The organism is Pseudomonas sp. TH37 (assembly GCF_016650735.1).
GTDB lineage: Bacteria > Pseudomonadota > Gammaproteobacteria > Pseudomonadales > Pseudomonadaceae > Aquipseudomonas > Aquipseudomonas farris.
The window spans coordinates 55087-465089 of sequence record NZ_JAEKFD010000005.1; the positions used below are offsets into that span (position 1 = coordinate 55087).

Genomic DNA, 410003 nt, shown 5'->3' on the forward strand with positions numbered 1-410003 from the left:
CCGCCAGGATCTGTCTGAAAACAGGTCGCGCGAGGCGACCCAATTTGTCCAGGAGTAAAGCATGCGTAATCTGATCATCAGCGCCGCACTCGTCGCTGCCAGCCTGTTCGGCATGACCGCCCAAGCCGCCGAAAAACCTGAAGCGCCCTTTGTCGAGCTGAGCAATCCGGTCCCGGTGGCCGTGCCTGGCAAGATCGAAGTCGTGGAGCTGTTCTGGTACGGTTGCCCGCATTGCTATGCCTTCGAACCCGTCATTAACCCATGGGTTGAAAAACTGCCTTCCGACGTGAACTTCGTGCGCATTCCGGCCATGTTTGGCGGCCCTTGGGACGCACACGGCCAAATGTTCCTGACCCTCGAAGCCATGGGCGTCGAAAGCAAGGTTCACGCCGCAGTTTTCGAAGCGATTCAGAAAGAACACAAGAAACTGACCGACAAAGAAGACATGGCGGACTTCCTGGCGACCCAAGGTGTAGACAAGGACAAGTTCCTGGCCACCTTCGACTCCTTCGCCATCAAGGGCCAGATCAACAAAGCCAAAGAACTTGCAAAGAAATATGAAATCTCCGGCGTGCCTACCATGATCGTCAACGGCAAGTATCGCTTTGACATCGGCTCTGCCGGCGGTGCCGAACAAGCGCTGAAACTGGCCGACCAACTGGTAGCCAAAGAGCGAGCGGCAACCAAGGCCGTCGCCAACTAAGCGCGGCGCCTGCCATGCGCCGCTGGGGAACTGAACGCATCGTTGGCCTGCATGATCCGCGGGTCAACGAGCATCACCTGGAATCGACGGGGTTGCCCGTGGACAGCCGTCTGCGTTTGCTCAGTTTCAATATCCAGGTCGGTATCAGTACCGAGCGCTATCGGCACTATCTGACCCGCGGCTGGCAGCATCTGTTGCCACACACCGGGCGTGCCGACAATCTGCAAAAAATCGGTAATCTGCTGGGCGACTTCGATCTGGTCGCCTTGCAGGAAGCCGATGGCGGCAGCCTGCGATCAGGCTACGTCAATCAGGTCGAACACCTGGCGCAGCTCGGCGCCTTCCCCTACTGGTATCAACAACTCAATCGCAACCTCGGTCATCTCGGCCAGCACAGCAATGGCGTGCTCAGCCGCCTGCGCCCATGGGCGATTGAAGATCATCCGCTGCCGGGACCCAAGGGTCGCGGGGCCATTCTGGTGCGCTTCGGCGAAGGTCCAGAGGCGCTCGTGGTGGTGATGATGCACCTGGCACTGGGCGCTCGCGCCCGCAGCCTGCAACTGGCTTACATCCGCGAGTTGATCGGCGGTTATAAACACCAGGTGCTGATGGGCGACATGAACACCCATGCCAGTGACTTGCTGCAAAACTCCCCGTTGCGTGATTTGGGCCTGCTCGCGCCGCAACTGGAAGCGACCTTCCCCAGCTGGCGCCCACAGCGTTGCCTGGACCATATTCTGCTCAGCCCTACCCTGACCCTTGAAAAAGTCGAAGTGCTGGCACAACCCATTTCCGATCACCTGCCGGTCGCGGTAGAGATTCGTCTGCCGGGTTCGCTCACGGCCGATGCATTGCCCGCGTTGAGTCCTGCCTGAATGAGCGACGAAGCACAGCGCTGGAAAGAGAAATACCTCAAAAGCATCGAACAACAAGAAAAACTGGAACGTCGATGGGACGCCCGGCTCGACTTGCTGCGTCGAGGGCTGGTGCGCAGCACCCTGGCCGCAGAAGGTACCGATCGCGCCGTTGACCAATGCATGAAGGAAATGCGCGAAGTCGTACGCACCGATGACATGGACGCCGGCCTGGCTGCCTTGCTGCCGCGCCTGGAAAAAGCCGTGCTCGACTCCGAGCAACGTCGGGAAACCCGGGTCGATCAAGTCAGTGCCGCCCTGACGTCGCTGGTCTCTCAGCTGCAAGCATTGCCGCTGCCCCGGGAAGTGAGTCGACCGCTGAAAAAATTCGCCAAACAGCTGGACGGACGCGTAAGTCAGGCTCGCGAAATCCCGTTGCTGCTCAGCGAGCTGAGCGGCTTGCAGGGCAAAGCCTTGAACCTGCTGGAGAACCCTGCCGAACCTGATCGTCCGGGTTTCCTGCAGCGGTTGTTCGGTAGGGAAACAGAAGAGACCGCGCCACAGCTCGCCGCCGCCGAATCGCAAATGCCAGCCCCGCAACCTGTCGAACCGGTTGCAGCACTGCCGGCCGAGCCCCTACAAGCAATAGCCAATCTCACGCCAGCCGTCGATAAGCCGCAAGTGGTGTTGCCAACCGTAGAAGCCGCCCTGCCCGCCGCTGCGCCCCCCGAGCCAGCGCAAATTCAGACGCCAACATCAATGGCACCTGCGGCTGAAGTCGTGGCGTTTGCCCCGCCCGTCCTTGAGCCAGAAGCTACGAGCAGCCAAGTCCCGGAGTTACAAACCCAAGCTAATATCGAGCAGCCACAAGAACCTGTTCCAACGATCACCCTACCGGCTACTCAGGCTTTGTCGGCAATCAATCCCGATGAACTGACTCCGATGGCGATCGATCCAGAGCAGTCCGAGCACGATATTCTGTATGCCCTGCCGGATTCGCCGGAGCCGTCCTACAGCTCTGTCGCCAAGCACATCGAAGACACCCTGCTAGGCCTTCTCGATGACCTGGCGTTGCCCGAGCGCCATCGTCCGCAAGCCGAGGCGATGCGCGATCGTCTTCAACATGGCTTGAACTGGTACGAATTGCTACCGATCCTCGATGACCTGGCTACGTTAATGCTGGCGATCACCGACAGCGGCCAGCACGAATTCGAAGCGTATTTGCAGCAACTCAACGAACGCCTCGAGTCATTTCAAAGCAACCTGCAAGCCGCGAGCGACGGCCACGCCGACAACCGCTCGGCCGCGCGGGAGATGGACACGCAGATTCGCGAGCAAGTCGACGGCTTGCAAAGCAGCATGCAGGAAGCGGCGGATCTTGATGATCTCAAGCATGTGCTGGAAAACCATCTCGAAGGCCTGCTCGGCACCATGGACCAACACCAGAAGCAGCGTGACGAGCGTGAACAGGAAGTAGCAGCCCGCCTGCAAAGCCTGGCCGAAAGGGTTGCCCACATGGAGCAGGAAGCCCTGGGCTACCGCGAGCATCTCGAAGAGCAGCGCCAAAAAGCGTTGATCGATCCATTGACCAGCCTGCCGAATCGAGCAGCCTGGAGCGAACGCCTGGAGCATGAAATCGGCCAATGGCAGCAACATGGCAATACCCTGTTGCTGGCAATGCTCGACCTCGACCATTTCAAACGCATCAATGACAACTATGGCCATCTGGCGGGCGACAAGGTGCTGAAAATCATCGCCAGTGTGCTACGCAAGCGTCTGCGCGGGACTGATTTCATTGCCCGATTTGGCGGTGAGGAGTTTGTGCTGTTGATGCCTGCCACGGTGCCGGCGGTGGGCGCGAAACTGCTGGAAACCTTGCGCGCATCGATCGAAGCCTGCCCGTTCCACTTCAAGGGCGAGCGAGTCACCATCACCATTTCCATGGGACTGACCGCCTTCAGATCGGGCGAACATAGTGATCTGGTGCTTAAAAGAGCCGATCAGGCGCTATATCGGGCGAAAAATAATGGCCGGAATCGAATAGAACTGGGTTGATAGCTAATTGTTCCATTTTGTTTAAAACAGCATTTTTTGCCATCTGCGCGCAAGGCAATACCGTTACACTGTTGCATTATTTTCTTGCGTGTACTGCCTCCCGCCATGAAATGTCTTGTTCTTATTGCGTCGCTGCTTCTATTAGCCGGTTGTGCCAGCGGCCCCCGAATTGATACCAGCCACCCTTCAGCCAATCACGACAGTCGTATCCAGTTCGTGGTGATGCATTACACCTCGGCATCCCTGGAGACCTCGTTGCAATTGCTGACCCACGGCGAGGTCAGCAGCCACTACCTGATTAGCGACGACAAGCGCGCCACTATTTATAAGCTAATGGATGAAAATTTCCGGGCCTGGCACGCTGGCGAAAGCGAATGGCAAGGCCGGACCTGGCTGAACTCCAGCTCCATTGGTATCGAGATCGTTAATCAGGGCTTTGAGGACACCCCGAACGGGCGTCTTTGGTATCCCTACAGCGAAGCCCAGATTCAGTCGATGATCTTCCTGCTCAAGGACATCAGTAAGCGCCAAGGGATCAGCCCCCGCCATATCATTGGTCATAGCGACATCGCACCGATGCGTAAACTCGACCCCGGCCCGCTGTTTCCCTGGAAGCGTCTGGCTGCCGAAGGCCTGGGGATCTGGCCGAACGAGCAGGCTGTGGCGCGGCAACAAGCGCAGTTCGCCGTGCAACTGCCCAGCATCAGTTGGTTTCAGGGACAGCTTGCCCGCTTGGGCTATGCCACGCCGCAAACCGGCGAACTGGATGTAGATACACGTAATGTGCTGGCGGCCTTTCAGCTGCATTTTCGCCCTTCCCGTTTCGACGGTACGCCGGATGCGCAAACCGCGGCGATTCTTCAGGTGCTGAACCAGACAAAATAATGACGCCCGCCCGACGGTCAGCGCTTTTTCCAAATCAGCAGCTATAACTCATTGGTAATTCTTCGGATATTCCATGATGCCTGCTGCTCGGGAGAGACTGCATAGCTGGTTCTATCGCCCTTGGTTTTTGGCGATGCTGGCTACTGCCTTGAGCGCAACGCTTCTGACGGTCGGCAGTTTGTTCGTGGCGATGAATCAAGTCGAGCACAACGAAAGCCAGGAAATGAACGCCCAGGGAGAACGCTTTCTGGTCCGCCTGGAGCAGCTGTTCGGGCAGTTGCGCGAAAGCCTCGATGACCTGGAAGCCCAACCGCTTCGAGGTTGCGATGACGAAATGATCGCGACCCTGCAGCAGGTCAGCTTCAACTACCGCTTCGTTTATGAAGCCGCTTATATGGACACTTCGCGAACCTGCTCCAACCGCCCCCGCCAGGAAGGGGTATCGTTGATCCGACCGCCGGACATCAAGGGCCCCACCTACAGCTATTGGCTGAACACCACCACCGAACCCGATGAGAACCGCGCTGCACTGATGCTTGGGCGTGGCAATTTCCGGGTGGCGACGTCGCGCGGGCATTTGACCGACATGGTCGATCTGTCTCCAGGGAGCAGCCTGTTGGTGGTGCTCGACCACGGCACCCGGGCGATTCCGGTACTCGGTGTCGCGCAGGCCTGGCCCCCCGCGGAACCCTGGCCCCCGAAAAGCCCCGATGCGCTGCAAGTCACCCATACCCGCCTGATTTACCGAATGCCCACTAACACCCCCGAATACCAACTGGTACTGATCACCCCACGCACAGGAATGCATGTACCGGCGGTATGGTGGTGGCTACTGCCGGCGAGCCTGGCGCTGAGTGCCTGTGTCGGTATTCTGGTGTTTTTGCTGGTACGCCAGCGTCAGTCGCTGGATGCCGAACTGCAAGGCGCCATGCGGCGAGGCGAGCTTCAGGTGTTGTATCAACCGATCTTCGACCTCGACAGCCGCAACTGCGTCGGTGCCGAAGCCTTGCTGCGCTGGCGAAGACCGGACGGCACGCTGACCAGTCCCGACCTGTTCATTCCGATGGCGGAAAATACCGGCCAGATCCGCCAGATGACCGACTTCGTATTGCAGCGCCTGCTGGAACAGCTCGGGCAACTGTTGCGGTCCAATCCGCAGCTGTACATCTCGGTCAACCTGGCGGCCTGCGATGTCATGGTGCCGCGTATCGGTCAGGTGATGGCGCGTCTGCTGAGTGTGCACCGGGTGGCGGCCAGGCAGATTGCCTTTGAGGTGACCGAGCGCGGATTGGTCGATGTGGTGGTGGCCCGAGAAAACCTGCAAGCCCTGCGGGATGTCGGGCATCAGGTGCTGATCGACGACTTTGGCACCGGCTATTGCAGCCTCGCCTACCTGCAAACCTTACCGGTGGACTGTCTGAAAATCGACAAGGCGTTTATCGACGCGCTGGGCCATGACGCCGCCAGCAGCGGCGTGGCACCGCACATCATTCGCATGGCTCAGGCCCTGCAACTCAAGGTGATTGCAGAAGGCATCGAACATGAAGCCCAAGCGGTGTTTCTGAGCAGCGAAGGGGTGAAGTTCGGCCAGGGTTGGTTGTTCGCCCACGCACTGAGCGCCGTGCAGTTCATCGAACTGATTACCCGTGGTCGCCGACTGAGCACGCGACGTCTGGATGACGAAGCCTGAGATGGCTACGGTTTATATCGCCAGTGCCATGTAGAACTGCGTGCCCTGCCCCGGCCGCGAGTAGACACCCATCCGCCCGCCGTGCAGTTGCACGATTTCCTTGCACAGCGCCAGACCAAGCCCGGCACCGCCCTTTTTGCGGCCGACCTGAACAAAGGGCTCGAAGATCCGTCCCTGCTGGCCGTAGGCAATGCCCTCGCCGTTGTCCTCGACACTGATAATCATCCGCTCTCCATGGCGCCGGGCCTGCAAACGGATCAGTCCATCGTGGGAGGTATGGCGCAAGGCGTTGTCGATCAGGTTGTCGAGCACCCGCTCCAGTTGCGCCTGATCAGCTTGCAGCCGCGGTAATGGTCCCTGCACTTCCACCAGCAGCTCAATGCCCTTCTCCTGCGCCGAGACGGCAAAACGTGTCTGGGCCTGATCCAGCAAGTCCTCAATAGAGCACGGTGCCAGCGTGAGTTTTTGCAGGCCGTTTTGATAGCGAGAGAAATTCAGCAGGTCGTTGATCAACTGCATCAGGCGCTGCATTTCTTCGTTGACGGTGTCCAGCAGGTCGGCTTCGCGGGAGTCTGCGGCAAAATGCGTCCGCTCACGGAACAGGCCGAATGCCATGTGCATCCCGGTAACCGGTGTGCGCAACTCATGGGAGGCGCGCAAGACGAACTCGCTGCGTACCCGTTCGAAGGCACGCTGTTCGGTGACGTCATGCAACACCATCACGGCGCCGAGAATATGACCCTGGGTATGGCTGACCGGCGTCAGGCTATACGTCAGCAATCGCGACTCGCCATCGACCTCGATACTCAGGTCTTCCGGCGCTCGTTCCAGAGTGCCGCCGCGCAACACCAGTTGCAGTTGTTCATCCAGTTCGGGACGCTCAAGCGCCGTGCCCAGCCCTTGACCGAGACGATCGGTGTCCCAGCCTAATTGGCGCTGAGCCACCGGGTTGAGGTGCTCGAGATGACCTTGACGATCGATAATCAGCAAACCGTCGTCGATGCTGTCGAGCACCGCTTGCAAACGTTGCTGGCCGGCGAGCAGCTCGTCGATATTGGTAGCCTGGTGCTCACGCAAGGCCTCGGCCATGATTCCGAAACGCCGGCTCAACTGGTTCATTTCCACCGCGGAAGAAATCGGCAGGGTCACTTCGAAATTGCCCTGACCGATATTGTCAGCTGCCTGCACCAGAGCCTCGATCGGAGCCCCGAACCGCCGGGCGATCGCATGGGCGGTAATGAACCCGATGAACAACACCGCCACCCCGACCAACCCAAGCAGGCCGGCAATCAACAGTGCCCGCTCCCGGGACTCGCGCTCGATCTCAGTGATGTTATCCAGTGCGCGCTTCTGTTCAGAGATCAAACCGTTACGCAACGCGTTGAATTTTTCCGTGAGGTCCCCGTCATCATTGACTACCTGTACCGGAGCGCGGGAAAGATCAAAGGCCTGCAGTAAGCTCTGATAATCAGCCTTGGCCTTTCTGAAACCATACTGGGCACCCTCGCTGGACGGTTCGCGAGCAATGCCTTCGTCAAGCAATTCAAGAGAGTGCTGCCTGGAGGCCTCGAACGCCGCAGGATCAGGGTTCTCGCCAAGCACGATGACCAGTTGATCACCCAGGCTTTGACGCAGCTTCAATCCCAGATCCAGCCTGACGAAGTTGTCACGGATCAGGGCTTCCTGAGTCCCTGCCATCTGCATCACGCTGACCAGCCCGAGCAAGAGCCCAAGCAGCGCCACCGTAATCAGCGCGGAAATGCTCAGAAACAGCCGGGTGCGCAACGTCATCGCCAGTTTCATCGATTACGACTCACAGGTTGTACTGCTTTCGTTTGCGGTACAGGGTCGAGGCATCGATACCCAGGGTCTTGGCCGCCTGGTCCAGCGTGTCGGCCGTGGCGAGGACCGCGCCAATGTGAGCTTTCTCCAACTCATCCAGGCTCAACGCAGCACCAATGCGCGGCGTGTGGTTGGCCGGGGCCTCGGCCATGCCCAAGTGGCTGAGCTCTACCCGCTCCTGCGGGCAAATAATGCTCGCGCGCTCCACCACGTTGCGCAGCTCGCGAATGTTGCCCGGCCAGCGGTAGCTGAGCAGCGCTTCGCGGGCCTCGTCGCTGAAGCATCGGGCCGGACGCGAGTACTCCTTGACGAAACGCGCCAGGAAACGGTCAGCCAGATTCAGAATGTCTTCCCTGCGCTCGCGAAGCGGCGGCAGGTGCAAGGTGATGACGTTCAGGCGATAGAGCAAGTCTTCACGAAAACGACCGTCGCGAACCATGTCTTCCAGGTTGAGGTTAGTCGCTGCGAGGATTCGCACGTCGGCGCGACGGGTCACCGGGTCGCCCACGCGTTCGTATTCCTTGTCCTGAATGAAACGCAGCAATTTTGGCTGCAAGGTCAGGGGGAAATCGCCGATCTCGTCGAGAAACAACGTCCCGCCATCGGCCTGATTGACACGACCCAAGGTACTTTCACTGGCACCGGTAAATGCGCCCCGGCTGTGGCCGAAAAGTTCGCTGTCCATTAACTCTGCAGTCAGGGACGGGCAGTTGATGGTGACGCAGGATTTCTTCTGGCGTTTGCTCCAGCCGTGAATCGCCCGGGACAGTTCACCTTTACCGGTGCCGGACTCGCCGAGAATCAGGATGTTGGCGTCAGTACTGGCAACCTGGCGTGCGGTTTCGAGCACCACTTTCATGGCCGGACTGTGGGAATCCAGGCCTTCCTTGGGTTTGCGCACTTCACCTTCGAGGGCTTCCAGGCGCGCCGAGAGTTGTCGTACTTCCAGCTGTTTGGCCGTGGCCAGACGCAACTGGTCGGGGCTGCAAGGTTTGACCAGATAGTCGGCGGCACCGGCCTGAATCGCATCCACGGCAGTGTCCACCGCCGAGTGAGCAGTCACGATCACCACCCGCATCCACGGCGCCTGGATGCGCATTTGGGCCAGCACATCGAGCCCATTGTCTTCACCCAGGCGCAAATCGAGGAAACACAGATCGAAAACCTGGCGCTGCAATAAGGCTTCGGCCTGAGCAGCGCTGGTCGCGGTGGCCACGCTGTAGCCTTCATCTTCGAGGCAATAGCGAAAGGTTCGGAGGATGGCGGATTCATCATCCACCAGCAGAATGCGGCCTTGATGCTCAGTGGCTGATTCCATGTTCCTGCGCTCCTTTAATTGTTGATTTTGGTTAGGCCCAGAAAAATCGGGCAAGTTGCATGATTGATTGTGGCCGATTTCAGCCAAATCAGCGGAGCTATCTACTTATCAACAAGATAACCAACTGATTTATTTGATTCTTTATTAATGAACCGTTCTTCGGCGATGGCCTGCGTCCCTTTCTGACATCTGCGCCCTTCTCTCAATTCCAAAAATATTGAAAGTATTCGCGAGTCCATCGTGCATTACGCACGACCTCAGAAGGGCCATCGTGCAGGATGCGTCCATAAGGATTTGGACCAACCATTTAACTAATTGATTTATAACGAATTAGTACCAAAAAAAAGGTGGCATGCAGGCTGCAAGAGTCTGGGTGACAAGGGCATTTAATGAACCAGCGCCCGCCAAAGATCACTACCCCAGCGTGGGAGGAACTTCAGGATGAATCGCCAAGGTGCCGCCCAATTGCGTATCTCGCCATTGCTCGTCCAGCAAGGCTTGTTTGTCCTGCTGGCGCTATTGATCACCTTGATTGGCGGCCAACAGTACTTGCGTTGGGAACAGAGCCAGCAGCCAGAGACGCCGCACCTGTCGATTCCACACACTCCTCAAACCCACTTCAGCGCCGTCAGCAGCAGCCTGGCTGACAGCGACTCGATGCGAATGATGGACGTCGACCAGGCCCAGCCTGTGGATGAGACGCCTCAGGAACGTTGGGTGTTTTAGGTAAACGAACTTGGCGCGCTCGACGCGCCGGGAAAAGCACCAAAAGCAACACCTTTAAACAGAACGCGTAAGGAGAATCACCATGTTGAGTTGGGCAATCACATTCTTGATCATTGCCATCATCGCTGCAGTACTGGGCTTCGGTGGTATCGCGGGCACCGCCACGGGTATCGCCAAGATTCTCTTTGTCGTATTCCTGGTGATGTTCATTGCTTCCTTCTTCTTTGGCCGCCGCGGTCGAGGCTGACCATGAGCATTTCGTTAAAGACAGTGGCCGCCGCCCTGCTTCTGGGCGGCAGTGCCATGGCAATGGCGGCCAATGATGGCCAGATGCGGGTCAATGAATTGCTCACTGCAGACCCGCAGTACCGTGAAACCTGGCAAGGCGTTGTGAAGAAAGAAGAACGCCTGCCGGAATGGGTGATGAACCTGTCCGGCGATGCCGAGCAAATGAATGCTGTTGAAGAGGATGGCGACGAGTATCTGGTCGGGCCGCTCTGCGAAACCCGGCAGACGTGTCTGAACAACCGCTTGATCGTGGCATTCAGCTTCGACAAGAAGGATGCCTACGCCATGCTCGTCGAAGTGCCAGCAGGCCTGCCGGCCGACAAGTCGCCCACACGACATGCCGACTACCGCTTCCTGGGAAAACCGGACGAAGGCATGCAGAAGTTGTTGATGGAGCAACTGAAGAAAGATCCGAACTGGTACTGAGTTTCGAAACACGAAAGAGGCCCCAGCGCTTCTTTCCACTGCGCTACCCGAGGACGGTAGACGCATGATCAAGGGGTCGGGACGTTCTGACTGTTTCAGGGTCGGAGTGACCTACGGGTACAGGGAGTACCTGCGCAAGGGCCGGGTCAGGTAAAGCTGCGACGCAAGTTCGCCGGGGCCCTGAGCGACTCGACGGACTTGCGGAGGGCTTCAACGTGCAAAACGTTGATCTAGAGCACTCAGCTCATCTGTTCTTGCTGCATATTCCCCGCAAAACCGTTTCGCGGTGTTTCTTCGTGACCGTATATCGAGAAAGCTCCGACTTTCTCGAGACGATAATTCACAGCCAAACGTAGGCCTTTTCCTAAATTTCCGCCTATTTAAAAAACATCGACCTGCGCTGAAATGGCCGGCTCACGGCACTTATGCCCGCCTGAATGTCGTATTCAAACCGGGTGGGACGCGGGTTTCAGTTAGAAAATCTCATGCCGATTCGGCATAGGGTAGGCGTTTACGGCATTAGACGGCGCTTCCCGGCATCGGAATAGTTGCGCCTTTTTCACTGCCTGAGAGCTGTAAATGCTCGCTCGCGGGGACCTTATACGGGGGCCGATGCAAGACTTGTTCGCCATTGAGCGTTTCAGTTCATGCATCAGCCTGAGTCAAACGCAAGTAAGGGTAAAGATATGAAGAAGGCAAAGCTTAGCCTCGCCTGGCAGATCCTCATCGGTCTGGTTCTGGGGATAGCAATTGGTGCACTGCTCAACCATTTCAGTGCCGAAAAGGCCTGGTGGATCAGCAACGTCCTGCAACCGGCAGGCGATATCTTTATCCGTCTGATCAAGATGATCGTGATCCCGATCGTGATTTCCTCGCTAGTTGTCGGCATTGCTGGCGTGGGCGACGCGAAGAAACTCGGTCGCATCGGTCTGAAGACCATCATTTACTTCGAAATCGTCACCACCATCGCCATTCTGGTCGGTCTGGTGTTGGCCAACGTGGTCCATCCGGGCACCGGCATCGACATGAGCACCCTGGGTACGGTGGATATTTCCAAGTACCAGGCCACTGCCGCCGAGGTTCAGCATGAACATGCGTTCATCCAGACCATCCTCAACCTGATCCCGTCGAACATCTTCGCGGCCATGGCCCGCGGCGAAATGCTGCCGATCATCTTCTTCTCCGTGTTGTTCGGTCTCGGTCTGTCGAGCCTGCAATCGGACCTGCGCGAGCCGCTGGTGAAGATGTTCCAGGGCGTATCGGAAAGCATGTTCAAGGTCACCCACATGATCATGAACTACGCCCCGATCGGCGTGTTCGCATTGATCGCCGTGACCGTGGCCAACTTCGGCTTCGCCTCTCTGCTGCCGCTGGCTAAACTGGTCGTTCTGGTTTACTTCGCCATCGCCTTCTTCGCCTTCGTGGTGCTGGGCCTGATCGCTCGCCTGTTCGGCTTCTCGGTGATCAAGCTGATGCGCATCTTCAAGGATGAGCTGGTCCTGGCCTACTCCACCGCCAGTTCCGAAACCGTGTTGCCACGCGTGATCGAGAAGATGGAAGCCTACGGCGCGCCGAAAGCCATTTGCAGCTTCGTGGTACCGACCGGCTACTCGTTCAACCTCGACGGTTCGACCCTGTACCAGAGCATCGCGGCAATCTTCATTGCCCAGCTCTACGGCATCGACCTGTCGATCAGCCAACAGTTGCTGCTGGTACTGACGCTGATGGTCACCTCCAAAGGCATCGCCGGCGTACCGGGCGTGTCCTTCGTGGTGCTGCTGGCCACTTTGGGCAGCGTTGGTATTCCGCTGGAAGGCCTGGCGTTCATCGCCGGTGTCGACCGCATCATGGACATGGCCCGTACCGCGCTGAACGTGATCGGCAACGCCTTGGCCGTGCTGGTCATCGCACGTTGGGAAGGTATGTACGACGACGCCAAGGGCGAGCGCTACTGGAACTCCCTGCCGCACTGGCGCAGCAAGGAAAAATTGCCGGTTGGCGAAATTTCCAGCAACTGACGCAAAAACCCACATTGGTCTTTTGCTAGCAGTACTAAACAAACCCCGGAGAAATCCGGGGTTTGTCGTTTCTGACTACCCCGCTATCATTCGCCGCATCTTCCGGGGGATTTGACTGATGCTTAATGGGCTGTGGCTTGGCTTCTTCATCGTGGCGGCCGTATCGGCGCTGGCGCAGTGGCTGATCGGCGGTAACGCCGGGATCTTTGCGGCGATGGTGGAGAGCATTTTCGCCATGGCCAAATTGTCGGTCGAGGTCATGGTCCTGCTGTTCGGCACCCTCACCCTCTGGCTGGGTTTTCTGCGGATCGCCGAAAAGGCCGGGATCGTCGAATGGCTGGCCAAGGCGCTGGGCCCGCTATTCCTGCGCCTGATGCCGGAAGTGCCACCCGGGCATCCGGCCATCGGTCTGATCACACTCAACTTCGCCGCCAATGGCCTGGGCCTGGACAACGCCGCCACGCCGATCGGCCTCAAAGCCATGAAGGCGCTGCAAGAGATCAACCCCAGCGACACCATCGCCAGCAACGCGCAGATCCTCTTCCTGGTGCTCAACGCCTCGTCCCTGACCCTGCTGCCAGTGACGATCTTCATGTACCGCGCCCAGCAAGGCGCGCCCGATCCGACCCTGGTGTTCCTGCCGATTCTGCTCGCGACCAGTTGTTCGACCCTGGTCGGTCTGTTGTCGGTTGCGTTCATGCAGCGTCTGCGCCTGTGGGACCCGGTGGTGCTCGCTTACCTCATACCCGGTGCCTTGGCCCTCGGCGCCTTCATGGCGCTGCTGGCGACGCTCTCGGCGACCGCTCTGGCGAGCCTGTCATCGATCCTCGGCAACCTGACGCTGTTCGGGTTGATCATGCTGTTTCTGGTGATCGGCGCATTACGCAAAGTGAAGGTCTACGAGGCGTTCATCGAAGGCGCCAAAGAAGGCTTCGAGGTGGCCAAGAACCTGCTGCCGTATCTGGTGGCGATGCTGTGTGCCGTGGGCGTGCTGCGAGCATCCGGGGCGCTGGATTTCGGTCTGGACGGGATTCGTCATCTGGTGGAGTGGGCCGGTTGGGACACGCGCTTCGTCGATGCGCTGCCGACGGCCATGGTCAAACCCTTCTCCGGCAGCGCCGCACGGGCAATGCTGATCGAAACCATGAAGACCTCCGGAGTCGACAGCTTCCCGGCACTGGTGGCGGCGACGGTCCAGGGCAGTACCGAAACGACCTTCTATGTGTTGGCGGTGTACTTCGGCGCGGTGGGCATTCAGCGTGCGCGGCATGCGGTGGGGTGTGCGTTGCTGGCAGAGTTGGCGGGGGTGCTTGGTGCAATCGGGGTTTGCTACTGGTTCTTCGGCTGACCGAAAAACCTGTGGGAGCGGGCTTGCCCGCTCCCACAGGGGTTCAGCGGTGGCTTCAAGGCCTCAGCGGCGGCGCAACTTTCTGACCTTGCTCCACCGTCCAGGCCACCACCTGTGCCGTCAATTGGTCGCTGGCCTGGCCAAAACCGGTCACCACCGCCGGCACCTTCACATCGCTCAACGGCTGACGCACTTCAAAGCGCCGGCTGGCGAGGATTCGCTGGTCATACCCACGCACCAACAACGCATCCAGGCGCACGACCACGCTCGCCGCCGTGCCTTGGTATTCGGTCTGGAACGCTTGCAGGTTGCCGCCCAGTTCCAGGTCTGCCTGGAAATTACTGTCATCGGTGCTGAGCAACGGCACCCGACCGTCACGCTGGAAACCATCGAGCAGACGATTGCGCAACAGCACCGGTGCCGGATCGCTCCAGCGTGAAGCCTTGTAGCTGCTGATCAGATCACCCTGAGGGATTACGGCGATTTTCGGGTTGTTCAAGGCTTCGCTGGTTTGAGGCTTGGCCAGTCGTAACGACCATCGCTGTGGTGTGGCGCGTTGGGCCGACGCGTCGCTCTGTGCCGACGGCAGTCGATAGACATCGGACGGCTCAGTCTTGGGGAAAATCGAACAGGAAGCGACCAACGCAAAACCGGCGAGGAGGGCGAGATGAGCCAGCTTCATGGCGTGAACTCCTTGTTTTTATCATTGCCTAGCAGATAACCGCTGGGGTTGGCCTCAAGTCGCTGGGAAATGGTTCGCAGCGAACTCAAGGTATCGCGCAGCTCACGCACCGCCGGTGCCAGGCCATTGAGGCCCTGCATACCGTTGTTAAGGGAGTCCTGATTGGCGGAGAGCAACGTGTTGATGGTCGCGCTGCTTTGTTCCAGGGACTTCATCGCTTGCTCGGCACTGCCGAACATCTGCTTGCCCTGATCGTTGAGCAAGCCGTTGGCGTTGCGCATCAACGCGGTGGTCTGTTCCAGGGTGGCGCTGGCCTGCTTGCCAACCGAAGCCAGTTGCTGCATCGCCTGACGAATATCGCCGCGCTGATCGGCGATGGTGCCGGTAGTTTGCTCCAGGTGCTCAAGGGTGTTGCTGATACGCGTGACGTTCTCCGAGGAGAACAACTGGTTGGCGTTGTGCATCAACACGTTCACGCCCGCCATCAGATCGTTGCTGTCGTTCAGCAGCCGGGCGATGGGCGAGGGCGATGCAATGATTGTCGGCAAATCACCGTCCTTGCCCTTGAGGGTCGGACTTTGTGGCGTGCCACCGCTGAGCTGGATGATCGAAGTTCCGGTGATCCCGGTCAGCGCCAGCTTGGCCTGAGTGTCTTCCTTAATCGGAGTGTCTCCGCCCAGGCGAATCCGCGCCAACACCCGGCGCGGATCATTCGGGTCCAGGCGCAGCATCACCACGTCGCCGACCTTGATCCCGCTGTACTGCACGGCGCTGCCCTTGGACAGGCCACTGACCGCCTCGTTGAAGACGATTTCGTAATCCTTGAATTCGGTATCGACGCTGGACTTGGCCAGCCACAAACCGAAGAGCAGGGCGCCTGCCACCACTATGACGGTGAACAGGCCGATCAATACGTGATGGGCTCGGGTTTCCATGTCAGACCTCGTTGAGCTGGTTAGCGGCTGTCAGGGCCGCGCGGCCGCGAGGGCCATGGAAGTATTCGTGAATCCACGCATCATCGGTTTCCGACACCTTGTCGATGGCGTCCGCTACCAGCACTTTCTTCTGCGCCAGCACCGCCACCCGGTCGGTGATGGTGTAGAGCGTGTCGAGATCGTGGGTCACCAGAAACACACTCAAGCCCAAAGCATCGCGCAGGGTCAGGATCAGCTGATCGAAACCCGCGGCGCCAATCGGGTCTAGACCGGCGGTGGGTTCGTCGAGAAACAGGATGTCCGGGTCCAGGGCCAAGGCACGGGCCAGGGCCGCGCGCTTGATCATGCCGCCGGACAGCGAAGCAGGGTATTTGTCCGCCGCCGACAACGGCAGCCCGGCCAACGCCAGTTTCACTGCCGCCAGGTGCTCGGCGTCGGCACGGCTCAGGCCGGCGTGTTCAATCAAGGGCAGGGCGACGTTCTCGGTCACGGTGAGCGAAGAGAACAAGGCACCTTTCTGGAACAACACACCGAACCGCCGTTCGACCAGCGAGCGCTCGTGTTCCGACAGGCTCGGCAAGTTCTTGCCGAAGACCTTCACCAGCCCTTCGCTGGGCTGACGCAGGCCGACAATGCTGCGCAGCAGCACCGATTTGCCGCTGCCGGAACCGCCGACCACCGCCAGAATCTCGCCCTTGTACAAGTCCAGGTCGAGGTTCTCGTGCACACTCTGCCGGCCGAAGCGATTGCACAGCCCACGGACTTCAATCACCGCCTCTGAAGGCGCTCTGGGTAAACGACTCACCAGTCCATCTCCATGAAAAACAACGCAGCCACGGCGTCGAGCACGATCACCACGAAAATCGACTGCACCACACTGGACGTGGTGTGCGCGCCAACGGACTCGGCGCTGCCGCTGACCTTGAAGCCCTCGAGGCAGCCGATGGCGGCAATCAGAAACGCAAAAATCGGCGCTTTGACGATCCCCACCAGAAAGTGCTGAACGCCGATGTCCGATTGCAGCAGTGACAGGAACATCGCCGGCGAGATATCCAGCGACAGCGCGCAGACCACGCCACCGCCGACAATCCCTGACACCATCGCCAGAAAGGTCAACATCGGCAGCGCCACCAGCAACGCCAGGACACGGGGTACTACCAGCAACTCCATCGGGTCGAGGCCGAGGGTGCGGATCGCGTCAATTTCTTCATTGGCCTTCATCGAACCGATCTGCGCGGTGAACGCACTGGCGGTGCGGCCCGCCATCAGGATCGCCGTGAGCAACACGCCGAACTCCCGCAGAAAAGAGAACGCCACCAGGTCCACGGTGAAAATACTCGCGCCAAAACTCGCCAGCACCGTCGCCCCGAGAAACGCCACCACAGCGCCCACCAAAAACGTCAGCAGGGCGACGATGGGGGCGGCATCGAGGCCGGTCTGCTCGATGTGAGCGACCATCGGCGTGAGGCGCCAGCGCTTGGGCCGAAACAACCCGCGAGCAATGGTTTCCAGGATCAGGCCGACGAAACCCAACAGTTGCAACGTGTCCCGCCAGACCGCATCGACCGCGCGGCCGATGCGGGTCAGCAGTTGAATGCCGACGCTGATTTCCGGTTCTTTGATCGGCACGCAGAAATCGGTCAGCGAGCAGTACACCGTCTGCAACAAGGCGCGATCCGCGGAAGAAAGGGTGCAATCGGGGTGTTCGGCAGATTTGCCCAGACGCTCGGCCCCCAGCAACTCCACCAGCAATGACGCACCCGCCGTATCGAGCGCGCCAAGGCCATTGAGATCGATGTGGGTGTTGTTGTCGTATTGGCCACGGAGCTTTTCGCTCAGGCGGCTGAGATCGGCGTAATGGGCGAGCGTCCAGTCACCTGTGACCCGCAACAGGGCAGGGCTGTGCGAGGTGTCCAGTCGGGCACTGCCGGGCATTGTGCTGCTAGTCATAAGCTCCGTGCTTGTTCGGCTATTACGCAGATCTGACTAATAGCACGAACCGCGTTACTTTTCTTTGATGGGTGTGCTGTCCAGGACCTTGAAGCGCAGCACGCCAATCAACTGACCGTCCTCAGTCAGCACCCGGACCTGCCATTTGCCTGCGGGGTTGCCGGGGAAGTTCTGCTTGTGGGTCCAGGCGCGGTAGCCTTCCTTGCGCCCCCCGTTGATGTCCAGCGGGATACGGTCGACTTCTTTACCGTTGAACATCCAGACGTGATAAATCCGCTCGGCCAGACCCCGCGGGGCATTGATCGCGGTGTACGCGTACAGCCCACCGCCGCGAATCTGCTCGGCGCTGACTTCTTCCAGGCTCTTGCCGGGGGTTCGGTCCTGCATTTGGGTGCTGATCGCCACTTCGGTCATCCACAGGGTCGCCGGCGGCACCCAGGAGCGCAGCACCCAGCCGGCGGCGCCGATGCCGACGGTGATGCTGAGGATCGCCAACGCATTGCGCACGGTGCGAATCGGGAAGATCGAGGCCAGGCTCGGGAACGACAGCAACATGGCAATGCCCAGCGCCAGCTTGAAGCTCTGGGCGGTGGTCAGGTGCAGGATGACGGGCAGGGCGGTCAGCAGGGCCGCGAACAGGGTCAGGGTGTGCAGCGCCAGGAACGCCCAGCGGCGCGGTGCCAGCCATTTGTAGTAGAGCGGGTCGATGATCGAAATCAGCGCCGCCATGCTCAGTAATCCAGTGAAGAACAACTGGCCGCTGTTCCAGGTAGTGGTGATTAAAAAGAACGGCAGGACGAAGAACAGGCTTTCCTGATGGATCATCTGCGTCGCATAACGCAGCAGTGGCTGGGGTATTTCGCGCTTGAAGACCCTGGCGAACAGCTTGGTGAGGCTGTTTTCCAGCATCAGCCAGACCCAGCTGACCAGCATGATGGTGGTGATCCACGTCGCCAGACCCTGTTGGCGATCCACCAGCATGAAGCTGCCGACCCCTGAAATGAAACCGCCAAGCGCAATGACCCCGGGATAGCGCTTCATCAATTCGAGGATGCGCTGTACGTACAGGGTCAGATTCGGCATTCGGCGATTCACAATAGTCGTGGGAAAAATCCTCGACAGGGTACCGCCCGAGGGGCCCTTGTGGCGAGGGGGCTTGCCCCCGTTCGGCTGCGCAGCAGTCGCAAAAATTGGTGGATGCGATGTGCCGGATATACCGGGGGTACTGTCTTTCAGGGCCGCTTCGCAGCCCAACGGGGGCAAGCCCCCTCGCCACACAAAAAACCTATTGCCACAGGGAAATCATTGCTTTCTGCGGTGAACGCGCCAACCCAATATTCCAAGCACCATCAGTCCAAATCCCCCGACAATCGCCCACATCACCTGGTCATAACTCATCAGCGGTTTCTCGATCCGCAGATACCCCGGCTGCAGCAGCAACTCACGCATCGCCTTGTTCGCCTCGGCCAGTGTCACGTCTTGCAGTGCCTTGGCCGGGTTGACGAAATGGCCGTCCTCGTAGTCGCCGAGGGCGCTCCAGTAATAGTCCGCCAAGGCGCTATTGCCTTGCACGGCCCAAGCCTGGCGAGCGATGGCGGCTTGCTTGAGACGGGCGAAGGTGGCGGCGTCGAGGCCGTTCTTGAGCAGATCGGCTTTAAGCTCATCCAGCACCTGTTCCGCTGCCAGCACATCGTCGCGATCAAGGTCGGCGTTCAGGCTCATGAAGCCCACCCCGCCAAATACCTCGCGCTCGGCCGAGGGCCCGTAAGACAACCCATGGGCCAGGCGCAATTGGCGATAGAGCGCCCAGTCCAGATAGTCCTTGAGCAGGTCGAAGGTTTCGTCATGCTGGTCTTCCAGCACCGGTTCCGGCACCAGCCAATGCAATTTGGCACCGCCGCCGACGAAACCGTTACTCAAATTGCGCTCGTGGGCCGCGCTGGCCTGAATGTCTGGCAGCGGCAGGTGAGCGCTAGGCTCAACCGGTTTGAGTGCGCCATAGGCCCGTTCCAGATAGGCCGGCAGCAGACGGTCGAGGTCGCCAACCACGATCAGTGTCATGTTGTTGGGCGCGTACCAGTCCTTGCGCACCTTCTCCAATTGCTCGCGGGTCAGGTGATCGACTTGCGCGCGCTCGGGGCATTTGAGGCCCAGCTCCACCGCCAACTGATTACTCGCGGTGTGCCCCAGATCCTGCCGATCCAGCCAGCGTTGCAGGTGCGAGTAATGACCACCGTCTTCGCGCTCGACCACTTGCTTGGCGACGTTGATCGCATTGTCGTCGATACGGGTCTGGGTCAGCAGCGCCAATAACAGGTCGAGAACCTTGCGCTGGTTTTTCGCCGGGGCTTCGATGACGAAGGTCGTGTCGGCATTGCTGGTGTAGGCATTCCACTCACCGCCCAGGGCCTGCATGCGCTCTTCCAGACCGCCTTCGCCGGTGGCGTCGATGCCGCTGAACAGCAAGTGCTCGAGCAAATGCGGCAGCTCTTTGTCGGCACAGCTGAAATCATCCAGGCCTACGCCAACCACCAAGCGGATCGCCACATGCCCGCGCTCGGTGCCCGGTTTGAGGACCAATTGCAGGCCGTTGCGCAGGGTGTAGCCCTCGACCTGAAAGCGATCCAGGGCAAATGAAGGCAGTGAGCCGAGCAACAGACAAGCGAACAGCAGACAACGCATAACGAGTTTCCGTACGACCAGCGTAAGTTCAACAGACTTCAGGCAACTGTGGACGTTCAGGGTGAATGAGTGATGTCAGTCAAATCGTCGACCGCCAGAGCGCCGGTATCCGAAGTGCCCAATACCGCATAGGCGCTGCTGCAGAACAGCGAATTCAAGCGTCTCATGTCGGCAATCAGTTCCAGATGCAGCGAACTGGTCTCGATACTTTGTACGATCTTACGGTTTAAACGGCTGACATGAGCGTGGGCCAGGCGGCGTTCCTGTGCGCGAAAGCGACGTTTCTCACGCAGTAACTGGCGGGCACTTTCCGGGTCGGCACTGAGAAACACTGACAACCCCAGACGCAGGTTGGCAATCAGCTGGCTGTGCAGCCCCGCCAACTCCTCCAGACCGACCTCGGAAAAAGACCGGCGTTGCGAGGTTTTCTGCTGCTGAACCTTGCGCAGCATGCGTTCGATCAGGTCGCTGGAGAGTTTCAGGTTGATCGCCAGCTCAATGGTTTCCGCCCAGCGCCGGCTGTCCTGCTCGCTGAGGTCTTCGCGGGGCATTTGCGCCAGATAGAGTTTGATGGCGCTGTAGAGCGCTTCGACATCATCGGTCAGGCGACGCATTTCCTGGGTGACGGCGGTCTGTTTGCCGCGCAGCACGTCGAGCATGGCTTCGAGCATGCTGTCGACCAGATCGCCGATGCGCAGGGTTTCCCGGGCAGCGTTGGCCAGCGCCAGACTCGGGGTGACCAAGGCGGTCGGGTCAAGATGCCGCGGTTTGGCCGTGCCATTGATGTCCGGCCGCTCTGGCAGCAACCATGCACAGAGCTTGGCCATCGGCCCGACGCTGGGCAACAGGATCAGGCAACGCACGGTGTTGTAGAGCAGGTGGAAGCCGATGACCATTTCCTGAGGGCTGAAGTCGAGGCTGTCGATCCAGTGCACCAACGGGTCGAGCACCGGAATGATCAGCAGCAGGCCGATCAGTTTGTACAACAGGCTACCGAGCGCCACCTGACGGCCGGCCGCGTTCTGCATGCTGGTGCTGAGGAAGGCGAGAATGCCGCTGCCGATGTTGGCGCCGATCACCAAGCCGATGGCCACTGGCAGGCTGATCACGCTGGCACCGGCAAGGGTCGCGGTCAGCAGGACGGCAGCCAGGCTGGAGTAGGAAACCATCGCGAACAGCGCGCCGACCAAGGCATCGAGCAAGATATCGCCGGTCAGGGAGGCGAAGATGACCTTCACCCCTTGCGCCTGAGTGATCGGCGCGGCGGCCTCGACGATCAGTTGCAGCGCAAGAATGATCAGCCCCAGACCGATGCTGACCCGGCCCATCTGTCCTACTCGGGTCTGCTTGCGTGACAGGAAGAAAATCACCCCGAGGAAAATCAGCAGCGGCGACAGCCACGACAGGTCGAGGGTCAGTACCCGCGCCATCAGCGCGGTACCGACATCGGCGCCGAGCATGGTCGCCAGGGCCGGCGTCAGCGCCATCAGGCCCTGACCGACAAACGAGGTCACGAGCATGGCGGTGGCATTGCTGCTCTGAACCATGGCGGTCACCATGATCCCGGCGACAAACGCCAGCCAGCGCCTGGACATGTTATGGGCGATCACGTGGCGCAAGTTGGAGCCATAAACCCGCAGGATGCCGGTGCGGACGATGTGCGTGCCCCAGATCAACAGGGCCACGGCCGATAACAAATTGAGCAGGGTGAGCATGCAGGCCCCCTGTGGTGGTAGCGCCCCAGTGGGGCAAGTCAACGGTGCCGCGCGTTTTTCTACGTTCTGTACATAAGCTGTAGTTGGCTAACGGTCTGGACGCCAGCATCGCATAGCTAAAGAGGCGATTGAAACAAAACTGTCATGAAAACAGTTTGCTGCAGAGATGACAAAGGGGCCCGAAGGACGCTGCCGCTCAACTGAAAAGATGCATGAACATAACCCCTGTGGCGAGGGAGCTTGCTCCCGCTGGGCTGCGCAGCAGCCCCGAAATCGGGGGATCTCAAATCGCTGAATAGATCTGCGCGCGCAGGCCGTTTCCCAGTCGCTGAAAAAACAGGGGTAATCACGCAGCCACAAATGCCTGTTCGTTAGGCAGAAAAAATGTGAGAGCGGGCCTGCTCGCGATCGGGGCCTGTCGATCAACATCAATGTTGAATGTGATGGTCTCATCGCGGGCAAGCCCGCTCCCACAGGTTTCGCGCGGGCCTTCGCACAACCATTCGTCGCTACTGTCAGATCTGTCAGTAGAACGTTCCTCGCACTTCTCGTTTGATACCTCCTGCGCTCTACCCCCTCTGGTCTTCAGTTCAGGAGCTTGCATATGGACATGGAACATTTTCCCTCCCAAGGAGAGCCGGTCAAACCTCTGCGGCTCGCCCCGCCGTATTTGCCCAGTGGGACAACTCCCGAGGGCTACGATGGCGGCATCGGCGTGGCAGCCTCCGAGGGTGGAGTGCGATTTGTTATCAACCCATGGGCAACCATGGACGAGGACGATGAAGTTGGCGTGTATTGGGGCAATGACATCGCTCCCATCTGGTTCAAAACCATAGAGGCCGATGAGAAAAACAAGCCTGTGCACGGCACCATTGGTGCCGGCTATATCGTGCGGGGCGATCTGTTTCCCCTGTTCTACCGCGTCAAGCGAGTGAACCAGGGACCGGAAGACTCGACGCCACGGCTGAAGCTTCTGGTTAAACTCGACCGCCCCGGCGGCTTTGACGACGACTACGGCGAGGCCGGCCACTCTCATCTGCGCTATTCGATCCCGCAAGCCATTATCGACAATGGTGTCGGCCCGATCGAAGCCGAGGCAGGGGTGCCGATCACTATCCTGCCGTACCCCTTCATGCGGGTGAATGACCGCATTCATTGCACTTGGGGCTTCGTAAGCGTTGTCGTCCATGTCACCAGCGATCACGTTGATGATCCGGCCAACAATCCGCTGATCGTGCTGATCGACAAGGCAACCATTGAGCGGGTTGGCGACGGCGATAAAATCGGGGTGTCGTTCCAAGCCATTGACGAGGTCAATAACTACCCTGACCCACGTTCTCCCTGGTCGACCATTACCAACCTGTTCGTGGATCTGAAACAGAACCGCGCCCCTGCACCCATCGTGATCGAGGCCGACCCCGTCACCAATATCATCGATCTGGATAAACTGGGCGAAAACGATGTCACGATTCTGGTCAACACCGCAGAGTTCAAGGTCGATGACATCATTCGGATGACCTGGATTGGCACTCCGGCCACAGGTTCGCAGGTAATCCATGGCCCCATCGACCTGCCGGTAACCCGCGTCGGCATTCCCGTCACATTCAGCGTGCCCAATGCCAAGGTCAAAGCCATCGCCAAGGGACGGGCGACGGTGGCTTATGTGCTGAAAAGCGAGGGCGTCGCAGATCGCCCGTCAAAAAATGCCAGCGTCAGTGTCGAGGGTGACATCAGCCGCCTGCAAGCCCCCAGCGTGTTACAGGCAGTCGGCGGGCAACTACCGGCAGACTCGGCGCTGGCCACGGTGTCGGTGCCGTACTACGAAGGTCGCCATTCAGGTGACTTGATCACCATTCACTGGCAAGGCACCCGCCCCGGCGCGACCTATTATCCAATCCGGGTCATTGTCAGCAACGAGCCCGAATATGAGCCTATCGAACGTAGTGTACCGTCCAGCGAAATCGCTCCGCTGGACGGCAGTTCCGTGAAAGTCTATTACACCGTGGCCAATGACGACGTGAAGCTCAGCAGCATGCGCGACTCATTGCAGTTGATCCTCACCGTTGGTGTAGCTCAGCCAGAACTGATTGAGCCTGATGTACTCCAGGCCGACAACAACGTCCTGCCCCCGGAAAACGCTCCCGCTGGAGCCGATGTCATCGCGCCGTTCACCGGTACAGTGGCTGGCGATACCGTCGGCCTGCACTGGGTCGGCTCGATCAGTGGGCCGCACCCGCTGTATGAAATTCCGTTGAGCTCGCATACCGCAGGGCAGCCAGTACCGTTTCTGGTGCAACCGATGTACATCACGGCCAATCGCAATGGCAAGGTGGATGTCAGTTATTACGTCAAGCGTGCGGGACAGCCATTGCGCAACTCAAGGGTGCGAACCTTGAGCATCGGCGTCACGCAACCGAAATGGGCAGCGCCCGAGGTACTGGAAGCGCCCGAAGGGCGACTCGACCCCAATACTCACCAGAGCGGTTTCACCGTGCGGGTCGATACCACAGCGTTGAACGAAGGCGATGGTATTGACCTGATCGTCGAAGGCAGGCCCGGCGAAGGCTCGATTCGCCCGGAACGGCGTTACGTCACGTCGCAGCCGTATATCGACTTCCCGATTCCGGCACCGATCACAGGAGCCAACCTGGGGCGGACGGTAAACATTTATTTTGACGTGGTGCGATCCACGGGGCCGCTGCCGTCGGAGAACCTGTCATTGCTGGTCGGCGCATTGTTACAGCAGAACATGCCAATGCCTCTGGTGGAAGGTTTCGATAGCGAGTTCATGAACCCTGGTGGTATCCAGGACTCCACCCAGGTGTTGTGCACCCAATGGCCGTTCCAGTTGTATGGCGCTCCGGTGTGGCTGAGTTATACCGAAACCCGCAGCGATGGCACTTCACGCAGCCGTGATCAATTGATGGGAGAGCCGAACAACCGGCTCGACGGACTGGCCCACACCGCGGCGGTGCAATGGTTGCGCGAGTGCAACGAAGGTTCAACGGTTAGCGTGATATTGAAGGTGGGACTGTTTCAGGGAGCGGCGCTGGCGGATGCGGTGGCGTGTCCGGTGCGGATTTACACAGTACGTACCGGGTTTGATGATTTGACGACGTTTACGGGGGGCGAATGGAATGGGTGGCGCTCAGCCTACCCCGACTTCCCAGCGAAAATATCTGAAGGTGGAGGCGAGTATTTTGTAGAGGGAGGAATGAAGATGCTCGTTATAAACAAACAATTCAGCAACCTCGCGGTTGGTGCACAATACGAACTAAGTTTTAATTATTATATAACGAACAGAGGCGGAGCTATTATTGCCAGAACCGGCCTTCCAGATATCAACACGTACTTCGAACAAGTTAACACATGGGGCTATTACAAACTTGTTTATCCAAACAACTCTACATCCCCAAACATTTTAATCCGCATTTCAGCACCCGCCGCTAAGATGGATAACATTCGCCTGAGACAAATATCCTGATCAACCCTTGGCTTTATTCGTGGAGCGAAGCAATTCGGGGCGAACCTGCTCGCGATGCCCCCGTACACATTGATGTTTAATAACACTTTCCGCAGCTATGACAAAGGGGCCCGAAGGCCCCTTTATCATTTACGCAGTGTTAAAATTACTGCCCCGGAACATCCTTGCGCAGTTTCACCGGATCTTGCTGCTTCTTCTTTTTCATCATTGCGGTACGCAACTTGATGTTGATCGCTTCCACCGCCAACGAGAACGCCATCGCGAAGTAGACGTAGCCTTTTGGCAAGTGCACGTCGAGCGATTCGGCAATCAGCACGGTACCCACCAGCAACAGGAACGACAGCGCCAGCATCTTCAGCGACGGGTGCTTGTCGATGAACTCGCTGATGGTGCCAGAAGCCCACATCATCACTAGCACTGCAACGACAATCGCCGCGACCATGACCGGTACGTGGGACACCATGCCAACGGCAGTGATGACCGAGTCCAGCGAGAACACGATGTCGATGATCGCGATCTGGATGATGGTGTACAGGAAATTGCCGCCCTTGCCCGAAGGCTCGTCGCCGCCTTCATCTTGACCTTCCAGCGCGTGGTACATCTCTTGCGAGCTTTTCCACAGCAGGAACAAACCACCGAAGAACAGGATCAGGTCACGCCCGGAAATACCCTGGCCGAACACTTCGAACAGGTCGGCGGTGAGGCGCATGACCCAGGTGATCGACAGCAGCAACAGGATCCGCGTGATCATGGCCAGCGCCAGGCCGAAAATCCGGGTGCGCGCCTGCATGTGCTTGGGCATGCGGCTGACCAGGATCGAGATCATGATGATGTTGTCGATGCCCAGGACGATCTCCAGGGCAGTCAGGGTGAAGAAGGCAACCCAGATTTCAGGGTTGGTCAGCCATTCCATGTGTATTCCTTTGAGGATGTGTTAAACCACGAAGGGCCCGGGCTTCATTACAGCAAGCCTGGACCCGTCATGGTGAGTCTTGAGCTTATAGAGTGCTGAACAGCGGAAAAATCCCCATCAGCAATGCAGCGACCAGTATGCACAGGCAAACCAGCACTGCCCACTTCAAGGTGAACCGCTGATGGTCACCGAACTCGATACCGGCCAGGGCCACCAACAGATAGGTCGATGGTACCAGCGGGCTCAGCAAGTGGACGGGCTGACCGACGATCGAGGCACGTGCCATTTCCACCGCGGTTATACCGTAATGACTGGCGGCTTCGGCAAGTACCGGTAACACGCCGTAATAAAAAGCATCGTTCGACATGAAGAACGTGAACGGCATGCTCACCAGCGCGGTGATCACGGCCAGGTACGGGCCGAGGAAATCGGGGATGACCGCCAGCAGGCTTTTCGACATGGCATCGACCATACCGGTGCCCGACAGGATACCGGTGAAGATACCTGCGGCAAAGATCAACCCGACCACCGCCAGCACGCTACCGGCGTGGGCCGCGACGCGATCCTTCTGCTGTTGCAGGCATGGGTAGTTGACGATCATCGCGATACTGAACGCCACCATGAACAGCACCGGCAGCGGCAACAGGCCGGCGATCAGCGTACCCATGAGCGTCAAAGTCAGCGCGCCGTTGAACCAGATCAGCTTTGGACGACGGGCATCCGGGAACTGCGAAACGCTGATTTCGCTGTGATCGACTTCATCACCGACCAGGTGCAGTTCACCCAGACGCGCACGCTCGCGTTTACCGTAGAAGTAGGCAATCGCCAGAATCGCCACCACGCCGGCCAGCATCGCCGGAATCATTGGCACAAAGATGTCGGACGGGTCGACATGCAGCGCACTGGCCGCACGAGCCGTCGGGCCACCCCAAGGGGTCATGTTCATCACGCCACCGGCGAGGATGATCAGACCGGCCATGATCCGCGGGCTCATGCCGATGCGGCTGTAGAGCGGCAGCATGGCGGCCACGCAGATCATATAAGTGGTCGCGCCGTCACCATCAAGGGAAACGACGAGCGCCAGTACGGCGGTTCCGACCGAAACTTTCAACGGGTCGCCCTTGACCAGTTTGAGGATCTTGCGCACGGCCGGGTCGAACAGGCCGGAGTCGATCATCAGGGCGAAGTAGAGAATGGCGAACATCAGCATCACGCCGGTCGGCGCGAGTTTAGTGATGCCTTCGAGCATCATCGGACCGATCTTCGGCGAGAAGCCGCCGAACAGGGCAAAGATGATCGGGATGATGATCAGAGCGATCAGCGCGGACAGGCGCTTGGTCATGATCAGGAACATGAACGTGATGACCATGGCGAAGCCAAGGAAAGTCAGCATAGGAGTACTCCAGGCGTAGCGCGGCTAGGGAATGGCGAACCGGAGGGGGTCAGCGCAGAACGGGAAGCACGAGACGTACGGGCGGAGTGACAGCGAAGAGGCGGGTAGTAGCGGACATCAGAATCACCATTGTTGTTGTTTAATGGACCGGGCGGGCGATAAAACACTCGCATTGGCCAACCGGTCTGTTGCCGGCAGTGTGGGCGATCCTAATCGGGGAAGCTTTCAGCCAGCTTTCGCGAGTGAAAGCATTGACCGAATGTACAACCGGTCGTCGGCCCGGTTGACAGTCCGTAAACACGGGGTCAGGAGCAAAAGACATGGGCGAACTTCACACCGGCGGCTGCCACTGCGGACAAATGCGCTATCAATTCAGCGGGCCATTGCACGACATCGCTCACTGCCATTGCTCGATTTGCCGACGGGTCAGCGGTGGAATCGTGACCACCTGGATCACCGTGCCGGCCTCAGCATTTAAATGGATGGCGGCTACGCCATCCCGGTACGAGTCTTCGTCTACTTGCGTGCGATATTTCTGCCCAAACTGTGGGGCGCAACTGGCGCTGGTGACGAAGTTCAGCCCCGAGAGCATCGACGTGACCATCGCCACCCTCGACCATCCCGAGCAGGCGCCGGCCGAGCGGCATATCTGGACCGACAGTCGTTTGCCGTGGCTGCATCTCGACGAGCACTTGCCCGGCGAGGCCCAAGAACAACTCTGATCAGAAAACAGACAGGTTCAACGGCCGGATCGCGCCCATCCAGATCGCGTGCTCGGTGTGGTCGAGCAGATCGTCGCCTGTGTCCGGGTGCAGGAATATCACTAATCCCTTACGGTTGAGCGCCAGCCACGGCAACACCGCGCCGAGGTGTTGCGGCTCGAAAGCCAACTGGCAGCTCCAGTCCGGGTGCGGGCCAACCGGGCGTTCGTGCATGCGCCCCATCTTCAGTGGAAACAATTGCGCTGCCTGCTCACACAAAGCCCGTGCCTGTGGCAGGGTGCTGGGATCGAAATAGACGTGGGCGTGGTAACCCTTGATCGTTTGCATCTGACTCCCTCTGAAACCTTGTCGAACCCTCGCCGCTTCCCGCAGGTCACACACCATATACGCTGAATAGTAGGGAGCACGGCCATGAAAAATGCCGAAACCCCGGTGGTGAAGGTAGTGCTTTATGGTGCCATGAGTAGCCTGGGCAGTGCGCTGATGGCTGAAATGCTGCGGCGCCAGCATGAAGTGATCGCGATTCTCGATGACCTGAACGCGCTCGCGCCGCGCCCGGGTTTACGCACCAAGGCCGGTGACCTGTTCGATGCCAAGCGGGTCAAGCAGAGCGTGGCCGGCTGTTCGGCGGTGATCTGCCTGCTCGATGCACCAGGGTTGCCGATGAACAGTGAACACATCGAAAAATCCATCGTGCCCGGCCCGGTGGAGGAGGTGCTAGCGGTGGATGCACTGATTGACGGCATGCAGGCCGCAGGCATTTCCCGGCTGTTTGTGGTGGGCGATTTCGAGGTGCTGGACGACCCGGAAATAGAAGACCCGTTACAACGCCACGCCGCCGAAGAAATCCGCGAAGCTCTGCAAAGCAGCTCGTTGCACTGGACCTTGGTGAATGCACCACGCCGCGTGCCCGGGCTGACCATCGAGCATTTCAGTCACATCAGCAGTAGCCTGGAACCAGGCCTGGCCGCAGCGCTGGAACGGCTGAACAGGGTAGCCGTAGGGATTGCCGATGAGCTGCACCTGAACCTGCATGTTGGTGAGCATGTGAGTTTTGTTGGGACTTCGGAATCATAAAAGATCGCAGCCTTCGGCAGCGCCCACAGGCGCGTAGGAGCTGCCGAAGGCTGCGATCTTTTCGCTTTACACCGCAATCGAAGGCAAAGGAAGGCCATTGAGCGATTGCGCACTGCTGGCCTGTTCCGCCATCAACCAATCCACAAACAGCTGAATCAACGCCCCGCGCCGTTTGCGCTGGGGCAGAACCACGTAATAGCCCAGCCGGGAAATCACCGTGTCGGCAATCGGGCGACACAACAGACCTTGCGCCAACAAGTTATCCACAAGGTGCCGCCATCCGATCGCGACGCCTTGGCCACCAATCGCCGCCTGAATCAGCAAGGTGTAATTGTCGAAGCGCAGTTGCCCCGGCGCTGGGGCCGAGGTGATTCCCAACTCGCGAAACACGCCGCTCCAGTCGAACCAGTTGCTGCTGTTTTCGCCTCGCAGGTGCAGCAGCGGAAACTCCAGCAATGCCTGAGCCGGCAAGGGCAGGGGACGGTCCTTCAATAGCAGCGGGCTGCATACCGGAAACACCTCTTCGCTGAACAGCCAGTGGCTCTCGCCCTGCTTGAACCGGCCATCGCCGAACAGCACCGCCACATCGATATCGGTGCGCAACATGTTGTGGCTGCGTTCGCTGGTGACAAGGCTGACGTCCACTTGAGGGTTGGCGGTATGGAAGCGGTGCAGACGCGGCATCAGCCAGTACGCAGCGAAGGCGAAGTCGGTGGCCACCTGCAACACTTCGTGCTGTTGTTGTGCGCTGATTGCGCTCAATCCTGCATCGATATTCTGCAAACCGAGCTGAACTTGCTCGAACAGAATAGTCCCGGCCTCAGTCAGCTCGATACCGCGATAAATACGATCGAACAACCGGGTAGCGAGCTGTTCTTCCAATCGTTTGATCTGCTGGCTGATGGCCGGTTGCGTGGTGCCGAGCTCCACCGCAGCGGCGGTGAAACTGCGTTGCCGGGCCGCGGCTTCAAAGGCACGCAGCAGGTCCAGGGACAAATCACCGAGGGCGTCATACATAAGCTCTGCTTATCCTAGTCATTGCCTGGCATGGGCTTTACCACAAAGATTATGGACTCCATGCTCGATCACAGCACTCTCGCATAAATATCCACTATGGAATGCCGCGATCACATGAAGCGCAAAAATATTCTTTTCATCATGGCCGATCAAATGGCCGCGCCAATGTTGCCGTTCTACGGCCCTTCGCCTATCAAACTGCCGAACCTCAGCCGCCTCGCCGCCGAAGGCGTGGTGTTCGACGCCGCTTATTGCAATAGCCCCCTTTGCGCGCCGTCGCGTTTCACCCTGGTTAGCGGTCAGTTGCCGAGCAAGATCGGCGCCTACGACAACGCGGCCGATTTCCCCGCCGACGTTCCAACCTATGCCCATTACCTGCGTCGCCTCGGCTACCGCACCGCGCTGTCGGGCAAGATGCACTTCTGCGGCCCGGACCAGTTGCACGGCTATGAAGAACGCCTGACCAGCGACATTTATCCGGCCGATTACGGTTGGTCGGTGAACTGGGATGAGCCGGACGTACGCCCAACCTGGTACCACAACATGTCGTCGGTGCTGCAAGCCGGGCCGTGTGTACGAACCAATCAGCTGGATTTCGACGAGGAGGTGGTGTTCAAGGCTCAGCAATATTTGTTCGACCACATCCGCGAGGATGGCGATCAGCCGTTCTGCCTGACCGTGTCGATGACTCACCCACACGATCCGTACACGATTCCCAAAGCTTTCTGGGATATGTACGACGATGCCGACATCCCTTTGCCCGAAACGCCGGCACAGGATCAACTTGATCCTCATTCCCAGCGTTTACTTAAGGTCTATGACCTTTGGGACAAGCCGCTGCCTGTGGATAAGATTCGCGACGCGCGCCGTGCATATTTCGGTGCGTGCAGCTATATCGACAGCAACGTCGGCAAACTTCTGCAAACACTCGAGGAAACAGGGCTGATCGATGACACCATCATCGTATTCTCCGGTGACCACGGCGACATGCTCGGCGAGCGCGGCCTCTGGTACAAAATGCACTGGTACGAAATGGCTGCCCGGGTACCGCTGCTGATCAGTGCACCAGGGCAATTCGGGGCTGGGCGAGTCAGCGCGGCGGTGTCCACTGCCGACCTGCTACCGACCTTTGTCGAACTGGCCGGTGGCTCGCTGGAACCGGGTCTGCCGCTGGATGGCCGCTCGCTGGTTTCGCATCTGCAAGGGCAGGGCGGTCACGATGAAGTTTTCGGTGAGTACATGGCTGAAGGCACCATCAGCCCGCTGATGATGATTCGCCGTGGCGCCTACAAATTCATCTACAGCGACGACGACCCTTGCCTACTCTTCGATGTACATAACGATCCGAAGGAACAGGAAGAACTCAGCCAATCGCCGCAACATTGGCAGCTTTTCGAGGATTTTCTCGCCGAAGCGCGGGCCAAATGGAATATCCCGGCGATCCACCAACAGGTGCTTGCCAGTCAGCGACGCCGGCGTTTCGTCGCCGGCGCCCTGACCATCGGCAAACTGAAGAGCTGGGATCACCAGCCTCTGGTGGACGCCAGTCAGCAGTACATGCGCAACCACATCGACCTCGACGATCTGGAGCGTAAAGCACGTTATCCACAACCCTGCCAAAACCAATAATGTTAAGGGGAAGTCCATGCAAAGGTTATCCACAGTACTGACGGTCGGGCTTCTGGCTCTGGGCAGTGCCTCGGCCTATGCCGAGCAAAGCTGCGAGACGGTGAAAATGGCCGATCCTGGCTGGAGCGACATTGCTGCAACCAACGCCATCACCGGGTTTCTGCTGGACGGCATGGGCTACAAGGCCAAGGTCGACACGCTGGCAGTACCGATCACCTTTGGCGGTCTGAAGGATGGCCAGGTGGACGTATTCCTCGGTAACTGGATGCCGGCGCAGCAAGGCTTCTACGACAAGTTCGTGGCTAATGGCGACGTTACTCAACTGGCGAAGAACCTCGACGGCACCGAGTTCACACTGGCGGTCCCGGATTACGTTTGGGACGCGGGTGTGCATAACTTTAATGACCTGAACAAGTACGCCGAACTACACCCAAAAGAAGTCGACAAGAAGATCTATGGCATCGGCTCCGGCGCCCCGGCGAACATTTCGCTGCAAGAGATCATCAAGAAGAACGACTTCGACATGGGTCAGTGGAAGCTGGTCGAATCCAGTGAGCAGGCGATGCTGGCCGAAGTGTCTCGCGCCGTGAAGAAACAGAAATTCGTGACCTTCCTCGGCTGGACGCCCCACCCGATGAACGTGCAGCTGAAAATGCATTACCTGAAAGGCGGCGAGAAGTACTTCGGCGACACCGGCAGCGTTTATACACTGACCCGCAAAGGTTATGCACAGGCCTGCCCGAACGTCGGCAAGCTGCTCACCAACCTGAGTTTTACCCAGGAAATGGAGAACAGCATCATGGCCGAGGTGGTAAACAAGAAGGTCAGTAATGCCGAGGCGGCCAAGGCGTGGATCAAGGCCAACCCGGCGGTGCTGGATAAGTGGCTGGACGGTGTGAAGACCGTGGACGGGAAGGATGCGTTGCCGGCCGTGAAAGCCAAGTTGTAACGGTTCTCTGTGGCGAGGGAGCTTGCTCCCGCTGGAGTGCGTAGCGCTCCCATTTCGGCAACTGCAGTTTATCAGTCTCACCGAGTTGTCCGGACTTGCGACTGCTGCGCAGCCGAGCGGGAGCAAGCTCCCTCGCCACAATGATCGTTTTACCCTGCTACCCTTGCGCAAAATCCCACCCGAGAGAACCCATGGCCTTCCCCAGCCGCCATTCACTCTTTCCCTTCCTGACCTGGTTGCCCCGGCAAACCCGTGCCAGCGTCGGTCGTGACCTGATCGTCGGCCTGAGCGGTGCGATTCTCGCGTTGCCACAATCCATTGCCTACGCCCTGATCGCCGGTCTCCCACCGGAATACGGGTTGTACGCCGCCATCATCCCGGTACTGATCGCCTGCCTCTGGGGTTCATCGTGGCATTTGATCTGCGGTCCCACGGCGGCCATTTCCATCGTCCTGTACGCCAGCGTCAGTCCTCTGGCCGTCCCCGCATCGCAGGACTACGTCACATTGATCCTGCTTCTGACACTCCTTGCGGGCATTTTCCAGTGGCTGCTGGGTTTGCTGCGTTTCGGCGCCCTGGTGAATTTCGTCTCTCACTCGGTGGTGCTGGGCTTCACCCTTGGCGCAGCGGTGGTAATTGCAATTGGGCAACTGCCGAACTTGCTGGGGCTGGATGTGCCCAACCAGGCCACGGCGCTGAACAGCCTGGTGCTGCTGTTCAGTCATCTCAGTGAGGTGGACAAACCCTCGCTGGTACTGGGCCTGGCCACGGTGGTGATAGGCATCGTGCTGAAACTGCTGGTGCCGCGCTGGCCGACGCTGTTGATCGCTCTGGCCTTGAGCGGGTTGCTGGTATGGCTGTGGCCAGCGATGTTCGGTCATGTGCAGTTGGTCAGCGCCTTTGTCGGGCGACTGCCACCCTTCAGCCCGTTGCCGCTGGATCTGGACCTGGTGTTGCGCCTGCTGCCTAGCGCGGTGGCGGTCGGCATGCTCGGGCTGGTGACGAGCCTGTCGATTGCCCGCTCCTTGTCGGCGCGCTCGCAGCAGTTGCTCGACGCCAATCAAGAAGTCCGCGCCCAGGGTTTCTCGAACATAGTCGGTGCGTTTTTTTCCGGGTCGCTGTCAGCCGGTTCCTTCACCCGCTCGGCCCTGAGCTATGACGCCGGTGCCTGCTCACCGTTGGCGGGCGTTTTTTCAGCAGTATGGGTGGCGTTGTTCGCTATCTTCGGTGCGGTATTGATCGCCCACATTCCGATCCCGGCCATGGCCGGCAGTATTTTGTTGATCGCCTGGGGATTGGTCGACCATCGCGGCATTCGCGCCTTGTTGCGGGTCAGCCGTGCCGAGTTTCTGGTCATGGCGCTGACCTGTGTCGCGACGCTGTTGCTGGAGTTGCAAACGGCGATCTACGCCGGCGTGCTGGCCTCGCTGTTCTTCTACCTCAAACGCACCTCGCAACCACGGGTTCAGCATTGGCGTGAGGGCGACGAAGACATTCTGCGAGTCGGCGGTTCAATCTTTTTCGGCGCCAGCCATTACCTGCAAGTGCGCCTGCAACGGATGCACGGCGCGCGGGTAGTGATCGAGGCGCAGCAGATCAACTTCATCGACTATTCGGGCGTGGAAATGCTGCACCAGGAAGCGCGACGACTGCTGCGCCAGGATCGCAGCCTGACCCTGCGGCGGGCACGGCCACAGGTGGTGGAGGAATTGAGAAAGCTCGAAGGTGCGGAGAAATGCCCGATTCGCTTCGAAGATTGAAACACCGCCCCCTGTAGGAGCGAGGCTTGCCCGCGAAGAACGATGATGCGGTATGTCTGAATCATCGCGGCGCTCCCTTCGCGGGCAAGCCTCGCTCCTACAGGGGTTTACGCTGCGAGCTGGCGTCGGAGTTCGGCCAGCACCGGCGCCGTATCCGGGCGCACGCCGCGCCACAGATAGAAAGCTTCCGCCGCTTGCTCAGCCAACATTCCCAAGCCATCCATCGCCACTGCCGCGCCGTGCTCGCTGGCCCAGCGGCAGAACGAGGTCGGCTCCTTGCCGTACATCATGTCGTAGCAAACCGTCTTGCCCGGCTCGATCAAACTGCTGGCAATCGGCGGTACATCGCCTGACAGACTGGCGGACGTAGCGTTGATGATCAGGTCCACCGGTTCCAGCAACCAATCGAAACCACTGGCCGACACCGGCCCCAGATCCGCGAATAATTCCGCCAGCAATTCGGCTTTTTCTACCGTACGGTTGGCGATGATCACCGACGCCGGTTGCTCCGCCAGCAATGGCTCCAGCGCCCCGCGCACCGCACCGCCGGCCCCGAGCAGCAGGATGCGTTTGCCCGCAAGGCTGAATCCGGCGTTGACCGTCAGGTCCCGCACCAGCCCGGCGCCATCGGTGTTGTCACCCAGCAGACTGCCATCGGCCAGTTTGCTCAGGGTATTTACTGCGCCGGCCCGCTGCGCCCGCTTGGTCAAACTGTTCGCCAAACGATAAGCGTCTTCCTTGAACGGCACCGTCACATTCGCCCCGCGCCCTTCGCGGAAAAATGCCTGGGCACAGCCGGAAAAATCATCGAGGGGCGCCAGCAAAGTGCTGTAGTCCAGTTTTTGCCCTGTCTGCTCTGCGAACAGACGGTGGATCAGCGGCGACTTGCTGTGGCCAATCGGGTTACCGAATACGACGTAACGATCCATCAGAATTCCTCGTTCAGGCCTTGGCCAACCAATCGCGGTCTTGCAGGAAGTACTCGGTCAGGCGCGCTTCTTCACTGCCCGGCTCGGCCTTCCAGTCGTAGGCCCAGCGCACTTGCGGTGGCAGCGACATCAGGATCGACTCGGTACGCCCGCCCGATTGCAGGCCGAACAGCGTGCCGCGGTCATAGACCAGGTTGAACTCGACGTAACGACCACGGCGAAACTCCTGGAATTCACGCTGTTTGGCCGTGAACGCATCATTCTTGCGGCGCTGCACGATTGGCAGGTAAGCGTCGATAAACGCATCGCCGATGGCGCGCATGAAGGCGAAGCTGGTATCGAAGTCCCACTCATTCAAGTCATCGAAAAACAGGCCGCCAATGCCACGCGGCTCGTGGCGATGCTTGATGTGGAAGTAACTGTCGCACCAGGCCTTGTAGCGCGGGTAGACGTCCGGGCCGAACGGCGCGCAGGCCTGTTCGGCAACGCGGTGCCAGTGCACGCAGTCTTCTTCATTACCGTAATAAGGGGTCAGGTCGAAGCCGCCACCGAACCACCAGACCGGCTCTTCACCTTCTTTTTCAGCGATGAAAAAGCGCACGTTAGCGTGGGACGTCGGTACATGGGGGTTGTGCGGGTGAATCACCAAAGACACGCCCAAGGCTTCGAAACCTCGGCCGGCCAGTTCTGGCCGATGAGCGCTGGCGGAGGGTGGGAGTCCGCTGCCAAAGACGTGGGAAAAGTTAACGCCGCCCTTTTCGATGACCGCGCCGTTTTCAATCACCCGGGTGCGACCACCACCGCCGGCAGGCCGGGTCCAGGCGTCTTCGACGAAGCGCGCGCCGCCGTCTTCAGCTTCCAGGGCAGCGCAAATGCGGTCTTGCAGGTCGAGCAGGTAGGCTTTTACGGCCTCGGTGCGGGTAGTCATGGCATCACCTTGAATCGGGCAAAGCTACGCGGCGCTCATACAGGCCGGCGGCAAATTGCTGCGTAGGATAACACTGCACCTTGTGCCGTCGCAGTTGACGAAGGTCAAGCTTTAAGAGTCCGATAGGGCGCTTGGCGCTACAACTCTAGAAGCTAATACTTAAGGAAAGTGCAGATGGCAAAGCGTATCCAGTTCCGCGCCCATGGCGGCCCCGAAGTACTCGAGCATGTCGATTACCAGCCCGCCGAACCCGGCCGGCTGCAGGTGCGCGTGACCAACAAGGCCATCGGCCTGAACTTCATTGACACCTATTACCGCGGCGGCCTCTATGCGCCACCCGCCTTGCCGTCGGGCCTGGGGGCTGAAGGCGCGGGTGTGGTCGAAGCAGTCGGCAGCGAAGTCACCCGCTTCAAGATCGGCGATCGCGTGGCGTACGGCAGCGGCCCATTGGGCGCTTATAGCGACGTTCATGTATTGCCGGAAGCTAATCTGGTGCATCTGCCGGACGCCATCAGCTTCGAACAGGCCGCCGGCGTGATGCTCAAAGGCCTGACCGTGCAGTACTTGCTGCGTCAGACGTATGAACTCAAGGGTGGCGAAACCATTCTGTTCCACGCAGCAGCCGGAGGGGTCGGTTCCCTGGCCTGCCAATGGGCCAAGGCCTTGGACGTGAAGCTGATTGGCACGGTTAGCTCACCAGAGAAAGCCGCACTGGCGAAAGCCAATGGTGCCTGGGCGACCATCGATTACAGCCATGAAAACGTCGCGCAACGCGTGCTGGAACTGACTGACGGTAAAAAAGTGCCGGTGGTGTACGACGGTGTCGGCAAAGATACCTGGCTGACGTCGCTCGACAGCGTCGCGCCTCGGGGGCTGGTGGTGAGTTTCGGTAATGCTTCAGGCGCTGTAGATGGAGTGAACCTGGGGATTCTCGCGGGGAAGGGTTCGCTGTACGTGACCCGGCCGACCCTGGCGACCTACGCCAACAACGCTGAAAACCTGCAAAACATGGCCGATGAGCTGTTCGAGATGATCATCAGCGGCAAGTTGAAGGTGGACATCAGTCAGCGGTATCCATTGGCTGAAGCGGCGAAAGCACAGACCGAATTGTCGGCGCGGCGCACAACGGGCTCGACTGTTTTGTTGCCTTGACACCAGACTGTGGCGAGGGGGCTTGCCCCCGTTGGACTGCGCAGCAGTCCCCAACCTGAAGATGCGGTCTGTCAGTTAGAACGCATCGCTCATTGGCGGGCGCTTCGCACCCGAACGGGGGCAAGCCCCCTCGCCACATTAATCCGGGCGCACAACGTGGCCGGTGGCCAGATCGCGAATCACGCTCGGATTCTTCCGCCCACCCAGATTGCCACCCAGCACCCAATCAACCTGCCCGCGGAAATACTGCTCCACGCGAAGCCGCGTCCGCGCCGCCGGCCGCCCCTGAGGGTTGGCCGAGGTTGAAACCAACGGCCCGACCAACGCACACAAATCCCGCACCAGTGGGTGATCGCTAACCCGCAACGCCACCGTTTCATGCACACCGGTAATCCACTGGGGCAACATATTTTGATGCGGCACCAGCCAGGTGTTGGGGCCCGGCCAGGTGCTGGCCATGCGGTCCATCCACAGTTCAGGGAAGTCTTCGAAGAGGAAGTCAAACTGGCGAATATTGTCGGCCACCAGAATCAGGCCTTTATCCACAGACCGTCCCTTGATCAGCAACAGACGATCCACCGCCTCTTCGTCCCACGGGTCGCAACCCAAGCCCCAGACAGCTTCGGTTGGATAGGCAATGACCGCCCCAGCGCGAATTTCTCGTGCGGCTTGTTGCACACGCCAACTGTTGACCATGTAAGACTCTCCGGAATAAGGCTCTGCGCAGTTTACCGATCTTCCCTGTAAAACCTAGCGTCCCCGCGCAAGCCAGCGGCCGCTTTCACAGACCGCACGGCCGTCCATTTCCAGCTCCGTCAGCGCTGCCAATACTTTCGACAGCGCCCAGCCGCTGGTGATCGCCAGGGCTTCGCTGGTATGGGGCGCCGCGTGGAGCAATATGAGCAGCGGATGAGTCTCTGTCCTCTGCGGCGTTTCTGTGGATAACGGCAGCCGTTGCCAGCCGCGCAAGGCTTCGAGGATGTGCTCGATGGTTTCCACCAGCACCGCACCGTCGCGGATCAGCTGATGGCAACCCTTTGCACCAGGGTGATGGATCGACCCTGGAATCGCATACACCTCACGCCCCTGTTCCGCCGCCAGCCTCGCGGTGATCAACGAACCACTGGCAACACTCGCCTCGACCACGAGCACGCCGAGGGACAAACCGCTGATGATTCGATTGCGCCGGGGGAAATTGCTGTGGGAAGGGCCGGCGTCCAGCGGGAACTCCGAAAGTACCGCGCTTCCCGAAGCGATCATGGCGTCCGCCAGCCTTCGATTGCGCTGTGGATAAAAATTTTCCAGCCCCGTGCCAAGTACGCCGACCGTTTGCCCGCCAACGTCCAGAGCCGCCTGATGCGCGGCGGCATCAATGCCCAGGGCCAGACCGCTGGTGATGACAAAACCGGCGCCGGCCAGACTGCGGGAAAACGCGGTGGCAGTGTCCATTCCCGGTCGCGAAGCACGACGGCTGCCGACCATCGCCAGCTGTGGTTTTTCCAGAATTCCCGGATCGCCCGCGACGAATAACAGCGGCGGCGCATCACTGATTTGCGCCAGCAATGCGGGGTAGTCCGGTTGGTCCCACATCAGTAAATGCTGGCCCGGGCGCTCTAACCAGGCCAATGCGTGACTGGCGCCGTCACGAATTTCACTGGAGCGCCGACCCTCCGCACAAGCGAGTGGCAGGCCCAACGCACGCCAGGCGTTGGCCGGTGCGCTGATGGCTTTGGAGGCAGAGCCGAAGGCCTCAAGCAATTTCTTGAAACGTGCAGGGCCGAGTTCCGGCAAACGGTGCAGGCGTAAACGGGCTTCCAGTTCCGCAGGGGAAACGGACGTACAGGCAGACAGCGACATGGATCATCCTTGATCGTTATAGAGTCCCATCGAATCGGGAATAAGCTGTGGATAACTCTGTTGGTAACTTGTGAGCAGGCTTAAGGATTTCGCACCTTGTCCATCACCGCCAAAGAGCGCGATGCGTTAAGGACAAGCCCGTAGCTGAGCTTGTCGTAAGTGCGGAAGACCATCAGCAAACCGGCCCGCTCGTCGGGAATTTTCAATGGCTGGCCGGTGATTCGGTCACGCACGGTTTCACCGGTTTTCATCACCGCCAGCACATTGCCTTCGGCCAGGCCATCGCGCTGCCCCTTGTTCAACGTGACGACATCCAGCGCGCCGATCTGGGTGACCCCACGCGGGACATCGATAATCAAGCCGTCGATTTCGGCAGTTGGCGCACTGGGCATGAAGGTCGAATTGATCGAGCGCTCTTCACCGCCGAACAGCCGGTCGCCGAGTCGTACTTCCTGAGTGGTGCGTTGCAGGGCCAGGGTGGCGACGTCGCCTTCAGTGGCAATGATCTCGCCGCCACCGATGTCGTCGGCGTTGATCCCCAGAAACTCCTTGCTCTGCGGATCGGTGTAGACCTTGCCCTGACGGAAGATGCCGTACACCGGTTGTGTCGGGTCGAAATGGCCACGCGCGAATATTCGATCACCGGTGCCGCTGAGCACCCGTTCGGCATCGCCGGCGACGATGTAGGGCGCCTTGTCGAAATCCTCTGCCTTGTCGACGATGCGATTGCTCAGCAGAAAGCTGTTGATCGATTTCAGCGGAATGCTCGGAATGGCATCGGCCACCGGCGAGCTGCGGATTCGTGGCGAAAGCTTGATAGTGCCCCGGGAAGCGCCCCGATTGAGGGTCAGGCGTGGCTGACCGTTGACGTAAACCAGCGACAGCGTATCGCCCGGATAGATGAGATTGGGGTTTTCGATTTGTGGATTGGCCTGCCAAAGCTGCGGCCATTCCCACGGTTCACGCAGGTATTTGGCGGAAATGTCCCAGAGTGTGTCCCCTGCCACCACGGTGTATTGCTGTGGAAAACCTTCCCTGAGTTGCACTTGCCCATGCGCAAAACCGGCCGAGGCCAGAAGGAGCAAGGCGAGTAGTGATTTCCTCATGCGGTGAATCCCTTTATTATGTACGTTCGCGTGAAACGCCAGAGCCCTCGTGGCTCGCTTCCTGCTCATTATTGAAAAGCCGGAAGCTACGTTCACAACGGTAGCCTGCATCCTCGGACTCGCCAGGCCATCGACCCGACTTTACCTCACACGTGCAGCAATTGAGCTTATGGCCATTTTAGACATCCTCGAATTCCCCGACTCGCGCCTGCGTACTATCGCCAAACCAGTGGCTGTAGTGGACGACGAAGTGCGTCAGTTGGTCGATGACATGTTTGAAACAATGTATGAAGCGCCAGGCATCGGCCTCGCCGCGACCCAGGTCAACGTGCATAAACGTATCGTCGTGATGGACCTCTCCGAAGACCGCAGCGAACCGCGGGTGTTCATCAACCCCGAGTTCGAAGTCCTGACCGACGAGGTGGACCAGTACCAGGAAGGCTGCCTCTCGGTGCCGGGTTTCTACGAAAACGTCGACCGCCCGCAAAAGGTCAAGATCAAGGCCCTGAACCGCGACGGCCAACCGTACGAACTGATTGCCGAAGGCCTGCTCGCGGTATGCATCCAGCATGAATGCGACCACCTCAACGGCAAATTGTTCGTTGATTACCTGTCTACGCTCAAACGCGACCGGATCAAGAAGAAACTGGAAAAGCTCCATCGCCAGAACGCTTGATGCCCTTCTTTCAAAGGCTTGCTGCGGCAAGCCTTTTTCTTTTCAAGACGCTTTGTAATTGAGAGCTTTCATGACTGAGCCACTGCGCATTGTCTTTGCCGGTACCCCGGAATTCGCCGCCGAACACCTCAAGGCCCTGCTCGACAGTCCTTACGAGATCGTTGCGGTCTACACCCAACCGGACCGTCCGGCGGGCCGTGGGCAGAAGCTGATGCCGAGCCCGGTCAAGCAGTTGGCGTTGGAAAACAACATCCAGGTGTTGCAACCGCCGACCCTGCGCAACGAAGACGCTCAGGCTGAACTCGCCGCACTGAAACCGGATTTGCTGGTGGTGGTCGCTTACGGGCTGATCCTGCCGCAAGTGGTGCTGGATATTCCGCGTCTGGGCTGCATCAACAGCCACGCTTCCTTGCTGCCACGCTGGCGCGGTGCAGCACCGATCCAGCGCGCCGTTGAGGCGGGCGACAGCGAAAGTGGCGTGACCGTGATGCGCATGGAACTGGGCCTCGACACCGGGCCGATGCTGCTCAAGGTCACCACGCCGATCAGCGAAGAAGACACCGGCGGAAGCCTCCATGATCGCCTCGCAGAGATGGGCCCACCGGCCGTGGTTCAGGCGATTGCCGGCCTGGCCGCAGGCACTCTGGAAGGCGAAGTGCAGGACGACAGCCTCGCCACCTACGCACACAAATTGAACAAAGACGAAGCGCGCATCGACTGGAGCCGCCCGGCAATTGAGCTGGAGCGCCTGGTTCGCGCCTTCAACCCATGGCCGATCACCCACAGCACGCTGAACGGTGAAGCGCTGAAAGTGCTGGCTGCGAGCCTGGCCCAAGGGCAGGGCGCGCCGGGTGAAATCCTCAGTGCCAGCAAGGACGGCTTGGTCGTCGCCTGCGGTGAACAGGCGCTGTGCCTGACCCGTCTGCAATTGCCCGGCGGCAAGGCGCTGAACTTCAGCGACTTGTTCAACAGCCGTCGTGAGAAATTCGCCGTCGGCACCGTTCTCGGTCAAGCGGCGGACGCTCAATGAATCCACGTCTGGCTGCCGCCAAGGCACTTGCTGCTGTTCTTAACGGAAAAGCCTCACTCAACAGTTCTCTGCCGACGCAAATGGACAAGGTCGAAGACCGTGATCGCGGCTTCACCCAGGACCTGGCGTTCGGCACGGCTCGCTGGCAGCCACGTTTGTCGGCGTTGGCGGCCAAGTTGCTGCAAAAGCCGTTCAAAGCAGCCGATGCCGATGTCGAGGCGCTGTTGTTGGTCGGCCTCTACCAACTGCTCTACACCCGGGTTCCGGCCCACGCGGCCATCGGCGAAACCGTCGGTTGCGCCGACAAACTGAAAAAGCCGTGGGCCAAAGCCCTGCTCAATGCCGTGCTGCGCCGCGCCCAACGTGAAAGCGAAGCGCTGCTGGCCGAGCTGGAGCACGACCCGGTGGTGCGCACCGCTCACCCGCGCTGGCTGCAAAAATCCCTCAAAGCCTTCTGGCCTGAGCAGTGGGAAGCCATTTGCGCAGCGAACAACGCTCACCCGCCGATGATTTTGCGGGTCAACCGTCGCCATCACACCCGCGATGCTTATCTCGGGTTGCTGAGTGACGCCGGCATCGCGGCCACGCCGTGTGTTTACAGTCAGGACGGCATCATCCTCGACGCGGCGGCCGATGTGCGCAGCCTCCCGGGTTTCGCCGAAGGCTGGATCAGCGTGCAGGACGAAGCCGCGCAACTGGCCGCTGATCTGCTGGACCTCGCGCCAGGCCAACGGGTGCTGGACGCCTGCTGCGCACCGGGCGGCAAAACCTGCCACATCCTTGAGGCCGAGCCCAAACTGGCCGGCGTGGTGGCTGTGGATCTGGAAGCCAAACGTCTGGTGCGAGTACGGGAAAACCTTGCACGCCTGGGCCTGAGCGCCGAACTGATCGCCGCCGACGGCCGCGACACCGCGACCTGGTGGGACGGCAAACCGTTCCAGCGCATTTTGCTGGACGCGCCGTGCTCGGCCACCGGCGTGATTCGTCGTCACCCGGACATCAAACTGACCCGCCAACCCGATGACATCGCCGCGCTGGCGGTGCTTCAGGGCGAGCTGCTCGACGCCATGTGGATAACGCTGGAGGTGGGCGGCATTCTGCTTTACGCCACCTGCTCCACGCTGCCGACCGAAAACACCGAAGTCATCGAAGCGTTCCTCGCTCGCACGCCGGGTGCCCGTGAACTGGACCTCGCCACAGCGGCCGGCATCAAGCAGCCCCATGGCCGCCAATTGCTGGCCCAGGAAGGTGGCCATGACGGGTTCTACTACGCCAAGCTGATCAAGATTGCCGCCGCGCGCGGTTAACCGGTTTTAAAGGAGTGACTGGATGAAAATCATCATCCTCGGCGCAGGGCAGGTCGGCGGTTCGCTGGCAGAACACCTGGCCAGCGAAGCCAACGACATCACCGTGGTCGACACCGATGGCGAACGCCTGCGCGACCTCGGCGATCGGCTGGACATCCGCACCGTACAGGGTCGCGGTTCGCTGCCAACGGTACTGCGTCAGGCCGGTGCCGACGACGCCGACATGTTGGTTGCAGTGACCAACAGTGACGAAACCAACATGGTGGCCTGTCAGGTCGCTCACACCTTGTTCCACACGCCAACCAAGATCGCCCGGGTCCGCGAAGCCGCGTACCTGACCCGCGCCGAACTGTTCGATAACGAAGCGATTCCGGTCGACGTGCTGATCAGTCCGGAGCAAGTCGTTACCAACTACATCAAGCGCCTGATCCAGCATCCGGGTGCGTTGCAGGTAATCGACTTCGCCGAAGGCAAAGCACAGCTGGTGGCTGTGAAAGCCTATTACGGCGGTCCGCTGGTGGGTCAGCAACTGCGGCAGCTGCGCGAACACATGCCGAACGTCGAAACCCGCGTTGCGGCGATTTTCCGTCGTGACCGGCCGATCCTGCCCCAGGGCGATACCGTGATCGAGGCCGACGACGAAGTGTTTTTCATCGCCGCCAAAGCGAATATTCGCGCGGTGATGAGTGAAATGCGCCGCCTCGACGAGAGCTACAAACGCATCGTCATCGCTGGCGGAGGGCAGATTGGTGAGCGTTTGGCCGAGGCCATCGAAAGCCGCTATCAGGTGAAGATCATCGAGATGAACCCGGCCCGCTGCCGCCATCTCTCGGACACCCTCGACAGCACCGTGGTGTTGCAGGGCAGTGCCTCCGACCGCGACTTGCTGATGGAAGAGAACATCGCCGACGCCGACATCTTCCTGGCGCTGACCAACGACGACGAAGCCAACATCATGTCGTCGCTGCTCGCCAAGCGTCTGGGCGCGAAGAAGGTGATGACGATCATCAACAACCCGGCCTACGTCGACCTGATCCAGGGCGGCGACATCGACATCGCCATCAGCCCGCAATTGGCGACCATCGGCACCTTGCTGGCCCACGTGCGACGCGGTGATATCGTCAGCGTGCACTCATTGCGTCGAGGTGCGGCGGAAGCCATCGAGGCCATCGCCCACGGTGATGCGAAGTCGAGCAAGGTGATCGGCAAGGCCATCGAAAACATCGGCCTGCCGCCGGGGACTACCATCGGCGCGATCATCCGCGATGAAGAAGTGATCATCGCCCACGACAACACAGTGATCGAAGCCGGCGACCATGTGATTCTGTTCCTTGTGGATAAAAAGCACATTCGGGATGTGGAAAAGCTGTTCCATGTGGGGTTGAGCTTCTTCTGATCCGGCATTTGCAGTGGCTGGACGGGCCTCTTCGCGGGCAAGCCCGCTCCCACAGTGTTTTGCAGTGAACACATATCTTGTGTACGACCGAGATTCCTGTGGGAGCGGGCTTGCCCGCGAAAGCAATCTCAAGAACAAACAGGCATCCCTGAAGAACCTCAATAAGGAATCCACCATGATCGAATCCCTGGAAAAAATGCTCGCCAAGGGTGTGGATAACTCGCTGCTGCGCTTCGGCCTGGGCAAGGGTTATCTGGATCTTGGTGAAAACGCCAAAGCCGCAGAGCATTTCCAGCGCTGCGTCGAGTTCGATCCGAAGTATTCGGCGGCCTGGAAGCTATTGGGCAAGGCCCATCTGGCGCTGGCGGATTACGCGGCGGCGCGTCAGGCCTGGGAACAGGGCCTGGAAGCCGCCCGCAACCATGGCGACAAGCAGGCCGAGAAGGAGATGACGGTGTTTCTGAAAAAGCTTGAGCGTCAGGCGCACTGATCAAGATCAAAAGATCGCAGGCTCCTACAAGGTAACCGCCAAGCCTTTGTAGGAGCTGGCGAAGCCAGCGATCTTTTGATTTTACCGGGGGTTATCCACAGCAGCATCAGTACCAGCGTTCTTCGCCCGGCGGACGCTTCTTGAAGCGCTTCATGCTCCACATGTACTGGCTCGGATAAGCCCGAACATAGCGCTCGACCACCTGGCTCATCGCCGCGCAGGAGGTTTCGGTATCGGTGCTGTACATGGCCTCTGGCGCTGCTTCGAGGATCACTTTGTAACCTGAACCGTCCGGCAACCGCAGGGCATGCAGGAACACACCGACCGCTTTGCCGCCGGCCAGCATGTTCGGGACGAATTTACTGGTCAGGGCTTGAGTGGCAAAGAACGGCACGAAGATCCCGGCGGATTCGGCCGGTTCCGGGTCTGCCGGAATACCCACTGCACCACCTTTGCGCACTTCCTTGATCACGCTGAGGATGCCTTCCTTGGTGGAAGCGGCCACCCGGTTACCCAATTGCACCCGCTGCTTGCGCAGCAAGTCATCCACCGCCTTGAGCTTGGGTGGACGGTAGAAAATGATCGGTTTGCACTGGTTGCAATAGAAGTGGTTCAACACTTCCCAGTTGCCCAAGTGGCTGGTGATGCCGACCACGCCTTTGCCGGAGGCGAGGGCGTCCTTGAGCACGTCGAGACCTTCGACTTCACGCACCAGATCAATGGAACGCTGAGCCGGCCAGATCCACGCGCAAGCGCTCTCGGTCAGGGACTTGCCAATGTCTTTCAGACTCTGGCCCACCAGACGCTCGCGTTCGGCCGGGTCCATCTGCGGAAAGCACTTGGCGAGGTTGATCCGTACCACGTCGCGGGAACGGTTGGGGGTTTTCCACATGATCCAGCCAATCGCCGAACCCACCGCCTGCACTGCCCGCCAAGGAAGCAGGGCAAACAGACGCAGAGCGCCTACCAGCAAGGCGCCTTTCAACTTATCCACAGGTCACTCCTGATCTTGTGCTGTGCGCGAGGCGGCTATTCTAACCGCCGTTCGCCAAGGTGGCGTAGCGATCGCAATCCCGAGTGTGGTCCATGACCATGCCCGAAGCCTGCATCAACGCGTAACAAATGGTCGGGCCGACGAACGTGAATCCGGCTTTTTTCAGGCCTTTGCTCATCTCGACGGCGACCGGTGTCACGGCCGGTACTTCACTGCGATCCTTGAAATGATTGATCACAGGCGTTCCGCCGACGTACGACCAGAGAAACGCCACCGGGTCCTCCAGCGCCAGCCAGGCTTGGGCATTGCGCCGGGCCGCATTGAGTTTGAGGCGATTGCGGATGATCCCCGGATCGAGCATCAATTCATCGATTTCCGCATCGCTCATCTGTGCCACGCGCTGTACATCGAAGCCAAACAGCACCTCGCGATAACGCTCTCGTTTGCGCAACACGGTGATCCAGGAAAGCCCTGCCTGGAACCCTTCGAGCAAAAGCAACTCGAACAAACCCTGCGCATCGCGTAGCGGCGTGCCCCACTCCTGATCGTGATAAGCCATGTACAGCGGATCTTCGGTACACCAAAAGCAGCGTGGCATAAGGCTCCAGGGGGCGTGCGCAGGACCGAATCGGGTATACTCCCGCTCTTTAAATCGCAGCCCAAGAAACAGGTGAATTTCGTGAGCCAGCCTACGCCAGCCGTGCGTACCTTCCAAGACTTGATCCTCGCCCTCCAGCAATACTGGGCCGAGCAAGGTTGTGTGGTACTTCAGCCCTACGATATGGAAGTAGGCGCCGGCACTTTCCACACTGCCACGTTCCTGCGCGCCATTGGCCCGGAAACCTGGAACGCCGCTTATGTGCAGCCCAGTCGTCGCCCGACTGACGGCCGCTACGGCGAAAACCCGAACCGTCTGCAGCACTACTACCAGTTCCAGGTAGTCCTGAAGCCGAACCCGGACAACTTCCAGGAACTGTACCTGGGCTCCCTCAAGCACGTGGGCCTCGACCCGCTGGTGCACGACATCCGTTTCGTCGAAGACAACTGGGAGTCGCCAACGCTGGGCGCCTGGGGTCTGGGCTGGGAAGTCTGGCTCAACGGCATGGAAGTGACGCAGTTCACTTACTTCCAGCAAGCGGGCGGCATCGAATGCTACCCGGTGACCGGCGAGATCACTTACGGTCTGGAGCGTCTGGCCATGTACCTGCAAGGCGTGGACTCGGTCTACGACCTGGTCTGGGCTGACGGTCCGTTCGGCAAAGTGACCTACGGCGACGTGTTCCACCAGAACGAAGTGGAGCAGTCGACCTACAACTTCGAACACGCCAACGTCGAGAAGCTGTTCGAGTTGTTCGACTTCTATGAAAGCGAAGCCAAGCGCCTGATCGAACTCGATCAGCCATTGCCGTTGCCGAGCTACGAAATGGTGTTGAAGGCGTCCCACACCTTCAACCTGCTGGATGCGCGCCGGGCGATCTCGGTGACCGCGCGTCAGCAATACATTCTGCGTGTACGCACCCTGGCGCGTTCCGTTGCGCAAGCCTATCTGCTGGCTCGCGCCAAGCTGGGCTTCCCGATGGCGACCCCGGACCTGCGTGATGAAGTACTGGCCAAGCTGGAGGCTGCACAATGAGTGCTCAAGATTTTCTGGTTGAATTGGGCACCGAAGAACTGCCACCCAAAGCCCTGAACACCCTGGCCGATGCGTTTCTGGCCGGTATCGACAAAGGCCTGCAAGCTGCCGGCCTGAACTACGAAACCAAAACCGTCTACGCTGCGCCACGTCGTCTGGCCGTGCTGATCACCGCGCTGGCGACCCAGCAGCCGGATCGCAGCATCAACCTCGACGGCCCGCCGCGTCAGGCCGCGTTCGATGCCGAAGGCAACCCGACTCAAGCAGCCCTGGGCTTCGCCAAGAAGTGCGGCGTCGACCTGAGCGAAATCGATCAGAGCGGTCCGAAACTGCGCTACAGCCAAAGCATCGCCGGCAAGCCGACCGCGAGCCTGATGCCGACTATCGTCGAAGATTCCCTGAACGACCTGCCTATTCCCAAGCGCATGCGCTGGGGTGCTCGCAAGGAAGAATTCGTTCGCCCGACTCAATGGTTGGTGATGCTGCTCGGTGACCACGTCATCGACTGCACCATCCTCGCGCAAAAGTCCGGCCGCGATTCCCGTGGTCATCGTTTCCACCATCCTGAAAGCGTGCGCATCACCTCGCCGGCCAACTACCTGAGCGATCTGCGTGCTGCCTATGTGCTGGCCGATGCCAACGAGCGTCGCGAGCTGATCAGCAAGCGCACCGAAGAACTGGCGACGCTGCAGGAAGGGACGGCCATCGTGCCGCCGAGCCTGCTCGATGAGGTGACCGCGCTGGTTGAATGGCCGGTGCCGCTGGTGTGCTCGTTCGAAGAACGCTTCCTCGACGTGCCGCAAGAAGCGCTGATCACCACCATGCAGGACAACCAGAAGTATTTCTGCCTGCTGGATGCCGACGGCAAGTTGCTGCCTCGTTTCATTACCGTGGCCAACATCGAAAGCAAGGATCCGCAGCAGATCATCGCCGGTAACGAGAAAGTGGTTCGCCCACGCCTGACCGACGCCGAGTTCTTCTTCAAGCAAGACAAGAAGCAAAAACTCGAAGACTTCAATCTGCGTCTGCAGAACGTGGTGTTCCAGGAAAAACTCGGCAGCGTCTACGACAAGGCCGAACGCGTTTCCAAACTTGCTGCGTTCATCGCTCAACGCATTGGCGGTAACGCCGCATGGGCTTCCCGTGCCGGCCTGCTGTCCAAGTGCGACCTGGCGACCGAAATGGTCGGCGAGTTCCCGGAGATGCAAGGTGTCGCCGGTTACTACTACGCCCTCAACGACGGCGAGCCGGAAGAAGTCGCACTGGCGCTGAACGAGCAGTACATGCCGCGCGGTGCCGGCGCTGAACTGCCGACCACGCTGACCGGTGCGGCTGTGGCCATCGCCGACAAGCTCGACACACTGGTGGGTATTTTCGGTATCGGCATGCTGCCAACCGGGAGCAAAGACCCGTATGCCCTGCGCCGTGCTGCGCTGGGTGTATTGCGCATCCTGATCGACAAGAAGCTCGACCTCGACCTGAACGACGCCGTGGCGTTTGCCGTGAATGCGTTCGGTACCAAGGTCAAGGCTGCCGGCCTGAATGACTCGGTGCTGGAATTCATCTTCGATCGTCTGCGTGCCCGTTATGAAGACGAAGGCGTTGATGTCGGGACTTACCTGTCGGTTCGTGCCCTGAAGCCGGGTTCGGCGCTGGACTTCGATCAGCGTGTACAAGCCGTAGAAGCGTTCCGCAAATTGCCGGAAGCTGCTGCTCTGGCCGCCGTGAACAAGCGTGTTTCGAACTTGCTGAGCAAGGTCGAAGGCTCTGTTCCTTCGGTCGTTGAAGCCAAGTACTTCGACAACGCCAACGAGTTCTCCCTGTATTCGGCGATCCAGCAGGCTGACCAGGCTGTTCAGCCAATGGCCGCTGCTCGTCAGTACAGCGAATCGTTGGCGCGTCTGGCCGCCTTGCGCGAGCCGGTGGATGCGTTCTTCGAAGCGGTGATGGTCAATGCCGAAGATGCCAAGGTGCGAGCCAACCGCTACGCACTGCTGGCGCGTCTGCGTGGTTTGTTCCTCGGCGTCGCCGACATTTCGCTGCTGGGCTAAGGGGTTTGCTGTTGAAACTGCTGATTCTCGATCGGGACGGAGTGATCAATTACGACTCCGATGCGTACATCAAGTCGGTGGAGGAGTGGATTCCGCTCCCCGGTTCGATCGAAGCGATCGCGCAGTTGAGCAAGGCCGGCTGGACGGTGGCGGTCGCTACCAACCAGTCGGGCATCGCTCGCGGTTATTACGACATCGCCACCCTGGATGCCATGCACGCTCGCTTGCGCGAGCTGGTGACGGAACAGGGCGGCGAAGTCGGGCTGATCGTCTATTGCCCGCATGGGCCAGACGATGGCTGCGATTGCCGCAAGCCAAGACCCGGGATGTTGAAAACCATCGCCGCGCATTACAACGTTTCGCTGACGAATCTATGGTTCGTCGGCGATACTCTCGGTGACCTGGAAGCCGCCAGAGCCGTCGACTCTCAGCCAGTTTTGGTAAAGACCGGGAAAGGCGAAAAGACGCAGGGCTTGACCCTACCGGCGGGCACCTTGATTTTTGACGATCTGGCGGCGATTGCCGCGGAACTTATCCACAACTAAGGCTCTTCTGACATCCTGGCCAAGGACTGATCGGGAGTGCGCTTGAATAGGCGGGCAATGCCCGCAACGGTAAATGTCGCCATGTCGATACTGCAGGCCATCAGAACTTTTCTCTTTTACCTGCTGCTGGGCACCAGCTCTTTGCTCTGGTGCACCCTGAGCTTTTTTATCGCGCCGTTTCTGCCATTCAAGGCGCGCTATCGCTTTATCAACGTGTACTGGTGCCGCTGCGCTTTATGGCTGAGCAAAGTCTTTCTGGGTATCCGTTACGAAGTGAAAGGTGCCGAGAACGTTCCTGACCAGCCCTGCGTGATTCAGTCGAACCACCAGAGCACTTGGGAGACATTCTTTCTCTCGGCCTACTTCGAGCCGCTGAGCCAGGTGCTCAAGCGCGAACTGCTCTACGTTCCGTTCTTCGGCTGGGCCATGGCGATGCTGCGGCCGATCGCCATCGACCGTGGCAACCCGAAAGCTGCGCTCAAGCATGTGGCGAAGAAGGGCGATGAACTGCTCAAGGACAATGTCTGGGTCCTGATCTTCCCTGAAGGGACTCGCGTTCCTTACGGCACCATCGGCAAGTTCTCCCGCGGTGGCACCGCGTTGGCCGTCAATGCGTCATTACCGGTACTGCCGATTGCGCACAATGCCGGCAAGTTCTGGCCAAAAACCGGTTGGGCAAAGAAGCAGGGTGTGATCAGCGTCATCATTGGCGCGCCGATGTACGCCGAGGGTAGTGGGCCGCGAGCCATTGCCGATCTGAATGATCGGGTTCAGGCCTGGAACGAACAGATGCAGCGCGAGATGGGTTCGCTGCCAGCAACCCCGGCGGCACCCAACGCTACTGATCAAGTGACTGTCTGAGATTCTGTGGATAACCTGTGTACCGTTTTGTTGAAAAGCGTCGTTTTTAGTTTTTAAACCTATGATTTACATACATATTTCTTAAGCAAATAAAACGTCGAAAAAGGTGCATAAGTTTATTTCGGACTAAAAAAAACCGGCTGATATAGCCGGTTTTTTTATGCCCGTCGAAAGCGTCTGGCTCACTCACTCAATAGCGGTAACTGGACACTGAACGTCGTGCCTTGCCCCACCACGCTATGACAGGAAATCCTCCCGCCATGACGATCCACCACCGCCTTGACCATGGACAAACCCAGCCCCAGGCCATCGCTGCCGTGAGCCGAGGTAAAACGCCGATACTGACTGAACAACTCGGGAAGTTCATCGACAGCAATTCCTCGGCCTTGATCGGCGATTTCGCACAGCAGCCAGCCCTCGGCACAACTCACTCGCACTGAGATCCGCGACCCCGCCGGACTGTACTTGATGGCGTTTTCCAGCAGGTTGAACAGTGCCCGTGTCAGTAGCGATTGATCGGCCAGGACCAACACTTCAGCGTCTTCGTCGAGGTCATGCAGCAACTGAATGTTCTTCAGATGAGCGATGCTCGAGGCCTGGTCGAAGGTATCGAGTAACAACATCGCGAACATACTCGGCTGAAACTGATAGGCCTCGGACTCGGCTTTTGCCAACTGCACAAAAGCCTCGGTCAGTTTCAGCGCCTTGCGCACTTGTAACTCGATCTGGCTGAACACTTGAGTGTCGCCGGACACCTGATGCCGCTGAACGTCGAGCAAGGCCAGAATCGCAGAGTGGGGAGCTCTGAGGTCATGAGACAAAAAGCGCAGCAACACGGCTCGCTGTTCTTCGGCGTCCCGCTCGACGCTCAAGTCGGTGAGGCTCAGTAGCCAGCCAATCACGGAGTCGCCCTCGGCTGGTAACAGCGGTGCCAGGTCCAGACGCAGGCTGCGTGCCTGGGTGTCACGAAACTCCAGCGGCTCCAGAGTCGACAACGCAGATGGCATTCCATTGGACGGCACCGGGTAACCCAGATCGTTCAGTTGCTCGAGCATGTCCTCGCCCACCAGGCCACGACAAAACACCTCTCGAGCCTTGCGGTTGGCCAGTAGAATGCGCCCTTGCGGATCGCTGATCAGCGTCGCCACCGGCAGGTATTCAAGCCCATCGGCAATGAAACGTCGGGTGTCGCGGGTCCGGCTCATGGCCTGCTCCAGCGCGACGATTTGCCCTTGCAGCACATCACCGGCCGGGGCTTGGGTACGACGACGTTCGGGAAAAACTTTTGGCTCGCTGTCCAGGCGCGCCAGTTCCCAGCCGAAATAGGCGAGCACCGCGTTCAGCCTTCGCCAATTCCAGATCAGGTAGCCCAGCAACATACCCAGCAGGCTCGCGGCCGGTGACCACCACCAGCCAAGCCGCATCAGTACACCCGAACCCAGTAGAGCGGCCGTCATTGCGCCCAGAGTCAGCCATAGGGCGCGACGCGGACGTACCAACAGCAGGCCCAGCAACTCACCGACAATCATCACCGATAACAATGCCGCCAAGCGCTGATCGAGAACCACGATGTTGCGCTGTTGCAGCAGCCCGTTGAGGATATTCGCCTGGATCTCGATGCCCGGTGTGGTGCCGATGCTGGCCGATTGCGGTGTCACGTAGCGGTCGCCCAGGCCAGGAGCGGTCGAGCCGATCAGGATCAAGCGATCGCGCAGCAACTCGGGCGGGACTTCGCCGCGCAATACGCTGACGTAGGGCACAGTGGGAAAGCCCGCGTCGGAATGGATGAAAGGAATCCGTATTTCGTGGGCTCGCTGCCAACCTTGCGCCGATGGCAGGGCCGGGGTACCTGGCATCGATGCATTTCCCTTGTCGGCAAGGGTTTCTTCGTACAGCAGCCAAGCCAGTTGCGGGCGTGTTTTTTGCGACGGTCCTTCGCTTAAATACACGCTGCGCACGATCCCATCAGCGTCCGCTTCGGCATTGATGTGCCCGACGCCTTTGGCACAATGGTTCAGCGGATCCACCGGTTCAATTTCCCCCAAGGGCTGCCCATAACGCGCGACGCCTTCGCGCAGCAGCGGCACGAAAACATTCCCGGCTCGACAGGCCGCCTGGGCCAAAAGCTGATCGTTCTCGTGTTGGCTATCGGGCTCGCTGAAGATAACGTCGAACAGAACGCCTTTAACCTTCGCGGCGCTGAGCCGATCAAGCAGTTGCGCGTGCATGGCCCGCGACCACGGCCATTGGCCAAGCTGCTGCAAGCTGTAGTCATCGATCGTGACGATGAGTATTCGCGGGTCCACTGGCAGAGGGCTCAGCCGGCGCAGGTTGTCATACAGCAGATTGCTCAGGGCCAGACCCTGAGTCATGGACAGCATCGCAGTCAGCGGCAACAGGATCAGACAGACCCACAGCCACTCGCGGACCATCCGCTGAATCAACCGCTGAGCCTGGGTCGGCTCGCGTTCATCCTTCCTTGGCCGTCTCTTCATCGGTCGTCGGCCAGGGCGCTATTGGACACGGGTAGTCCTGGGGTAATAGAGAATGTCATACACCCCGGTCTCTCCCTCTAACCCCTGAGCATCATAGGCCGACAGGCGAACATGGTAGAAAAACGCTTTCAGCCCGCTGAATTTGACCTCTGGCGTGCTGGAAAACTGCTCTTGCTTGATGTCCAGAAAGGCTGCGTCGGTGGCCACTTGCGCCCGATAACGCGTGGCCCCTTCGATGGGTTTCATGATCAATTGCCAGACAGGCACATTACCCGTCTGACCGGCTTGCCCCAACAAACGTGGGGCAGGTAACAAGTCGATTGGCGTCAACGTGCCTTGTTTCTGAATACGCAAACCTTGGCGGGCCATAACCTGGACCTCGTCAGCTTCAGAGCTCTGAGTCCGTTTGGCAGCCGAGCGGGCAGGGCGGGTGCCCGACGTTTGCTCGTCACGATCGACCGCCACTTGCCCGTTCAACACTTCCAGCAGCGCCTCGCCACCGTCATCGTTGCGCACCCGAAAGTGCGTGCCCCGTACGCCCAGTACACCGACCGGCGTGACGATCTGAAAGCGATCATGGTCGCTGGCACGTTTGATCACATACGACTCAACCTGCCCCTGCTCAAGAATGACCTGAGGGATCGAATGTTCTTCATTGAGGTGCAGGGTGATATGGGAACTGGAGGGCAACACCACCCGCGAGCCATCACCCAGGGACAGGCTGACAAACGCCGAGGGCGAGGTTTTGACGCCTTCCTTTTCGTCGATCGACATGCCTTCCTGCAATGGCGTCTGCTTGCCTTTGGCGTCCAGCTTCCAGGCTTCGCCGGTCAGATGCTCGACAGTCGCCGGCAGCGGTTGACCACGGCATTGTTGGTTTTCATCGATATACGGCAGACGTTTTGCCGAGGCGCCAGCTGCTAATGCACTTTGGGTGAGCAATCCCATCAGGCCGGCAACCAGTAAAAAACAGACACCCGAACGGCGTGGAAGCAATAAGGTCATGGGGTTCATGGACTGCTTTTTATGCTCTTGTAGAAATCATGCCGGGAAATGCACGCGCTTGACGCACGATACCTGACCGGACGCTCTGGCAGATAGCCATAGGAGCAAAGGATATTGAGAAGACACATCCCTGTGTCAAAACCGAGCAGGCACTCCATGTGTTTTCCCCTGAACTGCAGACTGTCGAAAACCGGCAATCGACAGTCCTGCCAGGTTGGCGTTGACGCTCCCTGCGTCGGAGCACATCCCAATGCCCCTGTGCCGCTCAGCGACAACGAATTTACCGGCATAAGTGACCTTGCGAGCCGATTCTCAATATTTGTTCAGAATTGGTCGAAGACTAAAACATGCCATCGGCGAAGTGCCATCAGCGTAGCGATACTTGGGAACATCGCAGCAATTCGCCACAATTGTTCAGATTCAATCAATCAGCCTAAACTTCCGCAGGAATTTTCACTTTGCACTTACGAGATGAAGGAAACACTCGGCATGCGTGTCGCAATACTGGATGACGAACCCGCCGAACTCCGCCGGGTGGAACAGACACTGCGACAGATCCCCGTCACGGGAGAGCAGGCGTGGACGCTGCATTGCTTCGAGCGGGGAGAGGACTTACTAAGGCAACTCCGGCGGGAGACCTTCGATCTGCTGATACTCGATTGGCAGCTGCCCGATATCAGCGGCATGGCGTTGTTGCGCTGGACCCGTGAACACATGGACGTGCCACCAGCCGCCATCATGCTCACCAGTCGCGATACCGAAAGCGATATCGTCCAGGCATTGAACGCCGGGGCCGACGATTACGTGAGCAAACCGTTTCGTCCCAACGAGCTGATGGCTCGGGTCAGCGCGGTGCTTCGTCGGCATGGGCTGCAACGCGCGGCAACCACCGAAATACTGACCTTCAATGACCTCGAATTCGACGACGCCGAACTCACCGTCACCCGCGCCTCAACCCCCATCAGCCTGACCGAACGGGAATACCGTCTCGCCCGTTGCCTGTTCGCCAATCTGGGCCGACCTTTGTCCCGTGAATACTTGTATGAGCGCTTTTGGACCCATGAAGAAGTAGTCTCCTCCCGCCCGCTGGACACTCATATTTATCGCCTGCGCAACAAGCTGGGCCTGACGGCCGATCGCGGTTGGCAACTGCTGACGATTTACGGGTATGGGTATCGGCTTGAGAGCGTGGCCACTGCTAGCGAATGACGACGTTTCGACGATCAATAAAAAAGGCCAACGCTGAGCGTTGGCCTTTTTCGTTTAGCGGTCCTGCCGGATGATTCGGCAGCCCTGCAAACGCTGGCGAAAATGCATAGTTCTGGCACGACCGGTTCAGTCAGGGCGGAAGGCGGCTTTGGGGGCTGCATTGATTGTGCCGGGGGACTTACGATAGAGGCCGACCGCCAATCCCATAATGATGATCGCAATTGAGATCAAGTCCGGTGTCGAGATGTGTTCGCCGATAATCAGCATCGAACTGCCGATGCCGAATACCGGAATCAGCAACGACAGCGGTGCCACTGTTGATACGGGATAAAGCTTTAACAGCGAATTCCATCCCCAATAGGCAAAGTGTGTGGCCAGGTAAACCTGGAAAACAATCGACAGTACAGCCGTCAAGTCGAGACTGCTTTGCAGGTTCTCAAAGGGCGCGGCGCCCCGCATGAGCCAAGCGATGAAGAAGAGCGGGATGGGTGGAAACAGACTGGCCCAGACCATGAATGAAAAGATCTCTTTGACACCGGATTTCTTGATAATCACGTTGCCTACGCTCCAAGCGACTGCACTCAACACTATCAGCAGTACCCCAAGTATTGCGTGCTCTCCTTGCTGGGTAGAAATGATGCCCGCCAACCCGACCAATGCCAGCAGCGCCCCGATAAGCTGAGCCCCACGTAGATTCTCTTTAAACAATAACGCCCCCCAACCCATGGTGAAGAACACGCTGAGCTGGATGATCAGCGAAGCAATACCGGGGCTGACACCGACCTGAATGCCATAGTTGATCACGCCCCACATACCCAATCCGAAAATGAAGCCGTAGGCGACAACATAGCTGAACTTGATGGCGGGGCGCTTTATGAAGAACACCAAGGGTATGGCGGCGAGTGCAAAGCGTATTCCGGTTAACACAAAGGGATCAATCGAGCGTAAACCCAGCTTGGTGATTGGAAAGTTCACTCCCCACACTAAGGTGACGAGTATCGCCAGAACCAAATGTTTTTTCTGCATATCCCTAGCCTCACATTAAGCGGCACACCGCGTAGGCGGTGTGCTGCATTCCAATCAGTTCAATGCGAACCGTTTCTGCATCAGGTTTTTTTGGAGATGCGATTCTATGGTCCAAAATTTTGGCCTGCTTGCTATAGCAGGTCTATTTTTGTCAAGATCGGGCCATGTCGATCAATCAAACACTGGATCCCTACGAGCATGGAAGCCCCGATGCGGTGGTGAGCCTGAGCAAGTATTCTTCGGGTACTGTTTTTGCGCGGCACACGCACAGTCGTGGTCAGTTTGCATACGCCTCGATGGGCGCGGTGAAGATGTTCACCGATCTGGGGAATTGGGTTGTCCCGCCTCAAAGAGCGCTTTGGGTTCCCGCGTGCGTGTCGCATGAAATGCATATGCGCGGCGACGTGACCATGATCAACACTTACCTCGATGAGGCTGCCTCCATCCGCGCCGGTTTGCCGGAGCATTGCCAGGTCTACAATGTTTCGCCGCTGCTCAGGCACCTGTTGGAAGCGGCGTTGGCCATTGATCCGGAGCAACCGCCCAATATCCGAAGCCAATCCGTGCAGACGCTACTGGTGGATGAAATCGGCGCCATGTCGGAGCTTCCACTGAGCGCACCTTTGCCTTCAGAGCCTCGACTGGCCCATTCGTGCCATCGATTCCTTGATGCACCCACGCAGAATATTTCCATCAGTGAAATGGCTAGTTGGTCGAGCATGAGCCGGCGAACGTTCACGCGAAGTTTTCGGGAAGCGACTGGCATGAGTTTTGTGTTCTGGCGGCAACAAGTCTGTTTGCTAGAAGCAACATCCAGACTGAGCAATGGTTCATCTATCACCGAAGTGGCGATTGATCTGGGTTACAGCAGCCCAAGCGCATTTACCGCGGTATTTCGGCGTAACCTGGGAGATTCACCGGGGCGTTATCTGGCCAAGTCCAAAGGTGCATCGGTATTCTGAGCGATTGATCGAGAAGGGAAAATAATCGACCTCTTGGCACGTCGATGTACCTTCTCAACGGAGTGAGAGTTACCAATCTGCGAACCCAGCAGAAGATAAAGACATCATTTATGTCCCTGGCACTGCCGCGACACACGCAATAAAAAAGGCCAACGCTAAGCGTTGGCCTTTTTCGTTCTAGCGATCCTGCCGGATCAGAAGTCCAGGTTGGAAACCGCCAAGGCGTTGCTTTCGATGAAGTCACGGCGAGGTTCGACCGCATCACCCATCAGGGTGTTGAAGATCTGGTCTGCGCCAATGGCGTCTTCGATGGTCACTTTGAGCATCCGGCGCTGGCTTGGGTCCATGGTGGTTTCCCACAGCTGATCCGGGTTCATTTCGCCCAGACCTTTGTATCGCTGGATGGTGTGACGCTTGGTGCTTTCAGCCATCAGCCATTCAAGTGCTTCCTTGAATTCGGTGACCGGCTTCTTGCGCTCGCCGCGCTGGATGTACGCGCCCTCGTCCAGCAAGGTGCTCAATTGAGCGCCCAACGACACAACAGTCTTGTAATCGTTACTGCCGAAGAAATCGCGGTTGAAGGTGATGTAGTTCGACAGGCCGTGGGAGATCAGCTCGACCTCTGGCAGCCAGACGTTACGTTCACGGTCTTCACGCAGGCTGGCTTTGTAAACCAGGCCGGATTTCTCGACGGTGCGCAGGCGAACTTCGAACTGAGCCATCCAGTCCTGCATCGCTGCGTGATCCGACAGTTGCTCCATGCTCACCGCTGGCAGGTAGATGAAGTGCTCGGTCAGCTCCTGTGGGTACAGGCGCGACAGGCGCTTGAGGGTCTTCATCACCAGACGGAAATCATTCACCAGACGCTCGAGGGCTTCGCCGGAGATACCCGGGGCTTCCTCGTTCAGGTGCAGGCTCGCATCTTCCAGGGCCGACTGCGTCATGTACTCTTCCATGGCGTCGTCGTCTTTGATGTATTGCTCTTGCTTGCCTTTCTTGACCTTGTACAGCGGCGGCTGAGCGATGTAGATGTAACCGCGCTCAATCAACTCCGGCAACTGACGGAAGAAGAAGGTCAGCAACAGGGTACGGATGTGCGAACCGTCGACGTCAGCATCGGTCATGATGATGATGTTGTGATAACGCAGCTTGTCGATGTTGTACTCGTCGCGGCCAATGCCGCAGCCCAGCGCGGTGATCAAGGTGCCCACTTCTTGCGAAGAGATCATCTTGTCGAAGCGTGCCTTCTCGACGTTCAGGATCTTGCCCTTGAGCGGCAGGATGGCCTGGGTGCGACGGTTGCGTCCCTGCTTGGCGGAGCCGCCAGCAGAGTCACCTTCCACGAGGTACAGTTCGGAGAGGGCAGGGTCTTTTTCCTGGCAGTCAGCCAGTTTGCCCGGCAGGCCGGCGATGTCCAGCGCGCCTTTACGGCGGGTCATCTCACGAGCCTTACGTGCCGCTTCACGCGCACGCGCCGCGTCGATCATCTTGCCGACGACCAGTTTGGCTTCGTTCGGGTTCTCTAGCAGGAAGTCAGAGAAGTACTTGCCCATTTCCTGTTCAACCGCGGTCTTCACTTCGGAAGACACCAGCTTGTCTTTGGTCTGGGAGCTGAACTTCGGATCCGGCACCTTCACCGAAATAATTGCTGTCAGGCCTTCGCGGGCATCGTCACCGGTGGTGGCAACTTTGTGCTTCTTCGCCAGACCTTCAGCTTCGATGTAGGTGTTCAGGTTACGCGTCAATGCGGAACGGAAACCCACCAGGTGAGTACCGCCATCGCGCTGAGGAATGTTGTTGGTGAAGCACAACAGGTTCTCGTTGAAGCTGTCGTTCCACTGCAGCGCGATTTCGACGCCAATGCCGTCTTCACGCTGGATGTTGAAGTGGAACACCTGGTTGACCGGAGTCTTGTTGGTGTTCAGGTATTCAACGAACGCACGTAGACCACCTTCGTACTTGAACAGCTCTTCCTTGCCGCTGCGCTCGTCCTTGAGGACGATGCCGACACCGGAGTTGAGGAAGGACAGTTCGCGAATCCGCTTGGCCAGGATGTCCCAGCTGAAGTGGATGTTCTTGAAGGTTTCAGCAGATGGCTTGAAATGAATCTGTGTGCCAGTGGTTTCGCTCTCGCCAACGATCTTCATCGGCTCTTGCGGAACACCGTGGACGTAAGTTTGTTCCCAGATCTTGCCGCTGCGGCGAACGGTCAGGACCAGTTCCTTGGACAGTGCGTTCACAACCGAAACGCCTACACCGTGCAGACCGCCGGATACTTTGTAGGAGTTGTCGTCGAACTTACCGCCGGCGTGCAGCACGGTCATGATGACCTCGGCCGCCGAGACGCCTTCTTCTTTGTGCACGTCTACCGGGATGCCACGACCGTTGTCGCGAACGGTGATGGATTCGTCTGGGTGGATGATAATGCTGATGTCGTCGCAATGGCCGGCCAAAGCTTCGTCGATCGAGTTATCGACCACCTCGAACACCATGTGGTGCAGACCACTGCCATCGTCAGTGTCACCAATGTACATACCGGGACGTTTGCGTACGGCATCCAGGCCTTTCAGCACTTTAATGCTCGTTGAGTCGTACGTATTTTCTTCGCTCAATGCCTTCACTCCCGATGGTCGTGGGTCTGGGTGATACGGCCCTGTTCCACGTGGAACAGAGCGACTGGCGTTTCCGTCTGCCAGCCTTCCCTCAATAATTCGTGATCTACACAGGTGATAAAGACCTGGCAGCGTAAGTCTTCCAGCAAGCGGCAAAGCGCGCGACGGTGGTGCTCGTCCAGTTCGGACGGCAGGTCATCCACCAGATAAATACACTGGCCGCGACGCGCTTGGCTAACCAAGTGCCCTTGGGCGATCCGCAATGCACAGACCACCAACTTCTGCTGGCCACGAGACAAGATGTCCGCGGCATTGTGTGCGCCCAATCTAAGACGCAAATCAGCGCGTTGTGGTCCGGCTTGGGTATGACCCATTTGCTGATCCCGCTGAAGGGACCCGGCGAGCACTGCACTCAACTCACGGTCTTTGTCCCAACCTCGGTAATAGCTGAGCGTTAAGCCCTCAAGCTCAACCAGTTCGCTCAAGGTCTGTTCAAAGACTGGTTTCAAGGCTTTGATGTAAGCGCGGCGGTATTCATCTATTTCAGCGCTGGCCTGGCACAGTTCCCTGTCCCAAACCGCTTGCGAAACGGCGTCAAGTGTACCATGTCGCAGCCAAGAGTTTCTCTGGCGCAAGGCCTTCTGCAAGCGCTGCCACGTGGACATGAATCGGGGTTCCACGTGGAACACACCCCAGTCGAGAAACTGCCGGCGAATCTTCGGCGCACCTTCCAGCAGGCGGAAGCTATCCGGGTTGATCAACTGCAACGGCAGGATCTCTGCAAGCTGCGCAGCACTTCGGGCGTTCTGCCCGTCAATGCGGATCTGGAACTCACCTTGGCGGTCGCGAGATATCCCCAGCGCGCTGTGTCCACCCTCGGCCAATTCGACCTGGCCAAACACCGTACATGCCAATTGCTCGTATTGAATGACGGGTAACAGACGGCTGCTACGAAACGAACGGGCAAGCCCCAGCAGATGAATGGCTTCCAGAACACTGGTTTTGCCGCTGCCGTTGGCGCCGTAAAGAATGTTTATTCGGGGGGAGGGGGAGAAGGTCACCGGGTGCAGATTGCGCACCGCGGTGACCGAGACGCGACTTAAGGACATCTAGGTTCTGCTGAACATGATTACAGACGCATCGGCATGACAACGTAGGCCGAGTCGTCGTTGTCGGACTCTTGCACCAGCGCACTGCTGTTGGAGTCGGACAGGATCAAGCGAACCTGCTCGGTGGTCATCACGCCCAGTACGTCGAGCAGATAGCTCACGTTGAAGCCGATTTCCAGAGAGCCGCCGTTGTACTCAACGCCCACTTCTTCTTCCGCTTCTTCCTGCTCCGGGTTGTTCGCCTGAATCTTCAGCTGACCATTGGCCAGTTGCAGACGGATGCCACGGTATTTCTCGTTGGACAGAATCGCGGTACGGCTGAACGCTTCACGCAACGCCTGGCGATCGCCGAGTACCAGCTTGTCGCCGCCTTTAGGCAGAACACGCTCGTAGTCAGGGAATTTACCGTCGACCAGTTTCGAGGTGAAAGTGAACTCGCCGGTGGTGGCACGAATGTGGTGCTGGCCCAGCACGATGCTGACGTTGCCGTCCGGTTCGGTCAGCAGACGCGCCAGTTCCAGAATACCTTTGCGCGGCACGATCACCTGATGACGATCCGGCTGACCGATATCGGCCTGCATCGAACACATGGCCAGACGGTGACCGTCAGTTGCCACGGCGCGGATGATCCCGGCCGAGACTTCCAGCAGCATGCCGTTGAGGTAGTAACGTACGTCCTGCTGCGCCATGGCGAAGCTGGTGCGTTCAATCAGACGACGCAGTTTGCTTTGCTCAAGGCTGCAGGTCAGCGAGCCTGGGCCTTCTTCCACCGTCGGGAAGTCATTGGCTGGCAGGGTCGACAGGGTGAAGCGGCTACGGCCGGCCTTCACCACGAGCTTCTGCTCATCGACCTTGATGTCGATCAGCGCATCGTTCGGCAAGCTCTTGCAGATGTCCATCAGCTTGCGCGCAGGCACAGTGATGGAACCCGGGTCCGCAGGCTCTTCGAGTTGCACACGACCGACCAGCTCGACTTCCAGGTCGGTACCGGTCAGCGACAATTGCTGGCCTTCGACAACCAGCAGCACGTTGGAGAGCACCGGCAAGGTCTGTCGGCGCTCGACGACGCCTGCGACCAGTTGCAGGGGTTTCAACAGGGCTTCGCGTTGAATGGTGAAATGCATGGTCTAGTCCCTTGCCTTAATAAGCTGCGCTGGTGTTCATCAAGTAGTCAGTGTACGCAGCAGGTTCTTATAGTCCTCGCGGATGTCCGCGTCGGATTCCTTAAGCTCGTTGATCTTGCGGCAGGCGTGCAAAACAGTCGTGTGGTCGCGGCCGCCAAACACATCGCCAATTTCCGGCAGGCTGTGGTTGGTCAGTTCCTTGGACAACGCCATGGCGACCTGACGCGGACGTGCTACCGAGCGTGAACGACGCTTGGACAGCAAGTCGGAGATCTTGATCTTGTAATACTCGGCGACGGTGCGCTGAATGTTATCCACAGACACCAGTTTGTCTTGCAGCGCCAACAAGTCTTTCAGGGATTCGCGAATCAGCTCGATGGTGATATCGCGGCCCATGAAGTGCGAGTGGGCGATCACGCGTTTGAGCGCGCCTTCCAGCTCACGGACGTTGGAGCGAATACGCTGGGCAATGAAGAACGCTGCGTCGTGTGGCAGATCGACTTTGGCCTGGTCGGCCTTTTTCATCAGGATCGCCACGCGGGTTTCCAGCTCCGGCGGCTCGACGGCAACCGTCAGGCCCCAGCCGAAACGTGACTTCAGGCGTTCTTCAAGGCCTTCGATTTCTTTCGGATAGCGGTCACTGGTAAGAATGACCTGCTGGCCACCTTCAAGCAGGGCGTTGAAGGTGTGGAAAAACTCTTCCTGAGAGCGTTCCTTGCGAGCGAAGAACTGAATGTCATCGATCAGCAACGCATCCACCGAGCGGTAGAAACGCTTGAACTCGTTGATCGCATTCAGCTGCAAGGCCTTGACCATGTCCGCAACGAAACGCTCGGAATGCAGGTACACAACCTTGGCATTCGGATTCTTCTTTAATAGGTGGTTACCCACAGCGTGCATCAAGTGGGTTTTACCCAAGCCGACACCGCCATAAAGGAAGAGCGGGTTGTAGCCGTGCTTGGGGTTGTCCGCCACCTGCCAGGCCGCAGCCCGGGCCAGTTGGTTGGACTTGCCTTCGACGAAGTTCTCGAAGGTAAAGGTGCGGTTCAGGTAGCTGGTGTGCTTGAGCGCGCCTTCGACCTGCACCGTGCGCTGTTCGGCGCGAACCGGAGCCTGTTGCGAACTGGCGCCGGCCATTGGATCGAAGCTGTCGCGGGACGGCTCTTCACTGACCTCCGCTACTTTTTGGGTCGCACGCTTGGTCGAGGCAGCTACCGGGGCAGGCGCCGAAGCGCTGACAGGCGCTTGAGCGGCCTGAGCCTGGGACGCCGCAGCGGCCAACGGCGCATTGGGTGCCGCACGCGGTGCCGAACTGCGTTTGCTGCCTATTAATAAGGAAAGCGCCGGCGCCAGGCCATTGCCATGCTCATCCAGCAGTTCAAGGACGCGGCCCAGGTACTTTTCGTTGACCCAGTCGAGAACAAAACGATTCGGCGCGTAGACACGCAGCTCGTCGCCTTCGGCTTCGACCTGTAGTGGACGGATCCAAGTGTTGAATTGTTGGGCAGGCAGCTCATCGCGCAAAAGCTCTACGCACTGCTGCCAAAGTTCCACTGACACGGATATCCCCTAAGTTGAAAGCCGGTGAGGCAAAAACAAGCGGTCATTGTAGCGACCAGACGTCCACTTATCCACATGCAGGTTGCGCACAGGGCATGATTTATCAATGCGTTAACCCTTGAAAAGAAGACCAACGGTATGTGCATAAGCTCTGTGGATAACCGCCCATGAGGGCACTGGACAAGTGGGGGCGAAACTCGGTGGATAACCTTCCTGTGGATAACTAGCCTTTCCACACACAGCTTATCCGACAGCGCAGCACAGGCTGACCACCGTTTTCCACCGTAGTTGTCATTCTCTGTACATCACGGTTTAGAAGGGCTTAAGGTAGTTATCCACAGATGAACGTGGCCCTAGCTTTTATAAGCTTTACAGAAAAGCTTTAAATAATTCCCTTCTTTATTTCTATATCTAGTGAACGACCTTCGGCGAGCAAATCGTCTGGAGATCTATTTATAAGGAAACGCTGGTTGGAAATTGACCTAGAGGCTTGCTTTCTCTAGAATCCCCGGTCTCTTAAAACGGGGGCCATTCCGGCCCGTTGTGGACGAACCAGGTAACACGACAATGAAACGTACTTTCCAACCAAGCACTATCAAACGCGCTCGTACCCACGGTTTCCGTGCTCGCATGGCTACCAAAAACGGTCGTGCCGTCCTGTCGCGTCGTCGCGCCAAAGGTCGTGCGCGTCTGGCAGTTTGATAATCCGGCACTGGAGGTGAGTCAGGACTTCAGTCGGGAAAAGCGTCTGCTTACTCCCCGGCATTTCAAGGCAGTCTTTGACTCCCCTACCGGCAAGGTTCCGGGGAAAAATCTCCTGCTCCTTGCGCGCAACAACGACCTTGATCACCCCCGTCTCGGGCTGGTTATCGGGAAAAAGAGCGTAAAGCTCTCCGTCGAGCGCAATCGCCTCAAACGTCTGATGCGCGAATCGTTTCGTCTGAACCAGGATTTACTGGTCGGTTGGGACATTGTTATCGTCGCGCGCAAAGGTTTGGGTGACGTAGAAAGCCCCGAATTGATTCAGCATTTCGACAAACTCTGGAAACGTCTGGCACGCAGCAAGCCGGTACCAGCAGTCAAAACCGAAACTGTAGGGGTAGACAGTCCCGATGCGTAAACTGGCACTCGTTCCGATCCAGTTTTATCGCTATGCCATCAGTCCCCTGATGGCCAGTCACTGTCGTTTCTACCCCAGTTGTTCCTGCTACGCGTATGAAGCCATAGAAAATCATGGCCTTCTGCGCGGTGGCTGGCTGACCTTTCGTCGTTTAGGTCGCTGTCATCCGTGGAATCCCGGTGGTTATGACCCGGTTCCATCTATCCCTACCTCCCGTTCTTCTTCGATGGCCGAGTAATCATGGATATCAAACGCACGATCCTGATCGTCGCCCTGGCAATCGTGTCCTACGTTATGGTCCTTAAATGGAACCAGGACTATGGCCAGGCTGCCCTGCCGACTCAGAATGTTGCTTCCAGTACTACCGCACCGGGCCTACCGGATACGGCGACTGGCAATAATGCTTCTGTCAGTGACGACATTCCACGCGCCGCAAGCGATACCAGTGCAACTGCACCTGCTGAAACACCAGTAGCTGCAAGCAAAGACCTCATCCAGATCAAAACGGATGTGCTCAACCTGGCAATCGATCCACAAGGTGGCGATGTTGCCCAGTTGACGTTGCCGCTGTATCCACGTCGCCAGGATCATCCGGAAATTCCATTCCAGCTGTTTGATAACGGCAACGAGCGGACTTATCTGGCTCAGAGTGGCCTGATCGGCACCAACGGTCCGGACGCAAGTCCTGCCGGTCGTCCGGTTTACTCCTCCGAGAAGAAGATTTATCAACTGGCTGACGGTCAAGACCAATTGGTCGCGGACCTGAAGTTCAGCAAGGACGGCGTCAACTACATCAAGCGGTTCACACTGAAACGTGGCCTGTATGACGTAACCGTTTCCTACCTGATCGACAACCAGAGCGCTCAGCCCTGGTCCGGTGCAATGTTCGCGCAACTGAAGCGTGACGCCAGCTCCGATCCTTCTTCCAGCACCGCCACCGGCACCGCGACTTACCTGGGCGCCGCCCTGTGGACAAGTAACGAGCCGTACAAGAAAGTGTCGATGAGCGACATGGACAAGGCTCAGCTGAAAGAAACCGTCACCGGTGGTTGGGTTGCCTGGTTGCAACACTACTTCGTGACTGCGTGGATTCCGGTCAAGGGCGAAAACAACACCGTCCAGACACGTAAAGACAGCAAAGGCAACTACATCATCGGCTACACCGCCCCGGCAATGACTGTTGCGCCAGGTGCGAAAGCTGAAACCAGCGCCGTTCTGTACGCAGGCCCGAAAAGCCAGGCTGTGCTGAAAGAGTTGTCCCCAGGTCTGGAATTGACCGTCGACTACGGCATTCTGTGGTTCATTGCCCAGCCAATCTTCTGGTTGCTGCAACATATCCACGCACTGGTCGGTAACTGGGGCTGGTCGATCATCTTCCTGACCATGCTGATCAAGGGGATTTTCTTCCCGCTGTCGGCTGCCAGCTACAAATCCATGGCGCGCATGCGTGCAGTGGCACCAAAACTGGCCGCGCTGAAAGAGCAACATGGCGACGACCGGCAGAAAATGTCGCAATCCATGATGGAGCTGTACAAGAAAGAGAAGATCAATCCGCTGGGTGGCTGCTTGCCAATCCTGGTGCAGATGCCGGTTTTCCTCTCGCTGTACTGGGTTCTGCTGGAAAGCGTGGAAATGCGCCAAGCGCCATTCATGCTGTGGATTACTGACCTGTCGATCAAGGATCCGTTCTTCATTCTGCCGATCATCATGGGCGCAACCATGTTCATCCAGCAGCAGTTGAACCCTACACCTCCGGATCCGATGCAGGCGAAGGTCATGAAAATGATGCCAATCATCTTCACCTTCTTCTTCCTGTGGTTCCCGGCAGGTCTGGTGCTGTACTGGGTTGTGAACAACGTGCTGTCCATCGCACAACAGTGGTACATCACGCGTAAGATCGAAGCGGCTACCAAAAAAGCCGAGGCGTAACTTACTCTGTGGATAACCACTCAAAACGCCCCCTAGTGGGGCGTTTTGCTATCTGTCACTTTTGTCTGGATACCGGTTTATGAGCGTTCCTCGTGAAACCATCGCTGCCGTCGCCACCGCTCAAGGTCGCGGTGGAGTGGGCATCGTCCGTATTTCCGGGCCGCTGGCGAGTCTGGCGGCCAAAGCCATCAGCGGTCGCGAACTGAAACCGCGGTTTGCCCATTACGGCCCGTTCCTCAGTGCAAACGAAGAGGTGCTGGACGAAGGCATCGCGCTATATTTCCCGGGACCGAACTCGTTCACCGGCGAAGATGTGCTCGAGCTGCAGGGCCACGGCGGGCCGATCGTTCTGGATATGCTGCTCAAGCGTTGCCTGGAACTGGGCTGTCGTCTGGCCCGGCCGGGTGAATTCAGCGAGCGTGCCTTCCTCAACGACAAGCTCGATCTGGCTCAGGCCGAAGCCATTGCCGACTTGATCGAGGCAAGTTCTGCACAGGCGGCACGAAATGCCCTGCGATCGTTGCAGGGGGCGTTTTCCCAGCGTGTGCATAACCTCACCGAGCAATTGATAGGCCTGCGCATTTACGTCGAAGCCGCCATCGACTTCCCCGAAGAAGAAATCGACTTCCTCGCCGATGGCCATGTCCTGAGCATGCTCGACAAAGTGCGTGACGAATTATCCACAGTGCTGCGTGAAGCCGGGCAAGGAGCCTTGCTGCGTGACGGCATGACCGTGGTGATCGCCGGTCGGCCGAATGCCGGCAAGTCCAGCCTTCTGAATGCCTTGGCCGGACGTGAAGCTGCGATCGTGACCGAGATTGCCGGCACTACCCGAGACATTCTTCGCGAACATATCCACATCGATGGCATGCCGTTGCACGTGGTCGACACTGCAGGCCTGCGAGATACCGATGATCAGGTGGAGAAAATTGGCGTCGAACGGGCATTGAAAGCCATTGGCGAGGCAGATCGGGTATTGCTGGTAGTTGATGCCACAGCTCCCGAGGCCCTTGATCCATTTGCCTTGTGGCCTGAATTCCTCGAAACCCGTCCGGATCCGGCAAAAGTTACGCTGATTCGTAACAAGGCTGACCTGACGGGCGAAGCGATTGCCCTGGAAGTCAGCAACGATGGCCACGTTACTATCAGCCTCAGCGCAAGGTCTGCCGGGGAAGGCCTGGAATTGCTGCGTGAGCACCTCAAGGCCTGCATGGGTTACGAGCAGACCTCCGAAAGCAGCTTCAGTGCTCGCAGGCGTCACCTGGAGGCACTGCGTCATGCGAGTGCATCCCTAGAGCATGGCCGTGCGCAGCTGACGTTAGCGGGTGCTGGTGAACTGCTGGCCGAAGATTTGCGGCAGGCGCAGCAGTCTTTGGGCGAAATCACCGGCGCATTCAGCTCCGATGATCTGCTGGGAAGGATCTTTTCTAGCTTCTGCATCGGTAAATAGTCCCTTCTGCAATTCACAGACAGGCCATTCAGGCCTGTCTGTTCTCTCCTTTTCTGAATTTTTTCCCCAGTGCCGAGCAGATTCTTCGCTTGAGCGGATTTCCCTTGCCCGGGATTTGCTCATTCGGGGGCTTTTCTGTGGATTAAGCCCTGTGAATAAGTGCCGCTAAGGGCAGTTGATAACAAGGCCTCAAAACTGAAGATAACCACCTCTGTGGATAACAACCCCTTTCATCCACAGGCTTAAACCGGTTATCCAAGGGCCTCCTTGGCACATGACCACAGGGTTTTTAATCTCTGTACATGTTGAAAATAAAGGGCTGTATCAATCTATCCACAGAAAGGTGGCTCAATAGAAATAAACATAAAAACAAAGATTTAATAAATTTCTCTCTTTTTAATTTCTATAACCTCGACTTCTCCACAGCTGGTTAAATTTTGTGCAAAGGGTTCTTTAGGAAGGGCGAAGTCCCTATACTTGCCGACCAGGTCCAAAAACCTGAGCTCAAACTATTTCCGGATTACCTGACTGAAGCAGGCACGAGGTGCGTGGTGGATTTCCCTTCCCGTTTTGAAGTGATCGTCATCGGCGGCGGTCATGCCGGTACCGAGGCAGCACTGGCGTCAGCACGTATGGGGGCAAAAACCCTATTGCTGACGCATAACGTGGAAACCCTCGGTGCCATGAGTTGCAACCCGGCCATTGGCGGGATCGGCAAAAGCCATTTGGTTAAAGAAATCGATGCCCTGGGCGGCGCGATGGCCATGGCTACCGATAAAGGCGGTATTCAGTTTCGCGTATTGAACAGCCGCAAAGGCCCAGCCGTGCGTGCAACCCGCGCTCAGGCAGATCGGGTTCTGTACAAGGCCGCTGTCCGCGAAGCTTTGGAAAACCAGCCGAACCTGTGGATATTTCAACAGGCTGCTGACGACCTGATCGTCGAGCAGGAACAAGTGCGCGGTGTTGTCACCCAAATGGGCCTGCGTTTCTTCGCAGATTCCGTGGTGTTGACCACTGGCACCTTCCTCGGTGGACTTATCCACATCGGCATGCAGAATTATTCCGGCGGTCGCGCCGGTGATCCGCCGTCGATTGCGCTAGCTCATCGTCTGCGTGAACTGCCATTGCGTGTCGGTCGCCTGAAAACCGGTACACCGCCGCGTATCGACGGTCGCACTGTGGATTTCTCGGTGATGACCGAGCAGGCAGGGGATACGCCGATTCCGGTGATGTCGTTCATGGGCTCCAAAGAGCAGCATCCGAAACAGGTCAGCTGCTGGATTACCCACACCAACGCCCGTACCCACGAAATCATTGCTTCGAACCTTGATCGTTCGCCGATGTATTCCGGTGTGATCGAAGGTATCGGCCCACGTTATTGCCCATCGATCGAAGACAAGATCCACCGCTTTGCCGACAAGGAAAGCCACCAGGTCTTCATCGAGCCGGAAGGTCTGACCACTCACGAGCTGTACCCGAACGGGATATCCACTTCCCTGCCGTTCGACGTGCAACTGCAGATCGTGCAATCGATCCGCGGCATGGAAAACGCGCACATTGTTCGCCCTGGCTACGCCATCGAGTACGACTACTTCGACCCGCGTGACCTGAAATACAGCCTGGAAACCAAAGTGATCGGTGGTTTGTTCTTCGCCGGGCAAATCAACGGCACCACCGGTTACGAAGAAGCCGGCGCCCAAGGTTTGCTGGCCGGAGCCAACGCCGCACTGCGTGCTCAGGGCAAAGATGCCTGGTGCCCGCGTCGCGACGAGGCGTACATCGGCGTTTTGGTCGACGACCTGATTACCCTGGGTACCCAGGAACCGTATCGGATGTTCACGTCCCGCGCCGAATACCGTTTGATCCTGCGCGAAGACAACGCCGACCTGCGCTTGACCGAAAAAGGTCGCGAACTGGGTCTGGTGGATGACGTGCGTTGGGCGGCGTTCTGCAAGAAACGCGAAAGTATCGATCTGGAAGAGCAACGCCTGAAAAGTACCTGGGTTCGCCCGGGCACCGAGCAGGGCGATGCGATTTCCGAGAAATTCGGTACGCCACTGACCCACGAATACAATTTGCTTAACCTGCTGAGCCGTCCAGAAATCGACTACGCTGGTCTGATCGCTGTGACCGGTGCGGGCGCAGAAGATCCACAGGTCGCCGAACAGGTCGAAATCAAGACCAAATACGCTGGTTACATCGATCGTCAACAGGATGAAATCGCGCGTCTGCGGGCCAGCGAAGACACCAAACTGCCTGTGGATATCGATTACACGAACATCTCCGGTCTCTCGAAAGAGATCCAGAGCAAGCTCGGCGCGACCCGTCCAGAGACCTTGGGCCAGGCGTCGCGTATTCCGGGCGTGACCCCGGCAGCGATTTCGCTGTTGATGATTCATTTGAAAAAACGCGGCGCGGGCCGTCAGTTGGAGCAAAGCGCTTGAGTTCGTTGGTCACCTCGCAACACGCCGAAGAGTTATCCACAGGTGCTCGCCAGCTCGGTGTCAACCTGACGGAAGCCCAGCATGCACAGCTGCTGGGTTATCTGGCCCTGTTGATAAAATGGAACAAGGCCTACAACCTCACAGCAGTGCGCGATCCGGACGAAATGGTTTCACGGCATTTGCTCGATAGCCTGAGCGTCATGTCCTTCATCGAAAACGGCCGTTGGCTGGATGTGGGCAGTGGCGGCGGCATGCCAGGGATTCCCTTGGCGATCCTGTTTCCCGAGTCGCAAGTGACCTGCCTGGACAGCAACGGCAAGAAAACCCGCTTCCTGACCCAGGTCAAACTCGAACTCAAACTGGATAACCTGCAAGTTATCCACAGTCGCGTCGAAGCCTTCCAGCCTGAACGGCCATTCAACGGGATCATTTCCCGCGCGTTCAGCAGCATGGAGAACTTCAGCAACTGGACTCGCCATTTGGGCGACGCCGAAACACGTTGGCTGGCAATGAAGGGCGTTCATCCCGCCGATGAGCTGGTAGCATTGCCCGCAGACTTCCACCTCGATAGCGAACACGCCCTGGCCGTACCCGGTTGCCAAGGCCAACGCCATCTGCTGATACTGCGCCGCACGGCATGATTGGGAACACAAGCAAGAATGGCTAAGGTATTCGCGATAGCGAACCAAAAGGGTGGTGTGGGCAAGACCACCACCTGCATCAACCTCGCAGCTTCCCTGGTCGCTACCAAGCGTCGGGTGCTGTTGATCGATCTCGATCCACAGGGCAACGCCACCATGGGTAGCGGTGTGGATAAACATGGCCTGGAAAACTCGGTCTACGACCTGCTGATCGGTGAATGCGATCTGGCCCAGGCCATGCACTATTCCGAGCACGGCGGTTATCAATTGCTGCCGGCCAACCGCGACCTGACCGCGGCCGAAGTCGTTCTGCTGGAAATGCAGATGAAGGAAAGTCGTCTGCGCAGTGCGTTGGCGCCGATCCGTGAAAACTACGATTACATTTTGATCGACTGCCCGCCGTCGCTGTCGATGTTGACGCTCAACGCGCTGGTTGCCGCCGACGGGGTGATTATCCCCATGCAGTGCGAGTACTTCGCGCTCGAAGGGCTGAGCGACCTTGTGGATAACATCAAGCGCATCGCTGAATTGCTGAACCCGAACCTGAAAGTCGAAGGCCTGTTGCGGACCATGTACGACCCGCGCCTGAGCCTGATGAACGACGTATCGGCGCAGCTCAAGGAACACTTCGGCGATCAGCTCTACGACACTGTGATTCCACGCAACATCCGCCTGGCCGAAGCGCCAAGCTATGGCATGCCGGCGCTGGCGTACGACAAATCATCGCGGGGCGCGATTGCCTATCTGGCATTGGCTGGCGAGATGGTTCGCCGTCAGCGCAAAAACTCACGCACCGCCGCTGCTCAGGCAACTTAAGGAATCCCCATGGCCGTCAAGAAACGAGGTCTCGGACGTGGACTGGATGCACTGCTGAGTGGTCCGACTGTCAGCTCGCTGGAAGAGCAAGCGGTACAAGCCGATCAGCGTGAGCTGCAGCACCTGCCCCTGGACCTGATCCAGCGTGGCAAGTACCAGCCGCGTCGGGACATGGATCCTCAAGCGCTGGAGGAGCTGGCGCAGTCGATCAAGGCCCAGGGCGTGATGCAGCCGATCGTGGTTCGCCCGATCGGCAGCGGGCGCTTCGAAATCATCGCCGGCGAACGCCGCTGGCGCGCCAGCCAGCAGGCTGGCCAGGAAACCATCCCGGCGATGGTTCGCGATGTGCCGGATGAAACCGCCATCGCCATGGCGCTGATCGAGAACATCCAGCGCGAAGACCTCAATCCGATCGAAGAAGCAGTGGCCTTGCAGCGTTTGCAGCAGGAATTCCAGCTGACTCAGCAACAAGTGGCCGAGGCTGTGGGTAAGTCCCGCGTCACCGTCGCCAACCTGTTGCGTCTGATTGCGCTGCCGGAAGTCATCAAAACCATGCTGTCTCACGGCGACCTGGAAATGGGTCATGCCCGCGCCTTGCTCGGATTGCCGGAAAATCAACAAGTTGAAGGGGCGCGACACGTTGTCGCACGGGGGCTGACTGTGCGCCAGACTGAAGCACTGGTTCGCCAGTGGTTGAGTGGCAAACCGGAGCCTGTGGAACCTGCAAAACCGGACCCGGATATCGCCCGACTCGAGCAGCGTCTGGCCGAGCGCCTAGGCTCTGCGGTGCAGATCCGCCACGGAAAGAAGGGTAAGGGGCAGCTAGTGATCGGCTACAACTCTCTTGATGAGCTTCAAGGTGTGCTTGCACACATCCGCTGAAACAATTCCTCATGTAGCGTGAAGTCGGAAATCACTACCTGACAGTTGAATAGGGGCAGAACCGCCCCTATACTCTGCGCGCATTTTGTCGGCACAAATTATGCCAAGTTATTGAATTCTGGCAGCCGACCATTGGGGAGCAAAAGAGATGGAAAACCGCACGCCAGACCGCTTGCCGTTCCATCGCCTGGCAGTTTTTCCGGTGTTAATGGCTCAATTTGTCGTTTTGCTGATTGCCGCTTTGGCGCTCTGGCAATGGCATGGAGTCGTTGCCGGGTACTCAGGACTCTGCGGAGGCCTGATAGCCTTGCTTCCCAATATTTATTTCGCTCACAGGGCATTTCGGTTTTCCGGCGCCCGAGCAGCTCAAGCCATCGTCCGGTCTTTTTATGCCGGCGAGGCGGGCAAACTGATTTTGACGGCAGTGCTGTTTGCATTGACGTTTGCAGGTGTGAAGCCATTGGCGCCGTTAGCAGTATTCGGCGTCTTCGTGCTGACCCAACTGGTTAGCTGGTTCGCTCCCCTGCTAATGAGAACAAGACTTTCGAGACCTTAGGGCGTTTGAGGCAACCATGGCAGAGACAACCGCTTCGGGCTATATCCAGCACCACTTGCAGAACCTGACCTTCGGTCAGCACCCAACTGGCGGGTGGGGTTTTGCCCACACCGCAGCAGAAGCCAAAGAAATGGGCTTCTGGGCTTTCCACGTCGATACTCTCGGCTGGTCGGTCGCGTTGGGTCTGATCTTCGTTCTTCTTTTCCGCATGGCGGCAAAGAAGGCGACTTCCGGTCAGCCTGGTGCTTTGCAGAACTTCGTTGAAGTATTGGTCGAATTCGTCGATGGCAGCGTGAAAGACAGCTTCCATGGCCGTAGCCCGGTGATTGCACCGCTGGCGCTGACCATCTTCGTCTGGGTCTTCCTGATGAACGCCGTCGACCTGATTCCGGTTGACTGGATTCCTCAAGTGGCCATGTTGATCTCCGGCGACGCGCACATCCCGTTCCGCGCCGTATCGACTACTGACCCGAACGCTACCCTGGGCATGGCCCTGTCGGTATTCGCGTTGATCATTTTCTACAGCATCAAGGTCAAGGGTATCGGCGGTTTCATCGGCGAACTGACCCTGCACCCGTTCGGCAGCAAGAACATCTTCGTTCAAGCCCTGCTGATTCCGGTGAACTTCCTGCTTGAGTTCGTGACCCTGATTGCCAAGCCGATCTCGTTGGCACTGCGTCTGTTCGGCAACATGTATGCCGGCGAACTGGTCTTCATTCTGATTGCTGTGATGTTCGGCAGCGGTCTGCTCTGGCTTAGCGGCCTGGGCGTAGTTCTGCAGTGGGCGTGGGCTGTGTTCCACATCCTGATCATCACCCTGCAGGCGTTTATCTTCATGATGCTGACCATCGTTTACCTGTCGATGGCGCACGAAGAGAACCATTAAGACCAGTCTCGACTAGTCTGATGTCCCACCCGGTAACACGGGTGGGTGCCCGAACAGGGCTATGAAACGATTTGTTTTACCGCTTTAAAATCTAAAAAACCTAAACCATACGACGTAAAAGTCGGGAGGAAAGATGGAAACTGTAGTTGGTCTAACCGCTATCGCTGTTGCACTGTTGATCGGCCTGGGCGCACTGGGTACCGCAATTGGTTTCGGCCTGTTGGGCGGCAAGTTCCTGGAAGGCGCCGCGCGTCAACCAGAAATGGTTCCAATGCTGCAAGTTAAAATGTTCATCGTTGCCGGTCTGCTCGACGCCGTAACCATGATCGGTGTTGGTATCGCTCTGTTCTTCACCTTCGCGAACCCATTCGTTGGTCAACTCGCTGGCTAATCACTCGAATCGTCGAGTGATTAGTGTGTTGTGCAACGAACGAGCGAGGTGTTGGCGTGAACATTAATGCAACCCTGATTGGCCAGTCCGTTGCGTTCTTAATTTTTGTACTTTTTTGCATGAAGTTCGTATGGCCTCCGGTCATCGCGGCTTTGCACGAACGTCAGAAGAAGATCGCGGATGGACTGGACGCTGCCGCCCGAGCAGCTCGCGACCTGGAGTTGGCCCAAGATAAAGCGGGTCAACAACTGCGCGAAGCGAAAGCTCAGGCAGCCGAAATCATTGAGCAAGCCAAGAAACGCGGTAACCAGATCGTTGAAGAGGCTGTTGAAAAAGCCCGTATCGACGCTGACCGTGTGAAGGTTCAGGCTCAGGCCGAGATCGAGCAGGAACTGAACAGTGTCAAAGACGCGCTGCGTGCCCAATTGGGTGCACTGGCTGTCGGCGGCGCCGAGAAGATCCTGGGTGCCACAATCGATCAAAACGCGCACGCGGAGCTGGTAAACAAACTGGCTGCTGAAATTTAAGCGAGGGCGATCATGGCAGAATTGACCACGTTGGCCCGACCTTACGCTAAGGCAGCCTTCGAGCACGCCCAGGCCCACCAGCAACTGGCCTCTTGGTCAGCCATGCTCGGCCTGGCTGCAGCAGTGTCGCAAGACGACACCATGCAGCGCGTGCTCAAGGCCCCGCGACTGACGAGCGCAAACAAGGCCGCCACGTTTATTGACGTGTGCGGCGACAAGTTTGATGCCAAGGCACAGAACTTCATTAACGTCGTTGCCGAAAACGACCGTCTCCCGCTTTTGCCGGAGATATCCGCTCTGTTCGACCTGTACAAGGCTGAACAAGAGAAGTCGGTAGACGTTGAAGTGACCAGTGCTTTTGCATTGAACCAAGAACAGCAAGACAAACTCGCCAAGGTTCTCAGTGCACGACTCAACCGGGAAGTGCGCCTGCAAGTCGAGGAAGACAAATCCCTGATTGGGGGCATTGTCATCCGCGCCGGCGACCTGGTTATCGATGGCTCGGTTCGCGGCAAACTCGCGAACCTTGCCGAAGCATTGAAATCTTGAGTTTGAAGGGGCAGCAGAGCAATGCAGCAACTCAATCCTTCCGAAATAAGTGAAATTATCAAGGGCCGCATCGACAAGCTCGATGTGACCTCCCAAGCCCGTAACGAAGGCACTGTCGTCAGCGTATCTGACGGTATCGTGCGGATTCACGGTCTGGCCGACGTTATGTACGGCGAGATGATCGAGTTTCCGGGCGGCGTCTTCGGTATGGCTCTCAACCTCGAGCAAGACTCTGTAGGTGCCGTTGTATTGGGCTCCTACCAGTCTCTGGCTGAAGGCATGAGCGCCAAGTGCACCGGCCGCATCCTCGAAGTTCCGGTTGGTAAGGAACTGCTGGGTCGCGTAGTCGACGCACTGGGTAACCCAGTTGACGGCAAAGGTCCGCTGAACAACACCGAGACCGATGCGGTCGAGAAAGTTGCTCCAGGCGTGATCTGGCGTAAGTCGGTAGACCAGCCTGTACAGACTGGCTACAAGGCTGTCGATGCCATGATCCCTGTCGGCCGTGGCCAGCGTGAGCTGATCATCGGTGACCGTCAGATCGGTAAAACCGCTCTGGCGATCGACGCGATCATCAACCAGAAAGACAGCGGCATTTTCTGCGTCTACGTAGCAATCGGTCAGAAGCAATCGACCATCGCCAACGTTGTTCGCAAGCTGGAAGAAAACGGCGCACTGGCTAACACCATCGTCGTGGCGGCGAGCGCTTCGGAATCTGCAGCACTGCAGTTCCTGGCTCCGTACTCCGGTTGCACCATGGGTGAATTCTTCCGCGACCGCGGTGAAGACGCGCTGATCGTTTATGACGATCTGTCCAAGCAAGCAGTGGCTTACCGCCAGATTTCCCTGCTGCTGCGCCGTCCACCAGGCCGTGAAGCTTACCCAGGCGACGTGTTCTATCTCCACTCCCGTCTGCTGGAGCGCGCATCCCGCGTTTCGGAAGAATACGTAGAGAAGTTCACCAACGGCGCAGTGACCGGCAAAACCGGTTCCCTGACCGCACTGCCGATCATCGAAACCCAGGCTGGCGACGTTTCCGCGTTCGTTCCGACCAACGTGATTTCCATCACCGACGGTCAGATCTTCCTGGAATCGGCCATGTTCAACTCCGGGATCCGTCCTGCTGTGAACGCCGGTGTTTCGGTATCCCGTGTGGGTGGTGCCGCTCAGACCAAGATCATCAAGAAGCTCTCCGGTGGTATCCGTACCGCTCTGGCTCAGTACCGTGAACTGGCGGCATTCGCCCAGTTCGCTTCTGACCTGGACGAAGCGACCCGTAAGCAACTTGAGCATGGTCAGCGCGTTACCGAGCTGATGAAGCAGAAGCAATACGCACCAATGTCGATCGCTGACATGGCGCTGTCGCTGTATGCCGCTGAGCGTGGGTTCCTGACTGACGTCGAAATCGCCAAGATCGGCAGCTTTGAACAAGCGCTGATTGCTTTCTTCAACCGCGATCACGCCGAATTGATGGCGAAGATCAACGTGAAGGGTGACTTCAATGACGAAATCGACGCTGGCATGAAAGCCGGTATCGAGAAGTTCAAGGCCACCCAAACCTGGTAAGCCGCAGCGGGAGCCGCAAGGCTCCCGCTTGCTAACCTGATAGGTGTTACATGGCAGGCGCAAAAGAGATTCGCAGTAAGATTGCGAGCATCAAAAGCACGCAAAAGATTACCAGCGCCATGGAAAAAGTGGCGGTCAGCAAAATGCGCAAGGCACAAATGCGCATGGCTGCTAGCCGTCCTTACGCGGAGCGCATCCGCCAGGTTATTGGCCATCTGGCCAACGCCAACCCGGAATATCGCCACCCATTCATGATCGACCGTGAAGTAAAGCGCGTCGGTTACGTTGTGGTGAGCAGTGACCGTGGTCTGTGTGGTGGCTTGAACACCAACCTGTTCAAGGCCCTGGTCAAGGACATGGCGGTAAACCGCGAAAACGGCGTCGAGATTGATCTGTGTGTAGTTGGTAGCAAGGGTGCGGCTTTCTTCCGCAACTTCGGCGGTAACGTCGTTGCAGCTATCAGCCACCTGGGTGAAGAGCCGTCGATCAATGATCTGATCGGCAGCGTCAAGGTGATGCTGGATGCCTACCTGGACGGCCGTATTGACCGCCTGTCCGTGGTGTCCAACAAGTTCATCAACACCATGACGCAATCGCCTACCGTGGAGCAGTTGATTCCACTGGTGGCAACCCCGGATCAAGAACTCAAGCACCACTGGGATTATCTGTACGAACCGGACGCCAAAGAGCTGCTTGACGGCTTGATGGTCCGTTACGTGGAGTCGCAGGTCTACCAGGCGGTGGTCGAGAACAACGCGGCTGAACAAGCTGCGCGGATGATCGCGATGAAGAACGCTACCGACAACGCCGGTGATTTGATCAGCGATTTACAGCTGGTCTACAACAAGGCGCGTCAGGCTGCGATCACCCAAGAGATCTCGGAAATCGTCGGCGGCGCTGCCGCGGTTTAACGGTTCAAATATTCAGAGGATCCAGCTATGAGTAGCGGACGTATCGTTCAAATCATCGGCGCCGTTATCGACGTGGAATTTCCACGCGACAGCGTACCGAGCATCTACAACGCGCTGAAAGTAGTGAGCGCGGCCGAAACCACCCTGGAAGTTCAGCAGCAGCTGGGCGACGGTGTGGTTCGTACCATTGCGATGGGTTCCACCGAGGGCTTGAAGCGCGGTCTGGAAGTCAATGACTCTGGCGCAGCCATCTCCGTACCAGTCGGTAAAGCGACCCTGGGCCGGATCATGGACGTTCTGGGTAACCCGATCGACGAAGCTGGCCCGATCGACACCGAAGAGCGCTGGGGCATTCACCGTCCTGCGCCAACCTTCGCTGAACAAGCGGGCGGCAACGACCTGCTGGAAACCGGTATCAAGGTTATCGACCTGGTTTGCCCGTTCGCCAAGGGTGGTAAAGTCGGTCTGTTCGGTGGTGCCGGTGTAGGCAAAACCGTAAACATGATGGAACTGATCCGTAACATCGCCATCGAGCACAGCGGTTATTCCGTGTTCGCCGGTGTGGGTGAGCGTACTCGTGAGGGTAACGACTTCTACCACGAGATGAAGGATTCCAACGTTCTGGACAAAGTGGCACTGGTTTACGGTCAGATGAACGAGCCGCCGGGTAACCGTCTGCGCGTAGCACTGACCGGCCTGACCATGGCCGAGAAGTTCCGTGACGAAGGTAACGACGTTCTGCTGTTCGTCGACAACATCTATCGTTACACCCTGGCCGGTACTGAAGTATCCGCACTGCTGGGCCGTATGCCTTCTGCAGTAGGTTACCAGCCGACCCTGGCCGAAGAGATGGGTACTCTGCAAGAGCGTATCACTTCGACCAAAAACGGTTCGATCACCTCGATCCAGGCGGTATACGTACCGGCGGATGACTTGACTGACCCGTCGCCAGCGACCACCTTCGCCCACTTGGACGCTACCGTCGTTCTGTCCCGTGACATCGCTTCCCTGGGTATCTACCCAGCGGTCGATCCACTCGACTCGACTTCGCGCCAGCTGGACCCGAACGTAATCGGCCAGGACCACTACGACACCGCTCGCGGCGTACAGTATGTTCTGCAGCGTTACAAAGAACTGAAGGACATCATTGCGATCCTGGGTATGGACGAGCTGTCGGAAGCCGACAAGCAGTTGGTAAACCGTGCTCGTAAGATCCAGCGTTTCTTGTCGCAGCCGTTCTTCGTGGCTGAAGTCTTCACCGGTGCTTCGGGTAAATACGTTTCCCTGAAAGACACCATTGCTGGCTTCAAAGGCATCCTCAACGGTGACTACGACCACCTGCCAGAACAAGCGTTCTACATGGTCGGCGGCATCGAAGAAGCGATCGAGAAAGCCAAGAAACTGTAATCCCGGCGCCCGGCAACGGGCGCTAATTTAGGTTGAGGCAATCAGATGGCTATGACAGTCCATTGCGATATCGTCAGCGCGGAAGGGGAAATCTTTTCCGGCCTGGTCGAGATGGTGGTTGCGCACGGTGCACTGGGTGATCTTGGTATCGCCTTGGGTCACGCGCCGCTGATCACTAATCTCAAGCCGGGTCCTATCCGCTTGATCAAGCAGGGCGGGGAAGAGGAGGTGTATTACATCTCCGGCGGTTTCCTCGAGGTTCAGCCGAACATGGTCAAGGTTCTTGCCGACACCGTGCAACGTGCTGCCGACCTGGACGAAGCCTCCGCTCAGGAAGCCGTTAAGGCTGCCGAGAAGGCCTTGCATGAGCGAGGCGCGGAATTCGATTACGGTTCTGCTGCCGCACGTCTGGCCGAGGCTGCAGCTCAGCTGCGCACCGTCCAGCAGATCCGCAAGAAGTTCGGCCATTAATTCGGCCGTCGACTTATTGTGTGATTGATTAAAAAGGGTAGCCTCGGCTACCCTTTTTTCTTTTCCGACTTTCATCACCCGGTCGCAGCCGCTGACCTCCCAGGATTAGTAGCCTGTCATGTCTCTTGAAATCGTTATCCTCGCTGCCGGCCAAGGCACGCGCATGCGTTCGGCTTTGCCGAAAGTTCTGCACCCGGTTGCCGGTAATTCAATGCTTGGCCATGTTATCCACACGGCGCGGCAACTTGATCCGCAACGTATCCATGTGGTGATCGGCCATGGTGCCGAAGCGGTGCGTGAGCGTCTGGCGGCCGATGACCTGAATTTCGTCCTGCAGGATCAACAGCTGGGTACCGGACATGCGGTGGCCCAGGCTGTGCCGTTCATCAAGTCCGACACCGTGCTGATTCTGTACGGCGACGTACCGTTGATCGAAGTCGAAACCCTGCAACGCTTGCTCAAGCTGGCTGCACCGCAGCAACTGGGCCTGTTGACCGTTGAGCTGGATGACCCGACGGGTTACGGCCGTATCGTCCGCGATGCCGCCGGCAAAGTTACCGCCATCGTCGAGCATAAAGACACCAACGACGTCGAGCGTGCGATCACTGAGGGCAATACCGGCATTCTGGCGCTACCTTTCGAACGTCTGGGCGATTGGGTGAGTCGTCTCTCCAATAACAATTCCCAAGGCGAGTACTACCTGACCGACGTGATCGCCATGGCGGTCAGTGATGGTCTGGTGGTGGCTACCGAACACCCCCATGACACCATGGAAGTGCAGGGCGCCAACGATCGCAAGCAACTGGCTGAGCTTGAGCGTCACTATCAGCTGCGCGCTGCTCGTCGTTTGATGGCTCAGGGCGTGACCCTGCGCGACCCGGCACGTTTCGATGTGCGTGGTGAGGTCACCATCGGCCGCGATGTGCTGATCGACATCAACGTGATCCTCGAAGGCAAAGTGGTCATCGAGGACGATGTAGTGATCGGCCCGAACTGCGTGATCAAAGACAGCACCCTGCGCAAAGGCGTAGTGATCAAGGCCAACAGCCATATCGAAGGCGCGATACTCGGTGAAGGCAGCGATGCCGGCCCGTTTGCTCGTTTGCGTCCCGGCACGGTGCTGGAAGCTCGCGCGCATGTGGGTAACTTCGTAGAACTGAAGAACGCGCATATGGGCGAGGGCGCCAAGGCCGGTCATTTGACGTATTTGGGCGACGCCGAGATCGGTGCGCGTACCAACATCGGCGCAGGCACCATCACCTGTAACTACGATGGCGCGAACAAGTGGAAAACCGTGTTGGGCGAAGATGTATTCATCGGCTCCAACAACTCGTTGGTGGCGCCTGTGGATATCTCAGCGGGTGCGACGACGGCGGCCGGTTCGACCATTACCCAGAATGTGGATAAGGCTCAGCTGGCCGTGGGTCGGGCTCGGCAGAAGAACATCGATGGCTGGAAACGGCCGGAGAAGATCAAGAAGAGCTGAGTTATCCACAGCAAGATCAAAAGATCGCAGCCTTCGGCAGCTCCTACAGGGAATTCGTGTTCATCCTGTAGGAGCTGCCAAAGGCTGCGATCTTTTTTATGGGTTATCCACACATCTTTTTTCTAACGCTGACTTGACGAAGTTTCGCTAATAGGTTTTGATTGCTTACGTTATATTTCGAATCGAAACTTACCAAGCCATGTCGAAGCGCAACACGCCCCAACGCCGCCACAACATCCTCGCCTTGCTCAATGAGCAGGGGGAAGTCAGTGTGGATGAGCTGGCCAAGCGCTTCGAAACCTCGGAAGTTACGATTCGAAAGGACTTGGCGGCGCTTGAAAGCAACGGTTTGTTGCTGCGTCGTTATGGCGGGGCGGTCACGATGCCTCAGGAGCTGGTCGCCGACCTCGGCCAACCGGTTTCCAAATACAAGCAGGCCATTGCCCGCGCCGCCGTCACGCGAATCCGCGAGCATGCGCGAATCATCATCGACAGCGGCAGTACCACCGCCGCGATGATCCCGGAACTCGGTCAGCAACCGGGTCTGGTGGTGATGACTAACTCCCTGTATGTCGCCAACGCTTTGAGCGAACTCGAGCACGAGCCGGTGCTGCTGATGACCGGGGGGACCTGGGATCCGCATTCTGAGTCCTTCCAGGGTCAGGTGGCCGAGCAAGTACTACGCTCATATGACTTTGATCAGCTATTTATCGGTGCCGATGGCATTGATCTGGTACGCGGGACCACCACCTTCAATGAATTGCTGGGCTTGAGCCGTGTCATGGCCGAGGTTGCCCGCGAAGTGATTGTGATGGTCGAAGCCGATAAGATCGGTCGCAAAATTCCCAATCTGGAACTGCCATGGAGCAGCGTCCATACCCTCATCACCGATGATCGCCTGCCACTGGAGGCACGCGATCAGATTCAGGCCCGCGGCATTAATTTGATTTGCGCCGCCGTCAGTCAGGAGAGCTAGCATGTGTGGAATTGTCGGTGCAGTCGCAGAACGTAACATTACTGCCATCTTGCTCGAAGGCCTCAAACGTCTGGAATACCGTGGCTATGACAGCGCCGGTGTGGCGGTGTACACCAACGATGAAAAACTCTTGCGCACGCGTCGTCCGGGCAAGGTCAGCGAACTGGAACAGGCGCTGATCGAAGAGCCTCTGGTCGGCCGTCTGGGCATTGCCCATACCCGCTGGGCGACCCACGGCGCGCCTTGCGAACGCAATGCTCACCCGCATTTTTCGGGCGATCTGGCGGTGGTGCACAACGGCATCATCGAGAACCATGAAGCCCTGCGCGAGCAACTCAAGGCTCTGGGTCACGTGTTCACGTCGGACACTGACACTGAAGTCATCGCGCATTTGCTGAACGAAAAACTCAATGATCAGCCCGACCTGGCTGCGGCCCTGAAAGCGACCGTCAAAGAACTGCACGGTGCTTATGGCTTGGCGGTGATCAGTGCCCGGCAACCGGATCGCCTGGTGGCGGCCCGCAGTGGCAGCCCACTGGTGATCGGTTTGGGCCTGGGTGAAAACTTCCTGGCCTCCGATCAATTGGCACTGCGCCAGGTCACTGACCGCTTCATGTACCTGGAAGAAGGCGATATCGCCGAAATTCGCCGCGACAGCGTGCAGATCTGGGACATCAACGGCGCACTCGTCGAGCGTGAAAGCGTTCAGTACCGTGACGGGGCCGAAGCGGCTGACAAGGGCGAATTCCGCCATTACATGCTCAAGGAAATTCACGAGCAACCGGCCGTGGTGCAGCGCACCCTTGAAGGTCGCCTGAGTCAGAACCAGGTGCTGGTCGAGGCGTTCGGTCCCCAAGCTGCCGAGCTGTTCGCCAAGGTGCGCAATGTACAGATCGTCGCCTGCGGCACCAGCTATCACGCCGGCATGGTTGCCCGTTACTGGCTCGAAGAACTGGCTGGCATCCCGTGTCAGGTCGAAGTCGCCAGTGAATTCCGTTATCGCAAGGTAGTGGTGCAGCCGGACACCCTGTTCGTGAGCATCTCCCAGTCAGGTGAAACCGCCGACACTTTGGCCGCGCTGCGCAATGCCAAGGAGCTGGGATTCCTCGCCAGCCTGGCAATCTGCAACGTCGGCATCAGCTCTCTGGTGCGTGAATCGGACCTGACGCTGCTGACCCAGGCCGGTCGCGAAATCGGCGTAGCCTCGACCAAAGCCTTCACCACTCAACTGGTTGGCCTGCTGTTGCTGACTCTGTCTCTGGGTCAGGTTCGCGGTACGTTGGCTGAAGGTGTCGAAGCCACACTGGTTGAAGAACTGCGTCGCCTGCCGACCCGTTTGGGCGAAGCCCTGGCCATGGACAGCACCGTGGAGAAAATCGCCGAGCTGTTCGCCGAGAAGAACCACACGCTGTTCCTCGGTCGCGGCGCGCAATTCCCGGTGGCGATGGAAGGGGCCCTCAAGCTCAAGGAAATCTCTTACATCCACGCGGAAGCCTACCCGGCGGGCGAACTGAAACATGGCCCGTTGGCGCTTGTGGATAACGACATGCCGGTGGTCACCGTGGCGCCGAACAACGAGTTGCTGGAGAAGCTGAAGTCCAACCTCCAGGAAGTCCGCGCCCGTGGCGGTGAACTGATCGTCTTCGCCGACGAGCAGGCCGGCATGACCAATGGCGAAGGCACTCATGTCGTCCAGATGCCGCACATCCACGACATCCTGTCGCCGATTCTCTACACCATTCCGCTGCAGCTGCTCTCGTACTACGTTGCCGTGTTGAAAGGCACTGACGTTGACCAGCCGCGTAACTTGGCGAAGTCGGTGACTGTGGAATAAGTTATCCACAAGCAATGAAATGAAAAGACCGCAGCTTTGGCTGCGGTCTTTTTTTTTGAAAAAGGCCAGCTATTTCAAGTCCACCAATACCGCACAAGATGAAAGAAGATCGGTGCCGCAAAACACACTGAATCCAGTCGATCCAGCATCCCGCCGTGGCCTTCGATCATGTGCCCCCAATCCTTCACGCCGCGATCACGCTTGATTGCCGACATCACGATGCCGCCGGCAAACCCCAGCAGGTTGATCAGCAGCGCAATCAGGAACGACTGCCACGGGCTGAACGGTGTGGTCCACCACAAGGCTGCACCAATCAGCGAGGACAGCAAAACGCCGCCGACAAAACCTTCAACGGTTTTCGACGGTGACAGACTGGGCGCGATTTTGTGTTTGCCGAACAACTTGCCGCATACGTACTGCAGCACGTCCGACAGCTGCACCACGATCACCAGATACGCGATCAGCAGCAGGTTGCGGCCTTCATAACCGACGATGTCCAGGGTCAGCAGGGCGGGCACGAACGACACGCAGAACACCGCGATCATCAAGCCCCATTGCACTTTCGACGCCCGCTCGAGGAAGTGCGTGCTGTCGCCGCCGAGAGACGCAAGGATCGGCAGCAGCAAAAACACGTACACCGGAATAAAGATCGAGAACAGTCCGTACCAATCGGAATAGATCAGCAGATATTGCAGCGGCAATGCCAGGTAAAACGCTGCCACCAGCGCCGGGTAGTCGCTGCGTCGGGTGGGCATGAGGGTGAGGAATTCGCGTAGCGCATAGAACGATACCGCGTAAAACAACAGAATCACCGCGCCGGTGCCTAGCCAAAAGGCGACGCCGATCACCACCACCATCACCCACCAGGCATTGATGCGGGCGTTGAGGTTTTCGATGACTGCATTGGGCGTGCCCCGGGTGCGCAGTTTGAGGATCAGGCCAATCAGTGAGGCCAGCACCAGGATCATGCCGATCCCGCCGAACAGCATCAGGGTTTGTCTATCCATGTCAGGAATGCTCCGGGGCGAGGGCCAGCAGTGCGTCGCGGCTGCGTGAAAGGAACTGCTCTTTGCTCTCGTCTTCAGTCAGTTGCAGGGGCGCGCCGAAACTGGTGGTACACAGCAGCGGCAGTGGCAGCACTCGGCCCTTGGGCATGACCCGGTTGAGGTTGGCGATCCACACCGGAATCACCTGGGCCTGTGGGTAACTTTTTGCCAAGTGGTACAGGCCGCTTTTGAACGGCAGCAGACCCTCTTCCAGATTGCGCGTGCCTTCGGGAAAGATGATTAACGAATCACCCTTCTGGAGGGCGTCGAGCATGGGCTGCAACGGGTTATCCACAGGGTCCTTGCGCTCGCGGTCGATCAGCACGCCGTTGAACACCCGGCTGATGATGTAACGGCGTAAGGCGCTCTTGTTCCAGTAGTCGCTGCCGGCCACCGGTCGCGTAAGTTTGCGCAGGGTGGAAGGGAGCGAGGTCCAGAGCAGCACGAAGTCGCCGTGGCTGCTGTGATTGGCAAAATAGATGCGCTGCACGGGTTCCGGCGCGCAACCCATCCACAGGCTGCGGGCGCCAGTAACGGTTCGGGCCATGGAGGTGATGAGGGTGGCGACCACAGGTTCGAACATTAACGATTTCCTTATCCAGCGAAGGGCAGCCAAGGGCTGGCCAGAATGACAGCCAATGGTGGCAGCACTTGGGCGACCAGCAGGACAGCCTGTTTGCGCAGCAGTTTAAGCCCCCCGCGCTGACGTTCGGCCCAAGGCCGGCCGGCACGGTTGGCCGGTTGCAGGCCGAGGTTTTGCAGGGCTTGATCGAGGGCTTGAGTGCGGTCTGACAAAGCGTCAGCGTCGCGGGCCATCAGGGTAAACAGGTCAGCGTCGAAGGCCACCCGCAGCGCCCAGTATTTTTGCCATAGCCCGAGGATGATCAGCCAAGCGCTGAGGATCAAGAACGGCGCAGTCGGGGTGATCAGCAGCAGTTGCAGCAGGCCGAACAACACACCCAGCAAGGTCAACCCTGTGGATAACTGATCGAGGGTGCGGCCCCGGCGCAGCAGGCTGGCGACCACGTGCAGTTCCATATCAACCGGCATAGGCGCTCTCCAGGGCTTGACGATGGGGCGGATGCAGCACCACTTGCGGGCGCGCGGCCTGGATCATCGCCACGGCGGCATCGACGGTGGCCGCTCGACCGCTGTGCAGCAACCAGGCCGCGATAGCGGTGGCGCTGCGTGAATAGCCCAAAGCGCAGCAGACCAGCAATGGGCCTTGCTGGCGCAGATGTTCAATGGCCTGGGCGGCGGCGAGGCATTGCTCAGCGCTGGGCGTGGTCAGGTCGAGTATCGGAACGTTTTGATAGGCGCGGCCTCTCGGGTTGAGCGGCAGCTCAGCGCATAGATCAACCACCGCTTTGAACGGCGCCAACTGCTCAGCGTCGGGAAGCCTGCCGAGCCAAACGTTATCCACAACCTCATTGGGCTGCGGATGCTTGCGGGTCCAAAGCCGTGAGTTGATCCACGCCGCTGCCACGTAAGGTGCAAATAACCAACGGGCGGCCGGGCTAAGGCGGCCGTCGGCACGTTTCTGAAAACCGGCGGCGTCCAGCAGCGTGTAGTTGAGCGCCACCAACAGCAACGCCACGGCGGGCCAGATCAGCCACAGCCATCCGCCGCCCAGGCCAAAGGCTGGAATGGCGAATATCGCCGCACCGATGCCATAACGCAGGGCCAGGCGCCAGCGTTTCGGATCCTTGGCCAACCGCAGGCTACTCAAGGGGCTGGGCCGATCCAGCGGCCACAACCACACGCACAGCCAGCCGGCGAGGGCGCCTGTGGGTAAGTCGATAAAGTGATGTTGATAAGTGGTCAGCACCGAAATCCCGATCAATGCGAACCAGCCGTGCACCAGCCAGCGCCACAGGCCTTGCGTGTGCCGTTGGTACATCACCCACAAAATCACCAGCAGGGCGATGTGCAGCGACGGTGCCTGATTGAACGGCTTGTCGAACCCGGCCAGCACCGCGAACAGCCAGCCGAACACTCCCTCCAGTTCAGGCCGTTCGAAGGTGAAGCGCAGCGGCCATAACAGGAAACAACTGACTGAGATCATTTGAGCACTCAGCAGGCGCAAGGCGTGGCGCTTGAGTTCATGGCGACTGTCGGGCAGCAGCAGCGAAAAACCGTACAGCAGATCAATCGTCCAGTAGGGGACGATGGTCCAGGCCCAGAAGGGCATGGCGGTTTCCCAATCGAAAACGAAGGTGTCGACATCGCTGCGCTGGGCCGTGACCCACGTGGCAAAGCCATAGCTGGCGAAAAACAGCGGCGCCAGCACCAGCAACCAGAGCACGGCGGGTTTCAGCAAACCCGGCTCTCTCGGGGCAGCCACCATCATTGCACCCGTTGCGCGAGGGACACGGTGAAGATCCCCCATTCATCCACTCGCTGGGTGATTTTACGAAAACCCGCTGCTTCCACCAGTTGATCCATTTCCGCCTGGCTGCGCCGACGCATCACCCAAGCCTGGCCTTGACGGTGACTGGTGAGCGCGCGGGCGATCAGTTCCAGCTGCGGGTGCCAGGGCTGACCGGTGTAGACCAGATAGCCACCGGGCTCCACGGCCTCGGCCAGGCCCGCCAGAGAGCCGCCGACCAGTGCATTGTCGGCAAACAGTTCATACAAACCGGACACCACCGCCAGTGTCGGCTTTGGGTCCAGTGCCGCCAGGTCGGCGCGGTCGAACGCGTCGCCTTTCACGAACTGCGCGATGTCTCCAAGGCCTTTATCGCGAATCAGCGCACCACCGTCACGTACATTGATGTCGCTGTAATCGCGCAACAGTATCGATTCCGGTAGCGGGCTGACGCCTTGCAAGGCTTCGAGAATATAGCGGCCGTGACCGGCGGCGATGTCGACGATGCGCACCGGTCGGCCTTCTTCGCGCAGCTTGGCCATGGTCAGGCGCAGCAACTCTTCGACATTGAGTTTGCGCTGGCGAATGCCGCGCCAGCCGATGGAATTCAGGTAGTTCTGATCAATCATCCGCCCGAGCCCGCCCTTGCCGGTGGGCTGGTTGCGGTACACGTAGTCCAGGGTGCTGCCGGAGTCGAAACCGGTGTCGAAGCCCAGCTTCACCCCGTCAGACAGCCGGCTGCCCAAGCGCATGCTGGCGCGGGTCATGCGCCAGTACAGGTCGCGCAACGAGTTGTGCGGCAGCGGGGCGGCGAGGGATTCGGATTCAGCGCAGGTCAGGCCGATCTTGTCGGCATCGAGCAACGAGGCCCGGTCCAGCGGGTATTCAAAGTTTTGCAGGATAAAGCGTTTGGCGCTGGCTACGGCCATGGCGCGATCACGTTCCCCAAGCGTGTCGTGGAAGAAGCCCGGGAGGATGTGTTTTTCCTTTTTCAGGCTGCCCAGGCGTTCGAAAAACTGTTCCTGGGGTTTGCGGTGGACCACAAAATCCGAGCCGGAAATCAGCAGCTGGGTCGGCACTTGAATCGCCTGCGCATCGGCCACCACACGGTCGGCGGCTTCATACAAGCCGAGCAGCACATTCACCGAAATCGCCTTGGTGATCAGCGGATCGCTGTCGTAGGAGGCGACGCGTTCCGGGTCGTGGCTGAGGAACTTGGCCTTGACGTAGCTGTTGACGAAAAAGTTGCCACGAAACTTGCGCATCAGCGCCAGGCCCGGACGGGCGAAAGGTACGTAGAGCTTGACCTTGAATGCGGGCGACGCGAGCACCAGCGAGCGGATGCGCGGTGCATAGTCGTGGACCCAGCTCGAGGCAATCACCGCGCCGACGCTCTGGGCGATCACGGCCATGTTCTCTTCGTCGATCTGGTGAGTCGCGTTCAGGTGATCGCAAAACGTCTGCACGTCACGCACGCTGGTGGCGAAACTCGGGCTGTCACCGCGAGCGCCCGGCGACTGACCATGGCCGCGCGCGTCCCAGGCAAAGAAGTCGAACGCTGGCAGGTCCAGTTCATCCACCAGGTGGGCGATGCGCCCCGAGTGTTCATGGCCGCGATGAAACAGCAGCACAGCCTTGCGCGGTTCACCCGGATTACCCGCCGTGGCCGGCCAATGACGGTAGAACAGTTCAACGCCGTCGTGGGTAGTGAAGGTCTGATTCTGAGTTTCACGCATTGCACTTTCCTTATGCTTGGGGAGCCTTACGCTGAGGCCTTATGCCGAGGGGGCGTTTTCCTGCACTTCTTTCAGGCCCAGACGGACCCGGTTGACCAAGGTGTAAGCCAGCAGGACGGCGACCACCGCAAACACAACGTTAATCCACAACGCGCTGATCCAGCCGATGGCAATGCCGGTGGCCAAGACGCCCAGTACAAACGCGCGATCGCTCTTGCCCATCGGGCCGTCATAACGCCGCGATGCGCCGACCATCGGCCCGAGGACGCCACTGTACTCGCTGAACAATGCCAGCAGCGTGACCAACAGCACAATCAACACACTCACGTCGGGAATCAGGGCAAAAGGCAGGATCAGCGCGCTGTCGGCAACGATATCGCACAGTTCATTAAGGTAGGCGCCGAGGCGCGACTGCTGGCCGAATTCCCGGGCCAGCATGCCATCGATAGCGTTCAGCGCCATCCGCAGGATCATCCACACGGGAATCAGCAGAAATACCCACAGGTGATTGGCGAAACAGGCAATCCCGACGCCCGTCACGACCGAAATGACGCCGGCCAGCACGGTGATTTGATTGGCGGTGGTGCCGTTATCGAACAGTCGCTGAACCAGCGGTCGCAACAGATTCTGGAAGGCGGGTTTAAGTTGGTAGATGGAGGGCATCTGGATACGGTCTCAGCAATTGAAAGCGTGAACGTTCAGGGTTATACGTCACAATAATCAGAATGCCAGTAAAACTGCACGGCTCATCCTCTTCCAGCGATATCCAGGTCCAATCGGGAACTGTCGGCCTCGCGTTTTTCAGTGCTCAGGAGTTAATCCATGGACCGCTTCCAGGAAATGCAGGTCTTCGCCACCGTCGCCCAGGAGCAAGGCTTCTCGGCGGCGGCGCGGCGTTTGGGGATGTCGGCAGCCAGTGTCACTCGGGCAGTGGCGGCGCTTGAGAGGCGCATTGGCACGCTGTTGCTGACACGTACCACCCGCAGCGTGCATTTGAGCGAGGCGGGTCAGCGCTATCTGGAGGACTGTCGGAGAATTCTCACCGAGGTGCAGGAAGCCGAGGATTCAGCAGCCGGGAGCCACGCCCAACCCCGTGGGCAACTGACGATCACGGCGCCGGTATTGTTCGGTGATTTGTTCGTTACGCCGGTCATGGTCGGATACTTGACTCAATTCCCTGAAGTCAGCATCAACGCTCTACTGGTCGATCGGGTGGTGAGCATGGTCGAGGAGGGTATCGATGTGGCTGTGCGCATCGGTGAGTTGCCGGACAGCAATCAGCATGCAATTCGTGTGGGCGAAGTGCGGCGGGTGATCTGCGCTTCCCCTGGATTCCTGACCGACCATGGTCGGCCTCGCCATCCTGCAGATTTGAGCGCAGCCCCGATCATCGCTACCTCGTCTATCGGTCAGCACAGAAGCTGGCCGTTCCTTGACGGGGGAGAGCCGATCAGCGTTCGTCCGGAACCGCGTCTGGTGGTCACCGCCAATCAGGCGGCTATTACTGCTGCCGCCATGGGACTGGGACTGACCCGAGTGCTGTCGTATCAAGTGGCGAGCAAGGTCGCCGCCGGTGAGCTGGAAATCGTTCTGGCTGACTTCGAACTGCCGCCATTGCCCATTCATGTGGTCTACCAGGGTGGGCGCAAGGCCCCGGTGCGGGTCCGTAGTTTTGTGGACTTCGCGGTGAAGGTACTGCGCGAACACCCAGCCCTGCACGACTGAGGGTTATTGCACTGGGTGAAATAATGGATTGCGTTTGCTGGTTATTCTGTTGTTTTGGTTGCGGATGGAAGATAGCCCCCTATCGGCGCTGATCTTTCCTGAACGGCGCCACCACCCAGCGGAGTCGACCATGCAAGCCATCAAACTCTACAATTTCCCACGTTCTGGCCATGCTCACCGTGTGGAGCTGATGCTGTCGCTGCTGCAACTGCCGACCGAGCTGATCTTCGTCGATCTGGCCAAGGGCGCGCACAAACAAGCGGATTTTCTGGCGCTCAACCCGTTCGGTCAGGTTCCGGTGATTGATGATCAAGGCGTGGTGCTGGCCGACTCCAACGCGATCCTGGTCTACCTTGCGTTGAAATACGGCAACGGCCACTGGCTGCCAACCGATCCGGTCGGGGCAGCCAAGGTTCAGCGCTGGTTGTCGGTCGCCGCCGGGCCGATTGCCTTTGGCCCTGGCAGGGCAAGGCTGATCACTGTGTTTGGTGCGCCTTACAACGCGCAAGAGGTGATCGCTTATTCCCACACCTGTCTCAAAGTGATTGATCAGGAATTGGGCGCAACGCCCTATCTGGTCGGTAGCAAGCCGACCATCGCCGACATCGCCGCGTACAGCTACATCGCCCATGCACCCGAAGGCAATGTGTCGCTGGATGACTACGCCAACATCCGTGCCTGGCTGGCGCGGATTGAAGCCTTGCCAGGATTTGTCGGCATGCCGCGCACCGTCGCCGGTTTGCAAAAAACTGCCTGATGCTCACGGCCCGATTCAGTCGGGCCGTTCTTATTGCGCGAGGAGCGCAGGGGAGAAGCCGATATGGAACGTTCACCTTGGCACGCAGGCGAGAAACAGTTGCAGGCTCACGTGGGTGTCGTCGAACGAATGGACGTATTAGGTCGTAGGGTGATTCGCAGCGAGATGCCGGATCAGCACCGCGCGTTCTATCAGCAACTGCCGTTCATGCTGTACGGCGCGGTGGATGCTGACGGCAACCCTTGGGCCAGCATCCTTGAAGGAGCGCCGGGCTTTGCCCATTCTCCAGAGCCCACGCTGTTGCAGTTCGGCAGCCTGCCTGGCAGCGACGACCCTGCGCAATTGCAAGAGGGAGCGGCGATCGGTCTGCTCGGTATCGAACTGCACACCCGACGTCGCAACCGCCTCAATGGTCGAGTCGGCGCTGTAACGGCGAGCGGCTTCGAGGTGAAGGTAGAGCAGTCTTTCGGCAATTGCCCGCAGTACATTCAATTGCGCGAGTTTCGCTCAGTGCCATTGGCGGATCCGGCGACCCGTATCGCGCAGCATCTCCACGGGCTGGATGACGCGGCCAAAGCCATGATCACCGGCGCCGATACCTTCTTTGTCGCCAGTTATGTGAATGTCGATGGCCAGCGCTCGGTGGACGTTTCTCACCGGGGTGGCCAGGCCGGTTTCGTCCAGGTAGAAGGCAATCGCCTGACCATCCCGGACTTCGCCGGCAACTTGTTCTTCAATACCCTGGGCAACCTGCTGATCAATCCTCGAGCCGGTTTGCTGTTCATCGATTTCGATTCGGGCGACCTGCTGCACCTCAGCGGTCGCACCCAAGTCATCCTCGAAGGCCCGCAGGTCGAAGCCTTTCAAGGGGCCGAGCGGCTGTGGACATTCGAGGTGGAGCGCGTGGTGCGACGGCCCGCAGCACTGGCCTTGCGCTGGCGCTTTGACGGCGTGTCACCCACCAGTTTGCTGACCGGCACCTGGGCGCAGGCGAACGCACGCCTGCAAGCCCAGGCCCTGGGGGATCGCTGGCGGCCGCTGCGCGTGACGCGCATCGAACAGGAAAGCCACAACATCCGTTCGATTTATCTGGAGCCTGCCGATGGCGCCGGGTTGCCGGTGTTTCAGGCCGGGCAACATTTACCCTTGCGGTTCAATATTGGCGGCGAAGTACATATCCGGACTTACAGCCTGTCGAGTGCACCGTCCGACGATTTTTTCCGCATTAGCGTTAAGCGTGACGGGTTGGTGTCATCGCATCTGCATGAACTGATCCGCGTGGGAGATCTGCTGGAAGCCCGTGCGCCTCAGGGACATTTCACCGTGGCACCCAATGAGCGTCGGTCGCTGGTGCTATTGGCCGCCGGCGTTGGCATCACGCCGCTGCTGTCGATGGTGCGTGAGGTTGTTTATCAAGGCCTACGCACGCGGCGCATCCGTCCTACGTGGTTCTTTCAGAGCTCGCGGACTTTGGCGGATCAGCCGTTTCGTCCTGAGCTGGATCGCTTGCTCGACGGCCTCGGTGACGTGGTGCGCGTGCTGCGTTTGCTCAGCCAGCCGGAACCCGACGCCCGCGAGGGTGAAGATTACGACCTGACGGGTCGCATAGACGCCGATTTGCTCAAGACGATTCTCGAGGTGGAAGACTACGACCAAGTGGATTTTGTCCTGTGTGGCCCGGGAAGTTTTACCCAGGGGCTGTACGACAGTCTGCGGGATCTGGACATCCGCGACTCAAGGATTCATGCCGAAACCTTTGGGCCGTCGACGCTGCGTCGCAAGCCTGATCCGGACGCCGTAGTCAACGAGCAACCACCGGCCGCCACCGTTTCGGTGCCAGTCGTGTTCCAGCGCTCGGCCAAAGAAGCACGTTGGCAGCCGGACGGCGGCAGTTTGCTGGAGCTGGCGGAGAGTCGCGGCCTGCGCCCGGAATTCAGTTGCCGCGGCGGTTCGTGCGGGACCTGCAAGACCCGCCTGATCAGCGGAGAGGTGAATTATCCACAGCCCCCTGCGGAGGTTCCCGGCGCTGGAGAGGTGCTGATTTGTTGTGCGGTGCCGGCGCAGGGTTCAGGGCCTTTGGTGCTCGACCTTTAGAAAAAGATCGCAGCCTTCGGCAGCTCCTACAGGGTGTAAACAAATCCTGCGTAGGAGCTGCCGAAGGCTGCGATCTTTTGATCTTCAGGCAGTCCTACAGCCGATGATTTTGGGGGGATGTTTCCGACAAGTTTTGACGGTTGTCGGTCGGAAATGGGGTGGATAGGCTTTGGGGGGGCGCTGGCAATTCAGCGATCGGGTCTGGAAAACCCGAAGTATAGGATCAAAGCAGATGACATAATGCGGCGCTTTTTCAGCTCTGCAGTTATGGCGGCTGTGCGTGGGAGACCTTCGGGTCTGCCGGGGTTGATCCTTTACCGGTTTTTCCAGTCCGCGTACAGCTGCCACCCCTTTCGTCTGGAAAACGAAAAATGGCAGCTCCATCTCTTTAAGGATCTTTGCCATGTTTAAGCCGACACCAAATCCGCCCGAAGCGGACAGCACTTCCCCCTACGAATCCCTCGATTCAAAAAAACTCCACGAAGCCGCTAACCGCGCGCTCGATCACTACCTCAACCCCTCCGCCCTAAAATCACCCGTGGCCCGCAAGCCGAGCACGATGTATATGGTTGCGCCGGATATCAAAGACGAAGACCTGTTGGCCCACACCTGTGAATCGTTGGCCCAGGCCAGTGTGATGGCGAGTGATTTTGCGGGGTATCTGGAAGGGCCGCACCGGCACACCGCGATGGCGATTCAACAGATCGTCATGCTGGCTGAACTGGCGGTGAACCGGATGCTGGATAACGTTGCCATACCAAAACCTGCGCCACACAGCTAATCCCCTGTAGGAGCGAACTGTGGCGAGGGATTTCTCTTCCAGTAGTTCTTGGTACCGAAAATTCAGGTGATGATTGCCCGCAAGCCAATGGCTGAGTAGGGTAACGAGCAGAGCGACAAAGGGCCTTGAGAGGCCCTTTTTGTATTTCAGGGATAAGGTTTTTCATGGTTTTTTTCACACGCTTGATCGTTTTGCTGGCAGCGGTGTTGCTCAACGGTTGCGAGCGACCGGACGCGCCACCGCTCGATCAGCAACTCTATGTCTGGCAACGGCAATGGACGCCCGCCCATGAGGCCGCGTTGCGCGACAGCCACGCCGATTTCTCGACCTTGCGCGTACTGGCCTTGCAGGCGTTTCCGCAGGCTGGCTGGAGCCGGGCGCGGATTGATCCGGTGCTGCTCAAGCGTGATGGCCGGCCGCTGATTGCAGTGATTCGTCTGGATGGCCAGCTCAAGAGGCTGGATCAGGACGAGGTCACGGCGCACATCCAGCAGGTGCTCAGCGATTGGCAAGGACAGGGGCTGATCCTCTCCGGCGTGGAAATCGACCACGATGCGGGTAACGCACGGCTACCGGCCTACCGCGAATTCCTCACGCATTTGCGCGCTGTTCTGCCGGCCTCCTTGCCACTGAGCATCACCGCGTTGCCGGCCTGGCTCGACAGCCCCGAATTGCCGGCGCTGCTGGCGGCGGTCGACAGCAGCGTATTGCAGGTGCATGCGGTGAGCGATCCACGGCGTGGGCTGTTCGACCCGGATCAGGCACGGCAGTGGGCCAAGGCCTGGAGCCGTATCACCTCGAAACCGTTTTATTTGGCGCTGCCGGCTTATGGCGTGGCGTTGTTGTCGGGGACCGGTGGCGCGCCGGTGGTGGAAAGCGAAGTGTCTATCGACCGGGGAGGCGATCGACGGGAGTTACTGGCGGATCCGCTGCAACTGAGCAAACTCGGCGCCGAGTTACGCGCCGATCCACCGGCTCATCTGGCCGGGCTGATCTGGTTTCGCCTGCCGCTGGCCAATGATCGCAGGGCCTGGAGCCTGACGACGCTAATCGCTGTGGCGCGTGGCGATATGCTCGACAGCCGCGTGGGGCTGAAGCTCTCGGCGCAGGACGGCCTCTATGACATCAGCGTCAGCAACCAAGGCAACCTCGACAGCGCCTGGCCCGAACGCCTGACATTGGCGGTGCAGGGCTGCGATGGTGCCGATGCATTGGCTGGTTATGCATTGCAACAACGCCCGGATCTGCTTACCTTCACCCGCCTGCGCGAGGGTCGAATCCCCGCCGGCGGGCAGCGCGCCATCGGTTGGGCACGCTGCGCAAATATTGATCAAGGAGGTTCGAATGTTCACCCGTAACTGGCCCCGCCATATGCTTTGCCTGAGCCTCAGCCTGCCGTTGGGTTCGGCGCTGGCCTGCGGGCCGGACTTCCCCATGCGGCTGCTGGACAACCGTGGCCAGTCGCTGGCGGAGCTGCCGGAAGGCAACTTCAATGTCGAGATCAACCGTCTCGGGCATGCCATCGCGGGACTGAAAAATGTCACCGCAGCCACCAACATTCCGGGGGACGGTTACGGCGATGCGCCTGATTACGCGGGTCAGCGGAACACCGCCGAACAGGCCGGTCTGACGCCTGAGCAGCAAGCGCTGGTGCAACAGCTGCGCAGCCTGACCGATGCCCGTCAGGTTGAAGAGCAAGGCGCGAGCCTGCCGACCGAGCACATGTTCTATCTGGCGGGCGCTGTGGCGTTCAACGCCGGTGACCATGGTTTGGCCACCGAATACTTCCAGAAGGTGCTGGCGCTGCCGGCGGATCAACGTGCGTTGCGCAGTACTTGGGCGGCTTACTCGTTGGGGCGGGCACTGTTTGCCATGAGTTCAGAGGCGGGCGCGGGGCCCGACCTGTTGGCTCAGTCTCGAAAGGCCTTCGAGCAGACTCGTCAATTGAGCATCGGCGGCTTCAGCGACCCGCTGGAACTGGGTGTTGCTAGCCTCGGCGAAGAAGCGCGAGTGGCCCGCACCGCTGGCGACTGGGATAGCGCTATCGAACTCTACGCCACGCAAAACCTCCACGGTTCGGCGGTGGGCTACAGCTCGTTGAAGTTGTTGATGGCTGATCTGATGGCAATGCCCGACGATCAACTGGCCGTGTTGCTCAAGGGCAAAGCGGTGCAGCAACTGGTGACGGCGTCGTTGATCAGTCGATTGGGCTGGTCATTCGGTGATCAACCGCCGAACGAACAGAAACTGATCAAACTGCTGCAAAACAGCACCCGCGGCAGCCTGGATAACGCGGATCGCCTGGCGGCGATGAATTATCAACAGGGCGATTACGCCGGTGCCAAAGCCTTCCTCGAACAGGCTGGTGACGGCGGTCTCGCTTGGTGGCTGCGGGCGAAACTCGCGTTGCGTGATGGCGACAAAAGCGCTGCCGCCGCGGCGTATGCCAAGGCAGCCCAGGCCTTCCCGCAGAACGAGTCCTGGGGCGAACGACGGACCCCGGACTGGGATCACGAAACGGTGCAGCCCAAGTGCCGGGTCGACGGCGAAAGCGCGATCCTGGCCCTGCAACGCGGCGATTATCTGCAAGCCTTTGATCAGCTCTATCGCAGCCAGAACATTTACTGGTACGACGCGGCCACCGTTGCCGAGCGGGTGCTGACCCTCGATGAACTCAAGCAGTACGTCGACACTCAGGTGCCCGCACCGCCGCCGCTCAGCCAGCAGGATCGCGACAATTATGTGCCGTTGTCGGTGGCTGCGAACCTGCGCAATCTGCTCGGGCGGCGCTTGCTGCGTGAAGAACGTTACGACGAAGCACCGGCTTACTTCGACAACGTCGATCTGCAAAACAAGGCTAAGGCGTATGGGCAGTTGCGTCAGGAGGCAGACGCTGCCTGGTGGCCGACCAAACGTGCCGCGGCGTTGTTCAACGCCGCTTCGACGGCACGCCAATGGGGAATGGAGCTTCTCGGCTACGAAATGGCGCCCGATTACGCCACGTTCGGCGGTAATTACAGCCTTGAGAGCCGTGAGCTAAAGGTCGGCCCGTTAGTGGCTGAAGATGAAGTCTTGCGTCAGCAAGCCAGCGCCGCTCAACCCGATGAGCGCTATCACTATCGTTATGTCGCAACGGCTTTGGCCAGTCGTGCTGCCGATAATCTGCCCCATACCAGCCAGGCTTTTGCGGCGGTGTTGTGTGCAGCGGCGGGGTGGAACACCAGCCTTGAAGAAGAAAGTGCCTTCTATCAACGGTATGTGAAAGAAGGCCCGTACGTGGATTGGGCGGAGAACTTCGGTCACCAATGCCCTTATCCCGACTTTGAAAACGCCAGCAAACGTTATGTCACCCAGGCCACCGATGCTACGCGTTCGATGCTGCGGCCCTACAAGAAACCGGTGCAGGTAGGCGCTATTGTGGCGATCACGGCGGCGGCTTTGCTGTTGATCAGTCGCCGCCGTCGAAGAGCGCGATAACCTTCAAGCCTCAAGCCTGCTGCACAAAGGTCAGCCGCACCGCGAAGCCAATCAGCAGGCTGCCGAACAACCACTGCTGCACCCGCTGGGCCGATGGACTGCGTTGCAGCCAGCGGCCCAGTGCTGCGCCGACCAGCGCGTAGGCGCTGTCGAACAACAACCCGACACCGACCAGCATCACGCCCAGCGTTGCAAATTGCGTGAGCACTGGCCCGGCGTGCGGCTCAATGAACTGGGGCAACAGCACCGAGCAGAACAGCAGCGCCTTGGGGTTGAGCAGGTTAGTCAGCAAACCGCGCTGGATCGCCTCGCGCCAATGCGGTTTTTCGGTGGTTGCGTCTGTCCCGTTCAAGCTCGGCAGCATCGTGGTGCGCAGGCACTGAATGCCGATCCACAGCAGGTACGCAGCCCCGATCAGGCGCACCACGTCGAAGGTCCAGGGCGCCGTCTTGAACAGCGCCGCCAAACCCAACGCCGCCAAGGCCACATGACAACCACGCGCGATGCCCAACCCCAACGCCGTGGCCAGCGCCGCGCCTTTGCCCTGACGCGCGCCGGTCTGCAACAGCAGAATCATGTCCGGGCCGGGCAACAGGTACACCACCGCCAGAGCCATGAAAAACAGCCAGAGTCCTGCCATGTTGCACCCCATTCGTTGTCGATTTGGTGGGATCAGTCTATGGCTGAAGAGCAGGGCAGGTGGTTGCGTAGTCAGCTTCTAAAGCTTCCATATTTGGCATAACCTGCCATTTTGTGACGATCGAACCATCGGGATCTGCCAAACCATGAAACTGGACGCTTACGACCGCAAGATTCTCGCGGCGCTGCAACGGGACGGTCGCCTGAGCAACGTGCAATTGGCTGACGAAATCGGATTGTCCGCCTCACCCTGTTTGCGTCGGGTACGGATGCTGGAAGAAGCGGGAGTGATTCGCGGCTATCAGGCCAATCTGGATCGAGATGAAGTGGGCCTTGGACTGACAGTGTTTGTCGGGGTCAAAGTCGAACGACACAACGATGAACAGGCCGAAGCCTTTCGCCTGGCCGTGACGGCATTGCCTGAGGTGATTTCGGCGTTCCTGGTGTCAGGGGAATCAGATTTTCTGCTGCAAGTGGTGGTGCCGGATTTGCGCGCCTATGACCGTTTTCTCACCGGGCGACTGCTGAAATTGCCGGGTGTGAGCGACATCCGCAGCAACTTTGCGATTCACACGGTGAAGACGCCGGGGGCATTGCCGTTGGAGCATTTGCCCATCTGAAAAGTGAAAGATCGCAGCCTGCGTAGGAGCTGCCGCAGGCTGCGATCTTTTGATCTTTCTACATCTGCGTCGCCATCCCCTCCACATCCATTGCCGCCTGGCGCAAGGCTTCGGAGCGGGTCGGGTGTGGATGACAGGTCAGGGCGATGTCTTCGGCCGAGGCGCTGAACTCCATGGCGACGCAATATTCGCCAATCATTTCACTGACGCTCGGGCCCACAAGGTGCACGCCGAGGATTTCGTCGGTGCGCTCATCGGCCAGTACTTTGGCGAAGCCTTCGGTTTCGTGATTGATCTTCGCCCGGCTGTTGGCGGTGAAGGGAAATTTGCCGACCTTATAGGCGCGACCTTCGGCCTTCAGCTGTTCTTCGGTCTTGCCGACGCTGGCCAGCTCCGGTTTGGTGTAGATCACGCTGGGGATCAGGTCGTAATTGACCTCGCCGGCCTTGCCGACGATTTGCTCGATGCAGGCCATGGCTTCGTCTTCGGCCTTGTGGGCGAGCATGGGCCCCGACGTCACATCACCGATAACCCAGACGCCAGCGGCCTCGGTGCGGTGGCCCTTATTGGCGAGCATGCCGCGTTTGTCCGGGGCGAGACCGACGTTTTCCAGCCCCAGGCCTTGGGTATAAGGGCGTCGACCAATGGCCACCAACACGTAATCGGCTTCAAGTAACTCGGCGGTGCCACCCGCGGCCGGTTCGACGCTGAGCTGTACACCGCTCGCCGACGTCGTGGCGCTGGTGACTTTCGAACTCAACTTGAAGCTGATGCCTTGCTTGCTCAATGAGCGCTGAAGGGTCTTGCCCGCTTCGCCATCTACACCGGGGCAGATACGGTCGAGAAATTCGACCACCGTCACCTGAGCACCCAGGCGCCGCCATACTGAGCCCAGCTCCAGGCCGATCACCCCGGCACCGATCACCACCAGGTGCTTCGGTACTTCGTTCAGCGACAGGGCGCCTGTGGAGTCGAGGATGCGTTTGTTATCGATGTCCACGCCGGGCAGGGGAGTGGGTTCGGAACCGGTGGCGATAACGATGTCCTTGGCGCTCAGCTCGGTCTTGACGCCCTGGCTGTCGGTCACCGTGACTTTGCCCGGCCCGTCGATGTGGCCCCAGCCCTTGATCCAGTCGACTTTGTTTTTGCGAAACAGAAACTCGATGCCTTTGGTCAGCCCGGTAACGCTTTCATCCTTCTGTTTCATCATTTGAGCAAGGTTGAGGACGGGTTTGACCTCAATCCCCAGGTTGGCGAATTCCGCCCCCATGGCCGCGTCGTAGAGTTCGGAGGCATGCAGCAGGGCTTTGGACGGCATGCAGCCGACATTCAGGCAGGTCCCGCCCAAGGTGGCGCGGCCTTCCACGCATGCCGCTTTCAGGCCCAGCTGGCCGGCGCGGATCGCTGCGTTATAACCGCCGGGGCCTGCGCCCAGAATCACGACGTCATAGGTGCTCATAGTGGTACTCCTGGTGAAAGGGGGCAGGATCGATAAAAGTAGCCTTGGATAAAAATTACGAACGTAATATGTGCGTTTCGAGCCATTTCGGTCAAGGCTTCAGCTTGGCGACAGGTTCAGCGCTTTTAGATAGAGCGATTTACGACGAATATTTCACCACTTTCGTTATATCGTAACGAATTGTGATGTGAGCGATGGCTGGGGTGGTATGCAAGTCGATCTCGATGGCGATGGAGCACAGATAGCAGGGCTGCCGCGCTTTCAGCAGGCGGTCATTCAAGGACGGCGATTGCGGCAATTCGCGATCGGTTTGGGTGCCTTGGCTGGCGCAGGGTTGGTGTTGGCGTTTTTTGTCGGTCTGTTTGCGCCGCAATCGCTTTGGCCGGCGTTGCTGGTCAATCAGAGCGCTGGTTTGCTGGTGCTGGTCGCTGGCCTGCAATCGGCATGGTGGATGACGCAATGGCGCGCAAGAGCGATGAATCCGGCTGTGTTAGTGCCGGTGGTTGTCGCTGAGGAAGTCGTTGCCGGTGAAGGCTGGTACGAGCGGTTGCTGGATCGGATCAGTCAGCGTTGGTTGCGCTTGCTGGGGCAGATCGGTGCACCGACGCTTTGGCTTGGCGGCTGGGCGTTGTTGACGTTGTACAGCGTCGGGCAAGTCTGGAATCCGACCTTGCCGCCCGCTGCGCTGGGGTTGTCGGCCAGTGTCGGCGCCGCGCTGTCGTTGCTGCTGGCTTTCGGTTTGCTGGTGCTGGAACGGCAACTGGCGCAGGAAAACGTCGCCCAGTGGCCCGAAGCAGGGCCGTTGGCGCAGTTGACGCGGGTCGCGATTATTTGCCTGGTGCTCAGCGCCCTGTGTTTGTTGTTCGGCAGCGAATCATCGGTCTGGCCGGTGCGTCTGGCGGTGCTGATCGGCTTGCTGCCGGGGCTGGTCGCCATCGAGTTGCTGCTGCGTGCCGTGTTGTCGCTGTTCAGTCCCCGTCGTGAACAACTTGAACCGGCCTTGCTGGCGCGAAGCTTCGTCGCCGACATGCTGCGCTGGCCGCCGCAGCCTTTGCTCGCATTGCAGCACGAACTGCACAACCGCTTCGGTATCGACCTGCGACAAATCTGGGCCTTCACCTACATGCGCCGGGCGTTTTTGCCGGTGCTGGCGGTGGTGGCTATCGTCGGTTGGTCGCTCACCGGCATTCACGAAATTGCGCTGCAAGGGCGCGGTATCTATGAGCGTTTCGGCAAACCGGTGGAAGTTTTCGGTCCTGGTTTGCACGCCGGTTTGCCGTGGCCGCTGGGCCGCGTGCTGAGCGTCGAAAACGGTGTGGTCCACGAGTTGGCCACCAGCGTGGGCGAAACGTCGGCACCGGTCGAGGCCGAACCAGCCGAAGGCCCGGCACCAGCGATTGCCAATCGCTTGTGGGACGCCAGCCACGTGAACGACAAATCCCAAGTCATCGCCAGCAGCCGCGCCGACAAGCAAAGCTTCCAGATCGTCAACATGGACGTGCGCTTCGTCTATCGCATCGGCCTGAGCGATCAGGCGGCGCTGGCAGCAACGTACAACAGCGCCGATGTGCCAACGCTAATCCGCAGCACCGCCAGCCGGATTCTGGTTCACGATTTCGCTTCGAGAACCCTGGATGGTTTGCTCGGCGAGGATAGGGTAGGGCTCGCTGAAGAGATCGGTCGCGCCGTGCAGGCTGACCTGCAAAAACTCGACAGCGGCGTGGAAATTCTCGCCACGGTGGTCGAAGCCATCCACCCGCCAGCGGGGGCGGCCAACGCTTATCACGGCGTGCAAGCGGCGCAGATTGGTGCTCAGGCATTGATTTCCCGTGAGCGCGGTGCAGCGGCGGAGGCGACCAACCAGGCGCAGTTGCAGGCCAGTATCGCTCGCGATCAAGCCACGGCCAGTGCGCATGAAATCAACTCCAGCGCTCAGGCCGCCGACCTGAAATTTGCCGCCGAGCGAAAGGCTTTTTCCAGCGCCGGCCAGGCCTTTGTGCTGGAGCAATACCTCAGTCAACTGACCCAAGGTTTGGCCAACGCCAAGCTGCTGGTTCTCGATCATCGTCTGGGCGGCAGCAGCAATGCGCCGACCATCGACCTACGTACATTCACGCTGCCGGCTGACCCTGCGCCGCCGCGTAATTCCGCTCAGCCAGGAGCCATCCATTGAGCCAGCCGACGCCTACACACAATCGCGATCACGATGACCACGCCGGCCACGATCACGGCCATGGCGGGCATCACCACGGCCATCACCATCATCACCACGGTGAACCTCACGAAGCTGGCCCTTTTCCGTGGCGGCGAATGGGTTGGGCGGCGTTGCTGGTGGCGTTTGCCATTGCAGCGGCGAGCCTGGTGCAAGTGCGTTCGGGAGAGGCCACGGTCATCACTCGCTTCGGTAATCCATCGCGGGTATTGCTGGAACCGGGTCTTGGCTGGCGCTGGCCGGCACCGTTCGAGGCGGCGATCCCGGTGGATCTGCGGCTGCGTACCACCTCCAGTGGTTTGCAGGATGTGGGCACACGCGATGGCCTGCGCATCATCGTGCAAGCCTACGTGGCCTGGCAGGTGCAGGGTGATCCGGACAACGTGCAACGCTTTATGCGCGCCGTACAGAACCAGCCGGATGAAGCCGCGCGGCAGATTCGCACTTTTGTCGGCTCGGCGCTGGAAACCACCGCCAGCAGTTTCGATCTGGCCAACCTGGTGAACACCGATGCCAACCAAGTACGCATCGCCGATTTTGAAGCGCAGCTGCGTCAGCAGATCGATCAACAGTTGCTCACCACTTATGGCGTGCGAGTGCTGCAAGTCGGCATCGAGCGTTTAACCCTGCCGTCGGTGACGCTCACCGCGACTGTCGATCGTATGCGCGCCGAGCGTGAAACCATCGCCACTGAACGCACGGCCATCGGCAAGCGCGAAGCTGCGCAAATTCGCTCTGCGGCCGAGCGTGATGCGCGAATCGTGCAAGCCGATGCGACAGTGAAAGCTGCGGACATCGAAGCCCAATCCCGCGTCGAAGCCGCGCAGATTTACGGCCGTGCCTACGCCGGTTCGCCGCAGCTCTACAACTTGCTGCGCTCTCTCGACACCTTGGGCACCATCGTCACGCCGGGCACCAAACTGATTTTGCGCACTGATGCTGCACCGTTCCGGGTGTTGGTTGATGGCCCGCCGACGCTCGATAACAAGTCCGGGTCGCAGCCATGAGTTTAGTTCCACGTGGAACAAATGAGTTGAGCAGCCCCTGGATTCAGGCCGGGCGCTTGGCTTTTTTGGCGCTGTACGCCGTGACTGTACTGGCTGCTTTGGCGTGGGCATTCTCAAATGTGCGGCAGATCGACCCGCAAAATCGTGCCGTGGTGCTGCACTTCGGCGCGCTGGATCGCATTCAAAATGCCGGTTTATTGTTGGCATGGCCGCGTCCGTTCGAGCAGGTAATCTTGTTGCCTGCGGCTGATCGGGTGATCGAGCGTCGGGTGGAAAATCTGCTGCGCACCGATGCTGCATTGCAGGCGGATCGAGTCGCGAGTTTCGCCACGCCCATCAGCGATGCGCTCGCCGGCTCTGGTTATTTATTGACCGGTGATGCGGGCGTCGTGCAACTGGATGTGCGGGTGTTCTACAAAGTCACCGAGCCCTATGCCTTCGTCCTTCAGGGTGAGCATGTGCTGCCGGCTCTGGATCGGCTGGCGACGCGCAGTGCTGTGGCGCTCACCGCCGCACGAGATCTGGACACCATTCTGGTGGCTCGACCGGAACTGATCGGTGCCGACAGCCAGGCCGCTGAGCGCCGCGAACGTCTACGCGGCGATCTGGTGCGGGGCATCAATCAGCGCTTGGCCGAACTGACGGCGACCGGGCAGGGGGTGGGCATTGAAGTGGCGCGGGTCGATGTGCAATCGAGTCTTCCCGGCCCGGCGGTGAACGCGTTCAATGCAGTATTAACCGCCAGCCAGCAGGCTGACAAAGCCGTGGCCAACGCGCGCACTGAAGCCGAGAAGCTGACTCAGTCTGCCAACGAACAAGCCGACCGCACGCTGCAAGTGGCTCACGCCCAAGCCAGCGAACGCCTGGCCAAAGCCTCTGCCGACACCGCCACGGTGCTGAGTTTGGCCAAGGCGCAACAGCAGGGCACTGACCCGCAAATGCTGCTGCGTATTTACCGTGAACGGATGCCGAAGATTCTCGGGCAGGCCGGCTCGGTGACCACGGTTGATCCGAAAGACGATTCCCGCCTGATCATTCAGGGAGCTGCGCAATGACTGCCCAAACCGCCGCCGCGCCGAGCATGTTGTCCTCGGCTGAACAACGTAGCGCCGCGCGCCAGTTGACCCTGGCCATGCTTGCGCTTGGGCTGCTTGCGCTGGGCCTGATCTGGCGCTGGTTGTCGCCGGAGCAGACCGGTGTCAGCCAATTGCTGCTGGGTTTCGCTTCCTTGCTGGTGGCCGTGCCGGTCATGCGCTCGGCGTGGTACAGCTTGCGTTATCCGAGCTTGCACGGGATCACCGATCAACTGATCGCCCTGGCCATGCTCGGCGCCTGGGCCACAGGCGATCTGCTCACGGCGGCGTTGCTGCCGATCATCATGATCTTCGGTCACGTGCTGGAAGAGCGCAGCGTAATCGGTTCCCAGGAAGCGATTCATGCCCTCGGCAAACTGACTCGCAGCCATGCGCGCAAGATTCAGGCTGACGGGTCCGTCGTTGAAGTCGACAACGGAACACTCAAGGCCGGTGACCTCGTGGAGGTGCGGGCCGGCGATCGAGTGCCGGCGGATGGCCGGGTGCTGTCCGGTCAGGCAAGCCTCGACACCGCTTCGATCACTGGAGAGTCGGTGCCAATAGAAGCCGGTGTGGGCATGCCGGTGTTCGGCGGGGCGATCAATCTTGATGGTCTGCTGCGCATTGAAGTGACCCGCACCGGTCACGAATCGACCTTGGGTAAAGTCATCGCGCTGATGCAAAGCGCCGAACGTTCCAAGCCGCCGATCACCCGTTTGCTCGAACGCTACGCCGGCAGCTACATGGTGCTGGTGTTGCTGCTGGCCGCCGTGACCTGGTTTGTCACCAACGATGCGCAAGCGATGCTCGCAGTGTTGGTAGCGGCTTGCCCTTGCGCGCTGGTGTTGTCGGCTCCGGCCACGGCGATTGCCGGGGTGGCAGTCGCGGCCCGGCACGGGATTCTGATTCGCAGTTCAGCATTCCTCGAAGAGTTGGCTGACCTGACGTCATTGGTGGTCGACAAGACCGGAACCCTGACCTTTGGCACCTTGCGCCTGCAATCCATCGACAGTCCGCTGGAGGATCGCAGTCACGTACTGAAGCTCGCCGCCAGCCTCGGTTCCGCCAGCAGCCACCCGGTCAGCCGCGCCTTGGCAGGGTTGGTCACTCAGGAACACTTTCTGTTGCTCTCCGACATTCACGAGCGTCAGGGGCTGGGTGTAGTGGCGATGACCGAGCAAGGCGAGGCGGCCCTCGGTCGTCCGGAGCTGTTCGCACAATTGGGCATCGCCACATCAGCTGTGCCCGAACACGACGGCCCTATCGCCGGGCTGGCACTCAACGGTGAATTTCTCGCCTGGCTGTTGCTCGCTGACAGCGTCAAACCCGAGGCGCGGTTTGCCCTGAGTGAGTTGCGTGAATTGGGTTTGGGTCGTCAGCTGTTGCTCACCGGGGATCGGCAAAGCGTTGCGCATACGCTGGCCCGGGATGTGGGCATTAGCGATGTCGAAGCCCAGGCCTTGCCCGAGGACAAACTCAATCGTGTGCTGAAAGAAATCGGCAGCGGGTTCCGGCCGATGGTGGTGGGAGACGGCATCAACGATTCCCTGGCGCTCAAGGCCGGTGTGGTCGGCGTGGCCATGGGCGCAGGCGGTGCGGACATCGCGCTGGCCTCGGCCGATATCGTACTGATTGGTAGCGACCTGCGCCGGCTCGGAACCTGCGTACGCTTGAGTCGCCAATGCCGCCAGACCTTGCAGGTCAACGTGATCATCGGTTTGGGCTGGACCTTGGCCATCGTCGCGTTTGCTGCATTCGGCTGGCTTGGGGCGGCAGGGGCGATGATTGCCGCGCTGTTGCACAATTTGAGCACGTTATTGGTGCTCGGTAATGCCGGGCGTTTGCTACGCTTTCAGGAACCCCTACTCAAGCTTAAGGATGAGGTGTGAGCGTCTACAACTTTTCAGAACTGTGTGCCGGGTTTGTAGTCATCTAGGGTAAGGCGGTCATTTTCAACGATCGCCCGTTGGATGGTTTCAGTGTTGCAGGCAACACCGGGAATAGAAAAAGGCTATTAATTCGATAGCCTGCTATTTTTCAAGGATGGTCTACCCTCAGATTTGACGTCTGAAACAAGGGGGACTTTTCATGCTCGCGCAACTTCCACCGGCCTTACAGAATCTGCAATTACCGCTTCGCTTGCGACTCTGGGACGGCCATGAGTTCAATCTGGGGCCGACGCCCAGCGTCACCATTGTGGTCAAGGATCCCCACATGGTTAGCCAGTTCACCCATCCTAGCCTCGACGCGTTGGGGGCGGCGTTCGTCGAAGGCAAGCTGGAACTGGAAGGCTCCATCAGCGACGTGATTCGTGTCTGCGATGAATGGAGTCAGGCGCTGATCAACGAAGACGAAGACGCGCAACCGGTGCGCACGGTTCATGACAAAGAAACCGATGCCAAAGCCATCTCCTACCACTACGACCTCTCCAACGCGTTTTACCAACTGTGGCTCGACAGCGACATGGCGTATTCCTGCGCCTATTTCGAGACCGGCAGCGAAACCCTTGAGCAAGCTCAACAAGCCAAGTTTCGCCACCTGTGCCGCAAACTGCGGTTGCAGCCAGGCGAGTATCTGCTGGATGTCGGTTGCGGCTGGGGCGGGTTGGCGCGGTATGCGGCTCGTGAGTTCGGCGCGAAGGTGTTCGGGATCACGCTCAGTAAGGAGCAATTGGAACTGGCTCGCGAACGGGTGAAAGCCGAAGGTCTGGAGGATCAGATCGAACTGCAACTGCTCGACTACCGCGATTTGCCTCAGGACGGACGCTTCGACAAGGTGGTCAGCGTCGGCATGTTCGAACACGTTGGCCATGCGAATCTTGCCGAGTACTGCAAAACCTTGTTCGGCGCGGTGAAAGAGGGTGGCCTGGTGATGAACCACGGGATCACCGCCAAACACATCGACGGTCGTCCGGTCGGGCGTGGTGCGGGTGAGTTCATCGAGAAGTACGTGTTCCCCAACGGCGAACTGCCGCATCTGTCGATGATATCGGCTGTGATCAGCGACGCGGGGCTGGAGATCGTCGATGTCGAGAGTCTGCGCCTGCATTACGCGCGGACCCTGGACCACTGGAGCGAACGCCTGGAAGACAATCTGGAAGCCGCCGGCAAACTGGTGCCAGAACAGGCTTTACGAATCTGGCGGTTGTACCTGGCAGGGTGCGCCTATGCCTTCGCCAGAGGCTGGATCAACCTGCATCAAATCCTCGCGGTGAAAGCCCATCCCGATGGCAGCCATGAACTGCCATGGACCCGCGATGATATTTACAACCCTTAAAGAATCGGTGAAATAAGCCGGGCGACCCGCATGCCGATCTGTTGCAGGCGGTGGGTCTCCCGGCCTTCTTCTTTGGCGATCTCGTGAGCTTGGGCGAAGTCATCGTTGAGCATCTGTTCCACTTCGGCAGCAAACGCACTGTCGACCGTCAGCAACATCACTTCGAAATTCAGCCGGAACGAACGGTTGTCCATATTGGCGCTGCCAATGGCGCTGATTTCGCTGTCGATCAACACCACTTTCTGATGCATGAACCCCGGCTGGTAACGGAACACACGCACGCCAGCACGTACCGCTTCGAAGGCGTAAAGGCTGGAAGCGGCGTAGACGATCCGGTGATCCGGCCGCGACGGCAACAAAATCCGTACATCCACACCGCGCAACACGGCCAGTCGCAACGCGGCGAATACCGCTTCGTCGGGGATAAAGTATGGGCTGGTGATCCACACCCGTTCCGTCGCCGCATGGATGGCTTCGACGAAGAATAGCGAGCAGGTTTCGTAGGAATCCGCCGGGCCGCTTGCCAGCAATTGGCAGAGCACGCCGTCGTCCGGATAAACCTCCGGCAGGATCAGCGGCGGAAGCGAACGGGCCGCCCAGAACCAGTCTTCGGCGAAGGACTCCTGCATGGAGGCCACCACTGGCCCGCGCACTTGCACATGGGTGTCACGCCATGGCGCCAGGGGCGGTTTCTCGCCCATGTATTCGTCGCCGACGTTGAGCCCGCCGACAAAACCGACAATCCCGTCGACCACTACGATCTTGCGATGGTTGCGGAAATTGACCTGAAAGCGGTTGAGCCAGCCGCTGCGGGTGGCGAAGACTTTGACCTCGATACCGGCATCGCGCAACGGTTGCACATAACCATGGGGCAGGGAGTGGCTGCCGATACGGTCGTAGAGCAGGTAAATCGCCACGCCCTCTGCAGCTTTCTTGGTCAGCAAGGTGTGCAGGCGTTGGCCGAGGCGGTCATCGTGAATGATGAAGAACTGGATCAACACCGCTTGCCGGGCGTTGCTGATGGCGTCGAAAATCGCATCGAAGGTGGCTTGGCCATCGATCAATAGGTGTACTTCGTTATTCGCCAGACACGGCATGCGTCCCAGTTTCGGCATGGCCCTCAAGGACGCGTAGGCGCTGGAGGCACGAGCAGCCAGTGCCTCTTCTACCCAGGGGCGCCAGTTCAACTCGGAGATTGCCTTGCGCATTTCTTCGTTGGCTTGCCGCCGGGCCTTGATGTAGCCATCGAAGGTGCTGCGGCCGAAGACCAGATAAGGGATAAGCGTGAGGTAGGGAATGAACAGCAGTGACAGAGCCCAGGCGATCGAGCCTTGAGCGGTCCGAACGGTCAATACGGCATGGATGGCGGCAATCGCGCCCAGCGCGTGCAGCAGAGCGATCAGATAACCGAAAACATGCGGTCCAAAATAATCCATGGGGCAGCCTTGCTCCTGAAGATTCAATGCTTAACAGACCATGTTCCGGGCAGAATGTCGCTATTTAATTGGCCCATGAACCGAAGCCCGTGGCTGACGTCTAACGGCCACTAATGATCAGGAGTTACTCGATGAACGTTCGTCTGCTGGGTTTGGCCATTGCGTTTGGTTTGGCACTTCCTGTGGCTGCTCAGGCGCAGATGTTGCAACCGGGTTTGTGGGAAATGACTTCAAGCAACATGAAGGTCGATGACCAGAACCTGCCCGATCTTCAACTGATTCTCGGCCAGATACAGAGTCAGATGACCCCTGAACAGCGCGCGCAGCTGGAGAAGCAGGGCATCACCATGGGCGGCAAAGGGATTCGGGCGTGCCTGACGCCTGAGCAGGTGAAGACCGACAACATTCCACTGACGGACCCACAATCGGGCTGCAAGCAGGAAATCACCGAGCGTACCGGCAACCAATGGAAATTCCGTTTCAGCTGTCCGAAAGCGCAAGGTGCTGGTGTCGCCACATTCCTCAGCGATCGTGAGTTCACCACCAAGGTCAACGGTACTTTCAACGCCACCGGCATTCAGCAGAAGGGTAGCCTCGATACTCGCGCGGTGTGGTTGGGCCAGGATTGCGGCACAGTGAAGCCAAGAGCCTAAAAGCATCGCGGGCAAGCCCGCTCCCACAAAGTCATACGCGATCCCTGTGGGAGCGGGCTTGCCCGCGATGACGTCCGTTTAGTCACCTTGAATCTTGGGCGGATTCAACAATTCACACACCGCCTCAATCCCTTTCTCCCCGAAGTTCTCTCCACTGCTGCTGCGCATACTGACAAACCCGCCTTCCTTTTCCTTCTCTCCCACCACCAACAGATACGGCACTTTCTGGCTGTGCTGGCGAATCTTGTGGCTGATTTTCTCGTTACGCAGATCCGAGTTGGCCCGCAGTTCACGGCGGCGCAGGGCCTGGGTCACCGAGTGCGCATAAGCGGTCTGACGTTCATCGATGTTCACGACCATCACCTGCGGCGGCGCTCGCCAGGTGTCCAGCTCCTGTTGGCTGGACCAGCACGTGCCGTAGATCCGTTGCTGCGACGTGCCGCTGATATGGTCCAGAGTGAATGCTTGCAATACCTTGGTGGTGGGAACATGCGGGCCTTCAGCGAAACTTTCAAACCCCCCCAAGCGATACAGCGTTAACCGTTCGGCTGGCGTCGCCCGGGGAGCGGTTTCCCGTCGGATCGAATGATTGGTCGCCGCCAGTGCATGCATGCGCGCTTCGATAACTGGCAGCTCGGCCAGAGTTAAAGAGCGCTGGAAAGCAAACTCATAAAAGAAACCATCACCCAGCGACGATCCGGCTCGCAACTGCGCATTCGGATGGAGCTGTTTGACGGCCATGGCCAGCATCAGCGCGCAGGAACGGCGAAGGATCTCCAGGCCATCGGGTTCCTGGGGCGTGACGATACTGACCCGGGCATCGCCCTCGATCAGGAACCCACAGTCCACCAACACGCCATCGACCCGCCCGGCCACTGCCGCGTTAGCCAACCCGAGACTGATGCTTGCAGCAACTTCATACACAGACAGCGGCTGATCGTACTCACGCAATGAACCATCGGGCAGAGTGATATGGATCATGATCGATGTTCTCGAATGTTTTCGACAACGTGCGCTAGCGCATAAACCGTAGGGGTAAACCCTGGCAGGTGTCATTAAGACGTTCGTCGTGCCAGGCAATTTGCCCCGACACGACCGTAGTGCTGACGCTGTGGCGAAAGCGATGGTGGGTGAAGGGCGTCCAGCCGCATTGAGAGAGGATCGGTTGCCGGGAAACGGCAAGGCCGTCGGGCTCGTGTTTGATCAACACCAGGTCGGCCCAGTAGCCTTCGCGCAGGTAGCCGCGATCGGGGATGGCAAACAGATCGGCGACCCGGTGACTGGTCTTGGCCACGAGGGTGGTGATCGGCAATATCTCATCGGACACCAGTTCCAGCAACGCGGGCAGGGCGTGTTGCACCAACGGCAAACCGGACGGCGCCTGGCTGTAGGGCCGCTGTTTTTCGGCCCAGGTATGAGGCGCGTGATCACTGCCGATCACATCCAGTCGATTGCTCAACAATGCTTTGCGCAAGGCATCGCGGTCGGTCTGAGTCTTGATCGCCGGGTTGCACTTGATCAGGTTGCCAAGGCTCGGGTAGTCGCGATCATCGAACAGCAAGTGATGCAGACAGACTTCGGCGGTGATGCGTTTCTGTGCCAGCGGCTGGTCTTCGAACAGCGCCAGTTCGCGGGCCGTGCTCAAGTGTAAAACGTGAAGTCGGGTGCCGTGTTGCCTGGCCAGATCAACGGCCATTGAGGAGGAGCGAAAGCACGCTTCGGCGTTGCGGATCAGCGGGTGAGCGGCGGGCGGAAGGTGCTCGCCGAACAGCTCTCGCAGATTCGCGGCATTGGCTTCGATGCTGGGCGTGTGTTCGCAGTGAGCCAACAGAATGGTCGGCACCTCGGCGAAGAGCCGCTCGAGAATCCGTGGATCGTCCACCAGCATATTGCCGGTGGAGGCGCCCATGAACACTTTGACCCCGGCCACCTCGCAAGGATTGAGCGCGGCAACCGTGTCGAGATTGTCGTTGCTCACGCCGAAATGAAAACCGTAATTGGCCACTGAACTCGTCGCCGCTCGACGCTTCTTGTTGGCCAGCGCGGCGAGGGTCAAAGTGGCCGGTGAAGTGTTGGGCATGTCCATAAAGCTGGTGATGCCGCCAGCCACTGCCGCTCTGGATTCGGTATGGAAGCTGCCCTTGTCTGGAGCTCCAGGATCGCGGAAATGCACCTGGTCATCGATCATGCCCGGCAGCAGCCATTGGCCATCGGCGTCGATTTCCACGGTGGCCGTTTCACCTTCAATGCTGCTGGCGATCTTGACGATGCGACCGTGGCTTACCAGCAAATCACCGTCGAACTCACGACCTTCATTGACCAGTCGGGCATTGCGAATCAGCACGCTGCTCATGGTCAGAACTCGTTTTGCAGGGCTTTGTAGCCCCGCACCAGATCGACATTGGTGCGCGCCACGTCCTCGGAAAACTCCGAGGCGCTGACGCTCACCGGTGGGAACTGCGACAGGTCAGTGTTGGGGCCGATGCGCGTGGTGGAGGGCACGTAGAAGTCTTCTGGCAAGTCACGACCGTCGACCACCGAGTTGTGCCGCACCACGCAACCGTCGCCCACCGCGCAGTTGAACAGCACGCTGTTGAACCCGATGAACACGCGGTCACCAACGGTGCAGGGGCCATGCACGATGGAGCGGTGAGCAATGGAGCTGAACTCGCCGATGGTCACCGCTGCACCGGACTTGGAGTGAATCACCACGCCGTCCTGAATGTTCGAGTTGGCGCCGATGGTGATTGGCTCCATCTCTCCTGAATCATCCACTTCATCGGCGCGAATCACCGCGTACGGACCGACGAACACGTTCTCGCCGATCACCACTTTGCCGCAGATGATGGCGGTTTTATCCACGTACGCGGACTCCGCAATCAACGGCAGATCACCGGAAGGATTCTTGCGGATCATGGCTTGCTCAACGCCTCATACAAGGTGTTGAGGTTGTATTCGAACAGTCCGGCGAACGTGCTGGCCGGGCCGGTCGCCGCGAGGGCATCGGAGTACAGCGTGCCGCCGATATGCGCGCCGCTTTCATCGGCGATTTGCTTGAGCAGGCGTGCGTCCTTGATGTTTTCCATGAACACCGCTTTGACCTTGGCCTGACGGATCTGCGTGATCAGCGCAGCGACTTCGGCAGCCGATGGTTCACGTTCGGTGGACAGACCTTGTGGCGCCATGAAGTCGATGCCGTAAGCCTGACCGAGATAGCCGAAGGCGTCATGGGAGGTCACGATTTTGCGATTACCCGGCGGCAGCGAACCGAGCTTGGCTTTGGCCTCGGCGAGCAACGCGTAGATCTTTTTCAGGTAGGCCTGGCTGTTGTGTTCGTAGTCGGCTTTGTTCGCAGGGTCGGCGGCGATCAGCGCTTTGGTGATGTTGCTGATGTACAACTCGGTGTTCGCCAGGTTGTGCCAGGCGTGTGGGTCGGGAATGGTTTCGCCGTCTTCATCCAGCGAGCGTGGAATGACACCGTGGCTGGCACTGATGACCGCAGCTTTGGTCTCGGTGCTGGTCACCAGACGGTCCAGCCATGGCTCGAAACCTAGCCCGTTCTTGATGATCAGTCTGGCCTTGAGCAATGCCTTGGCATCGTCCGGAGTCGGCTCGTAGGTATGGGCATCGGCGTCCGGCCCGACCATGTTGGTGATCTGGATATGGTCGCCGCCGACCTGTTGAGTCATGTCGGCGAGGATGCTGAAGCTGGTGACTACCTGGAGTTTTTCCGCGGCAGACAGCGACATCGACAGCATCAAACTGAACAGCACGAGTAAAGCGCGCATCGGGTAACACCTCATTGGGATGTGAGCAAAGGTGGGCGGCGCAGCAAACCGTGCACCGGACCGAACACCACGGACAGCAGATACAAAGCGCCAGCCACCAGCACGATCGCCGGGCCGCTGGGCAGCGAGTAGTAAAACGACAGCAACAATCCGAGCCAGACCGAGAGGCAGCCGAGCAGTGCGGCGATGACCATCAGTACCGGCAAGCGACGACTCCAGAAGCGAGAAGCGGCGGCTGGCAACATCATCAAACCGACCACCATCAGGGCGCCGATGGCCTGGAAACCGATCACCAGGTTCAGCACCACCAGGGTCAGAAATACTCCGTGAGCAAGTGGCCCGAGGCGGCTGACGGTTTGCAGAAAGAGTGGGTCGAGGGTGTCCAGCAACAGGGGTTTGTAGATGAGGGCCATGGCGATCAGGCTGAAGCCTGAGACCCAAATCATGCCGGTCAAAGTCGGTCCGTCGACCGCGAGCGCCGAGCCAAACAACAGGTGCAACAGGTCCAGCCGCTTGCCGGCGATACCGAGGATCAGCACGCCGCTGGCCAGCGATATCGGATAGATCGCGGCCAGGCTCGCGTCTTCCCGCAGGCCAGTGCGGCGAGTGATCCACGCGGCCAGTCCGGCCATGCTCAGACCAGCGCCGAGGCCACCGATGGTCAACGCGGGTAGACTCAACCCGGCGAACCAGAAGCCCAATGCGGCGCCCGGCAAGATGCCGTGAGCCACCGCGTCGCCGATCAGGCTCATGCGCCGCAGGATCAGAAACACCCCAAGCGGAGCGGTGCTGCACGCCAGAACGAGCCCCCCAAGCAACGCCCTGCGCATGAATACGAATTCGTGGAACGGTTGCCAAAGCTGAGCGGCGGCGATCATCAAGCCACCTGCGTCTGGGGTTGTTGGCGAATCAGATCTGTACTGGGGCCGAGGACGCAGCCGCTGCTTTTGATCAATAGGGCTTGTGGGATGTGTTGGCGCACAGCGGCCAGGTCATGACACACCACGACCAGGGTTCGACCTTCGGCATGCCACGCGTGGATGTGTTTCCAGAGCAGCGCCTGGCCGAGTTCGTCGAGCGCGGCGTGGGGTTCGTCGAGCAACAACAAGGGGGCTTCGGCGAGACTCAACCGGGCGAGCAGGGCGCGCTGCAATTCGCCCCCGGAGAGGGCCATCAATGTGCGATGTTCCAGGCCGGTCAGGCACCAGTCTTCCAGCGCAGACTTGAGTCGCTGGCTGCGAATTTCCGGAGTTTGCTTGCTGCCCCAGAAACCTGCGGCCACCAACTCTTGCAGGCTGATGGGGAATTGCCGGTCCAGGTGTTGTTGCTGAGGCAGGAACGAAAGGCCGCCTTTACTTGGAGCATCAATGATGACTTTTCCGGTCAGTGGCTTTTGCAGACCGGCGATGACTTTTAGCAGGCTGCTTTTACCCGAACCGTTGGCACCGATGACGGCGGTCAGACTTCCTTTGGGTAATTGGAAATCCACTGACGGAGTGAGCGGTTGACCGGGAGCGCCCCAGCGCAAGGCTTGGCATTGGATCATGCGGCCTCCCAATTCCAGCGACTTTCGGCGACAGCGTCGTGAGCGTGAAGACTTTCGGCGTGAACGACTCGCACATGAAAGGCGTAGATCCCCGGGGAGCGTTTCAGGGCCAGATTCAAGCGTCGGGCGGCGTCTTCGCAGAACATCAGGTTCTGGCCGTTGGCGAGAGCGAAGGCTTGTTCGTCGGCGCGTTTCACTGCGGTTTGCACTGCGGTGCCGAGGGCTGCTTCCGCATCGTTGATCGCGGCGATCAGCGGCAGGTCATCCAGGTAGTCGTCCAGACGCAGCTGCAATTGCGCATTGCTGCGTTGGCTATGCGGCGTGGCGACGATACCTTTCGTGGAACCGAGCCAAGCCAGAACGTCGGAGTGTTGCAATGATCGATTGGCGAAGTCATCAACGAATTGCTGCTGAATCAGCTGCCGCGAAAGTGCCGCTGAGCACGGGCAGGTTGAGGAATAAGGAACGTCGATTTTTAGTTCCACGTGGAACATCGCGTTTTTCAAACTGGCTTCGATGCTCACCGGATAGGTTTTCCAACCGGCTAGCGGACTGATGAGCGCGGGTCTTTTGAGCAATAGTTCGGTGTGAATTTTTAGGTAAGCGTTGTGGGAAAGTCCTTCATGGGTTTCGAGAAAATTCTGCAAGACTCGCCGCAACAACGCGGGCGAAAGGTTTTCCTGCTCAAGCTTTTCCAGCGCCAGATACAGCCGCGACATATGGATGCCGCGCGCCTCTCCATCGTCGAGGCTAACGCCAGCGTCGGCCTTTGCGCTCAGTCGCTGGCCATCGAATAAAACAGGAAGAGCAATGCCGCACATGCCCACCCAATCGAGTGGCAGGGCTTGGCGTGAGGCCTGCGCGGCGATATCCGGCAGAGTCAGCGCATTCATGAGCAGGTCCATCGTGGGAGTTGATTTGGCATGTTATATTATAACAATCAAATCGACGATGCCTTTTTCGTGAGCGAGCTTTCACCATGCACAGACGTCACTTGCTCAACCTGATTCTGGCCAGCGCGGCCTTCGCATTTCCCTTTGGTGCTTCGGCCACGCAAATTCGCAATGCACGACTGTGGCGTTCTGACGACAAGCTACGACTGGTGTTCGATCTGAGCGGGCCGGTGCAATACAAGACGTTTTCCCTGAGCGCTCCGGAGCGGCTGATCATCGATCTGAGTGGCGCCAATCTCAGTGGCGACTTCAGTCAGTTGGCACTCAGCAACACGGTGATTCGCGCAATCCGCTCCGGACATTTCGGTCAGGGCGATACGCGGATCGTCCTCGACCTCAGCGGCCCGGTGCAGCTCAACAGTTTCCAGCTGCCGCCCCAGGACGGGCAGGGGCACCGATTGGTACTCGATCTGAAGACCGCTGCGCCGCTACAGATCGCGGCGGTGCCGTCGGAAAAACCTGAACCCGTCACCGACAAGGCTCACCCCAAGCGCGACATCATCGTGGTGGTCGACCCTGGTCACGGCGGCAAAGATCCGGGCGCGGTCGGTGCCAAAGGTGAGCGGGAAAAAGACGTGGTGCTGTCGATCGCCCAGCTGCTGGCCAAACGGCTGAAACGTGAGAAGGGCTTCGAAGTGAAACTGGTGCGCAATGACGACTTCTTCGTCCCGCTGCGCAAGCGCGTGGAGATTGCCCGCAAACACAATGCCGACATGTTCATCTCGGTCCATGCGGACGCGGCGCCGCGTCTCACCGCTTCAGGTGCGTCGGTGTACTGTTTGTCCGAAGGTGGCGCGACTTCGGCCACCGCGCGCTTCATGGCACAACGGGAGAATGGTGCAGACCTGTTGGGCGCCACCAGCCTGCTCAATCTCAAGGACAAGGACCCGATGCTCGCCGGGGTGATTCTCGACATGTCGATGAACGCCACCATCGCCGCCAGTTTGCAGTTGGGCAGTACGGTGCTTGGCAGCCTGGCAGGCATTACTACGCTGCATCAGAAGCGCGTGGAGCAAGCAGGATTCGCCGTGTTGAAGTCGCCGGATGTGCCGTCGATTCTGGTGGAAACCGGCTTCATCTCGAACGCCCGCGACAGTCAACGACTGGTGACTGCCCGCCATCAGCAAGCGGTGGCGGATGGTTTGTTCGAAGGGTTGCAGCGCTATTTTCAGAAGAACCCACCGATGAACAGCTACATCGCCTGGCAACAGGAACAGAAAAATGCACAGGCCTAGCAGCCGATCATCCGGCTGCACGTGAACTTGCCGCTGCTGCCGCCGGAGCTGGAAAACCGATTGATGGTTGTCCAGCCAACCCGGCGGTTGTAGCCGACCCAGGCTTCGCCATCGGACGCGATGCCAGTGAAGAACGTCAATTGCCCGTAGCGGTTATTGGTTTGCGCCCATTGGCGTTTGCCGGCCACTTCGAAGCCGCGCAGATAGATCGTGCTACCGACGGTGTTAACGCTGTAGGCATTGCCGTCGGCATCTACGCAGGCCAGCAGATTGGCGCTACGGGTGCAGTTAGCCAGGCTCGAGACTTGTCCCCAGGCATCGACCGCGATCAGCAACGAAAGGCTCAATAGCGAGAATTTCAGGGCGTTTCCCATGGCATTTCTCAAGGGGGCGGACGGGCTCAAGCATCGTGCCCTTTGTCGCAGCGAGCAAGAGGGGAGTGGCTTATTTGTATTGTTATACTATAACATAAAAATACACCCGCTCTGATGATCCACCGCCATGACTGAACAAGAACTCCTCGCTCAACCCGCCGCCGATTACATGAACGACGCCCAGCAAGGCTTCTTTCGCGAGCTATTGCTGGCACAGCGCAGCGAGCTGCAGGAGCGCATTGCCGGCGAGTTCGACGCGTTACGCGAGCAGGAACCCCACAGCGATCCCGCCGATATCGGCAGCGCCGAAGAACAGCGCCAGTGGCAACTGCGCCTGCTGGAGCGGGAAAAGAAGCTCCTGGACAAGATCGACGAAGCCCTCGAACACTTGGCTCGCGGCGAATACGGCTGGTGTCGCGAAACCGGTGAGCCGATCGGCCTCAAACGCCTGCTGCTGCGGCCCACCGCCACTCTGTGTATTGAAGCCAAAGAACGTGAAGAGCTGCGCGAACGCCATCAACGGGCGATTTGACCGGCCACATCCTGATGAGGAATACCTGATGCCCAATCGTCTCCCCGTGACCGTCCTGTCGGGCTTTCTCGGCGCCGGAAAAAGTACACTTCTTAATTACGTACTACGTAATCGCGAAAATTTGCGGGTCGCAGTGATCGTCAATGACATGAGTGAGATCAATATCGATGGCAGTGAAGTTCAGCGCGATGTCAGCCTGAACCGTGCCGAAGAAAAACTCGTGGAAATGAGTAACGGCTGCATTTGCTGCACCTTGCGCGAAGACTTGCTCGAAGAAGTCAGCAAACTCGCCAAGGACGGTCGTTTCGATTACCTGTTGATCGAGTCCACGGGCATTTCCGAGCCTCTGCCCGTGGCAGAAACCTTCACGTTTCGCGATGAAGAAGGGCAGAGCCTGGCGGACATCGCGCGGCTCGATACCATGGTCACCGTGGTCGACGGCATGAACTTCCTGCTCGACTATCAGGCCGCCGAAAGCCTCGCTTCCCGTGGCGAAACCCTGGGAGAGGAGGACGAACGCTCGATCACCGACCTGTTGATCGAGCAGATCGAATTCGCCGACGTGATTCTGATCAGCAAAATCGATTTGATCAGCAGTAGCGAGCGCCAGGAGTTGATCGCGATCCTCGAACGGCTAAATTCCCAGGCGGAAATCATTCCGATGGTCATGGGCGAAGTGCCGCTCAAGAAAATCCTCAACACTGGTCGCTTCGACTTCGAAAAGGCTGCTCAGGCGCCGGGATGGTTGCAGGAATTGCGCGGTGAACACGTGCCGGAAACCGAGGAATACGGTATCGCCTCCACGGCATATCGGGCGCGGCGACCGTTTCATCCACAGCGCTTCTTCAGTTTCATCGACCGTCCGTGGGTGAACGGCAAATTGCTGCGTTCCAAAGGCTTTTTCTGGCTGGCCAGCAAACACAGGGATGCCGGCAGCTGGTCCCAGGCCGGCGGCTTGATGCGTCACGGTTTTGCCGGACGCTGGTGGCGTTTCGTGCCGAAAAACCAGTGGCCGCAAGATGAAGAATGCACTGCCGGGATCATGGAAAACTGGACGGCCGCCACCGGTGATTGCCGTCAGGAGCTGGTGTTTATCGGCCAGAACGTCGATTTCGCGCAACTCACCGTCGAACTCGATAACTGCCTGCTGACGGATGCTGAGATGGCCTTGGGTGTCGAGGGCTGGCAGTTACTGCCCGATCCGTTTGGTCCTTGGCACGAAGAGGCGGCTGCTTGATGTTGGCGCCCAGTCTGAAGCTGCGACCGGTCATTCGCCAGGTTCAAGGTGATACGCCAAAAGCGCTGACGGGAATTCTGGACGACGGCGTGAACCTGGCACTCTGGCAGCGCCAACTCCCAGCGCACATTGCCGATTTCGGTCGTTTGTTGTTGTCCCTGAACGAGCCGCTGGCCGAGTCAATATCCCTGGAAATGCCCGGCGATGACGCCGAACCCAATCTCCACGGTTTAGCCTCAGGCTTCAGCGACCTTGAAGGCTACGAAGGCTTTATCGCCGATGTTTCCTGGCTGGTCAGCGCTTTCGCCTGCCTGTTGGGCGCCCAGCGTATCGGCCTGCGTCTGCGGGTTCTGGACAAAGCCATGTGCCCGCGTTTCCACGTCGATCATGTGCCGGTGCGGTTGATCACCACCTACGCAGGTATTGGCAGCCAATGGCTGAAAGAAGGGGCGATGGATCGCCGGCAATTAGGCAAACCTGAGGCGGAACCGCAGGACGGTTCGCTGATTCAACAAATCACCAGCGGCGAAGTGGCGTTGCTTAAAGGGGAGAAGTGGCACGGCAACGAAGGCTTCGGTTTGATCCACCGCTCGCCGCAGCCGGCGCCGGGCGAGCGTCGTTTGATTCTGACCCTCGACTGGCTGAGTTAGCGGTTCAAGGCTTGAGCCAGGTTCCCTGGCTCTGGGCTTCGCAAAACGGCTTCAAATACGCCGCATCGGTGGCCACGCCGTAATAGTGAATATCCTGCCGGTAAGGCATATTGGCGACTTGAGCGTTGCTGCACACTCCGAACGCGCCGGTGGGGCATTGGTCGACGTACTGCACCTCGACTTTCTGCCCGGGCAAATTCGGCTGGCAGAAACCATCGGCGAACAGTTTTTCCGGGATGCTGCGGTTTTGCTGGCAAACCTTTACGTCGAGCCGCTCAGCCGTGCTGTGCACCACGCAGGCCTGAGCCAGCGCTTCGCCCGATGTGAGCGCCAGAAGCAACGACCATCCCATCAACCGCATTCTTTACCTCCTCAGAAAACCTCGACCATGTTGCAGAACATTCCCACCCACGTCATTGCCGGCCCACTAGGTGCCGGCAAGACCAGCCTGATCAAGCACCTGCTGGCGCAACGGCCCGAGGGTGAGCGCTGGGCAGTGTTGATCAACGAGTTCGGCCAGATCGGTCTGGATGCCGCGCTGTTGACCCAGGATGCCGATGGTATCGCACTGGGGGAAGTGGCCGGGGGCTGTTTGTGTTGCGTCAATGGTGCACCGTTTCAGATCGGCCTCGGGCGGTTGCTGCGCAAGGCACGACCGGATCGACTGTTCATCGAACCCTCCGGGCTGGGACATCCAGCGCAGTTGCTCAGGCAATTGAGTGAGGCGCCGTGGCAAGGCGTCCTGGCCGTACAGCCGTGCGTGCTGGTGTTGGATGCCCAGGCGCTTGCGACTGGAAAACCGCTGCCTGCTGCGCAACAGCAAGCGCTGGACAGTGCCGGATTGCTGTTGCTGAACAAGGCAGAAGGCCTCGACGACAGTGATCGCCAGCGAATCGCCGCACAGTTGCCGATGCGTCCTTTGTACTGGACGCAGCAAGCCGTCTTGCCGTTGAGCGAGTTACCGGGGCTCGGGGCTCAGGCTGTCGGGGGTGTGGATAACTTTGTCGTGCCCAAGGGATTGGCGCAGATGCCAGCCATCTGGACTGACCCCACGCTGCCGATTTGCTTGAGTCAGGTGCAGGAGGGTGGCTGGAGCGTTGGATGGCGGTGGCATCCGAGTCAGATATTCGATGCCGTATTGATCGGGAAATGGCTTGAGCGCCTTGAATGGCGGCGGGCGAAGCTGGTTATCCACAGCGCCGAGGGGTGGGTGTCGGCGAATGCGCTGGATAACTCGGAGTTGGATTGGCGACCCAGTGAATGGTCTCGGGATTCGCGTATCGAGCTGATTTTTAGCGAGCAGCAGAGTGTCGTAGAGCTGCAGAAAGGATTGATGGAGTGCCGTACTCAGGCGAATTAGCGAGTTTTGTGCAGTTTTTGAATGCCTCATCGCGGGCAAGCCCGCTCCCACAAGGTTCACACTGTACCTGTGGGAGCGGGCTTGCCCGCGATTGGTTTTAACAGACTGACACCCGACTCACGGGCGCCATTTGGTGTGTTCTTGCCGCCACTGACTCAGTTCAATCACCTCAGCTCTGGGCTTCGTGATGTCGACCACCGGCGGTGTGTCGTCGAACGGCATCGGGTAGGGCGCGAGCTCGATCTGTGCGCTATGGGCGCCGAACTGGGTGATGGTGCCGGTGTGGCGGGTTTCGCCGGTCACGGTGAATTCGAAGTTATACACACGGGCCAGGCGCCGACGGCCGTTGGCGTCTTTAATGAAAGCGATCTTCTTCAAGGCTACGTTGCCGTCCAGCAGCTCGATCCGCAGCTTGGCGCAATGCTGCATGACCCGCTCCAGCGCACGTTCGCGCAAGCCGTGGTTGTGCCACAACCACGCGCCACCGGTGGCGAGCAGCATCAGCACGAAGATATTTCCGAGGGTCAGCATCAACAGGGTGCTCCAACAAGATAGTGCCAGCTTAACTGCGTCGCCGGTCTGTCGTACAGGCTGCGTTTAGTCGCATACTGCGCGGCTCGAATTTCAATCGTTTGACGGAAAACTCACCGCGTGAAACGTACGCCCCATGTGCTCGCCATCCAGTCCCACGTGGTGTTCGGCCACGCAGGCAACAGCGCCGCGGTTTTCCCGATGCAGCGGATCGGGGTGAACGTCTGGCCGCTCAATACCGTGCAGTTCTCCAACCACACGCAATATGGCCAGTGGGCCGGAGAAGTGCTGGCCCCGCATCAGATTCCGGAATTGGTGGAAGGCATCGCGGCGATCGGTGAGCTGGGCAATTGCGATGCTGTGTTGTCCGGCTACCTCGGCAGCGCGGCCCAGGGACGGGCGGTTCTCGCGGGCGTGGAACGAATCAAATCGATCAATCCCAAAGCGCTATACCTCTGCGACCCGGTGATGGGCCATCCGGAGAAGGGCTGCACCGTTCCAGCCGAGGTCAGCGATTTTCTGTTGGAAGAGGCGGCTGCGGTGGCCGACTTCATGTGCCCGAATCAGTTGGAGCTGAACAGCTTCTCGGGGCGCAAGGCGCAGTCTTTGTTCGATTGCCTGGCCATGGCGCGTGCGCTGCTGGCGCGCGGTCCGAAGGCGGTGCTGGTCAAGCATCTGGACTATCCCGGCAAACTGGCGGATGGCTTCGAGATGTTGCTGGTGACCGCCGAAGGCAGCTGGCACCTGCGTCGGCCGCTGCTGGCGTTTCCGCGTCAGCCGGTCGGCGTTGGTGACCTGACTGCCGGGCTGTTCCTGACGCGCGTGCTGCTGGGTGACAATCTGGTGAGCGCCTTCGAATTCACCGCGGCGGCGGTGCATGAAGTGCTGCTGGAAACCCAGGCCTGCGCCAGCTATGAGCTGGAACTGGTGCGGGCGCAGGATCGGATTGCCCATCCGCGGGTGCGGTTTGAGGCGACAGCGATCAGCCTGTAATCGGGTGGTTGTCCCAATCGCGAGCCTGCTCGCGATAGCGATCTGAAGAGCGCTGGATAACTGTCTGCTCAGGCGTCGCCCTTGATGTCCTGATAACGTTTTTCCAGTTCCTGACGAATCTGCCGACGCTGCTGGGCCTGCATGTACCGACGCTTGTCTTCACTGTTCTGCGGTTGCAGCGGCGGGACTGCGGCCGGTTTGCGCTGGTCATCCACCGCGACCATGGTGAAGAAGCAGCTGTTGGTGTGGCGCACCGAGCGCTCGCGGATGTTCTCGGTCACGACCTTGATGCCCACCTCCATCGAGGTGTTACCGGTGTAGTTGACCGAGGCCAGAAAAGTCACCAGTTCACCGACGTGAATCGGCTCGCGGAAGATCACCTGATCCACCGACAGGGTCACCACATAGCGGCCGGCATAGCGGCTGGCGCAGGCGTAGGCCACTTCATCGAGGTATTTGAGCAGGGTGCCGCCGTGGACATTGCCAGAGAAATTGGCCATGTCGGGGGTCATCAATACCGTCATCGACAGCTGGGCGTTTCCGGGTTCCATAACGTACTCACGGGTTCAAGGCAGGATTCGGGGTTACACCTCTGCGGGTGCTTGGTTTTTCAAACCAACAGTTATCGGGACGCCGGGCGGGGGGCCGCCGTCACGCCCGAATCTATCTGTTTCCATATATTGCACCGTCTTCCCGTCGGAAGTCGCGATGTTACCCTTCAAAAGCCCACCCCAAGGAGCCACACGCCATGCATGCCATCAGCTTCATTCAGGATCTGGCAGTGATCATGTTGATCGCGGGTGTGGTGACCGTGCTCTTTCATCGTTTCAAACAGCCGGTGGTACTTGGCTACATCGTCGCCGGCTTCATTATCGGCCCGCACACGCCGCCGTTCAGCCTGATCCACGACGAAGCAACCATCAAGACCCTCGCCGAACTCGGGGTGATTTTCCTGATGTTCTGCCTGGGCCTGGAGTTCAGCCTGCGCAAGCTGTTCAAGGTTGGCGCCACAGCGTTCATCGCCGCGTTCCTGGAAATCGTCCTGATGATCTGGATCGGCTATGAAATCGGCCGCTGGTTCGACTGGAATACCATGGACTCGCTGTTCCTTGGCGCGATCCTGGCGATTTCCTCGACCACCATCATCGTCAAGGCGCTCAATGATCTGAAGATGAAGAACGAGCGTTTTGCCCAGCTGATCTTCGGCGTGTTGATCGTCGAAGACATCCTCGGTATCGGCATCATCGCGTTGCTGTCGAGCATCGCGGTCAGCGGCACCGTCAGTTCCGGCGAAGTGTTTTCCACGGTCGGCAAGCTTTCACTGTTCATGATTGTCGCACTGGTTATAGGCATTCTGCTGGTGCCCCGACTGCTGGCCTATGTGGCCAAATTTGAAAGCAACGAGATGCTGCTCATCACTGTACTGGGCCTGTGTTTTGGTTTCTGCCTGCTGGTGGTCAAGCTTGAATACAGCATGGTCCTCGGCGCGTTCCTGATCGGCGCGATCATGGCTGAATCGCGGCAACTGCTGAAGATCGAGCAGTTGATCGAGCCGGTTCGCGACCTGTTCAGTGCGATTTTCTTCGTCGCCATCGGCCTGATGCTCGACCCGATGATCCTGCTGCAATACGCCTGGCCGATCGCGGTGATCACCGTGGCTGTGGTGCTGGGAAAGATGTTGTCCTGCGGCCTCGGTGCCTTTATCGCCGGCAATGACGGACGCACCTCACTGCGCGTGGGGATGGGGCTTTCACAGATTGGCGAATTCTCTTTCATCATCGCGGCGTTGGGCATGACGCTGCAGGTCACCAGCAACTTTCTCTACCCGGTGGCGGTGGCCGTCTCGGTGATCACCACGCTGTTGACGCCGTATCTGATTCGCGCGGCTGATCCGCTGTCGATCAAGCTTGCTGCGGTGATGCCGCAACGTCTGAGCCGTGTGCTGGGGATGTATGGCGAATGGCTGCGCAGCATTCAGCCTCAGGGTGAGGGCGCACTGTTGGCGTCGATGATTCGGCGGATTCTGTTGCAGGTTGGGGTCAATCTGGCGTTGGTGATTGCGATCTTTCTCTCGGGCGCGTTCTTCGCCGAGCGCATGTCCGTTTACCTACAGGACTGGATCAGCGATCCGAGCTGGCAGAAAGCGTTGATCTGGGGTGGGGCGTTGCTGTTGTCACTGCCATTCCTGATCGCCGCTTATCGCAAGCTCAAGGCGCTGTCGATGTTGCTGGCAGAGATGGGTGTGAAGCCGGAAATGGCCGGCCGCCACACACAGCGAGTGCGTCGGGTGATCGCCGAAGTGATCCCGATACTCTCGCTGTTAGTGATCTTCCTGCTGCTGGCAGTCTTGTCGGCCAGTATTCTGCCGACCAACAAGTTGCTGGTGCTGATCGTCATAGTCGCGGCCGCGGTGGCGGCGCTGCTTTGGCGCTGGTTCATTCGCGTGCATACGCGGATGCAGGTGGCCTTGCTGGAAACGCTGGACAATCACAAGGACTCCTCAAGCCACTGAGACCTCTGTAGCAGCTGCCGAAGGCTGCGTTCGACTGCGCAGCAGCCGCAAGTCAGGCAATGAGGAGTTTCAGGGTTACCGAGTCGCAGGGTCTACGACTGCTTCGCAGCCGAACGCAGGCTGCGCCAGCTGCTACAGGCTACAAGTCGAGCTCAATCAGCTTTCCAGCCAGACGTCTCGCGCCCAGTGCCAGACCGATTCCCAGGTTTCTTCGGCAATAAGCTCTTCTTCGGCCAGCCACAGCACCACGGTGCCGTCTTCTTCGACCAGGTAGTAATTGTCACCGTCCTGGCAGATCGGAATCATGCTGCGATCAACGCCAGCGTCCCAGGCGTTGGCGGCAACGTCTGGCAGGTAGGTGTGGGACTGCGGATCGGTGACGGTCACCGGCTCCAGGCTGCCGTAAACCACGTCGCTGACGGTCAGCAAAAATTCTCTGAAGACGAACGGGATGTCGATGAACAGTTGCTCTTCGATTTCCACAATCTGATCTTCGTCAGGCAATTCCAAGGGGACCGGTACCGGTTCGTTGGCTTCACGCAGTTGTTCGATGATTTCTTCCACGTCCGGGATCCTCTTGCTTGATGGCGCGGTTTAGTTGGGGCGGTTTATACAGTAGCTCGCTATAGATGCAACCGCGAAATAGAAAACCCCGGCCGAGGCCGGGGTTTTATTACAACAGGTGAAACGCGGGAAGTGATCAGCCGTTCTGGCGGATACCGGCCACCAGCCAAGGCTGGTTTTCGCCCTGTGGACGTTCCATGTTCCAGCTTTCGCTGAACACTTCGCCCTGGTCGAAACGCGAGGACTTCGACACGCCGCTGAAGGTCAGGGTGGCGATGGTCTTGTCCGCACGGTCATCAACGCCGTCCAGTTGTACCTGGAGGTTATCGATGTAGGTCGACTGGAAGCCGTCGCCCAGGTCAGCACGTTCGCGCTTGAGGAACTCCAGCAGTTGCGGAGTCACGAACTCGGCGATCTTGTCCATTTCGTTGGCGTCCCAATGTTGCTGCAGGGACTGGAAGTGGTTGCGGGCCGCTTCAATGAAGTTGTGTTCATTGAACCAGGCTGGCGCGTTGATCACCGGACGAGCGGCAGCAGGTGCAGCCGAACCGCCGAAGATCGAACCCATGGCTGTTGGTTTCTGTTCGAACACTTCACGCTGCATCGGCGCGCCGGCTGGAGCCATGTGCTCCTGCTGCTTGCGACGACGAGCGGCGATGAAACGGAAGACCAGGAAGGCGATGACCGCCATGATCAGGATGTCGAAGATCTGCATGCCCTGGAAGCCGTCGCCCATGAACATGGAGGCCAGCAGGCCACCGGCAGCGATACCGGCCAGAGGGCCGAGCCAGCGCGAAGCACCGCTGGCCTTGGTAGCGGCGCCAGCAGCACCGGCCGCGCCCGCAGTGGCAGCAGCGCCGCCTGCAGCAGAAGAAGGAGCCATTTGGCTGGTCTGGTGAGTCGGCGCAGCGCCGGAGCTCTTGCCGCCACCAAAGCGCTTGGCGGCATTGGCGTCGAGGCTCATCGTCAGGCCAATGCACAACGCCATGGCGATGCTAAGAAAACGTTTCATAAAGGGAATTCCCATTTGTGGAAGGCACGCGCGCCATGTTGCACAGCTGAAGTGTTACTGGCTAGCGGCAGAGTGTTTCGGGCTTTTGCCTGACAGGTTGTGTTCAGCTTCAGTCAGCGCAATAAGGCCTGTTAACTTTGGTCTGTAGGACGAGTGTATGAGTTCTGTAGGAAAAGCGACCAGCGCCACTACGCGATCAAACTGTGGGAGCGAGCCTGCTCGCGATAGTCGCACCGCGGAACAACAGAAACACCGCGTCATCGTTCATCGCGAGCAGGCTCGCTCCCACAGAAATGCGCCCTGACGGTCGCCTTTAAACGGCTTCCAGCTTGGCGTAACCCAGCATCAACCACTTGCTGCCCTCGCTGAAGTTCACCTGTACCCGCGCCTGAGCGCCGGCACCTTCGAAATTCAGGATCACACCATCGCCGAACACCGAATGCCGCACAGTCTGGCCGAGGCTGAACCCGGTGTCCGGGATCTCGCTGCCGCCGAACAGGCTGCTGGAGCTCTGCTGCTGGCCACCGCCGAACGGACGGCTGACGCTGTTGGACAGCCGCACTTCCTGGATCAGGCCTTTCGGCACTTCACGTACGAAACGCGACACCTTGTTGTAGGTCTCGCTACCGTACAGGCGTCGGGTTTCAGCATAAGTCAGCACCAGATTCTGCATCGCCCGGGTGATACCGACGTAGGCCAGGCGGCGTTCCTCTTCAAGACGGCCGGGTTCTTCCAGGCTCATCTTGTGCGGAAACAGGCCTTCTTCCATGCCCACCAGGAACACGTAAGGGAATTCCAGGCCCTTGGCGCTGTGCAGGGTCATCAACTGAATGCTGTCTTCGTGTTCGTCGGCCTGGGTATCTCCGGCCTCCAGCGAGGCGTGACCGAGGAACGCCGCCAATGGCGACTGCTCTTCATCCTCTTCCGGGTTTTCGAAGTTACGCGCGGCGCTGACCAGTTCCTCAAGGTTTTCTACCCGGGCCTGGCCTTTCTCGCCTTTTTCCGCCTGGTGGTAGGCAATCAGCCCCGACTGCTCAATGACTGTCTGAGTCATTAGATGCAACGGCATTTCCAGGCATTTGGCGGCGAGGTTCTCGATCAGCTCCATAAATGCCCCAAGAGCACCGGCAGCGCGACCGGTCAGGCCTTTGTTGGCCACCAGCTGCCGCATGGCTTCCCACATTGACACATGGCTGTGGCGTGCATGATCGCGGATGGCTTCGACGGTTTTTTCGCCAATGCCACGGGCCGGAACGTTGATCACCCGCTCCAGGGCCGCATCGTTGCCACGACCTTCCAGCAAACGCAGGTACGCCATGGCGTTCTTGATTTCTGCCCGCTCGAAGAAGCGCTGACCGCCATAAATGCGGTACGGAATGCGTTCGCGCAGCAAGGCTTCTTCCAAAACGCGCGATTGGGCGTTGGAGCGGTACAAAATCGCGATATCGCTACGAGCCAAGCCGGTTTTCAGCGCACTTTCAATGGTTTCAACCACGTAGCGTGCTTCGTCGTGCTCGTTGAAGGCGGCGTACAGATTGATTGCTTCGCCTTCGCCGCCATCGGTCCACAACTCTTTGCCCATGCGCCCGGTGTTGTTGGCGATCAGGGCGTTGGCGGCCTTGAGGATCCCGGCTGTGGAGCGGTAGTTTTGCTCCAGACGAATGATCTGGGCATCCGGGAAGTCGTCGGAATACTGATAAATGTTCTCGATTTTCGCGCCACGCCAGCCATAGATCGACTGATCGTCGTCGCCGACCACCATCAGGCTGTCGCCACCCTTGGCCAGCAGGCGCAACCAGGCGTACTGCACGGCGTTGGTGTCCTGGAACTCGTCCACCAGAATGTGCCGGAAGCGCTTCTGATAATGGGCGAGCAGTCCCGGGTTATCGCGCCACAGATCAAGGGCGCGCAGCAGCAGTTCAGAGAAGTCGATGACGCCGGCGCGCAGGCAAGCAGCCTCATAGGCTTCATAAATGCTGCGCATGGTCGCCAGGAACAGATCGCCGCTGGCTTGAATATGTTGCGGACGCAGACCTTCGTCTTTCTGCCCGTTGATGAACCACTGGGCCTGTCGGACCGGCCAGCGTTGCTCGTCCAGGCCCAGCTCGCGGATCACCCGCTTGACCAACCGTTGCTGGTCGTCACTGTCGAGAATCTGGAAGGTCTGGCTCAGGCCGGCTTCCTGCCAGTGCGCCCGCAGCAAGCGGTGCGCCAGGCCGTGGAAGGTGCCGACCCACATGCCGGCCGGGTTGATACCCATCAGCTGCTCGATGCGATGACGCATCTCGGCAGCGGCCTTGTTGGTGAAGGTCACCGACAGAATGGAGTGGGGCGAGGCGTTTTCGACCTGGATCAACCAGGCGATACGGTGCACCAGCACTCGGGTTTTACCGGAGCCAGCACCGGCCAGGACCAACTGACGACCCACGGAGGCAGCTACGGCCTGACGTTGGGCATCGTTGAGGGAGTTCAGCAGAAGGGAGAGATCATCGCGCATCGGGGCATTCTAGGGTGCGCCGTCACACCGGGCAAACCGAGCTTTGCATTAGCCGATGAAAGAAGCACCGATGACGACCGGTCGGTCACCGGCTGCAAGCATTGGCGGAGCTCGTCTGGCGGCTTTTTTGCCGAGGTGGGCGGCTCAAACTTTCGTCTATTTTATGACCTTGGGCTGTTTGGTCCGGGCATTTGCTTGTGTATGCTCCGTGCACAATTCGGGCTCGCATGCTCACTATAAGAACAAGAACATTGCCTATGACCCTCAGCTCCGACCTGTCGGGCCCCTCTGTGGAGCCCCGGGTTATCCGCAAGCAGTACGCCATGGAAATGGCGGTCGAACGCACGCGCCTGCTGTACCAAGGCTCGCTGTTGCCTACGCTGTTCATGCTGATCAACGGTCTGGTGTGCGCCGGCTTGCTCTGGAGCCCACAGCGTTACTTCGTGGTCAGCGTCTGGTTGATCTGGTTATTGTCGCTGGTGGCGTTGCGGGTGATTCAGGTCGCAGCCTTCGATTCGGCGATTCCCAACCGTCAGGCTCATCCGGTCTGGCGTCGCATGTTCATGCTTGGTTCTGCCATGACTGGCCTGACCCTGGCCGGTGCTGGCATCGCGTTAGTGCCCGCTGACAATTTCATGCAGCAAGCCTGGGTGTTCGGCCTGATCGGCGCCGCGGCCCTCTCGGCCAGCGTCGCTTATGCCGTCAGCCTGCCGGCTTTTCTGTCCTTTACCTTGCCCTGTCTATTGCCGGCCATCGGCTATCTGTTCTGGGGCGGCGATGAGCAAGAACAGGGCTGGGGCTGGTTTGGCCTGATTTTGCTGGGTTCGTTGAGCGTGGTCGCCTGGCAGGTCAATCGGCTGATTAACCAAGGGCTGCTGCGACGCTTTCAAAATCAGGCCCTGATCGAGCATTTGCAGCAGGCGCAAAGTCGCAGCGATCAGCTCAACCACGAACTGGCCAAGGAAATCGACCAGCGTCGCCGCGCCGAAGACGAATTACGTGAAACTCAGGTCGACCTCGAAAATCGGGTTGCCCAACGCAGTCTGGAGCTGGACGCCGCCAACCAGGCCTTGAGCAAGAGCGAAGCGCGGCTGGCGCTGGCGTTGAAGGCGAGCGAACTCGGGCTGTGGGACTGGAACCTGCAGACAGACGAAGTCCATCACACCCAACTCCAGGAGCTGTTTGGCCTGGAGCCGGAATTCGTGACAGCCATGCTCCGCCACCTCAAGCCCAGGCTGCACCCCGACGACTTGCCATCGCTGAAGCGGGCGCTGGTCGAGCATTTGAAGGGTCGCAGCGAGGATTATCAGATCGAGTATCGGGTACGGCATGGCGATGGCCATTGGGTCTGGATCGAGGACCGTGGTCGAGCGGTGGAGCGCGCCGAGAACGGCCGGGTGATCCGCATGGTCGGTACCCGCCGCGATATCAGCGCCAGCAAGGGCCTGGAAGAACAGCGCCAACTGGCGGCGACAGTGTTCGAGGCGGCCAGCGAAGGCATTGTGATTTTCGACCCGAATTACGCGCTGATTGCCGTCAATCAGGCCTTCAGCCGAGTGACCGGCTACGACATCGACGACATGCTCGGGCGCAACGTGGTCGATTTGCCCTGCAGCCGCGATGCCCGCCGGCATTACACCGCGATTCATCAGGCGCTGGAACAGCACGGTAGTTGGCAAGGTGAGTTGGTCGAAACGCGCAAGAATGGCGAGTTGTATCCGCAATGGCTGCAATTGAATGCCGTGCGCGATGCGCGGGGAAATGTGAGTCATATTGTCGGCTTCTTCGCCGATCTATCCGCTCGACGTGAATCCGAAGAGCGCATGCGCTACCTCACCCATTACGACGAACTCACAGGATTGGCCAACCGTTCGTTGTTCCGCGAACGGCTGCGCGAGGCTCATCAGCGGGTGCGTCAGGGCGGTCGGCGCAGCCTGGCGTTGCTGCACATCAATCTGGACCGTTTCAAGCTGCTCAACGATAGCCTCGGCCACGAAATCGCCGATGAACTGTTGCAGAAAATGTCCCGCCGCCTGGTCAATGCGCTGCCGGAAGCGGACACCATTGCCCGGTTGTCCGGCGATGAATTTGCGGTGCTGTTCGATGCCTATGGCAACCTGTCGAGCCTGGCGCGCGTAGCGACCCGATTGTCGGCCAAGCTGCGTTTGCCAGTCACCGTCGAGGGGCATGAATTGGTGGTGAGCGCGTCCATGGGCATCAGCCTGTTGCCGGACACCGCGCGGGAGATTTCCGCGCTGGTCAGCCAGTCGAACATGGCCATGCAGCATGCCAAACACTTGGGCGGCAACAACTTCCAGTTCTATACAGACAGCCTGCAAGCCAGCACGCTCGAGCGTTTGCAGCTCGAGAACCAGTTGCGCAAAGCCATCGAAGAAAAGCAGCTGAAAGTGTTTTATCAACCGAAACTCTGCCTCGCCACCGGCCGGCTGAATGCCGCCGAGGCGTTGGTACGCTGGAATCACCCGACCCTGGGCCAGGTACCGCCGGGGGATTTCATCGGTCTGGCCGAGGAAACCGGGCTGATCGGCGCTATCGGCGAGTTCGTTTTGCGCCAGGCCTGTTGGCAAGCTTGTGAATGGCAGCGTCAGGGACTGGAGCCGATTCGGGTGTCGGTCAACCTGTCGGTGCATCAACTGCGTCAGGGAAAACTGGTCAGCCTGGTGCGCCAGGTGCTGGAGGAAACCGGTCTGGCGCCGCATTACCTGGAACTGGAACTCACCGAAAGCCAGTTGCTGGACAGCGTCGAGCACATCATTGCGACCTTCCAGCAGTTGCGCGACCTTGGGGTGAAACTGGCAATCGACGATTTTGGCACTGGCTATTCGTCTCTCAGCTATCTCAAGCGCATCCCCGTGGACTACGTGAAAATCGATCAGGCATTTATCCGCGGTCTGGGGGAGAGCAGCGAGGATGCGGCGATCACCCGGGCGATCATCGCCATGGCCCATGGTCTGTCGCTGAAAGTGGTGGCTGAAGGCGTCGAGCGACCGGAGCAGCTGGAGTTTCTGAAGACCGAGCGCTGCGATGAAGTGCAGGGCTATTGGGTCAGCCGTCCTGTTGAAGCCGCCGACCTGGCCGAGCTTTTACGTCGCGACGCCAACCCTTTGTAGCTGCAGGCTTCGCCAGCTGCTACAACGACCGAGAGGGCTACATGGAGTGCATGTCGCATGAAATGGGGACATTGAGTTACGCATTGAGCAGGCAAAAAGCCGATTCATGTAGTATAACTACAAGCGTGCTACATCCCCGGCGCCTGCCAATAACAAAGAGTCCACCCCTTTGAATCTGCTGCAACACATCGCCCAGTCACGCCACCTGTTACGCAAGTCGGAGCTCAAGGTCGCCGACCACGTGCTGCTTGACCCTGCGGCGGTGATGCACAGTTCCATGGCCGACCTGGCCCACAGCGTGGGCATCAGCGAGCCGACCATCGTGCGGTTTTGCCGCGCCATCGGTTGCTCCGGGTTTCAGGATTTGAAGTTGAAACTGGCGCAGAGCCTGGCGGCCGGCGCGAGTTTCGGGCAGTTCGCGATCCATGAAGATGATTCGGTCGCCGACTACAGCCTGAAGATCTTCGACACCACCCTGCACACCCTGATGGAGGTTCGCGAGAAACTCGATCCGGTGGAGTTGCAGAGGGCGGTGTCGCTGATGTCTCAGGCCCAGCGTGTCGAGTTCTATGGATTCGGTGCTTCGGGCGCAGTGGCGGCGGATGCCCAGCACAAGTTCTTCCGTTTGCTGCTGACTGCAGCGGCGTATTCCGACCCGCACATGCAGGCGATGTCGGCGGTCACCCTGAAGCCGAGCGACGTGGCGATCTGCATTTCCCAGTCGGGGCGTTCCAAGGACCTGTTGATCACGGCCAACCTTGTGCGCGAAAGCGGCGCTTCGTTGATCACTTTGTGCCCGAGCCAGACACCGTTGGCTGAGCTGTCGACCGTCAACCTGGCGATCGACGTGCATGAAGACACCGAAATCTACACGCCGCTGACGTCGCGCATTGCGCACCTGGTGGTGATCGATGTGCTGGCGATGGGCGTGGCCATGGCCCGCGGTCCGAGCCTGGTCAATCACCTGAAAAGCGTCAAGCGCAGCCTTCGCAGCTTGCGGCTGTCGCCCAAGTCAGTAAAAGCGCTGGACGATTGAGCCCGATCTGACATTGCCGGAAGGTCGTTCCGACCTTTTCGCGGGCAAGCCCGCTCCCACAAGGATCGGCTGTGTTGCATAGAATGAGTGAACACCATCGATCCCTGTGGGAGCGGGCTTGCCCGCGAAGGCGTCCTCAAAAACACCCCTGTCATCTGCCAATGTTCACACGTCTGTAACCCTCCCGCCGCCAAACCGTCATCCCTCGCACCTATCTTGTAACTCCCGTACTCGCCTTGGGAGACTCGAAATGGCTCAGCCCTACGAAGAACGCAACAGCGCCGTCAAAACCCGTCGTCAGCAAGAAGATCAGCGCCGCATGGAATTTCGCCGCGCCATCGAAGACCGCTGCGAACGCCGTCAGCTACTGGCCGAAATTGGCGATTTTCCTGAAGACCTCGAACTCAACTATTGGCAGGCAGCACCGGTAGCTTCCCGTCGAAACGCTCAACCAACGCGCTGATCTGCGCCCGTTCGCTGCGGATAAACGCAAGGAATGCGTGGGCCACCGGCGATAGCCGTTTGGCCTTGGCCTGCACCAGGCACCAGCTACGGAACAGCGGCAGCTCTTCGACCGGCAGCTCAATCAGGGCGCCGGTCGCCAACTCAAGGTTCAGGGCGTGGCGCGTCAACAGCGCCAGGCCCAGACCCGCCAATACGCATTCACGCTGAGCTTCGGCCGAGGCGACCTCCTGGGTCTGGGTGAAGTGCACGCGTTTCTCTTTGAAATACTCGTCGCACGCCAATCGTGTACCGGAACCGGGTTCGCGCAACAGCAGCGTGTAGGGTTCCAGATCCTGCAAGCGCAACGGTCCCATATGGCACAGCGGATGATCCGGCGGTGCTACAGCGACAATCGGATTGTTGAGGAACGGCAGGAATTCCAGCCCCATGTCTTGTGGGACCATCGACATGATCACCAAGTCATCACGGTTATCCGACAGGCGCCGGATGACCTGGCCACGGTTGACCACGGTCAAGTGCAGGTTCACTTCGGGATGCTGGCGTTTGAAGGCGGCAAACAGGTGCGGCACGAAATACTTGGCGCTGGATTCCACCGCCAGCTTCAGCTGACCCTGCAATGAGCCTTGCATGTCCGACAGCTGCATATCGAGGTTTTCCAGGCGCCCGAAAATGTCCCGACTGGCGCGCTGCAGTGCTTCGGCCGCCTCGGTCATGTAGAGTTTTTTGCCGACGTAATCGAATAAAGGTTGGCCGATCAGCTCTTCGAGTTGACGAATCTGTAGGCTCACGGCAGGTTGTGTGAGAGACATTTCGTCGGCAGCGCGGCTGTAGGACCTTAAGTCGCACACCTCATTGAAGATCTGCAATTGACGCAATGTCATACGCATCAATGACTTACGCATTTTCTAGAGATCCTGAGCGGAGGCTGATGCCTCAACTATAAGTCTTTGCTTATGTGTAACCCAATTATTATTCATTTTTGTTAATCCCTTGCGAAGGCTAGTGTGGAGCTGCGACTGAATTGAAACATTTGGTCACGCGTCGACCTGGTTTGACAGGTCGTGAGTACCACCGGCTCAAGGGAACCTCCAAGTGATAAAAAAGATCCTGATCGCCAACCGTGGTGAGATTGCCGTACGAATCGTGCGTGCCTGCGCCGAAATGGGCATTCGCTCGGTCGCGATCTATTCCGACGCCGACCGCCATGCCTTGCATGTGAAGCGTGCGGACGAGGCCCACAGCATCGGTGCTGAACCACTGGCCGGCTATCTGAACCCGCGCAAGCTGGTGAACCTGGCGGTGGAAACCGGTTGCGATGCGTTGCACCCCGGTTACGGCTTCCTTTCGGAAAATGCCGAGCTGGCGGACATCTGCGCCGAACGCGGTATCAAATTCATTGGTCCATCGGCTGAAGTGATTCGCCGCATGGGCGACAAGACCGAAGCTCGCCGCAGCATGATCAAGGCTGGCGTACCGGTCACCCCGGGCACCGAAGGCAACGTGTCGGGCATCGAAGAAGCCCTGACCGAAGGTGACCGCATCGGTTACCCGGTGATGCTCAAGGCCACATCCGGCGGTGGCGGTCGCGGCATTCGTCGCTGCAACAGTCGCGAAGAACTCGAACAAGCCTTTCCACGGGTCATTTCCGAAGCCACCAAGGCTTTCGGTTCGGCAGAAGTGTTCCTGGAAAAATGCATCGTCAATCCGAAACACATCGAAGCGCAGATTCTCGGCGACAGCTTTGGCAACGTGGTGCACCTGTTCGAGCGTGATTGCTCGATCCAGCGTCGCAACCAGAAGCTGATCGAGATCGCTCCGAGCCCGCAACTGACCCCGGAACAGCGCGCCTACATCGGCGACCTGTCGGTGCGCGCGGCCAAGGCTGTGGGTTACGAGAACGCCGGCACCGTGGAGTTCCTGCTCGCCGAGGGCGAGGTGTACTTCATGGAGATGAACACCCGGGTGCAGGTGGAACACACCATCACAGAAGAAATCACCGGCATCGACATTGTTCGCGAGCAGATTCGCATCGCGTCCGGCCTGCCGCTTTCGGTGAAACAGGAAGACATCCAGCACCGCGGTTTCGCGCTGCAGTTCCGGATCAACGCCGAAGACCCGAAAAACAACTTCCTGCCGAGCTTCGGCAAGATCACCCGTTACTACGCGCCCGGCGGTCCTGGCGTGCGCACCGACACAGCGATCTATACCGGCTACACCATTCCGCCGTTCTACGACTCGATGTGCCTGAAACTGGTGGTCTGGGCGCTGACCTGGGAAGAAGCGATGGACCGTGGCTTGCGTGCCCTTGACGACATGCGTCTGCAAGGGGTCAAGACCACTGCCGCGTACTACCAGGAAATCCTGCGTAACCCGGAATTCCGTAGCGGCCAGTTCAACACAAGCTTCGTTGAAAGCCACCCTGAACTGACCAACTACTCGATCAAGCGCAAACCCGAAGAGCTGGCCCTGGCCATCGCCGCCGCCATCGCCGCCCACGCAGGCCTGTGAGGAATATTCCAATGTCCAAGACCCCTGATTCTAAAAAGATACACGTTACCGACACAATCCTGCGCGACGCCCACCAATCGCTGCTCGCCACCCGCATGCGCACCGAAGACATGCTGCCTATCTGCGACAAGCTCGACAAAGTCGGCTACTGGTCGCTGGAATGCTGGGGCGGCGCGACCTTCGACGCCTGCGTACGCTTCCTGAAAGAAGACCCGTGGGAGCGTCTGCGCCAACTGCGCGCGGCCTTGCCTAACACGCGTCTGCAAATGCTCCTGCGTGGCCAGAACCTGCTGGGCTACCGCCACTACAGCGACGACGTGGTCAAAGCCTTCGTTGCCAAGGCTGCGGTCAACGGCATCGACGTGTTCCGCATTTTCGACGCGATGAACGACGTGCGTAACCTGCGAGTTGCCATCGAAGCGGTGAAGGCTGCCGGCAAACACGCTCAGGGCACCATCGCCTACACCACTAGCCCAGTGCACACCATTGACGCGTTCGTGGCGCAAGCCAGGCAAATGGAAGCCATGGGATGTGATTCCGTGGCGATCAAAGACATGGCCGGCCTGTTGACCCCGTACGCCACTGGCGAACTGGTCAAGGCATTGAAATCCGAGCAATCGCTGCCTGTGTTCATTCACTCGCACGACACCGCTGGCATGGCCACGATGTGCCAACTCAAGGCCATCGAAAACGGCGCCGATCACATTGACACCGCGATCTCCAGCTTCGCTTCCGGTACCAGCCATCCAGGCACCGAATCGATGGTCGCTGCTCTTAAAGGCAGCGAGTACGACACCGGCCTGAACCTGGAACTGCTGCAGGAAATCGGCTTGTACTTCTACGCCGTGCGCAAGAAGTACCACCAGTTCGAAAGCGAGTTCACCGCCGTCGATACCCGTGTTCAAGTCAACCAGGTACCGGGCGGGATGATTTCCAACCTGGCTAACCAGTTGAAAGAGCAGGGCGCGCTGAACCGCATGAGCGAAGTGCTGGCGGAGATCCCGCGCGTTCGTGAAGACCTCGGCTTCCCGCCGCTGGTGACCCCGACCTCGCAGATCGTTGGCACCCAGGCGTTCTTCAACGTGCTGGCCGGCGAGCGCTACAAGACCATCACCAACGAAGTGAAGCTCTACCTGCAAGGCGGCTACGGCAAAGCGCCGGGCACCGTGAACGAAAAACTGCGTCGTCAGGCGATCGGCAGCGAAGAAGTGATCGACGTCCGTCCAGCTGACCTGCTCAAGCCGGAAATGACCAAGCTGCGTGCCGAAATCGGCGCCGTGGCCAAGTCTGAAGAAGACGTGCTGACCTACGCCATGTTCCCGGACATCGGCCGCAAGTTCCTCGAAGAACGCGCAGCCGGCACCCTCACACCAGAGGTGCTGTTGCCAATTCCGGAAGCGGGCGGCGTGGCGTCGGCCGGCGGCGAAGGCGTGCCGACCGAGTTCGTCATCGACGTTCACGGCGAAACCTACCGCGTCGACATCACCGGTGTCGGCGTCAAGTCGGAAGGCAAGCGCCACTTCTATCTGTCCATCGACGGCATGCCGGAAGAAGTGGTGTTCGAACCACTCAACGAATTCGTCAGCGGCGGTAGCAGCAAGCGCAAGCAAGCCACTGCACCGGGCCACGTCAGCACCACCATGCCAGGCAACATCGTCGATGTGCTGGTCAAGGAAGGCGACACCGTGAAAGCCGGCCAAGCCGTGCTGATCACCGAAGCGATGAAGATGGAAACCGAAGTCCAATCGGCCATCGCCGGCAAAGTCACCGCCATCCACGTGGCCAAGGGCGACCGGGTGAACCCGGGCGAGATTCTGATCGAGATCGAAGGCTGAGTTAACAGCCTCGATATACCGTTTTAAACCTCGGGGGGGCATGTGCTCCCCTTTTTTTTCGCCCGGAGTTTGGGCCTTCCCAATTCCGGTAAGTTAAAAGAGAACCTGTGGGAGCGAGGCTTGCCCGCGAAGAACGATGACGCGTAATACCTGAAAAACCGCGGTGCATTCTTCGCGGGCAAGCCACGCTCCCACAAGGAACTGTGCTGAATCAGTGAGGACGAGGCGATTTCGTCAGAGCGCCATCCGCCACTGCCCCATTACGCCATGATTGCGACTGTCAGTGCCGATCTCTCCAGTGATGCCTACACCCAGCGTGTGGTTGGCCGAGAGTCCCAGGTCGAGCCCGGCATCAAGCGACAGGCTGTCGCGATCAAACGCTGCCCCGGCGATGTCGAAACGTTTCCCGCCCTTGACCAGCTGTTGGCGCGTTTCGCTGTCGAGCTCGCCATAGATGTGTTTCCAGCCGGCGCTGAATCGCGGTGTCAGGTGCATGCCGTTGTCCAGTGTGTTCAGCTTCGCCGCGCGCAGGCCGAAGGTGCTGCTTAAGTTGTCCTGGGTTTGCCCATAGACTTTCAGCGCTGCATCCCCTCCTTTTTCGGTGTGGTTTTCACGCTGGTAGCGTTGATAACCGACACTGGCGAATGGCTCTATGGTCACATTGTTGCGGCCCAGGTTGAAGCCCGCTTCGGCGAAGGCTTGTTGGGTGTTGGCGTCATAACTGCCTTTGAGACGGTCGCTGAATCCGTTGAACGCGACCCGACGTTTGCTGCTGCCTTCATGGTTGTCGAAGGTCGCACCGAGACGCAGCGTCAACGGGCCGTCCTGGCGCACCGCATAAGCACCCAGGTGCCAACTGTCGAGATCGCCATCGAATTGCCGGGCATCGAGTTTCGTCTGTGATTTTCCGCCCATCACCCCGACATGCCATTGCTGATCGAGCCGCCAGTCGGCGCCCAGAACCAGGCCTTGGGTGGAATGCTTCAGCGTGTTGTCGAAGTCGTTCTCGACTTTGCCGCCATGGCCCAATGCCTGAAGCCAGACGCGGCTGCTATTTTCACTACCAGTGGCAACGCGTGGAGCTTTGTTGGAGAAAGCGCCCGTGCCGTTATCCAGCTGGCGCATAGCGGAGAGCATGCTGGCGCTGACGGGGCTGACACTGCTTAAAGTGGCCTTTGCGAGGTTGGCGTTGCTACTTGCGGTCAATTGTTCAATAGCAACGGAGGCAGTGGTCTTGTTGCTGGCCAGCAGCGCGTTGATGGCAGCGTTGGCGGTCATGGTCTTGGAGGTGTCCACACTGCGGGCCAGGGCCTGCCCGCTGGCAGAGGTGGCAAACTTCTCGAGCGGCACGTCATTGCGCGTATAGGTCAGGGTCACTTGAGTGTCACTGTAGGAAACTTTCGGTGTCATGAACGCCAGATTGTTGCTGACTCGTCCGAACTCACCTTCAATCTTGCCGGCATTCAGCACGGTGTGGACGGTGCTTTGGGCGTAGTTACCGGGCAGACCAATAACATTCAAACCTGCGTTACCCAGTGTGGCCGTACCCTCAACCGAAAGCGCTGAGGCGCCTTCGGTGGCCGACACGATGTAGTCGATAGCCGCGCCTTCGGATAACTCCAGGTCACCCCTGACGGTGGGGGCACTATCTTTTCTGACAAGCAGCCTGCCGTCCACGTACAGATTTTCAACGTCGCCCTTACCGGCAAAGAGTGCACCTTGGTCGACATAGGCATCACCCTTTATCGAGCCGTTGTTCAACAGAGTGGCTCGGGCCTTGACCTCGGCAGTGCCGTTGAAATCATGGCTTAGCGTCCAGACGCCGCGGGCTACGCGTACACCTTCAAAGTTACTTGTTTCACCAATCTCACCGCCTTCGGTGGCGTTCAGCAGCAAGCCGTTTTTCCCTGCACCCCCGTCTATACGGCCGTCCCATCGGATGCCGTCGTTGATCACGAGCAGGTCGTCGGCCTCTCCCAGCTGCAACGAGACGCCGTTAATGTTTTCGAAGGGCTTTGAAGGGATTGTGTGCTGAGTGGTGTAGGCATTCTGGAAGTCGTCGAAAGGGTTCCTTTCGGCTGTTACGACTGCTTCTTCTGTCGCGGAGGGTTCGGGGAGCGCGAGGGCTTCATAGAAGTCATCGTCGAACTCGATTGCAGCACTGACAGGTTTTGGCGCGGCCGACAGAGTTGTCTGATCTTCGCTCGGTGGGGCCGCTGGCCGGGCTGTAAGCTCAAGCGGACCGATGGGTTCGATGTCTTCAAACCGATTTGCGGTGGGGGCGACAGGTTTGGTGATTTTTTTTCGGGTTTTGGTGGGTTTCGCATTGGAGTCGGCCTGAGTTGTCAATTGCTCGGCCAGGGACGTTTCTGCACAACCGATTGCAATCGCAATGGCGAGAACAAGGTGTTGAGGTTTGTATTTGTATTGAACGGGCATCGAGTACAGCCTCTCTTGAATAGAGGCCAAACTCTAAGAGGGAGGCTATAGGTGCCGATGTCAGCTGCTTCCGACGGGCTTGCGGGGAGTGTCAGATGGTTGTGTAGAAAATGGCCAGCCGCTTGAAACCGGCTGATTTTATCTGTTCGCGCTGATGCTTTTTCTTACATCGAATCAAGATACGGGGGCTATCGCATTGACGAAAACGTATCTGCTGCACATTAAAGATCAAAAGATCGCAGCCTTCGGCAGCTCCTACTTCGGGTCGACGTACACCCGGTAGGAGCTGCCGAAGGCTGCGATCTTTTGGCTTTTAACCTAGCTACGGCTCAAATACGCCTTCCCGTAATGCCGCTCCATCCGCGCCTGAATCAGCTCCAATCCAATCGACATCAACCAATAAATAATCGCCGCCGTCGTGAGCATCTCGATATAGCGATAGCTCGAGCGCCCATACGATTGCGCCAGGAACATCACTTCCCAAACCCCCATCACCGAAATCAGTGATGAGTCCTTGAGCATGGAGATGAACTGGTTGGTGGTGGGCGGGATGATGGTGCGCATGGCCTGGGGCAGGGTGACGCGCCAGAAGATCACGGTTTCGCGCATGCCCAGGGCCAATGATGCTTCGCGTTGGCCATGGGGGACGCCGAGGATGCCGGCGCGGAAGATTTCGCTCAGGTAGGCGCCGTAGTTCAGCGACAGGGCGATGATGCCGGCGGCAATGGCGCCGGGCACAATGCCGAGTTGTGGCAGGCCGAGGTAGATCAGCAGGATCTGAATCAGCAGCGGTGTGCCGCGAAAGAACGAGGCATAGAAGCTCGCGATACCGAACGCCACCGCACTTTTCGACAGTCGAGCCAAAGCCGTGATGAAGCCCAGCAGCGATGACGTCACGATTGAGCACAGGCACAAGAACAACGTCAGCGCTGCGCCTTGCAGAAAGCCGTTGGGCGCCAGGTGCAGGCCGATCAGGTTCGGCAGTTTGTCGAGGATGATCGAGAACTTCAGGTCGAAGCTCAGGAAGAAACTCGCGAACAAGCCGAACATCGCCGCCCAGGTCAGATACAGCCGAGTACGGAAGCCGAAGACCCGTTGCAGTAATGACTCAGCCACTGGTTGCGGCGGCTGAGGTGGTTTGGGGAAAGAAGTCATTTGCTGATGTCGGCGCCGATCCATTTTTGCGACAGCTTGCTCAAGGTGCCGTCCTGTTTCAGCTGGGCAAACACATCACGTACTTTGGCGTCCCACTGGGCGTCGCCTTTTTCGATGGCCACCGAGTTCGGCTCCGAGTACAGCGGCTCACCGGCGAGCTTGAAGCGCTTGTCTTCGTTCAGGCGTGGTTGCGCGGTCACCAGGTTGGTGAGAATCGCATCCAGACGTACGCCAGCGCCCAGGCCCAAATCCTGGAACGCGACGTTGTCGGTGTCATACGGGGCGATCTGCACATTCTCGAACGGGTACTGCAATTGGGTGTCTTCGGCGCCTTCGATCACCAGGTTTTTGTTCAGGTAGCTTTCATAGCTCGAGGCGCTGGTGAGGCCGACTTTTTTACCGCTCAGGTCCTTGGCGCTGTGAATGCTGTCGTTCGTGGCGTTGACCACGATCACGGCAGGGGAGGCGTAGTACTCGACCGGGAAGTCGAAGACTTCGGCGCGGGCCTTGCTCGGGGTCATGGAGCAGATGCAGATGTCATAACGCCCGCTCCAGCGACCGGCGGCGATCACATCCCAGGACGGCGTTTCGAGGCGCAGCTTGACGCCCAGTTTGTCCGCCACGGCCTTGGCCACGTCGACGTCGAAACCATCGAGCTGATTTTGATCGTTGAGGAACGAGAAGGGTGGATAGCTTTCCATCAACACACCCACCAGTTCTTTCTTTTGCTCGATGCGATCCAGAGTGGCGCCCGCAAAGGCTTGGGTAGAGGTAGCCAAAATCGTCAGGCCCAGGGCCAGCAGTGGTTGAAATTTCACAGTTGATCCCTGAAAAAAAGAGGTTGTTATTAACCGGGTGGTGCGTATTAAATAGTTATAAGAAGGACTCTGATAGTGAGTTATTTTCATAAGCTTATGAGTGAAAAGAATATGGGCGCAGGCAGCACGGTAATTCTGGATGGCGGCATGGGTCGTGAGCTGCAACGCCGAGGGGCGCCGTTCAGGCAGCCTGAATGGTCCGCGCTAGCTTTAAGCGAAGCGCCGCAAGCTGTGGAGGCCGTGCACGCGGCTTATATCGAAAGCGGTGCCAACGTGATCACTAGCAACAGTTATGCGGTGGTGCCGTTCCATATTGGCGAAGAGCGTTTTGCCGCTGAGGGTCAGGCGCTCGCGGCATTGGCTGGTGAGCTGGCCCGTCGTGCAGTCGATGCGGCGGGCAAACCGGTGCGCGTGGCCGGTTCATTGCCGCCGTTGTTCGGCTCCTATCGCCCGGACCTGTTTGATGCCGCGCGGGTAACTGAGCTGCTGACGCCTCTGGTCAATGGCCTGGCGCCTCATGTCGACCTGTGGCTGGCCGAAACCCAGAGCTCGATTATCGAGGCCCGGGCGATCCATGCCGGACTGCCGAAGGACGGCAAGCCGTTCTGGCTGTCGTTTACCTTGAAGGATGAAGACACTGACGAAGTGCCGCGTCTGCGTTCCGGTGAGCCCGTGGCTGAGGCTGCCGCGGTGGCGGCTGAGTTGGGCGTCGAAACTTTGCTGTTCAACTGCAGCCAGCCAGAAGTGATCGGCGCTGCGATTGATGCGACGCGGGAAACCTTCGAACGCTTGGGGGTGAAGATTCACATCGGCGCGTACGCCAATGCCTTCCCGCCGCAGCCGAAAGAGGCCACGGCCAATGACGGTCTGGACCCGTTGCGCGACGATCTCGACCCACCGGGTTATCTGCAATGGGCGGCCGATTGGCAGAAGCGTGGGGCCAGCCATTTGGGCGGTTGCTGCGGGATCGGGCCGGAGCATATTGCGGTGTTGGCCCAGAAGTTAGCGTGATGCCATTCGCGAGCAGGCTCGCTCCCACACTAGATCTTCAGTGAACACGTATATTGTGTTCGACAACGATCCAATGTGGGAGCGAGCCTGCTCGCGATAGCGTCCGTCCGGGCGCCGAAGATTACTGGCGGCACTCAACCAGAGTTTTCACCTGCCCCGATTCCGTCTGGTTCTCATCGGACAGCCACCGCTCGAACCCCGCGCCAATCGCTGGCCATTCCGAATCCAGAATCGAATACCACGCCGTGTCACGGTTCTGACCCTTGACCACCATGTGCTGACGGAACACCCCTTCAAAACTGAACCCCAACCGCTCTGCCGCATATTTGGAGCGGGCATTGCCGTTGTTGCATTTCCATTCCAGACGCCGATAACCCAAGGCAAAGGATTCCCTGGCCAGCAGGTAAACCGCTTCGGTGCTCTTTGGCGAACGCTGCATCGGTGCGCCGAAGGTCACATGGCCGATCTCGATGCGGCCCTGGGAAGGGACTATCGACATCAGGCTGAGGATACCCTGCACGTCGCCGCTGGCGCGGTCGATCACCGTGAAGAAATACGGGTCGCTGTTGGCCGCATGGTTGTTCAGCCAATCGTTGAAAGCGCTGCGCTCCGGGAATGGACCATAGGGCAAATAGTCCCAGAGTTTCGGATCCGAGCCCGGGCCTTCGAGGGCTTTCCACAAGCCGTCGGCGTGACGCGCCGGGTCAAGTTTTTCCAGGCGGATGAAACGCCCTTCGATCAGTTGAACCGAGGGTGGCGGAACACCTTTCCAGTCCGCGAGTGAAGTCGACATGCTGCTCTCCTTGAACCTTATAGGGCGTGGCGAAACTGGATGAAACCGGGACGCTCGGCGATGCGCTCATATAGCTGGATCGCGGTGGCGTTGGTTTCGTGGGTCAGCCAATGAACCTTGCAGCAGCCATCGGCCTTGGCCGTGGTGTAGACGAATTCGATCAGTTGCCGACCGACACCGGTGCCGCGTGTTTCTGGTGTCACCAGCAAGTCTTGCAGGTAGCAGGAGTTTTCGATGCTCCAGTTCGAGCGGTGGTAGATGAAATGCACCATGCCCACCGCTTTGCCATCGGCCCAGGCCAGCGCCGCATGGGTCGGTTCGCTCGGATCGAGCAGGCGCTGCCAGGTGCTCTGGGTGACTGCGTCGGGCAATTCGGTGTTGTAGAAGCGCAAGTAGGCTTGCCACAACGGCAGCCAGGCAGCGTGATCGTCGGTGGTGACCTGGCGGATGTCGATCTGACTCATGTTGGTTCCTTAACGCATCAAGTGGGCGAGGGCCTGGTCGTGCGCATCAGGGCTGGCGGCCAGCCCCTCGCGCACACCGGCGATGTCTGCAGCATTGCGGTTCTGGCTGAGCTTGCGCTTGCCCTCCAGACGCTGGATCGGCAAGGCAAAGCCGACGATGGCCTTGAGCATGCCATCAATGTAGTCGGTGGGGGCGTCGGCGACTTTCCAAGGATTGGTGCGACCGGCTTCATGACGATCAGTCAGAGCGCTGACCAGATTGCGCAGGCGATCGGCGTCGGCGAACACTTCGGCCATGCCATAGGCGTGTACGGCGACGTAGTTCCAGGTTGGCACGACTTTGCCGTGCTCGGCTTTGCTCGGGTAAAACCCCGGGCTGACGTAAGCATCGGCACCGGCAAAAATCACCAGCGCCTCGGCGCCGTTCTGCAATTCCCGCCATTGTGGATTGGCCCGGGCGAAGTGCCCGTAGAGGGTGCCATTCGGGCCATGGTCGACATTCAGCAGCAGCGGCAGATGACTGGCTTGCAGGCCCTGCTCACCGTGGGTGACCAAAACAGCAAGGCGAGTGCCGAGTATCTGCTGATGCAGTTCATTCAAATCATCGATGGCGAAATTGCTGGGCGTGTACATGGAAAATTTCCTTGGCGAATGCCTGCATCCTAGGCAGGCTATTGGTCTGTTGTAAGAGCCATTAATGACCAATTTCATAGGTCCATTACTATGTCGAATCCGCCGCTTCCCTCGTCGTTCAATCCCGCAGGTATCGAACTCGACCGCCGTCAGGGCCTGAGTCGTCAGCTTTATCAGGCGCTGCGGGTGCGAGTGCTCGACGGACGACTGGCCAGCGGCACACGACTGCCAGCCAGTCGAGATTTGGCGGCGGCGTTATCGATTTCCCGTAACAGCGTGGTCCGTGCCTACGATCAGCTTTACGCTGAGGGCTTCATCGAGGGGCGTGTTGGCGACGGGACTTATGTCGCGCAATTGCCTCAAGCCGCGGTGTCGGTGAAAAAATTATCCACAAAAGTATCCACAGGGTTTTCAACAGGGTTACCCACAGCCTTATCCACAAATTGGCTGGATTTACCTGTGGTTTCATCCAGTAAAGTTATCCACAGCGGTGCTCTGGACCGGGTTGAAAAGAACCATTTGACCTTGCCTCCCAGTGGTCCACCTCGGGCATTTCGTGTCGGCGTTCCAGCCTTCGATCTATTTCCTTTCGAGGTCTGGGCCAAGCTGAACGCGGCTTTCTGGCGTAAGCCGGATTTAGAGAAACTGTGTTACGGCGACCCAGCGGGTGATGCACGATTGCGAGGGCTGATTGCTGCGTATTTGCGCAGTTCTAGGGGCATGCAGTGCTCGGCTGAGCAAATAGTGATCACCAGTGGCGCGCAACAGGGGATTAGCCTTTGTGCACAGTTGCTGGTGGAGCCTGGCGACGGGGTGGGCATTGAAAATCCGGGGTATCAAGCGGCGGGTCATGCGTTCGCTGTAGCCGGCGCGCGATTGCACGGGATAGCGGTGGACAGTGAGGGCATTGATTGCACCGAATTGGCGGGGCTCAGCGATTGTCGATTGGCTTACGTCACGCCGTCGCATCAGTACCCGACCGGGGTGGTCATGAGTCTGGCGCGACGTCTTGAATTGTTGGCCTGGGCCGAACGCACCCAAGGCTGGATCGTCGAGGATGACTACGATGGCGAATACCGTTACAGCGGCGCGCCGCTGGCGCCGTTGGCTGCACTGGATCGGCAGGGGCGAGTGCTGTATGTCGGAACCTTCGGCAAGGTCGCATTCCCGGCATTAAGACTGGGTTACCTGGTGTTGCCGCCCGGATTGGTTGAGGCGTTCTCCCAGCGTCGTGCGGTGGACATGCGGCACTCGGAGGTCAGCACTCAAGCGGTAATGGCTGAGTTCATGGCGGCCGGGCATTTCCAGCGACACATCCGGCGTATGCGCCGTGCTGCGTTGAGTCGGCGTAACGTCTTGCTCAATGGCTGGCCTGTGGATATCCCGGGCGTCGGTAAGCTGCCCAGTGTGGCGGCCGGTTTGCACCTGACGGTACGTGTCGACAGCGTGGCTCGTGAGCGCGAATTGATCGAACAAGCCACCAGCGTCGGGGTGGAGGTCAATGGTTTGAGCAGTTATTGGCTGCCAGACACGACGCTCCCCGAGGACCAGCGCGCGGGGCTGGTCCTGGGGTTCGCTGCAGTGCCGGAGACGGCTATCGAATCGGCACTGGCGAGGCTCAAAGAGATCTGGAGCCCGGTGTGAGCCGCGCCACCCGGATCAGGTGCCGGACTTGATCTTGGTCCAGGCGCGGGTCCGTGCCCGTTCGGCATCGCGAGGCAATGGTTGCAGGGTGTAGAGGCTGCTCATTGCCGCTTCTGTCGGGTACAGGTTCGGGTTGTTGCGAATCGCCGGGTCGACCATTTCCGTGGCGTCCTTGTTCGGGTTCGGGTAGCCGACGAAATCGCTGACCGGTGCGATGACCTGGGGTTGCAGTAAGTAGTTGATGAAGGTGTAGGCGTCTTCCGGGTTTTTCGCGCCTTTGGGGATCGCCAGCATGTCGAACCAGATCGGCGCGCCTTCTTTGGGCAGGCGCATGTCGACGATCACGCCATTCTTGGCTTCCTTGGCACGGTTGGCGGCCTGGGAGAAGCTGCCGGAGTAACCGACCGCTACGCAGATGTCACCGTTGGCAATGTCGGCCATGTACTTGGACGAATGGAAATAGGTGATGTACGGACGAATCTTCATCAGCAGCGCTTCAGCCTTGGCGTAGTCCGCCGGCTTCTTGCTGTTGGGGTCCAGGCCCAGGTGTTGCAGGGCCAGCGGCAGGATCTCTGACGGCGAGTCGAGCAGGGCTACGCCGCACTGCTTGAGCTTGCTGATGTTCTCTTCCTTGAAGATCAGGTCCCAGCTGTCCACCGGTGCGTTGTCGCCTAACGCTGCTTTGACCTTGTCCGGGTTGAAACCGATCAGAATGGTCCCGTACATGTACGGCACGGCGAATTTGTTACCCGGGTCGTTGGCTTCGATCAACTTCATCAGCTTCGGATCGAGGTGGTTCCAGTTCGGCAGTTTGCTGCGGTCCAGCGGCTGGAACACCCCGGCTTCGATCTGCTTGGCGAGGAACACGTTGGACGGCACCACCACGTCGTAGCCAGAGTTGCCGGTCAGCAACTTGGCCTCCAGCGCTTCGTTGGTGTCGAAGATGTCGTAGACCAGTTTGGTCTGGGTGTTCTGCGCCTTGAAATCTTCCAGCGCCTTGGGGGTGATGTAGTCGAACCAGTTGTACACCCGCAATGTGCGTTCTTCAGCGTGCACCGCACCACTGAGCAACGTGGCGCATAGCACTGTGGGCAAGAGCGTTGGCGCGATAAAGCGCTTGAGTCGATTCATTGTTCTAATTCCTCATTGGGCGCTTTCGAAACCTTCGAGAACGTTCACGGCATTGATGCCGATTTCTTCCACCGCGTAACCGCCTTCCATCACGAACAGTGTCGGCTTGCCGAGGCCCGCGATGCGCGCGCCCATCGCCAGGTAATCCGGGCTGTCGAGTTTGAATTGGGAGATCGGGTCGTCCTTGAACGTATCGACACCCAAGGACACGACGATGATGTCGGCACCGTACTTTTCGATCTCTTTGCAGGCCTGCTCCAGCGCCGCGCTCCAACGGTCCCAGCCTGAACCGGCGGGCAAAGGGTAGTTGAAGTTGAAGCCTTCGCCCGGGCCTTCACCGTGTTCGTCTTCGTAGCCGAGGAAAAACGGAAACTCGGCTTCCGGATGGCCATGGATCGAGGTGAACAGCACGTCGCTACGCTCGTAGAAAATCGATTGGGTGCCGTTGCCGTGGTGGTAATCGACGTCGAGGATCGCGACCTTTTTGTGGCCTTGATCGAGGAATGCCTGAGCGGCGATGGCCGCGTTGTTGAGGTAGCAATAACCGCCCATCAAATCGCTGGCGGCATGGTGCCCCGGTGGACGACACAAGGCGAAAGCACTGCGAGCCCCGCGCTGGATCACCGCTTGGGCCGTGAGGGCAACTTGCGCCGCGCTATACGCCGCTTGCCAGGTGCCGGCGGTAATCGGGGCGCCGCCGTCGAAACTGTAATAGCCGAGCTGGCCGTGCAGGCTGGTGGGCATGATCCGACGCAAGGTGCGGGCCGGCCAGGTGTAGGGCAGCAAGTCGCCGTCGGTATTGAATTCGGTCCAGCGCGCCCAGGCCCCTTTGAAGAAGTCGAGGTAATCGCGGCTGTGGATGCGCTCGATCGGTCCGAGACCGAAATCCAGCGGCGCCTCGACCGGGCCCAGGCGGCGGTACTGCACGCGTGCCAGCACATGGTCGGCCCGCGAGGGCATCTCGAAACAGGGCATCAATTGCCCGTCCATCAATTCACAACGGCCGTGGTGCAGGTGGTGATCGTCCGAGTAGATCGTCAGCATTCTTGTTCTCCGCAGGCTGATTCGGTTGAACACAGTCTTGCGGCGGGCGGCGTTTGGGAGAACGGCAGGAAAGGCCAAAAGGGGATCAATATGGCCAAAAGATTTGACCGAAATTCGCCCCTTAATGGCACGTCGGCGCTTCAACATTGGCTTGGAATGCCAAACCTGTGGGAGCGGGCTTGCCCGCGAAAGCGGTGGTCCAATCAATGGAGATGCGTCGAATGTACTGACCTCTTCGCGGGCAAGCCCGCTCCCACAGGGGTTATCGGTGCGGCCGGAACTGACTCGGCGCCACACCACTCCAGCGCACAAACGCATGGCGGAAGCTCGCGGTCTCGCTGAACCCCAATGCCTCGGCAATCCGATAGATCGGCAGTTGATCTTCGCAGAGCATTCGCTTGGCCTGCTCAAAGCGCAATTCATCGAGCAGTTCCTGATAGCTGCAGCCCAGGTCCTTCAGATGTCGCCGCAGGGTGCGCGCCGAGCAGTTCAGCTGTTCGGCCAGCCCATCCAGGCCCGGCGCCGCGCTCAGTTGCGCCGCGAGTAGTTGGCGGATACGCCCGAGCCAGGCCTGACGCCCGGTGAACTCGGTGTTTTGCTTGCGACAACGCTCGGCCATGGCCTGGTGCGTGATGGCGTCGGCCAGAGGCAGGGGTTGTTCAAGCCAGCGTTTGTCGAAAGCAAAGGCATTGGACGCAGCATCGAACTGCAAGGGGCAGTCGAAACGCTCGGCGTAGCGCGCCTGATAGTCCGGCGCCGGGTGTTCGAAGCGGGCGCCGAGTAGAGGCAGAGGATGGCCGAGTAGGTCTTCACAGGTGACTTTCATCGAGACCAGGCAAAACTCGACATTGAACGGCGCCAGCGCCGGATTTTCCCGATAGTCGCCGGCGGTGAGCCAGATGCGCTCGCCATCTTCCTCCAGGCTCAACTCGAACAGCGTTCCCAATAGCGCCGGATAGTGCAGCGCCAACCGCAACGCGTCACCTAAAGTGGCGCTGGTGAGTAAGGCATACCCAAGCATGCCGTAGGACGAAACGTGCATCCGCCGGCCCAACTCCAGGCCGATATCGCGGCGTAACGCGACGGCGTTGGCGCAAACCAACATCTCTTGGTTGGTGGTGAGGCGCGTGTCCGCCCGGCTCAGATCCGCCGCGCTGATGCCGCTGCCGGCCAATAACGCCTCGCTGGACAGGCCTTCAGCCTTGAAGGTATTGAGCACGAGGGAGACGGCGTTGAGGGTGGTGAGATGGGAGTGGAGCATGGGTGGTTCCAGCCGTTAAGTAGCTGGAGGTGAGCAAGTTATATGCCCAACGACGATCCTGTGGGAGCGGGCTTGCCCGCGAAGAGGCCAGTGCATTCGATGCATCTCCATTGACTGGACCACCGCTTTCGCGGGCAAGCCCGCTCCCACAGGGTTTTTTGTCGGATCAGATAAGTTCGCCGCACAGGTCGAGTTCAACCAGCCGCCGAACTTCAGCAGTCTCGAGCCCTGCGCCCAGCAACCCCTGCAATTTGCCGAATGCCGCCTCGCGAGTCATGCCGCCACCGGACAACACACCGGCGTCACGCAAGCGGCTGCCCGCCTCATACACGTCGAGCTGCACACCACCTTCATGACATTGCGTCACCGCGACCACCACCACACCTTTGTTCCGCGCCCGTTCCAGGCTGGCGAGAAACTCGGGGTTGTCGCTTGGCCCGGTACCGCTGCCATAACATTCCAGCACCAGACCCTGAATACCGCTGTTGAGCAGGCCATCCAGTTGATCGGCACCGATGCCTGGGAACAGCGGCAACACCGCGACCTTCGCCAGCTGTTTAGGCTGGTTGTAGTTCAGCTGCGCCGGCACGGAAGTCGCCTTCACGCCGCCGCCCTGACGCTCCAGCCGCTTGAATGGATGACGACCGAAACTGCGAACCTTCGCGCAACGGGTCGGGTCGAGCAGTTCGCCGTGGAAGTACAGATGAACGCCCGGTGCGAGGCCCTGGCCAAGAGCAACCAACGCACCGCTGAGGTTTTCCCAGGCATCGCTGTCGGTCACGCCGGCCGGCAGCATGGAGCCGGTGAACACCACGCGGGCATGCAGGCCGAGCAACTGAAAGCTCATGGCTGCGGCGCTGTAGGCCAGGGTGTCGGTGCCATGCAGGATCAACACGCTGTCGCAGCCCTGGACATCAACGGCGTCGACCACTGCTTCACGCAATTGCTGCCAGTAGGCGGGCGTCATGTTGGCGCTGTCGATCAGCGGCGACATCTCGCGAAAGCGCCACTGCGGCACTACCAGCTCAGGCTGGCTGTGCAGATATCCGCGCATCCGCGCTTCGAAACCGGACGCCGGGGCCAAGCCGTGGGCACTGGCTTGCATGCCGATGGTGCCGCCGGTGTAGAGCACCATGACGTGCTGGGCAGCAGGAAAAGTCGAGGAATTCATGGAGGTTCTCCGAAAACGATGTGGGAGCGAGCCTGCTCGCGATGGCAGCGATGTGGTCTCAAGCTCGAACCAAAACGGCAGCATCAAAAAAGCTGCCACAACATGCGACCGAGCATGACGCCGGTCGCAAGCTGTGTCACGCCGGGCGCAGGGGATGCGCCCGGTTTTTTACCGATCAGCGTTGCGCTGCGGTAACGCCTTGCGGCTCGGCGTCTGCCTGTGGAGTGGCAGCTGCCGGATTGGCTGGCCAGGCTTTCAGGTCCAGGTCCAGATCCGGGAACTTGCTCGAATCGAACACCGGGGTCTTGATGCCGGCAGCGCGCTGGTCATCGTAGTCACGCAGGATGCGCATGCCGACCTTGAACAGCAGGAACAGCGCGATCAGGTTCACGAATGCCAGCATGGTCATGGTGATGTCGGCGAAGGCGAACACAGTGCCGAGGTTTTCGATGGCACCCCAGAAAATCAACACCAGTACCAGCGCGCGATAGCCGATCAGCACCTTGCGGTTTTCGCCGATCATGAAGCGCAGGTTGTTCTCGCCCAGGTAATAGTTGTAGAGGATCGAGGTGAACACGAACAATGACAGGGCCACGGAGATGAATACCCGGCCCCAGTCACCGACCACGGCAGCCAGGGAGTTCTGGGTCAGGGCAATGCCGTCACCTTCAAAGCCCGGGGTGTAGAAGCCCGACAGCAGGATCAGCAATGCGGTGCAGGTGCAGATCACGAAGGTGTCGAGGAACACGCTGAACGCCTGAACCACGCCTTGCGAGACCGGGTGCTCGACCGAGGCCACGGCGGCCACGTTCGGCGCACTACCCAGGCCTGCTTCGTTGGCGAACACGCCGCGCTTCACGCCCATGACGATGGCGCTGCCGATCAGGCCGCCGAACGCCTGGTCCAGACCGAAGGCGCTTTTGACGATGGTCATCAACATGCCTGGAACGTGGTCGAACTGCAGCACGATCACGTAGAGGGTCACGCCGATGTAGGCCAGGGTTTTGACCGGTACCAGCAGGTCAGCGACCTTGGCGATTCGCTTGATCCCGCCGATGAACACCAGACCCAGTAACACCGCCAGGGCCAGCCCGGTGTAAGTGGTGTCGAAGCCGAACGCGTTGTTCAGCGAGTGGGTCACGGCATGGGCTTGCAGGCCGTTGAAGGCGAAGCCGAAGGTGATCAGCAGCAGGAACGCCATGATCATGCCCAGCCAGCGCTTCTGCAGGCCGTGTTGAATGTAGAAGGACGGGCCGCCACGGAACTGGCCTTCGGAGTCGCAGCGCTTGTAGAGCTGGCCGAGGGAGCATTCGAAGAAGCTGCTGGACATGCCGACCAACGCGGTCACCCACATCCAGAACACCGCCCCGGGGCCACCAAGGGTCACGGCGATGCCGACACCAGCGATGTTGCCCGCACCGACGCGGCCGGCGAGGCTGAGCATCAGGGCCTGGAAGGAACTGAGCTGGCCAGCGCTGCTTTTGAGGCTGTCACGGAACACCGCGAACATGTGAAAGAAATGGCGGAACTGAACGAAACGCGAGCGGATCGTGAAGTAGCTACCGAGCCCGACAATGAGCACGATCAGTACTTTCCCTGAGAGGAAGTCGTTGATGACTTCGAGCATGGATTATTCCTCGCTATTTTTTGTGTGTGCAGATACTGGATGGACCGACACATCGCGTTACACCGGCTTGCGCGTGGCACAACAAGTGGATCGAGGTTCGTTCCGGTTCCATATCGCGGGTTTTATTAGTTCGGGTTTCGCATGGGTTTGGGTCTCGTTAACGACGACCGCTCACGCGAAGAGGGCCGGCACTATACATAAGGAGAGTGCCGTCCGTCTGCACGATTGTGGTGCAAGCGACGAAACGAGGTAGCTGCAAGATCAAAAAATCGCAGCCTTCGAAAGCTTCTACGGGTACGTCAAACCCTGTAGGAGCTGCCGAAGGCTGCGATCTTGGCGGCACTTAAAACATTCAACATGTTCGGAAAATCCGCAAAAGAGTTAAAAAAAAGGGCTTGAGGGAACAAATCCCCAAGCCCTCAAAAGGTGAGAGGTGTCTAGTCCCTCGACCTGGTGAGCGTGCTCTTCAAAAGAGCCTGCGTTCGGTTAAGCCTTCAAAGGCACCAGACGCGGAGCAATCATGTTTTCCGGGCGCAGGATGTCGGCGAGCATTTCTTCGTCGAGCAAGCCTTCTTCGCGCACCAGTTCCAGCACGCCGCGGCCGCTTTCAAGCGCGATACGGGCAATGCGGGTGGCGTTTTCGTAGCCGATGTACGGGTTCAGCGCGGTAACCAGGCCGATCGAGTGTTCGACCAGTTCACGGCAGCGCTCTTCGTTGGCGGTGATGCCGACGATGCAGTGCTCGCGCAGCATGTCCATGGCGCGTTGCAGCAGGCGGATCGAGTCGAAGATCTTGAACGCAATCAGCGGCTCCATCACGTTCAGTTGCAGCTGGCCGCCTTCGGCAGCGATGGTCAAGGCCAGGTCGTTGCCGATGATCTGGAACGCAACCTGGTTCACGGCTTCCGGGATTACCGGGTTGACCTTGCCTGGCATGATCGAGCTGCCTGGCTGACGCGCTGGCAGGTTGATTTCGTTGATGCCGGTGCGTGGGCCGCTGGACAGCAGGCGCAGGTCGTTGCAGATCTTCGACAGCTTGACCGCGGTGCGCTTGAGCATGCCGGAGAACAGCACGAAGGCGCCCATGTCGGAAGTGGCTTCGATCAGGTCGGCGGCTGGAACCAGCGGTTGACCGCTGATCAGAGCCAGGCGCTGAACGGCCAGGGCCTGGTAACGCGGGTCGGCGTTGATGCCGGTACCGATCGCGGTGCCGCCCAGGTTCACTTCGGTCAGCAGCTCAGGTGCCAAGGTCTTCAGACGCGCCAAGTCTTCGCTCAGGGTGGTGGCGAAGGCGCGGAATTCCTGGCCCAGGGTCATCGGCACGGCGTCTTGCAGCTGGGTACGACCCATCTTTAGAACGTGGCTGAATTCTTCACCTTTGGCAGCGAACGACTGGATCAGGCTGTCGAGGCTGGCCAGCAGCGCGTCGTGACCCAGCAGCAGACCCAGACGGATCGCGGTCGGGTAGGCGTCGTTGGTCGACTGCGCCATGTTCACGTCGTTGTTCGGGTGCAGGTACTGGTATTCGCCCTTGCTGTGGCCCATGGCCTCCAGCGCGATGTTGGCGATGACTTCGTTTGCATTCATGTTGGTCGAAGTCCCAGCGCCGCCTTGAATCATGTCCACCACGAATTCTTCGTGGAAATCGCCGCGGATCAATCGGGCACAGGCTTCGCTGATGGCAGCGTGCTTGGCTTCGCTCAGGTGACCCAACTCGCGGTTGGCGTCAGCGGCGGCCTGTTTGACCATTGCCAGGCCGACAACCAGCTTCGGGTAATGCGAAATCGGAACGCCGGAGAGACGGAAGTTGTTCACCGCTCGCAGGGTCTGGATGCCGTAATACGCTTGAGCAGGTACTTCGAGTACGCCAAGCAGGTCTTTTTCTGTGCGGAAAGATGCAGCGGAGGACATGATAGAAATCATCTCGATAGGGACCCGGTCTGTGCCGGAACACCGCAAATGCTAGGCTTGTGAATAATTTTGGGCCAATGCTGTTAAACACTAGCCTATGCACATTCGGCATAATGCCCATGTGACGCCGCGCGTGCGGCGAGCGTGTGACCTAAATTGGTGCGTGTCCGGGAGGGGCGTGATGAATCTGGAAAGCAAATGGCTCGAGGACTTTAGTGCTCTGGCCGCCACCCGCAGCTTCTCCCAGGCGGCTGAACGACGCTTCGTGACCCAGCCTGCATTCAGTCGGCGGATCCGCAGCCTCGAAGCCGCGCTGGGGCTGACTCTGGTCAATCGCTCCCGCACGCCGGTTGAGCTGACGGCGGCGGGACAGCTTTTTCTAGTCACCGCGCGAACCGTGGTTGAACAGCTGGGTGAAGTGCTGCGTCACCTTCATCACTTGGAGGGCGGGCAGGGCGAGGTGATGCAGGTTGCCGCCGCTCACTCCCTGGCGCTGGGTTTCTTCCCGCGCTGGATCGCGCAGTTGCGCAACGAAGGGCTGAACATCGCCACGCGACTGGTGGCGACCAACGTTGGTGATGCCGTGCATGCATTGCGCGAAGGCGGCTGCGATCTGATGCTGGCGTTTTACGACCCGGATGCGGCCATGCAAATGGACCCGGAGATTTTCCCGTCGCTGCACCTGGGGGACACCGAAATGCTCCCGGTCTGCGCCGCCGATGCCGATGGCAAACCGTTGTTCGACCTGGAAGGCGAGGCCAGCGTGCCGCTATTGGCCTACAGCGCCGGTGCGTTTCTTGGACGTTCGGTGAACATGCTGTTGCGCCAGCGGGCGCTGCGATTCACCACTATTTACGAAACCGCCATGGCCGACAGCCTGAAAAGCATGGCGCTGGAAGGCCTTGGCATCGCCTGGGTACCGCAACTGAGCGTGCGCGCCGAACTGGCTCGCGGCGAGTTGGTGGTCTGCGGCGGCCCGCAATGGCATGTGCCACTGGAGATCCGTCTGTACCGCTGCGCATTGGTGCGCAAGGCGAACGTGCGGTTGTTGTGGCGCAAGCTTGAAGGCGGTGCGGCCCAAACCACCCCCGTTTCTTGAAGACAACGAAGAACCCTGTGGGAGCGGGCTTGCCCGCGATTGCGGCGTGTCAGGCAACATCATTGTTTGCTATGCCGGCCTCATCGCAGGCAAGCCAGCTCCCACAGGGATTTGTGGTGGATTTGATTGACCTTGAGGTCAATAAAACCGGCACTTTGCGCCGTATGACAGATGGTCGCATCGGGGGCTGTTTATCTGCTTCATTGAGGTATACTGCGCGGCCTTCGGCCGGTTCGTCCGGCCATTTTTCGTACAATCAAGCCACGCATTCTGCGTGGCTTGTTGTTTTTTGACGCGCCTGCGGGCGCCCAGAGAGAAGAGGCACGACGATGAGCGCACTGGTTGGCGTGATCATGGGCTCCAAGTCCGATTGGTCCACCCTTAGCCACACCGCCGATATGCTGGAAAAGCTCGGCATCCCTTACGAGGTGAAAGTGGTCTCTGCCCACCGCACCCCGGACCTGCTGTTCCAGTACGCCGAAGAGGCTGAGGCCCGTGGCATCGAGGTGATCATCGCCGGTGCCGGTGGCGCGGCCCACTTGCCAGGCATGTGTGCGGCCAAGACCCACCTGCCGGTGCTGGGCGTGCCGGTACAGTCGTCGATGCTCTCGGGTGTCGATTCGCTGCTGTCTATCGTGCAAATGCCGGCAGGCATTCCGGTTGCCACCCTGGCCATCGGCAAGGCCGGCGCAATCAACGCAGCGCTGCTCTCGGCGAGCATCCTGGGCGCCAAGCATCCGCAATTTCATACCGTGTTGAAGAAATTCCGCGCTGAGCAGACAGACAGCGTCCTGGACAATCCAGACCCACGCATCGCCTGAGGTTGTTGACGATGAAAATCGGTGTAATCGGTGGCGGCCAGTTGGGTCGCATGTTGGCGCTGGCGGGCACTCCGCTGGGCATGAACTTCGCTTTCCTCGACCCGGCGCCGGATGCTTGTGCAGCCGCGTTGGGCGAACATCTGCGGGCCGATTACGGCGATCAGGATCACCTGCGTCAGTTGGCCGATGAAGTCGATCTGGTGACCTTCGAGTTCGAAAGCGTCCCGGCCGAAACTGTGGCATTCCTGTCGCAATTCGTCCCGGTGTACCCGAGCGCCGAAGCGCTGCGCATCGCTCGCGATCGCTGGTTCGAAAAGAGCATGTTCAAGGACCTGGGGATTCCAACTCCCGCGTTCGCCGACATCCAGTCGCAAGCCGATCTGGATGCCGCCGTGGCTTCCATCGGTCTGCCGGCCGTGCTGAAAACCCGCACCCTGGGTTACGACGGCAAGGGCCAGAAAGTCCTGCGCAAGCTTGAAGATGTGGCTGGCACTTTCGCCGAGCTGGGCAGCGTTGCCTGCCTGCTGGAAGGCTTCGTGCCGTTCACTGGCGAAGTCTCGCTGATTGCCGTGCGTGCTCGCGATGGCGAAACCAAGTTCTATCCGCTGGTTCACAACACCCACGACAGCGGCATTCTCAAGCTGTCCGTGGCCAGTACCGACCACCCGCTGCAAGCATTGGCTGAAGACTACTCCAGCCGGGTGCTCAAGCAGCTGGAGTACGTCGGCGTTATGGCGTTCGAGTTCTTTGAAGTCGACGGCGGCCTCAAGGCCAACGAAATCGCCCCGCGCGTGCACAACTCCGGGCACTGGACCACTGAAGGCGCCGAGTGCAGCCAGTTCGAAAACCACCTGCGGGCCGTCGCCGGTCTGCCGCTGGGCTCGACGGCCAAGGTCGGCGAGAGCGCGATGCTCAACTTCATCGGTGTCGTGCCGCCAGTAGAAAAAGTGATCGCGATCGACGACTGCCATCTGCATCACTACGGCAAGGCTTTCAAGGTCGGCCGCAAGGTCGGTCACGCCAATCTGCGCTGTGCAGACCGTGAGACGTTGGCTGCGCAGATCCTCAAGGTCGAAGCGCTCATCGCCGAATAGTTTCATGTGGCAGCGGCGGAACCTTCAGGGGCCGCCGTTCTCTGATGGCAGGATGCCAAAGTCTGTCTAGGCTTCGGCTAGGTGTCCTGTCTCACCAAATCATTCAGAGGGAAATGTCATGGGAATTATCGGAACCATCTTTATCGGCTTGATCGTCGGCCTGCTGGCTCGGTTCTTGAAACCGGGCGATGACAGCATGGGCTGGATCATGACCATCCTGCTCGGTATCGGCGGTTCGCTGGCGGCCACTTACGGCGGCCAGGCCCTGGGCATTTACCGCGCTGGCGAAGGCGCAGGTTTCATCGGTGCGCTGGTGGGCGCGGTGGTATTGCTGGTGATCTACGGCCTGATCAAAAAAAGGACCTGATTGAAGTGACAAAGCCCTCTCTGCGCCATCGTCGGAGAGGGCTAGAATGCTTGGCGTTGCCATCGTCACATTGTCCTATCCTTTGCCGAGCACTTTCATGCGCCGTCTTCTGCTGACTCTTCTCTTCCTGGGCAGTGGTTTGGCCCATGCCGGCGAACTGCCGGAAACCGACTGGCTCGAACTGATGCCCAAGTCGGACCAGAAAGCCCTCGAGGCCATGCCCGAAATCGACCACAACTCCCCCGAAGCCAACGGCACCTTTACCCAAAAGGGTGGCATGAAGCAGAGCAAGGGCTTGCCGGCGGTGATGTACTCGACCAAAACCGTGCCGTCGATGAACGACAAACACATCCGCATTGGCGGTTATCCGGTACCGCTGGAATCCGACGCCAAGGGTCACAGCACGCTGTTCTTCCTTGTGCCGTATCCCGGCGCTTGCATCCACGTGCCGCCACCGCCACCTAACCAGTTGGTGCTGGTGCGTTATCCAAAAGGCTTGAAGCTGAATGACATCTACACGCCGCTGTGGGTGACCGGCACGCTGAAGATCGAGAAGGTCAACAACGACCTGGCGGATGCGGCGTATGCGCTGGATGCCGCGCAGGTGCGGGTGGTCAAAGAGTCGGATTTGTAGCGCGCCAGTCAGGTCGGCACTAACCAACTGTGGGAGCGAGCCTGCTCGCGATGGCGGTTTAACAGTCAACATTGATGTTGGATGTTATGGCCTCATCGCGAGCAGGCTCGCTCCTACATTGGTTTACGGTGTTGCTATAAAGGCTTGCTACCGATGCTCACGCCCAGGGTGTGGCTCACTCCTGGTGCCAGCGTCACCACATCACCCATCACATTCGCCGTTTCAATGCATAGCATGCGCTGCCAGCCATCGTCGGCCATGTCGCTGAACGCTGCGGCGCGGTCGATCCAGGGGTTCCAGATCACCGCAGAGCGCGAACCGCTGCTGGTCAGTTCGATGCGTCGTTCCCAGTGCGGGTCAACGATGCTCAGCTTCGGTGGGGTATTGAGATAGATGCGGTCGGTCTCGCCGGTAAAACGCAGATCACCGGTCTGGGTGACGGTTTTCCAGTCGTCCAGCGTTTCGATATAGCTCAAGCCATCCAGCCCTTCAACGTGCACGTTGCGCACATCGCTGACCGCGAAATAGCTGTGCAATGCCTGGCTGATCGTGACGGGTTCGGCGCCCTTGTTTTCGCTCGTCAGGCTGATATGCAACTGCTCATCCAGACGAATGCTCAGTTTCAAGTCCACCTGATGCGGCCATCCCGGCAGACCGCCTTCGGGGTAGGGCAGGACGAATTCCACTTTCAGGCTTTCGCCCTCGGTTTCGATGCCGCCCAGTTCCCAGTCCATCGCCCGCACCAGACCATGAGCGGTCGACGGTTCCTGGCTGACGCGCATGGCCTGGACGCTCTGCGGGTTGCGCGACAGGTTGCCGAACCATGGCCAGCACACCGGCACGCCGGCGCGGATACTCTTGCCAGTCTTGAACACCGCCTCGTCGTTGAGCCAGATCAGCGGCGGTTCGCCAGCCAATTGATAACTGAGGATGTGCGCGCCTTGCTGGGCCACCAGCAATTCGGCCTGACCGTGGCGGATGCGCCAGCAGTTCAGTTCATCCAGTTTCACGGCTTCAACGTTGGGCGTGCTCATGGGGCAACTCTCGATCAGGAACAGGACTGCAATGGACCGCAAAACGGTCGCCGGGTTTAACGCCCACTTTTTTTACGGGCTCCGGTTTAACGAGCTCTAGGCGGAACCGAGCGAGTGCGGCCGCTGCCGTCGATGGCGACAAACACGAAGACTGCTTCGGTCACTTTACGCCATTCGCTGGACAGTGGATCGTCGCTCCAGACTTCGACCATCATCTGAATCGAGCTGCGGCCGATTTCCAGGGCCTGGGTATAGAAGGAGAGCTGAGCACCCACCGCTACCGGCACCAGGAACGCCATGCGATCGATCGCTACGGTGGCCACGCGACCACCGGCGACCTTGCTGGCCATTGCGGTGCCAGCCAAATCCATCTGCGCCACCAGCCAGCCGCCGAAAATATCGCCAAAGCCATTGGTTTCGCGCGGAAGCGCGGTGATTTGCAGGGCCAGGTCGCCTTGCGGGATTGGATCTTCTTGTTCGAGCTCTATCATGCCGGGGGTGCCTCTGACCCGTGACTCTTCATGTATGTAGCGGGTGAATAGCCGTCTTACGGCTCCGCGCGCAAAGTGCCTGCGCTCGGTCATGCTGCGTTAAAAACAGGCTCGGACGCTCATTTACAGCAGCAAACTCCGCGTCCTCGCCTGTTTTTGCCTTGCCTGACCTTCGCTCGGCGACTTTGCGCACTGGAGCCTTGGAAAAACGATTCAGCCCCGAACATACTACGTTCGTCACGTTTTTCGTAAGGCGCCTAAAGGGAAACTCTGCGAAATCGGCTGACGGATGCCAACGACGGTTTCGCACAGCAACCCCTTACAAGCCGTTGCAATGTTACGAGTATATCGATCGGTAGACTCCGAGACGACCGTCCGGTTCTCATTTTGACCGTCAAATACGCGCCTCTATGTGCTTTTTTGAACAATTTGCTATCGTGCCGAACCTGCCCAAGCCTCAGCCAGCGTTGTCGAGGTTGCAGATCCGACTATAAGAGAAGCCCTTGCCATGACCACAGCGCCCTCGAGCATCGCGCAGCCCAACCAATCCGCACGTCCGCTGACCCGCAACGACTATAAGACGTTATCGCTGTCTGCCCTGGGCGGCGCGCTGGAGTTTTACGACTTCATCATCTTTGTGTTCTTTGCCACGGTGGTCGGCAAGCTGTTCTTTCCTGCCGACATGCCCGAGTGGCTGCGCCTGATGCAGACTTTCGGCATCTTCGCCGCTGGCTACCTGGCGCGGCCGCTGGGTGGCATCGTCATGGCGCACTTCGGTGATCTGCTGGGGCGCAAGAAGATGTTCACCTTGAGCATTTTCATGATGGCAGTGCCGACCCTGATCATGGGCTTGCTGCCGACTTATGCGCAGATTGGTATGTGGGCGCCGATCCTGTTGCTGCTGATGCGGGTGATCCAGGGCGCGGCGATTGGCGGTGAAGTGCCGGGGGCTTGGGTATTCGTTTCCGAACACGTGCCACAGCGGCACATCGGTTATGCCTGCGGCACGCTGACCTGCGGTCTGACCGCCGGTATTCTTTTGGGCTCATTGGTCGCCACCGCGATCAACAGCATTTACACACCGGTTGAAGTTTCGGATTACGCCTGGCGGATCCCGTTCCTGCTGGGCGGTGTGTTTGGCCTGTTCTCGGTCTACCTGCGCCGTTGGCTCCACGAAACTCCGGTGTTCGCCGAGCTTCAATTGCGCAAGGCCCTGGCCGAGGAAGTGCCGCTGCGCGCCGTGTTGCGCGACCATCGCGGTGCGATCCTGATTTCCATGCTGCTGACCTGGCTGCTGTCCGCCGGCATCATCGTGATCATCCTCATGACGCCGACCGTGCTGCAGACCGTTTACCACTTCTCGCCGACTACCGCGTTGCAGGCCAACAGCCTGGCCATCGTGTTCCTGAGCCTGGGCTGTGTAGCCTCCGGTACTCTGGCTGACCGCTTCGGCGCTGGCCGGGTGTTCGTGTTCGGTAGCGCCGCGCTGCTGATCAGTTCGTGGACGTTCTATCACAGCCTGTTCAACCATCCCGACTGGCTGTTCCCGATGTATGCCCTGACCGGTCTGCTGGTCGGGACCATCGGTGCGGTGCCGTATGTGATGGTCAAAGCCTTCCCGGCGGTGGTGCGGTTCAGCGGGTTGTCGTTTTCCTACAACCTGGCTTACGCGATTTTCGGTGGCCTGACGCCGATGGTGGTGACGTTGCTGCTGAAGGAAAGCCCGATGGGGCCTGCCTATTATGTGGCGATCATTTGCGGCGTTGGGATTTTGGTAGGGGCGTATCTCTGGAAGAAAGGGCGCTAACCTTGTAACCGATCGTTCCCACGCTCTGCGTGGGAATGCCGCCATGGACGCTCTGCGTCCGCTTTTGAATGGGACGCAGAGCGTCCCGAGATGCATTCCCACGAAGAGCGTGGGAACGATCTATCGCTAGATGCTGGCCTTTCATCCAATTGTCATATTTCAGCCATAGAGTGTTCACACGGCCTGCTGATACTTGGCCCCGACTTAACACACCTATCTGCTAGGAGTAAGGCATGAAACTGAAGCGTTTGATGGCGGCAATGACTTTTGTCGCTGCTGGCGTTGCGACTGCCAACGCGGTTGCCGCTGTTGACCCTGCTATCCCGAGCTACACCAAGACCACTGGTGTGTCGGGCAACCTGTCCAGCGTCGGCTCCGATACCCTGGCTAACCTCATGACCCTGTGGGCTGAGAACTACAAAAAAGAATACCCGAACGTAAACATCCAGATTCAGGCTGCCGGTTCTTCTACCGCGCCACCTGCGCTGACTGAAGGCACCGCTAACCTGGGCCCGATGAGCCGTAAGATGAAGGACAACGAACTGCAAGCCTTCGAAACCAAGTATGGCTACAAGCCAACCGCTATCCCGGTTGCTGTGGATGCCTTGGCGGTGTTCGTACACAAAGACAACCCGATCAAGCACCTGACCATGGAACAGGTCGACGCGATCTTCTCTTCGACGCGCCTGTGTGGCGGTAAAACCGACGTGAAAACCTGGGGTGACCTGGGCGTGACCGGCGACCTGGCCAATAAGCCGGTTCAGCTGTTCGGTCGTAACTCGGTATCCGGCACTTACGGCTACTTCAAAGAAGAAGCCCTGTGCAAAGGCGACTACAAACCTAACGTCAACGAACAACCAGGCTCGGCTTCGGTCGTACAGTCGATCAGCTCCTCGCTGAATGGCGTCGGTTACTCGGGCATCGGCTACAAGACCGCCAGCGTGAAAACCGTGGCCCTGGCCAAGAAAGGCAGCACTGACTTCATCGAAGACACCGAAGAAAACACCCTGAACGGCAAGTATCCGCTGTCGCGTTTCCTCTACGTTTACGTCAACAAGGCCCCGAACAAGCCTCTGGCCCCGCTGGAAGCCGAGTTCGTGAAACTGATTCTGTCCAAACAGGGTCAGGAAGTGGTTGTGAAAGACGGCTACATCCCGCTGCCAGCCAAGGTTGCTGCAAAAGCACTGGCTGACCTGGGTCTGCAGGAAGGCGGTAACGTCGCAAAAAAGTAAAACCCTAGGTCCGGGCTAAACCCGGACCTGTGTAGGAGCTGTCGAGTGAAACGAGGCTGCGATCTTTTGATCTGGCTTTCCAACTGCAAGATCAAAAGATCGCAGCCTCGGTTCCCTCGACAGCTCCTACACCCCCCCAATTTTTACTCCGCTGCCGGATTCTCCCGACGGCGGATTTGTTGCGTCACTGCATTGTCATCTTTCTGTCATACAGGATCGCTAGGGTGTGCGCATGAATGATCTGGCCAACTCCACCATGACTACAAATCCCCCCAAGCGAATTGACTTCAATACGCCTGAGCTGCAACGCAAGCGCCGTATTCGTGCGCTGAAAGATCGCCTGACCCGCTGGTACGTCCTCGTGGGCGGCCTCGCCGTTCTTGGCGCGATCACCCTGATCTTTTTCTTCCTCGGTTATGTCGTCGCGCCGCTGTTCCAGGGTGCGGACCTGACCGCCAAAGACGCCATCACGCCCGCCTGGATGCAAGACGCCGGCAAGCCGCTGATGATTTCCCTCGAAGAGCAGAACCAGGTCGCCATGCGGGTTTCCGACAAGGGCCAGGCATTGTTCTTTGATATCGACACTGGCGCCGAACTGCGCCGCGTCGACCTGCCGATTCCGGCTGGCACCAGCGTAACCTCCATCGGTGAAGATCAACCTGGCCAGCCATTGGTGGCGGTGGGTTTGTCCAACGGTCAGGCGCTGGTGTTCCGTCACACGTATAAAGTCAGCTACCCGGATGGCAAGAAAACCATCTCGCCGGCCATTGAATACCCGTACGGCGAAACGCCAATCGTGCTGAACGAGGCGGGCGGTGCTCTGGAGCACGTCAGCCTCAACGCTGCCGATTCGACCCTGCTGCTGGCTGGCTCCACGGCCGCGCAGCTGCATGTACTGTCGCTGACCAGCGAAGAAAACATGATGACCGGCGAAGTCACCAACGAGCAGAAGCGCGTTGAGCTGCCGCAAATGACCGAGCCGGTGAAGAACATCTTCATCGACCCGCGTCAGCAGTGGTTGTACGTGGTCAATGGTCGCGCTCAGGCCGACGTTTTCAGTCTGCGCGACAAGAGCCTCAACGGGCGCTACAAATTGCTTGAAGACGGCAATTCCGAAGTCACTGCTATTACACAATTGTTGGGCGGTATCTCGCTGATCGTTGGTGACTCCAAGGGCGGTCTCGCCCAATGGTTCATGGCTCGCGATCCAGATGGCGAGCAGCGTCTGAAGCAGATTCGTACCTTCCAGATGGGCACTACGCCGATCGTTGAAATCACCGCCGAAGAGCGTCGCAAAGGCTTCGTTGCCCTCGACGCGTCTGGCAAACTCGGCGTGTTCCACAGCACCGCTCACCGCACTTTACTGGTGGATCAGGTGGTCGACGGCCAAGGCCTTTTCGGCATGTCGCCACGGGCCAACCGCGTGATCGTGGAGCAGGGCGGCAAGCTGCAACCGTTGCTGCTCGACAACCCACACCCGGAAGTCTCGTGGAGCGCGTTGTGGAGCAAGGTCTGGTACGAGAACTACGACGAGCCTAAATACGTCTGGCAATCGACCGCCGCCAACACCGACTTCGAACCCAAGCTGAGCCTCTCGCCGCTGACCTTCGGTACCCTGAAAGCTGCGTTCTACGCGATGCTGCTGGCCGCGCCACTGGCCGTGGCCGCTGCGATCTACACCGCGTACTTCATGGCTCCGGGCATGCGTCGCAAGGTCAAGCCGGTGATCGAGCTGATGGAAGCGATGCCGACGGTGATCCTCGGCTTCTTCGCCGGCCTGTTCCTGGCGCCGTATGTGGAAGGTCATTTGCCGGGGATTTTCAGTCTGCTGCTGTTGATGCCAATTGGCATCCTGGTCGCCGGTTTCACCTTCAGTCGCCTGCCTGAATCCATCCGCCTGAAAGTGCCGGACGGCTGGGAAAGCGCGATCCTGATTCCGGTAATTCTGTTTGTGGGCTGGTTGTCGCTGTACATGAGCCCGTACATGGAAACCTGGTTCTTCGGCGGCGACATGCGCATGTGGATCTCCCACGACCTGGGGATTACCTACGACCAGCGCAACGCTCTGGTAGTCGGTCTGGCCATGGGCTTCGCGGTCATTCCGAACATCTACTCCATCGCCGAAGACGCCGTGTTCAGCGTGCCTCGCGGCCTGACCCTGGGCTCCCTGGCCCTCGGTGCCACGCCGTGGCAGACCATGACCCGCGTGGTGATCCTCACCGCCAGCCCGGGCATTTTCTCCGCGCTGATGATCGGCATGGGTCGTGCGGTCGGTGAAACCATGATCGTGCTGATGGCCACCGGTAACACCCCGGTCATGGAAATGAACCTGTTCGAAGGCCTGCGCACCCTGGCGGCCAACGTCGCGGTGGAAATGCCTGAGTCGGAAGTCGGCGGCAGCCACTACCGCGTGCTGTTCCTCTCGGCGCTGGTGCTGCTGTTGTTCACCTTCGTCATGAACACCCTCGCGGAACTGATTCGTCAGCGTCTGCGCAAGAAATACTCGTCGCTTTAAGAAAGGTAGAAGTCTGTGAAACAGAACTCCCTGAATGGATGGTTCAAGAGCGGCGCCCCCGGCGTCTGGATCAGCGGTGGCGCGGTGTCCATTGCGGTCATCATGACCATTGGCCTGCTGGCGGTGATTGCCGTGCGCGGTCTGGGTCACTTCTGGCCGGCGGACCTGATCCACGCCAGTTACGACGTGCCAGGCCAAGCCAATCACCTCGTCATCGGCGAAGTGGTGCAGAAGGAAGAAGTGCCACGCGAGCGCCTGAAAAGCGCTGGCCTGCCGGTGCCCGATCAGGGCCCGGAGTTCATGACTCGCGAGCTGATCAAGGTCGGCAACCGTGATCTGAACGGCACTGACTTCACCTGGATTGTCGGCGAGTGGCTGACCAACCAGAAGACTCCACCCGAGCTGATGGCTATCGAGCGTCGCGAGTGGGGCAACTTCTACGGCTACCTGGTCAACGTTAAGCAGGACGGCAAAGTCATTGCTGAAGGCGAGGCCGCATGGCCTGAGTTGCAGACGCGCGTGGATCGCGTCAACCAGCTCGCCGCACAGCTCAAGACCTTGGAAAAGGTCGACATCGGCGCAATCAACGCCGGTCTCGAACGTGTGCGTCTGCACGGTCGCAAACTGGAACTGGCCGGCCGTCTCGACGCTGCCGCCCAAGCGGACCTCGAGTCCGAGCGCGCCGAGCTGAATGCGCGTTATCAGGAAATCGAAGCGCGCCTGAATGATCTGCATGCTCAATTCAACCGCGACAGCCTGACCGCTCGCGACGCAAACGGTAAAGAAGTCGAAATCGGCATTGGTAAAGTGGTTCACGCCTACCAGCCGAACGCCATGGGCACCTTCACCAAGATCGGCTTCTACTTCAGCAAGGTCTGGGAATTCCTCAGTGATGACCCGCGTGAAGCCAACACCGAAGGCGGGATTTTCCCGGCGATTTTCGGCACCGTGATGATGACATTGATCATGGCGATGATCGTGACGCCATTCGGCGTGCTGGCGGCGGTTTACCTGCGTGAATATGCACGGCAAGGGCCAATGACCCGGCTGATCCGCATCGCGGTGAACAACCTGGCGGGTGTTCCAGCCATCGTTTACGGCGTGTTCGGTCTGGGCTTCTTCGTCTACGTGCTCGGCGGTTCGGTCGACCGGTTGTTCTTCCCTGAAGCACTGCCGGCGCCGACCTTCGGTACGCCGGGCCTGCTCTGGGCCTCGCTGACCCTGGCGCTGCTGGCGGTGCCGGTGGTGATCGTGGCCACCGAAGAAGGCCTGGCGCGGATTCCTCGTACCGTTCGCGAAGGCTCGTTGGCTCTTGGCGCGACCAAGGCCGAGACTTTGTGGAAGATCGTGCTGCCGATGGCCAGCCCGGCGATGATGACCGGCATGATCCTCGCCGTGGCCCGTGCCGCCGGTGAAGTGGCGCCGCTGATGCTGGTGGGTGTGGTGAAACTGGCGCCGTCGCTGCCGCTGGATGGCAACTACCCGTACTTGCACCTGGACCAGAAGATCATGCACTTGGGCTTCCACATTTATGACGTCGGCTTCCAGAGCCCGAACGTCGAAGCCGCGCGGCCGCTGGTGTATGCCACTGCATTGCTGCTGGTGCTGGTGATTGCCACGCTCAACTTGTCGGCCGTTTATATCCGTAACCATCTGCGCGAAAAATACAAAGCGCTGGATAGCTAAGTTAATGGGTCGCCGCTGTCCCTTGTGGGAGCTGGCTTGCCTGCGATGCGAACGACGCGGTGTATCAGAGGCACCGCAGTGATGCCTTCGCAGGCAAGCCAGCTCCCACAGGGACCGGCGTCAGACAGAGATTTTGAGTAAGCCGCTGGCCCGAACACCAAGCCAGCGGTTCAACGAACCGAATTTGTTAGCACAGGGGAGCCTCCCATGCAGCACGAAGCACACACTCACGGCATCAACATGTCGGCCCTGGGCCGCGACAAACAGAGCCTGAGCCTCGAGCAGGAAACCGTGGCCATCGAAGTACCGGGCCTGAGCCTGTTCTACGGCGAGAAACAAGCGCTGTTCGACGTCAGCATGAACATCCCGAAACAGCGCGTGACCGCCTTCATCGGCCCGTCCGGCTGCGGCAAGTCCACGCTGCTGCGCACCTTCAACCGCATGAACGACCTGGTGGACGGCTGCCGCGTCGAAGGCGCGATCAACCTCTACGGTAACAACATCTACCGCAAGGGCGAGGACGTGGCCGAGCTGCGTCGCCGGGTCGGCATGGTGTTCCAGAAGCCCAACCCGTTCCCGAAAACCATCTACGAAAACGTGGTTTACGGTCTGCGCATCCAGGGTATCAACAAGAAACGCATCCTCGACGAAGCCGTCGAGTGGGCGTTGAAAGGCGCGGCGCTGTGGGATGAGGTCAAAGACCGTCTGCACGAGTCGGCACTCGGCCTGTCCGGTGGTCAGCAGCAACGTCTGGTGATTGCCCGCACCATCGCCGTGGAACCAGAAGTGCTGCTGCTCGACGAACCGTGCTCGGCACTCGACCCGATCTCCACGCTGAAAGTCGAAGAGCTGATCTACGAACTGAAATCGAAGTTCACCATTGTTATCGTGACCCACAACATGCAACAGGCCGCGCGGGTTTCCGACTACACGGCGTTCATGTACATGGGCAAACTGGTGGAATTCGGCGACACCGATACCCTGTTCACCAATCCGGCGAAGAAGCAGACCGAAGACTACATTACCGGTCGTTACGGCTAGGAAGCTGTTGTTGCTCACTGAACTGACGCTGCGGTCCACCGCACCTTACCGGACGCTCCAAGGACGCCAACATGATTAGTAAAGAAGGCCTTACCCATCACATCTCCGCGCAGTTCAACGCTGAGCTCGAGGAAGTGCGCAGCCACCTCCTGGCCATGGGCGGGCTGGTGGAAAAGCAGGTCAACGACGCGGTGACCGCGCTGATCGAGGCCGACTCTGGCCTGGCCCAGCAAGTGCGCGAGATCGACGACCAGATCAACCAGATGGAACGCAACATCGACGAAGAATGCCTGCGCATTCTGGCTCGTCGTCAGCCGGCGGCGTCGGACTTGCGTTTGATCATCAGCATCTCCAAGTCGGTGATCGACCTGGAGCGCATCGGCGACGAAGCTACCAAGATCGCCCGTCGTGCCATTCAGTTGTGCGAAGAAGGCGAAGCGCCGCGCGGTTACGTCGAGGTTCGCCACATCGGCGACCAGGTGCGCAACATGGTTCGCGATGCCTTGGATGCGTTTGCCCGCTTCGACGCCGACCTGGCATTGTCGGTGGCGCAATACGACAAGATCATCGACCGCGAATACAAGACCGCACTGCGTGAACTCGCCACCTACATGATGGAAGACCCGCGCTCTATCTCGCGGGTCTTGAGCATTATCTGGGTGCTGCGTTCCCTGGAGCGGATCGGCGACCACGCGCGCAATATCTCGGAACTGGTGATTTACCTGGTGCGCGGCACCGACGTACGTCACCTGGGCCTCAAGCGCATGAAGGAAGAAGTTGAAGGCACAAGTGCCGAAACCGCTAATGTTCCGGGCAAAGCTGACGATAAGTAAGACTGCCCCTAGGAAAGCGCCCGGCCCTTTGGCCGGGCGTTTTTGTTTGCGTGGCTTTCGAATTGAAGAATTGAAAAGCAGCACCCGCGAACGAAAAGTCCCGGCGTGACTGAAGAGTTTTGGCAAAGTGCCATCAGCCAGCGTTATGCTTGCCGGGATTTTTAAAGGGGTGTTGGATGAGCAAGATTAGTGTGTTGGTCGTGGACGATGCGGCGTTCATTCGTGACCTGGTAAAGAAGTGCCTGCGCAACTACTTCCCGGGAATCCGGACCGAAGATGCAGTCAACGGTAAAAAGGCCCAGGCCATGCTGGCCAAAGAAGCGTTCGACCTGGTTCTGTGCGACTGGGAAATGCCGGAAATGTCCGGTCTTGAGCTGCTGACCTGGTGCCGCGAGCAGGACAACCTCAAAACCATGCCGTTCGTGATGGTCACCAGCCGTGGCGACAAAGAGAACGTCGTCCAGGCGATTCAGGCCGGGGTTTCCGGCTACGTCAGCAAACCGTTCACCAACGAACAGCTGCTGACCAAGGTCAAACAGGCGCTGAACAAGGTCGGCAAACTCGACACCTTGATGAACGGTGCTCCGACCAAAATGAACTCGGCGTTCGGCAACGACTCCCTTAGCGCGCTCACTGGCGGCAAGGCAGCCGTGGTCGCGCCATCGGCGGCACCGGTCAACCCATTCGCCAGACCTGCCGCTGCCGCACCAGCCCCGGCAGCCGCACCGTCTCGCGGCCTGCTTAACAGCCCGCCGGTCAAGGCACCTGCTGCCTCCGCCGCATCGGCTGGCGGCCGTGGCCAAGGCCAACTGCGCCTGCCGAGCGGCACCCAGCAATGCGTGATCAAAGCCTTGAGCATCAAGGAAGCGCTGCTGGTGGTGAAACGCACCGACACCCTGCCGCAAGTCCTCGACAGCGCCGTACTCGACCTGGAGCAGGGCGACAATGCCGAAATCGCCCGTCTCAACGGCTATCTGCATGCCATCGTCGCCCACGAGCCGAAACCTGACAGCGAATGGCTGCAACTGACCTTCCGCTTTGTCGACCAGGATGCACAGAAGCTCGACTACATCTCCCGTCTGATCGCCCGTGGCACCGCGCAGAAGCATTTCGTACCGGGTGCGTAACATGTACCGCTGATCGTTCCCACGCTCTGCGTGGGAATGCCTCCCCGGACGCTCCGCGTCCGCTTCGGATGGGACGCAGAGCGTCCTTTGCTGCATTCCCACGCAGAGCGTGGGAACGATCATTTGAAACATCTGCCGACAACGCTGGTCCATTTCAGCTGCTAGGCTCCTTTCCAGGCCTTACTCGACAGAATCTTGCCCATGCTCGCGCGCCTGCTGTTTTTCTGTGGTCTGTTCATGGCCTCCACCTCGGTTGTGGCCATGACGATCTACAGGTCCACCAATGCCAGTGGCGTGGTCTCTTACAGCGACCGCCCCACCAAAGGCGCGAAGGTGTTCGTTTTTCGGGACCGGATGGTCGAGCGCCTTGAGCGGCAGGTGTACCTCGATATCAAGAAGCAGAGGGGCATGGACAGTGTGTTTGTGCGCAACGATCTGTATGCGCCGGTCGAGATCGAGCTGAGTTTTGCCGGGTTGAATAACGTCAGCGGCGCGCCGAGCCGACCGATTCGTCGTGTTCTACCGGCGCGCAGTAACATTCGTCTGGCGCTGCTCAAGGCGACGAAGGCCGGAAGGCCGCTGACGTATACCCCGAGGTTCGAATATTCCCTGGGCGACCCTGCAGGGTCCGCCATGACCTATCGATATCCGTTGCCCTGGCGTGGTGGGCCGTTTCGGCTGAGTCAGGGCGCCAATGGCCAATATAGCCATTACGGGCCGAAGAACCGTTATGCGATGGACATTGCCATGCCCGAAGGCACGCCGATCATCGCGGCGCGCGGCGGGATGGTGGTGAAAACCGAAAATGGCCAGACTGGGCGCGGCAATGATCCGTCGGGCAACTTCGTGCGGGTGTTGCACGATGACGGGACCATGGGCGTGTACCTGCACCTCAAGAAAGGCTCGGTCAGCGTACGGGAAGGTCAGCGAGTGGTGGTGGGCAGTGCGCTGGCGCTGTCGGGCAACACCGGCAATAGCAGCGGCCCGCACCTGCACTTCGTGGTGCAGCGCAATACCGGGTTGGGGCTGGTGTCGATTCCGTACCAGTTCAATCAACCGGTAGGCGCGTTGCCCAATTTTGCGTTGGGCAAGCAGTGAGAGGTTGCCTGACCCAACGCCATCGCGGGCGAGCCCGCTCCCACAGGTCCTGGGCAAATCCTTGTGGGAGCGGGCTTGCCCGCGAAGGGATCGACGCGGATCTGGATCAGGGCATTAATCCAGCATCAACACCTTGGCCAAAACAATCTTCGGCCCTTTCATCTTCTTGATGATGATGCGCAAGCCTTCGACTTCCAGCACTTCTTCCTCTTCCGGCACCCGTTTCAGGGTTTCGTAGACCAGCCCGGCGAGGGTTTCGGCTTCGATGTGGTCCAGATCGATGCCCAGCAGGCGTTCAACCTTGAACAGCGGCGTATCGCCCCGCACCAGCAGTTTGCCCGGCTGATACGCGAGGATTCCGCGTTCGGCCTTGCGGTGTTCGTCCTGAATGTCGCCTACCAGCACTTCCAGCACGTCTTCCATGGTCAGGTAGCCGATGATGTTGCCGTCGGCTTCCTCGACCACAGCGAAATGCGAGCCGCCCTTGCGGAACTGTTCCAGCAGCTGCGACAGCGGCATGTGACGAGACACGCGCTCCAGCGGGCGGGTCAGTTCGGCGAGGTTGAACGACTCGGGAATGTGATCCAGGGCCGCCAGTTCCAGCAGCAAATCCTTGATGTGCAGCAGGCCGACGAACTCCTGGCGCTCACTGTCATACACCGGGTAGCGGCTGAACTTGTGGCGACGGAACATCGCCAGGATTTCCTTGAGTGGCGCGTTGAACTCCAGCGTCACCAGGTCTTCCCGGGAGTTGGCCCAGTCGACCACTTCCAGCTCGCCCATTTCCACCGCCGAGGCCAAAACGCGCATGCCTTGGTCGCTCGGGTCCTGGCCACGGCTGGAGTGCAGGATCAGTTTCAGTTCTTCGCGGCTGTAATGGTGCTCGTGATGCGGGCCGGGTTCACCTTGGCCGGCGATCCGCAGGATCGTGTTGGCACTGGCGTTGAGCAGGTAAATGGCCGGGTACATGGCCCAGTAGAACAGGTACAGCGGCACGGCTGTCCAGAGCGACAGCAGCTCGGGTTTGCGGATGGCCCAGGATTTGGGGGCCAGTTCGCCGACCACGATGTGCAGGTACGAAATGATGAAGAACGCGGTGAAGAACGATACGCCCTTGACCACTTCGGCGGACTCTACGCCTACAGCGCTCAGCACCGGTTCGAGGAGGTGAGCGAACGCCGGTTCACCGACCCAGCCAAGGCCCAGGGAGGCGAGGGTGATACCCAGCTGACAGGCAGAGAGGTACGCGTCGAGCTGACTGTGAACGGTGCGCAGAATGTGTCCGCGCCAGCCGTTTTTATCAGCGATGGCCTCGACCCGGGTCGAGCGCAATTTGACCATGGCAAATTCCGCCGCAACGAAAAAGCCGTTGAGCAAAACCAGGATCAGAGCAAAAAGAATCATGCCGAAATCGGCGAAGAGTGTCGCGAGGGTCAAGCCAGGGGATGGGTCCATGATGGAGTTTTGCGGGTTCCGTGTATTCGAAAGGAAAGAAAAAAGTGCGCCTGAAGGGCAGGCACAAGTCAGCCAATGTAGCGGCTGACTGAGTGATTGCCTAGTGGCGAGTGCTGGCCGGTATCAGTCGGTAGTGCTGATGACCTGAGATTTAGTCACCTGCGCCGGGGCGAAATGGCAGGTAAACGTGCTGCCGTGGCCCGGCACACTGCTGATTTCCATGCGCGCCCGGTGGCGCAGCAACACATGTTTGACGATGGCCAGCCCCAGCCCGGTGCCGCCGGTGTTGGAGTTGCGGCTGGAGTCGACGCGGTAGAAGCGTTCAGTCAGGCGCGGCAAGTGTTTGCTGTCGATGCCAATCCCCGAATCCTGCACGCTCAGGTGTGCGCCTTGATCATCACCCCACCAGCGAATGCGGATATTGCCCTCGGCCGGGGTGTACTTCACTGCGTTGAACACCAGGTTGGAGAACGCGCTACGCAATTCGGCTTCGCTGCCCTTGAGCAGAATCGTCGGGTCGGCTTCCAGCGTGATCTTCTGGTTACGCTGAGCGGACAGTTGCTGTGCGTCACTCTTGATCGATTGCAACAAGCCGTCGATGGCCACTGGCTGGTTGTCCGAGGGGTAGTCGGTGGCTTCAAGCTTGGCCAGCAACAGCAAGTCGTTAAGCAAGGTCTGCATGCGCCCGCCTTGCTGCTGCATTTGCTGCAGGGCACGGGTCCAGCGCGGGTTCACTTCCTCGACGTTGTCGAGCAGGGTCTCCAGGTAGCCGCAGATCACCGTCAGCGGCGTGCGCAGCTCGTGGGACACGTTGGCGATGAAGTCTTTGCGCATCTGTTCCAGCTGATGGATACGCGTCACGTCGCGCACCAGCATCAAGTGTTCGTTGTTGCCGTAGCGGGTGATGTACAACTGAATACGCAGGCGATCATTGATCGGCGAAGGAATTTCCAACGGCTCGGCGTAGCTGTCCTGCTCGAAGTATTCCTTGAAGCGCGGATGGCGCACCAGGTTGGTCACTGGCTGGCCACTGTCCTGAGGGGTCTTGAGACCGAGCAGGGTTTCGGCGGCGCGGTTCCACCATTCCAGGTTGCCGTCGCTGTCGAGCATGATCACCGCATCTTTCAGCGCAGCGGTGGATTCCTGAACCCGGTCGATCACCGCTTGCAGGCGCCCGCGCACCCGTTGGTCGCGGCGTTGCAGGTGGTAGATGCTGTCGAACACTTCACCCCACAGGCCGTAGCCGTCGGGAGGTGCTTCATCGGGTTGGTGCTGGCGCAGCCATTCATGCAAGCGCAGCAACTGCTTGAGGGTCCACGCCAGGTAAAGGCCCAGGCCCACGGCGAGGCTCCAGCCGTAGTAGCCGGAAATCAGGCCGATCACCAGGCAGGCGGTGACCAGCAACAGCATGTGGCGAATCAGGGTGCCATGCCAGTTTTGGTTCACGGAAAATATGCGTCCTTGTCAGCGAGTTTTCAGGCCTTGGTGGAAAACCGGTAACCAGTGCCGCGCACGGTTTGTACCAGATTTTCGTAGGCGTCGCCGAGGGCTTTGCGCAGGCGACGGATGTGCACATCGACCGTGCGCTCTTCGACATAGACATTGCCGCCCCAGACCTGATCCAGCAACTGGCCGCGGGTGTAGGCACGTTCCTGGTGGGTCATGAAAAATTGCAGCAAACGGTATTCGGTCGGGCCCATCTCGGCAGGCTTGCCGTCGATGGTCACGCGGTGGCTGATCGGGTCCAGCAGCAGACCGCCAACTTCGATCGGCGATTCGCCATCGGTCGGGCCGGCGCGGCGCAGCACGGCTTTCAGGCGCGCCACCAGCTCTCGTGGGGAAAATGGTTTGGTGATGTAGTCGTCAGCGCCGACTTCCAGGCCCTGGATCTTGTTGTCCTCTTCGCCCTTGGCCGTGAGCATGATGATCGGGATATCCCCGGTCAGCTCATCGCGCTTGAGACGCCGGGCCAGCTCGATGCCGGAGGTGCCGGGCAGCATCCAGTCGAGGAGGATCAGGTCCGGTTTACGGTCGACGATAATGGCATGGGCCTGCTGCGAGTTCTCCGCCTCCAGGCAGTCATAGCCGGCCATTTCCAACGCAACGGCGATCATTTCGCGAATGGGCGCTTCGTCGTCGACGATCAGAATGCTCCTGCCAACCATGCGTTAATCCTCTTGTCATTTAACTGTCTTGCGCCGCATTAGATAACGGAATTATTGCAGTCGTGTGACAGTATTTTAGCCGTCCTGCGATTGTCGTGATCCTGAACTAAGCTCTAAGTCCGAATCCTGACAACCACAAAAGGAAGGTTTCCATGACATCGCACACTTTTTCCTTCAAAACCCTGATGCTGACCACTGCCTTGATTTTTCCGACGATGGCTTTCGCCGCCGAACCGGCGATGATGAAAGGCGACATGATGGTCGACCACAAGGGTATGACCGTTTACACGTTCGACAAGGACACCGGCGGCAAGTCGATGTGTAACGATGATTGTGCCAAGAACTGGCCACCGATGATGGCCCCGGCAGGCGCCAAGGCCGAAGGCAAATTTACGCCAATCAAACGGGATGACGGCACGATGCAATGGGCTTATGACGGTAAGCCGCTATATACGTTTATGAAGGACGAAAAACCTGGAGAAATGAAGGGTGACGGCATGAAAGATGTCTGGCACGTCATCACCAACTCCGGACCTAAGAAGTAAGCGAGTTCAGGAACCACAGCCTCGTTCCCTTAGGAGCGAGGCTTGCCCGCGAAGGCGTCAGTCGCTTCAGCGCTGCGCGTAATCCAGCACAATCCCGACAAAAATCGCCAACCCCGCCCAATGGTTATGCAAAAACGCCTGGAAGCAGCGCATCCGGTCCTTGCTGCGGGTGTACCAGAACTCCCACGCAAAACAACCCGCCGCCGCCAGTAGCCCGAGGTGGAACCAGCCGCCAAGCTGGAATTTCGAACCCGCCAGCAGCAGGCACCCCAATGCCAATCCTTGCAGGGTCAGAATGATCACCCTGTCCGCGTCGCCAAACAGAATCGCTGTGGATTTCACCCCGATCTTCAGGTCATCGTCGCGATCGGTCATGGCGTAATAGGTGTCGTAGCCCACGGTCCACAACAGGTTGGCGATCCACAACAACCAGGCCGCCGCCGGCAGTTCACCGGTTTCGGCGGTGAACGCCATCGGCATGCCCCAGGAGAACGCCGCGCCCAGCACCACTTGCGGGTAATAGGTGTAACGCTTCATGAATGGATAGGTGAATGCCAGGGCCAGGCCGCCCAGCGACAGCCACACAGTCGTCGCGTTAGTACACAGCACCAGCAGGAAACTCACGCCCATCAGCACCGCGAAGAACACCAAGGCTTCTTTCGAGCTGATCTTGCCGCTCACCAGTGGCCGCTGTTCGGTGCGTTTCACGTGGCCATCGACCTTACGGTCCGCCCAGTCGTTGATCACGCAACCGCCGGCACGGGTCAGTACCACGCCGAGCACGAAAATCACGATATTGGCCAATGAAGGCGAACCTTCACCGGCAATCCAGAGTGCCCACAATGTTGGCCATAGCAGCAAATAAATGCCGATCGGCTTGTCCATCCGGGTCAGCTGAATAAAATCCCAGGCCCGAGGATTCAAGCGGTTCAGGGACTTGAGCAGGCTCTGGTACATCAGCAATTCTCCGGATGGGCGCGGGTGGCGTTCCACAAGGTCGGCAGGAAGATCTCGGCCACCAGCACGCTCAAGGCGCCGCGGTCGAAACGCGAGCGCCGGCCCCACAGTTCAGGCGTCTGAGCCTCCATCGGCAACCATGCTTGAGGATAGTGACAAACCTCAATGGCCCGGCGCTGGAATGCCTGATCACAAAACAGCAATTCGCCCAGAGAGCGGCTGCCCAATTCATCCATATGCAATCCGTCGCCCTGCAACGCACTACGCGCCGCCACGCTGCGCGCAAAAACCCAAGCTTCACCATGGCCGCGCAGATACACCTCGCGCACCCAGCCTTCACTGCCTTCAGCCAGCTCCAACGCAGCACATTCGTCGGCGCGCAGCGATTGCCAGCCTTCGAACAGCGGGGTGACGCTGAAGCCATCATTCGACAGGCGGATCAAGCGCCGGGTCAGCGACCCTTCATCGAACAGCCAATCGAGCGTAGACGTGGCGGGGAGGGGCGTCAGTTGGCTTCGAGAGAGCCAAATCGGTGTCGCGGAGGGGGATTTTGAGTGCGGCACAGTGAGTCATTATTGGCAGCAAATGAGGCGGCGAGCTTACCATGTCAGGCACCAATTTTGATTGACCGGCCTGCCGTTACGCCGAACAGGCTTGCATCTGCCGGGTCCGATCAGTACAAAACGCCCTGAGCCGGACGGCAACGCTTCACCGATCGACCGTTCGCGCCGGCAAAAGCCTGAATCCTGAGGAAATACCTGAATGAAAAAGTGGCAATGTGTGGTCTGCGGCCTGATTTATAACGAGGCCGAGGGCTGGCCGGACGACGGCATTGCGGCGGGCACGCTGTGGCAGGACGTGCCGGAAGACTGGCTGTGCCCGGACTGCGGCGTGGGCAAGATGGATTTCGAAATGATCGAAATCAACTAAGAATCCAAGGAGTAAGGGAATGAACGCACCTGTCGTGATCGTCGGCACTGGGCTGGCTGGCTACAATCTGGCCCGGGAGTTTCGCAAACTCGATGGCGAAACCCCGCTGCTGCTGATTACTGCAGATGACGGACGCTCCTACTCCAAGCCGATGCTCTCCACCGGCTTCGGCAAGAATAAAGACGCCGACGGCCTGAGCATGGCCGAACCGGGCGCCATGGCCGAGCAATTGAAAGCCGAAGTGCGCACCCACACGCGCATCAGCGGTATCGATCCGGGCCATAAACGCCTGTGGATCGGCGAAGAAGCGGTGATCTACCGCGACCTGATCCTGGCGTGGGGCGCGGAAACCGTGCGGGTGACGATCGAAGGCGACGCGGCGGATGCCGTTTTCCCGATCAATGATCTTGAAGACTACACACGCTTTCGCGCGGCTGCGGCCGGCAAGCGTCGAGTATTGCTGCTGGGCGCCGGTTTGATCGGCTGCGAATTCGCCAACGATCTCATCCTCGGTGGTTACGAGGTGCAACTGGTTGCACCGTGCGAACAGGTCATGCCGACCTTGCTGCACCCAGCGGCGGCCGCTGCGGTCCAGGCCGGCCTGGAAAGCCTGGGCGCGCGCTTCCACCTCGGGCCGGTGCTCAATCGCCTGCAACGAGTGGCTGATGGCCTGGAAGCGCATCTGTCCGATGGCCAGGTCATCCCGTGCGATGTGGTGGTGTCGGCCATCGGTCTGCGTCCGCGCATCGACCTGGCGGCCGCTGCCGGGCTGCAGGTCAACCGTGGCGTGGTGGTCGACCGTCAGCTGAAAACCTCTCACGCCAACATCTATGCCTTGGGCGACTGCGCCGAGGTCGATGGGCTGAATCTGTTGTACGTCATGCCCCTCATGAGCTGTGCGAGAGCGCTGGCCCAAACCCTCGCCAGCAACCCTACAGCAGTGAGTTATGGCCCGATGCCAATCACCGTGAAAACCCCGGTCTGCCCATTGGTGGTTTCGCCGCCACCACGGGGCACGGAGGGCGTCTGGACGGTCGAAGGGCAGGGCGCGGACATCAAGGTGTTGTGCCGCGACAGCGCCGGCAAATTGCTGGGCTATGCCCTGACAGGCGCGGCGGTGATGGAAAAACTCGCTCTGAACAAAGAGCTTCCGGCCTTGCTGGCGTAAATAGCGGTCGTTCTGTCGGAATCACCCCGCTTTTGCTCCCACAAAGGTCGCGGGGAGACTGGCGCCGCTCTAAAGCGCGTGCCATTCTCACTCCCGTCTGCCGCAGAGTAGAGCACCTGCGGCGCCTTAGGCGCTGTTCCAACGAGAACAGCACGGACATAACAACAAAAAACCGTCAAAGGGGCTTCACTAATGCGTAAACCAGAACTCGCCGCTGCAATCGCGGAAAAAGCAGACCTCACCAAAGAGCAGGCCAATCGCGTTCTCAACGCCGTTCTCGAAGAAATCACCGGCGCTCTGCACCGCAAAGACAGCGTCACGCTGGTGGGCTTCGGGACCTTCCTGCAACGCCATCGCGGGGCACGTACGGGCAAAAACCCGCAGACCGGTGAGCCAGTCAAAATCAAGGCCAGCAACACTGTTGCGTTCAAGCCGGGCAAATCGTTGAAGGACAGCGTTAATCCGTAACACGCACCGACTTCCCGCATAGCGGGTTAGCGGGATAAAAAATGGGCACGCCAACGAGGTTGGGTGCCCATTTTTTCTGTCTGGCGGATCAGCCGACTCGGCTTTGTTTCCTGGCGAGAATCGCTGCTATTTCCGGCTCATTCAGGTGATCCAGCGCTCGCTCCACCAACAAATGCACCCCGTCGGCCATGCGGCTGAGCGCCAAGACTATGGAGCGGCGTGAACCGTCCACATCGTCGGCGAGGTCGGCGGCGATGGCGCTGATGGACAAGAGGTCTTCCGAGGCGTTGGCGAGGAGGGCTTCAGTGTTGATGCCCGGGCAGACGCTGAAGAGTTGGCCGTTGCGTTTCGATGGTTTTGGTTCGGCTGGCGGGAAGTGATGGTCGAGGGCGCGCTCGGCGGCGTCGTTGGGTTTTTTTGAATCAGGGCTTTCGTATGGGGAGACCGAATCGGTGTCCGGTGGGTTAGTTGTGACCTTGAACATGATCTTCAATTCCTTGAGTGATGCTGACACCACTTCGCCGACTAAACGAAGGGGTGGCAGCTGTACGCAGGTTAGTCGGACCGGGGAATTGAAGAAGCCGGCGCACCCAAAGGTGCCCTACGCACAGCTACCATCAAAAGCAGGTAGGAAATACCTGTCTGACGGACGCTTGTACAACTTCAATTACCAGCGGGCGACTAAACCCGACCACTGACGATCAGTGACACGAATGAAGTTACCGACCGGCCCCAAAGCGCACAAGCCGGCGGATTCTGGCGTAGCCGTAGGCAACGACGCAAGATGTTGTAGCTTTCACGACGTTACCTACAAGGCTTTTAAACAGCGGCGTTGACCCATTCACTCCTCGTCCAAATCTTCCTCACCGATCAACCCTTGAACAAACCGGAGGAAATTCGAGCAGACCAGTTTTTCGGATTGAGCCTGATTCTCTTCAGGGCTTAGGTCGCTATCAAAGCTATCAGTCGTAAAATAACTAACGGCCTCCGTATCAAGATTCAAGCAAAAGAAGTTGCCACCCCAGTCGTTCGCGAAAGGCAGGAGGTGTGCAGGAAGTACCTGTTTTTTTAGCATCAACTGGTAGGTGGACAGCAGTGTGGAGTCGTCACCGGTAATCGGCTTGAACGCAACCACTTCCAGTGGCTCGTCAAAATCTTCGCTGACCCAATAGGTCCGCTCCGGTACGCCGCCGTTGTACTTGAGGTAATGGTTTCTAAAGGGCGTCGGTAGCTTCTTACCAATGACGGATTCCAGATGATCCAGATCCGCTGGCGTGATGGCCGCTTCGTCATTTGAGAATGTGTTTTCAAGCATTTCTACTGTGGTATCCCTGGATCCGGAGCGGGAATGACCACACTCGCCCAACTGGCTGTACGTTTGCGTTGTATCAGAGCACGCAATGCTTCTGCGTCAGGTTCGCCTTTTTTCGTGAATTTGACAGGTGCCAAAACATAGAGCATCACCTTTTCATCGTCGGGGATCGTCTCTTTTTCAGTTTTCGTATCCCAGGCTTTATCCACGGCCACGAAAGCATCCACTTCGTCTGGCCAGGCCAGGTTGGCATACATGGCATCGGAACGACGAATCAAGAAGCCTTCCGACAAGGGGCCATCATCGAACGTGTGGCGAGCGAGCAGAGACAGCAACTCAACCGGAAAAACCCAAGGACTGTGGGGGGTAAAACCTTGCTGCGTAAGAGGCCAGTCGCCAGGCAAGCATACGAATAATTCGGTATGAGGACTTTTGGCAAAAAGTCCAATGGTGAAGAGTAACTTGAACTTGTTTTTGCCATCAATACAGCTGATACGCAGCTCCAGACCCTCTTCATTAGTGAAGGGGCTCAGTTGTGCGGGTAAAACCCAGCCAGCGGTGTTGTGCACGAAAGTGACTATAGAACCACCAAATTCCTCGGGCCGGCTTTCAACAATGTCCATGATACTGACCGCCCCCGATTTTCTTAAGGTGGACGCAATCTCTGTAAATCCCCAGGTATTGGCGATGTCCAATGGTGCGGTATTCAGCCTGGTGTGCAGTCGATTGATGTTGGCATGGTGTTCTATAAGAAGATTAACGACGTCCTGATGCCCAAAGGTAATCGCGTCAATCAGGGGGGTGGTTATGCTGTTAGGCCACCCATCCACCAAAGCACCGGCCTCAAGAAACCATTGGCATGTTTGTAGATGTCCATTGCCAGCGGCTGCGGCAAGTGGCGTGCTATTGCCGGAACTGACGGCAGGCTGGTCCAGCGCAATACCTAAAGACACCAATAAGCGGCAAATTTCGGTTTGACCCTGTTCGGCAGCCATGTGCAGCAGGGTCTCATGCCCATCAAGGCCATACATGGGCAGGTGCAATAGAACGGAATTTTTCTCTAGGTGCTTTTTTAGTGAGGCTGCATTACCCGACGCGATGTCTGCGTGAATGGCTAATAAAGTCTTGATGTTCTTTTCATAAGTTTCTTCTGGGTTGTTCATTTAAAAAATACCTTTTGACATTTGAGCACCCATATTTTTCAATGCGTTTTGGACACTGGCCAGCCCGCCGACGTCCGCTTTCTGTAGTATTTCATAGACTTTTTTGGCGCTGGCTATCGAGTGATTCCCTCCACCATTTTGGGCCCAGGTGAAGTTGCGCGGGTCGTTGTTTAGACCAATTTTGTGTTTGGCCAGAATTTTTTGCGAGTCGGTAATGTACTTTTGATTTTGAGCTTTCCAGCTTTTTGGAGCTTTTTCGCGGACGATATGATGGTAATGCGGCTTTACCATACCCTTAGGTGCAGGCCCCATCGCTCTCTTCTGTGAGGCGCTGAGTCGACAAACTTCCCACCCCCACGGATCCACCCACCCAATCGGATTCGGTGCGTATTGATAGAGGTTGAATCCACCCGCCAACCCAATCGGATCCGGCGTCGTAAACCGCCCCACATCCGGATCATAAAACCTGAACGTATTGAAATGCAGCCCCGTTTCCCGATCCAGGTACTGCCCCTGAAACCGCAGGTTCTGCTCTTCGATGTAATACGGCTCGCGCACCTCTTCTAACGTGTTGCCCCACACCCGATAACTCGCCTGCCAGACGTTGTGGCCGTCCGCCTCGGTGAGCTGTTTCGGCAGGCCGTTCAGGTCGTTGTGGTAATAACGGATTTTTTGCAGCGGGCCGGTGCCGTCGACACGGGCCAGCGGTTCGTAACCTTCGTCTTCGTAGAGGTAGAGGCTGGTCTGTTGATGGCGATGCTCCTGCAACAGACGCAGGCCGTCCCAGGTGAAGCATCGTTTCCGTGAATGTTGGGCTGGGTGGAGCCGCCATCTTGGATGGTAATAAATAACCCTAGAGTACGGCCGCCTCTCGAATGCTCTGAGTCTTCAAGTGTGGGTAAATACTTGCTCGTCAAGAGTTTGATCTCGTCAATCATTCCTCAGGATAAATTTTCAGTTTGCTATTGTCCGTAAGTACTTCAAAAATGGTTAGGGAATCACCTGCGTGATTGATCTCATAAAATCTTTCCGTGAAGGTGCTTCGCCATATTTTTTCAGTAATCGAAGTGATTTTATCGGCGTTATATTTATAAAGGGTTTCGAAGTATTCTCCCGTGTTGTTCAAACAGTAATGCCCTGTAGCTTTGTCATTCAGAAACGTAATAAGGGAAACCGAGTCAAGGTTGGCCTCTAGGTTGCCGTTTAGCTCACTGCCGAATGTAAGCTCAAGGATTTGATCGGCCTCATGCAAAAAAAATCTTCTATAAACAATCCATTGCTTTTTAATTGTTACGTATTTCGCAAATTTCAACTCACCTATTATGTTGTTATCTTTATTTAAGAAGTAACATTGCCTGTTTTTGTCTGGCTCGGAATTTTTTTTTAGAAAGCGTCCAGGCTTACATCCCTGGAGCTCCGACATATAGGGGGCCGGCGAATAGGAAGGCATGATCCCCATGCCCCAGATTGTCGTTTTGTAGTTTTTCTCCATAGACGATATAAGCTCTGAGTATTTATCCTTATATTCGTTGAGTCGTGCGCATAAAAAGTCCTTCATGGGGGAATCTCCTACTTTGCTAATGGAAAAACCTTTCCACCGTTGAGCTCCAAGTTGAGTTTATTTAAACCCGACTCGAATCCAGATTTTGTGTTCGCCCCTTTCAGGGTTTCCCATACGTGTTGTTTATACGCATTGCCATGTACGCCTTCCCCGGCATGAGCGGTTGCTGTTGTATTTGGTAAGCGGGACTGTGGGTTTACAGGTAGCCATATACCATTTTCTTTCTGATTTATGTCAATACCAAGTCTGTCCATACGTCTTCTCAACCAGCGCATACGCACATCCTTCGAATTAGACATTACTATATGGTGGGCTCGATAGTTTGAGTTTGGCGCTTTACCCAAACGGCTTCCAAGAACTTTAGCATCGCTCGAGCAACTCAGGCCCAGAGCGTCTATCCAAGTGAATGGGTTAGGTGAGTACTGATAAAGATTGAGTCCCCCCGCCAACCCAATCGGATCCGGCGTCGTAAACCGCCCCACATCCGGATCATAAAACCTGAACGTATTGAAATGCAGCCCCGTCTCCCGGTCCAGGTACTGCCCCTGAAACCTCAGGTTCTGCTCTTCAATGTAATACGGCTGGCGCACCTCTTCTAACGTGTTGCCCCACACCCGATAAGTCGCCTGCCAGACGTTATGGCCGTCCGTCTCGGTGAGCTGTTCCGGCAGACCGTTCAGGTCGTTGTGGTAGTAGCGGATTTTTTGCAGCGGGCCGGTGCCGTCGACACGGGCCAGCGGTTCGTAACCTTCGTCTTCGTAGAGGTAAAGGCTGGTCTGCTGATGACGATGCTCCTGCAACAGGCGCAGGCCGTCCCAGGTGAAGCGGGTTTCGCCGAGTGGGTAGCCGTTGGTGTCGTGCTCGGTTTTTTCGATGCGCCGACCCAGTGGGTCGTAGGTCATCCTGAGCACGCTGCCGTTTTCATTGCGCACTTCAATCAATCGGCTTTCGGCGTCGTAACCGAAGCGCTGCAGGCCCCGTTTAGCGCTGCGTTTTTCGATCATCCGGCCAAACGCGTCGTAGCGGTAACGCTTGTCCTGATAGGTCAGCAGTTTGTTGTGCACCACCAGTCCGGCGCCGGGTTGCGGGCCGTCCAGCAGGTTGGCGGCGTCGTCGTAGGCGAAGGTTTCGCGCTGGCCGTGCAGGCTGTCCTGGCTGGCGATGATGCGGCCGGTGGCGTCGTAGTGCAGCAGTTGGCGATGTTGCGCGGCGGGTTGTTGGTCGAGTTTGCCGATCAGGTTGTCGGCGGGGTCGTACTCGAAATGTTTCTGCACGGCGGCCGGCATCAGCGATGGCTGGCTGGTGTGTCGGCGTTGGCGTGAGCGCAAGCGCCCGCTGCGGTCGTATTCGCTGCGGGTGCTGATCTGGCCTTGGGTGCGCAGCACTTCGCGGTGCAGGCGATCGCGTTCGAAGTCGCTGATGACCTGGCCGTCGAGGTTGATCTGATGCAGGTGGCCGCTGCCGTAGTACAGACGATTGATCCAGCGGCCGTCGGGCAGTTGGGTCTGGATCAGGTTGCCGAGTTCGTCGTAGTGATAGTGCAGGCTGCCGGTCGTGCTTTGTTCTTCGAGCAATTGACCGAGGGCATCGTAGGCGAAGCTCAGGGTTTGTGCGTTGCCGTGAAGGTCGGTGAAGGTGACGGCAGTGAGCTGGTCCAATGGGTCGTAGGTGTAGTCGGTGTGGCCATCGTCGGTGAGTTTGGCGATCAGCCGGCCGACAGCGTCGCGTTTCAGTCGATGAACGATGGGGGCCAGGGGCGTCTCGGGGACGATGGCCAAGCCGTTGCCGTAAGGCGCCGGCACAGCCGTTATCGTCGCGACGTTATCCAGCAGGTCATAGGTGTAGCGCTTGGCGCTGCCATCCAGATCCTGTTGTTCGGTCAGCCGATCCGCGGCGTCCCAGGCAAACCGATAACTTTCGCCATTTTCGTTAGTCAGCGCTTGCAGCCGCCCGTAGCTGTCATACCCGAACTGCACCTGCCGGCCATGGGCGTCGGTGCGCTGGCGTACCTGGCCGCGACGGTTGTGTTGATAGAGCGTGGTGTGCCCGGCCGGGTCGGTATAACCGGTCAACTGGCCGCTGACGTCGCGCTGATACTGCTCGGTGCGCCCGTCCGGCAATTGGCTGCTGAGCAAGCGCCCTTGGGCGTCATAGCTGAATTGGGTGCGTTCGCCGAGGGCATCGGTGATGGTTTGCAGATAGCCCCGGTTGTCGTAGCTGAACCGCGTCGGATAACCCGAGCAATCGATGTGTTCGACCAGTTGGCCGAACGGGTTCCAGCGCAGCTTTTTGCTTTTGCCGGTGGCGTCGATGATCTCGACGACTTGGCCGTGGGTGTCGTAGCGGTATCGCGTGATGTGGCCCAGCGGATCGGTCTCGGCGATGCAATTGCCGCGCTGATCGTAGCGATACTGCCAGCTGTTGCCGGCGGCGTCGGTGTCCACCAGTGGCAAGGCCCAGAGCTCCAGCCACAAGGTCGAATCGCTGCGACCCAGCGGGTCGGTTTCGCCGATCAGGTTGCCGGCGTCGTCGTAGCTGTATGCGTAGCGCCCGCCCTGCGGGTCGGTGGCGCTGAGCAATTGGCGTTCGTCGTTCCACTCGAACTGCCAGGTCTGGCCGAGGTTGTCGGTGTACTCGGTGATCTGGTGCTGGGTGTTCCACCGCCGTGTACTGACGCGCTGCAAGCCATCGGTGATGCGCGTGACACCTGTGCCGAGGTCATAGTCGAACTGGTAAGCGTCGCCCTCGTCGGTCCAGTGCCGGACCACGCGCCATTCCTTTTCCTCGATGCAAGCCCACTGATAAAAACAGCGAAGGCCTGTAGGCAACTGATGCTCAGTCATCCGCCGCTCACTGTCGTAAACGAAACGGCGCTGTACCTGACCTGCTGTATCGCGCACTTCTGTCAGGTTGCCTGACTGATCGTAGCCATAACTCACCAACACTTCGCGGTGTTGGTCCGGGTAGACCCGTTCTACCTGACTGACCCGGGTCTGAAGGTAGATCAATTCCACCTGCACCAAGTCAAAGGTGTCGCGCAGTTTTACAAGGCGTCCGGCGGCGTCATAGTCGAGGTGAACCCGGTTGTCATTACGATCACCCAGCTGGCTAAGGCGCAGCAGCGATGAACTTCCAGGTGTTGTATCGAACAGTCGATACAGTCCGCTGTCGCTTTCTATCAACAACTGCCCATTAACATGGCGTCGAACACTCAGCCCTTCACCCGCGCTGAACACCGCGCCGCCCAGGGGGATTGAACCCATGTCGATGCGCCGGCCCTGTTCATCGGTGTAGACCAGCGTTTCACCGCCCTCGGGGTGAGGCAGGATTTCAACCCGCACCTCGTAGGACACACTCCAACCCGCCCCGAACAACCCATCGCGACGATCGTCGCGGCTGTTGTAGAAGCGCTGCCAATCCATCGGCAAGATGCCAGGCAACACGAAATCCAGCTCTTCATCGCCCCCCAGCACCTTGGCTCCGGTGGCGGCATGCACCGGGTTCGACGAGCCCATGGCGGCGTTGGCCATCGCGCCCATCGCGCTGCTGACGGCCATCGACGTCGCGCCGCCGATCAGCATGCACGGCAATTTGCTGAAGAACTTCCCCTTGCCGCCCTTGAGCATCAGCAGCGCGGTGACCGCCAGCCCCACGCCCGGAGTTTTGCCACTGCGGATCTCACGTACCACCACCGAACCGCCGCCAATGGTCACGTTGGAGGAAATCAGCCCGGACGATACGACCTTGGCATCGCAGGTGCTGCGGTCGCCGCTGCGCACGGCGGGCTGGCCGTTGATGGTGACCTTGTCCGAGCCCTCGGCCATGAACTGCGGCGGCATCGGCGGATGCTTCATGCAGACGAGCAGGTCCAGCGGCTTGGGTACGGCGCCGGGCGCCGGGGTGGCGACGGTGGGGCGCCACATCTGGGAGAAGAAGCTCTCGGCCATGTCGAGGTAACTGGCTTCTGCTTCGGGCTCGGGTATTTCCAGCTCGGTACCGGCCGGCGCGACATGGGACGGAATCGCCCCGGCGGCCCGAGCGGCGGGAATGTTGTTGGTGAGGGTGTTGGTGGAGCCGGTGAGAATGTTGGCCTGCACCGTGGGCGGGAACAGCGAATTGCTGAAACTCTCGCACAGGTTACTCAAGCCTTTGTCGGCCCCGGTCTTGCTCATGGCAAGGCCGACGATCGTTCCCACCACCAAGCCGAGCACGAAGCAACCGAGGCCGCCGGTGACGACCGTGATGCCCGTGGCCGCGACCACTGCGGCCGTCGCCACTGCGGTGATCGCAATGTTCGCCGCCACCTCCAGCACGCCGCCAAGAATGTCGGCCATCATCGAGGTGTGGTTGAGTGCATCGCCCAGCCGGGCGGCCCAGAGCGCGTCAGACATGCAGGGTGCTCATCAGGCCGGAACGTCGAACAACAGCGAACTCTTGATGGTTGCCCAATGCGCGGCTTCGGCATCGCCGAGTTTTTCGGCCTTCACGTAGCTCAGGGCGAGCATTTTGCGAGTGCCGGGCAACACCAGTGCCAACTGGTATTGGAAGACTTTGTCGTTGCCCTTGTTGAACTGGCTGCGCAACTCGATGCCTTCGACTTCCTGGCTGGCGCCCAGACGCACGGCGACGCCCGGTTGAAAACGCAAGTCTTGCACTTGTTTTTCCAGACGCTTGAGCTGGTCGTCGAAGTTGCTTTGCAGGGTTTCGCCCTCGGCCAGCAAGCTGCGGCTGACAATCAGCGAAGTGCCCAGTTCAGGGAACTTGAGGATGTTGATCGACGCGTCTTGCAGTTCGCCTGCCGGCAGTTGGAACTGGAATTCATTGATTCGGTAAGTCATGGAACACAGATCTCGTGATTAGCCCTTGGGCTTGGGAAACGCGGCATTGATGTTGGCGTCGATGCTGGCCTTGACGCCCTGGCCATCAGGCGTGGCGCCAGCGCCGCCGCCGTTGTTCAGGTGCAGCACGCCGCCGGTGTTGATCTCGGCATCACCGCTGGCATAGAAGCTGATTTGCACGCCGGTCAGGTTGATCTGGCCGCTGGCATTGAGCTCCAGGATGCTTTCACCACAGACCAGCCGCAGGTTCTCGCCCACTTCAATGACATAGCTCTGGCTGATGCTGTCGGTCTTGCGTTGACCCACCGAAAGAATGTCTTCCTGTTTGACGATACGCAGACGGTTGTTGCCGATGGTCACCGTCTCGTTATGCCCGATGCTCTTGTTGCGGTCGTGGCCCACCGAGTGGCTTTCATCCACCTCGACCACGATGTCCTGATTGCGCTCGGCATGGATGTACAGCTGCTCGGCGCCCTTCTTGTCTTCCATGCGGATTTCGTTGAAGTTCGCCGGTGTGCCGCCCTTGCTCGAACGGCTTTTCATGCCGCTTTGGGTGGCGTTTTCCGGCAAGTCGTAGGGCACGGTTTGTTCGGCGTTGTAGACGCGGCCGGTGATGATCGGCCGGTCCGGGTCGCCTTCGAGGAAGCTGACGATCACTTCCTGGCCGATCCGTGGGATCTGCATCGAGCCCCAGTTTTTACCGGCCCAGGATTGCGACACGCGAATCCAGCACGAACTGTTTTCGTTGGACTGGTCGTGGCGGTCCCAATAGAAATGCACCTTCACTCGGCCGAACTGGTCGGTCCAGATTTCCTCGCCCTTGGGGCCAACCACCATTGCGGTCTGCGGACCTTTGACGATGGGGCGGTTGGTGTTGGGCAGGGGGCGGTAGCTTTGTTGCGCGTCGATGCAGGTCAGGCTGCTTTCGAACTGCGCCGAAGCAGCAGCGCCGCCGGTTTCCCCGCTTTCCTGGGCGACGTAGTAACGGGCGCCGACGATCAGGTATTCGCGGTTCTGGTCCTGGCGGCTGAAGCCCGTGAGGCTGAACAAATGACCCGACCCCAGGCCCCGGGCGTTGCCGGCGAACTCGACCTGTTCGTGCAGGGTCTGCAAGGCTTCGATGCGGGTGCGGGCGTAATGTTCGCCGTCTGCGCTTTGCACATAGGTGCCGGGATAGTCGTACAGCGGATAGTCGCCGGCGGTGTGCGGACGAGGCATGGCCGAGCGCACGTCAATTCGCGCGCTGGGGCGCTGAAAGTCATAGTCGTTGAGTTCCAGCGAACCCGGCTGGACTTCCTGGGCCAGGTGCCAATCATGGATGTGATCGCGTTCGCGCTGCTGTTCATTCTTGGGGTAGTAGGGCACCGAAGCGTAGCCGGGCACGCTGGTGTGGGCGCCGTAGGCATCGGCCAACACCAGCACGTGACGACCCTGTTCATGGCGGAAGAAGTAGTAGATCCCTTCCTGCTCCATCAGGCGGCTGACGAAATCGAAACTGGTTTCGCGATACTGCACGCAGTATTCCCACTCGCGATAGGGCCGGCTCAGGGCATCTTCGAAGTCGGAAAAACCCAGGTCGCGAAACACCTGCTTGATGATCTGCGGGATGGTCAGGTTCTGGAAAATCCGGCAATCGGAGGTGCGGGTCAGCAGCCATAGCCAGGGCCGCAGCGTGGCCTGGTAGCTGGCGAACTGGCCCTGGTCGACGTTCTGGCTGCAACGGGCAACGATGCCATGGAAATAGCGCTCGCCACCGCCGTCCAGTTGCAGGCTCAGGCACATGGGTTTGCCCAGCAACTGGTTGAGGTCGATGGCGTTGTCCAGCGAGTGCAATTGCAGCTCATAGTTGAACAGCCGCCCCAGCTCTTCGCCGCCGCCCATGTCCTTGAGCAACAGCACCTCCGGCCCCAGGGGGCTGGTGATTTTTGCCAGGCGTGAGAGTTGCTTGAATAGCATCAGTTAATCCGTAAGTGTTGTAGTCGCCGCGCCGCTTTTCCCAGCAGAAACCGGATCAAATGTGGGAGCTGGCTTGCCTGCGATAGCGGTGTGACATTCAGCATTGATGCCGATTGATACACCGCTATCGCAGGCAAGCCAGCTCCCACACTGACCGCATTCCTCCAGGGGCTACGCGGCGTCGCTGAAGTCGTAGTGCAATTCGTTATCCCGGGCGCTGATCCGCACGCCTGCCAGCGCTTTGCCTTCGAGCATGCGGGTGAGGAACTCGCGGCTCATGTCCGGCAGCAGGCTGTTGGTCAGGATGGTGTCGATCATTCGCCCACCGCTTTCGGTTTCGGTGCAGCGGGAGACGATCAGGTCGATCACCGCGTCGTCGTAATCGAAGGCCACTTTATGGGTGTTCTCCACGCGCTTTTTGATGCGGTTGAGTTGCAGGCGGGTAATGGCCTTAAGCATCTCGTCGCTGAGCGGGTAGTACGGAATGGTCACCAAGCGGCCCAGCAATGCCGGCGGGAAAATCTCCAGCAGCGGCTGGCGCAAGGCCTTGGCGATCTCTTCGGGCTCGGGCACGTTTTGCGGGTCTTTGCAGACTTTGGCAATCAACTCGGTGCCAGCGTTGGTGGTCAGCAGGATCAAGGTGTTCTTGAAGTCGATCACCCGTCCTTCGCCGTCCTCCATCACGCCTTTGTCGAAGACCTGGAAGAAGATCTCGTGCACGTCCGGGTGGGCTTTTTCCACCTCGTCCAGCAGCACCACGCTGTAGGGTTTGCGCCGCACGGCTTCGGTCAGCACGCCGCCTTCGCCATAGCCGATATAGCCCGGTGGCGCACCCTTGAGAGTGGACACCGTGTGAGCTTCCTGGAATTCGCTCATGTTGATGGTGATGACGTTCTGCTCACCGCCATACATGGCTTCGGCCAGGGCCAAGGCCGTTTCGGTCTTGCCCACGCCGGAGGTGCCCGCGAGCATGAACACGCCAATCGGCTTGCTCGGGTTGTCGAGGCCGGCGCGGGAGGTCTGGATGCGCTTGGCGATCATCTGCAAGGCATGGTCCTGGCCGATGATACGTTTCTTCAAGTGCTGGTCGAGGTTGAGCACGGTTTCCAGTTCGTTACGGGCCATGCGGCCCACCGGAATACCCGTCCAGTCGGCGACCACCGAGGCCACGGCCTGGTAATCGACCGTCGGCAGAATCAGCGGGGTTTCGCCTTGCAGGGCGCTGAGACGCTGTTGCAGGTCCACCAGTTTCTCGCGCAGGGCGTGGCTGTCGTCACTGCCAACGTCGCTGTCTACCACGCCGACGCTTTCGCGCAGGGTGGCGCGGGTGGCGAGCAGTTCGTCCACCAGGGTTTTCTCTTCGGTCCAGCGACTTTCGAGCTCGGCCAGGCGTTCGCGCTCGGCGGCCAGCAGGTTTTCGCTGTTGCTCTGGCGGGCGCCGATGACGATGCCGATGGCGTGCTCGCGGGCGATGATTTGCAGTTCGGTTTCCAGCGCCTCGATGCGGCGACGGCTGTCGTCCACTTCGGCTGGTACGGCGTGCAGGCTGATGGCGACCCGGGCGCAAGCGGTGTCCAGCAGGCTCACGGATTTGTCCGGCAATTGGCGCGCCGGGATGTAGCGATGGGAGAGCTTGACCGAGGCTTCCAGGGCTTCGTCAAGGATTTGCACCTTATGGTGTTTCTCCATGGTCGAGGCCACGCCGCGCATCATCAACAGCGCTTTGTCTTCGGACGGCTCGGCGACTTGCACCACCTGGAAGCGGCGGGTCAGGGCAGGGTCTTTCTCGATATGCTTTTTGTACTCGGCCCAGGTCGTGGCGGCCACGGTGCGCAGGGTTCCCCGGGCCAGGGCCGGTTTGAGCAGGTTGGCCGCGTCCCCGGTGCCGGCGGCACCACCGGCACCTACCAGCGTGTGGGCTTCGTCGATAAACAGGATGATCGGTTTTGGCGAGGCCTGGACGTCTTCGATGACCTGGCGCAGGCGCTGTTCGAATTCACCTTTCATGCTCGCGCCGGCCTGCAACAGGCCGACGTCGAGGCTGCGCAGTTCCACGTCCTTGAGCGCTGGCGGCACGTCACCGGCGACGATGCGCAGGGCAAAGCCTTCGACCACGGCGGTTTTACCGACGCCGGCTTCACCGGTCAGAATCGGATTGTTCTGCCGGCGGCGCATGAGGATGTCCACCAGTTGGCGGATTTCCTCGTCACGCCCGACAATCGGATCAAGCTTGCCGCTGCGGGCCTGCTCGGTGAGGTCGACGGTAAAACGCTTGAGCGCTTCCTGCTTGCCCATGGCACTTGGGGCCATGGCGCCACTGGCTTCACCGGGCACGCTGCCTGCGTTGAAACCGTCGCTGGCGCTGAGCGCATTTTCCGGCGAGTCACCGACGTATTCGTCAAAACGCTCGCTCAGGGCCTCGACCTTGATCTTGTCGAACTCTGCCGACAGCCCCAGTAGTCCATGGCGCAGGCTCGGCGTCTTGAGGATGCCCAGCACCAGGTAACCGGTACGCACCTGGCTTTCGCCGAACATCAGGCTGCCGTAGACCCAGCCACGTTCCACGGCTTCTTCCACATGGGAAGACAAGTCAGTGATTGAAGTCGAGCCGCGTGGCAAACGGTCCAGGGCTTCGGTCAGGTCACGAGCCAGGCGTGCTGGCTCGATATTGAACTGACGGATGATGCGGTGCAGGTCTGAGTCCTGCAGTTGCAGCAACTGATGAAACCAGTGGGCCAGCTCCACATAAGGGTTACCGCGCAACTTGCAGAACACGGTGGCGGCTTCGATGGCTTTGTAGGCCACGCTGTTGAGTTTGCCGAATAACGCGGCGCGACTGATTTCACCCATGCTCATGGCTCCTTGAGATCTGTGAGGTGTTGGCCTGCTCGGCGTAGTGCCGGGCCAGTATTAAATCCTTGGCATCTTTTTCGGGCTGGCCCAGCCAGGTATTGAAACCCAGGCGGAACTGGCGATTGAGTTGCAGCGCTGGTACTTCGGGCTGTTTCAGAATCAGGTTCAGATCCCAGTCCAGTTCATGGCCCAGGTATTCGGCCACCCAGGCCACCAGCTCATTGAAGGGTTGGCTACCGGGCAGCATGCCCATGTAGTCATCCAGCTTGAGTGGCCCCAGGCGAATGCGGAATTTGTGCTGGCGATCCCAGACGTAACGGCCCAGGCAAAAATCCACGCCCAATTGATGGGCGCTGGCGCCCACGCGGCTGCGTTCCGGCAGCTCCAGCCATTGGCCGACGTACTCTTCGATCTCCACCGGCAGGCCGAAGTACTCACTGAGAATGGCCTTCAAACCGTCCGGGTAGCGGGTTTGTGCCGACAGATGACCGCTGTAATGCAACTTCGCCGTATCGGGAATCAGCCCTTGTTTGAGCAGGCTCGGCATACCCCGACCGCTCAGTGCCGCCAGGCGTGCCGACCAGTAGTCATCGTCCGGGCGGTCATGGCTGACCGTCGGCCGCGCTTCGGCCCAGGCCCGGTAAAACAGGCTCAGCAGGCGGTGATGGAACACATCCAGGAAGCGTTTACTGGTGCTGTCGGCGTTGTTGCGCTGGCGTTCGCGCACATATTCGGTGATGTGCAGCGGCAATGGGCCGTTAGGGCCGCCGAGGCCGAAAAAGAACTGCTCCAGGCGCGCCGGAGAACCGTCGACGCCCGGCTGTACCGACGCCAGGGTCGCCGGGGCGAAGGTGCAATCGGCCTGTTGCCCAAGGCGCAGCGGATCATCGGCCAGGCGCAACGAATGGCCTAGCCGTGGCAGTTCAGGCGATTCGCACTCGATGCGCCGCAACGCCTGGAAGAAGTCGTATTCCCAGGGCTCCTGGTGCATCGCGTCCAGGGTACTCACAGGGTCGGACGGCGTCCGGGCTTGGCTTTCCATCGCATGATCTCGCCGCGTTCGGTGGTACGGATCACCGTCTCGGTAAAACTGTTGATCGACACGTAGCGTGCCAGGAAGCGCTCGAACACCGCACCGAGCAAGAAGACTCCAGTGCCGCGAAACGCGTTTTCATCGAATTCCAGGGTGATCTCCAGGCCACGACCAAACACGATCGGGCCCGGCATTGGCAAGCGTCGGGTGCAGGCCTTGCTGCTGACGTCGCGCAGGCCTTCGATCTGCAATTGCAACGCCGCGTCGTTGCTGTCGCCGTACAGGCGCAGCAGTTCGCGCAGGGCGGCTGCGCCCTGGCCTTGCTCGCTGAGGGACAAGTAATTCAGCGAAAGCTGGCTGATCAACCGCCACGCCTTGGCGTCATGGGCATGGCTGGCGCGTGGGCGACTCGGTCCTGCCACGCAGCGCACCGCCGCTACCGGTGCGCTGTCGGCCAGGGTGAAATCAGTCTTGCTGTTGCCCACGCTCATGAACAGCGGCAGGTCGCGGTTGGTGCATAACGCCGTTACGCCCAGTTGGCGCAGGTCGTGGCGATAAGGCGCCTGCTGGCTGTCCACCAGGCTGACGAAGGTTTCGCTGCCGATGTAAGTCGAGCGCGGGCCGTTGCGCCGCTGGCCGCTGGACAGCACGCGGGGTTCGCGCCGCACCGTGTACCAGGCCTGATCACGGCCGTAGCGAGACGGATCACGTACCGCATAGAACGGCAAAAAAGGCTGCTCCGACCCGGTGCCGTGGCCGGTGAGGGTGGTCAGGGAATGAATCTCGAAATCCATCGGCCGGGTGCGGTCGGCGATCACATGGTGTTCATTGACCCGTTCCGACAAGTGGATGCGATCCAGGCGCTTGGGGAACAAGTTGATTGCCGGGGTGCAGAACGGCAGGAACTGCGCGGCTCCGACGCTGCCTTCCAGGCTCGGATCGTGACGGTCGAACAGCACGATCAATTCCAGTTCCTGGCCGTCGCAGCGTTTGACCGCCCGACTCAATTGGGTGAAGTCGACAAACAGAAAACGGTGGGGCAGGGCGAAATATTCCTGCAACAGGCGATAGCCCTGGAAGGCCCGCGAGACCACTGGCAGCGCGGCGTCGCTATCGTCGAATCCCTGGGAGCGCAGTGCGTCCTGCGGCAGGCGTTCCACCCAATCACCGCCGGGCTGACGGGCGAACACGGCGCAGACGTTGCCCAGTAGTTGTTCGTAGAGGCGGAAGGGCTGCTCGTCTGCGCCATTGAGGTACAGCGGCAGGTTGTCCAGGGCCAGACTGTTGAACGGTAGTTCGGCGCCGGTGCGCAGGGTCAGGCGCAGACCGGCCTTGGCCTTGGGTTCGCTGGCGGCCAGGCGTCCGAGCATGGCGGACGGGTTGCCGAAGTACTCGGCCTGGCTGACCTGCAACGGCCACAACGTCACCGCGTGGGCGGTGCGGTACTCGCAGCAGGTTTGGGTTTCGCGGCCCAGGGCGGCGCGCAGGACCGTGTCCCGGGGCAGCGGGAAGCCGCTACTCAGCGAGCCTTCATCGGGGTCGGCCTGCAATTGCACCACGGTCATCGACGGTGTCGGCGCCAGGTAATGGGGGTACGCGATTTCCAGCAGGTTATGAGTGAAGGTCGGGTATTCGGCATCGAGCTTGAGCTGTACCCGCGCCGTCAGGTAGGCGAACCCTTCCAGCAAGCGCTCGACGTACGGGTCGGCGCAGTCCATGCCGGACAACGTCAGCCGACTGGCGATTTTCGGGTATTCCTGAGCGAACTCCGCCGCGCTTTCGCGCACGTGGTGCAATTCCTGGTTGTACAGTTCCAGCAGGCGCGGGTTCATGAGCGTCTCCGCTGTTCGGCGTTGATCACTCGCACATGGCCGGATTCCAGGTCCAGGTCGGTTTGCAGCATCAGGCGCAGCGGCACTGGCTGGGCCCAGAGATCGCCTTCGATCTCGAAACTCAGGGCGTTGTGGTTCATCTCGGCGGATGCCCGGGCCCGCACGCGCAAAGTGTTACGCAGAATCCGCGGTTCGAACGTGGCGATAGCCTGGTGGATCAGCGCTTCAAGCGCCGCGATATCGACGTTCGACGCACTGTTGCCGGCCAGGGCTGGCAGCCCGAAGTTGACCACTGAAGTGCCGGCCGGGGTGTGCAACGTCGCATCGGCGCTGAGCAACGACGTGGTGTTGAGCAGCCACGCCAAGTCACGCAGCACCGAGGCTTTCAGTTGGGTCAGGGAGAGCACGCGCTTGTCGGCGCTTTCCTTGAGGTTGCTCGGATCGTCGTCGGTCAACCGGTCCAGCAGGGACGGTTGCAGGCGATCGCGGGTGGCGATTTCGGTTACCACGAAAACAGGGCCACAAAATTTTTCTGGTCAACAGCGCCGGCCAAGCAACGACCGCCATCACCCACAATTGACGCCTCCAGACGGCCTTCGATTTGTCTAATGGCTTGGTATTGGGAGCGACACTCAGTGCTTGGCGCAGGTTCTGGTTCGAAGTGCTGCACAATAATGATCAATGCGTTGTTGAAGCTTTCAACGCGGGGTAAGCCTTTGCGGTCGACACTTAACTGACAGGGCCATGGCATGTTCAGCGTGAGTAAAGTCTGGTCCGGTTTACGCAGGGCGCAGCGTTGGTCGTGGTTTTCCAAGGTCAGGATTTGACCGGCAAGACTGACCCGGTTGTTTGGCGTGGCAGGTGCGTCGGTCTGTTCGGCGCAGGCGTTCAGACTTAAGAAAAGACAGCCCGACAGCGCCGATAACACAATTCGTTTGATCATTTCAGTTCCCAGAACCAGACCTGTTTTGAACGATGCGCCTGGTCGGCGAAGTCGCCTGTGACCCTGCCACGATTCCATAGGTCGATATGGTCGCCGCTACGCGCTTCCTGGGATTGGCCCAGTCGTGCAAAGCAGTCCTTGAAAAAGATGATCCCAGTCTTTTGGTAAAGCGTGCGTCGGTCCTCGGCGCTTCCCGTGAGAATGATCGGACGGCCTAGATGATGACGCCAAAGCCAGTTGGCCAGCGACTCGGCGCCCCGAGCATGTTCGTGCGCACACTTGGGTTCGCTGTAAGTGGACTTGTTGACCTTGATTGTCTGTTCCGCATTGAGCGTGACGCTCATACGGATGGCGCACTGATTATCCCAAGGCCCATCACAGGGCGTTGACGTAGTGGGATAGCTGTTCCACAAATTAATAAACGAAGGCTTGGCCATGACTCAGACACCGGAGGGAAAAGGATTGGATTCGAGCAAGCACCAAAACACCCCCGGCGTATAACGCCGGGGGCACCTTCGATTACACCTTGACGTTCTGGCGGATGTTCCAGCCGAACTTGACCGGCCCGCCTTCCTTGGTGCCATCGGCTTTTTGCGGCTGATAGTCCACCAGCACCTTGGCGAAGTTCAGGGTGAGGTTTTCGGTCAGGCGATCATCGCTACCCGAGCCGCCGGTGCTCAGGGAAGTGACCAGCACTTCTTCCAGGTTGATGATCATGTACTCGACCTGGCTTTCGCCGCCGGCCTTGCGCACGGTCAGCTTGACCTTGTCGATGTGCTTGCCGCTGGCGCAGTGCATCATCAGGTTCGGTGAGGCTTTGTCGACGTACTTGGTCAGCGACAGGTCCTGGATGTTCACCTTGCCTGCACCACCACCGCTGCCCACGTGCATATTGCCGGACTGAGACATGCCCCAGCTCCAGTTCAAGACGTCGATTTCGTCCTTGTGGGCCTTGTCCATGGACTCGCCCTTGATGTCGCCGATCTTGATGAAAATATCAACAGCCATGTTTTCTCCCTGTGTGGTCTCTACCACATTGTTTGGTTAACGCCGACCTTGCGAAATCTGTTCTGCTGAACGGGTTCAAGGTGATCTCCAACCTGATGAAGACCCCTGTGGGAGCGAGCCTACCGTTCAGCAGGTTTTTACGCGCCTTTGGCCGAAGGCAGCTTGGATACCAGGCGCAGCGACACGGTCAGACCTTCGAGCTGATAGTGCGGGCGCAGGTAGAACCTGGAGTTGTAGTACCCCGGGTTGCCTTCCACGTCCTCGACAATCACTTCGGCCGCAGCCAATGGGTGCTGGGCCTTGGTGGTTTCGGTGGAGTGCGCCGGGTCACCATCGACGTAGTTGAGGATCCAGTCCTGCAACCAACGCTGCATTTCGTCCTTCTCTTTGAAGGAGCCGATCTTGTCGCGCACGATGCACTTCAAGTAATGGGCGAAACGGCAGGTGGCGAACAGGTACGGCAGGCGCGCGGCGAGGTTGGCGTTGGCGGTGGCGTCCGGGTCGTCGTACTCGGCCGGTTTCTGCAACGACTGGGCGCCGATGAACGCGGCGAAGTCAGTGTTTTTCTTGTGCAGCAGCGGCATGAAACCGTTCTTCGCCAGTTCCGCTTCGCGGCGGTCCGAAATGGCGATTTCGGTCGGACATTTCATGTCCACGCCACCATCGTCAGTCGGGAAGGTGTGCGCCGGCAGGTTTTCCACTTCACCGCCAGACTCCACGCCACGAATGCGCGAGCACCAGCCGAAGTGTTTGAACGAACGGTTGATGTTCACCGCCATGGCGTAAGCGGCGTTGGCCCACGTGTACTTGGAGCTGTCGGCACCGTCGGTGCTTTCTTCGAAGGCGAAGGCCTCCACCGGATCGGTCTTGGCGCCATACGGCAGACGCGCGAGGAAGCGCGGCATGGTCAGGCCGATGTAGCGCGAGTCTTCCGATTCGCGCAGCGAGCGCCAGCCAGCGTATTCCGGGGTGGTGAAGATTTTGGTCAGGTCGCGCGGGTTCGACAGTTCCTGCCACGAGCCCATGCCCATCACGGTCGGCGATGCGGCTGCAATGAACGGCGAGTGCATGGCGGCGCAGACTTTCGACAACTCGCCCAGCAACTCGACATCCGGCGGCGACTGGTCGAAGTAGTAATCGCCCACGAGGCAACCGTAAGGTTCGCCGCCGAACTGGCCGTATTCTTCTTCGTACATCTTCTTGAAGATCGGGCTCTGGTCCCACGCGGTGCCCTTGAATTTCTTCAGGGTCTTGTGCAGGTCGGTCTTGGAGATATTGAGCACGCGAATCTTCAGTTGCTCATCGCTCTCGGTGTTGTTGACCAGGTAGTGCAGGCCACGCCAGGCGCTTTCCAGTTGCTGGAAATCGGGGTGGTGGATGACCTGGTTGACCTGGGCGGTGAGCTTGGCGTCGATGGCGGCGATGATTGATTCGATCGACTTGATGGCGTCGTTGGACACCAGGTCGGTCTGCGCCAGGGCCTGTTCGGCCAAGGTGCGCACGGCGGTCTCGACGGCTTCGCGAGCGCGTTCGGTCTTGGGTTTGAATTCTTGCAGCAGCAGGGAGGCGAACTCGCTGGCTTCTTCGGTGGTGCCCAGTGTCTGAGCGTCTGCACGTACTGAATCGGTCATGATCATTCGTCCTGATTAAGCCTGAGGCTCGGCTGGCTTCGGCGCACTGGCAAGCGCCTGGAGCAGCGCCGGATCCTTGATGGCCTTCATGATGATTTCTTCGGCCCCGGTCTTGCCGTCCATGTAGGTCAGCAGGTTGGCCAGTTGGGTGCGCGCTTCGAGCAACTTGTTCAGCGAGTCGACCTTGCGCGCCACGGCGGCCGGGCTGAAGTCGTCCATGCTTTCAAAGGTGATGTCCAGGCTCAGGTTGCCTTCGCCGGTCAGCTCGTTGGGCACGTGGAACGCGACGCGTGGCTGCATGGCCTTGAGGCGCGAGTCGAAGTTGTCGACATCCACCTCGAGGAACTTGCGATCGGCCACAGGTGCCAGAGGCTCGGCGGGCTTGCCGGCGAGGTCCGCCATGACGCCCATGACGAAGGGCAACTGGACCTTTTTCTCGGCGCCGTAGAGCTCGACGTCGTACTCGATCTGCACTCGAGGCGCACGGTTGCGCGCGATGAATTTCTGAGAACTTTGCTTCGCCACGTTGCTGCTCCTGGTCGCTCAAGCGACGGTGTTGGCGTCATCGGTGGTACCGGTGACGTGACTGCGTGATCCGTTCGCTTTTATTCGCTGTCTGGTCCGCGCAGGTTTTCAAATTGGCTCATGCCGTCGGGAATCAGGTTGCGCACGATGGCCGCAAAGTCGGCATGCACCAGATTCTTCGCCCGGTTCAACAGCACCGGCAGCGGGCTGGAGGGCTCATGACGGGTGTAGTACGCAAGAATCCGGTCCAGGCTGCGCAGCACGTCGTCGCGGTTGTTGATTTCGCCAGTGCTGCGCGGTGTGCTCGGCGCGGTGGAGTGTTCAACCGGCGCGGCACTGTCGTCGCTGATGGCATCGGGCAGGGGGGTGTCGCCGCTCTGCGGGGCGAACTGGCCGAGAATCTGCAGGGCCATTTTTAGCGGTTGCTTCAACGGGCCAAGGTCAACGCCCTGGGCGGAACCGATTTGTTCGCTGATCTGTTGCTCGATGGCCTCGGCGACGCTGCGGGCCTCGTGCAAAGCCGCGCGGGTGATTTCCAACTGTTCGGGATCGCTGTCGAGGAACGCCCCGGCGAGCTGTTCGGCGCCGAGGTTTTCGTCAGGGAAGCTTTGCAGGCCGCTGGCATTGGCGGCGGCGCGCAGGCTGACAGCACCAAAGGTTCGCGAACGGGCCAGGATGCTTTCGCGCAGCAGACGAATGGTTGCATCGGACGTCAGGCCGGCGAGGGCATTGATGCGCACAGTGGGGTCGTTGTTGTCTTCGGCATCCAGGCGCGGATGCAGGTCGGCCCAGTACTGCTTGAGCAACTCGCTGATCAGCGTCAGAACGCGGGCCAGGCCGGCGACGCCTTCGAGGGCAAGGGAACTTTGCAAAAGGAAGTGGGTGATACGCAGGTCTTTGCTGCGTTGCAACAAATCCAGACTTTGCTGCTGGATGCTGCGCCATTCAGGGGGCGCGGCAGGCAATATCGAATCGCCCATGCTGCGCTCGGGCTGGCCCAGGGAATCGCGTTCCAGGCGCAAAAAATCCGCGTCATATTCCAAATCTTCACCACAAGGCGAAGTCGCAGAAACGGCGGCGAGCAACAAAGGCACTTCCACTGAATTTGATCTCCCTATCGCCCGACTGACAGTCGGGCTGTTCACACGTTAGTTCCAGGTGGAACTTCACATGTTTCCTTGAGTGTAATGGCCCTTTGGATACGCAGTGATCTTAAAGTGCCATCATTGATATTCAAGAAGTTGTGCATTTTTGGTGTAGTACTTATGGCTTGTCAAGGTAAGCTATTTCCTCTGTGTGACAGATGTGAGGTGCTTAACAACCCGCGCGACCGATTGGTCGAAGCAGGCGCTGATGCAGGTTTTTTGTCACGCAAGCCGGTTAAGATCAGCAATCATGCTGTCAAAAAGCGGTTTTCGAGGTTGTTTGCAAGGTTGTCGGACCGAGTTTGGCGGGAGTGAATCCCGATTCGTCCGCGCGCAAAGTGTTCAGCAAGGAGGCAAGATGTCGCTGTGTTTGACTATTACTAGTTATCACAAAATTACCCCTGGCCAGTGCCCTGAGAAATCCATGAATCAGGGTGTGATGGCGATAGGTCGAAACTCTGATAATGACTGGGTATTGCCCGACCCTGAGCGCTTGGTTTCCGGCAAACATTGCGTTATTCAATATAAAGATGGCCGGTATTATTTAACCGATAACAGCACTAACGGTGTGGAGTTGGTCAAGGCCGGTATTCGTCTGCGCAAGGGAAACAGCGAGCCGTTGCAAGATGGCGAAGTTATCCGCATCGGTGATTATGAAATCCAGGCGCGTATCGATTTCAGTCTGCCGGTGACCGACGGCAATCCTTTCGCTGATTCGTCCAGCAGCTTTGAGGCCCTGATGGGGCGTCAGGGCGCCGTCGTGAATACGCCGACGTCGTTGCCCGTGACGCCACCTGCACATTTTCAGGGCGTATCGGCCATGGACACGATGCCGGACCTGTTCGACTTTCTGACACCGACCAGCGTCCCGCCGGCCACCCAGCCTGACCATGTCCCGGCCGAGCAGCACGACTTCCGCCCGCCGACCCCGATCCCCGACCCAACGCCCGTGGCCGGGCCTGCACCGCTGGCGTCGGCCCCGGTGATTCCGGAAGATTGGGACCTGCTCAGCGACAAGCCTGCGCCGGTGGCTGTCGCCCCCCTGCCTGTTGCAGAGGTTGCGCCGCCACCCGTACCTCACATCAGCGTACCGATCGAACCGGCACCCCTTTGCGAACCACCCGTGGCCGTCGTCGAGCGCCTGGTCGATCCGGTCAGCCCGGCCGACAATTCTCAACCCGACCTGTTGCAAGCCTTTCTGCGCGGTGCCGGGCTGGATCAAGTGCGCCTGGACAAGGCCCAGGCCGAAGCGCAAATGGAAAGCATCGGGCGCAGTTATCGGCTGATGGTCGAAGGCCTGATCGATGTCTTGCGCGCCCGTAGCAGCCTCAAGGGCGAGTTCCGCATTCAGCAGACGATGATTCAACCGGTGGAAAACAACCCGCTGAAATTCGCTCCCAACGTCGATGAAGCATTGCTGTTGCTGTTGCGCCACAGCAATCAGGCGTTCATGGCGCCGGACCTGGCTGTGCGCGACAGCTTCGATGACTTGCGTGCCCACCAATTGGCGGTGATGGCCGGCGTGGAAGCTGCGATCAAGCACCTGCTGGCGCGCTTCGAGCCGGCGCAACTTGAGGAGCGCATGGGCAAGCCCGGTGGCCTGTCGAGCATTTTCAGTGGCTCGCGACAGGCCCAGTACTGGCAGCAGTTCACCGAGCTCTACAGCAATATTTCCCGCGAGGCCCAAGAGGATTTCCAGGACCTGTTCGGTCGGGAGTTCAGTCGCGCCTACGAAGAACACAGTACAAGGCAGCGCCGCGGCTGAGCATCGCCATCGCATAGCGCCATTGATAGCAAAGAACGGAACAACGGATAGCTGAAACGTCATTGAGGACGCAGGATGATTCCCAGGTTTTTACTCGCAGTTGCCACCGCGCTGCTGCTGACCGCATGTGCCAAGGATGCGGCCAAACCCCAGCCCGAAGAGGCTGAGGCCGAGGCCGACACGGCCGCCGTCGAGTTGCACTTTCACGCCATTGCCGGGCTCAACCCCGGCGCCACTGGCCAGCCAGCCCCGGTCCGGGTGCGTATTTTCGAACTGAAAAATGCCGCCACCTTCGGCCGTTCCGATTATTTCGCACTGGCCGAACGGGCCCAGGCGACGCTCGGCGCCGATCTGATCGATCAGGATGAAGTGCTGATCCAGCCCGGCCAGCAGTTGAGCCTGCAGCGCGACCTCGACCCGGCCACCCGCCATATCGGCGTACTGGTGGGGTATCGCGAGCTGGATCAGTCGTTGTGGCGCGCAGTGATGAATGTCCCGCCGCGCCAATACACCGAATACCAGATCAGCCTCGACGTGCGAGCCGTGCGCAGCGCCGTCGTGGTTTCCCCATCCAGCCCTGCCCAATAAGCAATCGGAGCCCCCCATGTCCTGGAACAATCGTGTGGTCTGGTCGGAAGGCATGTTCATTGGAACGCAGCACTTCCAGCAACATGACCGTTACCTGGAGAACCTCATCGACGCCCGGAGCCGCCCGTTGTCGGCCGGCGCCTGGGGTTTCTCCGAATTGCTGATCGACCAGGGCCTGCTGGCCCAGGGCAAACTGGCGATTATCTCGGCGCGGGGCCTGTTGCCGGACGGCACGCCATTCAACATTCCCCAGGATGACCTGGCACCGAGCCCGCTGAATGTCGATGACAACCTGCGCGATGGTTTGGTGTACCTGGCCTTGCCGCTCAAGCGCGCCGGTGCACGTGATACGGTTGACGAAGGCGAAGCCCTGGGCGCTGCGCGCTACGTGAGCCAGGTGCGCGAAGTACGGGACGACAACGCGCCGTTCGAAAATCAGGCCCCGGTAGCCGTGGGGTCGAGGGCGCTGCGGTTATTGGTTGCCCAGGATGGCATCAGCGACTACGCCGCCATCGGTCTGGTGCGAATCAAGGAGAAACGCGCCGACCGAGCCCTGGTGCTCGACGACACCTACATCCCGCCGCTGCTGGATGTGGTCGCCTCCAACCCCTTGGCCGCGTTTCGCAACGAACTGCTGGGCCTGCTGCATCAGCGCGGCGAAGCCCTCGCCGGGCGGGTGGTGGCATCCGGTGCCGGCGGTGCCTCGGAGATTGCCGATTTCATGCTGCTGCAGCTGGTCAACCGCGCCCAGCCGCTGATCCAGCACTTGAGCCAGTTGAGTCCGTTGCACCCCGAGCGGTTCTACAGCGAGCTGGTGAGTCTGGCCGGCGAGTTCTCGACCTTTACCGCTTCCGGGCGGCGACCCCAGGAATACCCGCAATACCAGCACGATGACTTGGCGCTGAGTTTTGCGCCGGTGATGCAAGCCCTGCGTGAGGCGCTGTCGATGCTGATCGACAGCAAGGCCACGCCGATTCCGATTGTCGAAAAAGCCTACGGCGTCCATGTGGCGATGCTGGCCGACAAGTCCCTGCTCGACAGCGCCAGCTTCATCCTGGTGGTGCGCGCCGACGTGCCCGCCGAAACCCTGCGCAGCCACTTCGGCCAACAGAGCAAGGTCGGCTCGGTGGAGCACATCCGCAACCTGGTCAACCTGCAATTACCGGGCATTGGCTTGCTGCCGCTGCCGGTGGCGCCACGGCAAATCCCGTATCACGCCGGCTCCACTTACTACGAACTGGACCGGGGCAGCGAGCATTGGCAGCAACTGGCCAACTCCGGCGGTTTTGCGTTCTACATCGCGGGGCAATTCCCGGGGCTGAACCTGGCTTTCTGGGCGATCCGAGGATAAACCGCAATGAGCAACGATGATCGTACCCAATTCATGCCGACACCCGGTGGCCGTGGCGCCGACCCGGTCCGCCCGGAGGCTGGTCGCGCCCAGGCCGCGCCACTTTCGATGCCGGCCGCGCCGCTTTTGATCGGCACGGCCGAAGGTCTCAACCCCCTGGAAAGCGCCGCTGGCCCGTTGCTGGCTTTGCTGACCCGCTTGCGCAACACCATTGCCCACCCGGCGCCGGCGAGCCTGCGGGCGCAATTGCTGGCCTACCTGCGCCAGTTCGAGGAACGCGCCGAGGCTGCCGGCGTGGTGCGCAACGATGTGTTGCTGGCCCGTTACGCCTTGTGCACCGCCCTGGATGAAGCGGTGTTGAGTACGCCGTGGGGTGGTGCCAGCGACTGGGGCAAACAGAGCCTGCTGATCACTGTGCACAACGAAGCCTGGGGCGGCGAGAAGGTGTTCCAGCTGTTGGAACATTGCCTGCAAAGCCCCCGCGAACGTTTGTATCTGCTGGAACTGTTGTACCTGTGCATGTGCCTGGGTTTCGAAGGGCGTTATCGGGTCGTGAACGACGGTCGCAGCCAACTGGAAGCCTTGCGAGAACGCACCAGTGCGGTCATCCGTAGCGCCCGTGGCGATTATGAGCGTGAACTGTCGCCCCATTGGCGCGGCGTCACCGTGGCCCGCGACCGGCTGGCGCAATTCATGCCGCCTTGGATCGCCGTGGCCATCGGCGTGGCGTTGCTGCTGGCACTGCTGTTCGGCCTGCGATTGAAACTGGCCGCCGATGCCGAGCCGGTGTTTAAAAATATCCATGCGCTGGGCGAGATCCCGGTGCAGGCCATCGACCGTCCGGTGGTGCAACCGAAACTGATCGAGCGTCCCCGCCTGGCGGGCTTCCTCGCCGATGAAATCAAAGCCGGTCGGGTGGCCGTGGAAGATGCCGTTGACCGTTCAGTGGTGACCATCCGTGGCGATGAGCTGTTCGCCTCGGGCAGCGCCAGTATCGTCGACAATTTCCAGCCGCTGATGCTGCGCATCGCCGATGCCATTCGCAAGGTAAAGGGCCAGGTCCGGGTGACCGGCCACAGTGACAATCGCCCGATTGCCACCTTGCGGTTTCCATCGAATTGGGCCTTGTCCGAGGCGCGTGCCAATTCGGTGCTGCAAATCCTTTCGGCCAAAACCGGCCAGCCCGAACGCTTCAGCGCCGAAGGCCGCAGCGACACCGAACCGTTGGCCTCGAACGCAACAACAGAGGGCCGCGCACGCAATCGTCGGGTCGAAATCACAGTGTTGGCGGAGGGGGTCGAGTGAAGGCGTTTTTCAGTTTTATCATCCGCTGGATCATCCCGGTGCTGGGCCTGATCGCCCTGAGCCTGATCATCTGGTTCGTTGGGCCGCTGTGGGAATTTCTGGTGCCCGAAGGCCGGCGCTGGGCGCTGATCATTCTGGTGTTCGCGGTGTGGACCGCCTACCGGGCGTTCCTCATCATCCAGGCCCGCCGCAAGGCCGCCGAAGTGATGCGCAGCCTGGCGGCGCAAACCCCGCCGGACCCCACCAGTATCGCCACCGCCGAGGAACTCGAAACCCTGCGCCAGCGCATGGACGAAGCCTTGGCGCTGCTCAAGAAAGCCAAGCTGGGTGGCGACGAGCGACGCAACCTCTACGAACTGCCGTGGTACGTGATCATCGGCCCGCCGGGTTCGGGCAAGACCACCGCGCTGGTCAATTCTGGGCTGCACTTTCCCCTGGCCGCGCAGCTCGGCGCCGGGGCCGTGCGCGGGGTTGGCGGTACGCGCAATTGCGATTGGTGGTTTACCGACCAGGCGGTGCTGCTTGACACCGCCGGACGCTACACCACCCAGGACAGCGACGCGACCGTTGATAAAGCCGCGTGGCTGGGCTTTCTTGGCCTGCTGAAAAAGCAACGGGCCCGTCGCCCGATTGACGGTGCGTTCATCGCCATCAGCCTGTCCGACCTGCTGCTGGGCAGCGACGCCGAGCGCGCTGCCCATGCCGCCGCGATCCGCCTGCGGATCCAGGAGCTGTACACGCAACTCGGGGTGCGCTTTCCGATCTACCTGATGCTGACCAAGCTCGATCTGGTGCCAGGGTTCATGGAGTATTTCGATACCCTGAGCAAGGAAGAACGGGCCCAGGTCTGGGGTATGACCTTTGCCCTGGACGACGGCAAAAACAATGACAGCCCACTGGCCCATCTGCAAAGCGAATTCACCGGCCTGGAACAGCGCCTCAACGATCGTTTGGTGGAGCGTTTGCAACAGGAACGCGACCCGGCGCGGCGCGATCTGATCTACGGCTTCCCGCAACAGTTCGGCGCGTTGAAGGATTGCCTGCAAAGCTTCCTTGAGGGCGTATTCAAACCCAACGCCTTTGAAGAGCGGGTGCTGTTGCGCGGGGTGTATTTCACCAGCGGCACCCAGGAAGGCAGCCCGATTGACCGGCTGATCGGTTCCATGGCCCAGAGCATGAACCTGGACCGCCAGCACCTGGCGCGCCAGAACGGCACCGGGCGCAGTTACTTCATCGAAAAACTCTTCAGCGCCGTGGCCTTTGCCGAGCGTGGGCTGGTGGGGGTCAACCCGAAAGTCGAACGTCGGCGCAAGTGGATCGCCCGGGGCGTACTGGCCTCGACCGTGGCCCTGGTGCTGGTGGTCGGGACCTTGTGGTGGGTCAGTTACCGCGCCAACCAGGCGTATATCGCGCAAGTCGATCAGAAAGTCGCGCCCCTGGGCCAGGCCGTGCAGAACCTCAGCCCGGCACAACGGGACGTGCTCGCGGTGATGCCCTTGCTCAACGCGGTAAAGCACTTGGCCGACGACGCGCCGAGCTGGGCCGAAGGCCTGGGCCTGTATCAGGGCAACATGCTTGAAGCCGAGTCTGGCAGCGTCTATCGCAAGCTGTTGATCGCAGTCTTCGCGCCACGCTTGCTCACGCGCATCGAAGAGCAACTGCACGGCGGCGGCAATTCGGACTTCCTTTACGAAGGCTTGAAGGCCTACCTGATGCTCGCCGACAGCGAGCATTACGATGCCGACTTCATCAAGGCGTGGATCGCCCTGGACTGGGATCGCAGCCTGCCGCGCGACTTGCCGGCCGAGCAGCGCCTGGCCCTGGAGGAGCACTTGCAGGCACTGTTCGAGCGCCATCCGCCCACCGCACGTCTGGACCCGCGGCTGATCGACGACCTGCGTCGGCAGTTACAGCAGTTGCCAGTGGCCCAGCGCGTCTATGACCGGGTCAAGCGGCAGAAACTGCCGGACGGCATCCCGGACTTTCGTATCAACGAAGCGGCCGGGCGTGATGCCGCGCTGGTGTTCAGCCGCAAGAGCGGTAAGCCGCTGGGCGAACCCTTGAGCGGCTTCTTCACGGCCAAGGGTTACCGCCAAGGGTTTTTGCTGACCAGCCTGAACCAGACCGGTACCTTGGCCGAGGAGCAGTGGGTACTCGGTCGCGACCAGGCAGAACAACAGAACGTCGTCAGCCTGGCCGCCGACGTGCGCCGCCTGTATTTCCAGGATTACCAGCGCCAGTGGGACGCCTTGCTGGCTGATATCGACTTCGTGCCGATCACCAGCGTGGCCCAGGCCGCCGATGTGTTGCGGGTGATTTCCGGCCCGACCTCGCCGTTGAAAAAACTGCTGGTAGCAGTGGCGAAGGAAACCGACCTGCAGCAGGAAGAACGCCTGCTGGCCGCCAAGGGCGCGCCGGTGGAGGGTGGGGTCGACAAGCTTAAGGAGCGCTTGGGCAGCTTGCTCGGCCAGGAGCAGGCGACGCAAAACACACCAGATGCCAGTGAAGATCCAATCACCGCGCATTTTGCCGAACTCAACAGCATCGTCAGCAAAAACGAAGGCGAGCCGGCGGCCATCGACGGCCTGCTGGCCGACATGAACGCCCTGTATGTGCAGGTCAGCGCCATGGTCGGCGCCAGCGGCGACGCCTTGCTCGGCGAAGCCAAGAACCAGGCCGCAGCGGCCGCGACACGGGTCAGCCTCAACGCCGAACGTCAGCCGCCGCTGGTGCAGGGCCTGGTCAAGTCGGTGGTCAACTCCACCACCAACAGCATGATGGGCGGGGTGCGCAATCAACTGAACGCGGCCTGGACCAGCGAAGTGGTGAACATCTATCGCCAGTCCCTGGCCGGGCGTTACCCGATGTCGCCGGGCAGTGCGCGAGACGCGACCCTGGACGACTTCGGCCAGTTCTTCGGCGTGGGCGGGGTGATGGACAACTACTTCCGCAAATACCTGCAGCCGTACGTGGATACCTCGACCCAGGCCTGGCGCTGGCAACCGGGCGCCGCACAGAAGCTCGGCATCGCCCCGGGAGTGCTGCAAACCTTCCAGCGGGCAGCGACCATCCGGGATGCGTTTTTCCGTTCGGGCGGCACCCAGCCGATGGTGCGTTTTGAGCTCAAGCCAGTGGCGATGGACGCCACCATCACCCAGTTTTTGCTCGACCTCGATGGCCAGCAATTGAGCTATGACCACGGTCCGAGCCGTCCCACCTCCATGCAATGGCCCAACCCCGGCAGCATCGGTGTGGTGCGGATCTCGATCATGCCGCCTTCAGCCAGCGGTCGTTCAGGCATCACTTTGGACGGGCCTTGGGCCTGGTTCCGTCTGCTGGAGCAGTCGGACCTGACTGCTGGCAACTCGCCGGATCGTTTCAACCTGCGGCTGCGGGTCGATGGTGCCAGCGTCTCTTATGAGCTGCGGGCCAACAGCGCCTTCAACCCGTTCAAGAGCCGTGTGCTCAGTGGTTTCAGCCTGCCGGAGCGTTTATGAGCACGCCGGGCTTCTATGGAAAGCTGGCCAGTCGCGGGGACTTTGTCAGTCGTGGCTTGCCGCAGAGTTTTATCGGCCCCTGGGATTCGTGGCTGGCGGCGGGCCTGCTCGCCAGCCAGAGCCTGGGGGACCGTTGGCTGGATGCCTATCTGGTCAGTCCGCTGTGGCGTTTTATGCTCGGGCCCGGTGTATGTGGGCCACAGGCCGCCGTTGGGGTGGTGATGCCGAGCATCGATCGGGTTGGCCGGTATTTTCCGCTGACCGTCGCGGTGCTGCTGGATCACGACGCTGATCCGGCGTCGGTGGTGGGCGGCGCGGATGTCTGGTTTGAGCAAGTTGAGCAATTGCTGTTGAGCACGTTGAGTGTGGAGGCGAGCTTCGAAGCCTTCGGTGCAGGGCTGGAAACGCTGGGCGGCCCGGCGTACCTGCCACGCGCTCCAAGCAGCCGTTTTGCCGGCCTGCATCGCTTTGATGCCACCGACCCGAAGGCGCGAATGACCGTGCTTGCCGAACTGGCCTGCGAAGGCGCAAGCCTGTGGTGGGGCCAGGGTTCGGAGCGTATCGCTCCTGCTTTATTGCGGTGCCAGGGCTTGCCGGCGGCCGCTGATTTTGCGCAATTTTTGCTCGGCCAAGAAGGTGTTGTGTAGATGTGTCCAAGCGTTGGAAAGACGTTCAAGTCTGCAAGCAAGAGCCATGTCGGTATGGTCCGCCAGGTTAACGAAGATGCTTGCCTGGATCAGCCGGAAAACGGCCTGTGGGTGGTCGCCGATGGCATGGGCGGGCATGCGGCGGGCGACTACGTCAGCAGTCTGATCGTCGACAGTCTGCGTAGCATTGCCGTGGGCCGCTCGCTGGATGAATACGTCGCGGCGCTGAAAACCGACCTGCTGCGGGTCAACGCCGCCGTGCGTGAAGAAACCGCCAACCGCGGCGTGACCATGATGGGCAGCACTGTGGTGGTGCTGGCGGCGCGCGGCTTGCGCGGGGTGTGCCTGTGGGCGGGTGACAGCCGCTTGTATCGCCTGCGTGACGGTCTGCTCGAAAGCATCTCGCGGGACCACAGTTACGTTCAGGATCTGCAGGACAGCGGCCTGCTCAGCGAAGCTGAAGCCCGGGTGCATCCACGGTCCAATATTGTCACCCGAGCCATCGGGGTCGAGGCGCAACTGAAACTGGCGATAGTCGAGCTGCTGTTGATGCCCGGCGACAGTTACCTGTTGTGCAGCGACGGGCTGACCAAAACGGTTGAAGATCATGAGATCCGCGAGGTGCTGAGTCACGACGAGCCTGGGGAGATCGCCAGCAGCCTGGTGTCCCTGGGCCTGATGCGCGGCGCTCCGGACAACATCACCGTGATTGTCGTGAAGGTGCCGTCATGAATTCCGCCCTGCACATTCTGATCCCCGGCTATGACATAGACGGCGAGATCGGCGAAGGCGCCATGGCCAACGTTTACCTGGCGACCCAGCGCTCGCTGGAGCGCAAGGTAGCACTGAAGATCATGGCTGCGGCACTGGCGGCGGACCCGAGTTTCTGCGAGCGTTTCCTGCGCGAAGGTAAAACCCTGGCGCGCCTGTCTCACCCGCATACGGTCACCATCCATGACATCGGCCATGTCGGTGAGCTGTATTACATGGCCATGGAATTCCTGCCCAACGGCACACTCAAGGAGCGCATCGCCGCCGGCCTGACGCCGGAGCAGGGCCTGATTTATATCCGTCAGATCGCCTCGGCCCTGGGCTATGCCCATGGGCTGGGGCTGGTTCATCGCGACGTCAAACCGGCGAACATTCTGTTCCGCGCCGATGGCACTGCGGTGCTCTCAGACTTCGGCATCGCCAAGTCCATGGATGACCGCACCCAGTTCACCCAGGCCGGTTTCGCGGTCGGTACTCCCAGCTACATGAGCCCGGAACAGGCGCGCGGCCAGGATATTGATGGCCGGGCCGATCTTTATGCCCTGGGCGTGGTGCTCTACGAAATCCTCGTCGGCAAACTACCGTATACAGGCAACGACGCACTCTCCACGGCCCTGGCGCATTTGACAGAACCGTTGCCAGAGCTGCCAGTGCACCACGGTCGCTATCAAGAAGTGCTGCGCAAGCTGTTGGCCAAGGATCCGGCCGACCGTTTCCCGGATGCAGCGGCGCTGTTGCAGGCGCTGGATAATCTGCCTCGGGAATCGGTTGAAGCGACCACCATCCGGCCATTGCCAATTGCGGTATCGCCGATTGCGGTGAGCAATGACCTGGCGGGACTGACGCCGGTGTCCATCGATATACCGACCGGCCCCGCTCAGCCACAACCTCGGCCCAATCCTGTTCCGCCGACTGTGAAGCCGACACCGTCATCCACGGTCTCGGAACAGCGAAAGGGGCCGGTGTTTGCACTCGCCGTCGTCGCGGTAGCCGTGGCGCTGGCCTTGGGCGGCGCGGGTTATTGGTGGCTGTCCGGTGACGTCGAAGCCGAGGCCAAGGTGCCGGTGGTTTCAGCACCGCCGGCCAGTGCGCCGCCGACCGTGGCGCCACCCGTAAAACCCCCCGTGGCAACGGAGGTCGATGGCGGTCAGCGGCCGCTGCTGATGGCCGGCAAAAAAACCTTGTTCCAGCGAGTACTCAGCAAGCCGGGGGCGAAACTCGCCAGCGACCCTGGGGCCACACCCGACAAGGCCTTGCCGGCGTTCTCGGTGCTTTACGTCTATCAGCGCAAAGAGGTTGATGGCAGCCCGTGGCTGCGTGTCGGCGCCGCCACCGACGGGCGCAGTGACGGCTGGTTGCCGGCCCCGCAAGTCAGCGACTGGAAGCAAAGCCTGGTACTTAAGTTCACCGAACGCTCCGGCCGTGCGCCGGTGATGTTCCTGCGTCAGCCCGGTGACGTGGAGAAGCTGCTGGCAGATCCGTCGACGGCAAAAAACCTCCTGCTCAAGGCCCAGCAGAATCGCGAAGACAACCAGCAGGTCCTGGCCCTGGAACCGGCCGCCAGTGCGGTGCCGCAGAATCAGTTTTACCTGTTGCCGATTTTCGATTCGCGCGAGAGCTTCGATGAGAACGGCCAGTCGGTGCAGTTGCTGAACGTGGCGTCCATCGACCCCGGTGATGCGCCGAAGGCCGCTGCCAACAACACGCCAATCACTACCGCTAATGCCGACGCGTTCCGCACCGCCGTGGTGTTGGTCGTTGACACCACCGTGTCCATGCAGCCCTACATCGATCAGGTCCGCGACGTAGTACATCAACTGCAAACCCGCATCGCCGAGCGGGGCGAGCAGGACAGTGTCAGCTTCGGCCTGGTGGGGTTTCGAAGCAGCACCCAGAAAACCCCGGGTCTGGAATACGTCGCCAAAACCTTGATCACCCTGGAACAGGGCCGCGACCCGCAGCGCTTCATGGACCTGGCGCGTCAGGTCAAGGCGTCCAAGGTCTCCAGCCATTCGTTCAACGAAGATGCGTTTGCCGGTGTGATGGAAGCGGTCGAGGGCATGGACTGGTCCGGCTATGGCGGGCGCTTGATCCTGTTGGTCACCGATGCCGGTGCCTTGCGCAAGAACGACCCGTATGCCGCCACGCAAATGAACGAAGCCGAAGTGCGCCAAGCCGCGCTGGGCAAGCAGATTAAGATCTACGCCTTGCACTTGCTCAGCGATGCCGGCAAGAAAACCCATGGTGGTGCGCAAAGCCAATATCGCACCCTGACCGCCGACGCCAACCCGCAGATCGGCGATCTGTACATTCCGGTGCCGGGCGCCGATGTGCGCAAGTTCGGTGAGCGGGTGGACGAGATCGGTTCGGTGTTTGCCGACCTGGTGCATCAGGTGCGTGGCAACAAGCCGCAAACGGTGCCGCTGCTGAGCGCCGCGCCGAGCTTGACCGACAAATCGGCGGCCGTCGGCTACGCGATGCACATGGACTTCCTGGGGCGGAAAGCCGCCAGCCAGGCGCCGCAACTGGTCAGCGCCTGGACCGCCGACCGCGACCTGACCAACCCGGCACTGCCGGCGTTCCAGGTGTGCGTGATGCTGACCAAGTTGCAGCTCAACGACTTGCAGCAATCGCTGAAACTGATCGTCGATGCCGCCCGCAAGACCCAGACCTCGCCGAAGAATTTCTTCCAGGAAATCGCCAGCGCCAGTGCCTACATGAGCCGCGATCCCTCGGCTTTGCGCAAGGGTGGCAACCTGGCCGATGGCGGGATTCTGGGTGAGTACCTGGAAGGGCTGCCATACCGCAGCAAGTCGTTGAACATGACCCAGGATTTGTGGCTTTCGCTGAGCGTGGCCGAGCAGGAGGACTTTATCGACGAGCTGGATTCGAAGATCCGCCTCTACGAAACCTTCCACAACGACTTGGCTAACTGGGTGCGTTTCGGCGATGCCGAACCGGGTGATGCCTTGTACCGCGTTCCGTTGTCGACGCTGCCGTGATGCTGAACATGAGCGCAGTGCACAAACACCGGGGCGTTGGCAGCCAGCGTTACAGCCTGCTGATTCCACGGCTGCAACTGCATGCCGGTGAACAATTGGCAGTGGTCGGTCCCAGTGGTTGTGGCAAAAGCACGCTGCTCGATTTGCTGGCGCTGGTGCTGGCTCCGGATCAGGCCGGGCAGTTTGATTTTGCACCCGGCCAAACCAGGACGGACATTACCGGGCTGTGGCGCGCAGATGCGCAAAGTGCCTTGGCGGACCTGCGCCGCCGGCACTTGGGCTACGTGCTGCAAACCGGTGGCCTGCTGGATTTTCTGGACGTGCGCGGCAACATCGACCTGTCGCGCAAACTGCTCGGCTTGAAAGACGACGGCAGCGTGGATCGACTGGCCGGGGCGTTGGATATCGCCGATCAACTGGGCAAAAAACCGGGTGATTTGTCCGTCGGCCAACGGCAGCGGGTGAGTTGCGCTCGCGCTCTGGCCCATGGGCCGCATCTGCTGCTGGCCGATGAACCGACCGCCGCCCTCGATCCGCTGAACGCGGAACGAGTGATGCAGTTGCTGGTGACCCAGGCCCGCGAACATGGTGTGTGCTGCGTCGTCGCCACCCACGATGAATCACTGGCCCGCGCCAGTGGTTTGCAGGTGCGGCGCATCAGTTGTCATCGCGACGTCGATGGCGGTGTCACCGCCATCCTCGGGGAGGCCTGCTGATGCGCAGCGCGCTGGTGGCTTCCCTGGCTTGGCAGGATTACCGCAACGACGCGTGGCTGTCGGCTTGTTCGGTACTGGCGCTGGTGGCGGTGGTCGCACCGCTGCTGGTGCTGTTCGGCTTGAAATTCGGCCTGGTCAGCAGTTTGACCGAGCGCTTGGAAAACGATCCGGCCACCCGGGAAATCATTCCCTTGGGTGGCGGTCGGTTCAGTGCCGCGTTTATCGAACAATTGAGCCGGCGCAGCGACGTGGCTTTCGCCTTGCCGCGCACCCGGCAGATTGCTGCGACGGCGGATCTGATCGCTGGTGCTTCGACGGTGACCGTCGAAATGATCCCCACCGCCGCCAACGACCCCTTGCTCGGCAGTCTACCGGTGCCCCAAGGGCTGGATCAGGTGCTGCTCAGCCAGACCGTCGCCGAAAAACTCGGGGCCAAGGCCGGTGATTGGCTGGAGGCCAGTTTCGGTCGACAGGTGGCTGGTCGTGGCGAGGCGCAGCGCACTCGCGTCCAGGTGCTGCACGTTCTGCCGCTGGAAGCCTTCGCCCGGGACGGATTGTTCGCGTCATTGACGTTACTTGAAGCGGCTGAAGATTACCGGGACGGCCGCGCCGTGCCAGCGTTCGGTTGGCCAGGTGATGCGGTGGGCGTGACGGAGCAACGGGTGTATCCGGCGTTTCGCCTGTATGCCCGCAGCCTCAAGGATGTCGAGCCGCTGCGTCAGTACTTCGCTGCACAGAATCTGCTGGTCTCGACCCAGGCCCAGACCATCACCCAGGTGCAATCGCTGAGCCGCAACCTGTCGATCGTGTTCTGGATCATCGCCGGATTGGCCTTGGCGGGAGCGTTCGCGGCGATTTTTTCTGGCGCGTTGGCGGCGGTCGAGCGCAAGCGCCGAGAGTTGTCGGTGTTGCGCCTGCTGGGGTTTTCCACGGCGGCGTTGCTGTTGTTTGTGGTGGTGCAGGCGCTGTACAGCGCCGGCCTTGCCGCCCTGTTGAGTGCCGGGCTGTATGGCTTGGCGCAATCGGGTTTAAACCATTTATTTGCGCAGATGCCGGGTGAGTACGCCAGCCATCTGCTGGCGCGTCACTACGCGTTGGCCCTGGCGGCAGTGCTCGGCGTCAGCGCCGTGGCGGCAGTCTGTGGTGGCTGGCGAGTGGCGCGTATCCAGGCGTGTGAAGGAATCCGAGATGTATAAGTTATTGGGCGCCGCCATGGCGCTGAGTCTGGCCGGTATGGTCTGGGCCGATGAAAGCACCGACAAACTGGACAACCCCAAGCCGTTGCCCGACGACGTCAGCCTGCCGCTGCCGTGCGAAGGGCAAATGGTGTTCCGTTACGTCTACATCCTGGCGCAGGGCACTCTGGACGACCGCGAGATCAGCCTCGGCTATCCATTCAGCGAGGGCGAGTCCGGTTATCAACAGTCGTTCATCTCCGGTTACCGCCGGGACTTTATCAACGGCCAGTTCACCCTCAAGGATCTGCCCAAGGATTGGGGCAAGACCATCACGCCGTTGATGCCCAAGACGGACGCCAAGACCCCGCTCAAACCGATGCTCTATTTCATCGGCAAATACGAAGTCACCGCCCGCCAATACGCCCAGGTCATGGCCCAGGCGCAATCGTTGGCCAGCGGCGAGCCGGCGCCGGCCTGCGAGGCATTGCAAGCCGAGGCGTCGCAAGGCATGGCCGGGCGTTTGCCCAAGGTGAAGTTGTCGCGATTCGAGGCCGAACGCTTCTCGGCGGTGTATAGCGCCTGGCTGATGAAATACCACAAGGACCTGCTGCCAGTGAGCGGTCGTGGTACCTCGGCGGAAGAGGGCGGGTTGGGTTTTGTGCGCTTGCCGACCGAGGTCGAATGGGAATTTGCTGCCCGTGGCGGGCAGGCCATTAGCCGTCAGGACCTGGAAGGGCGTCTGTTTCCCCGGCGTCTGGAGGGCAGCGAAAGCGACGGGCCACTGGCGGACTGGGCAGTCTTCAATCAGGTCGCCGGAGGCACCGGCCAGGCAGCGCGCCTGATGCCGATCGGTACCAAACTGCCAAACCCCATCGGTCTGTTCGACGTGATCGGCAACGCCGCCGAGATGGTCCAGGAGTCCTTCCAGCTCGTGCACGCCGGACGCCGCCAAGGCACCTACGGCGGCTTCGTGGTCAAGGGCGGCAACTACCTGGAAGGCGAAGGCACCTTGTTCACCGGGATGCGTCGCGAATACCCGCTGTTCGCCGCCGACGGCACCGAGCAAAGCAACGAAACCACCGGATTCCGGGTGGCGATTGGCGCGTTGTCGGCACCACGTTCGCGCTACAAGGAACTGTTTGCCCAATGGCAGAAAGAAGGTCGGCTAGCTTCGCTGACCGATGCCATCGACGACGCCCAGGACCCGACCAAACGCCTGGACAGCATCATTGCTGCCAGCGTCGATCCGCGCCTGCAAGCCGAGTTGGGGCTGGTCAACGAAGAGCTCAAGCGCAACGTCTCGCTCATCGCCCAGCAGCGCGAGGAAGCAGCCGGCAACCTGATCCAGTCGGCGGCCCTGGTGGCCGAGACCGTCAACAACTACAACATTCGCCTGACCAATTTGCAGAAGAGTCGCCAGCAGGCCTTGGACGCCAAGGACGAGGCCAGCGCCAAGTTGTTCGCTACCGCCATCGACAATGGCCGCAGCGCGCTGGACGGCGCGGTGGCGATCTACATCGACAACCTGGCGACCGGCACGCGCTACACCGATGCCGTGATCCAGGCGCAGTTTCAACGCATCAAGGAAGAGTTGGAGCGCAAGCCGGTACTGGGCAAGAGCCTGGTCACGCGCGCAACGTTATTCGTTCGCCATGTCGGTGATTATCGTCAGCAACGACGAGCCGACCCGGCGGCGATATTGAAGGAATTGCTCGCATCGAACGCCCAGCGGTCTTGATCGTTCGTTGTACAGCGAGCTTGGAAGGGACTCAGGCGGCGGTGGGCCGTGCTGAGCTGGTCAAACTTAAAAGAGAACACAACTATGCTTTCCTCCCGTAAACCTTTTGCTTCGCTTTCCAAGCGTCACTTGCTGCTGATGGCCGTTGGCTTCAGCACCGTACTGACCGGTTGCGCCACGTCGCCGACCTCCAAGGTCGCCTCGAGCACCAAGGTCGAGTACTACCCAAACTGCTACGAGCCGGTGCAGCACCTGCGTGCCACTGATTCGAACATGACTAAGTCGGTCGTCACCGGCGCGGCCGTCGGCGCTGTCGGTGGTGCACTGCTGGGCGCCCTGACCGACTCCGAGAACCGTGGCCGCAACGCCGCTATCGGTGCAGCGGGCGGTGCCCTGGCGGGCGGCGCGGCCGGTTACTACACCGAGCGCCAGAAGCAGATCGCCGATGACAACCAGCGCATCGCGTCCTACGCCTCCGACGTCAACAAAAGCGCCGCTGACATCGACCGCAGCACCGCGTACGCCAAGACTTCGCAGCAGTGCTACCAGAACGCGTTCACCAAACTGGTCGCCGACCGCAAGGCCAAGACCGTCAACGACACCGAAGGCCGCAAGCGCCTGGCAGAAATCGTCGCGGGTCTCAAAGAGTCCAACGACCTGATCGTCGCGGTTAACGGTAAAGCCAGCGAAGACCTGAACAACTACACCCAGGCCTATGAAAAAGACCTGCAGCAAGTAGGCGTGCAGCGCACTGACGTGGTCACTGTGGCAACCGCCGACACCACGCCGGTCGTGGCGCCGACCAAGAGCAAAAAAGCGGTGAAACCGGCGAAAAAACCGGTGCTGCCAACCGTGCCGAAAGAAGCGGTCACCACCGAGAAAACCCTGCAGACCGCACAAGCCAAACAGGCGGAAAGCAAGCAAGTCGCCAGCGCGGGCAACACTCAGGTCAACAGCATGTGCAAGAACCCGGACCTGGGTGACTGGGCACCGGTACCTTGCCCGAATGCTTGATTAAGTATCTGTAGGTCTTTGATCATTCCCACGCTCTGCGTGGGAGTGATCTGTACTGGCTACACCTTGGCGCTATGCGCCGCCATCGTATTTATTCTCCTTGATTTGCGGCACCGTCAGATTCTGGAAAACCCGATGATCGTGACTGAATTGCAAGTAGTGCAGCACAGGCACCAGGGTCAAGTGATAACGGGTCAGGCGTATTCCAGATTCACTCGCGACCACGTTTTCTATTCGGCCATGAATACCTTCACCGTTAAGCCCGAATTGGAGGAACTTGGTTGTTCATCCATAGGAAGCTAATACCATGTGGGCAAACTCTTTCTTGCTTGGCTGAAGATCAGCGTGCTGCTCCAAGTGCGCGCGCCATGCAGATTCAAGCATGGGTCCATCAAGATCGCCGTCGGTAGCGAGATAGGCGGCGGCATCGTCTTTCACTGCCTGAATGTAGAGTTTGGAGAAGCCATCCTTGATGTCGTTCGTTGTCGTAATAAACGGTCCGACCGTTGTGATGAGCAACCCGTATCCAGTGAATGACGAGGGGGTATAAGTAGGCTCAGCCCGAACTGAGTCGCTACCTACGGGTATGATCATGGCCCCACATAAGCTCCCGAAGGCCAGAGTCCATTTTTTATTGCGCCGAGTAGTCATGATCTGGTTGAACTCCCTGTCTGTGGCCGCCCAAAGCGTGAGCGCGCTGCCATAAGCGACGTGCCGCACCGACTCAACATTGAGAGTGCTTGTGTTTAAGTGGCGGCAACGTTGGCACTTTTGTTGATTCGGGCAAGGGCTACACAATCGAATCAATATCTAAATGGAACGGCGTACCCACCACATAACCTCCCGTGATTGCTGCAATAGCCGCTTCATTGTCTTCGGGGGAGGATGGAATCATCGCCAGTTGTTCCCGGGCGATATTTTCCGGATGAGCGTTCCACCGAAGCAGACTGCCCTGCACCCACTCGGGTTGATCGGCGTAGCTGCCATAAACATCAGCCGCGGTGATCGTCCGCTTGTGCAGCGCCAGCAAGCGGGTCTTGGTTTGGTTGATCTGTTCGACTTCTTTTTCAAGATCCCTTATCGCTTGGGCATTTCGCTGGGGGTTGGCATGAGCACGGGAGAGCTTTTCGATTTTCGCTTTGAGTGCACGTAGTTGTCCTGAGACGTTTGTCAGGGTGTCGCTGACCCATTGGAATTCAGTCAAAGTCACCAGCGAGCGTCTTTTTTCCAGCGCTTCCTGCCAGCGGCGCAGGCTGGCCCAGCATCCGGGAATGTAACTGTCGACCATCGAGTGATGGCCGTTATCTATCACCTGCCGCAGAAATGAGTCGCGCTCGGGCAATCCATCAATCTGTCGCAGTGCTTCAGCGCAACCATGATCGTTGATCGTGCTGCAACCCGGTTCCCAAAGGATGGAGGAGCTGTGACCTTCGCCGAATACCACCGGCATGAAATGATGTAACTGGCCGTGATGCCCATACGGGTCACCCAGGAAATTCATGATCCCGCCTATAAAAAACGCCAAACCACCCACCGGGTGAAGGGCAAGTGCCGCCCCATGGGTGGCATACATCGGAACGCGGTTGGACGGCGTGTTCATCCAGGTGGAAGGAACACTCGGTACGGGGTCGTTGTGGAAGACGATGCGATGGTGGTTCAGCGGTTTTGCAGCTTCGATAAAGGTTGAGTCGGCGGCGCGGGGAGCGCCATAGGTGTAAAGCACGATGTCCGGTTGATACCGTTTATTACGTCGCAGCATCTCAGCCAGTATCAGCGCCACCGCACCACCCAGGCTGTGCCCGGCGATTACCAGCTTTTGCCCGCTGTAGAATTTTTCCATGTAGTCCACGACAAATCTGTAGGCCACTTTGGCAGCTCTATAGAAGCCGTTGTGTACTTTTCCATCCCCTTGTTCGAAAGGCACCTGGTAGGCATCCGCATCAAGCCAGGCATCGGGTCCTATCTCACTTGTTCCCCTCACACTTACCAATATCAACTCGTCGTGATGGCAGATGAAGGCTTGGGTGTCGGTCTTGTTTACTTTGTTGCGATCATCGAGGAAGTTCACGTTCGCCGGGTGTTCCTGCGCATCGCCCAATTCCGGATCGTTGACCTCGGGGTACAACTGCGGGTCGAACGGCACCAGCTCCAGACGTTTGGAGTAAGGCACCTCTTCGTACATTGGGTAATACTTTGCAGTCTGGCCGGCATCGACTTGCCATATCTCATCAAATTGCGGCAGGGCATGACCGAACCAGTTGCCGCTGCTGGGCCGCAGTGGAAATGTCACGCTATCCGTTTCGACGGGCTGGGTATTCGGGTCTTGACCAAAGTCGGTGTAACTCAACGTCGACATCAGTGACAGTTGATAGAGGTTGAGAGCGCAAAACTCGTTGCCTGTCGACAACATCGGCCGTAGCGCCCTCATCGGCCGCACTTCCAGTACATGATGTTTGTTTGGTAATAAGGCAATGCCTTTTGACTTGGGCGGCGGCGGGGCGAACCCTAGTTCGAAGATGCCAATGTCCGCCGGAGTGATGACAGCGCCCATTCCTCCATCCGTGGCATCTTTATTCTGAGGCGTGAATGATCTGGTTTTTGCTGGCTGGCGGAACAACATGTGTAACATCGTGTTGGGTGGGGCGTTGCGCGAGGCCAAGGGCGGCAAATGCGCAACGTACTTGACCAGTTCGCTCACTTCAACCTGGTAATAGGCATCGGGATCAGCGAGGTCCTTCGCTGGATTTGCCAGAGTGCGTACGCCTGATTTGTCGAAAAAGCGGGTTTTTTCGGCGCGCACTTGTAGTTCGGTAATGGGGAGTGGGTAATGCTTCCGGCGAACTAATTCGCTGTAATCATCATTAAGTCCTCGATATTCGTCGTTCAGTTTGAGCAACACCGGGCCACAGAAGTGGTTTTCCACTTTGGCAGAGCCGGTGGCGTCCAGTCTTCCGGTGTAAACGGTGTCTTCGTAGTCGGTAACTTCGTAAGTCAAACCGGAGTAGGCCTTGCCATCACCGAACTCGTCGACTAGCTGAAAACTTGTCGAGTGGCCACGCAATGGGCAAGCGTGGATGTTGCCTTTCATAAATGGAATATCGCTCGCAGCCAAAGATTCGACGCTCATGGGGTTTCCTCCTTGTTTTCCGTGCAGCCTGGGTAAATGGTGCAGATCCGTTCATCCACCATCCTGAAGGTGCTGAAATCCTTGTGATTGCCGTAACAAAACGCATGCTGGTCTTCGAAACCTTTGCCCATGCAGCGCTTCCAGCCGTCAGGCATCTTCACCCATGTGTCACCCATATAAGGCTCCTCCTCATGGGCCAAGGTGATCTTTAGCTTCACGATTTTCCCTGGTAGCTGATCAAGGGTATAAGCCGTGAAGGGACGACTTTTCGCGACGTTTCCCTGCGCATCGGTTTTTTTGCAGTAGAGGATTTTTATGAGGTAACGCTTGGGGCCGACTGTGCGGAAAAACCACTGACACTCGCCTGAAAACTCACCTATGCCAGCAGCGTTGAGCGTGCCTTTATTCCGATCCAATAACTCTGAGCGCACGGCAATTACGGCATAGTCAGAGCTTCTATCACTGAGTTCCGGGCCAAAGATGCCCGTGATCCTGATCTCCACTCGATTCAATGCCACCAGGCAGTTTTCAACTGTCCTGTACAGCTCGATCTCAGAAGTTGTTTCGTATTCCATGTCGAGTTTGTTGAAGCCGAGCTGAGCATTTCTCCCTCCCGCGAGGGTGCACGTTTGCCCTTTGGCTGGCAGGTAGATCGCCTTCAGTTCGTACTTGAAATCAGGTGGAAAATCGGGAGTGAAGGTGAAGCTGTCCGACTTGCCGAGCGCGGAACAACCCACTGTCAGGGAGAGGCAGCTGCCGAGGGTCAGGCTTTGACAGATCTGTTTCATACAGGCGCATTTCCCTGCCAATAAAGCACTTGCTCATATACCCGCTCAAAATGCGCCGCTGGGTCCTCTTCCGGCTTCGGTTGCCATGTCTTGGGCGGCAGGTAACCCGGCGCCTTCAAGCACTGAGTCAGCAAAAAATGCACCTGCTCCGGTTGCTGCCAGCCCCACAAACGGGCCAATTGAATCAAGCCCCACAACCAGTCATCCACATCGCGCTCTGTGGCGAGGGCAGCCAAGGCTTCGGTGTGCTCACGGATCAGGTAGCGGCGCGTGTTATCGAACTGCACGTTCGCGTAGACAATCTCCGGCGTCGGGGTTTTCAGCCACGCCGGTTCGAGCGGTAGTGGGTGTTCCCCGGGGTCAGGGTTGTCCGTGACCGTCCATTGCTCTGCGTGCCAGTAACAGACGCTGGCGATCGGCCCAAGGTATTCGGCACGCTGCTCAGGTTGCAGATAGGTCAGGGCACGCCCCAGTACGCGGTTATCGTGGAAGCGATACACCGCTTGATTCGGCCGCTCACCGACTACCAGCCGGTCGCGCCAGTGAGTGACCAACGCATCAAGGTCAAAGTTGGTGGCGCTCGCCAGCCAGCCCCAATGACGCTCTGGAGTGTCGAGCAGTGCCTGGATGGGCGGATGTTTGACGGTGCCAATATGGAAAAGAACAGGGCCTGCTTGCGCCATTGAATTAGCTGCCGTGCCCACATACAAATTACGGTACTGATCGGCTCCCAGTTCCTTGGCCAACGCCATGCGCTCGTCGAGCTGATCGTCAGTGTCGAGCATCAGATAGAGATCCCGCCCGGATCGCGATTGCTCGTGTAGCCATTGTTCAAGCGTACTCATGCGACTTCTCCAATGTTGCATTGGCCAGCAAGACAGGCCTCACAAAGCGGGCAGTAGTCCGCCGCCTGCTGGCGGGCGCCGGTGACGATAGACAGTGGGCTGGCGATGACGGGATTCGGATTGCTGGGCACAGCCTGAAGCGCCTGTAGCGGCTGAATACCCGCCAGTGGCGCACCACCCTCGACAATGGCCACGCTGCTGAAAATCCCGCCGGCGTTGATGACGATGTGATGACCACCTGCCTTGAGCGTCAGGCTCATGCCGGCATCGATCACCACGTTGGCAGCGGTGACATGCGCCTGTTGCCCGGCCTGAATCACCAGCGAACCCGCGGAGGTCGTGCTGCTATTGCCGCTGATAGTGATCAGCTCATCACCGCCAATCACCGTGCTACGCACACCTTCGGTGGTGTGGAGTTCCTCGCCCTTGATCAGGCTGGTGCTGTTGTTGTCCACCTGCTCGAAGCGGTCGTTGCTGATCAAGCTGTGGCTGTCGTTGAGGATCAGTTGCTCGATGTCGCGTTGGGCGCGCAGGTAGATTTTTTCCTGCCCGGTACGGTCTTCAATCGACAGTTCGTTGTAGCCGCCATTGCGCGGCGAGCTTTGGCTGCGCAGGACCGTTCTGGTCTTATTCTCGGGCAATTGATGAGCGACAGACGTGACCTTGTTGACCACGCAACCGGTGATCAACGGTTGATCCGGATCGCCCTCCTGAAATGTCACGATCACTTCCATGCCTACGCGCGGGATGGTCACTGTCCCAAAACCTTCGCCCGCCAAACTGGATGCAACCCTTAACCAGCAACTGCTTTTTTCACTGTTGAGTTCTGCCCGATCCCAAGGAAACTCGACACGAACCCTGCCGTACTCATCGCAAAAAATTTCTTCTCCGGGCGGTCCTGTGACACGCGCGGTCTGGCAGACCAGCACAGGTTTTCGGGGAGGCATCGGTGGCCGATAAAACACGTCCCAGGGAATCGCGCTGAAGCGGTTGCGGTAGCCCTGGGTAAAGCCGTCCGCAGGTTCGGCAGCGCTGGTGAGCGACTCTTCAAGCACCTGGGGTTGTTTTCCAGCGTGAGTGACACTGAGCAGCAGCCATAGATCGTTGTACGTTTCGCGTGGGTGTTGCGTCAGGCTGAAAAAATGACCGCTGCGCAGGGTCGACTGGTCGCTTTCGCCTTCGGCCAATTGGTAATCGGTACGGTGCCGTTCCAGCGTCTGCCGGGCGAGCTGTTTACCGCGTTTTTCGCTCTCGAAAAACAGCGGGTACCGATAGTCTTCAAGCTCAGGAGTGAACTCGGCGGTGAAGCGACTTTCCAGCAAAAGATTCGGGCGTTTCAGGTCGTAGTGTCGGCGGGTGGTCGTACTGGAACGGGTGCTGAAACGCAGGGAGAATTGGCTGACCACCGGGTGCTCCGCCACCAGGCCGGAGTCTTGCTGATAAGGGGTTTCGTCCAACTTGGGGAAGCAGGTCTGGTCGTCGGTGAACACCAGCAGATGGCCTTCCCGGGAATGCTGGTGGTGCCAGGCGATGCCATCCTCGGCGCACAGCCGCTGGACAAACTCGAAGTCATTTTCCGCGTATTGAGTGCAGTACTCGCGCTCGGGACTTGTTTCGACGTTGAAGGTGAAAGCATCGGCCTGAATGCCATGCCCCTTGAAGACCTGAGCGATGATTTGCGGCACCGTCAGGAACTGAAAAATCCGTTGGTTGTGGCTGAACTGCAAGTAGTGCAGCGCGGGCACCAAGGTCAGGTAATAACGGGTCAGGCGTCTACCAGCTTCACCTATGAGCACATCTTCGATACGGCCATGAATGCCTTCACCATTGTGGCCGAACTGGAGAAACGCTGGCTGGCTGAGCAAGCTCTCCAGATCGAAATCAGGGTATTCGCTAACCAGCTCAATCTGGATCGAATACAAGGTGCTGATGGCTTCAGTGCCGTCAAAGGCCAGCACTTTGAAATCGTTGCGAACCGTTGGGATCAACAACGTGAAGTGAGCAGCATTGGCCGGGGCGAACATACGCTTATCCTTTTGCTTTTCCGTGGCTCGTCCTTAAGCCGAAAGAGGAGACAAATCGCGGTGCCCAAGCCATGCCCGGCGTGAGCAAACGCAAACTATCCAGCACGCTAACAAGAGGGCAAAAGAATGAATGTCGGACGCGTCCAGAAAGTACGTCAGAGTTTTCCGCATTTCAAAATGTTGCGTCAGCAATGCGCAAATGGCTTGCGGATACTTTTGTAGGAAGTTTGAGGCGGACTGAGTACGTATTTGGAGGGATGGGTGAAATAAAAGGTGCGATCATTTTGGTGGCGCCTTTTATTTCTTATTGTCAGTTATTGCTACGTCCATGGATGACTGTAACTTTTCGGAAAGCTCCTACATTTTTTATGTTTTATTTTTGTCATGCTGGGTTCCGTTTCAGGGCGTGAATGTCCGGTGATTATTGGCGGGGTTGATTAACCGCTCTGGCTCAATGGTTGCGGGGGTGATTCGTCGAGGGAGGAGAGGTCAAAATCGGCATCAGGGAATCCCCTGTCCCCTATAGGGTGATCTCCTACAGCAACAAAAAAGACGCAGTTTTATTGTTTGATCGGGTGCTTGCAAATGGCCATCATTGTGATTAGGATGCGCGCCTTGAAAGAGCGCGAACTCAATTGGATGAGACTCATCGCAACTCTTTGATACTGTTCGGCGCCATTTCAACTCCAATGGCCGCATGACTGTAATTCTAATTAAAGGTCACGGATGTCCTACTCAAGCAAACTTTCCGCTCATTACCTTGAACTTGCAAAAGCCTCTGTTTCAAAAGAGAATTTCGCGGGCGAGGATGTTCGTTTTTCGAGCGAATATGAAGCGTTGGAAAGCGAGCTGGGCAAAGCCCAATCCATGCACGAAAGCGGTCAGATCGACTGGCTGAAAATCCGCGAAAACAGTGAAAACCTGCTGCGCACCCAATCCAAGGATTTGCGTGTTGGCGCGTGGCTAACCTGGGCGCTGTACCAGCGAGAATCCTTCCAGGGGCTGTTGGCCGGTCTCGGTTTGTTGCATCACCTCTGTGAAAACCACTGGGCCGAGGTTCATCCGAACAAGGCCCGCACTCGCTCCGCTGCCATCAGCTGGTTGGTGCCGCGTCTTGAGCAGGTGCTGAACGAAAACGTCGCGATCAAAGAGCAGCTGCCGCTGTTCCGCCGTCTGGTCGAGCATCTGGAAGGCCTCGACTCCGCGTGCACCGAGCATCTGGGCGATGACGCGCCGTTGCTGCTGCCGATTTCCCGTCGCTTGAAAAACATGGTCCAGCGCGCCGCCGACAACCAGCCGGAGCCCGGTGTGGTGGGCGCCGCAGTGGCGCAGGTCAAGCAGGCCGCGACTCAGCTGTTCACCCCCGGCGCACCAATCGACAACGAGAAAGAAGCCCACAAGGCCCTGCGTGCCCAGCAAGAAAACGCCCGTCCGTTGTGTGCCTGGTGGCTCAAGCAGAAAGCTACCGACCTGCGCGCCCTGCGCCTCAATCGCACGCTGTTGTGGTTGCCCATCGATGCGGTGCCCGAGCGCAACGCAGAGCAGATCACCGTTCTGCGTGGCTTGCCGGCGGACAAACTCAAGGCCTATCAGGACCGCTACGACCAAGGAAAATACGCTGATCTGCTGGTAGAACTGGAGGCGAGCCTGGCGAAGGCGCCGTTCTGGTTCGATGGCCAGCGAATGGTCTGGGAATGCCTTCAGGGGCTGAACGCCGAGATGGCGATGCGCGAAGTGGAAATCCACTTCGCGCTTTTGGTTCAGCGCCTGCCCGGCATCATCGAATTGCGTTTCCATGACGGCGCGCCGTTCGCCGATCCGGCCACCCGCGCCTGGATCGGTGCCCACGTCATGCCGCACCTGCAAAGCGCCAGTGCGCCGCGCAAGATCGAAGTCGCCGATACCCAGCCGGCCTGGGAACTGGCTCTGGAGGAAGTCTTGCCGATTCTGCGCAAGGACGGCCTTAAGGCCGCCGTACAGATTCTCAAGCAAGGCCTGCAAAGTGCCCACGGCGGGCGGGTTCGATTCTTCTGGCAGTTCGCCCTCGCGCGGCTGTGTTTCATGGCCAAGAAATACGAGCTGGCCAAGACCCAACTCGAAACCCTCGACCAAACATTACAGGACTCAGGCCTGCACGCCTGGGAGCCCGATCTTGCGCTGGAAGTGCTGCATTTGCTGCATAGCTGCTGCGAGTTGCTGCCGCAGAACCATGCAGTGCGTGAACGCAAGGAAGAGATTTATCGCAGGCTGTGCCACCTCGATCTCGAAGTGGTACTCGAATAGGCCCCCGGGCCACAACCGCAAGGAGAAAAGCCATGGCCAAAGAAGGCTCGGTAGCCCCCAAGGAACGCATCAACGTCACCTTCAAACCCGCCACCGGCGGTGCTCAGGAAGAGATTGAACTGCCGCTGAAACTACTGGCAATCGGTGACTACACCCACCGCAAGGACGAACGCAAAGTCGAAGATCGCAAGCCGATCAGCATCGACAAAATGACTTTCGACGAAGTGCTGGCCAAGCAAGAGCTGAGCCTGACGCTGAGCGTGCCGAACCGTCTTCAGGAAGAAAGCGACACTGAAGAACTGGCCGTGAAACTGCGCGTCAACTCGATGAAGGACTTCAACCCGGCCTCGCTGGTCGAGCAAGTGCCTGAGCTGAAAAAACTGATGGAACTGCGCGACGCGCTGGTGGCCCTCAAAGGCCCGCTGGGTAACGCACCTGCGTTCCGCAAAGCCATCGAAGGCGTGCTCGCCGACGACGAATCCCGCGGTCGCGTACTGGGTGAGCTGGGCCTGAACGCCGCAGCCCAGGATGCCGCCCAAAACGTCTGAGCCCCTATCAGCCAAGGAAGCCAACACAATGAGCACTAGCGCAGCACAGCAAAAGAGCAACGAGAACGGCGAATACAGCATTCTCGACAGCATCATCGCCGAAACCCGCCTGACCCCGGACGACGAAGCCTACGACATCGCCAAACGCGGTGTGTCGGCGTTCATCGAAGAGCTGCTCAAGCCGCAGAACAACGGTGAGCCGGTCAAGAAGGCCATGGTCGATCGCATGATCGCCGAGATCGATGCCAAGCTCAGCCGTCAGATGGACGAAATCCTGCACCACCCGGACTTCCAGTCCCTGGAATCGTCGTGGCGTGGTCTGCAGTTGTTGGTCGATCGCACCAACTTCCGCGAAAACATCAAGATCGAAATCCTCAACGTCTCCAAAGAAGACCTGCTGGACGATTTCGAAGATTCGCCGGAAGTGATGCAGGCTGGCCTGTACAAGCACATCTACACCGCTGAATACGGTCAGTTCGGTGGTCAGCCTGTGGGCGCGATCATCGCCAACTACTTCATGTCCCCAAGCTCGCCGGACGTGAAACTGATGCAGTACGTGTCCAGCGTAGCCTGCATGTCCCACGCGCCGTTCATCGCGGCTGCCGGCCCGAAATTCTTCGGCCTGGAAAGCTTCACCGGTCTGCCGGACCTGAAAGATCTGAAAGATCACTTCGAAGGCCCGCAATTCGCCAAATGGCAGAGCTTCCGCCAGTCGGAAGACTCCCGTTACGTGGGCCTGACCGTGCCGCGTTTCTTGCTGCGTAACCCGTACGACCCGGAAGAAAACCCGGTCAAATCGTTCGTGTACAAAGAAACCGTCGCCAACAGCCACGAGCACTACCTGTGGGGCAACACTGCCTACGCGTTCGGCACCAAACTGACCGACAGCTTCGCCAAATTCCGCTGGTGCCCGAACATCATCGGCCCGCAGAGCGGTGGCGCAGTTGAAGACCTGCCGTTGCACCACTTCGAAAGCATGGGCGAAATCGAAACCAAGATTCCTACCGAGGTATTGGTTAGCGACCGTCGTGAATACGAACTGGCCGAGGAAGGCTTCATCTCCCTGACCATGCGTAAAGGCTCCGACAACGCGGCGTTCTTCTCCGCAAGCTCGGTGCAGAAGCCGAAGTTCTTCGGCATCAGCGCTGAAGGCAAGGCTGCGGAGCTGAACTACAAGCTCGGCACCCAACTGCCGTACATGATGATCGTCAACCGCCTGGCTCACTACTTGAAAGTGCTGCAGCGCGAGCAACTCGGTTCGTGGAAAGAACGCACCGACCTCGAGCTGGAACTCAACAAGTGGATCCGTCAGTACGTGGCCGACCAGGAAAACCCGAGCGCCGAAGTCCGTGGCCGTCGTCCACTGCGCGCTGCCCAGATCATCGTCAGCGATGTTGAAGGCGAGCCTGGCTGGTACCGCGTCAGCCTGAACGTGCGTCCGCACTTCAAGTACATGGGTGCAGATTTCACCCTGTCGCTGGTTGGCAAGCTGGACAAAGAGTAAGCGGAGCCTAACTCATGACTGGATACGGCAGCCTTTTCGAACGCCTGGGTGGTGACGCGGACAAACGCGTCGGCTGGAGCCGCGAGGTTTCCGCCATGGCGTCCGTGGCTGCCCATTTGGCCAAGATGCTCAGCACCCGTGCGGGCAGCGTGCAAACGCTGTCCGATTACGGGCTACCCGATCTCAATGACATGCGCCTGAGCCTGCACGACTCCCTGAGTCAGGCCCGTCTGGCCATCGAAAATTTCATCGAAGCCTACGAGCCACGCCTGAGCAATGTGCGTGTCATTTCCCTGCCGCGTGAGCACGATCAGCTTCGCCTGTCCTTCAGCATTGAAGGCTTGCTGGAAGTTGATGGTTTCAAGCGTCAGGTCAGTTTCGCCGCGCGCCTGGATGGCAGCGGTCAAGTGAAGGTCAATTAAGGAGACTCCGATGTCCGGCAAACCCGCAGCACGCGTCACCGACCCCACCGCTTGCCCGCTCCCCGGCCACGGTACCAACCCGATCGCCGCCGGTTCCGGCGACGTGTTCTTCGACGGCCTCGCGGCCGCCAGCCAAGGCGATGCCTCGGCGTGTGGTGGTGCGTTGGTTGGCGGATTGGCGACGACGGTTTTGATTAACGGGAAACCGGCGGCCACGGTGGACTCCGTTGGGACTCATGGCAACAAGGTTACGGCTGGATCCGGGACGGTGATTATCGGGAATTCGCATTCGCCGGCGCCGTTTGTGGCGCCGTTGCCGGTGGAGATTCAGTGGCCGTTTAACGAACATTTTGTGATCAATTGTCAGGACACCGGGAAGCCGTTGGCTGGAGTTGCGTACACACTAAAAACCGCTTCAGGAAAGATCGTTAACGGTATTACCAGTGCTGATGGAAAGACTCAAAAAATTTCTTCCGGTCAGGCTGAAGCTGTGGAGTTGGTGATTGAGCAACAAGCCGAAGTAATGATCGCGTAAGTATTTGGTTGTTTTTTTTAGAAGTGAGCATTGGACTCTGGGTTTTAAATTAAGGATTTTTAAATGACAGACACAGTAGTGGCATCTAGCTTGACCCCAGCGAGTAACAAAACTGGGCAGTCTACTGCTGTGCGTCATTTTAAAGTGAGCGATATTCCTGCTGCGATGGATAAGATGAAGTGGCCTGTAGCCGCGGAATTAATGCGTCACTGGTTTAAGGGTGAGCCATGGAAAAATGCCAGTGGCGGGATGGAGAAAGAAGAAAAAGAGCGTACTAGACCAGTGCCCGATCAGTACATCGAAGAAAATATAGTCAAGATGGACTGGGTGCTTAAATTTAAGAAGCCTAGTGAAACGCGTCAAGTGCTAAAAGGGGCATGGAATAACGAAAAAGCCATGCCTGAAATCCGCACAAAAATGCTACGGGCATTCGGCAAGTCTGGTCCCGGTTGTTATCCAGTGAAGTTCAATGGTAAGGGGCGTGCAGCCGAGAAGTTCGGCTATTTTAATTCGAGGTCTGTTAATTTCAGTCAGTTAGGTGGCGGTGAGTTGGATGAACTGCGTGGAGCATTGGCAAATTTCAATATGCGGGTTATCGCCGAAGGCGTTGTAAACGTCTTTGATAAGAAAATTGTATTCGTCGCGGATCGCCTGGGTTACTACGTCGAAGATAACTATGATTTTAATGACGGTGACGATTTTGTCAGCCAGCCACTCGGATATTGGAACTTTGATGGTGTCGCTGGGGTTCTCGACGCTAACGCGCAAAACATGGCAATTGACCAAGAGACCGCTGGAATCGCGCGGTCATCCATATTCGGGATGAGTGAAGCATCAGAAAGACGGTTTGTGGAAGCAGCAAACAAACGATATTTTTTTATTCAAAACAAACATTTTGTGGAGTACAAAAAGCTTCACTCCAAAGGTGGGGATTTCAGGCTTTTTTCTGATATTTTTTACGAAAGTATTGCTCCTGTTTCTATTGAACTGGTGAAGAACTGATGAGCTCAAAGAAAATAGCTTCGTTACTTTGTTTTTTGGTAGCTGCGATCAGTGTTTTTTCTGTTTCGCTGAATAGCGTGCTTGAACGCAAAGCCAGTAGTTTTGTAGTTAGTGAATCAGGTAGCTATCTAATTGAAAATGTGCCTGTTAGAGGTTTGCTCGTGCCCTTCGATGATTTGGCGTACTTGCGAATCACCGACAAAAGAGATTCGAACACAGTGTTTCGATCTCCTTTGTATTCGCGCAGCACTGTGGATATGAGTTCCCACGAGGATGATGTGATTGTGGGAATTGTCTGGATCGATTTTTACAAGCGGGATCAGCATTTTGGTATCAGGGTTCCGGACTGGAAAACGCATTGGCTCAATAGTTTTATCAGTAATACCCCATATGAAATTGTTGGGGGTGATTGAGGTGAGCGTCAGGGCGCTGGGAATGAAAAAGGGGACTGTCCTTAATATCCGTATCCGTGAGTTTTTTTTCAGGAACAAAAGTAAGATAGTTCGCGCTGCCGTCGTGTTGATTGCTTTAGTGATCTTGCTAATCGTTGTCGTTAACAAAATGCGCAACTATCCTGCCAATGTTACGAATGTCGACACTTCCGGTCGTTATATTTTGGAAAATGTACCTGTTGGCAGAATCTGGACTTTAGGGGGTATGGCCTACCTACGAGTCATCGACCGCGAAAATCCAGAAAAAACTTATCGAACTCCTTTGTATTCAACTCAGTCGCTAGATATGCGCTTGTATGAGGACGATAAATCGGTAGGAGTCTATTGGTTGTATTTCAATAAAAAAGAACAAACGTTTGATATTGCTATGCCACAGTGGGAATGGCACTGGCTGAATTTGTTTATCAGTAATACACCTTACACGCACTTGGAAAACTGACAGAAATGCTCGGGGAATATGAAATGGAAGGCTATCTGGCCGTTGTTGCCGACAGCAATTTGTTTGGCGCTTTGGCATTGCTGAGTCTTGTGCTGATTTTGACCGGGCTTCGTCGTGGATTCCGAGAGTCGCTGCTCCATCGTGCACTGACGTTCGTAGTGTTAATGACCGTCGTCGTGATGGAGCTCGCCGGTTCCTACTATGCGAATTTGAGTCCAGCATGAACACCTACGTCCGCTTTGCCATGTGCCTCGCTTTCCACGCCGCTGGATGCGTTGCTTACGCGTTCCTGAACGATGCAGTCGTCGTTGCCTATAAAGCGTTCAACGGCGGGTTCACCACGCGTGGCGTGGGAATTGGCATTGCTCATTACATGTTCATTTATATTTTTTTCGGGGTGAACCTGGTGGTCGCGCTGTTCCCGAACCTGTGGGCCAAGCTGGGCGTCCTCGCGGTAATGGTCAGTTGGATTCTGTTCACCATGGTGCCGGACAACCCGCTGCGTGCGCTCTTCTACACCGTGGCTCAGGGCGGCGTGACATTGTTGGCGATTCTGGTAACGCAGGTCATTGAGTTGCGTTGGACACAGAGAGCGTTCATTCACCGCGTTGGGCAGAGCCCATCTACAGGCGTGCGCGATTGACCAGCGCTCTCGAATATGTGTTTGCGACAGCGGTGGCGAACGATGCTTAGCAGAGGCCGCCTGAGTTTTCTGTTGATCGCCCTGTGGTGGCCGCTGCCAGTGTTGCTGGGGATTTTCTTCATCAGCTTGCTGGGCGGCTATTACACGAAAACCGACTCAACGTATTCCGAGTGGATGTATCTGCTGTGGTGGGGAATTCCTGGCTACTTGGTATTTGCGTTGTGGACGACTCGCTCCGTGATAGGGCGGGATGAAGCGCAAGCATTGCGGATGGTTTGGCTTTCACCTTTAAAACTCATCCCTTTTTATGCCGCGCCGTGGGTCATCTACGACTTGTGCCATGCGTTCAACGGGCAGTCCGAAAGTTTTTTCATGTTATTCGGCTGGGTCACGATTTTGCCTTACCTATTGGTGGCGGGCTACGTGTGTGCCGGCGTGACAGTCGCGCTCTACAGGACGGTTTTTTCGTGAGTTCCACAACCAGGCAGGTAACCCATGTCCTTTAACCACTACTACCAAAGCGAACTCACCGCACTTCGCCAGTTAGGTCGCCGTTTCGCCGAGCGTAGTCCCGCGCTGGCGCCGTATCTGGGCCAGGCCGGGCGGGATCCGGACGTGGAGCGGTTGCTCGAGGGCTTTGCCTTTCTGACCGGGCGCCTGCGCCAGAAGCTCGACGACGAGTTGCCGGAACTCAGCCACTCGCTGATGCAGTTGCTGTGGCCGAACTACATGCGGCCGCTGCCGGCGTTCAGCATTTTGCAGTTTGACCCGTTGAAGCGTTCCGGGCCTGCGCTGAAGGTCGAGCGTGATACGCCGGTGGAGAGTGTGCCGGTCGATGACGTGCGCTGCCGTTTTCGCACGTGCTATCCGACCGAGGTATTGCCGCTGGATCTGGCCGCGCTGACTTATTCGGTGAAGGGCGACGGTTCGCTGTTGAGCCTGCGCCTGGAGATGAGCGCTGATGGCCATCTCGGCGAGCTGGAGTTGAGTCGTTTGCGCCTGCACTTTGCCGGTGAGCGCTATATCAGTCAGATGCTTTACCTGAGCCTGTTGCGCAACCTCGAAGGCATCGAGCTGATCCCGCTGGACGGCGCCGGCAAGGCCATCAACGGCGTAAGCGGTCAGCCGATGGCGTTCAAGATGCCCGGCGACCGCGTGCAGCCGGTGGGTTTTGCCGAGGAAGAAGCGTTGATTCCGTATCCGTTGAACACCTTCCGCGGCTATCGCTACTTGCAGGAATATTTCGCCTTCCAGGACAAGTTCCTATTCGTCGACATCAACGGCCTGGACCTGCTCAAGGCATTGCCGGAAGACACCCTCAAGCAAATGCGCGGCCTGGAGTTACGCTTCGATATTCGCAAGAGCGGCATCATGCGTATGCGTCCGACACTGGACAACGTGAAGCTCTACTGCACGCCGATCGTTAACCTGTTCGAGCACGATGCTTTGCCGATTCGCCTCGATGGCAAACAGGACGAATACCTGTTGTTGCCGGCCGAATACGACCTGGAAAACTGCGGCGTGTTCTCGGTGGAAACCGTCACCGGCTGGAAGCCCGGCGGTCTTGGTTATCAGGAATACGTGCCGTTTGAATCCTTCGAGCACGACCCGAGTTTCGACGTGCCCACCAGCCGTCCGCATTACAGCATCCGCCAGCGTTCATCCTTGCTGCACGACGGCCTCGACACTTATCTGAGCTTCGGCATCCGCCACACCGAAGCCCACGAAACCCTGTCTATCGAGCTGATGTGCACCAACCAGAACCTGCCGCGCAAGCTCAAGCTCGGCGACATCTGCATGGCCTGTGAAGAGACCCCGGAGTTCCTCAGCTTCCGCAACATCACCCCGGCCACTTCGAGTTTCGCGCCACCGCTGAACCGCGACTTCCTCTGGAAGTTGATCAGCAACATGTCGCTCAACTACCTGTCGCTGGCCGACGTCAATGCGTTGAAGGTGATTCTCGAAACCTACGACCTGCCGCGCTACTACGACCAACACGCGGAAAAAGTCAGCAAACGCCTGCTCGGCGGCCTCAAGCACATCAAGCACCACCACGTTGACCGCTTGCACCGTGGCTTGCCGGTGCGCGGGTTGCGCACCGAGCTGACCATCGACCCGGAAGGGTATATCGGCGAGGGCGACCTGTTCGTGTTCGCTTCGGTTCTTAACGAGTTTTTCGCGCTTTACGCCAGTCTCAATTCGTTCCACGAGCTGCGGGTAAAAAGCACACAGGGAGAGGTGTACCAATGGACACCACGTATGGGCCTGCAGCCCCTGCTTTAAGCGGGCTGACCCGGGTAATACGCGAGTACTCGCTGTTTCAGGCCGTGCTGCTGGTCATTGACCGGCTGCGTGAGGCACACCCGCACCTGAGCGAAGACGACCTGTACGACCAGCTTGAATTCCAGGCCAATCCGAGCCTGGGTTTCCCTGGCAGCGACGTCGATCGCGTGGAGTTTTTCAAAGAACACGGGCAGATGCGTGCGCGTCTGCGTTTCAACCTGATCGGCCTGGTCGGTTCCGGTTCGCCGCTGCCGGCGTTCTATGGCGAACAGGCCCTGGGCGACAGCGAAGACGGCAACCCGACCCGCAACTTCCTCGACCTGTTCCACCATCGCCTGCAACGGCTGATGCTGCCGATCTGGAAAAAATACCGCTACCGCGCAAGCTTCCAGAGCGGCGCCCTCGATCCGTTTTCCTCGCAGTTGTTTGCGTTGATCGGCCTCGGTGGCGAAGAGATCCGCAGGGCTCAGGAGCTGAACTGGAAACGCTTGTTGCCGTACCTCGGCCTGCTCAGCTTGCGGGCGCACTCGGCGGCGCTGATCGAAGCGGTGCTGCGTTACTACTTCAAGCATGCCGAACTGACCATCGAGCAGTGCATCGAGCGCCGCGTCGAAATCCTCGACGAGCAGCGCAATCGCTTGGGTCGCGCCAACAGCATGCTCGGCGAAGACCTGGTGCTGGGCGAACACGTGCGCGATCGCAGCGGAAAATTTCGCATTCACATTCGCGAGCTCGACTGGCAACGCTTTCACGAATTCCTGCCGATCGGTTTCGGCTACCAGCCGCTGTGCGCGCTGGTGCGGTTCACCCTGCGTGACCCGCTCGATTACGACATTCGCCTGGTGTTGCGCCAGGAAGAAATCCGCGAACTGCGCATCGGTGAACAGAACGCTTGTCGCCTGGGATGGACCAGTTGGTTGGGCCGCGAAAAAGCGGACGGCGTGGTGACCTTGGGCAGCAAAATTCATTAAGGACAGATGACACATGATCAACGTAGACCTGCAACAACTTATCCAGGCGCTGGACGCCGAAACCCGTCGTGATCTGGAAAGTTCTGCCGAACGCTGCGTCGCCCGTGGCGGCAGCAAGATCCTCGTCGAAGACCTGCTGCTGGGCCTGCTGGAACGCCCGCAAGGCCTGCTCGCCCGTGCGTTGCAAGATGCCGAAGTCGATGCCGGCGAACTGAGCGCCGCGCTGCAATCGCGGGTCGAGCACAGCGCCTCGCGCAACCCGGTGTTCGCCCCGGAACTGGTGCAGTGGCTGCAAGACGCCTTGCTGGTGGCCAACCTCGAATTGGGCCAGAGCCAGGTCGAGCAAGCCGCGTTGATCCTCGCACTGCTGCGCAACCCGATGCGTTACGCCGGCAGTCGTTATCAGTCGTTGCTGGCCAAGCTGAACATCGAGCGCCTGAAAGAATTCGCCCTGTCGCAAAAAGAACAACCGGCCACCGGTAAACCCGCCGTGCCCGGCGAATCGCTGCTGCAGCGCTTCACCCACAACCTGACCCAACAGGCCCGCGACGGCAAACTCGATCCGGTGCTGTGCCGTGATGGCGCGATCCGGCAGATGGTCGACATCCTCGCCCGTCGTCGCAAGAACAACCCGATCGTGGTTGGTGAAGCCGGCGTCGGCAAAACCGCCATCGTCGAAGGCTTGGCCTCGCGCATCGCGGCCGGTGAAGTGCCACAGGTACTCAAAGGCGTCGAGTTGCTGTCGCTGGACATGGGCCTGTTGCAGGCCGGCGCCAGCGTCAAAGGTGAATTCGAACGTCGTCTCAAAGGCGTGATCGACGAAGTCAAAGCCTCACCAAAACCGATCATTCTGTTTATCGACGAAGCTCACACTTTGATCGGCGCGGGCGGCAATGCCGGTGGTTCCGACGCGGCCAACTTGCTGAAACCGGCCCTGGCCCGTGGCGAATTGCGCACCATCGCCGCCACCACCTGGGCGGAGTACAAGAAATACTTCGAGAAAGACCCGGCCCTGGCCCGTCGTTTCCAACCGGTGCAACTGCACGAACCGACGGTCAGCGAAGCGGTGACCATCCTGCGTGGTCTGGCTCAGGTTTACGAGAAGAGCCACGGCATCTACCTGCGCGATGACGCAGTGGTTGCAGCGGCCGAGTTGTCTGCCCGTTACCTGGCGGGTCGTCAGCTGCCGGACAAAGCCGTCGACGTGCTCGATACCGCTTGCGCCCGTGTGCGCATCAGCCTCGCCGCCGCCCCGGAAAGCCTGGAACGCCTGCGCGGCGAACTGGCCGAAGGTGGCCGTCAACGTCAGGCCCTGCGTCGTGACGCCGAGGCGGGTCTGCTGATCGATCATGAAGCGCTGGACGCTTTGGAAGATCGCTTGGCCGATGCTGAAGACGAAATGGTCGCTCTGGAAACCCTCTGGACTGAGCAGAAAGAATTGGCTGAGCGCCTGCTGGAGCTGCGTCAGCAACTGGCCAAGGCTCGCGAAGCCGCTGCCGTCGAACCGACCATCACGGTCGAAGAAGACGCTGAAGGCACCGTGATCGAAACCCTGCCAGTAGACGAAGCACAAAGCGTCGCTTCCCTGGAAACTGCGCTGAACGAAACCCACCGCGCCCTGACCGAGGCTCAAGTCAAAGAACGTCTGGTGAGCTTCGAAGTCTGCCCGCGTCTGGTGGCCGAAGTGATCAGCGCCTGGACCGGTGTGCCATTGGCGCAACTGGCCCGCGAGCACAACGCCAAGGTCGCGAGCTTCGCCACCGATTTGCGCACCCGTATTCGTGGTCAGGAACAAGCGGTTCATGCCCTCGACCGTTCGATGCGTGCCACTGCCGCTGGCCTGAACAAGCCTGATGCGCCGGTCGGTGTGTTCCTGCTGGTCGGCCCGAGCGGCGTCGGCAAAACCGAAACCGCGCTGGCCCTGGCCGACTTGCTCTACGGCGGCGATCGCTTCATCACCACTATCAACATGTCCGAGTTCCAGGAGAAGCACACCGTCTCGCGTCTGATCGGTGCGCCGCCGGGCTACGTCGGTTACGGCGAGGGCGGCATGCTCACCGAAGCCGTACGCCAGAAGCCGTACTCGGTGGTGTTGCTCGATGAAGTCGAGAAAGCCGACCCGGACGTGCTCAACCTGTTCTACCAAATCTTCGACAAAGGCGTGGCCAACGACGGGGAAGGGCGCGAGATCGACTTCCGCAACACGCTGATCCTGATGACCTCGAACCTGGGCAGCGACCGCATCAGCGAACTCTGCGAAAACGGCGCGCGGCCGACTGCAGAAGTGCTTGAAGAAACCATTCGCCCGGTGCTCAGCAAGCACTTCAAACCGGCGTTGCTGGCGCGCATGCGCGTGGTGCCTTACTACCCGGTCGGTGGCCCGGTGCTGCGCGAGCTGATCGAAATCAAACTCGGTCGTTTGGGCGAGCGCCTGAACCGTCGTCAGCTGGATTTCACCTACTCCCAGGACCTCGTCGATCACTTGGCCGAACGCTGCACTCAAAGCGACAGCGGCGCGCGCCTGATCGACCACTTGCTCGACTTGCACGTGCTGCCGTTGGTGGCTGACCGTTTGCTCGATGCAATGGCCTCCGGTGAAAGCCTCAAGCGTGTGCATGCGACGCTCGACGGCGACGCCAGCGTGATGTGCGAGTTCGCCTGAGGTGGGTGTGATGTTCACTCAAGTGCCGCAACCACTGGTCTATGCCGAAGCCTTGCTGGCGCAGTTCGCCAGCCTGTCGCGCGCGGCGGACGGTGCTGCGCTGCTGGGTGACTTCGTGCGCGGTTTGGCCGAGCTCAGCGGTTGCGAACTAACGCAGTTGTATTTGCTGGACGCGACCCACACCTGCCTGGGGATGAACGCCGAGTGCCTGAACGGCATTCTGCAACCCCGGGAAGGGGCGAGCCTGCCGGCGGATTACAACGGTGAACAACTGCTGCAATTCGCCCTGTGCCAGAACCGCGTGGTATGCCTCAGCGAGCTGAGCGGCAGCCTGCACGAAACCAGTTTCCTGCCGCTCCAGGCCACGCCTTGGCAGTCGCTGTTGTGCGTGCCGTTGGTTAATCAGCAAAAGGCTGTCGAAGGTTTGCTGCTGTGCGCCAGTCGCCGGCATATCGACCTGCAAGGCTTTGCCGATTCCCTCGGTCAACTGGGCTCGTTCGTGCTCGGCCAATTGCATTTGCTGCAGCGTTTGCGTCAGCCGACCGGCAATACACGGCCGACTCCGGTCAACGTCCCGAGCGCCAGCGGTTATGGCCTGATCGGCAAGAGCTCGGCGATGCGCCAGACCTATTCGCTGATCAGTAAAGTTTTGCACAGCCCTTACACCGTGCTGCTGCGCGGTGAGACCGGCACCGGCAAGGAAGTGGTCGCGCGGGCGATTCACGACTGCGGTCCGCGCCGTTCCCAGGCGTTCATCGTGCAGAACTGCGCGGCGTTCCCCGAGAACCTGTTGGAAAGCGAGCTGTTCGGCTACCGCAAAGGTGCTTTCACCGGCGCCGACCGCGACCGTGCCGGGCTGTTTGACGCGGCCAATGGCGGCACCTTGTTGCTCGATGAAATCGGTGACATGCCGTTGTCGCTGCAAGCCAAATTGTTGCGCGTGTTGCAGGAAGGCGAGATCCGCCCGTTGGGTTCCAACGACACCCACAAGATCGACGTGCGCATCATCGCTGCGACGCACCGGGATTTGTCGGTGCTGGTCAGCGAAGGCAAATTCCGCGAGGACTTGTACTACCGCCTCGCGCAATTCCCGATCGAGTTGCCGGCCCTGCGTCAGCGCGAAGGCGACATCCTCGACTTGGCCCGGCACTTCGCCGACAAGGCGTGCGCGTTTCTGCAACGGGATGCGGTGCGCTGGTCCGACGCGGCGCTGGATCACCTGTCCGGTTATGCCTTCCCCGGCAACGTGCGCGAACTCAAAGGTTTAGTCGAGCGCGCGGTATTGCTGTGCGAAGGCGGCGAGTTGCTGGCCGAGCATTTCTCCCTGCGCATGGAAGCCATGCCGGAAGACAGCAGCCTGAACCTGCGAGAACGCCTGGAGCAGGTTGAACGCAGCCTGCTGCTCGACTGCCTGCGCAAAAACGACGGCAACCAGACCCTCGCTGCCCGCGAATTAGGCCTGCCGCGCCGCACGCTGCTGTACCGCCTCGGTCGCCTGAATATCAATTTGGGTGACTTCGATGGGTAGGCAAAAGACCGTCGATTTCACCTCATTCGCTTCTAACAGCGCCACCCAAACGGGTCGGCGCTTTGCGCTTTGTCTACCCCTGGAGACCCTCTGATGTCTGTTCGTCACTGGCAAGCCGTCCTGCTGACCCTCGTCGTTCTATGCGGCCTTGGCGGCTGTAGCGGCAATTACAAATACAACGACAACACCTATCGCCCATTGGGTGATCCGCAGGCGGTCAATCGCGGCAAGTGACCGCAAGGAGTATCACCATGGAACTGGTTTTCGAAATGCTGAACACCAAGCAGTTCGTGCCCACGGATTTGTGCCAGAAGACCTTCAAGCAGGCCGGTGGCGTGATCGGCCGAGGCGAGGATTGCGACTGGATCATTCCCGACCGCAAGCGTCACTTGTCCAACCACCACGCGTTGATCAGCTACCGCGAAGGCACATTTTTCCTGACCGATACCAGCAGCAACGGTATCCAGGACAGCGAAAGCGGCGCGCGCCTGCGCAAGGGCGAGCCAATGCGCATCGAGCACGGCAGCGTGTACGTGCTGGGTGACTTTGAGATCCGTGCGCGGCTGGTGCGTGACCCGGCGACATTCGACGTTGAAGTCGGTCGTCCACAGGCCGCGGGCAGCATCATTCCAGACGATGCGTTCCTCGACCTCGACCCGCTCAATGCCCTTGACCAGCAAGAGCGTGTGTACTCGGAAATTGACGAACTGATCTCCCCGAGCACCACCATCGAAGACACCCGTCAGCGTGCCGACTACGCACGCATCGACATGGAAAGCCTGATGGTCCCGGAGCTGATCGACGCCCCGGCAGAGCCAGCACCGGCGCCACCGCCGAAAGCGGTCGAACGTCAGAGCGACGGTTTCTGGGAGCACTTCGGTGCAGCGTTGGGCGTGGACCTCAAAGGCCTGGACCACGACGCCCGCGAAGCCTTGGCGCTGAACGCTGCGCGTCTGCTCAAGCAAAGCGTTGGCGGTTTGCAGCAGAGCCTGCGCACCCGCAGCGAACTGAAAAACGAACTGCGCCTGGCCCAGACCACCGTGCAAGGCACCCACAAGAATCCACTGAAATTTGCCGTCGATGCCGGTGAAGCGCTGGGCATTCTGTTGCAGCCGAACAAGCCCGGTCAGTTGCCGGCGGAGCAAGCAATCTCCCGTGCGTTCCGCGATTTGCAGGCGCATCAGGTGGCGTTGCTGACCGCCAGCCGCGCCGCCGTTCGCGGCACCCTGGAACACTTCTCGCCGCAACAGCTGACCCTGCGTTTCGAGCGTGACAACAAGCCGTTGCTCGCCACCTCCGGCAGTCGCTGGAGAGCCTACGGGCGTTATCACCAGGCCCTGCGTCTGGACGATGACTGGAGCGAACGCCTGTTGGCCCGCGACTTTGCCCAGGCCTACGAAGAACAGATCCGCCTGATTTCCACCCTCCACACCGACCACCAAGGATGATGCGCATGTCTCGCTGCTCGACCGCTTTTTTCAAGACGCTGACTGCGCTCACTGCCCTCGTGCTGTTGGCCGGTTGCTCGTCGCTGTCGCCGTATTCCAAAGTGACCAAAGTCAACCTGAAGCTCACCGGCAGCGATCAGCTGAACCCGGACCTCAACGGTCGTCCGTCGCCGATTGTCGTGCGTCTGTTGGAGCTCAAGCACCCGGTGACTTTCGAGAACGCTGATTTCTTCAGCCTCTACGAACGCGCCAAGGAATCCCTGGTCCCGGACTTGGTGGCCAGCGAAGAACTCGAGCTGCGCCCGGGTGAAACCGTCGAACTCAAGCTCAGCGTGGAGGAGGGCAGCCGTTACGTCGGCGTACTCGCGGCTTACCGCGACCTGCCGGAAACCAAATGGCGCTACACAGTGCAAATCACTCCGCTGGAAGTCACCGTGGCTGACCTGACCCTCGATCAGGCCGGCATCCGCAATACCCATGAAACGCTCGCCAAGGCGGATGACTGATCATGAATTCCCATAAAGTCATTTGGCAGGAAGGCATGCTGCTGCGTCCGCAGCACTTCCAGCACAACGATCGTTACTACGACCACCAGATGAAGACCCGTACCCAGTTGCTGGGCAGCTACATCTGGGGCTTCCTCAACCTGGAAATCGACTTGCAGTTCCTCAACATGGGCAAACTGGTGATCAGCCAGGCCTCGGGGATTCTGCCGGACGGCAGCCTGTTCGAACTCGGCGGCAACACCGAGCCGTTGGCCCTGGACGTGCCGCCGAACACTGGCAACACGCCAATCTATCTGGCGCTGCCATTGGTCACCGGTAACCACATCGAGTCTCGCCGCCCGGAACAGTCCGACGTGCTGGCGCGCTACACCGCGTACGACGCGGAAGTCGCCGACTCCAACGCCGGCGACGACTCCGCCAGCCAAGTCAGCTGCGGTCGTCCGGACTTCAAACTGTTGCTCGGCGAGCAGCAGAGCGACCAGGCCTACGTGAAGCTGAAAATCTGCGAAGTGCTCGACACCACGCCCGACGGCGTGATCAGCCTCGACCCCGACTTCGTGCCGACCTACATTCAGGCGCATTCCTCCAGCTACTTGCTGTCGTGCCTCAAAGAAGTGATCAGCATGCTCGGCCACCGGGGCGACACCATCGCCGACCGGATCAGCTCCAACGGCAAAGTCGGTGGCGCGGAAATCGGCGACTTCATGATGCTGCAACTGATCAACCGCACCGAAATGCTGCTGCGCCATTACCTCGGCCTGGAACAGGTGCACCCGGAAGAGTTGTACCGCACGCTTCTGACCATGCTCGGCGATCTGGCGACGTTTTCCAGTGAGAGCAAACGCCCGCGTCTGGACAGCCGTTACCAGCACAGCGACCAGGGCGCGAGCTTCCGCAAACTGATGGAAGCGATTCGTCAGGTGCTGTCGATGGTGCTCGAACAGCACGCCATTGAACTGGTGCTGCAAGCGCGTCAGTACGGGATCATCGTATCGCCGTTGCACGATCACAAACTGCTGGGCTCGGCCTCGTTCGTGCTCGCGGCCAGTGCCAACTGCGACTCCGAAGAACTGCGCCATCGCTTGCCGGCGCACCTCAAGGTCGGCCCGGTGGAGCGCATCCGCCAACTGGTCAACCTGCACCTGCCAGGCATCAAGGTCAAACCGTTGCCGGTGGCCCCACGGCAGATCGCGTTCCACTCCAACAAAACCTATTTCATCCTCGAACTCAGTTCCGAAGACCTGGCGCAACTGGAGCGCTCCGGCGGCTTCGCGTTCCACGTGTCCGGCGAATTCGCCGAGCTTGAACTGAAATTCTGGGCCATCAGGAACTGACCGACATGATCAAGGACATGGAATACAACCAGGACGACAAAACCGTCCTGCTCGACCGCCAGGGCCACGGCCCGGCGTCGAGTCCGCTGACGGACTTCGCTGCACCGCCGCGCTTCGAACAGCTGGAAGAGCGGATGATCTACGCCGCCCGCTTGCGCCCGGCCGAAGCGTTCAACATCAGCCTCAATTCGCTGGTAGCGGCGGCGTCCGACTTGCTGTCGGAAGTGGTGCGACTCAAGCACAGCGACACCCGCGAAGACATGTACGCGCTCAACGAGCGACTGACCGCCGGGCTCAAGCTGTTTGAAGTGCGTGCGCTGCACAACGGCGCTGAAAGCAGCCAGGTGATGGCCGCCCGTTACGTGCTCTGCACCGTGGTCGACGAAGCCGTCGTCACCACACCGTGGGGCAACGAAAGCGAGTGGTCGCAGATGAGCTTGCTCAGCAGCTTCCACAACGAAACTTTCGGTGGCGAGAAGTTCTTCCAGCTGCTGGATCGCCTGTCGAAAAACCCGGTCAAGCACCTGCCGATGCTGGAGCTGATGTACCTGTGCCTGTCCCTCGGTTTCGAAGGCAAATACCGGGTGCAAGCCCGCGGCATGCTCGAGCTTGAAGGCATCCGCGACACCTTGTATCGGCAGATTCGTCAACTGCGCGGCGACGTGCCTCGTGAGCTGTCGCCGCATTGGGAAGGCTTGAACGATCAGCGCCGCAGCCTGGTGCGCATCGTGCCGGCGTGGATGGTGGTGCTGTTCACCGTGGTCTGCCTGGTGGTGATGTACTCGGGCTTCGCCTGGGTACTGGGCGAGCAACGCGAAACCGTTTTGCAACCTTATCAGCAGCTGGACCCGACTGCGGTTCAGCCGCAGTCGCAGCCGTAAACAGGGACGTGTGATGAAAAAGTTTTTCAAGAAAGTCGGCGCATTCCTGTGCCAGACCTGGGTCTGGACCCTGCTGCTGGTGCTGTTTGTCGCGCTGCTGGTGTGGTTCGTCGGGCCGCTGCTGGCGGTCAATGACTACAAGTTCTGGGAGGGCTCGACCTCCCGCCTGATGACCATCAGTGTGCTGTTCCTGATCTGGGGCCTGACCATGGTCTTCGTCAGCTGGCGCGCCGGTGTGCGCAAAAAAGCTGTGGAAGAAACCGAAGACGGCCAGGACCGTATCCGCCGCGAAGAGCTGATCGACGAAGAGCAGAAAGAGCTTCGCGTCCGCTTCAAGGATGCGTTGAAAACCCTGAAGACCTCGAGCCTGTATCGCGGTCGAAGCGAGCGCTGGCGCAGTGATTTGCCGTGGTACTTGCTGATCGGCCCGCAGGGCAGCGGCAAGACCAGCCTGCTGGACTTCTCGGGCCTCGAGTTTCCGATCAACAAGATCGACCGCAAACTCACCCGCGACACACTCGGCACTCGGCATTGCGACTGGTACTTCGCCGACCACGGCGTACTGATCGACACCGCCGGGCGTTACCTGACCCAGCCGGATGCCGAAGTCGATGGCAGTGCCTGGAGCACCTTGCTCGACCTGCTGCGCAAGCGTCGCCGCAACCGTCCGTTGAACGGCGTGCTGGTGACCATCCCGGTGGAAATACTGCTGGGCGGCAGCGAGCAAGACCTCGACACCCTGGCGCGCCAGGTGCGTGCGCGTCTGCAAGACGTGCATCAGAAACTCCACGTCGATGTGCCGATTTATCTGGTGTTGAGCAAGGCCGATCGCCTGCTCGGTTTCGACGAGTTCTTCGATCAACTGACCCGTGAAGAAAGCGATCAGGTACTCGGCACCAGCTTCCGCAAAGAGCAGAGCGGCACTGACGTGGCCGTGCTGCGCGCCGAGTTCGAAGAGCTGCTGCGTCGTCTGAACAGCCAGGTGATCATGCGCATGCACCAGGAGCGCGACACCCAGCGTCGTGGCCGCATCCTCGACTTCCCGCATCAACTGGGGCAGATCGGCGAGCGCTTGTGCCTATTCGTCGACATGGCGTTCACCGGCAACCGTTACCAGCGTGTCAGCCAGTTGCGCGGTTTCTACCTGACCAGCGCACCGCACCTGACTCAAGAGATGGACCAGACCACCGCCGGCATCGGCGCCAACCTGGGCATGAACGCCGGTATGCTGCCGACCCTGCGCAGTGGCCGTTCGCGGTTCATTCATCATTTGCTCAGCCGAGTAATTTTCCCCGAGGCCGATCTGGCTGGTCTGGACAAGCGCGAACGCAGCCGCATTCATTGGGGCCAACGTGCGTTGTACGTGGGCGCACTGGCGGCACTGGCGCTGTTCGGCATGCTCTGGGCTGGTGGTTTCTCGGCCAACTATGAGCGTCTGGAAAACCTACGTTCCCTGGCACAGAAATGGAATCAGCAACGCTCGGCCCTGACCGCTCGCGATGATTCCATGGCGGTGCTCAAGACCCTCGACACTAGCTACGCGGCGACCCAGGTCTTCCCGTACAAAGGTGACGTGTCGTACCACGAGCGCGGCGGCTTGTACCAGGGCGAAGACGCCAATCCGGTGGTCAAGAGCGCCTACGAGCGTGAGCTTGAAGCGCAACTGCTGCCACGGGTTGCAACACTGCTGGAAGGGCAGATCCGCGCCAACATGAAGGACCGTGAACGCCTGCTCAACAGCCTGCGTGCGTACCTGATGCTGAACATGAAAGATCGCCGCGATGCTACGTGGCTCAAGGATTGGGTCGCCACTGACTGGTCCCTGCGTTACGCCGGCAACACGGCGGTGCAGAACGGCTTGAACACCCACTTCGAGCGTTTGCTCAAGCAGCCGTTTATTTACCCGCTGAACGATCAACTGGTGGCGCAGGCGCGTCAGGTGCTGCGCAGCGAGTCGTTGGCCAACGTGGTTTACCGGATGCTGCGCGAGCAGGCTCGCAATCTGCCGGAATACCGTTTCAGCCAACACTTGGGCCCACAGGGTGCGCTGTTTGTCGGCACCGATTACGTGATTCCAGGGTTCTACACCCAACAGGGTTATCAGCAGTATTTCTCGATCCAGGGCACTGCGCTGGTCACCGACATCCTGCGTGACAACTGGGTACTGGGCGAAGGTTCGGGCATCAGCGGCATGGACTTGCGTCGCCTGATGGTCGAACTGGAGCAGTTGTACTTCCGCGACTACGCCAACTTCTGGAGCGAAGCGGTCGGCCAGGTGGCATTGCCACCGATCAACGACGCTGGTGAAGGCGCCGAGCAACTGGCTGGCCTGACCTCCGCCAACTCCCCAGTGCTGCAACTGCTGGTGGAAGTGCGTGAGAACACCCGTTTCCAGGTCATCGCAGACAGCGCTGATGAAGCCGCCGATGCGGCTGACAAGCTGGGCGAGAAGGGTGGCAAGTTGGGCAAACTCGCTGCGGCTGCCGCGGACAAAGCGTCGGACATGGCGAAGAACTTGCCGGACACCGCGAAGAAATCCCTGCAACGTCGCTTCGAACCGCTGCACCGTTTGCTGGATGACAACAACGGCCCGGCCGCTGATCTGACCCCGGCCCTGCAAGCACTCAACGACCTGCAACTGCAACTGTCGAGCCTGGCCCGTGCCAGCGCGCCGGAGCAGGCTGCGTTCGAAATGGCCAAGACCCGCATGAGCGGCCAGCGCGATGCGCTGAGCAACTTGCGCAACGCGTCGAACCGTCTGCCGCGCCCGGTAAGCGTGTGGTTCAACGTGCTGGCCGAAGACACCTGGCGTTTGGTGCTGAACGATTCCTACCAGTACCTGAACCAGCGTTATCAGAGCGAGCTGTACAGCTTCTACGGCAAGGCGATCAACAAGCGTTATCCGTTCAGCGCCCACAGCACCAGCGACGTTGCGATCAGCGACTTCCGCGAGTTCTTCAAGGCCCAGGGTATCGCCGACCGCTTTTTCGAGAACTACATGCGTCCGTTCGTCAGTGGCGATCCAGGCAACTATCGCCTGCGTAGCATTGACGGTCACAGCATGCCGATCTCCAAGGTCTACCTCGACCAGATGGCCGCGGCACAAGTGATCCGTCAGAGCTTCTTCGCCAGCAACCCGGCCGAGCCGCAAGTGCAGTTCAAACTGGAGCCGTACACCCTCGACCCGGCCGTCAGCCGTTCCGAGTTCAAGTTCGGCGACAAGACCATTGAATACCGTCACGGCCCGATCGTGCCGGTGTCGTTCAAATGGCCGACCGACGCTGAAGACGGTCGCACCAGCCTGGTCCTCGACAAGATGGCTGGTCGCCCGATCGGTATCGAGAAGAACTCCGGCCCATGGTCGCTATTCCGTCTGTTCGACCTGATGCAGACCGAGTACCTGATGGGGCGCGACGTGCTGGTACTCAAGGCTGACGTGGGTGGCCTGCGCGCCAACTACTTGCTGTCGAGCCAGCGCACGCCGAACCCGTTCGACATGGGCGTGTTGCGCACCTTCCGTATGCCGGTGCAGCTCTGATGCTGGTTGCCAGTCCCTGGCGCAGCGCTGCGCGTACCGATCCGGGCAAGGTTCGGGCGCGCAACGAAGATGCTTTCCTCGACTGTCCACAGCAGGGGCTGTGGGTGGTCGCGGACGGCATGGGCGGTCATCAGGGTGGCGACATCGCCAGCCAGTTGATCGTCGCCAGCCTGGCGGAACTGCCGGTGCAGGACGACTTCGACGAACGACTCAAAGGTATTCGCCAGTGCCTGCACTGGCTCAATCGCCGCTTGGGTCAGGAGTTGACCGTCACCGCCGGGCGCCATGACAGCATCATGGGCAGCACCGTGGTGGCGCTGCTGGTGGAAGGCAATCGCGCGGCCTGCATCTGGGCCGGCGACAGCCGCTGCTACCTGTGGCGCGGCCAGCGTTTGTATCAGCTGTCCAAGGACCATTCGCTGCAACAGCAACTCATCGACGAGCAGAACATGAGTGTCGAAGACGCTCGTGCGCATCCTGCCGCTCATGCGCTGACCCGTGCGGTCGGCGCTGCCGAGCAACTGACCTTGGACGTGCTCGAACTCGAGGTCTATCCCGGCGATGCGTTTCTATTGTGCAGCGACGGTTTGTATCAAGGGCTGAGCAGCGATGCCCTGGGCAACGCCTTGAGCCTGACCGCGCCACACGTTGCGCTGGAGCGTCTGTTCGACGGCGCTCTGCGTGGCTCGGCCCGGGACAACCTGACTGCCGTGGTGATCCGCCAATGACTGAGTTCATGCCACCGATCGACGACCTGCTGGTGACCGAGGAAGAAGCCAATAACCTGACTTACTTCGCGTTCGCCAAGCCTCTAAACGGAAAGCCGCATGTGGCCGAGCCTGCGCTGGCGCCAACCCGGGCCAGCGTCGGTGAACTGCCCGACGTGCTCGCCGGCCGTTACCGCATCGAGCGCCTGCTCGGTGCCGGTGGCATGGGTGCGGTTTACCGTGCACGAGACTTGCTGAGCGAACAGTTCGGCGACCCCGACCCTTACATCGCGCTGAAAATCCTCAGCGAAGAATTTGCCGAATCGCCGGACGCCAGTGCCTTGCTCTACAGTGAGTTCGCCCTGACCCGACGACTGCGCCACAACAATGTGCTGCGACCGCACACCTTTGAAGTGGACACCGACTGCCAGCGCGCCTTCATCACCATGGAACTCATGCGTGGGCTGACCCTGGACAAATTACTCTGCGAGCGCCCCTTGGGCCTGCCGTGGATAGAACTGCGCGACATCGCGCTGCCGCTGCTCGACGCGCTGGCCTACGCCCACGCTCGCGGCGTGCTGCACGGCGACATGAAGCCGAGCAACGTGATGCTCAGCGAAGAAGGCGTGCGCCTGTTCGACTTCGGCCTCGGCCAGGCGGAAGAGGGCATCCTGCCCGGCCTGCCACACCTGAGCCGCAACCGCTTCAACGCCTGGACCCCCGGCTACGCCGCTCCCGAACTGCTCGAAGGCCAGCCGCTGTCGGCCAGCGTGGACGTGTACGGCGTGGCCTGCGTGATCTACGAACTGGCGGGCGGCAAACACCCATTCCGCCGCTTGCCCTCGACCGAGGCCCGCGACGGGCACCTCGACCGCGAGCTGCAGGCACCAAAGAATCTACCGAAACACTGCTGGCCAGCCCTGCGAACGGCGCTGGCTTTTGATGCGGCAGATCGAACGATCACTGCCGCCCAACTGGGTGACGCTATGGGCGCCACATCGTCTTGGCTGCAACGTCTGCGACTCCGGGCGTAACGGATGACATTCGAACAGGGAGCAAACAATGTTTAACCCGTCCAACGAAACGCATTTCAGCCTGACCGTCGAAGACTACGCAGGCGACCTGCAAGTGCTGTCGTTCTCCGGCACCGAAGGCATCAGCCAGCCGTATCGCTTCGACCTCGAACTGGTCAGCGAAAACCCGGACCTGGACCTGGAAAAGCTCCTGCACAAACAGGCGTTCCTCGCATTCGACCCGAAGGGTTCCGGCATCCACGGCCAGATCTACCGCGTCGCCCAAGGCGATGCCGGCAAGCGCCTGACCCGTTACAAAGTCTCCCTGGTGCCGCAGCTGCAATACCTGCATCACCGCACCAACCAGCGCATCTACCAGCAGATGTCGGCGCCAAAAATCATCGCGCTGATCCTCGAAGAACACGGCATCAAGGGCAACGCCTACAAATTCCAGTTGAGCCAGCCGTGCCCGGACCGCGACTACTGCGTGCAATACGACGAAACCGACCTGCACTTCGTCCAGCGCCTGTGCGAGGAGGAAGGCATTCACTACCACTTCCAGCACACCTCCAAAGGTCATTTATTGGTATTCGGTGACGATCAAACGGTGTTTCCGAAACTCGGCCAGCCCACCGCTTATGTGCAAGGCAGCGGCATGGTCGCCGACGAACCCGTGATCAAAGGCTTCAAACTGCGCCTGGAAACCCGCACCGGCCGCGTCACCCGCCGCGACTACGACTTCGAAAAACCGCGCCTGCAACTCGAAGCCGCTTACAAACCCGACGGCGAAAGCACCGAACCGGACCTGGAAGACTACGACTATCCCGGCCGCTTCCTCGACCGCGCGCGCGGCAAATTCCTCAGCCAACGCGCACTCGAACGCCACCGCGCCGACTACCAGCAAGCCGAAGGCCACGGCGACCAGACCACCCTCGTCAGCGGTCACTTCCTGGAAATCTCCGACCACCCGCGCACCGAGTGGAACGACCTCTGGCTGCTCACCGAAGTCGTCCACGAAGGCAAACAGCCGCAAGTGCTCGAAGAAGGCGTGACCAGCGACACCACCGACAACAAAGACGACTTCCACCAGGGCTACCGCAACCGCTTCCTCGCCACCCCTTGGAACGTGTTCTACCGCCCGGCCCTGGAACACCCAAAGCCACGCGTCCTCGGCAGCCAGACAGCCATGGTCACCGGCCCCAAAGGCGAAGAAATCCACTGCGACCAGTACGGCCGCATCAAAGTGCAATTCCACTGGGACCGCGAAGGCCGCGCCGACGACAAAACCAGCTGCTGGATGCGCGTTTCTTCAAGCTGGGCTGGGGATCGTTATGGCGCCATCGCCATTCCGCGCATCGGCATGGAAGTGCTTATCACCTTTCTTGAAGGCGACCCCGACCAACCGCTGGTGACCGGTTGCCTGTACCACAAGGAAAACCAGGTTCCCTACGACCTGCCGGCCAACAAAACCCGCACCGTGTTCAAAACCCTTAGCTCACCGGGAGGCGGTGGGTTTAATGAGCTGAGGATTGAAGACAAGAAAGGGGCGGAGCAGATCTTTATTCATGCCCAGCGGGATTGGGATGAAAACATTGAGCACGACCAGAAGATTCGGGTGGGGAATGAACGCCACGACACCGTGGAGAAGAACACCTACACCGAGCTGAAGGCCGAAGAACATCGCACCACCATCGCCGACCGCAAGACTGAAGCGCGGATGGATGACCACCTGACGATTGGGCAGAACCAGCACATCAAGCTTGGGACTGCGCAGCTGACGAGTGCCGGGAAGGAAATACACCTCAAGGCTGGGGACAAGATTGTTATCGAGGCTGGGATGGAGCTCACCGTAAAGGCGGGGGGGAGTTTTATCAAGCTGGATGCGGGTGGCGTGACGGTTGTTGGGCCGGTGGTGAAGATTAATGCCGGTGGGGCGGCGGGGAGTGGGACCGGGATTGGGATTAAGCCACCGGTGCTGCCGGGGGCGGCGGATAAGGATAAGGCGGGGAGTTTGATGGATCAGGCATTGGGGAATGCGGTGCCTGAGAAGGTTAAGCCAACTGTCGATTACCCGTTCTCGTTATGAATGGACGTATAAGCATCAATATGAACAAGGATTTTTCAAAATGATCATTAGCCCTCCCTTTATTCCTGCCCCAGTTGTGGGAGAAACCGACGAGGCCTTTCTGGCGCGTGCCATGGTTGGTGGTGTTCCTGGCGATGGTGGTTATCCGCTTAGCTTTGATCTTAATTGGCATGGTGGCGTCCATCTCACTGCTCCCCAAGAGGGTGGGCGAGCATTGCCCGTGAGAGCAATTTGCGATGGGACATTGGTGTATTTCCGCGACTCGATTCCTGAAAACGCAGATTCGGCTCATCCGCTAAATTTCCGAGGGGGATGGACTGATAAAGGTTGTGTGGTTCTGCGTCATGAGACCGAAATTGGCGAGGAAGCACAGTCAAAAGTAGTCTTCTATTCCATCTATATGCACCTATCGAAGATCAGTCTGAATAGCCCACAGATAGGAAAAGTGATCAGCAGAAAAGACTCCATTGGTGAAGCGGGCAGCATTTACGGAAGCAAGGGGCGGATCCATTTTGAAGTTATTGCGGATCAAGGTCAGATAGCCAATTTGACGGGAAGGGACACACTCGATCTCAAATATCAAACGCAAAACGGGCGAAAAAATAGTTGCTGGGGAGATATGTACTTTTTCGTACCACCGGAAGTTTTGCTTTACAGCGCTCCTCCTAATGAGCGCCGGCAACCGATGAACAGTGCTGCGGTAGCCTATCGACCTCCGGCCATTCCAACGACCGTACCGATCCAAGAAGGCGGCAGCACTGCATCCTCTTCAGATCTTTCCGCTACAGTGGACGGATATGAACCTGCGGTAGCATCCATGCTTCAAGAAGGTATCTACGTGCGCATGCGTTACGAAAAGGGCGAATGCAAATTGACTTCCTTTTATTTGAGTGGACAGGAAATTGGCACTCAACCAGAGGAGGCTGCGTATGCGTACAAACTTTACGACAAGGCTAAGCAGTACTACCCGCAGTCTCCGAGTGCAGGATATGAGTTGCTACGGTTTGGGCGTGTACTAGGGCCTGATACTCTCCAGCCTGTTGATGCCGCGCATTGGCGCCAAATCAAGTTTCCAGGTAAGGCAGGAGAGCAGAGTAAGGCCGGTTGGGTAAACTTGAATGCCGACAGTGTGACCAAATTCAGCGATGCCGATTTTCCTCATTGGCAGGGGTGGCGCTTAGTTAATGATGATACGGACACAGATAGTCATTGCCAGTCAGATTACATTAAGAGCCTCCTTGGTTTGGGGGCGAATACTGTTAAACATGAGGATGGTGATGCTGTTAGCATTGCGAATTCACCAGGTTACACAGTCCTTTCAGGTGAAGAAAAACAAAATTTGTCGGAGCGTTACACAAATGAGCGCCAGTTGAGTATGTCTCGATTACGCTCGGATGATACACAGCAGCTTCTAAAACGCCTTATATGTAAGTTTCCGACCGAATGGGCGGCGAACGACTTTGATACCCGTTATGGCTGGTTGCTGAAAGTTGCAGATGGTGGGCCGATGCCTCAGGAGCAATATGAAAAAATAAAAAGCCACCAAAAAGAGTTAGCGTTCTGGGAAGAAGCTAATTTGACGGGTATCGAAAGCAAACATTGGCACTTCCCTCCGCTTGAATTTATTCGTGTATTCAGATCGTGCGGTTGGCTTAGTAGTGATGAACTGGCAAGTGTCCTTAAACCTTCTGATGCACTTGGGAGACAACGTGCTGCTGGCTTAAGAATTCAAATGAATAGGATGCTTTCGAAATATTTGATCAGTAGTTCAAAACTTAGAATGGCTCATTTTTTCTCTCAAGTCGGAATAGAAACCGGATGGTGGAGATACCGAGAGGAAATCGGCGGTACGCGATACTTTCGAACAATGTATGAAGTTATCACGCCAACTGAAGCAGGCGAAGATTATGATAACGCCGTTACTAGAGTACGTAATCTACCATCCGGTCGTCGGCCCGTAGAGCTTCCCAACCCTGGGCCAAATCCAAAGCCAACAATTAACCGAGCTGGTTATATGGCTTCGCGTCCTAGCCAAGTATTAACTAAGGCTGCTGGGATGGGCAATGGAGCTGCTAACGCCACAAATGGTGGTATGTCAGGCGATGGTGATAGATTTCATGGTCGTGGATTCTTGCAAATTACCGGAAGAAAAAACTACACGAGCTATGAAAAGTACCGTGGGAAAGATTTCACAACTGATCCCCATTCGGCACTTCTCGCCACAGATGATTACAATGCTTGCGATGCATCTGGTTTCTTTTGGGTGAGGGAAAAAATCAGTAAGCACGCGGATGGTGGTCCCACCCCATCTGTTTCTACTGTAGTTGGTTCCGTCATTAATAGAGGTAACCCCAATAGTACTCCAGAACATAATGCCGAAAGACAAAATGCACTTGTGCCTATGTGGAGCGTGTTAAGTGACAAAGTATAAAGTTAACTTCTCTGTGTTAGTTTTGTTCTGTGTCGTGCTTTTTTCGATTTCAGCATGTGCTGAGGAGCGGCATTGTGCATTTGACGATTTGCGATTTAAACTTAAGCTTGTAAGCTGTACGCCGAAAGACGGTCTGAATATACTGAAGTTGGCGCCATCCGATCAGCCTTCTTATGAAACTAATCTTGAAAATTTACCAACGTATATTGTAAGTGGTGATGATTTGGGTTTGGTGTTGAAGGCTGTGGGGGATGGAACTCAGTCGCGGTACAATAACTTCATTGAATTGCCCTATCCAGAAGCAATTCTGCACTACGATGATGCATCCGCTGCGGCGAAACTGAAGTTTGCGGAAACAGGCTGGAAGTTGTTGGATATGAAGGATGTCGTATATGAGGGGCAAGGTGGAGAGGAAGGGGCAGGCGTAGTTTGCACTACTCTCGAGAAGCAGATATATTCAAATTATGTAGTTGTTTCGCAGTGTAATGCATTTTATGAGGCTGATATATCTGATTTAAAAGTATTACTTGGTTCGATAGAGAGGCGTAATTAAGGGGTGGTGACAGCAAGTCTATTTATTCCCAGGATATGTCGGTGAGAAAAAAGTAGAAAAAGGGGGCGGATTTATTGCAGGTAGGTTAGCTGTCGGTAAATAAATCTGTTCATTTTTTATAAATAAATCTTCACCATTTTTTCATGTTTTTGTCGTCGAATGAAATTGATCTTTGTGATTAGAGATAAAATTTTCCTGTTGTGGGTCGCGTTGTTTGTTTGCTCATATGCTAACTCAGCGAGTTTTGATTGTAGTAAGGCATCAACAGAAGTAGAGAGAAAGATCTGCGGTTCTCCGTCTTTGTCCATCCTGGATGAACAGCTAAGCGCCGCTTTCAAACCATTAAAAAATAAACGTACGTTTCAGGTTATTGAAAGCGAATGGCTCGAGACGCAGCGCAACACCTGCGAATCAACCGAGTGTTTGGAAGACGCTTATGATCAAAAAATTCGTTTTCTAACACCATTGCCAAAAACTGCTCCTGTTACTGAGAAAGATATAAAGCTTCTGCCGGCAGACAAAGGATATGCGCAGAGTTCTCGCTCATGGAAAACTGTGGAGCTAACGGGGCTACCGAACGAGAAAGGCGTCACTGAGCGTTATCTTCTTTCCGCAGAAATGCTGTCAGGGATGTTGCACGTCATCATTTTCGAAGGACACTACGATATACAGTTGTCTGCTTATAGAGGGAATCTGTATGAATATGTGGATAGAAACCCAATTACGCCACCCATTACTTATATTATCGCTAAAAATATCGGATTCGATGGGGCGCTAAATTTAGGCGGCAATGACGAGGGCAAAAGATTTGCCGGAATTTTAAATGGGTCTTTTTACTATCGGGAGCAGATAACTAGAAATCAGCAGAAAGGAATGGTTTACAAGCTGGGATCGAATTTACAACCGAAGGAGACTAGTTTACTAATTCAGCAGTGGTCAAATAGCACTGAACACGCCATAGGCGGGGTGCTGTTCGGTACTATTGAGATGTTTGGACCTATAAAGGCATACTATTCGCACTCCTCTGGAGAGGAAACTATTGCGCCTGTCAATACACCGGGAAATGATTGGTATATTTACAGCCCCATTTGGAGTAAGTCGCGCCCCATTTTTTATTTTAAGAACGGCAGCATAACAATATGGCGTGCCAATATTTTAGATAAAACACTTACCAAGATAGTTAGTGGAGATGGTGAGGATTTGATTCAGAACCCTACGCCGGTAGATATTAATGGCCGCGAGGCTATTGTGTACCTTCATGGTCCTCTTCTGAAGATTGCTATCGCACCAGATGAATAAAGAGAATGGGGACAGATTTATTGAAGGCAGGCGTCTCCTTCTCCGACTTTTTCCCAAGATTCATAACTGCAGCTTTTTAAGGATGATTGGATGAATCGATTTTTCAATCGATCAGTACTGAGCGCTCTTTTGATTTTGCCTCTCGCTTATGCCGTCCCCGCACTGGGTTCAGCCGCTCACACTGCTGACGTTGCCTGCCCATCCTCTGACTTCAACAATTTCCTCGCTTCCTTCTCTGAGAGTGCGGCTATTCAAAAGGTCTTCGTCCAACGCCCCCTTAGTTTTCTGGTGACTGTGGATGCTGAGCCCGAGCTGCAACAGGAAAAGCGCTCGCTGAGTGACGATCAGATCAAGTTTCCACTCGTGCCTGAGCGTGCGAAGCGAGAGGCTGAAGGTCTGACGCTAACCGTCAAAGAGCAGAGAGGGGATAAGGCGACGGCCATTTTGCAAAAGCCTGATACGGACTACGTGGTTGAGTATCGCTTCGTGCGTGGGCAATGTTGGATGCTTACTGAGGTCTCGGATTTTGCACTGTAGAAATCTTTGGGAGCGCGCCAATGCTGGCGCGCTCCTTGTTCCTGCTTACACCTTCGCCCGATGCTCCGCCGGATTCGGCGAATCAATATGATCCAGCGCTCGCTCCACCATCAACTGCACCCCATCCGCCATTCTGCTGAGCGCCAGGGCGACTGAGCGGCGGGTGCCGTCGATGTCGTCAGCCAGGTCGGCGGCGATGGCGCTGATGGACTTCAGGTCTTCCGAGGCGTTGGCCAGGAGGGCTTCGGTGTCGATGTCGGGGGAGACGGTGAAGAGTTTGCCTTTACGCTTGGGTTTTTCGTTGGGTGGTGGGGCGAAATGGTGGTCGAGGGCGCGTTCGGCGGCTTCGTGGAGCTTTTTCGAATCGAAGGATTCGTAGGGGGATGTGGCTGGGTTTTCTGGAGGATTGGGTGTTGGCTTGATCATTAAGTGTTACTCCATGATTTAAGGAGCTGACACCGTTTCGCGTGCACTTCGAAAGAGGTGGCAGCTGTGCATAGGTGTGCAAGACCGGTGGAGTCACCCGGCAGACCCGAAGATCTCCCATACACAGCCGCCATAACGATTCGCGAGCATAGGAAAACGCTCGATGAATTGCCATAACCGAATGTGTACTCCACCGGACTTGCACGTCCGTGTCACCGTTTTTTGCGGTGACGAACAGAGGTTATCGGTGAAGGTGAGGGCTGCCTAGTTCATGAACAGCCCGGCGTTTTGAAGGAAATGTCCGAGAGGTTTGAGGGCATCAAGATCAAAAGATCGCAGCCTTCGGCAGCTCCTACAGAAATGTGTTTCTTCAGGTGTAGGGCGGGTGTTGGGTGTGACGCGGAGCGTCACGGGATGCATTCCCACGCGGGAGCGTGGGAACGATCAAGGTGGAGGAGGGAACGTGTGACTTGGTGGTCATCATGCGGGAAAAGCGGTTCATCTTCTTCTAACGCAACCCGATGGTGGCGTTCCGGCTTGAAGCGGCTACACTGCGCCGGCCGTTCATTTTTCTTTTGAGGCTGTGCGCATGAAATTTCGTTTTCTTCTGTGGATGCTGGGTTTGTTGATGGGTAAGGCCAGTCGGACTAATCCTGCGTTTCAGCAGCAGTTGGGTGACAAGGAATTGGTGTTCCAGCTACAGACCCTGGACGGGAAAGTGGCGCGACATTTCTTTGTGAAGGACCAGCGCATTACCAGCAGGTCGGGCGTGTATGCCGAGCCGGCGTTTGCGATTGCCTTTAAAGACGCGGCGTATGGCTTTGCCACGATGCAGGCGAAGAACAAGCAATTGGCGTTTATGACGGGGATTCAGGACAAGTCGATTCAGATCAAGGGCAACCCGGCGTTGGTGATCTGGTTTCAGGGGTTGACCAAGTATTTGAAGCCTAAGAAGGTGAAGGCTAAGGCTTGAGAGCCTGATCAGGTCTGTGGTGAGAGGGCTTTTTGTGGCGAGGGAGCTTGCTCCCGTTGGGCTGCGAAGCGGCCCTAAAGCCTGAGACCTCGGTTGTATCTGACACATCGCGTTGGCTGGGTTGCGACTGCTGCGCAGTCGAGTGGGAGCAAGCTCCCTCGCCACAATGGGTTGTGGTGATTCAGTTAGATCAAGTTGGATTCATCGCGGGCAAGCCCGCTCCCACAGGGATCGCCTAAATCCTGTGGGAGCGTGGCTTGCCCGCGATGCTTTTAGGCCTGGCTAAATTGCGAAGCCAGTTCGCGCAGCAGCACTTCGGCTTCGAGGACTTTGCTGACGACGTCGTTGGCTTTGTCGCGGCTCAGGCCGACGCGTTCGAGCAGGGCGTCGGGGATGTCTTCATCCGGCCCGGAGCCGATGCCGCGGCTGCGCAGCAAACGCACGGCCAAACACACGAGGTTCGGGTATTCGGCGTAGTCGCCGTCGTAGCTTGGGTCGTGCTGGAAGCGCAGGGAGGTGGCCAGTTCTTCTGGCATGTCCCAGTAGCGCATCAGCCATGAGCCGATCTGTTCGCGGCTGATGCCCAGCAGGTGTTGTTCCACGTAGCTGTGGCACAGGTGCGGGTTGACCTCCAGGTGGCGGCAGATCAGCGAGAAGTGCGGCGGGAACACGTGGGCCAGCAGCAAGTAGCCGAAGTTGTGCAGCAGGCCGGCGAGGTAGGTCAGGCCGGCTTCCGGGCGCTGGGCGCGTGGCATGGCGCGGGTCAGGCCTTCGATGACGGCGGCGGTGTAGATCGATTGCTGCCAGTACGGCGTGGTGTGTTGCGGGTGGTCTTTGGGCAGGCTCAGGGTTTTGCCCAGGGCCAGGCCCAGCGCCAGGTTGATCACCAGGTCGAAACCCAGCACTCGGACGATGGCGTCTTCCACTGAACGAATTTTTCCCGGCGAGGCGTAGTACGGCGACGCTGCCCAGCTGACGACTTGTGCTGCCAGGGCCGGGTCGGTTTCAACAACGCCGGTGATGTCGTCGATGGTGGCGTTGGGGTCGACCCGCAGTTTGATGATTTTCTGCGCAGTCTCGGCCAGCGGCGGAATCTCGATGGTCTCTTCCAGACGTTGCTGGATACGCCGCGCGGTGAATGCTTGAACGGCCTGGGTGATTTCCTCGCGGTCATCGTTGGGGCGGTCGAGGTTTGGGCGGATGCGGTTCACGGCTTCGCCGAAATTGCCGGCGCTAGCCTTGGTGAGCATGGTTTTGAAATCGTCGCTGGAAATTTCCAGCAGCACCCCCGGCTCGCCCGAGTTGATCAGCAACGTCGGTTCGCGCAGCAGGCTTTCTTCATACAGGCACGGCGAGCTGGTGAGTGCCGGCAGGCCGGGCAGCAGGCTCAGGTTGTGTTTGCCGAGCATTTTTACCAGGCGTTCGGTGGATACAGCGGTCAACCGGCGGCCAGTGAGTTCAGCGAGGCGGTTGAGGTCCAGCAATTGGCTCTGGGGGAACAGCACCATGAGCGCGCCGACGGCATCGTCCAGCAAAACTGCCTGCACTTTACGCGCGGCGTTCAGGCCGTGATGGTCGAGGACTTCTTCGTAGGCGATGTCCAGCTTGCCGAGCAGCAACCGAATAACAGACGGAGCGTGCGGGGTTTCGGGGGCGAGGGCAGCTTCTGTCATGGTCTGTATCCGTTTGCAAACAATTGCAGGAGTATAACCAGCTTGTTTAAAGCCAGGGCCCAGAAACTGCGACAGTGCTCACACTTGGCCGTATTGCTGCCCATGGCGTAGCCAGCGGTCGAGCAACGGGCTGACGTGATCCGGCCAACGCTCGAGCAAAGCCTGGGCGGCGTCGCGTACGGCGGGCAGCAAGTCGGCATCGCGCATCAGATCCGCGACTTTGAATTGCAGCAGACCGGTCTGGCGCGTGCCGAGCATTTCGCCGGGGCCGCGCAGTTCGAGGTCTTTTTCGGCGATGACAAAACCGTCGTTGGTTTCGCGCATGATGCCCAGGCGCTGACGGCCGATCTGCGACAGCGGCGGATGGTAAAGCAGCACGCAATGGCTGACGGCGCTGCCCCGACCGACACGGCCACGCAGTTGATGCAGTTGCGCGAGGCCGAGGCGCTCCGGGTTTTCGATGATCATCAGGCTGGCATTGGGCACGTCGACGCCGACTTCGATCACGGTGGTGGCGACCAGCAGTTGCAGGTTGCCGGCCTTGAACTCGGCCATCACCGCGGCTTTCTCGGCGGGCTTCATGCGGCCGTGGATCAGCCCGACCTTCAACTCGCCGAGGGCGGCGGTGAGGTCTTCAAAAGTAGTTTCGGCGGCCTGGCAGGTCAGCTCTTCAGACTCTTCGATCAGCGTGCACACCCAATAAGCCTGACGCCCTTCGGCACAAGCGCCGCGCACGCGTTCGATCACTTCGACGCGCCGGGTGTCGGTGACCAGTACCGTGTTTACGGGCGTACGGCCGGGCGGCAGTTCGTCGAGGATCGAGGTGTCGAGGTCGGCGTAGGCGCTCATGGCCAGCGTCCGGGGGATCGGCGTGGCGGTCATGATCAGCTGGTGCGGACACATCCGTCCGCCGACGCCTTTCTGCCGTAATGCCAGGCGCTGCTGCACGCCGAAGCGGTGCTGTTCATCGATGATCGCCAGCGCCAGGTTCTTGAACTGCACTTCGTCCTGGAACAGCGCGTGGGTGCCGACCACCATTGGCGTACCGCTGGCGATTTGCTCCAGCGCGGCGACGCGGTTTTTACCCTTGAGCTTGCCGGCCAGCCACGCGACTTCAATACCCAGCGGTTCGAGCCAGCGCTTGAAGGTAATGAAGTGCTGCTCGGCGAGAATCTCTGTGGGCGCCATCAATGCGACCTGATAACCGGCCTCCAGCGCTTGCAGCGCGGCGAGGGCGGCGACCACGGTTTTGCCGGCGCCCACGTCGCCCTGGATCAGCCGCAACATCGGCTCATGCTGACTGAGGTCGTAAGCGATTTCGTTGCCGACCCGCTGCTGGGCGCCGGTCGGCGTGAAGCCGAGGTTGGCCAAATACTGGGTTGGCAGCTTGGTGGCTTTTGGCATCGCCGGGGCACGCAGGGCACGCATGCTCTCGCGCAGGCGCTGCTGGGACAGTTGATGGGTCAGCAGTTCTTCGAAGGCCAAACGGTGTTGGGCCCAGTGATGACCGAGGGCGAGTTCGTCGACGTCGGCATCGGCGGGCGGGTGATGCAGGTAGCGGATCGCATCGGCCAGCGGCGCCAGTTGATAGTCCCGGGCCAGTTCGGTTGGCAGCCAGTCGGGCAGGCTGCTGGGGCCGAGCAGGGTGAGGGTTTGCATGCACAGTTGGCGCAAACGCTGCTGGGTCAGGCCTTCGGTGAGCGGGTAGACCGGGGTCAGGGTTTCATCCACCGGCGGCGGTTCGTCGCCGGTGATGGCGCGGTATTCCGGGTGGTAGATCTCCAGTCCTGACGCACCGGGCCGCGCTTCGCCATAACAGCGAATGCGCGTGCCGCGTTTGAGGCCTTCTTTCTGGGCGTTGCTGAAATGGTAGAAACGCAGGCTGAGCCCGCCGGTGCCGTCCTGCAGACGGACAACCAGGCTGCGGCGCCGGCCCATGACCACGTCGGCACCGCTGACGGTGCCTTCGATTACGGCGTCTTGCCCGGGTCGCAAATGACCGATCGGGACCACGCGGGTGCGGTCCTGATAACGCAGCGGCAGGTGGAACAGCACGTCCTGGAGATTCTCCAGGCCGACCTTGGCCAGTTTCTCGGCCATGGCTTCGCCGACACCCTTGAGTGCCGTCACCGACACTTGCGACAACTCGGTCATGGCAGCGACTTAACCGGCCACCACCGGCGCTGGCGGCTTGGCCACCGAGCACAGGCGAATGGAGTCGGCGAGGATTTCAATCGCCTTCGGCCGCGGGAAGCTCGCACGCCAGGCGATGGCCACGGTACGGAATGGTACTGGCGCGCTCAGTGGGCGCACTTCGATCACGCCTGGGGCGTAGTGATGGCTGTCGACCGCCGACAGCGGCAGGATCGAAATGCCCAGGCCGGACGCGACCATGTGGCGAATGGTTTCCAGCGAGCTGGATTCCACCGTGGTGTGTTTGGCGCCGTCGTTGCCTTTGGCCAGGGTTGGGCAGGCTTCCAGCACTTGATCGCGGAAGCAGTGGCCTTCGCCGAGCAGCAGCAGGCTCTTGTCGTTGAGCAGGGCGGCGTCGATGGATTCTTTTTGCGTCCACGGGTGCTGGGCCGGCATCAAGACGTAGAACGGCTCGTCGTAGAGCTGCAGGGTCAGTACGTCGGCTTCATTGAACGGCAGGGCGATGATGATCGCGTCGAGCTCGCCGTTGCGCAGTTTGTCGCGCAGCACGTGGGTGAAGTTTTCTTCGATGTACAACGGCATCTGCGGGGCGACCCGGTGCAGTTGTGGAATCAGGTGCGGGAACAGGTACGGGCCGACGGTGTAGATCGCGCCGACTTTCAGCGGCGCGGTCAGCTGGTTCTTGCCGGCCTGGGCCAGTTCACGGATGCCTTGGGCCTGCTCCAGGACTTTCTGTGCCTGGGCGACAATGCCTTCGCCGACCGGGGTCAGGCGCACGGCGCTCTTGCTGCGCTCGAAAATCAGCACACCGAGTTCGTCTTCAAGCTTTTTCACGCCCACCGACAGGGTCGGCTGGCTGACGTGGCAACGCTCGGCCGCATGGCCGAAGTGCTGCTCTTGGGCGAGGGTAACGATGTAGCGTAATTCTGTGAGAGTCATAGCAAGCGTCCATGAAGTTGCGGGCCAAGCATACCGGCTGCAATCGATAGACGCACGTTATCAGACTGAGTGTGCTGAGTGACACAGGGCAATGCAGGTTTGGCGTTTGCGGATATGCAAAAAGGCACCTTTCGGTGCCTTTCATAGGTTTTGTAGCCGCCGAAGCCCGCTCCCACAGGGTTTTGTATTGCGTCTTAACGGCGACGTTCCAGCGAGTAAACAAACGGTGCAACGATTTCGATGGAGCCGTTGTTCAGCATGTCGGCCGGTGGCTTGGGCAGCGGTTGGGCGCGGCGGATCATTTCCAGGGTGGCCCGGTCCAGATCGGCGTTGCCGGAGCGGCCCACCAGTTCGAACGACAACACGTTACCTTCGGCATCCACCACGAAGCGCAGACGGTTCAAGCCTTCTTTGCCCCGTTGCTGTGCACTGGCCGGGTACTTTTTGTACTTGGCCAAGTGAGCGAGCAGGGTGCCTTGCCAACTGGCCTTAGCCGCTTGCTGCGCGGGCGATGGGCCGGGTGCCGGCTGAGCGGATTTCTCCGTCGGTGCCTGGGTCGGTTGCGCGTCGCTCGGTTTTTCCTCGGAGGGTTTCTCCTTCGGCGGCTCTGGTTTTTTCTCCACAGGCTTGGGCGGTTGAGGCTTCGGCTTGGGTTTGACCGGTTTAGGCACAGCAATCTCGGCCTTCGGCGCTTCAGCGAGTTTCGGCAGCGGCAGTTCTTCCACCGGGGCCGGTGGCTGTGGCGGCGTGATCACTTTCGGCGGTGCGGGCGGTGGCGGGGCCGGAAGCGGCGCCAGCTCGACCATCATCGCTTGCGGTGGCAGCTCGATCGGCGGGCGCGACGTCCAGTTCAGCGCCAGCGCAATGGCCAGCGCATGGACGCCCAGCACCACGGCCAGGCTCCCGCTGTAACGCGTCAGCTTTTGGCGCGTGTTGATCATTTCTTGGCTGCCGTCTCGAGTCCGACCAGGCCGACCTTCAGGTAGCCGGCGGCGCGCAGGGCGTCCATCACGCTCATCAAGTCGCCGTAGTCCACGCCTTTATCGGCCTGGAAGAAGATCGTCGTGTCTTTCTTGCCCTTCGTCTTGGCGTCGAGTGTGGCGCCAAGGGTTTCGGCCTTCACTTCGTCTTCGCCGAGGAACAGGCGCTGGTCAGCTTTCACGCTGAGGAACACCGGTTTCTCTGGCCGCGGCGCCGGTTTGGCGGTGGAAGCAGGCAGGTCGACCTTGATGTCCACGGTGGCCAGCGGGGCCGCCACCATGAAGATGATCAACAGCACCAGCATCACGTCGATGAACGGCGTGACGTTGATTTCGTGGTTCTCGGCCAGATCGTCGTCTGCGCCTTCTTTCAAATGCAGGCCCATGGCCGATTACCCCACTTTCACCATGTGCGGTTGCGAGCTACTACGCTCGGCCGGCAGGTGGTCGAGATCACGGCTGACCAGCAGCAGAACTTCTGCCGAGGCGTCGGACACTTGCGCCTTGTAACCGGCGATGGAGCGGGCGAAGACGTTATAGATGACCACTGCAGGAATTGCTGCAACCAGGCCCAGCGCGGTTGCCAGCAGGGCTTCGGCGATGCCGGGAGCTACGACAGCGAGGTTGGTGGTCTGGGTTTTGGCGATGCCGATGAAGCTGTTCATGATGCCCCATACGGTGCCGAACAGACCGACGAACGGCGCAGTGGAACCGATGGTGGCGAGTACGCCGGTGCCGCTGCTCATGTTGCGACCGCACGCAGCGACGAGGCGCTCGAGGCGGAAGCTCACACGTTCCTTGATGCCTTCTTTTTCGCGGCTGTTGGCCGACAGGCGCATTTCTTCCAGCGCGTCGTGGACCAGCAGGTTGGCGAGAGTGCCTTCCTTGGCCGCAGTGGCGCTGGCTTCTTTAAGGGTGGCGGCTTTTTTCAGGTGGGCGATTTCAACGCGCAGACGACGCTTGGCGCCTATGAGCTCGAAGCCCTTGGCGATCCAGATAGTCCAGGTGATGATCGAAGCAATGGCCAGGCCGATCATCACGATCTTCACGATGATGTCGGCGTTCTGGTACATGCCCCACGGCGACAAGTCATGGGCCATGCCCAGCGAGTTGTCGGCTTCGAGGACTTCCGGCACGTCAGCGGCGTCTACGGCCTGGACCGGATCGGTCGCGGCGGGTGTCACGGCAGGTGCAACTGGTGTTTGAGCGGCAGCTGGCTGTGTGGCCGGCGCTTGTGCATCGGCGAAGGCGGCGGTCGGCGCCAGCATCAGGCTGAGCAGCAGGGCGGCCACCGCGCTCCAGGCGCGAGGTCGTTTGGTTGGCGAAGCGGGGAATTGATTGCGTGTCATGCTGGCCGGACCTGAAAGGAAAAAAACGGTAAATGTTCTTCCAGGCCTCGTGAGGCCGAGAACAAAAGTGACCCGCATTATTGCAAGTAATTCTTGTTAACAAAAGTAATAGAGTATCTTTTTTTCCTTCATTGCTAGCCGCGTGTCCTTTGCCGACGCTAGTCTGTAGCTTTCCGATAGGAGTTTTCTGATGTCCGCGCCTTCTGTTTTGATCGCCGGCTGCGGTGATGTCGGCAGTCGTCTGGCCACGCAATTGCTGAATTCAGGGTGGGAGGTTCACGGCTTGCGGCGTGACGTCTCACGCCTGCCCCAAGGGGTGATTGGCGTTGCCGGTGACTTGTTCAATAAAGACTGCCCGGCGACCTGGCCAATCGGAGCGGTGGATTACCTGGTGTATTGCGCGGCGGCTACCGATCACGATGAGGCCGGATACCGCGCCGCTTATATTCAGGGTTTGCAGCACGTGCTGGAATGGCTGGGGGACTACGGGCAAGTGCCCAATCGGCTGCTATTCGTTTCCAGCAGCAGCGTTTACGGCCAGCAAGAGGGCGAGTGGGTCGACGAGAACTCGCCGACCGTGGCGGCTGGCTATTCAGGGCGTGTGATGCTGGAGGCCGAGCAAGTGGCGCGTGATAGCGGCATCCCGGCGAGCATCGTGCGCTTGACCGGGATCTACGGTCCGGGCCGAGAGTTTCTGCTGACCCAGGTCCGTCGCGGTTATCGCGTGGCGATCGATCCACCGTTGTACGCCAACCGCATTCACGTCGATGACGCTGCGGGGTTGCTGGCGTTTCTGCTTGAGGCGGATCGGCGTGGGGTGACGCTGGATGATGACTATATAGGCGTCGACGATGCGCCTGCACCGCTGGCGGAAGTGGTGGGCTGGTTGCGTGAGTACTTGGGCGTGACCGAATGGGCCGAAGACGCCAGTGTGCGTCGTACCGGCAGCAAGCGCTGCAGCAATGCCCGGGCGAAGGCGTTGGGGTGGGTGCCGAAGTATCCGAGTTTCCGCGAAGGTTATGCCGCGATCCTCGAAGGCCGCTGCTGAAATCCAGTTACACCCAACAACTGTGGGAGCGGGCTTGCCCGCGATGAGGCCATAACATTCAACATCCAGGTTGACTGTTACACCGCCATCGCGGGCAAGCCCGCTCCCACAGGGTTATCTGTTGGCTTCAGATTCGGGTTACTGCTTTTCCAGCAACCATTTGCGATCACCCGGCGTAAACGAAGGCATCTCGTCCGCCAGTGCGGTATTCACGGTCTGGAAAATCTCCAGTTCCTTGCCCTTGCGCGCAAAGATCCAGGTATTGCCCTGGCCGTTCGCCTGCAGCCAGATGTTATCGTTGCCGCCGCTCATCGACGCGCAATCGCCCGCCAGGCACAGGGCATAACGATCCGCACCGGGCAGACCGGCAACCTGGCCATCGGCCTGGAATTGCACGGTGTTGCCTTCGCCGGGGCCGCTGAGAATTTTCCAGCTGCCGCCCATATAGGCCGAATACAGCGCCCGCTCGAAACTCGCGCCAATCGGTGCGCCTTCCGGCACCGGGACCGCTGCACGGTCGAAGACTTGCTCCGGCTCGTTGTCGTTGGCGACCTGGCTCAGTTGTTTACCATCACGCTTCAGCTCGCTGGCGGAGCTGCCATAAAAGTCGACTTTCCAGGCGCCGGACTCTTCGCCCAGCAGCTTGCCTTCGACATTTTCAAAACCATTGGTGTAGCGGGCCTGACCGGCTCTGGTGTTGACGTCCCATTCCAGATTCGGGCCATAGGCCTGGAGCGCTTCGCGCAGGGGGCCGCCTTTGGATGCAGCATCGATTGCCGACTGATTGATCCAGGTGCCGCTGATATCACGGTCGGCAGGGTCGCTGGCACAACCGCCCAAGAGAAGGGCGACCAGCGAGAGAGCTAGCGCTTGGCGCATGGTGGAATCCTTTCAGAACGAAATCGGCGCAACCTCTGGGGTTGCGCCGGACACATTACTCGATGACCAGAATGGCATCCATTTCAACCTGCGAACCCTTTGGCAGGGCTGCTACGCCGATGGCGGCGCGGGCTGGATAAGGTTGGTCGAAGTACTTGCCCATGATCTCGTTGACCTTGGCGAAGTGGCTCAAGTCAGTGAGGAAGATGTTCAGTTTGACGATGTCCTTGAACGAACCACCGGCTGCTTCAGCCACGGCTTTGAGGTTCTCGAACACCTGGACGGTCTGGGCTTCGAAGCCTTCGACCAGTTCCATGGTTTTTGGGTCCAGAGGAATCTGACCCGACATGTAAACGGTGTTGCCAGCCTTGATCGCCTGGGAATAAGTACCGATGGCGGCCGGGGCCTTGTCGCTGTTGATAACGGTCTTGGTCATGTATGACTCCTTGTGAAGGGTGGGCTACGCGCGCATGCGGGTGATGCGGATGACCCCGGTCAGGGCGCGCAGTTTCTTGATCACGCGGGCCAGGTGCACGCGGTCGTGCACGCTGACCACCAGTTGGACCACGCTGATACGACCGTCGCGTTCGTCCATGCTGATTTTTTCGATATTGCCGTCGGCCGCGTTGACGCTGCTGGCCAGCAAGGCGATCAGGCCGCGCTGGTGCTCCAGTTCGACGCGCAGCTCGACGTTGAATTCGCCGGTGACATCCTTGGCCCACGAGAGCTGGATGCATTTTTCCGGGTTGTGGCGGATTTCGCTGATGTTGCGGCAGTTGTCCAGGTGCACCACCATGCCTTTGCCCGCGGAGAGGTGACCGACAATCGGGTCACCCGGGATCGGCGTGCAGCACTTGGCGTAACTGAGTACCAGGCCTTCGGTGCCACGAATCGCCAGCGGACCTTCCGGGCTTGGCAGCTGCTCGCCTTCGCCAAGCAGGCGGCGGGCGACCACGTAAGCCATGCGATTGCCCAGGCCGATGTCTTCGAGCAAGTCTTCGATGAGTTCAAGGCGGTATTCGTGGAGCATCAACTGCACGCGCTCTGCCGGGACTTTTTCCAGGGAGCTGTCGAAGCCGTTGAGTACCTTGTTCAGCAGGCGTTCGCCGAGGCTGATGGACTCGGAGCGGCGTTGCAGTTTCAGCGCATGGCGGATGTGCGTCCGCGCCTTGCCGGTGACCACGAAGTTGAGCCAGGCCGGGTTCGGCCGCGCGCCGGGGGCGCTGACGATCTCGACCGTGGAGCCGCTTTGCAGCGGTTCGGACAGCGGCGCGAGACGACGATTGATCCGACAGGCAATGCAGCTGTTGCCCACGTCGGTGTGCACCGCGTAAGCGAAGTCGACCGCCGTGGAGCCTTTGGGCAGCTCCATGATCCGGCCTTTGGGCGTGAACACGTAGACCTCGTCCGGGAACAGGTCGATCTTCACGCTTTCGATGAATTCCAGCGAGTTGCCGGCCCGTTGCTGCATTTCCAGCACGCCTTTGACCCACTGGCGGGCGCGGGCGTGAGTGCCTTTGGGCTGCTCGTCGCCGCTGGACTTGTACAGCCAATGGGCAGCGATGCCGTTGTTGGCCATCTCTTCCATTTCACGGGTGCGGATCTGGATCTCGATCGGTACACCGTGCATGCCGAACAGCGTGGTGTGCAACGACTGGTAGCCGTTGGCCTTGGGGATCGCGATGTAATCCTTGAAGCGACCCGGCAACGGTTTGTACAAATTGTGTACAGCGCCCAGCACGCGGTAGCAGGTATCGACCTTGTCGACGATGATCCGGAACGCGTAGACGTCCATGATCTCGTTGAAGGCTCGACGCTTGCCGCGCATTTTCTTGTAGATGCCGTAGAGGTGTTTCTGACGACCGCTGACCTCGCCCTGGATGCCGTCGATGGCCAGGCAGTGGCTGAGGGATTCTTCGATCTTGTTGACGATTTCCTTGCGGTTGCCCCGGGCGCGTTTGACCGCCTGGTTGATCCGCGCGGAACGCATCGGGTGCATGGCCTTGAAGCCGAGGTCTTCGAACTCTATGCGGATGGCGTGCATGCCCAGCCGGTTGGCAATGGGCGCATAGATTTCCAGGGTTTCCTTGGCGATCCGCCGGCGCTTTTCGCCGGACAGTACTTCCAGGGTGCGCATGTTGTGCAGGCGGTCGGCCAGCTTGACCAGGATCACGCGAATGTCGCGCGCCATGGCCATGGCCATTTTCTGGAAGTTTTCGGCCTGGGCTTCGGCTTTGGTCTCGAAGTTCATCTGGGTCAGTTTGCTGACCCCGTCGACCAGTTCGGCCACGGTTTCGCCGAACTGCGCTTGCAGCGCTTCCTTGGCAATACCGGTGTCTTCGATCACGTCATGCAGCATGGCCGCCATCAGGCTCTGATGGTCCATATGCATGTCGGCAAGAATATTCGCAACCGCGAGTGGGTGCGTGACGTACGCCTCACCGCTGCGGCGGCGTTGGCCATCGTGGGCTTGTTCGGCGTAGAAGTACGCTCGGCGGACCAGATTGACCTGGTCCTTGCCGAGGTAGGTCGATAAGCGATCGGCGAGGGCGTCTATGCTCGGCATGATAATTCCTGCCGTTCGTTGTGACCCCGCGCCGTGCTACGTCGACCAGGCATGGACTTATACTGCCTCGTTGGACTCGTCCTCGAACGCTGCGAACAGCGGTTCGTCTTCGACGATTTCTGCGTTGGCGATGAACTCGTAGCTCATCAGGCCTTCGGCGATTTCACGCAGCGCTACAACAGTAGGCTTGTCGTTTTCCCACTGAACCAGGGGCTCTTTGCCGCCGGTGGCCAGTTGACGGGCACGCTTGGTGGACAGCATGACCAGTTCAAAACGGTTTTCCACGTGGTTCAGGCAGTCTTCAACGGTTACGCGGGCCATGGTATTCCTCGGAGCGAATGCAATATGCGCGCTGCCCGGGTGGGCGAGCGGACTCAACAGTTTAAAAAATCACCAGCGATTAGGGAAGCGCTGATTTTTTGACCAGGCTCTTCAACGCGCTATAAGTGCCAATGTAAAGCCCTTGCAGCGGTTTTGGGAAGAGCTGTTTAGCCGAGCAATTCAGCCAAAAGTTTTCCGTTACGCTGCTGTTGACGCTTCTGATGCAGCTGATTGGCACGGAAAATCGCCTGTAAATCGCGCAGCGCGTGTGCGAAATCGTCGTTGATGATCAGGTAGTCGTAGTCGACGTAGTGGCTCATTTCGCTGACGGCTTCGCGCATCCGGCCTTCGATGACCTCGTTGCTGTCCTGGCCGCGATTGTTCAGGCGCTGACGCAAGGCTTCCAGGGACGGCGGCAGGATGAAGATCGAGCGGGCTTGCGGCATCAACTTGCGTACTTGCTCGGCACCTTGCCAGTCAATTTCCAGAATCAGGTCGTGGCCTTCATCCAGGGTCTGCTGCAGGTGGCTTTGCGAGGTGCCATAGAGATTGCCGAACACTTCGGCGCGCTCGAGGAAATCCCCGTGCTCGATCATCTTCACGAACTCGCTGCGTTCGACGAAGTGATAGTTCACGCCGTTCACTTCACCGGGGCGCATGGCGCGGGTGGTGTGGGAGACCGAGACACGGATCTCCTGATCAGCGTCGGTCAGGGCCTTGACCAGACTGCTCTTGCCCGCGCCCGAAGGGGCGGAAATGATGTACAGGGTGCCGGTGCTGTGGGTCATGTCGGGTTTGCCTTACTCAATATTCTGCACTTGTTCGCGCATCTGCTCGATCAACACTTTGAGGTTGACCGCCGCTTGGGTGCTGCGCGGGTCGAAGGCTTTGGAGCCCAGTGTGTTGGCTTCGCGGTTGAGTTCCTGCATCAGGAAGTCGAGGCGCCGACCGGCAGCGCCACCGGACTTGAGCACCCGGCGAACTTCGATGATGTGAGTGCTCAAGCGATCCAGTTCTTCGGCGACGTCGCTCTTTTGCGCGAGCATGACCATTTCCTGTTCCAGTCGCTGCGGGTCGAGGTCGGCCTTCATGTCGGTGAAGCGGTCGAGGACTTTCTGGCGTTGGGTGGCGAGCATCTGCGGGACCAGTTCACGCAGGATCACCACATCCCCTTCAATAGAGGTCAGGCGCTCGTTGATCAATCGCGCCAGCTCAGTGCCTTCGCGCTCGCGACCGGCCTTGAGTTCTTTCAGGCCCTGATGGAACAGCGCCAGGGCTTCGGCATTCAGCGCTTGCGGGTCGGCGGCATCGGCTACCAGTACGCCGGGCCAGGCCAGGACTTCCAGTGGGTTCAGTGCGGCGGGGTTCTTGATCAGGCTGGCGACCGTCTCGGCGGCAGCGACCAGTTGCGCGGCGCGCTCGCGGTCCACTTGCAGCGGTTTGCCGGTGCTTTCTTCGGTAAAGCGCAGGGTGCATTCGAGCTTGCCCCGGGACAGTTCCTGGCGCAGGGCTTCGCGGATCGCGCCTTCGAGGTCGCGGAAAGATTCCGGCAGGCGCAGGTGGGGTTCCAGGTAGCGGCTGTTGACCGAGCGCAGTTCCCAGCTCAGGGTGCCCTGGACGCCGGCTTTCTCGACGCGGGCGAAGGCGGTCATGCTGTGCACCATGGAGGTACCTCGCAATGCAGGTCGGCGCGTAACCCATGGTTCCGCGGACCCGCTATCTGTGAATTAAAGCCGACAGGCAGCAAAGGCGCAGGATTGTAGCGCAGTGGGGCGGATGCGCCCAAACACACGCTGTGACAAAGAGCTGCAGGCCGTCGGCTAAGCTCTATTCAGGGGCTTCAATCGTCGGGCGATTTTTTTAGAAGTGCCCACTCGCGGCCCACGGCTCTATAATGCTCGGCAGTTTTCCGTCCTCCGTACAGGTAATCCCTATGAAACGTCCAAGTGGTCGCGCTGCCGATCAGCTCCGCTCGATCCGCATTACCCGCAACTACACCAAACACGCCGAGGGTTCTGTGCTGGTCGAGTTCGGTGATACCAAAGTCATCTGCACCGTCAGCGTCGAGAATGGCGTGCCGCGTTTCCTGAAAGGTCAGGGCCAGGGTTGGTTGACCGCCGAATACGGCATGCTGCCGCGCGCCACTGGCGAACGTAACCAGCGTGAAGCGAGCCGCGGCAAGCAAGGCGGCCGTACTCTGGAAATCCAGCGTTTGATCGGCCGTTCCCTGCGCGCTGCGCTGGACATGACCAAGCTGGGCGACGTCACCCTGTACGTCGACTGCGACGTGATCCAGGCTGACGGCGGCACCCGCACCGCGTCCATCACCGGTGCGATGGTTGCACTGATCGACGCCTTGAAAGTGATCAAGAAGCGTGGCGGCCTGAAAGGTGGCGACCCGCTCAAGCAAATGATCGCTGCCGTTTCGGTGGGCATGTACCAGGGCGAGCCTGTGCTTGACCTCGATTACCTGGAAGATTCGGCTGCCGAGACTGACCTCAATGTGGTGATGACCAGCACTGGCGGTTTCATCGAAGTTCAGGGCACTGCCGAAGGCGCGCCGTTCCAGCCGGAAGAGCTGAACGCGATGCTGGCGCTGGCGAAGAAAGGCATGAACGAGATTTTCGAACTGCAGAAGGCTGCACTGGCCGACTGATCGGACCTGCTCCACGCAAGGAGGACGCCATGAGTGACGAGCAACTGCCGCTACCCACACCGAGCCGAGAGGTTCGTCAGTGGGCGATGTTTTGTCACCTGTCCGCCTTGCTGGGGATCTGGCTGCCGTTCGGCACGCTGATCGGGCCGCTGATTCTCTGGCAGATGAAGCGCGAGTCAGACCCGTTCATCGATGCGCAAGGCAAGGAAGCGCTGAACTTTCAAATCACTGTCGCCATTGCTTCCGCCATCTGCTTCTTGCTGATGGTGGTGATCATCGGGTTCTTCCTGTTTGGTCTGGTCGCGATCGGTGCGCTGGTATTGACCATCATTGCCGGCGTGAAAGCCAATGAAGGGTTCCCTTACCGGTATCCGTTCACCTGGCGCTTGATCAAATAATGACCAGCAAAGATTTCCTGTGGGAGCGGGCTTGCCCGCGATAGCGATCTGGCAGGCAACACATCTGTTGACTGTGCGGCCTCATCGCGGGCAAGCCCGCTCCCACAGAAAGCAAATCATTGCCCACAAAAAAGCCGACAGTGATGTCGGCTTTTTTGCATCTGCGAAAAGACGCTTAGATAGTCAGCGTCCAGTCGTAGTCCACGATCAGCGGTGCGTGCTGCGAGAACCGTGGCTGACGTGGCAGGCGTGCGCTGCGTACGAAGCGGCGCAGGCCCGGGGTCAGCAACTGGTAGTCGAAACGCCAGCCCAGGTTGAGCATCTCGGCCTGTTCGTTGTCCGGCCACCAGCTGTACTGGTCGCCTTCACGGCTGACTTCGCGCAGGGCATCGACATAACCCATGTTACCGACAATCTCGTCCATCCAGGCACGCTCAGGTGCCAGGAAGCCCGGGGATTGCTGGCTGTCGCGCCAGTTCTTGATATCCAGCTTCTGTTGCGCCACGTACAGCGAGCCACAATAAATGTACTCGCGACGCTTGCGTCGCTGTTTATCCAGATAACGGGCGAAGTCGTCCATTAGCTTGAACTTCTGGTTTAAATCTTCATCGCCGTTCTGCCCCGAAGGGAGCAGCAAGGTCGCGATGCTGACCTTGTCGAAATCGGCTTGCAGGTAACGCCCGTAGCGGTCGGCCGTCTCGAAGCCGAGACCGCTGATGACTGCCTTCGGTTGCAACCGCGAGTACAAAGCCACGCCACCTTGGGCGGGAACTTCGGCTTCGCAGGCATAAAGGAAGTAGCCATCCAGTTGGAAGGCTGGATCGTCCAGTTCAAAGGCGGAGGCGCGGGTGTCCTGCAGGCAGATGACGTCGGCATTCTGTGCTTGCAGCCAACTGAGCAAACCACGCTCGACTGCAGCCTGAATACCATTGACGTTCACACTGATGATCCGCATAAGTGGCCCCAAAAATCGCGTGCGGGTATGATACACGGCGTCTACCTAATTAGCTAAATCCGTGGTATTTGGGGTTTTTTTCATGCAAGCGTATCAGCGCGACTTCATTCGTTTTGCCATTGATCGTGGCGTTTTGCGCTTCGGTGAGTTCACCCTGAAGTCCGGGCGCACCAGTCCTTACTTCTTCAATGCCGGCCTGTTCAACTCGGGTTCCGCCCTGGCGCAGCTGGGTCGTTTCTATGCGGCAGCCATCGTCGAGAGCGGTATTTCGTTCGACGTGCTGTTCGGCCCGGCCTACAAAGGCATCCCGTTGGCGGCGACTACTGCCGTGGCGCTGGCCGAACATCATGGCCGTGATCTGCCATGGTGCTTCAACCGCAAGGAAGCCAAGGCCCACGGCGAAGGCGGCAGCCTGGTCGGTGCGCCATTGACCGGCGATGTGCTGATCATCGACGACGTGATCACCGCAGGCACCGCCATCCGTGAAGTGATGCAGATCATCGCTTCCCAGGACGGCGCCAAAGCCGCGGGCGTGTTGATCGCCCTGAACCGTCAGGAGCGTGGCAACGGCGAATTGTCGGCCATCCAGGAAGTGGAGCGTGACTTCGGCATCCCGGTGATCAGCATTGTTTCGCTGAATCAGGTGCTCGAGTTCCTGGCGGATGACCCGCAGCTCAAGCAACACCTGCCGGCAGTTGAAGCCTACCGCGCCCAATTCGGCGTGTAACCGCATCCCCTGTGGACGCGGGCTTGTGTGGCGAGGGAGCTTGCTCCCGCTGGGCTGCGTAGCAGGCCCAAGGATTTTGTGAGTGCTGCGCACTCAAGCGGGAGCAAGCTCCCTCGCCACAAAAGGTGGATTGTCACAGGGATTGCAGGCAAAAAAAGACCCCGCTCAGCCAGGCTGAGCGGGGTCTTTTTTTTGTCAGCGCAGTCTTCGCCATTTTCCTATCAGCTTTAGCGTCATCCCCAGGTTGAACAGGGCAAACGCCAGCAGTGCCAGGACAACTAACACGTAAAGCGTACGATCCACGTCGAAATCCCATAGATCCAGCGTGCTGCTGCGCATGATCCGCACGGCAGCCGGCAGGTTGACGTAAAACAGCGCCACGAAGGTGCAAGTCAGCGGCAATGCACAGCTGAAGAAAACATTGATCACCTGTTCCCGGCTGCGTTTTCTCGCCTGCGGACCTGATTGTTTTTCATCCAGTTCCAACGCTTCATGCAGCCTGGGCCACGCCAGATTGAACATGAAGTGGTCAGGGTCAGCAGCAAACCGCTGACCGCGACGATGTCACTGAACGGCATTCAGACCAAGCGTCCTGCATAGCAAGTCGTGAGAGTCTTCGCTGATTTCGAACAGCCCGGCGCTGCCTTTGCGTTTGGTGATGGGCTTGAAGGTCGGCTCGTTCTGGGTGATCAGCATGTTCAGTTCATCACGAATGACGTCGGAGCTGATGACCACCAGGTAAACCGTCTGCGCATGGTCTGCGGTTTCGATCACGGCCCGCATGCTGTTCTGCAGGATATCGTCGAGTTGATTGCGAAACCGCGAGACGGTGTTCTTCAGGAGCGTTTTGCTTTGGCTCTGGGTCAGTTGGAAGATCGTTGATATCTGCGATTCGGTCGGCAGCGTTTGCCCGAAGTAGCTTTGAATCAGATACAGCAGACGATCCTGTTTCGCCTCATCGGCCCTGCTGGGCATGCCGCCCTCGACCAGCATTTTCAAGTATTCGGTCAGACTCGCCTTGGCTATTCGCTGTAGGGCATGAGCTATTTCGTGGTCGGAAATCCTCAGCGTCTTTTTGACCGGTTCCTTTTGTTCCAGGTCGAAGGCCTGGGCGTCGATCGTGAACGAGATCTGCATGGCTCAGTCCTCCAGGATTATTTTTTGCTGGTGCTGCTGAGCGTCTCGGCCTTTTTGATCCCGGCGGGTTTACTGGCTGTCTCTGGGTACGGATCACTAGCGGCATCGCCCTGACCGGTAAGAATTTTCCAGCCATGCCGGGTGTGTGGTGTTTTCCGGAGTTGCGGGCACGGCGGCATTGAGGTTTTGGCTTGGTTCGAATACTCATGACCGCAATCGACGCAGGCATAGGTGCCAGGTGAAACGTCGCTGCCGTATGGGACATAGTCTTTTTGCATGAGGTAGATCTCCTGTGGGTTCAGGGAAAATCCTATGCAGATTGCTTACTTCGCGATGTCAGACGTTTCGCTTAGTCAGGTCAGGCATTTCCTGCGCGCATAAAAAAGATCGCAGACTTCGTCAGCTCCTACAGGGTTTTCGTACATCCGAAAATCCGCTGTCGTAGGAACTGCCGAAGGCTGCGATCTTTTTAAGGTTTGAATCAGTGACGCTTGCGATTGCTGATCAAGGTGCCCACACCGGTGTCGGTGAAGATTTCCAGCAGAATCGCGTTCGGCACCCGACCATCGATGATCAACGAGCTGCCCACACCGCCCTGTACCGCTTCCAGCGCGCAACGAATCTTCGGCAGCATGCCGCCGTAGATAGTGCCGTCGGCGATCAGGTCGTCGACCTGTTGAGTCGTCAGACCGGTCAGAACCGTGCCCGACTTGTCCATCAGGCCGGCGATGTTGGTCAGCAGCATCAGCTTCTCGGCTTTCAGTGCCTCGGCCACTTTGCCGGCCACCAGATCGGCGTTGATGTTGTACGACTCGCCGTTGGCGCCGACGCCGATTGGCGCGATCACCGGGATGAAATCGCCTTTGACCAGCAGGTTCAGCAGGTCGGTGTTGATGCCGACCACTTCGCCCACCTGGCCAATGTCGATGATTTCCGGTTGGGTCATTTCCGGCGTCTGACGGGTAACAGTGAGTTTTTTCGCGCGAATCAGCTCGGCGTCTTTACCGGTCAGGCCGATGGCGCTGCCGCCATGACGGTTGATCAGGTTGACGATGTCCTTGTTGACCTGGCCGCCGAGGACCATTTCCACCACGTCCATGGTCTGCGCGTCAGTCACGCGCATGCCATCGATGAAGTGGCTCTCGATCGACAGACGCTTGAGCAGGTCGCCGATTTGCGGGCCGCCACCATGAACCACCACTGGATTGATGCCGACAGCTTTCATCAGCACGATGTCGCGGGCGAAGCCGGTTTTCAGCTCCTCGCTTTCCATCGCGTTGCCGCCGTATTTGATCACCAGCGTCTTGCCGACATAGCGGCGAATGTAAGGCAGCGCTTCGGACAGGACCTTGGCGGTGTTGGCGGCGGCTTCGCGTTCGAGGGTCATTCAGGGCTCCGGGTGCTTCAGAAGATCAAAACGGTAATTGGAGATCAGGTGCAACGCGTTTCAGCTGGACGTGGAACACATCCTTGATGCGCTGCAGTTCAGCCTCGTCATCGGCCTCGAAGCGCAGCACCAGCACCGGTGTGGTGTTGGAGGCGCGAACCAGGCCCCAGCCTTTGGCATAGTCGACTCGCACGCCGTCAATGGTGGTCAGGTTGGCGCCTTCACCCCATTGCGCATCGTGCAGTGCATCAATGATGCTGAATTTGCTCTCTTCGGTCACATGGATATTGATCTCTGGCGTAGAAATATCGTTCGGGAAGGTCGCGAACAGCTCTTCCGCGGTGGATTTTTCCTTGCTGAGGATCTCCAGCAGCCGCGCGGCGCTGTAAATACCATCGTCGAAACCGAACCAGCGTTCCTTGAAGAAGATATGCCCGCTCATTTCGCCGGCCAACAGGGCGCCGGATTGTTTCATTTTCTTTTTGATCAACGAGTGACCGGTCTTCCACATCAGCGGACGACCGCCGTATTCCTTGATCAGCGGGATCAGGCGACGGGTGCATTTGACGTCGAAGATGATTTCCGCGTTCGGGTTGCGCGCCACGACGTCGCGGGCGAACAGCATCAACAGGCGATCAGGGAAAACGATGCTGCCGGTATTGGTAACAACGCCTACACGGTCGCCGTCGCCGTCGAAAGCCAGGCCCAGGTCGGCGTTGGTTTCCTTGACCTTGGCGATCAGGTCGACCAGGTTTTCAGGCTTGCCCGGGTCCGGGTGGTGATTCGGGAAGTTGCCATCGACTTCGCAGAACAGCGGGATGACTTCGCAGTTCAGGGCTTCGATCAGCTGCGGGGCGATCACGCCGGCCGCGCCGTTACCGCAATCGACCACCACTTTCAGACGGCGGGCGAGTTTGATGTCCTGGACGATTTCAGTGTTGTAGCGGTCGAGGATCTCGACCTTGGTGATGCTGCCCTTGCCGCTGCTCAGGTTGTTGGTCTTGAGGCGTTCATGCAGGGCCTGGATCTGTTCGTTTGCCAGAGTGTCGCCGGCAATGACGATCTTGAAGCCATTGTAGTTCGACGGGTTGTGGCTGCCGGTGAGCATCACGCCGGATTTGCCGGCCAGTACGTTGGCGGCGTAGTACAGCGCCGGGGTTGGCACCAGGCCGACGTCGCTGACGTGGCAACCGCTGTCGGCCAGGCCTTTGATCAGTTGCTCGACCAGTTCCGGGCCGGACAGGCGACCGTCGCGGCCGACTGAAACGTTCGGTTCATCCTGGGCCAGGCTCTGGGAGCCGATGGCGCGACCAAGCCAATAAGCTGTTTCAGCGTTCAAGAATTCCGGGACGGTGCCGCGAATGTCGTAGGCGCGGAAGATGCTGTCGGGGAACTTGGGTGCGACTTGGGCTGGGGTGCTCATTTCTGGAAATGCTCCATCTCTAAAGTGGCTGGACAAGCCTGCGAAAAATTCGTGGGCTGGCTCAAACTGAAGGGTATGACGGCGTTTTCGGCAGAGAGTTCGTGGTGTGTAAATGCCATGCCATCAGCATCGGCGAGCAATTGGCCGGCCAATGCCTTGATTTCCAGTGGTAAACCTTCCAGATGACGTCTTTGCAATTTTCATCCTTAAAATGCAGAGGACAGGTCAGGCCGGGCAGGGCTCCCAGCCTGAGTGCCGATGATCAGTGGCTACCCGAATGGCCGAACCCGCCGGTGCCGCGCTGGGTTTCGACGAACTCTTCGACCATTTCAAAATGCGCTTGAACTACCGGTACCAGCACTAATTGGGCCAGGCGTTCGCCTACCACCATGTTGAAATCGGTCTGGCCACGGTTCCAGCACGACACCATCAGCGGACCCTGGTAATCGGAGTCGATCAGGCCAACCAGATTGCCCAGCACGATGCCGTGCTTATGGCCCAGGCCGGAGCGCGGCAGAATCAAGGCCGCCAGGCCCGGATCGCCGATGTACACCGACAGGCCAGTCGGAATCAGCAGGGTTTCGCCCGGCTTGATGACGGTGTCTTTTTCCAGCATGGCGCGCAGGTCGAGGCCGGCGGAGCCTGGCGTGGCGTATTGCGGCAGCGGGAATTCGGTACCGATGCGTGGGTCGAGGATCTTGGCTTGCAAAGCGTGCATGTAAATTAAACCTGGTTCAGACGTTCGGCGATAAAAGTGATCAGCTGGCGAGCGATTTTGCTCTTGCTGGTCTGGGCGAAGAGTGTGGCGTGCAGCTCACGGTCGATCACGCTGCAGGCGTTTTCTTCGCTGTTGAAGCCAATACTCGGGTTCGCGACGTCGTTGGCGACGATCAGATCGAGGTTCTTGTCTTTCAACTTGCGTGCAGCATAATCGAGCAAGTGTTCGGTTTCGGCGGCGAAACCGACACTGAACGGACGGTCGGGGCGGGTGGCGATGGTGGCCAGGATGTCTGGGTTACGCACCATCTGTAGCAACAAGCCGTCGCCGTTCGTAGGGTCTTTCTTGAGTTTCTGTGGGGCGACGACTTCCGGGCGGTAGTCTGCGACCGCAGCAGAGGCGATGAACAGGTCGCAAGGGATCGCCGCTTCACAGGCAGCGAGCATGTCGCGGGCACTCACCACGTCGATGCGCGTGACGCGATCCGGGGTCGGCAGGTGCACGGGACCTGTGATCAGGGTCACGCGGGCGCCGGCTTCTACCGCGGCTTCGGCCAGGGCAAAGCCCATTTTTCCGGAGCTGTGGTTGGTGATGTAGCGCACCGGGTCGATGTTTTCCTGGGTCGGGCCGGCGGTGATCAGCACGTGTTTGCCGGTCAGCGCCTGGCGCTGGAAGCAGTCTGCCGCGCACTGGGCGAGGTCGGTGGCTTCGAGCATGCGACCCATGCCGACGTCGCCGCAGGCCTGGCTGCCGGAGGCTGGGCCGAAGACCTTGAGCTCGCGGCTTTCGAGGGTTTGCAGGTTGGCCTGGGTCGCCGGGTCGCGCCACATGGCCTGGTTCATCGCCGGGGCAACCGCGACCACCGCGTCGGTGGCCAGCACCAGCGTGGTCAGCAGGTCGTCGGCAATGCCTTGGGCCAGGCGGGCGATCAGGTCCGCGGTGGCGGGAGCGATCAGCACCAGGTCGGCCCACTTGGCCAGCTCGATGTGGCCCATCGCGGCTTCGGCCGCCGGGTCCAGCAAATCGAGATGGACCGGATGCCCGGACAACGCCTGCATGGTCAGCGGGGTAATGAATTCGCTGCCGCCACGGGTCATGACCACGCGCACTTCGGCGCCCTGGTCGATCAGGCGGCGAACCAGCTCGGCGCTCTTGTAGGCAGCAATGCCGCCGCCGACGCCCAGAACGATGCGTTTCCGATACAGCCGCTGCATAGGTCTGCCTTTCATTTCGTTGATGACTGCTTGGCGATACCCCCTCCCCAGGGATGAATTCGCCAGCAAAAAAGATGGGCTACGATATCACAGCGACCGCTATGGAACAGCGGCGCCCACATTCCAGGGAGGTGCTATGAGTATTCGCGATTGGCCGGCGGCGGAGCGGCCGAGGGAGAGGTTGCTTGAGTTGGGCTCGGGGAGCCTTTCGGACGCCGAACTGCTGGCGATTTTTTTAAGGACCGGCGTGTCGGGTAAAAGCGCAGTTGATCTGGCGCGACATCTGCTGAATCAGTTTGGCAGCCTGCGCTCACTGCTAGAGGCCGATCAGGCTGCGTTCAGCAGGCAATTAGGTCTTGGACCAGCGAAATTCGCTCAGTTGCAAGCTGCACAGGAAATGGGCAGAAGGCATTTGGCCGAACGTGCGCGCCAAAAATCGGCGCTGGAGAATCCGCAGGCGGTTCGTGATTACCTGAAGTCGATGCTGCGCCACGAGCCTCACGAGGTGTTTGGGTGTCTGTTTTTGGATTCCAAGCATCAAGTGCTGGCGTTTGAAGTGCTGTTTCGCGGTTCCATCGACAGCACCAGTGTTTATCCGAGGCAGGTGGTTAAACGCGCCTTGGCCCACAACGCCGCAGCGTTGATCCTCTGCCACAACCATCCGTCGGGTAACACCAACCCCAGTCAAGCCGATCGCACGCTGACCAAGCGCCTGCAAGAGGCCCTGGACTTGATTGATGTGCGGGTGCTCGACCATTTCATCGTCGGTGACGGCGATCCGCTGTCGATGGCTGAGTATGGGTGGATGTGAGCGAGGGATTCGAAGTTAAGTGAGTCCCTGTGGGAGCGGGCCTGTGGCGAGGGGGCTTGCCCCTGTTTGAGTGCGTAGCACTCACAAGATTTTTGGTGCATCAGAGATTTTGGGGCCGCTTCGCAGCCAACGGGGGCAAGCCCCCTCGCCACAAAAGCCCGCCCCCACAGGGTTTGTGGTGGTGCTTATGGCTTGAGGCTGACCTTCGAGTAATCCTGACGACCGAACGGGCTGACCTGATAGCCCTGCACATCCTTACGCGTCAGCGCAAAGGCAGTCGGGTGCGCCAGCGGCAGCCACAACGCTTGTTGCTGGATCTGCGCCTGGGCCTGTTCGTAGAGCTTGGTGCGTACACCTTGCTCGCCGGTGGTCTTGCCGGCGCTGATCAGCTTGTCCAGGTCCTGGTTGCAGTAGCGGGCGAAGTTGGTGCCGGATTTGACCCCCGCGCAGGAAAACTGCGGCGTGAGGAAGTTGTCTGGATCACCGTTGTCGCCAGCCCAGCCCATGAATAGCAAGTCGTGCTCGCCGGCCTTGGCGCGCCGAATCAGCTCGCCCCATTCGATCACGCGAATCTCGGCCTGGATGCCGATTTCCGCCAGGTCGGACTGCAGCAATTGCGCACCGAGGCTCGGATTGGGGTTCAGCAGGCTGCCGGAAGGGCGGGTCCAGATGGTGGTCTGGAAACCACTCTTGAGCCCGGCCTTGGCCATCAATGCCCGGGCTTTCTCGACATCATGGGGGTAGCCCGAGAGGTTTTTGGCGTAGCTCCAGGTATTGGGCGGGTATGGGCCATTGGCGGGTTCAGCGGTGTCTTCGAACACGGCCTTGATGTAATTGGCCTTGTCGAACGCCAGGTTGATGGCCTGGCGCACTTCAGGTTTGTCCAGCGGCGGATGCTGGCTGTTGATGCCAACGAATGCGGTCATGAAGGCGTCAGTCTTTTCGACTTTCAGGGTCGGCTCTTTGTGCGCGGCCTGTACGTCCAGCGGTTTGGGCGACAGGGCGATCTGACACTCGTTGCGGCGCAGCTTCTGCAAGCGCACGTTGGCGTCCGGAGTGATGGCGAAGATCAGCGGGTCAACCGACGGCTTGCCACGGAAGTAATCCGGGTTGGCCTTGTAGCGAATCGAGGCGTCTTTCTGGAAGCGCGTGAAGATGAACGGGCCGCTGCCGATCGGCTGGCTGTTGAGTTTCTCCGGGGTGCCGGCCTTCAGCAGTTTGTCCGCGTACTCAGCCGAATAGATCGAGGCGAAACCCATGGTCAGGGTTGGCAGGAAAGTCGAGTCCGGGTGATCAAGGGTGAAGCGGATGGTAAGCGGATCCAATGCGTCGATCTTCTTGATCAACGCCGGTAACTGCATCGACTGGGCGTGCGGGAAGCCGCTCTGGGCGACTTTGTGCCACGGGTTCGCCGGGTCGAGCATGCGGTCGAAGCTGAACTTCACGTCTTCGGCGGTCAGGTCGCGCGTCGGGTTGAAGTATTCGGTACGGTGAAATTTCACCTGCGGGTGCAATTTGAAGACGTAGGTCAGGCCGTCGGGCGTGACTTCCCAGCTGTCCGCCAGGCTGGCGACCACTTTGCCGCTGGCCGTGTCGAAGTCCACCAGGCGGTCCATCAGCACATCGGCCGAGGCATTGGTGGTGGTCAGCGAGTTGTATTGCACCACATCGAACCCTTCCGGGCTGGCTTCGGTGCAGACGCTCAAGGCGGCAGCATGGGCCAAGGGGCTCAGTAGAAGCGGGGCGAGCAGCAGCGGTAGGGCAGCGAGGCGCATGGTCGGATTCCTTTACAGATCGAAGGCCCATCTGCAAGTGCAGTCTGGAAAAGGCTTACCCTAGTGGGCTCTTTTGCAAATGACTATCCCCTTTTTCGTTTTAAGGGGACTATGTGCGCTTGTTTTCGGTGATGCGGGCCGAGGAAAACCCGGAATCGGTCGGTTTGCCGATTCTCTGCGACGAGCGGTCTTAATCGACGACAGCCTTTATCCAAGGCGCCCGGCGCCCGGAAAAGGGGGGATTTATCAAGTTCGCGCACACGGAATGTTGTTGCTCTCCAGTCTTTCTGGTATAAAGCAGCGCTCTTTTCTAGGGGCCCGGTTCCTTCACTGTAGGTGTAGCCGGTAAGACCTCTAAAGAAACGCGGCGCCTGGCGCCAAATGACTGAGAGATTAAGCGGCCAACCCATGCCGGGTTGGGCATGTGGTTTTAGAGGGCTGAGGCATGTCGAGAGTATGTCAAGTTACCGGTAAGGGTCCGGTGACTGGGAATAACATTTCCCACGCAAACAACAAAACCCGTCGTCGTTTCCTGCCGAACCTGCAGCATCACCGCTTCTGGGTTGAAGAAGAGAAACGTTTCGTGCGTCTGCGCGTATCTGCCAAAGGCATGCGTATCATCGACAAGCGTGGCATCACTGTCGTGCTGGCCGAAATCCGCAAAGCCGGCAAGATCTAAGGGAGCTAATCATGCGTGAATTGATTCGTTTGATTTCGAGCGCCGGTACTGGTCACTTCTACACTACCGACAAGAACAAGCGCACTACTCCGGACAAAATCGAGATCAAGAAATTTGATCCGGTTGTTCGTAAGCACGTGATCTACAAAGAAGGCAAAATCAAGTAATTGATTTTTCCCTCTTACGAAAAAGGCCCGTATCGCGAGATACGGGCCTTTTTTGTTGCCTGCGGGTTTTGTGTTGTCTGTCAGGGCCTCATCGCGGGCTTGCCCGCGATGAGGTCGGCCGGGGCAGCACAAATCTTCAAGCCTTCTGTTCAAACACCACATAGATCTTGCGGCACGGCTCCAGCACTTCCCAGGTGCCTTTGAAACCGGCCGGAATCACGAAGCGATCGCCCACACGCAGGGTCTTGGCGTTGCCGTCGCCGTCACGCAGCACTGAAACCCCCTGAACGATTTCGCAGTATTCATGCTCGGTGTAGTTCACTAGCCACTGGCCGACTTCGCCTTCCCAAACACCTGCACTCATCTGGCCGCACGGGCTGTTGTAGTGGTTGTACACCGCTTGCTCGGGGTCGCCCTTGAGGACTTTTGCAGGGTCGGGCCGATAACGATCGGGCTGGGTGTTGGCCTGGCTGAAATCGACGATATCCTGAATGCTCATGCTGGTATTCCTCCGTGATTGCGCTGGAAAATTGAAAGTCTATGTTTATTAAAATGAACATCGCAAGGCCGTTTGCCAGCCTTGTGTCAAATATATTGAAACTTCACCGGCCGCTGGTTTAGGGTAACGGTTGCCTTGAGCCGAAAAACAGGCTGGCCGGGCAGAATTCCTGACAGCACCCGCATAGAACGCGGGGCACTCGTATTCAATAAGAGGAGGACACTCGAATGACCACCCTGACTCGTGCCGACTGGGAACAACGGGCTCGCGATCTGAAGATCGAAGGCCGCGCCTACATCAATGGCGAATACACCGATGCCGTCTCCGGTGAGACCTTCGAGTGCATCAGCCCCGTCGATGGCCGTCTGCTGGGCAAGATTGCCAGCTGTGACGCCGCCGATGCCCAGCGTGCCGTGGACAACGCCCGCGCCACTTTCAATTCCGGCGCCTGGTCGCGCCTGGCGCCGACCAAACGCAAAGCCACCATGATTCGTTTCGCCGGCCTGCTGAAACAGCACGCCGAAGAGCTGGCCCTGCTCGAAACCCTGGACATGGGCAAGCCGATCAGCGATTCCCTGTACATCGACGTTCCCGGCGCGGCGCAAGCCCTGAGCTGGAGCGGTGAAGCCATCGACAAGATCTACGACGAAGTCGCTGCTACCCCGCACGATCAACTGGGGTTGGTGACTCGCGAGCCGGTCGGCGTGGTCGGCGCGATCGTGCCGTGGAACTTCCCGTTGATGATGGCCTGCTGGAAACTCGGCCCGGCGCTGTCCACCGGTAACTCGGTGATCCTCAAGCCTTCCGAAAAATCGCCGCTGACAGCCATTCGCCTTGCGGCGCTGGCCGTTGAAGCCGGTATTCCGAAAGGTGTGTTGAACGTGCTGCCGGGTTACGGTCACACCGTCGGCAAGGCCCTGGCCCTGCACAATGATGTGGACACCCTGGTGTTCACCGGTTCGACCAAAATCGCCAAGCAACTGCTGATCTACTCCGGCGAATCGAACATGAAACGTGTCTGGCTGGAAGCTGGCGGCAAGAGCCCGAACATCGTGTTCGCCGATGCGCCGGATCTGCAAGCCGCCGCCGAAGCCGCTGCCGGTGCCATCGCCTTTAACCAGGGCGAAGTCTGCACCGCCGGTTCGCGCCTGCTGGTGGAGCGTTCGATCAAGGACAAATTCCTGCCGCTGGTGATCGAGGCCCTGAAAACCTGGAAGCCGGGCAATCCGCTGGACCCGGCAACCAATGTCGGTGCGCTGGTGGACACCCAGCAGATGAACACTGTGCTTTCCTACATCGAATCCGGTCACACCGATGGCGCCAAACTGGTGGCTGGCGGTAAGCGAATTCTTCAGGAAACCGGTGGCACTTACGTCGAGCCAACGATTTTCGACGGTGTGAGCAACGCGATGAAAATTGCTCAGGAAGAAATCTTCGGTCCGGTGTTGTCGGTCATCACCTTCGACAGCGCTGAAGAAGCCATCCAGATCGCCAATGACACGCCTTACGGTCTGGCCGCTGCAGTCTGGACCGCCGACATCTCCAAGGCTCACCTGACCGCCAAGGCTTTGCGCGCCGGTAGCGTGTGGGTCAATCAGTACGACGGCGGCGACATGACCGCGCCGTTTGGTGGCTTCAAACAGTCCGGCAACGGTCGCGACAAATCGCTGCACGCGTTCGACAAATACACCGAGCTGAAGGCGACCTGGATCAAGTTGTAGTGTGTAGCGGACCCCGGTTCATATCGAGGCCCGACGCAACATAGATCCCTTGTGGGAGCGAGCCTGCTCGCGATAGCGGTATGACAGTCGACGTCAATGTTGAATGTTGCTCCGTCATCGCGAGCGGGCTCGCTCCCACACTGTTTTGTGCTGTACATAAAAATATCCACAGGAGTGTGGAACATGCGTTGGGCGACGTATTTCGCCGTTTTGGCGTCTGTCTTGAGTGTCGGCCTGGCCCTGGGGGTCAGCATGCCGTTGGTATCGCTGCGTCTGGAAGGCTGGGGTTACGGCTCGTTCGCGATCGGCGTGATGGCGGCGATGCCGGCCATTGGTGTGCTGCTGGGGGCGAAAATTTCCAGCCACCTCGCGGCCCGTCTTGGCACGGCCAATCTGATGCGCTTGTGTCTGTGGGCCGGTGCGGTATCCATCGGTTTGCTGGCAGTATGGCCGAGCTACCCGGTCTGGCTGGCACTGCGGTTGATGATCGGGGTGATCCTGACCCTCGTCTTCATTCTTGGTGAAAGCTGGATCAACCAACTGGTGGTCGAGCAATGGCGCGGTCGGCTGGTGGCGCTGTATGGCAGTAGCTATGCGCTGAGTCAGCTGGCCGGGCCGTTGCTGTTGGGGGCGTTGGGCACCGAGCACGATTATGGCTTCTGGGTCGGCGTCGGTTTGCTCATGACGTCACCGTTCCTGCTGCTGGGCCGCGGCGGCGCACCCACCAGTGAAGCCTGCAGCGTAACCCTCGGTGACTTGTTGACCTTCTGCCGCGGCCTGCCGGCAATTGCCTGGGCGGTATCGCTGTTCGCGGCGTTCGAAGCGATGATCCTGACTTTGCTGCCGGTTTACTGCCTGCGTCAGGGCTTCACCACGGAAATCGCCTTGGCGATGGTCAGCACGGTGGTGGTGGGTGATGCCTTGCTGCAGTTGCCGATTGGCGCGCTGGCCGATCGCTTGTCGCGGCGTACGTTGTTTACCGGCTGTGCGATGCTTTTGCTGCTGTCGAGCCTGGCTATTCCGTTGCTGATCGACACGCTACTGATCTGGCCGCTGTGGGTGTTGTTTGGCGCCAGTGCCGGCGGGTTATTCACCTTGTCGCTGATCCTGATCGGCGAACGTTATCGCGACGATGCGCTGGTGCGCGCCAATGCCCATATCGCGCAGCTGTGGGGTATTGGTTGCCTGATCGGGCCCTTGGCAGCCGGTGCCGGAAGCCAGTGGATCAGCGGGCATGCCTTGCCGTTGTTGATGGCGGCGGGCGCATTGGGGCTGGTGATTCTGGTATCGCGGCAAGGCGCGTTTGGGACAGTTGCCGAACCGGCCTGAGCACTGCACAAACCTGTGGTGAGGGGGCTCACCACAATTCATCACCAGCCTCTTGGCTACAACATCCGCTCCAGGCCGACCATGCTGCTGAGCCATGAATTGAAGTGTCGCCACCACCCCCCCGGTTCTTTGGTCAATGTGTGCTGCTTGCCGTCATCTTCGGTGACCCAGACGATCTGACCCTTTTCCAGTCGGGCCTGATAGCTGAGGGCAGGCGCCATACCCTCCAGTGCCAGTTCGCGCACCCGCCCGGCGAGCTGCGGGTTGTCCACCAGTACCCCGACTTCGGTGTTCCACAGTACCGAGCGCGGGTCGAAATTGAACGAGCCGATGAAGGCTTTCTGTCGGTCGAAAATCATCGCCTTGCTGTGCAGGCTGGAGTTAGAACTACGATAGGAGCTGCTCCCGCTGTGAAACAGACGCGGTCCACTGCCGCTGTCATCGGTGTCGCCGGGCTGTCGGCGTAATTCGAACAGCTGCACACCATGTTCCAGCAAGGCTTTGCGATAAGGCGCGTAACCACCGTGCGTGGCTGGTACGTCGGTGGCTTCCAGTGAGTTGGTCAGCACGCTGACCGATACGCCGGCATCGGCGCGACCGGTCAGGTAAACCAGCCCCGGTTCGCCGGGTACGAGGTAGGCCGAGACCATGATTAGCTCTTTGCTGACCCCATTAAGTTCGGGCGCCAACTGGGTGGTCAGCAGCAAGTGCGGGTCTGGTTCGCCGTCGGACAGCACCTTGCTCGGCGCGTCCCACAATGCCTGGTTCCAGGCCCATATCAACTCACGGCGCCAGACGTCCAGGCGCGGATGAGTGGTGTAGGTCATCAACTGTTGATAGAGCGCGTGGTTCTGTTTGCGCGTTTCCTCCAGGGATTCGTCCAGTCGGGTCCGGGTGTTTCTGAGATCCCTGGCTGTCGGCTTGGTCGAGAGAAACTGCTCGATCGGCTTGCTCAGGGCGCTGTTCCAGTACTGGTCGAAGCTGTGCCCCAGCTGCTCGGCAACCGGGCCGACACTCAGCATGTCGATGTCGGTGAAATTCAGGTTGGGCTCGGCATCGAAATATTCGTCCCCCAGGTTACGCCCGCCAACGATCGCCGCGCTGTTGTCCGCCACCCACAGTTTGTTGTGCATGCGCCGGTGTTGCTGCGACAGGTTGAAGAACCGGCCCATGGTTCGCGTAACGACGGTGCTGCGGCCCAGGTGCAGCGGGTTGAACACGCGGATCTGAATCTTCGGATGTGCGGCGAGGGTCGCGATGATCCGGTCCAGACCATCGCTGGTGGTGTCGTCGAGCAGAATCCGCACCCGTACTCCGCGGTCAGCGGCCTTGAGCAGCTCGCTCACCAGTATTCGAGTGCTGATGCCGTCATGGACGATGTAGTACTGCAGATCGAGGCTGCTTTGGGCGTTGCGAATCAGCTCGGCGCGGGCGGTGAAGGCCTCTGAGCTATCGGAGAGCAAGCGAAAGCCCGATTGGCCCTCATGGGGGGCGGCCTGTGCCTGGATCGAACGGCCGAACGCCGAGTCGGCCGCCGGCAGGGCCTGACTCGGCTCGCGAGAGACATTGAGTGTTGTGCAGCCACCAAGGAGCGAGGTGAGTAACAGAAGAGCAAGCAGGGGCTGTCTGATTCTCACGGAGCGTATTCCGGGTGGTGGCAGTTAGCATATGGACGCCGCTTCCCGAAGAAAGGTCAGTCGGTTTCCGCCAGCAGTTTGATCGCTGTCGCACCGACCTTGCGTACTGCTTCTTCGATCTGCGGGGTTGTTTTGGCAGCGTAGTTCATCCGCAGGCAATTACGGTATTTGCCCGAGGCGGAAAAGATACTGCCGACAGCAATCTGTACGCCTTGATCATGCAGCGCCCGATTGAGTTTCAGGGTATCGAAGCCCTCCGGCAGTTCGACCCACAGCATGAAGCTGCCTTGCGGACGGCTGGCCCGGGTGCCAGCAGGAAAATAGCGGGTCACCCAGTCGATCATCGCGTCGCGATTGCGCTGGTATTGCGTGCGCATCTTCCGCAAATGCGGTTCGAAGTGACCGGCCTTGAGAAATTCGGCAATCGCAATTTGCGGTTGCGGCGCGGTGGAGCCGGTGCTGATGTACTTCATGTGCAGCACCCGTTCCAGATAACGGCCCGGTGCGACCCAACCAATGCGCAGGCCTGGTGCCAAAGTCTTGGAAAAAGAACTGCAGAGCAGGACGCGGCCGTCTTCGTCGAAGGATTTGATCGTGCGCGGGCGTGGGTAGGTGTAGGCCAGTTCGCCATACACATCGTCCTCGATAATCGCCACGTCGAAGCGCTGCGCGAGCGTCAACAACGCGCGTTTGCGTGACTCCGGCATGATGTAGCCCAGCGGGTTGTTGCAGTTGGGGGTCAACTGTATGACCTTGATCGGCCATTGCTCCAGCGCCAGTTCCAAAGCATCGAGGCTGATTCCGGTAAGCGGGTCGGTGGGGATTTCCAGGGCTTTCATGCCCAGACCCTTGAGCGTCTGCATGGCGCCGTGAAAGCTCGGTGAGTCCACGGCCACGATGTCACCCGGCTCGCAGATGGCGCGGATGCTGGTGGACAGTGCTTCGTGGCAACCGGTGGTGATCACCAGATCGTTGGCGCTCAACTGGCAGCCGGAATCGAGCATCAGACGAGCGATCTGTTCGCGCAGTTCGAGGGTGCCGCAGATGTTGTCGTAATACAGACCGGGCATGTCCTGCCGACGGCTGATTCGCGCAAGGTTGCGCAGCAGCGGTTTCATGGTCGGCGTGGTGATGTCCGGCATGCCGCGACCCAGTTGCACGACGTCCTTGCGCGGTACGGCGCGGATCAGTTCCAGCACTTGATCCCACTGCGAAATATCCACCGGTCGTTGGGCTGGCCGGCCAACCACTGGCAGCTCCGGCAGCTCGCGACTCACCGGTACGAAGTAGCCGGACTTGGGTTTTGGCATCGCCAGGCCAACGTCTTCCAGCACTCGATAGGCCTGCTGCACCGTGCTCAGGCTGACCCCGTGTTCGACACTCAGTGCCCGCACCGAGGGCAACCGGTCGCCGGGACGATAGAAGCCCTGTTCGATACGAGTGCCGAGTAATTCGGCGAGGTTGACGTAAAGGGTCATGGCGCAGTCTCGGTGTGGGTGATTCGGTTAACCAGCACAGATGGGGCAAAAATATGTGATTCAGAGGCTGAAATGGAAAATCTGTATGGAATTAATACACCATCGTTGAATCTGTAATGCTTTTCGCCGTCCGCGCATCATGAAACCTCTGGCTACCCAAGTAAACAGGAGCAATGAAAATGAACGGCTTGAGCGATGTGCGGCTGACGTTACACAGTCAGGAACTGGCGGCAGGGCAAAAAAACGGAGCACGCGAGGCGGTCATGCGCAACGCACCGTCCTGCCTGGGTCGCTGGGGCCTGTTCTGGCATCGTCTGCACACGCGCAAGGTGTTGCTGGAATTGACGCCGGAGCAGCTCAGGGATGTCGGATTGAGTCAGGAGCAGGCGTTGGAGGAGGGGCTTAAGCCGTTCTGGCGGATCTGAGATCCAGGGCGTTTTTTCGGGCCTCATCGCGGGCAAGCCCGCTCCCACAGGGATTGGCGGTGAACACAATTCTTGTGAACACCAGCGACCATTGTGGGAGCGGGCTTGCCCGCGATGAGGCCCGAAAGAACGCAGCTAACCGATCAGACCAACTCCTTCATCCGATGCCACAACATCCCCAACGCCAACAACGGCGAACGCAAATGCTTGCCGCCGGGGAAGGTGATATGCGGCACCTTGGCGAACAGATCGAAACCACCGCCTTGCTGGCCGCTGATGGCTTCAGCCAACAACTTCCCCGCCAAGTGCGTGGCGTTCAACCCATGACCGGAATAGGCCTGGGCGTAATAGACATTCGGCTGTTCCTTGAGCCGACCGATCTGCGGCAGGCGATTGGCGCCGATGCCGATCATCCCGCCCCATTGATAATCGATTTTCACCCCGGCCAGTTGCGGGAACACCGCCAGCATCTTCGGCCGCATGTACGCGGCGATGTCTTTCGGATCGCGCCCTGAATAATGGCAGGCACCGCCGAACAGCAAGCGTCGGTCCGCCGAGAGTCGGTAATAATCCAGCGCCACCCGTTGATCGCAGGCCGCCATGTTTTGCGGCAGCAGCGCGTGAGCCTGTTCTTCACTCAAGGGTTCGGTGGCGATGATGTAACTGCCGGCGGGTAGCACCTTGCCGCCGAGTTGCGGATTGAGATCGTTGAGGTAGGCGTTGCAACCCAGCACCAGCGTCTTCGCGCGAACCGAGCCCTGGGCGGTGTGGACTTTGACCACGGGGCCGTAATCGATGCGGGTCACCGCCGATTGTTCGAACAGCTTTACGCCCAATTGTTGGGCGGCGGCCGCTTCGCCGAGTGCCAGGTTCAAGGGGTGCAGATGCCCGGAGCCCATGTCGATCAAGCCGCCGACATAGCGGTCGGATCCCACCACGCTGTGCATTTCGTGGGCTTGCAGCAGACGGGTTTCGTAACGGTAGCCGAGTCTGTGCAACTCGATGGCGTCTTCGGCGAAGCCTTCCAGGTCTTGAGCCTTGTTGGCGAGGTCGCAGTAACCCCAGGTCAGATCGCAAGGGATCTGAAAACGCTCGATCCGCTGTCGGACGATTTCCACTGCTTCCAGGCCCATCAGTTTCATCTGACGCACACCGTCTGCACCGATCACGTTGGCGAACTGATCGAGGCCATGCCCGACGCCGCGAATCAATTGCCCGCCATTGCGTCCGCTGGCGCCCCAACCGGTTTTGTGTGCTTCCAGCAGCACCACGCTGAAGCCACGGTCGGCCAATTCAATCGCGGTGTTCAGCCCGGAGAACCCGCCGCCCACCACACATACGTCCGCAACCAGCTCACCTGTGAGCACCGCAAGATCGGGTTGCGGCAAGCTGCTGGCGGCGTAATAAGAGGCCGCGTGTTGATGGCTCGGGGCTGGTTGCTGAACGGGGGCGTTCATGTGCGTCATCCTGAGTTCGTGTGTTTGAAAAAGTTGACGGAGCATAAGCCGCCGCTTCGGACACGGGCAACACCGGTCGGTTGGCGCTGTCTGGATCGGGGTTTTTGCGTCAGAATCCCGGTCTATTCCGCATTCGGTCACCGCTTCGATGAGTTGCAACAGTCAGAAAATTCGCACGCTGCGCCAGCAGATTCCCTCTTTCGAGTGCGTGCCCGGCTGCCATGACTGCTGTGGGCCGGTGACCACCTCGCCCGAAGAAATGTCCCGCCTGCCGCGCAAGACCCGGGCCGAGCAGGATGCGGCGATGGATGAGCTCAACTGCGTCCATCTGGGGCCCAACGGCTGCACGGTGTATGACGAGCGACCGCTGATCTGTCGACTGTTCGGTACCACCAAGACGTTGCCATGCCCCAACGGGCGGCGACCGGTGGAGCTGATCCATCCGCGGGTCGAGAAGCAGATTCATGAGTACATGGCTTCTACCCGACAGGTCTTGGTCTGACTGTTGCGTGAATCAGGGGCACCGAGTCGACTCCATCGCGGGCAAGCCCGCTCCCACAAGATCGGCGCAACACCTGTGGGAGCGGGCTTGCCCGCGATGGGGCCCGAACATGCACCACAAAGCCTCAATCCGGAATCGGCAGGTTCAAGCTCTCTTTCACTTCTTCCATCACGATATAGCTCTTGGATTCGCGCACATGTGGCAGCTTGAGCAGGATGTCGCCCAGCAGTTTGCGGTACGAGGCCATCTCGGATATCCGTGCTTTCACCAGGTAATCGAAATCCCCTGACACCAAATGGCATTCCAGTACGTGGGGCAGTTTCAACACCGCGCGTCGGAACTCTTCGAAAGTATCGCCGGATTTGTAGTCGAGGCTGATCTCGACGAACACCAGCAAGCTACCCTTGAGGTGCTGCGGATTCAGGCGGGCGTTGTAGCCCATGATGATCCCTTCGCGCTCCAGTCGCCGTACCCGCTCGGTGCAGGGCGTGGTGGAGAGGCCGACCTTTTCCCCCAGTTCGGTGAAGGAAATACGCCCGTCCGCTTGCAGGATCCGCAGGATGTTGCGGTCGATCTTGTCCAGCTCACGTTTGGTCTGAGTGTTGGTCCGCATAGGGGATGCGCCTCCGTGAAAAGGGTTTTTGCCGAGAATTGTCGCCAAATATAGGCACTTATATAGTGAAAAGCACTGGCTAATCTTTTTTAAACTGCCCACATCTTCGGTCTGCACAATAAACGTCAGCGGTAAGCCGCGATGAGGGATATGAAAATGCGCGTTCTGGTCTTGGGTAGCGGCGTCATCGGTACCGCCAGTGCCTATTATCTGGCACGGGCCGGCTTTGAGGTGACGGTGGTTGACCGTCAGCCCGCGGCGGCCATGGAAACCAGTTTCGCCAATGCCGGGCAGGTTTCGCCGGGTTATGCCTCGCCGTGGGCCGCGCCGGGCGTGCCGCTCAAAGCCATCAAGTGGCTGTTGCAGCGTCACGCGCCATTGGCGATCAAGGCCACCGCCGACATCGACCAATACCTGTGGATGGCGCAGATGCTGCGCAACTGCACCGCCAGCCGTTACGCGGTGAACAAGGAGCGCATGGTGCGCCTGTCCGAGTACAGCCGCGATTGCCTCGACGAATTGCGCGCCGAAACCGGTATTGCCTACGAAGGCCGCAGCCTGGGGACTACCCAGCTGTTCCGCACCCAGGCGCAGCTTGATGGCGCCGCCAAAGACATCGCCGTGCTGCAAGAGTCCGGCGTGCCATTCGAACTGCTCGACCGCGCCGGCATTGCCCGGGTTGAACCGGCCCTGGCCAGTGTCACCGACATCCTCGCCGGTGCCTTGCGCCTGCCGAACGACCAGACCGGCGACTGCCAGATCTTCACTACCCGCCTGGCCGAAATGGCCACGAAGCTGGGTGTGGAATTCCGTTTCGGCCAGGACATTCAGCGCCTCGACTTCGCCGGTGATCGCATCAACGGCGTGTGGATCGACGGCAAGCTGGAAACCGCCGACCGCTACGTGCTGGCGCTGGGCAGCTACTCGCCGCAATTGCTCAAGCCGTTGGGCATCCGGGCTCCGGTGTATCCGCTCAAGGGGTACTCGCTGACCGTGCCGATCATCAACCCGGCGATGGCCCCGACGTCGACCATTCTCGACGAGACCTACAAGGTCGCGATCACCCGTTTCGACAACCGCATCCGCGTCGGCGGCATGGCGGAAATTGCCGGTTTTGACCTGTCGTTGAACCCGCGTCGACGCGAAACCCTGGAGATGATCGTCAACGACCTTTATCCTCAGGGCGGCGATCTGCCCCAGGCGAGTTTCTGGACCGGCTTGCGTCCGACCACTCCGGACGGCACCCCGATTGTTGGCGCCACACCGTTCAGAAATCTGTTTCTGAATACGGGCCACGGTACGCTCGGCTGGACCATGGCCTGTGGCTCCGGTCGTTTGCTGGCCGATCTGATGGCGAAGAAAACGCCGCAGATCAGCGCCGAAGGCCTCGATATTTCCCGTTATGGCAACAAACTTCAGGAGTCCGCAAAACATGTCAATCCAGCGCCAGCTCACCAATGAGCGCATGAGCCAGATCGTTGTCCACAACAGTACCGTGTATCTGGCAGGGCAGGTCGGCGATGACATGAGCGCCGGGATTGAACAGCAGACCTGTGACACCCTCGCCAACATCGAGCGTTTGCTGGATCTGGCCGGGACCGACAAGAGCCGTCTGCTGTCGGTGACGATTTACCTGAAAGACATCGACGCGCACTTCGAAGGCATGAATTCGGTGTGGGACCAGTGGCTGCCAAAGGGCGTCGCCCCGGCCCGCGCTACCGTTGAATCGAAGCTGTGCGAACCGGAAATCCTGGTTGAGCTGTCGGTTGTTGCCGCGCTGCCATAACGCTCAGCCAGAAAGATCCCTCTCCCGGCGCTGTTGGCGGTTCGCTGTCAGCCAGCGCCGGTTTTTTTTCAAATGACCGACTAGAAGTCTGCCGCCATGCGTCCAGCCCGTGCCCTGATCGACCTTCAAGCCCTGCGCCACAACTACCGGATCGCCCGTGAAGTCACGGGGGCCAAGGCCCTCGCGGTGATCAAGGCCGATGCCTATGGCCATGGCGCGGTACGCTGCGCCCAGGCGCTGGAAGCCGAGGCGGACGGGTTTGCCGTGGCGTGCATCGAAGAGGCGTTGGAGCTGCGTGCCGCCGGCATTCGTGCGCCGGTGTTGTTGCTCGAAGGTTTTTTCGAAGCCGATGAGCTGTCGCTGATCGTCGAGCATGACTTCTGGTGCGTGGTGCATTCGCTGTGGCAGCTCGAAGCCATCGAAAAAGCCGCGCTGAGCAAACCGATCACGGTATGGCTCAAGCTCGACTCGGGCATGCATCGGGTTGGCTTGCACCCGGCGGATTACCAGGCGGCCTATCAACGGCTGCTGGCCAGCGGCAAAGTGGCAAAGATCGTGCTGATGAGTCACTTCGCCCGCGCCGATGAACTGCACTGCCAGACCAGCGCCGAGCAGGTCGCGGTGTTCGAGGCGGTGCGTCAGGGGTTGTCGGCTGAAATCAGCCTGCGTAATTCGCCGGCGGTGCTCGGTTGGCCGCAGATTCCGAGCGATTGGGTGCGCCCGGGCATCATGCTCTACGGCGCAACGCCTTTCGAAGAGGCCAATGCCGTGGCGTCCCGCCTGCAACCGGTGATGACCCTGGAATCGAAAGTGATTTGCGTGCGTGAACTGCCGGCCGGCGAGCCGATTGGTTACGGCGCGAAATTCGTCACCCCCAAGCCAATGCGCGTTGGCGTGGTGGCGATGGGGTATGCCGACGGCTATCCACGTCAGGCACCGACCGGTACGCCCGTGATGGCCGCCGGGCAGCGCAGCCAGTTGATTGGCCGCGTGTCGATGGACATGCTCTGCATCGACCTGACCGACGTGCCGCAAGCCGGCCTCGGTTCGCCCGTCGAGTTGTGGGGCAAAAATATCCTCGCCAGTGACGTTGCGACGGCCGCGGGCACGATTCCTTACCAGATCTTCTGCAACCTGCGTCGAGTGCCGCTGCTCTATTCCGGGGCCTGACGAATAACGTTCCCGACCGAAAGTCGCTTCGCCAAACAGGATTCAGGTCCAAGTGTTGTAAATACTGAACGCTGTCGCCATGATAACGCTCAATATTCCTGCAAACCTGAATCCCTGGAGGCTCCAGCATTGGACGTCGGTGAACGACTGCAATCGATCCGTAAGCTTAAAGGTCTTTCCCAGCGTGAGCTCGCCAAACGCGCGGGTGTTACCAACAGCACCATTTCGATGATCGAGAAGAACAGCGTCAGCCCTTCGATCAGTTCGCTGAGGAAGGTACTGGGCGGGATTCCCATGTCCATGGTCGAGTTCTTTTCCGAAGAAATCCTGCAGGAAAAACCGACTCAGATCGTCTACAAAGCCCACGAGCTGATCGATATTTCCGATGGCGCAGTGACCATGAAACTGGTCGGTCGGGCTCACCCGAGCCGGGCTATCGCGTTCCTCAACGAAATCTACCCGCCAGGCGCCGACACCGGTGACGAGATGCTCACCCATGAGGGCGAGGAAACCGGGATTCTGGTGGAAGGTCGGCTGGAGCTGGTGGTCGGTCTCGAAACATTTGTGCTCGAAGCCGGTGATAGCTACTACTTTGAAAGTACCAAGCCGCACCGCTTCCGTAATCCGTTCGATGCCCCGGCGCGACTAATCAGCGCAGCTACCCCAGCGAACTTCTAAGAGAAGAGGCGTCCTGCCCGGATTGTGGAGACGCCCATGCTGTATTCCATTCCACGACAAGACCCCTTCGACTTTGGGGTTGTTTCAGTGTGGCGGGCTTACCGCTATACTTGCGCCCGCCTGCGAACCGTGGCCGTGGGCGTGACTAGCCACCATTGAGGGTGAACGCGTGAATCTAATTATGAAAATGCTGGCCGTACCAGCAACCGTATTGGCCCTTTGGGCAGTCAGCGCACAAGCAGCGACCAACGACGATATTGCTAAACGTCTTGAGCCAGTCGGCCAGGTTTGTGTGCAGGGCAAAGAGTGCAAGGGGATGGAAGTCACTGCTTCTGCGGGGGGTGGTGATGCCAAGACCCCTGACTCGGTGATTGCAAAACATTGCAACGCTTGCCACGGTACCGGCCTGTTGGGCGCACCGAAAGTCGGTGATGCCGCAGCCTGGGGCGAGCGCGCCAAGAAAGAAGGCGGCCTTGACGGCTTGCTGGCGAAAGCGATCTCCGGCGTCAACGCGATGCCACCAAAAGGCACCTGCGCCGATTGCTCTGATGCCGATCTCAAGGGCGCCATCCAGAAGATGTCCGGTCTGAAGTAAGCCCGGTCTTCGACGAAAAGCCGCTTTCGAGCGGCTTTTTTGTGCCTGCGATTTTTCCCTGAGGCTATTCTTTGCTGCAAAGACCCAACCCCAATTCATGGAACGGGCGGGAGGATCAGATGGTGCAGTTGTGCTCTATCGAGCAGGCGGTCGATGACGTTCTGGCGCGGTTGCCGGCGCACATTCATATGGGATTGCCGCTAGGGCTGGGCAAGCCCAACCACTTCGTCAACGCGCTGTATCAACGGATCGCGCAACTGCCCGGGCGGCAACTGACGATTTACACCGCCCTATGCCTCGGACGCCCGCCATTGGGCGATGGCTTGCAAAAGCGCTTCCTCGAACCCTTCATCGAGCGGGTGTTTGGCGATTACCCTGAACTGGATTTCCTCGCCGACCTGCATCGCGACAGCCTGCCGACGAACATTCACGTCCATCAATTCTTCCTTCAGCCAGGCAGCCTGCTTAACAGCGCACCGGCCCAGCAGGATTACGTCAGCAGCAATTACAGCCACGCCGCCCGGGACATCAATGCCGCTGGCTTGAATCTGGTCGCGCAACTGGTCGCCAGCCACAGCGAGCATCCCGATCGCTTGAGCCTGAGCTGCAACCCGGACATCACCCTCGACCTGTTGCCGATGATCGCCAAACGCCGGGCGGCGGGGGAAACGATCCTGCTGGTGGGCCAGGTACACAACGATTTGCCATACATGCCTGGCGATGCGGAAGTTGGCATCGACAGCTTCGACCTGCTGATCGACGCGAAGGACAGCACCACCCTGTTTTCCACGCCGAACATGCCGGTGGGTTTCCAGGATCATTTCATCGGGCTGTACGCCAGCACGCTGGTGCGCGACGGCGGTACCTTGCAGATTGGCATCGGCGCCATGGGCGATGCCCTGACGGCAGCGTTGCTGGCGCGGCAGGCTGACAGTGACGGTTATAAGGCGTTGCTGGCGGACCTGAATCTCAGCCAGTGGGCGCAGTTGATTGAGCGAGAAGGAGGCATCGAACCGTTCGCCAAGGGCCTTTACGGTTGCAGCGAAATGTTCGTCAACGGCTTGTTGGTGTTGGCGGACGCGGGGATCGTGCGGCGCAAGGTTTACCCGGACGTGCCTACCCAGCAGCAGGCAAATGCCGGAACGCTGGACGAGGCCACGCAGACTGACGGCATCTCGGTGCATGGCGGGTTTTTCCTCGGGCCGCGCAGTTTCTATGAACGCCTGCGGGAGATGCCTCAAGGCAAACGGCTCGAATTCAACATGACCCGCATCAGCTACATCAACGAGCTCTACGGTCAGGAAGAACTCAAACGCTTGCAGCGCCTTGATGCGCGCTTCATCAACACTGTCTTCACCATGACCTTGCTCGGCGCCGGCGTGGCCGATCAACTCGAAGACGGGCGGGTGCTGAGCGGTGTCGGCGGGCAATACAACTTCGTCGTCCAGGGCCATGCGCTGGAAGGTGCGCGTTCGATCCTGCTGCTGCGCAGTTGGCGCGAGTCGGGCGGTGAAGTCAGTTCGAATATCGTCTGGCAATACGGCCACTGCACGATCCCACGGCACCTGCGGGACATCGTCGTCACCGAGTACGGCATCGCCGATTTGCGGGGCAATACCGACGCGGCGGTGATCGAGGCATTGCTGAATATCAGCGACTCACGCTTCCAGCCGGGGCTGATCGAGCAGGCGCAGAGCGTTGGCAAATTGCCGAAGCATTTTCGCCTCGATCCGCGTTTCGCCGACAACAGCCCACAACGTTTGCAGGCCATTCAGGCGCGGCATTCGAATCTGTTTCCGGAATATCCGCTTGGCTGTGATTTCACCGCTGAGGAACGGGATTTATTGCGGGCGCTGAACTGGTTGAAGAGCAAGTTCAAGCTCACGGAGATTCTGGAATTGGGCAAGGCTGCGCTGGATGCGCCAGCGGCTTCGGAATTTCCGGTGCATCTGGAAAGGATGCAGCTGACCAACCCGGAAGGGCTGAAAGAGGATTTGTTTCAGCGGTTACTGCTCACCGGTCTCAAAGCCACTGCGCAATAACAGCCACCACAAAAACCTGTGGGAGCGGGCTTGCCCGCGATGGCGGTGGAACAGCCAACATCAATGTTGAATGTCATGACCTCATCGCGGGCAAGCCCGCTCCCACAGGTTCGGTGATGCAGCTGGTTTATTCGATGAAGGTTACAACGCCATCCTTCAGCGACTGCACCCGAGCCAACGATTCAACGCGATAACCCTGGGCATCCAGTTCCGCACGGCCGCCCTGAAACGACTTCTCGATCACAATACCCAAGCCTGCAACGGTCGCGCCGGCCTGTTTGATGATCGAGATCAGCGCTTGCGACGCCTTACCGTTAGCCAGGAAGTCGTCGATGATCAGCACGCGGTCGCTGCTGGTCAGGTGGCGCGGGGAGATCGCCACGGTGCTTTCGGTTTGCTTGGTGAACGAGTAGACGGTCGCCGACAGCAGGTTTTCAGTCAGGGTCAGGGACTGATGCTTGCGGGCGAAAATCACCGGCACGCCAAGGTTCAGGCCGGTCATGATCGCCGGGGCAATGCCCGAGGCTTCGATCGTGACGATCTTGGTGATGCCCGAATCCTTGAACAGCGTGGCGAATTCGTCGCCGATCAGCTTCATCAGGGCCGGGTCGATCTGGTGGTTCAGAAAGGCGTCGACTTTCAGAACCTGGTCGGAAAGCACGATGCCTTCTTCGCGAATTTTCTTGTGCAGTGCTTCCATGAAGCTTTCCTCTACTGGCGCCATGTGCGCCTAGCTCGTAAAAAGTGTTCGGCTAAAAAGTGCTCAATTCTAGCGCTTTAACATCGCGCGTATATCCGCCAATGCGGTATTACCGCGAACGGCTTTGACTTCAACGGGAGTGTCGTCATTGCCTTCCCAGGCCAGGTCGTCCGGCGGCAGTTCATCGAGGAAACGGCTAGGCGCGCAGTCGATGATCTCGCCGTATTGCTTACGCTTGGCGGCGAAGGTGAATGCCAACGTCTGACGCGCTCGGGTAATCCCGACGTAGGCCAGGCGGCGTTCCTCTTCGATGGTGTCGGCTTCGATGCTGGAGCGGTGCGGGAGGATTTCCTCTTCCATGCCCATGATGAACACGTAAGGAAATTCCAGACCCTTGGAGGCGTGCAAGGTCATCATCTGCACACCTTCGGCGCCGTCTTCCTCTTCCTGCTGACGCTCCAGCATGTCGCGCAGAACGAGTTTGCCGATGGCGTCTTCGACGGTCATCTCGCCTTCTTCGTCTTTCTCCAGCGTGTTCTTCAGCGCCTCGATCAGGAACCAGACGTTACCCATGCGGTAATCGGCGGCCTTGTCGCTGGAGCTGTTGGTACGCAGCCAGTTCTCGTAGTCGATGTCCATGACCATGCTGCGCAGGGCGGAGATCGGGTCTTCGCCGGCACACTGCTCGCGGACCTTGTCCATAAAACGCTTGAAGCGCGACAGGCGATCGGTGAAGCGCGTGTCCAGATGCTCGCCCAAGCCGATTTCGTCGGTGGCGGCGTACATCGAGATTTTTCGCTCGGTGGCGTAGTTGCCCAGCTTTTCCAGGGTGGTCGAACCGATCTCCCGGCGCGGGACGTTGATCACCCGCAGGAAGGCGTTGTCGTCGTCCGGGTTCACGATCAATCGGAAGTAGGCCATCAGGTCTTTCACTTCCTGACGTCCGAAAAAGCTGTTGCCGCCGGACAGGCGATACGGAATCTGGTGGTGCTGCAGCTTCAACTCGATCAGCTTGGCCTGGTAGTTGCCGCGATACAGGATCGCAAAATCGCTGTATGGCCGATCCGTGCGCAGGTGCAGGGTCAGCAATTCGACGGCCACGCGCTCGGCTTCGGCGTCTTCGTTGCGGCAACGGATCACGCGGATTTCGTCGCCGTGGCCCATCTCACTCCACAGCTGTTTTTCGAATTCGTGTGGATTGTTGGAAATCAGCACGTTGGCGCAGCGCAGGATGCGGCTGGTGGAGCGGTAGTTTTGCTCCAGCATCACCACTTTCAGGGACGGATAGTCGTCCTTGAGCAGCATCAGGTTTTCCGGGCGGGCGCCGCGCCAGGCGTAGATCGACTGGTCGTCGTCGCCCACCACCGTGAACTGGTTGCGTTTGCCGATCAGCAGTTTCACCAGCAAATACTGGCTGGCGTTGGTGTCCTGGTATTCGTCCACCAACAGGTAGCGGACCTTGTTCTGCCATTTTTCCAGGATATCGTCGTGTTCCTGGAACAGTTTTACCGGCAGCAGGATCAGGTCGTCGAAGTCCACCGCGTTGAACGCCTTGAGCGTGCGCTGGTAGTGGGTGTAGACGATGGCGGCGGTCTGTTCCTTGGGGTTGCGGGCGTTTTCCAGGGCTTCGGGCGGCAGGATCAGGTCGTTTTTCCACGAGCCGATCATGTTTTTGATCTCGTCGACGCCGTCGTCGCCCGAGTATTCCTTCTGCATGATGTCGGTCATCAGGGCTTTGACGTCGGTCTCGTCGAAGATCGAGAAGCCCGGTTTGTAGCCCAGCCGCACGTGTTCCTTGCGGATGATGTTCAGGCCCAGGTTGTGGAAGGTGCAGACCGTCAGGCCGCGGCCTTCGCCGCCTTTGAGCAGGGTGCCGACCCGTTCCTTCATCTCTCGCGCGGCCTTGTTGGTAAAGGTCATGGCGACAATGTATTGGGCTCGGATGCCACAGCTCTGGATCAGATGCGCAATTTTGCGGGTGATCACGCTGGTCTTGCCGGAGCCTGCGCCGGCGAGCACCAAAAGAGGGCCGCCGACATAGCTCACGGCTTCTTGCTGCCGGGGATTGAGTCGGGACATACGAAATCAGGGAGTCATTAGCGAAATGGGCCGGCATTTTAACAGGCTCAGCGAATTGTGCTGCTCTCTCCGACTTGTGACCCAACACGCTATCTCTATTTGCCGGTTTTGCTACTTTCACGCAGGATGCGCAGTGAATTTGCGTCTAATGTTCGTATTCAATACGCCAAAGTCGTGTTTGATAACCGATGTCATGTTGTCATTGGTTATCTGCGCGGCATAATGCCCGCCGCCTACATCTTTGCAGAGTCTAGGGAGCTAGCTTGTCTACGCCTGTCGAACCCTTGCGTTTGCTGCTACTGGCCGAAGAGCCGGCGTGGGCAGCGTTGTTGCGCGAGTGTCTGGCTCCGATGGGGAGTTCGGCTGTGCTGCTCAGCGCGCCGAGCTGGGAGTCGGTCAGCAACCTGTTTGATGACAACCGCAGCGCGGTGTTGTTGACAATTCCTGCTCTGCAGCCGGCACCCGGCCGTTGCAACCTGCCGACGGTGTTGCTGCTCGAACACGAGCCACTGGCGCCGCCCGACGGTGTGAGCGACTGGCTGGTGCGCAATCTGCTGGATCCCGGCATGTTGCGCCGCTGCCTGCGTCATGTGCGTGAGCGCGGCGTGCTGGAAAACACTTTGCAGCGCCTGGCCGAGCAGGATCCGTTGACCGGTATCGCCAACCGTCAGGGTTTCCAGACCTTGCTGGCGGCGCGTCTGGCCGAAAACGAAGGTCGCGGCCTGGCCCTCGGTCACCTCGATCTCGACAACTTCCGACACGCCAACGACGCCCTCGGCCACCAAGCCGGCGATCGGTTGATCCTGCAAGTGGTCTCGCGGCTGAAAAGCCAACTGGAGGCCAGCGATCAACTGGCGCGGCTGGGCAGCGATGAATTCGCCCTGCTGATCGACACCCGCCGCGCCCCTCAGCGCGCCGAATGGATGGCCGAACGCATTACCGAAGCCCTGTCCGAACCCTATTGGGTCGACGGCGAAAGCCTGTTGATCGGTTCCAGCCTTGGCATCGCTCACGCACGAGCGCAGGCCGGCCCCGACCCGTTGATGTGGCACGCGCACATCGCCATGCAGCAGGCCAAGAGCACTCAGGGCTGCACCTTTCACATCTTCAACGAGCGGATCAATCGCAATGCCCGCAGCATCGCCGACCTCGAAAGCGAGCTGCGCCGGGCCTTGCGTCGCGATGAGCTGGAATTGCATTACCAGCCACGCCTGAACCTCGAGGACGGCCAGATCGTCGGCCTCGAAGCGTTGGTGCGCTGGCGTCATGGCGAACGCGGCTTGCTGCCCCCCAGCGAATTCGTGCCGCTGGCCGAGCAAAGCGGCTTGATCGTGCCGTTGGGTTACTGGGTGATTTCCCGGGCCCTGCGAGACATGCAGGCGTTGCGCGAACGAGGTCTGCCAGCGCTGCACATGGCAATCAACCTGTCGTTCCGGCAGTTTCAGGACAGCCAGTTGCTGTCGACCCTGAGCCGGCTGATTGCCGAGCGAGGCGTCGAGGCGCAATGGCTGGAATTCGAACTGACCGAAACCGCGGTGATGCGTCGCAGCGATCTGGTCAAGCAGACCATGGACGCCCTTGGGCGTTTGGGCGTGCGCTTCTCGCTGGACGATTTCGGCACCGGGTTCTCTTCGTTCGTGCACCTCAACAGCCTGCCGATTGCGTTGTTGAAGGTCGACAAGAGCTTTGTCGGCGGCATGGAAGAACGGGAAGAGAATCGCAAACTGGTCCACGCGATGATCAACCTGGCGCACAACCTCAATCTCGAAGTGGTTGCCGAAGGAGTGGAAACAGCGGAGCAGCTGGATTTGTTGCGCGGGTTTGGTTGCGATCAGGTTCAGGGGTATCTGATCAGCAAGCCGTTGCCGTTGGCGGAGTTGGTGGAGTACCTGACGTTCGGTTCCAGTCAGATGGCTGTGGTTGAGGCCATTTAAAAGATCGCAGCCTTCGGCAGCTCCTACAAAAGCGCGGTCATGCGCGATCCTGTAGGAGCTGCCGCAGGCTGCGATCTTTTGATCTTAATCCGGCTGAATCACTTGAAAGCTGCCTTGCGCTGACGGCTCCCGCCGAATCATCCGCTTTATCTTCCACTCAAACGCCAGCGTCAGACTCACCGCCGCACACGCCAGCCCCAGCGCCAGGCCCCACCAGACCCCCGTTGGCCCCCAGTTCAAATGGAAGGCCATCCACCAAGCGGCCGGTGCGCCGATCAGCCAATAGCAACCCAAACCCACCAGGAACGTGGTCTTGGCATCCTTGAGCCCGCGGATGCAGCCCATGGCGATGGTTTGCGTGCCGTCGAACAGCTCGAACCACGCCGCTACTGCCAGCAGGCTCACAGCCAGGTTGATGACTTCGCGGAACGCCGGGTCGTTGTGGTCCAGGAATAAGCCGATCAACTGATGCGGCAGCAGCCAGAAGACCATCGCGAAGCCAAGCATTGCCGCAGCCCCGAAGGCGATCCCGACACGTCCGGCCAGCCGCGCATCAAGCAATTGCCCGGCGCCGTAATGCTGGCCGATGCGCATGGTGATCGCGTAGGAAAGCCCCGCCGGAATCATGAACGCCACCGAGACGATTTGCAGGGCGATCTGATGCGCCGCCAGTTGCGTACTGCCCATGGTGCCCATGCACAGCGCAGCGAAGGCAAACAGGCCGACTTCCACCGCATAGGTGCCGCCAATCGGCAGGCCCAGGCGCCACAATTCCTTCAAGTACTGACGGTTGGGCCGCGACAGACCCTGACTCAATGGATACGCGTCGTAGGCCGGATGCCGACGAATGTGCAGCGCGAGCGCCAGTGCCATGAGGTTAGCGACGATCGCCGTGACCAGACCGATGCCCACCAGGCCCATTTTTGGTAGGCCGAACATGCCGGTGATCAAGGCATAGTTGAGCAGGAAGTTGGCCACAGTGCCGGCGAGGCTGATGACCATCACCGGTGTCGCCCGGCCGATGGCGCTGGTGAAACCGCGCAGCGCCATGAAGCTCAGGTAGCCGGGCAGGGCGAACGGCAGAATCAACAGAAACTGGCCGGCAGCCTGGACGTTGGTTTCGGTCTGGCCGAACAGCAGCAACACCGGTTTCAGGTTCCACAGCAGCAAACCCGCCACCAGCGCCATCAACCATGCCAGCCACAACCCGGCCTGGGTCAGCCGCGCCGCGCCAATGATGTCGCCCGCGCCCTGACGGATCGCCACCAGGGTGCCAACGGCGGCGATTACGCCGATGCAGAAAATCGACACGAACGAATACGTCGCCGCACCCAGACCGCCACCGGCCAGCGCCTCTGGGCTCAGGCGAGCCATCATCAATGTGTCGGTGAGGACCATCAACATGTGCGCCAACTGCGAGGCAATCAACGGCCCCGCCAGCCGCAGGATGGCCCAGAGTTCAATACGCGCTGGATGCTGCATGATCATCACGCTCGATTGTGAGAGAGAACAGGAAGCGTCGATTCTCGGCGCTCTGCAGGGTTTTCACAAAGGGATAAAAAGGATGGGTGGCATGATTAAAACTCATGCTGGGGAGTTTCTGATAAGTTGGTGCAATCGCGCTATAGGAGCTTTCCTGATGTCTCGTCGTCTTCCTCCTTTGTATGCCCTTCGAGCATTCGAAGCGGCGGCGCGGCATAGCTCGTTTACCCGCGCCGCCGAAGAACTGTCGATCACGCAAAGTGCGGTCAGTCGGCACATTCGTACGCTCGAAGAGCATTTCGCCTGTCGGCTGTTTCATCGCAGCGGGCGCAACCTGCAACTGACCGAATCGGCGCGGCTGATCCTGCCCGGCATTCGCGAAGGCTTCACCGCCCTCGAACGGGCCTGCAATACCTTGCGCGCCGAGGACGACATCCTGCGCATGAAAGCCCCGTCGACCCTGACCATGCGTTGGTTGTTGGCGCGGCTCAGCCGTTTTCGGCACCTGCGACCGGGGAACGAGGTGCAATTGACCAGCGCCTGGATGGACATCGATACGGTGGACTTCAACCACGAACCCTTCGACTGCGCTGTCATTCTCAGCAACGGGCATTTTCCACCGGACTGGGAGGCAACTTTCCTGTTCCCCGAAGAGCTGATTCCGGTGGGCGCGCCGAATCTTCTGAAGGATCAACCGTGGGACGTTGCGCGCCTGGCCAGTACCGAGTTGCTGCACCCGACGCCGGACCGCCGTGACTGGCGCAATTGGCTGGAGCGCATGGGCCTGACCGATCAAGTCTCGCTCAAGGGCGGGCAGGTGTTCGACACGCTGGAGCTGGGCATGATCGCCGCTGCCCGGGGTTACGGCGTGTCCATGGGCGATTTGCTGATGGTGGCGGAGGATGTTGCGCAGGGACGTCTGAGTTTGCCGTGGCCGACGGCCGTCGCCAGTGGTGAGAATTACTACCTGGTCTGGCCGAAAACCCGCCCCGGCGGTGAGCGTTTGCGCCGCCTCAGCGATTTCCTGCAAGGCGAGGTCCGGGCCATGGAATTACCGGATGTCGAACGTCTGGGCTGAATCGATGGAGCCGCCGCAATGGCGGCCTTGAGCCATATCCCCGTTAATTACTCAAGTATTCAGCTTTGCCGCCGAAAATCTGCTGATGGGACCTTCGTGCAGGTTCCATGTTTTCCCCACAATCAGAAATTTTGCCGAGTGTGCGATGGGATCAAAATGATCCGGCCACTGGGTCAGGAGCTGTCATGTCTCAACCTCGTGCTCGGATTGCCTCACAGCTGGGTCTTGCGCTTGCCGTGATTCTGGCGATTGTCATCAGTGGCAGTACAGTATTCGCCCTGCGCTCGCTGGACACCGCCAACCTCGCCACCCGCGAAGAGCATCTGGCCAGTGAGGCCCGCTTGCTTGCCGATCAGCTGAGCACCTTTCACGGCACCTTGCGTGAAAGCACCCAGCGCCTGGCCGGCCTGTTCGAGAAGCGCTTCAGCGCCGGTTTGAGCGTGCATCCGGATGAGCCGGTGACCGTGGCGGGTGTGCAGACCCCGGGCCTGCACTTGGGCAATGAAGTGTTGAACAACAACTTCGCAGAAGTCGACGAGTTCAAGCAGATGACCGCAGGCGTCGCGACCGTGTTCGTGCGCAGTGGTGAGGAGTTCATTCGGGTCAGCACGAATGTCAGCAAACAAGATGGCAGCCGTGCCATCGGCACTCTGCTCGACCACGCGAACCCGGCTTACGCCCGTTTGATGGCGGGGCAGAGCTACGTGGGTCGAGCTTTGCTTTTCGAACGCTTCTACATGTCGCAGTACACCCCCGTACGCGACAGCAGCGGTAAGATCATTGCCGTGCTGTACGTAGGATTCGATTACACCGACGCGCAGAACGCGCAGTTCGCCAACCTCAAACGCTTCCGCATCGGCCAGACCGGTTCCTTGGCGTTGCTGGATGAACAAGGCAAATGGCTGGTGCCGATTGCAGGTGTACAAGCACTGGATCAGGCGGTCTCGAGCATTGTCGGTCTGGCCAAGACACCGGGCAAAGGCGACTTCTGGAACGACAAGTCGCAAGACTTTTACAGTGTTGCCGTGCCGTTCGAAGGCGGACCGTGGTCGGTGGTGGCGAGCATGCCGAAAACCGAAATCCGCGCCGTGACCTGGAGCGTCGGTATTCAATTGGCGATCGGCAGTCTGCTGGCGATGCTGCTGGCGGTCGGTGCGGCGGTCTGGTTGCTGCGCAGCAAACTGGCGCCTCTGGGCGATCTGGTGCGTCAGGCCGAAGCCTTGGGTGCCGGTGATTTGAGTGTTCGCCTGAACGTGTCGAGCAATGACGAAATCGGTCAACTTGCCCGCGCCTTCAACCAGATGAGCCAGGCCCTGTCGACCATGGTCGAGCACATCCGTAAAGCCTCGGGAGAGGTCAACAGCCGTGCCCAGGCGTTGTCCGGTTTGTCCGGTGGTGCCTATGAAGGGATGGAGCAGCAGTCCGGCGAAATCACCAGCATGGCTGGCGCCGTAGAAGAATTTAGCGCCACCTCGCTGAACATTGCCGACAACATGGGCAACACCCAGCGTCTGGCGCAGGAAAACGCACAGCAAACGCAGATCGGTCGTACGTCGATGGACGAAGCGTCCTCATCCCTGGAGCAAATCGCCGGTGCACTGAACAGCACCGCGACGGTGATCAATACCTTGGGGCAGCGCTCCCAGGAAATCGGCGGCATTGTCGGGGTGATTACCGCGATCGCCGAGCAAACCAACTTGCTGGCGCTCAACGCCGCCATCGAAGCCGCCCGCGCTGGTGAGCAGGGCCGTGGGTTTGCGGTGGTGGCCGATGAGGTGCGCAACCTGGCCTCTCGCACCCGCCAGGCCACTGACGAAATTTCCGGGATGATCCAAAGCATCCAGCAGGAAACCGGCAACGCCATCAGCACCATGGAGCAAGGCAACGTGCTGATGCAGGAAGGCCTGTCGCGCAACGCCAACGTCGCCTCAGCGCTGGCACGGATCGATGAACAAAGCCGCTCGGCCGGTCAGCAATTCGCTGCCATCACCACCGCGACCCAGGAACAAAGCAGCACCGCGACCTTGCTCAGCAGCAATCTGCAAAGCATCGCTTTGGCGAACAGTGAACAGCGGGAAGTGGTGTCGAACCTGGCTGTGACCGCCAAAGAGCTGGAGAAGCTCGCGGCGGATTTGCGGCATGAGGTTGACCGGTTTCGTTGAGTCACCTCTGAAATCGCCTTCGCGAGCAAGCCCGCTCCCACAGTAGATCTGCGGTGAACACAGTATTTGTGAACGCTGGAGATCATGTGGGAGCGGGCTTGCCCGCGAAGGGATCGACTCGATTCCCAATTTGTCTCAAAGCTGTGGATCAATTCCTCACTAATAGTCTTCCTTGGCACTTAGCACCAGTGTCTCGATTTTTATGCTTGCTGAAACGTTTCTTCAAGTCTATAAAATTGGCACAACTCCAAGAAAGGCTGCTGCCATGACCCCGCTCAAACTCTTCGTTGCTATCAGCGCACTGTCCGCTGCCTCCCAAGCCATGGCCTGGGACTACGTCCTGCTCGACACCGATAAAGCCGCCCAGAACTGGCAAATCACCAGCCAGCAACTCGGCGTAAAAACCGACAAACCCTTCAGCGTGACGCTGCGCACCTTGCACGGCGGGCGGCAAGAGGGCGTCAGCATCGTCGACATCGATAACGGCACGATGAAACTTTCGGTAGTACCGACTCGCGGCATGAACGTCCTGCAGGCCTCGGTCGGCGATGTGCGCATGGGCTGGGATTCGCCGGTCAAGGAAGTGGTCAATCCATCCTTCATCGAACTCAACGGCCGTGGTGGCCTGGGCTGGCTGGAAGGTTTCAATGAGCTGGTCACCCGCTGTGGCTACGAATGGGTCGGCCACCCCGGCATCGACAACGGCGAACTGCTGACCCTGCACGGCCGGGCCGCCAACATCCCTGCGAACAAAGTCACCCTGCACATCGACGAAAAACCGCCGTACGCCATCACTCTGCGCGGCGAGCTGAAAGAACAGGCGTTCAAGAAAGTCGACTTCTCCGTCGCGACCGAACTGGTCACCGAACCCGGCAGCGTAGCGTTCGCCCTCAACGACACCCTGACCAACAACGGCGACTATCCGAAGGAATACCAGGCGCTGTATCACAGTAACTTCAGCACCCCGTTCCTGGAGCAGGGCGCTCGCTTCGCCGCGCCGGTGAAACAGGTGTCGCCATTCAACGACAAGGCCAAGGGCGATCTACCCGACTGGCAAACCTACCGCGCACCGACCAAGGACTACGACGAAACGGTCTACAACGTGGTGCCGTATGCCGATGCCAAGGGCGATACGTTGACCGTGCTGCATAACAAGGCCGGCAGCTTGGGCGTTTCGGTCGGCTTCAACACTCAAACACTGCCCGTGTTCTCCCTGTGGAAGAACACCGATACCCAAGGGCAGGGCTATGTCACGGGGCTGGAGCCGGGGACGAGTTTTTCCTACAACCGCCGGTATCAGCGGCCACTGAATCTGGTGCCGACGATTGGGCCTAAGGAACAGAAGCAGTTCGGGATCAGCTACAGCTTGTTGGCGGATAAGGCTGCTGTGGATAAGGCGTTGAAGCGGGTGAGCGAAATTCAGGGCGGGCGGGAGACTGAGGTGCGGCAGACGCCGTTGGTTGATCTCACCAAGGGGTGATGCCTGCTGATTTGTGCTCGGCCGGTATTGCAGTACCTCGGCCAAGTGCTCGCGGGTAATTCCATCGACTTGCTCAAGGTCCGCCAACGTGCGCGCTACTTTGAGCAGTCGATGGGCCGCTCGAAGGGACAAGGTCAGCCGTTCACACGCCGTTTCCAGCCAGGTTTGGTCGGCAGTGACGGGAGTTGCGCGAGCCCTCCCAAATTCCCTACCGGGTTTTCAGTGCATTGGCCAGGCGCAGCACGGCCGCTTCGATTTCATAAGCGGTCAGCGACGAGTAACCCAATAACCAGCCTTGTTTCTTCTCCTCACCGGCGTACAACCGGCTCAGACCGGAAAGCTGAACGCCCGCGCTGGCTGCTTGGCGGATGGTTTTTTCTTCAGACCAGCCATCGTGCAGCAGGCAGGGAATTTGTAGCCCGCCAGGAGGGCGCAAGGCGGTAACGATGCCGTCCAAGTGCTTACCGATCGTGTCGAGCATGATGGAGCGGCGTCCGGCATACAGCTTGCGCATGGCTCGGACGTGGGCGTTGTAATGGCCGTCCTCCATAAAGCGCGCCAGGGTCAGTTGCAGAATTTGGGGTGTATGGCCGTCAATCATGCTGCGGGCGTAGGTAAAAGCCTTGATCAGCTCGTGGGGCAGTACCATGTAACCCATTCGCAAACCGGGGTAGAGGGTCTTGCTGAAGGTGCCGATATAGAGCGTACGCTGATACTTGTCCAGACCCTGTACGCAGGCGGTCGGTTGCCCGTCGTAGTGAAACTCGCTGTCGTAATCATCTTCGATGACCCATTTGCCTTTCTCCGCTGCCCAGTTGATCAACTCAAGACGACGCTCCAGTGGCAAGGTTGCGCCGGTGGGGTATTGATGAGAAGGCGTGACATAAACGCAATTGGCGCCGCTGCGGTCGGCGTACAGCAGGTCGGTGCGTATGCCCAGTTCATCGACATCGATGGGAAGAACGTTGGTCTCGGCGGTTTCAAAGGCTTTCTTGGCGCCATAGTAACCCGGGTTTTCCAGCAGGATCGGTTTGCCGGCGTCCACCAGCAACTGCGCACACAGAAAAAGAGCCTGGCGAGTGCTGCTCAATACCATGATCTGGTCGGGGGAGCATTTGGCCCCGCGCTCGAGGTTCAAGTAGGTGGCGATGGCCTTGCGCAGCGGCTCGGCGCCTTGCGGATCGCCGTGCAATAACACGTTGGCGCGATAGTCCTTCATCACTTGGCGTTGCAGGCGCTCCCAGACATCGGTGGGGAAGGTGCGGGTTTCCGGCAGGCCGGTCGCGAATGCCTTGATTACCTGCTGATCGTTCACGCCGCCACTGTCGAAGATCATCCGCCCGCGCTGGCTCAATCCCGCCCCCGGTGCCGCCTGACTGCTTTTGACTTCCTGCGCCTTGATGCGTCGGCGCGCTGCGCCGCGCAATTCGGTGCCCAGCGTTTCACAGACATAACTGCCAGCCCCCTCGCGCCGCACGATAAAACCGTCGCGGTGCAGTTGCACGTAGGCGTTTTCAACGGTGTCGCGGGCAATCCCGAGTGACTTGGCCAGGACCCGGGTCGCGGGCAGCTTCAAGCCTGGGGCAAGGGCGCCATCGAGGATCAATGCACGCAGTGCGCGCTGAATCCGCTGATGCAGATTCAACAGCTGAAACTCAACATCGATGAGGCGCATTTTCAGCGTTTCCAGCTCGAACGTTTTCGCCATGCGGTCTGCCTGATCTTAGTAAATTGGCCTGCAAAGGCAGGCCAGTCTATCCGTAGAATCCGCCCCACGTCACTGCCTTTGCGCTTGGTGATCGGTCGATGCATTGAGCGACTTCATGAAGAGTTTTGCCCGCGGGCTGAGGCAGGGATCGCTTTCAGTCACAGCAAGCAGTCTGGTAAGTGGTCTGGCCTTCTGCGAGAAAGTGTGGGGGCAAAACATGCCATTTCAACGTTATAAATCCGCCCTTATCCGGGACAGGCACCTCGTTTTGCAAGGAGCAAAGCCATCATGTCGTCTTCAGCATTGCCATCGCCCCTGCGTCTACGGGACCTTCTGCATCCGATTGTCGCCGGGCTGATTTCAGTCATCGTCAACTATGGCGGCACTTTCATCCTGGTCTTTCAGGCCGCCAAAGTGGCCGGGCTCAGCCCAGAGCTGACGGCGTCGTGGGTATGGTCGGTGTCGATTGGCGTGGGCATTACCGGGCTGTTTCTGAGTTGGGTGAGCCGTGAGCCGATCATTACCGCCTGGTCGACACCCGCGGCGGCTTTTCTGGTCGTCGCGCTGTCCACCACGCCTTACGCCGAGGCGGTGGGTGCGTACATTATTTCGGCCGCCGCCTTCGTGCTGCTGGGTTTGTCCGGTTGCTTCGAAAAACTCATCCGCCTGATTCCGTCGGGTGTGGCTGCGGGCCTGCTGGCCGGTATTTTGCTGCAGTTCGGAATCGGCGCGTTTGGCGGCATGAGTCTTGACCCGGTGTTGGTCGGGTTGCTGATTGCCGCCTACGTTGTGCTCAAGCGCTTTACCGCACGCTATGCGGTGGTGGGCATTCTGGTGCTGGGGCTGGCGTTTCTTCTGACGCAGGGCCGTGTAGAACTGTCGGGACTGGCGCTGCAATTCGCGGCACCGGTATTCACCCAGCCTGAGTTTTCGATCAATGCGCTGCTCAGTGTGGCACTGCCGCTGTTCCTGATCACGCTCACCGGCCAGTACATGCCGGGCATGCTGGTGCTGCGCAACGATGGCTTCAGCACCAGCGCTAATCCTATCCTGACTGTCACAGGGCTGGGCTCCTTGCTAATGGCGCCCTTCGGTTCTCACGCCTTCAATATCGCGGCCATCACGGCGGCCATCTGCACCGGCAAAGAAGCCTCGGAGGATCCGTCCAAGCGCTGGATCGCCGGGGTTGCTGCGGGACTGTTCTACATCCTCGTAGGGATTTTCGGGGTGACCCTCGCTGCAGTGTTCATGGCGTTACCGGCCACCTTCATTACGACGCTGGCCGGGCTGGCCCTGCTCGGCACTATCGGCGCGAGCCTGGCCAGCGCCATGGCTGACGTCAAAACCCGCGAAGCCTCGCTGATCACCTTTCTGGCGTCCGCCGCAAACATCACCTTGCTGGGGATTGGTGGGGCGTTCTGGGGATTGCTGATCGGTCTGGCGGCTTACGCCTTACTCAATGGCCGCTTACCGCGTCGCGAGACGATGGTCATTCCGGCTGCCGACGCTGTTGTGACGACCAAAGGAGCCACCCACTGATGTTTGATCAATTGGAAAAAACCGTCACCCTGCACGAGCGTCATGGCCGTTACCCACAGGCCACCAGCGTCGAGGACTTTCGCCGCAACCTGGCAGCCGTGCAGCAGCGGATCGCTAACGCCTGTCAGCGGGTTGGACGTGATCCGGCGAGTGTGCGCCTGCTGCCGGTCAGTAAAACCTTTGACGAAGCTTATCTGCGTCTGGCCTACGCTGCCGGCTGCCGGCTACTGGGTGAGAACAAAGTGCAGGAAGCGCAGCGCAAATCGCAGGCCATGGCCGATCTGGCCGACCTGCAATGGTCGGTTATCGGCCACCTGCAAACCAACAAGGCCAAGCAGGTGGCGCGTTTTGCCAGTGAGTTTCAGGCGCTGGACAGCCTGCGAGTGGCCGAGGCCCTGGATCGTCGCCTGCACATCGAGGGGCGCCAGCTGGATGTGTTCGTTCAGGTCAATACCTCCGGCGAAGCCAGCAAATATGGCTTGACGCCCGAAGCCGTCGCGGACTTTTTGAACGCCCTGCCGGCGTTCCCGGCCTTACGGGTGCGTGGGTTGATGACACTGGCGTTGTTTTCGGCCGACGTGGTCCGTGTCCGCCCTTGTTTTGTACGGCTACGCGAACTGCGCGAGCGCTTGCGCCAGCGCGCCCCGGCGGGCGTCGGGCTGGAGGAACTGTCCATGGGCATGTCCGGTGATTTCGAAGTCGCCATTGAAGAGGGGGCCACCGTGGTGCGTGTCGGTCAGGCCATCTTCGGCGCACGTGCCATGCCGGATGCCTACTACTGGCCGACCGCGGATGCCCGTCCGGGAAGTGATGAGTAGTCGTCGCTGACATTCCCCTTAACATCTTGATCCAGCTCTACAGGAAGCCAATCCGATGTACGACTCAACGCTGACCCTTAAAGCATTCGACGCCGAGCTGTGTGAGGCGATTCATAACGAAGAACATCGTCAGGAAGACCACGTCGAACTGATCGCTTCTGAAAATTATGCCAGCCCTCTGGTGATGAAAATCCAGAGCACCGTGCTCACCAATAAATACGCCGAAGGCTATCCAGGCAAGCGCTACTACAGCGGCTGTGAGTATGTCGATGTGGCCGAGCGCCTGGCCATCGAGCGGGTCAAGGTCCTGTTCAACTGCGACTACGCCAACGTGCAGCCGCATGCCGGTGCCCAGGCGAACGCCGCGGTATTCCTGGCATTGATCAATCCCGGCGACACGGTGATGGGCATGAACCTGGCCCAAGGTGGCCATCTGACCCACGGTAATCCTTCAAACTTCTCGGGCCGTCATTACAAGATCGTTCCTTATGGCCTTGACCCGGAGACGGGCTTTCTCGACTACGACGAGATGGAGCGTATTGCTCTGGAAACTCGACCGAAGATGCTAATCGGTGGTTTTTCTGCCTACTCTCGGTACAAAGACTGGGCGCGCATGCGGGCCATTGCCGACAAGGTCGGGGCCATTTTCTGGGTCGACATGGCCCACGTCGCAGGGTTGGTGGCCGCGGGAGAATACCCGGACCCATTGCCGCATGCCCATGTGGTCACCAGCACTACGCACAAGACCCTGCGGGGCCCACGGGGTGGCTTGATTTTGTCCAAGGGGCAAGATGAAGCATTCTACAAAAAGCTCGATTCTGCGGTATTCCCGGGTGTCCAGGGCGGCCCATTGATGCACCAGATCGCCGCCAAGGCCGTCGCTTTCAAGGAAGCACTGAAGCCAGAGTTCAAAACCTATCAGGCCCAGGTGGTGATCAACGCCCGGGCCATGGCGGCCGTGCTGCAAGAGCGGGGTTACAAGATCGTCTCCGGTGGCACCGATAACCACATGATGCTAATCGACCTGTCCGACAGGCCTTATACCGGCAAGGAAGCCGATGCGGCCCTGAGCAATGCCTATATCACCGCTAACAAGAACTCGGTGCCCAACGACCCGCGGTCACCGTTCGTGACCTCCGGGTTGCGCATCGGTACCCCAGCCATCACCACCCGTGGTTTCGGCGTGATCGAATGTGAACAATTGGCGGGCTGGTTGTGCGACGTACTGGACGCCCTGGAAAACGGCAACAGTGAGAAGGTGGGGCATCACGTACGTGAACAGGTGGTGGAGCTCTGCCGCCGTCATCCTGTCTATCGTTAACCCTGTTACTCCGGGCTATTACCCGGCTGATGTCATCATTTGGGCGAAAAACCAGACGCTTGGGACGACCGGGTGCACTCGATGCCCATCTCTCTAGCTGGATGCGGATGGCCGATATTGCAGTGCTTCGGCGACGTGGCTGCGACCGATAGCGTCTACTTGTTCCAGATCCGCCAGGGTACGGGCGACTTTCAGTAGGCGGTGAGCGGCACGAAGCGAAAGGGTTAGTCGCTCGCAGGCGCTTTCCAGCCAGCCTTCATCGGCTTTGGATAACGCGCAATGCTGGCGCAGCCCTGGCAGGTCGAGAAAGGCGTTGGCGCAGCCCTGACGCTGTTGCTGACGCTCCCGGGCCTGGGCGACCAGGGCAGAAGCGCTGGCCGTGTCGTCACCGGTTTTGATCGGGTTCAGCGCCGTGCTTTCCCGGGCCACGGTTAGATGCAGATCGATGCGGTCCAGCAAGGGCCCGGACAATTTGTTGCGATAGCGCTGAACCATGTCCGGCGTGCAGGAGCAACGGCCACTTGGCTCGCCAAGATATCCACAGGGGCAGGGATTCATCGCGGCGACCAGCTGAAAGCGAGCCGGGAAGCGTACGCGGTCCTTGGCGCGGGAAATCACGATATGGCCGGATTCCAGTGGCTCTCTCAGTACTTCCAACACCTTGCGATCAAATTCCGGGAGTTCATCGAGGAACAGCACACCATGGTGGGCGAGTGTGATTTCGCCGGGTTGCGGTTTCGAGCCGCCGCCCACCAGCGCCGGGCCTGAAGCGGAGTGGTGTGGTTGTCGGAAGGGGCGTTGCGGCCAATGACTCAGTGGCACACAACTGGCGACGGATTGAATCGCCGCGACTTCCAATGCTTCGCTCTCGGACAATGGTGGTAACAGCCCCGGCAGACGACTCGCCAACAACGTTTTTCCCGTGCCGGGTGGACCACTAAACAGCAGGTTATGACCTCCCGCGGCAGCGATCAGCAATGCGCGTTTGGCTGCAAGCTGACCCTGCACTTCATTCAAGTCTGGATAAGGTTTGCTGGCGTAGAGCAAGCCATTGGAAGCGTAGGGTGCGATGGGCGTGTGGCCGTTGAAATGCGCGACCGCTTCCAGCAAATGATCCACCGCAATCACCTTCAACCCCGAAGCCAGGCAGGCCTCCTCGGCATTCGCTCGCGGCACCACCAGTGTGCGTCCGGCCTTGCGCGCCGCCAGCGCTGCGGGCAATACACCCCGAACCGCCCGCACCGCACCCGACAGTGCCAACTCCCCAAGACACTCCACATCATCCAGCGTCAATGTTGGCACTTGCACACTGGCCGACAGAATCCCCAGTGCGATCGCCAGATCGAACCGTCCGCCGTCCTTCGGTAAATCGGCCGGGGCGAGATTCAAGGTGATACGCCGCGCCGGAAATTGCAGCCCCGAATTGATGATCGCGCTGCGCACCCGGTCCTTGCTTTCCTTCACGGCGGCTTCAGGCAAACCGACCATGGTCAGCGACGGCAAGCCATTGGCCAAATGCACTTCTACGGTAACGGCGGGCGCTTCCACGCCGACCTGGGCGCGGCTGTGGACGATGGAGAGGGACATGGTCGTTCCTTGAGCTGAAGAGCACCGCTTCCTGCGGTTTTTTGAAGGGTAGTTGGCGGAGGAAGTTCTGGTGGGGTGGTTTAGGTGACAAACTTTCACTGGATGTTGCAAGTACGAAGCAGACCAATCGCGAGGCACAAAAAAACCGCCGCTCGGGCGGTTTCTTCGGGGAGCCTAGTCAGGCTCGTGCACCTGCAAGCAAGCCATCAGGTTCAAGTTCTTTGCCATATGTTGCCGCCACTTTAAAAAAGCGATGTTGGCTGGCAGAAACGTTTCCGGCTAAACGGAGCGCCTCGGCATGATACTCAGCGATCATTAACGGCTTCGCTTTTTGCTTTTTGCGTTTCATAGACACCTCGCGTGCCTGGATGAGTGTTCGAGTCAATCAGCTTAAGAGATGTGCTTACTTGTGAGGCAATGGGAATTGGAGGTTTTTTTTGTAGGAATCAGCTTGGTTTTGAAGACCTTCTGAAGGGCGCAGGTAGTCCTTTTCTTAGATTTTTAAGGGAGGCCAAAAGTCAAAACAGCACGTTTGCATTTGTGAATTCAGGTTATACACTCAAGATTAATGCATAACGTTAAGCTTTAAATTATGATCGTTAGCTTTAAGTGTTCTGAGACCAAGTACCTGTTTCGCAGCGGAAGAACCCGTGTGTGGTCAGCCATTTTGAATGTCGCGGAACGAAAGCTGACGATGCTTGATGCCGCAGCTGTGCTAATAGATCTCCGATCACCGCCGGGCAATCGTCTGGAAGCGCTCGAGGGTAGTCGCAAAGGGCAGCACAGCATCCGTATCAACGCCCAATGGCGAATTTGCTTTATCTGGAGTCCTAACGGACCGGAGAATGTCGAAATCGTCGATTATCACTGAGGTGAGTAATGACTAAGAATGGTATGCGCCCGGTTCATCCCGGCGAGATCCTCAAAGAGGAATACCTGGAGCCTCTGAACCTTACAGCTGCTGCTTTGGCCAGGGCATTGAGCGTCTCGACTCCGACGGTGAACGACATCGTGCTTCAGCGTAGGGGCGTCAGTGCAGACATGGCGCTCAGGCTTTCCATCTGCCTGGATACGACCCCAGAATTTTGGCTGAACCTGCAATCGACATACGATTTGCGCAAAGCCGAGATTGAACGGGGTGCCGTGATTCGAGATCAGGTTGAGCGTATTTCTCACTGCGCCTGATCTTTCGTATTAACTGAACCCCACGTCTAAAGCGTGGGGTTCTTTTTTGGAGATCAGAATGCTTGGAGCACCTTCGATACTCGCTTCCACCAAGGTTCGTTGACGGCGCTTCGTGGTCGATCCTGGTCAGGCAACATCTGCGGAACGTCTTGCAACCGAATCCACGGCTGGTTATTCCAGTGCAGCAAACTCAACGACATTTCCGGCCAGTTCAGCAGGCTCAGGATCGGGCGTTCGGTTGAGGTGGGTTGCTGGGCGTCTCTGAGCGCCGGCACCACGTCGTGGGTCAGCCATTCGCGCAGGCCTCGGTATTCGGGGCAGTAGTGGTAGACCAGTAATGCGTAGACACCGGATTCGCTGATGAGCAGGGTGTTTTCGACGGTGCCATGGATGAGCATCTGTAGGGTTTGGTGTTGGTCGGGGTCGAGTTTGCGGACGGCGCGTTCGTCGAGGAAGAGGCGCAGGAGTCGGCCGAGGTCTCGGGCGCTGAACCAGGGTTGGTTTCCGAGGAGGAGGGCGTGGAGGTGGAGTTTGTGGCGGGTGAATATGTGTGGTGTCAGATAGTTTTCGTCCATAGTGCAGTGCCCAAATTCGCTTGATAGATGACTGCCTCTTATCGTCGCCAAACAATAAAGGTGGCAGCTGCGTGCGGGTTGGCGAACCGGCCAAGCGAATACCGGCAGACCCGAAGGTCTCCCACACACAGCCGCCATATAACGAATCGAGAAAAATACCCGATATCGAATGACGTTGCGTGCATAGCTTGGTTCCAGGTCGCCAAACCTAGTGCTGACATTCAGCATCAGGTGAGCTTAGGAGCCGGGGCTTTGCGACGCTATCGGACGGCGGTGCTGATCTTTGTAGGAAGTTGCCGGGATGTTTGCGGGGCTTAAGATCAAAAGATCGCAGCCTTCGGCAGCTCCTACAGGGGTGGTCGTTCCAGCGAGGGGCTGCTGGAACACCGTGGTGACTCTATCGCGAGCAGGCTCGCTCCCACATAGACCCCATTGTCAAAGGGGATCGGCGGGGTTACTCGGTCGGTGGATTGAGCTTCGCTTCCAGCTCAGCCACTTTCGCCTCTAGGCTCTCCAACCGTGCGCGGGTCCGTGCCAGTACGACCATCTGGCTATCGAACTCTTCCCGGCTCACCAGATCCAGCTTGCTGAAGCCACTCTGCAACAAAGCTTTGAACTGGCTTTCGATTTCGCTTTTTGGCAGTGGGGTGTCGCCGCTGAAGAGGCGGGAGGCGGTGCCGCTCAGGGCGTCGAGGAAGTCTTTGGGCGCGAGCATGGGAAATGTCCTGTCAACAATGGCGGGCAGTGTATCACGCAGTGTCTATAGTCAATCTCGGCGACTGCGATGCACGCTTTTCGCGCATGTGAGTGGACGGCCGCGCACTGTTGTTGTGCGTAACTGTTGCGTCAATTGAGCGAAAGGGTCTGCGGCAGCGGCCAAGCACTTGAAATCAATGGGTTTTGGATAGATGGCAAGCTTTCTGCTTAGTCGCTGGTGACCCATGCACTGATGCAGTCGCTGTGACGAATGCAGTGCGCCAAGCGGAACGGGGGAAGTTTCGTGCGGAGTGGTTCGCTGGCGTCGGACGGGCAGGTAAGGCCGACGATGCGTTACAAAGCCAGGCACTGCGCTTAGACTTGAGTCGGGTTTGTTTTCCTGGGGCAAGTCCACCAATTCGGGAGAGAGTTTTCATGAAGCTAGTCACTGCCATCATCAAGCCGTTCAAACTGGACGACGTGCGCGAGTCGCTGTCCGAGATCGGCGTGCAGGGCATTACCGTTACTGAGGTCAAAGGCTTCGGTCGGCAGAAGGGTCACACCGAGCTGTATCGCGGCGCGGAGTACGTGGTCGATTTTCTGCCCAAGGTGAAGATCGATGTCGCCATTGACGACAAGGATCTGGACCGGGTTATCGAGGCGATAACCAAGGCCGCCAACACCGGCAAGATCGGTGACGGCAAGATCTTCGTGGTCAATCTGGAACAGGCGATTCGCATCCGTACCGGCGAAACCGATACCGACGCAATCTAAGCCGCCACAAACCCAACGCCCCAGGAGAAAACAATATGACTCTGCGTAAATTCGCAGGGCTAGGAGCCCTGTTGTCCCTCGTAATGCCCGGCCTGGCCATGGCGGCAGACGAAGTGGCGGCCCCAGTCCTCAATTCCGGCGATACCGCCTGGATGATGACCTCGACAGCCCTTGTGCTGTTCATGACCATTCCCGGTCTCGCGCTGTTCTACGGCGGCATGGTTCGCTCGAAAAACATTCTTTCCGTGATGATGCAGTGCTTCGCCATTACCGGTCTGATCAGCATTCTGTGGGTCATTTATGGCTACAGCATTGCGTTCGACACCACCGGCATGGAGCAGGGTGTCGTCAACTTCAACTCGTTCTTCGGTGGCATGGGCAAGGCGTTCCTCGCCGGTGTCACGCCTTCGAGCCTGACCGGCCCCGCGGCGCTGTTCCCCGAGGCGGTCTTCATTACCTTCCAGATGACTTTTGCCATCATCACCCCAGCGTTGATCGTCGGTGCTTTCGCCGAGCGGATGAAGTTTTCCGCCATGCTGATCTTCATGGGCATCTGGTTCACCCTGGTTTACGCACCGATTGCGCACATGGTCTGGTCCGGCAACGGCGGTCTGATGTGGGATTGGGGCGTACTCGACTTCGCCGGCGGCACCGTGGTGCACATCAACGCCGGTGTGGCCGGTCTGATTGCCTGCCTGGTGTTGGGCAAGCGTAAAGGTTTCCCGACCACCCCGATGGCTCCGCATAACCTCGGCTACACCCTGATGGGCGCCGCGATGCTGTGGGTCGGCTGGTTCGGCTTCAACGCCGGTTCTGCTGCCGCCGCTAACGGCACTGCCGGCATGGCGATGTTGGTCACCCAGATCGCCACTGCCGCTGCGGCGCTGGGCTGGATGTTTGCCGAGTGGATTACCCACGGCAAGCCAAGCGCACTGGGTATCGCTTCGGGTGTTGTGGCCGGTCTGGTTGCAATCACTCCGGCGGCCGGCACCGTGGGCCCGATGGGCGCTCTGGTGATCGGTCTGGCGGCGGGCGTGGTGTGCTTCTTCTGCGCAACCACCCTGAAACGCAAGCTCGGTTATGACGACTCCCTGGATGCCTTCGGCGTGCACGGTATCGGCGGTATCCTCGGCGCGATCCTGACTGGTGTGTTTGCTGCACCATCGCTGGGCGGTTTCGGCACCGTTACCGACATCGCTGCTCAAGTCTGGATTCAGTGCAAAGGCGTGGGCTTCACGGTGATCTACACCGCGATCGTCACGTTCATCATCCTTAAGGTCCTGGACGCCGTCATGGGGCTGCGTGTCACCGAGGAAGAAGAAGCTGTCGGCATCGATCTGGCGCTCCACAACGAACGCGGCTACAACTTGTAAGCACGCGCATAAAAAAATTGCCCGGCTTGCCGGGCATTTTTTTGTCTGGAATTTGTCAGTGGAGGAAGGGCTGAAAGGTTTTTTCTCACACGTTCAGTCGCGTTTACGACGGGCGTTTTTCTACGGCCAATGGCTTACACGATTGAAGGAATATTAGGGCCTTTGTTTTTTCACAGAGCGCGCTAGAATGCGCCCCGAACGTGCGGAGAACTGTATGTGGCAACAGACTCTGATTACCCTGCGGGCACGGCCCCGGGGCTTTCATCTGGTAACGGATGAATTACTCGCCGGCTTGCCTGAACTCAAGGCGTGTCGGGTCGGTCTGTTGCATTTGTGGCTACAGCATACCTCGGCGTCGTTGACCATCAACGAGAACGCCGATCCGGCGGTACGTCGCGACTTCGAACGATTTTTCAATCGTCTGATCCCACAAGGAACAGACGGCTATGAGCATAACGACGAAGGCCTGGACGACCTCCCGGCGCACTTCAAGGCCAGCGTACTTGGCTGTCAGCTCAGTTTGCCGATCTCGGCAGGCCGACTGGCGTTGGGGACCTGGCAAGGTGTTTATCTGGGCGAGCACCGTGATCATGGCGGTGCCCGTAAAGTCCTCGCCACCGTGCACGGTGAAGGGGCATGAAAACCGCTGGTTACCAGCGGTGGTTGATTTTTTTCCGGCAGCCGTCGACAGACGGCAAAGCTGGGCTATAACTAATCTGCTTTTCGCAAGTCATGAGGTAGAACATGAGCGACGATGATCTGGAAAACGACGACCTCGAAGTAGGCGACGAAGACGAAACCGAAGAAGGCCTTGAAGCGGCGGCAGAAGACGTCGCTGAAGATGACGGCGGTGATACGCCCGTTCCGACTGCCAAAGGCAAGGCCAAGGCTGCGGTATCGGTCGATGAGCTGCCGAGCGTCGAAGCCAAGAACAAGGAACGCGACGCCCTGGCCAAGGCCATGGAAGAGTTTCTGGCACGGGGCGGCAAGGTGCAGGAAGTGGAGGCCAATGTGGTCGCCGATCCTCCCAAGAAGCCTGATAACAAGTACGGCAGCCGGCCTATCTAAGCGCCTGCTTCTTGCTTGCTGAAAAAGCCCGCCGTCGCTGCGGGCTTTTTCATGGGTGAGGATAAAAAATCAAAGTTTACGGTGACCCCTGTGGGAGCGGGCTTGCCCGCGATGAGGCCGTCACATTCAAAATTTATGTTGGATGAAACACCGCCATCGCGGGCAAGCCCGCTCCCACAGGTTATGTGTCAGGCGGAAGCCGAATTCCACCGCGCCAACAACCCCGGCAATTCGTTCAGGCTACGAATCTCGGCATCTGGCGCCTTCTCGACTTCCCACGCTTTGCCCGCCGGGTTAAACCAGATTGCCCGCAACCCCGCCTGTTGGGCGCCGGCAATGTCATCACCGGGATGGTCGCCGATATGCACTGCGGTTTCGGCCGTCGCGCCACCCCGTTGCAACGCTTCGTGAAACAGTCGCGCATCCGGCTTGGCAATGCCGATGTCTTCGGCGCACAGGGCAAACTTGAAGTAATCCGCCAGCCCCAATCGACGCACATCGGCATTGCCGTTGGTCACCACGCCAAGCGCATAGTGATTGGCCAGAATTTCCAGGGTCGGTTGCACCTCCGGGAAGATCTCCAACTGATGCCGCGCATGCAGAAACACTTCGAAACCCTGATCGGCCAGGTCGAATGCTTCGGTATGTCCGTAACCGGCTTCTTCCAGCGCATGGAACAACACCCGCCGACGCAGGGCGCTGATGCGGTGCTTGAGGCTCGGTTCGTTGCTCAGCACTCGCTCGCGAATCGACCACAGATGTTCCACCGGTACCGCGCCCAGGTTCGGTGCATGCTCGATCAGCCATTCACGCAGTATGGCTTCGGCGCTGACGATCACCGGGGCGGTGTCCCACAGGGTGTCGTCGAGGTCGAAGGTGATCAATTGGATGGTCATGAATCATCGCCTTTAATGCGTTTGGCCCGTGGATGGGCACTGTCGTAGACCGTCGCCAGGTGCTGGAAGTCCAGGTGGGTGTAAATCTGGGTGGTCTTGATGTCCGAGTGGCCGAGCAGTTCCTGCACCGCCCGCAAGTCCTGAGAGGACTCCAGCAAATGGCTGGCGAAGGAGTGTCGCAACATGTGCGGGTGCAGGTTCTGCCCCAGTTCGCGCTCGCCGGCGGCCTTGACCCGTACCTGAATCGCCCGAGGGCCGAGGCGCCGTCCTTGCTGGCTGACAAACACTGCGTCGTCCGCCGGGTTGGTCATGGCTCGTAGCGGCAGCCACAACTCCAGCGCTTCGCGAGCCTTTTTGCCCACTGGCAACAGTCGAGTCTTGCTGCCCTTGCCGAGCACCTGGACCATGCCGTCAGCCAGGTCCAGCTGATCAAGATTGAGCCCGGTCAGTTCCGAAAGCCGCAAGCCGGAGGAATAGAACAGTTCCAGAATCGCCTGATCCCGACGCGCGAGAAAATCATCCTCTACCGCGCCTTCAAGCAGTTGCAGTGCGCGGTCGGTGTCGAGGGTCTTCGGCAGGCGACGTTCGCCCTTGGGCGGTGCCAGGCCATTGGCCGGGTCGTGATCGCACAGACCTTCGCGGTTCAGATAGTGATAGAGCCCGCGCACTGCCGACAGCAGCCGCGCCAGGCTGCGGGATGACTGACCTTGGGAATGCAGGCGAGCGATCAGGCTGCGCAGGCGCTGGATATCCAGCGCGGCCCAGCTGTCGATGTTCTGTTTGACGCACCAGCCCAGCACTTTGTCGAGGTCGCGGCGGTAGGCGTACAGCGTGTGTGGCGACACCTGCCGCTCACTGCGCAGGTGTTCGCAGTAAGCGTCCAGTTGTCGTTCCATGGTCAGCGTACCGAGCGCAGGGAGCTGTTGACCCGTGGCAGCACGCGGCCCATGACTTCGGCGATGTAACTCAGGAACAGCGTGCCCACCGAGCTCTTGTAGTGCTGCGGGTCGCGGCTGGCGATGGCCAGAACGCCGTGGATGCCCTGGTGGCTGATGGCGACGACGGCAGTGGAGCCGATCTGCTTGCGCTGTTCTTCGCCGAACAGGAAGTCCAGTTCATGCTCACGCAGGCTGCCGCTGACGCTTTTGTCTTCCGAGAGCAAGCCGCCGATGGCCGTTTGTGCGTCGGCATGCGTCACCCAACGGCCCACCGGCATCGGGTTGTCGCCCAGCAGGATCAGGCTGACGAAGGGCACCTGGAAGTCTTGTCGCAGACTGTCTTCAACGCTGATCACCACATCTTCCAGGCTGGTGGCGTCCATCAGCGCGAGAATCAGGCGGCGGGTCTTGTCGAAGAGTCGATCGTTGTCGCGGGCCACGTCCATCAATTGCGAGAGGCGGTGACGCATCTCGATATTGCGGTCGCGCAGAATCGTCATCTGGCGTTCGACCAGCGAAATGGTGTCGCCGCGCTGGTGCGGAATGCGCAGGGCCGGGAGCAGTTCTTCGTGCTCGATGAAGAAATCCGGATGAGCCTCCAGGTACGCGGCAATCGCCGCCGCCTCAAGGCTTTCGGAAGGAGATTCGTCGGGCTGTAGGGCGGGAACCTGAGGCTTGTCGGTCATGGATTTCGCTCACTCAAAGACGCACTTGTCCTTCGTATACGCGCACTGCCGGGCCGGTCATCATGACCGGTTGGCCAGGGCCTGCCCATTCAATGGACAGACGCCCGCCGGGCAGGTCGATCAATAGCGGCGAATCCATCCACCCCTGGCTGATCGCGGCCACTGCGGCAGCACAGGCGCCGGTTCCGCATGCCTGGGTTTCCCCGGCCCCGCGCTCCCAGACGCGCAACTGCGCGCGGCTCCGGTCGATGACCTGGAGAAAACCGACATTGACCCGCGCCGGGAAGCGCGGGTGATGTTCGATTTTCGGCCCCAGTTCATGCACCGGTGCGTTGTTGATGTCGCTGACCCGCAACACGGCATGGGGGTTGCCCATGGACACTGCGGCCAGTTCGACCGTGGTGCCGTCGACGTCGACCTGATAGCTCAGGGCCTGGCTCGGGGCTTCGAACGGAATCTCGGCCGGTACCAGGCGCGGGGCGCCCATGTTGACGCTGATCTGGCCATCGTTGCGGATGTCCAGTTCGATGATGCCGCTTTTGGTCTCGACGCGAATCAGCCGCTTGGCGGTCAGGCGCTTGTCGAGCACGAAGCGGGCGAAACAGCGCGCACCGTTGCCGCACTGTTCCACTTCGGAGCCGTCGGCGTTGAAGATCCGGTAGCGGAAATCCACGTCCGGGTTGCTGGGCGCTTCGACGATCAGCAACTGATCGAAACCGATCCCCGTGTGCCGATCGCCCCATTGCTTGGCGTGTTTTGGCAGGATGTGCGCGTGCTGGCTGACCAGGTCGAGAACCATGAAGTCATTGCCCAGGCCGTGCATCTTGGTAAAACGCAGCAGCATGGTTTTACTCCGGCAGCAGGCTTTCGCCAGCAAACAACTCGGCTACCGTCTCACGGCGACGCACTTCAAATGCCTGATCACCGTCCACCAACACTTCAGCGGCACGGCCGCGGGTGTTGTAGTTGGAACTCATGACAAACCCATAGGCACCGGCCGAATGCACGGCCAGCAGGTCGCCTTCTTCCAGGGCCAACTGACGATCCTTGGCCAGGAAGTCGCCGGTTTCGCAGATCGGGCCGACGATGTCGTAGGCACGAGCGGCGCTGTTGCGCGGGCGCACGGCGGTGACGTCCATCCAGGCTTGATACAGCGCCGGGCGGATCAGGTCGTTCATGGCTGCGTCGACGATGGCGAAGTCTTTGTGCTCGGTGTGCTTGAGGTACTCGACCTGGGTCAGCAGTACGCCGGCGTTGGCGACGATGAAACGGCCCGGCTCGAACACCAGCGCCAGGTCACGACCGTCGAGACGCTCGCGCACGGCTTTGATGTAGTCGGCGGCCAATGGCGGCTCTTCATCGCGATAACGCACGCCCAAACCACCACCGAGATCGATGTGGCGCAGGTAGATGCCGCAATCGCCGAGACGGTCGACCAGGCCCAGCAGGCGGTCGAGGGCGTCGATGAATGGCGGCAGGGTGGTCAGTTGCGAACCGATGTGGCAATCGACGCCGACCACTTCCAGGTTAGGCAGTTGCGCGGCACGGATGTACACGTCTTCGGCGTCGGCGATGGCGATGCCGAACTTGTTTTCCTTGAGACCGGTGGAGATGTACGGGTGAGTGCCAGCATCGACGTCCGGGTTCACGCGCAACGAGATCGGCGCGCGAACGCCCAGCTCGGCGGCCACTACTTGCAGGCGTTCGAGCTCATCGGTGGACTCGACGTTGAAGCAGTGCACGCCGACTTCCAACGCACGACGCATGTCGTCACGAGTCTTGCCGACACCGGAGAACACGATCTTGTCGGCAGTGCCGCCAGCGGCCAGTACGCGTTCCAGTTCGCCACGGGAAACGATGTCGAAACCGGCGCCCAAACGCGCCAGGACATTCAGTACACCCAGGTTGGAGTTGGCCTTGACCGCAAAGCAGACCAGGTGCGGCATGCCGGCCAGCGCATCGGCGAAAGCCAGGTACTGGGCTTCGATGTGGGCACGGGAGTAGACGTAGGTCGGTGTACCAAAGCGTTCGGCGATGGCGGACAGTGCAACACCTTCCGCGAACAGCTCACCGTCACGGTAGTTAAAAGCGTCCATAGCGTTCCCTTAGTAAACGTCGTGCTTGTGTGCCTTGGAGGCAGGCTGCTGTTGCGAGGACTTGGCCTGCTCGGCAGGATCCTGGTTCTCATCAGGCAGGTACAGCGGGCCTTTTTGACCACAGGCCGACACAAGACAGGCAACCGCGACGAGCGCAGCAAGGGAAGAGATCAGGCGCTTCATGGCGAAATCCTTGAAAATGCGTTAATTGCGCCGGAGTATACCGGCCACCCGGCAGCTTGCCTATGCGACGCGCCTCCCGTCCGGCGGGGCTTGGCACGATGTCGGTCAGCCAAGCGCAATCCCTGTGGGAGCGAGCCTGCTCGCGAAGGCGTAGTGTCAGTCAACATTGATGTTGAATATGATGGCCTCTTCGCGAGCAGGCTCGCTCCCACAGGTTTCGTGATAGCCATGGGTCGTTATTCTTTGCAATCACCGGGGCTCGCCCGTATCTTGCGGCGCTTGAGCGTGAGTAGACACTTTTTGAGGTTCCCGCAATGAGTTTGACCGAAGCCCGTTTCCACGACCTGGTCGATGCAACCCAGCAGTCGCTGGAGGATATTTTCGACGAGAGTGGCCTGGATATCGATCTGGAGAGCTCGGCCGGTGTGCTCACCGTCAAGTTCGAAAACGGCAGCCAATTGATCTTCAGTCGTCAGGAACCGCTGCGTCAGCTGTGGCTGGCGGCCGTATCGGGTGGCTTCCACTTTGATTACGACGCAGAAACCGAGCGCTGGATGTGTGACAAAAGTGAAGAGCAGCTTGGTGAGATGCTTGAGCGCATCGTCAAGCAGCAAGCCGACGTCGAACTCGATTTCGAAGGTCTGTGAGATCGTGACCCAGCCTGCGCCCGTTCGTCCGCTCAAACCGCTTTACAGCAATGTCAGCCCGGCGGTGCCTTCGCCGTGCAGCGGTGTGTGTCGGCTGGATGAGCAGAAGGTCTGCCTGGGATGTTTTCGCCATGTCGAAGATATTCGCGAATGGCGTTCGGCGGATGATGAACGGCGGCGGGTGATTTGTGCGCAGGCGTCGAATCGTAAGGCCACCGCCAGTTCACTGTAGGAGCTGCCGCAGGCTGCGATCTTTTGGCGGCGCTGAAGATTGCTGTAGAGCAAGATCAAAAGATCGCAGCCTGCGGCAGCTCCTACAGGGGCGGAAAACCGTCCGCCGCTCCTGACTTGTATATTTATTGAGCTGTGATAGTGTCCAGAGACGCCTCAACCCATCGAGGCTCGTGAAAACCCCGCCTTTTTCTGGCGGGGTTTTGCTTTTTTCGTGCAGAAGAAAGGAGTCTGCCCTGATCATGACCGCACCTTCCATCACCCTTACCCGTCTGGACGTACAACGTCTGGAGCGCCTGATCGACAGCCTGGATGACACGCTGCCGGGCGTTATCGCGCTGCAAACCGAACTGGATCGCGCCGATACTCTGGTCGGTCACGATGAAGTGCCCGCCGATGTCGTGACCATGAATTCCCGTGTGCATTGCCGTGAAGAGAGCAGCGGCAAGGACTATCACCTGACTTTGGTTTACCCCAAGGATGCCAACGCCGACGAAGGCCGGATTTCCATTCTGGCGCCGGTGGGCAGTGCGTTGCTGGGCTTGAAAGTCGGTCAGCACATCGACTGGCCGGCACCGGGCGGCAAGACCTTGAAACTGACCCTGCTGGAAGTTGAATCGCAGCCTGCTCATGGCGGCGACTTCCCGGAATAACATCCCTTCAGACCTGCTCGAGCGCCTCGTTCAGTGCGCGTTCCAGGTCGGCCTTGTAGCGTAGATACAGCTGACTTGAACCCTGACCATCACCGAGCAGGCCCGACAGGTCCAGGTCGGTGATGTAGCAGCGATAGCGTTCGGTCCCGCGGCGCTGCTCGACGATTTCCCAGGCGACTACGCTGAACAGTTGGTCGCCATGTTCCAGCTCTGAAAATTCCCGCTGATTGCAATACAGAGTGACCTGCACCTGCCCTGGTGCGGCTTTGCCGACGATGGCCTGCACGTCATAGAACGGTTTGTTGACCGGCGTTAGTGGCGCCGGCCGGGCTTCGACCCGACGCGCCCGTGCGGTACCTGAAGGCAACAACTGGTAATACAAAGTGTCCAGGCTCAGTGGCTGGGCTGCGTCCATCGGCAGCAAGGCATCGCGCCGGTACTGGATCGATTGCAGGAAGCGTTGCAGCGGCACCAACAGGCTTTGTTCGTCGTGATAAGGCAAACGCTGCTGCCACAGGGCATTGAATTCATCCAGTACATACAAATCGGCCTGGTGTTCGTTGATCCGGTAGAACACCTGAACGCAGTCGGGTTGCCCCATGGGCAGGATCAGCGCCAGGTCGTGGTCTTCCAGTGCCATCGGATCCAGATGAAACGGGCTGTAGCTCGCCAGTTCTTCGCCGAGGTAGTCGAACAGCGCCGGCAGAGTGGCGAGGGCGACATGATTGACCTGGCCCGGCACCAGCTCCAGCACGTGGTAGTGCTGCTGGACCTGAATCAGGTAACGATGATTGAGTTTGCTCAGCAGCAGGTTCTGCGCGGTGTCGAGGATTTCTTCGACCCGCCGGGCAATGAATTGCGCGCGGTTGTGGCAGAAGCACCGCACCCGCAGCTTGGGCTGTTGTGGCCCGTCCGGCAGATTGTTGAGGTAATCGCGCAGGCAGTCGAGCAGGGCGTGGGGGCCGTCAAAACGGCTGACCAGCACCTCGTTCCAGCTATTGAGTGTGACCTGATCCAGAGTCAGCACCAGGTTTTCCCGCACGCCGGCGTAACTCAGGGAATCGGTGCGCTCGGTGGTCATCAGAATATTCAGGTCGCGATGGTGCTTGAGCGGATCGATGCCGACGTTCACCAGAATCAGTACTTCGCTCGGCACACTGGCGCGCAGTAAAGGCTCTTCGGCGACTGTGGTCAGGGGCAGGGCGATGCTTTGTTGCAGGCTGCCAAGCAGGTTGAACAGTTCGAACTCGCTCAAGTCGCTGGTGCCGGGGTGCAAGGCCAGGCGGGTGCTGCTGTCGATCACGCCGTTGCGGTGGCACCAGGTGAGCAGTTCCAGCAGCTGGCGGCTGCGCTTGATCGGCGCGAAATGCTCCCACTCGTGGGCGGCCAGGCTGCCGTTGTACAAACCCCATTGGGTTTGCCCCGGTTCTTTCTTGTTGGGTGCCTGCACCAGCGTCAGGGTGTCTTCGGCCAGATCGGGGGCGATGCCCGGGTTGATGAATTCGACCTTGTCGGCCTTGCGCTCGAAGGCCGCATACAGCCGCCGGCCCAGCACATTGAGGTCGCGCTTGTTGATCAGGCTGACGGTCTGCTCATTGCGGGCAAACTGCGTCAGGAAGCGATAGCTGTAATTCAGCTCGCCGACCAGGGCTCGGCGTTCGGCGCTGACCTGGCGGACTTTCCACTGACTGCGGCTGTCGAGCAATGCGAGCTGACGCTGATCCCAATGCCATTCGTTGGCCAGGCGTTCGAGCAATGAACGCTGCCAGCTCTGGGTGCGACCGCTGCTGCCGGTGAGCTTGCGGTTGACCTTCAAGTACAGCGCGCGGCGTACCAGCTCCAGCCGTTCCGGTTCGCCCCGGGCCGTGAGGTATTCCTCGATGCGCCGGTAAACCACGACGTATGGATCCAGTTCGTCGAGGTCCAGTCGATTGGCAAACACTGCCTGCTTGAAGCGCAGGCTCAGGCAGTGGACCTTGGGGTGTTCGCTGGCGTAGACCTCGGTCAGCAGCAGTTTGAGCACTGATTTGTACGGTGACTCGATGCCTTTGAACAACTGCCAGAGCCCGGCTCCGATGAATTCCCCGGGCGGGATGTACGCTAGATGTCCCAGGTCCAGGGTTTCGTCGGCACGGATGAAACGCTTGGATAACAGCGTGTGGGTATACCGGTCGTACGCCGCCTCTTCATAAACCGGCACCAGCCACCAGATGGGTGTACGGCCGGCCAGCCAGATCGCGGTGCGGTAGAACTCGTCCAGCAGCAGATAGTGCTGGGTGGTGCCACAGTCTTCCGAACTCAATTGGGTATCGCGCTCACCGAGCACGAAGCGAGCAGGGTCGATCAGGAAGAAATGCGCCTCGGCACCCTGGCTGGCGGCCCATATCTCAAGCAACTGGCATTTCTTGCGCAGCTCTGTGAGCTCGCTTTCGCTCAAGTCCGGCCCGTGACAGACCCATACGTCCATGTCGCTCTGATCGGCCTGGGCCAGGGTGCCGAGGCTGCCCATCAGGAACAGGCCGTGAATCGGTCGCGGCGGATTGCTGCCGTGGCGCGGCTTGTAGGAAAACGAGCGAGTCAGGCGCTGGGCTTCGGCGAGGGCGTTGGCGTCAGGTTCGAAATTCGACAGCCCGGCCGGGGTGCTACCCGAAACGTAACCCGGCAATAGCGGATGATTGACGTGGAAAAACAGCGGCAGCAGGGTCAGAACCGTTTGCTGGCGGGTCGACAACCCTTCCATGGCACGGGCCATGCGACCCTCGTTGAGCTTCAGAAAACGGGCGCGCAGCTGGCTGAGAACCTTGCGGTCGATTCCCTCGTCCAGATCGGGGCGGATTTCATGGGTACGGGTCATGTCAGCTCAATCCGGCTCGCGGGGCTCGGACGTGGAGGGCTCGGGATGAGGGGCAGTTTAGCGCCTCGGCCCCGGGACTTTTAAGCTGATTTTGTATTTCTGACGTCAGGTTCCTATCGCAGGGCGACAGCGGGCACCAAAGTGTGCCCGCGGAAATCCCGTGACAGAGGTTTCCGTGGGCGATGCGGTGAGGCTCAGGCTGTTTCGCGCACGGACAGAATGGTTAGAACGGTTTGCACATTTTGTGCAGCGTCACGCCCCAGGCTGGTCAGATAACCGCCATCGGGCTGGGTGATCAATTCTTTGTCGAACAGTCTTTGGGCAGCGGAAATGGCTTTCGGGGCAGCGGTCTGATGAATTTTCAAACCTTCCTGGGAACTGTCCAGGTTGAAGAGGGCGAGGATTTCCAGTTCGGCAACCAACTCAGGGGTAAGCGACATAAGGACTCCAGACTTTCTAGGAATTGGACGATAGCGCTCCTAAGGTGATCCCACTCGCGCAGCATGTCCAGTGCTCGTAACAGGGTTTTTTCGCCTCGGGGGGAGCATTCCCTGGCGGGGGCGTGGTTTCTGTAGGAGCGAGGCTGCCCGCGAAGAACGATATCGCGGTCTTCCTGAAAAACCGCGTCATCGTTCTTCGCGGGCAAGCCTCGCTCCTACGGATCTGGGGAGTTATTTCTTTTCCGGCGGCAACTCTGGCAGAGCGCGCAGCGCAGCTTCGTACCATTCGGTGTTGAACGCGCGGTCTTCTTCGAGGATCGCGTCGATTTCCACCGCCAGCACGTGAGCCATCAGGCTGAGGATTTCTTCACGCTCGTAGCCGACCAGGGTCAGCTTGTTGAAGGTCGCCTTGGCCGCTGGCGGGTTATCGCTTTCGATCTGGTTCTCGATCGCTTCGATCAGCGTCGTTTCGGTGAACTCTTCTTCGTCGTTGTCGATATCGTTAGGCTCGCTCATGGCAGGCTCCTCAAGGAAAGGCGCCAGTTTACCTGCATTCAGCGCTGTGATGCTGCTGGCAAGAAGTACCCGGGCGTTCTATAACTGGCGCTGCCAACCCCCTGCACGGCCTGGAGGCTATGTAATGCTCAAGCTTTATGGATTTTGCGTCAGCAACTACTACAACATGGTCAAGCTGGCGTTGCTGGAGAAGGGACTGCCATTTGAAGAAGTGCCGTTTTACCCAGGCACTACCCCCGAGACGCTAGCCATCAGCCCACGTGGGAAGGTTCCGGTGCTGGGCGTCGAACAAGGTTTCATCAACGAAACCAGCGTGATTCTCGAGTACCTCGAGCAGAGCCAGAAAGGCACGCCGCTGCTGCCGAGCGAGCCCTTCGAGCGAGCGCAGGCGCTGGCTTTGGCCAAGGAAATCGAGTTGTACATCGAACTGCCGGCGCGCGCCTGCTACCCCGAAGCGTTTTTCGGCATGTCTGTGCCGGAGGCGATCAAGGACAAGACCAAGGCCGAGCTGCTGCTGGGGTTCGCCTCACTGGGCAGGCACGGCAAGTTTGCCCCTTACGTAGCGGGCGACAGTCTCAGCATTGCGGATTTGTATTTCTTGTACAGCGTGCCGATGGCGCGTGCCGTGGCGCAGAAGCTGTTTGATATCGATCTGTTGGCTGAAATGCCGGCGGCCAAGGCGCTGCAGGAGCGTCTGGAACAGAACCCGCATGTGCAGCGGATCGCAAAGGACAAGGACGCGGCGATGCCTGCGTTTCTGCAGATGATCGCGTCGAAGAAGTAAGTTTTGTAGTGCTCTGACGTCAGTCATCGCGGGCAAACCCGCTCCCACAGGTTTCTCTGTCTGCCATAGATTTTGGCCAGTCGGAGATTCTTGTGGGAGCGGGCTTGCCCGCGATGCTTTTAGCGGCTGGCGAGCAACGCCTGACCGCGAGCAACAGCCTTCTTGACCTGCGCCGGCGCAGTGCCGCCGATGTGGTCACGAGCATTCACCGAGCCTTCCAGGGTCAGCACGGCAAATACGTCCTGCTCGATCTGATCGCTGAACTTGCGCAGTTCTTCCAGACTCATTTCCGCCAGGTCCTTGCCGCTTTCCACGCCGTACTTCACGGCATGGCCAACGATCTCGTGGCAATCACGGAACGGCAGGCCACGGCGCACCAGATAGTCGGCCAGGTCGGTGGCGGTGGAGAAACCGCGCAGAGCCGCTTCGCGCATCATCGCGTGCTTGGGCTTGATCGCCGGGATCATGTCGGCAAAGGCCCGCAGCGAATCGCGCAGGGTGTCGGCGGCGTCGAACAGCGGTTCCTTGTCTTCCTGGTTGTCCTTGTTGTAGGCCAGTGGCTGGCCTTTCATCAAGGTCAACAGGCCCATCAGCGCGCCGAATACCCGGCCAGTCTTGCCGCGAACCAGCTCCGGCACGTCCGGGTTTTTCTTTTGCGGCATGATCGAGCTGCCGGTGCAGAAACGGTCCGGCAGATCGATGAATTGGAACTGCGCGCTGGTCCACAGCACCAACTCTTCGGAGAACCGCGACAAGTGCATCATCGCGATGCTCGCGGCCGAGCAGAACTCGATGGCGAAGTCGCGATCGGACACGTTGTCCAGGGAGTTACCGCCGACAGCGTCGAAGCCCAGCAGTTGAGCGGTGTATTCGCGGTCGATCGGGTAAGTGGTGCCCGCCAGTGCGGCGCTGCCCAGCGGCATGCGGTTGGTGCGCTTGCGGCAGTCGACCAGACGCTCGTAGTCGCGGCTGAGCATTTCGAACCAGGCCAGCATGTGGTGCCCGAAGGTCACCGGCTGCGCGGTTTGCAAGTGAGTGAAGCCCGGCATGATGCTGGCGGCTTCGCGCTCGGCCTGCTCCAGCAAGCCTTGTTGCAAGCGGGTGATTTCGCTGAGGATCAGGTCGATCTCGTCACGCAGCCACAGGCGGATGTCGGTGGCGACCTGGTCGTTACGGCTGCGGCCGGTGTGCAGCTTTTTACCGGTCACGCCGATGCGGTCGGTCAGACGCGCCTCGATGTTCATGTGCACATCTTCAAGGTCGATGCGCCAGTCGAACTGGCCGGCCTCGATTTCACCCTGGATGGTGTTCAGGCCATCGATGATGCTGTCGCGCTCGGCATCGGTCAGCACGCCGACCTTGGCCAGCATGCTGGCGTGGGCGATCGAGCCCATGATGTCGTGGCGATACAGGCGCTGGTCGAAGGTGACGGAGGCGGTGAAGCGGGCGACGAAGGCGTCGACGGGTTCACTGAAGCGGCCGCCCCAGGACTGATTGGTCTTGTCAGTGCTCATGAATTCGCTCGTATCGGCTTGAAGAAAGATGGCGTGAAACGCTGACGCGGATAATAACAGGGTTGCCAATCCTGTCGCTGACACTGGTCGACAGGTTTTTTTCTCATCGTGCGACCCCTGCTCGAAGCAAACGATACGGAAATTGCGCAACGATATTTTTCAATTGAGCAATATCGTCCCGGCAACCGTCTACAGTTGGACAGAGGATCAGCGCACTTCTCGATGCTGCAGCTGACTATAGAGAGAAGAGGGGTGTTCATATTGTGTATCAGCAAACCCTACGGCGATGCCTCGCCAGTGCGGGCCTGGGCCGCCAGTCACGCGGCAGATAAAAATTTAGCCGCCGGTCTCGCGGCACTTTTTGGCCCTCGCGCTAGTCTTAGCGTGGATCGCGGTGACGGACGTCACTTCACCTGTCTACGCTATCCTTGTGCGAGACTCACGCAGGAATCCAGCGCAATATGAATGTCCTGATCGTTGATGACGAACCCCTGGCCCGCGAGCGCCTGAGCCGAATGGTCGGCGAACTCGAGGGATACAATGTCCTGGAGCCCAGCGCCACGAACGGCGAAGAGGCGTTGGCACTGATCGACAGTCACAAACCGGATATCGTGCTACTCGATATTCGCATGCCGGGCCTCGATGGCCTGCAAGTGGCTGCACGATTGTGCGAACGCGAAACCCCGCCCGCCGTGGTGTTTTGCACCGGGCCCGATGAATTTGCCGTGGAAGCCCTACAGGCTAGCGCCGTGGGTTATCTGGTGAAGCCAGTGCGCACAGAACAGTTACACGAAGCATTAAAGAAAGCCGAGCGACCCAATCGCGTCCAACTCGCGGCCTTGACTCGCCCGGCGGCCGAAACCGGTAGCGGCCCGCGCAGCCACATCAGCGCCCGCACCCGTAAAGGCATCGAGCTGATTCCGTTGGGTCAGGTGGTCTACTTCATTGCCGACCACAAGTACGTCACCTTGCGTCATGAAGGCGGTGAAGTGCTGCTCGACGAACCACTCAAGGCCCTCGAAGACGAATTTGGCGACCGTTTCGTGCGGATCCACCGCAACGCACTGGTGGCTCGCGAACGCATCGAACGGCTGCAACGCACGCCCCTGGGGCATTTCCAGCTGTTTCTCAAAGGCCTGAACGGCGATGCCCTGATCGTCAGTCGACGCCATGTGGCCGGCGTGCGCAAAATGATGCAACAGCTTTAATCCGTCATTCAGGGCGGATTTCTATCCTGTTACCGGACATTGAGGGCCAGGGAGGCCACGCAGTTTCTGATACAAGTCAAAGTGGATTTGGCTGAGCTGTTATTATCTGCCGTATCTATTCAGTACGGATTGATCCATGTCCTCTCGCGAAATCCGCATCGCCACCCGCAAAAGTGCTCTCGCCCTGTGGCAGGCCGAATACGTCAAGGCTCGTCTGGAACAGGCCCATCCGGGCCTGCTCGTGACGCTGGTTCCCATGGTCAGTCGAGGCGACAAGCTGCTCGATTCGCCGCTGTCGAAAATCGGCGGCAAGGGCCTGTTCGTCAAGGAACTGGAAACCGCGCTGCTGGAAAACGCAGCCGACATCGCCGTGCATTCCATGAAAGACGTGCCGATGGACTTCCCCGAAGGTCTCGGCCTGTTCTGCATCTGCGAGCGCGAAGACCCGCGTGATGCATTTGTCTCCAATACCTATGCCAGCCTGGATGAGTTGCCGCCAGGCAGCGTTGTCGGTACTTCCAGCCTGCGTCGTCAGGCGCAGTTGCTGACCCGCCGCCCGGACCTGGAAATCCGCTTCCTGCGCGGCAACGTCAACACTCGCCTGGCCAAGCTCGATGCCGGCGAATACGACGCCGTCATCCTCGCCGCAGCGGGTTTGATTCGCCTGGGCTTCGAAGACCGCATCACTTCGGCCATCAGTGTCGAAGACAGTCTGCCGGCCGGTGGCCAGGGCGCGGTCGGTATCGAATGCCGTAGCGCCGACACTGAAATCCACGCGCTGCTGGCGCCGCTGCATCATCAGGACACGGCTATTCGTGTTACTGCCGAACGTGCTCTCAACAAACATTTGAATGGCGGCTGCCAGGTGCCGATCGCTTGCTACGCCGTGCTTGAAGGCGAGCAGATCTGGTTGCGTGGGTTGGTGGGTGATCCGAGCGGCGGCCTGTTGCTCAGCGCCGAGGCCCGTGCGCCAAGGGCTGATGCCGAGGCATTGGGTGTGCAAGTGGCCGAAGACCTGCTGAGCCAGGGCGCCGCCGACATTCTGAAAGCAGTCTATGGCGAGGCAGGTCACGAGTGACTGGCTGGCGCCTGTTGCTGACGCGTCCTGCGGATGAATCGGCGGCGCTTGCCCGTGTGCTGGCTGACGCGGGGGTTTTCAGCAGCAGCTTGCCGCTTTTGGATATCGAGCCGATTCCCGCCTCTGACACAATGCGTGAAGTGATTCAGAACCTGGATAGCTATTGCGCGGTGATCGTGGTCAGCAAACCGGCCGCCAGAATCGCTGTCGATCTGCTCAACCAGTACTGGTCGCAGCCACCGTGCCTGAAGTGGTTCAGCGTGGGCGCGGCGACGGCGCAGATTCTCGAGGATAACGGGTTGGATGTGAGCTTCCCGGTCGACGGCGACGACAGCGAAGCCTTGCTTGAGCTTGCGCCGTTGCGCGAGTCTGTCGCCGGCCCCGATCCGCGAGTGTTGATCATGCGCGGGGAGGGTGGGCGCGAGCTGCTGGCTGAGCGTTTACGCGAGCTTGGTGCTAGTGTCGAGTATCTGGAGTTGTACCGACGCGGTTTGCCGCAGTACCCGTCGGCAACGCTGTCTGACCGGATCAAGGCGGAACGCTTGAACGGGCTGGTGGTCAGCAGTGGACAGGGTTTTGAGCACCTGCACCGATTGGCTGGCGATGCCTGGCCGAGCATGGTGCGGCTGCCGTTGTTTGTTCCAAGCCCCAGGGTCGCCGAGCTGGCACGCGCCGCCGGGGCCCAAACAGTTGTGGATTGTCGTGGCGCCAGTGCCGCGGCATTGCTGGCGGCGTTACGGGAACACCCCGTGCCCGTTTTCTAATGCAAAGGATGGATACGTGAGCGAAACAGCCTTGCCTAAAGATGACGTCCGGCCCGTGCTTGATGCACCGGCTGATGCACCGGTTGAAACTGCGCCACCTGCTGTTGAGCAGCGCCGAGGCAATGGGTTGGCAATCGTCGCGCTGCTGTTGGGCGCTGCCGGTGTTGCCGTGGGCGGTTGGGGAGTCTGGCAGGTGCGTCACCTGCAAGCCAATAACCAGCAACAGTTGAGTCAGGTTCAGGCGCTGAACGATCAGGCCCAGAGCTTGAAACTCAACGAGCAACGCCTGACGGCTCGCCTTGAGCAAATGCCGGCCGCCGAGGAACTCGACGCGCGCAGTCGCTTGGTCACCCAACTTCAAGGCGATCAGCAACGCTTGAATCAACGCCTGGAAACCGTCCTCGGCGCGAGCCGCAAGGACTGGCGTCTGGCTGAAGCCGAGCACTTGCTGCGTCTGGCCAGCCTGCGTCTGTCGGCGTTGCAGGACATCAGCAGCGCCCAGGCCCTGGTGCAAGGCGCCGATGAAATTCTCCGTGAACAGAACGACCCGGGGGCTTTTGCCGCTCGCGAGCAAGTGGCCAAAACCCTGGTAGCCCTGCGCAGTACCGAACAGCCGGATCGCACCGGATTGTTCCTGCGACTGGGTGCCTTGCGCGACCAGGTGATCAGCCTCACCGAGCTGGCGCCTGAGTACAAGGACCGTGGCGAATCCCTGCTGGGCCTGACCGCCGATGGCGACGGCGCCAGTCGCTGGGCGCAATGGTGGGATCAGATCTCGCGTTATATCCGCATCGATTTCAACGCCGACAAGAATGTCCGGCCGTTGCTGGCAGGGCAGAGCCTGAGCCAGGTGCGTCTGGCCCTGAGCCTGGCGCTGGAGCAGGCGCAGTGGGCCGCGCTCAATGGCCAGGCCGCGGTTTACACCCAGGCGCTGGCCGAGGCGCGGGACGTGCTCAAGGGCAACTTCAACCCGGACAACCCTCAGAGCAAAATCATGCTCGAGCAGGTGGTCGAGTTGAGCAAGCAGCCGGTCACGGTGGTCACGCCAGATCTGACGGGCACGTTGAGTTCGGTGCAGGCCTACCTTGAGCGGCGCAACGTCAACGCCGAGGAGTCGGTGAAACCTCTGGCCAAACCTGCCGCGAGCACTATGCAGGAGGCCACGCCATGAAGCGCCTCTATGTGATCGTGTTCGTGGTTATCGCCGCTGCCGCTGCGCTGGGATTGGCGATTGCCGAGCATTCCGGCTACGTGCTGATCGCCTACAAGAGCTTCCGTTACGAATCTAGCTTGTGGGCAACCCTGGCCCTGATGGTGGTGCTGTGGCTGGTGTTCTGGGGCATCAAGGCGTTGATCGAGCTGGTGACGACTTCCGGTGGAGTGGTCAATCCATGGTCACGGCGCAATCGCAGTCGACGGGTGCAAGTAGCGATCGAGCACGGTCAGCTGGATTTGGCCGAGGGCCGTTGGGCCAGTGCGCAGCGTCATCTGTATCGCGCAGCGGAAGCCGAGCGCCAGCCGTTGCTCTACTACCTCGGTGCCGCCCGCGCCGCGAACGAACAAGGTCACTACGAGGAAAGCGACAACCTGCTGGAGCGCGCCCTCGAGCGGCAGCCCCAGGCCGAACTGGCGATTGCCTTGAACCATGCCCAATTGCAGACTGATCGCGGCGACACTGAAGGCGCGCTGGTGACCCTGCAAGCCATGCACGAGCGTCATCCTCATAACGTCCAGACCTTGCGCCAGTTGCAGCGCCTGCTTCAGCAGCGGGGCGACTGGTCGGCAGTGATTCGCTTGTTGCCGGAGTTACGCAAGGACAAGGTGTTGCCACCGGCCGAACTGGCTGAGCTGGAGCGCCGGGCCTGGGGTGAAAATCTTTCGTTGGCGGCGCACCGGGAAGAGGACGGAACGGTCGGTTTGCAATCGCTCAATCGCGCCTGGCAGCAACTCACCGCTGCTCAGCGCCAGGAACCGCAACTGGTGCTGGCCTATGCCGATCAATTGCGGCAACTGGGCGCACAGGTGGAGGCCGAGGAGGTCCTGCGTGCAGCCCTCAAGCACAAATACGACAGCCATCTGGCACGCCTTTACGGGCTGGTTCGCGGCAGCGATCCGGCCAGGCAACTGCACACCGCCGAGGGTTGGCTCAAGGATCATCCCGCCGACCCGAGCCTGTTGCTGACGTTGGGCCGTTTGTGTCTGCAAAGCAGTCTGTGGGGCAAGGCCAGGGATTATCTGGAGAGCAGCCTGCGTGTACAGCGCAACCCTGAAGCCTGCGCCGAGCTGGCGCGGTTGCTGGCGCAACTGGGTGACACCGAACGCAGTAATCAGCTGTTCCAGGAGGGCTTGGGTCTGCTGGATGAGCGCTTGCTGGCGGCACCGCTGCCGGTGCCGGCTCACGCCTGATTTCCTGAGCCAGACCTATGTAGCAGCTGCCGAAGGCGGCGTTCGGCTGCGCAGCAGTCGTAAATCAGGCGCCACGGTTTGATCAGGTGGATCGCATAAATCTGGACGACTGCTGCGCAGCCGAACGCAGGCTGCGCCAGCTGCTACAAGGGGCAGGAATCGATTCGAATCCGCCACTGTTTCAGCGTTGTAATCCTTCGCCGGCAAAGTCCTACAGAGGACTACATCAAATCCTCTCGACCCTGTCGGGAATTCCCTACACTTCTGGTGAAGTGTCCGTGGTGGTCTGCCTTGAAAGGCTGCCGCGCTTTCCTCTACCGTAACCGCCTGTCTCTACTGTTACGGAAAAGCCATGTCTTTGGCCTGCTCACGCTCCTTGTTTTTCATGGTTTTCATTGCAGGTGCCCTGGCCTTGGGCGTTTCCTATTACCTGGAATATGCGGTCGGCCTCAAGCCTTGCGGGTTGTGCCTGTTGCAACGGGTTTGCCTGGCACTGCTCACGGGTGTCTGCCTGGTGGCTTCAGTGCAGGGGCCTGGCCGCTTCGGGTCGTTCCTGTATTGGCTGTTGGGTCTGCTCTGCAGTCTGGCGGGGACCATCACTGCATGGCGGCAGGTGGTGTTGCAGAGCGATCCGGTGCATCAGCTATCGGCATGCTCGACTGATCTGGCCGATCTGTTCGCCAGTAGGCCCTGGCTGTGTGTCGTGCAGCGAATGTTCAAAGGAACCGCCGATTGCGCGGAAATTTCCTGGACGCTGTTCGACCTGAGCATTCCGGAGTGGAGTCTGCTGTTCTTCGTTGCGATGATGATTCTGGGCGGGCATCAGTTGCTGCGCCTTGTCTGGATCGCGTGTCAGCGACCGCTCAGCGGCGAGTCGTCGCACCGGGTACTGGCGGGCGATTAAACACTTGTATGAACTTTATCTCCTGCGTACCTTGAAGCCATAGGCGCGCGGGCATAATCTGGCCCGCACGTGTCATTGGATTTATGTTGCTCGAATGACGCTCTGCCTGGTCGATTCTTGATCTTCAAGTGTGCGACAGGTGTAGAGCAGCATGACCCACAAGGGAAGAGAGAATCACCATGCTCGAAAGTTGTCAGAATGCTCAGGAACGCTGGGGTGGAGTGCATCTGCTGATCGATCGCTGGTTGCAGGAGCGTCACGAACTGGTTCGGGCCTATGATGCTCTCGGCGCCAAGCCCGAAGCTTTGGGCGAGAACCGAAAACCGTTGCAGGAATTCTGCGGTGTGCTGGTCGACTACGTGTCTGCCGGGCATTTCGAGATCTACGAACAGCTGACCGGCGAAGCCAAGGCGTTCGGTGATACTCGCGGTCTGGAGTTGGCCGAGACGATCTACCCGCGCATCGACGTCATTACCGAGAAGCTGCTGGCATTCAACGACCTGTGTGATGCCGGTAAGTGTGTCGCGGAGAAATTCAAGGAGCTGGGTGGCTTGTTGCACGAACGCTTCGAACTGGAAGACTGCCTGATCGAAGTGCTGCACACCGCTCACAAGGAAGAGGATTCGGTTCAGGCCTGAACCTTATCCAGCAACACCCTCAAAAAACGGTGCGCCAATGCGCGCCGTTTTTCGTTTCCGGCTTTCAGCTTGTAGCACCACGCAATTCGACTTCGAATACCAGTGGTGTGAACGGCGCGATCAGGTCGCCGGCACCGTCGGCACCGTAGGCTTGGGCCGATGGAATCACCAGGCGCCATTTCGCACCGACCGGCATGTTTTGCAGCGCACTGCGCCATCCGCTGATTACGCTATCAAGACTGAACCACTGCGGCTGGCTGTTCTGGTCGAACACCGAGCCGTCAGGCAGGCGTCCGATATACAGCACCTGGACCTTCCCATTCGGACCGGCCTTGGCACCGGTGCCCGGCGCCAACTCTGTCAGCAATATTCCATCGGCCAGTTCGCGAACGCCGGGTTTGGCTTTTTCCTCGGCGAGAAAACGTCTCTCGTTTTCCAAAGCCAATTCGCTTTGCGGCACAGGCGATTGCATGGCAACCCGGGCTTCATGCTCAGCCAGAATCTGTTCGATCCGTTCATCTTTCAGTGCCAGCGGCTTGCCCTGATAGGCTTGTTGCAAACCTTCGAGCAGGGCCTGGAGTTGCAGGTCCGGAACTTCCTGGCGCAAGCGTTCGCCAAGGCTTGCACCCAAGCTGTAAGCGAGATCGTGAGCGTCATTTGCGGCGTTTTTTTCGGCGGCCTGGGCCACGGAAAAAAACACGCACAGCGATAAAAAAAGGTAGCGCGACATGGGCACTCTCCGACCTGAGATGCGCAGGATTATGCCAGTGCGAATGCGCTCGAAGGTGAACTGGTTTTACCTAAGCGCAGAACTTTTTTGATTCGTTGCAACGGAGTGCTTTCGATACTGTCAACATGCCCTAGCGGCGGTTGCAGCAGAGGTCTAGTATGAGCCGCATTCACGTCAGCCAGGAGGTAAACCATGTCGGCCACCAAGAAGCCTGTAAATACTCCGTTGCACTTACTCCAACAACTCTCGGGCAGCTTGCTCGAGCATTTGGAAAACGCTTGTTCCCAAGCTATGGCTGATGCTGAAAAACTGCTCGCCAAGTTGGAAAAGCAGCGCGGAAAAGCGCAGGAAAAACTGCACAAATCCCGGACCAAATTGCAGGACGCTGCGGCGGCCGGCAAAGCCAAGGCGCAAGCCAAGGCTAAAGAGGCGGTGAAAGAACTTGAGGACTTGCTCGATGCCCTCAAGGATCGCCAGTCCGAAACGCGCAGCTACATCCTGCAACTCAAACGCGACGCTCAAGAAAGCCTGAAACTGGCCCAGGGTGTCGGTCGTGTCCAAGAGGCTGTCGGCAAGGCGTTGTCCCTGCGTTCGGCCAAGCCAGCTGCGGCACCTGCGAAGAAAGCCGCCGCCAAACCAGCTGCTGCAAAAGCACCGGCCAAGCCTGCTGCCAAAGCCCCGGTGAAAGCCGCAGCCAAGCCAGCCGCAAAACCGGCGGTGAAAAAACCAGTCGCTGCCAGTGCTGCAAAACCAGCGGCTAAAACGACGGCTGCCAAACCTGCCGCCAAGCCAGCTGCTGCCAAAACAGCTGCCGCTAAACCAGCTGCAAGAACCACGGCTGCCAAACCCGCCGTGGCAAAAACCGCAGCGGCAAAACCAGCGGCTAAATCTGCTGCCAAGCCAGCCGCTAGAACTGCCGCCGCTAAACCGGCTGCCAAGCCAGCCGCCAAACCTGTCGCGGCTAAAACCGCCGCAGCCAAGCCAGCTGCCAAGCCAGCTGCCAAACCAGCTGCTAAACCCGCTGCAAAAGCTGCGGCCAAACCCGCCGCTAAACCGGCTGCCAGAACTGCTGCTGCGAAACCTGCTGCCGCTGCCAAGCCAGCCACTGCTGCAAAACCAGCCGCTGCAAAACCGGCTGCAAAACCAGCAGCAAAACCGGCCGTGAAAAAGCCAGTCGCCGTTGCCAAACCGGCTGCTGCGCCAGCGATCAAGCCAGCAACTCCGGCCCCGGCTTCTTCGGCTTCGCCCGCGCCTGCAGCAACCACCTCGACCACCACGTCTGCGCCAACGCCAGCCGCGTCCTCGAGCACCAGCACTACCCCAACCAGCGCTTCCTAAGTGCCGGTTACCGCGACGCGCAGCTGATGCAGCGCGTCGCGGTCCAGGTTGGCGGCGCTCGCCGCCACACCTTCCAGCCAGGCCGAGAGATCGGTCGCCTCATCCTGCGGCCAGCTCTTTGCCGACCGCTCCAGTCGCAACAACAACTGTCGCTCGGCTTGCAGTTCCAGGGTTTTGACTTGTTCGCGCAACGTATTCAGTTCGGCATCCTCGGCCGCGCCGGCTTTCCATTGCCTGCGCAGCGCCCGTAGCGGTCGCACGACCTCCGCGTCCCAGGGCGCGGCCACGTAGCGAAGTTGCTGTAATCGTTGCCCGTTGCAGGCGACACCTCGCTGTCCAAGCCACAATCCACAGAGCAGCAGGCACACGTTCACCCCTGCCGACTGTAATTGCAGGCAGGCATCTTCAACGCCGGGACGGGCGTAAGTGCCAAGGGAAAAGCTCCACAGGTCAGAGGACATAGTGCTACTCGCGCCAGTTGCGAGCGAAGCTGGTAGACTCCGCCGCCATTATGATTCGACTTCAGAACCTGACTTTACAGCGTGGCCCGCAACGTCTGCTAGAAGACGCCGAGCTGACCCTGCACGCCGGCCACAAAGCCGGCCTCATCGGTGCCAACGGCGCCGGCAAATCGAGCCTGTTCGCCTTGATTCGTGGCGAACTGCACCCGGACTCGGGTGACTGCTTCTTGCCGGCCGACTGGCGCATCGCCCACATGCGCCAGGAAATCGAGACGCTCGAACGCATTGCGGTCGACTACGTGCTCGATGGTGACCTGCGCCTGCGCGAGGTGCAACGCGACCTCGCCGCAGCCGAAGCGGCCCATGACGGTGCTGCTCAGGCCCGCCTGCACTCGGAACTCGACAGCGCCGACGGCTACACCGCCGATGCCCGGGCTCGAAAGCTGCTGGCCGGCCTTGGGTTCACCAATGAGCAGATGGATCGGCAAGTAGGAGATTTCTCCGGTGGCTGGCGGATGCGTCTGAACCTGGCGCAGGCTTTGATGTGCCCTTCGGACCTGTTGCTGCTCGACGAACCGACCAACCACTTGGACCTCGACGCCATCATCTGGCTCGAAGAGTGGCTTAAAAGCTACCCCGGCACTTTGATGCTGATTTCCCACGACCGGGACTTCCTCGATGCCGTGGTCGATCACGTAGCCCACGTCGATCAACGCAAGATCACCCTGTATCGCGGTGGTTATAGCGCCTTCGAACGCGCCCGTGCCGAACGTCTGGCCCAGCAACAACAGGCCTACGAGAAGCAACAGGCGCAACGTGCGCACATGGAAAGCTATATCGCCCGCTTCAAGGCCCAGGCCACCAAGGCCCGTCAGGCCCAGAGCCGGATCAAGGCGCTGGAGCGGATGGAAGAGCTGTCCGCCGCGCACGTCGATTCTCCGTTTGATTTCGTCTTCCGCGAATCGACGAAAATTTCCAGCCCGTTGATCGATCTGTCGGATGCTCGACTGGGTTACGGCGACAAAGCCATTCTGGAGAAGGTCAAGCTGCAACTGACCCCAGGCGCGCGGATCGGCTTGCTCGGCCCGAACGGCGCGGGTAAATCGACCTTGATCAAAAACCTCGCCGGTGAGCTTGAGCCGTTGGCCGGTCGCCTGACGCGCGGTGAAAACACCGTCGTTGGCTACTTCGCCCAGCATCAGCTCGATTCCCTCGACTCCAAGTCCAGCCCGTTGCTGCACTTGCAGCGCCTGGCGCCGACCGAGCGTGAGCAGACCCTGCGCGACTTCCTCGGCGGGTTCGACTTCCGCGGCGCGCGTATCGATGAGCCGGTACTGAATTTTTCCGGCGGTGAGAAGGCGCGTCTGGCCTTGGCATTGATCGCTTGGGATCGACCGAACTTGTTGCTGCTCGACGAACCTACCAACCACCTGGATCTGGAAATGCGCCTGGCGCTGACCATGGCCCTGCAGGAATTCAGTGGCGCGGTACTGGTGGTCTCACACGATCGCCATCTGCTCAAAAGCACCACTGACAATTTCTATCTGGTGGCAGACGGCAAGGTCGAGGAATTCGACGGCGACCTGGAAGACTACGCCCGTTGGCTGGTCGAATACCGTCAACGCAATGCCCCGGTCAGCAATACCCCGGTCAATCCGGACAAGACCGACAAGAAGGCCCAGCGCCAGGCCGCTGCTGCATTGCGTCAGCAGTTGGCACCGCACAAGCGCGAGGCCGACAAGCTTGAAGCCGAGCTGGGCAAGCTGCACGAGAAGCTGGCGAAGATCGATACCAGCCTTGGCGACAGCGACATTTACGAGCCGATGCGCAAGAACGATTTGCGTGATTTGCTGGCTGAACAAGCCAAGCTGAAGGTGCGTGAAGCCGAACTGGAAGAAGCCTGGATGGAAGCGCTGGAACTGCTGGAAAGCATGCAGGCGGAGCTGGAGGCACTGTCCTGATGGAAGCCTTCAAGCTGCCTTTGCCGGCTGGGTGGGGTGAGCCGCTCTGGCTGGTCGTGCAAATCCTGCTAATCCTGCTGGCCGGCTATATCGCCCAGCGTGTCGTCGCTAAATGCCTGACTCGATTGGGTGAGCGCTACCCGTTTCCGCCGCAGTTTTTCATGCCGCTGCGCGGCGGTTTGCGCTGGCTGATCATGGGCAGCGCGCTGATCTTCGTGTTGGAACGCCTTGGCGTGTCGGCCACGGTGCTCTGGACGGCGTTGTCCGGTTTCGTCGCGGTAGCCGCCGTGGCGTTTTTCGCCATGTGGAGCGTGCTGTCCAACCTGCTGTGCGCGATCCTGATCTTCACCGTCGGCCCATTCCGTATCGGCGATGTGGTCGAGTTGGTGGATACCACCGACAAGCCCGGCGTCAAAGGCCGGGTGGTGGCGATCAATCTGCTCTACACCACGCTGATCGAAGCCGAAGAACTCGGCACCGGCAGCGCCATGGTTCAAGTGCCCAATAGCCTGTTCTTCCAGCGCTCGGTTCGACGCTGGCGTGGCACTGATGTGTTCTCTTCGAACGGGTTCGAAAAATAGACGCTCTGTAGCCCGACACACCGCAATCGCGAGCAGGCTCGCTCCCACATTGATCCTCAGCGAACCTGTTTTCTGTGATCAACCGAGCACCACAGCCTGCTGGCGATGAGGCTTTACAGCCGTAAACGCTGGTCGGCAGTGGCTCTGTCCTACAAAAAAACGGTAGTCATTGGCCCAAAGGCGCATTAGCTTAGACGTCTGTCACGAGTCTGAGTCGAGGTGTGCGATGGTGCTTCAAACATGGCTGGCGTTTTTTGCCGCTTGCTGGGTGATCAGTCTTTCTCCCGGAGCCGGCGCCATTGCGTCGATGTCCAGCGGTTTGCGTTATGGTTTCTGGCGCGGTTACTGGAACGCCCTGGGGCTGCAACTGGGTCTGGCGTTGCAGATTGCGATTGTTGCTGCCGGTGTCGGTGCGATCCTCGCGGCCTCCGCTACGGCTTTCTATGCGATCAAATGGTTTGGCGTGGCCTACCTGGTCTACCTCGCGGTCAAGCAATGGCGCGCGCTGCCCAATGATATGAACGACGACGCGGCCATTCGGCAGATCGGCAAGCCGATGGCGCTGATGTTCCGTGGTTTTCTTGTAAACGTCAGCAACCCCAAGGCCTTGGTGTTCATGCTCGCGGTGCTGCCGCAATTCATCGACCCCCACGCGCCGCTGGTAGCCCAGTACCTGATCCTCGGCGTGACCATGATCTGTGTCGACCTGATCGTCATGGCCGGTTACACCGGGCTGGCGGCCAAAGTGCTGCGATTGTTGCGCACACCCAAGCAGCAGATACGCATGAACCGCACCTTTGCCGGGCTGTTCATCGGCGCGGCGGCGTTCATGGCGACCCTGCGCAAAGCCGCGGTGTAAAACCTTCAGGCACGAAAAAAGGCGACCTTTTCAGGTCGCCTTTTTCATCTGTGGCGAGGGGGCTTGCCCCCGTTGGGTCGCGAAGCGGCCCCAAAACCAGTCACCTCAATTTCCCGGATATACCGCGTACACAGGACTTACGACTGCTTCGCAGCCGAACGGGGGCAAGCCCCCTCGCCACAAGGTGGCCGACCTGAATCTCAGTGCAGAATGACCGGCGCGGTGTCTGCTGGCAGGTTATTGCGCAGCGGCGCCTGCCCCGGCTGCTCATAGCCACCGCCACCGAGCTGTTGGCTCAGTTGCGCAGCCACATCCTCACCCAGCGCCTTGGACACATCACGTACCACCCGTGGGCGGTTCAGCGAAATCTTGATATCCCGGCCATTCACCAGTTTGGTGTCCTGACCTTCGCCCATCGCGGTGAAGGCCGAGGTGATCTCATAGGTCTTGGTGTTGATCAGACTGAAATCCGCCACCAGCGTCAGCCCCAGCACTGCCGAATAGCTGTCGGTGTTGGCCAGCTCGTTCATGTCGCGGGTGAAGTCGATGTCTGACACGGTGCCGAACAGCACGTAGTCGGCACCCTTGAAGCTACCGGCCTTGATGCGCTTGATCACGTCATACACGTCACCTTTGGACGATGCTGTGTACGGCGTGCCTTGCACCAGTTGGAACATGCCGGTGCGCAGAATCTCGCCCTTGATGTCGCCGGTGAATTTACGCAGCTCGCCTTGCTCGATGTAGCTGCTGGTTGCTTCGTACTCGTCATAACTGGACGAACCACTGGCGCCGTAATAGCTCTGGCTGTGGTTGCTCTGGGCCGAAACAGTGTGGACGTATTGTTCCACCCGTTCCTGATACGCCAGGTCCGCTACTGCGACTTTCGGGGCCGCTTGCACGCTGAACGCGCAAGCCAGGGCCATCATGCCAATCCATGTGCGCATCGATTAACGCTCCGTGGTTTTGCGAATCTCTTTTTCGTCCATCCACTCGGCCAGACCGCTTTCAACGTCGATCAACTGCAGGCTGAATTTGTAGAAGACGTCCTTGTAATCGCTGCTGCGCTTGACGATCGAGCTGATCGAGCCTTCGATGCGATACTTGGCTGCGATCATGTTGCCAGTCTTGGCGACGGTGCTCTTCTTGTACAGGCCGCTCTGGTTTTGCAGCTTGAGCTGGTCAACCTGGCTTTGCATGGCAGTGTTGTCGCTGGCGAAGCGGGCGACGCCGGTCTTCATCAGCTGGGTCTTGATGCTGGTGGTGATTTCGCGGGTATCGATGTACTCGCTGGTCTTGTTCTTCACGTCGTAAACCTGAACCACCGGACGGCCTTGCAGGATGCCGGACTGGGCCAGGGAGCGGGTCATGGATTCGGCGATCATCTGCAGGTCGGTGGAGCCGAACTCGTTGGTCACGGTTTCCACGGCCTTGGTGTCACCGTAGCTGATGTTTTTACTGCCCAGGGTCGGAGAAGTGTTGGCGCAACCGCTGGCCAGGAGGGCGATGACGGCGATGAACGAAAAGCGTGCAAACATGGGAATGCTCTCTAGAACTGAACGAATGGTGTAGGGCTTAAGGCGTTTTGATTTCGAGACGGAAATCCACGGCTTTGGCGGTTGGCGCAATGGCCTGAATGAAACTGGTCTGCTCGCCATACATCATCTGGCTTTTCCAGGTTTCTTCTTCGGCAACCGGGAAACCTTCAGGGCCGAGCCAGGCAAAACGGTAGTAGAAGGTCTTGTTGTTGTAGCTGGTGTTGCTCAGCTGCGCATTGACCGTCATGAAGCCGTTTTCCCGGGCCACGCGCATGGCGCCGACTACGATGTTCTTGAGCTTGCCCATGGCCACGACCTTGCTGGCAGCGCTGCCTGGCTCCGGCGGTGGCGGGGTGGCGCAGCCGGCCAATAAGGCGAGGGCGACGACAGCGATGAATTTGAAGCGCATGCAAAGACTCCGTTCTTAAGGTTGTTTGAGGCTGGCCACGGCGGTCGGGTTGGCGCTCGGGATCACGTGCGCAGCCACGCCGCTGGCGAATACTTGATTGCCCACGGCGCGCAGGGTGATGACCTGAAAGCGTTGATCGACAGTGACCTTGACCACCGAGCCGCCCACGGCGCTCGGCAGCGTGACGCTATGCTCGCCTTTCTTCAGACGCAGACGCACCACCTGAGTGTTGTCCGGCAGCGTGCGCCACGTACGGGTATCGGCACCTTCGAGTACGGCTGAAGTGATGCCGACTGCAAGCCCCGCCAGTGGGTTGGTTTCGTTGATCTGTTTCTGTGCCACACCACGAGTGATCGCCCGCACGGTGGTGCGCAGGATGATGCCTGGCATGTCATCACGCAGCGCGCGACGGGACATGGCAGTGGTGCTGTTGAGTTGGGTCAGGTCCAGCTGCTGACCGTCCACGCCGATCTGGGCGAAGGCGGCAGTGGAGGTGTCCGGTTTGATGATCGGGAACGACAGCGGCGTGATCACCACGTTGTTGCTGATCGGCAATGGCAGCGGAATGCGGATGGAATCACGGGACGGCGCCAGACCGCTTTGCACAACGATCAGGATGTCGCTGTCATCGTTCTTGGCGGGTTTGTCGAGATTCACCAGTGCCTGTTCCAGCAGCGGCGTGTTCGGACGCAGTTCGGCGGCCTTGCGATAACCCGGCGCCGCCAGATCTTTCTCGCCCAGGGCTTCATAAACGAAGCCGGCCAGGTAATGGCTGAACGCACTCTGGTAGCTGTTTTTCAGGCTGACCACTTCCGGTGCGTCGAGGCTGGCCACCGGGTAACCCTGAAGATCCTTGTACTGGGTTTTGACGCCTTCTTTCTCGGCTTGCTCTTCGCTCTTGAGGTATTCCTTGTCGCGCAGGTCGGCGATCACCGCTTCACGCTCGTGAGTCTTCTTGATCGCGGTGCGCGCGCCGTCGAAGTCGTTCACCGCCAGCAGGTTGAGGGCCATCTGCGTGGTCAGCATGACTTTTTCGTAGTCGTAGCCTTCGTAGCGACGAACCTTGTCGTTGACCAGGAAGCTGCCGAACTGAGCCAGGTATTTGTCGGTATCGAGTTTGACCGCGTCTTCCCACTTGCCCACCACCTGATCGGCGCTGGTCCAGGCGTTCTGGCTGCCGGACAAGTCGCCCTTGGCGCGCAGCAGTTCACCTTTCTCGAAGTAATAGAGCAGGTCTTTGTCTTTGCTGGTGTTGTTCTTTTCCAGCAGGGTCAATGCGGCGTCGACGTTGCCGGAAGCCAATTGCTGGTTGGTTTGTGCAAGTTCCGAATCGTAGTTACGAAAGGCCGAGCAGCCGGAAAGCAACGTGACAGCGCTGAGCGCGATCAAGGTGGGGGCACGGAATGCCATAAGGGGTACGTCTTCCCTGAATATAAGCAGCCGCGTGCTGGTCGGGCTGTTGGGACCCATCGGCAGGGTTGTTGGCCTCCTGCCAATTCCTCATAAAAAAAGGAGCTTAAATGCCATATCGCAATAACGACGGCGCGGCATTATAAACAGGGATGCTGGCTATGTAATGGCTTTTTAATTACATAATTTCACAACGTGCCACTACTTATTTCAGACCGGATACCGCACTGCTCTCAGGCGCAATGGCAGGTTCGAAAGCCACTCCGTTGCTGTAAATCCGCTCGCCCAGCGCTCGCAGGCCTATGACCTGATGGTTCTGCTCGATGCGGACTTTCAGGGGCGCGGCGCCCGGCGCGTTGGGCAGACTGATCAGGTGCTCGCCTTTTTTCAGGCGCAGGCGCGCCACCAGGGTGATGTTGGGCAAGGTACGCCAGGTTCGGGTGTCTGCGTGCTCAAAGCCATCGTGCTGCGTCACGTAAGAGGCTTTGCTCGGGTCGCGTCGGTTGTCTGTAGCCTGAACAGAAGCAGCCAGGTAGGCGCGATGCGCGGTGCGCTGAATGATGCCCGGCATATCGTCGCGCAACGTGCGCAAAGACATGTCGGTGATGCTGTTAACAAGGATCAGTTGCTGTTTGCGACCGTCGATCGTCATCTGCGTGAACGCCGGGGTCGACGTGTCGGGAACCATCACCGGAAACGATACGTTGGCGACGATCACCTGATTGTCTTCCAGGCGCACCGGGTAGGGGACACGAACCGAACTGCGCGCCGGCGCCAGGCCGCTTTGCACGATGATCAGCACATCACTTTCATTTGCCTTGGCTGCGGGCTTGTCGAGTTCGCGCAATGCCTGCTCGAAGAAGGGCAGGTCGGGTCGCAACTCGATGGCCTGGCGATAACCCGGCGCGGCAAGATCACGCTCACCCAGCGCTTCATACGTAAACCCGGCCAGGTAGTGACTGAATGCACTCTGATAGCCGTTTTTCAGCGCGATCACGGCGGGCGCATCGAGGGTCATCACGGGATAGCCCTGGAGATCCTTGTAGTGCACGCGAACGCCCTGAGCCTTGGCTTCTTCTTCAAGTCGCTCGTATTCCTTTTCCCGCTGACGGGCAATCAGTGCTTCACGTTCGTGGGTTTTCTTGATGTCGGCGCGAGCACCGTCGAAGTCATTCACGGCCAACTGGTTCAGGGCCATTTGCGTGGTCAGCATGACTTTTTCGTAGTCGTAGCCATCGTAGCGCCGCAGTTTGTCGTTGATGATGCTGCCCCAATGATCGCCCATCGCGGACAAGAGCTGTGTGCCGGCAGACTCGACGGTGTCCTGGCGCTGGATCACCATTTGCTCTGCACTACGCCAGGCAACCTGGCTTTGCGGCAGCGCACCACCGGCACTCAGGACTGCGCCTTTTTCGAAGTAGTAGAGCAGATCCCGTTCTTCTGACGGATTGTGCAGCTCCAGCAGTTGGAGAGCGCCCTGCGGATTTCCCGCTTTCAACTGGGCGGTCGTTTGCTCCAGTTCCAGGTCGTAGTCGCGGTAGGCGGCGCAACCGGTCAGTTGCAGGGCAAGGCTTAACAGCAGTGAGAAAAACAGGTGTGAACGCATGGACGTTGATTCTTCCCTGAACGAAACCGACGGAGGGTGGCAATTGGCCGCTGAATTTATACGCAGCTACGCAGGAAATACCAACAAAGCTTGAGTGAAACTCATTGGGAGTGAACAATGTGTTACTTCGTATTTCCATTTGAGATTTATTCATGATTGCCTCCTCTCGTTTTCTGGCGTGGCTCCTGCTGCCGGTGATCGCGTTTTGCAGCTTCAATGCGCTGGCCGAAACCGCGGAAGGTGCGCCAAAGGCCCTGCATTTGCTCGATTATATTGGCGCTGATTACCCGGCGACGGTCGAGGCGGGCAAAGTCATCGATGAGTCTGAATACCGCGAACAGCAGGAATTCCTCAAGGTGCTGCAAGGTTTGATCGCCGATTTGCCGGCCAAACCCGAACGCGCAGAGCTGGAGCAGGGCGTCGGTAGTCTTGGCGCTGCAATCGCCGCTCGCAAAGATGGCGCAGAAGTCGCCCGTCAGGCGCGGCAGCTGGGGGCAAAACTGGCGGTGACCTATGAGGTCAGCCAGGCCCCGGTCATCACTCCAGACCCGACTCGCGGCGCGCCGCTGTATACCCAGCAATGCTCGGTGTGCCATGGCGATGCGGGTGCCGGTGACGGCCCGGCGGGTGTCGGCATGACGCCACCGCCGGCCAATCTGCGCGATGCCGTGCGACTGGACCGTCTGAGCCTCTATGCGATCTACAACACGCTGGGCATGGGTGTTGAAGGCACCGACATGCCGGCCTTCGCCGATCAACTGGATGATCGTCAACGTTGGGACCTGGCGACCTATATCGCTAGCTTCAGCGCCGATCCGGCCGCGGCAAAATCCGAGAAAACCTACAACATCGCCGACCTCGCACGTCAGACGCCAGCCGAAGTGCAGGCCGCCGAAGGTCCGCAAGCGGCCGCGACCTTCCGCGCGCAACGAGCGCAACCGCCGCAGGTCAAGCGTGGCCCGGGGCAGTTGCTGGATTACACGGCGGCCACCTTGGACAAGAGCATCGCCGCCTACCGCGCCGGCGATCACGACCAGGCCTACGACCTGTCGGTGGCAGCGTACCTGGAAGGCTTCGAGCTGGTCGAAAGCTCTCTGGACAACGTCGACGCCAACGTGCGCAAAGACACCGAGAAGTCCCTGATGGCTTACCGTCAGTCGTTGCAGGACGGCTTGCCGGTGGCCCAGGCCGAGCAGCGTCTGGAGGCGGCCAAGGCCAAGTTGAAAGAGTCCGCTGGCCTACTGGGCAGTGATGGCTTGAGCTGGTCGCTGAGCTACATTTCCGGTCTGTTGATTCTGTTGCGAGAAGGTCTGGAAGCGATTCTGGTGCTCGCGGCGATCCTCGCGTTCCTGCGCAATACCGGTCAGCAATCGGCGGTGCGCAGCGTCAACATCGGTTGGGGCCTGGCGCTGCTGGCCGGGCTGGCGACCTGGGCGGTAGCGGCGTATGTGATCGACGTCAGCGGTGCCCAGCGTGAATTGCTGGAAGGCGCGACGGCGTTGTTTGCCAGTGTCATGGTGCTCTGGCTCGGGGTGTGGATGCACGACCGTCGTCACGCAGCGGCCTGGCAGGATTACATCAAGAGCAGCCTGGTGAGTGGCGGCGGGCGTTTCGGGTTTGCGATCCTGGCGTTCTTTTCGGTGTATCGCGAGCTGTTCGAAGTGATCCTGTTTTATGAAACCCTGTGGTTGCAGGCCGGGCCGGCAGGGCACAACGCCGTAATGGCGGGCGGGGCGACGGCGCTGGTATTGCTGATCGGCCTGGCCTGGGTGATTCTGCGCGGCTCGGCGAAACTGCCGCTGGCGTTGTTCTTCGGCATCAACGCCGGGCTGCTGTGCGCATTGTCGGTGGTGTTTGCCGGCCATGGCGTGAAGGCGTTGCAGGAAGCCGGGATCTTCGGCACGCGGCCGGTGCCGTTCTTTGACTTCGACTGGCTGGGGATCCACGCTGATGCGTATTCGCTGAGTGCTCAGGCCGTGGCGATCATTGCGATCATCGTGTTGTACAGCCGTAGCCGGATGGCCGAGAAGCGGCGGGCGCAAGTTTCCTGACGCATTCGCTACGCTCATAATCGCGGGCAAGCCCGCTCCCACAGGTTCAGCGCTAACCTTGTGGGAGTGGGCTTGCCCGCGATGCTTTTCAACAGAGGAAAACACTATGCGCGTGTGGATCGATGCCGACGCTTGCCCTCGGGCAGCCAAGGATCTGGTGGTGAAGTTCGCCCTCAAGCGCCAGTTCGAAGTGGTGCTGGTGGCCGGTCAGCCGCAGATCAAACCGGGACTCGCCCTGGTGAAGCTGATCGTGGTGCCCAGCGGCCCGGATGCCGCCGACGATTACCTGGTGGAATACGCGGTGCCAGGTGAACTGGTGATTTGCAGTGATGTGCCGCTGGCGGACCGGCTAGTGAAGAAGGGCGTTGCGGCGCTGGATCCACGGGGCAAGGAGTTCGATGCGCAGAACATGGGCGATCGACTGGCGGTGCGTAACCTGTTCACCGATCTGCGCGAGCAGGGCCAGATGAGCGGCGGGCCAGCACCGTTTGGCGACCGTGAGAAGCAGGCGTTCGCCAATGCGCTGGACCGGATACTCACGCGGTTATCGCGCAAGTCTTAAGCCATGCATTGAACCCTGTGGGAGCGGGTTTGCTCGCGAAAGCGGTATATCAGCCAACATCAATGTTGAATGTCAGTCAGTCTTCGCGAGCAAGCCCGCTTGTGTCTTGGGCAGGAATTAGACTGAGGGTGAGAGCGGTGAGTGGCAAGCTGAATGCCCGGAGTGCTTAAAGCACGTGTGGGAGCCCATGCTGCCATTCACCTCTCCGCTCTGGTTATTGAGCCCGAACAGTTGAACGAGCCGACCTCGAACATTACAAGCGTGGTGCCCAGCCAGAGCGCTCTCACCTTTGAGTGTAAGAGGGTTCGGCTATGTTTTCCTGCGCAGGCATCGATGTTTCCAAAGATACCCTTGAAATTTGGATTAACCCGCAAGACATTGGCGCCAGTTACCTCAATACCGCCAGTGACTTCCTTGGGCTGATTGATTGGTTAAAGCGCTACCAGGTCAGCCGCGTATTGCTGGAAGCCACCGGCGGCTATGAGCGAGAGGTCATGAAAGCGCTTCAGGCTGCCGGCTTCGAAGTCTTGCGGATCAACCCTCGCCGAGCCAGAGACTTTGCCAAGGCCATGGGGCAGCGCGCTAAAACCGACCCGATAGATGCGCGGCTGCTCGCGCAGTTTGCCGAAGTCATAAAGTCGCCAAGCAACCGAATCACCAGCCCTGAACAGGACAATTTACGTGCGCTGGTACAGCAACGTGAAAACTTTGTTCAGCAACATGGCGACGATTTACGGCGCCTCAAAACAGCCTCTGCTGACACGGTAAAACCCTGTCTGCGAAGTCATATCGACTATTTATGCCAAGCAATAAAGTCGATAGAAAGGTTGATCCGTCAAACTGCTAAAGACCTGGACAGTGATAAAACGGCCCGTTTGTGTTCGGTCAAGGGTATAGGGCTCGTGACGGCAGCCAGCTTGATGGCCTATTTACCTGAGCTGGGCGAGGTTGGACGGCACGAGATCGCAGCGCTGGCAGGCATAGCCCCCTACAACGACGACAGCGGCAAACATGAAGGCCCCCGCCACATTGGCGGTGGCAGGTTTGCTGCGCGTCGGGCGATGTACATGGCGTGCTGGGTGGTGATTCAGCGACAGCCTGAGTTCAAAGCGCGGTATGACGCACTGCGTCATAAGGGCAAATGCGCAAAAGTAGCGCTCATCGCCTGTATGCGCGTGTTGTTGATACGGCTGAACGCCATGATCCGAGACCGAACTGAGTGGAAAGAACCCTTGGCCTAAACGGGTCGCGGTGTTCCTGTAGGGCATCGCATGGCCTAAAGCTGTGGGAGTTCAGCTGTCTATCAATATGCCTTCAAAATAAAGGTCATCAAGACAGTTGCTCCCACATTGAACAGTGTTACTCGTCGTTTTCGTGGGTCAGTTCCAGTACGCGGTCGACCAGTTTGTTGATGCCGGAAGCAGCCTCGCTGATCGATTGCGCCAGCATGTACGCCGGAGTGCTCACCAGCTTGCGCGCCTTGTCTTCGACAATGTCGGTCACTGCGCACTCGGCATGGGTGGCGCCCATTTTGTTCATCGCGGCGGCGGTATCGGCATCGTTGCCGATGGTGCAGGTCACACCCGGGCCGTAAATCTTGGCCGCCAGGGCCGGCGAAATGCAGATCAGCCCCACCGGTTTGCCGGCCTCGGCGAACGCTTCGGTCAACGCCAGGACGTCAGGCTGAACGCTGCATCCGGCGCCTTCGACGGCAAAGTTCGACAGGTTCTTGGCCGAGCCGAATCCGCCAGGAACAATCAGCGCATCGAAGTCTTCGACGCTGGCGTCACGTATATCCTTGATGTTGCCCCGGGCGATCCGTGCCGATTCCACCAGCACGTTGCGCGCCTCGGGCATTTCTTCGCCGGTCAGGTGGTTGATCACATGCAATTGCGCGATATTGGGTGCGAAACACTGCACCTGGGCGCCGCGCTGGTCCAGCCGCAGCAGGGTGATCACGCTTTCGTGGATCTCGGCGCCGTCGTACACGCCGCAGCCGGAAAGGATCACTGCAATTTTTTTGCTCATGGGCTTTTCTCCAGATTCATGGCGTTAAATGTCCACTAATTTGTCACTCGTTGCCATAGGGTTAATGCGCGGCTACACCTAATCTCTGCTGAACGATTCTGATCAGGGCGCGTCATGGACTTCATTCTGTATGCGGTGCCGTTTTTCTTTGTGCTGATTGCGGTCGAGTTGCTGGCCGACCGTTGGCGCGGGGTGAGCAATTACCGCGTGGCAGACGCGATCAACAGCGTCAGCACCGGCGTGCTGTCGACTACCACGGGCCTGTTGACCAAAGGCGTCGGCCTGGTGACTTATGCCTTCGCCCTGAAGCATCTGGCCGTAATTGAGCTGTCGGCCGACAGCGTCTGGGTCTGGGTGTTTGCCTTCGTCTTCTACGACTTCTGCTACTACTGGCTGCACCGCATGGGCCACGAACGCAACATCCTCTGGGCCGCCCACTCGGTGCATCATCAGAGCGAGGATTACAACCTCTCCACGGCCTTGCGCCAGACCAGCACCGGGTTTCTGCTGAGCTGGATTTTCTACCTGCCCATGGCCGTGCTCGGCGTGCCGCTGCTGGTGTTTGTCAGCGTTGCGGCGCTGAATCTGCTGTACCAATTCTGGGTGCATACCCGGCACATTCCCAAGCTTGGCTGGTTCGAGTGGTTCTTCGTCACGCCGTCCAATCATCGGGCTCACCATGCACAGAACGCTCTTTACATGGATCGCAACTACGGCGGGGTGTTCATTATTTGGGACCGTCTATTCGGCTCGTTCCAGGAAGAGGACGACAACGAACCGGTGATTTTCGGCGTGACCACACCGCTGGCGAGCTGGAATCCGTTGTGGGCGAACGTGCAGTTCTATGTGCAGCTGTGGGATGACGCCCGGCGCGCCGAAAGCGGGTGGGACAAGCTGCGGATCTGGTTCATGCGCACCGGTTGGCGGCCGGCGGATGTGGCGGCCAAGTACCCGATGAACAAACCGGACCTGAGCCAGTTCCGCAAATTCGAGGTACGGCTGGATGGACGCCAGCAGTGGTATGTGGCGCTGCAATTTTGCGTCTACATCGCCTTGGGCAGTTACTTGATGAACCTGGAGCAGAGCCTGCCGACTTCTGCCCTGGTGTTGGGCTGGGGCGCCGTCGCACTGGGGCTGTTTGTGTTGGGCGTAGCCTTGGAAAATCGCCCGCAGGCACTGAAGCTGGAGCTGTTGCGGCTGGCATCGAACCTGCCGCTGATGTGGCTGGCGCCAATGGTCGGGCTATGGCCGGGCAGCGAGGTGGGTTGGGTGGGGCTGCTCAGTTACAGCCTGCTCAGCGCAATCGGTCTCTACTGTTGTAGAAACCGCTTCACTCGATGGGCGTCGTAGGTTCGCTGGACTTGGCTTGTTCTGCTTTCAACGCTTGCTCGTCGGCATAGATCTTCTTCGCCAGACGGGCATTCTTGAAGCGCCGCCGCAGCCACAGGCCAAAGCCCAGTACCAGCAGAGCGCCCAGCACCCATAGCTCGTACTTCTTGATACTGCCAAGCATGCCTTCGAGTACCGCGCCGAAGTGATAAGAGGCTGCGGCAAGCGCAGTGGCCCAGATCGCTGCGCCAATCCCGTTGAGCAGCAGGTAACGTCCCGGCGGATAGCCCGACAGACCGATCGCCACCGGCATTACGGTGCGCAACCCGTAGACAAAACGGAAGCTCAGCACCCAGATGTCCGGGTGCTTGCGAATATGTTCCAGCGCCCGATCGCCCATCAGTTGCCAGCGCGGTTTGCGGGCCAGCAATTTGCGCCCGTGCTTGCGCCCCAGGAAGTACCACAGCTGATCGCCGGCATAACTGCCGAAGAACGCCACGACCACCACCAGGTTGATGTCCATGTATCCGCGGAACGCAAGGAAGCCCGCGAGCACGAGAATGGTTTCGCCTTCGAAAAACGTGCCGAGAAAAAGGGCAAAGTAGCCGAAGTCATGCAGAAATTGTTGGAGCATTGTCTGGGTGCTGGCGAAATGAACGCGCAGCCTAACCCTTCGTGCACATTCATGAAAGTGTCCAAATGTGTCTCGACGTGAACATTTCCTACAAGGACAATGGAATGCGGCTACGTGTCACAGGGTGCACACAACTGTCATGTGTTCGTCATAATGGCCGCTTATAACTGTCACGCTCGCCCGTCTGCGCGGGCTCAGGAGTCTGCCGTGAGCTTTACCCCCGCCAACCGTTTGTTTCCTGCAACCCGCCTGCGTCGCAACCGTCGTGATGATTTCTCGCGTCGACTGGTCCGTGAAAACGTGTTGACCGTCGACGATCTGATCTTGCCGGTGTTCGTGCTGGACGGTGAAAACCGTCGCGAAGCGGTGGCCTCGATGCCAGGCGTCGAACGCCTGACCATCGATTTGTTGCTTGAAGAAGCGGCCAAGTGGGTCGAGCTGGGGATTCCGGCGCTGGCATTGTTTCCGGTGACGCCACCGGAGCTCAAATCCCTGGACGCCGCCGAAGCCTGGAACCCCAACGGCATCGCCCAGCGTGCCACTCGAGCCCTGCGTGACCGGTTCCCGGAGTTGGGTGTGATCACCGACGTCGCTCTGGACCCGTTCACCACCCACGGTCAAGACGGCATTCTCGACGAAGAAGGCTACGTGCAGAACGACATTACCGTCGACGCACTGGTTAAACAGGCCCTGTCCCACGCCGAAGCCGGCGCTCAGGTAGTGGCCCCGTCAGACATGATGGACGGTCGCATCCAGGCAATCCGCGAAGCGCTGGAGCTGGCCGATCACGTCAACGTGCGGATCATGGCTTACTCGGCCAAATACGCCAGCGCCTATTACGGTCCGTTCCGCGATGCGGTGGGCTCGGCGCTGAACCTGGGCAAGGCCAACAAGGCCTCCTATCAAATGGACCCGGCCAACAGCAACGAAGCCCTGCACGAAGTGGCGGCGGACTTGTCAGAAGGCGCGGACATGGTCATGGTCAAGCCAGGCATGCCGTATCTGGATATCCTTTACCGGGTCAAAGAAGAATTCAAAGTGCCGACCTTCGTCTATCAGGTCAGCGGCGAATACGCCATGCACATGGCGGCGATCCAGAATGGCTGGTTGAGCGAAGGGGTTATCCTCGAATCCCTGACCGCTTTTAAACGTGCAGGCGCTGATGGCATCCTGACTTACTTTGCCGTCCGTGCTGCTCAATTGTTACGAGAGCAAAAATAGCCCTCCCAGGAACATTCGATGAATACCGAAGGACTCACTGAAGTTGCCGTAAAAGACGCTCAACCTGTGGTGGAGCAAATCGCCGAAACCCCGCCGGAGCTGGAGCCTGCTCCACCCGCGGTGGTGGCCGAGCCCGTTGTTGCGGCGCCAGCGATTGCCATTCCCGGCCTGGATGACAGCAGCCTGTACATCCATCGTGAGCTCTCGCAACTGCAGTTCAACATCCGCGTGCTGGAACAGGCGCTGGATGAGTCCTACCCATTGCTGGAGCGGCTGAAGTTTCTGCTGATTTTCTCCAGCAACCTGGACGAGTTCTTCGAGATTCGTGTGGCCGGCCTGAAGAAGCAGATCACCTTCGCCCGTGAACAGGCTGGCGCCGATGGCTTGCAGCCGCATCAAGCTTTGGCCCGCATCAGCGAGCTGGTGCACGGCCACGTCGATCGCCAATACGCAATCCTCAACGACATTCTGTTGCCGGAACTGGAAAAGCATCAGGTCCGCTTCATCCGTCGTCGCTACTGGACCACCAAGCTCAAGACTTGGGTTCGTCGTTATTTCCGTGACGAGATTGCGCCGATCATCACCCCGATTGGCCTCGACCCGACGCACCCGTTTCCGTTGCTGGTGAACAAGAGCCTGAACTTCATCGTCGAACTCGAAGGCATCGACGCCTTCGGTCGCGACTCCGGTCTGGCGATTATCCCGGCACCGCGTCTGCTGCCGCGGATCATCAAAGTGCCGGAAGAAGTCGGTGGCCCGGGCGACAACTACGTGTTCCTGTCGTCGATGATCCACGCCCACGCCGATGACCTGTTCCAGGGCATGAAAGTCAAAGGCTGCTACCAGTTCCGCCTGACCCGAAACGCCGACCTTGCGGTCGATACAGAAGACGTCGAAGACCTGGCCCGCGCCCTGCGCGGCGAGTTGTTCTCCCGTCGCTACGGTGACGCGGTGCGGCTGGAAGTGGCCGATACCTGCCCGAAACACCTGTCCGATTACCTGCTCAAGCAGTTCAACCTGCACGAGACTGAGCTGTATCAGGTCAACGGCCCGGTCAACCTGACCCGGTTGTTCAGCATCACCGGCCTGGACAGTCATCCGGAGCTGCAATACACCCCGTTCACCCCGCAGATCCCGAAACTGCTGCAAAACAGCGAGAACATTTTCAGCGTGATCAGCAAGCAGGACATCCTGCTGCTGCACCCGTTCGAATCGTTCACCCCGGTGGTCGACTTGCTGCGCCAGGCGGCCAAGGACCCGCACGTGTTGGCGGTTCGTCAGACGTTGTATCGCAGCGGCGCCAACTCCGAGATTGTCGATGCGCTGGTGGACGCTGCGCGTAACGGCAAGGAAGTGACAGCGGTAATCGAATTGCGCGCGCGGTTCGACGAGGAATCCAACCTGCAGCTGGCCAGCCGTCTGCAAGCGGCCGGTGCGGTAGTGATTTACGGCGTGGTCGGCTTCAAGACCCACGCCAAGATGATGCTGATTTTGCGCCGCGAGGCTGGCGAGATTGTCCGCTACGCCCACTTGGGTACCGGCAACTACCACGCGGCCAACGCCCGTCTGTACACCGACTACAGTCTGCTGACCTCCGACGACGCCTTGTGCGAAGACGTCGGCAAACTGTTCAGCCAGTTGATCGGCATGGGTAAAACTCTGCGCATGAAGAAACTGCTGCATGCGCCGTTCACGTTGAAGAAGGGCATGCTCGACATGATTGCCCGGGAGACGCAGTTCGCCCTCGACGGCAAGCCGGCGCACATCATCGCCAAGTTCAACTCGCTGACCGATCCGAAGGTCATCCGTGCGTTGTACAAGGCCAGTCAGTCCGGGGTGCGTATCGATCTGGTGGTGCGCGGCATGTGCTGCCTGCGCCCGGGCATCGCCGGCGTTTCCCACAACATCCACGTGCGCTCGATCATCGGTCGCTTCCTGGAACACACCCGGGTCTTCTACTTCCTCAACGGCGGCGAAGAGCAGATGTTCCTGTCCAGTGCCGACTGGATGGAGCGCAACCTCGACAAGCGCGTCGAGACTTGCTTCCCGGTCGAGGGCAAGAAGCTGATTTTGCGGGTCAAGAAAGAGCTGGAGCTTTATCTGACCGATAACACTCACAGCTGGAGCCTGCAGGCGGACGGTCGCTACATCCGCAACACGCCGACCGGCAACCAGAACCCGCGCAGTGCCCAGGCAACCTTGCTTGAGCGCTTGGGCAGCCCGATACTGACCGTTCGGTAACGCTGGTGTGATACAAAAAATGGCGATCCCTGCGGATCGCCATTTTTGTTTTCATCGGATGAACATGCCGAACCTGTTCCCTGTAGGAGCTGCCGCAGGCTGCGATCTTTTGATCTTGATCTTTTCTGGGCTACTGAAAAGCAAGATCAAAAGATCGCAGCCTGCGGCAGCTCCTACAGGGTATTGCGTGATTAACGGACGTTCAGCACGAAGCTGACGCGGGTCAGCCACTCCGCTTCCAGGGCGAAGTCGGCCTGGGTCAACTGGTTGTCGTCCAGCCAGTGTTCCGGGAATAACACATCCAGGCTGTCGCCGTTGGCGTGCAGCACCACCTGTGGCATTTCCTGGGTACCGCGGATGTGATGGAACAGAATCGCAAAGCGCAGCAGTACGCACAAACGAATCAGCTTGATGCCGTCGTCACCGAAGTCGGCGAACTTGTCCTTGGGAATGTTGCGTCGGTGGCCCCGCACCAGCAGCGCGAGCATTTGCTGGTCTTCGCGGGAGAATCCGGCCAGGTCCGAGTGCTCGATCAGGTAGGCGCCGTGCTTGTGGTACTGATAGTGGGCGATGTCCAGGCCCACTTCATGGACCTTGGCCGCCCAGCTCAGCAGTTCGCGCCAGACGCCGTCGTTCAGATCCCAGTCTTCAGCCACTTGATCGAAGGCGTGCAGTGCCTTGCGTTCGACTCGTACGGCTTGTTCCAGGTCGACGTGGTAACGCTCCATCAGCGAGCTGAGCGTGCGCTCACGGACGTCTTCATGATGATGACGGCCCAGCAGGTCATAGAGCACGCCTTCGCGCAGGGCACCTTCACAGTGATCCATGCGTTGCAGTTCGAGGGAGTCGAAGATCGCTTCGAGAATCGCCAACCCGGCGGGGAAGATCGCCCGGCGGTCGGGCTTGATACCTTCGAAATCGATTTTCTCGATATCGCCGAGTTTGAACAACTTGCGCTTGAGCCAGGCCAGGCCTTCGGCATTCACTTCACCAGTGCCATGCCCGCCAGCCTTCAGCGCCAGGCCAATGGCGCGAATGGTGCCCGAGGAGCCGATGGCTTCATCCCAGGTCAGGCGGTGCAGGGCGTGTTCGATGCTCATGATCTCCAGCCGCGCCGCAGTGTACGCTTGGGCGTAGCGGGCCGGGGTGATCTTGCCATCCTTGAAATAGCGCTGGGTGAAGCTGACGCAGCCCATTTGCAGGCTTTCGCGCAGCAGCGGTTCGAAGCGCTGGCCGATGATGAATTCAGTACTGCCGCCGCCGATGTCGGCCACCAGGCGCTTGCCCGGCGTGTCGGCGAGGGTGTGGGAGACGCCGAGGTAAATCAGGCGAGCTTCTTCACGGCCGGAGATCACTTCTACCGGATGGCCAAGAATTTCTTCGGCGCGACGGATGAATTCGGCGCGGTTACGGGCTTCGCGCAGGGCGTTGGTGCCGACGATCCGCACGGTGCCGGGCGGCATACCGCTGATCAGTTGGGCGAAACGCTTCAGGCAATCGAGCCCGCGCTGCATGGATTCTTCGCTGAGTTGACGTTCTTCGTCGATGCCGGCGGCCAGCTGAACCTTCTCCCCGAGACGTTCGAGAATCCGGATTTCGCCGTTCTGGGCCTTGGCCACGACCATGTGAAAGCTGTTGGAGCCCAGGTCGATTGCGGCGATCAGGGACAGATTCTTGGCTTGGGATTGCGGCATGGTCAGGGGGTCTCGGTCGATAACCTCGACATCCTGCCACGATCAAACGCTGCCGCCAACGCGTAGGAGCTGTCGAAGGCTGCGATCTTTTACCACGGGGGCATTCGTGGCGTTGCAGATGGCCTCTTCGCGGGCAAGCCCGCTCCCACAAGTTTTTGCGTCGAACACATGATCGCGTTCCAACAGAGAGCCCTGTGGGAGCGGGCTTGCCCGCGAAGGCGGCCTCAAAGGCACTAAATATCCTTCAGTCTGCCGCCTCAACCGTCCCAATGAAATTCGCCAGCTCCGCCGTCTGCGGGTTGGCAAACAACACCTTCGGATCCCCCACCTCATGCACCTTGCCGTGGTGCATGAACACCAATTTGTCCCCAACCTCGCGGGCAAAGCGCATTTCATGGGTGACCATGATCAGCGTCATGCCCTCCTTGGCCAATTGCCGGACCACGCTCAGCACTTCGTTCACCAGTTCCGGATCCAGCGCCGAGGTGATCTCGTCGCATAGCAAGACTTTCGGCGACATCGCCAAGGCACGAGCAATCGCCACCCGCTGTTGCTGGCCGCCAGACAGTCGATCCGGGAACGCATCAAACTTCTCTCCCAGCCCGACCCGTTCCAGCATCTGCCGCGCCAGTTCGGCGGCTTTGGCTTTCGGTACTTTCTGCACCACTTGCGGCGCAAGCATGACGTTTTCGCCCACAGTCAGGTGCGGGAACAGATTGAACTGCTGGAACACCATCCCGACTTTCTGCCGCAGGCTGCGCAGGTCGGCGCGGGCGGCGTCGAGGTATTCGCCGTCGACTTCGATCACGCCGTCATTGATCGATTCCAGACCATTGAGGGTGCGCAACAAGGTGGATTTGCCCGAGCCGCTGCGGCCGATGATCGCCACCACCTGGCCTTCGTCGACACTCAGGTCGATGCCTTTGAGCACATGGTGATCGCCGTAATATTTATGCAGGGCGGAAATTCTAAGCAGAGGCATGCAGTCTCCTTTCCAGGTAGCGCGCACTGAGGGACAAGGGGTAGCAGAGCAGGAAGTAACCGAGCGCCACCAGGCCGTAGACCATGAAGGGCTCGAAGGTCGCGTTGGCGAGCATGCCGCCGGTCTTGGTCAGTTCGGTAAAGCCGATGATTGAGGTGACTGCGGTGCCTTTGACCACTTGCACCGAGAAGCCCACGGTCGGCGCCACGGCGATGCGCAGGGCTTGCGGCAGGATCACGTAACGCAATTGCTCCAGCGGATTGAGCGCCAGACTCGACGAGGCTTCCCACTGGCCGTTGGGGATCGAGTCGACACAACCGCGCCAGATCTCCGCCAGATAGGCGCTGGTGAACAGCGTCAAGGCAATCGCCGCGGCCATCCACGGTGAAATTTCTACCCCGGCCAACGCCACACCGAAGAACACCAGAAACAGCTGCATCAATAGCGGCGTGCCCTGGAACAGTTCGATGTAGGTGCGGGCGAAGTTGCTGGGCAGGGATTTTTTTGAAATCCGCATCACCATGATCAGCAAACCGATCAGCCCACCGCCGATAAACGCCACCAGCGACAATGCCAGGGTCCATTGCAGGCCCGTGAGCAGGTTGCGCAGGATGTCCCAGAAGGTGAAATCGCTCATTGGCTGCTGCTCCTTGCTATGTAGCGCCGGCCGATCCAGTTCAGCAATTGGCGGATCAGCAGCGCCATGCACAGGTAGATCAGTGTGGTCAGGGCATAGGTTTCAAAGGCGCGGAAGTTGCGCGATTGAATGAAGTTGGCGGCGAAGCTCAGCTCTTCGGTGGCGATCTGCGAGCAGACCGCCGAGCCGAGCATCACGATGATGATCTGGCTGCTCAGGGCCGGCCAGACCTTGCCCAGCGCCGGCAACAGAACCACGTGACGGAAGGCTTCGAAGCGCGTCATCGCCAGGGCGGCTGCGGCTTCCAGCTGCCCGCGAGGGATCGCTTGAATGCCGGCGCGGATGATCTCGGTCGAATAGGCGCCGAGGTTGATCACCATCGCCAGTACCGCCGCCTGCCATTCGGAAATCTGCAGGCCCAGCGACGGCAAGCCGAAGAAGATGAAAAACAACTGCACCAGGAATGGCGTGTTGCGGATCAACTCGACGTAAACCCCGAAAATGCCGGCGAACGGGCGGATGTTCCACGCCCGCACCAGTGCCCCGACGATGCCCAGGCCGACCCCGAGCACCGCGCCAATGGCCGTCAACTCAAGGGTGAACAGCGCACCGCGCAGCAGCAGGTCGGTGTTTTCCACCACCGGCAAGAAATCGAACTGATAAGCCATAAATCGTCTCCCGCGCGAACGATCAGAGATCGGCCGGCAGCGGCTCTTTCAGCCAGGTTTGCGAATTCTTTTCCAGCGCCCCGTCAGCTTTGGCCGTGGTGAGGATGTCGTTGACCTTGCCCAGCAGCGCCGGCTCGTTCTTGTTCACGCCAACGTAAACCGGCGAATCCTTGAGCTTCACTTTCAGGGCCGGCACGCGTTTCGGGTTTTTCTCGCTGATCGCTACCATCACCACGTTGCCACTGGCGATCAGGTCGACCTGGCCGGCGAGGTAGGCGGCGATGGTCGAGTTGTTGTCTTCGAAGCGTTTGATGGTCGCGCCTTCGGGAGCGACTTTGGTCAACTCGATGTCTTCAATGGCGCCACGGGTGACGCTGATGGTTTTGCCCTTGAGATCGTCCAGGCCCTTGATGGCGGCGTCTGGCGGGCCGAACACGGCGAGGTAGAACGGTGCGTAGGCACGGGAGAAGTCGATGACTTTTTCGCGCTCAGGGTTCTTGCCGAGGCTGGAAATCACCAAATCGACTTTGCCGGTGGTCAGGAACGGAATGCGGTTGGTGCTGTTGACCGGGGTCAGCTCGAGTTTGACCTTGAGTTGGTCGGCCAGCAGTTTGGCGGTGTCGATGTCCAAGCCGCGAGGTTTCATGTCCGGGCCGACCGAGCCGAATGGCGGGAAGTCCTGGGGCACGGCAACTTTGAGGGTTCCGCGTTTGACCACGTCCTCCAGACCGTCGGCGTGGGCGGGTGCCTGGCTCAGCATCAGGCTGGCAAACAGGGCTGCGAGGAGGACGCTGTAACGCTGGGTCATGGCAAATCTCCGGATCGGCGGGAAGTGATTTCTGCGGATCGACAGAGCACGGGCCATGCCAAGATTAGGTTTTGGGGGGCGCAGGCCACGGTTTTGCTGGTGTCGTTCGGTCTTACTGGTCTGAACAGTTGGGTGGCATTTCGCACCCTGATGGCGCACCCGTGAAAATTCCCGAACCCCCATGGGGCACGACTTGCCGGACGTCGCGAATAGCTTTACAACTAGCCGCTCATTGGCCTGGCTCGTCTGAAAAAACCATGAACTCGATCTCCCGCGCCGTACCTGAAGTGGCGCTGCAAGCCATCCGCAAACTGATCACCGAGCAAGGTTTCGGGGCGGGGGATGCCTTGCCCTCGCAACGGGACCTGGCGGTGCAATTGGGGGTCAGTCGGGCATCATTGCGTGAGGCGTTATCGTCCCTGAGTGCGCTGGGCGTGATCAGTATCCAGCCAGGCAAGGGCGTGTTCGTGCAGTCACCGGTCGATCTGCCCCGGGGCGATGCGGCGCCGGGCTGGCCGTTCGCGGCTCAGGCATCGCCGCTGGACATCTTCCAGTTGCGCTACGCGCTGGAAGGTTTTGCCGCCGGGCTGGCGGCTGTGACCCTGAGCACCGATGAGCTCGATGCCCTGGAAGACAATGTCGCCGCCATGCGCAACGAACTGCGTGCCGCTGATTTCGATGCAGCGGCACGACTGGATTTCGAGTTTCACCGGCGCATCCTCCTGGCCAGCGGCAATCAGGCGATGTTGAGCATCCTTACAGCCAGCGCCGACATCTTCCTGGAGAGCCAGAAGCTACCGTTCATCCGGGCCGAACGCGCCATGGAAACCTGGCAGGAACACCGTAAAATCCTCCGCGCGCTGGCTCGTCGGGCCTCTGGCGCCGCGCAGAAGGCGATGCAAGAGCATGTGCGCAACGCCGCCCTGCGCACCGGAATTGCTTTCGTCGCTCCCGCCACCTCATGACTTGAGCTATACCCAAACTCATGGACCACCATAGCGAGACTCAATCATCTGCGGCTTCCTGAACACGGGAAGGGCGGCTATGATGGGCCACGTTTTTTATTGCTTACAACCCGGAGACATCCATGAGCAGCGATCTTATCAAGCACGTCACCGACGCTAACTTCGAAGAAGAAGTACTGAAGGCTGCTGGCCCTGTGCTTGTTGACTACTGGGCTGAGTGGTGCGGCCCTTGCAAAATGATCGCCCCGGTTTTGGACGAGATCGCTGGCACCTACGCTGGCAAGCTGACCGTCGCCAAGCTGAACATCGACGAAAACCAGGAAACCCCGGCCAAGCACGGCGTACGTGGTATCCCGACGCTGATGCTGTTCAAGAACGGCAACGTCGAAGCCACCAAGGTCGGCGCGCTGTCGAAGTCGCAACTGGCTGCTTTCCTCGACGCCAACATCTAAGCGTTGTTATAAAGCGTCATGAAAAGGCCCCGCATAATGCGGGGCCTTTTCGTTATTGAGGGCTAGACGCTCCGAAACTCAGGTGGTACATTCGGCCCCGCACTGGTTTCTCCACTGCCCCCTGCTAGCCGTCGCCGACGCACTCCTTTTCGAATAAGTACGCGATCCTGTCGCCTTCTCTGCGGCGCGGCCTCATTAAGCCAAAAGCTTAATTTCCCCCCTCCATAAATGATTACGTCATTCCTATATGAATCTGACTGAACTCAAGCAAAAGCCGATTACCGAACTGCTCGAATTGGCCGAACAGATGGGCATAGAAAATATGGCCCGTTCGCGCAAGCAGGACGTGATTTTCTCCCTGCTCAAAAAGCACGCTAAAAGCGGCGAGGAAATCTCCGGTGATGGCGTGCTGGAGATTCTCCAGGACGGCTTCGGCTTCCTGCGCTCCGCTGACGCTTCCTATCTCGCCGGCCCAGACGATATCTACGTCTCGCCGAGCCAGATCCGCCGCTTCAACTTGCGCACCGGTGACACCATCGTTGGCAAGATCCGCCCTCCAAAGGAAGGCGAGCGGTATTTCGCGCTGCTCAAGGTCGACACGATCAACTACGATCGTCCCGAGAACGCGAAAAACAAGATTCTCTTCGAGAACCTGACCCCGCTGTTCCCGACCGTGCGCATGAAGATGGAGGCCGGCAACGGTTCCACCGAAGACTTGACTGGTCGTGTCATCGACCTGTGCGCCCCGATCGGTAAAGGCCAGCGCGGCCTGATCGTTGCACCGCCGAAAGCCGGTAAAACGATCATGCTGCAGAACATCGCGGCGAACATCGCACGTAACAATCCTGAAGTTCATCTGATCGTATTGCTGATCGACGAACGTCCGGAAGAAGTGACCGAAATGCAGCGCACCGTTCGCGGCGAAGTGGTTGCCTCGACGTTCGACGAACCGCCAACCCGCCACGTGCAGGTTGCCGAAATGGTGATCGAGAAGGCCAAGCGCCTGGTCGAACACAAAAAGGACGTGGTGATCCTGCTCGACTCCATCACCCGTCTGGCGCGTGCTTACAACACCGTGATCCCGAGCTCCGGCAAGGTACTGACCGGTGGTGTCGATGCCCACGCCCTGGAGAAACCGAAACGTTTCTTCGGCGCTGCACGGAACATCGAAGAAGGCGGCTCGCTGACCATCATCGCTACCGCGCTGGTTGAAACCGGCTCGAAGATGGACGAAGTGATCTACGAGGAATTCAAAGGCACCGGCAACATGGAACTGCCTCTGGATCGCAAGATCGCTGAAAAACGTGTGTTCCCGGCCATCAACATCAACCGCTCCGGTACTCGCCGCGAAGAGTTGCTGACAGCCGACGACGAACTGCAGCGTATGTGGATCCTGCGCAAGCTGCTGCACCCGATGGACGAAGTCTCTGCCATCGAGTTCCTGGTCGACAAGCTGAAACAGACCAAGACCAACGACGAGTTCTTCCTGTCGATGAAACGTAAGTAAATCGCAGAAAGTCAGCAAAAGCCGGGGAAACCCGGCTTTTTGCTATCTGATTTTTGATGTTCGTGGTTCTGAATAGAGGGGTTCGGCGCTAAACTGCCTGCCCCGAACGCCACGGCCAACACGAGGCTCACGCATGCAGTATCGCGACTTGCGCGACTTTATCAGCGGCCTGGAAAAGCGCGGCGAACTCAAGCGCATCCAGGTTCCAGTGTCCCCAGTGCTCGAAATGACCGAGGTCTGCGATCGCACGTTGCGCGCCAAGGGCCCGGCGCTGCTTTTCGAAAACCCTACCGGTTATGACATTCCAGTACTCGGCAACCTGTTCGGCACCCCCGAGCGCGTGGCGCTGGGCATGGGCGCAGAAGCGGTCAGCGAGTTGCGCGAAATCGGCAAGCTGTTGGCGTTCCTCAAGGAGCCCGAGCCGCCGAAGGGCCTGAAGGACGCCTGGTCCAAGCTGCCGATCTTCCGCAAGATCATTGCCATGGCGCCGAAAGTCGTCAAAGACGCGGTGTGCCAGGAAGTGGTTATCGAAGGCGACGATGTCGATCTGGCGATGTTGCCGGTACAGACCTGCTGGCCGGGCGACGTCGGCCCGCTGATCACCTGGGGCCTGACCGTCACCAAAGGTCCGAACAAGGATCGCCAGAACCTCGGCATCTACCGTCAGCAAGTGATCGGCCGCAACAAGGTGATCATGCGCTGGCTGAGCCATCGTGGCGGCGCGCTGGACTACCGTGAGTGGTGCGAGAAACACCCTGGCCAGCCGTTCCCGGTATCTGTGGCCTTGGGCGCTGACCCGGCAACCATTCTTGGCGCCGTGACGCCGGTGCCGGACAGCCTCTCCGAATACGCTTTCGCCGGTCTGTTGCGCGGTAACCGCACCGAGCTGGTGAAGTGCCGCGGCAATGACCTGCAAGTGCCGGCCACCGCCGAGATCATCCTCGAAGGCGTGATCCATCCGGGCGAAATGGCCGATGAAGGTCCATACGGCGACCACACCGGCTACTACAACGAAGTCGACAGCTTCCCGGTGTTCACAGTCGAGCGCATCACCCACCGGATCAAGCCGATCTACCACAGCACCTACACGGGCCGTCCACCGGATGAGCCGGCGATTCTCGGCGTGGCGCTGAACGAAGTGTTCGTGCCGATCCTGCAAAAGCAGTTTCCGGAGATCACCGACTTCTACCTGCCGCCCGAAGGCTGTTCGTACCGCATGGCCATCGTGACCATGAAGAAGTCGTATCCCGGCCATGCCAAGCGGGTAATGCTCGGTGTCTGGTCGTTTTTGCGACAGTTCATGTACACCAAGTTCGTTATCGTCACCGACGACGATATCAACGCACGGGACTGGAACGACGTGATCTGGGCCATCACCACGCGCATGGACCCCAAGCGTGACACGGTGATGATCGACAACACGCCGATCGACTACCTGGACTTCGCCTCGCCGGTCTCCGGCCTGGGTTCGAAGATGGGACTCGATGCCACGCATAAATGGCCGGGCGAAACCACTCGCGAGTGGGGCCGGGTCATCGTCAAGGATGAAGCCGTTACCCAACGGATCGATGCCATCTGGAATCAGTTAGGAATAGATTGATGCGTGTAACCTTGCAGCCCTCCGGAGCAGTGCTAGAGATTCTGCCCGGCGAGCGGATTCTCGATGGCGCGCGGCGCCTGGGCTATGAATGCCCGCAGAGCTGTCGCAACGGCAATTGCCATGTGTGCGGCGCGTTGCTGGTGGAAGGGCGGGTCGAACAAGCCGGCGATGTGCGTGACCATGGCGAGTTCTACACTTGCATTGCAGAGCCGCTGGAAGACTGCATCGTGCTGTGGGATGGCGTGCTCGCGCTGGGAGAATTGCCGGTGCGCAGCGTGTCGTGTCAGGTCATTGAATGTAGAGACGTCGGTGGCGATACCTGGCGCGTGCGTCTGCGTGCGCCTGCGGGCAAGCCGCCGCGCTATCACGCCGGTCAGTACCTGATGATCGAGCGTGAGAGCGGCGAGAAGTCCGCCTTCTCCCTGGCCTCTGCACCGCATTCCGGCCGCGATCTGGAAATTCACGTGCTGGCGCGCGAAAGCAGTGCGCTGAGCCTGATCGAACAGCTTCAGCGCAACTCGATGGTGCGCATCGAGATACCTTTCGGCGACACTCATCTGGCGGAATTGCCGGACGGTCCACTGGTACTGATTGCTGCCGGTACGGGCATGGGCCAGATTCACAGCCTGATCGAACATTGCCGGGCCACGGGCTTCAAGCACCCAGTGCATCTGTATTGGGGTGTGCGTCGTCCCGAAGACTTTTATGACATTGAGCACTGGGACGAATGGTTGAAATTGCCCAATCTGTTCCTGCATAAAGTCGTCAGCGATCAATGCGGCTGGGGAGGGCGCTGCGGCATGTTGCATGAGGCGGTGTGTGAAGATTTCCCTGATCTGAAAGCCCTGCACGTCTACGCCAGCGGCTCTCCGGCGATGGTCTATGGCACGCTGGATGCGCTGGTCGAAGCAGGGATGGATGCCCATCAAATGCGCGCGGATGTTTTCGCTTACGCGCCCCGATCTTGATCAGCGATTTAAATCGTTATAACTCCCCATATAGCCTATCGGTATTTATAGATTTATATAAATGCCGGTAGGTTATATCTCATTCAGGCAATAAGTCTTAGAGCGCCACCATGGCACTTAAATTGCCTTAAGACATATGTGCCTTATTGTTACAGCGGTGCGTTCTATTAAGTAATTCTTTACCCGCGGGGAGCTGAACGCTATTCGCCATGAGCGCCATTGAATCTGCTTTTTTGAATCTGGCTTACCCTCCGCGGCTCGATCTGGGGCCGCAGCTCACGCACGAACAATTACTCGGCTCAATGCAGGCGACCATGGCACGCCACAAGGGTGGGCCGGTCTGGTTGTTCGCTTATGGTTCGCTGATCTGGCGTCCTGAATGTGCGGCGGTTGAGAGAGTGCGCGGTCGCGTGCATGGCTACCATCGCGGTTTATACCTATGGTCCCACGAACATCGCGGTACACCGGAAGTGCCCGGGCTGGTGTTTGGCCTGGATCGCGGCGGCTCATGCAGCGGGTTTGCCTATCGCTTGCCCGAAGAACAACTCGAAGCTTCGCTTTATGCACTCTGGCAGCGTGAAATGCCATTCCCGTCCTATCGCCCACATTGGCTCAACTGCCGTCTCGAAGACGGAAGCCAGGTTCAGGCATTGGGATTTGTATTGGAACGGCACCTGCCCAGCTATGCCGGCAACTTGCCGGATCATGTGCTGAGCCAGGTGTTCGAAAGCGCTTGCGGACGTTATGGCACCACTCGCGAGTATGTCGAGCAGACTGCGCACGCCCTGCGTAGCCACGCCATGCCAGACCGGAATCTGGAGGCGCGGCTCAAGCGCTGCAAATCAAAGGCCGATCAGGCGATCGCTTCGCGGCTCTGACTGGCGACGTTCTTGTGGCCCAGGGTGGGTGCCAGGAACGCCATCGCCAGCAGGCAGGCAACGACCAGCAGGATGAAGCCGCCATCCCAGCCGAAATAGTCCACCGTGTAGCCCATCAGGGCACTGGCCGCGACTGAACCACCCAGATAACCAAACAGACCGGTAAAGCCCGCAGCCGTACCCGCCGCTTTCTTGGGCACCAGCTCCAGCGCTTGCAGGCCCACCAGCATCACCGGGCCATAGATCAGGAAGCCGATCGCGAACAGCGAGATCATGTCGACCATCGGGTTGCCCGGTGGATTCAGCCAGTACACGATCGTTGCAACGGTCACCAGTGCCATGAACACCATGCCCGTCAGGCCACGGTTGCCCCGGAAGATCTTGTCCGACATCCAGCCGCACAGCAGCGTGCCGGGAATGCCTGCCCACTCGTACAGGAAGTAAGCCCAGGACGTCTTGTCGAAGTCGAAGTGCTTGACCTCTTTAAGGTAGGTCGGCGCCCAATCCAGAATGCCGTAGCGCAACAAATAGACGAAGACGTTAGCCAGCGCGATGAACCAAAGCATTTTGTTGCGCAGCACGTATTTGACGAAGATGTCCTTGGCGCTGAATTCTTCTTCGTGGCTGGCGTCGTAGCCTTCCGGGTAATCGTTCTTGTACTTCTCGATGGGCGGCAAGCCCGTCGATTGCGGGGTATCGCGCATGACAATGAAGGCAAATACAGCGACCAGCAACGCCACTGCTGCCGGCACATAGAACTTGCTGTGCCAATCGTTGAACCAGCCCATGCCGAGTATCGCCAGCGGGCCAATCAAGCCGCCGCCGACGTTATGCGCGGTGTTCCATACCGAAACCACACCGCCGCGTTCTTTTTGCGACCACCAGTGCACCATGGTGCGCCCGCTCGGTGGCCAACCCATGCCTTGCGCCCAGCCGTTGATGAACAACAGGATGAACATCATGGTCACGCTGGACGTCGCCCAGGGTGCGAAACCGAAAACGAACATCACCCCGGCGGACACTATCAGGCCAAAGGGCAGGAAGTAACGAGGGTTGGAGCGGTCGGACACGATGCCCATCAAAAACTTGGAAAGACCGTAGGCGATCGCAATCGCCGACATCGCCACCCCGAGTTGGCCTTTTGTATAGCCTTGGGCGATCAGATCCGGGAATGCCAGGGTGAAGTTCTTGCGCAGCAAGTAGTAACCCGCATACCCAATGAAAATCCCGGCGAAGATCTGCCAGCGAAGTCGTTTGTAGGTGTCGTCTATTTTTTCTTCAGGCAATGGAGCCTGATGTGCGGCAGGACGAAAGAAAGCAAACATTCAAGAGCTCCAGATTTCTTGTTTTGACTGCGGATGCGAATGTTACAGTTTCGTTACCGAAAATAGCACCGGTTCGCATCGGCCAAACAGGGGAAATGTTGGAGATCGCATGTTCTTTTATGAACATGTCGCTCATATATAAATGCAGGACGGTATGAGGATGGCGGAACCGGGTCGCAGGGCTAGGACCCGGTTTAGATCAAGTAGGTGAGTAAACGATCAGCGAACCTGAACCACCACTTTCCCGACCGCCTTGCGCTGGCCAAGATCATTGATGGCCTGCGCCGCATTGCTCAGGGGATAAACCTGGGACACCAGCGGCTTCAACTTGCCTTCGGCAAACCAGCCAAACAGTTGCTGGAAGTTCGCCGCGTTGTCCTGTGGTTGGCGCTGGGCGAAGGAGCCCCAGAACACGCCGACCACCGCTGCGCCTTTGAGCAGTGCCAGGTTCACGGGCAGCTCAGGGATTCGTCCGCTGGCGAAGCCGACTACCAAAAGGCGGCCGTTCCAGGCGATGGCGCGGATGGCCTGGTCGAACAGGTCGCCGCCCACCGGATCGTAGATCACGTCGGCGCCCTGGCCGTCGGTCAGGCGTTTGATCTCGTCCTTGAGGCTGGTTTCGCTGTAGTTGATCAACTCATCGGCACCGGCGGCCTTGGCCACGGCGAGTTTTTCCGCGCTGCTGGCGGCGGCGATCACCCGGGCGCCCATGGCTTTGCCGATTTCCACCGCGGCGAGGCCGACGCCACCGGAAGCGCCGAGCACCAGCAAGGTTTCGCCGGGTTGCAGGTTGCCCCGTTGCTTGAGAGCGTGCATCGAAGTGCCGTAGGTCATGCTGAATGCGGCGGCGGTGTTGAAGTCCATCGATGGCGGGATCGGCAACACGTTGTAGCCCGGCACCGCGACCTGCTCGGCAAAGCTGCCCCAGCCAGTCAGGGCCATGACCCGGTCACCGACCTTGAGGTGACTGACCTTCTCGCCCACCGCGCTGACCACCCCGGCCGCTTCGCCACCCGGTGAAAACGGGAAGGGTGGTTTGAACTGGTATTTACCCTCGATGATCAACGTGTCCGGGAAATTCACCCCAGCCGCATGCACGTCCAGCAGGATTTCATTCTTCTTCGCGACAGGACTGGCGACGTCTTCCAGCACCAGCGATTCGGCAGGGCCGAAGGCTTTGCACAGCACGGCTTTCATCAGGGCTATTCCTTTGGGAGTGATGGCCGATAAGTGTAGGTGTGTGAGTCATTGGGTCAACGAGCATGCCCGACCCTGATAGTCAGCCATAAGCTTGTGCTTGAGCGGCGGGTCGTTATGCTTGGCCGCAAACCGGATAAGGAGCGAATTGTGAAAGCGTGGATCATGTTGTTTCTGGCCCTGTCTCTGCCTGTGGCAGCGATGGCCGAAGAAGCCAAAGAAGGTGAGGCCCCGAAGGTCAACTACATCACCCTGAGCCCGCCATTCGTGGGCAACTATGGGCTGGACGGCACGCCGAAGCTCAAGGTCTACAAGGCCGATGTGGCGTTGCGGGTGACCGGTGAAGAAGCGACCAAAGCGGTGAAGGCCAATGAGCCATTGATCCGCAATCAGCTGGTGGCGTTGTTTGCGCAGCAGACCACTGAAACCATGAATAACGTCGAAGCCAAGGAAAAGCTGCGTCAGGAAGCCTTGAAGCAGACCCAGCAGGTGATGAACGACGAGACCGGCAAGCCGGTGGTTGAGGATTTGTTGTTCAACAACCTGATCATTCAATAAGTCTTTTGCTGTCCGGGCAGGCCTCATCGCGGGCAAGCCCGCTCCCACGATGATCTCCAGTGAATGCAGCCTTTGCATCCACCCCAGATCCCTGTGGGAGCGGGCTTGCCCGCGATGACATTCGAAATAGCGCTGGAGATTTTACGGCTTGAGTGCAATCACCGCCGCCCACTGCTCGGCCGTCACTGGCATCACCGACAGCCGCGAACCCTTCTGCACCAGTGGCATCTCGGCCAGCGCCGTTTGCTGCTTCAGATAATCGAGCTTCAGCACCTTGGGAAACGTTTCGGTATGCGCAACATCAATCGCGCTCCAGGCGTTTTTCTCGGCAGTGGCCTTCGGGTCGAAGTAATGACTCTCAGGCTCCAGCGCCGTCGGGTCCGGGTACGCGGCTTCGACAATCTTGCCGATCCCGGCAATTCCCGGCTCCGGGCAGCTGGAGTGATAGAAGAAAAACTCGTCACCCACCGCCATGGCCCGCAGGAAGTTACGCGCCTGGTAGTTGCGAACCCCGTCCCAGCGCGCTCGGCCAAGCTTCTCCAGGTCTTTGATCGAGAGTTCGTCGGGCTCGGATTTCATCAGCCAATAGGCCATGGTTTTGCTCCTTGCGAGGTGAGTGGGCAAGTGGTCGGGCAATTTTATGACAAACCGACAGTCGGTTGACGCCAGCGTTTGCGTGTCGGTTCACGTTGTCGCAAAATGCCGGCCTTCTAAGCTTGACGCTGCTGCACGGCCTACACCTACAACGGAAACCGCTGCTGTCATCGTGTTGATGTGCCTTTGGGGGGCAATCGATGAAACGCAAACCGGATTTACTATGGATTTTGGTAATTTTATTCGGCCTTGGTGTCGTGACCACCGGCTATGCCCAAAGCCTGTGGAACAACAAACCCGATGCTCCTGTCGAGATCGCACAGCAACAGCCGTCGGCCTTCAAGCGCTGAACCCGTCTTTTGGGCGCCGCTGATTTCAGTGGCGTCTAGTCCGCGAAATACCACGCCTTGTCCGTGACCGTTCCCTGCAGCGGTACATCCCAGCTCGCCTGAGCCAATCGTTGAACCTTCTGACATTCATGGGCCAGGCCCAGCAGCGTCGGCTTGCGCCAGTTTTTGCGGCGCGCCAGGTACGCCAGGCTTCGATCGTAGAAGCCACCGCCCATTCCCAGGCGTCCGCCGACATCGTCAAACCCCACCAGCGGCAACAACACCAGGTCCAGCGCCCAGACTTTGCGTTGGCGGGCGATGTTGTGCCGAGGTTCGGGGATGCGAAAACGGTTAGGTTTGAGCTTTTCGCCGGGACGAATCCGCTGGAACACCATTTTGGTTCGCGGCCATGCACTGAGTACCGGCAGATAAATTGCCTTGCCCCGACGTTGCGCGGCACGCATCAGCAGGCGCGGATCGATTTCACCGTCGTTGGGCAGGTACAGAGAGATGTGTTTTGCGCGGCGGAACAGCGGGTGCTGGGCCAATTGTTTATACAGCCCGCGAGCGGCCTCGCGCTGCTGACTGGGTGTCAGTGCGCGACGGGCCTTGCGCAGCATGCGTCGAAGTTGCGGGCGGGGCAGCAGCGCAGGTTCGGTCATGGATTCAGGCTTCGCAAGTGCGAGTACTAAAGCGTACCCGTAAAAAAGCCGATGCCGGTATTTAAACCGGCATCGGACTGGAATCAGGCTCCCCGGATGAACCGCTGTCGACTTAGCCCTTGAACCCGAAAGTTCAAGGTGGAAGATGCAGTAGGCTTTAAGGCTTTCCGTCTAGCGGACATGCACACCAGCCCAACGTGCAACCTCCAGGGTAGTGCGAATCGGCTCAGGGACGTCGTCAACTGGCAAGCACCCCAGGGAGTGATGCGAGTATACCCCAAGCGGTCACGCGAATCAGCCCTTGGTGACATCCGGATCGGTTGCCAGTACCAGATCGACGCGGTCCAGCAGGTCGCGAACCTGCTCACGGGTCGAGCCGCTGGCCTGTACATCCGGGCGTTCTTCCTTATGCAGAAGATCGTGCGTGATGTTCAGCGCGGCCATCACGGCGATGCGGTCGGCGCCGATGACTTTGCCGCTGCTGCGGATTTCGCGCATCTTGCCGTCCAGATAACGGGCAGCGCTCACCAGGTTGCTGCGCTCTTCCTGGGGGCAGATGATCGAATATTCTTTGTCGAGGATCTGCACGGTAACGCTATTGCTTGAACTCATGAGTCTTGCTCCAGGGCCTTGAGGCGCGAAATCATCGATTCGACCTTACGCCGGGCGATTTCATTTTTTTCAATGAGGTGCGCGCGTTCCTCGCGCCAGCTCTTTTCCTGAGCTAATAGGAGTCCATTCTGACTCTTTAGTTGCTCGACTCGAGTAATTAGCAGTTCGAGTCTGGCCATCAGCGCTTGCAGGTCGGTGTCTTCCATTGTGTCCACTGAGTTTGTGTCTGATGGATGGCAGGCCCTGTACGAAACTGCCTGCGCGTCGATCATGCTGCGTTAAAAACAGGCTCGCCTGATCGGCGCTCGGCGAGTTTCGTACAGACCCTGGCTGGCGGACAGCCTTTAATAGTCTTGGCGAGTCTGTCGATGTAGGATACAAGGCCTTCATTCTAGACATAGCGCCGTCTGGCGCCTAGCTGCCCATGCCCATTCAGAATTCTCCGTACCAAGCCTTTGCCACCCTGCTGAGCACCAGCGGCCATCCCGTCTCGCCTGCCGAACTGCACGGCCTGTTGCTCGGTCGCAGTTGCGCCGGTGCCGGCTTCGAAGCCGACAGCTGGTTGGCCGACGCCGCCGAACTGCTCGAAGGCGAGCCACAAGACAACGTTCGCAACGCCTTGATCGGCCTGCAAGAGATGGTCAAGGGCGAGCTTACCAGCGACGACATGACCGTTGTTCTGCTGCTGCCGACCGACGACGCGCCGCTCACCGAGCGCGCGGCTGCACTGGGCCAGTGGTGCCAGGGCTTCCTTACCGGCTTCGGTCTGACCCGTCGCGAATATGCCTTGAGCACTGAAGCCACTGAAGTGCTGCAGGATCTGGCCGCTATTGCCCAGGTACAGGACGCGCTGGAAGAGTCCGACGACGGCGAAAGCGACTACATGGAAGTGATGGAGTACCTGCGCGTCGCTCCGTTGCTGCTGTTCACCGAAACCAAGAAAACCGACGAAGCGGCTGCCAAACCGTCGTTGCATTAATCGCGTGCCAGGGAAAGCCATCTGCCCATGATTCATATCCCGAAATCGGAATACAGCCGTCGCCGCAAGGCGCTGATGGCGCAGATGGAACCCAACAGCATCGCCATCCTGCCCGCCGCCGCGGTGGCCATCCGCAACCGCGATGTCGAGCACGTCTACCGTCAGGACAGCGACTTCCAGTACATCAGCGGTTTCCCCGAGCCTCAAGCCGTCATCGTCTTGATGCCCGGCCGTGAGCACGGCGAATACGTGCTGTTTTGCCGGGAACGTAATGCCGAACGGGAATTGTGGGACGGCCTGCGCGCCGGCCAGGAAGGCGCGATCCGCGACTTCGGCGCCGACGACGCATTCCCGATCACCGACATCGACGACATCCTGCCGGGCCTGATCGAAGGCCGTGACCGGGTGTACTCGGCCATGGGCAGCAACCCGGAATTCGATCGGCACCTGATGGACTGGATCAACGTGATCCGCTCTAAAGCGCACCTCGGCGCCCAGCCGCCGAATGAATTTGTTGCCCTGGATCATCTGCTTCACGACATGCGCCTGTATAAATCGGCGGCAGAAGTGAAGGTGATGCGCGAAGCCGCACGGATTTCCGCCCAGGCACATATTCGTGCGATGCAAGCCAGCCGTGCCGGTTTGCATGAGTTCAGCCTTGAAGCCGAGCTCGATTACGAATTCCGCAAGGGCGGGGCGAAGATGCCGGCTTATGGGTCGATCGTCGCCGCCGGGCGCAACAGCTGCATCCTGCATTACCAGCAGAATGACGCGGTGCTCAAGGACGGCGATCTGGTGCTGATCGACGCCGGTTGCGAGATCGACTGCTACGCCAGCGACATCACCCGCACCTGGCCGGTCAACGGCAAGTATTCACCGGAGCAGAAGGCGATTTACGAGTTGGTGCTGGCTTCCCAGGAAGCAGCGTTTGCCGAAATTGCGCCGAACAAGCACTGGAATCAGGCGCACGAAGCCACGGTCCGGGTAATTACCGCCGGTCTGGTGAAGTTGGGCCTGTTGCAGGGCGACGTCGACGAGTTGATCGCCAGCGAAGCCTACAAAGCGTTTTACATGCACCGCGCCGGCCACTGGCTGGGCATGGATGTGCACGACGTCGGCGAATACAAGGTCGGCGGCGAATGGCGCGTGCTGGAAGTCGGCATGGCGCTGACGGTCGAGCCGGGCATTTACATTGCTCCGGACAACCAGAACGTAGCGAAGAAATGGCGCGGCATTGGCGTACGCATCGAGGACGACGTGGTGGTCACCAAGACCGGTTGTGAAATCCTGACTAACGGCGTGCCGAAAACGGTCGCCGAAATCGAGGCCTTGATGGCCGCTGCACGGACACAAGCGGCATGAGTCGAGTCAATCTGGCAATCATCGGTGGTGGCCTGGTCGGCGCCAGTCTGGCGTTGGCGTTGCAGGCCGGGGCCAAGGCCCGTGGCTGGAAGATCGTGCTGATCGAACCGTTTGCCCCCGGCGACACGTATCAACCGAGTTATGACGCCCGTTCTTCGGCGCTGTCCTTCGGTGCCCGGCAGATTTATCAACGGTTGGGCGTGTGGCAGGAAATCTCCCGCCGCGCCGAGCCGATCAAGCAGATTCATGTCTCCGACCGTGGGCGTTTTTCCACCGCGCGACTGTCGGCGATGGAAGAGGGCGTTCCGGCGCTGGGTTATGTGGTGGAAAACGCCTGGCTTGGCCAATGCCTCTGGCAAGGGCTGGACAAGGACGTGATCAGTTGGCGTTGCCCGGCGGAAGTCACCCGTATGGAACCGCTGACCGACGGCTATCGCCTGACGCTCAACGATGAAACCATCCTGGAATGCGACCTTGCGGTGCTCGCCGATGGCGGCCGTTCCGGTTTGCGTGAGCAACTGGGGATCGGCATCAAGAAACGTCCGTACAACCAGAGCGCGCTGATCGCCAACATTACCCCAAGTGAAGCGCACAACGGTATGGCCTTCGAGCGTTTCACCGACGATGGTCCGATGGCTTTGCTGCCCTTGCCGGATAATCGCTGCGCCTTGGTCTGGACCCGTTTGGGTATGGACGCGCAGCGGCTGGCAGCCCTTGATGACCGCAGCTTTCTCGGCGAGTTGCAGGGCATCTTCGGCTATCGCCTCGGCACGCTGAAACAGGTCGGCGCACGGCATTTGTATCCGCTGTCGCTGATCGAAGCCGAGGAACAAGTCCGCCCGCATCTGGCGATTCTCGGCAACGCTGCTCATAGCCTGCATCCGATTGCCGGGCAAGGGTTCAACCTGTCGTTGCGTGACGCCCAGGCGCTGGCCGACAGTTTGTTGGGCAGCGAGACATCGCCCGGCGATTTCGCCACCTTGCAGGCCTATCGCGAGCGTCAGCGTCTGGACCAGAGCCTGACCGTGGGTTTTTCCGATCAGGTCACCCGCTTGTTCGGCAGCACCCAGCCACTGGTTTCCCTGGGCCGCAACATCGGGCTGCTCGGCCTCGATCTGTTGCCGCCGGCCAAGCGCTGGTTCGCCCGGCAGGCCATGGGGTTGGGTACGCGTCCCGATGATTAAGCGAAAACCGGGCAGGGTGCACCTCCAAGTCGATATTCATGGCGACGCGGGCACTTGGGTGACGCGAGTCGAGACAAACCTTTACGTGCGGCTCAAGCCGCAAGCGAGACAGGCTTAAAGCATGGAAATGCGCGCAGATCTGCTGATTGTCGGGGCCGGAATGGTCGGCAGTGCCCTGGCGCTGGCGTTACAAAACAGTGGGCTCGAAGTCCTGCTGCTGGACGGTAGCCCCCTGAGCGTCAAACCCTTCAATGGGCAGGCTCCGTTCGAACCGCGGGTGAGCGCCTTGTCGGCGGCCAGCCAGCGAATACTCGAACGCCTGGGTGTTTGGGATGGCATTGCTAGTCGACGCTGCAGTCCTTACACCGACATGCATGTCTGGGACGGCAGCGGCACCGGGCAGATCCATTTCTCGGCGACCAGCGTGCATGCCGAAGTGCTCGGGCATATCGTCGAGAACCGCGTGGTTCAGGACGCTCTGCTCGATCGACTGCACGACTGCGATCTCGGGATGCTGGCGAATGCGCGTCTGGAGCAGATGCGCCGCTCCGGTGACGACTGGCTGCTGACTCTGGCCGATGGCCGCACCTTGCGCGCGCCTTTGGTGATCGCGGCGGATGGTGCCAACTCGGCTGTTCGGCGCCTGACCGGCGTTGCGACTCGCGAGTGGGATTACATGCACCACGCGATCGTTACCAGTGTGCACAGCTCAAAACCTCATCAAATGACCGCGTGGCAGCGATTCACCGACAGTGGCCCGCTGGCGTTTCTGCCGCTGGAGCGGGACGGTCAACAGGATTGGTGCTCGATCGTCTGGTCGACCACGCCGAGCGAAGCCGAACGCCTGATGGCGCTGGATGACGAAGGCTTCTGCAAGGAGCTGGAACGGGCCTTCGAGGGTTGCCTCGGCACGGTGCTCAGCGTCGACCCGCGTTTGTGCGTGCCGCTGCGTCAGCGTCATGCCAAGCGGTATGTGGCTGAAGGCCTGGCGCTGATCGGCGACGCGGCCCACACCATCCATCCGCTGGCCGGGCAGGGCGTGAACCTCGGTTTCCTCGATGCCGCGGTGCTGGCCGAAGTGCTGCTGCAAGCGGCCGCGCGTGGCGAGCGGTTGGCGGATGTGAAAGTGCTCAGTCGTTATGAGCGTCGGCGCATGCCCCACAACCTGGCGTTGATGGCGGCGATGGAAGGGTTCGAGCGACTGTTCCAGGCCGATCCGTTGCCGGTGCGCTGGTTGCGTAATACCGGGTTGAAGATGGTCGATCAGATGCCCGAGGCCAAGGCGTTGTTCGTGCGTGAGGCGCTTGGGTTGATTGGGGATCTGCCGACACTCTCCAAGGCTTGAAATTTTCGCTGAGGTAACTGGCCCCATCGCGGGCGAGCCCGCTCCCACAGGATCTTCAGGGCTCACACATAATGCATTAACACCTGAATACCTGTGGGAGCGGGCTTGCCCGCGATGGCGGCAGACCAGCCACCTCATATCCCAAGCCGTGCAACATCCAGTAACGCCTCCACTCACTGTTCGATTGAGAAGCGAAATGTGAGTCCTTATCATTTGTCCTCACTTCCCCATTCGAGAGACCGCTTCCATGTTGGCACCCAAGCGTCTACTGACTGCACTGGCCCTGACCCTGATTGGCAGCACCGCCGCCCAGGCCGCTGACGAGGTGGTGGTTTACTCCTCGCGTATCGATGAGCTGATCAAGCCAGTCTTCGATGCCTACACCCAGAAAACCGGCGTGCAGGTGAAGTTCATCACCGACAAGGAAGCGCCGCTGATGCAGCGGATCAAGGCCGAGGGCGAAAATGCCACCGCCGACCTGTTGCTGACCGTCGATGCCGGCAACCTCTGGCAGGCCGAGCAGATGGGCATCCTCCAGCCGTTCACTTCCAAGGTGATCGACGCCAACATCCCGTTGCAATACCGTGCGTCCTCCCATGCCTGGACCGGCCTGAGCCTGCGGGCGCGGACCATCGCCTACTCCACCGACCGGGTGAAACCCGGTGAGCTGACTACCTACGAAGCGCTGGCCGATAAACAGTGGGAAGGCCGCCTGTGCCTGCGCACGGCGAAGAAGGTCTACAACCAGTCCCTGACCGCCACCATGATCGAAGTCCATGGCGCCGAGAAAACCGAGAAAATCCTCAAAGGCTGGGTCAACAACCTGTCCACCGACGTGTTCTCCGACGACATTGCCGTGCTGGAAGCGATCAACGCCGGTCAGTGCGACGTCGGCATCGTCAACACTTACTACTACGGTCGTCTGCACAAACAGAAGCCGGACCTGCCGGTGAAGCTGTTCTGGCCGAATCAGGGCGACCGTGGCGTGCACGTCAACCTGTCGGGCATCGGCCTGACCAAACACGCTCCACACCCGGAAGCCGCCAAGGCGCTGGTGGAGTGGATGACCACGCCTGAAGCACAGAAGATTTTCGCTGACGTGAACCAGGAATTCCCGGCCAACCCTGCCGTTCAGCCTTCAGCTGAAGTCGCGAGCTGGGGCAAGTTTGTGGCCGACACCTTGCCGGTGGAAATCGCCGGCAAGCGTCAGGCCGAAGCGATCCGGATGATGGATCGGGCTGGCTGGAACTGAGTCTGTCGATATACTGCGCCACAGAATGAAGTCGGCGGCGTCCCTGCCGGCCTCTGATCATTCCCACGCTCTGCGTGGGAATGCATCCACCGACGCTCCGCGTCGAGGCGTGACGCAGAGCGTCACAAGATGTGTGCCCACGCAGAGCGTGGGCACAATCATTTAAACGAGAGCTTTCCTTGGCCCACCCCGCCCAACGCCGCTGGTATCCCCTGGTCTTCGCCATTGCTGCGCTGGTCCTGCTGCCCCTGAGTGTCCTGCTTCTCTCCTGGCAAACCATCGATCAGCAGATCTGGTCCCACCTGTGGGACACCCAGATGCCGCGACTGCTGGGCAATACCCTCACGCTGGTCCTCGGCGTCGGTTTCGGCGTAACGTTGCTGGGCGTCAGCCTGGCCTGGCTCACCAGCCTCTGCGAATTCCCCGGGCGACGCTGGCTGGATTGGGCGTTGATGCTGCCCTTTGCGATTCCTGCTTACGTGCTGGCATTTGTCTTCGTCGGTCTGCTGGATTTCGCCGGACCCGTGCAAACCTTGCTGCGCGAATGGTTCGGCAGCGGTTTGAGGCTGCCGCGAGTGCGCTCCACCGGCGGTGTGATTCTGGTGCTGGTACTGGTTTTCTATCCCTACGTTTACCTGTTGGCGCGTAGCGCATTCCTGGCCCAGGGCAAAGGCTTGATGGAAGCGGCGCGAGTCCTTGGGCAATCCCCGTGGCAGGCGTTCTGGCGAGTGGCGTTGCCCATGGCACGTCCGGCCATCGGCGCGGGAGTGGCGTTGGCGCTGATGGAAACCCTGGCGGATTTTGGTGCGGTGTCGGTGTTCAACTTCGATACGTTCACCACCGCTATCTACAAGACCTGGTACGGCTTTTTCAGTCTTTCCACCGCCGCGCAACTGGCCAGCCTGTTGCTGTTGGTGGTGATGGTCGTGCTGTATGGCGAGCGCCGTGCCCGCGGGGCCAACCGGGCGAGCAACGAACGGCCACGGGTCAAGGCGTTGTATCACCTGCGCGGGGTCAAGGCGCTGGTGGCCATGAGCTGGTGCGGCCTGGTCTTCGCCTGCGCCTTCGTCATTCCCGTGTTGCAACTGGTGGTGTGGTTCTGGCAACGCGGACGCTTCGATCTGGATGAGCGCTATACCGGATTGATCATCCATACCTTGTACCTGGGCGGCATGGCGGCGTTGATCACCGTCAGTGTCGCTCTGGTGCTGGCCTTTGCCCGTCGATTGGCGCCGACCCGGGCGATCCGCTCCGGCATCAGTCTGGCCAACCTTGGCTACGCCTTGCCGGGCTCGGTGCTGGCAGTGTCGATCATGCTGGCGTTCAGTTACCTGGATCGCGAACTGGTGATCCCGCTGTCGGGCTGGCTTGGCGGCGCGGGCAAACCGTTGCTGTTGGGCAGTCTGTCGGCGTTGTTGCTGGCCTATCTGGTGCGTTTCATTGCGGTGGCCTATGGACCGCTTGAAAGCAGCCTGGCGCGAATACGGCCATCTTTGCCCGAAGCAGCACGTAGCCTTGGCGTCAGTGGGCCACGACTGTTTTTCAAAGTGTATCTGCCGCTGCTGCTGCCAGGCACGTTGAGCGCGGCGTTGCTGGTGTTCGTCGATGTGCTCAAGGAAATGCCCGCGACCCTGCTGATGCGCCCGTTTGGCTGGGACACGCTGGCAGTGCGGATCTTTGAAATGACCAGCGAGGGTGAGTGGGCGAGGGCCTCGTTGCCGGCACTGACCCTGGTGTTGGTCGGGTTGTTACCGGTCATCGGATTGATCCGACGTTCGGCGCATCGAAACACGTAGGTGTCAGTCCTACACCTTGCGGCTACAATGCGCGGCATTCGGTGCGGTCCGTCTTTCAGACCGGGTGGCTGAAACGGCTGAAAGCCTTTTATTTCAAGGCATTTCACCCCGTACAGCGCCTGTCCGCACCTTCGCCACGCCCGGAAGGAGAAACCCATGGGACAGCGTACGCCTCTGTATGACCTTCATCTCGCCCTCGGCGCGAAGATGGTCGATTTTGGCGGTTGGGATATGCCTCTGCATTACGGCTCGCAGGTCGAGGAACACCATCAGGTGCGCCGCGATTGCGGGGTTTTCGATGTATCCCACATGACCGTGATCGATGTTGACGGCCCCCAGGCCAAGGCCTGGCTTCAGTATTTACTGGCCAATGACGTCGAACGTCTGCACAGCCCCGGCCGTGCCTTGTACAGCGCCATGCTCAACGAGCACGGCGGCATCGTCGACGACATGATCGTCTATCGTCTCGAGGACGGTTATCGCCTGGTGGTCAACGCCTCCACCCGCAATCAGGATCTGGCCTGGATGCAGGCGCATCTCGGCGACTTCGAGGTGCAGCTCAACGAGCGCTCCGAGCTGGCGATGCTGGCCATTCAAGGGCCCCACGCCCGGCACAAGATTGCCGAACTGGTGACTCAGTCCCGTGGCACGCTGATTCAGCAGCTCAAATATTTCGAAGGTCAGACTGACGGTGACTGGTTCATCGCGCGCACCGGTTACACCGGTGAGGATGGTCTGGAAATCGTGCTGCCGGCCGATCAGGCACCGGGCTTTTTCAACGATCTGGTGGGCGCGGGTATTTCCCCGATCGGCCTCGGCGCGCGCGATACCTTGCGTGTCGAAGCCGGCATGAACCTCTACGGTCAGGACATTCATCAAGAAGTTTCGCCATTGGCCTCCAACATGGCCTGGAGCATTGCCTGGGAGCCGGCCACGCGCCAGTTCATCGGCCGCAGCGCCCTGGAAGCGGAAAAGGCCAGCGGCGTACAGCACAAACTGGTGGGGCTGGTCCTTGAAGAACGTGGAGTTTTACGGGCGCATCAAGTGGTTCGCATCGCCGATGTTGGCGAAGGGGAGATCACCAGTGGTAGTTTCTCTCCTACGCTTAGCAAGTCGATAGCACTGGCGCGCGTGCCGGTGGCCACCGCCGACCGCGCTGAAGTGGAAATCCGTGGCAAGTGGTACCCGGTTCGAGTGGTCAAACCGACCTTCGTACGCCACGGCAAAACCTTGATCTAACTTTTTTTGGCGGGCAATGACCGCTGACATTTTTCTTGAGGACACAGAACATGAGCGAAATCCCTGTCGACCTGCGTTTTGCCGAAAGTCACGAATGGGCCCGTCTAGACCATGATGGCGGCGTGAAAGTGGGTATTTCAGACCATGCTCAGGAAGCCTTGGGTGACGTAGTGTTCGTTGAGTTGCCGGAAATCGGCAAAGTGTTCGCTGCCGGTGAGGCTGCAGGTGTAGTCGAATCGGTCAAGGCTGCGTCGGATATCTACTCGCCAGTCTCCGGTACAGTCATAGCCGTTAACGAAGAGTTGGCCAACAACCCGGAACTGGTCAACAGCGCGCCTTATGACAGCTGGTTCTTCAAGCTCGAGCCAAGCGATACCTCTGAGCTGAACAACCTGCTCGACCCGGTGGCCTACAAGGCTGCTATTGGCGAGTAATGCTCGCCCCGTGTAGGAGCTGCCGAAGGCTGCGATCTTTTGATCTTGTTTTTTTAAAATCAAGGTCAAAAGATCGCAGTCTTCGGCAGCTCCTACACCGTTCTTGTATGACTCTCAATGGCTCCTCGACAGCGACTGCTATGCTGGTTTGACCGCATTGCATCGACGCCGAGCGCCAGTCAAGAGAGAGCCCGTCATGTCCCAGTTGCCGTCCTTGAGCCAGTTACGCGACTCCAATACCTTCCTGCGCCGCCACTTGGGCCCCGATGCCGCCGAGCAGCAAGCGATGCTCGACAGCCTTGGTCTTGGCAGCCGGGTCGAACTGATCGAGCAGACGGTGCCGCCGGGAATCCGCCTCAACCGGCCGTTGGATCTGCCGCCGGCCCTCGACGAAGAAGCCGCGCTGGCCAAGCTGCGGGGCTACGCCGAGCAGAATCAGGTCTGGACCAGCCTGATCGGCATGGGATACCACGGCACCCTCACGCCGGCCGTCATCCTGCGCAACGTGCTGGAAAATCCCGGTTGGTACACCGCCTATACCCCCTATCAACCAGAAATCGCCCAAGGCCGGCTCGAAGCGTTGCTGAATTTCCAGCAGCTGACCATCGACCTGACCGGCCTGGAACTGGCCAACGCCTCGCTGCTGGATGAAGCCACGGCGGCAGCCGAGGCCATGGCTCTGGCCAAGCGCGTGGCCAAATCCAGAAGTAACCTGTTTTTCGTCGATGAGAATTGCTACTCGCAAACCATTTCCGTGGTGCGGACCCGGGCCGAAGGGTTCGGTTTCGAGCTGATCGTAGACGCTGTGGATAACTTGAAACAGCACCAGGTGTTCGGCGCGCTGCTGCAATATCCCGACACTCACGGTGAAGTGCGCGATCTGCGTCCATTGATCGATCATCTGCATGCCCAGCAAGCCCTGGCCTGTGTGGCGACCGATCTGCTAAGCCTGCTGTTGCTGACCCCGCCGGGGGAGTTGGGCGCCGATGTGGTGTTCGGTTCGTCTCAGCGATTCGGCGTGCCCATGGGTTATGGCGGCCCGCACGCGGCGTTTTTTGCCAGCCGCGACGAATACAAGCGGGCGATTCCCGGGCGGATCATCGGTGTGTCGAAAGATGCGCGTGGCAACGTCGCCCTGCGCATGGCCCTGCAAACCCGCGAGCAACACATCCGTCGGGAGAAAGCCAACTCCAACATCTGCACCGCTCAGGTGCTGCTGGCCAATATCGCCAGTTTCTACGCGGTCTACCATGGCCCGGAAGGGCTCAAACGGATTGCCCAACGCGTTCATCGGCTGACCTGCATCCTCGCCGCCGGACTGGAGCGTCATGGGATCACCCGTCTCAACCAGCATTTCTTCGACACCCTGACCCTGGAGGTCGGTGGCACTCAGACTGCGATCATCGAAAGTGCCCAGGCCGCGCAGATCAATTTGCGCATTCTCGGCCGAGGACAGCTCGGCCTGAGCCTCGACGAAACCTGTGACGAAACCACCGTGGCGAAGCTGTTCGATGTGTTTCTCGGTGCCGATCATGGGCTCAACGTCGACGAACTGGACGCTGAAGCGCTGGCATCCGGCATTCCTGCCGGGTTGCAGCGCAGTACGCCGTATCTGCGTCATCCGGTGTTCAACGCTCATCACAGCGAAACCGAAATGCTGCGTTATCTCAAGCAGCTGGAAAACAAAGACCTGGCGCTCAACCAATCGATGATTCCGCTGGGCTCTTGCACCATGAAGCTCAATGCCACCAGCGAGATGATCCCCATCACCTGGCCGCAGTTCGCCAACCTGCATCCGTTCGTGCCGAAAGAGCAGGTGGTGGGTTATTCCTTGATGATCGAGGAACTGGAGCGCTGGCTCTGCGCGGTCACCGGTTTCGATGCGATCTGCATGCAACCCAACTCGGGCGCTCAGGGCGAGTACGCCGGGTTGCTAGCGATTCGCAAATATCACGAGAGCCGCCATCAGGGCGCGCGGGATATCTGCCTGATCCCGTCCTCGGCCCACGGCACCAACCCGGCTTCGGCGCAGATGGCCGGGATGCAGGTGGTGATCGTCGAGTGCGACGAGGGGGGTAATGTCGATCTGAATGATCTGAAGGAAAAAGCCACGGAGGCGGGGGACAAACTCGCCTGCCTGATGGCGACTTATCCGTCGACTCACGGGGTCTACGAGGAAGGCATCAGCGAGATCTGTGAAGTTATCCACAGCCACGGCGGTCAGGTGTACATGGATGGCGCCAACCTTAATGCGCAGGTTGGATTGGCACGGCCGGCCGACATCGGTGCCGACGTGTCGCACATGAACCTGCACAAAACCTTCTGCATTCCCCACGGCGGTGGCGGACCGGGAATGGGCCCGATCGGCGTTCGGGCGCACCTGGCGCCATTCGTCGCCAATCACCCGGTGGTGCCAATCGAAGGTCCGCTGCCGGAGAACGGCGCGGTGAGCGCGGCACCTTGGGGCAGCGCAAGCATTCTGCCCATCAGCTGGATGTACATCGCGATGATGGGGCCGCAATTGGCGGATGCGAGCGAGGTGGCGATTCTCGCCGCGAATTACCTGGCGCAGCATTTGGCCGGCGCCTTTCCCGTGCTCTACACCGGGCGCAACGAGCGAGTGGCCCACGAATGCATCCTCGACTTGCGACCGCTCAAGGCGCTGACCGGAATCAGTGAAGAGGACGTTGCCAAGCGCCTGATGGACTACGGCTTCCATGCGCCGACCATGTCATTCCCGGTGCCGGGGACGTTGATGGTCGAACCGACCGAGAGTGAGTCGAAGGCGGAGCTGGACCGTTTTATCGGCGCGATGCTGAGTATTCGCGCGGAAATCACCGAGGTGCAGAACGGCAACTGGCCGGCGGAGGACAACCCGCTGAAACGCTCACCGCATACCTTGGCCGACATCACCGGGGTTTGGGAGCGCCCGTACAGCATTGAGCAGGCGGTGACGCCGGATGCTCACACCAAGGCCCATAAGTACTGGCCGGTGGTGAACCGGGTGGACAATGTCTATGGCGACCGCAATCTGTTTTGCGCGTGTGTGCCGGTGGACGAATACCGCTGAAGTAACGGAACACACAAACCCCAATGTGGGAGCGAGCAAGCCCGCTCCCACAATGGATCGCATTTCGGGCAAAAAAATGCCGCTCATGAGAGCGGCATTTTGTTCAGCAACGAACCTTATTTTGAGGCGATGGCATTCTTCGCCAGGATTGCGTTCGCCAGTTCCATGTCCGTGGCTTGCAGGCCAGGGTTATCGGCGCGGACTTTCTGCATGGCAGCTTCCAGGTACGGGCCGCGAATGGCGCCGTCACTGGCGACAAAGCTGCCGGCGTCGTCCTGGGCGGCGACGACCAGCTTGTGATCCCTGGAGGTCAGGTAGGACGTACCGGTGGTGGCACCGGAAGTAAGGACGTTACGCAAAAAGCTGTCATCAGCCATCGCCGAACCGACTTGAAGGGACAACACGGCGAAGGTAGCGACAGCAAGTTTGAGACGCATAAAAGGTGACTCCACTGGGTTTTAACTGCGGGCTTTGATTGCCGATAACCCAATCGAGTTCCGTGACGTTAGTCGGCTCGCTCCACCAGTAAAATCGCCCCTTGCTGGCCGACCACCCGAACACGGCTGCCGGATGCGGAGTCAGGTCCTCGGGCCATCCACACGCCATCGGCGACCTTGATCTTGCCGCGGCCGTCGACAATCGCTTCGCTGACCACGAACACCTTGCCTATCAGCTCTTGTCCGCGCAGGTTCAGATTCGGCTGGTCGCTGACCCGTACCGCACTGCGCTGACGTCTCCACCAGTACAGCGCGGTGAGGATTGAAAAGACCGCAAACAGCAGCACCTGCAATTCCCAGGGCAAGCCCGGTATCACGAACGTCAGCACGCCGACGGCGGCGGCTGCCATGCCGATCCACAACAGATAGCCACCGGCCCCGAATACCTCGAGGATCAGCAGCAGCGTGCCCAAGGCCAACCAGCTCCAGAACGAAAACAGCTCCATGGGCACCGACCTCAGCCTTTCTTGCCGTCGAACGTGGCCTTGACGATTTCGCCAATGCCACCGACTGCGCCGATCATCGAACTGGCCTCGAGCGGCATCAGGATCACTTTGCTGTTGTTGGCCGAGGCCAGTTTGCCCAAGGCATCGATGTACTTCTGCGCAACGAAGTAATTGACCGCCTGCACGTTACCGCCGGCGATGGCTTCGGACACCACTTTGGTGGCTTGGGCTTCGGCCTGGGCCTGACGCTCCCGGGCCTCGGCTTCGAGGAACGCGGCCTGACGGCTACCTTCGGCTTCCAGAATCTGCGCCTGCTTCTTGCCTTCGGCGGTGAGGATCGCCGAGGCGCGCAAACCTTCGGCTTCAAGAATCTGTGCGCGTTTGATCCGCTCGGCTTTCATCTGGCCGGACATGGCGGCCATCAGGTCGGCGGGAGGGCTGATGTCCTTGATCTCGATCCGGGTGATCTTGATGCCCCACGGCGCCGTGGCTTCATCAACGGTGCGCAGCAGTTTTTCGTTGATGTTGTCGCGCTGACTGAGCATCGCGTCCAGCTCCATGGAGCCAAGCACGGTACGGATATTGGTTTGCAGCAGATTGCGGATGGCGTGTTCGAGGTTGTTCACTTCATAGGCAGCCTGGGCGGTGTTGACCACCTGGAAGAAGCACACGGCGTCGATTTGCACGGTGGCGTTGTCGGCGGTGATGACTTCCTGAGGCGGGATGTCCAGCACGCTTTCCATCACGTTGATCTTGCGACCGATGCGGTCCATCACCGGAATGATGATGTTCAAGCCTGGTTTGAGGGTGTTGGTGTAACGGCCGAAACGTTCGACCGTCCATTCAAAACCCTGAGGCACCACCTTGAAGCCCATGAAAAGAATGGCCACGGCCAGCGCGACGAAAAGAATCAGTGCAATACCCATAACGGTCCCTGTCCATCTGGTGGAGTTACGATGGCCAGAGTGTAGGGCAAAAGGCCTGCAGTGTTGTGTTCGACTTGGGGCTTTATATGTCTGAACGCGCGCTACCGGAACTATTGCCTACTTCTGCTCACTCTGCGGCGTCACTCGCAACACCTCTTCGATCGTGGTCAAACCCGCCGCCACTTTCTGCGCCCCCGACAGCCGCAAACTGCGCATGCCTTCCTTGAAGGCCTGACGGCGGACCGCCAGCAAATCGGTATCAGGGTTGATCAGCGCTTTAATACCGTCAGTCAGCTGCATGATTTCGTACACCCCGGCGCGGCCGCGATAACCGGTTTCGCGGCATTCCAGGCAGCCGATGGCGCGTTGTGCGTTACCTGGCAGTGGCGCTTGCCAAGGCCGGGTCAGGGTTTGCCAGTCGTCCTCGCCCAAAGTTAATGGCGCCTTGCAATGCGGGCAGAGGGTCCGGACCAGACGCTGAGCCATGACCCCGAGCACCGTGGCCTTGATCAGGTAATGCGGCACGCCGAGTTCCAGCAGGCGGCTGATGGCGCTCGGGGCGTCGTTGGTGTGCAACGTCGACAACACCAAGTGGCCGGTGAGTGCCGCTTGAATCGCCATTTCGGCGGTTTCGAGGTCGCGGATCTCGCCGATCATGATGATGTCCGGGTCTTGCCGCATCAGCGCACGCACGCCGGCGGCAAAGGTCAGGTCGATGTTGTGCTGGACCTGCATCTGATTGAACGCCGGTTCGACCATTTCGATCGGGTCTTCAATGGTGCAGAGGTTGACCTCCGGCGTCGCCAGTTTCTTCAGGGTGGTGTACAGCGTGGTGGTCTTGCCTGAACCGGTCGGCCCTGTTACTAGAATGATGCCATTGGGCTGGCGGGTCATGTCTTGCCAGCGACGCAGGTCATCGGCGGAAAAACCCAACTGATCGAAGTCCTTGAGCAGCACTTCCGGGTCGAAGATCCGCATGACCATCTTCTCGCCGAACGCCGTCGGTAATGTCGACAGCCGCAGCTCGACTTCGCCACCATCCGGGGTTTTGGTTTTGACCCGGCCGTCCTGGGGTTTGCGCTTTTCCGCGACGTTCATCCGCCCCAGGCTTTTCAGGCGACTGACGATGGCCATGGTCACCTGCGGCGGGAATTGATAGACGTTGTGCAGCACGCCGTCGATGCGAAAGCGCACCGTGCCTTGCTCGCGCCGGGGTTCGATGTGGATATCGCTGGCCCGTTGCTGGAACGCGTACTGGAACAGCCAATCGACGATGTTGACGATGTGTGCGTCGTTGGCGTCCGGCTCCTGGTCGCTGGCGCCGAGGTTGAGCAACTGTTCGAAGTTGCCCAGGGTGCTTGTTTGTTGATCAGCGTTGGTGGCGCCGGTGACCGATTTAGCCAGGCGGAAAAACTCTACGCTAAAGCGCTGGATGTCCACCGGGTTGGCCACCACGCGTTTGATCGGCAGCTTCAACACGTGGGTCAGGTCAGCTTCCCAGCTGCTGACAAAGGGCTGGGCGCTGGCCACGGTGACGGCGTCGCGGTCGATGGACACCGCCAGAATCTTGTGGCGTTGGGCGAAGGCATAGGACATCAACGGCGTAATAGCCGCGACATTGATTTTCAGCGGGTCGATGCGCAAGTAAGGCTGACCGGCCTGCTGAGACAGCCAGAGCGTCAGGCTTTCCAGATCGAGGTGTTTGCCGGGACGGCTGAGGTCGTCCAGGTGTTGGCTGGCGATGAATTCCAGCGGGTGCTGCTGACCATTTATGGCGTGACGGCGGCGGGCGTTGAGCGCGTGTTCGGCCGAATCCTGGCTGATAAAGCCTTGGGCGACCAATTCACGCAGCAAATCATTGAGGTCCAGCCAGCGGTCCTGAGTGGCGAGTTGAACGGACATGCGGGCTCCTTATGAACAACCGTTCGCAAAGGATAGCCGCGCACCCGCAGACCGTTGGGCCACTACCCGACCAAGACGTGTCGGGTTTTTTCAGCCTGCCGCCTGAACCGACTCTCCCCACGCAGAATCAGCCGCTTGCAGGTTCACCGAGCAGACGCTGATCAGGTTACGTAATTTTTCCGCGATCACTTGAGCACGGTGCCAGCTCAGGCCGTCCATGACGATGTCGATCGACAGCAGATCGTCCATGCGCTGCACGTTGACCTGCTGCGGCGTCAGAAACTGCAAGGCGAACAAGTTGAGCGCCCGACACAGCAGATCCGGCTCGGCCTCGGCCAGTAATTGATAGTGAACGCGGCAGTGGGCGTTGCTGACGTTCCAGACATCGGCACGGGCGGGCGGGGTGTTCACGGCTTCTAAATGCGGCATGGTCCGGTCTCCAAAATCACTGGAGGAATTTTTACATTCGGTGCCGGACATTTCTTATCTATGATTGGGCTTATTGACCATTTATCGAATCGATCAATTCGATTTAGTACCAACTATAGGTTTTTCTATGCACAGCGAGCTGGATGGCTACGACCGCAAGATTCTCGCGTTGCTGCAAGAGGACGCTTCGCTCTCCAGCGCGCAGATCGCCGAACAGGTGGGGCTCTCGCAGTCGCCGTGCTGGCGGCGGATTCAGCGGATGAAAGAGGAGGGGATCATTCGCGGTCAGGTGACGTTGCTTGACCGCAAGAAAATCGGCCTTAACACGCAGATTTTCGCCGAGATCAAACTCAACGCCCACGGACGCTCGAACTTCACTGAGTTTACCGAGGCGATTCGCGGCTTTCCCGAAGTGCTGGAATGTTATGTGCTGATGGGGTCGGTGGATTTCTTGCTGCGGATCGTCACGGCGGACATCGAGGCTTATGAGCGCTTCTTCTTCGAGAAGCTGTCGATGGTGCCGGGGATTCAGGAGGTCAACTCGATCGTGGCGTTGTCGGAAATCAAGTCGACCACCAGTTTGCCGGTGTTGCGCTGAGCCAAGTCGTGCGGTGAGTGTGAGGGCCTCATCGCGGGCAAGCCCGCTCCCACAGTATTTTGTGTTGAAACACGATGCGCGTTCCAACATTGATCCCTGTGGGAGCGGGCTTGCCCGCGATGGCGGTCTTACATACGCAGGAGCATCTTCCAGGCGCGATTCTGATACACCGCAATCGCCTGGTGCTTACGCGCATCCAGCGATTCATCGGTGATCGGCTCGTTGGCCAGTTGCGTCAGTTTGTTCAGCTCACCATACAGGCGATCCATTTCCGGGATCTCCAGCACGCCGCGGGCATGGTGCAGCCAGGACTGGATGCGCTCGATACGCGGCAGCTGCTCGGCCAAGTCTTCCGGCTGTTGCTGGTAACGCTGCAATTGCAGCGAGTTGGCTTCTTCGCCCAGCATGCGCGGCAGCCAGCTGCCCAGTTGTGCAGCACCCTGGCGATTGCCGCGGGTGTTGCGATCGGCGGCCCAGGTGCGGGCCAGCAACCAGCGCGAGGTGTTCAGGGAAAACAGGCCCCAGCGCACGTCTTCCAGTTCTTCGAGGAATTGCTCCGGCGCGGCTTTGCGCACGTCTTCGTCGTCCAGGCCGGCTTGTACCAGCGGGCGCCAGTCTTCCAGCAGGGCATCCAGCGCGACCCGCAGATCGTGAGTCGACTGACGCGGTGCGGCCTGACCGAGGCTGCTGATCAGCGCGCGCATTTCAGCGAGGTTCTCGACCCAGTCCTGCAACAGGCGCCAGTGGCCATTGAAGCGATATTGCTCGGCCAGACGCTGGCTGCTGCTCAGCAAATGCCAGCTCAACGCGGCGAACGCATCGTCCAGCGGCATTTCGGCGGTGATCTGCGGCGCCGGCAAGCTCAGCGAGTAGCTGTTGGCGTCGAACAGGCGATAACCGCGTTCGGCCTTGCTGATGTCACATGGCATCAGCGCCAGGGTCGCGGCCAGTTCTGCGGCCAGTTCCAGCAGTGCGGCCGGTTCGCCTTCGCGCAGCTCCAGTTCCAGCTCGCAGATTTCTTCTTTCTGCTTGCCGACTACTACGTGGCCCAGGTCCAGCGCGGCTTCGATGACCACTTTGGTCTTGCCACGGCCCCAAGCGATTTCCGCGCGTTCGCGAACGAAATCGGTGGTGAAGATGGCTTTCAAGGATTTCTTGTCCAGCTCGGCCAGCTCTTCGGGCCAGCATTCACCGTCGAGTTTCTTCACGTCGAGTTTGGCTTTGGGCAGGGACCAGTCGTACTCGTGACGCTCGGACAGACCGGCGACACTCTGGCCACGGGTCTTGAGGGTCTGAATCACTTCTTCGCCATCGCGGCGCAGGCGCAGGGCAACCTTGGCGCGGGCCAGGTCGCGCTCAGGCGTGTCGAAGTACTGGTTCATCAACTCACGGCGTTCCCAGCCACTTTTGTTGCGTTTTTTCAGTAACGGGTGCTCGCGCAGGGCGGCGAGGGTTTCGCGGCTGACGCGGAGTTTGATTTCGGTTTCTTTCTGCATGGCCGGAAAATCCAGGATCGGGAGCGCAGCCGGGGGAATGTGTGGCTGCCAAGGTCGTGCAGTGTACAGGACTCATCCGAGATAGGGTCTGTTGACGCTTGGTGACGAGCCGCGACGGGCCCCACTTGGCGCAGGGCTGCGTTGCTCGGAACTTATTTGGGGCGACCAAACCACGTTCCTCGCGCCTTGCCCTGCACCAAGTGGGTCTCCGTCGCGGCTCGTCACCAAGCGTCAACAGACCCTACGCGCCGTAGCGGTTTATTCCTGTCGCCGGATGGTTCTATGATGGACTTCAATTCGGGAGTGTTGGGAGTCAGCGATGCCTTTGCCGTCCATGAAAGATCAGTTCGCTGCGCTGATCGCCGCGCCGTCCGTCAGCTGTACCCAACCCAGCCTGGATCAAACCAATCGGCCGGTCATCGACTTGTTGGCGACATGGCTCGGGGACTTGGGTTTTGCCTGCGATATCCAGCAGGTCAGCCCCGGTAAATTCAATCTGCTGGCCAGTTTTGGTTCCGGCCCCGGCGGCCTGGTGCTGGCCGGTCACAGCGATACGGTGCCGTACGACGAGGCGTTGTGGCAGACCGATCCGCTGAAACTGACGGAAGTGGACGGTCGCTGGGTCGGCTTGGGCAGTTGCGACATGAAGGGTTTTTTCGCCCTGGCCATCGAAGCCGTCAAACCCTTGCTCGACCAACCGTTCAAGCAACCCTTGCTGATCCTCGCCACCTGCGATGAAGAAAGCTCGATGTCTGGCGCTCGCGCTCTGGCCGAAGCCGGTCGGCCATTAGGTCGCGCGGCGGTGATCGGCGAGCCGACCGGGCTGAAGCCGGTGCGGATGCACAAAGGCATCATGATGGAACGCATCGACATCCTCGGCCAGAGCGGCCATTCCTCCGACCCGCGCCTGGGCCACAGCGCCCTCGAGGCCATGCACGATGCCATCGGCGAACTGCGCGGCTTGCGCCTGGCGTGGCAGCGCGAGTTCCGTAACCTGCAGTTCAGCGTGCCGCAACCGACGATGAATTTCGGCTGCATTCACGGGGGTGACAATCCCAACCGAATCTGCGGCCAGTGCTCGCTGGAGTTCGACTTGCGTCCATTGCCAGGCATGGACCCCAAAGCCTTGCGCGCGGCGATTTTGCAGAAGCTCAACCCGATTGCCGAACGGCATCAGGTGAAGATCGATTACGCGCCGCTGTTCCCCGAAGTGCCATCCTTCGAGCAGGCTGAGGACTCGGAATTGGTGAGGGTCGCCGAAAAGCTCACCGGCCATCGCGCCGAAGCAGTGGCGTTCGGCACGGAAGCGCCTTATCTTCAGCGTCTTGGTTGTGAAACATTGGTATTGGGGCCGGGTGATATCGCCTGCGCACACCAACCGGGGGAATACCTCGAAATGTCACGTTTGCAGCCTACCGTGCATCTATTACGACAACTGATTGAACATTACTGCCTGACGCCGGCCAAAACGACGATGCCAGTGTAGGAGCGTGTATAAATTGCCGATGTCCCAACCCGTATTCATGAGGAGAGCGCGCGTGTCGCCAAGCCTGTTCCGACGATAACCATCAGCCCGCTGTGCGTTTACTGCTTTACCCTTTTTTCGGCTGCTATTTATTACAGGCCCAGGTTCATGCCCGAATACGTCAATTGGCTTCGTCACGCTTCGCCTTACATCAACGCCCACCGCGATTGCACCTTCGTCGTCATGCTGCCCGGCGACGGCGTGGAGCACCCGAACTTCGGCAACATCGTCCACGACCTGGTGCTGCTGCACAGCCTGGGCGTGCGTCTGGTGCTGGTTCACGGTTCGCGTCCGCAAATTGAAACCCGCCTCGCTGCTCGCGGCCTGACCCCGCATTACCACCATGGCATGCGCATCACCGATGCGGCGACGCTTGAGTGCGTGATCGATGCGGTCGGCCAACTGCGTATCGCCATCGAAGCGCGACTGTCCATGGACATGGCTTCATCGCCGATGCAGGGTTCGCGCCTGCGGGTGGCCAGCGGCAATCTGGTGACTGCACGGCCGATCGGCGTACTTGAAGGTGTCGACTATCACCATACCGGCGAAGTGCGCCGGGTCGATCGCAAGGGCATCAATCGCCTGCTGGACGAACGCTCCATCGTGCTGTTGTCGCCGTTGGGTTACTCGCCGACCGGTGAGATCTTCAACCTCGCTTGCGAAGATGTCGCTACCCGCGCGGCTATCGATCTGGGGGCGGACAAGCTGCTGCTGTTCGGTGCCGATCTGGGCTTGATCGATGAAAATGGTCGTCTGGTTCGCGAATTGCGTCCGCAACAAGTGCCGGCGCATTTGCAGCGTCTGGGCAACAATTATCAGGCCGAGCTGCTGGATGCGGCCGCTGAGGCGTGCCGGGGCGGGGTGGCGCGCAGTCACATCGTCAGCTACGCCGAAGATGGCGCGCTGTTGACCGAACTGTTCACCCGTGACGGTGGCGGTACGCTGGTGGCCCAGGAGCAATTCGAAGTTGTGCGCGAGGCAGCCATCGAGGATGTCGGCGGTTTGCTGGACTTGATCAGCCCGCTGGAAGAGCAAGGCATTCTGGTACGCCGTTCCCGCGAGGTGCTGGAGCGTGAGATCGAGCAGTTCAGCGTGGTCGAACGCGAAGGCATGATCATCGCCTGCGCGGCGCTGTATCAGATCGCCGATTCGGATGCTGGGGAGTTGGCGTGTCTGGCGGTGAACCCGGAGTACCGCCATGGCGGTCGCGGCGATGAACTGCTGGAACGCATCGAAACCCGCGCCCGGGCACAAGGACTGAAAACCTTGTTCGTGCTGACCACCCGGACGGCCCACTGGTTTCGTGAGCGGGGCTTCGTGCCAAGCAGCGTCGAACGCCTGCCGTCGGCGCGGGCGTCGCTTTACAACTACCAGCGTAATTCGAAGATCTTCGAAAAAACGCTCTGACTGGGTGGCTGTCTGTGTTGGCTTTTGTGGCGAGGGAGCTTGCTCCCGCTGGGCTGCGAAGCGGCCCCAAAACCAGTAAACGCGTTATGACTGATTCACCGCGTCGTCGGGTTTGGGAGTCCTCCGGCCTCCAGCGGGAGCAAGCTCCCTCGCCACAGGTTTTGCGTGTCATTCAGTGACGTATTTAGCGCTGACATAGGGCGAATAATCCGGCAGCACCGTCTCGACCTTCCCTTGCTCCTTCAAGAACTTCGCCGTCTCGCCAATCGCCTTGGCTGTGCCGCCATCGAGCAGCGCGGTGGTCTGTTGTGCCTTGGCATCCGGGAATGCGGAACCGGCCAGTAGCTCCGTCACATCGGCGGCATTGGCACCGGTCAATTTGGCGATTTTCTGTACGGGTACCGAATCGGCGGTCCAGCTGTCTTTATGGGCGGCATAGTCGGCGAATGAGTCCAGGGTGACCTTGGCAAATCGGGCCACGACTTCTGGATGCTTCTCGGCGAAATCCTTGCGAGCGACCCACACCTCGAAGGTCGGCGCGCCCCATTGGCCGACCTGCCCGGCGTCGGTCAACGTCTTGCCGGTCTTGCGGATCTCCCCCAACGCCGGCGACCAGACAAACGCGCCATCGATGTCGCCACGCTTCCAGGCCGCGGCGATTTCCGCCGGTTGCAGGTTCACCACTTTGACTTTCGAGGCGTCCAGGCCCCAATGCTTCAGCGCGCCGAGCAGGCTGTAATGGGAGGTTGAAACGAAGGGCGTGGCGATGGTCTTGCCGATCAGATCTTGCGGTTTATCAATGCCGCTGCCATTGCGCACCACAAGGGCTTCGGCAGCGTTGATCTGAGCCGAAACAATGAACGCGACAATCGGCAGGTTACGCGAAGCGGCTGCCGCCAGCGGGCTTGAGCCGAGGTTGCCAATCTGCACATCACCGGACGCAATGGCGGTGACCACTTCCGGGCCACTGTTGAAACGACGCCAATCGATTTTCTGGCCAATGGTTTTCTCGTAAACACCATCAGCCTGAGGGACTTTGCTCGGGTCGATACCGGTTTGATAACCGACGGTAAGAGTCGCCGCGTGAGCGGAAAAAGAAAATATCAGCGATACACAAACTGTAACAAATTGACTAGATAGTGCGCGTTTGGCCATCATGGCGTCGCCTTTTCGAAAGTGATTGACGTATGGGGAGTACGCCAACGCTAATCGATCTAAAAAAAGGCCAATAAATACCATTTAGGAATTAGCTTATGAGCCGATACCTTTTGTCCCGGTTCGGATCATTGCTTGAGAGCTATATTCCTAAATGGCATGAAAAAGAATGAAATAATTCTTTTTGGGTTTATGAGGAAATCATTACCCTGCAGGGACCAAATCACTGCGGTTAGACCTTGGTCGTAGACACACATGGTTACGATTGACTTGTTAGTCACGGTCTGGCGCTAATCGCGCATCTGTGGATCTGGGGCGTTAGACCCGAGACCAAAGAACACAAAAATTAGAACGAGAGGAGCGAAACAATGAAGAAGTCCATCTTGGCCCTGGCTGTGGCCGTAGGGGTTTTGGCGCAGCAGGCAGGCGCCGCCGGTTTCATTGAAGACAGCAAGGCGTCCGTCAGTTCCCGTACCCTGTACTTCGATAACGATAACCGCGAAGGCGGTTCTGACCAGCGCGAAACGGCCACCGGCCTGAAGTTCGACTACAAGTCCGGCTTCACCCAAGGCGTCGTAGGTTTTGGTATCGACGCCCAAGCCCTGGTCGGTATCCACCTCGATGGCGGCAAAGGTCACCACCCGGATACCAACACCTTTGTTCCAAGCGACACCGACGGTTCGGCCGTACACAACTGGAGTCGTCTGTCTGGCAACGTAAAGGCGCTTTTCTCGAAAACCGAGGCTCACTTAGGTGGTGCCCTGGCGCCTAACCTGCCAATTCTGGTGGCCAGCGATGGTCGTCTGCTGCCGCAAACCTTTGAAGGTGGCACCATCACCTCCAAGGAAATCGACAACGTAACCTTCAATGCCGGTCAGTTGGAGCACGCCGTTGGCCGTGCGGGGACTAACAGCACAGGCCTGGCAGTGAGCGGCGGTACTGAGGAAAGCAACCAGTTCCGTTACGGTGGTGCGGACTGGAAAGTCACCAAAGACCTGACCCTGCAGTACTACTACGCCAACCTCGAAGACTATTACAAGCAGCACTTCCTGGGCGCGGTACACGTTTTCCCGATCAGCGAAAACCAGTCGTTTAAAACTGACTTGCGTTACTTCGACAGCAGCTCGGATGGCCGCAACGGTGACGCCGGCTATCGGTTCAACAACAACGGTGGCTATGCCAAGACCCCGGGCGAGGTCGATAACAAGACCTGGAGCGCCATGTTCACTTATACCCTGGGTGGCAGCGCCTTCCTGTTGGGTCACCAGCAAGTCGGCGATGACGGTGGCTTCGTCTACCTGAACCAGGGTAGCCTTTTGAATGACAGCGGTCGTAACGAAGGGGCTGGCGGCTCAAGCTTCTATCTGTTTACCGATAGCATGATCCATCAGTTTGTCCGCGCAGGTGAGAACACCACGTTCGGTCAATACTCGTACGACTTCACCGCCTTGGGCGTTCCGGGCTTGAAGGCTGCAATTGCCTACCTCCACGGTGACGACATCAAATCCGCCACTGGCGGAAGCGATTCGTCCGAGTGGGAACGCGACATGCGCCTGGACTACGTTGTCCAGCAAGGCCCTCTGAAAGGCTTCGGCACTACTCTGCGTCACGGCACCTACCGTGGCAGCAGTACCGGTATCGCTGACCAGGATCAGACTCGCTTGATCTTCAACTACACTTACAGCTTCATGTAAGACGTAGAAAAAAAGCCCCGCCCGGCATCACGCCGGGCGGGGCTTTTGCGTTTTCAAGGCGGGCTCACCCCCGTAAACCCCCCTTGAAATTCCCCTCTTTTGCAGCAACTCAAGGCCTTCTCGAACCTTGTCGGCGATGTTCGTCCTCATGTGCATTCAGGTCCAGTGAACAGATATTTAATATTCACTTCAGATCTAAATAAATCGATATTTATTCTTTTTAATTAATATCGAACGCAGGCACAGTTGAACTCAACAAGCACTCACAAGGAGCAGCACCATGAGCCTCAGACTTGGCGATATCGCCCCCGATTTCGAACAGGATTCCAGCGCCGGCACTATCCGTTTCCACGAATGGCTGGCCGATAGCTGGGGCGTGTTGTTTTCCCATCCGGCGGACTTCACGCCGGTGTGCACCACCGAGCTGGGCTTCACCGCCAGGCTCAAGGATGAATTCGCTCAACGCGGCGTCAAAGCCATCGCCCTGTCCGTGGATCCGGTGGACTCACATCACAAGTGGATCGAGGACATCAACGAAACCCAGAACGCCATCGTCAACTTCCCGATCCTCGCCGATGCGGACCGCAAAGTGTCCGACCTGTATGACCTGATCCATCCGAATGCCAACGACACCCTGACCGTACGTTCGCTGTTCGTGATCGATCCGAACAAGAAGATTCGACTGACGATTACTTACCCGGCGAGTACCGGCCGTAACTTCAATGAAATCTTGCGGGTGATCGATTCGCTGCAGCTCACCGACAACTACAAGGTGGCCACCCCGGCCAACTGGCAGGAAGGTGATGAAGTCGTGATCGTGCCGTCGCTCAAGGACGAAGACGAAATCAATCGACGTTTTCCCAAGGGGTATCGTGCGGTGAAGCCGTACCTGCGTCTGACGCCGCAACCGAACAGGTAATCATCCGAATTTTGCGGAGTGGCTGAAATCGCTATCGCGGGCAAGCCCGCTCCCACAGTGGATTGGGGGAGGGTCAGAAATGTGTGGCAGACCTAAAACCCTGTGGGAGCGGGCTTGCCCGCGAAGGCGGCAGACCGGCCAGTGAAAATTTCATGTCATCCACAAA

At 59.3% G+C, this 410003-nt stretch carries 371 protein-coding genes, 1 other RNA gene and 5 pseudogenes; 208 read left to right on the forward strand and 169 right to left on the reverse strand.

The window, feature by feature from the left end; all coding sequences use genetic code 11:
- The first annotated feature begins 61 nt into the window (after positions 1 to 61).
- From JFU11_RS14665 to JFU11_RS14685, 5 genes are all read left to right on the forward strand, one after another.
- The gene (locus JFU11_RS14665; RefSeq protein ID WP_123356943.1) at positions 62 to 703 is read left to right on the forward strand and encodes a thiol:disulfide interchange protein DsbA/DsbL; all 642 of its coding nucleotides are present in this window, start codon (positions 62 to 64) and stop codon (positions 701 to 703) included.
- A 14-nt stretch (positions 704 to 717) separates the two neighbouring features.
- Positions 718 to 1578, forward strand: a complete 861-nt coding sequence (locus JFU11_RS14670; RefSeq protein ID WP_123356945.1) for an endonuclease/exonuclease/phosphatase family protein — start codon at positions 718 to 720, stop codon at positions 1576 to 1578.
- Positions 1579 to 3612, forward strand: a complete 2034-nt coding sequence (locus JFU11_RS14675; protein ID WP_201061034.1) for a GGDEF domain-containing protein — start codon at positions 1579 to 1581, stop codon at positions 3610 to 3612.
- A gap of 105 nt (positions 3613 to 3717) precedes the next feature.
- A complete protein-coding gene (locus JFU11_RS14680) occupies positions 3718 to 4497 on the forward strand; it encodes an N-acetylmuramoyl-L-alanine amidase (RefSeq protein ID WP_201061036.1) in 780 nt (259 codons plus the stop codon).
- A 73-nt stretch (positions 4498 to 4570) separates the two neighbouring features.
- Positions 4571 to 6187: an EAL domain-containing protein gene (locus JFU11_RS14685; RefSeq protein WP_123720066.1), complete on the forward strand. Its 1617-nt coding sequence runs from the start codon at positions 4571 to 4573 to the stop codon at positions 6185 to 6187.
- Positions 6188 to 6199: 12 nt separating this feature from the next.
- Here the strand turns inward: JFU11_RS14685 and JFU11_RS14690 are convergent, their stop codons facing one another.
- Positions 6200 to 7990 (reverse strand): ATP-binding protein, encoded by a 1791-nt coding sequence (locus JFU11_RS14690; RefSeq protein WP_201121318.1) that lies wholly within the window; start codon positions 7988 to 7990, stop codon positions 6200 to 6202.
- Positions 7991 to 8000: 10 nt separating this feature from the next.
- On the reverse strand, positions 8001 to 9347 hold the full coding sequence (algB, locus tag JFU11_RS14695; protein ID WP_123720068.1) for a sigma-54-dependent response regulator transcription factor AlgB: 1347 nt from the start codon (positions 9345 to 9347) through the stop codon (positions 8001 to 8003).
- 441 nt (positions 9348 to 9788) lie between these two features.
- Between algB and JFU11_RS14700 the strand changes: the two genes are divergently transcribed.
- From JFU11_RS14700 to JFU11_RS14720, 5 genes are all read left to right on the forward strand, one after another.
- Positions 9789 to 10073, forward strand: a complete 285-nt coding sequence (locus JFU11_RS14700; protein ID WP_052963553.1) for a hypothetical protein — start codon at positions 9789 to 9791, stop codon at positions 10071 to 10073.
- A gap of 82 nt (positions 10074 to 10155) precedes the next feature.
- Positions 10156 to 10320 (forward strand): DUF1328 domain-containing protein, encoded by a 165-nt coding sequence (locus tag JFU11_RS14705; RefSeq protein WP_003177151.1) that lies wholly within the window; start codon positions 10156 to 10158, stop codon positions 10318 to 10320.
- Between the two features lie 2 nt (positions 10321 to 10322).
- The gene (locus tag JFU11_RS14710) at positions 10323 to 10787 is read left to right on the forward strand and encodes an inhibitor of vertebrate lysozyme family protein (RefSeq protein ID WP_123720069.1); all 465 of its coding nucleotides are present in this window, start codon (positions 10323 to 10325) and stop codon (positions 10785 to 10787) included.
- A gap of 686 nt (positions 10788 to 11473) precedes the next feature.
- Complete coding sequence (gene gltP, locus JFU11_RS14715; protein ID WP_052963551.1) at positions 11474 to 12805, forward strand: glutamate/aspartate:proton symporter GltP; 1332 nt, start codon at positions 11474 to 11476, stop codon at positions 12803 to 12805.
- A 118-nt stretch (positions 12806 to 12923) separates the two neighbouring features.
- Positions 12924 to 14153, forward strand: coding sequence for a spore maturation protein (locus JFU11_RS14720; RefSeq protein ID WP_123720070.1), 1230 nt, complete (start codon positions 12924 to 12926; stop codon positions 14151 to 14153).
- Between the two features lie 55 nt (positions 14154 to 14208).
- On the opposite strand, the gene JFU11_RS14725 is transcribed toward JFU11_RS14720, so the two are convergent.
- From JFU11_RS14725 to JFU11_RS14755, 7 genes are all read right to left on the reverse strand, one after another.
- Positions 14209 to 14835 carry an ABC-type transport auxiliary lipoprotein family protein gene (locus tag JFU11_RS14725; protein ID WP_123720071.1) on the reverse strand — a complete coding sequence of 209 codons (627 nt, stop codon included), beginning with the start codon at positions 14833 to 14835 and terminating at the stop codon, positions 14209 to 14211.
- Entirely contained in the window at positions 14832 to 15770 is a 939-nt protein-coding gene (locus JFU11_RS14730; protein ID WP_123720072.1) for an MlaD family protein, read from the reverse strand. Before JFU11_RS14730 ends, JFU11_RS14725 begins: the two co-directional genes overlap by 4 nt.
- Before the next feature lies 1 nt (position 15771).
- Complete coding sequence (locus JFU11_RS14735; protein WP_038980365.1) at positions 15772 to 16575, reverse strand: ATP-binding cassette domain-containing protein; 804 nt, start codon at positions 16573 to 16575, stop codon at positions 15772 to 15774.
- Positions 16572 to 17720 carry an ABC transporter permease gene (locus JFU11_RS14740; protein ID WP_201061042.1) on the reverse strand — a complete coding sequence of 383 codons (1149 nt, stop codon included), beginning with the start codon at positions 17718 to 17720 and terminating at the stop codon, positions 16572 to 16574. Before JFU11_RS14740 ends, JFU11_RS14735 begins: the two co-directional genes overlap by 4 nt.
- Positions 17721 to 17774: 54 nt before the next feature.
- The gene (locus JFU11_RS14745) at positions 17775 to 18803 is read right to left on the reverse strand and encodes a DUF5924 family protein (protein ID WP_201061044.1); all 1029 of its coding nucleotides are present in this window, start codon (positions 18801 to 18803) and stop codon (positions 17775 to 17777) included.
- 219 nt (positions 18804 to 19022) lie between these two features.
- The gene (locus JFU11_RS14750; RefSeq protein ID WP_201061046.1) at positions 19023 to 20402 is read right to left on the reverse strand and encodes an insulinase family protein; all 1380 of its coding nucleotides are present in this window, start codon (positions 20400 to 20402) and stop codon (positions 19023 to 19025) included.
- A gap of 56 nt (positions 20403 to 20458) precedes the next feature.
- Positions 20459 to 22117, reverse strand: a complete 1659-nt coding sequence (locus JFU11_RS14755; RefSeq protein ID WP_201061048.1) for a Na/Pi cotransporter family protein — start codon at positions 22115 to 22117, stop codon at positions 20459 to 20461.
- A 604-nt stretch (positions 22118 to 22721) separates the two neighbouring features.
- Between JFU11_RS14755 and JFU11_RS14760 the strand changes: the two genes are divergently transcribed.
- Positions 22722 to 25601, forward strand: a complete 2880-nt coding sequence (locus JFU11_RS14760) for a hypothetical protein (protein ID WP_201061050.1) — start codon at positions 22722 to 22724, stop codon at positions 25599 to 25601.
- A gap of 145 nt (positions 25602 to 25746) precedes the next feature.
- Here the strand turns inward: JFU11_RS14760 and JFU11_RS14765 are convergent, their stop codons facing one another.
- Both JFU11_RS14765 and JFU11_RS14770 read right to left on the reverse strand, forming a co-directional pair.
- Entirely contained in the window at positions 25747 to 26514 is a 768-nt protein-coding gene (locus tag JFU11_RS14765) for a TerC family protein (RefSeq protein WP_201061052.1), read from the reverse strand.
- A gap of 85 nt (positions 26515 to 26599) precedes the next feature.
- Positions 26600 to 27907, reverse strand: coding sequence for a CitMHS family transporter (locus JFU11_RS14770; protein ID WP_123720078.1), 1308 nt, complete (start codon positions 27905 to 27907; stop codon positions 26600 to 26602).
- A 320-nt stretch (positions 27908 to 28227) separates the two neighbouring features.
- Here JFU11_RS14770 and JFU11_RS14775 point away from each other — a divergent pair, with 320 nt between their 5' ends.
- Positions 28228 to 28629, forward strand: a complete 402-nt coding sequence (locus tag JFU11_RS14775; RefSeq protein WP_201061054.1) for a GFA family protein — start codon at positions 28228 to 28230, stop codon at positions 28627 to 28629.
- Here JFU11_RS14775 and JFU11_RS14780 read toward each other — a convergent pair whose 3' ends face one another.
- Positions 28630 to 28956, reverse strand: coding sequence for a DOPA 4,5-dioxygenase family protein (locus JFU11_RS14780; protein WP_201061056.1), 327 nt, complete (start codon positions 28954 to 28956; stop codon positions 28630 to 28632).
- An 84-nt stretch (positions 28957 to 29040) separates the two neighbouring features.
- Here JFU11_RS14780 and JFU11_RS14785 point away from each other — a divergent pair, with 84 nt between their 5' ends.
- Complete coding sequence (locus tag JFU11_RS14785) at positions 29041 to 29706, forward strand: NAD(P)H-binding protein (RefSeq protein WP_201061058.1); 666 nt, start codon at positions 29041 to 29043, stop codon at positions 29704 to 29706.
- 66 nt (positions 29707 to 29772) lie between these two features.
- On the opposite strand, the gene JFU11_RS14790 is transcribed toward JFU11_RS14785, so the two are convergent.
- Positions 29773 to 30723 carry a LysR family transcriptional regulator gene (locus JFU11_RS14790; protein WP_123720082.1) on the reverse strand — a complete coding sequence of 317 codons (951 nt, stop codon included), beginning with the start codon at positions 30721 to 30723 and terminating at the stop codon, positions 29773 to 29775.
- 114 nt (positions 30724 to 30837) lie between these two features.
- Here JFU11_RS14790 and betC point away from each other — a divergent pair, with 114 nt between their 5' ends.
- The 3 genes from betC (at position 30838) to JFU11_RS14805 (ending at position 35061) form a co-directional block, all read left to right on the forward strand.
- On the forward strand, positions 30838 to 32352 hold the full coding sequence (gene betC / locus JFU11_RS14795) for a choline-sulfatase (protein WP_123720083.1): 1515 nt from the start codon (positions 30838 to 30840) through the stop codon (positions 32350 to 32352).
- A gap of 16 nt (positions 32353 to 32368) precedes the next feature.
- Positions 32369 to 33301 carry a choline ABC transporter substrate-binding protein gene (gene choX / locus JFU11_RS14800; protein ID WP_201061059.1) on the forward strand — a complete coding sequence of 311 codons (933 nt, stop codon included), beginning with the start codon at positions 32369 to 32371 and terminating at the stop codon, positions 33299 to 33301.
- A gap of 191 nt (positions 33302 to 33492) precedes the next feature.
- A complete protein-coding gene (locus tag JFU11_RS14805; RefSeq protein ID WP_201061061.1) occupies positions 33493 to 35061 on the forward strand; it encodes a SulP family inorganic anion transporter in 1569 nt (522 codons plus the stop codon).
- 107 nt (positions 35062 to 35168) lie between these two features.
- On the opposite strand, the gene aroE is transcribed toward JFU11_RS14805, so the two are convergent.
- The gene (gene aroE / locus JFU11_RS14810; protein WP_201061063.1) at positions 35169 to 35990 is read right to left on the reverse strand and encodes a shikimate dehydrogenase; all 822 of its coding nucleotides are present in this window, start codon (positions 35988 to 35990) and stop codon (positions 35169 to 35171) included.
- Between the two features lie 13 nt (positions 35991 to 36003).
- Positions 36004 to 36918 (reverse strand): oxygen-dependent coproporphyrinogen oxidase, encoded by a 915-nt coding sequence (gene hemF, locus JFU11_RS14815; RefSeq protein WP_007902928.1) that lies wholly within the window; start codon positions 36916 to 36918, stop codon positions 36004 to 36006.
- Between the two features lie 174 nt (positions 36919 to 37092).
- Here hemF and JFU11_RS14820 point away from each other — a divergent pair, with 174 nt between their 5' ends.
- Entirely contained in the window at positions 37093 to 38070 is a 978-nt protein-coding gene (locus JFU11_RS14820; RefSeq protein WP_201061065.1) for an NADPH:quinone reductase, read from the forward strand.
- Between the two features lie 138 nt (positions 38071 to 38208).
- On the opposite strand, the gene JFU11_RS14825 is transcribed toward JFU11_RS14820, so the two are convergent.
- The 3 genes from JFU11_RS14825 to JFU11_RS14835 all read right to left on the reverse strand — a co-directional run bounded on the left by JFU11_RS14825 (position 38209) and on the right by JFU11_RS14835 (position 41033).
- Positions 38209 to 38766 carry an L-threonylcarbamoyladenylate synthase gene (locus tag JFU11_RS14825; protein WP_030127850.1) on the reverse strand — a complete coding sequence of 186 codons (558 nt, stop codon included), beginning with the start codon at positions 38764 to 38766 and terminating at the stop codon, positions 38209 to 38211.
- A gap of 54 nt (positions 38767 to 38820) precedes the next feature.
- Complete coding sequence (dprA, locus tag JFU11_RS14830; protein WP_201061067.1) at positions 38821 to 39927, reverse strand: DNA-processing protein DprA; 1107 nt, start codon at positions 39925 to 39927, stop codon at positions 38821 to 38823.
- 80 nt (positions 39928 to 40007) lie between these two features.
- A complete protein-coding gene (locus JFU11_RS14835; protein WP_201061069.1) occupies positions 40008 to 41033 on the reverse strand; it encodes a LysM domain-containing protein in 1026 nt (341 codons plus the stop codon).
- A gap of 169 nt (positions 41034 to 41202) precedes the next feature.
- On the opposite strand from JFU11_RS14835, the gene def reads away from it, so the two are divergent.
- From def to JFU11_RS14860, 5 genes are all read left to right on the forward strand, one after another.
- Positions 41203 to 41709, forward strand: a complete 507-nt coding sequence (def, locus tag JFU11_RS14840) for a peptide deformylase (RefSeq protein ID WP_052963527.1) — start codon at positions 41203 to 41205, stop codon at positions 41707 to 41709.
- A gap of 70 nt (positions 41710 to 41779) precedes the next feature.
- Entirely contained in the window at positions 41780 to 42739 is a 960-nt protein-coding gene (fmt, locus tag JFU11_RS14845) for a methionyl-tRNA formyltransferase (protein ID WP_201061071.1), read from the forward strand.
- The gene (gene rsmB, locus JFU11_RS14850; RefSeq protein ID WP_201061072.1) at positions 42736 to 44046 is read left to right on the forward strand and encodes a 16S rRNA (cytosine(967)-C(5))-methyltransferase RsmB; all 1311 of its coding nucleotides are present in this window, start codon (positions 42736 to 42738) and stop codon (positions 44044 to 44046) included. Before fmt ends, rsmB begins: the two co-directional genes overlap by 4 nt.
- Before the next feature lie 22 nt (positions 44047 to 44068).
- Positions 44069 to 45442, forward strand: a complete 1374-nt coding sequence (gene trkA, locus JFU11_RS14855; RefSeq protein ID WP_123720092.1) for a Trk system potassium transporter TrkA — start codon at positions 44069 to 44071, stop codon at positions 45440 to 45442.
- A gap of 175 nt (positions 45443 to 45617) precedes the next feature.
- The gene (locus JFU11_RS14860) at positions 45618 to 45932 is read left to right on the forward strand and encodes a tetratricopeptide repeat protein (RefSeq protein WP_008007911.1); all 315 of its coding nucleotides are present in this window, start codon (positions 45618 to 45620) and stop codon (positions 45930 to 45932) included.
- 106 nt (positions 45933 to 46038) lie between these two features.
- Here JFU11_RS14860 and JFU11_RS14865 read toward each other — a convergent pair whose 3' ends face one another.
- Together JFU11_RS14865 and tag are read right to left on the reverse strand one after the other, a co-directional pair.
- On the reverse strand, positions 46039 to 46926 hold the full coding sequence (locus JFU11_RS14865) for a lysophospholipid acyltransferase (RefSeq protein WP_007902957.1): 888 nt from the start codon (positions 46924 to 46926) through the stop codon (positions 46039 to 46041).
- A 40-nt stretch (positions 46927 to 46966) separates the two neighbouring features.
- Positions 46967 to 47524 carry a DNA-3-methyladenine glycosylase I gene (tag, locus tag JFU11_RS14870; protein ID WP_201061074.1) on the reverse strand — a complete coding sequence of 186 codons (558 nt, stop codon included), beginning with the start codon at positions 47522 to 47524 and terminating at the stop codon, positions 46967 to 46969.
- Between the two features lie 81 nt (positions 47525 to 47605).
- On the opposite strand from tag, the gene glyQ reads away from it, so the two are divergent.
- The 4 genes from glyQ (at position 47606) to JFU11_RS14890 (ending at position 52016) form a co-directional block, all read left to right on the forward strand.
- Positions 47606 to 48559, forward strand: coding sequence for a glycine--tRNA ligase subunit alpha (gene glyQ, locus JFU11_RS14875; RefSeq protein ID WP_003213601.1), 954 nt, complete (start codon positions 47606 to 47608; stop codon positions 48557 to 48559).
- Complete coding sequence (gene glyS / locus JFU11_RS14880; protein ID WP_123720093.1) at positions 48556 to 50610, forward strand: glycine--tRNA ligase subunit beta; 2055 nt, start codon at positions 48556 to 48558, stop codon at positions 50608 to 50610. The genes glyQ and glyS overlap by 4 nt, the downstream gene beginning before the upstream one ends.
- 5 nt (positions 50611 to 50615) lie before the next feature.
- Positions 50616 to 51155: a D-glycero-beta-D-manno-heptose 1,7-bisphosphate 7-phosphatase gene (gene gmhB / locus JFU11_RS14885; protein ID WP_201121319.1), complete on the forward strand. Its 540-nt coding sequence runs from the start codon at positions 50616 to 50618 to the stop codon at positions 51153 to 51155.
- 81 nt (positions 51156 to 51236) lie between these two features.
- The gene (locus JFU11_RS14890; RefSeq protein WP_201061079.1) at positions 51237 to 52016 is read left to right on the forward strand and encodes a lysophospholipid acyltransferase family protein; all 780 of its coding nucleotides are present in this window, start codon (positions 51237 to 51239) and stop codon (positions 52014 to 52016) included.
- Between the two features lie 182 nt (positions 52017 to 52198).
- On the opposite strand, the gene JFU11_RS14895 is transcribed toward JFU11_RS14890, so the two are convergent.
- Together JFU11_RS14895 and JFU11_RS14900 are read right to left on the reverse strand one after the other, a co-directional pair.
- Complete coding sequence (locus JFU11_RS14895; RefSeq protein WP_201061080.1) at positions 52199 to 54511, reverse strand: CHASE2 domain-containing protein; 2313 nt, start codon at positions 54509 to 54511, stop codon at positions 52199 to 52201.
- A gap of 18 nt (positions 54512 to 54529) precedes the next feature.
- Complete coding sequence (locus JFU11_RS14900) at positions 54530 to 55459, reverse strand: FecR domain-containing protein (protein WP_223569325.1); 930 nt, start codon at positions 55457 to 55459, stop codon at positions 54530 to 54532.
- Positions 55460 to 56005: 546 nt separating this feature from the next.
- Here JFU11_RS14900 and JFU11_RS14905 point away from each other — a divergent pair.
- On the forward strand, positions 56006 to 56725 hold the full coding sequence (locus JFU11_RS14905) for a response regulator transcription factor (RefSeq protein WP_123720098.1): 720 nt from the start codon (positions 56006 to 56008) through the stop codon (positions 56723 to 56725).
- A 126-nt stretch (positions 56726 to 56851) separates the two neighbouring features.
- Here the strand turns inward: JFU11_RS14905 and JFU11_RS14910 are convergent, their stop codons facing one another.
- A complete protein-coding gene (locus JFU11_RS14910) occupies positions 56852 to 57751 on the reverse strand; it encodes an EamA family transporter (protein WP_201061085.1) in 900 nt (299 codons plus the stop codon).
- 164 nt (positions 57752 to 57915) lie between these two features.
- On the opposite strand from JFU11_RS14910, the gene JFU11_RS14915 reads away from it, so the two are divergent.
- Complete coding sequence (locus JFU11_RS14915; protein WP_201061087.1) at positions 57916 to 58713, forward strand: helix-turn-helix transcriptional regulator; 798 nt, start codon at positions 57916 to 57918, stop codon at positions 58711 to 58713.
- Positions 58714 to 58907: 194 nt separating this feature from the next.
- Here JFU11_RS14915 and gyrB read toward each other — a convergent pair whose 3' ends face one another.
- The 4 genes from gyrB to dnaA are packed head-to-tail and all read right to left on the reverse strand — an operon-like array spanning position 58908 to position 65118.
- The gene (gene gyrB, locus JFU11_RS14920) at positions 58908 to 61325 is read right to left on the reverse strand and encodes a DNA topoisomerase (ATP-hydrolyzing) subunit B (RefSeq protein WP_123720099.1); all 2418 of its coding nucleotides are present in this window, start codon (positions 61323 to 61325) and stop codon (positions 58908 to 58910) included.
- A gap of 5 nt (positions 61326 to 61330) precedes the next feature.
- On the reverse strand, positions 61331 to 62434 hold the full coding sequence (gene recF / locus JFU11_RS14925; protein ID WP_008007898.1) for a DNA replication/repair protein RecF: 1104 nt from the start codon (positions 62432 to 62434) through the stop codon (positions 61331 to 61333).
- 20 nt (positions 62435 to 62454) lie between these two features.
- Positions 62455 to 63558, reverse strand: a complete 1104-nt coding sequence (gene dnaN / locus JFU11_RS14930) for a DNA polymerase III subunit beta (protein ID WP_007903001.1) — start codon at positions 63556 to 63558, stop codon at positions 62455 to 62457.
- Between the two features lie 39 nt (positions 63559 to 63597).
- On the reverse strand, positions 63598 to 65118 hold the full coding sequence (dnaA, locus tag JFU11_RS14935; protein WP_201061088.1) for a chromosomal replication initiator protein DnaA: 1521 nt from the start codon (positions 65116 to 65118) through the stop codon (positions 63598 to 63600).
- Between the two features lie 567 nt (positions 65119 to 65685).
- On the opposite strand from dnaA, the gene rpmH reads away from it, so the two are divergent.
- The 21 genes from rpmH (at position 65686) to glmS (ending at position 85960) form a co-directional block, all read left to right on the forward strand.
- Positions 65686 to 65820: a 50S ribosomal protein L34 gene (gene rpmH / locus JFU11_RS14940; RefSeq protein ID WP_003213577.1), complete on the forward strand. Its 135-nt coding sequence runs from the start codon at positions 65686 to 65688 to the stop codon at positions 65818 to 65820.
- Between the two features lie 16 nt (positions 65821 to 65836).
- The gene (gene rnpA / locus JFU11_RS14945) at positions 65837 to 66238 is read left to right on the forward strand and encodes a ribonuclease P protein component (RefSeq protein WP_038983561.1); all 402 of its coding nucleotides are present in this window, start codon (positions 65837 to 65839) and stop codon (positions 66236 to 66238) included.
- Entirely contained in the window at positions 66231 to 66476 is a 246-nt protein-coding gene (gene yidD, locus JFU11_RS14950; protein WP_052966011.1) for a membrane protein insertion efficiency factor YidD, read from the forward strand. The genes rnpA and yidD overlap by 8 nt, the downstream gene beginning before the upstream one ends.
- A 2-nt stretch (positions 66477 to 66478) precedes the next feature.
- A complete protein-coding gene (gene yidC / locus JFU11_RS14955; protein ID WP_201061090.1) occupies positions 66479 to 68167 on the forward strand; it encodes a membrane protein insertase YidC in 1689 nt (562 codons plus the stop codon).
- 79 nt (positions 68168 to 68246) lie between these two features.
- Positions 68247 to 69617, forward strand: coding sequence for a tRNA uridine-5-carboxymethylaminomethyl(34) synthesis GTPase MnmE (gene mnmE, locus JFU11_RS14960; RefSeq protein WP_008073644.1), 1371 nt, complete (start codon positions 68247 to 68249; stop codon positions 69615 to 69617).
- A 551-nt stretch (positions 69618 to 70168) separates the two neighbouring features.
- Positions 70169 to 72061, forward strand: a complete 1893-nt coding sequence (gene mnmG, locus JFU11_RS14965; RefSeq protein WP_201061091.1) for a tRNA uridine-5-carboxymethylaminomethyl(34) synthesis enzyme MnmG — start codon at positions 70169 to 70171, stop codon at positions 72059 to 72061.
- Positions 72058 to 72702 (forward strand): 16S rRNA (guanine(527)-N(7))-methyltransferase RsmG, encoded by a 645-nt coding sequence (rsmG, locus tag JFU11_RS14970; protein WP_123720101.1) that lies wholly within the window; start codon positions 72058 to 72060, stop codon positions 72700 to 72702. The genes mnmG and rsmG overlap by 4 nt, the downstream gene beginning before the upstream one ends.
- Before the next feature lie 18 nt (positions 72703 to 72720).
- Entirely contained in the window at positions 72721 to 73518 is a 798-nt protein-coding gene (locus JFU11_RS14975) for a ParA family protein (RefSeq protein ID WP_007934331.1), read from the forward strand.
- 9 nt (positions 73519 to 73527) lie between these two features.
- A complete protein-coding gene (locus tag JFU11_RS14980) occupies positions 73528 to 74400 on the forward strand; it encodes a ParB/RepB/Spo0J family partition protein (protein ID WP_008007888.1) in 873 nt (290 codons plus the stop codon).
- A 148-nt stretch (positions 74401 to 74548) separates the two neighbouring features.
- A complete protein-coding gene (locus tag JFU11_RS14985; protein WP_007903021.1) occupies positions 74549 to 74956 on the forward strand; it encodes a F0F1 ATP synthase subunit I in 408 nt (135 codons plus the stop codon).
- Positions 74957 to 74972: 16 nt separating this feature from the next.
- Entirely contained in the window at positions 74973 to 75842 is an 870-nt protein-coding gene (gene atpB / locus JFU11_RS14990; protein WP_052966015.1) for a F0F1 ATP synthase subunit A, read from the forward strand.
- A gap of 133 nt (positions 75843 to 75975) precedes the next feature.
- The gene (gene atpE / locus JFU11_RS14995; protein ID WP_002555987.1) at positions 75976 to 76233 is read left to right on the forward strand and encodes a F0F1 ATP synthase subunit C; all 258 of its coding nucleotides are present in this window, start codon (positions 75976 to 75978) and stop codon (positions 76231 to 76233) included.
- A 56-nt stretch (positions 76234 to 76289) separates the two neighbouring features.
- A complete protein-coding gene (locus tag JFU11_RS15000) occupies positions 76290 to 76760 on the forward strand; it encodes a F0F1 ATP synthase subunit B (RefSeq protein ID WP_007903028.1) in 471 nt (156 codons plus the stop codon).
- A gap of 12 nt (positions 76761 to 76772) precedes the next feature.
- Positions 76773 to 77309, forward strand: a complete 537-nt coding sequence (locus JFU11_RS15005; protein WP_007903030.1) for a F0F1 ATP synthase subunit delta — start codon at positions 76773 to 76775, stop codon at positions 77307 to 77309.
- Between the two features lie 21 nt (positions 77310 to 77330).
- Positions 77331 to 78875 carry a F0F1 ATP synthase subunit alpha gene (gene atpA, locus JFU11_RS15010; protein WP_007903032.1) on the forward strand — a complete coding sequence of 515 codons (1545 nt, stop codon included), beginning with the start codon at positions 77331 to 77333 and terminating at the stop codon, positions 78873 to 78875.
- A gap of 50 nt (positions 78876 to 78925) precedes the next feature.
- Entirely contained in the window at positions 78926 to 79786 is an 861-nt protein-coding gene (atpG, locus tag JFU11_RS15015; RefSeq protein ID WP_007903034.1) for a F0F1 ATP synthase subunit gamma, read from the forward strand.
- A 27-nt stretch (positions 79787 to 79813) separates the two neighbouring features.
- Positions 79814 to 81193: a F0F1 ATP synthase subunit beta gene (gene atpD, locus JFU11_RS15020; RefSeq protein ID WP_008007883.1), complete on the forward strand. Its 1380-nt coding sequence runs from the start codon at positions 79814 to 79816 to the stop codon at positions 81191 to 81193.
- 45 nt (positions 81194 to 81238) lie between these two features.
- The gene (locus JFU11_RS15025; RefSeq protein WP_010465460.1) at positions 81239 to 81664 is read left to right on the forward strand and encodes a F0F1 ATP synthase subunit epsilon; all 426 of its coding nucleotides are present in this window, start codon (positions 81239 to 81241) and stop codon (positions 81662 to 81664) included.
- 118 nt (positions 81665 to 81782) lie between these two features.
- On the forward strand, positions 81783 to 83150 hold the full coding sequence (gene glmU / locus JFU11_RS15030; protein ID WP_123720102.1) for a bifunctional UDP-N-acetylglucosamine diphosphorylase/glucosamine-1-phosphate N-acetyltransferase GlmU: 1368 nt from the start codon (positions 81783 to 81785) through the stop codon (positions 83148 to 83150).
- Between the two features lie 199 nt (positions 83151 to 83349).
- Positions 83350 to 84126 (forward strand): DeoR family transcriptional regulator, encoded by a 777-nt coding sequence (locus JFU11_RS15035; protein ID WP_123720103.1) that lies wholly within the window; start codon positions 83350 to 83352, stop codon positions 84124 to 84126.
- Between the two features lies 1 nt (position 84127).
- Positions 84128 to 85960 (forward strand): glutamine--fructose-6-phosphate transaminase (isomerizing), encoded by a 1833-nt coding sequence (gene glmS / locus JFU11_RS15040; RefSeq protein ID WP_123720104.1) that lies wholly within the window; start codon positions 84128 to 84130, stop codon positions 85958 to 85960.
- Between the two features lie 74 nt (positions 85961 to 86034).
- On the opposite strand, the gene JFU11_RS15045 is transcribed toward glmS, so the two are convergent.
- From JFU11_RS15045 to JFU11_RS15070, 6 genes are read right to left on the reverse strand one after another with little or no spacing between them, the layout of a single operon-like run.
- A complete protein-coding gene (locus tag JFU11_RS15045) occupies positions 86035 to 86967 on the reverse strand; it encodes a phosphatidate cytidylyltransferase (RefSeq protein ID WP_201061092.1) in 933 nt (310 codons plus the stop codon).
- Between the two features lies 1 nt (position 86968).
- Positions 86969 to 87589, reverse strand: coding sequence for a lysophospholipid acyltransferase family protein (locus JFU11_RS15050; protein WP_201061093.1), 621 nt, complete (start codon positions 87587 to 87589; stop codon positions 86969 to 86971).
- Between the two features lie 11 nt (positions 87590 to 87600).
- The gene (locus JFU11_RS15055) at positions 87601 to 88056 is read right to left on the reverse strand and encodes a hypothetical protein (RefSeq protein ID WP_123720107.1); all 456 of its coding nucleotides are present in this window, start codon (positions 88054 to 88056) and stop codon (positions 87601 to 87603) included.
- Positions 88046 to 89356, reverse strand: a complete 1311-nt coding sequence (locus tag JFU11_RS15060; RefSeq protein ID WP_201121320.1) for a phosphatase PAP2/dual specificity phosphatase family protein — start codon at positions 89354 to 89356, stop codon at positions 88046 to 88048. The genes JFU11_RS15055 and JFU11_RS15060 overlap by 11 nt, the downstream gene beginning before the upstream one ends.
- Positions 89353 to 91110, reverse strand: coding sequence for a bifunctional alpha/beta hydrolase/class I SAM-dependent methyltransferase (locus JFU11_RS15065; protein WP_201061096.1), 1758 nt, complete (start codon positions 91108 to 91110; stop codon positions 89353 to 89355). Before JFU11_RS15065 ends, JFU11_RS15060 begins: the two co-directional genes overlap by 4 nt.
- A 39-nt stretch (positions 91111 to 91149) precedes the next feature.
- Positions 91150 to 91773: a CDP-alcohol phosphatidyltransferase family protein gene (locus JFU11_RS15070; protein WP_123720110.1), complete on the reverse strand. Its 624-nt coding sequence runs from the start codon at positions 91771 to 91773 to the stop codon at positions 91150 to 91152.
- A gap of 159 nt (positions 91774 to 91932) precedes the next feature.
- Here JFU11_RS15070 and JFU11_RS15075 point away from each other — a divergent pair, with 159 nt between their 5' ends.
- The 6 genes from JFU11_RS15075 to JFU11_RS15100 all read left to right on the forward strand — a co-directional run bounded on the left by JFU11_RS15075 (position 91933) and on the right by JFU11_RS15100 (position 99944).
- Positions 91933 to 92835 carry a LysR family transcriptional regulator gene (locus tag JFU11_RS15075; protein WP_201061098.1) on the forward strand — a complete coding sequence of 301 codons (903 nt, stop codon included), beginning with the start codon at positions 91933 to 91935 and terminating at the stop codon, positions 92833 to 92835.
- 130 nt (positions 92836 to 92965) lie between these two features.
- On the forward strand, positions 92966 to 93592 hold the full coding sequence (locus JFU11_RS15080; RefSeq protein ID WP_201061100.1) for a glutathione S-transferase: 627 nt from the start codon (positions 92966 to 92968) through the stop codon (positions 93590 to 93592).
- Positions 93593 to 93655: 63 nt separating this feature from the next.
- Positions 93656 to 95686 carry a pyridoxamine 5'-phosphate oxidase family protein gene (locus JFU11_RS15085; protein ID WP_201061102.1) on the forward strand — a complete coding sequence of 677 codons (2031 nt, stop codon included), beginning with the start codon at positions 93656 to 93658 and terminating at the stop codon, positions 95684 to 95686.
- A gap of 403 nt (positions 95687 to 96089) precedes the next feature.
- Complete coding sequence (locus JFU11_RS15090) at positions 96090 to 96467, forward strand: DUF6124 family protein (protein WP_201061103.1); 378 nt, start codon at positions 96090 to 96092, stop codon at positions 96465 to 96467.
- 164 nt (positions 96468 to 96631) lie between these two features.
- The gene (locus tag JFU11_RS15095) at positions 96632 to 97825 is read left to right on the forward strand and encodes a DUF3142 domain-containing protein (protein WP_201061104.1); all 1194 of its coding nucleotides are present in this window, start codon (positions 96632 to 96634) and stop codon (positions 97823 to 97825) included.
- A complete protein-coding gene (locus JFU11_RS15100) occupies positions 97812 to 99944 on the forward strand; it encodes a hypothetical protein (protein ID WP_201061105.1) in 2133 nt (710 codons plus the stop codon). The genes JFU11_RS15095 and JFU11_RS15100 overlap by 14 nt, the downstream gene beginning before the upstream one ends.
- Positions 99945 to 99954: 10 nt before the next feature.
- Here JFU11_RS15100 and JFU11_RS15105 read toward each other — a convergent pair whose 3' ends face one another.
- A complete protein-coding gene (locus JFU11_RS15105; RefSeq protein ID WP_201061106.1) occupies positions 99955 to 100584 on the reverse strand; it encodes a LysE family translocator in 630 nt (209 codons plus the stop codon).
- Between the two features lie 145 nt (positions 100585 to 100729).
- Here JFU11_RS15105 and JFU11_RS15110 point away from each other — a divergent pair, with 145 nt between their 5' ends.
- Positions 100730 to 101203: an Lrp/AsnC family transcriptional regulator gene (locus JFU11_RS15110; RefSeq protein ID WP_201061107.1), complete on the forward strand. Its 474-nt coding sequence runs from the start codon at positions 100730 to 100732 to the stop codon at positions 101201 to 101203.
- A 58-nt stretch (positions 101204 to 101261) separates the two neighbouring features.
- Here the strand turns inward: JFU11_RS15110 and lpdA are convergent, their stop codons facing one another.
- The gene (lpdA, locus tag JFU11_RS15115; RefSeq protein ID WP_201061108.1) at positions 101262 to 102662 is read right to left on the reverse strand and encodes a dihydrolipoyl dehydrogenase; all 1401 of its coding nucleotides are present in this window, start codon (positions 102660 to 102662) and stop codon (positions 101262 to 101264) included.
- Between the two features lie 208 nt (positions 102663 to 102870).
- On the opposite strand from lpdA, the gene JFU11_RS15120 reads away from it, so the two are divergent.
- The 5 genes from JFU11_RS15120 to cfaB all read left to right on the forward strand — a co-directional run bounded on the left by JFU11_RS15120 (position 102871) and on the right by cfaB (position 110230).
- Positions 102871 to 104835 (forward strand): protease modulator HflK, encoded by a 1965-nt coding sequence (locus tag JFU11_RS15120; protein WP_201121325.1) that lies wholly within the window; start codon positions 102871 to 102873, stop codon positions 104833 to 104835.
- Positions 104832 to 105881, forward strand: a complete 1050-nt coding sequence (locus JFU11_RS15125; protein WP_123357098.1) for a protease modulator HflC — start codon at positions 104832 to 104834, stop codon at positions 105879 to 105881. Before JFU11_RS15120 ends, JFU11_RS15125 begins: the two co-directional genes overlap by 4 nt.
- Positions 105878 to 106936 (forward strand): protease modulator HflK, encoded by a 1059-nt coding sequence (locus JFU11_RS15130; protein WP_201087421.1) that lies wholly within the window; start codon positions 105878 to 105880, stop codon positions 106934 to 106936. Before JFU11_RS15125 ends, JFU11_RS15130 begins: the two co-directional genes overlap by 4 nt.
- Complete coding sequence (locus tag JFU11_RS15135; protein WP_123720119.1) at positions 106933 to 108843, forward strand: cation-translocating P-type ATPase; 1911 nt, start codon at positions 106933 to 106935, stop codon at positions 108841 to 108843. Before JFU11_RS15130 ends, JFU11_RS15135 begins: the two co-directional genes overlap by 4 nt.
- Before the next feature lie 199 nt (positions 108844 to 109042).
- Positions 109043 to 110230 carry a C17 cyclopropane fatty acid synthase CfaB gene (gene cfaB / locus JFU11_RS15140; protein WP_201061113.1) on the forward strand — a complete coding sequence of 396 codons (1188 nt, stop codon included), beginning with the start codon at positions 109043 to 109045 and terminating at the stop codon, positions 110228 to 110230.
- On the opposite strand, the gene cls is transcribed toward cfaB, so the two are convergent.
- Positions 110227 to 111666 (reverse strand): cardiolipin synthase, encoded by a 1440-nt coding sequence (gene cls, locus JFU11_RS15145; RefSeq protein WP_123720121.1) that lies wholly within the window; start codon positions 111664 to 111666, stop codon positions 110227 to 110229. The genes cfaB and cls overlap by 4 nt on opposite strands.
- 131 nt (positions 111667 to 111797) lie before the next feature.
- Between cls and JFU11_RS15155 the strand changes: the two genes are divergently transcribed.
- Positions 111798 to 112319: a DUF3617 domain-containing protein gene (locus JFU11_RS15155; protein WP_030132514.1), complete on the forward strand. Its 522-nt coding sequence runs from the start codon at positions 111798 to 111800 to the stop codon at positions 112317 to 112319.
- A 78-nt stretch (positions 112320 to 112397) separates the two neighbouring features.
- On the opposite strand, the gene JFU11_RS15160 is transcribed toward JFU11_RS15155, so the two are convergent.
- From JFU11_RS15160 to folE2, 7 genes are read right to left on the reverse strand one after another with little or no spacing between them, the layout of a single operon-like run.
- A complete protein-coding gene (locus tag JFU11_RS15160; protein WP_201061116.1) occupies positions 112398 to 113300 on the reverse strand; it encodes a His/Gly/Thr/Pro-type tRNA ligase C-terminal domain-containing protein in 903 nt (300 codons plus the stop codon).
- Between the two features lie 34 nt (positions 113301 to 113334).
- Positions 113335 to 114672, reverse strand: a complete 1338-nt coding sequence (locus JFU11_RS15165; protein ID WP_123720123.1) for a dihydroorotase — start codon at positions 114670 to 114672, stop codon at positions 113335 to 113337.
- A 2-nt stretch (positions 114673 to 114674) separates the two neighbouring features.
- Entirely contained in the window at positions 114675 to 115235 is a 561-nt protein-coding gene (locus JFU11_RS15170; protein WP_123720124.1) for a DapH/DapD/GlmU-related protein, read from the reverse strand.
- A complete protein-coding gene (locus tag JFU11_RS15175) occupies positions 115232 to 116107 on the reverse strand; it encodes a metal ABC transporter substrate-binding protein (protein WP_123720125.1) in 876 nt (291 codons plus the stop codon). The genes JFU11_RS15170 and JFU11_RS15175 overlap by 4 nt, the downstream gene beginning before the upstream one ends.
- Before the next feature lie 11 nt (positions 116108 to 116118).
- Positions 116119 to 116985, reverse strand: a complete 867-nt coding sequence (locus JFU11_RS15180; RefSeq protein ID WP_007896554.1) for a metal ABC transporter permease — start codon at positions 116983 to 116985, stop codon at positions 116119 to 116121.
- Positions 116985 to 117653 (reverse strand): ATP-binding cassette domain-containing protein, encoded by a 669-nt coding sequence (locus JFU11_RS15185; RefSeq protein ID WP_123720126.1) that lies wholly within the window; start codon positions 117651 to 117653, stop codon positions 116985 to 116987. Before JFU11_RS15185 ends, JFU11_RS15180 begins: the two co-directional genes overlap by 1 nt.
- Positions 117650 to 118546, reverse strand: coding sequence for a GTP cyclohydrolase FolE2 (gene folE2, locus JFU11_RS15190; protein ID WP_201061118.1), 897 nt, complete (start codon positions 118544 to 118546; stop codon positions 117650 to 117652). The genes JFU11_RS15185 and folE2 overlap by 4 nt, the downstream gene beginning before the upstream one ends.
- Before the next feature lie 86 nt (positions 118547 to 118632).
- Between folE2 and JFU11_RS15195 the strand changes: the two genes are divergently transcribed.
- Complete coding sequence (locus tag JFU11_RS15195) at positions 118633 to 119841, forward strand: N-acetylmuramoyl-L-alanine amidase (protein WP_201061120.1); 1209 nt, start codon at positions 118633 to 118635, stop codon at positions 119839 to 119841.
- Here the strand turns inward: JFU11_RS15195 and JFU11_RS15200 are convergent.
- Entirely contained in the window at positions 119838 to 120215 is a 378-nt protein-coding gene (locus JFU11_RS15200; protein WP_201061122.1) for a hypothetical protein, read from the reverse strand. The two genes, JFU11_RS15195 and JFU11_RS15200, sit on opposite strands and share 4 nt — an antisense overlap.
- 127 nt (positions 120216 to 120342) lie before the next feature.
- Between JFU11_RS15200 and dksA the strand changes: the two genes are divergently transcribed.
- Genes dksA through JFU11_RS15215 form a run of 3 tightly spaced genes read left to right on the forward strand, consistent with a single transcriptional unit; the run spans position 120343 to position 122634 of the window.
- A complete protein-coding gene (gene dksA / locus JFU11_RS15205; RefSeq protein WP_123720130.1) occupies positions 120343 to 120747 on the forward strand; it encodes an RNA polymerase-binding protein DksA in 405 nt (134 codons plus the stop codon).
- A 28-nt stretch (positions 120748 to 120775) separates the two neighbouring features.
- Positions 120776 to 121984: a zinc metallochaperone GTPase ZigA gene (gene zigA / locus JFU11_RS15210; RefSeq protein ID WP_201061124.1), complete on the forward strand. Its 1209-nt coding sequence runs from the start codon at positions 120776 to 120778 to the stop codon at positions 121982 to 121984.
- Positions 121984 to 122634 (forward strand): DUF1826 domain-containing protein, encoded by a 651-nt coding sequence (locus tag JFU11_RS15215; RefSeq protein ID WP_201061126.1) that lies wholly within the window; start codon positions 121984 to 121986, stop codon positions 122632 to 122634. The genes zigA and JFU11_RS15215 overlap by 1 nt, the downstream gene beginning before the upstream one ends.
- Positions 122635 to 122638: 4 nt before the next feature.
- Here the strand turns inward: JFU11_RS15215 and JFU11_RS15220 are convergent, their stop codons facing one another.
- Positions 122639 to 122995, reverse strand: coding sequence for a hypothetical protein (locus JFU11_RS15220; protein WP_038980522.1), 357 nt, complete (start codon positions 122993 to 122995; stop codon positions 122639 to 122641).
- A 27-nt stretch (positions 122996 to 123022) separates the two neighbouring features.
- Between JFU11_RS15220 and JFU11_RS15225 the strand changes: the two genes are divergently transcribed.
- The gene (locus JFU11_RS15225; protein WP_201061128.1) at positions 123023 to 123994 is read left to right on the forward strand and encodes a CobW-like GTP-binding protein; all 972 of its coding nucleotides are present in this window, start codon (positions 123023 to 123025) and stop codon (positions 123992 to 123994) included.
- Positions 123995 to 124111: 117 nt separating this feature from the next.
- On the opposite strand, the gene JFU11_RS15230 is transcribed toward JFU11_RS15225, so the two are convergent.
- Positions 124112 to 124525 carry a DUF3301 domain-containing protein gene (locus tag JFU11_RS15230; RefSeq protein WP_123720134.1) on the reverse strand — a complete coding sequence of 138 codons (414 nt, stop codon included), beginning with the start codon at positions 124523 to 124525 and terminating at the stop codon, positions 124112 to 124114.
- A gap of 120 nt (positions 124526 to 124645) precedes the next feature.
- On the opposite strand from JFU11_RS15230, the gene pdxY reads away from it, so the two are divergent.
- Positions 124646 to 125518, forward strand: coding sequence for a pyridoxal kinase PdxY (gene pdxY / locus JFU11_RS15235; RefSeq protein ID WP_123357120.1), 873 nt, complete (start codon positions 124646 to 124648; stop codon positions 125516 to 125518).
- 68 nt (positions 125519 to 125586) lie between these two features.
- Here the strand turns inward: pdxY and JFU11_RS15240 are convergent, their stop codons facing one another.
- Positions 125587 to 126069 carry an acyl-CoA thioesterase gene (locus tag JFU11_RS15240; RefSeq protein ID WP_007896533.1) on the reverse strand — a complete coding sequence of 161 codons (483 nt, stop codon included), beginning with the start codon at positions 126067 to 126069 and terminating at the stop codon, positions 125587 to 125589.
- Positions 126070 to 126266: 197 nt separating this feature from the next.
- On the opposite strand from JFU11_RS15240, the gene JFU11_RS15245 reads away from it, so the two are divergent.
- The gene (locus JFU11_RS15245) at positions 126267 to 128030 is read left to right on the forward strand and encodes a cation:proton antiporter (protein WP_201061131.1); all 1764 of its coding nucleotides are present in this window, start codon (positions 126267 to 126269) and stop codon (positions 128028 to 128030) included.
- Positions 128031 to 128186: 156 nt separating this feature from the next.
- Here JFU11_RS15245 and JFU11_RS15250 read toward each other — a convergent pair whose 3' ends face one another.
- The 3 genes from JFU11_RS15250 to uvrD form a co-directional block, all read right to left on the reverse strand.
- A complete protein-coding gene (locus JFU11_RS15250) occupies positions 128187 to 128594 on the reverse strand; it encodes an SMI1/KNR4 family protein (RefSeq protein ID WP_008007803.1) in 408 nt (135 codons plus the stop codon).
- Between the two features lie 136 nt (positions 128595 to 128730).
- Complete coding sequence (locus tag JFU11_RS15255) at positions 128731 to 129606, reverse strand: Tim44 domain-containing protein (RefSeq protein ID WP_201061132.1); 876 nt, start codon at positions 129604 to 129606, stop codon at positions 128731 to 128733.
- A 313-nt stretch (positions 129607 to 129919) separates the two neighbouring features.
- Positions 129920 to 132103, reverse strand: coding sequence for a DNA helicase II (uvrD, locus tag JFU11_RS15260; protein WP_038980532.1), 2184 nt, complete (start codon positions 132101 to 132103; stop codon positions 129920 to 129922).
- A gap of 257 nt (positions 132104 to 132360) precedes the next feature.
- On the opposite strand from uvrD, the gene JFU11_RS15265 reads away from it, so the two are divergent.
- From JFU11_RS15265 to JFU11_RS15275, 3 genes are all read left to right on the forward strand, one after another.
- The gene (locus tag JFU11_RS15265) at positions 132361 to 135234 is read left to right on the forward strand and encodes an EAL domain-containing protein (RefSeq protein WP_123720138.1); all 2874 of its coding nucleotides are present in this window, start codon (positions 132361 to 132363) and stop codon (positions 135232 to 135234) included.
- A gap of 169 nt (positions 135235 to 135403) precedes the next feature.
- Entirely contained in the window at positions 135404 to 136270 is an 867-nt protein-coding gene (gene hexR / locus JFU11_RS15270; protein ID WP_007896526.1) for a transcriptional regulator HexR, read from the forward strand.
- Between the two features lie 250 nt (positions 136271 to 136520).
- Positions 136521 to 136733 (forward strand): hypothetical protein, encoded by a 213-nt coding sequence (locus JFU11_RS15275; protein WP_123357127.1) that lies wholly within the window; start codon positions 136521 to 136523, stop codon positions 136731 to 136733.
- Here JFU11_RS15275 and JFU11_RS15280 read toward each other — a convergent pair.
- A complete protein-coding gene (locus JFU11_RS15280; protein WP_123357128.1) occupies positions 136675 to 137637 on the reverse strand; it encodes a LysR family transcriptional regulator in 963 nt (320 codons plus the stop codon). The two genes, JFU11_RS15275 and JFU11_RS15280, sit on opposite strands and share 59 nt — an antisense overlap.
- Positions 137638 to 137827: 190 nt before the next feature.
- Here JFU11_RS15280 and JFU11_RS15285 point away from each other — a divergent pair, with 190 nt between their 5' ends.
- Together JFU11_RS15285 and oadA are read left to right on the forward strand one after the other, a co-directional pair.
- A complete protein-coding gene (locus JFU11_RS15285; RefSeq protein WP_007896523.1) occupies positions 137828 to 139243 on the forward strand; it encodes an acetyl-CoA carboxylase biotin carboxylase subunit in 1416 nt (471 codons plus the stop codon).
- 11 nt (positions 139244 to 139254) lie between these two features.
- The gene (oadA, locus tag JFU11_RS15290) at positions 139255 to 141078 is read left to right on the forward strand and encodes a sodium-extruding oxaloacetate decarboxylase subunit alpha (protein ID WP_123720139.1); all 1824 of its coding nucleotides are present in this window, start codon (positions 139255 to 139257) and stop codon (positions 141076 to 141078) included.
- A 234-nt stretch (positions 141079 to 141312) separates the two neighbouring features.
- Here the strand turns inward: oadA and JFU11_RS15295 are convergent, their stop codons facing one another.
- From JFU11_RS15295 to JFU11_RS15305, 3 genes are all read right to left on the reverse strand, one after another.
- Positions 141313 to 143517: an autotransporter outer membrane beta-barrel domain-containing protein gene (locus tag JFU11_RS15295; RefSeq protein WP_201061134.1), complete on the reverse strand. Its 2205-nt coding sequence runs from the start codon at positions 143515 to 143517 to the stop codon at positions 141313 to 141315.
- A gap of 318 nt (positions 143518 to 143835) precedes the next feature.
- Positions 143836 to 144672, reverse strand: a complete 837-nt coding sequence (locus JFU11_RS15300) for an amino acid ABC transporter permease (protein WP_052966075.1) — start codon at positions 144670 to 144672, stop codon at positions 143836 to 143838.
- Entirely contained in the window at positions 144669 to 145490 is an 822-nt protein-coding gene (locus JFU11_RS15305; protein WP_201061136.1) for an ABC transporter substrate-binding protein, read from the reverse strand. The genes JFU11_RS15300 and JFU11_RS15305 overlap by 4 nt, the downstream gene beginning before the upstream one ends.
- Before the next feature lie 111 nt (positions 145491 to 145601).
- On the opposite strand from JFU11_RS15305, the gene JFU11_RS15310 reads away from it, so the two are divergent.
- Positions 145602 to 146501: a homocysteine S-methyltransferase family protein gene (locus JFU11_RS15310; protein WP_123720320.1), complete on the forward strand. Its 900-nt coding sequence runs from the start codon at positions 145602 to 145604 to the stop codon at positions 146499 to 146501.
- Positions 146502 to 146622: 121 nt separating this feature from the next.
- On the opposite strand, the gene JFU11_RS15315 is transcribed toward JFU11_RS15310, so the two are convergent.
- From JFU11_RS15315 to JFU11_RS15325, 3 genes are read right to left on the reverse strand one after another with little or no spacing between them, the layout of a single operon-like run.
- Positions 146623 to 147294 carry a GNAT family protein gene (locus tag JFU11_RS15315; protein WP_052966078.1) on the reverse strand — a complete coding sequence of 224 codons (672 nt, stop codon included), beginning with the start codon at positions 147292 to 147294 and terminating at the stop codon, positions 146623 to 146625.
- Between the two features lie 17 nt (positions 147295 to 147311).
- On the reverse strand, positions 147312 to 147758 hold the full coding sequence (locus JFU11_RS15320; RefSeq protein WP_095052345.1) for a GNAT family N-acetyltransferase: 447 nt from the start codon (positions 147756 to 147758) through the stop codon (positions 147312 to 147314).
- Between the two features lie 9 nt (positions 147759 to 147767).
- A complete protein-coding gene (locus JFU11_RS15325) occupies positions 147768 to 148391 on the reverse strand; it encodes an FMN-binding negative transcriptional regulator (RefSeq protein WP_201061140.1) in 624 nt (207 codons plus the stop codon).
- 90 nt (positions 148392 to 148481) lie between these two features.
- Between JFU11_RS15325 and JFU11_RS15330 the strand changes: the two genes are divergently transcribed.
- Positions 148482 to 150035 (forward strand): PLP-dependent aminotransferase family protein, encoded by a 1554-nt coding sequence (locus tag JFU11_RS15330; protein WP_123720142.1) that lies wholly within the window; start codon positions 148482 to 148484, stop codon positions 150033 to 150035.
- Positions 150036 to 150050: 15 nt separating this feature from the next.
- Here JFU11_RS15330 and JFU11_RS15335 read toward each other — a convergent pair whose 3' ends face one another.
- The 6 genes from JFU11_RS15335 to aspA form a co-directional block, all read right to left on the reverse strand.
- Positions 150051 to 151166 (reverse strand): polyamine ABC transporter substrate-binding protein, encoded by a 1116-nt coding sequence (locus JFU11_RS15335; protein WP_123720143.1) that lies wholly within the window; start codon positions 151164 to 151166, stop codon positions 150051 to 150053.
- A gap of 12 nt (positions 151167 to 151178) precedes the next feature.
- Positions 151179 to 152210, reverse strand: coding sequence for a histone deacetylase family protein (locus JFU11_RS15340; protein WP_201061141.1), 1032 nt, complete (start codon positions 152208 to 152210; stop codon positions 151179 to 151181).
- A 262-nt stretch (positions 152211 to 152472) separates the two neighbouring features.
- Positions 152473 to 153471 (reverse strand): AraC family transcriptional regulator, encoded by a 999-nt coding sequence (locus JFU11_RS15345; RefSeq protein ID WP_201061143.1) that lies wholly within the window; start codon positions 153469 to 153471, stop codon positions 152473 to 152475.
- 166 nt (positions 153472 to 153637) lie between these two features.
- A complete protein-coding gene (locus tag JFU11_RS15350; protein ID WP_123720147.1) occupies positions 153638 to 154642 on the reverse strand; it encodes an asparaginase in 1005 nt (334 codons plus the stop codon).
- A gap of 175 nt (positions 154643 to 154817) precedes the next feature.
- Positions 154818 to 156269, reverse strand: coding sequence for an alanine/glycine:cation symporter family protein (locus JFU11_RS15355; protein WP_201061144.1), 1452 nt, complete (start codon positions 156267 to 156269; stop codon positions 154818 to 154820).
- A 486-nt stretch (positions 156270 to 156755) separates the two neighbouring features.
- Positions 156756 to 158180 carry an aspartate ammonia-lyase gene (gene aspA, locus JFU11_RS15360; RefSeq protein WP_052966087.1) on the reverse strand — a complete coding sequence of 475 codons (1425 nt, stop codon included), beginning with the start codon at positions 158178 to 158180 and terminating at the stop codon, positions 156756 to 156758.
- A 181-nt stretch (positions 158181 to 158361) separates the two neighbouring features.
- Here aspA and JFU11_RS15365 point away from each other — a divergent pair, with 181 nt between their 5' ends.
- The 5 genes from JFU11_RS15365 to JFU11_RS15385 all read left to right on the forward strand — a co-directional run bounded on the left by JFU11_RS15365 (position 158362) and on the right by JFU11_RS15385 (position 162195).
- Positions 158362 to 159279 carry a LysR substrate-binding domain-containing protein gene (locus tag JFU11_RS15365; RefSeq protein ID WP_038980569.1) on the forward strand — a complete coding sequence of 306 codons (918 nt, stop codon included), beginning with the start codon at positions 158362 to 158364 and terminating at the stop codon, positions 159277 to 159279.
- Positions 159280 to 159608: 329 nt separating this feature from the next.
- Complete coding sequence (gene purE, locus JFU11_RS15370) at positions 159609 to 160100, forward strand: 5-(carboxyamino)imidazole ribonucleotide mutase (protein WP_003196369.1); 492 nt, start codon at positions 159609 to 159611, stop codon at positions 160098 to 160100.
- A gap of 11 nt (positions 160101 to 160111) precedes the next feature.
- A complete protein-coding gene (locus JFU11_RS15375) occupies positions 160112 to 161194 on the forward strand; it encodes a 5-(carboxyamino)imidazole ribonucleotide synthase (RefSeq protein WP_123720149.1) in 1083 nt (360 codons plus the stop codon).
- Positions 161195 to 161312: 118 nt separating this feature from the next.
- The gene (locus JFU11_RS15380; protein ID WP_007896499.1) at positions 161313 to 161561 is read left to right on the forward strand and encodes a GlsB/YeaQ/YmgE family stress response membrane protein; all 249 of its coding nucleotides are present in this window, start codon (positions 161313 to 161315) and stop codon (positions 161559 to 161561) included.
- A 97-nt stretch (positions 161562 to 161658) separates the two neighbouring features.
- Positions 161659 to 162195, forward strand: coding sequence for a DUF3299 domain-containing protein (locus JFU11_RS15385; protein WP_038983567.1), 537 nt, complete (start codon positions 161659 to 161661; stop codon positions 162193 to 162195).
- A 134-nt stretch (positions 162196 to 162329) separates the two neighbouring features.
- Here JFU11_RS15385 and JFU11_RS15390 read toward each other — a convergent pair whose 3' ends face one another.
- Both JFU11_RS15390 and JFU11_RS15395 read right to left on the reverse strand, forming a co-directional pair.
- Positions 162330 to 163229, reverse strand: coding sequence for a D-hexose-6-phosphate mutarotase (locus JFU11_RS15390; protein ID WP_201061145.1), 900 nt, complete (start codon positions 163227 to 163229; stop codon positions 162330 to 162332).
- Between the two features lie 86 nt (positions 163230 to 163315).
- Entirely contained in the window at positions 163316 to 163720 is a 405-nt protein-coding gene (locus JFU11_RS15395) for an acyl-CoA thioesterase (protein ID WP_007896491.1), read from the reverse strand.
- Positions 163721 to 164228: 508 nt separating this feature from the next.
- Here JFU11_RS15395 and JFU11_RS15400 point away from each other — a divergent pair.
- The 8 genes from JFU11_RS15400 to JFU11_RS15435 all read left to right on the forward strand — a co-directional run bounded on the left by JFU11_RS15400 (position 164229) and on the right by JFU11_RS15435 (position 175059).
- Positions 164229 to 165527, forward strand: coding sequence for an MFS transporter (locus tag JFU11_RS15400; RefSeq protein WP_123720151.1), 1299 nt, complete (start codon positions 164229 to 164231; stop codon positions 165525 to 165527).
- 233 nt (positions 165528 to 165760) lie between these two features.
- Positions 165761 to 166759, forward strand: a complete 999-nt coding sequence (locus tag JFU11_RS15405) for a phosphate ABC transporter substrate-binding protein PstS family protein (RefSeq protein ID WP_201061146.1) — start codon at positions 165761 to 165763, stop codon at positions 166757 to 166759.
- Between the two features lie 481 nt (positions 166760 to 167240).
- Positions 167241 to 169274 carry an ABC transporter permease subunit gene (locus JFU11_RS15410; RefSeq protein ID WP_201121327.1) on the forward strand — a complete coding sequence of 678 codons (2034 nt, stop codon included), beginning with the start codon at positions 167241 to 167243 and terminating at the stop codon, positions 169272 to 169274.
- Positions 169275 to 169289: 15 nt separating this feature from the next.
- Positions 169290 to 170960: a phosphate ABC transporter permease PstA gene (gene pstA / locus JFU11_RS15415; RefSeq protein WP_123720153.1), complete on the forward strand. Its 1671-nt coding sequence runs from the start codon at positions 169290 to 169292 to the stop codon at positions 170958 to 170960.
- Between the two features lie 207 nt (positions 170961 to 171167).
- The gene (pstB, locus tag JFU11_RS15420) at positions 171168 to 172001 is read left to right on the forward strand and encodes a phosphate ABC transporter ATP-binding protein PstB (RefSeq protein ID WP_123720154.1); all 834 of its coding nucleotides are present in this window, start codon (positions 171168 to 171170) and stop codon (positions 171999 to 172001) included.
- A 71-nt stretch (positions 172002 to 172072) separates the two neighbouring features.
- A complete protein-coding gene (gene phoU, locus JFU11_RS15425) occupies positions 172073 to 172834 on the forward strand; it encodes a phosphate signaling complex protein PhoU (RefSeq protein ID WP_007896483.1) in 762 nt (253 codons plus the stop codon).
- A 176-nt stretch (positions 172835 to 173010) separates the two neighbouring features.
- Positions 173011 to 173961, forward strand: a complete 951-nt coding sequence (locus tag JFU11_RS15430; protein ID WP_201061148.1) for a response regulator — start codon at positions 173011 to 173013, stop codon at positions 173959 to 173961.
- 201 nt (positions 173962 to 174162) lie between these two features.
- Positions 174163 to 175059, forward strand: coding sequence for a peptidoglycan DD-metalloendopeptidase family protein (locus JFU11_RS15435; RefSeq protein ID WP_201061149.1), 897 nt, complete (start codon positions 174163 to 174165; stop codon positions 175057 to 175059).
- Positions 175060 to 175173: 114 nt separating this feature from the next.
- Here the strand turns inward: JFU11_RS15435 and JFU11_RS15440 are convergent, their stop codons facing one another.
- From JFU11_RS15440 to phoB, 3 genes are all read right to left on the reverse strand, one after another.
- Positions 175174 to 176514: a hemolysin family protein gene (locus JFU11_RS15440; protein WP_201061150.1), complete on the reverse strand. Its 1341-nt coding sequence runs from the start codon at positions 176512 to 176514 to the stop codon at positions 175174 to 175176.
- A 123-nt stretch (positions 176515 to 176637) separates the two neighbouring features.
- A complete protein-coding gene (phoR, locus tag JFU11_RS15445; protein WP_207189003.1) occupies positions 176638 to 177924 on the reverse strand; it encodes a phosphate regulon sensor histidine kinase PhoR in 1287 nt (428 codons plus the stop codon).
- A gap of 65 nt (positions 177925 to 177989) precedes the next feature.
- Positions 177990 to 178679, reverse strand: a complete 690-nt coding sequence (gene phoB / locus JFU11_RS15450) for a phosphate regulon transcriptional regulator PhoB (RefSeq protein ID WP_008007735.1) — start codon at positions 178677 to 178679, stop codon at positions 177990 to 177992.
- Positions 178680 to 178831: 152 nt separating this feature from the next.
- On the opposite strand from phoB, the gene JFU11_RS15455 reads away from it, so the two are divergent.
- The gene (locus tag JFU11_RS15455; protein ID WP_123720158.1) at positions 178832 to 179224 is read left to right on the forward strand and encodes a hypothetical protein; all 393 of its coding nucleotides are present in this window, start codon (positions 178832 to 178834) and stop codon (positions 179222 to 179224) included.
- Positions 179225 to 179290: 66 nt separating this feature from the next.
- Here JFU11_RS15455 and ubiA read toward each other — a convergent pair whose 3' ends face one another.
- Together ubiA and JFU11_RS15465 are read right to left on the reverse strand one after the other, a co-directional pair.
- Positions 179291 to 180181, reverse strand: a complete 891-nt coding sequence (gene ubiA / locus JFU11_RS15460) for a 4-hydroxybenzoate octaprenyltransferase (protein WP_201061152.1) — start codon at positions 180179 to 180181, stop codon at positions 179291 to 179293.
- A complete protein-coding gene (locus JFU11_RS15465) occupies positions 180181 to 180744 on the reverse strand; it encodes a chorismate lyase (protein WP_123720160.1) in 564 nt (187 codons plus the stop codon). Before JFU11_RS15465 ends, ubiA begins: the two co-directional genes overlap by 1 nt.
- Positions 180745 to 180943: 199 nt before the next feature.
- On the opposite strand from JFU11_RS15465, the gene JFU11_RS15470 reads away from it, so the two are divergent.
- The 3 genes from JFU11_RS15470 (at position 180944) to JFU11_RS15480 (ending at position 182747) form a co-directional block, all read left to right on the forward strand.
- Positions 180944 to 181111, forward strand: coding sequence for a rubredoxin (locus JFU11_RS15470; protein WP_010465298.1), 168 nt, complete (start codon positions 180944 to 180946; stop codon positions 181109 to 181111).
- A 19-nt stretch (positions 181112 to 181130) separates the two neighbouring features.
- Positions 181131 to 182279 (forward strand): FAD-dependent oxidoreductase, encoded by a 1149-nt coding sequence (locus tag JFU11_RS15475; protein WP_201061154.1) that lies wholly within the window; start codon positions 181131 to 181133, stop codon positions 182277 to 182279.
- Positions 182280 to 182471: 192 nt separating this feature from the next.
- Positions 182472 to 182747, forward strand: coding sequence for an HU family DNA-binding protein (locus tag JFU11_RS15480; protein ID WP_003213368.1), 276 nt, complete (start codon positions 182472 to 182474; stop codon positions 182745 to 182747).
- 88 nt (positions 182748 to 182835) lie between these two features.
- Here the strand turns inward: JFU11_RS15480 and JFU11_RS15485 are convergent, their stop codons facing one another.
- From JFU11_RS15485 to tssA (JFU11_RS15570), 18 genes and pseudogenes are all read right to left on the reverse strand, one after another.
- A complete protein-coding gene (locus JFU11_RS15485) occupies positions 182836 to 183231 on the reverse strand; it encodes a DUF6124 family protein (protein ID WP_123720162.1) in 396 nt (131 codons plus the stop codon).
- 357 nt (positions 183232 to 183588) lie between these two features.
- A complete protein-coding gene (locus tag JFU11_RS15490) occupies positions 183589 to 184062 on the reverse strand; it encodes an SMI1/KNR4 family protein (RefSeq protein WP_048397464.1) in 474 nt (157 codons plus the stop codon).
- A 2-nt stretch (positions 184063 to 184064) separates the two neighbouring features.
- A complete protein-coding gene (locus JFU11_RS15495; RefSeq protein ID WP_123720163.1) occupies positions 184065 to 185222 on the reverse strand; it encodes an ankyrin repeat domain-containing protein in 1158 nt (385 codons plus the stop codon).
- Positions 185223 to 186014: pseudogene (locus tag JFU11_RS15500) on the reverse strand (RHS repeat-associated core domain-containing protein); the annotation flags it as partial.
- A gap of 142 nt (positions 186015 to 186156) precedes the next feature.
- Positions 186157 to 186780: a hypothetical protein gene (locus JFU11_RS15505; RefSeq protein WP_201061158.1), complete on the reverse strand. Its 624-nt coding sequence runs from the start codon at positions 186778 to 186780 to the stop codon at positions 186157 to 186159.
- A gap of 11 nt (positions 186781 to 186791) precedes the next feature.
- Positions 186792 to 191174, reverse strand: a complete 4383-nt coding sequence (locus JFU11_RS15510) for an RHS repeat-associated core domain-containing protein (protein ID WP_201061160.1) — start codon at positions 191172 to 191174, stop codon at positions 186792 to 186794.
- 12 nt (positions 191175 to 191186) lie between these two features.
- The gene (locus JFU11_RS15515; RefSeq protein WP_008007718.1) at positions 191187 to 191621 is read right to left on the reverse strand and encodes a DcrB-related protein; all 435 of its coding nucleotides are present in this window, start codon (positions 191619 to 191621) and stop codon (positions 191187 to 191189) included.
- 18 nt (positions 191622 to 191639) lie between these two features.
- Complete coding sequence (locus JFU11_RS15520) at positions 191640 to 193577, reverse strand: type VI secretion system Vgr family protein (RefSeq protein WP_201061162.1); 1938 nt, start codon at positions 193575 to 193577, stop codon at positions 191640 to 191642.
- Positions 193578 to 193748: 171 nt separating this feature from the next.
- Positions 193749 to 196427: a type VI secretion system ATPase TssH gene (tssH, locus tag JFU11_RS15525; RefSeq protein ID WP_201061164.1), complete on the reverse strand. Its 2679-nt coding sequence runs from the start codon at positions 196425 to 196427 to the stop codon at positions 193749 to 193751.
- On the reverse strand, positions 196420 to 197472 hold the full coding sequence (tssG, locus tag JFU11_RS15530; RefSeq protein ID WP_201061166.1) for a type VI secretion system baseplate subunit TssG: 1053 nt from the start codon (positions 197470 to 197472) through the stop codon (positions 196420 to 196422). The genes tssH (JFU11_RS15525) and tssG (JFU11_RS15530) overlap by 8 nt, the downstream gene beginning before the upstream one ends.
- The gene (tssF, locus tag JFU11_RS15535) at positions 197436 to 199295 is read right to left on the reverse strand and encodes a type VI secretion system baseplate subunit TssF (protein WP_201061168.1); all 1860 of its coding nucleotides are present in this window, start codon (positions 199293 to 199295) and stop codon (positions 197436 to 197438) included. The genes tssG (JFU11_RS15530) and tssF (JFU11_RS15535) overlap by 37 nt, the downstream gene beginning before the upstream one ends.
- Complete coding sequence (tssE, locus tag JFU11_RS15540) at positions 199292 to 199804, reverse strand: type VI secretion system baseplate subunit TssE (protein WP_007894480.1); 513 nt, start codon at positions 199802 to 199804, stop codon at positions 199292 to 199294. Before tssE (JFU11_RS15540) ends, tssF (JFU11_RS15535) begins: the two co-directional genes overlap by 4 nt.
- The gene (locus JFU11_RS15545; protein WP_123720171.1) at positions 199798 to 200238 is read right to left on the reverse strand and encodes a hypothetical protein; all 441 of its coding nucleotides are present in this window, start codon (positions 200236 to 200238) and stop codon (positions 199798 to 199800) included. The genes tssE (JFU11_RS15540) and JFU11_RS15545 overlap by 7 nt, the downstream gene beginning before the upstream one ends.
- Positions 200235 to 200675, reverse strand: coding sequence for a type VI secretion system amidase effector protein Tae4 (locus JFU11_RS15550; protein WP_123720172.1), 441 nt, complete (start codon positions 200673 to 200675; stop codon positions 200235 to 200237). Before JFU11_RS15550 ends, JFU11_RS15545 begins: the two co-directional genes overlap by 4 nt.
- Positions 200676 to 200757: 82 nt before the next feature.
- On the reverse strand, positions 200758 to 201246 hold the full coding sequence (locus tag JFU11_RS15555; protein ID WP_007894494.1) for a type VI secretion system tube protein Hcp: 489 nt from the start codon (positions 201244 to 201246) through the stop codon (positions 200758 to 200760).
- A gap of 137 nt (positions 201247 to 201383) precedes the next feature.
- Positions 201384 to 202877 carry a type VI secretion system contractile sheath large subunit gene (gene tssC, locus JFU11_RS15560; RefSeq protein ID WP_052967842.1) on the reverse strand — a complete coding sequence of 498 codons (1494 nt, stop codon included), beginning with the start codon at positions 202875 to 202877 and terminating at the stop codon, positions 201384 to 201386.
- Positions 202878 to 202892: 15 nt separating this feature from the next.
- Positions 202893 to 203402, reverse strand: a complete 510-nt coding sequence (tssB, locus tag JFU11_RS15565) for a type VI secretion system contractile sheath small subunit (RefSeq protein WP_007894500.1) — start codon at positions 203400 to 203402, stop codon at positions 202893 to 202895.
- Between the two features lie 80 nt (positions 203403 to 203482).
- Positions 203483 to 204502, reverse strand: coding sequence for a type VI secretion system protein TssA (tssA, locus tag JFU11_RS15570; protein ID WP_123720173.1), 1020 nt, complete (start codon positions 204500 to 204502; stop codon positions 203483 to 203485).
- 403 nt (positions 204503 to 204905) lie between these two features.
- On the opposite strand from tssA (JFU11_RS15570), the gene tagH (JFU11_RS15575) reads away from it, so the two are divergent.
- The 12 genes from tagH (JFU11_RS15575) to tagQ all read left to right on the forward strand — a co-directional run bounded on the left by tagH (JFU11_RS15575) (position 204906) and on the right by tagQ (position 222119).
- Positions 204906 to 206312: a type VI secretion system-associated FHA domain protein TagH gene (gene tagH / locus JFU11_RS15575; protein WP_201061170.1), complete on the forward strand. Its 1407-nt coding sequence runs from the start codon at positions 204906 to 204908 to the stop codon at positions 206310 to 206312.
- A gap of 75 nt (positions 206313 to 206387) precedes the next feature.
- On the forward strand, positions 206388 to 206900 hold the full coding sequence (gene tssJ, locus JFU11_RS15580) for a type VI secretion system lipoprotein TssJ (RefSeq protein WP_007894506.1): 513 nt from the start codon (positions 206388 to 206390) through the stop codon (positions 206898 to 206900).
- 16 nt (positions 206901 to 206916) lie between these two features.
- The gene (gene tssK / locus JFU11_RS15585) at positions 206917 to 208251 is read left to right on the forward strand and encodes a type VI secretion system baseplate subunit TssK (protein WP_052967838.1); all 1335 of its coding nucleotides are present in this window, start codon (positions 206917 to 206919) and stop codon (positions 208249 to 208251) included.
- A 6-nt stretch (positions 208252 to 208257) separates the two neighbouring features.
- Complete coding sequence (locus JFU11_RS15590) at positions 208258 to 209556, forward strand: DotU family type VI secretion system protein (protein ID WP_123720176.1); 1299 nt, start codon at positions 208258 to 208260, stop codon at positions 209554 to 209556.
- Positions 209553 to 213053: a type VI secretion system membrane subunit TssM gene (tssM, locus tag JFU11_RS15595; protein ID WP_201061172.1), complete on the forward strand. Its 3501-nt coding sequence runs from the start codon at positions 209553 to 209555 to the stop codon at positions 213051 to 213053. Before JFU11_RS15590 ends, tssM (JFU11_RS15595) begins: the two co-directional genes overlap by 4 nt.
- A complete protein-coding gene (gene tagF / locus JFU11_RS15600; protein ID WP_052967835.1) occupies positions 213050 to 213700 on the forward strand; it encodes a type VI secretion system-associated protein TagF in 651 nt (216 codons plus the stop codon). The genes tssM (JFU11_RS15595) and tagF overlap by 4 nt, the downstream gene beginning before the upstream one ends.
- A complete protein-coding gene (locus JFU11_RS15605; RefSeq protein ID WP_123720179.1) occupies positions 213701 to 214432 on the forward strand; it encodes a protein phosphatase 2C domain-containing protein in 732 nt (243 codons plus the stop codon).
- On the forward strand, positions 214429 to 217473 hold the full coding sequence (locus JFU11_RS15610) for a serine/threonine-protein kinase (protein ID WP_274610041.1): 3045 nt from the start codon (positions 214429 to 214431) through the stop codon (positions 217471 to 217473). The genes JFU11_RS15605 and JFU11_RS15610 overlap by 4 nt, the downstream gene beginning before the upstream one ends.
- Positions 217473 to 218189 (forward strand): ABC transporter ATP-binding protein, encoded by a 717-nt coding sequence (locus tag JFU11_RS15615; protein WP_201121321.1) that lies wholly within the window; start codon positions 217473 to 217475, stop codon positions 218187 to 218189. The genes JFU11_RS15610 and JFU11_RS15615 overlap by 1 nt, the downstream gene beginning before the upstream one ends.
- The gene (locus JFU11_RS15620) at positions 218189 to 219385 is read left to right on the forward strand and encodes a hypothetical protein (protein ID WP_201061176.1); all 1197 of its coding nucleotides are present in this window, start codon (positions 218189 to 218191) and stop codon (positions 219383 to 219385) included. The genes JFU11_RS15615 and JFU11_RS15620 overlap by 1 nt, the downstream gene beginning before the upstream one ends.
- A 16-nt stretch (positions 219386 to 219401) precedes the next feature.
- Entirely contained in the window at positions 219402 to 221105 is a 1704-nt protein-coding gene (locus JFU11_RS15625) for an SUMF1/EgtB/PvdO family nonheme iron enzyme (protein ID WP_242483612.1), read from the forward strand.
- Positions 221106 to 221189: 84 nt separating this feature from the next.
- Complete coding sequence (gene tagQ / locus JFU11_RS15630; protein ID WP_123720183.1) at positions 221190 to 222119, forward strand: type VI secretion system-associated lipoprotein TagQ; 930 nt, start codon at positions 221190 to 221192, stop codon at positions 222117 to 222119.
- A gap of 72 nt (positions 222120 to 222191) precedes the next feature.
- Here tagQ and JFU11_RS28115 read toward each other — a convergent pair whose 3' ends face one another.
- The 6 genes from JFU11_RS28115 to JFU11_RS15660 all read right to left on the reverse strand — a co-directional run bounded on the left by JFU11_RS28115 (position 222192) and on the right by JFU11_RS15660 (position 228903).
- Positions 222192 to 222365, reverse strand: a complete 174-nt coding sequence (locus JFU11_RS28115) for a contractile injection system protein, VgrG/Pvc8 family (protein WP_201121328.1) — start codon at positions 222363 to 222365, stop codon at positions 222192 to 222194.
- Between the two features lie 39 nt (positions 222366 to 222404).
- Entirely contained in the window at positions 222405 to 222638 is a 234-nt protein-coding gene (locus tag JFU11_RS28120) for a DUF2388 domain-containing protein (RefSeq protein WP_201061188.1), read from the reverse strand.
- 271 nt (positions 222639 to 222909) lie between these two features.
- A complete protein-coding gene (locus JFU11_RS15645) occupies positions 222910 to 225246 on the reverse strand; it encodes a lipase family protein (RefSeq protein ID WP_201061189.1) in 2337 nt (778 codons plus the stop codon).
- Positions 225243 to 226034 (reverse strand): hypothetical protein, encoded by a 792-nt coding sequence (locus JFU11_RS15650; protein WP_201061190.1) that lies wholly within the window; start codon positions 226032 to 226034, stop codon positions 225243 to 225245. Before JFU11_RS15650 ends, JFU11_RS15645 begins: the two co-directional genes overlap by 4 nt.
- On the reverse strand, positions 226031 to 226879 hold the full coding sequence (locus JFU11_RS15655) for a DUF4123 domain-containing protein (RefSeq protein ID WP_201061191.1): 849 nt from the start codon (positions 226877 to 226879) through the stop codon (positions 226031 to 226033). Before JFU11_RS15655 ends, JFU11_RS15650 begins: the two co-directional genes overlap by 4 nt.
- A complete protein-coding gene (locus tag JFU11_RS15660) occupies positions 226876 to 228903 on the reverse strand; it encodes a type VI secretion system tip protein VgrG (RefSeq protein WP_123720187.1) in 2028 nt (675 codons plus the stop codon). Before JFU11_RS15660 ends, JFU11_RS15655 begins: the two co-directional genes overlap by 4 nt.
- A 726-nt stretch (positions 228904 to 229629) precedes the next feature.
- Between JFU11_RS15660 and tssA (JFU11_RS15665) the strand changes: the two genes are divergently transcribed.
- The 28 genes from tssA (JFU11_RS15665) (at position 229630) to JFU11_RS15800 (ending at position 260508) form a co-directional block, all read left to right on the forward strand.
- Entirely contained in the window at positions 229630 to 231186 is a 1557-nt protein-coding gene (gene tssA, locus JFU11_RS15665; RefSeq protein WP_201061192.1) for a type VI secretion system protein TssA, read from the forward strand.
- Between the two features lie 32 nt (positions 231187 to 231218).
- Positions 231219 to 231734: a type VI secretion system contractile sheath small subunit gene (gene tssB, locus JFU11_RS15670; protein WP_052967823.1), complete on the forward strand. Its 516-nt coding sequence runs from the start codon at positions 231219 to 231221 to the stop codon at positions 231732 to 231734.
- Positions 231735 to 231762: 28 nt separating this feature from the next.
- A complete protein-coding gene (gene tssC, locus JFU11_RS15675; RefSeq protein WP_017341541.1) occupies positions 231763 to 233238 on the forward strand; it encodes a type VI secretion system contractile sheath large subunit in 1476 nt (491 codons plus the stop codon).
- A 14-nt stretch (positions 233239 to 233252) separates the two neighbouring features.
- On the forward strand, positions 233253 to 233660 hold the full coding sequence (gene tssE, locus JFU11_RS15680) for a type VI secretion system baseplate subunit TssE (protein WP_123720189.1): 408 nt from the start codon (positions 233253 to 233255) through the stop codon (positions 233658 to 233660).
- 10 nt (positions 233661 to 233670) lie between these two features.
- The gene (locus tag JFU11_RS15685; RefSeq protein ID WP_201061193.1) at positions 233671 to 234195 is read left to right on the forward strand and encodes a PAAR domain-containing protein; all 525 of its coding nucleotides are present in this window, start codon (positions 233671 to 233673) and stop codon (positions 234193 to 234195) included.
- A 63-nt stretch (positions 234196 to 234258) separates the two neighbouring features.
- Positions 234259 to 235197, forward strand: a complete 939-nt coding sequence (locus JFU11_RS15690) for a DUF6402 family protein (RefSeq protein ID WP_201061195.1) — start codon at positions 234259 to 234261, stop codon at positions 235195 to 235197.
- Positions 235197 to 235610: a hypothetical protein gene (locus JFU11_RS15695; RefSeq protein WP_201061197.1), complete on the forward strand. Its 414-nt coding sequence runs from the start codon at positions 235197 to 235199 to the stop codon at positions 235608 to 235610. Before JFU11_RS15690 ends, JFU11_RS15695 begins: the two co-directional genes overlap by 1 nt.
- Positions 235588 to 236088: a hypothetical protein gene (locus tag JFU11_RS15700; RefSeq protein ID WP_201061199.1), complete on the forward strand. Its 501-nt coding sequence runs from the start codon at positions 235588 to 235590 to the stop codon at positions 236086 to 236088. Before JFU11_RS15695 ends, JFU11_RS15700 begins: the two co-directional genes overlap by 23 nt.
- Before the next feature lie 23 nt (positions 236089 to 236111).
- Positions 236112 to 236312 carry a hypothetical protein gene (locus JFU11_RS15705; RefSeq protein ID WP_201061201.1) on the forward strand — a complete coding sequence of 67 codons (201 nt, stop codon included), beginning with the start codon at positions 236112 to 236114 and terminating at the stop codon, positions 236310 to 236312.
- Complete coding sequence (locus JFU11_RS15710; RefSeq protein ID WP_201061203.1) at positions 236309 to 236731, forward strand: hypothetical protein; 423 nt, start codon at positions 236309 to 236311, stop codon at positions 236729 to 236731. Before JFU11_RS15705 ends, JFU11_RS15710 begins: the two co-directional genes overlap by 4 nt.
- Positions 236732 to 236803: 72 nt before the next feature.
- The gene (locus JFU11_RS15715) at positions 236804 to 237202 is read left to right on the forward strand and encodes a hypothetical protein (RefSeq protein ID WP_201061204.1); all 399 of its coding nucleotides are present in this window, start codon (positions 236804 to 236806) and stop codon (positions 237200 to 237202) included.
- Positions 237203 to 237226: 24 nt separating this feature from the next.
- Complete coding sequence (tssF, locus tag JFU11_RS15720) at positions 237227 to 239014, forward strand: type VI secretion system baseplate subunit TssF (RefSeq protein WP_201061207.1); 1788 nt, start codon at positions 237227 to 237229, stop codon at positions 239012 to 239014.
- Positions 238978 to 239985: a type VI secretion system baseplate subunit TssG gene (gene tssG / locus JFU11_RS15725; protein ID WP_123720199.1), complete on the forward strand. Its 1008-nt coding sequence runs from the start codon at positions 238978 to 238980 to the stop codon at positions 239983 to 239985. The genes tssF (JFU11_RS15720) and tssG (JFU11_RS15725) overlap by 37 nt, the downstream gene beginning before the upstream one ends.
- A 13-nt stretch (positions 239986 to 239998) precedes the next feature.
- Positions 239999 to 242647, forward strand: coding sequence for a type VI secretion system ATPase TssH (gene tssH, locus JFU11_RS15730; RefSeq protein ID WP_201061208.1), 2649 nt, complete (start codon positions 239999 to 240001; stop codon positions 242645 to 242647).
- 10 nt (positions 242648 to 242657) lie between these two features.
- Positions 242658 to 244175: a sigma 54-interacting transcriptional regulator gene (locus tag JFU11_RS15735; protein ID WP_201061210.1), complete on the forward strand. Its 1518-nt coding sequence runs from the start codon at positions 242658 to 242660 to the stop codon at positions 244173 to 244175.
- A gap of 93 nt (positions 244176 to 244268) precedes the next feature.
- Complete coding sequence (locus JFU11_RS15740; RefSeq protein ID WP_008150087.1) at positions 244269 to 244409, forward strand: hypothetical protein; 141 nt, start codon at positions 244269 to 244271, stop codon at positions 244407 to 244409.
- 17 nt (positions 244410 to 244426) lie between these two features.
- Positions 244427 to 245623 carry a type VI secretion system-associated FHA domain protein TagH gene (gene tagH / locus JFU11_RS15745; RefSeq protein WP_123720203.1) on the forward strand — a complete coding sequence of 399 codons (1197 nt, stop codon included), beginning with the start codon at positions 244427 to 244429 and terminating at the stop codon, positions 245621 to 245623.
- 5 nt (positions 245624 to 245628) lie between these two features.
- Positions 245629 to 246129 (forward strand): type VI secretion system lipoprotein TssJ, encoded by a 501-nt coding sequence (gene tssJ / locus JFU11_RS15750; RefSeq protein ID WP_201061212.1) that lies wholly within the window; start codon positions 245629 to 245631, stop codon positions 246127 to 246129.
- Positions 246130 to 246131: 2 nt separating this feature from the next.
- Positions 246132 to 247463, forward strand: a complete 1332-nt coding sequence (gene tssK, locus JFU11_RS15755) for a type VI secretion system baseplate subunit TssK (RefSeq protein WP_123720205.1) — start codon at positions 246132 to 246134, stop codon at positions 247461 to 247463.
- Between the two features lie 5 nt (positions 247464 to 247468).
- Entirely contained in the window at positions 247469 to 248344 is an 876-nt protein-coding gene (gene icmH / locus JFU11_RS15760) for a type IVB secretion system protein IcmH/DotU (protein ID WP_201061214.1), read from the forward strand.
- A gap of 13 nt (positions 248345 to 248357) precedes the next feature.
- Positions 248358 to 251882 (forward strand): type VI secretion system membrane subunit TssM, encoded by a 3525-nt coding sequence (tssM, locus tag JFU11_RS15765; protein ID WP_201061216.1) that lies wholly within the window; start codon positions 248358 to 248360, stop codon positions 251880 to 251882.
- Positions 251882 to 252610, forward strand: a complete 729-nt coding sequence (locus tag JFU11_RS15770; protein WP_201061218.1) for a PP2C family serine/threonine-protein phosphatase — start codon at positions 251882 to 251884, stop codon at positions 252608 to 252610. Before tssM (JFU11_RS15765) ends, JFU11_RS15770 begins: the two co-directional genes overlap by 1 nt.
- Positions 252607 to 253623 (forward strand): serine/threonine-protein kinase, encoded by a 1017-nt coding sequence (locus tag JFU11_RS15775; RefSeq protein WP_201061221.1) that lies wholly within the window; start codon positions 252607 to 252609, stop codon positions 253621 to 253623. Before JFU11_RS15770 ends, JFU11_RS15775 begins: the two co-directional genes overlap by 4 nt.
- Before the next feature lie 28 nt (positions 253624 to 253651).
- Positions 253652 to 255688 carry a type VI secretion system tip protein VgrG gene (locus JFU11_RS15780; RefSeq protein WP_201061223.1) on the forward strand — a complete coding sequence of 679 codons (2037 nt, stop codon included), beginning with the start codon at positions 253652 to 253654 and terminating at the stop codon, positions 255686 to 255688.
- A gap of 40 nt (positions 255689 to 255728) precedes the next feature.
- A complete protein-coding gene (locus JFU11_RS15785) occupies positions 255729 to 258119 on the forward strand; it encodes a M23 family metallopeptidase (RefSeq protein WP_201061225.1) in 2391 nt (796 codons plus the stop codon).
- Positions 258106 to 258672, forward strand: coding sequence for a hypothetical protein (locus tag JFU11_RS15790; protein WP_201061228.1), 567 nt, complete (start codon positions 258106 to 258108; stop codon positions 258670 to 258672). The genes JFU11_RS15785 and JFU11_RS15790 overlap by 14 nt, the downstream gene beginning before the upstream one ends.
- A 159-nt stretch (positions 258673 to 258831) precedes the next feature.
- Positions 258832 to 259971 (forward strand): hypothetical protein, encoded by a 1140-nt coding sequence (locus tag JFU11_RS15795; protein WP_201061230.1) that lies wholly within the window; start codon positions 258832 to 258834, stop codon positions 259969 to 259971.
- Between the two features lie 90 nt (positions 259972 to 260061).
- Complete coding sequence (locus JFU11_RS15800) at positions 260062 to 260508, forward strand: hypothetical protein (protein WP_201061232.1); 447 nt, start codon at positions 260062 to 260064, stop codon at positions 260506 to 260508.
- 45 nt (positions 260509 to 260553) lie between these two features.
- Here the strand turns inward: JFU11_RS15800 and JFU11_RS15805 are convergent, their stop codons facing one another.
- Positions 260554 to 260934, reverse strand: a complete 381-nt coding sequence (locus JFU11_RS15805) for a DUF6124 family protein (protein WP_201061235.1) — start codon at positions 260932 to 260934, stop codon at positions 260554 to 260556.
- 589 nt (positions 260935 to 261523) lie between these two features.
- Between JFU11_RS15805 and JFU11_RS15810 the strand changes: the two genes are divergently transcribed.
- A complete protein-coding gene (locus JFU11_RS15810; RefSeq protein WP_123720213.1) occupies positions 261524 to 261907 on the forward strand; it encodes a helicase in 384 nt (127 codons plus the stop codon).
- A gap of 272 nt (positions 261908 to 262179) precedes the next feature.
- Here the strand turns inward: JFU11_RS15810 and JFU11_RS15815 are convergent, their stop codons facing one another.
- The 6 genes from JFU11_RS15815 to exbB form a co-directional block, all read right to left on the reverse strand.
- Entirely contained in the window at positions 262180 to 263580 is a 1401-nt protein-coding gene (locus JFU11_RS15815) for an aminoacyl-tRNA deacylase and HDOD domain-containing protein (protein WP_201061237.1), read from the reverse strand.
- Positions 263581 to 263658: 78 nt separating this feature from the next.
- Complete coding sequence (gene recG / locus JFU11_RS15820) at positions 263659 to 265734, reverse strand: ATP-dependent DNA helicase RecG (protein WP_123720215.1); 2076 nt, start codon at positions 265732 to 265734, stop codon at positions 263659 to 263661.
- A gap of 9 nt (positions 265735 to 265743) precedes the next feature.
- Positions 265744 to 266673, reverse strand: coding sequence for a hydrogen peroxide-inducible genes activator (locus JFU11_RS15825; protein ID WP_008007618.1), 930 nt, complete (start codon positions 266671 to 266673; stop codon positions 265744 to 265746).
- A gap of 194 nt (positions 266674 to 266867) precedes the next feature.
- On the reverse strand, positions 266868 to 267614 hold the full coding sequence (locus JFU11_RS15830; RefSeq protein ID WP_201061239.1) for an energy transducer TonB: 747 nt from the start codon (positions 267612 to 267614) through the stop codon (positions 266868 to 266870).
- Positions 267611 to 268039, reverse strand: coding sequence for a TonB system transport protein ExbD (gene exbD, locus JFU11_RS15835; RefSeq protein ID WP_038980717.1), 429 nt, complete (start codon positions 268037 to 268039; stop codon positions 267611 to 267613). Before exbD ends, JFU11_RS15830 begins: the two co-directional genes overlap by 4 nt.
- A 6-nt stretch (positions 268040 to 268045) precedes the next feature.
- A complete protein-coding gene (gene exbB / locus JFU11_RS15840) occupies positions 268046 to 269002 on the reverse strand; it encodes a tonB-system energizer ExbB (RefSeq protein ID WP_201061241.1) in 957 nt (318 codons plus the stop codon).
- Positions 269003 to 269192: 190 nt separating this feature from the next.
- Between exbB and JFU11_RS15845 the strand changes: the two genes are divergently transcribed.
- Positions 269193 to 270050, forward strand: coding sequence for an SDR family oxidoreductase (locus tag JFU11_RS15845; RefSeq protein WP_201061243.1), 858 nt, complete (start codon positions 269193 to 269195; stop codon positions 270048 to 270050).
- A 138-nt stretch (positions 270051 to 270188) separates the two neighbouring features.
- Here the strand turns inward: JFU11_RS15845 and JFU11_RS15850 are convergent, their stop codons facing one another.
- The 6 genes from JFU11_RS15850 to JFU11_RS15875 all read right to left on the reverse strand — a co-directional run bounded on the left by JFU11_RS15850 (position 270189) and on the right by JFU11_RS15875 (position 275480).
- The gene (locus tag JFU11_RS15850) at positions 270189 to 270929 is read right to left on the reverse strand and encodes a hypothetical protein (RefSeq protein ID WP_123720218.1); all 741 of its coding nucleotides are present in this window, start codon (positions 270927 to 270929) and stop codon (positions 270189 to 270191) included.
- A 55-nt stretch (positions 270930 to 270984) separates the two neighbouring features.
- The gene (locus JFU11_RS15855; protein ID WP_003177257.1) at positions 270985 to 271365 is read right to left on the reverse strand and encodes a RidA family protein; all 381 of its coding nucleotides are present in this window, start codon (positions 271363 to 271365) and stop codon (positions 270985 to 270987) included.
- Positions 271366 to 271389: 24 nt separating this feature from the next.
- Positions 271390 to 273495 carry a bifunctional GTP diphosphokinase/guanosine-3',5'-bis pyrophosphate 3'-pyrophosphohydrolase gene (spoT, locus tag JFU11_RS15860; RefSeq protein ID WP_007934594.1) on the reverse strand — a complete coding sequence of 702 codons (2106 nt, stop codon included), beginning with the start codon at positions 273493 to 273495 and terminating at the stop codon, positions 271390 to 271392.
- Positions 273496 to 273552: 57 nt separating this feature from the next.
- Positions 273553 to 273816 (reverse strand): DNA-directed RNA polymerase subunit omega, encoded by a 264-nt coding sequence (gene rpoZ / locus JFU11_RS15865; protein ID WP_007894670.1) that lies wholly within the window; start codon positions 273814 to 273816, stop codon positions 273553 to 273555.
- A gap of 167 nt (positions 273817 to 273983) precedes the next feature.
- Positions 273984 to 274604 (reverse strand): guanylate kinase, encoded by a 621-nt coding sequence (gmk, locus tag JFU11_RS15870; protein ID WP_007894672.1) that lies wholly within the window; start codon positions 274602 to 274604, stop codon positions 273984 to 273986.
- A 12-nt stretch (positions 274605 to 274616) separates the two neighbouring features.
- The gene (locus tag JFU11_RS15875; protein WP_123720219.1) at positions 274617 to 275480 is read right to left on the reverse strand and encodes a YicC/YloC family endoribonuclease; all 864 of its coding nucleotides are present in this window, start codon (positions 275478 to 275480) and stop codon (positions 274617 to 274619) included.
- Between the two features lie 269 nt (positions 275481 to 275749).
- Here JFU11_RS15875 and rph point away from each other — a divergent pair, with 269 nt between their 5' ends.
- The gene (gene rph / locus JFU11_RS15880) at positions 275750 to 276472 is read left to right on the forward strand and encodes a ribonuclease PH (RefSeq protein ID WP_123720220.1); all 723 of its coding nucleotides are present in this window, start codon (positions 275750 to 275752) and stop codon (positions 276470 to 276472) included.
- 29 nt (positions 276473 to 276501) lie between these two features.
- Positions 276502 to 276870 (forward strand): DUF4870 domain-containing protein, encoded by a 369-nt coding sequence (locus JFU11_RS15885; protein WP_030132446.1) that lies wholly within the window; start codon positions 276502 to 276504, stop codon positions 276868 to 276870.
- Between the two features lie 175 nt (positions 276871 to 277045).
- Here JFU11_RS15885 and JFU11_RS15890 read toward each other — a convergent pair whose 3' ends face one another.
- Entirely contained in the window at positions 277046 to 277825 is a 780-nt protein-coding gene (locus JFU11_RS15890; protein WP_007934608.1) for an exodeoxyribonuclease III, read from the reverse strand.
- Between the two features lie 82 nt (positions 277826 to 277907).
- On the opposite strand from JFU11_RS15890, the gene pyrE reads away from it, so the two are divergent.
- Positions 277908 to 278552 carry an orotate phosphoribosyltransferase gene (pyrE, locus tag JFU11_RS15895; protein WP_007894680.1) on the forward strand — a complete coding sequence of 215 codons (645 nt, stop codon included), beginning with the start codon at positions 277908 to 277910 and terminating at the stop codon, positions 278550 to 278552.
- 195 nt (positions 278553 to 278747) lie between these two features.
- Here the strand turns inward: pyrE and JFU11_RS15900 are convergent.
- From JFU11_RS15900 to coaBC, 8 genes and pseudogenes are all read right to left on the reverse strand, one after another.
- Positions 278748 to 279130 (reverse strand): annotated as a pseudogene (locus JFU11_RS15900) (hypothetical protein).
- The gene (locus JFU11_RS15905) at positions 279117 to 279689 is read right to left on the reverse strand and encodes a hypothetical protein (RefSeq protein ID WP_038980739.1); all 573 of its coding nucleotides are present in this window, start codon (positions 279687 to 279689) and stop codon (positions 279117 to 279119) included. The pseudogene JFU11_RS15900 and the gene JFU11_RS15905 overlap by 14 nt, the downstream one beginning before the upstream one ends.
- Positions 279690 to 279706: 17 nt before the next feature.
- A complete protein-coding gene (locus tag JFU11_RS15910) occupies positions 279707 to 279967 on the reverse strand; it encodes a hypothetical protein (protein WP_123720223.1) in 261 nt (86 codons plus the stop codon).
- A gap of 203 nt (positions 279968 to 280170) precedes the next feature.
- Entirely contained in the window at positions 280171 to 281076 is a 906-nt protein-coding gene (gene argB / locus JFU11_RS15915; RefSeq protein ID WP_008007602.1) for an acetylglutamate kinase, read from the reverse strand.
- Positions 281077 to 281101: 25 nt separating this feature from the next.
- A pseudogene (locus JFU11_RS15920) lies at positions 281102 to 282478 on the reverse strand (phosphomannomutase/phosphoglucomutase); the annotation flags it as partial.
- Positions 282479 to 282495: 17 nt separating this feature from the next.
- Positions 282496 to 282696: a hypothetical protein gene (locus JFU11_RS15925; RefSeq protein WP_123720225.1), complete on the reverse strand. Its 201-nt coding sequence runs from the start codon at positions 282694 to 282696 to the stop codon at positions 282496 to 282498.
- Positions 282697 to 282761: 65 nt separating this feature from the next.
- Complete coding sequence (gene dut, locus JFU11_RS15930) at positions 282762 to 283217, reverse strand: dUTP diphosphatase (protein ID WP_007894692.1); 456 nt, start codon at positions 283215 to 283217, stop codon at positions 282762 to 282764.
- A gap of 5 nt (positions 283218 to 283222) precedes the next feature.
- Positions 283223 to 284431: a bifunctional phosphopantothenoylcysteine decarboxylase/phosphopantothenate--cysteine ligase CoaBC gene (gene coaBC, locus JFU11_RS15935; protein ID WP_123720226.1), complete on the reverse strand. Its 1209-nt coding sequence runs from the start codon at positions 284429 to 284431 to the stop codon at positions 283223 to 283225.
- Between the two features lie 136 nt (positions 284432 to 284567).
- Between coaBC and radC the strand changes: the two genes are divergently transcribed.
- Positions 284568 to 285242: a DNA repair protein RadC gene (radC, locus tag JFU11_RS15940; RefSeq protein ID WP_123357421.1), complete on the forward strand. Its 675-nt coding sequence runs from the start codon at positions 284568 to 284570 to the stop codon at positions 285240 to 285242.
- A 185-nt stretch (positions 285243 to 285427) separates the two neighbouring features.
- Here the strand turns inward: radC and JFU11_RS15945 are convergent, their stop codons facing one another.
- Positions 285428 to 287017, reverse strand: a complete 1590-nt coding sequence (locus JFU11_RS15945; RefSeq protein WP_123720227.1) for an ABC transporter substrate-binding protein — start codon at positions 287015 to 287017, stop codon at positions 285428 to 285430.
- Positions 287018 to 287462: 445 nt separating this feature from the next.
- Here JFU11_RS15945 and rpmB point away from each other — a divergent pair, with 445 nt between their 5' ends.
- Both rpmB and rpmG read left to right on the forward strand, forming a co-directional pair.
- Positions 287463 to 287696 (forward strand): 50S ribosomal protein L28, encoded by a 234-nt coding sequence (rpmB, locus tag JFU11_RS15950; protein ID WP_007894701.1) that lies wholly within the window; start codon positions 287463 to 287465, stop codon positions 287694 to 287696.
- An 11-nt stretch (positions 287697 to 287707) separates the two neighbouring features.
- On the forward strand, positions 287708 to 287863 hold the full coding sequence (rpmG, locus tag JFU11_RS15955; RefSeq protein WP_007894709.1) for a 50S ribosomal protein L33: 156 nt from the start codon (positions 287708 to 287710) through the stop codon (positions 287861 to 287863).
- Between the two features lie 136 nt (positions 287864 to 287999).
- On the opposite strand, the gene JFU11_RS15960 is transcribed toward rpmG, so the two are convergent.
- Positions 288000 to 288362, reverse strand: coding sequence for a cupin domain-containing protein (locus JFU11_RS15960; protein WP_038980750.1), 363 nt, complete (start codon positions 288360 to 288362; stop codon positions 288000 to 288002).
- A gap of 227 nt (positions 288363 to 288589) precedes the next feature.
- Here JFU11_RS15960 and JFU11_RS15965 point away from each other — a divergent pair, with 227 nt between their 5' ends.
- Both JFU11_RS15965 and JFU11_RS15970 read left to right on the forward strand, forming a co-directional pair.
- Positions 288590 to 290083, forward strand: a complete 1494-nt coding sequence (locus tag JFU11_RS15965) for an aldehyde dehydrogenase (RefSeq protein ID WP_201061253.1) — start codon at positions 288590 to 288592, stop codon at positions 290081 to 290083.
- Between the two features lie 183 nt (positions 290084 to 290266).
- Positions 290267 to 291412, forward strand: coding sequence for an MFS transporter (locus tag JFU11_RS15970; protein ID WP_123720229.1), 1146 nt, complete (start codon positions 290267 to 290269; stop codon positions 291410 to 291412).
- A 56-nt stretch (positions 291413 to 291468) separates the two neighbouring features.
- Here JFU11_RS15970 and JFU11_RS15975 read toward each other — a convergent pair whose 3' ends face one another.
- Positions 291469 to 293049, reverse strand: a complete 1581-nt coding sequence (locus tag JFU11_RS15975) for a phospholipase D family protein (RefSeq protein WP_201061255.1) — start codon at positions 293047 to 293049, stop codon at positions 291469 to 291471.
- A 56-nt stretch (positions 293050 to 293105) separates the two neighbouring features.
- Positions 293106 to 294527 (reverse strand): PLP-dependent aminotransferase family protein, encoded by a 1422-nt coding sequence (locus JFU11_RS15980; protein WP_123720231.1) that lies wholly within the window; start codon positions 294525 to 294527, stop codon positions 293106 to 293108.
- A gap of 179 nt (positions 294528 to 294706) precedes the next feature.
- On the opposite strand from JFU11_RS15980, the gene JFU11_RS15985 reads away from it, so the two are divergent.
- Entirely contained in the window at positions 294707 to 294952 is a 246-nt protein-coding gene (locus JFU11_RS15985; RefSeq protein WP_123720232.1) for a DUF1127 domain-containing protein, read from the forward strand.
- 143 nt (positions 294953 to 295095) lie between these two features.
- On the opposite strand, the gene JFU11_RS15990 is transcribed toward JFU11_RS15985, so the two are convergent.
- Positions 295096 to 296409 carry an FAD-binding oxidoreductase gene (locus tag JFU11_RS15990; RefSeq protein ID WP_123720233.1) on the reverse strand — a complete coding sequence of 438 codons (1314 nt, stop codon included), beginning with the start codon at positions 296407 to 296409 and terminating at the stop codon, positions 295096 to 295098.
- A 148-nt stretch (positions 296410 to 296557) separates the two neighbouring features.
- Between JFU11_RS15990 and JFU11_RS15995 the strand changes: the two genes are divergently transcribed.
- Positions 296558 to 296911 (forward strand): YkgJ family cysteine cluster protein, encoded by a 354-nt coding sequence (locus tag JFU11_RS15995; RefSeq protein WP_007894729.1) that lies wholly within the window; start codon positions 296558 to 296560, stop codon positions 296909 to 296911.
- Between the two features lie 124 nt (positions 296912 to 297035).
- Here JFU11_RS15995 and JFU11_RS16000 read toward each other — a convergent pair whose 3' ends face one another.
- The gene (locus tag JFU11_RS16000) at positions 297036 to 297524 is read right to left on the reverse strand and encodes an Lrp/AsnC ligand binding domain-containing protein (protein WP_003206849.1); all 489 of its coding nucleotides are present in this window, start codon (positions 297522 to 297524) and stop codon (positions 297036 to 297038) included.
- Positions 297525 to 297680: 156 nt separating this feature from the next.
- On the opposite strand from JFU11_RS16000, the gene dadA reads away from it, so the two are divergent.
- From dadA to JFU11_RS16030, 6 genes are all read left to right on the forward strand, one after another.
- A complete protein-coding gene (gene dadA / locus JFU11_RS16005; RefSeq protein ID WP_201061256.1) occupies positions 297681 to 298985 on the forward strand; it encodes a D-amino acid dehydrogenase in 1305 nt (434 codons plus the stop codon).
- The gene (locus JFU11_RS16010; RefSeq protein ID WP_201061258.1) at positions 298957 to 299310 is read left to right on the forward strand and encodes a RidA family protein; all 354 of its coding nucleotides are present in this window, start codon (positions 298957 to 298959) and stop codon (positions 299308 to 299310) included. Before dadA ends, JFU11_RS16010 begins: the two co-directional genes overlap by 29 nt.
- Before the next feature lie 96 nt (positions 299311 to 299406).
- A complete protein-coding gene (gene alr / locus JFU11_RS16015; protein WP_201061260.1) occupies positions 299407 to 300480 on the forward strand; it encodes an alanine racemase in 1074 nt (357 codons plus the stop codon).
- A gap of 129 nt (positions 300481 to 300609) precedes the next feature.
- Positions 300610 to 301158: a cupin domain-containing protein gene (locus JFU11_RS16020; protein ID WP_007894746.1), complete on the forward strand. Its 549-nt coding sequence runs from the start codon at positions 300610 to 300612 to the stop codon at positions 301156 to 301158.
- 169 nt (positions 301159 to 301327) lie between these two features.
- Positions 301328 to 301753: a c-type cytochrome gene (locus JFU11_RS16025; RefSeq protein WP_082157860.1), complete on the forward strand. Its 426-nt coding sequence runs from the start codon at positions 301328 to 301330 to the stop codon at positions 301751 to 301753.
- A 119-nt stretch (positions 301754 to 301872) separates the two neighbouring features.
- Entirely contained in the window at positions 301873 to 303795 is a 1923-nt protein-coding gene (locus tag JFU11_RS16030; protein ID WP_201061264.1) for an acetyl-CoA hydrolase/transferase family protein, read from the forward strand.
- Positions 303796 to 303922: 127 nt separating this feature from the next.
- On the opposite strand, the gene JFU11_RS16035 is transcribed toward JFU11_RS16030, so the two are convergent.
- Complete coding sequence (locus tag JFU11_RS16035; RefSeq protein WP_007934646.1) at positions 303923 to 304495, reverse strand: xanthine phosphoribosyltransferase; 573 nt, start codon at positions 304493 to 304495, stop codon at positions 303923 to 303925.
- A gap of 69 nt (positions 304496 to 304564) precedes the next feature.
- Positions 304565 to 306574: a DNA helicase Rep gene (gene rep / locus JFU11_RS16040; protein ID WP_007894754.1), complete on the reverse strand. Its 2010-nt coding sequence runs from the start codon at positions 306572 to 306574 to the stop codon at positions 304565 to 304567.
- Positions 306575 to 306837: 263 nt separating this feature from the next.
- On the opposite strand from rep, the gene JFU11_RS16045 reads away from it, so the two are divergent.
- The gene (locus JFU11_RS16045; protein WP_201061266.1) at positions 306838 to 308508 is read left to right on the forward strand and encodes a bifunctional diguanylate cyclase/phosphodiesterase; all 1671 of its coding nucleotides are present in this window, start codon (positions 306838 to 306840) and stop codon (positions 308506 to 308508) included.
- An 84-nt stretch (positions 308509 to 308592) separates the two neighbouring features.
- Here JFU11_RS16045 and JFU11_RS16050 read toward each other — a convergent pair whose 3' ends face one another.
- The gene (locus tag JFU11_RS16050; RefSeq protein WP_123720325.1) at positions 308593 to 309990 is read right to left on the reverse strand and encodes a NorM family multidrug efflux MATE transporter; all 1398 of its coding nucleotides are present in this window, start codon (positions 309988 to 309990) and stop codon (positions 308593 to 308595) included.
- Positions 309991 to 310147: 157 nt separating this feature from the next.
- Between JFU11_RS16050 and JFU11_RS16055 the strand changes: the two genes are divergently transcribed.
- The 3 genes from JFU11_RS16055 to JFU11_RS16065 all read left to right on the forward strand — a co-directional run bounded on the left by JFU11_RS16055 (position 310148) and on the right by JFU11_RS16065 (position 314710).
- Entirely contained in the window at positions 310148 to 311068 is a 921-nt protein-coding gene (locus JFU11_RS16055) for a LysR substrate-binding domain-containing protein (RefSeq protein WP_007894759.1), read from the forward strand.
- A 185-nt stretch (positions 311069 to 311253) separates the two neighbouring features.
- A complete protein-coding gene (locus tag JFU11_RS16060) occupies positions 311254 to 313230 on the forward strand; it encodes a methyl-accepting chemotaxis protein (protein ID WP_123720237.1) in 1977 nt (658 codons plus the stop codon).
- A 265-nt stretch (positions 313231 to 313495) separates the two neighbouring features.
- A complete protein-coding gene (locus JFU11_RS16065) occupies positions 313496 to 314710 on the forward strand; it encodes an aldose 1-epimerase family protein (protein WP_201061267.1) in 1215 nt (404 codons plus the stop codon).
- Positions 314711 to 314719: 9 nt separating this feature from the next.
- Here JFU11_RS16065 and JFU11_RS16070 read toward each other — a convergent pair.
- Both JFU11_RS16070 and JFU11_RS16075 read right to left on the reverse strand, forming a co-directional pair.
- Positions 314720 to 314887: pseudogene (locus tag JFU11_RS16070) on the reverse strand (magnesium chelatase); the annotation flags it as partial.
- A 31-nt stretch (positions 314888 to 314918) separates the two neighbouring features.
- Positions 314919 to 316418: a PLP-dependent aminotransferase family protein gene (locus JFU11_RS16075; protein WP_201061269.1), complete on the reverse strand. Its 1500-nt coding sequence runs from the start codon at positions 316416 to 316418 to the stop codon at positions 314919 to 314921.
- A gap of 288 nt (positions 316419 to 316706) precedes the next feature.
- Here JFU11_RS16075 and JFU11_RS16080 point away from each other — a divergent pair, with 288 nt between their 5' ends.
- The 3 genes from JFU11_RS16080 to glyA are packed head-to-tail and all read left to right on the forward strand — an operon-like array spanning position 316707 to position 320096.
- Positions 316707 to 317957 carry a benzoate/H(+) symporter BenE family transporter gene (locus tag JFU11_RS16080; protein ID WP_201061272.1) on the forward strand — a complete coding sequence of 417 codons (1251 nt, stop codon included), beginning with the start codon at positions 316707 to 316709 and terminating at the stop codon, positions 317955 to 317957.
- Entirely contained in the window at positions 317957 to 318775 is an 819-nt protein-coding gene (locus tag JFU11_RS16085) for a YggS family pyridoxal phosphate-dependent enzyme (protein ID WP_201061274.1), read from the forward strand. Before JFU11_RS16080 ends, JFU11_RS16085 begins: the two co-directional genes overlap by 1 nt.
- 55 nt (positions 318776 to 318830) lie before the next feature.
- Positions 318831 to 320096: a serine hydroxymethyltransferase gene (gene glyA, locus JFU11_RS16090; protein WP_201061275.1), complete on the forward strand. Its 1266-nt coding sequence runs from the start codon at positions 318831 to 318833 to the stop codon at positions 320094 to 320096.
- A gap of 93 nt (positions 320097 to 320189) precedes the next feature.
- Here the strand turns inward: glyA and JFU11_RS16095 are convergent, their stop codons facing one another.
- Both JFU11_RS16095 and JFU11_RS16100 read right to left on the reverse strand, forming a co-directional pair.
- On the reverse strand, positions 320190 to 321683 hold the full coding sequence (locus tag JFU11_RS16095) for a YifB family Mg chelatase-like AAA ATPase (RefSeq protein WP_123720243.1): 1494 nt from the start codon (positions 321681 to 321683) through the stop codon (positions 320190 to 320192).
- Between the two features lie 178 nt (positions 321684 to 321861).
- Positions 321862 to 322032, reverse strand: coding sequence for a hypothetical protein (locus JFU11_RS16100; protein WP_201061277.1), 171 nt, complete (start codon positions 322030 to 322032; stop codon positions 321862 to 321864).
- 243 nt (positions 322033 to 322275) lie between these two features.
- On the opposite strand from JFU11_RS16100, the gene JFU11_RS16105 reads away from it, so the two are divergent.
- Both JFU11_RS16105 and JFU11_RS16110 read left to right on the forward strand, forming a co-directional pair.
- On the forward strand, positions 322276 to 322554 hold the full coding sequence (locus JFU11_RS16105) for a type II toxin-antitoxin system RelE/ParE family toxin (RefSeq protein WP_123720244.1): 279 nt from the start codon (positions 322276 to 322278) through the stop codon (positions 322552 to 322554).
- A gap of 8 nt (positions 322555 to 322562) precedes the next feature.
- Positions 322563 to 322868, forward strand: a complete 306-nt coding sequence (locus JFU11_RS16110) for a HigA family addiction module antitoxin (RefSeq protein ID WP_201061279.1) — start codon at positions 322563 to 322565, stop codon at positions 322866 to 322868.
- A 53-nt stretch (positions 322869 to 322921) separates the two neighbouring features.
- Here the strand turns inward: JFU11_RS16110 and JFU11_RS16115 are convergent, their stop codons facing one another.
- Together JFU11_RS16115 and JFU11_RS16120 are read right to left on the reverse strand one after the other, a co-directional pair.
- Positions 322922 to 323443 carry a Bro-N domain-containing protein gene (locus tag JFU11_RS16115; RefSeq protein ID WP_201061281.1) on the reverse strand — a complete coding sequence of 174 codons (522 nt, stop codon included), beginning with the start codon at positions 323441 to 323443 and terminating at the stop codon, positions 322922 to 322924.
- Positions 323444 to 323897: 454 nt separating this feature from the next.
- Positions 323898 to 324158 (reverse strand): accessory factor UbiK family protein, encoded by a 261-nt coding sequence (locus JFU11_RS16120; RefSeq protein WP_008007559.1) that lies wholly within the window; start codon positions 324156 to 324158, stop codon positions 323898 to 323900.
- Positions 324159 to 324574: 416 nt separating this feature from the next.
- On the opposite strand from JFU11_RS16120, the gene glnK reads away from it, so the two are divergent.
- From glnK to sutA, 4 genes are all read left to right on the forward strand, one after another.
- Complete coding sequence (gene glnK / locus JFU11_RS16125; RefSeq protein ID WP_002555808.1) at positions 324575 to 324913, forward strand: P-II family nitrogen regulator; 339 nt, start codon at positions 324575 to 324577, stop codon at positions 324911 to 324913.
- Between the two features lie 35 nt (positions 324914 to 324948).
- Positions 324949 to 326286, forward strand: coding sequence for an ammonium transporter (locus tag JFU11_RS16130; RefSeq protein ID WP_123720248.1), 1338 nt, complete (start codon positions 324949 to 324951; stop codon positions 326284 to 326286).
- 214 nt (positions 326287 to 326500) lie between these two features.
- A complete protein-coding gene (locus JFU11_RS16135) occupies positions 326501 to 326926 on the forward strand; it encodes a secondary thiamine-phosphate synthase enzyme YjbQ (protein ID WP_007989493.1) in 426 nt (141 codons plus the stop codon).
- Between the two features lie 104 nt (positions 326927 to 327030).
- Positions 327031 to 327354, forward strand: a complete 324-nt coding sequence (sutA, locus tag JFU11_RS16140) for a transcriptional regulator SutA (protein WP_030129119.1) — start codon at positions 327031 to 327033, stop codon at positions 327352 to 327354.
- Between the two features lie 188 nt (positions 327355 to 327542).
- Here sutA and JFU11_RS16145 read toward each other — a convergent pair whose 3' ends face one another.
- From JFU11_RS16145 to JFU11_RS16170, 6 genes are read right to left on the reverse strand one after another with little or no spacing between them, the layout of a single operon-like run.
- Positions 327543 to 328250: an HAD family hydrolase gene (locus JFU11_RS16145; protein WP_123720249.1), complete on the reverse strand. Its 708-nt coding sequence runs from the start codon at positions 328248 to 328250 to the stop codon at positions 327543 to 327545.
- Complete coding sequence (gene xerC, locus JFU11_RS16150; protein ID WP_007942372.1) at positions 328247 to 329146, reverse strand: tyrosine recombinase XerC; 900 nt, start codon at positions 329144 to 329146, stop codon at positions 328247 to 328249. Before xerC ends, JFU11_RS16145 begins: the two co-directional genes overlap by 4 nt.
- A 2-nt stretch (positions 329147 to 329148) precedes the next feature.
- Positions 329149 to 329874 carry a DUF484 family protein gene (locus JFU11_RS16155; RefSeq protein WP_123360915.1) on the reverse strand — a complete coding sequence of 242 codons (726 nt, stop codon included), beginning with the start codon at positions 329872 to 329874 and terminating at the stop codon, positions 329149 to 329151.
- A 13-nt stretch (positions 329875 to 329887) separates the two neighbouring features.
- Complete coding sequence (dapF, locus tag JFU11_RS16160; RefSeq protein ID WP_038980780.1) at positions 329888 to 330718, reverse strand: diaminopimelate epimerase; 831 nt, start codon at positions 330716 to 330718, stop codon at positions 329888 to 329890.
- Positions 330719 to 330722: 4 nt separating this feature from the next.
- Entirely contained in the window at positions 330723 to 331970 is a 1248-nt protein-coding gene (lysA, locus tag JFU11_RS16165; RefSeq protein WP_201061283.1) for a diaminopimelate decarboxylase, read from the reverse strand.
- A 9-nt stretch (positions 331971 to 331979) separates the two neighbouring features.
- Positions 331980 to 332153 (reverse strand): lipoprotein, encoded by a 174-nt coding sequence (locus JFU11_RS16170; protein WP_123720251.1) that lies wholly within the window; start codon positions 332151 to 332153, stop codon positions 331980 to 331982.
- 314 nt (positions 332154 to 332467) lie between these two features.
- On the opposite strand from JFU11_RS16170, the gene cyaY reads away from it, so the two are divergent.
- The 3 genes from cyaY (at position 332468) to rnk (ending at position 333684) form a co-directional block, all read left to right on the forward strand.
- Complete coding sequence (gene cyaY, locus JFU11_RS16175) at positions 332468 to 332800, forward strand: iron donor protein CyaY (protein WP_123720252.1); 333 nt, start codon at positions 332468 to 332470, stop codon at positions 332798 to 332800.
- Positions 332801 to 332804: 4 nt separating this feature from the next.
- Positions 332805 to 333032: a DUF1289 domain-containing protein gene (locus JFU11_RS16180; protein WP_123720253.1), complete on the forward strand. Its 228-nt coding sequence runs from the start codon at positions 332805 to 332807 to the stop codon at positions 333030 to 333032.
- 241 nt (positions 333033 to 333273) lie between these two features.
- Positions 333274 to 333684 carry a nucleoside diphosphate kinase regulator gene (gene rnk, locus JFU11_RS16185; RefSeq protein WP_034147684.1) on the forward strand — a complete coding sequence of 137 codons (411 nt, stop codon included), beginning with the start codon at positions 333274 to 333276 and terminating at the stop codon, positions 333682 to 333684.
- Between the two features lie 7 nt (positions 333685 to 333691).
- On the opposite strand, the gene JFU11_RS16190 is transcribed toward rnk, so the two are convergent.
- The 3 genes from JFU11_RS16190 to JFU11_RS16200 form a co-directional block, all read right to left on the reverse strand.
- Complete coding sequence (locus JFU11_RS16190; RefSeq protein WP_201061285.1) at positions 333692 to 336538, reverse strand: class I adenylate cyclase; 2847 nt, start codon at positions 336536 to 336538, stop codon at positions 333692 to 333694.
- 194 nt (positions 336539 to 336732) lie between these two features.
- Complete coding sequence (locus tag JFU11_RS16195; RefSeq protein WP_201061287.1) at positions 336733 to 336978, reverse strand: TIGR02647 family protein; 246 nt, start codon at positions 336976 to 336978, stop codon at positions 336733 to 336735.
- Between the two features lie 231 nt (positions 336979 to 337209).
- Positions 337210 to 337494, reverse strand: a complete 285-nt coding sequence (locus tag JFU11_RS16200) for a hypothetical protein (RefSeq protein ID WP_052964526.1) — start codon at positions 337492 to 337494, stop codon at positions 337210 to 337212.
- Between the two features lie 124 nt (positions 337495 to 337618).
- Between JFU11_RS16200 and JFU11_RS16205 the strand changes: the two genes are divergently transcribed.
- A complete protein-coding gene (locus tag JFU11_RS16205) occupies positions 337619 to 338278 on the forward strand; it encodes a glutathione S-transferase (RefSeq protein ID WP_201061289.1) in 660 nt (219 codons plus the stop codon).
- Between the two features lie 119 nt (positions 338279 to 338397).
- On the opposite strand, the gene argH is transcribed toward JFU11_RS16205, so the two are convergent.
- On the reverse strand, positions 338398 to 339792 hold the full coding sequence (argH, locus tag JFU11_RS16210) for an argininosuccinate lyase (protein WP_038980789.1): 1395 nt from the start codon (positions 339790 to 339792) through the stop codon (positions 338398 to 338400).
- A 461-nt stretch (positions 339793 to 340253) separates the two neighbouring features.
- Between argH and JFU11_RS16215 the strand changes: the two genes are divergently transcribed.
- The 7 genes from JFU11_RS16215 to JFU11_RS16245 all read left to right on the forward strand — a co-directional run bounded on the left by JFU11_RS16215 (position 340254) and on the right by JFU11_RS16245 (position 346790).
- Positions 340254 to 341000 carry a LytTR family DNA-binding domain-containing protein gene (locus tag JFU11_RS16215; RefSeq protein WP_007899317.1) on the forward strand — a complete coding sequence of 249 codons (747 nt, stop codon included), beginning with the start codon at positions 340254 to 340256 and terminating at the stop codon, positions 340998 to 341000.
- Positions 341001 to 341136: 136 nt separating this feature from the next.
- Positions 341137 to 342078 carry a hydroxymethylbilane synthase gene (gene hemC, locus JFU11_RS16220; RefSeq protein WP_201061291.1) on the forward strand — a complete coding sequence of 314 codons (942 nt, stop codon included), beginning with the start codon at positions 341137 to 341139 and terminating at the stop codon, positions 342076 to 342078.
- Entirely contained in the window at positions 342075 to 342842 is a 768-nt protein-coding gene (locus tag JFU11_RS16225) for a uroporphyrinogen-III synthase (RefSeq protein ID WP_123720260.1), read from the forward strand. Before hemC ends, JFU11_RS16225 begins: the two co-directional genes overlap by 4 nt.
- A 16-nt stretch (positions 342843 to 342858) precedes the next feature.
- Positions 342859 to 344013: a uroporphyrinogen-III C-methyltransferase gene (locus JFU11_RS16230; RefSeq protein WP_123720261.1), complete on the forward strand. Its 1155-nt coding sequence runs from the start codon at positions 342859 to 342861 to the stop codon at positions 344011 to 344013.
- Complete coding sequence (locus JFU11_RS16235; protein WP_201061293.1) at positions 344010 to 345248, forward strand: heme biosynthesis protein HemY; 1239 nt, start codon at positions 344010 to 344012, stop codon at positions 345246 to 345248. Before JFU11_RS16230 ends, JFU11_RS16235 begins: the two co-directional genes overlap by 4 nt.
- A 352-nt stretch (positions 345249 to 345600) precedes the next feature.
- Complete coding sequence (locus JFU11_RS16240) at positions 345601 to 346152, forward strand: disulfide bond formation protein B (protein ID WP_201061295.1); 552 nt, start codon at positions 345601 to 345603, stop codon at positions 346150 to 346152.
- Positions 346153 to 346331: 179 nt separating this feature from the next.
- Complete coding sequence (locus tag JFU11_RS16245; protein ID WP_007899333.1) at positions 346332 to 346790, forward strand: Rsd/AlgQ family anti-sigma factor; 459 nt, start codon at positions 346332 to 346334, stop codon at positions 346788 to 346790.
- Positions 346791 to 346854: 64 nt separating this feature from the next.
- Here JFU11_RS16245 and JFU11_RS16250 read toward each other — a convergent pair whose 3' ends face one another.
- Positions 346855 to 347520: an FKBP-type peptidyl-prolyl cis-trans isomerase gene (locus JFU11_RS16250; RefSeq protein ID WP_201061297.1), complete on the reverse strand. Its 666-nt coding sequence runs from the start codon at positions 347518 to 347520 to the stop codon at positions 346855 to 346857.
- Positions 347521 to 347712: 192 nt separating this feature from the next.
- On the opposite strand from JFU11_RS16250, the gene JFU11_RS16255 reads away from it, so the two are divergent.
- A complete protein-coding gene (locus tag JFU11_RS16255) occupies positions 347713 to 348858 on the forward strand; it encodes an AlgP family protein (protein WP_201061299.1) in 1146 nt (381 codons plus the stop codon).
- Here JFU11_RS16255 and JFU11_RS16260 read toward each other — a convergent pair.
- Entirely contained in the window at positions 348855 to 349319 is a 465-nt protein-coding gene (locus JFU11_RS16260; protein ID WP_123720266.1) for a TIGR02444 family protein, read from the reverse strand. The genes JFU11_RS16255 and JFU11_RS16260 overlap by 4 nt on opposite strands.
- A 50-nt stretch (positions 349320 to 349369) precedes the next feature.
- On the opposite strand from JFU11_RS16260, the gene JFU11_RS16265 reads away from it, so the two are divergent.
- The 3 genes from JFU11_RS16265 to JFU11_RS16275 all read left to right on the forward strand — a co-directional run bounded on the left by JFU11_RS16265 (position 349370) and on the right by JFU11_RS16275 (position 352720).
- Complete coding sequence (locus JFU11_RS16265) at positions 349370 to 351280, forward strand: ATP-binding cassette domain-containing protein (RefSeq protein WP_201061301.1); 1911 nt, start codon at positions 349370 to 349372, stop codon at positions 351278 to 351280.
- Positions 351280 to 351861 (forward strand): mechanosensitive ion channel family protein, encoded by a 582-nt coding sequence (locus tag JFU11_RS16270; protein WP_201061303.1) that lies wholly within the window; start codon positions 351280 to 351282, stop codon positions 351859 to 351861. The genes JFU11_RS16265 and JFU11_RS16270 overlap by 1 nt, the downstream gene beginning before the upstream one ends.
- 226 nt (positions 351862 to 352087) lie before the next feature.
- A complete protein-coding gene (locus JFU11_RS16275; protein WP_123720268.1) occupies positions 352088 to 352720 on the forward strand; it encodes a LysE family transporter in 633 nt (210 codons plus the stop codon).
- 200 nt (positions 352721 to 352920) lie between these two features.
- On the opposite strand, the gene JFU11_RS16280 is transcribed toward JFU11_RS16275, so the two are convergent.
- From JFU11_RS16280 to JFU11_RS16300, 5 genes are all read right to left on the reverse strand, one after another.
- Complete coding sequence (locus JFU11_RS16280; RefSeq protein WP_201061305.1) at positions 352921 to 353664, reverse strand: hypothetical protein; 744 nt, start codon at positions 353662 to 353664, stop codon at positions 352921 to 352923.
- Between the two features lie 3 nt (positions 353665 to 353667).
- On the reverse strand, positions 353668 to 354255 hold the full coding sequence (lpoB, locus tag JFU11_RS16285) for a penicillin-binding protein activator LpoB (protein WP_008012492.1): 588 nt from the start codon (positions 354253 to 354255) through the stop codon (positions 353668 to 353670).
- 37 nt (positions 354256 to 354292) lie between these two features.
- The gene (locus JFU11_RS16290) at positions 354293 to 354664 is read right to left on the reverse strand and encodes a YcfL family protein (protein ID WP_007899347.1); all 372 of its coding nucleotides are present in this window, start codon (positions 354662 to 354664) and stop codon (positions 354293 to 354295) included.
- A gap of 15 nt (positions 354665 to 354679) precedes the next feature.
- Positions 354680 to 356074 (reverse strand): hypothetical protein, encoded by a 1395-nt coding sequence (locus tag JFU11_RS16295; protein WP_201061307.1) that lies wholly within the window; start codon positions 356072 to 356074, stop codon positions 354680 to 354682.
- 205 nt (positions 356075 to 356279) lie between these two features.
- A complete protein-coding gene (locus JFU11_RS16300) occupies positions 356280 to 357680 on the reverse strand; it encodes a hypothetical protein (protein ID WP_123720271.1) in 1401 nt (466 codons plus the stop codon).
- Between the two features lie 152 nt (positions 357681 to 357832).
- On the opposite strand from JFU11_RS16300, the gene JFU11_RS16305 reads away from it, so the two are divergent.
- From JFU11_RS16305 to JFU11_RS16315, 3 genes are all read left to right on the forward strand, one after another.
- On the forward strand, positions 357833 to 359731 hold the full coding sequence (locus tag JFU11_RS16305; protein WP_201061309.1) for an FTR1 family protein: 1899 nt from the start codon (positions 357833 to 357835) through the stop codon (positions 359729 to 359731).
- A 106-nt stretch (positions 359732 to 359837) separates the two neighbouring features.
- Positions 359838 to 360293 carry a YaiI/YqxD family protein gene (locus JFU11_RS16310; RefSeq protein WP_201061311.1) on the forward strand — a complete coding sequence of 152 codons (456 nt, stop codon included), beginning with the start codon at positions 359838 to 359840 and terminating at the stop codon, positions 360291 to 360293.
- Between the two features lie 311 nt (positions 360294 to 360604).
- Entirely contained in the window at positions 360605 to 361534 is a 930-nt protein-coding gene (locus JFU11_RS16315; protein WP_123719003.1) for a transposase, read from the forward strand.
- Positions 361535 to 361652: 118 nt separating this feature from the next.
- Here the strand turns inward: JFU11_RS16315 and elbB are convergent, their stop codons facing one another.
- Positions 361653 to 362321: an isoprenoid biosynthesis glyoxalase ElbB gene (gene elbB, locus JFU11_RS16320; RefSeq protein WP_201061312.1), complete on the reverse strand. Its 669-nt coding sequence runs from the start codon at positions 362319 to 362321 to the stop codon at positions 361653 to 361655.
- A gap of 114 nt (positions 362322 to 362435) precedes the next feature.
- Between elbB and JFU11_RS16325 the strand changes: the two genes are divergently transcribed.
- Positions 362436 to 363671: a sterol desaturase family protein gene (locus tag JFU11_RS16325; protein ID WP_201061314.1), complete on the forward strand. Its 1236-nt coding sequence runs from the start codon at positions 362436 to 362438 to the stop codon at positions 363669 to 363671.
- Here the strand turns inward: JFU11_RS16325 and JFU11_RS16330 are convergent.
- Positions 363652 to 364284 carry a DedA family protein gene (locus JFU11_RS16330; protein WP_007899360.1) on the reverse strand — a complete coding sequence of 211 codons (633 nt, stop codon included), beginning with the start codon at positions 364282 to 364284 and terminating at the stop codon, positions 363652 to 363654. The genes JFU11_RS16325 and JFU11_RS16330 overlap by 20 nt on opposite strands.
- A gap of 207 nt (positions 364285 to 364491) precedes the next feature.
- On the opposite strand from JFU11_RS16330, the gene hemB reads away from it, so the two are divergent.
- Complete coding sequence (hemB, locus tag JFU11_RS16335) at positions 364492 to 365505, forward strand: porphobilinogen synthase (protein ID WP_007899362.1); 1014 nt, start codon at positions 364492 to 364494, stop codon at positions 365503 to 365505.
- 18 nt (positions 365506 to 365523) lie between these two features.
- On the forward strand, positions 365524 to 367746 hold the full coding sequence (gene ppk1 / locus JFU11_RS16340; RefSeq protein ID WP_201061318.1) for a polyphosphate kinase 1: 2223 nt from the start codon (positions 365524 to 365526) through the stop codon (positions 367744 to 367746).
- A gap of 191 nt (positions 367747 to 367937) precedes the next feature.
- Here ppk1 and ppx read toward each other — a convergent pair whose 3' ends face one another.
- The 5 genes from ppx to JFU11_RS16365 all read right to left on the reverse strand — a co-directional run bounded on the left by ppx (position 367938) and on the right by JFU11_RS16365 (position 372535).
- The gene (gene ppx, locus JFU11_RS16345) at positions 367938 to 369440 is read right to left on the reverse strand and encodes an exopolyphosphatase (RefSeq protein WP_201061320.1); all 1503 of its coding nucleotides are present in this window, start codon (positions 369438 to 369440) and stop codon (positions 367938 to 367940) included.
- Positions 369441 to 369684: 244 nt separating this feature from the next.
- A complete protein-coding gene (locus JFU11_RS16350; RefSeq protein WP_201121324.1) occupies positions 369685 to 370422 on the reverse strand; it encodes an amino acid ABC transporter ATP-binding protein in 738 nt (245 codons plus the stop codon).
- Entirely contained in the window at positions 370409 to 371059 is a 651-nt protein-coding gene (locus JFU11_RS16355) for an amino acid ABC transporter permease (protein WP_008012514.1), read from the reverse strand. The genes JFU11_RS16350 and JFU11_RS16355 overlap by 14 nt, the downstream gene beginning before the upstream one ends.
- Positions 371056 to 371727 carry an amino acid ABC transporter permease gene (locus tag JFU11_RS16360; RefSeq protein ID WP_008076077.1) on the reverse strand — a complete coding sequence of 224 codons (672 nt, stop codon included), beginning with the start codon at positions 371725 to 371727 and terminating at the stop codon, positions 371056 to 371058. The genes JFU11_RS16355 and JFU11_RS16360 overlap by 4 nt, the downstream gene beginning before the upstream one ends.
- A gap of 22 nt (positions 371728 to 371749) precedes the next feature.
- Complete coding sequence (locus tag JFU11_RS16365; protein ID WP_123720278.1) at positions 371750 to 372535, reverse strand: transporter substrate-binding domain-containing protein; 786 nt, start codon at positions 372533 to 372535, stop codon at positions 371750 to 371752.
- Between the two features lie 257 nt (positions 372536 to 372792).
- On the opposite strand from JFU11_RS16365, the gene JFU11_RS16370 reads away from it, so the two are divergent.
- From JFU11_RS16370 to JFU11_RS16395, 6 genes are all read left to right on the forward strand, one after another.
- Entirely contained in the window at positions 372793 to 373500 is a 708-nt protein-coding gene (locus tag JFU11_RS16370) for an FCD domain-containing protein (RefSeq protein ID WP_201061322.1), read from the forward strand.
- A gap of 122 nt (positions 373501 to 373622) precedes the next feature.
- Positions 373623 to 373952 (forward strand): thioredoxin TrxA, encoded by a 330-nt coding sequence (gene trxA, locus JFU11_RS16375; protein WP_007899382.1) that lies wholly within the window; start codon positions 373623 to 373625, stop codon positions 373950 to 373952.
- 247 nt (positions 373953 to 374199) lie between these two features.
- Positions 374200 to 375459 carry a transcription termination factor Rho gene (gene rho, locus JFU11_RS16380; protein ID WP_007899384.1) on the forward strand — a complete coding sequence of 420 codons (1260 nt, stop codon included), beginning with the start codon at positions 374200 to 374202 and terminating at the stop codon, positions 375457 to 375459.
- 133 nt (positions 375460 to 375592) lie between these two features.
- Entirely contained in the window at positions 375593 to 377059 is a 1467-nt protein-coding gene (gene ubiD, locus JFU11_RS16385) for a 4-hydroxy-3-polyprenylbenzoate decarboxylase (protein ID WP_007899385.1), read from the forward strand.
- Positions 377059 to 378027 (forward strand): CDP-6-deoxy-delta-3,4-glucoseen reductase, encoded by a 969-nt coding sequence (locus JFU11_RS16390; RefSeq protein ID WP_201061324.1) that lies wholly within the window; start codon positions 377059 to 377061, stop codon positions 378025 to 378027. The genes ubiD and JFU11_RS16390 overlap by 1 nt, the downstream gene beginning before the upstream one ends.
- A 209-nt stretch (positions 378028 to 378236) precedes the next feature.
- Positions 378237 to 378905: a gamma-glutamylcyclotransferase gene (locus tag JFU11_RS16395; protein WP_038980835.1), complete on the forward strand. Its 669-nt coding sequence runs from the start codon at positions 378237 to 378239 to the stop codon at positions 378903 to 378905.
- Here the strand turns inward: JFU11_RS16395 and glpT are convergent.
- Both glpT and JFU11_RS16405 read right to left on the reverse strand, forming a co-directional pair.
- A complete protein-coding gene (gene glpT, locus JFU11_RS16400; RefSeq protein ID WP_052964553.1) occupies positions 378881 to 380230 on the reverse strand; it encodes a glycerol-3-phosphate transporter in 1350 nt (449 codons plus the stop codon). The two genes, JFU11_RS16395 and glpT, sit on opposite strands and share 25 nt — an antisense overlap.
- 219 nt (positions 380231 to 380449) lie before the next feature.
- On the reverse strand, positions 380450 to 381427 hold the full coding sequence (locus JFU11_RS16405) for an NADPH:quinone oxidoreductase family protein (protein WP_007899393.1): 978 nt from the start codon (positions 381425 to 381427) through the stop codon (positions 380450 to 380452).
- Between the two features lie 150 nt (positions 381428 to 381577).
- Here JFU11_RS16405 and JFU11_RS16410 point away from each other — a divergent pair, with 150 nt between their 5' ends.
- Positions 381578 to 381985 carry a flagellar basal body-associated protein FliL gene (locus tag JFU11_RS16410; RefSeq protein WP_201061328.1) on the forward strand — a complete coding sequence of 136 codons (408 nt, stop codon included), beginning with the start codon at positions 381578 to 381580 and terminating at the stop codon, positions 381983 to 381985.
- Between the two features lie 141 nt (positions 381986 to 382126).
- Here the strand turns inward: JFU11_RS16410 and JFU11_RS16415 are convergent, their stop codons facing one another.
- Positions 382127 to 382579 carry an EVE domain-containing protein gene (locus JFU11_RS16415; protein ID WP_123720282.1) on the reverse strand — a complete coding sequence of 151 codons (453 nt, stop codon included), beginning with the start codon at positions 382577 to 382579 and terminating at the stop codon, positions 382127 to 382129.
- Positions 382580 to 382779: 200 nt separating this feature from the next.
- On the opposite strand from JFU11_RS16415, the gene JFU11_RS16420 reads away from it, so the two are divergent.
- The gene (locus JFU11_RS16420; protein WP_018927582.1) at positions 382780 to 382929 is read left to right on the forward strand and encodes a hypothetical protein; all 150 of its coding nucleotides are present in this window, start codon (positions 382780 to 382782) and stop codon (positions 382927 to 382929) included.
- Between the two features lie 35 nt (positions 382930 to 382964).
- On the opposite strand, the gene JFU11_RS16425 is transcribed toward JFU11_RS16420, so the two are convergent.
- From JFU11_RS16425 to JFU11_RS16440, 4 genes are all read right to left on the reverse strand, one after another.
- Positions 382965 to 383570, reverse strand: coding sequence for a 5-formyltetrahydrofolate cyclo-ligase (locus JFU11_RS16425; protein WP_201087424.1), 606 nt, complete (start codon positions 383568 to 383570; stop codon positions 382965 to 382967).
- An 85-nt stretch (positions 383571 to 383655) separates the two neighbouring features.
- A non-coding RNA gene (gene ssrS / locus JFU11_RS16430) (6S RNA) lies at positions 383656 to 383834 on the reverse strand.
- A 30-nt stretch (positions 383835 to 383864) separates the two neighbouring features.
- Positions 383865 to 384182, reverse strand: coding sequence for a cell division protein ZapA (locus JFU11_RS16435; protein WP_007942435.1), 318 nt, complete (start codon positions 384180 to 384182; stop codon positions 383865 to 383867).
- Positions 384179 to 384388, reverse strand: a complete 210-nt coding sequence (locus JFU11_RS16440) for a TIGR02449 family protein (protein WP_007899405.1) — start codon at positions 384386 to 384388, stop codon at positions 384179 to 384181. Before JFU11_RS16440 ends, JFU11_RS16435 begins: the two co-directional genes overlap by 4 nt.
- Before the next feature lie 218 nt (positions 384389 to 384606).
- On the opposite strand from JFU11_RS16440, the gene JFU11_RS16445 reads away from it, so the two are divergent.
- From JFU11_RS16445 to gcvP, 10 genes and pseudogenes are all read left to right on the forward strand, one after another.
- Positions 384607 to 385161 (forward strand): YecA family protein, encoded by a 555-nt coding sequence (locus JFU11_RS16445; protein WP_008012538.1) that lies wholly within the window; start codon positions 384607 to 384609, stop codon positions 385159 to 385161.
- A gap of 27 nt (positions 385162 to 385188) precedes the next feature.
- Complete coding sequence (gene pepP / locus JFU11_RS16450) at positions 385189 to 386523, forward strand: Xaa-Pro aminopeptidase (protein WP_201061330.1); 1335 nt, start codon at positions 385189 to 385191, stop codon at positions 386521 to 386523.
- Positions 386520 to 387707, forward strand: a complete 1188-nt coding sequence (gene ubiH, locus JFU11_RS16455; protein ID WP_201061332.1) for a 2-octaprenyl-6-methoxyphenyl hydroxylase — start codon at positions 386520 to 386522, stop codon at positions 387705 to 387707. The genes pepP and ubiH overlap by 4 nt, the downstream gene beginning before the upstream one ends.
- A 22-nt stretch (positions 387708 to 387729) precedes the next feature.
- Positions 387730 to 387825, forward strand: a pseudogene (locus JFU11_RS28125) (tetrameric acyl-CoA thioesterase); the annotation flags it as partial.
- A 9-nt stretch (positions 387826 to 387834) separates the two neighbouring features.
- Positions 387835 to 389052: a 2-octaprenyl-3-methyl-6-methoxy-1,4-benzoquinol hydroxylase gene (locus tag JFU11_RS16460; protein WP_201121329.1), complete on the forward strand. Its 1218-nt coding sequence runs from the start codon at positions 387835 to 387837 to the stop codon at positions 389050 to 389052.
- Between the two features lie 247 nt (positions 389053 to 389299).
- Positions 389300 to 390304 carry an extracellular solute-binding protein gene (locus tag JFU11_RS16465; protein WP_123360961.1) on the forward strand — a complete coding sequence of 335 codons (1005 nt, stop codon included), beginning with the start codon at positions 389300 to 389302 and terminating at the stop codon, positions 390302 to 390304.
- Positions 390305 to 390483: 179 nt separating this feature from the next.
- Positions 390484 to 392100 carry an iron ABC transporter permease gene (locus tag JFU11_RS16470; protein ID WP_201061336.1) on the forward strand — a complete coding sequence of 539 codons (1617 nt, stop codon included), beginning with the start codon at positions 390484 to 390486 and terminating at the stop codon, positions 392098 to 392100.
- A 156-nt stretch (positions 392101 to 392256) separates the two neighbouring features.
- Positions 392257 to 393339, forward strand: a complete 1083-nt coding sequence (gene gcvT, locus JFU11_RS16475) for a glycine cleavage system aminomethyltransferase GcvT (protein ID WP_123720288.1) — start codon at positions 392257 to 392259, stop codon at positions 393337 to 393339.
- A gap of 50 nt (positions 393340 to 393389) precedes the next feature.
- Positions 393390 to 393773, forward strand: a complete 384-nt coding sequence (gcvH, locus tag JFU11_RS16480) for a glycine cleavage system protein GcvH (protein WP_038980852.1) — start codon at positions 393390 to 393392, stop codon at positions 393771 to 393773.
- Between the two features lie 196 nt (positions 393774 to 393969).
- Positions 393970 to 396843, forward strand: a complete 2874-nt coding sequence (gcvP, locus tag JFU11_RS16485; protein ID WP_201061337.1) for an aminomethyl-transferring glycine dehydrogenase — start codon at positions 393970 to 393972, stop codon at positions 396841 to 396843.
- A gap of 116 nt (positions 396844 to 396959) precedes the next feature.
- Here the strand turns inward: gcvP and JFU11_RS16490 are convergent, their stop codons facing one another.
- From JFU11_RS16490 to JFU11_RS16510, 5 genes are all read right to left on the reverse strand, one after another.
- Positions 396960 to 397280, reverse strand: a complete 321-nt coding sequence (locus JFU11_RS16490; RefSeq protein WP_007899427.1) for a DUF2388 domain-containing protein — start codon at positions 397278 to 397280, stop codon at positions 396960 to 396962.
- Positions 397281 to 397348: 68 nt separating this feature from the next.
- Entirely contained in the window at positions 397349 to 397786 is a 438-nt protein-coding gene (locus JFU11_RS16495; RefSeq protein WP_201061339.1) for an NfeD family protein, read from the reverse strand.
- A gap of 11 nt (positions 397787 to 397797) precedes the next feature.
- The gene (locus JFU11_RS16500) at positions 397798 to 398712 is read right to left on the reverse strand and encodes an SPFH domain-containing protein (protein ID WP_123720291.1); all 915 of its coding nucleotides are present in this window, start codon (positions 398710 to 398712) and stop codon (positions 397798 to 397800) included.
- A 117-nt stretch (positions 398713 to 398829) separates the two neighbouring features.
- Entirely contained in the window at positions 398830 to 400614 is a 1785-nt protein-coding gene (locus tag JFU11_RS16505; RefSeq protein ID WP_123720292.1) for a GspE/PulE family protein, read from the reverse strand.
- A 90-nt stretch (positions 400615 to 400704) separates the two neighbouring features.
- A complete protein-coding gene (locus JFU11_RS16510) occupies positions 400705 to 401043 on the reverse strand; it encodes a hypothetical protein (RefSeq protein ID WP_123720293.1) in 339 nt (112 codons plus the stop codon).
- A gap of 127 nt (positions 401044 to 401170) precedes the next feature.
- Between JFU11_RS16510 and JFU11_RS16515 the strand changes: the two genes are divergently transcribed.
- The gene (locus tag JFU11_RS16515) at positions 401171 to 401641 is read left to right on the forward strand and encodes an Lrp/AsnC family transcriptional regulator (RefSeq protein ID WP_018927598.1); all 471 of its coding nucleotides are present in this window, start codon (positions 401171 to 401173) and stop codon (positions 401639 to 401641) included.
- 128 nt (positions 401642 to 401769) lie between these two features.
- Here the strand turns inward: JFU11_RS16515 and JFU11_RS16520 are convergent, their stop codons facing one another.
- Entirely contained in the window at positions 401770 to 403137 is a 1368-nt protein-coding gene (locus JFU11_RS16520) for a CYTH domain-containing protein (RefSeq protein ID WP_201061342.1), read from the reverse strand.
- A gap of 319 nt (positions 403138 to 403456) precedes the next feature.
- Here JFU11_RS16520 and argE point away from each other — a divergent pair, with 319 nt between their 5' ends.
- Both argE and argA read left to right on the forward strand, forming a co-directional pair.
- Entirely contained in the window at positions 403457 to 404623 is a 1167-nt protein-coding gene (gene argE / locus JFU11_RS16525; RefSeq protein WP_123720294.1) for an acetylornithine deacetylase, read from the forward strand.
- Between the two features lie 147 nt (positions 404624 to 404770).
- Complete coding sequence (gene argA, locus JFU11_RS16530; RefSeq protein WP_123360972.1) at positions 404771 to 406069, forward strand: amino-acid N-acetyltransferase; 1299 nt, start codon at positions 404771 to 404773, stop codon at positions 406067 to 406069.
- 168 nt (positions 406070 to 406237) lie between these two features.
- Here argA and tauA read toward each other — a convergent pair whose 3' ends face one another.
- A complete protein-coding gene (gene tauA / locus JFU11_RS16535; RefSeq protein ID WP_201061344.1) occupies positions 406238 to 407227 on the reverse strand; it encodes a taurine ABC transporter substrate-binding protein in 990 nt (329 codons plus the stop codon).
- 365 nt (positions 407228 to 407592) lie between these two features.
- On the opposite strand from tauA, the gene JFU11_RS16540 reads away from it, so the two are divergent.
- Entirely contained in the window at positions 407593 to 408918 is a 1326-nt protein-coding gene (locus JFU11_RS16540) for an OprD family outer membrane porin (protein ID WP_201061346.1), read from the forward strand.
- Positions 408919 to 409198: 280 nt separating this feature from the next.
- On the forward strand, positions 409199 to 409837 hold the full coding sequence (locus JFU11_RS16545) for a peroxiredoxin (protein ID WP_201061348.1): 639 nt from the start codon (positions 409199 to 409201) through the stop codon (positions 409835 to 409837).
- The last annotated feature ends 166 nt before the right edge of the window (positions 409838 to 410003 follow it).

Coding starts and splice junctions, on each gene's coding strand:
- JFU11_RS14665 (WP_123356943.1), top strand. CDS start 62: ATGCGTAATCTGATCATCAGCGCCGCACTCGTCGCTGCCAGCCTGTTC.
- JFU11_RS14670 (WP_123356945.1), top strand. CDS start 718: ATGCGCCGCTGGGGAACTGAACGCATCGTTGGCCTGCATGATCCGCGG.
- JFU11_RS14675 (WP_201061034.1), top strand. CDS start 1,579: ATGAGCGACGAAGCACAGCGCTGGAAAGAGAAATACCTCAAAAGCATC.
- JFU11_RS14680 (WP_201061036.1), top strand. CDS start 3,718: ATGAAATGTCTTGTTCTTATTGCGTCGCTGCTTCTATTAGCCGGTTGT.
- JFU11_RS14685 (WP_123720066.1), top strand. CDS start 4,571: ATGATGCCTGCTGCTCGGGAGAGACTGCATAGCTGGTTCTATCGCCCT.
- JFU11_RS14690 (WP_201121318.1), bottom strand. CDS start 7,990: ATGAAACTGGCGATGACGTTGCGCACCCGGCTGTTTCTGAGCATTTCC.
- algB (WP_123720068.1), bottom strand. CDS start 9,347: ATGGAATCAGCCACTGAGCATCAAGGCCGCATTCTGCTGGTGGATGAT.
- JFU11_RS14700 (WP_052963553.1), top strand. CDS start 9,789: ATGAATCGCCAAGGTGCCGCCCAATTGCGTATCTCGCCATTGCTCGTC.
- JFU11_RS14705 (WP_003177151.1), top strand. CDS start 10,156: ATGTTGAGTTGGGCAATCACATTCTTGATCATTGCCATCATCGCTGCA.
- JFU11_RS14710 (WP_123720069.1), top strand. CDS start 10,323: ATGAGCATTTCGTTAAAGACAGTGGCCGCCGCCCTGCTTCTGGGCGGC.
- gltP (WP_052963551.1), top strand. CDS start 11,474: ATGAAGAAGGCAAAGCTTAGCCTCGCCTGGCAGATCCTCATCGGTCTG.
- JFU11_RS14720 (WP_123720070.1), top strand. CDS start 12,924: ATGCTTAATGGGCTGTGGCTTGGCTTCTTCATCGTGGCGGCCGTATCG.
- JFU11_RS14725 (WP_123720071.1), bottom strand. CDS start 14,835: ATGAAGCTGGCTCATCTCGCCCTCCTCGCCGGTTTTGCGTTGGTCGCT.
- JFU11_RS14730 (WP_123720072.1), bottom strand. CDS start 15,770: ATGGAAACCCGAGCCCATCACGTATTGATCGGCCTGTTCACCGTCATA.
- JFU11_RS14740 (WP_201061042.1), bottom strand. CDS start 17,720: ATGACTAGCAGCACAATGCCCGGCAGTGCCCGACTGGACACCTCGCAC.
- JFU11_RS14745 (WP_201061044.1), bottom strand. CDS start 18,803: ATGCCGAATCTGACCCTGTACGTACAGCGCATCCTCGAATTGATGAAG.
- JFU11_RS14750 (WP_201061046.1), bottom strand. CDS start 20,402: ATGCGTTGTCTGCTGTTCGCTTGTCTGTTGCTCGGCTCACTGCCTTCA.
- JFU11_RS14755 (WP_201061048.1), bottom strand. CDS start 22,117: ATGCTCACCCTGCTCAATTTGTTATCGGCCGTGGCCCTGTTGATCTGG.
- JFU11_RS14760 (WP_201061050.1), top strand. CDS start 22,722: ATGGACATGGAACATTTTCCCTCCCAAGGAGAGCCGGTCAAACCTCTG.
- JFU11_RS14765 (WP_201061052.1), bottom strand. CDS start 26,514: ATGGAATGGCTGACCAACCCTGAAATCTGGGTTGCCTTCTTCACCCTG.
- JFU11_RS14770 (WP_123720078.1), bottom strand. CDS start 27,907: ATGCTGACTTTCCTTGGCTTCGCCATGGTCATCACGTTCATGTTCCTG.
- JFU11_RS14775 (WP_201061054.1), top strand. CDS start 28,228: ATGGGCGAACTTCACACCGGCGGCTGCCACTGCGGACAAATGCGCTAT.
- JFU11_RS14780 (WP_201061056.1), bottom strand. CDS start 28,956: ATGCAAACGATCAAGGGTTACCACGCCCACGTCTATTTCGATCCCAGC.
- JFU11_RS14785 (WP_201061058.1), top strand. CDS start 29,041: ATGAAAAATGCCGAAACCCCGGTGGTGAAGGTAGTGCTTTATGGTGCC.
- JFU11_RS14790 (WP_123720082.1), bottom strand. CDS start 30,723: ATGTATGACGCCCTCGGTGATTTGTCCCTGGACCTGCTGCGTGCCTTT.
- betC (WP_123720083.1), top strand. CDS start 30,838: ATGAAGCGCAAAAATATTCTTTTCATCATGGCCGATCAAATGGCCGCG.
- choX (WP_201061059.1), top strand. CDS start 32,369: ATGCAAAGGTTATCCACAGTACTGACGGTCGGGCTTCTGGCTCTGGGC.
- JFU11_RS14805 (WP_201061061.1), top strand. CDS start 33,493: ATGGCCTTCCCCAGCCGCCATTCACTCTTTCCCTTCCTGACCTGGTTG.
- aroE (WP_201061063.1), bottom strand. CDS start 35,990: ATGGATCGTTACGTCGTATTCGGTAACCCGATTGGCCACAGCAAGTCG.
- hemF (WP_007902928.1), bottom strand. CDS start 36,918: ATGACTACCCGCACCGAGGCCGTAAAAGCCTACCTGCTCGACCTGCAA.
- JFU11_RS14820 (WP_201061065.1), top strand. CDS start 37,093: ATGGCAAAGCGTATCCAGTTCCGCGCCCATGGCGGCCCCGAAGTACTC.
- JFU11_RS14825 (WP_030127850.1), bottom strand. CDS start 38,766: ATGGTCAACAGTTGGCGTGTGCAACAAGCCGCACGAGAAATTCGCGCT.
- dprA (WP_201061067.1), bottom strand. CDS start 39,927: ATGTCGCTGTCTGCCTGTACGTCCGTTTCCCCTGCGGAACTGGAAGCC.
- JFU11_RS14835 (WP_201061069.1), bottom strand. CDS start 41,033: ATGAGGAAATCACTACTCGCCTTGCTCCTTCTGGCCTCGGCCGGTTTT.
- def (WP_052963527.1), top strand. CDS start 41,203: ATGGCCATTTTAGACATCCTCGAATTCCCCGACTCGCGCCTGCGTACT.
- fmt (WP_201061071.1), top strand. CDS start 41,780: ATGACTGAGCCACTGCGCATTGTCTTTGCCGGTACCCCGGAATTCGCC.
- rsmB (WP_201061072.1), top strand. CDS start 42,736: ATGAATCCACGTCTGGCTGCCGCCAAGGCACTTGCTGCTGTTCTTAAC.
- trkA (WP_123720092.1), top strand. CDS start 44,069: ATGAAAATCATCATCCTCGGCGCAGGGCAGGTCGGCGGTTCGCTGGCA.
- JFU11_RS14860 (WP_008007911.1), top strand. CDS start 45,618: ATGATCGAATCCCTGGAAAAAATGCTCGCCAAGGGTGTGGATAACTCG.
- tag (WP_201061074.1), bottom strand. CDS start 47,524: ATGCCACGCTGCTTTTGGTGTACCGAAGATCCGCTGTACATGGCTTAT.
- glyS (WP_123720093.1), top strand. CDS start 48,556: ATGAGTGCTCAAGATTTTCTGGTTGAATTGGGCACCGAAGAACTGCCA.
- JFU11_RS14890 (WP_201061079.1), top strand. CDS start 51,237: ATGTCGATACTGCAGGCCATCAGAACTTTTCTCTTTTACCTGCTGCTG.
- JFU11_RS14895 (WP_201061080.1), bottom strand. CDS start 54,511: ATGAAGAGACGGCCAAGGAAGGATGAACGCGAGCCGACCCAGGCTCAG.
- JFU11_RS14900 (WP_223569325.1), bottom strand. CDS start 55,459: ATGGGATTGCTCACCCAAAGTGCATTAGCAGCTGGCGCCTCGGCAAAA.
- JFU11_RS14905 (WP_123720098.1), top strand. CDS start 56,006: ATGCGTGTCGCAATACTGGATGACGAACCCGCCGAACTCCGCCGGGTG.
- JFU11_RS14910 (WP_201061085.1), bottom strand. CDS start 57,751: ATGCAGAAAAAACATTTGGTTCTGGCGATACTCGTCACCTTAGTGTGG.
- JFU11_RS14915 (WP_201061087.1), top strand. CDS start 57,916: ATGTCGATCAATCAAACACTGGATCCCTACGAGCATGGAAGCCCCGAT.
- recF (WP_008007898.1), bottom strand. CDS start 62,434: ATGTCCTTAAGTCGCGTCTCGGTCACCGCGGTGCGCAATCTGCACCCG.
- dnaN (WP_007903001.1), bottom strand. CDS start 63,558: ATGCATTTCACCATTCAACGCGAAGCCCTGTTGAAACCCCTGCAACTG.
- rpmH (WP_003213577.1), top strand. CDS start 65,686: ATGAAACGTACTTTCCAACCAAGCACTATCAAACGCGCTCGTACCCAC.
- yidD (WP_052966011.1), top strand. CDS start 66,231: ATGCGTAAACTGGCACTCGTTCCGATCCAGTTTTATCGCTATGCCATC.
- yidC (WP_201061090.1), top strand. CDS start 66,479: ATGGATATCAAACGCACGATCCTGATCGTCGCCCTGGCAATCGTGTCC.
- mnmE (WP_008073644.1), top strand. CDS start 68,247: ATGAGCGTTCCTCGTGAAACCATCGCTGCCGTCGCCACCGCTCAAGGT.
- JFU11_RS14975 (WP_007934331.1), top strand. CDS start 72,721: ATGGCTAAGGTATTCGCGATAGCGAACCAAAAGGGTGGTGTGGGCAAG.
- JFU11_RS14980 (WP_008007888.1), top strand. CDS start 73,528: ATGGCCGTCAAGAAACGAGGTCTCGGACGTGGACTGGATGCACTGCTG.
- JFU11_RS14985 (WP_007903021.1), top strand. CDS start 74,549: ATGGAAAACCGCACGCCAGACCGCTTGCCGTTCCATCGCCTGGCAGTT.
- atpB (WP_052966015.1), top strand. CDS start 74,973: ATGGCAGAGACAACCGCTTCGGGCTATATCCAGCACCACTTGCAGAAC.
- atpE (WP_002555987.1), top strand. CDS start 75,976: ATGGAAACTGTAGTTGGTCTAACCGCTATCGCTGTTGCACTGTTGATC.
- JFU11_RS15005 (WP_007903030.1), top strand. CDS start 76,773: ATGGCAGAATTGACCACGTTGGCCCGACCTTACGCTAAGGCAGCCTTC.
- atpA (WP_007903032.1), top strand. CDS start 77,331: ATGCAGCAACTCAATCCTTCCGAAATAAGTGAAATTATCAAGGGCCGC.
- atpG (WP_007903034.1), top strand. CDS start 78,926: ATGGCAGGCGCAAAAGAGATTCGCAGTAAGATTGCGAGCATCAAAAGC.
- atpD (WP_008007883.1), top strand. CDS start 79,814: ATGAGTAGCGGACGTATCGTTCAAATCATCGGCGCCGTTATCGACGTG.
- JFU11_RS15025 (WP_010465460.1), top strand. CDS start 81,239: ATGGCTATGACAGTCCATTGCGATATCGTCAGCGCGGAAGGGGAAATC.
- glmU (WP_123720102.1), top strand. CDS start 81,783: ATGTCTCTTGAAATCGTTATCCTCGCTGCCGGCCAAGGCACGCGCATG.
- JFU11_RS15035 (WP_123720103.1), top strand. CDS start 83,350: ATGTCGAAGCGCAACACGCCCCAACGCCGCCACAACATCCTCGCCTTG.
- glmS (WP_123720104.1), top strand. CDS start 84,128: ATGTGTGGAATTGTCGGTGCAGTCGCAGAACGTAACATTACTGCCATC.
- JFU11_RS15045 (WP_201061092.1), bottom strand. CDS start 86,967: ATGGATAGACAAACCCTGATGCTGTTCGGCGGGATCGGCATGATCCTG.
- JFU11_RS15050 (WP_201061093.1), bottom strand. CDS start 87,589: ATGTTCGAACCTGTGGTCGCCACCCTCATCACCTCCATGGCCCGAACC.
- JFU11_RS15055 (WP_123720107.1), bottom strand. CDS start 88,056: ATGCCGGTTGATATGGAACTGCACGTGGTCGCCAGCCTGCTGCGCCGG.
- JFU11_RS15060 (WP_201121320.1), bottom strand. CDS start 89,356: ATGATGGTGGCTGCCCCGAGAGAGCCGGGTTTGCTGAAACCCGCCGTG.
- JFU11_RS15065 (WP_201061096.1), bottom strand. CDS start 91,110: ATGCGTGAAACTCAGAATCAGACCTTCACTACCCACGACGGCGTTGAA.
- JFU11_RS15070 (WP_123720110.1), bottom strand. CDS start 91,773: ATGCCCTCCATCTACCAACTTAAACCCGCCTTCCAGAATCTGTTGCGA.
- JFU11_RS15075 (WP_201061098.1), top strand. CDS start 91,933: ATGGACCGCTTCCAGGAAATGCAGGTCTTCGCCACCGTCGCCCAGGAG.
- JFU11_RS15080 (WP_201061100.1), top strand. CDS start 92,966: ATGCAAGCCATCAAACTCTACAATTTCCCACGTTCTGGCCATGCTCAC.
- JFU11_RS15085 (WP_201061102.1), top strand. CDS start 93,656: ATGGAACGTTCACCTTGGCACGCAGGCGAGAAACAGTTGCAGGCTCAC.
- JFU11_RS15090 (WP_201061103.1), top strand. CDS start 96,090: ATGTTTAAGCCGACACCAAATCCGCCCGAAGCGGACAGCACTTCCCCC.
- JFU11_RS15095 (WP_201061104.1), top strand. CDS start 96,632: ATGGTTTTTTTCACACGCTTGATCGTTTTGCTGGCAGCGGTGTTGCTC.
- JFU11_RS15100 (WP_201061105.1), top strand. CDS start 97,812: ATGTTCACCCGTAACTGGCCCCGCCATATGCTTTGCCTGAGCCTCAGC.
- JFU11_RS15105 (WP_201061106.1), bottom strand. CDS start 100,584: ATGGCAGGACTCTGGCTGTTTTTCATGGCTCTGGCGGTGGTGTACCTG.
- JFU11_RS15110 (WP_201061107.1), top strand. CDS start 100,730: ATGAAACTGGACGCTTACGACCGCAAGATTCTCGCGGCGCTGCAACGG.
- lpdA (WP_201061108.1), bottom strand. CDS start 102,662: ATGAGCACCTATGACGTCGTGATTCTGGGCGCAGGCCCCGGCGGTTAT.
- JFU11_RS15120 (WP_201121325.1), top strand. CDS start 102,871: ATGCAAGTCGATCTCGATGGCGATGGAGCACAGATAGCAGGGCTGCCG.
- JFU11_RS15130 (WP_201087421.1), top strand. CDS start 105,878: ATGAGTTTAGTTCCACGTGGAACAAATGAGTTGAGCAGCCCCTGGATT.
- JFU11_RS15135 (WP_123720119.1), top strand. CDS start 106,933: ATGACTGCCCAAACCGCCGCCGCGCCGAGCATGTTGTCCTCGGCTGAA.
- cfaB (WP_201061113.1), top strand. CDS start 109,043: ATGCTCGCGCAACTTCCACCGGCCTTACAGAATCTGCAATTACCGCTT.
- cls (WP_123720121.1), bottom strand. CDS start 111,666: ATGGATTATTTTGGACCGCATGTTTTCGGTTATCTGATCGCTCTGCTG.
- JFU11_RS15155 (WP_030132514.1), top strand. CDS start 111,798: ATGAACGTTCGTCTGCTGGGTTTGGCCATTGCGTTTGGTTTGGCACTT.
- JFU11_RS15160 (WP_201061116.1), bottom strand. CDS start 113,300: ATGATCCATATCACTCTGCCCGATGGTTCATTGCGTGAGTACGATCAG.
- JFU11_RS15165 (WP_123720123.1), bottom strand. CDS start 114,672: ATGAGCAGCGTGCTGATTCGCAATGCCCGACTGGTCAATGAAGGTCGT.
- JFU11_RS15170 (WP_123720124.1), bottom strand. CDS start 115,235: ATGATCCGCAAGAATCCTTCCGGTGATCTGCCGTTGATTGCGGAGTCC.
- JFU11_RS15175 (WP_123720125.1), bottom strand. CDS start 116,107: ATGCGCGCTTTACTCGTGCTGTTCAGTTTGATGCTGTCGATGTCGCTG.
- JFU11_RS15180 (WP_007896554.1), bottom strand. CDS start 116,985: ATGATCGCCGCCGCTCAGCTTTGGCAACCGTTCCACGAATTCGTATTC.
- JFU11_RS15185 (WP_123720126.1), bottom strand. CDS start 117,653: ATGATCCAATGCCAAGCCTTGCGCTGGGGCGCTCCCGGTCAACCGCTC.
- folE2 (WP_201061118.1), bottom strand. CDS start 118,546: ATGAATGCGCTGACTCTGCCGGATATCGCCGCGCAGGCCTCACGCCAA.
- JFU11_RS15195 (WP_201061120.1), top strand. CDS start 118,633: ATGCACAGACGTCACTTGCTCAACCTGATTCTGGCCAGCGCGGCCTTC.
- JFU11_RS15200 (WP_201061122.1), bottom strand. CDS start 120,215: ATGGGAAACGCCCTGAAATTCTCGCTATTGAGCCTTTCGTTGCTGATC.
- dksA (WP_123720130.1), top strand. CDS start 120,343: ATGACTGAACAAGAACTCCTCGCTCAACCCGCCGCCGATTACATGAAC.
- zigA (WP_201061124.1), top strand. CDS start 120,776: ATGCCCAATCGTCTCCCCGTGACCGTCCTGTCGGGCTTTCTCGGCGCC.
- JFU11_RS15215 (WP_201061126.1), top strand. CDS start 121,984: ATGTTGGCGCCCAGTCTGAAGCTGCGACCGGTCATTCGCCAGGTTCAA.
- JFU11_RS15220 (WP_038980522.1), bottom strand. CDS start 122,995: ATGCGGTTGATGGGATGGTCGTTGCTTCTGGCGCTCACATCGGGCGAA.
- JFU11_RS15225 (WP_201061128.1), top strand. CDS start 123,023: ATGTTGCAGAACATTCCCACCCACGTCATTGCCGGCCCACTAGGTGCC.
- JFU11_RS15230 (WP_123720134.1), bottom strand. CDS start 124,525: ATGCTGACCCTCGGAAATATCTTCGTGCTGATGCTGCTCGCCACCGGT.
- JFU11_RS15240 (WP_007896533.1), bottom strand. CDS start 126,069: ATGGAACCCGGAAACGCCCAGCTGTCGATGACGGTATTGATGACCCCC.
- JFU11_RS15245 (WP_201061131.1), top strand. CDS start 126,267: ATGCATGCCATCAGCTTCATTCAGGATCTGGCAGTGATCATGTTGATC.
- JFU11_RS15255 (WP_201061132.1), bottom strand. CDS start 129,606: ATGAAACGTTTTCTTAGCATCGCCATGGCGTTGTGCATTGGCCTGACG.
- uvrD (WP_038980532.1), bottom strand. CDS start 132,103: ATGCGCGATGATCTCTCCCTTCTGCTGAACTCCCTCAACGATGCCCAA.
- JFU11_RS15265 (WP_123720138.1), top strand. CDS start 132,361: ATGACCCTCAGCTCCGACCTGTCGGGCCCCTCTGTGGAGCCCCGGGTT.
- JFU11_RS15275 (WP_123357127.1), top strand. CDS start 136,521: ATGGCTCAGCCCTACGAAGAACGCAACAGCGCCGTCAAAACCCGTCGT.
- JFU11_RS15280 (WP_123357128.1), bottom strand. CDS start 137,637: ATGCGTAAGTCATTGATGCGTATGACATTGCGTCAATTGCAGATCTTC.
- oadA (WP_123720139.1), top strand. CDS start 139,255: ATGTCCAAGACCCCTGATTCTAAAAAGATACACGTTACCGACACAATC.
- JFU11_RS15295 (WP_201061134.1), bottom strand. CDS start 143,517: ATGCCCGTTCAATACAAATACAAACCTCAACACCTTGTTCTCGCCATT.
- JFU11_RS15300 (WP_052966075.1), bottom strand. CDS start 144,672: ATGACTTCTTTCCCCAAACCACCTCAGCCGCCGCAACCAGTGGCTGAG.
- JFU11_RS15310 (WP_123720320.1), top strand. CDS start 145,602: ATGGGCGCAGGCAGCACGGTAATTCTGGATGGCGGCATGGGTCGTGAG.
- JFU11_RS15315 (WP_052966078.1), bottom strand. CDS start 147,294: ATGTCGACTTCACTCGCGGACTGGAAAGGTGTTCCGCCACCCTCGGTT.
- JFU11_RS15320 (WP_095052345.1), bottom strand. CDS start 147,758: ATGAGTCAGATCGACATCCGCCAGGTCACCACCGACGATCACGCTGCC.
- JFU11_RS15325 (WP_201061140.1), bottom strand. CDS start 148,391: ATGTACACGCCCAGCAATTTCGCCATCGATGATTTGAATGAACTGCAT.
- JFU11_RS15330 (WP_123720142.1), top strand. CDS start 148,482: ATGTCGAATCCGCCGCTTCCCTCGTCGTTCAATCCCGCAGGTATCGAA.
- JFU11_RS15335 (WP_123720143.1), bottom strand. CDS start 151,166: ATGAATCGACTCAAGCGCTTTATCGCGCCAACGCTCTTGCCCACAGTG.
- JFU11_RS15340 (WP_201061141.1), bottom strand. CDS start 152,210: ATGCTGACGATCTACTCGGACGATCACCACCTGCACCACGGCCGTTGT.
- JFU11_RS15345 (WP_201061143.1), bottom strand. CDS start 153,471: ATGCTCCACTCCCATCTCACCACCCTCAACGCCGTCTCCCTCGTGCTC.
- JFU11_RS15350 (WP_123720147.1), bottom strand. CDS start 154,642: ATGAATTCCTCGACTTTTCCTGCTGCCCAGCACGTCATGGTGCTCTAC.
- JFU11_RS15355 (WP_201061144.1), bottom strand. CDS start 156,269: ATGCTCGAAGTCATCAACGACTTCCTCTCAGGGAAAGTACTGATCGTG.
- aspA (WP_052966087.1), bottom strand. CDS start 158,180: ATGTCCTCCGCTGCATCTTTCCGCACAGAAAAAGACCTGCTTGGCGTA.
- JFU11_RS15365 (WP_038980569.1), top strand. CDS start 158,362: ATGAATCTGGAAAGCAAATGGCTCGAGGACTTTAGTGCTCTGGCCGCC.
- purE (WP_003196369.1), top strand. CDS start 159,609: ATGAGCGCACTGGTTGGCGTGATCATGGGCTCCAAGTCCGATTGGTCC.
- JFU11_RS15375 (WP_123720149.1), top strand. CDS start 160,112: ATGAAAATCGGTGTAATCGGTGGCGGCCAGTTGGGTCGCATGTTGGCG.
- JFU11_RS15380 (WP_007896499.1), top strand. CDS start 161,313: ATGGGAATTATCGGAACCATCTTTATCGGCTTGATCGTCGGCCTGCTG.
- JFU11_RS15385 (WP_038983567.1), top strand. CDS start 161,659: ATGCGCCGTCTTCTGCTGACTCTTCTCTTCCTGGGCAGTGGTTTGGCC.
- JFU11_RS15390 (WP_201061145.1), bottom strand. CDS start 163,229: ATGAGCACGCCCAACGTTGAAGCCGTGAAACTGGATGAACTGAACTGC.
- JFU11_RS15395 (WP_007896491.1), bottom strand. CDS start 163,720: ATGATAGAGCTCGAACAAGAAGATCCAATCCCGCAAGGCGACCTGGCC.
- JFU11_RS15400 (WP_123720151.1), top strand. CDS start 164,229: ATGACCACAGCGCCCTCGAGCATCGCGCAGCCCAACCAATCCGCACGT.
- JFU11_RS15405 (WP_201061146.1), top strand. CDS start 165,761: ATGAAACTGAAGCGTTTGATGGCGGCAATGACTTTTGTCGCTGCTGGC.
- JFU11_RS15410 (WP_201121327.1), top strand. CDS start 167,241: ATGCAAGACGCCGGCAAGCCGCTGATGATTTCCCTCGAAGAGCAGAAC.
- pstB (WP_123720154.1), top strand. CDS start 171,168: ATGCAGCACGAAGCACACACTCACGGCATCAACATGTCGGCCCTGGGC.
- phoU (WP_007896483.1), top strand. CDS start 172,073: ATGATTAGTAAAGAAGGCCTTACCCATCACATCTCCGCGCAGTTCAAC.
- JFU11_RS15430 (WP_201061148.1), top strand. CDS start 173,011: ATGAGCAAGATTAGTGTGTTGGTCGTGGACGATGCGGCGTTCATTCGT.
- JFU11_RS15435 (WP_201061149.1), top strand. CDS start 174,163: ATGCTCGCGCGCCTGCTGTTTTTCTGTGGTCTGTTCATGGCCTCCACC.
- JFU11_RS15440 (WP_201061150.1), bottom strand. CDS start 176,514: ATGGACCCATCCCCTGGCTTGACCCTCGCGACACTCTTCGCCGATTTC.
- phoR (WP_207189003.1), bottom strand. CDS start 177,924: ATGCTGTTGCTGGTCACCGCCTGCCTGGTGATCGGCCTGATTTCCGGC.
- phoB (WP_008007735.1), bottom strand. CDS start 178,679: ATGGTTGGCAGGAGCATTCTGATCGTCGACGACGAAGCGCCCATTCGC.
- JFU11_RS15455 (WP_123720158.1), top strand. CDS start 178,832: ATGACATCGCACACTTTTTCCTTCAAAACCCTGATGCTGACCACTGCC.
- ubiA (WP_201061152.1), bottom strand. CDS start 180,181: ATGTACCAGAGCCTGCTCAAGTCCCTGAACCGCTTGAATCCTCGGGCC.
- JFU11_RS15470 (WP_010465298.1), top strand. CDS start 180,944: ATGAAAAAGTGGCAATGTGTGGTCTGCGGCCTGATTTATAACGAGGCC.
- JFU11_RS15475 (WP_201061154.1), top strand. CDS start 181,131: ATGAACGCACCTGTCGTGATCGTCGGCACTGGGCTGGCTGGCTACAAT.
- JFU11_RS15480 (WP_003213368.1), top strand. CDS start 182,472: ATGCGTAAACCAGAACTCGCCGCTGCAATCGCGGAAAAAGCAGACCTC.
- JFU11_RS15485 (WP_123720162.1), bottom strand. CDS start 183,231: ATGTTCAAGGTCACAACTAACCCACCGGACACCGATTCGGTCTCCCCA.
- JFU11_RS15490 (WP_048397464.1), bottom strand. CDS start 184,062: ATGCTTGAAAACACATTCTCAAATGACGAAGCGGCCATCACGCCAGCG.
- JFU11_RS15495 (WP_123720163.1), bottom strand. CDS start 185,222: ATGAACAACCCAGAAGAAACTTATGAAAAGAACATCAAGACTTTATTA.
- JFU11_RS15505 (WP_201061158.1), bottom strand. CDS start 186,780: ATGAAGGACTTTTTATGCGCACGACTCAACGAATATAAGGATAAATAC.
- JFU11_RS15510 (WP_201061160.1), bottom strand. CDS start 191,174: ATGTCTGACGCGCTCTGGGCCGCCCGGCTGGGCGATGCACTCAACCAC.
- JFU11_RS15515 (WP_008007718.1), bottom strand. CDS start 191,621: ATGACTTACCGAATCAATGAATTCCAGTTCCAACTGCCGGCAGGCGAA.
- JFU11_RS15520 (WP_201061162.1), bottom strand. CDS start 193,577: ATGCTATTCAAGCAACTCTCACGCCTGGCAAAAATCACCAGCCCCCTG.
- tssH (WP_201061164.1), bottom strand. CDS start 196,427: ATGGGTGAAATCAGTCGCGCCGCGTTATTCGGCAAACTCAACAGCGTG.
- tssG (WP_201061166.1), bottom strand. CDS start 197,472: ATGGAAAGCCAAGCCCGGACGCCGTCCGACCCTGTGAGTACCCTGGAC.
- tssF (WP_201061168.1), bottom strand. CDS start 199,295: ATGAACCCGCGCCTGCTGGAACTGTACAACCAGGAATTGCACCACGTG.
- JFU11_RS15545 (WP_123720171.1), bottom strand. CDS start 200,238: ATGATCAAACGAATTGTGTTATCGGCGCTGTCGGGCTGTCTTTTCTTA.
- JFU11_RS15550 (WP_123720172.1), bottom strand. CDS start 200,675: ATGGCCAAGCCTTCGTTTATTAATTTGTGGAACAGCTATCCCACTACG.
- JFU11_RS15555 (WP_007894494.1), bottom strand. CDS start 201,246: ATGGCTGTTGATATTTTCATCAAGATCGGCGACATCAAGGGCGAGTCC.
- tssC (WP_052967842.1), bottom strand. CDS start 202,877: ATGACCGATTCAGTACGTGCAGACGCTCAGACACTGGGCACCACCGAA.
- tagH (WP_201061170.1), top strand. CDS start 204,906: ATGTCGCTGTGTTTGACTATTACTAGTTATCACAAAATTACCCCTGGC.
- tssJ (WP_007894506.1), top strand. CDS start 206,388: ATGATTCCCAGGTTTTTACTCGCAGTTGCCACCGCGCTGCTGCTGACC.
- tssK (WP_052967838.1), top strand. CDS start 206,917: ATGTCCTGGAACAATCGTGTGGTCTGGTCGGAAGGCATGTTCATTGGA.
- JFU11_RS15590 (WP_123720176.1), top strand. CDS start 208,258: ATGAGCAACGATGATCGTACCCAATTCATGCCGACACCCGGTGGCCGT.
- tagF (WP_052967835.1), top strand. CDS start 213,050: ATGAGCACGCCGGGCTTCTATGGAAAGCTGGCCAGTCGCGGGGACTTT.
- JFU11_RS15605 (WP_123720179.1), top strand. CDS start 213,701: ATGTGTCCAAGCGTTGGAAAGACGTTCAAGTCTGCAAGCAAGAGCCAT.
- JFU11_RS15610 (WP_274610041.1), top strand. CDS start 214,429: ATGAATTCCGCCCTGCACATTCTGATCCCCGGCTATGACATAGACGGC.
- JFU11_RS15615 (WP_201121321.1), top strand. CDS start 217,473: ATGCTGAACATGAGCGCAGTGCACAAACACCGGGGCGTTGGCAGCCAG.
- JFU11_RS15620 (WP_201061176.1), top strand. CDS start 218,189: ATGCGCAGCGCGCTGGTGGCTTCCCTGGCTTGGCAGGATTACCGCAAC.
- JFU11_RS15625 (WP_242483612.1), top strand. CDS start 219,402: ATGGCGCTGAGTCTGGCCGGTATGGTCTGGGCCGATGAAAGCACCGAC.
- tagQ (WP_123720183.1), top strand. CDS start 221,190: ATGCTTTCCTCCCGTAAACCTTTTGCTTCGCTTTCCAAGCGTCACTTG.
- JFU11_RS15645 (WP_201061189.1), bottom strand. CDS start 225,246: ATGAGCGTCGAATCTTTGGCTGCGAGCGATATTCCATTTATGAAAGGC.
- JFU11_RS15650 (WP_201061190.1), bottom strand. CDS start 226,034: ATGAAACAGATCTGTCAAAGCCTGACCCTCGGCAGCTGCCTCTCCCTG.
- JFU11_RS15655 (WP_201061191.1), bottom strand. CDS start 226,879: ATGAGTACGCTTGAACAATGGCTACACGAGCAATCGCGATCCGGGCGG.
- JFU11_RS15660 (WP_123720187.1), bottom strand. CDS start 228,903: ATGTTCGCCCCGGCCAATGCTGCTCACTTCACGTTGTTGATCCCAACG.
- tssA (WP_201061192.1), top strand. CDS start 229,630: ATGTCCTACTCAAGCAAACTTTCCGCTCATTACCTTGAACTTGCAAAA.
- tssB (WP_052967823.1), top strand. CDS start 231,219: ATGGCCAAAGAAGGCTCGGTAGCCCCCAAGGAACGCATCAACGTCACC.
- tssC (WP_017341541.1), top strand. CDS start 231,763: ATGAGCACTAGCGCAGCACAGCAAAAGAGCAACGAGAACGGCGAATAC.
- tssE (WP_123720189.1), top strand. CDS start 233,253: ATGACTGGATACGGCAGCCTTTTCGAACGCCTGGGTGGTGACGCGGAC.
- JFU11_RS15685 (WP_201061193.1), top strand. CDS start 233,671: ATGTCCGGCAAACCCGCAGCACGCGTCACCGACCCCACCGCTTGCCCG.
- JFU11_RS15690 (WP_201061195.1), top strand. CDS start 234,259: ATGACAGACACAGTAGTGGCATCTAGCTTGACCCCAGCGAGTAACAAA.
- JFU11_RS15695 (WP_201061197.1), top strand. CDS start 235,197: ATGAGCTCAAAGAAAATAGCTTCGTTACTTTGTTTTTTGGTAGCTGCG.
- JFU11_RS15700 (WP_201061199.1), top strand. CDS start 235,588: ATGAAATTGTTGGGGGTGATTGAGGTGAGCGTCAGGGCGCTGGGAATG.
- JFU11_RS15705 (WP_201061201.1), top strand. CDS start 236,112: ATGGAAGGCTATCTGGCCGTTGTTGCCGACAGCAATTTGTTTGGCGCT.
- JFU11_RS15710 (WP_201061203.1), top strand. CDS start 236,309: ATGAACACCTACGTCCGCTTTGCCATGTGCCTCGCTTTCCACGCCGCT.
- tssF (WP_201061207.1), top strand. CDS start 237,227: ATGTCCTTTAACCACTACTACCAAAGCGAACTCACCGCACTTCGCCAG.
- tssG (WP_123720199.1), top strand. CDS start 238,978: ATGGACACCACGTATGGGCCTGCAGCCCCTGCTTTAAGCGGGCTGACC.
- tssH (WP_201061208.1), top strand. CDS start 239,999: ATGATCAACGTAGACCTGCAACAACTTATCCAGGCGCTGGACGCCGAA.
- JFU11_RS15735 (WP_201061210.1), top strand. CDS start 242,658: ATGTTCACTCAAGTGCCGCAACCACTGGTCTATGCCGAAGCCTTGCTG.
- JFU11_RS15740 (WP_008150087.1), top strand. CDS start 244,269: ATGTCTGTTCGTCACTGGCAAGCCGTCCTGCTGACCCTCGTCGTTCTA.
- tagH (WP_123720203.1), top strand. CDS start 244,427: ATGGAACTGGTTTTCGAAATGCTGAACACCAAGCAGTTCGTGCCCACG.
- tssJ (WP_201061212.1), top strand. CDS start 245,629: ATGTCTCGCTGCTCGACCGCTTTTTTCAAGACGCTGACTGCGCTCACT.
- tssK (WP_123720205.1), top strand. CDS start 246,132: ATGAATTCCCATAAAGTCATTTGGCAGGAAGGCATGCTGCTGCGTCCG.
- icmH (WP_201061214.1), top strand. CDS start 247,469: ATGATCAAGGACATGGAATACAACCAGGACGACAAAACCGTCCTGCTC.
- tssM (WP_201061216.1), top strand. CDS start 248,358: ATGAAAAAGTTTTTCAAGAAAGTCGGCGCATTCCTGTGCCAGACCTGG.
- JFU11_RS15770 (WP_201061218.1), top strand. CDS start 251,882: ATGCTGGTTGCCAGTCCCTGGCGCAGCGCTGCGCGTACCGATCCGGGC.
- JFU11_RS15775 (WP_201061221.1), top strand. CDS start 252,607: ATGACTGAGTTCATGCCACCGATCGACGACCTGCTGGTGACCGAGGAA.
- JFU11_RS15780 (WP_201061223.1), top strand. CDS start 253,652: ATGTTTAACCCGTCCAACGAAACGCATTTCAGCCTGACCGTCGAAGAC.
- JFU11_RS15785 (WP_201061225.1), top strand. CDS start 255,729: ATGATCATTAGCCCTCCCTTTATTCCTGCCCCAGTTGTGGGAGAAACC.
- JFU11_RS15795 (WP_201061230.1), top strand. CDS start 258,832: ATGAAATTGATCTTTGTGATTAGAGATAAAATTTTCCTGTTGTGGGTC.
- JFU11_RS15800 (WP_201061232.1), top strand. CDS start 260,062: ATGAATCGATTTTTCAATCGATCAGTACTGAGCGCTCTTTTGATTTTG.
- JFU11_RS15805 (WP_201061235.1), bottom strand. CDS start 260,934: ATGATCAAGCCAACACCCAATCCTCCAGAAAACCCAGCCACATCCCCC.
- JFU11_RS15810 (WP_123720213.1), top strand. CDS start 261,524: ATGAAATTTCGTTTTCTTCTGTGGATGCTGGGTTTGTTGATGGGTAAG.
- JFU11_RS15815 (WP_201061237.1), bottom strand. CDS start 263,580: ATGACAGAAGCTGCCCTCGCCCCCGAAACCCCGCACGCTCCGTCTGTT.
- recG (WP_123720215.1), bottom strand. CDS start 265,734: ATGACCGAGTTGTCGCAAGTGTCGGTGACGGCACTCAAGGGTGTCGGC.
- JFU11_RS15825 (WP_008007618.1), bottom strand. CDS start 266,673: ATGACTCTCACAGAATTACGCTACATCGTTACCCTCGCCCAAGAGCAG.
- JFU11_RS15830 (WP_201061239.1), bottom strand. CDS start 267,614: ATGATCAACACGCGCCAAAAGCTGACGCGTTACAGCGGGAGCCTGGCC.
- exbD (WP_038980717.1), bottom strand. CDS start 268,039: ATGGGCCTGCATTTGAAAGAAGGCGCAGACGACGATCTGGCCGAGAAC.
- exbB (WP_201061241.1), bottom strand. CDS start 269,002: ATGACACGCAATCAATTCCCCGCTTCGCCAACCAAACGACCTCGCGCC.
- JFU11_RS15845 (WP_201061243.1), top strand. CDS start 269,193: ATGTCCGCGCCTTCTGTTTTGATCGCCGGCTGCGGTGATGTCGGCAGT.
- JFU11_RS15850 (WP_123720218.1), bottom strand. CDS start 270,929: ATGCGCCAAGCGCTAGCTCTCTCGCTGGTCGCCCTTCTCTTGGGCGGT.
- JFU11_RS15855 (WP_003177257.1), bottom strand. CDS start 271,365: ATGACCAAGACCGTTATCAACAGCGACAAGGCCCCGGCCGCCATCGGT.
- spoT (WP_007934594.1), bottom strand. CDS start 273,495: ATGCCGAGCATAGACGCCCTCGCCGATCGCTTATCGACCTACCTCGGC.
- rpoZ (WP_007894670.1), bottom strand. CDS start 273,816: ATGGCCCGCGTAACCGTTGAAGACTGCCTGAACCACGTGGAAAACCGT.
- gmk (WP_007894672.1), bottom strand. CDS start 274,604: ATGACCCACAGCACCGGCACCCTGTACATCATTTCCGCCCCTTCGGGC.
- JFU11_RS15875 (WP_123720219.1), bottom strand. CDS start 275,480: ATGGTGCACAGCATGACCGCCTTCGCCCGCGTCGAGAAAGCCGGCGTC.
- rph (WP_123720220.1), top strand. CDS start 275,750: ATGAAACGTCCAAGTGGTCGCGCTGCCGATCAGCTCCGCTCGATCCGC.
- JFU11_RS15885 (WP_030132446.1), top strand. CDS start 276,502: ATGAGTGACGAGCAACTGCCGCTACCCACACCGAGCCGAGAGGTTCGT.
- JFU11_RS15890 (WP_007934608.1), bottom strand. CDS start 277,825: ATGCGGATCATCAGTGTGAACGTCAATGGTATTCAGGCTGCAGTCGAG.
- pyrE (WP_007894680.1), top strand. CDS start 277,908: ATGCAAGCGTATCAGCGCGACTTCATTCGTTTTGCCATTGATCGTGGC.
- JFU11_RS15905 (WP_038980739.1), bottom strand. CDS start 279,689: ATGCAGATCTCGTTCACGATCGACGCCCAGGCCTTCGACCTGGAACAA.
- JFU11_RS15910 (WP_123720223.1), bottom strand. CDS start 279,967: ATGCAAAAAGACTATGTCCCATACGGCAGCGACGTTTCACCTGGCACC.
- argB (WP_008007602.1), bottom strand. CDS start 281,076: ATGACCCTCGAACGCGAAGCCGCCGCCAACACCGCCAAGGTCCTGTCC.
- dut (WP_007894692.1), bottom strand. CDS start 283,217: ATGCACGCTTTGCAAGCCAAGATCCTCGACCCACGCATCGGTACCGAA.
- coaBC (WP_123720226.1), bottom strand. CDS start 284,431: ATGCAGCGGCTGTATCGGAAACGCATCGTTCTGGGCGTCGGCGGCGGC.
- radC (WP_123357421.1), top strand. CDS start 284,568: ATGAGTATTCGCGATTGGCCGGCGGCGGAGCGGCCGAGGGAGAGGTTG.
- JFU11_RS15945 (WP_123720227.1), bottom strand. CDS start 287,017: ATGCGCCTCGCTGCCCTACCGCTGCTGCTCGCCCCGCTTCTACTGAGC.
- rpmB (WP_007894701.1), top strand. CDS start 287,463: ATGTCGAGAGTATGTCAAGTTACCGGTAAGGGTCCGGTGACTGGGAAT.
- rpmG (WP_007894709.1), top strand. CDS start 287,708: ATGCGTGAATTGATTCGTTTGATTTCGAGCGCCGGTACTGGTCACTTC.
- JFU11_RS15960 (WP_038980750.1), bottom strand. CDS start 288,362: ATGAGCATTCAGGATATCGTCGATTTCAGCCAGGCCAACACCCAGCCC.
- JFU11_RS15965 (WP_201061253.1), top strand. CDS start 288,590: ATGACCACCCTGACTCGTGCCGACTGGGAACAACGGGCTCGCGATCTG.
- JFU11_RS15970 (WP_123720229.1), top strand. CDS start 290,267: ATGCGTTGGGCGACGTATTTCGCCGTTTTGGCGTCTGTCTTGAGTGTC.
- JFU11_RS15980 (WP_123720231.1), bottom strand. CDS start 294,527: ATGACCCTTTACGTCAACCTCGCCGAATTACTCGGCACTCGTATCGAA.
- JFU11_RS15985 (WP_123720232.1), top strand. CDS start 294,707: ATGAACGGCTTGAGCGATGTGCGGCTGACGTTACACAGTCAGGAACTG.
- JFU11_RS15990 (WP_123720233.1), bottom strand. CDS start 296,409: ATGAACGCCCCCGTTCAGCAACCAGCCCCGAGCCATCAACACGCGGCC.
- JFU11_RS15995 (WP_007894729.1), top strand. CDS start 296,558: ATGAGTTGCAACAGTCAGAAAATTCGCACGCTGCGCCAGCAGATTCCC.
- JFU11_RS16000 (WP_003206849.1), bottom strand. CDS start 297,524: ATGCGGACCAACACTCAGACCAAACGTGAGCTGGACAAGATCGACCGC.
- dadA (WP_201061256.1), top strand. CDS start 297,681: ATGCGCGTTCTGGTCTTGGGTAGCGGCGTCATCGGTACCGCCAGTGCC.
- JFU11_RS16010 (WP_201061258.1), top strand. CDS start 298,957: ATGTCAATCCAGCGCCAGCTCACCAATGAGCGCATGAGCCAGATCGTT.
- alr (WP_201061260.1), top strand. CDS start 299,407: ATGCGTCCAGCCCGTGCCCTGATCGACCTTCAAGCCCTGCGCCACAAC.
- JFU11_RS16030 (WP_201061264.1), top strand. CDS start 301,873: ATGGTGCAGTTGTGCTCTATCGAGCAGGCGGTCGATGACGTTCTGGCG.
- JFU11_RS16035 (WP_007934646.1), bottom strand. CDS start 304,495: ATGGAAGCACTGCACAAGAAAATTCGCGAAGAAGGCATCGTGCTTTCC.
- rep (WP_007894754.1), bottom strand. CDS start 306,574: ATGTCCCGACTCAATCCCCGGCAGCAAGAAGCCGTGAGCTATGTCGGC.
- JFU11_RS16050 (WP_123720325.1), bottom strand. CDS start 309,990: ATGCAGCATCCAGCGCGTATTGAACTCTGGGCCATCCTGCGGCTGGCG.
- JFU11_RS16055 (WP_007894759.1), top strand. CDS start 310,148: ATGTCTCGTCGTCTTCCTCCTTTGTATGCCCTTCGAGCATTCGAAGCG.
- JFU11_RS16060 (WP_123720237.1), top strand. CDS start 311,254: ATGTCTCAACCTCGTGCTCGGATTGCCTCACAGCTGGGTCTTGCGCTT.
- JFU11_RS16065 (WP_201061267.1), top strand. CDS start 313,496: ATGACCCCGCTCAAACTCTTCGTTGCTATCAGCGCACTGTCCGCTGCC.
- JFU11_RS16075 (WP_201061269.1), bottom strand. CDS start 316,418: ATGGCGAAAACGTTCGAGCTGGAAACGCTGAAAATGCGCCTCATCGAT.
- JFU11_RS16080 (WP_201061272.1), top strand. CDS start 316,707: ATGTCGTCTTCAGCATTGCCATCGCCCCTGCGTCTACGGGACCTTCTG.
- JFU11_RS16085 (WP_201061274.1), top strand. CDS start 317,957: ATGTTTGATCAATTGGAAAAAACCGTCACCCTGCACGAGCGTCATGGC.
- glyA (WP_201061275.1), top strand. CDS start 318,831: ATGTACGACTCAACGCTGACCCTTAAAGCATTCGACGCCGAGCTGTGT.
- JFU11_RS16095 (WP_123720243.1), bottom strand. CDS start 321,683: ATGTCCCTCTCCATCGTCCACAGCCGCGCCCAGGTCGGCGTGGAAGCG.
- JFU11_RS16100 (WP_201061277.1), bottom strand. CDS start 322,032: ATGAAACGCAAAAAGCAAAAAGCGAAGCCGTTAATGATCGCTGAGTAT.
- JFU11_RS16105 (WP_123720244.1), top strand. CDS start 322,276: ATGATCGTTAGCTTTAAGTGTTCTGAGACCAAGTACCTGTTTCGCAGC.
- JFU11_RS16110 (WP_201061279.1), top strand. CDS start 322,563: ATGACTAAGAATGGTATGCGCCCGGTTCATCCCGGCGAGATCCTCAAA.
- JFU11_RS16115 (WP_201061281.1), bottom strand. CDS start 323,443: ATGGACGAAAACTATCTGACACCACACATATTCACCCGCCACAAACTC.
- JFU11_RS16120 (WP_008007559.1), bottom strand. CDS start 324,158: ATGCTCGCGCCCAAAGACTTCCTCGACGCCCTGAGCGGCACCGCCTCC.
- glnK (WP_002555808.1), top strand. CDS start 324,575: ATGAAGCTAGTCACTGCCATCATCAAGCCGTTCAAACTGGACGACGTG.
- JFU11_RS16130 (WP_123720248.1), top strand. CDS start 324,949: ATGACTCTGCGTAAATTCGCAGGGCTAGGAGCCCTGTTGTCCCTCGTA.
- JFU11_RS16135 (WP_007989493.1), top strand. CDS start 326,501: ATGTGGCAACAGACTCTGATTACCCTGCGGGCACGGCCCCGGGGCTTT.
- sutA (WP_030129119.1), top strand. CDS start 327,031: ATGAGCGACGATGATCTGGAAAACGACGACCTCGAAGTAGGCGACGAA.
- JFU11_RS16145 (WP_123720249.1), bottom strand. CDS start 328,250: ATGACCATCCAATTGATCACCTTCGACCTCGACGACACCCTGTGGGAC.
- xerC (WP_007942372.1), bottom strand. CDS start 329,146: ATGGAACGACAACTGGACGCTTACTGCGAACACCTGCGCAGTGAGCGG.
- JFU11_RS16155 (WP_123360915.1), bottom strand. CDS start 329,874: ATGACCGACAAGCCTCAGGTTCCCGCCCTACAGCCCGACGAATCTCCT.
- dapF (WP_038980780.1), bottom strand. CDS start 330,718: ATGCTGCTGCGTTTTACCAAGATGCACGGCCTGGGCAATGACTTCATG.
- lysA (WP_201061283.1), bottom strand. CDS start 331,970: ATGGACGCTTTTAACTACCGTGACGGTGAGCTGTTCGCGGAAGGTGTT.
- JFU11_RS16170 (WP_123720251.1), bottom strand. CDS start 332,153: ATGAAGCGCCTGATCTCTTCCCTTGCTGCGCTCGTCGCGGTTGCCTGT.
- cyaY (WP_123720252.1), top strand. CDS start 332,468: ATGAGTTTGACCGAAGCCCGTTTCCACGACCTGGTCGATGCAACCCAG.
- rnk (WP_034147684.1), top strand. CDS start 333,274: ATGACCGCACCTTCCATCACCCTTACCCGTCTGGACGTACAACGTCTG.
- JFU11_RS16190 (WP_201061285.1), bottom strand. CDS start 336,538: ATGACCCGTACCCATGAAATCCGCCCCGATCTGGACGAGGGAATCGAC.
- JFU11_RS16195 (WP_201061287.1), bottom strand. CDS start 336,978: ATGTCGCTTACCCCTGAGTTGGTTGCCGAACTGGAAATCCTCGCCCTC.
- JFU11_RS16200 (WP_052964526.1), bottom strand. CDS start 337,494: ATGAGCGAGCCTAACGATATCGACAACGACGAAGAAGAGTTCACCGAA.
- JFU11_RS16205 (WP_201061289.1), top strand. CDS start 337,619: ATGCTCAAGCTTTATGGATTTTGCGTCAGCAACTACTACAACATGGTC.
- argH (WP_038980789.1), bottom strand. CDS start 339,792: ATGAGCACTGACAAGACCAATCAGTCCTGGGGCGGCCGCTTCAGTGAA.
- JFU11_RS16215 (WP_007899317.1), top strand. CDS start 340,254: ATGAATGTCCTGATCGTTGATGACGAACCCCTGGCCCGCGAGCGCCTG.
- hemC (WP_201061291.1), top strand. CDS start 341,137: ATGTCCTCTCGCGAAATCCGCATCGCCACCCGCAAAAGTGCTCTCGCC.
- JFU11_RS16235 (WP_201061293.1), top strand. CDS start 344,010: ATGAAGCGCCTCTATGTGATCGTGTTCGTGGTTATCGCCGCTGCCGCT.
- JFU11_RS16240 (WP_201061295.1), top strand. CDS start 345,601: ATGTCTTTGGCCTGCTCACGCTCCTTGTTTTTCATGGTTTTCATTGCA.
- JFU11_RS16245 (WP_007899333.1), top strand. CDS start 346,332: ATGCTCGAAAGTTGTCAGAATGCTCAGGAACGCTGGGGTGGAGTGCAT.
- JFU11_RS16250 (WP_201061297.1), bottom strand. CDS start 347,520: ATGTCGCGCTACCTTTTTTTATCGCTGTGCGTGTTTTTTTCCGTGGCC.
- JFU11_RS16255 (WP_201061299.1), top strand. CDS start 347,713: ATGTCGGCCACCAAGAAGCCTGTAAATACTCCGTTGCACTTACTCCAA.
- JFU11_RS16260 (WP_123720266.1), bottom strand. CDS start 349,319: ATGTCCTCTGACCTGTGGAGCTTTTCCCTTGGCACTTACGCCCGTCCC.
- JFU11_RS16265 (WP_201061301.1), top strand. CDS start 349,370: ATGATTCGACTTCAGAACCTGACTTTACAGCGTGGCCCGCAACGTCTG.
- JFU11_RS16270 (WP_201061303.1), top strand. CDS start 351,280: ATGGAAGCCTTCAAGCTGCCTTTGCCGGCTGGGTGGGGTGAGCCGCTC.
- JFU11_RS16275 (WP_123720268.1), top strand. CDS start 352,088: ATGGTGCTTCAAACATGGCTGGCGTTTTTTGCCGCTTGCTGGGTGATC.
- JFU11_RS16280 (WP_201061305.1), bottom strand. CDS start 353,664: ATGCGCACATGGATTGGCATGATGGCCCTGGCTTGCGCGTTCAGCGTG.
- lpoB (WP_008012492.1), bottom strand. CDS start 354,255: ATGTTTGCACGCTTTTCGTTCATCGCCGTCATCGCCCTCCTGGCCAGC.
- JFU11_RS16290 (WP_007899347.1), bottom strand. CDS start 354,664: ATGCGCTTCAAATTCATCGCTGTCGTCGCCCTCGCCTTATTGGCCGGC.
- JFU11_RS16295 (WP_201061307.1), bottom strand. CDS start 356,074: ATGGCATTCCGTGCCCCCACCTTGATCGCGCTCAGCGCTGTCACGTTG.
- JFU11_RS16300 (WP_123720271.1), bottom strand. CDS start 357,680: ATGCGTTCACACCTGTTTTTCTCACTGCTGTTAAGCCTTGCCCTGCAA.
- JFU11_RS16305 (WP_201061309.1), top strand. CDS start 357,833: ATGATTGCCTCCTCTCGTTTTCTGGCGTGGCTCCTGCTGCCGGTGATC.
- JFU11_RS16310 (WP_201061311.1), top strand. CDS start 359,838: ATGCGCGTGTGGATCGATGCCGACGCTTGCCCTCGGGCAGCCAAGGAT.
- JFU11_RS16315 (WP_123719003.1), top strand. CDS start 360,605: ATGTTTTCCTGCGCAGGCATCGATGTTTCCAAAGATACCCTTGAAATT.
- elbB (WP_201061312.1), bottom strand. CDS start 362,321: ATGAGCAAAAAAATTGCAGTGATCCTTTCCGGCTGCGGCGTGTACGAC.
- JFU11_RS16325 (WP_201061314.1), top strand. CDS start 362,436: ATGGACTTCATTCTGTATGCGGTGCCGTTTTTCTTTGTGCTGATTGCG.
- JFU11_RS16330 (WP_007899360.1), bottom strand. CDS start 364,284: ATGCTCCAACAATTTCTGCATGACTTCGGCTACTTTGCCCTTTTTCTC.
- ppk1 (WP_201061318.1), top strand. CDS start 365,524: ATGAATACCGAAGGACTCACTGAAGTTGCCGTAAAAGACGCTCAACCT.
- ppx (WP_201061320.1), bottom strand. CDS start 369,440: ATGCCGCAATCCCAAGCCAAGAATCTGTCCCTGATCGCCGCAATCGAC.
- JFU11_RS16350 (WP_201121324.1), bottom strand. CDS start 370,422: ATGCCTCTGCTTAGAATTTCCGCCCTGCATAAATATTACGGCGATCAC.
- JFU11_RS16355 (WP_008012514.1), bottom strand. CDS start 371,059: ATGAGCGATTTCACCTTCTGGGACATCCTGCGCAACCTGCTCACGGGC.
- JFU11_RS16360 (WP_008076077.1), bottom strand. CDS start 371,727: ATGGCTTATCAGTTCGATTTCTTGCCGGTGGTGGAAAACACCGACCTG.
- JFU11_RS16365 (WP_123720278.1), bottom strand. CDS start 372,535: ATGACCCAGCGTTACAGCGTCCTCCTCGCAGCCCTGTTTGCCAGCCTG.
- JFU11_RS16370 (WP_201061322.1), top strand. CDS start 372,793: ATGAACTCGATCTCCCGCGCCGTACCTGAAGTGGCGCTGCAAGCCATC.
- trxA (WP_007899382.1), top strand. CDS start 373,623: ATGAGCAGCGATCTTATCAAGCACGTCACCGACGCTAACTTCGAAGAA.
- rho (WP_007899384.1), top strand. CDS start 374,200: ATGAATCTGACTGAACTCAAGCAAAAGCCGATTACCGAACTGCTCGAA.
- ubiD (WP_007899385.1), top strand. CDS start 375,593: ATGCAGTATCGCGACTTGCGCGACTTTATCAGCGGCCTGGAAAAGCGC.
- JFU11_RS16390 (WP_201061324.1), top strand. CDS start 377,059: ATGCGTGTAACCTTGCAGCCCTCCGGAGCAGTGCTAGAGATTCTGCCC.
- JFU11_RS16395 (WP_038980835.1), top strand. CDS start 378,237: ATGAGCGCCATTGAATCTGCTTTTTTGAATCTGGCTTACCCTCCGCGG.
- glpT (WP_052964553.1), bottom strand. CDS start 380,230: ATGTTTGCTTTCTTTCGTCCTGCCGCACATCAGGCTCCATTGCCTGAA.
- JFU11_RS16405 (WP_007899393.1), bottom strand. CDS start 381,427: ATGAAAGCCGTGCTGTGCAAAGCCTTCGGCCCTGCCGAATCGCTGGTG.
- JFU11_RS16415 (WP_123720282.1), bottom strand. CDS start 382,579: ATGGCCTATTGGCTGATGAAATCCGAGCCCGACGAACTCTCGATCAAA.
- JFU11_RS16420 (WP_018927582.1), top strand. CDS start 382,780: ATGAAACGCAAACCGGATTTACTATGGATTTTGGTAATTTTATTCGGC.
- JFU11_RS16425 (WP_201087424.1), bottom strand. CDS start 383,570: ATGACCGAACCTGCGCTGCTGCCCCGCCCGCAACTTCGACGCATGCTG.
- JFU11_RS16435 (WP_007942435.1), bottom strand. CDS start 384,182: ATGAGTTCAAGCAATAGCGTTACCGTGCAGATCCTCGACAAAGAATAT.
- JFU11_RS16440 (WP_007899405.1), bottom strand. CDS start 384,388: ATGGAAGACACCGACCTGCAAGCGCTGATGGCCAGACTCGAACTGCTA.
- JFU11_RS16445 (WP_008012538.1), top strand. CDS start 384,607: ATGCCCATTCAGAATTCTCCGTACCAAGCCTTTGCCACCCTGCTGAGC.
- pepP (WP_201061330.1), top strand. CDS start 385,189: ATGATTCATATCCCGAAATCGGAATACAGCCGTCGCCGCAAGGCGCTG.
- ubiH (WP_201061332.1), top strand. CDS start 386,520: ATGAGTCGAGTCAATCTGGCAATCATCGGTGGTGGCCTGGTCGGCGCC.
- JFU11_RS16460 (WP_201121329.1), top strand. CDS start 387,835: ATGCGCGCAGATCTGCTGATTGTCGGGGCCGGAATGGTCGGCAGTGCC.
- JFU11_RS16465 (WP_123360961.1), top strand. CDS start 389,300: ATGTTGGCACCCAAGCGTCTACTGACTGCACTGGCCCTGACCCTGATT.
- gcvT (WP_123720288.1), top strand. CDS start 392,257: ATGGGACAGCGTACGCCTCTGTATGACCTTCATCTCGCCCTCGGCGCG.
- gcvH (WP_038980852.1), top strand. CDS start 393,390: ATGAGCGAAATCCCTGTCGACCTGCGTTTTGCCGAAAGTCACGAATGG.
- gcvP (WP_201061337.1), top strand. CDS start 393,970: ATGTCCCAGTTGCCGTCCTTGAGCCAGTTACGCGACTCCAATACCTTC.
- JFU11_RS16490 (WP_007899427.1), bottom strand. CDS start 397,280: ATGCGTCTCAAACTTGCTGTCGCTACCTTCGCCGTGTTGTCCCTTCAA.
- JFU11_RS16495 (WP_201061339.1), bottom strand. CDS start 397,786: ATGGAGCTGTTTTCGTTCTGGAGCTGGTTGGCCTTGGGCACGCTGCTG.
- JFU11_RS16500 (WP_123720291.1), bottom strand. CDS start 398,712: ATGGGTATTGCACTGATTCTTTTCGTCGCGCTGGCCGTGGCCATTCTT.
- JFU11_RS16505 (WP_123720292.1), bottom strand. CDS start 400,614: ATGTCCGTTCAACTCGCCACTCAGGACCGCTGGCTGGACCTCAATGAT.
- JFU11_RS16510 (WP_123720293.1), bottom strand. CDS start 401,043: ATGCCGCATTTAGAAGCCGTGAACACCCCGCCCGCCCGTGCCGATGTC.
- JFU11_RS16515 (WP_018927598.1), top strand. CDS start 401,171: ATGCACAGCGAGCTGGATGGCTACGACCGCAAGATTCTCGCGTTGCTG.
- JFU11_RS16520 (WP_201061342.1), bottom strand. CDS start 403,137: ATGCAGAAAGAAACCGAAATCAAACTCCGCGTCAGCCGCGAAACCCTC.
- argE (WP_123720294.1), top strand. CDS start 403,457: ATGCCTTTGCCGTCCATGAAAGATCAGTTCGCTGCGCTGATCGCCGCG.
- argA (WP_123360972.1), top strand. CDS start 404,771: ATGCCCGAATACGTCAATTGGCTTCGTCACGCTTCGCCTTACATCAAC.
- tauA (WP_201061344.1), bottom strand. CDS start 407,227: ATGATGGCCAAACGCGCACTATCTAGTCAATTTGTTACAGTTTGTGTA.
- JFU11_RS16540 (WP_201061346.1), top strand. CDS start 407,593: ATGAAGAAGTCCATCTTGGCCCTGGCTGTGGCCGTAGGGGTTTTGGCG.
- JFU11_RS16545 (WP_201061348.1), top strand. CDS start 409,199: ATGAGCCTCAGACTTGGCGATATCGCCCCCGATTTCGAACAGGATTCC.